The sequence below is a fragment of the Serratia sp. K1WW1 genome, from assembly GCF_055790865.1.
This window is the reverse complement of sequence record NZ_CM147697.1, coordinates 173,014-634,386: the sequence shown is the minus strand read 5'-3', so window position 1 is coordinate 634,386 and position 461,373 is coordinate 173,014. Positions and strand designations below refer to the sequence as shown.

393 protein-coding genes, 12 tRNA genes, 7 rRNA genes, 1 other RNA gene, 4 pseudogenes and 2 riboswitches (1 of these 419 only partly in view) are annotated in these 461,373 nt (G+C 54.1%); of the genes and pseudogenes, 155 read left to right on the top strand and 262 right to left on the bottom strand.

What is annotated here, in order from left to right; all coding sequences use genetic code 11:
- From tldD to csrD, 9 genes are all read right to left on the bottom strand, one after another.
- Positions 1–14 carry the 5' end (the start) of a metalloprotease TldD gene (gene tldD / locus ACX9GU_RS02870; RefSeq protein ID WP_021807011.1) on the bottom strand. 1,432 nt of this gene lie to the left of the window's left edge, so only the first 14 of its 1,446 coding nucleotides appear in the window; its start codon is at positions 12–14; the stop codon falls past the left edge of the window.
- 7 nt (positions 15–21) lie between these two features.
- On the bottom strand, positions 22–879 hold the full coding sequence (nit1, locus tag ACX9GU_RS02865) for a deaminated glutathione amidase (protein WP_186486634.1): 858 nt from the start codon (positions 877–879) through the stop codon (positions 22–24).
- Positions 876–4,688, bottom strand: a complete 3,813-nt coding sequence (gene yhdP, locus ACX9GU_RS02860; protein WP_473193788.1) for an AsmA2 domain-containing protein YhdP — start codon at positions 4,686–4,688, stop codon at positions 876–878. The genes nit1 and yhdP overlap by 4 nt, the downstream gene beginning before the upstream one ends.
- A 213-nt stretch (positions 4,689–4,901) precedes the next feature.
- Positions 4,902–6,371 (bottom strand): ribonuclease G, encoded by a 1,470-nt coding sequence (rng, locus tag ACX9GU_RS02855; protein ID WP_021807013.1) that lies wholly within the window; start codon positions 6,369–6,371, stop codon positions 4,902–4,904.
- 85 nt (positions 6,372–6,456) lie between these two features.
- Entirely contained in the window at positions 6,457–7,041 is a 585-nt protein-coding gene (locus ACX9GU_RS02850) for a Maf family protein (RefSeq protein WP_161713614.1), read from the bottom strand.
- Positions 7,042–7,051: 10 nt separating this feature from the next.
- Entirely contained in the window at positions 7,052–7,540 is a 489-nt protein-coding gene (gene mreD, locus ACX9GU_RS02845; protein ID WP_024483772.1) for a rod shape-determining protein MreD, read from the bottom strand.
- Positions 7,537–8,529, bottom strand: a complete 993-nt coding sequence (gene mreC, locus ACX9GU_RS02840; RefSeq protein ID WP_021180764.1) for a rod shape-determining protein MreC — start codon at positions 8,527–8,529, stop codon at positions 7,537–7,539. Before mreC ends, mreD begins: the two co-directional genes overlap by 4 nt.
- Positions 8,530–8,625: 96 nt before the next feature.
- Positions 8,626–9,669 carry a rod shape-determining protein MreB gene (mreB, locus tag ACX9GU_RS02835; protein WP_021180765.1) on the bottom strand — a complete coding sequence of 348 codons (1,044 nt, stop codon included), beginning with the start codon at positions 9,667–9,669 and terminating at the stop codon, positions 8,626–8,628.
- 322 nt (positions 9,670–9,991) lie between these two features.
- Entirely contained in the window at positions 9,992–11,923 is a 1,932-nt protein-coding gene (csrD, locus tag ACX9GU_RS02830; protein WP_473193787.1) for an RNase E specificity factor CsrD, read from the bottom strand.
- 295 nt (positions 11,924–12,218) lie between these two features.
- Between csrD and acuI the strand changes: the two genes are divergently transcribed.
- The 6 genes from acuI (at position 12,219) to accC (ending at position 17,532) form a co-directional block, all read left to right on the top strand.
- On the top strand, positions 12,219–13,199 hold the full coding sequence (gene acuI / locus ACX9GU_RS02825) for an acrylyl-CoA reductase (NADPH) (protein ID WP_473193786.1): 981 nt from the start codon (positions 12,219–12,221) through the stop codon (positions 13,197–13,199).
- 135 nt (positions 13,200–13,334) lie between these two features.
- Positions 13,335–14,336 carry a protein-methionine-sulfoxide reductase catalytic subunit MsrP gene (gene msrP, locus ACX9GU_RS02820; protein WP_473193785.1) on the top strand — a complete coding sequence of 334 codons (1,002 nt, stop codon included), beginning with the start codon at positions 13,335–13,337 and terminating at the stop codon, positions 14,334–14,336.
- Positions 14,337–14,945 (top strand): protein-methionine-sulfoxide reductase heme-binding subunit MsrQ, encoded by a 609-nt coding sequence (gene msrQ / locus ACX9GU_RS02815; RefSeq protein ID WP_473193784.1) that lies wholly within the window; start codon positions 14,337–14,339, stop codon positions 14,943–14,945.
- A 276-nt stretch (positions 14,946–15,221) separates the two neighbouring features.
- A complete protein-coding gene (gene aroQ / locus ACX9GU_RS02810) occupies positions 15,222–15,674 on the top strand; it encodes a type II 3-dehydroquinate dehydratase (protein WP_024483777.1) in 453 nt (150 codons plus the stop codon).
- A 32-nt stretch (positions 15,675–15,706) separates the two neighbouring features.
- Positions 15,707–16,171, top strand: a complete 465-nt coding sequence (gene accB / locus ACX9GU_RS02805) for an acetyl-CoA carboxylase biotin carboxyl carrier protein (protein WP_473193783.1) — start codon at positions 15,707–15,709, stop codon at positions 16,169–16,171.
- A gap of 11 nt (positions 16,172–16,182) precedes the next feature.
- The gene (gene accC, locus ACX9GU_RS02800) at positions 16,183–17,532 is read left to right on the top strand and encodes an acetyl-CoA carboxylase biotin carboxylase subunit (RefSeq protein WP_021180772.1); all 1,350 of its coding nucleotides are present in this window, start codon (positions 16,183–16,185) and stop codon (positions 17,530–17,532) included.
- Positions 17,533–18,100: 568 nt separating this feature from the next.
- Here accC and gatZ read toward each other — a convergent pair.
- The 6 genes from gatZ to ACX9GU_RS02770 all read right to left on the bottom strand — a co-directional run bounded on the left by gatZ (position 18,101) and on the right by ACX9GU_RS02770 (position 25,152).
- Positions 18,101–19,426: a tagatose-bisphosphate aldolase subunit GatZ gene (gene gatZ / locus ACX9GU_RS02795; RefSeq protein ID WP_473193782.1), complete on the bottom strand. Its 1,326-nt coding sequence runs from the start codon at positions 19,424–19,426 to the stop codon at positions 18,101–18,103.
- 86 nt (positions 19,427–19,512) lie between these two features.
- The gene (locus ACX9GU_RS02790; RefSeq protein WP_179244389.1) at positions 19,513–20,472 is read right to left on the bottom strand and encodes a tagatose kinase; all 960 of its coding nucleotides are present in this window, start codon (positions 20,470–20,472) and stop codon (positions 19,513–19,515) included.
- Positions 20,473–20,506: 34 nt separating this feature from the next.
- The gene (locus ACX9GU_RS02785; protein ID WP_024527973.1) at positions 20,507–21,496 is read right to left on the bottom strand and encodes an ABC transporter permease; all 990 of its coding nucleotides are present in this window, start codon (positions 21,494–21,496) and stop codon (positions 20,507–20,509) included.
- Complete coding sequence (locus ACX9GU_RS02780) at positions 21,496–22,989, bottom strand: sugar ABC transporter ATP-binding protein (RefSeq protein WP_473193781.1); 1,494 nt, start codon at positions 22,987–22,989, stop codon at positions 21,496–21,498. The genes ACX9GU_RS02785 and ACX9GU_RS02780 overlap by 1 nt, the downstream gene beginning before the upstream one ends.
- A 349-nt stretch (positions 22,990–23,338) precedes the next feature.
- A complete protein-coding gene (locus ACX9GU_RS02775) occupies positions 23,339–24,229 on the bottom strand; it encodes a substrate-binding domain-containing protein (protein WP_024486314.1) in 891 nt (296 codons plus the stop codon).
- 68 nt (positions 24,230–24,297) lie between these two features.
- Entirely contained in the window at positions 24,298–25,152 is an 855-nt protein-coding gene (locus ACX9GU_RS02770; RefSeq protein WP_473193780.1) for a tagatose bisphosphate family class II aldolase, read from the bottom strand.
- Positions 25,153–25,554: 402 nt separating this feature from the next.
- Between ACX9GU_RS02770 and ACX9GU_RS02765 the strand changes: the two genes are divergently transcribed.
- The 8 genes from ACX9GU_RS02765 (at position 25,555) to fis (ending at position 32,620) form a co-directional block, all read left to right on the top strand.
- Entirely contained in the window at positions 25,555–26,385 is an 831-nt protein-coding gene (locus tag ACX9GU_RS02765) for a DeoR/GlpR family DNA-binding transcription regulator (RefSeq protein ID WP_473193779.1), read from the top strand.
- Positions 26,386–26,395: 10 nt separating this feature from the next.
- The gene (locus ACX9GU_RS02760) at positions 26,396–27,355 is read left to right on the top strand and encodes a sugar kinase (protein WP_473193778.1); all 960 of its coding nucleotides are present in this window, start codon (positions 26,396–26,398) and stop codon (positions 27,353–27,355) included.
- A gap of 132 nt (positions 27,356–27,487) precedes the next feature.
- Positions 27,488–27,730, top strand: coding sequence for a YhdT family protein (locus ACX9GU_RS02755; RefSeq protein WP_024486310.1), 243 nt, complete (start codon positions 27,488–27,490; stop codon positions 27,728–27,730).
- Positions 27,720–29,165, top strand: a complete 1,446-nt coding sequence (panF, locus tag ACX9GU_RS02750) for a sodium/pantothenate symporter (RefSeq protein ID WP_429621068.1) — start codon at positions 27,720–27,722, stop codon at positions 29,163–29,165. Before ACX9GU_RS02755 ends, panF begins: the two co-directional genes overlap by 11 nt.
- Positions 29,166–29,175: 10 nt before the next feature.
- On the top strand, positions 29,176–30,057 hold the full coding sequence (prmA, locus tag ACX9GU_RS02745) for a 50S ribosomal protein L11 methyltransferase (RefSeq protein WP_473193777.1): 882 nt from the start codon (positions 29,176–29,178) through the stop codon (positions 30,055–30,057).
- Positions 30,058–30,248: 191 nt separating this feature from the next.
- Positions 30,249–30,983 (top strand): carbonic anhydrase, encoded by a 735-nt coding sequence (locus ACX9GU_RS02740; protein WP_473193776.1) that lies wholly within the window; start codon positions 30,249–30,251, stop codon positions 30,981–30,983.
- A gap of 355 nt (positions 30,984–31,338) precedes the next feature.
- A complete protein-coding gene (gene dusB, locus ACX9GU_RS02735) occupies positions 31,339–32,304 on the top strand; it encodes a tRNA dihydrouridine synthase DusB (RefSeq protein ID WP_037411678.1) in 966 nt (321 codons plus the stop codon).
- A gap of 19 nt (positions 32,305–32,323) precedes the next feature.
- Positions 32,324–32,620 (top strand): DNA-binding transcriptional regulator Fis, encoded by a 297-nt coding sequence (fis, locus tag ACX9GU_RS02730; protein ID WP_000462905.1) that lies wholly within the window; start codon positions 32,324–32,326, stop codon positions 32,618–32,620.
- Positions 32,621–32,699: 79 nt separating this feature from the next.
- On the opposite strand, the gene ACX9GU_RS02725 is transcribed toward fis, so the two are convergent.
- Positions 32,700–36,017 carry an autotransporter outer membrane beta-barrel domain-containing protein gene (locus tag ACX9GU_RS02725; protein ID WP_473195100.1) on the bottom strand — a complete coding sequence of 1,106 codons (3,318 nt, stop codon included), beginning with the start codon at positions 36,015–36,017 and terminating at the stop codon, positions 32,700–32,702.
- Positions 36,018–36,379: 362 nt separating this feature from the next.
- Here ACX9GU_RS02725 and lpxP point away from each other — a divergent pair, with 362 nt between their 5' ends.
- The gene (lpxP, locus tag ACX9GU_RS02720) at positions 36,380–37,300 is read left to right on the top strand and encodes a kdo(2)-lipid IV(A) palmitoleoyltransferase (protein ID WP_473193775.1); all 921 of its coding nucleotides are present in this window, start codon (positions 36,380–36,382) and stop codon (positions 37,298–37,300) included.
- Between the two features lie 227 nt (positions 37,301–37,527).
- Complete coding sequence (locus ACX9GU_RS02715) at positions 37,528–38,217, top strand: CTP synthase C-terminal region-related (seleno)protein (RefSeq protein WP_473193774.1); 690 nt, start codon at positions 37,528–37,530, stop codon at positions 38,215–38,217.
- Positions 38,218–38,247: 30 nt separating this feature from the next.
- Here ACX9GU_RS02715 and ACX9GU_RS02710 read toward each other — a convergent pair whose 3' ends face one another.
- Positions 38,248–38,937: an LrgB family protein gene (locus tag ACX9GU_RS02710; RefSeq protein WP_021180789.1), complete on the bottom strand. Its 690-nt coding sequence runs from the start codon at positions 38,935–38,937 to the stop codon at positions 38,248–38,250.
- Positions 38,930–39,352, bottom strand: coding sequence for a CidA/LrgA family protein (locus ACX9GU_RS02705; RefSeq protein ID WP_071681571.1), 423 nt, complete (start codon positions 39,350–39,352; stop codon positions 38,930–38,932). Before ACX9GU_RS02705 ends, ACX9GU_RS02710 begins: the two co-directional genes overlap by 8 nt.
- 134 nt (positions 39,353–39,486) lie before the next feature.
- Between ACX9GU_RS02705 and ACX9GU_RS02700 the strand changes: the two genes are divergently transcribed.
- Both ACX9GU_RS02700 and ACX9GU_RS02695 read left to right on the top strand, forming a co-directional pair.
- A complete protein-coding gene (locus ACX9GU_RS02700; RefSeq protein ID WP_473193773.1) occupies positions 39,487–40,371 on the top strand; it encodes a LysR family transcriptional regulator in 885 nt (294 codons plus the stop codon).
- Positions 40,372–40,720: 349 nt separating this feature from the next.
- Positions 40,721–42,445: a SulP family inorganic anion transporter gene (locus ACX9GU_RS02695; RefSeq protein WP_473193772.1), complete on the top strand. Its 1,725-nt coding sequence runs from the start codon at positions 40,721–40,723 to the stop codon at positions 42,443–42,445.
- Between the two features lie 40 nt (positions 42,446–42,485).
- Here ACX9GU_RS02695 and ACX9GU_RS02690 read toward each other — a convergent pair whose 3' ends face one another.
- The 5 genes from ACX9GU_RS02690 to ACX9GU_RS02670 form a co-directional block, all read right to left on the bottom strand.
- Positions 42,486–44,135, bottom strand: a complete 1,650-nt coding sequence (locus ACX9GU_RS02690) for a Na+/H+ antiporter (protein WP_024483960.1) — start codon at positions 44,133–44,135, stop codon at positions 42,486–42,488.
- Positions 44,136–44,319: 184 nt separating this feature from the next.
- A complete protein-coding gene (locus tag ACX9GU_RS02685; RefSeq protein WP_039995975.1) occupies positions 44,320–45,681 on the bottom strand; it encodes an NCS2 family permease in 1,362 nt (453 codons plus the stop codon).
- A 387-nt stretch (positions 45,682–46,068) separates the two neighbouring features.
- Positions 46,069–46,476, bottom strand: a complete 408-nt coding sequence (locus ACX9GU_RS02680) for a VOC family protein (protein ID WP_166733529.1) — start codon at positions 46,474–46,476, stop codon at positions 46,069–46,071.
- Between the two features lie 46 nt (positions 46,477–46,522).
- Positions 46,523–47,191: a glutathione S-transferase family protein gene (locus ACX9GU_RS02675; RefSeq protein WP_094982835.1), complete on the bottom strand. Its 669-nt coding sequence runs from the start codon at positions 47,189–47,191 to the stop codon at positions 46,523–46,525.
- On the bottom strand, positions 47,188–47,643 hold the full coding sequence (locus ACX9GU_RS02670) for a lipocalin-like domain-containing protein (protein WP_473193771.1): 456 nt from the start codon (positions 47,641–47,643) through the stop codon (positions 47,188–47,190). The genes ACX9GU_RS02675 and ACX9GU_RS02670 overlap by 4 nt, the downstream gene beginning before the upstream one ends.
- 191 nt (positions 47,644–47,834) lie before the next feature.
- Between ACX9GU_RS02670 and bhsA the strand changes: the two genes are divergently transcribed.
- Together bhsA and ACX9GU_RS02660 are read left to right on the top strand one after the other, a co-directional pair.
- Positions 47,835–48,095, top strand: coding sequence for a multiple stress resistance protein BhsA (gene bhsA / locus ACX9GU_RS02665; RefSeq protein WP_473193770.1), 261 nt, complete (start codon positions 47,835–47,837; stop codon positions 48,093–48,095).
- Positions 48,096–48,301: 206 nt separating this feature from the next.
- Positions 48,302–49,051, top strand: coding sequence for a 3-oxoacyl-ACP reductase family protein (locus tag ACX9GU_RS02660; RefSeq protein ID WP_473193769.1), 750 nt, complete (start codon positions 48,302–48,304; stop codon positions 49,049–49,051).
- Positions 49,052–49,109: 58 nt separating this feature from the next.
- On the opposite strand, the gene ssb1 is transcribed toward ACX9GU_RS02660, so the two are convergent.
- On the bottom strand, positions 49,110–49,652 hold the full coding sequence (gene ssb1 / locus ACX9GU_RS02655) for a single-stranded DNA-binding protein SSB1 (protein WP_024483970.1): 543 nt from the start codon (positions 49,650–49,652) through the stop codon (positions 49,110–49,112).
- Between the two features lie 288 nt (positions 49,653–49,940).
- Between ssb1 and uvrA the strand changes: the two genes are divergently transcribed.
- Entirely contained in the window at positions 49,941–52,769 is a 2,829-nt protein-coding gene (uvrA, locus tag ACX9GU_RS02650; RefSeq protein ID WP_473193768.1) for an excinuclease ABC subunit UvrA, read from the top strand.
- A gap of 208 nt (positions 52,770–52,977) precedes the next feature.
- Here uvrA and ACX9GU_RS02645 read toward each other — a convergent pair whose 3' ends face one another.
- From ACX9GU_RS02645 to ACX9GU_RS02630, 4 genes are all read right to left on the bottom strand, one after another.
- Positions 52,978–53,397: a DUF1090 domain-containing protein gene (locus ACX9GU_RS02645; protein ID WP_473193767.1), complete on the bottom strand. Its 420-nt coding sequence runs from the start codon at positions 53,395–53,397 to the stop codon at positions 52,978–52,980.
- Positions 53,398–53,772: 375 nt separating this feature from the next.
- Positions 53,773–54,126 (bottom strand): MmcQ/YjbR family DNA-binding protein, encoded by a 354-nt coding sequence (locus tag ACX9GU_RS02640; RefSeq protein ID WP_021180803.1) that lies wholly within the window; start codon positions 54,124–54,126, stop codon positions 53,773–53,775.
- A 245-nt stretch (positions 54,127–54,371) separates the two neighbouring features.
- Complete coding sequence (locus ACX9GU_RS02635; RefSeq protein ID WP_473193766.1) at positions 54,372–55,565, bottom strand: amino acid aminotransferase; 1,194 nt, start codon at positions 55,563–55,565, stop codon at positions 54,372–54,374.
- Between the two features lie 74 nt (positions 55,566–55,639).
- Positions 55,640–56,107, bottom strand: a complete 468-nt coding sequence (locus ACX9GU_RS02630) for an Lrp/AsnC family transcriptional regulator (protein WP_024483974.1) — start codon at positions 56,105–56,107, stop codon at positions 55,640–55,642.
- Between the two features lie 224 nt (positions 56,108–56,331).
- Between ACX9GU_RS02630 and ACX9GU_RS02625 the strand changes: the two genes are divergently transcribed.
- Positions 56,332–57,099, top strand: a complete 768-nt coding sequence (locus ACX9GU_RS02625; RefSeq protein WP_021180806.1) for a transporter substrate-binding domain-containing protein — start codon at positions 56,332–56,334, stop codon at positions 57,097–57,099.
- 265 nt (positions 57,100–57,364) lie between these two features.
- Here ACX9GU_RS02625 and alr read toward each other — a convergent pair whose 3' ends face one another.
- Positions 57,365–58,444: an alanine racemase gene (alr, locus tag ACX9GU_RS02620; RefSeq protein WP_473193765.1), complete on the bottom strand. Its 1,080-nt coding sequence runs from the start codon at positions 58,442–58,444 to the stop codon at positions 57,365–57,367.
- Positions 58,445–58,461: 17 nt separating this feature from the next.
- A complete protein-coding gene (gene dnaB, locus ACX9GU_RS02615; RefSeq protein ID WP_024483977.1) occupies positions 58,462–59,874 on the bottom strand; it encodes a replicative DNA helicase in 1,413 nt (470 codons plus the stop codon).
- 167 nt (positions 59,875–60,041) lie between these two features.
- Here dnaB and ACX9GU_RS02610 point away from each other — a divergent pair, with 167 nt between their 5' ends.
- Entirely contained in the window at positions 60,042–61,031 is a 990-nt protein-coding gene (locus tag ACX9GU_RS02610; protein ID WP_473193764.1) for an NADPH:quinone reductase, read from the top strand.
- A 297-nt stretch (positions 61,032–61,328) separates the two neighbouring features.
- On the opposite strand, the gene pspG is transcribed toward ACX9GU_RS02610, so the two are convergent.
- Positions 61,329–61,547, bottom strand: a complete 219-nt coding sequence (gene pspG, locus ACX9GU_RS02605; protein ID WP_021180810.1) for an envelope stress response protein PspG — start codon at positions 61,545–61,547, stop codon at positions 61,329–61,331.
- A gap of 158 nt (positions 61,548–61,705) precedes the next feature.
- The gene (gene dusA / locus ACX9GU_RS02600; RefSeq protein WP_254698924.1) at positions 61,706–62,659 is read right to left on the bottom strand and encodes a tRNA dihydrouridine(20/20a) synthase DusA; all 954 of its coding nucleotides are present in this window, start codon (positions 62,657–62,659) and stop codon (positions 61,706–61,708) included.
- 398 nt (positions 62,660–63,057) lie between these two features.
- Between dusA and ACX9GU_RS02595 the strand changes: the two genes are divergently transcribed.
- Entirely contained in the window at positions 63,058–63,339 is a 282-nt protein-coding gene (locus ACX9GU_RS02595) for a DUF5339 domain-containing protein (RefSeq protein ID WP_071681599.1), read from the top strand.
- A gap of 327 nt (positions 63,340–63,666) precedes the next feature.
- Positions 63,667–64,176 carry a zinc uptake transcriptional repressor Zur gene (zur, locus tag ACX9GU_RS02590; RefSeq protein WP_024483981.1) on the top strand — a complete coding sequence of 170 codons (510 nt, stop codon included), beginning with the start codon at positions 63,667–63,669 and terminating at the stop codon, positions 64,174–64,176.
- Positions 64,177–64,291: 115 nt separating this feature from the next.
- On the opposite strand, the gene ACX9GU_RS02585 is transcribed toward zur, so the two are convergent.
- From ACX9GU_RS02585 to ACX9GU_RS02570, 4 genes are all read right to left on the bottom strand, one after another.
- The gene (locus ACX9GU_RS02585) at positions 64,292–64,501 is read right to left on the bottom strand and encodes a CsbD family protein (protein WP_024483982.1); all 210 of its coding nucleotides are present in this window, start codon (positions 64,499–64,501) and stop codon (positions 64,292–64,294) included.
- Between the two features lie 296 nt (positions 64,502–64,797).
- Entirely contained in the window at positions 64,798–66,147 is a 1,350-nt protein-coding gene (dinF, locus tag ACX9GU_RS02580) for an MATE family efflux transporter DinF (RefSeq protein ID WP_473193763.1), read from the bottom strand.
- Positions 66,148–66,258: 111 nt separating this feature from the next.
- A complete protein-coding gene (lexA, locus tag ACX9GU_RS02575; protein ID WP_021180815.1) occupies positions 66,259–66,867 on the bottom strand; it encodes a transcriptional repressor LexA in 609 nt (202 codons plus the stop codon).
- A gap of 123 nt (positions 66,868–66,990) precedes the next feature.
- Positions 66,991–67,359 carry a diacylglycerol kinase gene (locus ACX9GU_RS02570; protein ID WP_021180816.1) on the bottom strand — a complete coding sequence of 123 codons (369 nt, stop codon included), beginning with the start codon at positions 67,357–67,359 and terminating at the stop codon, positions 66,991–66,993.
- A gap of 322 nt (positions 67,360–67,681) precedes the next feature.
- On the opposite strand from ACX9GU_RS02570, the gene plsB reads away from it, so the two are divergent.
- Positions 67,682–70,147, top strand: coding sequence for a glycerol-3-phosphate 1-O-acyltransferase PlsB (gene plsB, locus ACX9GU_RS02565; protein WP_473193762.1), 2,466 nt, complete (start codon positions 67,682–67,684; stop codon positions 70,145–70,147).
- A gap of 69 nt (positions 70,148–70,216) precedes the next feature.
- Here plsB and ubiA read toward each other — a convergent pair whose 3' ends face one another.
- The 6 genes from ubiA to ACX9GU_RS02535 form a co-directional block, all read right to left on the bottom strand.
- Positions 70,217–71,083, bottom strand: coding sequence for a 4-hydroxybenzoate octaprenyltransferase (ubiA, locus tag ACX9GU_RS02560; RefSeq protein WP_186486641.1), 867 nt, complete (start codon positions 71,081–71,083; stop codon positions 70,217–70,219).
- Positions 71,084–71,100: 17 nt separating this feature from the next.
- Positions 71,101–71,622: a chorismate lyase gene (gene ubiC, locus ACX9GU_RS02555; protein ID WP_115159947.1), complete on the bottom strand. Its 522-nt coding sequence runs from the start codon at positions 71,620–71,622 to the stop codon at positions 71,101–71,103.
- Positions 71,623–71,923: 301 nt separating this feature from the next.
- Positions 71,924–72,826 carry a maltose operon protein MalM gene (gene malM, locus ACX9GU_RS02550; protein ID WP_021180820.1) on the bottom strand — a complete coding sequence of 301 codons (903 nt, stop codon included), beginning with the start codon at positions 72,824–72,826 and terminating at the stop codon, positions 71,924–71,926.
- 112 nt (positions 72,827–72,938) lie between these two features.
- Positions 72,939–74,234: a maltoporin gene (locus tag ACX9GU_RS02545; RefSeq protein ID WP_473193761.1), complete on the bottom strand. Its 1,296-nt coding sequence runs from the start codon at positions 74,232–74,234 to the stop codon at positions 72,939–72,941.
- Between the two features lie 29 nt (positions 74,235–74,263).
- Entirely contained in the window at positions 74,264–75,379 is a 1,116-nt protein-coding gene (gene malK / locus ACX9GU_RS02540) for a maltose/maltodextrin ABC transporter ATP-binding protein MalK (RefSeq protein ID WP_059199032.1), read from the bottom strand.
- Positions 75,372–76,346: an alpha-amylase family glycosyl hydrolase gene (locus ACX9GU_RS02535; protein ID WP_473193760.1), complete on the bottom strand. Its 975-nt coding sequence runs from the start codon at positions 76,344–76,346 to the stop codon at positions 75,372–75,374. The genes malK and ACX9GU_RS02535 overlap by 8 nt, the downstream gene beginning before the upstream one ends.
- Before the next feature lie 354 nt (positions 76,347–76,700).
- Here ACX9GU_RS02535 and malE point away from each other — a divergent pair, with 354 nt between their 5' ends.
- The 3 genes from malE to malG all read left to right on the top strand — a co-directional run bounded on the left by malE (position 76,701) and on the right by malG (position 80,468).
- Entirely contained in the window at positions 76,701–77,897 is a 1,197-nt protein-coding gene (gene malE / locus ACX9GU_RS02530; protein WP_473193759.1) for a maltose/maltodextrin ABC transporter substrate-binding protein MalE, read from the top strand.
- A gap of 93 nt (positions 77,898–77,990) precedes the next feature.
- Positions 77,991–79,565: a maltose ABC transporter permease MalF gene (gene malF / locus ACX9GU_RS02525; RefSeq protein WP_473193758.1), complete on the top strand. Its 1,575-nt coding sequence runs from the start codon at positions 77,991–77,993 to the stop codon at positions 79,563–79,565.
- Between the two features lie 12 nt (positions 79,566–79,577).
- Positions 79,578–80,468, top strand: coding sequence for a maltose ABC transporter permease MalG (malG, locus tag ACX9GU_RS02520; RefSeq protein WP_223500470.1), 891 nt, complete (start codon positions 79,578–79,580; stop codon positions 80,466–80,468).
- Between the two features lie 88 nt (positions 80,469–80,556).
- On the opposite strand, the gene psiE is transcribed toward malG, so the two are convergent.
- Positions 80,557–80,964: a phosphate-starvation-inducible protein PsiE gene (psiE, locus tag ACX9GU_RS02515; RefSeq protein WP_121608016.1), complete on the bottom strand. Its 408-nt coding sequence runs from the start codon at positions 80,962–80,964 to the stop codon at positions 80,557–80,559.
- A 224-nt stretch (positions 80,965–81,188) separates the two neighbouring features.
- Between psiE and ACX9GU_RS02510 the strand changes: the two genes are divergently transcribed.
- On the top strand, positions 81,189–82,625 hold the full coding sequence (locus ACX9GU_RS02510; RefSeq protein WP_473193757.1) for a capsule assembly Wzi family protein: 1,437 nt from the start codon (positions 81,189–81,191) through the stop codon (positions 82,623–82,625).
- Between the two features lie 62 nt (positions 82,626–82,687).
- Here ACX9GU_RS02510 and pgi read toward each other — a convergent pair whose 3' ends face one another.
- Entirely contained in the window at positions 82,688–84,334 is a 1,647-nt protein-coding gene (pgi, locus tag ACX9GU_RS02505) for a glucose-6-phosphate isomerase (protein ID WP_473193756.1), read from the bottom strand.
- 337 nt (positions 84,335–84,671) lie between these two features.
- Positions 84,672–84,865: riboswitch (Lysine riboswitch) on the top strand.
- 110 nt (positions 84,866–84,975) lie between these two features.
- Here pgi and lysC point away from each other — a divergent pair.
- The gene (gene lysC / locus ACX9GU_RS02500) at positions 84,976–86,343 is read left to right on the top strand and encodes a lysine-sensitive aspartokinase 3 (RefSeq protein WP_368438484.1); all 1,368 of its coding nucleotides are present in this window, start codon (positions 84,976–84,978) and stop codon (positions 86,341–86,343) included.
- 139 nt (positions 86,344–86,482) lie between these two features.
- The gene (gene panS, locus ACX9GU_RS02495) at positions 86,483–87,403 is read left to right on the top strand and encodes a ketopantoate/pantoate/pantothenate transporter PanS (RefSeq protein ID WP_071681623.1); all 921 of its coding nucleotides are present in this window, start codon (positions 86,483–86,485) and stop codon (positions 87,401–87,403) included.
- Between the two features lie 79 nt (positions 87,404–87,482).
- Here the strand turns inward: panS and ACX9GU_RS02490 are convergent, their stop codons facing one another.
- The 5 genes from ACX9GU_RS02490 to ACX9GU_RS02470 form a co-directional block, all read right to left on the bottom strand.
- A complete protein-coding gene (locus ACX9GU_RS02490) occupies positions 87,483–88,169 on the bottom strand; it encodes a fimbria/pilus chaperone family protein (protein WP_473193755.1) in 687 nt (228 codons plus the stop codon).
- 45 nt (positions 88,170–88,214) lie between these two features.
- Positions 88,215–90,548 carry a fimbria/pilus outer membrane usher protein gene (locus ACX9GU_RS02485; RefSeq protein WP_473193754.1) on the bottom strand — a complete coding sequence of 778 codons (2,334 nt, stop codon included), beginning with the start codon at positions 90,546–90,548 and terminating at the stop codon, positions 88,215–88,217.
- A gap of 95 nt (positions 90,549–90,643) precedes the next feature.
- Complete coding sequence (locus ACX9GU_RS02480) at positions 90,644–91,303, bottom strand: DUF1120 domain-containing protein (RefSeq protein ID WP_473193753.1); 660 nt, start codon at positions 91,301–91,303, stop codon at positions 90,644–90,646.
- Between the two features lie 67 nt (positions 91,304–91,370).
- Positions 91,371–92,012 carry a DUF1120 domain-containing protein gene (locus ACX9GU_RS02475; RefSeq protein WP_473193752.1) on the bottom strand — a complete coding sequence of 214 codons (642 nt, stop codon included), beginning with the start codon at positions 92,010–92,012 and terminating at the stop codon, positions 91,371–91,373.
- 1,509 nt (positions 92,013–93,521) lie between these two features.
- A complete protein-coding gene (locus tag ACX9GU_RS02470) occupies positions 93,522–95,153 on the bottom strand; it encodes a Na/Pi cotransporter family protein (protein WP_473193751.1) in 1,632 nt (543 codons plus the stop codon).
- Positions 95,154–95,473: 320 nt separating this feature from the next.
- On the opposite strand from ACX9GU_RS02470, the gene ACX9GU_RS02465 reads away from it, so the two are divergent.
- Positions 95,474–96,727: an FAD-dependent oxidoreductase gene (locus ACX9GU_RS02465; protein WP_473193750.1), complete on the top strand. Its 1,254-nt coding sequence runs from the start codon at positions 95,474–95,476 to the stop codon at positions 96,725–96,727.
- Positions 96,724–96,996: a ferredoxin family protein gene (locus tag ACX9GU_RS02460; RefSeq protein ID WP_059199039.1), complete on the top strand. Its 273-nt coding sequence runs from the start codon at positions 96,724–96,726 to the stop codon at positions 96,994–96,996. The genes ACX9GU_RS02465 and ACX9GU_RS02460 overlap by 4 nt, the downstream gene beginning before the upstream one ends.
- On the opposite strand, the gene ACX9GU_RS02455 is transcribed toward ACX9GU_RS02460, so the two are convergent.
- The 5 genes from ACX9GU_RS02455 to ACX9GU_RS02435 form a co-directional block, all read right to left on the bottom strand.
- Complete coding sequence (locus ACX9GU_RS02455; protein WP_473193749.1) at positions 96,993–97,931, bottom strand: electron transfer flavoprotein subunit alpha/FixB family protein; 939 nt, start codon at positions 97,929–97,931, stop codon at positions 96,993–96,995. The two genes, ACX9GU_RS02460 and ACX9GU_RS02455, sit on opposite strands and share 4 nt — an antisense overlap.
- Entirely contained in the window at positions 97,928–98,731 is an 804-nt protein-coding gene (locus ACX9GU_RS02450) for an electron transfer flavoprotein subunit beta/FixA family protein (protein WP_473193748.1), read from the bottom strand. Before ACX9GU_RS02450 ends, ACX9GU_RS02455 begins: the two co-directional genes overlap by 4 nt.
- A 12-nt stretch (positions 98,732–98,743) precedes the next feature.
- Positions 98,744–100,078: an MFS transporter gene (locus tag ACX9GU_RS02445; protein WP_473193747.1), complete on the bottom strand. Its 1,335-nt coding sequence runs from the start codon at positions 100,076–100,078 to the stop codon at positions 98,744–98,746.
- A 54-nt stretch (positions 100,079–100,132) separates the two neighbouring features.
- Positions 100,133–101,587 (bottom strand): FAD-binding oxidoreductase, encoded by a 1,455-nt coding sequence (locus ACX9GU_RS02440; RefSeq protein WP_473193746.1) that lies wholly within the window; start codon positions 101,585–101,587, stop codon positions 100,133–100,135.
- Positions 101,588–101,657: 70 nt separating this feature from the next.
- A complete protein-coding gene (locus ACX9GU_RS02435; protein ID WP_059199044.1) occupies positions 101,658–102,443 on the bottom strand; it encodes an SDR family oxidoreductase in 786 nt (261 codons plus the stop codon).
- Between the two features lie 464 nt (positions 102,444–102,907).
- On the opposite strand from ACX9GU_RS02435, the gene ACX9GU_RS02430 reads away from it, so the two are divergent.
- On the top strand, positions 102,908–104,188 hold the full coding sequence (locus ACX9GU_RS02430; protein WP_473193745.1) for an MFS transporter: 1,281 nt from the start codon (positions 102,908–102,910) through the stop codon (positions 104,186–104,188).
- A 20-nt stretch (positions 104,189–104,208) separates the two neighbouring features.
- Entirely contained in the window at positions 104,209–105,657 is a 1,449-nt protein-coding gene (locus ACX9GU_RS02425; RefSeq protein ID WP_473193744.1) for an FGGY-family carbohydrate kinase, read from the top strand.
- A gap of 34 nt (positions 105,658–105,691) precedes the next feature.
- On the opposite strand, the gene ACX9GU_RS02420 is transcribed toward ACX9GU_RS02425, so the two are convergent.
- Positions 105,692–106,258, bottom strand: a complete 567-nt coding sequence (locus ACX9GU_RS02420) for a glycerol-3-phosphate responsive antiterminator (protein WP_021180847.1) — start codon at positions 106,256–106,258, stop codon at positions 105,692–105,694.
- Positions 106,259–106,295: 37 nt separating this feature from the next.
- The gene (gene metH / locus ACX9GU_RS02415) at positions 106,296–109,976 is read right to left on the bottom strand and encodes a methionine synthase (RefSeq protein ID WP_473193743.1); all 3,681 of its coding nucleotides are present in this window, start codon (positions 109,974–109,976) and stop codon (positions 106,296–106,298) included.
- A gap of 275 nt (positions 109,977–110,251) precedes the next feature.
- Between metH and iclR the strand changes: the two genes are divergently transcribed.
- From iclR to edd, 3 genes are all read left to right on the top strand, one after another.
- Positions 110,252–111,082, top strand: coding sequence for a glyoxylate bypass operon transcriptional repressor IclR (gene iclR, locus ACX9GU_RS02410; RefSeq protein WP_024484007.1), 831 nt, complete (start codon positions 110,252–110,254; stop codon positions 111,080–111,082).
- 258 nt (positions 111,083–111,340) lie between these two features.
- Complete coding sequence (gntK, locus tag ACX9GU_RS02405) at positions 111,341–111,880, top strand: gluconokinase (RefSeq protein ID WP_447889174.1); 540 nt, start codon at positions 111,341–111,343, stop codon at positions 111,878–111,880.
- Between the two features lie 65 nt (positions 111,881–111,945).
- Entirely contained in the window at positions 111,946–113,760 is a 1,815-nt protein-coding gene (edd, locus tag ACX9GU_RS02400) for a phosphogluconate dehydratase (RefSeq protein ID WP_473193742.1), read from the top strand.
- 33 nt (positions 113,761–113,793) lie between these two features.
- Here the strand turns inward: edd and aceK are convergent, their stop codons facing one another.
- From aceK to ACX9GU_RS02350, 10 genes are all read right to left on the bottom strand, one after another.
- Positions 113,794–115,539 carry a bifunctional isocitrate dehydrogenase kinase/phosphatase gene (gene aceK, locus ACX9GU_RS02395; RefSeq protein WP_473193741.1) on the bottom strand — a complete coding sequence of 582 codons (1,746 nt, stop codon included), beginning with the start codon at positions 115,537–115,539 and terminating at the stop codon, positions 113,794–113,796.
- Positions 115,540–115,600: 61 nt separating this feature from the next.
- Positions 115,601–116,908 carry an isocitrate lyase gene (aceA, locus tag ACX9GU_RS02390; protein ID WP_021180852.1) on the bottom strand — a complete coding sequence of 436 codons (1,308 nt, stop codon included), beginning with the start codon at positions 116,906–116,908 and terminating at the stop codon, positions 115,601–115,603.
- Between the two features lie 46 nt (positions 116,909–116,954).
- Positions 116,955–118,553 (bottom strand): malate synthase A, encoded by a 1,599-nt coding sequence (gene aceB, locus ACX9GU_RS02385; RefSeq protein ID WP_473193740.1) that lies wholly within the window; start codon positions 118,551–118,553, stop codon positions 116,955–116,957.
- A gap of 375 nt (positions 118,554–118,928) precedes the next feature.
- The gene (gene metA, locus ACX9GU_RS02380; RefSeq protein WP_024484018.1) at positions 118,929–119,858 is read right to left on the bottom strand and encodes a homoserine O-acetyltransferase MetA; all 930 of its coding nucleotides are present in this window, start codon (positions 119,856–119,858) and stop codon (positions 118,929–118,931) included.
- 409 nt (positions 119,859–120,267) lie between these two features.
- A 5S ribosomal RNA gene (gene rrf / locus ACX9GU_RS02375) occupies positions 120,268–120,383 on the bottom strand.
- 54 nt (positions 120,384–120,437) lie between these two features.
- Positions 120,438–120,513, bottom strand: a tRNA-Thr gene (locus ACX9GU_RS02370).
- Between the two features lie 13 nt (positions 120,514–120,526).
- Positions 120,527–120,642, bottom strand: a 5S ribosomal RNA gene (gene rrf / locus ACX9GU_RS02365).
- Positions 120,643–120,743: 101 nt separating this feature from the next.
- Positions 120,744–123,651: ribosomal RNA gene (locus ACX9GU_RS02360) — 23S ribosomal RNA — on the bottom strand.
- A gap of 242 nt (positions 123,652–123,893) precedes the next feature.
- Positions 123,894–123,969: transfer RNA gene (locus ACX9GU_RS02355), tRNA-Glu, on the bottom strand.
- 145 nt (positions 123,970–124,114) lie between these two features.
- A 16S ribosomal RNA gene (locus ACX9GU_RS02350) occupies positions 124,115–125,655 on the bottom strand.
- Together the 16S, 23S and 5S rRNA genes with 2 tRNA genes alongside form the textbook arrangement of a ribosomal RNA operon.
- Before the next feature lie 646 nt (positions 125,656–126,301).
- Here ACX9GU_RS02350 and purH point away from each other — a divergent pair.
- Together purH and purD are read left to right on the top strand one after the other, a co-directional pair.
- Entirely contained in the window at positions 126,302–127,891 is a 1,590-nt protein-coding gene (gene purH / locus ACX9GU_RS02345; protein ID WP_473193739.1) for a bifunctional phosphoribosylaminoimidazolecarboxamide formyltransferase/IMP cyclohydrolase, read from the top strand.
- Positions 127,892–127,940: 49 nt separating this feature from the next.
- A complete protein-coding gene (purD, locus tag ACX9GU_RS02340; RefSeq protein ID WP_473193738.1) occupies positions 127,941–129,224 on the top strand; it encodes a phosphoribosylamine--glycine ligase in 1,284 nt (427 codons plus the stop codon).
- A 50-nt stretch (positions 129,225–129,274) separates the two neighbouring features.
- Here purD and ACX9GU_RS02335 read toward each other — a convergent pair whose 3' ends face one another.
- The 6 genes from ACX9GU_RS02335 to nudC all read right to left on the bottom strand — a co-directional run bounded on the left by ACX9GU_RS02335 (position 129,275) and on the right by nudC (position 133,657).
- Positions 129,275–129,913 (bottom strand): DUF1481 domain-containing protein, encoded by a 639-nt coding sequence (locus ACX9GU_RS02335; protein WP_473193737.1) that lies wholly within the window; start codon positions 129,911–129,913, stop codon positions 129,275–129,277.
- Between the two features lie 67 nt (positions 129,914–129,980).
- Positions 129,981–130,256, bottom strand: coding sequence for a nucleoid-associated protein HU-alpha (gene hupA / locus ACX9GU_RS02330; protein ID WP_021182173.1), 276 nt, complete (start codon positions 130,254–130,256; stop codon positions 129,981–129,983).
- Positions 130,257–130,445: 189 nt separating this feature from the next.
- The gene (locus ACX9GU_RS02325) at positions 130,446–131,036 is read right to left on the bottom strand and encodes a YjaG family protein (RefSeq protein ID WP_021808056.1); all 591 of its coding nucleotides are present in this window, start codon (positions 131,034–131,036) and stop codon (positions 130,446–130,448) included.
- 51 nt (positions 131,037–131,087) lie between these two features.
- Positions 131,088–131,771: a deoxyribonuclease V gene (nfi, locus tag ACX9GU_RS02320; protein ID WP_071682777.1), complete on the bottom strand. Its 684-nt coding sequence runs from the start codon at positions 131,769–131,771 to the stop codon at positions 131,088–131,090.
- A gap of 16 nt (positions 131,772–131,787) precedes the next feature.
- On the bottom strand, positions 131,788–132,852 hold the full coding sequence (gene hemE, locus ACX9GU_RS02315) for a uroporphyrinogen decarboxylase (RefSeq protein ID WP_473193736.1): 1,065 nt from the start codon (positions 132,850–132,852) through the stop codon (positions 131,788–131,790).
- 37 nt (positions 132,853–132,889) lie between these two features.
- The gene (gene nudC / locus ACX9GU_RS02310; RefSeq protein ID WP_473193735.1) at positions 132,890–133,657 is read right to left on the bottom strand and encodes an NAD(+) diphosphatase; all 768 of its coding nucleotides are present in this window, start codon (positions 133,655–133,657) and stop codon (positions 132,890–132,892) included.
- Between the two features lie 104 nt (positions 133,658–133,761).
- On the opposite strand from nudC, the gene rsd reads away from it, so the two are divergent.
- From rsd to thiH, 7 genes are all read left to right on the top strand, one after another.
- The gene (rsd, locus tag ACX9GU_RS02305) at positions 133,762–134,274 is read left to right on the top strand and encodes a sigma D regulator (protein ID WP_473193734.1); all 513 of its coding nucleotides are present in this window, start codon (positions 133,762–133,764) and stop codon (positions 134,272–134,274) included.
- A gap of 38 nt (positions 134,275–134,312) precedes the next feature.
- A riboswitch (TPP riboswitch) is annotated at positions 134,313–134,435 on the top strand.
- Between the two features lie 117 nt (positions 134,436–134,552).
- The gene (gene thiC, locus ACX9GU_RS02300; RefSeq protein ID WP_473193733.1) at positions 134,553–136,496 is read left to right on the top strand and encodes a phosphomethylpyrimidine synthase ThiC; all 1,944 of its coding nucleotides are present in this window, start codon (positions 134,553–134,555) and stop codon (positions 136,494–136,496) included.
- The gene (thiE, locus tag ACX9GU_RS02295) at positions 136,489–137,142 is read left to right on the top strand and encodes a thiamine phosphate synthase (RefSeq protein ID WP_473193732.1); all 654 of its coding nucleotides are present in this window, start codon (positions 136,489–136,491) and stop codon (positions 137,140–137,142) included. The genes thiC and thiE overlap by 8 nt, the downstream gene beginning before the upstream one ends.
- Entirely contained in the window at positions 137,132–137,881 is a 750-nt protein-coding gene (locus ACX9GU_RS02290; RefSeq protein WP_473193731.1) for a HesA/MoeB/ThiF family protein, read from the top strand. The genes thiE and ACX9GU_RS02290 overlap by 11 nt, the downstream gene beginning before the upstream one ends.
- A complete protein-coding gene (gene thiS, locus ACX9GU_RS02285; protein WP_473193730.1) occupies positions 137,878–138,078 on the top strand; it encodes a sulfur carrier protein ThiS in 201 nt (66 codons plus the stop codon). Before ACX9GU_RS02290 ends, thiS begins: the two co-directional genes overlap by 4 nt.
- 1 nt (position 138,079) lies before the next feature.
- Positions 138,080–138,859 carry a thiazole synthase gene (locus tag ACX9GU_RS02280; RefSeq protein ID WP_473193729.1) on the top strand — a complete coding sequence of 260 codons (780 nt, stop codon included), beginning with the start codon at positions 138,080–138,082 and terminating at the stop codon, positions 138,857–138,859.
- Positions 138,859–140,022 (top strand): 2-iminoacetate synthase ThiH, encoded by a 1,164-nt coding sequence (gene thiH, locus ACX9GU_RS02275; protein WP_059199057.1) that lies wholly within the window; start codon positions 138,859–138,861, stop codon positions 140,020–140,022. Before ACX9GU_RS02280 ends, thiH begins: the two co-directional genes overlap by 1 nt.
- Before the next feature lie 178 nt (positions 140,023–140,200).
- On the opposite strand, the gene shiA is transcribed toward thiH, so the two are convergent.
- From shiA to ACX9GU_RS02200, 15 genes are all read right to left on the bottom strand, one after another.
- Positions 140,201–141,547 (bottom strand): shikimate transporter, encoded by a 1,347-nt coding sequence (shiA, locus tag ACX9GU_RS02270; protein ID WP_473193728.1) that lies wholly within the window; start codon positions 141,545–141,547, stop codon positions 140,201–140,203.
- A 109-nt stretch (positions 141,548–141,656) separates the two neighbouring features.
- Complete coding sequence (gene rpoC / locus ACX9GU_RS02265) at positions 141,657–145,880, bottom strand: DNA-directed RNA polymerase subunit beta' (protein WP_021808068.1); 4,224 nt, start codon at positions 145,878–145,880, stop codon at positions 141,657–141,659.
- Positions 145,881–145,998: 118 nt separating this feature from the next.
- Positions 145,999–150,027, bottom strand: a complete 4,029-nt coding sequence (rpoB, locus tag ACX9GU_RS02260; protein WP_021182159.1) for a DNA-directed RNA polymerase subunit beta — start codon at positions 150,025–150,027, stop codon at positions 145,999–146,001.
- 332 nt (positions 150,028–150,359) lie between these two features.
- Entirely contained in the window at positions 150,360–150,725 is a 366-nt protein-coding gene (rplL, locus tag ACX9GU_RS02255) for a 50S ribosomal protein L7/L12 (RefSeq protein WP_021182158.1), read from the bottom strand.
- Positions 150,726–150,790: 65 nt separating this feature from the next.
- Complete coding sequence (gene rplJ / locus ACX9GU_RS02250) at positions 150,791–151,288, bottom strand: 50S ribosomal protein L10 (RefSeq protein ID WP_024485329.1); 498 nt, start codon at positions 151,286–151,288, stop codon at positions 150,791–150,793.
- 331 nt (positions 151,289–151,619) lie between these two features.
- Entirely contained in the window at positions 151,620–152,324 is a 705-nt protein-coding gene (gene rplA, locus ACX9GU_RS02245) for a 50S ribosomal protein L1 (RefSeq protein WP_473193727.1), read from the bottom strand.
- Positions 152,325–152,327: 3 nt separating this feature from the next.
- Complete coding sequence (gene rplK, locus ACX9GU_RS02240) at positions 152,328–152,756, bottom strand: 50S ribosomal protein L11 (RefSeq protein WP_024531017.1); 429 nt, start codon at positions 152,754–152,756, stop codon at positions 152,328–152,330.
- A gap of 157 nt (positions 152,757–152,913) precedes the next feature.
- On the bottom strand, positions 152,914–153,459 hold the full coding sequence (gene nusG / locus ACX9GU_RS02235) for a transcription termination/antitermination protein NusG (RefSeq protein ID WP_021182154.1): 546 nt from the start codon (positions 153,457–153,459) through the stop codon (positions 152,914–152,916).
- 1 nt (position 153,460) lies between these two features.
- Positions 153,461–153,844, bottom strand: coding sequence for a preprotein translocase subunit SecE (secE, locus tag ACX9GU_RS02230; protein ID WP_021182153.1), 384 nt, complete (start codon positions 153,842–153,844; stop codon positions 153,461–153,463).
- A 256-nt stretch (positions 153,845–154,100) separates the two neighbouring features.
- A complete protein-coding gene (gene tuf / locus ACX9GU_RS02225) occupies positions 154,101–155,285 on the bottom strand; it encodes an elongation factor Tu (protein WP_046808053.1) in 1,185 nt (394 codons plus the stop codon).
- Positions 155,286–155,396: 111 nt separating this feature from the next.
- A tRNA-Thr gene (locus tag ACX9GU_RS02220) sits at positions 155,397–155,472 on the bottom strand.
- 6 nt (positions 155,473–155,478) lie between these two features.
- Positions 155,479–155,553: transfer RNA gene (locus ACX9GU_RS02215), tRNA-Gly, on the bottom strand.
- Between the two features lie 40 nt (positions 155,554–155,593).
- Positions 155,594–155,743, bottom strand: a non-coding RNA gene (locus tag ACX9GU_RS02210) — RtT sRNA.
- A gap of 44 nt (positions 155,744–155,787) precedes the next feature.
- Positions 155,788–155,872, bottom strand: a tRNA-Tyr gene (locus ACX9GU_RS02205).
- 38 nt (positions 155,873–155,910) lie between these two features.
- Positions 155,911–155,986, bottom strand: a tRNA-Thr gene (locus ACX9GU_RS02200).
- 396 nt (positions 155,987–156,382) lie between these two features.
- Between ACX9GU_RS02200 and ACX9GU_RS02195 the strand changes: the two genes are divergently transcribed.
- Both ACX9GU_RS02195 and coaA read left to right on the top strand, forming a co-directional pair.
- Positions 156,383–156,931 carry a GNAT family N-acetyltransferase gene (locus tag ACX9GU_RS02195; protein WP_021182235.1) on the top strand — a complete coding sequence of 183 codons (549 nt, stop codon included), beginning with the start codon at positions 156,383–156,385 and terminating at the stop codon, positions 156,929–156,931.
- Positions 156,932–157,151: 220 nt separating this feature from the next.
- Positions 157,152–158,102, top strand: a complete 951-nt coding sequence (coaA, locus tag ACX9GU_RS02190) for a type I pantothenate kinase (protein ID WP_209524246.1) — start codon at positions 157,152–157,154, stop codon at positions 158,100–158,102.
- 41 nt (positions 158,103–158,143) lie between these two features.
- Here the strand turns inward: coaA and birA are convergent, their stop codons facing one another.
- The 10 genes from birA to pepQ form a co-directional block, all read right to left on the bottom strand.
- Positions 158,144–159,106, bottom strand: coding sequence for a bifunctional biotin--[acetyl-CoA-carboxylase] ligase/biotin operon repressor BirA (gene birA / locus ACX9GU_RS02185; protein ID WP_473193726.1), 963 nt, complete (start codon positions 159,104–159,106; stop codon positions 158,144–158,146).
- The gene (murB, locus tag ACX9GU_RS02180; protein ID WP_209524244.1) at positions 159,103–160,140 is read right to left on the bottom strand and encodes a UDP-N-acetylmuramate dehydrogenase; all 1,038 of its coding nucleotides are present in this window, start codon (positions 160,138–160,140) and stop codon (positions 159,103–159,105) included. Before murB ends, birA begins: the two co-directional genes overlap by 4 nt.
- Before the next feature lie 640 nt (positions 160,141–160,780).
- A 5S ribosomal RNA gene (gene rrf / locus ACX9GU_RS02175) occupies positions 160,781–160,896 on the bottom strand.
- A gap of 107 nt (positions 160,897–161,003) precedes the next feature.
- Positions 161,004–163,911: ribosomal RNA gene (locus ACX9GU_RS02170) — 23S ribosomal RNA — on the bottom strand.
- 242 nt (positions 163,912–164,153) lie between these two features.
- Positions 164,154–164,229, bottom strand: a tRNA-Glu gene (locus ACX9GU_RS02165).
- Between the two features lie 145 nt (positions 164,230–164,374).
- Positions 164,375–165,915, bottom strand: a 16S ribosomal RNA gene (locus ACX9GU_RS02160).
- Between the two features lie 444 nt (positions 165,916–166,359).
- Positions 166,360–166,893: a menaquinone-dependent protoporphyrinogen IX dehydrogenase gene (gene hemG / locus ACX9GU_RS02155; protein WP_473193725.1), complete on the bottom strand. Its 534-nt coding sequence runs from the start codon at positions 166,891–166,893 to the stop codon at positions 166,360–166,362.
- Positions 166,894–166,916: 23 nt separating this feature from the next.
- Positions 166,917–168,368, bottom strand: a complete 1,452-nt coding sequence (gene trkH, locus ACX9GU_RS02150; RefSeq protein ID WP_473193724.1) for a Trk system potassium transporter TrkH — start codon at positions 168,366–168,368, stop codon at positions 166,917–166,919.
- Positions 168,369–168,403: 35 nt separating this feature from the next.
- Positions 168,404–169,018, bottom strand: coding sequence for an IMPACT family protein (locus ACX9GU_RS02145; RefSeq protein WP_473193723.1), 615 nt, complete (start codon positions 169,016–169,018; stop codon positions 168,404–168,406).
- On the bottom strand, positions 169,018–170,349 hold the full coding sequence (gene pepQ, locus ACX9GU_RS02140) for a Xaa-Pro dipeptidase (RefSeq protein WP_473193722.1): 1,332 nt from the start codon (positions 170,347–170,349) through the stop codon (positions 169,018–169,020). The genes ACX9GU_RS02145 and pepQ overlap by 1 nt, the downstream gene beginning before the upstream one ends.
- Before the next feature lie 320 nt (positions 170,350–170,669).
- Between pepQ and fadB the strand changes: the two genes are divergently transcribed.
- Together fadB and fadA are read left to right on the top strand one after the other, a co-directional pair.
- Positions 170,670–172,862 (top strand): fatty acid oxidation complex subunit alpha FadB, encoded by a 2,193-nt coding sequence (fadB, locus tag ACX9GU_RS02135; protein WP_473193721.1) that lies wholly within the window; start codon positions 170,670–170,672, stop codon positions 172,860–172,862.
- Between the two features lie 10 nt (positions 172,863–172,872).
- The gene (gene fadA, locus ACX9GU_RS02130) at positions 172,873–174,036 is read left to right on the top strand and encodes an acetyl-CoA C-acyltransferase FadA (RefSeq protein ID WP_473193720.1); all 1,164 of its coding nucleotides are present in this window, start codon (positions 172,873–172,875) and stop codon (positions 174,034–174,036) included.
- Positions 174,037–174,188: 152 nt separating this feature from the next.
- Here the strand turns inward: fadA and fre are convergent, their stop codons facing one another.
- From fre to pepE, 3 genes are all read right to left on the bottom strand, one after another.
- A complete protein-coding gene (gene fre, locus ACX9GU_RS02125; RefSeq protein WP_473193719.1) occupies positions 174,189–174,890 on the bottom strand; it encodes an NAD(P)H-flavin reductase in 702 nt (233 codons plus the stop codon).
- Between the two features lie 28 nt (positions 174,891–174,918).
- Entirely contained in the window at positions 174,919–176,415 is a 1,497-nt protein-coding gene (ubiD, locus tag ACX9GU_RS02120) for a 4-hydroxy-3-polyprenylbenzoate decarboxylase (protein WP_473193718.1), read from the bottom strand.
- Positions 176,416–176,627: 212 nt separating this feature from the next.
- Positions 176,628–177,353, bottom strand: coding sequence for a dipeptidase PepE (pepE, locus tag ACX9GU_RS02115; protein WP_024485470.1), 726 nt, complete (start codon positions 177,351–177,353; stop codon positions 176,628–176,630).
- Between the two features lie 242 nt (positions 177,354–177,595).
- On the opposite strand from pepE, the gene rfaH reads away from it, so the two are divergent.
- A complete protein-coding gene (gene rfaH / locus ACX9GU_RS02110; RefSeq protein WP_021181462.1) occupies positions 177,596–178,084 on the top strand; it encodes a transcription/translation regulatory transformer protein RfaH in 489 nt (162 codons plus the stop codon).
- Between the two features lie 42 nt (positions 178,085–178,126).
- Here the strand turns inward: rfaH and hemB are convergent, their stop codons facing one another.
- The 14 genes from hemB to udp all read right to left on the bottom strand — a co-directional run bounded on the left by hemB (position 178,127) and on the right by udp (position 191,775).
- Positions 178,127–179,149: a porphobilinogen synthase gene (hemB, locus tag ACX9GU_RS02105; protein WP_021181463.1), complete on the bottom strand. Its 1,023-nt coding sequence runs from the start codon at positions 179,147–179,149 to the stop codon at positions 178,127–178,129.
- 14 nt (positions 179,150–179,163) lie between these two features.
- A complete protein-coding gene (gene tatD / locus ACX9GU_RS02100) occupies positions 179,164–179,946 on the bottom strand; it encodes a 3'-5' ssDNA/RNA exonuclease TatD (RefSeq protein ID WP_059201910.1) in 783 nt (260 codons plus the stop codon).
- Between the two features lie 476 nt (positions 179,947–180,422).
- Positions 180,423–181,199, bottom strand: coding sequence for a Sec-independent protein translocase subunit TatC (gene tatC, locus ACX9GU_RS02095; protein ID WP_473193717.1), 777 nt, complete (start codon positions 181,197–181,199; stop codon positions 180,423–180,425).
- Positions 181,200–181,202: 3 nt separating this feature from the next.
- On the bottom strand, positions 181,203–181,775 hold the full coding sequence (gene tatB, locus ACX9GU_RS02090) for a Sec-independent protein translocase protein TatB (protein ID WP_473193716.1): 573 nt from the start codon (positions 181,773–181,775) through the stop codon (positions 181,203–181,205).
- Between the two features lie 3 nt (positions 181,776–181,778).
- Entirely contained in the window at positions 181,779–182,045 is a 267-nt protein-coding gene (tatA, locus tag ACX9GU_RS02085; protein ID WP_021181467.1) for a Sec-independent protein translocase subunit TatA, read from the bottom strand.
- A gap of 140 nt (positions 182,046–182,185) precedes the next feature.
- Complete coding sequence (gene ubiB, locus ACX9GU_RS02080) at positions 182,186–183,817, bottom strand: ubiquinone biosynthesis regulatory protein kinase UbiB (protein ID WP_021181468.1); 1,632 nt, start codon at positions 183,815–183,817, stop codon at positions 182,186–182,188.
- Positions 183,814–184,422 (bottom strand): ubiquinone biosynthesis protein UbiJ, encoded by a 609-nt coding sequence (ubiJ, locus tag ACX9GU_RS02075; RefSeq protein WP_473193715.1) that lies wholly within the window; start codon positions 184,420–184,422, stop codon positions 183,814–183,816. Before ubiJ ends, ubiB begins: the two co-directional genes overlap by 4 nt.
- Positions 184,423–184,435: 13 nt before the next feature.
- Positions 184,436–185,191, bottom strand: coding sequence for a bifunctional demethylmenaquinone methyltransferase/2-methoxy-6-polyprenyl-1,4-benzoquinol methylase UbiE (gene ubiE / locus ACX9GU_RS02070; protein ID WP_021181470.1), 756 nt, complete (start codon positions 185,189–185,191; stop codon positions 184,436–184,438).
- Positions 185,192–185,269: 78 nt separating this feature from the next.
- On the bottom strand, positions 185,270–186,817 hold the full coding sequence (gene rmuC / locus ACX9GU_RS02065) for a DNA recombination protein RmuC (RefSeq protein ID WP_473193714.1): 1,548 nt from the start codon (positions 186,815–186,817) through the stop codon (positions 185,270–185,272).
- A 142-nt stretch (positions 186,818–186,959) separates the two neighbouring features.
- Positions 186,960–188,273, bottom strand: coding sequence for an OprD family outer membrane porin (locus ACX9GU_RS02060; RefSeq protein WP_473193713.1), 1,314 nt, complete (start codon positions 188,271–188,273; stop codon positions 186,960–186,962).
- A gap of 107 nt (positions 188,274–188,380) precedes the next feature.
- On the bottom strand, positions 188,381–189,163 hold the full coding sequence (locus ACX9GU_RS02055; protein ID WP_235784836.1) for a histidine phosphatase family protein: 783 nt from the start codon (positions 189,161–189,163) through the stop codon (positions 188,381–188,383).
- 291 nt (positions 189,164–189,454) lie between these two features.
- The gene (locus ACX9GU_RS02050) at positions 189,455–189,985 is read right to left on the bottom strand and encodes a DedA family protein (RefSeq protein ID WP_024485458.1); all 531 of its coding nucleotides are present in this window, start codon (positions 189,983–189,985) and stop codon (positions 189,455–189,457) included.
- 86 nt (positions 189,986–190,071) lie between these two features.
- Positions 190,072–190,854: a tyrosine-protein phosphatase gene (locus tag ACX9GU_RS02045; RefSeq protein ID WP_473193712.1), complete on the bottom strand. Its 783-nt coding sequence runs from the start codon at positions 190,852–190,854 to the stop codon at positions 190,072–190,074.
- A 159-nt stretch (positions 190,855–191,013) separates the two neighbouring features.
- Positions 191,014–191,775, bottom strand: coding sequence for a uridine phosphorylase (gene udp, locus ACX9GU_RS02040; RefSeq protein ID WP_024531115.1), 762 nt, complete (start codon positions 191,773–191,775; stop codon positions 191,014–191,016).
- Between the two features lie 302 nt (positions 191,776–192,077).
- Here udp and ACX9GU_RS02035 point away from each other — a divergent pair, with 302 nt between their 5' ends.
- Positions 192,078–192,914: a dienelactone hydrolase family protein gene (locus ACX9GU_RS02035; protein WP_473193711.1), complete on the top strand. Its 837-nt coding sequence runs from the start codon at positions 192,078–192,080 to the stop codon at positions 192,912–192,914.
- Between the two features lie 1,077 nt (positions 192,915–193,991).
- Here ACX9GU_RS02035 and fsa read toward each other — a convergent pair.
- Complete coding sequence (gene fsa, locus ACX9GU_RS02030; RefSeq protein WP_473193710.1) at positions 193,992–194,657, bottom strand: fructose-6-phosphate aldolase; 666 nt, start codon at positions 194,655–194,657, stop codon at positions 193,992–193,994.
- Between the two features lie 51 nt (positions 194,658–194,708).
- A complete protein-coding gene (gene ptsP, locus ACX9GU_RS02025; RefSeq protein WP_473193709.1) occupies positions 194,709–197,210 on the bottom strand; it encodes a phosphoenolpyruvate--protein phosphotransferase in 2,502 nt (833 codons plus the stop codon).
- Between the two features lie 361 nt (positions 197,211–197,571).
- On the opposite strand from ptsP, the gene ACX9GU_RS02020 reads away from it, so the two are divergent.
- The 5 genes from ACX9GU_RS02020 (at position 197,572) to ACX9GU_RS02000 (ending at position 202,633) form a co-directional block, all read left to right on the top strand.
- A complete protein-coding gene (locus tag ACX9GU_RS02020; protein ID WP_473193708.1) occupies positions 197,572–198,648 on the top strand; it encodes a PTS fructose transporter subunit EIIC in 1,077 nt (358 codons plus the stop codon).
- Positions 198,649–198,722: 74 nt separating this feature from the next.
- Entirely contained in the window at positions 198,723–199,043 is a 321-nt protein-coding gene (locus ACX9GU_RS02015) for a PTS fructose-like transporter subunit IIB (RefSeq protein WP_021181481.1), read from the top strand.
- 64 nt (positions 199,044–199,107) lie between these two features.
- Positions 199,108–201,405 carry a formate C-acetyltransferase gene (locus tag ACX9GU_RS02010; protein WP_473193707.1) on the top strand — a complete coding sequence of 766 codons (2,298 nt, stop codon included), beginning with the start codon at positions 199,108–199,110 and terminating at the stop codon, positions 201,403–201,405.
- Complete coding sequence (locus ACX9GU_RS02005) at positions 201,371–202,267, top strand: [formate-C-acetyltransferase]-activating enzyme (RefSeq protein ID WP_473193706.1); 897 nt, start codon at positions 201,371–201,373, stop codon at positions 202,265–202,267. The genes ACX9GU_RS02010 and ACX9GU_RS02005 overlap by 35 nt, the downstream gene beginning before the upstream one ends.
- 21 nt (positions 202,268–202,288) lie before the next feature.
- On the top strand, positions 202,289–202,633 hold the full coding sequence (locus tag ACX9GU_RS02000) for a PTS fructose-like transporter subunit IIB (protein WP_021807973.1): 345 nt from the start codon (positions 202,289–202,291) through the stop codon (positions 202,631–202,633).
- Positions 202,634–203,099: 466 nt separating this feature from the next.
- On the opposite strand, the gene ACX9GU_RS01995 is transcribed toward ACX9GU_RS02000, so the two are convergent.
- Both ACX9GU_RS01995 and metE read right to left on the bottom strand, forming a co-directional pair.
- Positions 203,100–203,987 (bottom strand): AraC family transcriptional regulator, encoded by an 888-nt coding sequence (locus ACX9GU_RS01995; RefSeq protein ID WP_059199080.1) that lies wholly within the window; start codon positions 203,985–203,987, stop codon positions 203,100–203,102.
- A gap of 125 nt (positions 203,988–204,112) precedes the next feature.
- Positions 204,113–206,389 (bottom strand): 5-methyltetrahydropteroyltriglutamate--homocysteine S-methyltransferase, encoded by a 2,277-nt coding sequence (gene metE / locus ACX9GU_RS01990; protein WP_473193705.1) that lies wholly within the window; start codon positions 206,387–206,389, stop codon positions 204,113–204,115.
- A gap of 105 nt (positions 206,390–206,494) precedes the next feature.
- Here metE and metR point away from each other — a divergent pair, with 105 nt between their 5' ends.
- On the top strand, positions 206,495–207,445 hold the full coding sequence (gene metR / locus ACX9GU_RS01985; protein ID WP_024484622.1) for an HTH-type transcriptional regulator MetR: 951 nt from the start codon (positions 206,495–206,497) through the stop codon (positions 207,443–207,445).
- Positions 207,446–207,570: 125 nt separating this feature from the next.
- The gene (locus ACX9GU_RS01980) at positions 207,571–210,135 is read left to right on the top strand and encodes a hypothetical protein (RefSeq protein WP_473193704.1); all 2,565 of its coding nucleotides are present in this window, start codon (positions 207,571–207,573) and stop codon (positions 210,133–210,135) included.
- 57 nt (positions 210,136–210,192) lie between these two features.
- Here the strand turns inward: ACX9GU_RS01980 and ACX9GU_RS01975 are convergent, their stop codons facing one another.
- A complete protein-coding gene (locus ACX9GU_RS01975) occupies positions 210,193–211,053 on the bottom strand; it encodes a carboxylate/amino acid/amine transporter (protein WP_473193703.1) in 861 nt (286 codons plus the stop codon).
- 158 nt (positions 211,054–211,211) lie between these two features.
- On the opposite strand from ACX9GU_RS01975, the gene ACX9GU_RS01970 reads away from it, so the two are divergent.
- Positions 211,212–211,565 carry a hypothetical protein gene (locus ACX9GU_RS01970; RefSeq protein ID WP_473193702.1) on the top strand — a complete coding sequence of 118 codons (354 nt, stop codon included), beginning with the start codon at positions 211,212–211,214 and terminating at the stop codon, positions 211,563–211,565.
- On the opposite strand, the gene ACX9GU_RS01965 is transcribed toward ACX9GU_RS01970, so the two are convergent.
- The 12 genes from ACX9GU_RS01965 to ACX9GU_RS01910 form a co-directional block, all read right to left on the bottom strand.
- On the bottom strand, positions 211,546–212,502 hold the full coding sequence (locus tag ACX9GU_RS01965) for an AEC family transporter (RefSeq protein WP_174333899.1): 957 nt from the start codon (positions 212,500–212,502) through the stop codon (positions 211,546–211,548). The genes ACX9GU_RS01970 and ACX9GU_RS01965 overlap by 20 nt on opposite strands.
- A gap of 585 nt (positions 212,503–213,087) precedes the next feature.
- A complete protein-coding gene (gene ugpQ, locus ACX9GU_RS01960; RefSeq protein ID WP_071681804.1) occupies positions 213,088–213,825 on the bottom strand; it encodes a glycerophosphodiester phosphodiesterase in 738 nt (245 codons plus the stop codon).
- Positions 213,825–214,898 carry a sn-glycerol-3-phosphate import ATP-binding protein UgpC gene (locus tag ACX9GU_RS01955; protein ID WP_473193701.1) on the bottom strand — a complete coding sequence of 358 codons (1,074 nt, stop codon included), beginning with the start codon at positions 214,896–214,898 and terminating at the stop codon, positions 213,825–213,827. The genes ugpQ and ACX9GU_RS01955 overlap by 1 nt, the downstream gene beginning before the upstream one ends.
- A 5-nt stretch (positions 214,899–214,903) precedes the next feature.
- Complete coding sequence (gene ugpE / locus ACX9GU_RS01950; protein ID WP_473193700.1) at positions 214,904–215,749, bottom strand: sn-glycerol-3-phosphate ABC transporter permease UgpE; 846 nt, start codon at positions 215,747–215,749, stop codon at positions 214,904–214,906.
- Positions 215,746–216,633, bottom strand: a complete 888-nt coding sequence (gene ugpA / locus ACX9GU_RS01945; RefSeq protein ID WP_473193699.1) for a sn-glycerol-3-phosphate ABC transporter permease UgpA — start codon at positions 216,631–216,633, stop codon at positions 215,746–215,748. The genes ugpE and ugpA overlap by 4 nt, the downstream gene beginning before the upstream one ends.
- A gap of 246 nt (positions 216,634–216,879) precedes the next feature.
- Positions 216,880–218,199 (bottom strand): sn-glycerol-3-phosphate ABC transporter substrate-binding protein UgpB, encoded by a 1,320-nt coding sequence (gene ugpB / locus ACX9GU_RS01940; RefSeq protein ID WP_473193698.1) that lies wholly within the window; start codon positions 218,197–218,199, stop codon positions 216,880–216,882.
- 193 nt (positions 218,200–218,392) lie between these two features.
- Complete coding sequence (locus ACX9GU_RS01935) at positions 218,393–219,580, bottom strand: aminotransferase-like domain-containing protein (protein WP_473193697.1); 1,188 nt, start codon at positions 219,578–219,580, stop codon at positions 218,393–218,395.
- Between the two features lie 92 nt (positions 219,581–219,672).
- Positions 219,673–220,374, bottom strand: a complete 702-nt coding sequence (gene livF / locus ACX9GU_RS01930; protein WP_021807790.1) for a high-affinity branched-chain amino acid ABC transporter ATP-binding protein LivF — start codon at positions 220,372–220,374, stop codon at positions 219,673–219,675.
- 4 nt (positions 220,375–220,378) lie between these two features.
- Positions 220,379–221,146 carry a high-affinity branched-chain amino acid ABC transporter ATP-binding protein LivG gene (livG, locus tag ACX9GU_RS01925; RefSeq protein WP_121608071.1) on the bottom strand — a complete coding sequence of 256 codons (768 nt, stop codon included), beginning with the start codon at positions 221,144–221,146 and terminating at the stop codon, positions 220,379–220,381.
- Positions 221,143–222,426, bottom strand: a complete 1,284-nt coding sequence (locus tag ACX9GU_RS01920; RefSeq protein ID WP_024529578.1) for a high-affinity branched-chain amino acid ABC transporter permease LivM — start codon at positions 222,424–222,426, stop codon at positions 221,143–221,145. The genes livG and ACX9GU_RS01920 overlap by 4 nt, the downstream gene beginning before the upstream one ends.
- Complete coding sequence (livH, locus tag ACX9GU_RS01915; RefSeq protein ID WP_021181499.1) at positions 222,423–223,349, bottom strand: high-affinity branched-chain amino acid ABC transporter permease LivH; 927 nt, start codon at positions 223,347–223,349, stop codon at positions 222,423–222,425. Before livH ends, ACX9GU_RS01920 begins: the two co-directional genes overlap by 4 nt.
- A gap of 184 nt (positions 223,350–223,533) precedes the next feature.
- Complete coding sequence (locus ACX9GU_RS01910) at positions 223,534–224,649, bottom strand: branched-chain amino acid ABC transporter substrate-binding protein (protein ID WP_473193696.1); 1,116 nt, start codon at positions 224,647–224,649, stop codon at positions 223,534–223,536.
- A 463-nt stretch (positions 224,650–225,112) separates the two neighbouring features.
- On the opposite strand from ACX9GU_RS01910, the gene panM reads away from it, so the two are divergent.
- Genes panM through ACX9GU_RS01895 form a run of 3 tightly spaced genes read left to right on the top strand, consistent with a single transcriptional unit; the run spans position 225,113 to position 228,781 of the window.
- Positions 225,113–225,505, top strand: coding sequence for an aspartate 1-decarboxylase autocleavage activator PanM (panM, locus tag ACX9GU_RS01905; protein ID WP_473193695.1), 393 nt, complete (start codon positions 225,113–225,115; stop codon positions 225,503–225,505).
- Complete coding sequence (locus tag ACX9GU_RS01900) at positions 225,502–226,719, top strand: DUF3142 domain-containing protein (RefSeq protein ID WP_473193694.1); 1,218 nt, start codon at positions 225,502–225,504, stop codon at positions 226,717–226,719. The genes panM and ACX9GU_RS01900 overlap by 4 nt, the downstream gene beginning before the upstream one ends.
- A complete protein-coding gene (locus ACX9GU_RS01895; RefSeq protein WP_473193693.1) occupies positions 226,706–228,781 on the top strand; it encodes a hypothetical protein in 2,076 nt (691 codons plus the stop codon). The genes ACX9GU_RS01900 and ACX9GU_RS01895 overlap by 14 nt, the downstream gene beginning before the upstream one ends.
- Before the next feature lie 58 nt (positions 228,782–228,839).
- Here ACX9GU_RS01895 and rpoH read toward each other — a convergent pair whose 3' ends face one another.
- From rpoH to ftsY, 4 genes are all read right to left on the bottom strand, one after another.
- Entirely contained in the window at positions 228,840–229,697 is an 858-nt protein-coding gene (gene rpoH / locus ACX9GU_RS01890; protein ID WP_021181503.1) for an RNA polymerase sigma factor RpoH, read from the bottom strand.
- Positions 229,698–230,011: 314 nt separating this feature from the next.
- The gene (ftsX, locus tag ACX9GU_RS01885; RefSeq protein ID WP_021181504.1) at positions 230,012–230,965 is read right to left on the bottom strand and encodes a permease-like cell division protein FtsX; all 954 of its coding nucleotides are present in this window, start codon (positions 230,963–230,965) and stop codon (positions 230,012–230,014) included.
- Positions 230,955–231,626: a cell division ATP-binding protein FtsE gene (gene ftsE, locus ACX9GU_RS01880; RefSeq protein ID WP_021181505.1), complete on the bottom strand. Its 672-nt coding sequence runs from the start codon at positions 231,624–231,626 to the stop codon at positions 230,955–230,957. Before ftsE ends, ftsX begins: the two co-directional genes overlap by 11 nt.
- 5 nt (positions 231,627–231,631) lie before the next feature.
- Complete coding sequence (gene ftsY, locus ACX9GU_RS01875; protein ID WP_473193692.1) at positions 231,632–233,179, bottom strand: signal recognition particle-docking protein FtsY; 1,548 nt, start codon at positions 233,177–233,179, stop codon at positions 231,632–231,634.
- A gap of 209 nt (positions 233,180–233,388) precedes the next feature.
- On the opposite strand from ftsY, the gene rsmD reads away from it, so the two are divergent.
- Both rsmD and ACX9GU_RS01865 read left to right on the top strand, forming a co-directional pair.
- Complete coding sequence (rsmD, locus tag ACX9GU_RS01870; protein WP_473193691.1) at positions 233,389–234,012, top strand: 16S rRNA (guanine(966)-N(2))-methyltransferase; 624 nt, start codon at positions 233,389–233,391, stop codon at positions 234,010–234,012.
- Positions 234,002–234,274 (top strand): DUF1145 family protein, encoded by a 273-nt coding sequence (locus ACX9GU_RS01865; RefSeq protein ID WP_021181508.1) that lies wholly within the window; start codon positions 234,002–234,004, stop codon positions 234,272–234,274. The genes rsmD and ACX9GU_RS01865 overlap by 11 nt, the downstream gene beginning before the upstream one ends.
- Before the next feature lie 31 nt (positions 234,275–234,305).
- Here ACX9GU_RS01865 and ACX9GU_RS01860 read toward each other — a convergent pair whose 3' ends face one another.
- Complete coding sequence (locus ACX9GU_RS01860) at positions 234,306–234,665, bottom strand: DUF2500 domain-containing protein (protein WP_473193690.1); 360 nt, start codon at positions 234,663–234,665, stop codon at positions 234,306–234,308.
- Between the two features lie 163 nt (positions 234,666–234,828).
- On the opposite strand from ACX9GU_RS01860, the gene ACX9GU_RS01855 reads away from it, so the two are divergent.
- Positions 234,829–235,455: a lysoplasmalogenase gene (locus ACX9GU_RS01855; protein ID WP_021181510.1), complete on the top strand. Its 627-nt coding sequence runs from the start codon at positions 234,829–234,831 to the stop codon at positions 235,453–235,455.
- A gap of 141 nt (positions 235,456–235,596) precedes the next feature.
- Entirely contained in the window at positions 235,597–237,933 is a 2,337-nt protein-coding gene (locus ACX9GU_RS01850; RefSeq protein ID WP_473193689.1) for a zinc/cadmium/mercury/lead-transporting ATPase, read from the top strand.
- 49 nt (positions 237,934–237,982) lie between these two features.
- Here ACX9GU_RS01850 and tusA read toward each other — a convergent pair whose 3' ends face one another.
- Complete coding sequence (gene tusA, locus ACX9GU_RS01845) at positions 237,983–238,234, bottom strand: sulfurtransferase TusA (RefSeq protein WP_021181512.1); 252 nt, start codon at positions 238,232–238,234, stop codon at positions 237,983–237,985.
- Between the two features lie 198 nt (positions 238,235–238,432).
- On the opposite strand from tusA, the gene ACX9GU_RS01840 reads away from it, so the two are divergent.
- Genes ACX9GU_RS01840 through ACX9GU_RS01830 form a run of 3 tightly spaced genes read left to right on the top strand, consistent with a single transcriptional unit; the run spans position 238,433 to position 240,201 of the window.
- Positions 238,433–239,098, top strand: coding sequence for a 7-cyano-7-deazaguanine/7-aminomethyl-7-deazaguanine transporter (locus tag ACX9GU_RS01840; protein WP_024484648.1), 666 nt, complete (start codon positions 238,433–238,435; stop codon positions 239,096–239,098).
- 48 nt (positions 239,099–239,146) lie between these two features.
- Entirely contained in the window at positions 239,147–239,581 is a 435-nt protein-coding gene (locus tag ACX9GU_RS01835) for a GNAT family N-acetyltransferase (protein ID WP_473193688.1), read from the top strand.
- 53 nt (positions 239,582–239,634) lie between these two features.
- The gene (locus ACX9GU_RS01830; RefSeq protein ID WP_473193687.1) at positions 239,635–240,201 is read left to right on the top strand and encodes a DcrB family lipoprotein; all 567 of its coding nucleotides are present in this window, start codon (positions 239,635–239,637) and stop codon (positions 240,199–240,201) included.
- Positions 240,202–240,236: 35 nt separating this feature from the next.
- On the opposite strand, the gene glpC is transcribed toward ACX9GU_RS01830, so the two are convergent.
- The 3 genes from glpC to glpA are packed head-to-tail and all read right to left on the bottom strand — an operon-like array spanning position 240,237 to position 244,343.
- Positions 240,237–241,436, bottom strand: a complete 1,200-nt coding sequence (gene glpC / locus ACX9GU_RS01825) for an anaerobic glycerol-3-phosphate dehydrogenase subunit GlpC (protein ID WP_021181516.1) — start codon at positions 241,434–241,436, stop codon at positions 240,237–240,239.
- Positions 241,433–242,704, bottom strand: a complete 1,272-nt coding sequence (gene glpB / locus ACX9GU_RS01820; protein WP_473195253.1) for a glycerol-3-phosphate dehydrogenase subunit GlpB — start codon at positions 242,702–242,704, stop codon at positions 241,433–241,435. The genes glpC and glpB overlap by 4 nt, the downstream gene beginning before the upstream one ends.
- Positions 242,694–244,343, bottom strand: a complete 1,650-nt coding sequence (gene glpA, locus ACX9GU_RS01815; RefSeq protein ID WP_473193686.1) for an anaerobic glycerol-3-phosphate dehydrogenase subunit A — start codon at positions 244,341–244,343, stop codon at positions 242,694–242,696. The genes glpB and glpA overlap by 11 nt, the downstream gene beginning before the upstream one ends.
- 361 nt (positions 244,344–244,704) lie before the next feature.
- Between glpA and glpT the strand changes: the two genes are divergently transcribed.
- The 3 genes from glpT (at position 244,705) to ACX9GU_RS01800 (ending at position 248,095) form a co-directional block, all read left to right on the top strand.
- The gene (gene glpT, locus ACX9GU_RS01810) at positions 244,705–246,057 is read left to right on the top strand and encodes a glycerol-3-phosphate transporter (protein WP_024484654.1); all 1,353 of its coding nucleotides are present in this window, start codon (positions 244,705–244,707) and stop codon (positions 246,055–246,057) included.
- A 103-nt stretch (positions 246,058–246,160) separates the two neighbouring features.
- Positions 246,161–247,240 carry a glycerophosphodiester phosphodiesterase gene (gene glpQ / locus ACX9GU_RS01805; protein ID WP_021807777.1) on the top strand — a complete coding sequence of 360 codons (1,080 nt, stop codon included), beginning with the start codon at positions 246,161–246,163 and terminating at the stop codon, positions 247,238–247,240.
- Positions 247,241–247,384: 144 nt separating this feature from the next.
- Positions 247,385–248,095 carry a hypothetical protein gene (locus tag ACX9GU_RS01800; RefSeq protein ID WP_473193685.1) on the top strand — a complete coding sequence of 237 codons (711 nt, stop codon included), beginning with the start codon at positions 247,385–247,387 and terminating at the stop codon, positions 248,093–248,095.
- 9 nt (positions 248,096–248,104) lie between these two features.
- On the opposite strand, the gene ACX9GU_RS01795 is transcribed toward ACX9GU_RS01800, so the two are convergent.
- The 10 genes from ACX9GU_RS01795 to pldB all read right to left on the bottom strand — a co-directional run bounded on the left by ACX9GU_RS01795 (position 248,105) and on the right by pldB (position 258,567).
- Complete coding sequence (locus ACX9GU_RS01795; RefSeq protein WP_368439355.1) at positions 248,105–249,013, bottom strand: LysR substrate-binding domain-containing protein; 909 nt, start codon at positions 249,011–249,013, stop codon at positions 248,105–248,107.
- A gap of 82 nt (positions 249,014–249,095) precedes the next feature.
- Positions 249,096–250,319 (bottom strand): cytosine permease, encoded by a 1,224-nt coding sequence (locus tag ACX9GU_RS01790; protein ID WP_473193684.1) that lies wholly within the window; start codon positions 250,317–250,319, stop codon positions 249,096–249,098.
- Positions 250,320–250,351: 32 nt separating this feature from the next.
- Positions 250,352–250,744: an allophanate hydrolase-related protein gene (locus tag ACX9GU_RS01785; RefSeq protein WP_368439357.1), complete on the bottom strand. Its 393-nt coding sequence runs from the start codon at positions 250,742–250,744 to the stop codon at positions 250,352–250,354.
- Between the two features lie 19 nt (positions 250,745–250,763).
- The gene (gene arcC / locus ACX9GU_RS01780) at positions 250,764–251,723 is read right to left on the bottom strand and encodes a carbamate kinase (RefSeq protein WP_473193683.1); all 960 of its coding nucleotides are present in this window, start codon (positions 251,721–251,723) and stop codon (positions 250,764–250,766) included.
- A complete protein-coding gene (locus ACX9GU_RS01775; RefSeq protein ID WP_473193682.1) occupies positions 251,720–253,141 on the bottom strand; it encodes a YlbE family protein in 1,422 nt (473 codons plus the stop codon). The genes arcC and ACX9GU_RS01775 overlap by 4 nt, the downstream gene beginning before the upstream one ends.
- A complete protein-coding gene (gene fdrA / locus ACX9GU_RS01770) occupies positions 253,138–254,697 on the bottom strand; it encodes an acyl-CoA synthetase FdrA (protein ID WP_473193681.1) in 1,560 nt (519 codons plus the stop codon). The genes ACX9GU_RS01775 and fdrA overlap by 4 nt, the downstream gene beginning before the upstream one ends.
- A 111-nt stretch (positions 254,698–254,808) precedes the next feature.
- Positions 254,809–255,696, bottom strand: coding sequence for an oxamate carbamoyltransferase subunit AllH family protein (locus ACX9GU_RS01765; RefSeq protein WP_473193680.1), 888 nt, complete (start codon positions 255,694–255,696; stop codon positions 254,809–254,811).
- Between the two features lie 66 nt (positions 255,697–255,762).
- Entirely contained in the window at positions 255,763–256,431 is a 669-nt protein-coding gene (locus tag ACX9GU_RS01760; RefSeq protein ID WP_368439362.1) for a cysteine hydrolase family protein, read from the bottom strand.
- Positions 256,432–256,717: 286 nt separating this feature from the next.
- Positions 256,718–257,518: a sugar/pyridoxal phosphate phosphatase YigL gene (yigL, locus tag ACX9GU_RS01755; RefSeq protein ID WP_473193679.1), complete on the bottom strand. Its 801-nt coding sequence runs from the start codon at positions 257,516–257,518 to the stop codon at positions 256,718–256,720.
- Between the two features lie 11 nt (positions 257,519–257,529).
- Positions 257,530–258,567: a lysophospholipase L2 gene (gene pldB / locus ACX9GU_RS01750; protein WP_473193678.1), complete on the bottom strand. Its 1,038-nt coding sequence runs from the start codon at positions 258,565–258,567 to the stop codon at positions 257,530–257,532.
- 105 nt (positions 258,568–258,672) lie between these two features.
- Here pldB and rhtB point away from each other — a divergent pair, with 105 nt between their 5' ends.
- Positions 258,673–259,293 carry a homoserine/homoserine lactone efflux protein gene (gene rhtB / locus ACX9GU_RS01745; protein WP_473193677.1) on the top strand — a complete coding sequence of 207 codons (621 nt, stop codon included), beginning with the start codon at positions 258,673–258,675 and terminating at the stop codon, positions 259,291–259,293.
- Between the two features lie 33 nt (positions 259,294–259,326).
- On the opposite strand, the gene rhtC is transcribed toward rhtB, so the two are convergent.
- The 3 genes from rhtC to pldA are packed head-to-tail and all read right to left on the bottom strand — an operon-like array spanning position 259,327 to position 262,732.
- Positions 259,327–259,953, bottom strand: coding sequence for a threonine export protein RhtC (gene rhtC / locus ACX9GU_RS01740; protein ID WP_473193676.1), 627 nt, complete (start codon positions 259,951–259,953; stop codon positions 259,327–259,329).
- Between the two features lie 12 nt (positions 259,954–259,965).
- Positions 259,966–261,798, bottom strand: coding sequence for an ATP-dependent DNA helicase RecQ (gene recQ / locus ACX9GU_RS01735; RefSeq protein ID WP_473193675.1), 1,833 nt, complete (start codon positions 261,796–261,798; stop codon positions 259,966–259,968).
- A 55-nt stretch (positions 261,799–261,853) separates the two neighbouring features.
- Positions 261,854–262,732, bottom strand: coding sequence for a phospholipase A (pldA, locus tag ACX9GU_RS01730; RefSeq protein WP_325984219.1), 879 nt, complete (start codon positions 262,730–262,732; stop codon positions 261,854–261,856).
- A 202-nt stretch (positions 262,733–262,934) separates the two neighbouring features.
- Here pldA and ACX9GU_RS01725 point away from each other — a divergent pair, with 202 nt between their 5' ends.
- Positions 262,935–263,405 (top strand): thioesterase family protein, encoded by a 471-nt coding sequence (locus tag ACX9GU_RS01725; RefSeq protein ID WP_473193674.1) that lies wholly within the window; start codon positions 262,935–262,937, stop codon positions 263,403–263,405.
- 101 nt (positions 263,406–263,506) lie between these two features.
- Positions 263,507–264,394 (top strand): EamA family transporter RarD, encoded by an 888-nt coding sequence (gene rarD / locus ACX9GU_RS01720; protein WP_473193673.1) that lies wholly within the window; start codon positions 263,507–263,509, stop codon positions 264,392–264,394.
- On the opposite strand, the gene ACX9GU_RS01715 is transcribed toward rarD, so the two are convergent.
- On the bottom strand, positions 264,386–265,447 hold the full coding sequence (locus tag ACX9GU_RS01715) for an AbrB family transcriptional regulator (protein ID WP_473193672.1): 1,062 nt from the start codon (positions 265,445–265,447) through the stop codon (positions 264,386–264,388). The two genes, rarD and ACX9GU_RS01715, sit on opposite strands and share 9 nt — an antisense overlap.
- Positions 265,448–265,605: 158 nt before the next feature.
- Between ACX9GU_RS01715 and yefM the strand changes: the two genes are divergently transcribed.
- Complete coding sequence (gene yefM / locus ACX9GU_RS01710; RefSeq protein ID WP_473193671.1) at positions 265,606–265,857, top strand: YoeB-YefM toxin-antitoxin system antitoxin YefM; 252 nt, start codon at positions 265,606–265,608, stop codon at positions 265,855–265,857.
- A complete protein-coding gene (locus tag ACX9GU_RS01705) occupies positions 265,854–266,108 on the top strand; it encodes a Txe/YoeB family addiction module toxin (protein WP_473193670.1) in 255 nt (84 codons plus the stop codon). Before yefM ends, ACX9GU_RS01705 begins: the two co-directional genes overlap by 4 nt.
- 51 nt (positions 266,109–266,159) lie before the next feature.
- Here the strand turns inward: ACX9GU_RS01705 and corA are convergent, their stop codons facing one another.
- Both corA and ysgD read right to left on the bottom strand, forming a co-directional pair.
- Positions 266,160–267,110: a magnesium/cobalt transporter CorA gene (gene corA, locus ACX9GU_RS01700; protein WP_024484663.1), complete on the bottom strand. Its 951-nt coding sequence runs from the start codon at positions 267,108–267,110 to the stop codon at positions 266,160–266,162.
- Between the two features lie 166 nt (positions 267,111–267,276).
- The gene (gene ysgD, locus ACX9GU_RS01695; protein ID WP_363136375.1) at positions 267,277–267,348 is read right to left on the bottom strand and encodes a YsgD/CorL family protein; all 72 of its coding nucleotides are present in this window, start codon (positions 267,346–267,348) and stop codon (positions 267,277–267,279) included.
- A 208-nt stretch (positions 267,349–267,556) separates the two neighbouring features.
- On the opposite strand from ysgD, the gene ACX9GU_RS01690 reads away from it, so the two are divergent.
- Positions 267,557–268,030: a WbuC family cupin fold metalloprotein gene (locus ACX9GU_RS01690; RefSeq protein ID WP_223664929.1), complete on the top strand. Its 474-nt coding sequence runs from the start codon at positions 267,557–267,559 to the stop codon at positions 268,028–268,030.
- A gap of 424 nt (positions 268,031–268,454) precedes the next feature.
- Positions 268,455–269,414, top strand: coding sequence for an IS110 family RNA-guided transposase (locus ACX9GU_RS01685; RefSeq protein ID WP_473192326.1), 960 nt, complete (start codon positions 268,455–268,457; stop codon positions 269,412–269,414).
- Positions 269,415–269,613: 199 nt separating this feature from the next.
- Here the strand turns inward: ACX9GU_RS01685 and uvrD are convergent, their stop codons facing one another.
- The 6 genes from uvrD to lptM all read right to left on the bottom strand — a co-directional run bounded on the left by uvrD (position 269,614) and on the right by lptM (position 275,267).
- Positions 269,614–271,776 (bottom strand): DNA helicase II, encoded by a 2,163-nt coding sequence (gene uvrD / locus ACX9GU_RS01680; RefSeq protein WP_021181533.1) that lies wholly within the window; start codon positions 271,774–271,776, stop codon positions 269,614–269,616.
- 77 nt (positions 271,777–271,853) lie between these two features.
- On the bottom strand, positions 271,854–272,570 hold the full coding sequence (yigB, locus tag ACX9GU_RS01675; RefSeq protein WP_422527372.1) for a 5-amino-6-(5-phospho-D-ribitylamino)uracil phosphatase YigB: 717 nt from the start codon (positions 272,568–272,570) through the stop codon (positions 271,854–271,856).
- Complete coding sequence (gene xerC / locus ACX9GU_RS01670) at positions 272,570–273,481, bottom strand: tyrosine recombinase XerC (protein ID WP_473193669.1); 912 nt, start codon at positions 273,479–273,481, stop codon at positions 272,570–272,572. The genes yigB and xerC overlap by 1 nt, the downstream gene beginning before the upstream one ends.
- Entirely contained in the window at positions 273,478–274,182 is a 705-nt protein-coding gene (locus ACX9GU_RS01665) for a DUF484 domain-containing protein (protein WP_121608102.1), read from the bottom strand. Before ACX9GU_RS01665 ends, xerC begins: the two co-directional genes overlap by 4 nt.
- Positions 274,179–275,003 (bottom strand): diaminopimelate epimerase, encoded by an 825-nt coding sequence (gene dapF, locus ACX9GU_RS01660; RefSeq protein WP_021181537.1) that lies wholly within the window; start codon positions 275,001–275,003, stop codon positions 274,179–274,181. Before dapF ends, ACX9GU_RS01665 begins: the two co-directional genes overlap by 4 nt.
- A gap of 69 nt (positions 275,004–275,072) precedes the next feature.
- Positions 275,073–275,267 carry an LPS translocon maturation chaperone LptM gene (gene lptM, locus ACX9GU_RS01655; protein WP_438690247.1) on the bottom strand — a complete coding sequence of 65 codons (195 nt, stop codon included), beginning with the start codon at positions 275,265–275,267 and terminating at the stop codon, positions 275,073–275,075.
- Positions 275,268–275,344: 77 nt separating this feature from the next.
- Here lptM and cyaY point away from each other — a divergent pair, with 77 nt between their 5' ends.
- Positions 275,345–275,665: an iron donor protein CyaY gene (gene cyaY / locus ACX9GU_RS01650; RefSeq protein WP_473193668.1), complete on the top strand. Its 321-nt coding sequence runs from the start codon at positions 275,345–275,347 to the stop codon at positions 275,663–275,665.
- Between the two features lie 37 nt (positions 275,666–275,702).
- Here the strand turns inward: cyaY and ACX9GU_RS01645 are convergent, their stop codons facing one another.
- Positions 275,703–278,261 (bottom strand): class I adenylate cyclase, encoded by a 2,559-nt coding sequence (locus tag ACX9GU_RS01645; RefSeq protein ID WP_024529532.1) that lies wholly within the window; start codon positions 278,259–278,261, stop codon positions 275,703–275,705.
- Positions 278,262–278,575: 314 nt separating this feature from the next.
- Here ACX9GU_RS01645 and hemC point away from each other — a divergent pair, with 314 nt between their 5' ends.
- From hemC to hemY, 4 genes are read left to right on the top strand one after another with little or no spacing between them, the layout of a single operon-like run.
- Positions 278,576–279,517 carry a hydroxymethylbilane synthase gene (hemC, locus tag ACX9GU_RS01640; RefSeq protein ID WP_473193667.1) on the top strand — a complete coding sequence of 314 codons (942 nt, stop codon included), beginning with the start codon at positions 278,576–278,578 and terminating at the stop codon, positions 279,515–279,517.
- Complete coding sequence (gene hemD / locus ACX9GU_RS01635) at positions 279,514–280,254, top strand: uroporphyrinogen-III synthase (RefSeq protein ID WP_024529531.1); 741 nt, start codon at positions 279,514–279,516, stop codon at positions 280,252–280,254. The genes hemC and hemD overlap by 4 nt, the downstream gene beginning before the upstream one ends.
- Positions 280,255–280,276: 22 nt before the next feature.
- On the top strand, positions 280,277–281,401 hold the full coding sequence (gene hemX, locus ACX9GU_RS01630; RefSeq protein WP_473193666.1) for a uroporphyrinogen-III C-methyltransferase: 1,125 nt from the start codon (positions 280,277–280,279) through the stop codon (positions 281,399–281,401).
- Positions 281,402–281,404: 3 nt separating this feature from the next.
- Entirely contained in the window at positions 281,405–282,598 is a 1,194-nt protein-coding gene (hemY, locus tag ACX9GU_RS01625; protein ID WP_473193665.1) for a protoheme IX biogenesis protein HemY, read from the top strand.
- Between the two features lie 1,424 nt (positions 282,599–284,022).
- On the opposite strand, the gene ACX9GU_RS01620 is transcribed toward hemY, so the two are convergent.
- The 19 genes from ACX9GU_RS01620 to trxA form a co-directional block, all read right to left on the bottom strand.
- A tRNA-Pro gene (locus ACX9GU_RS01620) sits at positions 284,023–284,099 on the bottom strand.
- 76 nt (positions 284,100–284,175) lie between these two features.
- A tRNA-Leu gene (locus ACX9GU_RS01615) sits at positions 284,176–284,262 on the bottom strand.
- 47 nt (positions 284,263–284,309) lie between these two features.
- A tRNA-His gene (locus ACX9GU_RS01610) sits at positions 284,310–284,385 on the bottom strand.
- A 70-nt stretch (positions 284,386–284,455) separates the two neighbouring features.
- A tRNA-Arg gene (locus tag ACX9GU_RS01605) sits at positions 284,456–284,532 on the bottom strand.
- Between the two features lie 135 nt (positions 284,533–284,667).
- Complete coding sequence (gene thrP / locus ACX9GU_RS01600; protein ID WP_473193664.1) at positions 284,668–286,071, bottom strand: bifunctional threonine/serine APC transporter ThrP; 1,404 nt, start codon at positions 286,069–286,071, stop codon at positions 284,668–284,670.
- A 348-nt stretch (positions 286,072–286,419) separates the two neighbouring features.
- A complete protein-coding gene (wecG, locus tag ACX9GU_RS01595; protein ID WP_021181548.1) occupies positions 286,420–287,160 on the bottom strand; it encodes a lipopolysaccharide N-acetylmannosaminouronosyltransferase in 741 nt (246 codons plus the stop codon).
- 8 nt (positions 287,161–287,168) lie between these two features.
- Positions 287,169–288,536, bottom strand: a complete 1,368-nt coding sequence (gene wzyE / locus ACX9GU_RS01590; RefSeq protein ID WP_473193663.1) for an ECA oligosaccharide polymerase — start codon at positions 288,534–288,536, stop codon at positions 287,169–287,171.
- Positions 288,533–289,618 (bottom strand): TDP-N-acetylfucosamine:lipid II N-acetylfucosaminyltransferase, encoded by a 1,086-nt coding sequence (locus ACX9GU_RS01585; RefSeq protein WP_473193662.1) that lies wholly within the window; start codon positions 289,616–289,618, stop codon positions 288,533–288,535. The genes wzyE and ACX9GU_RS01585 overlap by 4 nt, the downstream gene beginning before the upstream one ends.
- A complete protein-coding gene (gene wzxE / locus ACX9GU_RS01580) occupies positions 289,615–290,865 on the bottom strand; it encodes a lipid III flippase WzxE (RefSeq protein ID WP_473193661.1) in 1,251 nt (416 codons plus the stop codon). The genes ACX9GU_RS01585 and wzxE overlap by 4 nt, the downstream gene beginning before the upstream one ends.
- A 1-nt stretch (position 290,866) precedes the next feature.
- Positions 290,867–291,997 carry a dTDP-4-amino-4,6-dideoxygalactose transaminase gene (rffA, locus tag ACX9GU_RS01575; protein ID WP_037376578.1) on the bottom strand — a complete coding sequence of 377 codons (1,131 nt, stop codon included), beginning with the start codon at positions 291,995–291,997 and terminating at the stop codon, positions 290,867–290,869.
- Complete coding sequence (gene rffC, locus ACX9GU_RS01570) at positions 291,984–292,703, bottom strand: dTDP-4-amino-4,6-dideoxy-D-galactose acyltransferase (RefSeq protein WP_473193660.1); 720 nt, start codon at positions 292,701–292,703, stop codon at positions 291,984–291,986. The genes rffA and rffC overlap by 14 nt, the downstream gene beginning before the upstream one ends.
- The gene (gene rfbA, locus ACX9GU_RS01565) at positions 292,681–293,562 is read right to left on the bottom strand and encodes a glucose-1-phosphate thymidylyltransferase RfbA (RefSeq protein ID WP_021181552.1); all 882 of its coding nucleotides are present in this window, start codon (positions 293,560–293,562) and stop codon (positions 292,681–292,683) included. The genes rffC and rfbA overlap by 23 nt, the downstream gene beginning before the upstream one ends.
- Positions 293,563–293,628: 66 nt before the next feature.
- The gene (gene rffG / locus ACX9GU_RS01560; protein ID WP_473193659.1) at positions 293,629–294,696 is read right to left on the bottom strand and encodes a dTDP-glucose 4,6-dehydratase; all 1,068 of its coding nucleotides are present in this window, start codon (positions 294,694–294,696) and stop codon (positions 293,629–293,631) included.
- On the bottom strand, positions 294,693–295,955 hold the full coding sequence (wecC, locus tag ACX9GU_RS01555; RefSeq protein ID WP_024484184.1) for a UDP-N-acetyl-D-mannosamine dehydrogenase: 1,263 nt from the start codon (positions 295,953–295,955) through the stop codon (positions 294,693–294,695). The genes rffG and wecC overlap by 4 nt, the downstream gene beginning before the upstream one ends.
- The gene (gene wecB / locus ACX9GU_RS01550) at positions 295,952–297,082 is read right to left on the bottom strand and encodes a non-hydrolyzing UDP-N-acetylglucosamine 2-epimerase (protein ID WP_021181555.1); all 1,131 of its coding nucleotides are present in this window, start codon (positions 297,080–297,082) and stop codon (positions 295,952–295,954) included. Before wecB ends, wecC begins: the two co-directional genes overlap by 4 nt.
- Positions 297,083–297,168: 86 nt before the next feature.
- Positions 297,169–298,221, bottom strand: a complete 1,053-nt coding sequence (wzzE, locus tag ACX9GU_RS01545; RefSeq protein ID WP_473193658.1) for an ECA polysaccharide chain length modulation protein — start codon at positions 298,219–298,221, stop codon at positions 297,169–297,171.
- Between the two features lie 20 nt (positions 298,222–298,241).
- Positions 298,242–299,339 carry a UDP-N-acetylglucosamine--undecaprenyl-phosphate N-acetylglucosaminephosphotransferase gene (gene wecA / locus ACX9GU_RS01540; protein WP_024484187.1) on the bottom strand — a complete coding sequence of 366 codons (1,098 nt, stop codon included), beginning with the start codon at positions 299,337–299,339 and terminating at the stop codon, positions 298,242–298,244.
- 277 nt (positions 299,340–299,616) lie between these two features.
- Positions 299,617–300,876, bottom strand: a complete 1,260-nt coding sequence (gene rho / locus ACX9GU_RS01535; RefSeq protein WP_021181558.1) for a transcription termination factor Rho — start codon at positions 300,874–300,876, stop codon at positions 299,617–299,619.
- 447 nt (positions 300,877–301,323) lie between these two features.
- A complete protein-coding gene (gene trxA, locus ACX9GU_RS01530) occupies positions 301,324–301,650 on the bottom strand; it encodes a thioredoxin TrxA (RefSeq protein WP_473193657.1) in 327 nt (108 codons plus the stop codon).
- Positions 301,651–301,781: 131 nt separating this feature from the next.
- Here trxA and rhlB point away from each other — a divergent pair, with 131 nt between their 5' ends.
- The 3 genes from rhlB (at position 301,782) to ACX9GU_RS01515 (ending at position 305,908) form a co-directional block, all read left to right on the top strand.
- Complete coding sequence (gene rhlB / locus ACX9GU_RS01525) at positions 301,782–303,071, top strand: ATP-dependent RNA helicase RhlB (protein WP_039996128.1); 1,290 nt, start codon at positions 301,782–301,784, stop codon at positions 303,069–303,071.
- A 9-nt stretch (positions 303,072–303,080) separates the two neighbouring features.
- The gene (gene ppx, locus ACX9GU_RS01520; RefSeq protein ID WP_473193656.1) at positions 303,081–304,574 is read left to right on the top strand and encodes an exopolyphosphatase; all 1,494 of its coding nucleotides are present in this window, start codon (positions 303,081–303,083) and stop codon (positions 304,572–304,574) included.
- 182 nt (positions 304,575–304,756) lie between these two features.
- Complete coding sequence (locus tag ACX9GU_RS01515) at positions 304,757–305,908, top strand: Fic family protein (protein ID WP_473193655.1); 1,152 nt, start codon at positions 304,757–304,759, stop codon at positions 305,906–305,908.
- Between the two features lie 30 nt (positions 305,909–305,938).
- On the opposite strand, the gene rep is transcribed toward ACX9GU_RS01515, so the two are convergent.
- The gene (gene rep, locus ACX9GU_RS01510) at positions 305,939–307,963 is read right to left on the bottom strand and encodes a DNA helicase Rep (RefSeq protein ID WP_409486419.1); all 2,025 of its coding nucleotides are present in this window, start codon (positions 307,961–307,963) and stop codon (positions 305,939–305,941) included.
- 115 nt (positions 307,964–308,078) lie between these two features.
- On the opposite strand from rep, the gene ppiC reads away from it, so the two are divergent.
- The gene (ppiC, locus tag ACX9GU_RS01505; protein WP_021181563.1) at positions 308,079–308,360 is read left to right on the top strand and encodes a peptidylprolyl isomerase PpiC; all 282 of its coding nucleotides are present in this window, start codon (positions 308,079–308,081) and stop codon (positions 308,358–308,360) included.
- Positions 308,361–308,752: 392 nt separating this feature from the next.
- On the opposite strand, the gene ACX9GU_RS01500 is transcribed toward ppiC, so the two are convergent.
- The 9 genes from ACX9GU_RS01500 to bcsR form a co-directional block, all read right to left on the bottom strand.
- Positions 308,753–310,249, bottom strand: a complete 1,497-nt coding sequence (locus ACX9GU_RS01500; protein ID WP_473193654.1) for a M16 family metallopeptidase — start codon at positions 310,247–310,249, stop codon at positions 308,753–308,755.
- A 319-nt stretch (positions 310,250–310,568) separates the two neighbouring features.
- The gene (locus ACX9GU_RS01495) at positions 310,569–311,861 is read right to left on the bottom strand and encodes a dicarboxylate/amino acid:cation symporter (RefSeq protein WP_473193653.1); all 1,293 of its coding nucleotides are present in this window, start codon (positions 311,859–311,861) and stop codon (positions 310,569–310,571) included.
- A gap of 307 nt (positions 311,862–312,168) precedes the next feature.
- Positions 312,169–314,181 carry a biofilm formation regulator HmsP gene (gene hmsP, locus ACX9GU_RS01490; RefSeq protein WP_473193652.1) on the bottom strand — a complete coding sequence of 671 codons (2,013 nt, stop codon included), beginning with the start codon at positions 314,179–314,181 and terminating at the stop codon, positions 312,169–312,171.
- 332 nt (positions 314,182–314,513) lie between these two features.
- A complete protein-coding gene (gene bcsC / locus ACX9GU_RS01485) occupies positions 314,514–317,987 on the bottom strand; it encodes a cellulose synthase complex outer membrane protein BcsC (protein WP_473193651.1) in 3,474 nt (1,157 codons plus the stop codon).
- Complete coding sequence (bcsZ, locus tag ACX9GU_RS01480; protein ID WP_473195252.1) at positions 317,969–319,081, bottom strand: cellulose synthase complex periplasmic endoglucanase BcsZ; 1,113 nt, start codon at positions 319,079–319,081, stop codon at positions 317,969–317,971. The genes bcsC and bcsZ overlap by 19 nt, the downstream gene beginning before the upstream one ends.
- Positions 319,082–319,089: 8 nt before the next feature.
- Positions 319,090–321,399: a cellulose biosynthesis cyclic di-GMP-binding regulatory protein BcsB gene (gene bcsB / locus ACX9GU_RS01475; protein WP_473193650.1), complete on the bottom strand. Its 2,310-nt coding sequence runs from the start codon at positions 321,397–321,399 to the stop codon at positions 319,090–319,092.
- Between the two features lie 64 nt (positions 321,400–321,463).
- On the bottom strand, positions 321,464–324,067 hold the full coding sequence (gene bcsA, locus ACX9GU_RS01470; protein ID WP_473193649.1) for a UDP-forming cellulose synthase catalytic subunit: 2,604 nt from the start codon (positions 324,065–324,067) through the stop codon (positions 321,464–321,466).
- Entirely contained in the window at positions 324,064–324,801 is a 738-nt protein-coding gene (gene bcsQ, locus ACX9GU_RS01465) for a cellulose biosynthesis protein BcsQ (RefSeq protein ID WP_473193648.1), read from the bottom strand. Before bcsQ ends, bcsA begins: the two co-directional genes overlap by 4 nt.
- 3 nt (positions 324,802–324,804) lie before the next feature.
- A complete protein-coding gene (gene bcsR / locus ACX9GU_RS01460) occupies positions 324,805–324,999 on the bottom strand; it encodes a cellulose biosynthesis protein BcsR (protein ID WP_473193647.1) in 195 nt (64 codons plus the stop codon).
- A gap of 194 nt (positions 325,000–325,193) precedes the next feature.
- Here bcsR and bcsE point away from each other — a divergent pair, with 194 nt between their 5' ends.
- From bcsE to ACX9GU_RS01440, 4 genes are all read left to right on the top strand, one after another.
- A complete protein-coding gene (gene bcsE / locus ACX9GU_RS01455; RefSeq protein ID WP_473193646.1) occupies positions 325,194–326,756 on the top strand; it encodes a cellulose biosynthesis protein BcsE in 1,563 nt (520 codons plus the stop codon).
- A complete protein-coding gene (bcsF, locus tag ACX9GU_RS01450) occupies positions 326,753–326,950 on the top strand; it encodes a cellulose biosynthesis protein BcsF (protein ID WP_065684905.1) in 198 nt (65 codons plus the stop codon). Before bcsE ends, bcsF begins: the two co-directional genes overlap by 4 nt.
- 2 nt (positions 326,951–326,952) lie before the next feature.
- Positions 326,953–328,608 carry a cellulose biosynthesis protein BcsG gene (gene bcsG, locus ACX9GU_RS01445; protein WP_473193645.1) on the top strand — a complete coding sequence of 552 codons (1,656 nt, stop codon included), beginning with the start codon at positions 326,953–326,955 and terminating at the stop codon, positions 328,606–328,608.
- Positions 328,609–328,773: 165 nt separating this feature from the next.
- Positions 328,774–329,448, top strand: a complete 675-nt coding sequence (locus tag ACX9GU_RS01440) for a hypothetical protein (protein WP_473193644.1) — start codon at positions 328,774–328,776, stop codon at positions 329,446–329,448.
- A 166-nt stretch (positions 329,449–329,614) separates the two neighbouring features.
- On the opposite strand, the gene ACX9GU_RS01435 is transcribed toward ACX9GU_RS01440, so the two are convergent.
- The 3 genes from ACX9GU_RS01435 to ACX9GU_RS01425 all read right to left on the bottom strand — a co-directional run bounded on the left by ACX9GU_RS01435 (position 329,615) and on the right by ACX9GU_RS01425 (position 330,581).
- On the bottom strand, positions 329,615–329,908 hold the full coding sequence (locus ACX9GU_RS01435) for an RES family NAD+ phosphorylase (RefSeq protein ID WP_473193643.1): 294 nt from the start codon (positions 329,906–329,908) through the stop codon (positions 329,615–329,617).
- A gap of 84 nt (positions 329,909–329,992) precedes the next feature.
- Complete coding sequence (locus ACX9GU_RS01430) at positions 329,993–330,118, bottom strand: hypothetical protein (protein ID WP_473193642.1); 126 nt, start codon at positions 330,116–330,118, stop codon at positions 329,993–329,995.
- Positions 330,119–330,278: 160 nt separating this feature from the next.
- On the bottom strand, positions 330,279–330,581 hold the full coding sequence (locus ACX9GU_RS01425; RefSeq protein ID WP_473193641.1) for a hypothetical protein: 303 nt from the start codon (positions 330,579–330,581) through the stop codon (positions 330,279–330,281).
- Positions 330,582–330,858: 277 nt separating this feature from the next.
- On the opposite strand from ACX9GU_RS01425, the gene ACX9GU_RS01420 reads away from it, so the two are divergent.
- Complete coding sequence (locus ACX9GU_RS01420) at positions 330,859–331,200, top strand: type II toxin-antitoxin system RelE/ParE family toxin (protein ID WP_473193640.1); 342 nt, start codon at positions 330,859–330,861, stop codon at positions 331,198–331,200.
- A complete protein-coding gene (locus tag ACX9GU_RS01415) occupies positions 331,187–331,543 on the top strand; it encodes a helix-turn-helix domain-containing transcriptional regulator (RefSeq protein WP_473193639.1) in 357 nt (118 codons plus the stop codon). The genes ACX9GU_RS01420 and ACX9GU_RS01415 overlap by 14 nt, the downstream gene beginning before the upstream one ends.
- Positions 331,544–331,676: 133 nt before the next feature.
- Here ACX9GU_RS01415 and dppF read toward each other — a convergent pair whose 3' ends face one another.
- The 14 genes from dppF to ACX9GU_RS01345 all read right to left on the bottom strand — a co-directional run bounded on the left by dppF (position 331,677) and on the right by ACX9GU_RS01345 (position 347,620).
- Positions 331,677–332,666, bottom strand: coding sequence for a dipeptide ABC transporter ATP-binding subunit DppF (dppF, locus tag ACX9GU_RS01410; RefSeq protein WP_021181580.1), 990 nt, complete (start codon positions 332,664–332,666; stop codon positions 331,677–331,679).
- The gene (gene dppD, locus ACX9GU_RS01405; RefSeq protein WP_473193638.1) at positions 332,663–333,643 is read right to left on the bottom strand and encodes a dipeptide ABC transporter ATP-binding protein; all 981 of its coding nucleotides are present in this window, start codon (positions 333,641–333,643) and stop codon (positions 332,663–332,665) included. Before dppD ends, dppF begins: the two co-directional genes overlap by 4 nt.
- A gap of 14 nt (positions 333,644–333,657) precedes the next feature.
- On the bottom strand, positions 333,658–334,560 hold the full coding sequence (dppC, locus tag ACX9GU_RS01400; protein ID WP_186486909.1) for a dipeptide ABC transporter permease DppC: 903 nt from the start codon (positions 334,558–334,560) through the stop codon (positions 333,658–333,660).
- Positions 334,561–334,571: 11 nt separating this feature from the next.
- Positions 334,572–335,591 (bottom strand): dipeptide ABC transporter permease DppB, encoded by a 1,020-nt coding sequence (gene dppB / locus ACX9GU_RS01395; protein ID WP_473193637.1) that lies wholly within the window; start codon positions 335,589–335,591, stop codon positions 334,572–334,574.
- 285 nt (positions 335,592–335,876) lie between these two features.
- Positions 335,877–337,484, bottom strand: coding sequence for a dipeptide ABC transporter periplasmic-binding protein DppA (gene dppA, locus ACX9GU_RS01390; protein WP_473193636.1), 1,608 nt, complete (start codon positions 337,482–337,484; stop codon positions 335,877–335,879).
- A gap of 569 nt (positions 337,485–338,053) precedes the next feature.
- Positions 338,054–338,656, bottom strand: a complete 603-nt coding sequence (locus tag ACX9GU_RS01385) for a response regulator transcription factor (protein ID WP_473193635.1) — start codon at positions 338,654–338,656, stop codon at positions 338,054–338,056.
- A gap of 1,990 nt (positions 338,657–340,646) precedes the next feature.
- Positions 340,647–341,222: a fimbrial protein gene (locus tag ACX9GU_RS01380; RefSeq protein WP_473193634.1), complete on the bottom strand. Its 576-nt coding sequence runs from the start codon at positions 341,220–341,222 to the stop codon at positions 340,647–340,649.
- A 10-nt stretch (positions 341,223–341,232) separates the two neighbouring features.
- Positions 341,233–341,733 (bottom strand): fimbrial protein, encoded by a 501-nt coding sequence (locus ACX9GU_RS01375; RefSeq protein WP_473193633.1) that lies wholly within the window; start codon positions 341,731–341,733, stop codon positions 341,233–341,235.
- A 12-nt stretch (positions 341,734–341,745) separates the two neighbouring features.
- Positions 341,746–342,243 (bottom strand): fimbrial protein, encoded by a 498-nt coding sequence (locus ACX9GU_RS01370; RefSeq protein WP_473193632.1) that lies wholly within the window; start codon positions 342,241–342,243, stop codon positions 341,746–341,748.
- A gap of 13 nt (positions 342,244–342,256) precedes the next feature.
- Complete coding sequence (locus ACX9GU_RS01365; protein WP_473195251.1) at positions 342,257–342,916, bottom strand: fimbrial protein; 660 nt, start codon at positions 342,914–342,916, stop codon at positions 342,257–342,259.
- A gap of 43 nt (positions 342,917–342,959) precedes the next feature.
- The gene (locus ACX9GU_RS01360) at positions 342,960–343,742 is read right to left on the bottom strand and encodes a fimbria/pilus periplasmic chaperone (RefSeq protein ID WP_473195250.1); all 783 of its coding nucleotides are present in this window, start codon (positions 343,740–343,742) and stop codon (positions 342,960–342,962) included.
- A gap of 78 nt (positions 343,743–343,820) precedes the next feature.
- Positions 343,821–346,397: an outer membrane usher protein gene (locus ACX9GU_RS01355; RefSeq protein WP_473193631.1), complete on the bottom strand. Its 2,577-nt coding sequence runs from the start codon at positions 346,395–346,397 to the stop codon at positions 343,821–343,823.
- A 54-nt stretch (positions 346,398–346,451) separates the two neighbouring features.
- Positions 346,452–346,994: a fimbrial protein gene (locus ACX9GU_RS01350; RefSeq protein WP_473193630.1), complete on the bottom strand. Its 543-nt coding sequence runs from the start codon at positions 346,992–346,994 to the stop codon at positions 346,452–346,454.
- 89 nt (positions 346,995–347,083) lie between these two features.
- Complete coding sequence (locus ACX9GU_RS01345) at positions 347,084–347,620, bottom strand: fimbrial protein (RefSeq protein WP_473193629.1); 537 nt, start codon at positions 347,618–347,620, stop codon at positions 347,084–347,086.
- Between the two features lie 383 nt (positions 347,621–348,003).
- Between ACX9GU_RS01345 and ACX9GU_RS01340 the strand changes: the two genes are divergently transcribed.
- From ACX9GU_RS01340 to ACX9GU_RS01330, 3 genes are read left to right on the top strand one after another with little or no spacing between them, the layout of a single operon-like run.
- Positions 348,004–348,741: a winged helix-turn-helix domain-containing protein gene (locus ACX9GU_RS01340; protein ID WP_473193628.1), complete on the top strand. Its 738-nt coding sequence runs from the start codon at positions 348,004–348,006 to the stop codon at positions 348,739–348,741.
- Positions 348,742–349,209, top strand: coding sequence for a hypothetical protein (locus ACX9GU_RS01335; RefSeq protein ID WP_473193627.1), 468 nt, complete (start codon positions 348,742–348,744; stop codon positions 349,207–349,209).
- Between the two features lie 50 nt (positions 349,210–349,259).
- Positions 349,260–349,448 (top strand): HVO_A0114 family putative DNA-binding protein, encoded by a 189-nt coding sequence (locus ACX9GU_RS01330; RefSeq protein ID WP_473193626.1) that lies wholly within the window; start codon positions 349,260–349,262, stop codon positions 349,446–349,448.
- Between the two features lie 48 nt (positions 349,449–349,496).
- On the opposite strand, the gene ACX9GU_RS01325 is transcribed toward ACX9GU_RS01330, so the two are convergent.
- The 3 genes from ACX9GU_RS01325 to ACX9GU_RS01315 all read right to left on the bottom strand — a co-directional run bounded on the left by ACX9GU_RS01325 (position 349,497) and on the right by ACX9GU_RS01315 (position 352,042).
- Positions 349,497–349,573, bottom strand: a tRNA-Pro gene (locus ACX9GU_RS01325).
- Positions 349,574–349,698: 125 nt separating this feature from the next.
- The gene (gene eptB / locus ACX9GU_RS01320; RefSeq protein WP_473193625.1) at positions 349,699–351,393 is read right to left on the bottom strand and encodes a kdo(2)-lipid A phosphoethanolamine 7''-transferase; all 1,695 of its coding nucleotides are present in this window, start codon (positions 351,391–351,393) and stop codon (positions 349,699–349,701) included.
- Positions 351,394–351,616: 223 nt separating this feature from the next.
- Positions 351,617–352,042 carry an organic hydroperoxide resistance protein gene (locus tag ACX9GU_RS01315; protein ID WP_024486966.1) on the bottom strand — a complete coding sequence of 142 codons (426 nt, stop codon included), beginning with the start codon at positions 352,040–352,042 and terminating at the stop codon, positions 351,617–351,619.
- Between the two features lie 130 nt (positions 352,043–352,172).
- Between ACX9GU_RS01315 and ACX9GU_RS01310 the strand changes: the two genes are divergently transcribed.
- Positions 352,173–352,772 (top strand): HD domain-containing protein, encoded by a 600-nt coding sequence (locus ACX9GU_RS01310; RefSeq protein WP_025119048.1) that lies wholly within the window; start codon positions 352,173–352,175, stop codon positions 352,770–352,772.
- A 267-nt stretch (positions 352,773–353,039) separates the two neighbouring features.
- Here the strand turns inward: ACX9GU_RS01310 and ACX9GU_RS01305 are convergent, their stop codons facing one another.
- Both ACX9GU_RS01305 and bglF read right to left on the bottom strand, forming a co-directional pair.
- Entirely contained in the window at positions 353,040–354,440 is a 1,401-nt protein-coding gene (locus tag ACX9GU_RS01305; RefSeq protein ID WP_473193624.1) for a glycoside hydrolase family 1 protein, read from the bottom strand.
- Positions 354,441–354,463: 23 nt separating this feature from the next.
- On the bottom strand, positions 354,464–356,341 hold the full coding sequence (gene bglF, locus ACX9GU_RS01300; RefSeq protein WP_473193623.1) for a PTS beta-glucoside transporter subunit IIABC: 1,878 nt from the start codon (positions 356,339–356,341) through the stop codon (positions 354,464–354,466).
- A gap of 632 nt (positions 356,342–356,973) precedes the next feature.
- On the opposite strand from bglF, the gene ACX9GU_RS01295 reads away from it, so the two are divergent.
- Complete coding sequence (locus tag ACX9GU_RS01295) at positions 356,974–357,723, top strand: NAD-dependent epimerase/dehydratase family protein (protein WP_473193622.1); 750 nt, start codon at positions 356,974–356,976, stop codon at positions 357,721–357,723.
- Between the two features lie 93 nt (positions 357,724–357,816).
- Here the strand turns inward: ACX9GU_RS01295 and ACX9GU_RS01290 are convergent, their stop codons facing one another.
- The 3 genes from ACX9GU_RS01290 to ACX9GU_RS01280 form a co-directional block, all read right to left on the bottom strand.
- Positions 357,817–358,053, bottom strand: coding sequence for a DUF4282 domain-containing protein (locus ACX9GU_RS01290; RefSeq protein ID WP_473193621.1), 237 nt, complete (start codon positions 358,051–358,053; stop codon positions 357,817–357,819).
- Positions 358,054–358,257: 204 nt separating this feature from the next.
- Entirely contained in the window at positions 358,258–358,485 is a 228-nt protein-coding gene (locus tag ACX9GU_RS01285) for a sulfurtransferase TusA family protein (RefSeq protein ID WP_024485057.1), read from the bottom strand.
- Positions 358,486–358,490: 5 nt separating this feature from the next.
- Positions 358,491–359,525 carry a YeeE/YedE thiosulfate transporter family protein gene (locus ACX9GU_RS01280; RefSeq protein WP_473193620.1) on the bottom strand — a complete coding sequence of 345 codons (1,035 nt, stop codon included), beginning with the start codon at positions 359,523–359,525 and terminating at the stop codon, positions 358,491–358,493.
- Positions 359,526–359,758: 233 nt separating this feature from the next.
- Between ACX9GU_RS01280 and ACX9GU_RS01275 the strand changes: the two genes are divergently transcribed.
- From ACX9GU_RS01275 to ACX9GU_RS01265, 3 genes are all read left to right on the top strand, one after another.
- A complete protein-coding gene (locus ACX9GU_RS01275; RefSeq protein WP_059199145.1) occupies positions 359,759–360,037 on the top strand; it encodes a type II toxin-antitoxin system TacA family antitoxin in 279 nt (92 codons plus the stop codon).
- The gene (locus tag ACX9GU_RS01270) at positions 360,028–360,510 is read left to right on the top strand and encodes a GNAT family N-acetyltransferase (protein WP_447888256.1); all 483 of its coding nucleotides are present in this window, start codon (positions 360,028–360,030) and stop codon (positions 360,508–360,510) included. Before ACX9GU_RS01275 ends, ACX9GU_RS01270 begins: the two co-directional genes overlap by 10 nt.
- A gap of 150 nt (positions 360,511–360,660) precedes the next feature.
- Positions 360,661–361,353 carry an HAD family hydrolase gene (locus ACX9GU_RS01265; protein ID WP_473193619.1) on the top strand — a complete coding sequence of 231 codons (693 nt, stop codon included), beginning with the start codon at positions 360,661–360,663 and terminating at the stop codon, positions 361,351–361,353.
- Between the two features lie 297 nt (positions 361,354–361,650).
- Here ACX9GU_RS01265 and ACX9GU_RS01260 read toward each other — a convergent pair whose 3' ends face one another.
- The 7 genes from ACX9GU_RS01260 to ACX9GU_RS01230 all read right to left on the bottom strand — a co-directional run bounded on the left by ACX9GU_RS01260 (position 361,651) and on the right by ACX9GU_RS01230 (position 367,702).
- The gene (locus ACX9GU_RS01260) at positions 361,651–362,895 is read right to left on the bottom strand and encodes a vWA domain-containing protein (protein ID WP_473193618.1); all 1,245 of its coding nucleotides are present in this window, start codon (positions 362,893–362,895) and stop codon (positions 361,651–361,653) included.
- A 241-nt stretch (positions 362,896–363,136) separates the two neighbouring features.
- Positions 363,137–363,712 carry a TerD family protein gene (locus ACX9GU_RS01255; RefSeq protein ID WP_473193617.1) on the bottom strand — a complete coding sequence of 192 codons (576 nt, stop codon included), beginning with the start codon at positions 363,710–363,712 and terminating at the stop codon, positions 363,137–363,139.
- Positions 363,713–363,784: 72 nt separating this feature from the next.
- Complete coding sequence (gene terD / locus ACX9GU_RS01250) at positions 363,785–364,363, bottom strand: tellurium resistance membrane protein TerD (RefSeq protein ID WP_021181597.1); 579 nt, start codon at positions 364,361–364,363, stop codon at positions 363,785–363,787.
- Between the two features lie 57 nt (positions 364,364–364,420).
- On the bottom strand, positions 364,421–365,464 hold the full coding sequence (locus tag ACX9GU_RS01245) for a TerC/Alx family metal homeostasis membrane protein (RefSeq protein WP_473193616.1): 1,044 nt from the start codon (positions 365,462–365,464) through the stop codon (positions 364,421–364,423).
- A gap of 23 nt (positions 365,465–365,487) precedes the next feature.
- Complete coding sequence (locus ACX9GU_RS01240) at positions 365,488–365,943, bottom strand: tellurite resistance TerB family protein (RefSeq protein ID WP_141130908.1); 456 nt, start codon at positions 365,941–365,943, stop codon at positions 365,488–365,490.
- A 23-nt stretch (positions 365,944–365,966) separates the two neighbouring features.
- Positions 365,967–367,115, bottom strand: coding sequence for a TerD family protein (locus ACX9GU_RS01235; RefSeq protein WP_473193615.1), 1,149 nt, complete (start codon positions 367,113–367,115; stop codon positions 365,967–365,969).
- Positions 367,115–367,702 (bottom strand): TerD family protein, encoded by a 588-nt coding sequence (locus ACX9GU_RS01230; protein ID WP_024485074.1) that lies wholly within the window; start codon positions 367,700–367,702, stop codon positions 367,115–367,117. The genes ACX9GU_RS01235 and ACX9GU_RS01230 overlap by 1 nt, the downstream gene beginning before the upstream one ends.
- A gap of 325 nt (positions 367,703–368,027) precedes the next feature.
- Between ACX9GU_RS01230 and ACX9GU_RS01225 the strand changes: the two genes are divergently transcribed.
- The 12 genes from ACX9GU_RS01225 to ACX9GU_RS01170 all read left to right on the top strand — a co-directional run bounded on the left by ACX9GU_RS01225 (position 368,028) and on the right by ACX9GU_RS01170 (position 380,100).
- Positions 368,028–369,092: an ATP-grasp domain-containing protein gene (locus ACX9GU_RS01225; protein WP_473193614.1), complete on the top strand. Its 1,065-nt coding sequence runs from the start codon at positions 368,028–368,030 to the stop codon at positions 369,090–369,092.
- A gap of 3 nt (positions 369,093–369,095) precedes the next feature.
- Complete coding sequence (locus ACX9GU_RS01220; RefSeq protein WP_059199159.1) at positions 369,096–370,226, top strand: phosphoribosyltransferase domain-containing protein; 1,131 nt, start codon at positions 369,096–369,098, stop codon at positions 370,224–370,226.
- Positions 370,219–370,992 (top strand): HAD family hydrolase, encoded by a 774-nt coding sequence (locus tag ACX9GU_RS01215; RefSeq protein ID WP_473193613.1) that lies wholly within the window; start codon positions 370,219–370,221, stop codon positions 370,990–370,992. The genes ACX9GU_RS01220 and ACX9GU_RS01215 overlap by 8 nt, the downstream gene beginning before the upstream one ends.
- A gap of 1 nt (position 370,993) precedes the next feature.
- The gene (locus tag ACX9GU_RS01210; protein WP_473193612.1) at positions 370,994–372,073 is read left to right on the top strand and encodes a cysteine protease StiP family protein; all 1,080 of its coding nucleotides are present in this window, start codon (positions 370,994–370,996) and stop codon (positions 372,071–372,073) included.
- Positions 372,073–373,029 carry an HpcH/HpaI aldolase/citrate lyase family protein gene (locus ACX9GU_RS01205; protein ID WP_179251126.1) on the top strand — a complete coding sequence of 319 codons (957 nt, stop codon included), beginning with the start codon at positions 372,073–372,075 and terminating at the stop codon, positions 373,027–373,029. The genes ACX9GU_RS01210 and ACX9GU_RS01205 overlap by 1 nt, the downstream gene beginning before the upstream one ends.
- A 2-nt stretch (positions 373,030–373,031) precedes the next feature.
- Complete coding sequence (locus ACX9GU_RS01200) at positions 373,032–373,505, top strand: SMC-Scp complex subunit ScpB (RefSeq protein ID WP_179249321.1); 474 nt, start codon at positions 373,032–373,034, stop codon at positions 373,503–373,505.
- A 401-nt stretch (positions 373,506–373,906) separates the two neighbouring features.
- Positions 373,907–374,545 (top strand): vWA domain-containing protein, encoded by a 639-nt coding sequence (locus ACX9GU_RS01195; protein ID WP_021807361.1) that lies wholly within the window; start codon positions 373,907–373,909, stop codon positions 374,543–374,545.
- Positions 374,546–374,565: 20 nt separating this feature from the next.
- On the top strand, positions 374,566–375,210 hold the full coding sequence (locus ACX9GU_RS01190; RefSeq protein ID WP_021181609.1) for a TerD family protein: 645 nt from the start codon (positions 374,566–374,568) through the stop codon (positions 375,208–375,210).
- Positions 375,207–375,845 (top strand): vWA domain-containing protein, encoded by a 639-nt coding sequence (locus ACX9GU_RS01185; protein ID WP_021807360.1) that lies wholly within the window; start codon positions 375,207–375,209, stop codon positions 375,843–375,845. Before ACX9GU_RS01190 ends, ACX9GU_RS01185 begins: the two co-directional genes overlap by 4 nt.
- Positions 375,846–375,940: 95 nt before the next feature.
- Complete coding sequence (locus ACX9GU_RS01180; protein ID WP_418337475.1) at positions 375,941–376,981, top strand: TerY-C metal binding domain-containing protein; 1,041 nt, start codon at positions 375,941–375,943, stop codon at positions 376,979–376,981.
- Positions 376,981–378,570 (top strand): PP2C family serine/threonine-protein phosphatase, encoded by a 1,590-nt coding sequence (locus ACX9GU_RS01175; protein ID WP_473193611.1) that lies wholly within the window; start codon positions 376,981–376,983, stop codon positions 378,568–378,570. The genes ACX9GU_RS01180 and ACX9GU_RS01175 overlap by 1 nt, the downstream gene beginning before the upstream one ends.
- A 30-nt stretch (positions 378,571–378,600) precedes the next feature.
- Positions 378,601–380,100, top strand: coding sequence for a protein kinase domain-containing protein (locus ACX9GU_RS01170; protein ID WP_473193610.1), 1,500 nt, complete (start codon positions 378,601–378,603; stop codon positions 380,098–380,100).
- 115 nt (positions 380,101–380,215) lie between these two features.
- Here the strand turns inward: ACX9GU_RS01170 and ACX9GU_RS01165 are convergent, their stop codons facing one another.
- Both ACX9GU_RS01165 and ACX9GU_RS01160 read right to left on the bottom strand, forming a co-directional pair.
- Positions 380,216–380,794 carry a response regulator transcription factor gene (locus ACX9GU_RS01165; RefSeq protein ID WP_473193609.1) on the bottom strand — a complete coding sequence of 193 codons (579 nt, stop codon included), beginning with the start codon at positions 380,792–380,794 and terminating at the stop codon, positions 380,216–380,218.
- 55 nt (positions 380,795–380,849) lie between these two features.
- The gene (locus tag ACX9GU_RS01160; protein ID WP_473193608.1) at positions 380,850–381,131 is read right to left on the bottom strand and encodes a FaeA/PapI family transcriptional regulator; all 282 of its coding nucleotides are present in this window, start codon (positions 381,129–381,131) and stop codon (positions 380,850–380,852) included.
- A gap of 768 nt (positions 381,132–381,899) precedes the next feature.
- Here ACX9GU_RS01160 and ACX9GU_RS01155 point away from each other — a divergent pair.
- The 10 genes from ACX9GU_RS01155 to ACX9GU_RS01110 all read left to right on the top strand — a co-directional run bounded on the left by ACX9GU_RS01155 (position 381,900) and on the right by ACX9GU_RS01110 (position 392,471).
- Positions 381,900–382,448, top strand: coding sequence for a fimbrial protein (locus ACX9GU_RS01155; protein ID WP_473193607.1), 549 nt, complete (start codon positions 381,900–381,902; stop codon positions 382,446–382,448).
- A gap of 44 nt (positions 382,449–382,492) precedes the next feature.
- On the top strand, positions 382,493–383,218 hold the full coding sequence (locus ACX9GU_RS01150; RefSeq protein ID WP_473193606.1) for a fimbrial biogenesis chaperone: 726 nt from the start codon (positions 382,493–382,495) through the stop codon (positions 383,216–383,218).
- Complete coding sequence (locus ACX9GU_RS01145; RefSeq protein ID WP_473193605.1) at positions 383,193–383,753, top strand: fimbrial protein; 561 nt, start codon at positions 383,193–383,195, stop codon at positions 383,751–383,753. The genes ACX9GU_RS01150 and ACX9GU_RS01145 overlap by 26 nt, the downstream gene beginning before the upstream one ends.
- A 7-nt stretch (positions 383,754–383,760) precedes the next feature.
- On the top strand, positions 383,761–384,480 hold the full coding sequence (locus tag ACX9GU_RS01140; protein WP_473193604.1) for a fimbrial biogenesis chaperone: 720 nt from the start codon (positions 383,761–383,763) through the stop codon (positions 384,478–384,480).
- Positions 384,477–385,211, top strand: a complete 735-nt coding sequence (locus ACX9GU_RS01135; protein ID WP_473193603.1) for a fimbrial biogenesis chaperone — start codon at positions 384,477–384,479, stop codon at positions 385,209–385,211. The genes ACX9GU_RS01140 and ACX9GU_RS01135 overlap by 4 nt, the downstream gene beginning before the upstream one ends.
- Before the next feature lie 61 nt (positions 385,212–385,272).
- Positions 385,273–387,864: a fimbria/pilus outer membrane usher protein gene (locus tag ACX9GU_RS01130; RefSeq protein WP_473193602.1), complete on the top strand. Its 2,592-nt coding sequence runs from the start codon at positions 385,273–385,275 to the stop codon at positions 387,862–387,864.
- Between the two features lie 224 nt (positions 387,865–388,088).
- Positions 388,089–388,967, top strand: coding sequence for an adhesin (locus ACX9GU_RS01125; RefSeq protein WP_473193601.1), 879 nt, complete (start codon positions 388,089–388,091; stop codon positions 388,965–388,967).
- Between the two features lie 456 nt (positions 388,968–389,423).
- The gene (locus tag ACX9GU_RS01120; protein ID WP_473193600.1) at positions 389,424–390,131 is read left to right on the top strand and encodes a GntR family transcriptional regulator; all 708 of its coding nucleotides are present in this window, start codon (positions 389,424–389,426) and stop codon (positions 390,129–390,131) included.
- Positions 390,132–390,139: 8 nt separating this feature from the next.
- Entirely contained in the window at positions 390,140–391,111 is a 972-nt protein-coding gene (locus ACX9GU_RS01115; protein ID WP_473193599.1) for a sugar phosphate isomerase/epimerase family protein, read from the top strand.
- 100 nt (positions 391,112–391,211) lie between these two features.
- Positions 391,212–392,471 carry an MFS transporter gene (locus ACX9GU_RS01110; protein WP_473193598.1) on the top strand — a complete coding sequence of 420 codons (1,260 nt, stop codon included), beginning with the start codon at positions 391,212–391,214 and terminating at the stop codon, positions 392,469–392,471.
- A gap of 126 nt (positions 392,472–392,597) precedes the next feature.
- Here ACX9GU_RS01110 and ACX9GU_RS01105 read toward each other — a convergent pair whose 3' ends face one another.
- From ACX9GU_RS01105 to ACX9GU_RS01045, 13 genes are all read right to left on the bottom strand, one after another.
- On the bottom strand, positions 392,598–393,626 hold the full coding sequence (locus ACX9GU_RS01105) for a virulence RhuM family protein (protein ID WP_473193597.1): 1,029 nt from the start codon (positions 393,624–393,626) through the stop codon (positions 392,598–392,600).
- A 623-nt stretch (positions 393,627–394,249) separates the two neighbouring features.
- Positions 394,250–394,834, bottom strand: coding sequence for a tyrosine-type DNA invertase (locus ACX9GU_RS01100; RefSeq protein WP_315902377.1), 585 nt, complete (start codon positions 394,832–394,834; stop codon positions 394,250–394,252).
- A 467-nt stretch (positions 394,835–395,301) separates the two neighbouring features.
- Positions 395,302–396,003 carry a helix-turn-helix transcriptional regulator gene (locus ACX9GU_RS01095; protein ID WP_473193596.1) on the bottom strand — a complete coding sequence of 234 codons (702 nt, stop codon included), beginning with the start codon at positions 396,001–396,003 and terminating at the stop codon, positions 395,302–395,304.
- 62 nt (positions 396,004–396,065) lie between these two features.
- The gene (locus tag ACX9GU_RS01090; protein WP_174333252.1) at positions 396,066–396,470 is read right to left on the bottom strand and encodes a hypothetical protein; all 405 of its coding nucleotides are present in this window, start codon (positions 396,468–396,470) and stop codon (positions 396,066–396,068) included.
- A 608-nt stretch (positions 396,471–397,078) separates the two neighbouring features.
- Complete coding sequence (locus tag ACX9GU_RS01085; protein ID WP_174333251.1) at positions 397,079–397,858, bottom strand: outer membrane protein; 780 nt, start codon at positions 397,856–397,858, stop codon at positions 397,079–397,081.
- Between the two features lie 146 nt (positions 397,859–398,004).
- On the bottom strand, positions 398,005–398,571 hold the full coding sequence (locus tag ACX9GU_RS01080) for a fimbrial protein (protein ID WP_473193595.1): 567 nt from the start codon (positions 398,569–398,571) through the stop codon (positions 398,005–398,007).
- Positions 398,572–398,588: 17 nt separating this feature from the next.
- On the bottom strand, positions 398,589–399,593 hold the full coding sequence (locus tag ACX9GU_RS01075) for a fimbrial protein (protein ID WP_254611930.1): 1,005 nt from the start codon (positions 399,591–399,593) through the stop codon (positions 398,589–398,591).
- Positions 399,594–399,628: 35 nt separating this feature from the next.
- On the bottom strand, positions 399,629–402,265 hold the full coding sequence (locus tag ACX9GU_RS01070; protein ID WP_473193594.1) for a fimbrial biogenesis usher protein: 2,637 nt from the start codon (positions 402,263–402,265) through the stop codon (positions 399,629–399,631).
- A 99-nt stretch (positions 402,266–402,364) separates the two neighbouring features.
- The gene (locus ACX9GU_RS01065; protein ID WP_174333300.1) at positions 402,365–403,012 is read right to left on the bottom strand and encodes a fimbria/pilus periplasmic chaperone; all 648 of its coding nucleotides are present in this window, start codon (positions 403,010–403,012) and stop codon (positions 402,365–402,367) included.
- Between the two features lie 129 nt (positions 403,013–403,141).
- The gene (locus tag ACX9GU_RS01060; protein WP_261467285.1) at positions 403,142–403,690 is read right to left on the bottom strand and encodes a fimbrial protein; all 549 of its coding nucleotides are present in this window, start codon (positions 403,688–403,690) and stop codon (positions 403,142–403,144) included.
- 65 nt (positions 403,691–403,755) lie between these two features.
- Entirely contained in the window at positions 403,756–404,313 is a 558-nt protein-coding gene (gene fimA / locus ACX9GU_RS01055) for a type 1 fimbrial major subunit FimA (protein WP_174333248.1), read from the bottom strand.
- Positions 404,314–404,754: 441 nt separating this feature from the next.
- Complete coding sequence (locus tag ACX9GU_RS01050) at positions 404,755–405,348, bottom strand: tyrosine-type DNA invertase (protein WP_174333247.1); 594 nt, start codon at positions 405,346–405,348, stop codon at positions 404,755–404,757.
- Between the two features lie 265 nt (positions 405,349–405,613).
- The gene (locus ACX9GU_RS01045; protein WP_261467286.1) at positions 405,614–406,087 is read right to left on the bottom strand and encodes a hypothetical protein; all 474 of its coding nucleotides are present in this window, start codon (positions 406,085–406,087) and stop codon (positions 405,614–405,616) included.
- A 438-nt stretch (positions 406,088–406,525) separates the two neighbouring features.
- Between ACX9GU_RS01045 and ACX9GU_RS01040 the strand changes: the two genes are divergently transcribed.
- The 18 genes from ACX9GU_RS01040 (at position 406,526) to ACX9GU_RS00955 (ending at position 426,977) form a co-directional block, all read left to right on the top strand.
- On the top strand, positions 406,526–406,789 hold the full coding sequence (locus tag ACX9GU_RS01040; protein ID WP_473193593.1) for a PAAR domain-containing protein: 264 nt from the start codon (positions 406,526–406,528) through the stop codon (positions 406,787–406,789).
- Between the two features lie 90 nt (positions 406,790–406,879).
- Positions 406,880–408,340 carry a type VI secretion system contractile sheath large subunit gene (gene tssC, locus ACX9GU_RS01035; protein ID WP_473193592.1) on the top strand — a complete coding sequence of 487 codons (1,461 nt, stop codon included), beginning with the start codon at positions 406,880–406,882 and terminating at the stop codon, positions 408,338–408,340.
- Positions 408,341–408,364: 24 nt separating this feature from the next.
- The gene (tssF, locus tag ACX9GU_RS01030) at positions 408,365–410,107 is read left to right on the top strand and encodes a type VI secretion system baseplate subunit TssF (protein WP_473193591.1); all 1,743 of its coding nucleotides are present in this window, start codon (positions 408,365–408,367) and stop codon (positions 410,105–410,107) included.
- On the top strand, positions 410,104–411,132 hold the full coding sequence (gene tssG, locus ACX9GU_RS01025) for a type VI secretion system baseplate subunit TssG (protein WP_059199175.1): 1,029 nt from the start codon (positions 410,104–410,106) through the stop codon (positions 411,130–411,132). The genes tssF (ACX9GU_RS01030) and tssG overlap by 4 nt, the downstream gene beginning before the upstream one ends.
- Before the next feature lie 18 nt (positions 411,133–411,150).
- On the top strand, positions 411,151–412,896 hold the full coding sequence (gene tssF, locus ACX9GU_RS01020; protein ID WP_473193590.1) for a type VI secretion system baseplate subunit TssF: 1,746 nt from the start codon (positions 411,151–411,153) through the stop codon (positions 412,894–412,896).
- Between the two features lie 20 nt (positions 412,897–412,916).
- On the top strand, positions 412,917–415,211 hold the full coding sequence (tssI, locus tag ACX9GU_RS01015; RefSeq protein ID WP_473193589.1) for a type VI secretion system tip protein TssI/VgrG: 2,295 nt from the start codon (positions 412,917–412,919) through the stop codon (positions 415,209–415,211).
- Between the two features lie 113 nt (positions 415,212–415,324).
- Positions 415,325–416,110, top strand: coding sequence for a DUF4123 domain-containing protein (locus ACX9GU_RS01010; RefSeq protein ID WP_473193588.1), 786 nt, complete (start codon positions 415,325–415,327; stop codon positions 416,108–416,110).
- Between the two features lie 10 nt (positions 416,111–416,120).
- A complete protein-coding gene (locus ACX9GU_RS01005; protein WP_473193587.1) occupies positions 416,121–421,154 on the top strand; it encodes an RHS repeat-associated core domain-containing protein in 5,034 nt (1,677 codons plus the stop codon).
- Entirely contained in the window at positions 421,154–421,567 is a 414-nt protein-coding gene (locus ACX9GU_RS01000; RefSeq protein ID WP_473193586.1) for a hypothetical protein, read from the top strand. Before ACX9GU_RS01005 ends, ACX9GU_RS01000 begins: the two co-directional genes overlap by 1 nt.
- Before the next feature lie 249 nt (positions 421,568–421,816).
- Complete coding sequence (locus ACX9GU_RS00995) at positions 421,817–421,918, top strand: hypothetical protein (RefSeq protein ID WP_473193585.1); 102 nt, start codon at positions 421,817–421,819, stop codon at positions 421,916–421,918.
- A complete protein-coding gene (locus tag ACX9GU_RS00990; RefSeq protein ID WP_473193584.1) occupies positions 421,911–422,087 on the top strand; it encodes a hypothetical protein in 177 nt (58 codons plus the stop codon). Before ACX9GU_RS00995 ends, ACX9GU_RS00990 begins: the two co-directional genes overlap by 8 nt.
- Before the next feature lie 262 nt (positions 422,088–422,349).
- A complete protein-coding gene (locus ACX9GU_RS00985; RefSeq protein ID WP_473193583.1) occupies positions 422,350–422,694 on the top strand; it encodes a hypothetical protein in 345 nt (114 codons plus the stop codon).
- Between the two features lie 196 nt (positions 422,695–422,890).
- Positions 422,891–423,262, top strand: coding sequence for a hypothetical protein (locus tag ACX9GU_RS00980; RefSeq protein WP_473193582.1), 372 nt, complete (start codon positions 422,891–422,893; stop codon positions 423,260–423,262).
- A gap of 135 nt (positions 423,263–423,397) precedes the next feature.
- Entirely contained in the window at positions 423,398–423,799 is a 402-nt protein-coding gene (locus ACX9GU_RS00975; protein WP_473193581.1) for a hypothetical protein, read from the top strand.
- Between the two features lie 135 nt (positions 423,800–423,934).
- Positions 423,935–424,618 carry a hypothetical protein gene (locus ACX9GU_RS00970; protein WP_473193580.1) on the top strand — a complete coding sequence of 228 codons (684 nt, stop codon included), beginning with the start codon at positions 423,935–423,937 and terminating at the stop codon, positions 424,616–424,618.
- Positions 424,619–424,727: 109 nt separating this feature from the next.
- Positions 424,728–425,846, top strand: coding sequence for a hypothetical protein (locus ACX9GU_RS00965; protein ID WP_473193579.1), 1,119 nt, complete (start codon positions 424,728–424,730; stop codon positions 425,844–425,846).
- Positions 425,847–426,032: 186 nt separating this feature from the next.
- Positions 426,033–426,284, top strand: coding sequence for a hypothetical protein (locus ACX9GU_RS00960; protein ID WP_473193578.1), 252 nt, complete (start codon positions 426,033–426,035; stop codon positions 426,282–426,284).
- Positions 426,285–426,311: 27 nt separating this feature from the next.
- Complete coding sequence (locus tag ACX9GU_RS00955) at positions 426,312–426,977, top strand: ECs1377 family protein (RefSeq protein ID WP_473193577.1); 666 nt, start codon at positions 426,312–426,314, stop codon at positions 426,975–426,977.
- A gap of 558 nt (positions 426,978–427,535) precedes the next feature.
- On the opposite strand, the gene ACX9GU_RS00950 is transcribed toward ACX9GU_RS00955, so the two are convergent.
- The 17 genes and pseudogenes from ACX9GU_RS00950 to ACX9GU_RS00870 all read right to left on the bottom strand — a co-directional run bounded on the left by ACX9GU_RS00950 (position 427,536) and on the right by ACX9GU_RS00870 (position 440,209).
- Complete coding sequence (locus tag ACX9GU_RS00950) at positions 427,536–428,471, bottom strand: hypothetical protein (protein ID WP_473193576.1); 936 nt, start codon at positions 428,469–428,471, stop codon at positions 427,536–427,538.
- Positions 428,472–428,721: 250 nt separating this feature from the next.
- A complete protein-coding gene (locus ACX9GU_RS00945) occupies positions 428,722–431,265 on the bottom strand; it encodes a hypothetical protein (RefSeq protein WP_473193575.1) in 2,544 nt (847 codons plus the stop codon).
- Between the two features lie 188 nt (positions 431,266–431,453).
- Positions 431,454–432,299: pseudogene (locus tag ACX9GU_RS00940) on the bottom strand (DUF4942 domain-containing protein).
- 91 nt (positions 432,300–432,390) lie between these two features.
- Positions 432,391–432,750: a type IV toxin-antitoxin system YeeU family antitoxin gene (locus tag ACX9GU_RS00935; protein WP_473193574.1), complete on the bottom strand. Its 360-nt coding sequence runs from the start codon at positions 432,748–432,750 to the stop codon at positions 432,391–432,393.
- Positions 432,751–432,826: 76 nt separating this feature from the next.
- Positions 432,827–433,162 (bottom strand): TA system toxin CbtA family protein, encoded by a 336-nt coding sequence (locus ACX9GU_RS00930; protein WP_418347153.1) that lies wholly within the window; start codon positions 433,160–433,162, stop codon positions 432,827–432,829.
- Between the two features lie 13 nt (positions 433,163–433,175).
- On the bottom strand, positions 433,176–433,658 hold the full coding sequence (locus ACX9GU_RS00925; RefSeq protein WP_473193573.1) for a hypothetical protein: 483 nt from the start codon (positions 433,656–433,658) through the stop codon (positions 433,176–433,178).
- Positions 433,659–433,718: 60 nt separating this feature from the next.
- Positions 433,719–434,039, bottom strand: coding sequence for a DUF5983 family protein (locus ACX9GU_RS00920; RefSeq protein WP_473193572.1), 321 nt, complete (start codon positions 434,037–434,039; stop codon positions 433,719–433,721).
- Positions 434,036–434,416, bottom strand: coding sequence for a hypothetical protein (locus tag ACX9GU_RS00915; RefSeq protein ID WP_473193571.1), 381 nt, complete (start codon positions 434,414–434,416; stop codon positions 434,036–434,038). The genes ACX9GU_RS00920 and ACX9GU_RS00915 overlap by 4 nt, the downstream gene beginning before the upstream one ends.
- Positions 434,417–434,471: 55 nt before the next feature.
- Positions 434,472–434,957, bottom strand: a complete 486-nt coding sequence (gene radC, locus ACX9GU_RS00910; RefSeq protein WP_473193570.1) for a RadC family protein — start codon at positions 434,955–434,957, stop codon at positions 434,472–434,474.
- Positions 434,958–434,967: 10 nt separating this feature from the next.
- Positions 434,968–435,414: an antirestriction protein gene (locus tag ACX9GU_RS00905; protein WP_473193569.1), complete on the bottom strand. Its 447-nt coding sequence runs from the start codon at positions 435,412–435,414 to the stop codon at positions 434,968–434,970.
- A gap of 230 nt (positions 435,415–435,644) precedes the next feature.
- Complete coding sequence (locus tag ACX9GU_RS00900; protein WP_161713198.1) at positions 435,645–435,956, bottom strand: hypothetical protein; 312 nt, start codon at positions 435,954–435,956, stop codon at positions 435,645–435,647.
- Positions 435,957–436,021: 65 nt separating this feature from the next.
- Positions 436,022–436,327, bottom strand: coding sequence for a hypothetical protein (locus ACX9GU_RS00895; RefSeq protein WP_473193568.1), 306 nt, complete (start codon positions 436,325–436,327; stop codon positions 436,022–436,024).
- Positions 436,328–436,386: 59 nt separating this feature from the next.
- Positions 436,387–436,845: a hypothetical protein gene (locus tag ACX9GU_RS00890; RefSeq protein ID WP_473193567.1), complete on the bottom strand. Its 459-nt coding sequence runs from the start codon at positions 436,843–436,845 to the stop codon at positions 436,387–436,389.
- 18 nt (positions 436,846–436,863) lie between these two features.
- Entirely contained in the window at positions 436,864–437,220 is a 357-nt protein-coding gene (locus ACX9GU_RS00885) for a hypothetical protein (protein WP_473193566.1), read from the bottom strand.
- A 133-nt stretch (positions 437,221–437,353) separates the two neighbouring features.
- The gene (locus ACX9GU_RS00880; protein ID WP_473193565.1) at positions 437,354–437,986 is read right to left on the bottom strand and encodes an EcsC family protein; all 633 of its coding nucleotides are present in this window, start codon (positions 437,984–437,986) and stop codon (positions 437,354–437,356) included.
- Between the two features lie 254 nt (positions 437,987–438,240).
- Positions 438,241–439,062 carry a DUF932 domain-containing protein gene (locus tag ACX9GU_RS00875; protein WP_473193564.1) on the bottom strand — a complete coding sequence of 274 codons (822 nt, stop codon included), beginning with the start codon at positions 439,060–439,062 and terminating at the stop codon, positions 438,241–438,243.
- 223 nt (positions 439,063–439,285) lie between these two features.
- Positions 439,286–440,209: a hypothetical protein gene (locus tag ACX9GU_RS00870; protein ID WP_473193563.1), complete on the bottom strand. Its 924-nt coding sequence runs from the start codon at positions 440,207–440,209 to the stop codon at positions 439,286–439,288.
- Between the two features lie 455 nt (positions 440,210–440,664).
- Between ACX9GU_RS00870 and ACX9GU_RS00865 the strand changes: the two genes are divergently transcribed.
- The 5 genes and pseudogenes from ACX9GU_RS00865 to ACX9GU_RS00845 all read left to right on the top strand — a co-directional run.
- Complete coding sequence (locus ACX9GU_RS00865; protein ID WP_473193562.1) at positions 440,665–440,871, top strand: helix-turn-helix transcriptional regulator; 207 nt, start codon at positions 440,665–440,667, stop codon at positions 440,869–440,871.
- A 411-nt stretch (positions 440,872–441,282) separates the two neighbouring features.
- Positions 441,283–441,855, top strand: a complete 573-nt coding sequence (locus ACX9GU_RS00860; RefSeq protein WP_473193561.1) for a YagK/YfjJ domain-containing protein — start codon at positions 441,283–441,285, stop codon at positions 441,853–441,855.
- A 43-nt stretch (positions 441,856–441,898) separates the two neighbouring features.
- A complete protein-coding gene (locus ACX9GU_RS00855; RefSeq protein WP_473193560.1) occupies positions 441,899–442,714 on the top strand; it encodes a hypothetical protein in 816 nt (271 codons plus the stop codon).
- A gap of 249 nt (positions 442,715–442,963) precedes the next feature.
- Positions 442,964–443,595: pseudogene (locus ACX9GU_RS00850) on the top strand (ECs1377 family protein).
- Positions 443,564–443,821: pseudogene (locus ACX9GU_RS00845) on the top strand (DDE-type integrase/transposase/recombinase); the annotation flags it as partial. The pseudogenes ACX9GU_RS00850 and ACX9GU_RS00845, both read left to right, overlap by 32 nt.
- Before the next feature lie 553 nt (positions 443,822–444,374).
- Here the strand turns inward: ACX9GU_RS00845 and ACX9GU_RS00840 are convergent.
- Positions 444,375–445,025: a YkgJ family cysteine cluster protein gene (locus tag ACX9GU_RS00840; RefSeq protein ID WP_473193559.1), complete on the bottom strand. Its 651-nt coding sequence runs from the start codon at positions 445,023–445,025 to the stop codon at positions 444,375–444,377.
- Positions 445,026–445,210: 185 nt separating this feature from the next.
- Here ACX9GU_RS00840 and ACX9GU_RS00835 point away from each other — a divergent pair.
- From ACX9GU_RS00835 to dndE, 5 genes and pseudogenes are all read left to right on the top strand, one after another.
- Positions 445,211–445,489 (top strand): annotated as a pseudogene (locus ACX9GU_RS00835) (transposase domain-containing protein); the annotation flags it as partial.
- Between the two features lie 966 nt (positions 445,490–446,455).
- Positions 446,456–447,541: a DNA sulfur modification protein DndB gene (gene dndB, locus ACX9GU_RS00830; RefSeq protein ID WP_473193558.1), complete on the top strand. Its 1,086-nt coding sequence runs from the start codon at positions 446,456–446,458 to the stop codon at positions 447,539–447,541.
- Positions 447,538–449,172 carry a DNA phosphorothioation system sulfurtransferase DndC gene (dndC, locus tag ACX9GU_RS00825; RefSeq protein WP_473193557.1) on the top strand — a complete coding sequence of 545 codons (1,635 nt, stop codon included), beginning with the start codon at positions 447,538–447,540 and terminating at the stop codon, positions 449,170–449,172. The genes dndB and dndC overlap by 4 nt, the downstream gene beginning before the upstream one ends.
- Positions 449,162–451,171: a DNA sulfur modification protein DndD gene (gene dndD / locus ACX9GU_RS00820; protein ID WP_473193556.1), complete on the top strand. Its 2,010-nt coding sequence runs from the start codon at positions 449,162–449,164 to the stop codon at positions 451,169–451,171. Before dndC ends, dndD begins: the two co-directional genes overlap by 11 nt.
- Positions 451,171–451,524, top strand: a complete 354-nt coding sequence (gene dndE, locus ACX9GU_RS00815; protein ID WP_473193555.1) for a DNA sulfur modification protein DndE — start codon at positions 451,171–451,173, stop codon at positions 451,522–451,524. Before dndD ends, dndE begins: the two co-directional genes overlap by 1 nt.
- A gap of 57 nt (positions 451,525–451,581) precedes the next feature.
- On the opposite strand, the gene ACX9GU_RS00810 is transcribed toward dndE, so the two are convergent.
- Genes ACX9GU_RS00810 through dptF form a run of 5 tightly spaced genes read right to left on the bottom strand, consistent with a single transcriptional unit; the run spans position 451,582 to position 461,348 of the window.
- Positions 451,582–452,793, bottom strand: coding sequence for a DNA phosphorothioation-associated DGQHR protein 1 (locus ACX9GU_RS00810; RefSeq protein WP_473193554.1), 1,212 nt, complete (start codon positions 452,791–452,793; stop codon positions 451,582–451,584).
- Positions 452,790–453,281 carry a hypothetical protein gene (locus ACX9GU_RS00805; RefSeq protein WP_172290307.1) on the bottom strand — a complete coding sequence of 164 codons (492 nt, stop codon included), beginning with the start codon at positions 453,279–453,281 and terminating at the stop codon, positions 452,790–452,792. The genes ACX9GU_RS00810 and ACX9GU_RS00805 overlap by 4 nt, the downstream gene beginning before the upstream one ends.
- A 28-nt stretch (positions 453,282–453,309) precedes the next feature.
- Positions 453,310–458,394, bottom strand: a complete 5,085-nt coding sequence (gene dptH / locus ACX9GU_RS00800; protein WP_473193553.1) for a DNA phosphorothioation-dependent restriction protein DptH — start codon at positions 458,392–458,394, stop codon at positions 453,310–453,312.
- Positions 458,375–459,697 (bottom strand): DNA phosphorothioation-dependent restriction protein DptG, encoded by a 1,323-nt coding sequence (dptG, locus tag ACX9GU_RS00795; RefSeq protein WP_473193552.1) that lies wholly within the window; start codon positions 459,695–459,697, stop codon positions 458,375–458,377. Before dptG ends, dptH begins: the two co-directional genes overlap by 20 nt.
- 4 nt (positions 459,698–459,701) lie before the next feature.
- Positions 459,702–461,348, bottom strand: a complete 1,647-nt coding sequence (dptF, locus tag ACX9GU_RS00790; RefSeq protein WP_473193551.1) for a DNA phosphorothioation-dependent restriction protein DptF — start codon at positions 461,346–461,348, stop codon at positions 459,702–459,704.
- Positions 461,349–461,373: the final 25 nt, after the last annotated feature.

The window sequence follows — 461,373 nt, the reverse complement described above, 5'->3', positions numbered from 1 at the left end:
AACGACAGGCTCATAATTTTTTCACTCTTTATTGGAGGAGTTTTCAACCGGCGCAATCAGCGTCGGCTGGAATCGGTTGTGCTGCATCACCGGCATCTGTTTGCGGATGGTATGCAACTTGCCGGTATCCACGCGCACTTTCAGCGCGGAGACCGCGTCGGGGTTTTCTGCCAGCACATTGCCCCAGCTGTCTACCACCATGGAATGTCCCCAAGTGCGGCGGGTGGCCCCGTGACGGCCTACCTGCGCGGGAGCCAGGATCACACACTGGTTCTCGATAGCACGGGCACGCAGCAAAATCTCCCAGTGTGCCTCACCGGTCACGCGGGTAAATGCGGCGGGCACCGAGATCAGTTCCGCACCTTGCGCGCGCAGCGCCTGATACAGGCCAGGGAAGCGCAGGTCGTAGCATATCGTCATGCCCAAGCGGCCAACCGGCGTATCAACCACCGTTAATTGCTGGCCATGCTGATAGGTATCCGACTCGCGATAATGGGCATGGATATCATTGATATCCACGTCGAACATGTGCAGTTTATCGTAACGGCCACGGATTTCGCCCTGATCGTCAAACAGCAGGCTGCTGGTGGTGATGCGTGTCGGATCTTCGCGGCTGATCAATGGCATAGAGCCAACCAGCAACCATACCCCATAACGGCGGGCCATATCACGCACCGCCTGCTGCAACGGTCCGTGACCTTCCGTTTCCGCATGTTCACGGTAGGCGGCCGAGTTGGCAAACAGTAAGGCATTCTCCGGAGTCATCACCAGTTTTATCCCGGGATTGAGCTGCTTGATCTGCTGTTCAATCTGGGCCAGGTTGTCCCGTACCTGCTCACCGCTACACAGCTGTAATAACGCAACGTTAGCATTTTTCATGGCGATTTATCCTCTTTTGGCTTACGCAACACCTCATGAATACTTGGGTGGTCCAGGCTGCCGGTAATGTCATAGCGGATAAACGAGATCTTGCTCCACAACGGCCCCAGCACTTTCGAGGCCGCAAACACCGCCGCCCCCACAATCGGGTTGATCACAAACGCGGTCGCGACTCCGACCGTCGCCGAGATCTCTGGCGCTATCACGGCCTGCATATCAATCTGGCGTTTCACCAGGTCGATCTGGCCGCTCATGGCAATATCCGCCGCCAGCCCATCCACCAAAAAGTTATCTGTATGCATTATGCCATCTTTCGCCCAGATAGTGCCGCGTATGGAGTCAAAGTAAAATCCATTACCGAAGGTATCACGGAAGTCGAACTGTAATTTGCGCAGCAGGGCATCAAAACTGACCAAACGTAACAACTGCCCAGCCCGACCTCCGCCGACGTTGTCAATCTCGCCTTTGCCCAGATCGACCTTCATGGTGCCATTGAGCGTGTTGACCTGCGGTTTCCATGGCTGCCCATGCCAGTGCAGATCAAAATCGATATCGTAAGGTGCATCTTTTAATGGAATGATCACGCCGAAGAAACTGGCGGTACGATCGATTTTGCTGCCAAGCAGCTTGCCCTTTAACGCACTGCGCTCTTCCTGAGCGTTCTGTTTCCACAGGCCGGTGGCGCTCATACGGCCATAGCCTGTATCTACCAGGCCATGGCTCAGCACCAGAGAATCCCCCTCACGTTTGAGATCGGCCTCCACCGTGCCAAGATTCTGCCCCATCATCCAGCAGGATTTACAACGCAACATCAGCGAAGGCCAATCCTGGAACGAGATCCGCTCCTTCGAGTCCAACGGGTTGGTTCCACCAGCACTGCCGTCGCCGCTGGCAAACTGCGGGTTGTAGTAAAGATAGCCGAGATCCGCGCGCCACACGCCCTTATCCGGCATAGACAGGCTACCATCAATCTCTTTAGCCTTGGCGGTGACGGTCGTTCCCGCCAACTGCTGCACAACCGCCAGCTGAAGGTTATGCCACGCCTGTCCGCCCAGCGTCAGCTGTGGGGTTTCGAGCGTTACGCTGGTTGGGAACACAAAGCTGCCCACCTTGCCTGCACCGCTGCTTTGCTTCATCGCCGGTGCCAGTAGCCCCAGCCATTGCTCGCCATCCAGCGCGGGCAGATTGAGCACCAGGGATTTATCTTTGGGTAACGTTGGGGTAGCGGAACCGCCGGTTTGCCAGGCAGCACGTGCCAGCGTCACCTGCTGTTTGGCCAGCAGCCATTCGCTGTTGAAGTGGTTTTGCTTGCCCGCGCTGCCATTGAGCATAAATCCTTGCAGGCCGCCGTTCACTTTTACGCTAACCGGTAAAGCTTCCCCTGCGGCTTTATTCAGGGGAGAAGGTAAGTGACTGCTTACTTTCTTCAGATCGGCATTCACACCAATCTCATAGTTCGGCTCGCCTTTATGCGGCAGATTGATGGCCACTTTACCCTGCCAGGCGGCGCTGCCTGCCAGCTTTTTGGCAAACTCTGGCGGCAGGCCTTCAACCTTGGCCGGTTGCCAATCGCCTTTCAGCCCAACGTTAACCTTATAATCCTGTTTGCCTTCCAGCGTATCGAAGTTGACCGTCAGCGGCTGCCCAAACCAGTTGGCCGTCAGGGTATCGCTCTGCAGGTTGCCGTTGTCGAAACGGAACTTGCCGCTCACTCTCTCTAGCTGGCTTTCCAGCGGCTTGACCAACAGCGAGTTGTTATTCAGCGTCACTTCACCGCTGGCGTTAACCAGCTCACCGTCCAACGGAATATTCAGATGTAAGCGCCCACTTACATTGCCACCCACCTGCAGCTCATCTAATGCCGCACCGACAGAGTCATCCAGTGGGGTCTGCATGAAATAGTCGTGGATAGCTTGCCCGGTACCCGCAACGTCGGCATCAATCAACAGGCGTTGTTTGCTATAGTCCGGAATGACGGCGCTAATATTTCTGCCCGTCGCGTTGCCCAGTTTGGTTTGTGGCGCATTCATCCACAGGCCATTGTTGGCAAAGTCGAGGTCGATCGCCAGATCGTCCAGCGCTGGCCATTCCGGCTGGAACTGGAAGGTAGCGTGGCGTAGTGGGACAAACACCTGAAACTGCCCTTCATTCTTCTCATACGGGAAGTGCTGCGGATCGCCCGCATAGATCAGGGAAGCATTATCAACCTGCCCACCCTGGATCGCCTCGCTGAGATAATCCACCAAATGTTTACCCATCAGCGGTTCAGGGAAATAACGCCAAGCATCGGCGGCATCATACAAACGGATGCCAGCCAGAATATCCAGCCAAGGCTCGCCGTTGGCCGGTTGCTGATAGCGGAAATCACCGTTAATCCACAGGGATTTGGCCTGTACATCCAGACTTTGGCTTGCCAATTGCCAGCCTTGAGCGTTGTTTTGCCAGGTCAACGCCCCGCTTGCACGGCCGATCTCCAACGGTGCCCGGAACATATCGCCATAAGGCAGCGTGCTGTTATTCAGCCCCAGCGTCAGACGGCCGTTTTCCACGCCCCCGGTTAACGCGCCGGAAAAGTGATCGACGCCCGGCAACAGTTTCCAGTGTTGCCAGCTCAGATCCTGCCACCACGCCTGAAAACGGGTTTTTTCCGGCTGTTGCAGCGGGATATCCAGCGCCAGCGCCCTAAGCATGCCGCGAGGTTGTAAGTCTTTCCAGTGCTCCAGCACTTCCGGGCTGAGGAACGAGAAGGTAGGCAGCAACGCTTCCAGCCGTTCCAGCTGGATGCCGGTGGCGCGGATACGGAGTTCTTCACTCTGGTTTGGCCCGATAAATTGGGTATTTTCCGGCAACCACAGCGCAGTAAGTGTTCCCGGTGCCCAGGCTTGGCCATCGGTTTTCAGGTTCAGGGCAGGCACATGCACCTGCCAGCCGTTGCCCTCACGGCTCAGTGCCAACGCCAGATTATCGACGTCCAGCCGGTGTTGATCGCCACCCGCTGACCAACTGGCGGTGCCTTTATTAAGCAGGGCATTACCGCTGTAGATTGCGCCATTTTTGATATTGAGCCAGGCGGCCAGGCTGAAATCGGCGCTTTCGAGACCGGTATTGGTTTGCAGCCAGCGGCTGAACCAGGGCTTCATGTCGATCTCATCGGCCTGCATATAGATGGTGCCGGTGTTGAGCAGCCCCTGCTCATCCCGCAGATCCAGGCGTAACTGTACCGCACCGTGCTGGCCATTCAGGCTGGTCAGGCTGATTTGACCTTCCGCGCGATGGCGGTTATAGCTGTTGAGCCAGGTCATTTGCGGGATATGGAATTCAGCACGCGAGCCTGATGGGGTAAGGAACGAGAGGCGGCTATTGCGCAGATCAAAGTGATCCAATTGATACAGAAACAGATCGCTGACCCCGTTCGGGGTAAGGCCATTTCCATTACTGCCTTCACCCCCGAGCGTCGTGTTAAGATCGAGCTGCAGTTGATAGAAGGTGAGATCGCGGAACTGCCAGCGCCAATGCAGCAGGGATTGCCACACGTCCAGCGCCAGCGTGACGCGCTCGATCTGGATCGTGCTTTTTGGCAGGGCCAAACGGATGTTGCGGGCTTCCAGCGTTGGGCCAAAGGTTTCCCAACTGCCCTGGACATAGTCGGCTTCGACGGGCACCCCGGCGATCGCCTGCACCTTCTCCAGCAATTGCGGGCGATAGTGGTTAAGCTCAGGCAGCACCAGACGCAACCCGCTGATCAGCAACGCCACAACAACAATCAAAATGGCGCCTGTGGCTAACAGGATCCCGGGCAGTCGCCTCACGCATTTCTCCTTAATGACCAAATATATAACCTAACGCTTGTGCCCCTCACCCTAACCCTCTCCCACAGGGAGAGGGGACCGATAGAGTTCGTTATCAGTTGCAGAAATTTACCTGACCATCACAGATTATTAAGCCACATCAAGAACACCATACTTAACCACGACACCGTACCAGCTCCCTCTCCCCATGGGAGAGGGTTGGGGTGAGGGGTATTACATCATCACAACGTCAAACTGTTCCTGGCTGTATAAAGGTTCGATCTGTACCTTAACCTGTTTGCCAACGAAGATTTCCACTTCCGCCAGCGCGTGTGACTCTTCACTTTTCAGCGCTTCACCCACGGCCGCAGAGGCATAGACCAGGAAACGATCGGAATCGTAAGCATGATGCACGCGCACGATCTCACGCATAATCTCATAGCAGACGGTTTCCACCGTTTTCACCGTTCCGCGCCCTTGGCAGGTCGGGCAGTCGTTACACAGCACATGCTCAATACTTTCACGCGTACGTTTACGCGTCATCTCCACTAATCCTAGCTGAGAGAAACCGTTGATTGTGGTTTTTACCCGATCTTTACTCAGCGCCAGTTCCAACGAGTGCAATACCCGGCGGCGGTGTTCATCATTGTTCATATCGATGAAATCAATGATGATGATGCCGCCCAGGTTGCGCAGCCGCAGCTGGCGGGCAATGGCCTGCGTCGCTTCGATGTTGGTATTGAAGATGGTCTCATCAAGATTGCGGTGGCCGACAAAGGCCCCGGTGTTGATATCCACGGTGGTCATGGCTTCGGTTTGATCGATGATCAGGTAACCGCCGGACTTCAATTCAACCTTGCGCTCCAGCGCCCGCTGGATCTCGTTCTCGACGTCGTACAGATCGAAGATCGGCTGGCTGCCGGTATACAGCTCCAGCTTATTGGTGATATCCGGGATGTACTCGCCGGTAAATTCCACCAGTTGGTCATGCGTCAGGCGTGAATCGACGCGGATACGATCCAGCGCCGCCCCGGCAAAGTCGCGCAGGATACGGTGCGCCAACGCCAGTTCGCCATACAGTTTGTATTTGGTCTGGTTGCGCTTTTTGCGCTCCATGACTTTGGTCCACAAACGCTTGAGGAAGGCAGCATCCTGCGCCAGCTCTTCTTCACCTACCCCTTCAGCCGCAGTGCGGATGATAAAGCCGCCCAGGTCGTCGCAATATCCCGCCACGGCGCGCTTGAGACGCTCGCGTTCGGCTTCGCTTTCAATGCGTTGGGAAACCCCCACGTGTGCTGCGCCCGGCATAAAGACCAGGTAGCGCGAAGGTAGAGTGATATCGGTAGTCAGGCGTGCGCCCTTGGTGCCAAGCGGATCTTTTACCACCTGAACCATCAGGTCCTGCCCCTGGCGCACCAGTTCGGCGATATCACGCACGGAGAAATTCTTTTGTTCATCACCGGCAACACACTCGGTGTGCGGCATGATATCGGAGGCGTGCAGGAAGGCCGCTTTATCCAGGCCAATATCGACAAAGGCCGCCTGCATGCCGGGTAACACGCGGCTGACACGCCCTTTGTAGATATTGCCCACGATGCCACGCTTGGCTTCGCGCTCAATATGGATCTCTTGCAGAATGCCGCCGTCAATATAGGCAACCCGCGTTTCCGACGGCGTAATATTTACCAGTAGCTCAGCTGTCATGCTTTCTCCTCAGAGCCGGTGTAGCGCCTGCCCTTATCTTTCCTGTGCTCACGCGATGGCGGCGACGGGAAATCTAGTGGTGGCATCAACCGGTTCTTACCTCTCGTAATGCGACAAAATGACTGAGCAGCTCATGTGTTTCGACCAGCGGCAACCCCATCACCGCATGATAACTTCCGGTTATCGTTCTGACGAAACAACCACCCTTGCCTTGAATTCCGTAAGCGCCCGCTTTATCCATCGGTTCGCCCGTGGCGATATAGTCGCAGATATCCTGTGGTGACAGATTGCGGAACGTCACGTCGGTGACCACCAGTTGACATAAAACGCCCTGTTTATCGGCGATCGCCACGGCGGTCATCACCTGATGCTGTTTCCCGGACAAGGCTGCCAGCATCTGCGCCGCATGCTCTTCATCACGCGGTTTTTCCAACACCTGGCCGTTCAACACCACGATAGTATCTGCACCCAGCACCGGCCAATCCTGTTGCGCCAGGGAAACTCCCGCCCTGGCCTTATCCTGCGCCAGACGACGAACGTAATTTTCCGCCACTTCCCCTTCCTGCCGCTGCTCTTCAGTATGCGTCAGAATGACTTCGAACGGTACGCCGAGCAGAGTCAGCAGTTCATGACGACGGGGAGAACCGGAAGCAAGATAGAGCGAAAACATCGTTATAACCTCATTGTACGGCAAACTGACGGCGGATCTTGCGCATCAGCAGGAATAACCACGGCCAAAGCACGCCGTTGACCACACTACTCCAGAACACCTCGGGGCGGAAAGAGACGTTGATCACTAAAAACTCCGCCCAGAACACCACCACGTCCATGGCCAATGATAGCAGCACGACGATCAGCGCTTGCTGCCACAGTGCCATATTGCGGAATAATTGGAATTTGAACGCGACGAGATAGGCAATGATGCCCATGGCCAGCGCACGCACGCCGAGCGTGGAACCCAGGATCAGATCCATGATCAAGCCCAGGATAAAGCCAGTGCCGACGTTAACCCGATGGGGTAACGCCATCACCCAGTAAGTGAGGATCAGCAGCAGCCAGGATGGCCGGAACATGTAGATTTGCTCCGGCCACGGCATAATTTGCAGCACTAATGCCACCAGGAATGACAGCCAGATAATCCAGCGCCCGTTGCTGCGATAGCGATTCATCGGGTTGCCCCCACCGGTGGCGGCTGAACGGTACCGGTAGCTGGAGCTGGCAGCGGAGCCGGTGGGCCCATGGCATCAGCCGGTGGCAATACCTGCGGCATCATCTGCATCAGGCGTTCATTGGCAACGCGGTGAACTTCCTCCGGCGGCAGCGGCATGGTGCCGTTGCGATCGGCGCCCCATAGTAACAACAGATAGCGCAAGCGTTGCAGACCAGCGGTTGGCCGCGCCTGGATCACGGTATAGGCGCGTTGGTTATCCACTTTTACCGAGGACACCACAGCGACCGGATACCCTTCCGGGAAGCGCCCGCCCAAACCGGAGGTGACCAGCACATCCCCGACGCGGATATCAGTATTGCCCGGCAGATGTTCCAGCTGCAGGTCATCCGTACAGCCACTGCCTGCGGCAATCACCCGGATATCATTGCGCAATACCTGGATCGGCAACGCATGGGAAGCATCACAGATCAGCAGGACGCGGCTGGTCATTTTAGCCACCGCCACCACCTGCCCGACCACGCCTTTATCACTGATAACCGGCTGGCCTTCATAAACCCCGTTGTCCGACCCTTTATCAATCACGACCTGATCGCTATAGGGATCTGAACCGGTGGAGATCACCTGAGTGACCATTTTGTGTTCGTCCTGGCGCAACGGCGAGCCTAGCAGCTCACGCAAACGGGCATTTTCCTGTTTGAATTGGCCAAGAAGAAGATTATCGCTGTTTTTGAGTAACAGTTCCTGCCGCAGAGCACGGTTTTCCAGCTCTAGCTGTTGGCGGGTAGCCAGCGTTTCCGATACGCTGTCCAAAACTTTACGCGGTCCATTAGCCAAGAAGTAAAAAGGGCTGACGGCGGTGTCCATGTAGTTTCGTATTTTAACGAACGTACCGAGCCGGCTGTCGGCAACGATCAGCGCAATCGCCACGATCACTGCCAGGAAAAGTCGTAGTTGCAGGGAAGGCCCCCTGCTAAAAATCGGCTTCATAAATTATGCACGTTCCTCGACAACAGAAAGGGGAACGCACCAGATGCCAGGTTAATGCCGTCATCCGCTACGATCCCTCCATTCTGGGGCTGCTCACTATTCTTCGCTGAACAAATCGCCGCCATGCATGTCGATCATTTCCAACGCCTTGCCACCACCGCGAGCCACACAGGTGAGAGGATCTTCAGCCACCACTACCGGAATACCGGTCTCTTCCATCAGCAGGCGATCCAGGTTACGCAGCAATGCGCCACCACCGGTCAGCACCATACCGCGTTCGGAGATGTCGGAAGCCAGTTCCGGCGGGCACTGTTCCAGCGCAACCATGACCGCGCTGACGATGCCGGTCAGAGGTTCCTGCAAAGCTTCGAGAATTTCATTGGAGTTCATGGTGAAGCCACGCGGCACACCTTCAGCCAGGTTACGGCCACGCACTTCAATCTCACGCACTTCGTCATCCGGATAGGCCGAGCCGATACCGTGCTTGATACGTTCTGCGGTAGCTTCACCGATCAGTGAACCGTAGTTACGGCGCACGTAATTAATGATGGCTTCGTCAAAGCGGTCACCGCCGATACGCACGGAAGAGGAGTACACCACGCCGTTAAGCGAGATCACCGCCACTTCAGTAGTACCACCACCGATATCAACCACCATGGAGCCAGTGGCTTCCGATACTGGCAGACCCGCACCGATCGCCGCAGCCATAGGCTCTTCAATCAGGAAGACTTCACGCGCGCCTGCACCCTGAGCGGACTCACGGATCGCACGGCGTTCAACCTGGGTGGCACCAACAGGTACGCAAACCAGTACGCGCGGGCTAGGGCGCATAAAGCTGTTGCTGTGAACCTGCTTGATGAAATGCTGCAGCATTTTTTCGGTGACAAAGAAGTCGGCGATCACGCCGTCTTTCATTGGGCGAATAGCCGCGATATTGCCAGGCGTACGCCCCAGCATTTGCTTGGCGTCATGACCTACTGCCGCAACGCTCTTGGGTGAGCCGGCACGATCCTGACGAATGGCAACCACCGATGGTTCATTCAGTACAATGCCTTGTCCTTTAACATAAATCAGGGTATTGGCGGTACCCAAGTCGATGGACAAGTCATTAGAAAACATGCCACGAAATTTCTTAAACATAACGAAAGGATAATCCTGCAAGCTGGGGGCGGAAAATAAAATCCGCCTACTTTACCAACCACACGAAGCAGCGACAAGGCGCAAAAACGTCCTACTTCGGTGAAAATTAGTCTGCGTTATTTGTGACCGAATGCACGGAAAGCGAATGGGGCCTGATATCCCTCAACAAAGGCTCAGCTAGCCACCAAATCAACGTACCAAACGGCAGTAACACAGCTCATAAAATCTAACATTTTTCCTGATTGTCACCGGTGGTAAGCACCTACTGACGCCCACAGGAAAAGACGGGCCATTCTACGTTAATTTTTGCCCGGTCATCAGGTTAAACACGATATCGACGCGAATATTTTTTGCGAGCTATATCGATCGGCTCTGGCGAAGCGAAAAAGTCCCCCTGCCCACCAAGGATCCCGCGCTCTTTCAGCGTCTGCCATTCGTTGCGCGTACGCACGCTGGCGGCAAAAACCTTCGCTTGAGTGCCTTCGCAGGCACCGGTCAGGCTCTGAACAAACAGCTGGTTCTCATCCCGCCGGTCAATACTCCGTACCAACCCTGGGTGAAGCTTGACGATCTCCACCGGTAACGACTTGATATAAGAGGTACTAACCACCGTCAACCCGGCCTGAGAAACCGCCAGACGACAGCCCAATCCGGTCAGCAATCGCAGCACCGGACGCAAACGGTCGATATGTTGACACACATCTGCCTCTGCAAGTTCAATCAGAATTCGCCTGCGGTGACTTTTTTCACACTGTAACAGGGTATCGCGCAGCCAACGTTGGAAACTGCGCTGCAATAATGAATCAACGCATAGTGGAAACGCCAGCGTCTCTTCCGGCCACAGTGCCAATAAAGGAATAATCCGATTCATCTGCTGGCGGTCATAACTTTCCGCCAAGCCCAGCTGATTGACCAGCGGCATATATTCGGCGGGCAACAGTTCCTGTGCGCCATCATAAATCCGGCTCATGATTTCGCGGTGATGCACATCGCCTTCCACCGTCACCGCCGGTTTTTGATATAAGCGAGGGCCGCCGCGCGCCAGCACCTGTTCAAGCAGCGTACGCCATTTAACGCTGCCGCGCCCTTTCTCTGGCACATCGCTATCATAGACATACCAGCCGTTTTCGCCTTGCAGTACGGCGTGGCGGGTCGCCTGTTCGGCGTAATCGATGATTTCTTCCGTGGTCTGCCCGCTGCGGTAGGCCACAATACCGATATGCAGGAACGCCTCACGGTCAATCAGCGCCGTTGAGGGCAAGGAGTCGATCGCGTTGACCAGCTGCGCCGCGATGCCGTCCGCTTCTTTCAGCGTGCGGTGTGGCAGCAGAACGGTAAAATCACTGTGGAAATAACGGGCCAGTAAGGCGGCAGGATAACGCATGACAAAGGTGGACAGCAGGTTGACCAACGAATACATCAGCTCCTGCACCGCTGCATTGCCGTGAATTTCGCGCAGGGTATCGAAATCTGGCAGGCGCACCATCATAACGATGCCGTGTGACCCGACATCTTCCAACTGAGTGGTGAGCTGGTTATCAAAGAACAGCCGGTTATTGAGGCCGGTTTTCGCATCCTGAGCGGCAAAAGCACGGATCAGGGTATCTACCCGACTGCGCTCCTCACGCGCTTCGGCCAGATCGGCCAGCAGGCGATCCAACGCACCGCTGACGCTGGCAGGCCATTCGCGGATATCTCCCTTCAGCACCTGTTCACGCTCGCCGTTGAGAATGCGCCGCGCCCGGCGCTCCAGGCGATCTTCACCTACCGCCTGTTCACGAAGCCAGCGTAAGCTGAACAGCAGTATCACCACCATGATGACGATCGACAGCGTGACCGCCGCCGTGGACTGCAATGAACGCACGTCGCTGGCGAACGGATCGAGGTAAGTGACACTTACCCGGGTGCCGGGGTGATGCATCATGGTTAACGAGGTTTGGCGGTAGCCAGCCAGCGATGCCCAGGGGGCTTTGATGGTCGGCAGGCTGTAGGAGAAAAGGTTGCTGGTTTCGGTATCGACATTAATCGCCACAATGCCTAGCGGCCGCATCACCAGGGGCAGCCAGTTATCCTGAGCCTGCAGAGGTTGCAGCAGCATTGCCTGATCGATGGAGGTGGCCAGGGCTTCAAAACGGCGCTCTAAGCGCTCCTGGGTCACGTAAAAGAAACTGTATGAACACCCCATCAGCATCAAGAACATAGCCAATGCGACGAGCAGGGTGATTAGAGCAGAGAGTTTGGTTGTAAATCTCATCCCTGTGCCTTCTGCGCGATGATAAAATGAAGAGCCACCTTTTGATGTGACAAGGCCCCGTTCCTGCTCGATTGAAAACAACGCAATACCCTGATATTAAAAATCATGAAGCGACTTCAATTTCTTTGCCAAGCATCAGGTTAGCTCATACAAAGCTATCAAGCCTGACCGACGAAGAAAACCATTAAACACTCTTTTTTTGTCCTTTATCAGGACAGGCTTTTTTATTATGCATATAGTCAGACAATACTGAACCATACATTCATATAATATATGAAAAAGCGGGGAGCGATGCATGCGCGTATTATTATTGGAACAAGATGGCGAAAAAACCCTGGCACAAGTCAAGAATATTGATAGTGAACAGTTGCCAGAAGGGGATGTGACGGTCGACGTCAACTGGTCCAGTCTCAACTATAAGGACGCCCTGGCGATCACCGGCACGGGGAAAATCATTCGTCACTTCCCAATGGTGCCTGGTATCGATTTTGCAGGCCTGGTACACAGCAGCAAAGATCCGCGTTTTAAACCAGGCCAGAGCGTAGTACTCACCGGCTGGGGCGTTGGCGAAAATCACTGGGGCGGGTTGGGCGAACAGGCCCGCGTTAGCGGCGAATGGCTGGTACCACTGCCAAAAGGGCTGTGTGAACGCAAAGCGATGATCCTCGGCACCGCCGGTTTTACCGCCATGCTGTGCGTGATGGCATTGGAAGAAGGCGGAGTGAAACCGGGGGACGGCGACGTTCTGGTCACCGGAGCCAGCGGCGGCGTGGGAAGTACGGCGGTCGCCCTACTGTCCGCACTCGGTTATAGCGTCACCGCCATCAGCGGACGCGACAGCAATACCGACTATCTGAAATCCCTCGGTGCCAAAACCGTGCTGCCCCGTAGCGAGTATATTGAAACACCGCGGCCGCTGGAGAAACAGCTGTGGGCCGGCGCCATCGACACCGTCGGCGACAAATTGCTGGCTCGCGTGCTGGCGCAGATGAATTACAACGGCACCGTTGCCGCCTGCGGCCTGGCGGGAGGCTACCAGTTGCCGACTACCGTGATGCCGTTTATCTTGCGTAACGTGCGTCTGCAAGGCGTTGATTCAGTGCTGACGCCGCTGCATCGTCGCCAAACCGCCTGGGAACGTCTGGCCGGTATTCTGCCAGAAAGCTTCTATGAACAAGCCACGCAGGAAATTCAGCTGGAAGACGTGCCTGCCGCTGCTGCCGCGCTGATGAACAATCAGATCACTGGCCGCACCCTGGTAAAAATCCGTTCATAATCTGTGGGGCGCCGCATCCGGCGCCCGCCTTTTCCCCACAAGAAATTACCTCTCGTTTACCTCTCTTTACATCCCCCCTCTCGCAGAAAGTTGGCTTTCACGCCATGCTTACACCATCACTTGCGGAGATAAAAAATGAAACAACAGCGAAAACTGACCGAAGCCGATGTCACGCCGGAAAGCGTGTTCTATCAGCGGCGCAAGGTGCTCCAGGCGCTAGGGATCACGGCAGCCTCGCTGGCTTTGCCCATCCAGGCACAGGCCGACTTGTTGTCCTGGTTCAAAGGAAACGATCGGCCCCCGGCTCCAGCAGGCAAACCGCTGGACTTCAGCAAGCCCGAAGCCTGGCAAGCCCAGTTGGAGCTAACGCCGGAAGAAAAAGTCATGGGGTACAATAATTTCTACGAATTTGGCCTGGATAAAGCCGATCCCGCGGCCAACGCAGGCTCCCTGAAAACGACGGACTGGAAGGTGAAAATCGACGGTGAAGTCGGCAAGCCCATCACGCTGGATATCGACGATTTACTCAAGCGATTCCCGCTGGAGCAACGCATTTATCGCATGCGCTGCGTCGAAGCCTGGTCGATGGTGGTGCCGTGGATCGGCTTTGAGTTGGGCAAACTGCTTAAGCTGGCCGAACCCAACAGCAACGCACGCTACGTCGCTTTCCAAACGCTGTACGATCCAGAGCAGATGCCCGGCCAGAAAGATCGCTTTATCGGCGGAGGCCTCAAGTATCCCTATGTCGAAGGTTTGCGCCTAGATGAAGCCATGCATCCACTGGCTCTGTTGACCGTGGGCGTGTATGGCAAGATGCTGCCACCGCAAAACGGTGCTCCGGTGCGCCTGATCACCCCATGGAAATACGGCTTCAAAGGCATCAAGTCTATCGTGCAGATCACCCTGACCCGCGAACAACCGCCAACCACCTGGAATCTGTCTGCCCCCAACGAATATGGTTTTTACGCCAACGTGAATCCCCATGTCGATCATCCACGCTGGTCGCAGGCCACCGAACGCTTTATCGGTTCCGGCGGCATTCTGGATGTGAAACGTCAGCCGACGCTGCTGTTCAACGGTTATGCCGAGCAGGTGGCTTCGCTATATCGCGGCCTCGATTTACGGGAGAACTTCTGAGTGCGCTTAACCCCCAAGCAGATCACCTGGCTAAAAGTTGCCATCTACCTGGCGGCATTCCTGCCCTTTCTGTGGCTGGTGTTGTCCGTCGATCAGGGCTGGTTCAGCGCCGATCCGGCCAAGGATATCCAGCATTTTACCGGCAGGATGACGCTGAAGTTGCTGCTGGCCACCCTGCTCGTCACTCCATTGGCCCGCTACGCGCGCCAGCCACTGCTGATCCGTTGCCGACGTCTGCTGGGCTTGTGGTGTTTTGCCTGGGGAACCCTGCATCTGGTAAGCTACTCGACGCTGGAACTGGGGCTGAGCAACATTGGCCTGCTGGGGCGCGAGTTGGTAACCCGCCCCTATCTGACGCTAGGTATCCTCTGCTGGTTGATTTTGCTGGCTCTGGCGGCCACCTCAACGCTATGGGCGCAGCGTAAATTGGGGGCCAACTGGCAGAAGCTGCACAACTTCGTCTATCTGGTGGCGATCCTGGCACCGATCCACTACCTTTGGTCGGTAAAAACGTTGTCACCGCAGCCTTTTATTTATGCATCGCTGGCGCTGCTGTTGTTAGCTCTGCGTTACAAGAAATTCCGCTCGTGGTGGCGTAAAGCGCGCTAAAACCGGCAAGATTGACGGTAAAAATCCCCTGACGGGGCGCGGAACTTTTCTGTGTTCTACCCCTCATAATCCAATAGCAGCACTTGGTGTTTGCTGATTTAGGGTTGAATATCTTCGCTGATAAGACCAGTATTTAGCTGCGAATTGCCACGATATCGTTATAATGCCCGACCTTGAACCTGTCGCTGCAGCAAAATCTGCGCGTAACAGGTGACAAATCGGTGACATCGGGTTATTTTCTACGATGATGGTTTTATTGCCGGAGATACCAGCACAATGGCGGATAAGTTTCACATTTTGCTTCTGAACGGCCCCAATCTCAATCTGCTGGGGACGCGTGAGCCGGAAAAGTACGGCAGCGCTACGCTGGCAGAGATTGTTAACGGATTGGAAAACCAGGCGCTCGCGCTAGATATCACCCTGAGTCATCTGCAGTCCAACGCCGAGCATGCGCTCATCGATCGCATTCATCAGGCGCGCGGCAATACGGATTTTATCCTGATTAACGCTGCCGCGTTCACGCACACCAGCGTGGCGTTGCGCGATGCACTGTTGGCAGTACAGATCCCGTTTATCGAGATCCACCTGTCCAACGTGTACGCTCGTGAGCCTTTCCGTCATCACTCCTACCTGTCTGATATCGCGGTAGGCGTGATCTGTGGCCTCGGCGCGGATGGCTACACATTTGCTTTACAGGCAGCGGTTCGCCGTTTGTCAAAAACCCACTAATTGCTACACAAAAAGAGTACGGAATCACACTCATGGATATTCGTAAAATCAAGAAACTGATCGAACTGGTTGAAGAATCAGGCATTTCTGAACTGGAAATCTCTGAAGGCGAAGAGTCGGTTCGCATCAGCCGTGCCGCACCGGTGCAGGCTTACCCAATGATGCAACAGTACGCAATGCCAGCCCAGCAGCAGCAACCTGCTCTGGCCAACGCCGTTGCCCCTGCTGGCGCAGAAACCCCAGCAGCACCAGCGGCCATGAGTGGCCATATCGTTCGTTCACCAATGGTAGGGACCTTCTACCGCACCCCAAGCCCGGACGCGAAAGCCTTCGTGGAAGTGGGCCAGAAAGTGAACGCCGGTGATACTCTGTGCATCGTTGAAGCCATGAAAATGATGAACCAGATTGAAGCGGACAAATCCGGTGTGGTTAAAGCGATCCTGGTAGAAAACGGCCAACCGGTTGAATTTGACGAGCCACTGGTCGTCATCGAATAACGAGGCGCACCATGCTAGATAAAATTGTTATCGCCAACCGTGGCGAGATCGCGTTACGTATCCTGCGCGCTTGTAAAGAACTGGGCATCAAAACCGTTGCCGTTCACTCAAGTGCCGACCGCGATCTGAAACACGTTCTGCTGGCGGATGAGACCGTTTGTATCGGCCCTGCACCGTCAGTTAAAAGCTATCTGAACATCCCGGCCATCATCTCCGCCGCCGAAATTACCGGCGCCGTGGCGATCCACCCGGGTTATGGCTTCTTGTCCGAGAACGCCGACTTTGCCGAGCAGGTAGAGCGTTCTGGCTTTATCTTTATCGGCCCACGCGCCGAAACCATTCGCCTGATGGGTGACAAGGTTTCTGCCATCAGCGCGATGAAAAAAGCCGGCGTACCTTGCGTACCAGGCTCCGACGGCCCGCTGACCGATGACATGGACAAAAACCGTGCCTTCGCCAAACGCATCGGTTATCCGGTGATCATCAAGGCTTCCGGCGGCGGCGGCGGTCGCGGCATGCGCGTTGTGCGCGGCGACAAAGATCTCGAGCAATCCATCTCCATGACCAAAGCGGAAGCCAAAGCGGCTTTCAACAACGACATGGTGTATATGGAGAAGTACCTGGAAAACCCACGCCACATCGAAATTCAGGTGTTGGCAGACGGCCAGGGCAACGCCATCTATCTGGCTGAACGTGACTGCTCCATGCAGCGTCGCCACCAGAAAGTGGTCGAAGAGGCACCAGCACCGGGGATCACCCCAGAGCTGCGCCGCTACATCGGCGAGCGCTGCTCAAAAGCCTGTGTAGAAATCGGCTACCGCGGTGCGGGTACCTTTGAGTTCCTGTATGAGAACGGCGAGTTCTATTTCATTGAAATGAACACCCGTATCCAGGTGGAACACCCGGTTACCGAAATGATCACCGGCGTGGATCTGATCAAAGAGCAGCTGCGTATCGCTGCCGGTCAACCGCTGTCGATCAAACAGGATGAAGTGAAGGTACAAGGCCATGCGGTGGAATGCCGTATCAACGCCGAAGACCCGAACACCTTCCTGCCAAGCCCAGGCAAGATCACCCGCTTCCACGCTCCTGGTGGTTTCGGCGTGCGTTGGGAATCTCATATTTACGCTGGCTATACCGTGCCGCCGTACTATGACTCCATGATTGGCAAGCTGATCACCTACGGTGAAAACCGTGACGTGGCAATTGCCCGCATGAAGAACGCCCTGGCTGAGCTGATCATCGATGGCATCAAAACCAACGTTGAACTGCAGCAGAAGATCATGACCGACGAAAACTTCCAGCATGGTGGCACCAACATCCACTATCTGGAGAAGAAGCTGGGTCTGCAGGAAACCTGATTATCGGTTAACGATATCGGGCTAATAAAAAACACCGCATGAGAACTTCTGCGGTGTTTTTTTATTTTATGACAGAGAGGGATTTGCCCCTCACCCTAGCCCTCTCCCAAAGGGCGAGGGGACCGATCGAGTTAGGCTGAAAGTGTAGTGATTCATCATTAGCAACTGCTGACTCACCTTGATTCCGAAACAGCACGGGCCAATCAAGAGCTCCAGACAGCTCCCTCTTCCTGTGGGAGATGGAACCGATCGAGTGAGTCTGAAAACTCAGTGACACACCTTGGCTGAGGGGGCGATAAAATTTGCTGAGATGACTCAATTACTACCAAATGTGCAGGGGCTTACAGCTCCCTCTCCCTGTGGGAGATGGAACCGATCGAGTGAGTCTGAAAACTCAGTGACACACCTGGCTGAGGGGGCGATAAAATTTGCTGTGATGACTCAATTACTACCAAATGTGCAGGGGCTTACAGCTCCATCTCCCTGTGGGAGATGGAACCGATCGAGTGAGTCTGAAAACTCAGTGACACACCTTGGCTGAGGGGGCGATAAAATTTGCTGAGATGACTCAACTACTACCAAATGTGCAGGGGCTTACAGCTCCCTCTCCCTGTGGGAGAGGGTTGGGGTGAGGGGTATCGCACCCATAGGCATACGCACGCAATACTTCCTGGATCTTGTCGATCATCAGGCTATGTGGGTCACCAGCACACTCGCCAGCCATCAGACGTGGGAATTGCAGCGGGAAATACTGGCTCAGCATACCCAACGGAATGGTTACCCCGCTCAGGTTTGCCACCAGCTTGTCGATGGCCGCGCTGATGCGCGCTTCAGGCCAGTAATAACGGATCCGATCGGACAGGCTGTAGTGCAGATCGATCATCGCCTTCGAATGGCGCGGATCGTAATACTTCTTCCAATACTTGGGCTCATCCTGCATCACGCTGTCGATCACCGCCAGCACGTGGCTCTGCTGTTCTGCGGCGATCAGCTCCTTCTCGATCAGCGCCAGGCTGAAGATCGCCTCACGCAGGGCAAAGGTCAACGCCGGGCCGACTTTCAGGATCGCAAAGTGATCGCGCACCAACTGGCGGAACGCTTTCGGGGTTTGATAATCCGTGGAGTGGGCCTCAAACACCAACGGCGTTGACTCAATCATGGCGGAAAGCTGACGCGCCTGCTCCGGCTGATAGTGGATCACCGTGGAATGGTCGAACTCGACTCCCGGCTGTACCACCAGCCCCACCACCCGTTCCATGGCCTGCTCCAAGCCTAAGCGAGCAAACGCCTGCCGATGTGTCTCGATGGTCTCGGCGGCATCCTGTGGCCGCGTGACGTGTACCTGAGCGATAGCGTGGCTTTCGCCACCCGGAACCGGCACTTCCGTACCTATCACGTAGCTCAGCGCCTGCCGCTGCTCAGGAGTGGCCGCAGCTTCCGCCACCGCACATAGCCGTGCCGCACGCTCAGCCACCACCGTTGGCGGCAAGGGAACCGGATCGTCCGCGCAGGACATGGAAGCATCCAGATGAATTTTACTGAACCCGGCCTGAACGTAATCGGCAATCAGGCGTTCGGCTTTCTCCATCGCCAGCCCAGCCGGTTCATCCTGCCAACAGTTCGGCCCAAGGTGGTCGCCCCCCAATATCAACCGTGACTGCGGGAAGCCAACCTTGGCGGCAATGGCATACACAAACTCGCGGAAATCCGCCGGTTTCATTCCGGTGTAGCCGCCAAATTGGTTCACCTGGTTGGAGGTGGCCTCAATCAATACCTTACGCTGGCTAGCCAGGTCAAAACGCAACGTGGCTTCGATCACCAACGGATGTGCCGAGCAAACCGAACAGATACCAATATGCTTGCCGCTTTTATGCTGCTTAATAATAGATTTCATACTTATGGCCTCATTTACCCGTCGCCTTTCAAGTCACAGGGTAAAGCAATGTCCTGAACTGAATATTCAGGACGTTGGAATGTTATTTACAGCGCGCCGACCGGCACGACCCGTTGCTGCTGCAAGAAAGCGTCGATTTCAGCGAAGGTAGAGGTTCCTTCCATTGGTCCACGCCGGGTCACCGCCAGCGCACCGCAGGCATTGGCATAGCGCAGCGCCTGGGAAACGCTGTGCCCCTGCAACCGGCAAGCAATGTAAGCGCCGCCAAAGCAGTCGCCTGCCCCGGTCGGATCAACCTCGTCTACGGCATAGCTGTCGATATGCAGGGTTTCATCCGCAGAATAATAGCTCGCCCCTTTACTACCGCGTTTCACCACCACTTCTTTAATGCCGTCCTTCAGGTAGCGAGCAATCGCCTCATCCAGCGTGGTTTGGGAGGACAGCAGCATGACTTCGCCTTCGCTCGGCATATAGATATCGGTCAGCTCCAGCACGTAATGCAGCGCATCACGCATCTCAGGGATATTGAGCATTTCCTTGCGGATATTCGGATCGAAAGACAAGGTGCCACCGTTCGCTTTGACGATCCCCGCCGCCTTCTTCACCGCGTCCACCATATGGAAGGAAAACAGCGATGAACCCATGATGTGGAAGTGCTGGCAGTCCTGCAGCAGTTCGGCGTTCACATGCTCGGCCGATAATTTCCCACAGGCTGCGTTCTTGATATTGAAAATAAAATCGCGATCGCCGTTGGAGTGGTAAGTGACGAAGGCGCTGCCGGTCGTCTCATGCGGCAACACACGGATGCCGCGCGTGTCCACTCCGTCAGCCTTTAGGCGTTCGATATTCAGCGTGCCGAAGCCGTCGTTACCCACGCAGCTGATAATGCCGCACTGCCCGCCCAGCTTGGTCACCTGGTCGATAAAAATCGCCGGGGCACCGCTGGGGAAAGGACCATTCCATAAGCCTGGATGGGTAAACGATTGGCCAACCTTATCGGCCATGATCTCAACCAGGATCTCGCCGATGGTATAAATTTTTCTCATTGTCCCGTTCCTTATACAAATCTGCCTGTGATCGTTAGCCACGTTTCTTCTTGTTTCTGACGTCGACATACACCGCGATAAGGATCACCAGCCCCTTCACCACCATTTGATAGAAATAAGGCACGTTCATTAAATTCATACCGTTATTGATAACCCCGATGGTCAGCGCACCAATCATGGTGCCGATCACCGTGCCGTAGCCGCCATTCAGGCTGGTGCCCCCCAACACGGCGGCGGCAATAGCATCCAGCTCATAGCTCAGCGCGGCGTTAGGCTGGCCGGAATACAGCCGTGAAGCCAGGATCATGCCGCTGATGCCCGCCATCACGGCGGTGATCATAAAGACCTTTATTTTCAGCGCGGAAACGTTAATCCCCGAATAGATCGCGGCCTCTTTATTGCCGCCGGTGATATAAATTTTGCGGCCAAAGGTAGTTTTCGACAGGATGAAGTGGTTGACGATCAGCAACACCAACAGGATCCAGATTGGGATCGGGATATAGAGGAACTCGCCGTTACCCAGCGCCAGAAACGCCTCGTTTTTGATCATGATCGGCGTGCCGTCGGTGACGATATAGGCGATGCCCCGGAAAATGCCCATCGTCGCGACGGTAACGATAAACGACGGGATACCGGCCAACGCAGTCAGGCTACCGTTAACCAGGCCCAGCACCAGCGCGGCCATAATCGACAGCGGGATCACCAGAATAAACGGGATGCCAAACGACAAGCCAAGCGCGGCAAAGGTCCCCACCAGGGCAATGGTTGACCCCACCGAAAGATCGATATCCCCCAGCAGCAGCACATACGTCATGCCATAGGCGGTAATGGCAATGATCGAGACCTGCAAAATAATATTGGTAATATTATTCACGCTCAGGAAGCTGTCGTTGATCACACTGAACAGGATCACCAAGGCCACCAGGCCCGCCAGTATGCCGCCGTACTGTTTGGCGGCTTTTGCCAGTTTCCCTGGCCCGTTGAACGCCGAATGGCCCTCGGCGGCCAGCACTTTATCGCTCATTATTTCACTCCTGTTGCTGCGGTCATGACCTGGGTTTGCGTGAGTCCATCGGTGGCAAAAACGTCGGCGATCTGCTTGGCACGCATCACCACCAGCCGATTGCTGAGCGCCATGACTTCCGGCAGTTCGGAAGAGATCAAGATAATGGCGGTGCCCTGCGCAGCAAGCTGGCGTATGACGTTATAAATCTCGAACTTGGCGCCAACATCCACGCCGCGCGTTGGCTCGTCGAGAATTAAGATGCGTGGCACCTTTTCCAACCATTTCGACAGCACGATCTTTTGCTGATTGCCCCCGCTCAGGGTGCTGACCAGTTGGTGTGGCGAGCTGACCTTGATGTTCATCCGCCGGATTGCCTGCTGCGTTTTCGCCTCTTCGTGCTTATGGTTGATCAGGCTGGAGCCCGCATATTGAAAGGCCACGTGATGGGTGTTCATGCTGACGTCATGCATCAGCACCAATCCCTCCTCCTTGCGGTTTTCCGTCACGAAGGCGATGCCATGCTCTATCGCCTGCTTTGGATTGCGAATAGTGACTACCGCCTCATCGATGCGAATTTCACCTTGATAGCCAGTCAGGCCAAAGATGGCCTTCATCACGTCTGAACGCCCCGATCCCACCAGCCCAAAAAAGCCCAGCACTTCACCTGCACGCAGAGAGAAATGGATATCGTGAAACAGTTTGTCCTGCGAAAATTGCCTGACTTCCAGCACCGGCACTTGCTCCGCAGAAGGAGGTTCGCCGATGCGTGGCGGGTAGATATTGGTCATTTCGCGGCCAACCATCTGGGCAATCAGCCGGTGAATATCGGTCTGGTGCTTATCGTGGGTGGCGATGAACTCGCCGTCGCGCAGCACCGAGATATCGTCAGAAACGCGCATGATCTCATCCATGCGGTGCGAGATATAAATCACCGCACAGCCGCGCTGTTTCAGCTTGTCGATAATGCCAAACAGGATGTCGGCCTCGTTATCGCTCAGGGACGACGTTGGTTCGTCCATGATCACGACATCGGCCGGGTAGCTCAGCGCCTTGGCAATCTCTACCAGTTGGCGCTGGGCCATCGACATGGTGCCGACAATTTGCTGCGGATCGAGCGGAATGGCCAAGTCCGCCAGCAGGCGTTGGCAATCATTCACCATCTGGCCATCGTTAATAAAACCAAAACGGGTTGGCTCATTATTGGCGTAGATATTCTCTGCTACGCTCATATTATTGCTCAGGCTCAGTTCCTGAAAAATAATCGCGATACCCAACTTTCTGGAATGCTGGGGGTTGTTAATAGTGACGTTTTGCCCTTTGAGAATTATTTCCCCTTTGGTCGGCGGATAAATTCCTGCCAGGATTTTCATCAGCGTAGATTTACCGGCACCATTTTCGCCCAGTAGCGTATGGACTTTACCTTGGCGTATTTTCAGGCTGACATTTTTTAATGCATGAACATGGCCGAAACTTTTGGCTATTTCCGTTACCGCCAGCACCGTATCCGTCATTATTTCCTCCACCCAAATAGCCCTCACCCTAACCCTCTCCCACAGGGAGAGGGGACCGATCGAGTTCACTGATTTCTCTGCGTAATACCCTGCCCTTCTTATTACGCCCTCACTTTCCGAAGTTGTATGGACTAACTACATACTCCGGACAACTCCCTCTCCCACAGGGAGAGGGGACCGATCGAGTTCGCTGATTTCTCCGCGTAATACCCGATCCTCTTGCTTCTTACTGCTCACTTCCCGAAGCAGCACGGACCAATCAAGCACTCCGGACAGCTCCCTCTCCCTGTGGGAGAGGGTTGGGGTGAGGGGTATGGTTAGCCACTGAAGCTTGGGTTAAAGAGCAGTGTTATTTACCGGTATAAACGCCAGGAGCAACTGGAATCAACTTGGCAACTGGCTTGCCGTTCAGATGGTCGACGGCGGCATCAATGGCCTTGGCTCCCATTTGGTCTGGGTATTGGCGGATAACTGCCACGAAGGTCTTGTCGCTGTCGACGGCGTCGCGAGCCTCTTTCATCCCGTCGAAACCGATGATCTTGATATTGTCGTTACGCGCGGATTTGGCGGCGATCACCGCAGCCAGCGCGGCATCATCACCAAAACCAAACAGGCCGTTCAGATCCGGGTGCGCCTGCATCATGTTCTGCGCCACGGTTAACGCTTCCGCCCGGGTGATGCCGGTTTGGATCGCCACAATCTTCACGTCTGGCGTATCTGCCAGCCCTTTCTTGAAGCCGTCCACGCGTGCCACCACCGATTGCAGCGCCGGATAATCGATAATCGCTACCTTGCCTTTGCCATTGAGCAGTTTGCCCATCAGCTTGCCCGCTTCGACGCCACCGGCGTAGTTGTCGGTAGCCACGTGAGTGACCACCGGCACGCCCTCGGCAGCCACATCAACGGTAATCACCGGAATACCGGCTTTCTCCGCTTTGATAATCGCCGCCTGCACGCCTTTGGAATCCACCGGAGAAATAATAATGGCGTCGACCTTCTTGGTAATAAAATCTTCAACATCGGAGAGTTGTTTATTCAGATCCTGATTGGCAATGGAAATATTCAGCACCACGTCGTCTTTCTTGGCTTCCGCTTTCATTGCGTCGGCCAGATCAATATAGAACGGATGCTGCTGCGTCAGCAGCGATGCGCCTATTTTATATTCCTTGGCTAACGTTGCCTGCGAGAATACTGCAAGTCCGATGGCCAGCACGGAGCCTAACACTTTTAATTTATGCATGATCTATCCTCAGTTTTTATTATTGCTGCTTGGTTTTTCTTACTGTTTTGTAGGGAACTTATTAATATTTACAGCTGACCTTCACAACCACATACGCCAATCACTTTTTCCACTACCTGCTGCATGGCACTTTTCGCTGGTTGCATATAATGGCGCGGGTCATTGGCGTCAGGATGCTGGTGGAAATACGCTTTCAGGGCATCCGAGAAAGCGATTTTAAGCTCGGTAGCCACGTTGACCTTGCAGATGCCTAAACTGATACAGCGGCGGATATCGCTATCGCTCAGGCCGGAAGCCCCGTGCAACACCAGCGGCACTTCAACGCGATCGCGTATCTGTTCCAGGCGGGCAAAATCCAGCTTGGGTTCGGACTGGTACAGGCCATGCGCGGTACCGATAGCCACCGCCAGCGAATCGATCCCGGTACGAGCAACAAACTCCACCGCCGCCTCTGGAGAGGTGTAGATAGCGTCTTTCCCTTCCACGATCAGGTCGTCTTCCTGGCCCCCCAGACGGCCTAACTCTGCCTCAACGCTAGCGTCGTAGCGGTGGCTGTACTCTACGATTTGTTTGACCAGCGCCACGTTTTCTTCAAAAGGAAAGTGAGAGCCGTCGATCATCACGGAACGGATCCCGGCGTTGATCTTATGGTAGATATCGGCGGGTTCTTCGTGATGATCCAAATGCAGCGCCAGCGGGATCTGATACTCGTGCGCCAGCGCCTTGACGATCATGATGATGTTTTCCAGCCCGCCGTAGCGGTAAGTGCCGGTCGTTCCCGCCAGGATCACCGGCGAACGATACTGTGCAGCGGTTTCGACCACCACCTGCAAGGTTTCCAGGTTGTGGATGTTGAATGCCGGCACCGCGTACCCTTGCTGCTGCGCTTTCTGCAGCATGTTTTTGCTTGAAATGATGTACATCGATTCTCCTCGATCCCGCACCTGATACCGCAGTCGGTAATTACAAAATGAAAATTTAGTTAGACAAACTTTCCAAGTGAAACCGAATATAGAGATAAAATGCGCAAAAAAGCGTGACAGGGATCGAAGATTATCAAATAACTTTCAAAACGTAACTTAACTAGATAGTAATTACGAAACATAAGGCATGCTCCGGTATTTGCGCGCTTAAGATCGCCATGTCACGGGTATACATCCACCCACGAATAGCATCTAAGAATATGAATAATATTAAAAATATATGCTTTCACGCTCATCCATCGCAGACTTTCAAAATAACGAAAGCCTGCGTGGGTATTACTTTCAATTAGAAAGTATGAAGGATATAGTAGCCCTTATTACCGTTTAACGATGGGGGCGAATGTGCCCAGAAAGTCATCTAACCTGCTGAAACGCAGATTGAAAATTGCTGAAATCGTCGGCCAGCAGGGGGAGATCAAGGTCGAAGATCTTTCTGCCCAGTTGGGGGTTTCCGGCGTGACGATCCGTGGCGATCTCAGCTACCTTGAACAACAAGGCTACCTCAAGCGATCCTTTGGCGGAGCCATTGCAACTCCAACACAGCCGTTGGCGGCGCCGATCGATCCAGGGCTCGCCCTGCCCCCGCTCACGCTGGCTAACCAGTTGGAAATCGCCCGCCACTGCGCCAGGATGATTGCCGATCGCGATACGCTCTTTCTCGGCCACGGCGACATCTGCCGCAAAATCATCCCGTTCCTGAGCGGCCTGAAAAAGCTGCGGCTGATCGTCAATGACCTACAGCATGCGATCCTGGCCGATCAGTTTTTGGACGGTGAAATTATCGTCGCAGGTGGGGAGTTGATCCGCTCACATACCGCGCTCAGCGGTAAAGCGCTGGATAGCGTGATCCAACAGTTCACCATCAACCATTGCATTCTCGAGGCCAGCATTACGGACAGCTCCGGCATCCTGAATATCGATCAGCCGCTGTTGGCGTCCCATTACCAGCGCTGTCTGGACAAGGCGCAGAATAAAACCGCCATCATTACCCATTTGCCCATTCAGGCCAGTGCGATCGGGACTATCGGCCACCTCAGCCAGGTGGATAATCTGGTGACCAACCGTGGCGTAAATGAACATTATCAGCAGCAATTATTCGAATCCGACTTCAGCATCCGCTACACCAATAACGAATGTTTTACCTGGGCCAACCGGGAAACGATCGGGGAATAAAGGGGCACTTATGTCAGTTAGCATCTGCACGATGGGTGAGTTACTGGTTGAATTCCTTTCAAAAAATTATAATCAGGGATTCACTCAGCCAGGCGAGTTTCTTGGGCCGTTCCCCAGCGGGGCACCGGCTATCTATGCCGCTCAGGTAGCGCGGCTTGGCTTTGGCTCCACGCTGTTTGGCTGCGTGGGCAACGACGATTTTGGCCGCCTGAATATCGAGCGCCTGCGTCTGGAAGGCGTGATCACCGACGGCATCAGCGTGATCGACAAGGCCCCGACCGGCACGGCATTCGTCAGCTATCGCAACCCGCTGGAACGCGATTTTATCTTCAATATCCCCAACAGCGCCTGCGGCTTCTTTACCGCCGATCATATCGATCCAGGCTTGCTGAACCAGTGCCAGCATTTCCACATTATGGGTTCTTCGCTGTTCTCATTCCGTATCATCGATGCCATGCGCCGGGCGATCCAGATCGTCAAGGCCAATAAGGGGACGGTGTCGTTCGATCCCAATATTCGCAAAGAGATGCTCAATATCCCGGAGATGAGCCAGGCCTTCGATTACATCCTCGAATATACCGATATCTTCCTGCCGAGCGAGGGAGAAGTGCACCACTTTGCCAGCAGCAAAAACCAGCAGGAAGCGGATATCTTGCAGGAACTGTTGGCCAGCGGCGTGAGCCATATCGTGATTAAGCGAGGCCAGAAAGGGGCCAGCCATTACCAGCAACAGAACGGCCAGACGCAGGAGCTACACACTCCAGGCTATAGCAGCAAGATGGTCGATCCGACCGGAGCGGGCGACTGCTTTGGCGCTACCTTTGTCAGCCTGTTCCTGTCCGGCTTCAGCGCAGAAAAAGCGTTGCAGTATGCCAATGCCAGCGGTGCCCTGGCGGTGTCCCATAAGGGGCCGATGGAAGGGTTATCCAGCCTGGCGCAGATCGAGCACTTTATTGCACAACAGGCGTAAATCCCACCAACCGGCCAGCCTTTGGCCGGTTTTTTTATCCCGATTGCCAACATAACGGCTTGGCAAAACCGTCCCTTGTCGTAAAATCCCCTCCTTTGCCAATCCATCACCGTAAACCCCTTGGAGGCACGGATGGAACAACGCTTTGTTCAAGCTAACCGCGAAGCACGCTGGGCACTGGGCCTGACGCTGCTTTACCTGCTGGCCTGGTCGCTGGCGGCCTATCTGCCAGACAGCAACGCCGGGATCACCGGGCTGCCACACTGGTTCGAAATGGCCTGCCTGCTGGTACCGCTGCTATTTATAGGCCTGTGCTGGCTGATGGTACGCGGCATCTTCCGCGATATCCCCCTGGAGGATAGCGATGCAAACTGAGGTCATTCTGCCGCTGATTGCCTATCTGTTGCTGGTATTTGGCCTGTCGGTGTATGCCTATACCCGTCGCCAGAGCGGTAACTTCCTGAGTGAATATTTCCTCGGCAACCGTTCGATGGGCGGCTTTGTGCTGGCCATGACGCTGACCGCCACCTATATCAGCGCCAGTTCGTTTATCGGTGGGCCTGGTGCCGCCTATAAGTACGGCCTTGGCTGGGTGCTGCTGGCGATGATCCAACTGCCCGCCGTATGGCTTTCACTTGGCGTGCTGGGGAAAAAGTTTGCCATTCTGGCACGGCGCTACAACGCCATCACCCTTAACGACATGCTGTTCGCTCGCTATAAGAGCCGTTTGCTGGTGTGGCTAGCTAGTCTAAGTCTGTTGGTCGCCTTCCTTGGTGCGATGACGGTCCAGTTTATCGGCGGCGCACGCCTGCTCGAGACTGCAGCGGGCATTCCTTACGACACCGGCCTGCTGATATTTGGTATCAGCATTGCGCTGTACACCGCGTTTGGTGGCTTCCGTGCCAGCGTGCTGAACGATGCCATGCAAGGGCTGGTCATGCTACTGGGCACGATATTGCTGCTGGTCGCAGTGATCCACGCGGCAGGCGGCTTGCACAGCGCGGTTGATAAACTGCAACAGATCGATCCGGCGTTGGTCTCACCGCAAGGCGGCGATCAGATCCTCAGCCTGCCGTTTATGGCTTCGTTCTGGATCCTGGTGTGCTTTGGCGTGATTGGCCTGCCGCACACCGCCGTGCGCTGTATCTCGTATAAAGACAGCAAAGCCGTGCACCGTGGCATTATCCTCGGCACCATTGTGGTGGCAATTCTGATGTTTGGTATGCACTTGGCTGGCGCTCTGGGCCGTGCAGTGCTGCCGGATCTGAAGATCCCCGACCAAGTGATCCCAACGTTGATGATCACCGTGCTGCCCCCTTACGCCGCAGGGATTTTCCTGGCCGCACCGATGGCGGCGATCATGTCGACCATCAATGCGCAGCTGCTGCAATCCTCTGCCACTATCATCAAAGACCTCTATCTGGGCGTACGTCCGCTGCAGATGAACAATGAGAAGATGATCAAACGCTTCTCCAGCCTGACTACGCTGATCCTCGGCCTGCTGGTGCTGCTGGCCGCCTGGCGTCCGCCAGAAATGATCATCTGGCTGAACCTGCTGGCGTTCGGCGGTCTAGAGGCCGTATTCCTGTGGCCGTTGGTGTTGGGCCTGTACTGGGAACGCGCCAACGCGCAGGGAGCCCTTAGCTCAATGGTCACCGGTGCGTTATGCTATACGCTATTAGCCAGCTTCGACCTGCACCTGGCCGGATTGCACCCTATTGTGCCCTCGCTGTTAATCAGCCTGATGGCGTTTTATCTCGGTAACGTCTACGGCGAAAAGCGCCAGTTGGCGTCGTCCTTACCCTCTTGAGAGAATTGTTATGCCTTGGATCCAACTAAAACTGAACACCACCGGCAGCCAGGCAGAAGACCTGAGCGATGCGTTGGTTGAAAGCGGCGCGGTGTCGGTCACCTTTCAGGACACCCACGACAACCCGGTGTTTGAACCGCTGCCGGGCGAAACCCTGCTGTGGGGCGATACCGATGTGATCGGCCTGTATGATGCCGAAACCGATATGGCCGAAGTGGTCGCCATATTGGAACAGCACCCATTGCTGGGCAACGGTTTCCGCCACAAAATCGAGCAGTTGGAAGATAAAGACTGGGAACGTGAGTGGATGGATAACTTCCACCCGATGCGTTTTGGCGAGCGCCTGTGGATTTGCCCAAGCTGGCGTGACGTGCCCGATCCGGACGCGGTGAACGTCATGCTCGACCCTGGCCTGGCGTTTGGTACCGGCACACACCCGACCACCGCGCTTTGCCTGCAATGGCTCGATGGCCTGGATCTGGCCGGTAAAACAGTCATCGACTTCGGCTGTGGCTCCGGCATCCTGGCGATTGCCGCGTTAAAACTCGGTGCCGCCCGCGCCATTGGCATCGACATCGATCCCCAGGCCATTCAGGCCAGCCGCGATAACGCGCAGCGTAACGGCGTTTCAGAGCGTCTGGAGCTGTATCTGCCAAAAGACCAGCCGGCCGATCTGCTTGCCGATGTGGTGGTGGCGAACATTCTCGCTGGCCCGCTGCGTGAACTGGCACCGTTAATCAGCGACCTGCCAAAATCCGGCGGCTATCTGGGCCTGTCAGGCGTACTGGCGACCCAGGCCACCAGCGTAGCAGAAGCCTACCAGGATAAATTCAACCTCGACCCGGTGGCCGAGCGTGAAGAATGGTGCCGCATCACCGGCCAACGCAACTAGTTACATTTTCCCCGCCAGCCAAAAACCATCGGAAATTTAATCAGTTCCGGTGGTTTTTTCTTTTGTTAAGAATCGGCCCATTTATTCCTACTTAAGCTGAGCGTAATCTCCTGCTCGGAGTGAAGGTAGCCCGCAGCCTATGAGCCGCCCACTCAGGATAATTGGTATTTTCATTGGACAAGGATCAGGAAATGAAAGGAAAAATGTTGTTTGCCGCCCTATTGGCCGCCAGCTTCTCTATCGGTGCCGCAGAGCATGCTCATTGGGGTTATGAAGGCCAGGAAGACCCGGCGCATTGGGGCAAGCTTTCACCCGATTTTTCACTGTGTGAAACCGGTAAAAACCAGTCCCCGGTCAACATCCAGGGCGCGCTGAAAACCCAGCACGGCAAACTTGAGCTGGCTTTCCAGCCGGGCAAACAGCAAATCGTCAACAACGGGCACACCATTCAAGTCAACGTCAGCGAAGGTAACACCCTGCGGTTGGATAACGACACCTTCACGCTGCAACAGTTCCATTTCCACGCCCCGAGCGAAAACGAGATCGACGGCAAGCAGTTCCCACTGGAAGCGCACTTTGTCTACAAGGACAAAGACGGTGCCCTGGCGGTGCTGGCCCTGATGTTCCAGCAAGGTAAAGCCAACCCGCAACTGGCACAGGCCTGGCAACAAATGCCTGCCGCCGTCGATCAGACCGCTGTGCTGAACAAGCCGCTGGATATCAAAGCGCTGCTGCCAAAACAGTTTAACTTCTACCGCTTCAGCGGTTCACTGACGACGCCCCCCTGTTCCGAAGGGGTCAGCTGGTTGGTGCTAGATCAGCCTGTAAGCGCTTCTGCCGAACAAATCAGTCAATTCCACTCCGTAGTGCACCATGACAATAATCGTCCGGTACAGCCGCTCAACGGCCGCGTCATCGTCGATTGATTTTTGCCTGCTACAACTACCGCTGCCCTCACTGAGGTGGCGGTAATCCCCAGCACCATTCTTGTCGATTTGTCAAAGTATTAAGCTGAGAATGTTACAAATAACCTGATGTTACGATCTGTTATTACCCGCGCGTAAAGATAAAATCCTGTCGTTAGTGGAATATTTTAGCGCACGGAAATTAATCACAATCATTCAATTCACTGTTAAATAACAATAATATTTTCATCAAGGGTGCATAAGCACACTTTTATTGCCCAATAACTGTCGATTGGTTAAAGTTTGGCCTTTCATCTGAATGAAAAAATGCGTAATATACGCGCCCTTGCGGACACAGTATGGTCAGTCTTTGTCTATGCGCATTGGACACCACCAGTTAACAAATTGCCTGATTGCGGCCCCGATGGCCGGCATCACCGATCGCCCATTCAGAACCTTATGTCATGCAATGGGTGCTGGGATGGCTGTATCCGAAATGCTCTCCTCCAACCCGGAGGTGTGGCGCACGGATAAGTCACGTCTGCGTATGGTACATAGCGATGAACCAGGGATCCGTTCCGTGCAAATAGCCGGATGTGATCCTGATGATATGGCCGCCGCGGCGCGCATTAATGTGGCCAGCGGTGCACAGATCATCGACATCAATATGGGGTGCCCAGCCAAGAAAGTGAACCGGAAGCTTGCAGGGTCTGCGTTACTGCAGTACCCGGATCTGGTTAGACAGATCCTCCTCGCGGTGGTTAACGCGGTGGATGTGCCGGTAACACTTAAGATCCGAACCGGCTGGGAACCAGAGAACCGTAACTGTGTAGAAATTGCCCAACTGGCCGAAGATTGTGGTATACAGGCCCTGACGATTCATGGCCGAACCCGTGCCTGCCTGTTCAACGGCAACGCGGAGTACGACAGCATTCGGGCAGTTAAGCAGAATGTCTCCATTCCGATTATCGCGAATGGCGACATTACTGACCCGCATAAAGCCAGAGCAGTGCTCGACTACACTGGGGCTGATGCCCTGATGATAGGCCGTGCTGCTCAGGGGAGACCCTGGATCTTCCGGGAAATCCAGCATTATCTGGACACTGGGGAGCTGCTGCCACCGATGCCACTTGGCGAAGTGAAGCGCTTGTTAATAGGGCATATTCGGGAATTGCACGGCTTTTACGGCCAAGGCAAGGGATTCCGGATTGCTCGAAAGCACGTCTCTTGGTACTTACAGGAGCATGCCCCTAATGACCAGTTTCGGCGCACATTCAACGCCATAGAGGATGCCAGCGAACAGCTGGAGGCGTTGGAGGCATATTTCGAAAATCTAGCGTAAAAAAAGAGCTGACAGAACTATGTTCGAACAACGCGTAAATTCTGACGTACTGACCGTTTCAACCGTGAACTCACAGGACCAAGTGACTCAAAAGCCTCTGCGTGACTCGGTTAAGCAAGCACTGAAGAACTATTTTGCTCAACTGAACGGTCAAGACGTTAACGATCTGTATGAGCTGGTACTGGCTGAAGTTGAACAGCCACTGTTGGACATGGTGATGCAGTACACCCGTGGCAACCAGACCCGCGCTGCCCTGATGATGGGGATCAACCGCGGTACACTGCGTAAGAAATTGAAAAAATACGGCATGAACTGATAACAATCAGTTAAGATGTTGAAAAAAGGCGCTTTTACCTCATGGGTCAAGCGCCTTTTTCTTTTATCATACCGGCCTGTCAGAAACGCCAGGTGGCCGAAAGGTTGCCCGCTACCGAGTCATAGCCAGAACGGAACAGATCGCTCTCTACCCCCAAGCCCAGCTCCACATCCCTATTGATTTGGTAACGAACCCCGGCTTTCACCCCCATGGAGTCACGCCCAGTCACCTGATTCTGGTTGCTGAAGCTCGCCGCGCGGTAGTTGGCGAAAGAGGCTTCTTGCGATACGTCGCTATCCAGCAACTCATGATCCCAGGTCAGTTGCAGATCGGCAGCAATAGCAGCGCCCGAAGAGAGCGGGAGATCCCAACTGCTGTTGACCCCAATGCTGGAGCGCAGAGAATCAAAAGTGCTCGAACCTAGCGCCAGGCGGCTACTGTCGTTGCCCGTTTCCGTCACGCTTGGGCGATGCAAAGTGGTGTAATTCAGTGCGGCCACCGGGCCAGCGCTCCATTGGTCATTCAACGCCCAACGGTAGCCGCCACCAGCAGCGACAGAACCCGCCAATCCGGTCCAACTGGCATGTTGGCTCGCCTGATAAGTCTCGACGCTGATGCTGCGATCCAAACGGCTATCTTCTATGCCAAACCGGCCATTGCCGAATAAATACATCCCCGCTTGCCGATCGGCGGCATAACGAGCCTGGATACCCAGATCGAAAGCCGTGGTTTTACCGCTGGCGTTTTCCGGTGATTTGACCGTTACCGATTGTCCACTGACCGCACCATGGAAGCCATAAACCCAATCGCTATTCTGCTCACTGCGCTTGTCAGCCCCAAAGACTATGCCGTAGCTGCTGGCATCATAGCCAACCTGACTACCCTGGCGCTGCTGCCAGAAACCGCCACCAAAGGGTATGGCAAAGCTATGCCATTCGCCTGCAACCTGCTGCTCTGGCGTGGTGGGATGAGATCCGCTGACAATCCGCGTAATCTGCTGTTCACGATTGAGAGAGCTGGCGAACATCGCACTGTATGCAGCAGGAGAGAGCTGCGGCAAAGCGCTGCTGATACTCCCACCGTCGGCGGCAGAAAAGTCCAGCGTACGGTACAGCGGCTGGATGTCTTCACCCGCGACCGACACAATGTGGTCCAGCGCCTGGCCGACCTGCCGCGCATTGTTGTCCTGCGCATACTGGCTGTAGGCGTTGTCAGCACGCAGCATCGCGAGTTGCCAACGATCCTCACCCTGCGGCGTTGCCTGCAAGGTCAGCGTAGGTGAACTGAGCAAACCGTTCACCGTGCGGAATTCTCCGCTCTGCGAGGTGGTTTTCAGCATCTCACCCGAATCCAGCCGCCAGTCTGCCACATACCAGTCTGGCTGCGGTGCAAACGTTAGCTGACCGTTGAATTCAGCATGGCCATTCACCACCAAGGTATCGTGTCCACCACGGCCATCAACCTCCAACAGCAACTGCCCATTCTCGCCCTGTTGATAGAGGCCGGTGACCTCGATTTGCCCTAGCGAATTACCTGGCGTGAGGATACCGTCATTCAAAAAGCGGCCCGCCGGGTTCAAGGTATAATCGCTGTTGCCAGCCAGCGTGGAGCCTGGTGCGATAGACATGCTGTAAATCTGGTGGTGGCCATTAAGCGAAGTGATCCCCCCATGAGTGCTCAGCGCCAGATTATCGATACCTTCAATATTTCCCCGATAGTTGAACCGGAAATTGGGGTCTGCCTGATCGGTTGCCTGCCCTTGCAAATTAGCCAGGCGCCCGAAGGTAAACTGGGTCAGGCGCTGCTGGCCATGCTCATCCAACTGGTTATAATCCGAGTAGATATTCCCTTCCAGCTGGGCACCATTTAATAGATTGATATGGTTGACCAGCGCGTTTGGCGAGATATAAATCGCCGCACCTTTAGCGGCAACCCGGCCGCTAATATCCGCATTATTGACCAGCGCCCCCTGTAGCTCCGGCAATAATGTTGCAGCCTCCCCGCCAACATAATGTATCCAGGATCCCCGGTAATCCACATCGTTGCCCAGCAGGTTATTGCCAAAATCAAAACTGAGGGCAACGCCATTAGCGCCTAGCGCTTGAACATCGCCTCGCTGAATTAGATTATGGTTCTTGCCATAAGCAAACATCACGCCGCGGCCATTGACCCCGTCTGCGTAGACGCGAGTACCAGGCTCAACGTCCAGCGTATTGTTTTGCCCATCGATACGAATACCTGCCCCACCGGCGCCCTGTGTTAACAGATCCGCTTGCTGGAAGATGTAGTTATTGCTGCCGTAAACATGCAAGCCAACGCCCAATGTCGCGGTGTTATATTGCCCCGTGATGTAGCCATCGCCTTGCTTGTTACGTAAAAAGTAACCATATCGATTAACCAGCGTCTGCCCATCACCGTAGAGCGAAAAGCCGAAGAAATTACGCCGATCGATCTGATAATCCATGTCCTGCAATAACGCCAACTCGGCTTCCATAAACGTGGTGTAGTTGCGGTAATCCTGGTGGCTCATCATGCTGTTTTTCAGCTCGATATGGCTCATATAGTTATCGTCAACCGAGCCATCGTCAGCCAACATTCTCACCGGAACGCCGGGCATGGCTCCCGCCAGCACTTCATCCACGTGTTTACCCGCGAAATATCCCTTATCGAAGCGTACATCAAAACCTTGCGGATCCCATGAGTTATTACACCCTTCGCACAGTATGACCTGGCCGGGGCGTGCCGGATTTCCATTGTCATCACGCAGATGCGCAGTCCAGGAACCGAAAGGCATATCGGTGTCAAAAGCTGGGGTAAATGTCCCCTCTCCAGCCCAATCGGTGGCCATATTAGAGATACCCAACCCATGAGCCAATTCATGAACGGCAACGCTGACCAGATCCGTTTTTCCGGAGCGGGGTAATTGCGCTGGGACATAGGGAATATGATCAAAATCCATTTTTCCCATGATAAATTGGCCATGAGAACCGAAGGTTAGCTCGCCGGTATCAATACCGTTCAAAACCCCTTGCAATTGGGTAATGCTGATTACGCCATCGGTTACCGATTCGCTGGAGCCTGCAGCGTTCACATCATCAAAAGTGCCTACGTTGATGATGGCAGGCAGTTGATCGGGTCTGGGGGTAATAATTTCAGCCCAGTACCGCATGGCATCCAGTATTTTTTCTTTCTGTTGGTGATTCAGATCCCAGCTCGACTCAATTGGTTGCGGATAGTCCGGCATAAAAGGACCATCACCCACATCAAAGAAACGTACCTGGAAGACGGCAACATTATTCGTGTTATAAACCAGGTAACTGTCTGCGGCATAGCTATGGTGACTGGCGAAAAAACTGGTTAACGCCGCCGTGATGAAAAGCTTCTTCAAATCAACCATCCTTGTAGGCAAAGAAAGGAACCATTTACTTCCAGTATAGAAGGACATACCTCGTTTAAACAAAGAATCAACAGTACTAACAGGAGATATCCAGATGGCCCACGGATAGCCATTTGGGCACATGTCCCCCGCCCACTCTCACACCCACGTTTTGTGTGGTATAATCGTGAGTACGAGAGCCCCCTTCGCTGGCAAGCAGCCGTCCTTCCGAAGTCTGATAGCAGTGCGAACCGCCCTTCGAATGTAAAGGTTTAGTCAATGGCTAAACGATCGTCATGACTGGGTGTCAGAGTATGGTATCGCTATTGAGTCGCTTCTTTATGCGCTACAGGTTTCTACCCCATTTCGCATACAGAGTTAATATGAAGCGTCCACAAACTTTTAAACGTGCATTACTGCACCCTCGCTACTGGCTGACCTGGTTTGGCCTGGCGGTCCTGTTCCTGCTGGTTCAACTACCCTATCCTGTGCTGCATAGGCTAGGTGGCTGGATGGGCCGCACCTCTATGCGCTTCCTGAAACGCCGCGTGTCGATCACCCGCCGCAATCTTGAACTGTGCTTCCCGGAGATGGATGCAGCAGTGCGCGAACGTCAAATTATCGGTAATTTCGAATCCCTCGGCATGGGCCTGCTGGAAACCGGCATGGCCTGGTTCTGGTCAGATAAACGCGTGAAACGCTGGTTCAACGTGAGCGGCATCAACCACCTGAAACAGGCCCAGCAAAATGGCCGTGGCGTGCTGGTGATTGGCGTGCATTTCATGTCGCTGGAGTTGGGCGGCCGGGCGATGGGCCTGTGTCAGCCGATGATGGCCATGTATCGCCCACACAACAACAAGGCGATGGAATGGGCACAAACCAAAGGCCGCATGCGCTCTAACAAAGCCATGCTGGATCGCAAAGATTTGCGCGGCATGGTGCAAGCCCTGAAGCGCGGCGAAGCCGTATGGTTTGCTCCCGATCAGGATTACGGCCCACGTGGCAGCGTGTTTGCCCCGCTATTTGCCGTCGATCAGGCCGCCACCACCAGCGGGACCTTTATGCTGGCCCGCATGGCTAAACCGGCACTGGTACCGGTCGTACTGATCCGTCGCCCGAAAGGCTGTGGCTACGATCTGCTGATCCAACCGGCGTTAGAAGACTACCCAATCGACGATGAAGTGGCCGCCGCCGCCTACATGAATAAAGTGGTAGAAAAAGAGATCATGCGCGCTCCAGAGCAATATCTGTGGCTGCATCGCCGTTTCAAAACGCGCCCTACGGGTTCGCCTTCACTGTATTAAACTCGCTTTCTGAAAGGTGATGTTGATCAGCCGAGATCGGCAATCCCCCTCACCCCAACCCTCTCCCACAGGGAGAGGGGGCCGTACGGAGCCGAAATCAGGTACCGCAACCAATCTGTAGCACACTCTCAATCCCTCGCGCATTTTGTGCTCTCCTTTGAAAAATTCACAGACCCGTTTTTAACTCTGCTGTAACATCCTTTTTTACCCGCTCAGGAAAATAAACGATGAAAACGCAGGTTCGTCTTGCTCTGATTGGTGATTACCGCAGCGAAGCCGTTGCCCACCAGGCCATCCCCGTCGCACTCCAACTTACCGCCTCACACCTGGATATTGATATCCAATCCCAGTGGCTCCCCACAGAAACCCTGACCGATGTCTCTGTCCTGCAGGATTATGATGCTATCTGGGTGGTCCCTGGCAGCCCCTATCGCAACGATGACGGCGTCTTTATGACGATCCGCCATGCCCGCGAGCAAAACATCCCTTTTCTAGGGTCTTGCGGTGGGTTTCAATATGCGGTGGTGGAATATGCGCGCAATGTAATGGGTTGGCACGATGCAGGCCACGCGGAGACCGATAGCGGGGGCCGCTTGGTGATCGCACCGCTGAGCTGTTCACTGGTTGAGAAAACCGGCACCATACTGTTTCAGCCAAACACGCTGATCGCCCGCGCCTATGGCAAGCTGGAGACTCACGAAGGCTATCACTGTAACTTTGGTGTTAACCCTGAATTTGTGGCGGATTTGGAGCAACACCCACTGATCATTAGTGGGCATGACATTGAAGGCGATGTGCGCTCGGTGGAACTGCCAGGGCACCGTTTTTATGCCGCTACCCTATTCCAGTCAGAACGTGCAGCGTTACGTGGGGAGCTTTCCCCACTGATTGTGGCCCTGATCCAGGCCGCTCGATAAGCCTTGCCGGGGGCAAACCCAGCCCCCTGATTACCACATTAACCGGCCAATCAAGGGCGCCCCGATCACCGTGATAATCCCCGCTAACATCATCACCAGGCTAGACACCACCCCTTCCTGCTGGCCTATCTCATAGGCTCTGGCGGTACCGGCACCGTGGGAAGAAGCACCAAACCCCGCCCCTTTCGCCAGACCGCTGCGCACCGACAGGCGCAGGAACAGAATATCGCCTACCGCCATGCCAAACACGCCGGTGATCACCACAAACAGTGCCACCAAATCAGGTTGGCCACCCATCTGCTTCGCCGCTTCCAGCGCGAACGGCGTAGTGATGGAACGTACCGCCAGACTGCGCTGCACCTCATCTGGTAACGTCAACCAACGGGCCAGCCACACCGAGCTGTAAACGGCTACCACCACCGCGGTAAGCACCCCGGCGCTGAGAGAAAGCCAATGGCGGCGGATAATATGCAGGTTTTCATATACCGGCACGGCAAAGGCGATGGTTGCCGGGCCAAGCAGCCACAGCAGCCAGTGCGTTTCACCGATATAGCTCTGATACGAGATATGCGTCACCACCAGCAACAGCACCAATACCATCGGCGTCAGCACCAACGGCATCAACAGCAGGCTACGGCGGCGGCGATAGAGCCGTTTATTGGCAAAGTAGAGTACCAATGTCACCACCAAGCAGGTGATGCTGAGGATCACGTCATTCATTACGCATTTTCCGCCGTTGCAGCCAGATCTCGAAGCGATAAACGCGATCCACCACCAGCCCGGTCGCTCCCAGCGTCAGCATGGTGCTGATGGCAATCACCAGAAAAATCTTCCAGCCTTCCACCATCAACAGTTGGGCATAGTTCACCACCGCCACCACCGCTGGCACAAAAAACAGCAGCATTTCGGCCAGTAGCCAACGCGATCCCGCTTTTACCCAGTTGAGCGGCAAAATGCGCAGCAGGATCAGCGCCAACATCATCAACATCCCCACGATATTGGCGGGCAAAGGCAGATGAAACTGCTGCACCAGCCGATCGGCAAGCAGGAATAACAAGGCATATAGCACTACCTGGATCGGCACCTGTAAGCGAGTCAGCAAAGCAGGCGCAGCACGGCGTAACGCCAGAGACATGAAAGCAACCTCAGAAAAAATCAAGGCTTACAGTATACGCAGCCGGGAAACCCTGCCTGAAATGAATTAAAATCATCAACATCATGCCGTAAGGGAATAGTTTCCCGGCGGCACCGCCTTCAGGAGAGCCCAAAGTGGATGTCCGCACCCTGCGTTATTTTGTGGAAGTGGTCCGCCAGCAAAGTTTCACCCGCGCGGCCGAGAAGCTGTTTGTTACCCAGCCCACCATCAGCAAGATGTTGCGCCATCTGGAAGATGAGTTGGAGTGCACACTGCTGGTACGCGAAGGGCGCAAGCTGCACCTCACCGACAGCGGGCAGGCGGTTTATCAGCGCGGCCTGGCGATCCTCGATGAGTTCCGCCAGTTGGAAGCCGAACTGGAGGACATCAGCTCGGTGAAAAAGGGGGTGCTGCGGCTGGGTATTCCACCGATGGTCGGCAGGCAGATCGCCGGTTTGATCCGTCAGTTCCGCCAGATCTATCCAGGGATCGAACTGAAGATATCCGAACTGGGCGGCCTTTCGGTCAAACAGGCGGTGTTAACCGGAGAGTTGGACCTGGCGATGACGATACTGCCCGCAGTATCTGACCAGCCGTTGACCTTTTTGCCCCTGCTAAGCCACCCGATGTGCGTAGTTGTGCCAAAGACGGCACACTGGCTCAACCGCACCAACATCGCGATCAATGAGCTGGCCGAGTGGCCAATCCTGATTTATAACGAAGACTTCACGCTGTATAAAATGCTGATGGCAGCCTTTCAGCAGGCGGGCTTCGAACCCAAGATTGCCGTACGAAGCGGCCAGTGGGATTTTCTGGCAGCGATGGTGCAGGCCGGCGTGGGAATTGCCACCTTACCGGAGCCAGTCTGCCAATGGCTGGATAAAGAAAACCTGATCTGGCTGCCGCTGGAGCCACGAATGGAGTGGCAAGTGGGGCTGATCTGGCGCCAGGGCAGCTACCTTTCTCACAGCGCCCAGGCCTGGATTGCCTGCTGCCGGGAGTATTGGCCTCAGCCTTGATAGTCGTCTGTTTTCCCTCACCCCAACCCTCTCCCACAGGGCGAGGGAGCTGTACGAGCTACAAATCACCTCCTGCACCTGACTGCGGCTCCGGACTAGCTCCCTCTCCCCAAAACAGATGTTCATGAGGCCACGGTCTGCACCTGGGAGAGGGCTGGGGTGAGGGGGATTAGCTTTTACTGACAACCTAGGGTCACCCCTCTCATCCCATAACGGCAGCAAATTCAGGTCACAATCGCCTGCTATACTTCGGCTAATGCTCACAAAAAATCACTAAAAAACCGCTGATTTACTCTTCCGGCCAACGAAAGAGACAGCATGCCCCTTTATTCAGCCGGATGGAAAAGATATGCAGCGGAAATCCCTCCAGAGTATCGCTCCTGGCCTGATGAACCTGCTCGCTTACGAGCGTAGCTGGTTGAAACCTGATATCCGCGCTGGCCTCTCGGTGGCGGCAGTGGCATTACCGGTGGCGATTGCCTATGCCGAGCTGGCTGGCGTGAGCGCCATCGTTGGTCTTTACTCCTGCATCCTCCCGATGATCGCCTACGCCATTTTTGGCTCATCGCGTCAGTTGATCGTCGGACCTGATGCAGCCACCTGCGCGGTCATCGCCGCAGTAGTCACTCCGCTAGCGGCTGGCCATACCGAGCTGCACTGGCAATTGACCATCGTGATGACCCTGATGATGGGAACCTGGTGCCTGATTGCCAGCCGCTTCAAGCTGGGAGCCATTGCAGACCTGCTGTCACGCCCGATCCTCAATGGGTTGCTCAACGGCGTGGCGCTGACGATTATCGTTAATCAGATCAGCAAGATATTCGGGTTTGCCTCGCCCTCCAGCGAGCTGATTGAACGCATTTACGCACTGCCGGTTAACTTGCTCAACAGCCATTGGCCCACGGTACTTATGTCACTACTGACGCTGCTGATCCTGCTTGGCGTCCACTATACCCGGCCTAACTGGCCCGCACCGCTGTTCGCCGTAGTGCTGACGACGGCGTTGACCTGGGCGGCGAATTTGCCGCGCTTCGGCATTGAAACGGTTGGGGGCTATACCGGTGGCGGTTTGCCCATGGTGTCATGGCCTGATTTTAAACCCGGGCTGCTGCGCGATCTGGTGATCCCGGCGCTCAACCTTGCCGTAGTCAGCTTTGTCAGCATGATGCTGACCACTCGAAGCTTTGCGGCAAAAAATGGCTACGAAGTTGACGCCGATAGCGAATTTCGTGCGCTGGGGCTGGTGAATATCGTCTCTGGGCTTTCGCAGGGATTCGCCATCAGCGGTGCCAACTCCCGTACCGCCGTTAACGATGCCAACGGTGGCAAAAGCCAGTTGGTCTCGGTGATTGCCGCGCTGGCGATCGCTTTGGTAGTGGCATTTTTTAGCGAGCCGCTGCAGTTTATCCCCATTGCGGTACTTGGCGTGGTGCTGATTTACGCCTCTTGGTCGCTGCTGGATATGCGTAGCATTTTCCGGCTGCGCAAACGCAATCGCCCCGCGTTCTATCTGGCGCTGTTTACTTTCTTGAGCGTGCTGCTGGTAGGGATCATTCCCGGCATTGGGCTGGCGGTGCTGCTGGGTCTGTTGCAGTTTCTACAGACGGTTTTCCGGCCTACCGAGCAGCTACTGGGGGTCAATGCAGACGGTATGATCCATTCGCTGGGTAAGAGCAACGGGGTCCAGCCGGTCGATGGCGTCATTATGTACCGCTTTAATTCGCCGTTGACCTATTTTAACGTTGCCTACTTCAAGCGGCGGATCACCACTCTGGTAGATGGATCGCCGGGCCAACCACGTTGGGTGGTGATTGACGCGGTAGCCAGCTTCACCCATGCGGATATCAGCGTGCTCGCGGCTGTCGAAGAATTGAAGCGGGATCTGCAACTGCGGGGGATCGGCCTGGTACTTGCAGGCCGCCGTACCGAGCTGACACGTTGGTTTCGCCTGGATCGCTCCGGCAATAAGGAGAATAAACTGCTCCTGGTTCCCGACCTGTATCTGGCGTTGAAGCTGATCCAAAGCAAGGAGAGTAAAGCGCAAGGGGAGCGAGATGCCGAAACCTTCGGCTGAATAAGATAAGGGCCGCATAGCGGCCCCCGTAAAGATGTGGTTAGCCTTCTCGCTCAACCAGCAAGGCTTCCAGCAGATCGAGATCGTGCAGCAGTTTTTGCAGCGTCTCGTTGCTGATTTTTTGCGTGGCGCGTAGGTGATAAAGCTCACCACGCTCCGCGCGCAATGCGGTCAAACGGAAGCGCCGCTCGAGGTTTTCCAACGCCAGCGCATTTTCGATATCGTCTTTACTGGCAATACGCCGCCGCAACATTCCGGTCACTCTGGAACTGACCTCTTTGAGCACCTGCGGATCGAGGTTTTCCTCGGTGTCTGCCACCAGCCGCTCTTCCATCTTGTTGATGCTCTCAATCGCCACCTCGGCAGCCATGGCAATCGCCATGCGCTCTTCGGTCTTGCTGGCGCTCTTGTCTGCGACATGCACCCCGCGCAGCAATAACGGCAACGCCAGTACGCCAACGATCAGTGACAGCAAGATCACCCCGGCGGCGATAAACACCAGCTGATAGCGCGCCGGGAAGGCGGTACCATCGCTAAGTAACAGCGGGATAGAGAGCACACCAGCCAGCGTAATCGCCCCACGCACGCCAGCGAAAGAAGCAACCCACAGCTCACGTATGCTGTAATCGCCAAACTGTAGAGGGCGCTTTTTCATAAAGCGATTACTGGCCTTTTTCATCACCCACAGCCAGCTGAAACGCAGCACCAGCAGCGCGGCGTAGATAATCGCCACGTCGGTAAACAGATACCAGGTCTCGATAGTCGGATCCAGTTCAGCCTGCACAATCGAGGTTTCCAGGATCCCCGGCAGTTGCAGCCCCAACATGATGAACACCATGCCGTTGAACACGAACTCCAGCATCGCCCAGACGCTGTTAGCGCGCAAACGCATGGCCAGTGGTGCGTTACGGATCACGCCAGACTGGCTGATGGTCATCCCCGCCGCGACGGCAGCCAGAATACCGGACACGCCGATATGTTCGGCAATCAGATAGGAGGCAAAAGGCAACAGCAGCAGCAACACAATCTGCGTGGCCGGATCGTCTCCGCTCCAACGGCTCATCACGCGCAGCGATTTACTGTAGGTCCAGGTCACCGCTACACCGGCGAGCAGACCACCGATCGCCACCTTCAGAAACTCCATGGAGGCACCACCGACGGTGAACACCATGGTGCCCATCGCCACCGCGATGGCAAATTTTAACGATACCAGGCCGGAAGCGTCATTCATCAACGCCTCGCCTTCCAGCACACTCATGATGCTTCTGGGAATGCGCCCTTTGCCAACAATACCCCCCAGTGCCACGGCATCGGTAGGTGACAACACCGCCGCCAGCGCAAACGCAGCAACCAACGGAATGCCCGGTACCATCATGTAAATGAGATACCCAACTCCGACAACGGTGATCAGCACCAGCACCAATGCCAGCCCCAGGATTTCACGCCCGTGGTGCAGGAATTCGCGTGTCGGTGTTTTCCAACCGTCGGCAAACAGCAATGGCGGAATAAACAGCACTAAAAACAGTTCGGGGTCAAAATCAACGTGCAGCCCGAAATTCGGCCAGGCTAACAGAGCCCCAATGGCAATTTGCATCAAGGGTAACGGGATCTGGAACGGCAACATGCGTGTTACCACCCCAGACAGGGAGACCACCAGGATCAAAATGAGGATTGTAAAAAATATTTCCATGCTTTCCTTAGACTCTTAAGTTCAGATCACCAAAGCGCGCGGGTAACAGTGTCCGAATAGTAGATCACTTTTTTTCTCAGTTATAAAGCTTGTTGTGCCTTTCAAAACACGTCGCAGAAAAGAGGGAGAATAGTCTTAATGAAATGAACAACGGGGCCAGAGGATGGCCCCGTTGAAGAAAGGCTTAAATTGCCCAACCACCCGCATAAAATGCCACCAGCGCCACCGCGATTAACACGGTACCGATGTTCAGCCTACGCCATTCACCAGAGAACACGCGGCCAATCACCAGCGAGCTGAAGCCCAGCATGATGCCGGTCACGATGTTACAGGTCAGCACGATAAACACCGCGCACAGCAAACCGGCCATGGCGTCGACAAAGTCGTCGAAATCCAGCTTGGTGACATTGCTCAACATCAGCAAGCCAACGTACATCAGCGCAGGAGCGGTGGCGTACACTGGCACCAGATAGGACAGCGGCGACAGGAACAGGATCAGCAGGAACAACAGCCCGACCACGGTGGCCGTCAGGCCGGTTTTACCACCCGCCGCCGTACCCGCGGCAGATTCGATATAAACCGCGGCAGGTGCAGCCCCAACCAGCCCGGAGAAGATGCTGCTCAGGGAATCAGAGGTCAGCGCTTTGCCACCGTTAATGATCTGGCCGTCTTTATCCAGCAGATTGGCCTGCCCGGCGACCGCACGGATGGTGCCCGTGGCGTCGAACACCGCAGTCATTACCAATGCCAACACGCTTGGCAACACCACCGGCTGTAACGCACCCATGATATCCAGGCTGAAGATCAGCGATTTGCCATCCGGCCCCGCCAGGCTAGGCATGGCGAACAGCCCTTGATACTTCACCGCCGGGTCGAAAATCAGGCCGATAACCGAAATGGCAATAATGACCAGCAAGATGCCGCCAGGCACGCGCAGTTTTTCCAGGCCGAAGATCACCGCCAAGCCGATTAACGTCATCACCACCGGAAACGAGGTAAATGCTCCCAGCGCTACTGGCAAACCATCCAGAGGATTTTTCACCACCAGACCGACACCGTTAGCCGCAATCAGCAGCAGGAACAGGCCGATACCAATACCGGTGCCGTGCGCCACTCCCATTGGCAGGTTACGCAGGATCCAGGAACGGATACCGGTAATCGAGATAATGGTAAACAGGATCCCCATCAGGAATACCGCGCCCAGCGCCACGGGAATGCTGATCTGCTGACCCAGCACCAGACTAAAGGCGGTGAACGCAGTCAGTGAAATGGCGCAACCAATCGCCATTGGCAGGTTGGCCCACAAGCCCATCAGCAACGACCCCAAACCGGCAACCAGGCAGGTGGCAACGAATACCGCAGTCGGTGGGAAACCGGCTTTACCCAGCATGCTGGGAACCACGATCACCGAGTAGACCATCGCCAGGAAGGTGGTTAACCCTGCCACCACTTCCTGACGCACGTTGGTACCCCGCGCTGTAAGTTTAAAATACGCATCAAGCCCGCCTTTGGGTGTCACGGCGTTATTTGCTTGAGAATTCGACATGTTGCTGTCCCCTGTTTTTCATTGCTGCCAGCCTGGATGAAATGGCTTGTTATCCCACTGATGCATGGTCATTACGAAACCGTTTCCGTCACGTTCGCTTCCTTACCCTTCAGGAACGCGGCAACAGACGCCGTGTAAAAGGCAAACGTTTAACTCTCATCGCATGCAGCGGGTGATTTATGATGGTCTTACCCTTAAAAATCCCAAATGCTTCTGGGCGGGATTTTCAAGGCAAACGATTATCTAGCCTTCTATGCCGTCTGATCAACTAAAGATCGCGACAATTTATGCGAAAACGTATTGCGAACGCGCATTGTTGAAGATGTGAGGTTTATCGCATTACGACTTGAGAAGGGAGTTCGCCCCGACAGCTTGGGGCGGAAAAGATTATTGCGACTGCATCGCCTGCTCATCCATATACATCAACTCCCAGATATGACCATCCAAATCCTGGAAGCCATGGCCATACATAGTGCCGTAATCCTGTGGCTGATTATAAGTATTGCCACCGGCGGAAATGGCTTTGCGTACCAACGCGTCTACCGCAGCACGGCTGGGTTGCGACAAGCAAATCAGCACCTCCGTCGCTTTATTGGCATCACTGACGGGATTGGGGGTAAACAGTTGGAATTTCTCGTGAGTCAGCAACATCACGTAAATACTCTCACTCACGACCATGCAGGCGGCAGTGTCATCGGTAAACTGCGGGTTGAAGATAAACCCCAGTTGTCGGAAGAACTCGATAGAAGCGGGCAAATTGCTGACGGGCAGGTTAACAAAAATTTGCGTAGCCATGGGCTACCTCCTATGAAAGTGACCCTATCGAGTATAGTTCAAGCCTTCACCCTAGCACGCTAAACGGCCCACCCTGTTCCAGAGCCCGCTGATACGCAGGACGCGCGTGAATGCGTTGCAGATAGTCTTGCAGTTTCGGGCACCCATCCAGCCCGCCTCGCCCAGCTAGCGCCTCCACCGGGAAACTCATCTGGATATCCGCAGCGCTGAATTCATTGCCCACAAACCAGGTGCTTTTATTCAGGTGTTGCTCCAGATAATCGCGATGCGTGACAATCTGCTTATCCAGATACTCTTTCTGTACCCCTTTACCGATCGCCCCGGCAATCGGGCGTATCACCCATGGGATCGGCGGGTGTCCTAAACGGCTAAACACCAGTTTCATTACCAGCAGCGGCATCAACGACCCTTCTGCATAGTGCAGCCAATAGCGATACTCCTGGCGAGCGTGAAAATCCGTGGGCGTGAATAACCCTTGCGCGTCATAGGCTTCCTGCAGGTATTCAATAATGGCGCCCGACTCGGCCAGCGTCAGATCGCCGTCTACCACTACCGGCGATTTGCCCAACGGGTGGATCTTTTTCAATTCGGGCGGTGCCAGCATGGTGGTTTTATCGCGTTGATAACGCAGAACCTGATAGGGAACACCGAGCTCCTCCAGGAACCATAAGATGCGCTGCGAACGCGAGTTGTTCAGGTGATGCACGATAATCATGATTTTTCTCCCTCAGCGGCCTGGAGCCGTTGCCACACCAATTCACCAATTTGCACGCTGTTGTCCAGTTGCAACGGCACGGTGCGTAATGTGAGTGTCTCGCCAGTGAAACTGTAGAAGCGGACCTGCTGGCTACCCAGCCAGTTGGGGAACGAACAACCCTCGACGCGATGAATGACGCATTGTTTATCTTCGTCAATCTGATAGCGGCCAAAGTAACAAAGCATATTCACAAAGGCGGGGCGGATCTCTCGATCGCTGCCCTGAGCCAAATCCTCCGAGGCAAACCTTGGCCGCGTTGCGCTATAGAGCTGCGCCGCCATGGTGCCGTTAGCCTCATAGTTGAGCCGCCCCAACACCTGCTCGCCCAAAGGGTGATGTATTGCGCCATCCTCCCCTTTGAATACGGAAGAAACCAGCGCCCAACCGCCAATAAACTGATTCGTTGTCATCACATCACTCCCTAAAAGCCCTGGTTAAAAGGTAGTTGTGATTTCAACGATCGCCAACCATCGCCTTAATTCAGTTTATTTGATAAAGATACTCAAAACTCTCCGATTTTCTAATCCAGAGCAGTGGCCTATCATTCAATACATCGAGAGACAACGGCCTCTCACCTAACAAAAACTCTGAGGATTGAATCATGAAAAGCATCAAAATTTTTGCTACCGCTGTACTGTTAACTTCCGCTTCTTTCGCCAGCATTGCCGCTGACCAGGTCACCAGCCAGCCAACTGCCGACTCACAGAAAATCGGTGTGGTTTCCGTAAGCGGTGCCAGCAACCTGAGCGCTCTGGAAGCCGAACTGGCAAGCAAAGCTGCCGCATCCGGTGCCAACGCTTACCGCATCGTTTCCGCCGGTGGCCAGAACAAGCTGTACGGCACAGCAGAAATCTTTAACTAATCGTCAGATTACGAGCCCCGTAAGGGGCTTTTCGCGTTATAGCGGGCGACAAAACCCAGACTCACCAAACTGCTCTATAATTTACCAGCCAACCGGCACTTCCCCGATAGAGCCCTGCTCACGGCATGCTCTGGCAATTCCCAGTCCGTTCTTTCCCGATACTGCTTTTGCTATTCAATAACCTTCACGACTTCTGGAGAAATATCATGTCAGTAACGCAATTTCTGTCAGGTAGAGTAGCTTTTGTCCAGGGTGGTTCCCGCGGTATCGGTGCCGCCATCGTTAAACGCCTGGCACGTGAAGGCGCTACCGTCGCTTTCACCTACGTTTCCTCCGCCGATAAAGCCGATGAGGTGGTTGAAGCCATTACGACCGCTGGCGGTCAAGCCATTGCCATCCGTGCAGACAGTGCCGACGCTGAAGCTCTGCAACAGGCGATACGCCAGACGGTAAACAGCTTCGGCAAGCTGGATATTCTGGTGAATAACGCGGGCGTGCTGGCAATGGGTAGCCTGGAGGAATTGTCGTTAGCAGATCTAGATCGCACGCTGGCCGTTAACGTCCGCAGCGTATTTGTCGCCAGCCAGGAGGCCGCGCGCCATATGAACGATAATGGCCGCATTATCAATATCGGCAGCACCAACGCTGAGCGCATGCCGTTTGCCGGTGGGGCGATCTACGCCATGAGCAAGTCGGCACTGGTCGGTTTAACCAAGGGTATGGCTCGCGATCTGGGTTCACGTGGCATTACCGTCAATAACGTCCAGCCCGGCCCGGTAGATACCGATATGAACCCGGCGGATGGCGACTTTGCCGAACTGATGAAAACCATGATGGCCATTGGCCGCTATGGCAAGGATGAAGAGATCGCCAGCTTTGTGGCCTATTTGGCGGGGCCAGAGGCGGGATATATTACCGGTGCCAGCCTGACGATTGACGGTGGCTTCTCAGCGTAATGCCCTCTAAAGCAAAAAAGCCCCAAAAAGGGGCTTTTCGTTTTGAACCTGAGCACAATCAGAACGGAATATCGTCGTCAAAGTCCATTGGTGGCTCGTTGCTGGCCGCTGGTGCGCTGTTTTGCGCTGGGCGAGCCTGCTGCTGTTGACCACCGCTGAACTGGTTGCCACCCTGTGGCTGCTGAGGTTGACCCCAACCGCCCTGCTGGCCACCCGCTGGAGCGCCGCCGCCTGCTGGAGCACCACCACCTTGGCGGCCGCCCAACATCTGCATGGTGCCACCCACGTTGACCACGATTTCGGTGGTGTATTTTTCTACGCCCGCCTGATCGGTCCATTTACGGGTCTGCAATGCACCCTCGATGTAAACCTGGGAACCTTTACGCAGGTATTCACCCGCCACTTCTGCCAGCTTGCCGAACAACACCACGCGGTGCCATTCCGTTTTTTCTTTCTGCTCGCCAGTAGCCTTGTCACGCCAGCTCTCGGAGGTCGCCAGGGTAATGTTGGCAACTGCGCCGCCATTAGGCATGTAACGGACCTCAGGGTCTTGACCCAGATTCCCGACCAAAATTACTTTGTTTACGCCTCTGCTGGCCATGTTCGATCTCCCGATGAGTCATTTAAGTGGATTCAGACCACATTTTGGATAGTCTAAACCACAAATTGTAGCATGCCACCTGCTTAGATTATACCTGCGAAGTGCCTTCCAAAAATGTCCCGGCAATCGACCTTGTTGCAATCGTATACTGGATATTCATTCAGGTTTTTTTGTGCCATAATTATGCGTTTCGTAATGGCCGAGCCGTTTTATTGCGCGTTAGATCACACAAATCGCCCGCAGAAGAACGCAGACAGGCGCGGTGTATCATCAAGACGGGAAGTGTAAATGGACAATATCGAAGTTCGTGGTGCTCGAACCCACAATCTCAAAAACATCAACCTGATTATCCCGCGCGACAAGCTGATCGTCGTCACCGGTTTATCAGGTTCAGGCAAGTCCTCACTGGCTTTTGATACCCTGTATGCCGAGGGGCAGCGGCGCTACGTTGAGTCGCTCTCTGCCTACGCTCGCCAGTTTCTTTCGCTGATGGAAAAACCGGACGTCGACCATATTGAAGGTCTGTCCCCGGCGATCTCCATCGAGCAGAAATCGACCTCGCATAACCCGCGCTCCACGGTCGGGACTATCACCGAGATCCACGATTACCTGCGCCTGCTGTTTGCCCGCGTCGGCGAACCGCGTTGCCCGGATCACCACGTTCCGTTGGCGGCACAAACCGTCAGCCAGATGGTGGATAACGTGCTCAACCAGCCGGAAGGCAAACGCCTGATGCTGTTGGCACCGGTGGTGAAAGATCGTAAGGGCGAACACACCAAAACGCTGGAAAACCTGGCAACCCAGGGCTATATCCGCGCGCGTATCGACGGTGAAGTGTGCGATCTGTCCGATCCGCCAAAGCTGGAGCTACAAAAGAAACACACCATTGAAGTGGTGGTGGACCGTTTCAAAGTGCGTGACGATCTGGCACAGCGCCTGGCCGAATCGTTTGAAACCGCATTGGAACTGTCCGGCGGTACCGCCGTCGTCGCCGATATGGATGACGACAAGGCCGATGAACTGCTGTTCTCCGCCAACTTTGCCTGCCCTATCTGCGGCTACAGCATGCGCGAGCTGGAACCCCGGCTGTTCTCGTTCAACAACCCAGCCGGCGCCTGCCCTACCTGTGACGGACTGGGCGTGCAGCAGTTCTTCGATCCTGAGCGTGTGGTACAAAACCCCGAGCTTTCTCTGGCCGGTGGCGCTATCCGCGGTTGGGACCGCCGTAACTTCTATTATTTCCAGATGCTGCGCTCGCTGGCGGAGCACTATAGCTTTGATGTGGAAGCACCATTCAGCAGCCTGGATGCCAACGTGCAGAAAGCGGTACTGAGCGGTTCGGGCAAAGAGTCGATCGAATTCAAATACATCAACGATCGCGGTGACACCACCGTGCGCCGCCATCCGTTTGAAGGCGTGCTGCATAATATGGAGCGCCGTTACAAAGAAACCGAATCCAGCGCGGTGCGCGAAGAGCTGGCCAAATTTATCAGCAACCGTCCTTGCGCCTCGTGCCGTGGCACCCGCCTGCGTGAAGAAGCCCGTAACGTGTTCGTGGAAGATACTACGCTGCCGGAGATCTCCGAGCTCAGCATCGGCCATGCCATGACCTTCTTCCAGAATATGAAGCTGAGCGGTCAACGTGCCCAGATCGCCGAGAAGGTGTTGAAAGAGATCGGCGATCGTCTGAAGTTCCTGGTTAACGTCGGGCTGAACTACCTTTCACTGTCACGCTCTGCGGAAACGCTGTCCGGCGGTGAAGCCCAGCGTATTCGCCTGGCAAGCCAGATCGGTGCTGGTCTGGTAGGCGTGATGTACGTGCTGGATGAGCCATCCATTGGCCTGCACCAGCGCGATAACGAACGCTTGCTGGAAACCCTGATCCACCTGCGTAACCTGGGTAACACGGTGATCGTGGTAGAACACGATGAAGACGCAATCCGCGCAGCCGACCACGTGATCGATATCGGCCCTGGTGCCGGTGTTCACGGCGGCCAGGTGGTAGCGGAAGGCACCGTCGATGACATCATGGCCCAACCGGATTCACTGACCGGCCAGTTCCTTAGCGGCAAGCGCTCAATCGCCATTCCGGCCGAACGCGTGCCCGCGGATCCGACCAAAGTGCTGAAACTCAGCGGCGCACGCGGCAACAACCTGAAAGACGTGACGCTTACGCTGCCTGTCGGGCTGTTTACCTGCATTACCGGCGTTTCCGGTTCCGGCAAGTCAACGCTGATCAACGATACGCTATTCCCGATCGCCCAACGCCAGCTCAACGGTGCAACCATTGCCGAAGCGGCTCCTTACCGCGAAGTGACCGGTCTGGAACATTTCGACAAGGTGATCGATATCGATCAGAGCCCAATTGGCCGTACGCCACGCTCTAACCCGGCCACCTATACCGGGATCTTCACCCCGGTGCGTGAACTGTTTGCCGGAGTACCTGAATCCCGTACCCGTGGCTACACGCCGGGCCGTTTCAGCTTTAACGTCAAGGGCGGCCGCTGCGAAGCCTGCCAGGGCGACGGCGTGATCAAGGTAGAGATGCACTTCCTGCCGGATATCTACGTGCCTTGCGATCAGTGCAAAGGCAAACGCTATAACCGCGAAACGCTGGAAGTGAAGTACAAGGGTAAAAACATCCACGAAGTGCTGGAAATGACCATTGAGGAAGCCCGTGACTTCTTCGATGCCGTGCCCGCCCTGGCGCGTAAGCTGCAAACGTTGATGGAGGTTGGGCTTTCCTATATCCGTCTCGGGCAGTCGGCCACCACCCTTTCCGGTGGTGAAGCGCAGCGTGTGAAACTGGCGCGTGAGCTGTCGAAACGGGGTACTGGTCAGACGCTGTATATCCTCGATGAGCCTACTACAGGCCTACATTTCGCCGATATCCAGCAGTTGCTGGCGGTACTGCATCAGTTACGCGATCAGGGCAACACCATCGTGGTGATTGAACACAACCTGGACGTCATCAAGACGGCGGACTGGATCGTCGATCTGGGGCCTGAAGGCGGCAGCGGCGGCGGTGAGATCCTGGTGTCCGGCACGCCGGAAACCGTGGCCAACTGTAAAGAGTCTCATACCGCGCGGTTCCTGAAACCGATGTTGCAGAGATAACACCGTGGCCAACATGCCGAACACCAAGCTCGGCATGTTGGCCGTTATTACGGCGCAACAATAAATTTCCGCTATAGAAAAGCAGGAGCAGATTTTAGGGGTTTAACTATCACACGGATATGTAAGTGCCGCGCAGTGGCTAAATAACTCTCACTATCCAAACTCAGCATTATTTATCTGCGGCTAAATTATGCTCATATCGGCAAGGCTACCTTCCCCATGACTCCACCTGCTTCAATTCAAATTCAGCTTCGGCTAGTTCTCTCTGTCGTTTAGTAATTTTGCTCGGCTTGCCTTTGAGCTGTGCTTCATACAGCTCTTGTTTTCTTTTCTCTACCTTGTGTTGCTTCTTGGCAATTTCATACTGGCGATCAAATTCGAACGGCTGAGTGACAGGCGCATAATCGTATCTATTATAACGGCCTTTGTAACCACCGTGGCAATAGGTCTGCACATTGGCCAAGGCCCGATTCAGCCCCTCAACACGATGGACATTGCCATAACGCGTCGCGTACTCGAGCTGCTCTCGCAGTTTTTGTTCTTTTATTGCACAATTGGGCGCAGCCAATGATAATGAGGAGTAAACGAGCAGTGGCAGTACGAGAAATATTGAATGATGCAGTTTCATAATTAAATTTCCTTTTAGTAGGTTCCTCTACGGATCCCTTATCCTTACTTGCCTTTAAGCAGATTAATATAGACGCATTAATAACACAGTCATAATTTAAATTCCAATGAGAACTCTCTTAATTGACAGCTCCGTACTATTGAAAATAAATTATCACCCTATTTTCATCAAAATTTAAACACTCACCAATTAATATAAAATAATCAAATTAGTATAATTAACCTCAAAAAAACCTTGCCAATCCTGTTTCTCGGAACTAAATAACACAGTAAACGATATTGACCTACAAAATAAAATTTCCCCATAGGTATCGGGGGGCGTAGTCCTCTTGGCCTGTCGCCACTCTTGAGCCAACAGGCCTGATCACCTATTAATTCAGATGCGTAGTTCTTGGCGCACCTGATCGGGCAACCCTTCCAGCACCAAACGATATGAGCTGTCGATCAAATGATAAAACTGCGAGTTGGGCAGGTTGCCATCCAGAAATACCGCGTTCCAATGGGCTTTATTCAGATGTTCGCAGGGAACGATTTCCGGATGCTGCTCACGTAGGCTTTCTGCCAGCTCCGGGCTGCTTTTGATCGCCAACGCCGGGCGACCCTGCACTTCACACACCATAGCGAACATGACATCACCCACCTTGATCTGGCTGGCCTGCCATTGGTTTTGATCGCTTTGGTGTGCGCCAGGTTTTGCCATGCAGTATTCCAGCAGTGCTGAGTTATTCATTGGGTTATTTCCCGAAAGACACAATGCGGCGCGAACCACTGTGAGTACGCTGTTGCCAGCCAGATACCCTGCCTGTCAGGTAGAGAACCGCGCCTGGTCGCTGAAAGCAAGGCTTTATGGCGCATACGAAAAGTCTGAGCGCCCTCAGTCAGTATATTCTTTATCCCGTTGGCGGCAACCGCCAGCACGCGGAAACAACAAGGGGCGATATCGCTATCGCCCCTAAAATCACTGCATTCAGGCCGTTACTGCACCGCGGCAAAGGCCTCGGCCACTTGACAAACGTTATTGTGGTTCAGACCCGCCACACACATACGACCGCTGTGGATCAGGTAGACACCAAACTCTTCACGCAGCCGGTCAACCTGAGCCGCGCTGAAGCCGGTGTAGCTGAACATGCCGCGCTGCTCGAGCAGGTAATCGAAGTTACGCTGTGGCAACGCGCCCTTGAGCGTTTCGACCAGCGCTTTACGCATCTCCAGAATACGGCTGCGCATGGACTCCACTTCGGCCAGCCATTGCGCTTTCAACTGCGCATCGTTCAGCACTTTTGCCACCACCTGCGCACCGAAGTTCGGGGGGCTGGAGTAATTACGGCGCACGGTCGCTTTCAGCTGCCCCAGCACACGCTCGGCGGCTTCGCTGCTTTCACACACCACAGAAAGCCCACCCACGCGCTCACCGTACAGCGAGAAGATTTTCGAGAATGAGTTGCTCACCAAGCACGGCAAACCAGCAGCCGCGATGGCGCGAATAGCGTAGGCATCCTGATCCATTCCGCCGCCAAAGCCTTGATAGGCGATGTCGAGGAACGGGATCAGTTCACGTTCGGCGATCACTTTAACCACCTGATCCCACTGGGCATTGGTGAGATCGGAACCGGTCGGGTTATGGCAGCAAGGATGCAGCAGGGCAATGCTCTTGGCCGGCAACTGTTGCAGCGTGCTCAGCATAGCATCAAATTTCACCCCCAGTTTTTCACCGTCGAAATAGGGGTAAGTATTCACTTTGAAACCGGCGCCACCAAAGATGGCCACGTGGTTTTCCCAAGTCGGATCGCTGACCCAAACCTGAGAGTCCGGGAAATAGCTTTTCAGGAAGTCGGCTCCCACTTTCAACGCACCAGAGCCGCCCACGGTTTGAATGGTGGCGATGCGCCCTTGTTGCAGCATGGGGTGTTCGGCACCAAACAATAGTTGTTGAATTGCGCTACGGTAAGGCTGTAGGCCTTCCATCGGTAGGTAGACCGAAGCCCCCTGTTCAACGCTGTTAAGTTGGGCTTCAGCAGCGGCAACGGCCTTCATCTGTGGGATGATGCCTTGCTCGTTGTAGTAAAGGCCAATACTCAGGTTCACCTTGTGCGCACGGGGATCTTTTTTGAATTTTTCCATCAGCGACAGGATCGGGTCACCTGCATAGGCTTCAACATTCTGGAACACGGGTTGGTTCTCCTGATTTTGGTTGTTCGGGTACAATCCCTAATATAGCCACAAATCGGCGTTGGGTTTTAGCTTTATCTGGTCACCGGAAGCAAACCGTTTTCTTTGATCCGTTCCAGCACCACCGCCGTTTTGATATGCCCGACGCTTTTATGGCGGGAAAGCGTCTGGCTGATAAACTCACTTAACGCTGGCAGGTCTGCTACCGCCACTTTCAGCAGGTAGTCGGCATCGCCGGTAGTTTTATAAACGTCAACAATTGCGTCCACTTCTGCCAGCATCTGATGGAAACTGTCGATCTGCTCTTGGGTATGGGTCAGCAGGCTTACCTCTATCAGCCCCACCAGCCCCAATCCCACCGCCTCCGGTGCCAGCCGGGCGTGATACCCTTTGATCAACTGGGCCTGCTCCAGGCTGATACGGCGGCGCGAGCATTGCGAGGCCGAAAGCCCGACCAGTTCGCTCAGTTCCTGATTGGTCAGACGACCATTGGCCTGTAACAGCGTCAGGATTTTCATATCAAAATCGTCAATGTTGTACATAGCCACCTGTAAAATGTGTTAATAAATGTTGACGCTACAGACTAGCAGCTTTTTTAGCCTTGCAACCATCGGTGCTGGCGGGTTGTGAGAGACATAGCAGCAAAGCCAGCTTCCTTGCTCAGAAATGGCATAAAAAACGGCTAAATTACGCAAACCAACAACAATTAACGGCAAAACCGCGCATAAAACCACAAATGTTTTTGTCGACATGAAAAGGAAATTTGATGAAAAAACTATTGCCTCTCGCCTTGCTGGTCGCCACCGGGAGCGCCAGCGCACAATCCAATCTGGACAAGGTATTGCAGCAAAAAACGCTGACGGTCTGTACCACCGGCGATTACAAGCCCTACACCTTCCTGAAAGAGGATGGCAGCTACGAAGGCATTGATATCGCGATGGCCGAGTCGCTGGCCAACAGTCTGGGGGCCAAAGTGAAATGGGTAAAAACCACCTGGAAAACCCTGACGCCTGACTTCGTGGCCGGGAAATGTGATATCGCCATGGGGGGGATCTCAGTGACGCTGGAACGCCAGAAGCAGGTGTTTTTTGCCGAGCGGCTTGATACCGACGGCAAGATCCCGCTGGTACGTTGTACCGACGTGAAAAAATACCGCACCATTGAGCAGATTAACAAACCTGCGGTGCGGCTGATCGAGCCTGCCGGTGGCACTAACGAAGCCTTTGTCCGTGCTCATCTGCCCAAGGCCAACCTGACGCTGTCCCACGATAATATGGGCATTTTCCAGCAGTTGGTGGACCGCAAGGCCGACGTGATGATCACCGATGCCTCCGAAGCCCTGTACCAGCAGAAACGTTACCCCAAGCTGTGTGCGGTGAACCCGGATAAGCCAATGCAATACGGTGAGAAGGCCTATATGCTGCCGCGTGATGATATGAGTTGGAAGCTGTATGTCGATCAGTGGCTGCACTTGAGCAAGGCCAGCGGGGAGTATCAGAAGATTATCGGCCAGTGGCTGGCGGTGAAAAAATAAGCTGACGAATTACCCCTCACCCTAACCCTCTCCCACAGGGAGAGGGAACCGATCGAGCGCGCTATCAGTTAGGAAACTTACCTGATCACGGCATTCAAACAGCCTTATTTGCAAAGGGATACAGATCGAGTTGGGCTGAAAGTCTAGGGATTCATCCTGAGCACCGACTGTCTCATCTTAGGTTGCCAAGATTATCTGATTACTACCAAAAGAGCAGGGGCTATCAGCTCCCTCTCCCTGTGGGAGAGGGTTGGGGTGAGGGGAGCTACTCGCCGATATATTCCATCGTAACGCGCTGGGTCAGCTTGGTGATCAGCTCATAGGCGCTGATGCCGCTAAAGGCAGCCACCCGTTCAACCGGCAGCTCATTGCCCCACAGCACCACTTCATCACCCACCTTATCGCTGGCATCCGGCCCCAGATCGACGGAAATCATATCCATGGAGACGCGGCCAACAATAGGGACTTCACGTCCGTTGAGCCAGACCGGCGTGCCAGAAGGCGCACTGCGTGGATAACCGTCGCCATAGCCCATCGCCACTACGCCCAGGCGGGTATCTCGTTCACTCACCCATAGCCCGCCGTACCCCACCGGCTCCCCGGCTCGATGCTCACGCACCGCGATCAGGCTGGATTTCAGCGTCATGGCTGGTTGCAGCCCAAAGTGATCGGCATAGGGTTCCTCCAACGGGGATACGCCATACAGGATAATCCCCGGGCGTACCCAGTCACGATGAGCCTGTGGCCACAGCAAGATCCCGCCAGAAGCCGCAATCGACTTCAGGCCCGGCTTATCGTTGGCGAAGTGCTCAAAGCAGCTGATTTGCTTTTCGGTCGCATCCACCAGCGGCTCGTCGGCACGGCTGAAGTGGCTCATGATATTGACCGGCTGCACCACGTTGCGACAGGCGCTCAAACGCTGGTAGAACGCCTCTGCCTGTTCCGGACGCACGCCCAGTCGATGCATTCCGCTATCCAGCTTCATCCATACCGACACCGGGTTCGCCAGTTCAATCTGCTCCAGCGCCTCGAGCTGTTCGATGCTGTGAACGGCGGTTTCGATATTATTCGCCACCAGCGCGGGCAGATCTTCGGCACAGAAAAAACCTTCCAGCAGCAGGATCGGTTTAACGATGCCACCGGCACGCAGCATCAGCGCTTCGCCAATACGCGCTACGCCGTAACAGTCGGCATCTTGCAAAGTGTGAGCCGTTTCCAACAGGCCATGTCCATAGGCGTTGGCTTTCACCACGGCAATCAGGCGGCTTTGCGGCGCCAGGCGACGGATCTGTTGCAGGTTGTGTCGCAGGGCGCGGCGATCGATGACAGCAGTTGCCGCTTTCATTTCAATTCCTTAGCTGATTATTCATCATCATATTGTGGCCCCGCATAGTTATCGAAGCGCGACCACTGGCCGTTAAAGGTCAGGCGTACGGTACCGATCGGGCCGTTACGCTGCTTACCCAGAATAATTTCGGCAATCCCTTTCAGATCGCTGTTCTCGTGATAAACCTCATCACGGTAGATGAACATAATCAGGTCGGCATCCTGCTCGATGGAGCCGGATTCACGGAGGTCGGAGTTCACCGGGCGCTTATCGGCACGCTGCTCCAGGCTGCGGTTCAGCTGCGACAACGCCACCACCGGCACCTGTAGCTCTTTCGCCAAGGCTTTCAGCGAGCGAGAAATTTCCGCAATCTCCAAGGTACGGTTGTCGGAGAGTGACGGTACGCGCATCAGTTGCAGGTAGTCGATCATGATCAGGCTGATCCCGTCATGTTCACGGAAAATACGCCGCGCGCGGGAGCGCACTTCGGTGGGCGTCAGGCCAGAGGAGTCGTCAATATACATATTGCGCTTCTCCAGCAGGATCCCCATGGTGCTCGAGATCCGCGCCCAATCCTCGTCATCCAGTTGGCCGGTACGGATACGGGTCTGATCCACGCGCGACAGCGAGGCCAGCATACGCATCATGATCTGGTTGCAGGGCATCTCCAGGCTGAAGATCAGCACCGGTTTATCCTGCGTCATCGCGGCATGTTCGCACAGGTTCATCGCGAAGGTGGTTTTACCCATTGCCGGACGGGCCGCGACGATGATCAGGTCAGACTTTTGCAGACCGGCGGTTTTCTTGTTGAGATCGTGATAGCCGGTGTCTACGCCGGTAACACCGTCGTGCGGCTGCTGATAGAGCTGTTCAATGCGGGCGACGGTATCTTCCAGAATACGTTCGATACCTTTGGGGCCCTCATCTTTGCTGGCACGGTTTTCCGCGATCTGGAATACCCGGGATTCGGCCAGATCGAGCAGATCTTCGCTACTGCGGCCTTGCGGATCGTAACCCGCATCGGCGATTTCGTTGGCGACAGAGATCATTTCACGGACGACCGCACGTTCACGCACGATGTCGGCATACGCACCAATGTTGGCCGCACTAGGGGTGTTTTTCGATAATTCTGCCAGATAGGCAAAACCGCCCACCGTCTCCAGATCGCCCCTCTGTTCCAACGACTCGGACAGCGTGATCAGGTCGATGGGCCGGCTCATCTCCAGCAGGCGCTGCATTTCGGTAAAGATCAGGCGGTGTGGGCGGCTGAAGAAGTCGTTGGCGACCACGCGCTCCGCCACGTTATCCCAGCGTTCGTTATCCAGCATCAAACCGCCCAACACGGACTGCTCCGCCTCCAGCGAATGTGGCGGCATCTTCAGCCCTTCCATCTGGCGGTCTCTGGGTTCGTACGTGTTTGTCTTGTTGGTTGGTTTTTTGCCTGCCATGAAGCCTATTCTTTATTCAGTTGCGAATGGGGGTAGCTGACGCAAGAGTATACGTGATTTTCAGTCATGATTCCCTGCGCAAAAAAGGATTAATCACTGCGCAACGGGCTAGATAGTCTGGGCTGATAAGCGTAGGGTGAAAACAGCCATTTAAACGAGGTAGCGACATGTCAAAACGCATCCAATTCTCCGCCACCGGCGGCCCGGAAGTGCTGCAGTATGTTGATTTTACTCCTGTCGATCCCGCTGCGGGGGAGGTTCAGGTAGAGAACAAGGCCATCGGTATCAACTATATCGATACCTACATACGTAGCGGCCTGTACCCACCAGCAAACTTCCCTAGTGGGTTGGGCACCGAAGCCGCCGGGGTGGTTACCAAGGTCGGGGCTGGCGTCAGTGCGGTCAAAACGGGCGATCGCGTCGTGTATGCCCAGTCCGCACTGGGTGCCTACAGCGAGGTGCACAACGTCCCGTTGGAAAAGCTGGCGATCCTGCCGGATAACCTCAGTTTTGAACAGGGTGCCGCCTCGTTCCTCAAAGGGTTGACCGTACATTATCTGCTGCGCCAAACCTATGAGATCAAGCCAGGAGAGGTGTTCCTGTTCCATGCCGCCGCAGGGGGCGTTGGACTGATCGCCTGCCAGTGGGCCAAAGCGTTGGGTGCCAAACTGATCGGCAGCGTAGGTTCAGATGAAAAAGCAGAGCTTGCCTTGCGTGCCGGAGCCTGGGCCACCATCAATTATCGCCAGGAAAACATCGCCCAGCGCGTAGCTGAACTGACCAACGGCGAAAAGGTTAACGTGGTCTATGACTCCGTTGGGCAAAGTACCTGGCAGGACTCATTGAACAGCCTGAAGCGCCGCGGGCTGATGGTGAGCTTTGGTAATGCCTCCGGCCCGGTTACCGGTGTCGATCTGGCGTTGCTCAACCAGAAAGGCTCGCTGTACGTCACCCGCCCTTCACTCAATGGTTACATCACCAACCGCCAGGAATTGCAGTTTGCCAGTAACGAGCTGTTTTCGCTGCTCGGCAGTGGTGCGATCAAAGTTGACGTGAAAGACGCACAGAAGTTTGCGTTGGCAGATGCCCAGCGGGCACACCAGATCCTGGAAAGCCGCCAGACCAGCGGTTCCAGCCTGCTGATCCCTGGTCTGTAGCGCCAATAAAGAAAGGGCCCCATCAGGAGCCCTTTCCAGTTTACTGCGCTTTGTAGGGGTAGAGCAGAGTCCGCCAGAGATGGGGGGTTGCTTTAAGCAACGCTCTTGTCAGCTCTCGCGGTGATGAAAATGATTAGCATCACTGCTGCGGAGCCATCCTAGCAGCCTCGATAAGTAAAAAATATGATTAATGTGCCGCATGCGCATTTAAAACATCAAGCTGTGATCCCCGCCACACTGGCAAGCAATCTGCCTGGTGAGTTTCAACGTGACTGACTGATATTTAGGCAAAAAATCTTAATAGCGCCGTATCTGTGGTTTCTGCATAGAACGGTATATCCACACGCCAACCACCGCCAGGATCAGCCACGGCAGCAGTTTAAACACCATGGCAAACAGCCCGCCCAGCAGCATAAAAGCCGCGGCCACAAATAACGCAGCCATCACGCCCAGCAGTGAAATACCCGTTACCAGCAGCATGGCGACAAAGCCGATCAGAAAGAACAGTTCTAACATGGGTTGCTCCTTGGCAAAACAATAGGTCTGTCTTGTTCTTTACAAGAAACGTGCCAACTTGAAGTTAATGATAACTTATTGAAATTATATAAAAATAGCGCCACAGCCGGTGGCGCTATTGGTCAAAAAAACCAACTTTTAGTCAAGTTTTTTGCCGATTATGCCATTTCAGTGCGCGGTGAACGCACCAGAGCCAAAGCCTGTTCGACGGTGCGCACATCAGCTCCTGGCTTATGGGCATTTTCACTCAGATGACGGCGCCACTGCCGCGCACCAGGGATCCCCTGGAACAAACCAAGAATATGGCGAGTGATGTGGCCCAGATAGGTACCGTTCGCTAGCTCGCGCTCGATGTACGGATACAGCGATTCGATAATTGCCACGCTGTCCATCACCTCGCTCTGGCGGCCGAAAATCTCGCTGTCCACCCGCGCCAGAATGCCTGGATTTTGGTACGCCTCGCGCCCCATCATCACACCGTCCAGATGTTGCAGATGCTGCTGGGCTTCTTCCAGCGTTTTCACGCCACCGTTGATCGCAATGGTCAGCGCCGGGAAGTCACGTTTCAACTGATAAACACGCGGATAGTCCAGCGGAGGGACTTCACGGTTTTCTTTCGGACTCAGGCCGGAAAGCCAGGCTTTACGGGCATGAATAGTGAACATATCGCATTCCCCACGCCCAGCAACGGTAGAGATAAAATCGCACAGGAACTCATAGCTGTCCTGATCATCAATGCCAATACGGGTTTTTACCGTCACCGGGATCGACACCACGTCGCGCATCGCCTTGATACAGTCTGCCACCAAGCTCGCCTGCCCCATCAGACAAGCACCAAACATGCCGTTCTGTACCCGATCCGACGGGCAACCGACATTAAGGTTGATCTCGTCATAGCCACGCTGTTCCGCCAGTTTGGCACAGTGCGCCAGTGCTGCCGGATCGCTGCCCCCTAGCTGCAAAGCCACGGGGTGCTCTTCCTCGCTGTATGCCAGGTAGTCACCTTTACCGTGGATGATCGCGCCGGTGGTCACCATTTCGGTGTACAGCAACGTTTCCTTGCTCAGCAGGCGATGGAAGTAACGGCAATGGCGATCGGTCCAGTCCAGCATAGGGGCAATGGAGAAACGATTGGCGGCGTATTTACTGGCCTCGCTTGGCTGATGCACTGATTTGGCAGGGGTGGCTTTTTCGTGGTCCTGGTTCATGTTCGCTCGTTCTGTGTATTTTCTCGTTCTCTATCCTCTGCTGCCTATGCGAAGGCCAGATCGTTGAGGAGGGAGAGGCATGGCTTACTATAACATACAGAAACGACCAAAGCCTGACGGGTCAATTAATGCAAACGAAAGATAAACGTAATGCGAAACGCTCGATTTTAGTCGTATTCACCCCCTAAAAAGTCATAAATTTAAATAAAATCCTAATTTTTTTCAGTTGCTTGTTTTGTGGCCTGCTTTTAAAGATAATCCGATCGCCATCACTGGGATGGAATTTAATAGCAGGATGCTTTATGAAAAAGTTTGTACTTATTTTCAGCATGTTAGCAATGTCATCCTCTGCTTTTGCAGGTGAGTTGACCGAAACTTGTAAAAAATACGTTGGCGAAGTGGATGACATGATCGTTGAAGCCTCTAAAAATGAAGCTGCAAAAGCTCAGATGGATGCTTTAAAAGTTCAGATGGATCAAGCCAAAGAGCAGATGGCTGCCATGCCAGCGGAACAGCAAGATCCCGCTTGTAAGCAAGGCATTGAGATGATGGGTAAGATGAAAGCCTCCATGGGTTTGAAATAAATAGCTGTCAAATAAGTCTACACCAGTAGTTCTTACGGGTCTCATCCAGGCCCGTATTCGAATAGCGCTTAGCCATCCATACGGTAAATTATTTCCTCGCCCTCTCCCTTCAATCCAAAGCTTAATGCCTATCGCAATACTTTAATTATCAATAAAATAATCCAGGCATACCCAAAAACGAGAAATAGTGATCTGCATCCCACTCTGACCAGAATAGCCGTAGAAAATCGCCCGATTTACCGTGTTATCCAGGGAAAGCGGGGCAACTCTCGGCGATTGCGTTGAAACATGATAAAATCGGCTTCTTTGCCTAGCCGGATAATTGCCATGAACTCAACCAACCAGGAAAAGCTGCTCGCGCAGGCTGAACAACTCTGTCAGCAACGCAACGTGCGACTGACCCCGCAACGGCTGGAAGTGTTACGCCTGATGGCTGAGCAACCCGGCGCCATCAGCGCTTACGATTTGCTGGATTTACTGCGTGTGGCAGAGCCGCAGGCCAAACCACCTACGGTCTATCGTGCACTGGATTTCTTGCTGGAACAGGGATTTATCCACCGCGTTGAATCGGCAAACAGCTATGTGCTGTGCCACCACTTCGAACAGCCGATGCATACCTCCGCCCTGTTTATCTGCGATCGCTGCGGACAGGTCACGGAGCGCACTACCGAAGGGGTGGAAGAAACCTTGCAGAAACTGGCTCAAGAATCAGGGTTTGTGCTGCGCCATAGCGTCGTGGAAGCCCACGGTCTGTGTTCTGCCTGTGTGGTGGTAGAAAATTGTGAAAACCAACACGATTGCGATCATGACCACAGCATTGTGGTAAAGAAAAAATAAGCGGATTGGATTGCAGGAGGGAGCGGGTACATCCTTGTTCCCGTGGCCGTGGCAGGGGGGAAATCTGCCAGGCCGGATGGTGTCGTAGCGCCGCAATACTCAGCGGCTCATCGCGCTACCAACGATACTTGCTGTGTTCTTCCCAGGCTTTGACTTCTTTTTCGGCTGCCTCTTTCTGGTAGCCATAGCGTTCCTGGATTTTACCGACCAGCTGTTCGCGTTTCCCTTCGATCACGGTGATATCGTCATCGGTCAGCTTGCCCCATTTTTCCTTCACTTTACCTTTAAACTGCTTCCAGTTACCGTCGGCTTGATCTTTGTTCATAATCTCTCCGTTACTCTTGGTTGTCAGTTTTAGATAAATCTGGCTGGACTTAACTGAGTCAAATTTAAGGTTATCTAATGCGTCCGTTGCCAATTAAGCGCGGGCTTAATTCGCCAGCCACGTGATTAACTATAGTCACCCATCACGAAAAGCGCCCGAAAAGCAGCATGAAATAGGGTTAGGAAAAGTCTCAATAGCAAAAAACGCCATTAAAACAGTAAGCAAGCGAAGCAAAACAGCCCCCGATACATGTAACAAAATGTGAATATCTATCCAGAATCATCAACTAGTCTGGCCTATGCATCGCTAGTTGGGGATGAAAACCAGGTGCCTTGCACGCTATGACGGTGCCAAACCCAGCCCAAAGCAGCCCCGCGCAGTGCCAGGAATACCGCCAGAGCCAGCCATAAACCGTGGTTGCCCAATACCGGCAGGGTGAACAACGTCAGCCCGTAGCCCACTGCGGCTACCGCCATGCTGTTACGCATTTCTGCGCCACGGGTGGCGCCGATAAACATGCCATCCAGCAGATAGCACCAAACCCCCACCAGAGGCAACACTACCTGCCAGGGCAGATATTGATTTGCCAGCGCACGCAACTCCGGCAGCGAGGTTAAGCCCGCCACAATCTGCTGCCCGGCGAACAGATAAATAACGGCAAAACCACAGGCAACCAGGCAAGCCTGCCGACAGGCGGCACGCCATACTTTACGCAGTTGCCGCCCGTCACGCGCACCATAGGCGTGGCCGGAATGGGCTTCCACCGCGTAGGCAAAACCATCCAGAGCGTAGGCGGTAAAGGTCAGCAGATTCATCAGCACCGCATTCACCGCCACCACTTCTCCGCCCATGCGGGCTCCCAGAATGGTCAACGAGGCAAAACACAGTTGCAGTAATAACGAGCGCAGCATGATGTCGCGGTTAAGTGCCAGCAGGCGGCGCAGATCCCCACGCCAGGCAGTGCGCAGCATCACCAGCGAAATCCCCCGCATGCGTAGTACCCGCCATGCCAACCACAAACCCAGCAACAGCGTGGCGTACTCCGCAATCACCGTGGCAGCCGCGGCCCCCTGCACGTTCCAACCCAGCCCCATCACCAGCCAGATATCCAGCACGATGTTCAGCAGGTTACCGACAATCAACAGGATCACCGGCGCCCTAACGTACTGAACTCCCAGCAACCAACCGAGCAGCACCATATTGGCCAACGCCGCCGGGGCGCTCAGCCAGCGGATCTCCAAAAATAGCCTGGCCTGTACCAAGACTTCCCGATCGCCCCCCACAATGTTCAGCGCCAAGGTGATCAACGGGGCTCGCAACAGCACAATCGCCAGCCCGGCCACCAGCGCCAACAATAACGGCTGCATAAAGGCGCGAGCCAGCCGGTAGGGATCTTGCGCCCCCAGCGCCTGCGCCGTCAGCCCGGTGGTACTCATACGCAGGAACAGCAACAACATAAACAGGAAGCTGGTGGCCATTGACCCCACCGCGACTCCGCCAAGGTAGCTAGGGCTATCGAGATGGCCGATAACGGCAGTATCCACCAGGCCAAGCAAGGGGACGGTAATATTGGAGAAGATCATCGGCAACGCCAGACGCCACAGAGCTTTGTCGGTGTCACTGGTGAAGGCAGAAAGCAGGCGCATGGCGATATGTTCCCGTACAAGCATGGATTTTAGCGTAGCTTAGAAATGACCTCGCCCCAGAGTTGGGGCGAGGTTTGCCGTTTTAAAGGGCTGTAATACGAGGTAAAGCGGTTAGATCCAGTCGCCGTTGCGGATCACACCCACCGCCAGGCCTTCGATGGTGAAGTTCTGCTGGCGCAGATCGACCACGATCGGTTGAAATTCGCTGTTTTCTGGCAGCAGTTCGACGACGTTACCGTGCTTCTTCAGGCGTTTGACCGTGACCTCATCTTCAATGCGGGCCACGACGACCTGGCCGTTGCGTACGTCTTGAGTCTTATGCACTGCCAGCAGATCGCCATCCAGGATGCCGATGTCGCGCATCGACATGCCGCTAACGCGCAGCAGGAAATCGGCATTAGGCTTGAACAGTGAAGGATCCACCTTATAGTGCCCTTCAATGTGTTGCTGAGCCAACAAAGGTTCACCGGCAGCCACACGGCCCACCAGAGGTAATCCCTCTTCATCTTCCATCAGCAAGCGGATACCGCGTGATGCACCGGAGATGATCTCGATAACGCCTTTGCGAGCCAGTGCTTTCAAGTGCTCTTCTGCAGCATTTGGTGAGCGGAACCCCAGACGCATTGCGATCTCGGCACGCGTCGGTGGCATGCCCGTTTGCGAAATATGATCGCGAATCAGGTCGTAGACCTCTTGCTGTCTGGTAGTTAGTGCTTTCATTCCGCCCCCTGTTTGTTTATACAGTCTTGCTGTGAGTATATACAGCTAAGTCTGGATTGGGAACCGAAGAATAAATAAAAATCAGCAGGTAGCGAGCGTGATCGCAACGATACCCGCTGGTTTTCACGCCAAATGCTGCCAAAGTACCGAAGCCCAAACGAACAGCGCCAGAATGATTGCTAGCGATACCGCCGCCGAGCCCATATCTTTGGCCCGCCCGGAAAGCTCGTGATATTCCGTACCCACGCGATCGACAACGGCCTCAATCGCGCTGTTGAGGATTTCGACAATCATCACCAGCAGCACCGAGCCGATCAACAAAATGCGCGCTATCGCCCCCACATCCAGCCAAACCGCCACGATGATAGCCACCACCGTAGCCACCAGTTCCTGGCGGAATGCGGCTTCGTTCTGCCAGGCAGCGGTTAAACCTTTATAGGAATAGCCTGCCGCTTTAATGATACGCGTCAGGCCAGTTGCTTGATTTGCCATAGTTAAGAACGCCTTTCTCCAAGATGGATCATGTACCCGTCGTGTTGCAGCCGCAACGTTCCAGACAGATTTGCCAGCCCAATCACATTTTTATCGCAGCGCAGTATACAGCAAGGTTGGAATACCTTAATCACCTAGCTATGTCGTACCAATGCCGCGAGCGTATGAGTGCGCCAGAGCGGCCAATTTGATATCCATCAGGTATAATTCAACTATGTACTTCCATTGCCGTGAACGGCCGTGGATTTCCCAACGCCACAGATCTGCTACCCGGTTTCTGGTATGCTTGCGGCGAATTGCTAACAAGAGGCTTCACGTTGTCATGTCAGGTTGGCGTAAAATCTATTATAAGATATTGAACTTACCACTAAAAATGTTGGTAAGAAGTAAGGTTATCCCTTCAGATCCGGTCACGGAGTTAGGGTTGGATCCCTCACGACCGATTTTGTATGTTTTACCTTATAATTCCAAGGCGGATTTACTCACTTTGCGCACCCAGTGTCTGGCGCAAGATCTGCCCGATCCCCTTAACCCGTTGGAAATCGATGGCACCGTGCTGCCAAGCTACGTGTTTATCCACGATGGCCCACGCCTGTTCCGTTATTACACGCCCAAAGAAGAATCGGTAAAACTGTTCCACGATTATCTGGATCTGCACCGCAGCAACCCGGATCTCGATATCCAGATGTTGCCGGTTTCAGTGATGTTTGGCCGCTCCCCTGGGCGCGAAGGCCACGGCACGCCGCACCTGCGCCTGCTGAATGGCGTACAGAAGTTCTTCGCTGTACTGTGGCTGGGGCGCGACAGCTTTGTCCGTTTCTCCAACACCGTGTCCCTACGCCGGATGGCGACCGAGCACGGCACCGATAAGACCATCGCGCAAAAACTGGCCCGTGTCGCACGCATGCACTTCGCACGCCAGCGCCTGGCCGCCGTTGGGCCAAGCCTACCTGCCCGTCAGGATCTGTTCAAAAAGCTGTTAGCCTCCAAGGCGATTGAAAAAGCGATCGAAGACGAAGCGCGCAGCAAAAAGATCTCCCACGAAAAGGCCCAGCAGAACGCAATTGCGCTGATGGAAGAGATTGCCGCCGATTTCTCCTATGAAACGGTACGCCTGTCCGACCGCGTGTTGAGCTGGACCTGGAACCGGCTGTATCAGGGTATCAACGTCACCAACGCTGAGCGTGTGCGTCAGCTGGCGCAGGATGGCCACGAGATCGTCTATGTGCCGTGTCACCGTAGCCATATGGACTATCTGCTGCTGTCCTATGTGCTCTACCATCAAGGGTTGGTGCCACCGCATATCGCAGCGGGTATTAACCTGAACTTCTGGCCTGCCGGGCCGATCTTCCGCCGCCTGGGCGCGTTCTTTATCCGCCGCACCTTCAAGGGCAACAAACTCTATTCAACCGTGTTTCGCGAATACCTCGGTGAACTGTTCACCCGTGGTTACTCGGTAGAATACTTTGTTGAAGGCGGGCGCTCCCGTACCGGCCGCCTGCTGGAACCGAAAACCGGCACCCTGTCGATGACCATTCAGGCCATGCTGCGCGGCGGTACCCGTCCGATCACCCTGGTGCCGATTTATATCGGTTACGAGCACGTGATGGAAGTAGGGACTTACGCCAAAGAGCTGCGTGGCGCGACCAAAGAGAAAGAGAGCCTGCTGCAAATGGTGCGTGGCTTGCGCAAGCTACGCAACCTCGGCCAGGGCTACGTAAACTTTGGCGAACCGTTGCCGTTGACGACGTACCTGAACCACAACGTCCCACAGTGGCGTGAGTCTATCGACCCGATCGAAGCACAGCGCCCAAGCTGGCTAACGCCATCGGTGAACGATCTGGCGGCTCAGATCATGGTGCGCATCAACAACGCTGCCGCCGCCAACGCCATGAACCTGTGTTCCACCGCGCTGCTGGCCTCACGCCAACGTTCGCTGACCCGTGAGCAGTTGCTTGAGCAGTTGGAATGCTACTTACAGCTGATGCGTAACGTGCCATATGCACCGGACGCCACCGTACCAACGCAAACGCCAGACCAGTTGCTGGATCACGCTTTAAACATGAACAAGTTTGAAGTGGAGAAGGACAACATCGGCGACATCATCATTCTGCCGCGCGAGCAGGCGGTGCTGATGACGTACTATCGCAACAATATCCATCATATGTTGGTACTGCCTTCATTAATCGCCTCTATCGTGATGCATCACCGCCGCGTGTCGCGCGTTGAGCTGCTGCGTCAGGTCAGCCTGATCTATCCGATGCTGAAGGCCGAACTGTTCCTGCGTTACGACAAAGAACAGCTAGCCGAAGTGCTGCAACCGCTGATCGAAGAGCTGATACGTCAGCAGCTGATTTGTAGCAAAGGCGATGAGCTGGTGCTGAACCCTGCACGCATCCGTCCGTTGCAGCTGTTAGCCGCCGGGGTGCGTGAAACCCTGCAACGCTATGCCATCACCATGTCGATCCTCAGCGCCAACCCAAGTATCAACCGGGGTGCCCTGGAGAAAGAGAGCCGCATTATGGCCCAGCGTTTGTCGGTGCTGCACGGCATCAACGCGCCAGAGTTCTTCGATAAGGCGGTGTTCTCCACCCTGGTGGCGACGCTGCGTGAAGAAGGCTTTATCAATGATATTGGCGATGCGATCCGCGAGCACACCATGGAGGTTTACACCATGTTGAGCGATTTGATCACCCCGGAAATCAAGCTGACCATCGAAAGCGTCAGCATGCCGGAAGAAACCAATACCCCTGCGCTGGCAGCTGAAGTAGTAAAAGAAGACGAGTAACTTACAGGCCAGTTACCACGAAAAAGGCATCCGATAATGGATGCCTTTTTACTTTTTGCGTTGGGCAAATCACACGTAGCTAAGCGCAATACCGATGAACAACACCAAGCCAACGTAGTTGTTATTCAGGAAGGCACGGAAGCAGGCATCGCGATCGCGGCCAGCCACCTGCTTTTGCTGATGGATAAACAACGCCCCGGCCAGCAACAGCGACCAGTAAAACGCGCCCCCCAGTTGCATCAGATAACCTACCCACAACATCAGCAACAGCGTAGCAAACTGCAACAACCCGACGATCAACTTGTCATGGCGGCCAAACAGCACCGCGGTGGATTTGATCCCAATCTTCAAGTCGTCATCACGATCGACCATGGCATATAGGGTATCGTAAGCCACCGTCCAGCAGATATTGGCCAGAAACAGCAACCAGCAGCTCAGTGGCAGCGACTCGCTGACAGCGGCATAAGCCATCGGGATCGACCAACCAAACGCCGCCCCCAGCACCACCTGAGGCAGATTGGTCACCCGCTTCATAAACGGGTAAACCCAGGCCAGCGCCAGAGCCGCCAGCGACAGCCAGATGGTCATGGCGTTCAACGTCAGCACCAGCGCAAAGGAAACCAGCACCAGCGAAACAAACAGGATCTTGGCCTCTTTTTCGCTGACGCGGCCGCTCGGCATCGGGCGGCCTGCGGTGCGTTTCACATGCCCATCGAAAGCGCGATCGGCATAGTCATTCACCACGCAACCCGCAGCACGCATCAGGAAAACGCCAAGCACAAACACCAGCAATACCGACGGCGAAGGAACTCCCCCCCCTGCCAACCACAATGCCCACAGGGTGGGCCACAGCAACAATAGCGTGCCAATCGGCTTATCGATGCGCATCAGATGGCAATAGGCCTGCCATTTGCTTTGAATCACGCTCCCTTCCAAAGTTCTTTCTCCCCTAATTATGCCGGAGTGCCCTTTTCCACCGCATACAGTGGAGAGGCCGGTAGAAACAGTTCCGTCAGTAACAATGGTTTTCCCGCCAGACGGAGACGAGAACGCCGCGCCCACAGATCCTTCTGCTGGCCAATATGGATATAATCACGAGTCAGGCTTTCACTGCTGAACAGATAACGGCCCAGTGGCAACGTCCCCAGATCGACCAGCGCCAGATCCGGCCCGGTCAGGGTTTCCTGCGGGATCACCGTACGCCCCAGCAGCCAAGGCTGCCCGTCACCCAGTAAGACGATTTCACGCAGCCAATAGCGCTCGCTGTGTGGCAGATGAACCGCCTCTTCGGCAAGCTGGTCACGAGTGATGAAGCATTCACGCTGTGGTTCTACCTGCACGCGGCCACAGTGGCGCTCAAAACGGCGGGTCATGGAACCTAACTCCATCAGCCAATCGCTAACGGCGGCAGGTATTGAGGAATGTTCAGACAGCCACTCAATAGGCGGCAGGATGGGATCCCTAATGTCAGACATTATGCTACTCCAGGCCGGAGGCTGCGTGCCGCGCCAAGCCATACAAACTGTTAACAGAAATCCATTGTAACGCAGAAATGCAAAAGCGGCAGGCAGATTCGTGACGTAACGCATCCCCCATTATCCGGGGGTAAAAAGGCAGGCTGTCGTAGTGGAAGATGTCATAACGCAAGAGAGTTCGTACTGTTGGCGCCACGCAGTCCCCCTCTGCTCGGTATCAGTGGGGAAACGCGGGTGGGCAGATGAAAAAAGGTGCGCCGAAACGCACCAATCATCAAGCCAGCATCGGTAGCGTGGGGGATTACCCCTTGCCTTTCACGCTGCCAATAAACGTTTCACGAGCGGTGGTGGAACCCAGTTTTTCGGCCTCATTCATCAGTTTCAGCGCCTTATCGATATCCCCCGCCTTGACTGCCTGTTTGATGCCGTTATTGAAGTAAGCCTCGGTGTCATTGAGCATCGGCTCTGCCGGTGCGCTGGCAACCGGTGCTGGAGCCGCAACTGCCGGAGCGGTGGCCCCCACCACGACCGGTGGCGTTGCCGGAGCCGATTGCAGCATGCCAATCATGATGTTGCTGGCCCCTTGTTCTGCCGTCACCTTCAGCTTCAACGTGCCGCTGGTGCTGTGGCTGGCGATCGGATCCGGGATGTCCGGTACTGCGTTACCCACCCCCTGGGCGTAGGCTTTGGCCGGATTGGTCAGGATGGTGGTTTTAGCCAGATCCTGCTGGGTGGTGTACACCAACAGATAGATCTGTTTTTGCCCCAGCGCAGGGGTCAGTTTCAACGTGCCCTCCAGCCGATCGGCAGACATCACTCCCGGTGGTTGGTAAGCGAAATAGCTGCTCGGATAATAGGCCGCCGGGCGCATATGTTCATCCAGCACCAATACGCTTGGGGCATAGATTGAGTTTTTATTGGCCAGGCTGCTCAGTTGGATTTCCAGCGATCCCCGGTCGGCCGGCAGCGCAAATGCAGCAACGGCTCCCTGGATCTGGCCCTGATTGATCTGTGGGCTGACATTATTGAGTTGGACATCCTGAGTCACTGGCGGTACCAACGGCTGCCAAGGCAAACTTTGCAGAGTAGTGGCACTGATGGCCGGTGCGACGGAAACGTTGGCCGGAGTATCGGCATAGGTCGCCAGCGGTGCGCCGACGGTCAACGCCAGAGACAGGCAGAGTGACAGTAGATTTTTTTTCATTGTTATACCCTCTCGCTTTGAGCGTGTATCCCGGCAGCGGGCAGGCAAGCGCACTACTGCCGGTTAAACGGTAAGAGGGAGGGCGTACAGGCGCCCTCCCGTCAAGCCAGTATTACCACCAGATTTCCATCTGGGCACCGAAGGTGACTTCGCTGTCTTTACCACGGCTGAAGGTATGCATGCTGGTATCGTTATAAGCCGTACCTGCGTTGTAGCCCGCACCGGAATCGTTGTTTGCGTAGCCCCACTTCTCATCCCAGTTGGCGTAGGTCGCGAAGACACGGATCGCCGGACGTGACCAGATGCTGTTACCCGCTTGCCACTGTTGTGCCAGGGTGACTTTGTATTGGCCGTTGCGATCGCCAGTACGTTGAGACTTCACGTTGTCGTAGCCGACTTCCATCAAGGTGCTCATGATTGGCGTCCATTTGTACATTGGGCGCACGCCCACGGTGTACCAGGTGGTACCGTTGTCATTGTCACGGTTAATGTCCTGATACATGGCAACGTACATCATTGCCCAATCATCGTTGAAGTCGATGGCACCGTGATCCAGCACGCGGATCATCTTGCCGTTGTCATCAATGGCAGCACCCTGGCTGCGGCCGTTGTTCTGCGCAGTCATGGAATCGGTAGCGTACTGCACCGTGAATTTGTTGTAGCCGCCCAGGATGCTCTGGGTATGTTCCGCTGTAAACATCCAACCGTCTTTACTTGCCCCGTCGACCAGGTGGTAACCGTCTTGTGTATTGGCACGGCCATAATCCACACCCAGTTCCAACGTGCCGCCTGGGTTCAGCTCAAGGCCAGCCAAACGCAGGTCGTAGGTATCGTTGACGGTTGGACGCTCGTCACGTTGATTGTCGATATAGCCTAAGGAACCACCGGATTCGGTGTTACGGGTCACGGCGGCAGACAGCTTGCCAAAGCCCAGGTCGATATTTTCCAGACCGGCACCAGGACCTGAGATGTCCCAGTAGTAGAAGTCGATCATATGGACGTCATGACGTTGATAGAAGCGCTTACCGGCCCACATGTTGGCACCTGGCAACGCGTCGATCAGGTTTTTACCCTGCACGTTCACTTCACGGAAGGCCGGATTGGTCGATTCCCAGTCAGACTGTTGCGACACGGAATAGGCCACGTTGGTGTCGAAGTAGAAGCTCTTGTCGCCCTCTTTCCACACTTCCTGGCCCAGTTTCAGTTCCGCATAGGTTTCACATTCGTTACCCAGACGGTACTTGCTGCTGGCACCGGTGGTCTGGAAACACTGTTGCTCACCGCCGCTCCCGGTCCAACCAATACCGGAACGTGCGTAGCCGTGGAAATCCACCGCCATCGCTGATGAGGATAAGACACCGGCGGCGACAGCCAGCGTCAGAGGAAGTTTGCGCAGAGTAGTCATCATTATTCTCCTGTTATACAGACCTTGATGCTTTAAACACCCGGTTCCTGATGCAGCCGTTTACACGCCGTCCCGTCCTCGCGGAACAGGTGGCAGCGGTGTGGCGGCAGGCCGATGGCGAATGTTGCACCTTCTTCTACCAGCACCACGTCGTTCTGGCGGTAAACCAGGTTTTGACGAATTGCCGGAATTTGGATATGGATTTGCGTCTCGTTGCCGAGCTGCTCCACCACCTGTACTTCACCCATCAATGTCACTTCAGACTCGGAACTCGGTAACAGATGTTCTGGGCGGATACCCAACGACAGGTTGGCCCCAACCTCAATGCCCTCCCCTTCAACCGGCAGCCAGACCAATTGACGATTGGGCATAGGCAGTTCGATCTGTACCCGCAGCGCTTCCACACCGGTCACCTTCACCGGCAGGAAATTCATTTTTGGCGAGCCGATAAAGCCCGCGACAAAGCGGTTGGCCGGGTAGTGATAGAGTTCCAGCGGCTTGCCGATCTGGGCCACACGCCCGGCGTCCAGCACCACGATTTTGTCGGCCAGCGTCATCGCTTCAACCTGATCGTGAGTGACGTAAATCATGGTGCGCTGCAGCCGCTTGTGCAGACGTGAGATCTCAATGCGCATCTGCACCCGCAGTGCGGCATCCAGGTTGGAAAGCGGCTCGTCCAGCAGGAACACATCCGGCTCAGCCACCAGCGTACGGCCAATCGCCACACGCTGACGCTGCCCACCGGACAGGGCTTTTGGGCGTCGGTCCAGCAAATGCGCTAATTGCAGCACTTCGGACACCTGATTAACTCGCTGATTAATTTCCGCTTTTTTAGCCCCGGCCAGCTTCAGGCCAAACGACATGTTGTCGGCCACGGACAGATGCGGGTACAGCGCGTAAGACTGGAACACCATGCCGATACCGCGCTCGGAAGGCGGCACCTCATTCATCCGTTTTTCACCGATGAACAGATCGCCAGAGGTTATATCCTCAAGCCCGGCGATCATGCGCAGCAACGTTGATTTACCGCAGCCGGATGGCCCGACGAACACCACAAACTCGCCGTCATCGATAGTCAGATTGACGTCTTTGGAAATCACAACCTCGCCGAAGGCCTTATAAACGCTGCGCAGTGTGACGCTAGCCATGCGTAACTCCCCTGCTTTCGCAGTTAACATTTCGTGTAAAGATGGCGGAACCGAAGCCCGCCAAGACCCATTGATGACCCTCTTGCTGCGCACCGTACTGCCATGCCATAGGCTTGGTCGCCTCAGCCGGTGCGGCCGGCTGAGTATAAGGCTGTAGGTTGATCAGCGCTTCAAGGCATTGATCCTGATGGGTAATAAGTAAGCGAATAACGCCATTTTCCTGGCTGATCCGGTTCAGAACACCACATTGGATCAGCGGGTGCTGACGCAGGGCCAACAGGGCCTGGCAGTAACGTAAGGTTGAATGGTGGTCGTGTTGCTGGCGGCTGATGGCCAGCGCACGGTGTTCTATCGCCACCTGTTGGTACCAGTGGACCTCTCCTGCGGTAACCTGCTCCGGCGCTTCATGCCAAGGCATCGGGGTTTGTGCCCCCTGCGGTTCTTGCAGATCCGCCGCGTGTGGCAAGCCCAGCTCTTCGCCCTGATACAAACAGATAGGAGCGGGCAGTAATGCCAGCAGGGTCAGGAAAGCCTGTGCAGAACGCAGATCGCCTTGTCCCCAATGGCTGACCACCCGCGGCTGATCGATTTCGCCGGTGCTCCAGACTTTTTCACCCAGTTGGTGACGATGGGTATGTAATACCTCCACCAGTTTTTCGCAGCTGAACGGCACCACTTCCAGCGCCAACGCGCTGCGGGCATAGTGCTGTTCGGGAGCGGCACTGCGGCAGATACGCTGAGTGCCTTCACTGTGCCAAAGTGCCAGCCCGTGCCCGGCTACTTCCGCTCCAGCCTCTGGCGATAACGCCTGCGGCAATAACAGCCCGTCCACCGCCAGTGCTTTCAGATAGGGCAGCGCCGCCATCATGCCGTGCATGTCGCCCACACCATCGCCGTTTCCATCGCGGAAACTGACCGGATGGATCCGGTACAGCGTGGGGTGAGTGGCGGTACGCACTGGTGACATAGGTCCGGGTTCCTGCAGCGTTAGGCGGTAAAAATCAATGTTGCCAATAGTGGGGTAACGGCAAGAAGGGGTAATCATCCGTAACAGAATTTTTCATGGGGGAGGAGATGGGAGGATGAGAGAACGACGATGCGCGGCGAAAGTTCCCGGCATAAGGCAAATCTGTGATCTTCCTTGCAAAAATAGCCCTGCCTTTTCGTGTCCGACACCACAGAATAGGGCGGTTTGTTAGCTGGATCACACTACTCAGGCATGGGGCGTAGACGGGGGGAGGATGAGAACACCGCGGGTTGTGACCCACTATTAGCGCGTAACCGCTCTCCTTACCGCAGTCCCCACAGAAGGATTGGATTTATGAATCGCACAATGACAACAACCGTACGCACGCTTGCGCTTTCAGCATTAACGACGCTGGTGCTCTCCTCCTCCGCTTTCGCCAAAATAGAAGAAGGCAAACTGGTTATCTGGATCAACGGCGATAAAGGCTATAACGGCCTGGCCGAGGTGGGTGAAAAGTTTGAGAAAGACACCGGTATCAAAGTGACCATCGAACACCCGGACAAACTGGAAGAGAAGTTCCCGCAGGTTGCCGCTACCGGTGACGGCCCGGACATCATCTTCTGGGCTCACGACCGTTTCGGGGGCTACGCTCAATCGGGCCTGTTGGCAGAAATCCATCCTTCCAAAGCCTTCCAGGAAAAAATCTATCCGTTCACCTGGGATGCGGTACGCTTTGACGGCAAGCTGATCGGTTACCCGATCGCGGTGGAAGCCCTGTCGCTGATTTATAACAAAGACCTGATCAAAGAAGCGCCAAAAACCTGGGAAGAGATCCCGGCGCTGGATAAAGAGCTGCGCGCCAAAGGCAAAAGCGCCATCATGTGGAACCTGCAAGAACCCTACTTCACCTGGCCAGTCATTGCCGCCAATGGCGGTTATGCCTTCAAGTTTGAAGATGGCAAATACAACGTCAAAGACGTGGGCGTAGCCAACGCCGGTTCACAGGCTGGCCTGCAGTTCATCGTCGATCTGGTGAAGAACAAGCACATCAACGCCGATACCGACTACTCGATTGCCGAAGCCGCTTTCAACAAGGGCCAGACGGCGATGACCATCAACGGGCCTTGGGCCTGGACCAACATCGAGCAAAGCAAAATCAACTATGGCGTCACGCTGCTGCCAACCTTCCAGGGCAAGCCGTCCAAGCCGTTCGTTGGCGTGCTGACCGCGGGCATCAACGCCGCCAGCCCGAACAAAGAGCTGGCGACCGAGTTCCTGGAGAACTACCTGATCACCGATCAGGGCCTGGCTGACGTTAACAAAGACAAACCGTTGGGTGCCGTGGCGCTGAAATCGTTCCAGGAACAGTTGGCAAAAGATCCGAAGATTGCCGCCACCATGCAGAACTCGCAAAACGGCGAAATCATGCCAAACATCCCGCAGATGAGTACCTTCTGGTATGCGATGCGTAGCGCCGTGATCAACGCCATCACTGGCCGCCAGACGGTGAAAGCCGCACTGGAAGATGCTCATACCCGTATCACCAAGTAAGACCCTGGCCATTGGCGGGCTGTGATGCCCGCCTTTGCCCTGCTGTGTGAGAGGCCGTTGGCTTCTCGCGGTAACACCTGAAAGGAAAGCCCTATGCAACTTGCTCACGCCGGAACTCCTGCGCGAAAAAAATCGAAGTGGTGGCAGAGTGACCTACTGAAATGGCTGATTGTCGGCCTGTTCAGCCTGGTGACCTGCTATCTGATTGTGGTGATGTATGCACAGGGAGAATATCTGTTCGCCATCCTGACGCTGGTGCTGGTCAGTGCCGGACTCTACGTGTTTGCCAACCGCCGTGCCTATGCCTGGCGCTACGTCTATCCAGGCGTCGCCGGAATGGGGCTGTTCGTCCTGTTCCCGCTAATCTGTACCATCGCCATCGCCTTTACCAACTACAGCAGCACCAACCAACTGACCTTTGAACGCGCTCAGTCGGTGCTGATGCAACGCCAGTTCCAGACCGGTAAAACCTTCACCTTTGGGCTGTATCCGGCAGAAAACCAGCAGTGGCGTCTGCAGTTAACTCATCCGGACAGCGGTCAGTTACTGATTTCCGAGCCGTTCAGCCTGAACGCCACCGAGCCACAAACATTGAAATTGGCGGTAGAAAGCACGGAGCCTGCCGGTGAGCGTGCTACGCTGCGCGTGATCACCCAGAATCGCCAGACGCTGAGCCAGCTTGTCGCCATCCTGCCTGAAGGTGGTGAGCTGCGCATGAGTTCCCTGCGCCAGTTCTCCGGTACCAGCCCGTTATACACACTAGGCAAAGACGGCACGCTGATCGATAACCAGACTCAGCTACAGTATCGCCCTAACCCGGATATCGGTTTCTATCAGGCCATCAACGCCGAGGGTAATTGGGCCACCGACACCCTCAGCCCGGGTTATACCGTTACCATCGGCTGGAAAAACTTCTTACGGGTGCTCAACGATGAAGGCATCCAGAAACCGTTTATCTCCATCTTTGTCTGGACCATTATTTTCTCGGTGATGACCGTGATCCTCACCGTGGCCGTAGGCATGGTGCTGGCCTGCGTGGTGCAGTGGGAGGCGCTGAAAGGCAAAGCGGTGTATCGGGTGTTGCTGATCCTGCCCTACGCGGTGCCTTCGTTTATTTCTATTCTGATTTTCAAAGGGTTATTTAACCAGAGCTTCGGTGAAATCAACCTGATGCTCAACGCGCTGTTCGGTATTAAACCGGCCTGGTTTACCGATCCGCTCACCGCCAAAAGCATGATCCTGGTCGTCAATACCTGGCTGGGTTATCCGTACATGATGATCCTGTGTATGGGCCTGCTGAAAGCCATTCCCGACGATCTGTATGAAGCCTCGGCAATGGACGGCGCCAGCCCGATGCAGAATTTCTTCCGTATCACCTTGCCATTGCTGATCAAGCCGTTGACGCCGCTGATGATTGCCAGCTTTGCCTTCAACTTTAACAACTTCGTGCTGATCCAACTGCTGACCCGCGGCGGGCCAGACATGATCGGCACCACCACACCGGCCGGCTATACCGATCTGTTGGTGAGCTATACCTATCGCATCGCGTTTGAAGGCGGTGGGGGTCAGGACTTCGGGCTGGCGGCGGCCATTGCCACGCTGATTTTCCTGTTGGTTGGCGCACTGGCGATCCTGAACCTGAAAGCCAGCAAGATGAACTTTGACTAAGGGAGAACGACAATGGCCATGGTGCAACCCAAATCCCAGCGCGTACGCCTGTGGATCACCCATATTCTGATGCTGAGCTTTATTGCCCTGATCATGTTCCCGTTGCTGATGGTAGTGGCGATTTCGCTACGCTCCGGTAACTTTGCCACCGGCAGTCTGATCCCGGATCAGATCTCCTGGGACCACTGGCGGCTGGCGCTGGGGATGAGCGTTACCCAGGCGGATGGCAGTATCACCCCACCGCCTTTCCCAGTGCTGTTATGGCTGTGGAACTCGATTAAAGTCGCGGCGATCACCGCCGTGGGAATAGTGACGCTCTCTACCACCTGTGCCTACGCCTTTGCCCGCATGCGTTTTCGTGGCAAAAGCACCCTGCTGAAAAGCATGCTGATCTTCCAGATGTTCCCGGCGGTGCTGTCTTTGGTCGCGCTGTACGCCCTGTTCGATCGCCTGGGGCAGTACATTCCGTTTATCGGCCTCAATACCCATGGCGGTGTGATATTCGCCTATATGGGCGGTATTGCGCTGCACGTCTGGACCATTAAAGGCTACTTCGAAACCATCGATAACTCGTTGGAAGAAGCCGCCGCCCTGGACGGTGCTACACCTTGGCAGGCGTTCCGCCTGGTGCTGCTGCCCCTTTCAGTCCCGATCCTGGCGGTGGTGTTTATTCTGTCGTTTATCGCGGCGATCACCGAGGTGCCGGTAGCTTCACTGTTGTTACGTGACGTGAACAGCTACACACTGGCCGTCGGCATGCAGCAATACCTCAATCCGCAGAACTATCTGTGGGGTGACTTTGCCGCCGCCGCTGTGCTGTCCGCCATTCCGATCACCGCCGTATTCCTGCTGGCGCAGCGCTGGTTGGTCGGTGGCCTGACGGCGGGAGGGGTGAAAGGTTAATTTATGCCACTGCAATACGTTTGATGTACTTTGCTTCTCTCTATGAACTGTGTCTTTGGCGGCCTCTGCTGGGCCGCCATTTTTATTTTTACTCCCGCTTCAGCCGATCGGTGTTGGCCAGATACAAGGTTACTACCAGTAATAATATGGCTGCGGAATAAATCAACGTGTCGAAAGGGTTCTCATGATCAACGATGATCAAACGAATAATCGCGGTAATACCGATATAGATAAAGTAGCGTAGCGGGAAGTGATAGCCCGACTCAAAGTATTTAACAATCAAGGCGATAAATTCGAAGTAGAGGAAATAAATCACGATCCCCTCAATCAGCTGATACGAAGAAGACTCCTCGTTGCTGACGAATAATACTTTCGCCAAATGAAAGGTTTCTTTGACCAAAAAAACCACCAGAATCGCCGCCAACAGCAGCAACCCCACGTTCAGTACCCGCTGTAACCCTTTGGCGATCATCAATGATCGCGATGTTTTTGCCATGACTTCTCCCGTCGTTCGGCCAGTTATTAGTGCAGAAAATGCCTAATGGGCTTTTTCCTAAAGTTGCCCTGAGGGTTTATCTTCAGGCGAATTTCCCTATTTTCAATTAGTTGTGTGAATTGATTACGCTTGTATATATTTGTAGCAAATTGAAATGTCCTCTATCATGGGCGTAGTCTCAGGCATTATGCCTCCAAATTCCCGTAATCTAGAAAGGAACTTTCATGCGAGCTAAACTCCACGCACTGGTCGCGGCAGGCCTTTTCACCTGTTCGTTTGCCAGCTACGCCGGCGGACTGGTGACTCCTGATAACGATCTGCGCAATGACCTCGCCTGGTTATCCGATCGCGGTGTGATTAACGTCAGCCTGTCTACCTGGCCGCTAAGCCAGGAAGAGATCAACTCGGTGCTGGCGCAAGCCAAGCCGGTGACCAACACGGAAAAAACCGTCATTGACCGCGTACAGCGCCGGGTGGGTGACTTAAAAGCCAATATTACCGTCACCGGTTATACCTCTACCGACAAACCGGGCACGCCGCAGGGCTTCGGCCAGAGCCACTATGCCGACAGCAGCCTGACCATCGGCGCCGGTGCCAACGGTGAGTTCTGGGACGTGCGCCTGCAAGGCGCCGTGGAAGGCGATCAGCGCGTCTCTGATGGTTCCAAATTCAACCTGAACGGCTCATACGGTGCCATCAAAGTGTGGAATCAGTGGCTGTCATTCGGTGAAGTCTCTCAATGGTGGGGCCCTGGCTATGACGGCAGCCTGATCCGTTCCGACGCGGCGCGCCCGGTGGCTGGCTTTATGCTGCAACGTGCCGATCAATCCCCGTTTGAAACGCCTTGGCTGTCCTGGATTGGTCGTTGGCAATATCAGATCACCGCAGGCCAGTTGTCTCAATATACCGCAGTACCTAACACCAAGCTGATCGGTGGCCGGCTGACCATGATGCCAACCGACTTCCTTGAGCTGGGTGCCTCACGGATTATGCAGTGGGGGGGGGATGGTCGTTCACAATCCTTCAGCTCATTCTGGGATGGCTTTACCGGCCGCGATAACGACGATTCCGGCCAAGGTAACGATCCGGGCAACCAGCTTGCCGGTTTCGACTTCAAGCTGAAAATGCAGCCGTTGATCGGTATGCCGGTCAGCCTGTATGGGCAGTTGGTGGGTGAAGATGAGGCAGGCTATCTGCCATCACAGAACACCTACCTGCTTGGTCTGGAAGGCCACCCAGAGTGGGGTCCAACCGTCATCAACTGGTATATCGAAGGGGCTGATACCCGTGCCGATATGAGCCGTAAGAATTATGTCTATACGCACCATACCTATAAAGACGGCTACTACCAGCAGGGTTACCCGCTGGGCCACGCTATGGGCGGTGACGGTCAGATGCTGTCCGGCCGTGTAGAGCTGGTGCTGGACGATGGTCAGCGCTGGAGCACTCGCCTGGTGTACGCCAAGGTGAACCCGATGAACCAGAGCATCAACCAGGCATTCCCGAAATCCGACACGCTGAAAGGCATTCAGTTGGGTTGGGGCTATAACTTCGCTCACCAGGTGAAGTTTGATACCAGCCTGTGGTACACCGATAACAACAATAGCACCGCCGATGACGTGGGTGCCGGTGTCAGCCTGGCAGTACCGATCAATCTGTAATCCCTGCAGATGTCAAAAAACCCGCCGCGGCGGGTTTTTTATTGGCTGCTATTCAGAGCAACTTAACGCCAGGCTTTAAAGCGATTGATCAAGCCGTTGGTTGAGGTGTCGTGGCTGGTCACCGCTTCTTTACCCGCCAGTTCCGGCAGAATACGGTTAGCCAGCTGTTTACCCAGCTCTACGCCCCATTGGTCGAAGGTGAAGATGTTGAGGATCGCGCCTTGGGTGAAGATCTTGTGCTCATACAGGGCGATCAGGCTACCCAGGCTGAACGGCGTGATCTCGCGCAGCAGGATGGAGTTGGTTGGGCGGTTGCCTTCAAACACTTTGAATGGAGCAACGTGCTTGACCTCTTCCGGCTTTTTACCCTGTGCGGCGAACTCTTCCTCAACCACGTCCAGTGACTTACCAAACGCCAGCGCTTCCGTCTGTGCGAAGAAGTTCGACAGCAGTTTGGCGTGGTGGTCGCTCAGTGGATTATGGCTGATGGCCGGAGCGATAAAGTCGCAAGGCACCAGCTTGGTCCCCTGGTGGATCAACTGATAGAACGCATGCTGGCCGTTGGTGCCTGGTTCACCCCAGATAATCGGGCCGGTCTGGTAATCTACCGGGTTGCCGTTACGGTCAACGTATTTGCCGTTAGACTCCATGTTGCCCTGTTGGAAATAAGCGGCAAAACGGTGCATATACTGGTCGTACGGCAGGATCGCTTCGGTTTCTGCGCCGAAGAAATTGTTGTACCAGATACCGATCAGCGCCAACAGCACCGGCAGGTTTTGCTCGGCAGGCGTCTGGGCAAAGTGCTTGTCCATCTCATGCGCACCGCTCAGCAGTTGCTCGAAGTTTTCAAAGCCCAGAGACAGCGCGATAGACAGGCCGATTGCCGACCACAGAGAGTAACGGCCACCCACCCAGTCCCAGAATTCGAACATATTGTCGGTGTCGATACCAAACTCGGCCACCGCTTTACCGTTGGTAGACAGCGCGGCGAAGTGTTTCGCGACGTGCTGCTGATCGCCTGCAGTGCTCAGGAACCAGTCGCGCGCGCTGAGGGCGTTGGTCATGGTTTCCTGAGTCGTGAAGGTTTTAGACGCCACCAGGAACAGCGTAGTCGCCGGATCCAACGGTTCTAGCGTTTCGGCGATATGGGTACCGTCTACGTTGGAAACAAAGTGCATGTTCAGGTGGTTTTTATACGGGCGTAGCGCTTCGGTTGCCATATAAGGGCCGAGATCTGAACCGCCGATGCCAATGTTGACCACGTCGGTAATCGGTTTGCCGGTGTAACCTTTCCAGTCACCACCGATGACACGGTCGCAGAACTGTTTCATCTTGGCCAGCACCGCATTGACTTCCGGCATCACATCCTTGCCATCAACAATGATTGGCGTGTTACTGCGGTTACGCAGCGCAACATGCAGCACGGCGCGATCTTCCGTACGGTTGATTTTCTCACCGGAGAACATCGATTTGATCGCGCTTTGCAGGTCAGTTTCTTTCGCCAGTGCCTGCAGCTTCTCCAGGGTTTCTGCGGTGATGCGGTTTTTGGAGTAATCCACCAGCATCTGATCGTTGAAAGTGGCAGAGAACTTGGAGAAACGCTCACTATCCTGAGCAAACAGGTCACGGATCTGGACGTCTTTGATTTGTTCGAAATGTTGCTGCAGGGCTTGCCAAGCAGCGGTTTGACTAGGATTGATATTTTTCATAGCGGCGCTCTTATGCTTGAGAATGAATATGAGGTGATGGACCGATTGTAGCCTGTTCGACTGTGATTATGATCTCTTTTCTTGCGATAGGCGTTAACTCTCGGACCGCCGCACCCCATTTTTACCTTTCCACAACAATCTGCTGATATTTCACCTAACAGCCTGTTATCACTACGCTGAAACGTCCCTCTCATCACGCTTTTCGCTTAATGCGCAGTCCGCAATATTCGGTCGCTTTGCTCCCTGCAGAGCGCAGATGAAAATCCCTCAGCGTCTACCCGTTGACAGTAGCCAATAAACCCGTTATTCCTAACAGCCTACTTGCACATCCACTGTGCAAGCCAGAAGAGGCGCGTCGCCCAGGTAGAGTGTCAGAGGAGCCATTATCCGATGACGGCACTGGAGGGGGAGCGACGCCGAGGCGAGATGCTTACGGCAATCATCACGTCGGCTACAGGGGCTGAATCCCCTGAGTTGTCACCATGGGCTGCTCTGTATGAGCAGTCAGCAAGGTGGGGCGCTTCTGGGTGTATCGTAGCCTCAACCTCTACGCCTGCTCCCTGTTTACCGCTCTTCCCTTGTGCCAAGGCTTATGGAAATTAAATGCCAATTTGAATGGCGTCCCTGACACGAGGTTTTACATGACTCAAGCAGCACCCCAAAACGCAACCGTAGTAGCCAAATTCGGCGGCACCAGCGTGGCCGATTTCGAGGCGATGAACCGCAGCGCCGACGTGGTACTTTCTAATCCTGAAGTTCGCTTGGTGGTTTTGTCCGCCTCTGCCGGTATCACCAACCTGTTGGTAGCCCTGGCCGAGGGTTGCGACGCCGACAAGCGCAACGAACAACTGGCCGAAATCCGCCGCATTCAATACGCCATTCTCGATCGCCTCGATAACCCGATGGTGATCCGCGAAGAAATCGACCGCATGCTGGAAAATATCACCACGCTGTCGGAAGCCGCTGCGCTGGCCACTTCTGCCGCACTGACCGATGAACTGGTCAGCCATGGCGAGCTGATGTCTACCCTGCTGTTTGTAGAAATTCTGCGCGACCGTAAGGTACAGGCAGAATGGTTCGATGTGCGTAAAGTGATGCGTACCGACGACCATTTCGGCCGCGCCGTACCGGACAGCGCTGCGCTGACCGAGTTGGCTCAAACCCTGTTGAAGCCGCGCCTGCAACAGGCGTTGGTGATCACCCAGGGCTTTATCGGCTGTGAACCCAAAGGCCGCACCACTACGCTGGGCCGTGGCGGCAGTGACTTTACTGCGGCCCTGCTGGGTGAAGCGTTAAACGTCAGCCGCGTGGATATCTGGACTGATGTTCCGGGTATTTATACTACCGACCCACGCGTGGTGCCTGCCGCCAAACGTATCGATAAAATTGCCTTTGAAGAGGCGGCGGAAATGGCCACCTTCGGTGCCAAAGTGCTGCACCCGGCCACTCTGCTGCCTGCCGTGCGCAGCAACATCCCGGTCTTCGTCGGCTCAAGCAAAGATCCTGCCGCGGGTGGCACGCTGGTGTGCAATACCACGGAAAACCCGCCGCTGTTCCGCGCGCTGGCCTTGCGCCGCAAGCAAACCCTGCTGACGCTGCACAGCCTGAACATGTTGCACGCGCGCGGCTTCCTGGCCGAAGTGTTCAACATTCTGGCCCGGCATAATATCTCGGTCGATCTGATCACCACTTCCGAAGTCAGCGTGGCATTGACCATGGATACCACCGGTTCCACCACCACCGGCGGCAGTCTGTTAACGACCTCCCTGCTCACCGAACTGTCCTCGCTGTGCCGGGTAGAAGTGGAAGAAAATCTGGCTCTGGTCGCCCTGATCGGCAACAAGCTGTCACAGGCCTGCGGCGTCGGTAAAGAGGTGTTCGGCGTGCTGGATCCGTTCAATATCCGCATGATCTGTTACGGAGCCAGCAGCTATAACCTGTGCTTCCTGGTGCCGGGTGATGATGCGGAGCGCGTGGTACAAACGCTTCATCACAATCTGTTTGAATAACTCTCCAAGGGCGCAGTGCGGTATTGCTACTGCGCCCAACCTCCAATAATCTGTTTATCACCTAAAGAGGCTCAGCACACTGGGCCCACACCACAACAACACACACCACGTTCATTATTGGCAAAGGATAACCCCTCTCATGCTGGCAAAAATCACACGCTTATTCCCGTTATGGGCCGTGCTGCTGTCCATCGCGGCCTATTACACCCCGTCGACCTTTACCGGTATCAGCCCTTACGTCAGTACGCTGCTGATGCTGATCATGTTTGCCATGGGCGTCACCCTGCGCCTGGATGACTTCAAGCGCGTGCTATCGCGCCCCGGCCCGGTAGCGGCGGGGATCTTCCTGCATTACCTGATTATGCCGCTGGCCGCCTGGCTGCTGGCGATGCTGTTCCGTATGCCACCGGATCTCTCCGCCGGTATGGTACTCGTTGGCAGCGTAGCGAGCGGCACCGCCTCCAACGTGATGATCTATCTGGCTAAAGGCGATGTCGCCCTGTCGGTGACCATTTCAGCCGTTTCGACTCTGGTGGGTGTTTTTGCCACCCCGCTGCTGACGCGCCTGTATGTCGATGCCGAAATCAGCGTGGATATCATGGGGATGTTATTCAGCATTCTGCAGATCGTGGTGATCCCGATTGGGCTGGGCTTGATCGTCCACCACAGCTTCACCAAAACCGTCAAGCGGGTTGAGCCCTATCTGCCAGCCCTGTCGATGGTCTGTATTGTGGCGATCATCAGTGCGGTGGTTGCGGGTAGCCAGAGCCATATTGCCTCGGTAGGCTTTGTGGTGATCATCGCGGTGATCCTGCATAACGGCATCGGGCTGCTTGGCGGTTACTGGGGAGGAAAAATGCTCGGGTTCGACGAATCTACCTGCCGTACGCTGGCTATTGAAGTCGGTATGCAAAACTCCGGGCTGGCGGCAACGCTGGGCAAGATTTACTTCTCACCACTGGCCGCGCTGCCGGGTGCGCTGTTCTCGGTATGGCACAACCTGTCCGGTTCACTGCTGGCTGGTTACTGGTCTGGTCGCCCGATCAAAAAACAGGATTGACCCTCTGCCTGAGGCAATGCCCGAGCTTGATCAACAGCCGGGCATTGCCTGACACACCTTGCCACATGGAGGGGGAAACTTATTTCACCGGTAGCGTGGCATCACCCTGCTTAAAGCCGTAACGGCCAAGCGGAGTGATACTCACGGAAGTGACCTTACCTGACACGGTCAGCTTCTTTTCTTCACCCGACATCAGGAAGTAATTCTCCAACGGGACGATTTGCTTTGATGGCAATAAGGTGAGCTGGGGAGCTAAACGCACCACATGCAAGCCGGTATTTTTCACCACCAGGGTCGTCCCGGTTTGAGTCAGTTGCAGATCTTCCCAAGGGGTTTTGCTCACCGCCACCGCTTTCGGTTGTATTATCAGCCCAATACTCTGGCGTACCGGTATACGCGCACTGTTATCCACCGCCTGGCCTACCCCTTCAAAGGACGCCTTCAGCATCACTTCATGGGGTAACACCGCCCCCTGCTTCAACACAAAATTCACCTGCTGACTCTGACCGGCCTCAATCCGGGAAATCGGCGGCGAAACCAAGACAAACTTGCTAAAGCTCTTACCATCCAGATCTTCGACCTTGGTCGCCAACAACATCGGTTCAGACGTCGTATTCTTGATACTGAAGTTTGTCCGCCCGGTACTTTCCTCCAGCACGAGCCCCATACTTTCCAGCTGAAAAGAGGCCTGGGCAGAAGAGATGCCAGCCGCAACCAGCAACATACCGCCGACTACCCGGCCAACCAACCTTGTTATCTTGTTCATCTTTTATCCTGTTTCGCTACTCTTGATTATGCGTGCAATGACGGCCTAATGGCAGACAGCATCCCTCTCTTCATACAACACCGACGGATCAAATTCCGTCGGTACGTCATAACTCACCCGACATTCATCCATATTGACGCGACGCACGCGCAAAACCTTACCAATATCTTCATTGACCAGCATGAGGTTGCCCTCACCAATCAGGGTGCCCAACAGTTGCCCTTTCTCATCATGCACAGATGCGCCGGTGGGCAATATCTCCCCCTGCTCATCGCGGAGAGTGAGTAATAATTGGCGAACCTCGGTGACCCTGAATTGCCTTTTCGCCACGCTGCCGCGCGCCAGCTCCAATTCCTGAGTCGTCGTATCCAGCCGCAGGTTTAACGGTAATGACAAGGTATCTACTTGTGCCTTTAGCGGCGTATAAGGTGTGGCCGAGGGCAGTAACACGTCACCGGAAAAATCGGTAATGCCCTCACCCACGCCAGTGACTCTGGTGCCCGCATACCCTGGCACACTGACGACGATCAACGTATCTCCCACCCGTTGAGGTGACATCACCCAGGTGTTGTTGGCCACCCCCATCGAGCCCGAAGAGAGCAAAGATTGCGACAAGCTCCCCTGGCCGGAATGCGATGCCCCCAACGACAAACGGGTGTAGGCGGTATTTCCACTCAGGTTGCCACTGGTCTGGTAGTCGCCGGCACGATCCCGTGCGATATCCAGATAACCTTTTAACGGCCCCCTGACGTCGCCCTGCCAACTGCTTCCCAGCGTCATTTGCTTGTCCCTGCGCAGTTGCAGGCGATTGTTAACACTCCCTCCACCGAGCGGTAAGCTCATTCCTGCATACAAGGTAGGCTGGGCACGGGACGAAGATTGTAAACTCAGGTTCAACGACGCCACCCCCAGGCTTTTGCCGTAGGCCAGTATGTGCGTCCAGCCTCGGGTGTTATCACGGTAATAGCGCTCATGCGACAGGCTATAGGTAAATACGCCCCATGCCGGGGCATTCCAGGACAGAGCCAGCCCCCCGGAATAACGCAGACGTGACCCTCTATGCCCTTCGGCCCGGCCCGCAGGCTGGCGCAACGCTTCATCTGCATGCTGGAATCCCAGGGTGCGATACTGTGAAGTCAGTGATAACGAAAAGCTTCGGCTCACTGTCAGCCTCCCTTGAGCATCCAGTTGCATACCCTGCTGCCGACCCCGACCGTACACGGCGCTGGCGGATAACCAATTACCTAGCCTATCCCCAATGCCCCCCTGCCAAGCCAGCCGCTGGTATTTGGCCGAGAGCATCCCTCCCATACCAAGCTGCCGGAAACCGTTTAAACTGAACTGTTTCTCCCCCATCAGCAACGCTGGCGCCGAAGCCTGATTTTGCTCCCGATAGCGTCCCACGGCGAACTGATAACCGCTGTGCTGGTCTTGCTCATCGCCGAGCCCTGGCGTTACGGTGAAACGCTGTTGAAACCCTTCGGCATCGGTTACCGTGATCTCCGTCTCCACCCCCGTCGCCGCCTGGCCCAGATTGTCCAGCGCAAAAGGCCCCGCCGGCAGCAGCGTACGATACATCACCTGCCCACGCTGCTTGACCTCCACCATCGCCTGGCTTGATACACTGCCCTGCAGGGGAACCGCTAACGTGGCATGAGAAAGCTGGAAACGTTCACTGGACAACTGCAAACCGGTGATAGGTAGCCCGCCGCTCAGCGAGCCACCGGCACTGAACTCCCCTACCTGGGCCAATGCTCCCCAATGCGGAAAATCCCGCGTTGCCGAGGTTTCATACACATCCAACCGATCCCCAAATTCACTCTTGCTGTAGCTGGAACGATTGCGGATCACCCAGTTGCTGATATTCAGGCCAGGCTCTAACATGGCCTGCCACGTTTGCTGGTTGCCATAACTGCTCTGCATGCGGTTACCGTACAAATCATAATTCAGCATGACGGCATAGCCGCCACGCTGCTCACTACGCAATTTATCTGGATCAAAAGCCTCTTCCGGCAAGGTGAGCTCCACACGGAAGGTGCCGGGAAATACCCGTACCTGGGCCTGTGGCCAGAGTGACTCAATACGTTCACAGTCGCCAAGAGGCGAGGTCAGCTGTAAATGCAACGTTTCGGCTAAACGTGTATCCAGACACAGCTCTCCCTCCTGACCAAAACGCACCTCTTCCTGATAACGTTGCGCAGCATTCACCTCCAGCGTGACCCGGTGAACCCCTGGCAGAAATCGTGAGATCGAAAAGAACTCTGCAATATCCGCGTTATACCCCAGATTCTCTAGGGTTTTTACATCAAATCCAGCTGCCTCCACACGCGCCATCAGCAGAGCCGACAACATCCATGCCACCGATGCACTTAGCCTCATGGGCGATTCTATTCCCTTGCTTACCCAACCAGCTTCGACATAAACAGAGGGGGAGCCCCCCCTCTCAATTAACGTACGACATGGCCTGTAAAAGTTTACAGCCCGAAGCCAAATTCCAAGGTAGTAGAGCCATCCAGGGTGACATCTTCAGTCAGAGTACCGTTCATCGCACTCTTTGGTGCCAAGTAGGCAGTGGCGTTCATAGCGAATGAAAACTCTTTGCCAATAGACACCTCATGGCTCAGAGATTTTGTCCATCCCATGCGTTTATCCTTCTGCGCTATCAACGATGCCTCAGACTTGTCAACGTCGCCATTATCCGTCATAAACATGTGGGTCGGGATCCCATCTACGGTAGGCTGCCTAAATTTTAATTGGTAAAAACCCAGTTTCCCGGTTCCGTTCACATTGCCAAGGCCAAAGAAGGAACCATGTCCACCGTTTTGGGCGGCGGTACCCATGATGTAGGCGGAGTCCGCCCGATTGTCCTTCGCAGTGAATGTCAACGGTGTTGGCGCACTACACTTCACGCGTACAACGCCACCATCGACACGCCCTAACGCACTAACAGCGTCTACAACTGACGATTGTTTAATCTTTTCAAAATCAAACACCCCATTATTCGACACCGACACTTCACAATTTACCGAAGATATTTCGCCAATGACCTTAACCTCAGCGCTTTCTGACGCAAACGCCGCAGCAGAAAGCAGTAACGATGAAAGGGCGGTTAATTGCAGTAGGTTCTTTTTCATCTATCAATATCCTTATGTCTATCATCCGTTTCCTGAACATCAGGAAGCGTATTTATCCGTAATAACATTAGAGTGCGTAGCTAAAGCTCAGCGTAGCGGAACCATCCAGTTTGGTACCATCCGCAGGAGTGCCACCCATATCTTGCAAGGAACCCAATACTGGCTCTACTGCTAGAATGGCTTTGAAATATTTACCGCTAGCCTGAGTATTATTGCGGGTTGCCCAACCGGTGACTTTGCCTTTTTCAACGTAGACGCTATGAGCCGATTCAACAGTAGTGCTGCCTTTATTTTCGCTGTAGACAGCCTCGTCAACGGCATCAACATAGCCGCCAAAAAACTTCATTTTGTAATAACCTAACTTTCCGGAGCCGTTTACCTGACCGAGCCCAAAATGCTGGTTACCGATTGAACTGGCAGTACCCTCACGGTTATCAATGGCGCTAAAGTTCAGGAAGGTATCGGCTTCGCACCGCACAATCAGTTCACCATTAATATCTTTCAATTGCTTAGTTTTGGTAGGATCAATCGCACCACTTGCGATTTGCCCCAAATTATAAACGCCATCGTTAGTTAATGAGACTTCGCAAGAAGGGATTGCCATCTTCCCTTTTACTGATAATTCGGATGACATAGAAGATGCCATGGCAGTTCCCATACTCATCGCCATGATGGAAACGACCACACCTGAGATAATTGTTTTTTTCATAAAAATGTCCATATAGTATTTTTGAATATAACCTGACACCCACTCTTGGGCGCAGGCAAGTCCTGAGAGAAATACCTCCCCGTTCTACCTTATTACCGCGCAAACTTCACCTGACGGCAATAAGAGTAAAAGTTTTACATCCCTAGGATAAGATAAATAAAGAAGCGGGACGTGACGCTTATATACCGAAAGTAAAGTCCAACGTCGCTGAACCATCCAGTGATACCGCTTCTGTAGCCTCGTTATCAGTTAGAGCCAGCCGTGGGGAAACCGTAATATCTACGGAGAAAAGTCTTCCCGCTGAGGTACCCGCCCGCGTAACGTTGTTTTCTGGTACCTGCCAACGGGTACGTTCACCAGGAACAAGCGTCGTGATACCGGACCGAGATGTGGGTTGCCCTGACGTTTGTGGCACAACGGCCATCCGGTCAACCCGGGCATTACTTACCCCTAACAGGTAACGTCCCAACGTCCGGGTGCCACTACCTCCAAGGCTAAAGTATGCCGCGCCTACATCCGTGCCGGGCCTGAACCTGTTGTCCTGTGGGATGATGTCCATGTACGCTGCGCTGCTACACTTCACTCGCCAAGACTGTGTTATTGCCGGTAAGTTTATCCAACCATTCTTTCCGCTTGATCGGCTAATTCTCCCAAAATCATAAACCCCACTATTGGGAGCAATGATCTCACAGCGGGGTGATGCTATTTCCCCGATGACCTTGACCTCACCTGAAGGCATTGCGGCCAAACACCCCACAGATAATAGACCTGTGGCCCCGACCATCCATTTTAGCATTTGAATATTCAGTGGCTAACTCCCTCTTATTATTCACCCTCTCAATTCCCTAAAGCCATTCACCTTTCAAATAAAATAGCTCATTTTCAAAGCGAAAATAGTCTAACAAGCTTATGTAAAAACTTAAACGCACAATCATGCCAGAAAAAGATGAAATATAACCCCGCTTAGAAATACCACTTGATTATTGACATCCCCCTCATTATGCCCATTAAAGAATTCCAGGATTTTGAACCTGATAGAAATAAAATGACAGCATTTGCATCTATTTAGAGTGGGGTTTTCAAAATGATGATCTGTACGGCACGGGATCCCCCTAATACACTCCCGATAATATTTATCCCGAAAACCTCAAGATGCACCTGAAAGTGCCCCTTAATTCGAGACGCTATCAAACTCGCTATTACCAGCAGTAATTAGGCATAAAATCGGGGAAATCACGGTAAAAAGCCGCCATTCTCTCAAAAACAGTTTGTTTCCTCCCGCTTGCTCTTCGCCTTTTATCAGCATGCCATCCTATTAGGATTTGGATTACAAGGGTGGGGGCGTGAACAGTTTTGTAATCAGGAAGAGTTATATTCTGGCACACACCGCCCACAATAATATAGATAGTGCAGTACTGGGTGAGGCACTCCCTACCTCACCCAGCCTTGACCTTATTTTAACTGATTGCCTTGCTGGTTAACGATCTTGGATCACCGCCTGCCAGGCATCTATTCCCAATCACGGTCGTCGTCTTTCTCATCTTGATCCAGCGCGTTATAGGCCACCGCGCAGAACAGAGAGTTAAGCCGTTTCATATCCCCCAATAGCGCCAGATGCAGCGAGCTGGTTTCGATACTTTGCACGTTTTGCTGATGCAGGCGATCGACGTGCGCATGGGCATAGCGACGATCCAGAATGCGGAAACGATGCTTGGAGCGGCGTAACCGCTTGGCGCTGGTGATATCACCGGAGAGAAACACCGACAGGCTAAGGCGCAGATTGTCGGTCAACTTTTCATGCAATTGGTCCAGTTCGGCCAGACCTTCAGCGGAGAACGAACTGCGCGCACCATGCGATTGATCCGCCACATCACTAGCCATACGTTCGATAATATCGCCAGCCTGCTCAAGGTTGAGGGCCATTTCGATGATCTCCGCCCAGCGGCGCGAATCCGCCTCTCCCAGGTCTTCCTTCTGGATCTGCGCCAGGTAAAGTTTGATCGCGGTGTACAACACGTGAACGTCATCGTCCAGACGGCGTACCTCTTTGGCCTGGATGCGCTTACCATGCAATACCTCATGGTGCAGGATCATCATATGCTCTATCACATCCCCCATCCGCAGGGTTTCCCGCGCCGCATTGGCCAGTGCCAAACTTGGCGTATCCAGGGCGCTGACGTCGAGGTGGCGTGGCCGCAAACGGGGATCCTCTGTCGGAGCATCGACGATCCACGTTTCGCACAAGCGCGCCATCGGCCCTGACAAAGGTACCTGTAACAGACAACGCACCAGGTTGTAGAACATGTGGAAATAGATCACCAGCTCCTCTGCATTACCAGGCAGCCGCTCAATACCGTGCGCAATCAGGGAAACAAACGGCAGCACCAGCGCACTACCCAACAGTTTGAACAACAGGCTACCCAACGCCACGCGGCGGCCAGCGGCATTCTGGCCGCTGGTGTTCAACATCACCAACAGGCCGCTGCCCAGGTTGGCACCGATCACCAGGCACAGCGCCACCTGTAGAGAAATCACTCCCGAGGCGGTCAACGTCGCGGTCAACAATACAGCTGCCAGGCTGGAATAGCTGATAATGGCAAACAGAGCGCCGATCAACGCATCAAGCATCACATCGCCGGTCAGCGACGAGAAGATCACTTTGACGCCATAGCCCTGAGTGATCGGCGTAGCGGCGGCCACAATCAGTTCCAGCGCCAATACAATCAGGCCAAGACCAATGGCGACGCGCCCCATCTGGCCTACGCGGGTTTGCTTACGGCTGAGGAATAAAATCACGCCGACAAAAATCAGCAGCGGCGAAAGCCAGGAGAGATTGAACGTCAGCACCCGCGCCATGATCGCCGTGCCAACATCGGCCCCCAGCATAATCACCAGCGCAGGCCCAAGGCCCACCAGCCCTTGCGCCACAAAAGAGGAAACCAGCAACGCCGTCGCATTGCTGCTTTGCACCAACGCGGTTACACCGATACCTGCCACAAAGGCCAGCGGCTTTTTCTCTATGCTGCTGCTCAGAACCTGGCGCAAATTGGCGCCATAGACCCGCATGATGCCGGTCCGGACGATATGGGTTCCCCACACCAGCATGGCAATGGCGGAAAGCAGATTAAGAAGGGTCAACACGGAAGGCTCGCTCCATTGACGCCCGGCAGGCACCACAGGCTATCCCGCCTGCCAGACGCCAGTTAAGCAGGACAGCGGCAAATCGCTTATTGCTATCAAGAAGGAATACTCTAGAGGGAGAGCGCACCACGCATTATCAATCAATGCGACAGCGAAATCATGCAACTACCCGGAATATAACAGTTTCCAATTGTAGCCTAATTTGGCTGCTCTCGGGCGAAAATCGGCCACGGACGCGCAAAAACTGTGCAATATCAATGAACTCTGGCACACGAGTGTTATTCTAATCGTCACACTTCACCCCTTGGTAAACAGAGCTGATGGAACATCCTGGTTTTGCAGCCATTATTGTTGGCGGCGGCGTTGCGGGCTGCACCACGGCGCTGTTGTTGGCACGCGCGGGCATCAATACTTTGTTACTGGAACGGGGTACTCAGGCGGGCAGTAAAAACGTTAGCGGTGGCAGGTTATACACCCATGTTTTGGCCAATCTGCTGCCAAATTTTGCCGCTACCGCCCCTCTGGAACGCCATATCACCCAGGAAAGGCTCTCAATGGTGAGCGGCAATAGCGCGGTGACGCTGGATTATCACCATACCTTGCCCTGTTCCTACAGCCTACTGCGCGCCCATTTCGATCCCTGGCTGATGGCACAGGCGGAAGCCGCCGGGGCACAATGCCTGACCGGTGCCTTGGTCGATGAGCTGATCGTGCAGCAAGGCCGGGTGGTCGGCGTTATGGCGGCGGGTGAAGCGTTATACGCCAATACGGTGATCCTGGCAGAAGGGGCCAATACGCTGCTTGGTGAGCATGCCGGATTGCAGCCAAAACCACCAGCAGCAACGATGGCGATCGGCGTGAAAGAGGTGTTGGCACTGCCGCGCGAGCGGTTGGAAGATCGTTTCGCACTGGAGGATAACCAAGGTTGCGCCTGGCTGTTCGCTGGCCAGCCCACGCGGGGGAAAGTCGGCGGTGGTTTCCTGTACACCAACCGCGATAGCCTGTCGCTCGGCGTAGTATGTAATCTTTCCAGCCTCACTGAGAGTAAAATCGCCCTGCCGCAGATGTTGCAACAGTTCAAACAACACCCTGCCGTGCGGCCATTGCTGAAAAATACCGAGTTACGGGAATACAGCGCCCATCTGATCCCCGAAGGCGGGGTGGAAAGCATGCCACCGCTGTTTGGTCCTGGCTATCTGCTGGTCGGCGATGCCGCGAGGTTATGTATTAATACCGGGCATACCGTGCGGGGTATGGATCTGGCGATGCTATCGGCACAGGCGGCAGCGGAAACCTTGATTGCCGGGCAAGAGTTGCAGCATTACCCCCTGCGGTTACAGCAAAGTTCGCTCTGGGCGCTGATCCAGCAGTATCGGCGTCTGCCGGAGATGATGTTGCAGTCGCCCCATTGGTTTAGCCGTTACCCGCAGTTGGCTGCCGACGTGCTGCAAGAGATGTTTGAGGTCAATGGAAATGCCCCCACACCGTTGCGCAAGCTACTATGGCGCCACGCGCGCCGCATCGGCCTGAAGCAATTACTGAAAGATACCGTCAATGGAATGCGCAGCCTATGAACCAGCCCGATCTCAGCCACAACCATTATCAGGGGGATCACGCCAATCCACACATCATCCTGGCCGACGCACAGGATCGTACGATGCTGATGCGTTTGGTGATCGCCTGCCCCGCCGGGCTTTACCAGTTCCAGCCGGACGGCAGCCTGCGTTTCGACGTACAGGGTTGCCTGGAATGCGGCACCTGCCGCCTGCTGTGTGGGGAAGAAACCATCACCCGTTGGCGCTATCCGCAGGCAGGCAACGGGATTGAGTTCCGCTTCGGTTAAAGGACGTTGGCCAGAGCCTCTAGCACCTCGTGCATATCACCCACAATCCCTACGTCGGCCTGGGCAAAAATAGCCGCCTGCGGATCCTGGTTGATCGCCACAATCAGCTTGCTATGGCGAATACCGATGGCAAACGCCGGAGCACCAGAAACCCCGGCGGCGATACACACCTCGGGAGCAATGATGGCACCGGACATGCCCAGTAAGCGATCCATCTCGCACCAGGCGTTCATCACAACCGGCCTGCTGGCGGCCAACTCTGCGCCCATGTTGGTAGCTAACTGCTGCATCTGGACAACCTGCTGGGCACTGCCAACCCCTTCCCCGATGGCCAGCACGTAGCGCGCCCGGCTCAGCGGTGACGCTGCGGGTTGCGGTGAACACGCCGAGGCCAGTAACCACTCGGCATCGGGTATATTGGCTGGCTCAAAACGTATGGCTGCCACCGGACCTGGCACTATTTCCATGCCAGCCGCACCGCTGCGGGCCACGCTCAGGCACCAAGGTTCCCGCATCATCGCCAGCTCGGCGGTGAGATGGTTGCCATAGACGGCTTTGGTTACCCGGCATTCGCTGCCGTTAATTTGCGCCTGTTCTACCGCACAACTGGCAGAACCGCCACTCCGGCAGGCCAGACGCGTGGCCAACTCGCTACCTTCATCACCAGCAAACAGCAGTAATCGCGGGGTGAAAGCTTGCCGCATCTGCTCCAATACCGCTAATCGCGCCTCTGCCAGCCGGGGAGCGCTAACCCAACGTATTTGTGCCACCTCGCCGTCCAGGCGTGGCAGACTCTGCGGTACCTCATCGCTAAATAGCCACAGCTCCAGGCTCTCTGCAGTAAGCTCGCTCAGCCGCAAGAACTGATTAATCTGACTGGCCTGCGTAGCAAAGTTGGGGGCATCTGCATCCAGTATCAGTGCAATAGTCATCATGGCCACCTTTCACCGAGATAATCCCGGCATAACCGCTGCACTTTCTGCTCCACGCTGTCCCCCTCAATCACCATCCCGGCGCGTCGGTGTTCCACATAGCTTAAGCCACACAGCCGCACATCACCGGCAAGCTGTTCGGTCATCGCCAGATCGGCAGGTGACAGACGTTGGATCTGCCGTTTACCCGCCGCCAGCTTCTGCTTTAAGGTGGGAACGCGTAACGCACTCGCCTGTTGCGAGTTCCCCACCACCAGCACCAAAGGAGGCATCACCGTCATCACCTCCTGCCCGTAAGCGGTTTGCCGGGTAACCCGTAAGGCCCCCACTTCTTCTGCCGCAGCTAATTGGCAAACGCCGGTGATACAAGGCCAGCCAAGGCGTTCTGCCAACAGTAAAGGCGTTTGGCTATTTTGCCCTTCCAGGCTTTGCGCGCCCATGACGATCACCTGTTGGGATCCCATATGCTGGTGATAGGCCGCGATCAGGGCGGCAACCGTAGCAGGGTTAAAACGCAGATCCCACTCTGCAGGAGGTTCAATGCGTACCGCCTGCTGATATTCCAGCGCCATCAGTTGCTTCAGCGCCGGTTCGGCCATAACATCGGCCACCGTCACGACGCTCAGGTTAAGTTCCCTCTCATCACGCAGCATCAGCACCATTTCCGCCGCACTTTCGTCATAGCCGCTTAACAGACGTCGGGCAAAGCGGGTATCAATCTGCAACCGCTCATCGGGTTGCCAATCGCTTTTTGCCAACATGCCCAGATCCGGTGCGACCTTAATCGCCAACAGCAGGTTCATCCGTTTCTCCTGTCAGTGGGCGATTAACGGCTTTACCGAGGAGGCGCCCACCAACGTCATATCCTTGGTTTCCGGCGCCCACATGATCGAGACCACCGCCCCCAGCACCAATACGCCAGTCAGGATCAGCATGGTGCCTTGCAGACCCAGTGAAAGCATCGACAGCGGTAGCAAAGCGGTGCCGATGGCCGAGCCAAGCCGGCTCATCGAGGTGGCAAAACCGACCCCCAGTGAACGAATATCGGTCGGGAAGCTTTCCGCCGGGAATACCCCGACCAGGTTACTGACCGCCGAAATCGTCAGCGTAAACAGAGCAAACAGCATTAACATGGCTCCCTGTCCCGGTGGCACAAAGGCCAATGCCCCCAGGCTGGCAGCCAGGATCCAGAACGCGCCGATCAGGAAGCGACGGCGCGGCAGCCATTGGGTAAGGGCAATTCCCATCACCGCCCCCACCATCAGCAAACCATTAAGCAGCAGATCGGTAGCAAAGCTTTGGCTCTGCCCCAGAGTGGTCAGGATCGAAGGGAGGAAGGTATAGATGGCGAAATAAGGGATCACCAGGCAGACAAAGAACAGGCTGTTGAACGCGGTACGCCGCCAGTAACGCGGTGAAAATAAGGTGTGCATATGGCGTGCGGTTTCTACCGGGATTTCGTCATTGAGGATCACCTGCGGTCCAAAACAGCGCAGCACTACCAGATGAGCCTCGGCGATCCTCCCTTTGCGCATCAGCCAGCGTGGCGACTCTGGCGTACCGATGCGTAACAGCATAATCATCAACGCAGGCACAGCGCTTGAAGCCAACAGCCAGCGCCAGGACTCCGGCCCCAGATCGGCAAGGAAATGGCCAGCAAATCCGGCGGCAACGTAGCCTAACGTCCAGATCACGCTAAAGGATCCCAGCAGGATGCCGCGATGTTTACGCGGAGCAAACTCGGCCAGCATGGTATGGCCGACGGCGTAATCGCCCCCTAACCCAATCCCGACCAATACCCGTAGCCAGAACAGTTGTTCCGGCGAAGTGGCGAAAAATTGCATCACGGAAGCCAACGTGATGATGACAAAACTGAAGCTGAAAATTTTCTGACGGCCGATATGGTCGGAAACCCAACCCAATACCAGGCTGCCAAGGAACAGGCCAATCAGCGCCGAGCTGCCGATCATTCCTTCCCAAAACGGCGTCAGCCCCATCTGCGGCTTGAGCTGGGCCAGCGCAAAGCCTATCACGCCCAGTACATAGCCATCGGTGAGGTGAGCGCCAAAGGTCAGCCCCGCCATTTTGTAGTGAAAAGCGTTGAGCGGAATATCATCCATGCGCACTTGCCGAGGCAGCCGTGTTGTCATCGTTACCCCCTATTCCAGCGCAAAAGGCCCGGCAAGCCGGGCCAGACAGGATTGTTATTTTTCAATCGGATAAATGGTGCCGGTATTCATGATGCCATTCGGGTCGTACACCTCTTTCAACGCCTTGAGGATGTAGTAGGCACTGCCGTGTTCATCCTTGGTCCAGTGCACACGGTGCTTACCGATACCGTGGTGATGCACCATCGAACCGCCCTGTTTGATGGTCTCTTCCACAATGATTTTATTCAGTGGGTTGTGATACTTGTCGATCTCTTCTTCCGGCTTGCAGTCCACCACGTTGTAATCGTACACAAAGTACATGTTGGTGCCGTTGATATAGCTGTGTGACGAGTGGCCGCCCAGCATAGTGATATCACCGGCATGTGGGAACTCATCGCGGATGCGGCGGATCACATTCTCGTAAATCGCATTGATGCAGCCCCAATCGCCGGAAACCTCGGTGGTGAAGCCCATATTGTTGGTCTTCATGATCTGTACACGTTCTGCCGCCACTTTTTCCGGGCCCCAGTTCAGATTGTTGAACCAGGCTTCAATCAGTTTGCTGTCGACCTTTTTACATTCCGGATAGCGTTTGACGATCTCATCAATCCCCGCGCCGGTCGCCTGCGCAATCCCTTTGGCTCCTTCGGCCATAAAGATCAGCACGCATTTGCCTTCGGCAAAGTGGGTAAAATGCTGGGTCCCGTCTTCTGCGTCATACAAGCGGGCAATGGAAGGGCGATAGCCTTCTACCATCACTTCCCGCAGGATGTCGAAACCGGTTGGCATGTTATCGAGGATGTAACCGTAGAACAGGTTGTTTTCCGGCATGTATTTGAAGATTTTCACCGTCACTTCGGTGATAAAGCATAACGCCCCTTCGTTACCGATAATCACATGGCGGATATCCGGGCCAGCGGCACGGCGCGGCACGTTTTTAATCCGGGTGATGTTGCCGTTCGGGAACACCGCTTCCAACCCAACCACCATATCTTCGATCGCGCCGTACAGCGTAGAGAACTGGCCGATACTGCGCGTTGCCACCAGACCACCCATCTGGGCCAATGGTTTTGACTGCGGGGAGTGGCCGGTGGTATACCCCTGGGCACGCAATTGATTCTCCAGCACTTCCAGCGGTACGCCGCACTGCGCCGTGGCCTGCATATTACGGATATCAATGTTGATGACCTTGTTCATTCCCGAGCCATCCAGCACCACGGAATTCCTCACTACCGTTTCCAACCCGCCCTCAGTGGCCGAAGCCCCGGTGCGCGGTACGCCAGTAATGCCGTGCTTATTCATAAACGCCAGCACATCCGACACCTGCTGGGTGTCGGCCAATTTCACCACGGCGGCAGGCAGTGGCTGGGTAAACACGCCATGAATATCGGCATATTTGCGGAAACGGTCTACGCTGTTTTTCTGCAGCACTTTTTCGTCGGTAATCACCCGCTCTGGGCCAACAAGTTCTTTTAACTGAACGACAATTTCTTCACGGGACAGAGACATAAATAACCCTTCCTAAATTAAGAATAGATAAAATCGGCTTAAGTAAAATTAAAAGGAACCACCCATTAATTTAGCGAACCAAATAACCACCATCGACAACCAACAAATGGCCATTAACATAATCAGAGGCTCGACTGGCTAAAAATACCATCGCGCCCATCAGATCCTGCGTTTCACCCCAACGATTGGCCGGAATATGGTCAAGCACACGCTTATTGGTTTCTGGATTTTTACGCGTTTCGACCGTAATATCTGTCGCATAATAGCCTGGCGCAATACCATTAACCTGAATATTGTATTGCCCTAATTCATCGCAATAGGCCTTGGTAAAACCGGCTAACGCATGTTTAGTGGCCGAATAAGCCGGTGACCATTGGCCGCCCAGATAAGAAAACAGGGAACAGATATTAATTATTTTCCCCTGTTTTTTCGGGATCATGATTTTTGCCGCTTCATAGCTCAATTCAAAGGCTGCGGTCAGGTTGATATCGATCATCGGATCCCAATCTTCGCGGCCGAAATCCAGTACCTTATTCAGCTTACAGATACCGGCGTTGTTCACCAGGATGTCCACCGAACCGAAGGTCTCCAGACACTGGGCAATCACTCTGGCAGGTGCGCCTTTCTCAGTAATGTCCACCTGCATAAACTCAACCTTCACCCCTTGCTGCTCAATCATTTCGCGGGTTTCGCCCTTATCCATGATAAAGCTTGGGATGAACAGGTTGGCACCGGCTTTGGCCAACGCCATGGCAAATGCCTGCCCCAGACCGCTGTTGCCACCGGTGACGATGGCGGTTTTGCCTTTTAGCGAGAAGAAATCTAACGAGAACTCATTTAACGCGTTTATTGACATGATTTTGCCCCTTGGTCTGGAAAAAACGCAAAAAAAAGAGAAAAGCAACCTCCCTGCGCTTGGCAGAGAAGTTACTTTTCTCTTCATCTCTAGTAACTGGCAAAAAAAGTAACACATAGGGTCAAGGTTATTCCGTGATGCCTATCACAGTTTCATTTCTTGCCAGGTTGGATTGATATTAAAACTTATTTATTTCGCAGTAACTTGATGAATTACTACGCAATCAGATCCCGTCTAATGTTCCCTACTTCGGTTTTGTGATAACTCTCACAGATGAATTATAGGTTGCCGTGCTATTTATTACCGCAGTTACTGAAAGAGACGAAGAGAAAAGTAACTTCCTGCACTGCGGGAAGCTTGCTTTTCTCTTTTTTTGTTTAACGCGATATACCCAATAACGGTTAAAAGACGGAAAACACTCCAAACATTAACCATTAATGGGTGTATTTATGCGGAACTTCACCATGGAAAAAAACAATTCCCACCGTTGGTTAACGCTGGCAATAATAAGTATCAGCGGCGGAGTAAGTTTCGATCTCGCCTATCTGCGTTATATTTACCAAATCCCAATGGCCAAGTTTATGGGGTTCTCCAATACCGAGATCGGCTTGATTATGAGCACCTTCGGTATCACCGCAATTATTCTGTATGCCCCTAGCGGGATCGTTGCCGATAAGTTCTCTCATAGAAAGATGATGACCTTCGCGATGATCGCCACCGGCCTGCTGGGGTTGCTGATGGCAGTCTATCCACCGTTCTGGGTGATGCTCCTGATCCAGGTCGCCTTCGCGATCACCACCATCCTGCTGTTGTGGTCGGTCTCAATCAAGGCCGCTTCGCTGCTCGGCACTCATGAAGAGCAGGGTAAAATCATGGGCTGGATGGAGGGGCTACGCGGCGTGGGTGTGATGGCCCTGGCCGTATTCACCATGTGGATCTTCTCGCTGTTTGCGCCGGAAAACCCCAACAGCCTGAAGGCGGTGATCCTGATCTACAGCGGCGTATATATCCTGTTGGGCATTCTCTGCTGGTTCTTTGTTACAGACGGCTTTGTCACCAGTGACGAGAGCGAAAAACCGCATAAATTCAGCCTGGGGGATATTCTCTCGGTGCTCAAAATCAGCACCACCTGGTATTGCAGCATGATTATCTTTGGCGTCTATACCATCTACGCCATCCTCAGCTACTCCACCAACTACCTGACCGAAATGTACGGTATGACCCTGGTCGCCGCCAGCTATATGGGGATTGTGATCAACAAAATCTTCCGGGCCATGTGCGGGCCACTCGGTGGGATCATCACCACTTACACCCGGCTGAAATCACCCACGCGAGCTATTCAGTTACTGGCATTGGTCAGCCTGGCCACCCTGGCCGTCTTGCTGATCACCAACCAGAACCCGACTTCGGTCGCCGTGGGGATTGGCCTGATCCTGTTGCTGGCCTTCACCTGCTACGCCTCACGTGGGTTGTACTTTGCCTGTATCGGCGAAGCCAGAACGCCAAAATACATTATGGGCACCACCGTGGGGATCTGCTCGGTGATAGGCTTCCTGCCCGACGTGTTTGTTTACCCGGTTATCGGCCATTGGCAGGACACGCTGCCCGCCGCCGAGGCTTATCACAATATGTGGCTGATGGGGTTAGGGGCAAGCTGCCTGGTCGTGGTGTTCACCTTCCTGCTGTTTAACAACATCAAGCGCGCCGATGCCAAAAACACAACGACACAGCCGGTCACCGAATAATTATCTCAAGGAGTTGCGACATGAAGAGCAAGTACCTGATGGGTGTGGACGTGGGCACCCAGAGCGCCAAAGTGGTAATTTTTGATCTGGGCGGCAACGTCATTTGCGAAGGCAAACAGCAGTTACGCAAGATGGATATCCCGGCCCCGCTGCTGGCAGAACACCCGGACGACGATCTGTGGGATTCGCTTAAGGTGGCCTTCCGCCGCGCCATGCAGCGTTTTGGCGAACGTGGTGGCAAGCCGCAGGACATTCTGGCGATGGGCATTTGCATCGTCCGCTGCTGCCGGGTGCTGCTGAAGGACAACGGTGAGTTGGCCTATCCGGTGATTAACTGGATGGACAAGCGCCTGAACAAGCCTTACGAATATATCGATGCCTATCAGGGCGTGCGTTATGTGACAACTACCTCGGGTTACATCACTCATCGTCTGACCGGTGAGTTCAAAGACACCTGCGCCAACTACATCGGTTGGTGGCCGATGGACAATGACAGCCTCGACTGGAGCACCGATCCCGCCGCCTGGCAAAGCTGCAATCTGACGCGCGACATGGTGCTGGACGTGGTGAAACCCGGTGAAATCCTCGGCCACATCACCCAGCAGGTGGCGCAGCAGCTTGGCATCCCCGCAGGTATTCCGGTGGTGGCTACCGCACATGACAAAGCGGTAGAAGCGCTGGGTGCCGGTTCACTGGATGAAGGCGTCGCGCTGATTTCCCTCGGTACCTATATCGGTGCCATGGTACACGGCCATGCCAACGTGAAGGACGCGCAAAACTTCTGGCCGTTCCAGGCTTCGATCCCAGGGCGTTACCTGTATGAGTGCATGGGCGTGCGCCGTGGTATGTGGACCATCAGTTGGTTCCGCGATCAGTTTGGCGCGGCCGCACTGTCGGATGCCCATGACGCCGGAACCAGCATTGAGGAGTTACTGAATCAGGAAGCAGAGCGCGTTCCTGCGGGTTGTGAAGGCCTGATCACCGTACACGACTGGGCACCACCGTCAGAAGCGGAATTCCGTAAAGGGGCCATGATTGGTTTTGATGGCCGCCATACCCGTGCCCATATGTACCGTTCGGTGCTGGAGGGCATTGCCTTCACCATGAAAAACCATATGGACAAGATGGCGCTGGAGCTGAAAACCCCGTTCAAGCACCTGATTATTTCCGGCGGCGGGGCCAACAGCGATCTGTTTATGCAGATTTTTGCCGACGTGTTTGGCATCCCCACCAGCCGTAACGTGATGAAAGGTTCGGCTGCCGTGGGCTGTGCCATCAACGCCGGGATGGCGGTGAACGTCTTTAGCGATTACGAGCAGGCAGCGCAGAAGCTGGTACGAATGGGAGACAGTTTTACACCGAATATGGCTAACCATCGGTTCTACAATCAGTTGAATCAGCAGGTGTATCAACAGGTAAACCAACATCTGGACCCGCTGCTACAGGCACTCAGTCCGTTGGTCGACTAACACGCAGGGGCACCGGCATTCGGTGCCCTTACCCTTACAATTTCAACTTCCATACGTCGTGATTGGTGGTGGCAACGGCGATGGCCCCGGCATTCAGCGCGGTTTGCGCATCATCCTCATCGCACACCAGACCACCGGCAATGATCGGTAGGTCGATCTTTTCTGCTACCCAACCGAGCACTTTAGGCATACAACCCGGCAGGATTTCGATGCAGTCCGGCGTCGATTGCGCCACCTGTTTGTCGATATTGTGGAAGGAGATCGAGTCCATGATAAACAGCCGGTGAATGGTGTAGAAACCTTGCTGACGCGCCGCCTTCACCATCGAGGCTTTGGTGCTGATAATGCCATCCGCCGCCGTGACGATTTTCAGGAAATTAATCACGATCTCCTTGTTGGAACTGCCTTCCAGCAAATCAACATGCACAAAAGCATATTTGCCAGCCTCCTTCACCTGCTGCACGATGCGGCCAATATTGCAGATATTGCCGTAAAGCACCGAGATGATCTGGCAGTCCGACTTGACCGCGATCTGCAGGCTTTCATTATCTTTTACCGCTGCGATCACCGGGTGCAGCTTTAACAGTTCTTCGATCGACACATTATTCCCCTGTCTCTTTCAGCCTGCTGGCTGAAAATTAATCTGCATCGTATCCCAGATTCGGGGCCAGCCAGCGCTCTACGTCGCCGATCTTCATCCCCTTACGCTGCGCATAGTCTTCGACCTGATCGCGCTGGATCTGTGCCACGGCAAAGTACTTACTCTGCGGATGGCTGAAATACCAGCCGGATACCGCCGCCCCAGGCCACATGGCGAAAGATTCGGTCAGTTCCATGCCGGTATGGCGGTTAACGTCCAGCAACTGCCAGATCTCCGCTTTTTCGGTATGTTCTGGGCAAGCAGGATAGCCGGGAGCCGGGCGGATGCCTTGATAATTCTCACGGATCAGCTCTTCGTTACTCAGGTTTTCATCGGCGGCAAAGCCCCAGTGCAGCTTGCGCACCTGCTCGTGGAGATATTCGGCAAAGGCCTCTGCCAGACGATCGGATAACGCTTTGACCATGATCTTGTTGTAGTCGTCATGCTTGGCATCATAGGCCGCCGCCAAAGCATCCTCTTCCAACCCGCCCGTGACGGCGAATGCGCCAAAATAGTCGGCTTTGCCGCTGCTTTTCGGGGCCACAAAGTCGGCCAGGCAGTAGTTCGGGAAATCGGTTTTTTCCGTTTGCTGACGCAGATGGCGGCTGACCACCAGCACCTCTTCACGGATTTCATCCCGGTAGACTTCTACATCATCCCCGACGCGGTTGGCCGGGAAAAGGCCATAGACTCCACGCGGGTTGAGGGTGCCTGTAGCGGCCAGCATATCCAGCATTTCGTTGGCATCCTGGAACAGGCGCTTGGCCTCTTCCCCTACCACTTCATCTTCCAGAATGCGCGGATACTTGCCCGCCAGTGACCAGGTCATAAAGAACGGCGTCCAGTCGATATAGTGGCGCAGCGTGTTAATGCTGGCCTCAACCGGGAACACACCAAGTTTGTTCGGCACCGGTGGCTGGTAGTTTTCCCAATCCAGCACCATGGCGTTATCCCGCGCCTGTTGCAGGCTGACCGGCGGCGTACGCGGTTTTTTACGCCCGTGCTGGATACGCACAGTTTCGTACTCTTTGCGGGTGCGGGCGACAAACTCGTCCCGCTGGGTGTCTGACAGCAGCGCCGCAACTACGCCAACGGTACGCGAGGCGTTCTGCACGTAGGTAGTCGGGCCGCTGTAGTTCTGTTCAATCTTCACCGCGGTATGGGCCTTGGAGGTGGTCGCCCCGCCGATCAGCAGCGGTAGGGTAAAGCCTTGGCGCTCCATCTCTTTTGCCACGTTGACCATTTCATCCAGCGACGGGGTGATCAGGCCAGACAGGCCGATAATGTCCACCTTCTCTTCGCGGGCGGTTTTCAGGATCTTGTCCGTCGGCACCATCACGCCCAGATCGATAATTTCGTAGTTGTTACATTGCAGCACCACGCCGACGATGTTTTTGCCGATGTCGTGCACGTCGCCCTTCACCGTCGCCAGCAGAATTTTCCCGGCGGTGGTGCCTTTCTGTTTGCTGGCCTCAATGTAAGGTTCGAGATAGGCCACCGCCTGCTTCATCACGCGGGCCGATTTCACTACCTGCGGCAGGAACATTTTGCCCTCGCCGAACAGGTCACCAACCACGTTCATGCCAGCCATCAGCGGCCCTTCGATCACTTCGATCGGGCGATCCGCCTGCTGGCGCGCTTCTTCGGTGTCTAATTCGATAAATTCGGTAATGCCTTTAACCAGCGAATACTCCAGACGCTTCACTACCGGCCAGCCGCGCCATTCGGCCTGCTGCACCGCCACTTCATTGTCTTTGCTGCCCCGGTATTTCTCCGCCAGTTCCAGCAGACGCTCGGTGCCGTCCTGACGGCGATTGAGCACCACATCCTCAACGGCTTCACGCAGTTCGGTGCTGAGATCGTCATAAATCGCCAACTGCCCGGCGTTGACGATCCCCATATCCATGCCGTTGCGAATGGCGTGATACAGGAACACCGCGTGGATCGCTTCACGCACCGGATCGTTGCCACGGAACGAGAAGGAGACGTTGGACACGCCGCCGGAGATCATCGCGTGCGGCAGGTGGGTTTTGATGTCGGCGCAGGCTTCGATAAAGTCGACGGCATAGTTGTTATGCTCTTCGATACCGGTAGCGACGGCAAAAATGTTCGGGTCAAAAATGATATCTTCCGGCGGGAAACCCACGCGCTCGGTCAGGATCTGGTAAGCACGGCGGCAAATCTCAAATTTGCGTTGGCGAGTATCCGCCTGACCAACTTCATCGAAGGCCATCACCACCACGGCGGCACCGTAGCGGCGCACCAGTTTGGCATGGTGGATAAAGGCTTCTTCGCCCTCTTTCATCGAGATCGAGTTGACGATGCCTTTGCCCTGAATGCATTTCAGGCCCTTTTCGATCACGCTCCATTTGGAGGAGTCGATCATGATAGGGACGCGGGCGATATCCGGCTCACCGGCGATCAGGCTGAGGAAACGCACCATCGCCGCTTCGGCGTCGAGCATCCCTTCATCCATGTTGATGTCGATGATCTGGGCGCCGCTCTCCACCTGTTGGCGGGCCACGGCCAGCGCCTCGTTATACTTTTCTTCTTTAATCAACCGCTTGAATCGGGCCGAGCCGGTAACGTTAGTACGCTCACCCACGTTGACGAACAGCGATTTGGCATCAATATTCAGCGGTTCCAGGCCGGACAGGCGGCAAGCGACCGGTAACTCTGGCAACTGCCGTGGCGGTACGCCCTCGACCGCTTTAGCCATTGCGGCGATATGCGCCGGAGTGGTGCCACAGCAGCCACCGATGATATTGAGGAAACCGGCGTGCGCCCATTCGCCCACCTGTTTGGCCATCTCTTCGGCATCAAGATCGTATTCCCCAAAGGCATTGGGTAAACCGGCGTTCGGGTGGGCAGTGACATAGCTTTCAGAGATGCGAGACAATTCCGCCACGTATTGGCGTAACTCATCCGGGCCGAGCGCACAGTTCAGGCCAAAGGTCAGCGGCTTAACGTGACGTAGCGAGTTGTAGAACGCTTCCGTAGTCTGGCCGGAAAGGGTGCGGCCAGAGGCGTCGGTGATGGTGCCGGAAATCATGATCGGTAAGGTCACGCCCAGCGCTTCAAACTCGGTTTCCACCGCAAAGGCCGCCGCTTTGGCATTCAGGGTATCGAAGATGGTTTCGATCATGATCAGATCGACGCCCCCTTCCACCAGCGCGCGGGTTGATTCGCGATAGGCCTCTACCAACTGATCAAAAGAGACATTACGGAAGGCCGGATCGTTAACGTCAGGGGAGATAGAGGCGGTACGGTTGGTTGGGCCCAGTACGCCAGCAACGTAGCGCGGTTTTTCCGGGGTGCGTGCCGTCCATTCATCAGCACAAGCGCGAGCCAGCAAGGCGGCCTGGTAGTTAATTTCGGCGGACAGCGACTCCATATGGTAGTCGGCCATCGCGATAGTGGTCGAGTTGAAGGTGTTGGTTTCGAGGATGTCGGCCCCCGCCTCCAGGTAACCGTTGTGGATCGCAGTGATCACCTCCGGCTTGCTTAACACCAGCAGGTCGTTATTGCCTTTCAGATCGCTTTGCCAATCGGCAAAACGCTCACCGCGGTAATCGGCCTCCTCCAGCCGATAGCTCTGGATCATGGTGCCCATACCGCCGTCCAACACTAAAATACGCTGCGATAGCTGCTGACGCAGTTGTTCCACTCGATTTGTCACTGTAGCCCCTTCACACCCGATTATCCGCCCGACGACTTATTACCCCACATCCCAATATTGTAGCGGCGCGGCACGCTGCGCCCGTCATGCATCCTGCAACTTGAAAGATGGAGGGTCTGACATCCTAGCACAGGTTATGGCGGCAAAGGTGCGAGCGGGTATTGAGAGTTTTTCAGGTTCGCCGACCAACAGATCCGATGAGCGGAGAAGCAACTTGCAATTCATACTCAAAAAACGAAAATGAATTCCATCATACGGAAAGCACAAGGTGAATCATGGCCACTCCCGTTCCCGCCAAACGCGGTAAAAAACCCCGCGCTGCCGCACCCGCTACCAGCACGGCGACCGGCCAGGTCCAGTCACTGACCCGTGGTCTGAAACTATTGGAATATATTGCCGAAGCGCAGGGCAACGTAGCGCTGACCGATCTGGCCCAGCAGGCCGGGTTGCCCAACTCCACCACCCACCGTCTGCTGACGACCATGCAACAGCAGGGTTTTGTCCGTCAGGTGGGCGATCTTGGCCTATGGACCATGGGGGCACATGCGTTTGTGGTGGGCAGCAGCTTCCTGCAAAGCCGTAACCTGCTGGCGATGGTGCACCCAACGCTGCGCCGCCTGATGGAAGAGTCGGGGGAAACGGTCAACCTGGCGGTGATGGACAAAGCCGAGGATCAGGCGGTGATTATCGATCAGGTACAATGCACCGCGTTGATGCGCATGTCAGCCCCGATTGGCGGCAAGCTGCCGATGCATGCTTCCGGTGCTGGCAAAGCCTTTCTGGCCAGCATGCAGGACGATGAGGTAACCCGGCTGCTGCATAAAAAAGGCATGCACACCTATACCCCACACACGCTAACGCCACATAACCTGAAAGAAGGGTTGGCGGTGATCCGCAAGCAGGGGTTCTCGTTCGACGATGAAGAGCATGCCCTGGGCCTACGTTGTCTGGCAGCCTGTATCTTTGATGAGCACCGCGAAGCCTTTGCCGCCATCTCCATCTCCGGCCCGGTATCACGCATTACCGACGATCGCGTTACCGAACTGGGTGCGCTAGTGATCCATGCGGCAAAAGAAATCAGCCTGGAGTACGGCGGCGTACGTTGATTAGACGGGCGCAGCATTGCGCCCTAAGCCCTGAGCAAATCCCCGCTGTTATTTTTCTGTATCGCGCTGTAGAGACTTTGTTTCGCCTCCAGCGAAAAGTATGAATTCGATCACAATTAGCGATCTTGCTACCGAAAGCCGATTGCAACCTTTGGCGCTTCCCTCGACAATGTTACCGATAACATGTTACCGGTAACAATCATTCGTAAAATAATATAGCCGCTGCAGACTATGACTCGCAGGTGGGGGAACCAAACCATGATCAATAATCAGAATCGTGTTTACGTCATTATGGGCGTTTCCGGCAGCGGCAAGTCTGCCGTCGCCAGTGCCGTAGCCCAACGGCTATCCGCCAACTTCCTGGACGGTGATTTTCTCCATCCACGCTGCAATATCCAGAAAATGGCCTCAGGCGAACCACTCAATGACGACGATCGCGCACCATGGTTGGCCGCCCTGAACGACGCGGCTTTCGCCATGCAGCGTACCAATGCGGTCTCGATCATCGTCTGCTCTGCGCTGAAAAAACATTATCGCGATCGGCTGCGTGCCGGTAACGACAATTTGTCATTCATCTATCTGCACGGCGACTTCCCGGTGATCGAGGCTCGGCTGGCTGCCCGCAAGGGGCATTTCTTCAAACCCCAAATGCTGGTCACCCAGTTCGCCACGCTGGAGCAGCCGGGCCAAGATGAAATTGACGTCCAGGCCATCGATATCGATCAGCCACTGGATGCGGTGATTGCCGATACCGTACGGCATATCCAGAGTTTCCAACCACAAGAAGCCTGTGCATAACGAGATGTTCTGAACAACATAACTGGCCCTCGCCACGCGCATTAGGGCTGCATTGTGAGGATGGTATGATTAACAGCACCCTGGCACGTGTAACACAACGCATTATTGAACGTTCAAAAGAGAGCCGAGCTGCCTATCTGGCACGTATTAGCTCAGCCCGCACGCAGACGGTACACCGCTCGCAGCTAGCCTGTGGCAACCTGGCCCACGGCTTTGCCGCCTGCCAGCCCGATGATAAAGCCGCCCTGAAAAACATGGTGCGCAGCGATATCGCCATCATCACCGCCTACAACGATATGCTCTCTGCCCACCAGCCTTATGAAAACTATCCACAGCGGCTAAAGCAGGCGTTACACAGCGTTGGCGCCGTTGGCCAGGTCGCAGGTGGTGTGCCAGCAATGTGCGACGGCGTGACGCAGGGGCAGGACGGCATGGAGCTGTCGTTGATGAGCCGCGATGTGATAGCCATGTCCGCAGCTATCGGCCTTTCCCATAACATGTTCGACGGCGCGTTGTTCCTGGGTATCTGTGACAAGATTGTGCCAGGGCTGGTGATGTCCGCCTTGTCCTTCGGCCATTTGCCTGCGGTGTTTGTGCCTGCCGGGCCGATGAGCAGCGGCCTGCCAAATAAAGAGAAAGTACGCGTTCGCCAGCTCTATGCCGAGGGCAAAGCCGATCGCCACGCGCTGCTGGAAGCCGAGGCCGCCTCTTATCATGGCGTTGGCACCTGCACCTTCTACGGCACGGCCAACACCAATCAGATGGTGATGGAAGTGATGGGCCTTCATCTGCCCGGCGCTTCTTTCATTCACCCAGACACGCCGCTGCGCGATGCGCTCAATGATGCTGCCGCTCGCCAAATCACCCGCCTGACAGAAACCGCCGGTAATTACCTGCCGATAGGCCAATTGGTGGATGAAAAAGTGGTGGTTAACGGCATCGTATCGCTACTGGCCACCGGGGGATCAACCAACCTGACGATGCATATGGTGGCCATGGCTCGCGCAGCGGGCATCATCATCAACTGGGATGACTTCTCTGAACTTTCCGACTCGGTGCCACTGCTGTGCCGCATCTACCCCAACGGCCCAGCGGATATCAACCAGTTCCAGGCGGCGGGCGGTGTGCAATTGGTCGTACGTGAGCTGCTGAACAACGGCCTGTTGCATCAGGATGTGCATACCGTCGCCGGTTTCGGCCTGGAACGCTACACCCAGGAACCTTGGCTGGACAATGGCCAGTTGGCCTGGCGCGACGGGGCAGCAAGCTCGCTGGACGCTAACGTGATTGCCAGCATAGCCAAACCGTTCGAGCATCATGGCGGTACCAAGGTGCTGGCCGGTAATCTGGGCCGTGCAGTGATGAAAACGTCAGCGGTGCCTGCCGAAAATCAGATTATCGAAGCCCCGGCGATCGTATTCGAAAGTCAGCACGATATCGTCCCCGCCTTCGAAGCGGGCAAACTGGATCGGGACTGCGTGGTGGTCGTGCGTTTCCAGGGGCCACAGGCCAATGGCATGCCTGAACTGCATAAGCTGATGCCACCGCTTGGGGTATTGATGGATCGCGGTTTCAAGGTGGCGTTGGTGACCGATGGCCGCCTGTCCGGCGCTTCCGGCAAGGTTCCTTCGGCGATCCATGTCACCCCGGAAGCCTACACCGGCGGCATGCTGGCCAAAGTACAAAGCGGCGATATGATCCGGGTGAATGGCCGCACCGGCGAGCTGCAACTGCTGGTTGCGGAAGCAGAGCTGGCCCAGCGCACTCCCTATCAACCCGATCTGAGCGGCGAAAGGAATGGCTGTGGCCGTGAACTGTTCGGTGCGTTACGCAGCCAGCTTTCCGGGGCCGAACAGGGCGCCTGCTGTATCACGTTTTAATCCTGACCATGGCCCAGCCTGCTGGGCCTGCTATCAGCCAGCCTGCGCGTACCCCGAAGGTAACCGCTGGCTGAAACGCCGCTTTTTACGGTAGGCAAACACATCCTCGACGTGTCCTTCCTTAATGCGCTGCTGCAACCCTCGCCAGTAGTCCGCTTCAAACAGGTCGCTGTGCATCTCCTCAAAGACCTTACGGATACGCCGATCGCCACACAGGAAATGGCGGAACTCTTCAGGGAAAACGTCGTTGGGTGAAATGCTGTACCAGGGTTCGCTAGCCAGCTCATCTTCCGGGTAGCGTGGCGGCGGAATATTACGGAAGTTCACCTCGGTCATGTAGCAAATCTCGTCGTAGTCGTAAAACACCACGCGCCCATGACGTGTCACACCGAAGTTTTTGAACAGCATATCACCGGGGAAGATATTGGCCGCAGCCAGCTGTTTGATCGCATTACCATATTCTTCGATGGCGTCATGCATTTGCCGTTCGTCTGCCTGTTCGAGATACAGGTTCAACGGCGTCATTCGCCGCTCCATATACAGATGCTTGATGACCACCCGATCGCCGAGATCTTCCAGCTTTTCCGGCACCTCGCGCTGCAACTCCGCCAGCAGCTGCGGGCTGATGCGTGCCTTATCCACCACAAAATTCTCATATTCCTGGGTATCGGCCATCCGCCCGACGCGATCGTGCTCTTTTACCAGTTGGTAGCAGGCCATCACCTGTGCCTGCGTAACCTCTTTCTGCGGCGCGAATTCGTCTTTGATCACTTTGAATACCCGATCGAAGGACGGCAGCGTAAACACCAGCATCACCATGCCTTTCACGCCCGGCGCAATAATGAATTGCTCCTGTGACTGCGCCATAAAATTCAGGTATTCGCGGTAGCATTCGGTTTTACCATGCTTCTGGCAGCCGATCGCCATATACAGTTCGGCGGTGGTTTTACCCGGCAGGATCTCCCGCAACCATTCGACCATCGCCGCTGGTAATGGGGCATACACCATGAAGTAGGAACGGGCGAAGCCAAACACGATGCTGGCTTCGGCCTTGCTGGTCAGGCAGGTATCAATGAACAACGCGCCGGACTCGCTGTGGTGGATCGGCAACAGAAACGGGTAAACCCCGTCGGCCACCCGCAGCTTACCGACCAACCAGGCCGCCTTGTTACGGTAGAACAGCTCATTGCCGATTTGGAACGTCGCTCCAGCTAGCTGTTGGGAGCTGAAGGTCTGTAGTAAGGCTTGGGTGATATAGCGAATATCGCGTGGCAGGTCTTCCCACGGCAGGCGCAGCGGCAAGTCGGTCAACAGGCTGTGCAGCATGGCAGCCAAATCACCATTGGGAGTAAAATCACGTGCCAACGGCCTGGGAATATCGCGAAAGCGCCGTTCGGGCTGCGAGCTGAAAACGAACAGCTTATCTGGGGTTAAATCCCGATGTTTGAACAGCCGACAGTAAACCGAATTAAAGAAGCTTTCGGCAATCTCAAAACGCGGGTAGTCGGGCAACAGCTCGGTATAAACCGCCTTCACCCTATTAGGGAAATCCGCATCGTAATATTTCTGCCCGGTGATGCATTTCAGTTGCTCAACCACCAGACCGACGTGGTGATCGTAAAGATGGATACGTCGTTTCATCGCCTGTTGTACGGCGGGCCAGTCTGCCTGCTCAAAACGCTGCTGCGCTCCGGCCGTGACTTCAAGAAAGCGGCCATATTGCGCATCAAAGCCCTGCAGGATCGTCTGTGCAATCAACAGCTCCAGTTTTTCCGCCATCTTTGCCTCTGCCATTCAGGAATGAAACAAGAGCCTGGCGCCATGCCAGGCCCCTTGGGGATCAGAACTGCTGTTCTTCGGTGGAACCGGTCAGTGCCGTTACCGAGGAAGCTCCCCCCTGAATAATGGTGGTTACCTTATCGAAGTAGCCGGTCCCCACTTCCTGCTGATGCGAAGCAAAGGTGTAGCCACGCTCGACTGCGGCAAATTCCGGCTGCTGCACTTTTTCAACATAGTGCTTCATGCCTTCGCCACGCGCATAAGCATGTGCCAGATCGAACATGTTGAACCACATGCTGTGGATACCGGCCAGCGTGATGAACTGGTATTTGTAGCCCATGGCGGACAGCGCGTCCTGGAAGCGGGCGATAGTCTGATCGTCCAGGTTCTTTTTCCAGTTGAACGACGGTGAGCAGTTATAGGCCAACAGCTTGCCCGGGAACTTGGCATGGATCGCGTCGGCAAAGCGTTGCGCCGCTTCCAGGTCCGGCGTTGAGGTTTCGCACCACACCAAATCGGCATAAGGGGCATAGGCCAGCCCACGGCTGATGGCCTGCTCAATACCGGCATGGGTGCGGTAGAAACCTTCGGCGGTGCGTTCACCAGACACGAAGGCGCTGTCATACGGATCGCAGTCGGAGGTCAGCAAATCCGCCGCATCGGCATCGGTACGGGCAATCAACAGGGTTGGCACACCGAGAACGTCAGCCGCCAAGCGCGCTGCAACCAGCTTCTGGATAGCTTCCTGGGTCGGTACCAAGACCTTGCCGCCCATATGGCCACACTTCTTCACTGCCGCCAGTTGGTCTTCGAAATGTACCCCGGCTGCACCGGCTTCAATCATCGCCTTCATCAGTTCAAAGGCGTTTAGCACGCCGCCAAATCCGGCTTCGGCATCCGCCACGATCGGCAGGAAGTAATCGGTATAGCCTTTGCTGCCGGGTTCAATCTGGTTTGCCCACTGGATTTGATCCGCCCGACGGAAGGTATTGTTGATACGCTCAACCACAGTCGGGACCGAGTCGACCGGGTACAGCGACTGATCGGGATACATGGCGGCAGCGGTATTGGCATCAGCCGCTACCTGCCAACCGGACAGGTAGATCGCTTCGACGCCCGCTTTCGCCTGTTGCAGCGCCTGGCCACCGGTCAGCGCCCCAAGGCTGTTTACGTACCCTTTGCGGGATTTACCGTGCAGCAATTCCCAGAGTTTCGCCGCACCGTTTTGCGCCAACGTGCAAACCGGATTGACCGAGCCACGCAGGTTGATCACGTCTTCGGCGCTGTAAGGGCGGGTGATGCCCTCCCAGCGTGCTGATTTCCATTCCTGTTCCAGCTGTTGGATCTGTTGGGTACGAGAGGTCGTCATATTTTTATCCTTTTCAATACTGTAGCGTTAAAGGTCAGGAACGGTTTCAGGCCAGTAATTCGTAGCCGGGTAAGGTCAGGAAATCGATTAATTCATCTTGCGTGGTGATACGTTCCATCAGCTGTGCCGCCTCTTCGAAACGGCCTGCGTGATAACGCGCTTCACCCAGTTCTTTACGAACGACCTGCATCTCTTCCTGCAGCATCTGGCGGAACAGGGCCTTGGTTACCTGTTGGCCATTGCTGAGGCTTTTCTCGTGATGGATCCACTGCCAAATTGAGGTGCGTGAAATCTCGGCAGTGGCGGCATCTTCCATCAGGCCATAAATCGGTACGCAGCCATTGCCGGAGATCCAGGCTTCAATGTATTGCACCGCAACGCGGATATTGGCGCGCATGCCGGTTTCGGTTCGCTCACCGTCACACGGTTCCAGCAGTTGCGCCGCCGTGATAGGAGCATCCTTCTCACGCAGCACCTCTAGTTGGTTCTGCCGCTCCCCCAAGATGCGGTTAAACACTTCCATCACCGTATCGGCCAGCCCTGGATGTGCCACCCAAGTCCCGTCATGGCCATTGGTCGCTTCCAGTTCTTTATCCGCACGCACCTTGCCCAACACCACCGCGTTTTGCTCGGCGTCCTTGCTGGGGATAAACGCCGCCATACCCCCCATCGCAAAAGCACCGCGGCGGTGACAGGTCTTGATCAGCAAGCGAGAATAAGCACTGAGGAAAGGCTGGGTCATAGTGACGGACTGACGGTCTGGCAACACCCGATCGCCATGGTTCTTCAGCGTTTTGATATAGCTGAAGATGTAGTCCCAACGGCCACAGTTCAGCCCGACGATATGATCGCGCAGGTGATACAGGATCTCGTCCATCTGGAATACCGCAGGCAGGGTTTCAATCAATACCGTGGCCTTGATAGTGCCGCGCGGCAACCCGAAGCGATCCTCGGTAAAGCTAAAGACTTCGCTCCACCAGGCAGCCTCCTGCCAGGACTGGGTTTTCGGCAGGTAGAAATACGGGCCACTGCCTTTTGCCAGCAGTTGACGATAGTTATGGAAGAAATAGAGTGCAAAATCGAACAACCCGCCAGGGATCGCTTCCCCCTGCCACTGCACATGTTTTTCCGGCAAATGCAGGCCACGCACGCGGGCAATCAACACCGCCGGGTTGGGTTTGAGCTGGTAAATCTTGCCGGCTTCATTGGTGTAAGAGATGGTGCCGTTGACCGCATCATGCAGGTTGATCTGCCCGTCGATAACCTTGTCCCAGCTGGGTGCCAGTGAGTCTTCAAAGTCGGCCATAAACACTTTGACGTTGGCATTGAGGGCATTGATAACCATTTTGCGTTCAACCGGCCCAGTAATCTCAACCCGACGGTCGCGCAAGTCAGCGGGAACGCCGCGGATCTGCCAGTCACCCTGCCGAATGGAATCCGTTTCCGAAATAAAGCCTGGCAGCTCGCCGCGATCGATTTTCTCTTGCCAGCTGGCGCGTGCCGCCAACAGTTTGTTGCGTTGTGGCGTAAATTTCCCCACCAGTTCCGCCAGGAACTCGACCGCATCATCCGTCAGTATCTGCCGCTCTGCAGAGCCGAAAGCCTGTGTAAACGCTAATTCTGTACCTACCATCTGTTGCGTCATTGTCTTGATCCTTTCCATCATTCCACGCCGCCATTGCAGGCCAGGCGAAGCATTGTTGTCGGAAATCGGGTGAAAAAAAGACCGCCAACTGGTCAGATGTCATCCCGCAGGATCCTAGAATAACCAACAAAAATTAAAAATCAAAAACGATTTCCATTTTTTTAATAAATATTTTATTAACCTTTTATTATCAATTGATTAGATTATTTATCATTTATAGCAAACCAGGAAACCGGTTCCATTTAGATCAAGGAGTGCAGGTAATGTATTGTTTTTAAATGATTTATCGATGCTGAAACGTTGCAGATTTGGCAGGGAAAACGGCGGGGTAAACCAGGGCGGCCTCGATTCAGCCACCCGGTGCAGAGAAAGATGTTACTCGAGGGTAGGATTCATATGACGCAGATCGAACGGCGTGATCTGGTAAACGTAGTAGTTTAACCAGTTGGAAAACAGCAGGTGACCATGGCTTCGCCATGAAGCTGCGGGGGGCAATTCGGGGTTATCATCGGGGAAATAATTTAGCGGTACGGTCGGGTTGAGGCCTGCATCGTTATCACGACAATACTCACCCGCTAACGTCAGGGTGTCATATTCCGGATGCCCGGTGACAAAGGCCATGCGCTTATCCTTGGTAGCGAACAGATAGGCACCGGCCAGCTCTGATTCTGCCAGGATATCCAGATCGGTGTACTGCCGCAGGATCTCGGTTGGGAAATCGGCATAGCGTGAGTGGGGAGCCAGGAAGGTTTCATCAAAACCTCGGGTCAGCAAGGCATGCTGGTGCAACGTACGATGCTGGTACACCCCGGAGAGCTTCACCTCACGCGTCTTCTTTGGAATGCCGTACAGGATGTTTAGCGCGGCCTGCACTGCCCAACAGACAAACAGGGTTGAAGTCACATGATCCTTGGCCCACTCGATCACTCGCTCGATCTGCGGCCAATAGGCGACATCACAGAAGTCCACCAGGCCCAGCGGAGCGCCAGTGACGATCAGCCCGTCAAAGTTCTCATTCTGGATATCTTCAAAGTTACAGTAGAAATTATTCAGGTGCTCCGTAGGAGTGTTCTTCGACTCACGGCTATCGATGCGCAGTAGCTGAATATCGATCTGCAATGGCGAGTTGGAAAGCAAACGCAGAAACTGGTTTTCCGTTTCGATCTTTTTCGGCATCAGGTTGAGGATAAGTACCTTTAACGGCCTGATTTCCTGTGTTTTTGCGCGTGAGGATGTCATGACAAACACGTTCTCATTACGCAAGAAATTGACCGCAGGTAACTCATCAGGAACACGAATCGGCATTGCTTACCCTCACACATCCGTTTATACGTTTAGACTTCTAGATGCCCGAAGATAACGCTTTTTTAGCGTCATGTCGAGGATTCAACGGGAAGGTGAAAATGTTTCATCGCCAGATAAAGTGAGTTAAACCGGGGGGCGATTAGTGTTTATCAGTTCAGCAAAAAATACGAGCAGTGATGCCCCTCACCCTAACCCTCTCCCCCAGGAGAGGGAACCGATCGAGTCCGCTGATATTCCTCATTCTTTCTGCGACCTGCTTCACGATACCCACTTGCCGAAGCCGCACTCACTCATCCACAACACCGAACTGCCCCCTCGCCCTTTGGGAGAGGGTTGGGGTGAGGGGATTTCTGTTTTCGATGCATAGCAAAAAGGCCATCCTTGCGGATGGCCTCTCGGCTTAATTGATGCTTGGCAGTGTCCTACTCTCGCATGGGGAGACCCCACACTACCATCGGCGCTACGGCGTTTCACTTCTGAGTTCGGCATGGGGTCAGGTGGGACCACCGCGCTATTGCCGCCAAGCAAATTCTTTTGATTTTTTTCTTTCTGCCGAACTTCTAAACCACTTAAATAAAGTGGTGCTGATACCCAGAGTCGAACTGGGGACCTCACCCTTACCAAGGGTGCGCTCTACCAACTGAGCCATATCAGCACGCTAATTTGATGCCTGGCAGTGTCCTACTCTCGCATGGGGAGACCCCACACTACCATCGGCGCTACGGCGTTTCACTTCTGAGTTCGGCATGGGGTCAGGTGGGACCACCGCGCTATTGCCGCCAGGCAAATTCTGTTTTATTCCAACCGCCTTTTGGGCCATTGAAACCAATCTCGGAACGTCGCTGAAAATCTACTTCAATCTCTTCAAAACACCTTTGGTGTTGTAAGGTTAAGCCTCACGGATCATTAGTACTGGTTAGCTCAATGCATCGCTGCACTTACACACCCAGCCTATCAACGTCTTAGTCTTAAACGTTCCTTCAGGGACCTTAAAGGCCCAGGGAAGACTCATCTCGAGGCAAGTTTCGCGCTTAGATGCTTTCAGCGCTTATCTTTTCCGCACTTAGCTACCGGGCAGTGCCATTGGCATGACAACCCGAACACCAGTGGTGCGTTCACTCCGGTCCTCTCGTACTAGGAGCAACCCCTCTCAATCTTCCAACGCCCACGGCAGATAGGGACCGAACTGTCTCACGACGTTCTAAACCCAGCTCGCGTACCACTTTAAATGGCGAACAGCCATACCCTTGGGACCTACTTCAGCCCCAGGATGTGATGAGCCGACATCGAGGTGCCAAACACCGCCGTCGATATGAACTCTTGGGCGGTATCAGCCTGTTATCCCCGGAGTACCTTTTATCCGTTGAGCGATGGCCCTTCCATTCAGAACCACCGGATCACTAAGACCTACTTTCGTACCTGCTCGAGCCGTCACTCTCGCAGTCAAGCTAGCTTATGCCTTTGCACTAACCTCACGATGTCCGACCGTGATTAGCTAACCTTCGTGCTCCTCCGTTACTCTTTGGGAGGAGACCGCCCCAGTCAAACTACCCACCAGACACTGTCCTCACCCCAGATTATGGGGCCGAGTTAGAACATCAAACATTAAAGGGTGGTATTTCAAGGTTGGCTCCATGCAGACTGGCGTCCACACTTCAAAGCCTCCCACCTATCCTACACATCAAGGCTCAATGTTCAGTGTCAAGCTATAGTAAAGGTTCACGGGGTCTTTCCGTCTTGCCGCGGGTACACTGCATCTTCACAGCGAGTTCAATTTCACTGAGTCTCGGGTGGAGACAGCCTGGCCATCATTACGCCATTCGTGCAGGTCGGAACTTACCCGACAAGGAATTTCGCTACCTTAGGACCGTTATAGTTACGGCCGCCGTTTACTGGGGCTTCGATCAAGAGCTTCGCCTTGCGGCTGACCCCATCAATTAACCTTCCAGCACCGGGCAGGCGTCACACCGTATACGTCCACTTTCGTGTTTGCACAGTGCTGTGTTTTTATTAAACAGTTGCAGCCAGCTGGTATCTGCGACTGGCTTCAGCTCCGAGAGCAAGTCTCTTCACCTACGCGCCAGCGTGCCTTCTCCCGAAGTTACGGCACCATTTTGCCTAGTTCCTTCACCCGAGTTCTCTCAAGCGCCTGGGTATTCTCTACCTGACCACCTGTGTCGGTTTGGGGTACGATTTGATGTTACCTGATGCTTAGAGGCTTTTCCTGGAAGCAGGGCATCAACTACTTCTGCACCGTAGTGCATCGTCATCACGCCTCAGGGTTGATAAGTAACCGGATTTACCAGGTCACTCCCCCTACACGCTTAAACCGGGACAACCGTCGCCCGGCTAGCCTAGCCTTCTCCGTCCCCCCTTCGCAGTAACACCGAGTACAGGAATATTAACCTGTTTCCCATCGACTACGCCTTTCGGCCTCGCCTTAGGGGTCGACTCACCCTGCCCCGATTAACGTTGGACAGGAACCCTTGGTCTTCCGGCGAGCGGGTTTTTCACCCGCTTTATCGTTACTTATGTCAGCATTCGCACTTCTGATACCTCCAGCAAACCTCACAGTTCACCTTCAACGGCTTACAGAACGCTCCCCTACCCAACAACGCCTAAGCGTCGCTGCCGCAGCTTCGGTGCATGGTTTAGCCCCGTTACATCTTCCGCGCAGGCCGACTCGACCAGTGAGCTATTACGCTTTCTTTAAATGATGGCTGCTTCTAAGCCAACATCCTGGCTGTCTATGCCTTCCCACATCGTTTCCCACTTAACCATGACTTTGGGACCTTAGCTGGCGGTCTGGGTTGTTTCCCTCTTCACGACGGACGTTAGCACCCGCCGTGTGTCTCCCGTGATAACATTCTTCGGTATTCGGAGTTTGCATCGGTTTGGTAAGCCGGGATGGCCCCCTAGCCGAAACAGTGCTCTACCCCCGAAGATGAGTTCACGAGGCGCTACCTAAATAGCTTTCGGGGAGAACCAGCTATCTCCCGGTTTGATTGGCCTTTCACCCCCAGCCACAAGTCATCCGCTAATTTTTCAACATTAGTCGGTTCGGTCCTCCAGTTAGTGTTACCCAACCTTCAACCTGCCCATGGCTAGATCACCGGGTTTCGGGTCTATACCTTGCAACTATTCGCCCAGTTAAGACTCGGTTTCCCTACGGCTCCCCTATACGGTTAACCTTGCTACAAAATATAAGTCGCTGACCCATTATACAAAAGGTACGCAGTCACACCACGAAGGTGCTCCCACTGCTTGTACGTACACGGTTTCAGGTTCTATTTCACTCCCCTCGCCGGGGTTCTTTTCGCCTTTCCCTCACGGTACTGGTTCACTATCGGTCAGTCAGGAGTATTTAGCCTTGGAGGATGGTCCCCCCATATTCAGACAGGATGTCACGTGTCCCGCCCTACTCATCGAACTCACAGTTAATGCATTTTAGTGTACGGGGCTATCACCCTTTGCTGCGCGACTTTCCAGACGCTTCCACTAACACAAGAACTGATTCAGGTTCTGGGCTGTTCCCCGTTCGCTCGCCGCTACTAGGGGAATCTCGGTTGATTTCTTTTCCTCGGGGTACTTAGATGTTTCAGTTCCCCCGGTTCGCCTCGTATGGCTATGTATTCACCATACGATAGTGTGTCGAAACACACTGGGTTTCCCCATTCGGGTATTGCCGGTTATAACGGTTCATATCACCTTACCGACACTTTTCGCAGATTAGCACGCCCTTCATCGCCTCTGACTGCCTAGGCATCCACCGTGTACGCTTAGTCACTTAACCTCACAACCCGAAGGTGTTTCTGTAAACAGAGACACTGTCGCGCTGTTTATTTGAGAGACTCTATGACAGGTTAATCCTTACCCCAATAGTTCTACGGAGGGATAAGTTTCAGCTGTCATGTTTCAATTTTCAGCTTGTTCCAGATTGTTAAAGAGCAATATCTTAAACACGACTCGCAAGAGTCATCTTTAAGATAATCAGTCACGAATGACCGGTGATAATGTCTTTCACTCATTATCGGATGGCGTCCCCAAGGGGATTCGAACCCCTGTTACAGCCGTGAAAGGGCAGTGTCCTAGGCCTCTAGACGATGGGGACACAAAATCCGATTAAACCCAGGGTTTAATCGTTTCTCGTATCAGCATGAGTCCAGAAGACTCATTACATCAACAGGTAGCGCTTTGCTCATTACTTTTCATCAGACAATCTGTGTGGACACTGCACTCAACTGCATATCTTTAGGTAAGGAGGTGATCCAACCGCAGGTTCCCCTACGGTTACCTTGTTACGACTTCACCCCAGTCATGAATCACAAAGTGGTAAGCGCCCTCCCGAAGGTTAAGCTACCTACTTCTTTTGCAACCCACTCCCATGGTGTGACGGGCGGTGTGTACAAGGCCCGGGAACGTATTCACCGTAGCATTCTGATCTACGATTACTAGCGATTCCGACTTCACGGAGTCGAGTTGCAGACTCCGATCCGGACTACGACATACTTTATGAGGTCCGCTTGCTCTCGCGAGTTCGCTTCTCTTTGTATATGCCATTGTAGCACGTGTGTAGCCCTACTCGTAAGGGCCATGATGACTTGACGTCATCCCCACCTTCCTCCGGTTTATCACCGGCAGTCTCCTTTGAGTTCCCGCCATTACGCGCTGGCAACAAAGGATAAGGGTTGCGCTCGTTGCGGGACTTAACCCAACATTTCACAACACGAGCTGACGACAGCCATGCAGCACCTGTCTCACAGTTCCCGAAGGCACCAATCCATCTCTGGAAAGTTCTGTGGATGTCAAGAGTAGGTAAGGTTCTTCGCGTTGCATCGAATTAAACCACATGCTCCACCGCTTGTGCGGGCCCCCGTCAATTCATTTGAGTTTTAACCTTGCGGCCGTACTCCCCAGGCGGTCGACTTAACGCGTTAGCTCCGGAAGCCACGCCTCAAGGGCACAACCTCCAAGTCGACATCGTTTACAGCGTGGACTACCAGGGTATCTAATCCTGTTTGCTCCCCACGCTTTCGCACCTGAGCGTCAGTCTTTGTCCAGGGGGCCGCCTTCGCCACCGGTATTCCTCCAGATCTCTACGCATTTCACCGCTACACCTGGAATTCTACCCCCCTCTACAAGACTCTAGCTTGCCAGTTTCAAATGCAGTTCCCAAGTTAAGCTCGGGGATTTCACATCTGACTTAACAAACCGCCTGCGTGCGCTTTACGCCCAGTAATTCCGATTAACGCTTGCACCCTCCGTATTACCGCGGCTGCTGGCACGGAGTTAGCCGGTGCTTCTTCTGCGAGTAACGTCAATCCAACAGCGTATTAAGCTATTGGCCTTCCTCCTCGCTGAAAGTGCTTTACAACCCGAAGGCCTTCTTCACACACGCGGCATGGCTGCATCAGGCTTGCGCCCATTGTGCAATATTCCCCACTGCTGCCTCCCGTAGGAGTCTGGACCGTGTCTCAGTTCCAGTGTGGCTGGTCATCCTCTCAGACCAGCTAGGGATCGTCGCCTAGGTGAGCCATTACCTCACCTACTAGCTAATCCCATCTGGGCACATCCGATGGTGTGAGGCCCGAAGGTCCCCCACTTTGGTCCGAAGACGTTATGCGGTATTAGCTACCGTTTCCAGTAGTTATCCCCCTCCATCGGGCAGTTTCCCAGACATTACTCACCCGTCCGCCGCTCGTCACCCAGGAGCAAGCTCCTTGTGCTACCGCTCGACTTGCATGTGTTAGGCCTGCCGCCAGCGTTCAATCTGAGCCATGATCAAACTCTTCAATTAAAAGCTTGATTTGCTTCAACTCGTGAAGCGATGCTCGAAAATTAACTTTCGTAATAATTCATTCGCATGAATTACTGCTTGGTCACCCTTCAAGACTTGATATTTTTTGCTACCGAAGTAGCTGGATATCGTCTTGTGAGTGCCCACACAGATTGTCTGATAAATTGTTAAAGAGCAGTGAGTTACGCGCTTTCGCTTGCTAACTCGAGGTGGCGTATATTACGCTTTCCTCTTTCAGAGTCAACCTTAATTTCAGGTTTTTTCTCTGCGACCCCCGGAGACTCTGTGAAGTTGTTCACATGTTCCGTGTCGATGGAGGCGCATTATAGGGAGTTCCACGCAGGCCGCAACAGGTATTTTCAACAAAAAACACCGTTTGCTGCATTCCACAGCAAAACCCGTCCTTATACCCGGTTATGCACTAACTTATCCACAGAACGCATTTGGTCGGAAAATTTACGAGCGCCACGCAAACGTTTTCGCTACAATTCCCCGCGACGAAACAATCCCCGTTTTTATCGGGGCGCTACCTGAATCTGTTCCTGTCCTTCTCTATATAGGAAGAAATCCCCTCTATATAAGAAGCAACAAGGTGGAGATCCACGTAACGCTCTTTTATTGCGACTCAAAGCCAAGGGATAAAACCATGCAACAACCTCGTCCAATCCGCCGGGCCCTGCTCAGCGTGTCCGACAAAGCCGGAATCGTTGAATTCGCCGAAGCCCTCTCCCAGAGAGGCGTCGAATTACTCTCCACCGGTGGCACTGCCCGCCTGCTGGCCGATGCCGGTCTGCCTGTTACCGAAGTTTCCGACTACACCGGCTTCCCGGAGATGATGGACGGACGAGTCAAAACCCTGCACCCGAAAGTGCACGGTGGCATTCTGGGCCGTCGCGGCCAGGACGATGCCATCATGGAACAACATGCGATCCAACCGATCGATATGGTAGTGGTAAACCTGTATCCCTTCGCGCAAACCGTCGCTCGCCCAGATTGCTCGCTGGAAGACGCCGTAGAGAATATCGATATCGGTGGCCCAACCATGGTGCGCTCGGCCGCCAAGAACCATAAAGACGTGGCCATCGTGGTCAAGAGCAGTGACTACGCCGCAGTGATCACCGAGATGGATAACAACAACGGTTCACTGTTGTACCCAACCCGTTTCGACCTGGCGATCAAAGCGTTTGAGCATACCGCCGCCTATGACAGCATGATCGCCAACTACTTTGGTACCCTGGTGCCAGCCTATCACGGTGAGACCGAACAGCCTTCTGGCCGCTTCCCACGTACGCTGAACCTGAACTACATCAAGAAGCAGGATATGCGCTACGGTGAAAACAGCCACCAGCAGGCCGCCTTCTATATAGAAGAGAATGTGCAAGAGGCCTCCGTGGCCACCGCCGACCAGTTACAGGGTAAAGCACTTTCCTACAACAACATCGCCGATACCGATGCGGCGCTGGAATGTGTGAAAGAGTTTGCCGAGCCGGCCTGCGTGATCGTCAAGCATGCCAACCCTTGTGGCGTCGCAATCAGTGAAAACCTGTTTGCCGCCTATGAGCGCGCCTACCAAACCGACCCAACCTCGGCCTTTGGCGGCATTATTGCCTTCAACCGTGAACTGGACGCCAAAACGGCACAGGCGATCATCAGCCGTCAGTTTGTTGAAGTCATCATTGCGCCAAGCATCAGTGCAGAAGCCCGCACTCTGCTGGCGGCGAAACAGAACGTACGCGTGCTGGCGTGTGGCCAATGGCAACATCGCGTCGCAGGGCTGGACTTTAAACGCGTCAACGGTGGTTTGTTAGTGCAAGATCGCGATCTGGGTATGGTGACCGAAGCCGATTTGCGCGTGGTATCCGAACGCCAGCCAACCGCTCAGGAGCTGCGTGATGCGCTGTTCTGCTGGAAAGTGGCCAAGTTCGTCAAATCCAACGCCATCGTCTATGCGCGCGACAACATGACCATCGGCATAGGCGCCGGGCAGATGAGCCGCGTTTACTCCGCCAAGATCGCCGGGATCAAAGCCGCTGACGAAGGGCTGGAAGTCAAAGGCTCCGCCATGGCGTCTGACGCCTTCTTCCCGTTCCGTGACGGCATTGATGCGGCTGCAGCAGTGGGTATTACCTGCGTGATCCAGCCAGGTGGGTCGATTCGTGATGATGAGGTGATTGCGGCGGCCAACGAACACGGCATCGCGATGATCTTCACCGACATGCGCCACTTCCGCCATTAATCCCTTTTGCTGCGTGCGCTTGATGCGCACGCCGTTTATGGAGCACCTGATGAATATTTTAATTATTGGCAACGGCGGGCGTGAACATGCGCTGGCCTGGAAAGCGGCCCAATCGCCATTGGCAGATAAGGTTTACGTGGCCCCGGGTAATGCGGGTACTGCATTGGAAAGCAATCTGACCAACGTCGATATCGCCCCAACTGATATCCCGGCGCTGGTTGCCTTTGCCAAGGACAATGCTATCGATCTCACCATCGTTGGCCCGGAAGCGCCGCTGGTGATCGGCGTGGTAGATGCCTTCAAGGCCGCCGGGTTGAAAATCTTTGGCCCGTCACAGGCCGCAGCACAGCTTGAAGGCTCCAAAGCCTTTACCAAGGATTTCCTGGCTCGCCACGCTATCCCAAGCGCTGCATACCAGAACTTTACCGAAGTGGAACCCGCCTTGGCCTACGTACGCCGCCAAGGCGCGCCGATTGTTATCAAGGCAGACGGCCTGGCGGCAGGCAAAGGCGTGATCGTCGCGATGACGTTGCAGGAAGCCGAAGACGCCATTCAGGATATGCTGGCAGGTAATGCGTTTGGCGACGCCGGGCATCGCATCGTGATCGAGGAGTTCCTGACAGGCGAAGAAGCCAGCTTTATCGTCATGGTCGATGGCGAGAACGTGGTGCCAATGGCCACCAGCCAGGATCATAAACGTGTCGGTGACGGCGATACCGGCCCGAATACCGGCGGCATGGGCGCCTACTCGCCAGCGCCAGTGGTGACGGATGAAATCCACCAGCGCGTAATGGACCAGGTGATCTGGCCAACCGTGCGCGGCATGGCGGCGGAAGGCAACACCTATGTCGGCTTCCTGTACGCTGGCCTGATGATTGCTGAGGATGGTCAACCCAAGGTGATCGAATTCAACTGCCGCTTTGGCGACCCGGAAACTCAGCCGATCATGCTGCGCCTGCGCTCCGACCTGGTTGAACTCTGCCTGGCAGGGGCCGAAGGCAAGCTGGATGAGAAGACTTCCGAGTGGGATGAACGTCCTGCTCTCGGCGTGGTGTTGGCGGCTGGCGGCTATCCTGCGGATTATCGCCAAGGGGATGTGATCCACGGCTTGCCTCAGCAAGAAGATGCCAATGGCAAAGTGTTCCATGCCGGAACGCGTATGCAAGGAAATGACGTCGTGACCAACGGCGGGCGTGTGCTATGCGTTACGGCTTTGGGCACAACGGTGGCTCAGGCTCAGCAGTTAGCCTATCAGCTAGCGGAAGGTATTCAGTGGCAAGACAGTTTCTGCCGCAAGGATATCGGCTACCGCGCTATCGCACGCGAGCAGTAACTACTCTTTGAGATACCAGCAGGCTCTGTTCGCAGGGCCTTTTTTATGCGCTAAAGGGTGTCTTTGGTGGGTTCCCAACTGCAGAAATCATTATTTGCCACCAATAACAGCTCACGACCTTCCGGCCCATCCAACCAGGCTACGCTCACTGGCTGACTGCTGTTGGCCGCACGCCGCATGATCCACTCTTCGGCCTGTTGGTCCAAACCTGGCTTCACGACTTCGCCGTTGCACAGCTTCACCTCGCCTTGCTGCCAGTGCCCTTGTAACAGCCGTACACGGCCGGCATTAAGCGCATCGCTCAATTCCAGTATCCGCCGAGCCTGATATTGATAGAGCACAACTTCATCGTTGGAGAGTTTCTGGCGCTGAGTGGCCAGTTGGCGCTGCATAAAGCTGACTGTACCGTTGGCGGTGAAACGCAGTTGAATAGAGTCGCGATCGCCATCCGCATCGGTGCGTTTGATTTGGTACAACACACCATGCTGATATTCATACAGCGTTGTGACGGTACCCGGCCCGCGATAAGGGCTGTAGACACTCAACAGCGCCACTGGCCGCTGCTGGCCGTCATCCATCCTCCACACCCGCATTACCCCCTGATCGGCCACAAAGCCGCTGGCGGTAAAGGTTGGCGGGGCAGAACGGAAACTACAAGCACTCAAGGCAGCAACAACCGTAACCGCCATGAGTGCCCGTTGAATAAACAAAAGGGGCGCCAACGCCCCCCTGTTTAAACCTTTCTGGAACACGCGATTAAGACTTAACCGCGTCTTTCAGTGCTTTACCAGAAACGAACGCAGGCACGTTAGCTGCTGCGATTTTGATTTCTTTACCAGTCTGTGGGTTGCGGCCAGTGCGCTCGCTACGATGGTTTACCTTGAAAGTACCGAAACCAACCAATTGTACTGCATCACCTTCTTTCAGGGACTCAGTAATGGCAGCCAGGGTAGATTCCAGAGCCAGCTTAGCTTGAGCCTTGGAAAGGTCAGCCTTCTCTGCGATTACGTCAATCAGTTGAGTCTTGTTCATAAGTTATCCTTACAGTGTGTTTATCGTTTGCAAAGCATCGAGTGCGACGGATATGCCGATGGACAGCACTCTCCTGCATACACGCACCGATAGCCACTTTTTTTTCGCCCCCCAAATGTAGACCAGACAGGGTGCGGATGTGAAGCCTTAAGGCACGACAAATCAGACGTTAAATCACGTTTTCTTGCCTTATTGCGTTAAATTTATCCCAATGTTACTCACCGCGGCCTCTCGCAGGTCAGATCGTAACCCTTTGATCAGATCCAGATCACGCTCTTCGCAGGCGGCCAACAGGCGGAAAATCTCCCATTGAATGTCCCATTCTTCCTCAACGGCAGGCAGAATTTTCAGCTCTTCGTCGGTCATTTCTTTGCCAGCCTGGGTCATTTCCAACATCGCCACGGTGCGAATTGAGGTTTCGCTGATGGCAATGGCGTGCTCCAACGTCTCTCCGCTGAGGCGAGAATGGATCAATTCCCCTAATGCAATACAGGCATCGATCGCCGGGTAAACGCCGTAAAGATCGTAATCTTCTGCCGACGGGATCGCCTCTTCCAACTTTTCCAGCTGGCTGTCAAAGTTGACCTTGGCGTCTTTCACCACCAGCGTTTCCCAGACCAAGTCCAGGATACGGCGATAAACGGCCGGGTCACCAAATTCCGTCTGCAGGCAGAACATCTGGTAATTCGGGTACATACGCTCGCACAGGCAGGCCATAAAGGTCAAATGCTGCCAGCTTTCCAGCTTTTCCAAGCGTAAATGAATCGGGTTACGTAGCATTGTCTACTCTCTTACTCATTATCTGCCGCGCAGTGTACCCGAAATCGCTCATTACGACACCTCTGGATGCTGCTGTAACCAGCGTACAAAGGCCGGGCGGCGTGAAGCAATGGCATCGGCCCAACGCGTGGGCTCCGGCAAGCGGTAGCCTGCCATGCAGCGTTGCACCCAGGCCAAGGCGCTGTCGGTGCTTACGCGATGGCCCGTAGCGATAAATAACGGATTACAGCGCTCTTTGCTGCGCCATACCCATCCCAGCTGTTCGCCCTTGTCCTCCAGCGCGGCCAGCGAGCCAACGGTAGCGTCCAGCGGGGAAAATTTACCACATAAACGCTTCTTGGCCACGCCAATGGTCGGCACATTGACCAACAGGCCAAAGTGGCTGGCAACCCCCAGGCGTCGTGGATGGGAAATGCCATGGCCATCGACAAAGATCAGGTCGGGTTTCTGTTGCAGTTGCTCCCAGGCGGCGATCAGCGCAGGGTACTCGCGAAACGAAAGAAATCCGGGGATATAGGGCATGGTGGTGCTGATACGGGCGATCTGATACTCCACCAGCTCGAGTGAAGGATAGCGCAGGATAGCAATGGCGGCGCGTGTTACCGCGCCTTCTTGTTCAAAACCGACGTCCGCACCGGCGATAAACGCCGGTGGGTCTTGCAGAAAATCATCGTGACGAATGACTTCCCCGGCGCGCCGTAGCTGTTCGGCGCGCAGAGCCTGAGTATCGATCACAGCGTCTCCTTGCGGTTTAGCGGTGGTATTTGGCCGACAGCGCATGCACCGCTTCAACGAAGGCCCCGGCATGTTCCGGTGGCACATCTTGATGAATACCGTGGCCAAGGTTGAAGACATGGCCTTCGCCCTGACCAAAACCGGCCAGAATGGTCTCCACTTCCTGTGCGATGCGTTCCGGTGCGGCATACAGCATGGAAGGATCCATATTCCCCTGCAGCGCGACTTTATCGCCCACACGGCGGCGCGCATCGGCAATATCGGTGGTCCAATCCAGGCCCAGCGCATCGCAACCGGTGGCCACCATTGCTTCCAGCCACTGGCCGCCGCCTTTGGTGAACAACGTCACCGGCACGCGGCGCCCGTCATTTTCACGCAGCAGGCCATCAACGATTTTATGCATATAGTGCAGTGAGAATTCGCGATAATCACGGCCCGTCAGCACGCCGCCCCAGGTATCGAATACCATTACGGACTGCGCCCCGGCCTTGATCTGGGCATTGAGATACAGGATCACGCTGTCCGCCAGCTTATCCAGCAGCAAATGCAGCGTCTGCGGCTCGGCGTACATCATTTTCTTCAGCTTGGTGAATGCCTTGCTGCTGCCGCCTTCGACCATATAGGTCGCCAACGTCCACGGGCTGCCGGAGAAACCGATCAGTGGCACTTCACCCTTCAATTCACGGCGGATGGTGCGCACCGCGTTCATGACATAGCCCAGCTCGTCTTCCGGATCGAATGCAGGCAGCTTCTCTACGTCGGCACGGCAGGTGATTGGCGAAGAAAAACGCGGGCCTTCCCCGGTTTCGAAATAGAGCCCAAGCCCCATGGCATCGGGAATGGTGAGAATGTCGGAGAACAGGATGGCGGCGTCCAGCGCATAACGGCGCAGGGGCTGTAATGTCACCTCACAGGCCAGTTCGGCATTTTTGCACAGCGACATGAAATCCCCGGCCTGAGCACGGGTGGCTTTGTACTCTGGCAAATAACGACCGGCCTGGCGCATCATCCATACAGGGGTGAGATCCACCGGCTGACGCAGCAGCGCGCGCAGGTAGCGATCGTTCTTCAACTCATTCATTTCTTGGGCTCCCTTGATTATCTGCCGCCATTGTACATTATTCTGCCCGACACAGCGCCACGGTGTCCTCGATCAGGCGGCGCGCCACGGTACCAGGCGGTGGCAGCAGCGGCAGTTGGTCATAGCGATACCAGCCCGCATTGAGCAACTCTTTCGGATCGTGGCGCAGTTCACCGCCCTGATACTCGGCCATAAACGCCATCATCAGCGAATGAGGGAACGGCCAGGGTTGCGAAGTCACGTAACGCAGGTTGGTAATGGCGATATTACTTTCTTCCATCACCTCGCGCGCCACGGCCTGCTCCAGGGTTTCCCCCACCTCCACAAACCCCGCCAGCACGGTATGGATCCCCCCACGGTGGCGCACATGCTGTGCCAGCAGGATCTCATCATTGCGGCGAATAGCGACAATGACGCAAGGGGCAATCTGCGGGTAATAACGTTCGCGACAGTTGTCGCACAGACAAGCGCTTTCGGTGCGGCTAAGGTGCATCTCATGGCCGCAGTAGCCGCAGAACTGGTGTGAGCGATAAAAGTCGGCCAGTTGTACGCCGCGCCCGGCCAGTTGGAACAGGCCACGGTCGAGGCTAAGCAGTTGCCGCACCGATCCCATCTCTTTGGCCATAGGTTGACGCACCAGCCAAACCGGTGCCCCCTCCCATTCGCCAATTTGACGAGCCGGTCGGCCTTGCAAGGAAAATAGTGCGGCAGAACCAAACGGTAATTCACCATTTGGTAACCAAATTTTGCTTTCATGGCTGACGATCCACCAGCCATTTTCGTTACCCGTTAATGCAAGTTCCATATGTTGTTGCACAACCTCTGCTTCACTGGCAATCTAGGAATGGTCTTTGTTACATTTTATTAACTTACTTTTTCTTTCTCTTTCTCTTACACACGGAGTCAACCATGCTCAACCGATTGGAAAGCCTGACTCAGCGCGTTGGTGGCAGTAACGAATTAGTCGATCAATGGTTGCAGGCACGCAAGCAGCTACTGGTTGCCTACTGCAGTTTAGTCGGCATTAAACCCAACAAAGAAAAGCATACGCCGCTCAATGAAAAAGCGCTGGAGAACTTTTGCCATAATCTGGTGGATTATCTCTCTGCCGGGCATTTTCACATTTATGACAAAATTATCAAACAAGTGGAAGGCTCCGCCAGCCCCAAGATGGCGCTAGCCACCAAGTTCTACCCCAAATTACAGGCCAATACCGAAGCCGTGATGGCGTTCCACGACCGCTACACCGAAGTCGATATCGATGACGTTTGTGAAGAACTCAATCAGGCGCTGTCAGATATCGGCGAAGCCCTGGCATCACGTTTCGCCTTGGAAGATCAGTTGATCCAGTTGGCGGCAGAAACCTGGCAGCAGGGCCAACCGGGCTCCAGCAATACTGAATCGCTATCACACCCTGCCTGATTCGGGGGTTGTAGTTTTTGTTGACCCTCTTATACTGAGGGCTCTTGTCGGAGTGCCTAGCGCTGATTTTTCATTAAATTGGCCAGGCTGAGACCGTTAATTCGGGATCCGCGGAACCTGATCGGGTTAATACCCGCGAAGGGAACAAGAGTAATCTATCGCCATAGGCAAGATGCTCCCGTCAGGGGCTGTGCCTGCCTTACCGGCTACCATCATTACTCCCTCCGAGCTCCAGACAAGCAATTTTCCACACATCACTACACTGATAGGAATTTGCTATGTCTACCGTGAACCAACCTCGTGCCCGTAAACAACAGCGTGACCAAGCGCAAGATTTTATCGACTCTCTGCAAGGCGTTACCTTCCCCAACTCACAGCGGATCTATCTCGCGGGTTCGCGTAGCGATATCCAGGTACCGATGCGTGAGATCCAGCTCAGCCCAACGCTGATTGGCGGCAACAAAGACCAGCCCCAATATGAACAGAACGAAGCCATTCCGGTGTATGACACCGCAGGGCCGTATGGCGATCCGCAGGCGGTACTCGACGTACATCGTGGCTTGGCCAAAGTACGAGCGAGCTGGATCGCCGAACGTGCCGATACCGAAGCGTTAAGCGGCGTCAGTTCCGGCTTCACCCAACAACGACTGGCGGATGTTGGGTTAGACCATCTGCGCTTTGAGCACCTGCCGCTGCCCCGCAAAGCCCTGCCGGGTAAATGCGTTACACAGTTGCATTACGCTCGCGCCGGTATTGTCACCCCAGAAATGGAATTTATCGCCATTCGCGAAAATATGGGCCGTGAGCGCATTCGTGGTGAAGTGCTGCGCCACCAGCATCCCGGCCAGAGCTGGGGCGCTAATCTACCGGAAAACATCACACCGGAATTTGTGCGCCAGGAAGTGGCCGCTGGCCGCGCCATTATCCCCGCCAACATCAACCACCCGGAATCCGAGCCGATGATTATTGGCCGTAATTTCCTGGTGAAGGTGAATGCCAATATCGGCAACTCGGCGGTTACCTCTTCGATCGAAGAGGAAGTCGAGAAGTTAGTGTGGTCAACCCGCTGGGGCGCTGACACCGTGATGGATCTCTCCACTGGCCGCTATATCCACGAAACCCGCGAATGGATCCTGCGTAACAGCCCGGTGCCGATTGGTACGGTACCGATCTATCAGGCGCTGGAGAAAGTGAACGGCGTGGCGGAGAACCTGACCTGGGAAATGTTCCGCGATACCCTGCTGGAACAGGCCGAGCAAGGCGTCGATTACTTCACCATTCACGCCGGAGTGTTGCTGCGCTATGTGCCAATGACAGCCAAACGCCTGACCGGCATTGTCTCGCGTGGCGGCTCGATCATGGCGAAGTGGTGCCTGTCGCATCATCAGGAAAACTTCCTCTATCAGCACTTCCGCGAGATCTGCGAAATTTGCGCCGCTTACGATGTCTCGCTGTCACTCGGTGACGGCCTGCGCCCGGGCTCGATCCAGGATGCCAATGACGAAGCGCAATTTGCCGAGCTGCATACGCTGGGTGAACTGACCAAGATTGCCTGGGAATATGACGTGCAGGTGATGATCGAAGGCCCAGGCCACGTGCCAATGCAGATGATCCGCCGCAACATGACCGAGGAGCTGGAACATTGCCATGAAGCACCGTTCTACACGCTGGGGCCATTGACCACCGATATCGCACCGGGTTACGACCATTTCACCTCCGGGATCGGCGCGGCAATGATCGGCTGGTTCGGCTGCGCGATGCTTTGCTACGTGACGCCGAAGGAACATCTGGGGCTGCCTAACAAGGAAGACGTGAAACAAGGGCTGATCACCTACAAGATCGCCGCTCACGCCGCCGACTTGGCGAAAGGCCATCCGGGCGCACAAATCCGCGATAACGCCATGTCCAAAGCGCGCTTTGAATTCCGTTGGGAAGATCAGTTCAACCTGGCGTTGGATCCACAAACCGCCCGCGCCTATCACGACGAAACTCTGCCGCAAGAATCCGGCAAGATCGCCCACTTCTGTTCCATGTGTGGGCCGAAGTTCTGCTCAATGAAAATCTCCCAAGAGGTGCGTGACTATGCCGCCGCACAGGAAGCCGCCAAACCGATTGAGGTGCAACTGACCGGGATGGAGAAAATGTCGGCTGAATTCCGCTCACGTGGCAGCGAGCTGTACCACAGCGCGGCCAATTTGCAGGAGGAGATAAATAATGACTAACCTCACCTCTCACTTCCCTGCAACACCGCACAGGCTGGGTTTATACCCGGTTGTCGGCAGCGTTGAATGGATCGCCCGCCTGCTGGAGGCAGGCGTTACCACTATCCAACTACGCATCAAAGATCTGCCAGACGAGCAAGTGGAGGCGGACATCGCCGCCGCCATCGCCCTTGGCAAGCGCTATCAGGCCCGGCTGTTTATCAATGATTATTGGCGGTTGGCGATTAAGCATGATGCCTACGGCGTCCACCTGGGGCAGGAAGATTTGGACACCACCGATCTGGCAGCTATCCATCGTGCAGGATTGCGCTTGGGCGTTTCCACCCATGACGATGCCGAGCTGGCCCGGGCGATCGCCGTCAAACCTTCCTATATCGCACTGGGACATATCTTCCCAACGCAAACCAAGGATATGCCCTCTGCACCGCAAGGCTTGGCCGAGTTGCAACGCCACATCGCCGGATTACAACAGTATCCAACAGTAGCCATTGGCGGGATCAGCATCGAGCGCGTCCCCGCCGTGCTGGCTTGCGGCGTTGGCAGTGTGGCGGTGGTCAGTGCCATCACCCAGGCACCAGACTGGCGCGCCGCTACGGCAACGCTGCTGCAACTGATTGAAGGCAAGGAGTCGCGCGATGCTCAATGACCAGGAGTTCTTGCGCTACAGCCGGCAGCTACTGCTGGAAGATGTCGGCCCCGAGGGGCAGGAAAAGCTGAAACAAGCCACGGTGCTGATCGTCGGGTTGGGGGGATTAGGCTCTCCGGCGGCGTTATATCTCGCTGCCGCTGGCGTTGGTACCTTGCTGTTGGCCGATGATGACCAGCTACACCTCACCAATCTGCAACGGCAAATTCTGTACCGCACTGGTGATATCGCCGCCAACAAGGCTCAGTTGGCAAAGCACCACTTGCAAGCACTGAACCCTCTGGTGGAGTCGATCGCGCTGGAGCAACGTCTGCAAGGGGCTTCGCTGAGCGATGCGGTCGCCCGTGCCGATCTGGTGCTCGATTGCAGCGACAACATGGCCACCCGTCATGCGGTGAATGCCGCCTGCATCCAAGCCAGCGTGCCGTTGATCAGCGGCAGCGCGGTAGGGTTCAGCGGCCAGTTGCTGGTTATCGAGCCGCCGTATGCCCACGGCTGCTATGCCTGCCTCTACCCGGAACAAACCGAACCGCAGCGCAACTGCCGCACGGCGGGCGTGCTCGGCCCGGTCGTCGGTGTGATCGGAACGCTGCAGGCGCTGGAAGCGATAAAAATGCTGGCTGGGCTGCCCTCCTCCCTTAGCGGCAAGCTGCGCCTGTTCGACGGCAAGCAGCAAAGCTGGAGCACTCTGCAACTGAGCAAAGCCAGCACCTGCCCCCTCTGCGGAGAACCAGCATGAAGATCACCCTCAACGATCAACCGCTGGAGCTGGAGCAGCCGTTAAGCATTGGCGCATTGCTCGAACGGCTGGAACGTCACCAGCCAGGCAGCGCTTTGGCGATCAACCAGGTCATCATTCCAAGCAGCGACTGGGCCACCCGTCAGGTGCAGGACGGTGATGATATCTTGCTGTTTCAAGCGATTGCCGGAGGCTGACATGCTGCAAATCGCCGACACCACCTTTACCTCACGCCTGTTTACCGGCACGGGGAAATTCGCCTCGCCCGAGTTAATGCTGGCTGCGCTACAGGCCTCCGGCTCACAACTGGTCACTATGGCGATGAAACGCGTCGACCTGCGTGGCGGGAATGACGCCATTCTGGCACCGCTGCAACGGTTGGGCGTGAAATTACTGCCCAACACTTCCGGGGCAAAAACGGCAGATGAGGCGGTGTTTGCCGCCCGGCTGGCGCGTGAAGCACTGGGGACTCACTGGGTCAAACTGGAAATTCACCCAGAGGTGAAATACCTGCTGCCAGATCCGATCGAAACGCTCAAGGCAGCGGAAACCCTGGTCAAACAGGGCTTTGTGGTACTGCCATACTGCGGTGCCGATCCGCTGCTATGTAAGCGGCTGGAAGAAGCAGGTTGTGCCGCCGTGATGCCACTTGGCGCGCCGATCGGTTCTAACCGTGGTTTACTGACCCGTGATTTCCTTGAAATCATTATTGAGCAGGCCCAAGTGCCGGTAGTCATTGATGCCGGGATCGGTGCCCCAAGCCATGCGTTAGAGGCGATGGAACTCGGAGCCGATGCGGTACTGGTCAATACCGCCATCGCCGTGGCGCGGGATCCGGTGCAAATGGCCCAGGCTTTCCGCCTGGCACTGGAGGCCGGAGAGTTAGCACGCAACTCAGGGCTAGGCAGCCGCCAGTCTATCGCCGCAGCATCCAGTCCGCTGACGGCGTTTCTCAGCCATTCAGAGGAGACACGCTGATGGCCAGTGATTTTAGCGAGCGCCTGCTCGGGTGGGATTGGGATGACCTGACGCTGCGCATTAACAGCAAAACGGCGCGTGACGTTGAGCAGGCACTCAATAGCCCCAAGCTGACGCGGGAGGATTTTATGGCGCTTATCTCCCCTGCTGCTGCCCCCTATCTGGAGCCCCTGGCGCAACGAGCACAGCAGCTCACCCGCCAGCGTTTCGGTAACGTGGTGAGCTTTTATGTGCCGTTATATCTTTCTAACCTGTGTGCCAACGATTGTACCTACTGCGGTTTTTCGATGAGTAACCACCTCAAGCGCAAAACGCTGGATGCGGCAGAGATCGAACGGGAATGTGCGGCCATCAAGGCGCTAGGGTTTGAGCATCTGCTGCTGGTGACCGGGGAACATCAGCGCAAAGTCGGCATGGATTACTTCCGCCAGCATCTGCCCGCCATTCGCCGCCATTTCAGTTCGCTGATGATGGAGGTGCAGCCTCTGGCACAACAAGACTACGCCGAGCTGAAAACCCTTGGGCTGGACGGTGTGTTGGTCTATCAGGAAACCTATCATCCCGCGACCTATCAGCAGCACCATCTGCGTGGCCAGAAACAGGATTTTCATTGGCGGTTGAGTACGCCGGATCGTCTGGGACGCGCCGGGATCGACAAGATCGGCCTGGGGGCGTTGATCGGGCTTTCCAGCAGTTGGCGCACGGACTGCTATCTGCTGGCGGAGCATCTGTTTTATCTGCAACAGACTTACTGGCAGAGCCGTTACTCCATCTCGTTCCCTCGCCTGCGGCCCTGCGCCGGTGGTATTGAGCCGGCCTCGATCATGAGTGAACCGCAGCTGGTACAGTTGATCTGTGCTTTCCGGTTATTCGCACCTGACGTGGAGCTTTCATTATCTACGCGGGAGTCTGCCTTCTTCCGCGACCATATGATCCCGGTAGCCATAAACAGCGTCAGTGCCGGTTCCAAAACCCAGCCGGGTGGTTATGCCGACGATGTGCCGCCAGAGCTGGAACAGTTCGAACCGCACGACAGCCGAACGCCGCAGCAGGTGGCACAAGCGATCGGTGCCGCTGGGCTACAGCCGGTGTGGAAAGATTGGGATGATTATCTGGGACGCGCTACGCAACTACCTGCAACGGTTGCACCATCGAGCCAATAGGTCTGGAAACACTGCGCAAAGCCGCCAAGGCAAGCTGGCAGGGAAAAATGGCCTGGTTATAGTGGCGGTGTTGGCAAGCGTTCCTAAGCCAACCAAGGTTATCTCCCCCTCTTGATAGCCTTGCTTACCAAACGCCGGAGCGTGCGGGGACTGGCCGCACGCTTCCGGTTCCTCTGCTTTATTCGGCCGTCTGGGGTTTCATACGCATACCTACAATGGCCGAAAGCAGGCACCCTAGCGCCAGATAGGCGGCAACCAGATGCCAGGAGCCGTCCATCAACTCCACCAGCAACACGGCAATAAACGGCGTGAAGCCCCCGCCGACCACGCTTGCGACCTGATAACCCACTCCAGCACCGCTATAACGGTATGCCGTGCCGAACAGTTCGGTAAACATCGGCTGCTGCACGCTGACCAGCATGTCGTGCGCCATATTTCCCAGCATGATGGCAAAGAAGATAATCATCACCGTGTTACGGCTCTCGAGCGCCATGAAAAACGGTACCGTGCTGGCAACACCAATCAATGCCCCCGTCACGTAGATCCGGCGTCTGCCAAAGCTATCGGCCAAATAGGCAAAGCAAGGGATCGAGACACAGCTCACCGCTCCCACCAACAAGCCGATATTCAGGAACAGATCCCGTGACAGACCAAGATGGGTGGTCGAGTAGTTCATGGCAAAGGCCGTGACAATATACATCGTCAGCAGTTCGCCAAAGCGTAGGGCAATGATCAACAAGAAGGCTTTGGGATTCTGGCGCAGCGCCTCAAAGATCGGGAATTTGCGAATTTTCTCGGCCCGTTCGTGCAGCGTTTTATTGGCTTCAAACTCCTGCGACTCGTCCATGCCGTTACGGATCCACCAGGCAATGGCGACCAGCACCAGGCTGAACAGGAATGGCAAACGCCAGCCCCAGCTAATAAAGTCCGCATTGCTAGTGAAGTGGCTGACGAGGGAAACCGAGCCGGTAGCCAACAGCAAACCGACGCCAAAACCAATCTGTACACCGCTGCTGTAAAAGGCTTTTCTCTTCTTCGGCGCGCTTTCTACCGCCAGCAAGGCAGCACCGCCCCATTCGCCGCCCACGGCAAACCCTTGCACCGCTCGTAGCAGCACCAACATGACCGGCGCCCACCAGCCGACTGAATCGAAAGAGGGCAACAGGCCGATCAACGCCGTAGAGATCCCCATCATCCAGACGGTGATCATCAGCATGCGCTTACGGCCCAGCTTATCGCCAAAGTGCCCGAACACCATGCCACCTAGCGGGCGGAACAGAAAACCGACGCCAAAGGTGCCAAAGGCGGCCAGCGTGCCCATCGTTGGGCTGACCTGCGGGAAAAATTCGGTGTTAAAGACTAAAGCGGCAACTATTCCGTACAGCAGGAAGTCGTACCAATCGACTACGGCGCCAACAAAGCTTCCCCAGGCGGCACGCCGCGCCCGGCTTTGCGAGTACTGGATTGGTGAGGTTATTTCGCTGTTGGCAGCGCGGCTGCCACTGACTGAAGTTGAGGTGTCCATGCCTGTTCCGTTATTTTAACTTTACAGCACTGTACAACAAAAAGCCCCGGCTAGGATAGCCAGGGCTTTAGTCATTCACTGCAAAACGTACAGTCAGGGATCAGGTGACTTATTCGTCACTGCCACCCAGGTTGCCAGCGTTGAGCAATTCGGCCAGGTTGGCTGTCGCTTCTTCCGCGCTAACCAGCGGAACAACCGGAGTTTCACCCAGAGCCTTACGGCGCATACGATCCTGGTGATAAGCGTAACCGGTACCGGCTGGGATCAGACGGCCCACGATCACGTTCTCTTTCAGGCCGCGCAGTTCATCACGCTTACCGGCAACAGCCGCTTCGGTGAGAACGCGCGTCGTTTCCTGGAACGATGCAGCAGAGATGAAGGACTCGGTCGCCAAGGAAGCCTTGGTGATACCCAGCAGATCGCGTGAGAAGGTTGCTTCGATCTTGCCTTCAGCAGCAAGTTTACGGTTAGCAATCTTGACGCGTGATACTTCAGCCTGTTCGCCTTCCAGGAACTCGGTGCTACCAGCGCTAACGATGGTCCCTTTACGCAGCATCTGACGAACGATAACTTCGATGTGTTTATCGTTAATCTTAACGCCTTGCAGACGGTAAACTTCCTGCACTTCGTTGGTGATGTAGCGGGTAACCGCATGCACACCACGCAGACGCAGAATGTCATGTGGAGATTCTGGGCCGTCAGAAACAACGTCACCACGTTCCACAATTTCACCTTCGAACACGTTGAGCTGACGCCATTTAGGGATCATCTCTTCGTAAGCGTCGCTGCCGTCCAGTGGAGAGATTACCAGGCGACGTTTGCCTTTGGTCTCTTTACCGAACGAGATAATCCCGCTGATTTCAGCCAGGATTGCCGGCTCTTTCGGACGACGTGCTTCGAACAGATCCGCAACGCGTGGCAGACCACCGGTAATATCCTTGGTACCGCCGGATTCCTGAGGAATACGCGCCAAGGTATCACCCGCACCGATCTGAATGCCGTCTTCCAGCTGCACAATCGCTTTACCCGGCAGGAAGTATTGAGCAGGCATATCAGTACCTGGGATCAATACGTCGTCGCCTTTGGCATCAACGATTTTCAGTGCCGGACGCAGGTCTTTACCGCTACCGGTACGTTCTGCGCTGTCCAGTACCACCAGAGAAGACAAACCGGTCAGTTCGTCGGTCTGGCGGGTAATGGTCTGGCCGTCAACCATATCGGCGAAGCGAATGAAACCGCTCACCTCGGTCACAACCGGCATGGTGTGTGGATCCCAGTTAGCAACGGTTTCGCCGCCGTTAACTTCTGCACCATCACCTTTGCCCATTACGGCACCGTAAGGCACTTTGTAGCTTTCTTTGGTACGGCCGAATTCGTCGATCAGCTTCAGTTCGGTATTACGCGAGGTAATGACCAGCTTGCCTGAGGCGTTCATAACGAACTTCACGTTGCTCAGCTTCAGGTTACCTTTGTTCTTCACCTGGATGCTGGATTCTGCTGCCGCACGAGATGCCGCACCACCGATGTGGAACGTACGCATCGTCAGCTGTGTACCCGGCTCACCGATGGACTGGGCCGCGATAACGCCGATAGCTTCACCTTTGTTGATGATGTGGCCACGTGCCAGGTCGCGACCATAGCAGTTGGCGCACACACCAAAGTCGGTTTCACAGCTAACTACGGAACGGACTTTAACGCTGTCGACAGAGTTCTCTTCCAACAGGTCACAGGTCTTCTCGTTCAGCAGGGTGTTACGTGGCACCAGGATGTCAGCCGTACCCGGCTTGATGACATCTTCAGCGGTCACACGACCCAGAACGCGTTCACGCAGTGGCTCTTTAACGTCACCACCTTCGATAACCGGAGTCATCATGATGCCGTTGTGAGTACCACAGTCGTCTTCGGTCACTACCAGGTCCTGCGCCACGTCAACCAGACGACGGGTCAGATAACCGGAGTTTGCCGTTTTCAGTGCGGTATCCGCCAAGCCTTTACGAGCACCGTGCGTGGAGATGAAGTACTGGAGTACGTTCAGACCTTCACGGAAGTTCGCTGTGATTGGCGTTTCGATGATGGAGCCATCTGGCTTGGCCATCAGGCCACGCATACCCGCCAACTGACGGATCTGAGCGGCAGAACCACGAGCACCGGAGTCGGCCATCATAAAGATGCTGTTGAAGGAAACTTGTTGTTCCACCACGCCGTCACGGTTAACCACGTCTTCAACCGACAGGTTTTCCATCATCGCTTTAGCAACACGTTCGTTGGCCGCAGCCCAGATATCGATCACTTTGTTGTAGCGTTCGCCCGCGGTAACCAGACCAGACTGGAACTGCTCCTGGATCTCGGCAACTTCGGTTTCCGCTTCTTCGATGATCTCTGCTTTCTTGGCTGGGATAACCATGTCATCGATACCTACGGATGCGCCTGAACGGGCAGCGTAAGCAAAACCGGTGTACATGATCTGGTCAGCGAAGATTACGGTCGGCTTCAGGCCCAGGATGCGGTAACAGGTGTTCAGCATCTTGGAGATCGCTTTCTTGCCCAGAGGCTGGTTAACGATCGAGTAAGGCAGACCTTGCGGTACGATCATCCACAGGATGGCGCGACCGATGGTGGTATCAATAATCGAAGTCTGGTGAACAGATTCACCTTCGGTATTCTTGATCTCTTCTGTAATACGCACTTTTACGCGTGCATGCAGAGAGGCCAGACCGGCGCGGTAAACGCGTTCAGCTTCTTTAGGACCCGTCAGAACCATGCCTTCGCCTTTGGCGTTAACACAGTCACGAGTCATATAGTACAGACCCAATACAACGTCCTGAGAAGGAACGATGATTGGCTCGCCGTTCGCTGGTGACAGGATGTTGTTGGTAGACATCATCAACGCACGCGCTTCCAGCTGGGCTTCCAGCGTCAACGGTACGTGAACAGCCATCTGGTCACCATCGAAGTCGGCGTTGTATGCCGCACAAACCAGCGGGTGCAGCTGGATCGCTTTACCTTCGATCAGAACCGGTTCAAACGCCTGGATACCCAAACGGTGCAGGGTTGGTGCACGGTTCAGCAGTACCGGGTGTTCGCGGATCACTTCGTCCAGGATATCCCAAACGACGGCTTCTTCGCGCTCAACCATTTTCTTGGCGGCTTTGATCGTTGTGGCCAGGCCACGCAGTTCCAGCTTGCCGTAGATGAACGGTTTGAACAGCTCCAGTGCCATTTTCTTCGGCAGACCGCACTGATGCAGACGCAGGTATGGACCTACGGTGATTACAGAACGACCAGAGTAGTCAACACGTTTACCCAACAGGTTCTGACGGAAACGACCCTGCTTACCTTTGATCATGTCGGCCAAAGATTTCAGAGGACGTTTGTTGGAACCGGTGATGGCACGACCGCGACGGCCGTTATCCAGCAGGGCATCTACCGCTTCTTGCAGCATACGCTTTTCGTTGCGCACGATGATGTCAGGCGCAGCCAGATCCAGCAGGCGTTTCAGACGGTTGTTACGGTTGATCACGCGGCGGTACAGATCGTTCAGATCTGAAGTCGCGAAACGGCCACCATCCAATGGAACCAATGGACGCAGATCTGGCGGCAGTACCGGCAGCACGGTCAGGATCATCCACTCTGGCTTGTTACCAGATTGCACGAACGCTTCCAGCAGCTTGATACGCTTGGTCAGCTTCTTACGCTTGGTTTCGGAGTTGGTTTCGTTCAGCTCTTCACGCAGCTGCTCACACTCGGCTTCCAGATCCATGTTTTTCAACAGGGCCTGAATAGCTTCCGCACCCATCTTGGCGTCGAATTCGTCACCAAACTCTTCCAGCGCATCCAGATACTGCTCTTCAGTCAGGATCTGACGACGCTCGAGGTTGGTCATACCGCCTTCGACTACCACGTAGGATTCGAAGTACAGTACACGTTCGATGTCACGCAGCGGCATATCCAGCAGCAAACCGATGCGCGAAGGCAGCGATTTCAGGAACCAGATGTGCGCAGTCGGAGAAGCCAGTTCGATGTGGCCCATACGCTCACGGCGTACTTTGGTCTGGGTCACTTCAACGCCGCACTTCTCACAGATCACGCCGCGGTGTTTCAAGCGCTTGTACTTACCGCACAGGCACTCGTAATCTTTTACCGGCCCAAAGATACGGGCGCAGAAAAGGCCGTCACGCTCAGGTTTGAACGTACGGTAGTTAATGGTTTCCGGCTTTTTAACTTCACCGAACGACCATGAACGGATCATGTCTGGCGATGCCAGAGCAATCTTGATCGCATCAAACTCTTCGGTCTTAGTTTGCGCTTTCAGAAACTTTAATAAGTCTTTCACGGATTGGCTCCTGTCGGAGTTAAACCTGTTGGGAGCACGCTGACAAATCGTGCGCCCGTGTGACCTGAACAACCACCCTCTGGCTCCCTAAGGTCGGGAGCCAGAGCTGGAATAGCGATTAGTCGCCTTCCAGTTCGATGTTGATACCCAGCGAGCGGATTTCTTTCAACAGTACGTTGAAGGACTCCGGCATGCCTGGTTCCATACGGTGATCGCCATCCACGATGTTTTTGTACATCTTGGTACGGCCGTTGACGTCATCCGACTTAACGGTAAGCATTTCCTGCAAGGTGTAAGCTGCGCCGTATGCTTCCAGCGCCCACACTTCCATCTCACCGAAGCGCTGACCACCGAATTGCGCCTTACCACCCAGCGGCTGCTGAGTAACCAAGCTGTAAGAACCGGTAGAACGCGCGTGCATCTTATCGTCAACCAAGTGGTTCAGTTTCAGCATGTACATATAGCCGACGGTTACCTGGCGCTCGAACTGCTCGCCGGTACGGCCATCAAACAGCGTAATCTGACCTGAAGTCGGGATACCGCCCATTTCCAGCAGTTGCTTGATTTCTGACTCTTTCGCACCATCGAAGACTGGGGTTGCGATCGGCATACCTTTTTTCAGGTTCTCTGCCAGACGCAAGACTTCGTCGTCGGTGAAGGTGTTCAGGTCAACTTTCTGGCAAACGCCGTCACCCAGATCGTAAGCCTTCTGGATGAATTCACGCAGCTTGGCCACTTCCTGGTGCTGCTTGAGCATTTGGTTGATCTTCTCACCAATGCCTTTCGCCGCCATACCCAGGTGAGTTTCCAGGATCTGACCGATGTTCATACGCGATGGAACGCCCAGCGGGTTCAGAACGATGTCAACCGGCGTACCGTTTTCATCGTAAGGCATATCTTCGATCGGGTTGATCTTGGAGATAACACCCTTGTTACCGTGGCGGCCTGCCATCTTGTCACCCGGTTGGATCTGACGCTTAACGGCCAGATACACCTTGACGATTTTCAGCACGCCTGGTGCCAGATCGTCGCCTTGGGTGATCTTACGACGCTTGGCATCCAGCTTCTTCTCGAAGTCGGATTTCAGTTCGTCGTACTGCTCTGCCAGCTGTTCCAGCTGGTTTTGCTTGTCTTCGTCGGTCAGGCCCAGTTCCAACCAGCGATCGCGTGGCAGTTTGCTCAGCTTCTCGGCTTCGATACCACCAGAAACCAGTACCGCATGGATACGAGCGAACAGGCCAGCTTCCAGGATCTGCAGTTCTTCAGTCAGGTCTTTCTTCGCCTGCTTCAGCTGCATCTCTTCGATTTCCAACGCACGCTTGTCTTTGTCCACGCCATCGCGGGTAAAGACCTGCACGTCGATAACCGTACCGGAAACGCCGTTTGGTACGCGCAGAGAAGAGTCTTTAACGTCAGACGCTTTCTCACCGAAGATCGCACGCAGCAGCTTCTCTTCTGGCGTCAGCTGGGTTTCACCTTTCGGCGTTACCTTACCAACCAGAATGTCGCCACCGGTCACTTCTGCACCGATATACACGATACCGGATTCATCCAGCTTGGAGAGCGCTGCTTCACCCACGTTAGGGATGTCGGCGGTGATCTCTTCCGGCCCCAGTTTGGTGTCGCGAGACACGCAAGCCAGTTCCTGGATGTGGATGGTGGTGAAGCGATCTTCCTGTACTACACGCTCGGAGACCAAGATGGAGTCTTCGAAGTTGTAGCCGTTCCAAGGCATGAACGCGACGCGCATGTTCTGACCCAATGCCAGTTCACCCAGGTCTGTAGACGGGCCATCTGCCAGCACGTCGCCGCGCTCGATTGGCTCACCCAGATTCACACAAGGCATCTGGTTGATACAGGTGTTCTGGTTAGAACGGGTGTACTTGGTCAGGTTATAAATATCGATACCTGCTTCGCCCGGGTACATCTCGTCTTCGTTAACTTTGATAACGATACGGGAAGCATCCACGTACTGGATCACACCACCGCGTTTGGCTACGGCAGTAACACCGGAGTCAACCGCTACGGCACGTTCCATACCTGTACCTACCAGCGGCTTGTCAGCACGCAGGGTTGGCACCGCTTGACGTTGCATGTTCGCACCCATCAATGCACGGTTGGCGTCATCGTGTTCCAGGAATGGGATCAGTGAAGCACCAACGGATACAACCTGCTGGGTTGATACGTCCATATAGTCAACCTGGTCGCGGCTAAACAGGCTTGATTCGCCTTTGCTACGACAGGTAACCAGGTCTTCTTCAAAGCGGCCTTCTTCGTCCAGGTTGGAGTTCGCCTGAGCGATAACGAAGTTGCCTTCTTCAATAGCAGACAGATAGTTGATTTCATCGGTAACCACGCCGTCACGCACGCGGCGGTACGGGGTTTCCAGGAAGCCATACTCGTTGGTCTGTGCGTACACGGACAAGGAGTTGATCAGACCGATGTTTGGACCTTCCGGCGTTTCGATTGGGCACACGCGACCGTAGTGAGTCGGGTGTACGTCTCGAACTTCAAAGCCGGCACGTTCACGGGTCAGACCGCCTGGGCCCAATGCAGAGATACGACGTTTGTGCGTGATCTCGGACAACGGGTTGTTCTGGTCCATAAACTGGGACAGCTGGCTTGAACCGAAGAACTCTTTCACCGCCGCCGAAATTGGCTTGGCGTTGATCATGTCCTGAGGCATCAGGGTATCCAGATCGCCCAGGGACAGACGTTCTTTCACCGCACGCTCAACACGTACCAGACCGACACGGAACTGGTTCTCGGCCATTTCGCCAACGGAACGGATACGACGGTTGCCCAAGTGGTCGATATCGTCCACTTCGCCTTTACCGTTACGGATATCGATGAGCTTCTTCATCACTTCGATGATGTCGTCTTTGCTCAGGATGCCCGAACCTTCGATCTCGTCACGCAGCAGAGAACGGTTGAACTTCATCCGGCCAACCGCAGACAGATCGTAGCGGTCTTCAGAGAAGAACAGGTTCTCGAACAGGCTTTCCGCCGCTTCACGCGTTGGTGGCTCACCAGGGCGCATCATGCGGTAGATTTCTACCAGAGCGCTCAGACGATCGCTGGTTGGGTCGACACGTACGGTTTCAGAGATGTACGCACCGTGGTCCAGATCGTTGGTGAACAGCGTTTCGATACGCTTGTGGCCTGACTGGCTCAGCTTGGCCAACAGATCCAGTGACAGCTCCATGTTGGCTGCACAGATCAGTTCGCCGGTATTGGTATCGATATAGTCCTTCGCGACCACTTTGCCCGCGATGTACTCAACCGGTACTTCAATGCTGCGAATTTCGTCTTTTTCGAGCTGACGGATATGACGAGCGGTGATACGGCGTGCTTTCTCAACGTAGATCTTACCGTTGGCTTCGATATCGAAGGACGCAGTTTCACCACGCAGACGCTCTGGAACCAGCTCCATCTGCAGCTTGTTATCACGGATCTCGAAAACAATTTTCTCAAAGAACAGGTCAAGGATCTGCTCAGTGGTGTAGCTCAGCGCGCGCAGAATAATGGTCGCAGGCAGTTTGCGGCGACGGTCGATACGCACGAACAGGTTGTCTTTCGGGTCAAACTCGAAATCCAGCCATGAGCCACGGTAAGGGATGATACGTGCGTTATACAGCACTTTGCCCGAGGAGTGGGTTTTACCCTTATCGCTGTCGAAGAACACACCAGGACTACGATGCAGCTGGGATACGATAACCCTCTCAGTACCGTTAATTACAAAGGTACCGTTTTCGGTCATGAGCGGAATTTCGCCCATATAGACTTCTTGTTCCTTGATGTCTTTGACCGTACCTTCTGGTGCTTCACGTTCGTAGATGACCAGGCGCAGTTTTACGCGCAGCGGTGCAGAGTACGTCACACCACGGATCTGGCACTCTTTAACGTCAAACACCGGCTCACCAAGACGGTAGCTAACGTATTGCAGCTCCGAATTGCCACTGTAGCTCTGGATCGGGAAAACAGAACGGAATGCGGCTTCTAAGCCGTATTGCCCTTCTGGATCTTGCTCGATAAATTTCTGGAACGAGTCAAGCTGGATAGAAAGGAGATAAGGTATGTCCAAAACTTGTGGACGCTTACCAAAATCCTTACGAATACGTTTCTTCTCGGTATAGGAGTAAACCATAGGGTTCCTCAGCTCGCTGGAAAGTCGAACCTATTGTCCGTCCGGATAGGGGACGGTTCATGCAACACCGTTTTGTTGACCGGAAAGCGAGAACACTTTCCGCAATACTCGTTTCTATCACGCTTAAATCATTTCATTGCCGTGGCGGCAGATTCGGCTGCGGCGCAGAGGGCAGTATATTAAGTCGTCGATAGAAAGAAATATTGGGGTTAGCCAGTAGTCAAACAGTGTGAAACTCTACTGACGCCCTACAGCGCAAAAAGGCTGGTGACCAAAAAGTCACCAGCCATCAGTCTGTTAGTTAAAACAGACTGCACTCCAAAAGCAGTGGCTTATTTAACTTCAACTTCAGCGCCAGCTTCTTCCAGAGCTTTTTTCAGTGCTTCAGCGTCGTCTTTGCTGATGCCTTCTTTCAGTGCTGCTGGTGCAGACTCAACCAGGTCTTTAGCTTCTTTCAGACCCAGGCCAGTTGCGCCACGTACTGCTTTGATTACTGCAACTTTGTTCGCGCCGATACCTTTCAGTACAACGTCGAATTCAGTTTTTTCTTCAGCAGCTTCAACAGCAGCAGCAGGACCTGCAGCTACAGCAGCAGCAGAAACACCGAACTTCTCTTCCATAGCGGCGATCAGTTCAACGATTTCCATTACAGACAGGGCTGCAACGCCTTCGATAATTTGGTCTTTAGTGATAGACATAACAAAAGTTCCTAAAATTCAGAAATAGTTTAAATACGTAAGCAAAGGCTAAGAAAGAGAGAGGCTTATGCCGCTTCTTTCTGATCGCGTACTGCAGCCAGAGTGCGAACCAATTTGCCAGCAGCGGCTTCTTTCATGGTTGCCATCAGGCGTGCGATTGCTTCATCGTAAGTAGGCAGCGTTGCCAAGCGGTCGATTTGTGCCGCAGGGATCAGCTCACCTTCAAAGGCCGCAGCTTTAACCTCAAATTTTGCATTCGCTTTCGCGAACTCTTTGAACAGACGAGCAGCAGCGCCCGGATGTTCAGTAGAGAATGCAATCAAGGTAGGACCGACAAACGTGTCTTTCAGGCATTCGAACGGAGTGCCTTCAACTACGCGACGCATCAAGGTGTTGCGAACAACACGCATGTAAACGCCAGCTTCACGACCTGCTTTACGCAGTTCAGTCATTTTATCAACGGTAACGCCACGAGAATCCGCAACTACCGCAGACAGCGCGCCTTTGGCTACTTCGTTGACTTCAGCAACAATCGCTTGTTTGTCTTGAAGATTTAATGCCATTAGCTTTTTGCTCCTGGATTTAGCCGGGGAAAATCCCCGGAACTCACTTCACTCAACAGCTTGTGCGAACACGCGCCGTTGAGCGGCTTAACACGGTGAGCAGAATCCAGCAAAGACCATTCTTTTTAAAAAAGAAAAAATTTCTTTAGGCTCTGTCACCGTCTACGCAGGAAGGATTAAGTGCCTTACGGCACACCTGCGGTCTTGGACGGAGGCCTGGATAGGCCAGGCTCCAACCGAAAAATCTGTTGTTCCGCACGTAGCAGAACCTTGGGGGATAAGATTCTAGATGAATCCCACCCCCAAGTCAAAGCGATTAATCACCGGGTGATTAGTTCGCTACAGCAGTCAAGCCGCTTTGATCGATAGCAACGCCAGCACCCATGGTGGTGGAAAGGCTAACTTTCTTGATGTACATGCCTTTTGCCTGAGATGGTTTGGCTTTTTTCAGCGCAACCAGCAGAGACTCCAGGTTTTCCTTCAGCTTGTCTGTGTCGAAATCAACCTTACCGATAGTGGTGTGGATGATACCGTTTTTGTCGTTACGATAACGAACCTGACCTGCTTTAGCGTTCTTCACAGCTTCAGCAACGTTAGGGGTAACGGTACCCACTTTCGGGTTAGGCATCAGACCACGTGGACCCAGAACCTGGCCCAGTTGACCTACAACGCGCATTGCATCCGGGGAAGCAATAACTACGTCGAAGTTCATCTCGCCTTTCTTGATCAGGTCAGCCAGATCTTCCATACCTACCAGCTCTGCGCCTGCAGCTTTAGCAGCTTCAGCGTTAGGGCCCTGGGCAAATACGGCAACGCGAACGCTGCGACCGGTGCCGTGTGGCAGAACGGTAGCACCACGTACGTTTTGGTCTGATTTACGAGCGTCGATGCCGAGGTTAACGGCAACGTCAACGCTTTCTACGAATTTAGCGGTGGCCAGCTCTTTCAGCAGAGCAACAGCTTCGAGGATGTCATACTGTTTAGTAGCATCAACTTTGTCACGGATCACGCGCATGCGCTTGGTCAGCTTAGCCATTTCTTAATCCTCCACTACCAGGCCCATGGAACGAGCAGTACCTTCGATGGAGCGAATCATCGCTTCAACGTCAGAACCAGTCATGTCCGCAGCTTTGGTTTCTGCGATTTCACGAACCTGTGCACTAGTCACTTTGCCAACTTTATCTTTGTTTGGCTTGCCGGAACCAGACTTAACACCAGCCGCTTTCTTCAGCAGAACTGCTGCCGGCGGGGTTTTGGTTACGAAAGTGAAGGAGCGATCAGAATAAACTGTAATAACAACCGGGATCGGCAGGCCTTTCTCAACGCTGTCAGTCTTAGCGTTGAATGCCTTACAGAATTCCATGATGTTAACACCTTGCTGACCCAGAGCTGGACCAACTGGTGGACTTGGGTTAGCCATACCGGCTGCAACTTGCAGCTTAACGTAGGCTTGTACTTTCTTGGCCATTGAAATTTCCTCGTTTGGGTAATATCGCCTCCTGAGAGGCTCCCCGTGTTTCGTCTCGCTGCAAGAGCAAGACATCTAAAAACAAAAGGCGCGAAATTATAGTTCAATTTCGCGCCTCTGACAAGCCACAAATCCGCTCGCCTTGCTGATTATTTGATCAGCCTTTTTCTACCTGGCTAAAGTCCAGTTCCACCGGCGTTGCACGGCCAAAGATGGAGACAGATACTTTCAGGCGGCTCTTCTCGTAGTCCACTTCTTCAACGACACCGTTAAAGTCAGCAAATGGACCATCGTTGACGCGCACCAGTTCACCCGGCTCGAACATGGTTTTCGGACGTGGTTTATCACCAGCCTGCTGCAGGCGGTTCATAATGGCGTCCACTTCTTTATCGCTGATCGGTGCAGGACGATCGGAAGTTCCACCGATGAAGCCCATAACACGAGGAACACTGCGCACCAAGTGCCAGCTGGCGTCATTCATCACCATCTGAACCAGTACATAGCCAGGGAAGAATTTACGCTCACTCTTACGACGCAGACCACCACGGATCTCCACCACTTCTTCGGTGGGAACCATGACTTCGCCGAACAGCTCTTCCATATCGTGCAGTTTGATATGTTCACGCAGCGATTGCGCTACGCGACCTTCAAAACCGGAAAACGCCTGAACGACGTACCAGCGTTTTTTTGGGGCTTCAGACATTTTAGAACCTCAGGCCAGTAATAAACGATACCAGACGGACCAATATACCATCCAGGCCCCACAGAATCAGTGACATCACGGCGGTTACCGCGGCAACGATCAACGTGGTGTGTAACGTTTCCTGACGAGTTGGCCAGATCACTTTACGTACTTCAGTACGCGCTTCGCGCGCAAACGCAACGGTGGCTTTGCCTTTAGTGGTCATCAATGCCACTGCACCTGCAACGGCAATAACCACGACAACGGCCAACGCACGCAGCGGCAGGCTGAAATCACGGTAGTAATAGTTACCGACGATAGCCACAACCAACAGAACGGCGACGATTGACCACTTGGCCGCTTCAAGGCCGCGCCCGCTCCCTTGAGCCTCGGTATTCGCACTCATAAACCAACCTGTCACTAATGATTCGAACAAACAACTTTGCCTCGCAATGCGAGGCAAACCAAACCGAACAGATGCCGCTTGGCAGCATCTCGGTGTTTTACGCCATGACGTATTTCAGTCAATACCGTTTAAGAGCCCATCTCACCAATGATTATGACTGCAAAATCGCTGATGAGATAGGTTCTAGTTCACAGCGTAGAAAAAGGGCATCAAATGATGCCCTTTTATCGCATGTCGCGTCAAATGTTATCCGCGATTAAGCGATAACTTTGGCAACAACACCTGCGCCAACGGTACGGCCGCCTTCACGGATTGCGAAACGCAAGCCTTGGTCCATAGCGATTGGGTGGATCAGGGTAACAACCATGTTCACGTTATCGCCTGGCATTACCATCTCTACGCCTTCTGGCAGTTCGATGGTACCGGTCACGTCAGTTGTACGGAAGTAGAACTGTGGACGGTAGCCTTTGAAGAATGGAGTATGACGACCACCTTCTTCTTTGCTCAGGATATACACTTCTGAATCGAACTGAGTGTGTGGCTTGATGGAACCTGGTTTAGCCAGTACCTGACCACGTTCGATGTCTTCACGCTTGATACCACGCAGCAGAACACCAACGTTCTCACCAGCACGGCCTTCGTCCAGCAGTTTGCGGAACATTTCAACGCCAGTACAGGTAGACTTAACGGTGTCTTTGATACCAACGATTTCAACTTCTTCGCCAACTTTAACGATACCGCGCTCAACACGACCGGTAACTACGGTACCACGACCGGAGATGGAGAATACGTCTTCGATTGGCAGCAGGAACGGCTGGTCGATAGCACGCTCTGGTTCTGGGATGTAAGAATCCAGGTGACCGGCCAGCTCGATGATTTTAGCTTCCCACTCAGCTTCGCCTTCCAGTGCTTTCAGCGCTGAACCACGAACAACCGGCAGGTCATCACCAGGGAAGTCATAAGCAGACAGAAGTTCACGAACTTCCATTTCTACCAGTTCCAGCAGCTCTTCATCATCAACCATGTCGCATTTGTTCATGAATACGATGATGTAAGGAACGCCAACCTGACGACCCAGCAGGATGTGCTCACGAGTCTGAGGCATAGGGCCGTCAGTCGCAGCTACAACCAGGATAGCGCCGTCCATCTGAGCAGCACCGGTGATCATGTTTTTCACGTAGTCGGCGTGCCCTGGGCAGTCAACGTGCGCGTAGTGACGAGTCGGGGTGTCATATTCAACGTGAGAAGTGTTGATGGTGATACCACGAGCTTTTTCTTCTGGCGCGTTATCGATCTGGTCGAAAGCACGTGCAGAACCACCGTAGGTTTTAGCCAGAACGGTAGTGATTGCAGCAGTCAGGGTAGTTTTGCCGTGGTCAACGTGGCCGATAGTACCGACGTTAACGTGCGGTTTTGAACGTTCAAATTTTTCTTTAGACATCGATTGTCCCTCTAAGACACGGATAAATCGGTGGTATCACCACATCAACCAAGCATTTGCTTGTTGAATTCAGGAAACAGAAAGAAAATCAGGGGGCGAGAAATTAAGAAGTGGTGCTGATAGGCAGATTCGAACTGCCGACCTCACCCTTACCAAGGGTGCGCTCTACCAACTGAGCTATATCAGCACATCTTGGAGCGGGCAGTGGGAATCGAACCCACATCATCAGCTTGGAAGGCTGAGGTAATAGCCATTATACGATGCCCGCATCCTGGAACTCGGCTACCTGACTTTTCTGTAGACTTTAAAGGTGGAGAGAAGGATTGTTCGTCGCTTAACTCTTCACCCTTCGTGCCAGCAACTTCCGTTACGCGGCGCGAACTGTTTGAAGGCATTGTCTCACTTTGTGAGACTTGAACCTTGTTATAAGGTTCTTACCTTCCCCGAACGATGCTCATCTTAATGATTTCGCTCGGTGTGACCCAGTGCCTCAGGTCTAATATGGTGGTGGGGGAAGGATTCGAACCTTCGAAGTCTGTGACGGCAGATTTACAGTCTGCTCCCTTTGGCCGCTCGGGAACCCCACCAGATTTTAACTACTTTTACTGACCACTTTATACTTGAATGGTGCCGGCTACCGGAATCGAACTGGTGACCTACTGATTACAAGTCAGTTGCTCTACCTACTGAGCTAAGCCGGCATCAAGTGCAGCGCATTCTAGGTAGAGCTGACGGCCTATGCAACAAAAAAATTGCGATCTAAGCCCTATCGCTCATAAATCAGCCGATTTCTGCATCCGGCTCGCAATTTTTCACCGTTGAGGCGCAAAATTTCATCAATTATGGGCATTAATCTAAACTATCTTAGACCTATCCTGCTGAAGCTTTCCCTGCGCTTTGTCGTATCGATCAATCAAAGATAGCCCATCGGTTGAAAGCCGCGATCGGGATAATGCACCACAAAGAGGACGGTGCTCTCTGATGGTGCCTATACATACCGCTTTCGTCCCTGGATTGGCTGCAACCGCACAGGTTAGCCGCATTGGCGCACTTATTGCTTATCTTCATTAATCCCTAATAGCCAGGAGGTATGACCGATGAAAATTGTCCTGATCAATGCGGCAACGCTTCCCATATACCGCGCCGAGCTGGCGCAGTTGCTCACCGATGCGGTCACTCACGGGGCTTCAGTAGGTTACGACACGCAAATTCCCCACGAAGATGCCGAAAGCTACTTCCATAGCCTGCGCCCAGCGTTGGCCAAAGGAGAGTTGCTATTGTGGATTGCCAGAGACGAAAGCGGCGTCATTGGCACAGTCCAACTCGCCCTGTGTCAAAAGCCGAACGGCCGCAACCGGGCCGAAGTACAAAAACTGCTGGTGCACAGCCGCGCCCGCCGCAATGGCGTTGGGCAGGCGTTGATGAAAACGCTGGAAAAAATGGCGCTTGAGATCCGCCGTGGCCTGCTTTATCTGGACACCCAGGCCGGTTCTGCAGCCGAAGGGCTGTATCGCTCGTTGGGCTATCGTTGCCTCGGGGAGATACCCGATTACGCCGCGGCTCCCGACGGGTATTACCATCCTACGGCGATTTACTACAAGCGGCTGTTTGCCGTTCAGCAACCCTCTCGCGCCGCCGCTAGCTGACCTGAAAACGGTATCATTGCCCAGTGATACCGCCTTGCAACAGGCCCTTTCTCAATTGCGTGCCTGTTCGCACTATTGGTAAAAACTGCCACTAATCGACCACAATTGCGAAAAAAGTCTACGCCTAAAAGCCAGCTGTCTATAATATGCAGTTTGATTATTATCTGGAGTTGGCGTCCAGCGCCTTTCCCAACCTGCGTTAACAGGCAGAATTTGGCTTATGATAAAAAGAGATCAATCTTTAGCGACGCCTTACCTTCAGTTCGATCGCAGCCAGTGGGCCGCGTTACGGGATTCGGTGCCGCTGACGCTGTCAGAAGAAGAGATTGTTAAACTCAAAGGGATTAACGAAGATCTCTCCTTGGAAGAAGTCGCACAGATCTACTTGCCGCTCTCACGGTTGCTGAACTTCTATATCAGTTCTAACCTGCGTCGCCAGGCAGTTCTGGAGCAATTCCTTGGTACCGATGGCCAACGCATTCCTTATGTGATTGGCATTGCTGGCAGCGTAGCCGTGGGTAAAAGTACCACAGCGCGTTTATTGCAGGCGTTGTTGAGCCGCTGGCCGGAACATCGTAGCGTGGAGCTGATCACCACAGACGGCTTTCTGCACCCGAACAAGGTGCTGAATGAGCGCGGCCTGATGAAGAAAAAAGGATTCCCGCAATCCTACGATATGCATAGCCTGGTGAAATTCGTTTCGGAAGTTAAATCCGGTGCCAAACGTGTTACAGCCCCGGTTTACTCTCACCTGATCTATGACGTCGTACCTGAAGGCAATAAAGTTATCGAACAGCCTGATATTCTGATCCTGGAAGGATTGAATGTTTTACAAAGCGGTATGGACTATCCACACGATCCTCACCGGGTATTTGTTTCCGACTTTGTTGATTTCTCAATCTATGTCGATGCCCCTGGCGATCTATTGCAAAGTTGGTATATCAACCGCTTCCTGAAATTCCGTCAGGGTGCGTTCTCTAATCCAGACTCCTATTTCCATAGCTATGCGCAGTTGCCGGAAACAGAGGCGATCAACATTGCCACTCAGCTGTGGAATGAGATTAATGGATTGAATTTACAGCAGAATATATTACCGACTCGCGAGAGAGCCAGCTTGATTATGACCAAGAGTGCCAATCATGCTGTGGAAAATGTACGGTTACGGAAATAATCGATAGCGTAAGAGAGGCCAATGGCCTCTCTTATTTTAGCTTATTCAGCACTCCGCAAAGATATTTCACCACCAATAAAGGGTTTAATGACTCCTTCCTGTTCAAGCAGCAATGCACCCTGCTGATCAATACCGCGGGCAATACCGAAAATCTGTTGTTCACCAATTAATAGCTTCACCGGACGATCGATAAAATTATCTAATTGACGCCAACGTGAAATAAAGGGTGCTAACCCATCTATTTCAAATTGCCGTAATGAATTTCGTAGTTCATTAAGCAATTTGGCGGCCAATTCATTACGATCGATAGTGATCCCGGCCTCCTGTAGGTTGATCCAGCGCTGATCAATCTGACTGGCGTTGGTTTCGCGCATCGCCATGTTGATACCCGCACCCAGCACCAACTGGGCTGCATCCCCGGTTTTACCGGTCAGCTCAACCAGAATACCGGCCAACTTGCGATCGTTAAGGTATAAATCATTGGGCCACTTCACACGGACCTGTTCTGCACCGAGACGCTGCAACACTTCTGCCATCACGATGCCAATAACCAGGCTCAACCCCATCGCGGCCGCTGGCCCTTGTTCAAGACGCCAGAACATGGATAAATATAGGTTGGCCCCGAAAGGCGAAACCCACTGCCGACCACGTCGCCCACGCCCTGCCTGCTGATACTCGGCTATACAGGCATCACCGGATGTCAGTTCTGCAAGCCTGTCCAACAGATACTGGTTGGTTGAATCAACCACGGGCAACACCGTGACCCGCTTGTCTTCCAGTAAGCCAAGTATACGCTCAGCATCCAGCAAGTTGATCGCCGCAGGTAGGCTATAGCCTTTCCCCGGAACAGTGAACACATCCAAGCCCCACTCCCGGATAGTCTGAATATGCTTGTTAATCGCTGCGCGGCTCATTCCCAATGACTCACCCAAATGTTCGCCAGAGTGGAACTCGCCGTCCGCCAGTAGGGAGATGATCTTCAGTGGTACTGTGGTGTCTCTCATGAAATGACCTCTACGGCATCCAGCTCACCAGTAGCCCCGATAAAACGTACCTCTGGTTCTAACCAGACATCGAATTTCTGCGCGACCGTATTGCGCACATGCCTGGCCAGTGCTACCACATCCTGGCTGCTGGCATTATCGGCATTTACCAACACCAAGGCCTGCTGACGGTGCACCGCTGCGCCACCGATCTGATGCCCCTTGAGTGAACACTGATCGATCAGCCAACCGGCAGCCAACTTTTCTTGTCCGTCCGGCTGCGGATAATGTGGCATTGCAGGATATTGGGCTAATAACGCTTTAGCGGCTTCCCCGCTCACCAGGGGATTTTTAAAGAAGCTGCCTGCATTGCCGGTAATACGTGGATCTGGCAGCTTGCTGCGCCGCATGGCGCATACCGCGTCAAATACCTGCTGCGGCGTTACCGTCTTGGGATCCAGCTTGGCAAGGTCGCCGTAGTTCAGCAACGGACTCCACTGTTTGCTAAGCCGTAAACCAACGCCCACAATCACGAAGCCTTGCTTAAGCTCATGCTTAAAAACGCTTTCCCGGTAACCAAACTGGCAGCGTTCAGGATCCATACGATCGATTTCACCCGTAGTCAGGTTCAGCAGGTCGACATACTCACAGACCTGTTTGAGCTCAATGCCGTAAGCCCCAATATTCTGGATCGGCGCCGAACCGACCAAACCCGGGATCAATGCCAGATTTTCCAGCCCGGGGATGCCACGCTCGAGCATCTGGCTAACCAGATGGTGCCAATTCTCTCCGGCGCTGACATGCAGATGCCAGGCGTCCTGCTCTTCCCTGACGGTGATACCTTTTAACTGGTTAATCATGACCGTACCGGCAAAATCCTCCAGGAACAGGACGTTGCTCCCTTCACCGAGTACCAGCAGTGGCTGTTGGCGCTTTTGCGCTTGCTGCCATGCTTTAATCATCATTTCAATTTCTTCGGCAATGACTAAATGCGCTGCGTTGACCGGGAGCGCAAAAGTATTGTGATTTTTTAATGACGCGCTTTCAGTAGACATGATTTAAATACTCTGACGGAACAAATTATCATCTAGTCTACTCGATCCACCGCGCATGGCTATTATTTGTTTTTACTCACTGGTAATTTCTTGTTAGCTAATAACCTCTGACTTCATGGGATATTAAAAATATCCTTGTAAATCATAACAATATGATAATTCTATTATCTTGATTCAAGCACAAGTCTGAGTTATATAAAATCTATCAGCATTAATGATATGTATGAATTAGCCTGGCGGGTTTGGAACTAAAAATTTCATGAATATTTCCAGGTGGGAACCCGGTTATATTTAATCGTTTACCTATGCGGAGATAATTCGGGATAGCCGAGTGATACCATCCCCTCACCCTAACCCTCTCCCACAGGGAGAGGGGACCGATCGAGTCCGCTGGTATTCCTCAGAACTTCTTATCTTTCTGATTACTCATCACTGCCGAAACGGCATGGGTTCATCAAAGGTTCCGACTTGCCGAAGCCGCACTCACTCATCCACGACGCCGGACTGCTCCCTCTCCCCCGCACGGGTGTTCAGTTGTTCTCAGCTGGTACTCTGGGAGAGGGTGGGGGTGAGGGGCATTTCTGTTTCCGACACATAGCAAAAAGGCCATCCTTGCGGATGGCCTCTTGGCTTATTTGATGCCTGGCAGTGTCCTACTCTCGCATGGGGAGACCCCACACTACCATCGGCGCTACGGCGTTTCACTTCTGAGTTCGGCATGGGGTCAGGTGGGACCACCGCGCTATTGCCGCCAGGCAAATTCTGTTTCATTCCAACCGCTTCACTCTCGTGTCGCCATCGAAACCAATCTCGGAACCCGCTGAAAATCTACTTCAATCTCTCTAAAACACCTTTGGTGTTGTAAGGTTAAGCCTCACGGATCATTAGTACTGGTTAGCTCAATGCATCGCTGCACTTACACACCCAGCCTATCAACGTCTTAGTCTTAAACGTTCCTTCAGGGACCTTAAAGGCCCAGGGAAGACTCATCTCGAGGCAAGTTTCGCGCTTAGATGCTTTCAGCGCTTATCTTTTCCGCACTTAGCTACCGGGCAGTGCCATTGGCATGACAACCCGAACACCAGTGGTGCGTTCACTCCGGTCCTCTCGTACTAGGAGCAACCCCTCTCAATCTTCCAACGCCCACGGCAGATAGGGACCGAACTGTCTCACGACGTTCTAAACCCAGCTCGCGTACCACTTTAAATGGCGAACAGCCATACCCTTGGGACCTACTTCAGCCCCAGGATGTGATGAGCCGACATCGAGGTGCCAAACACCGCCGTCGATATGAACTCTTGGGCGGTATCAGCCTGTTATCCCCGGAGTACCTTTTATCCGTTGAGCGATGGCCCTTCCATTCAGAACCACCGGATCACTAAGACCTACTTTCGTACCTGCTCGAGCCGTCACTCTCGCAGTCAAGCTAGCTTATGCCTTTGCACTAACCTCACGATGTCCGACCGTGATTAGCTAACCTTCGTGCTCCTCCGTTACTCTTTGGGAGGAGACCGCCCCAGTCAAACTACCCACCAGACACTGTCCTCACCCCAGATTATGGGGCCGAGTTAGAACATCAAACATTAAAGGGTGGTATTTCAAGGTTGGCTCCATGCAGACTGGCGTCCACACTTCAAAGCCTCCCACCTATCCTACACATCAAGGCTCAATGTTCAGTGTCAAGCTATAGTAAAGGTTCACGGGGTCTTTCCGTCTTGCCGCGGGTACACTGCATCTTCACAGCGAGTTCAATTTCACTGAGTCTCGGGTGGAGACAGCCTGGCCATCATTACGCCATTCGTGCAGGTCGGAACTTACCCGACAAGGAATTTCGCTACCTTAGGACCGTTATAGTTACGGCCGCCGTTTACTGGGGCTTCGATCAAGAGCTTCGCCTTGCGGCTGACCCCATCAATTAACCTTCCAGCACCGGGCAGGCGTCACACCGTATACGTCCACTTTCGTGTTTGCACAGTGCTGTGTTTTTATTAAACAGTTGCAGCCAGCTGGTATCTGCGACTGGCTTCAGCTCCGAGAGCAAGTCTCTTCACCTACGCGCCAGCGTGCCTTCTCCCGAAGTTACGGCACCATTTTGCCTAGTTCCTTCACCCGAGTTCTCTCAAGCGCCTGGGTATTCTCTACCTGACCACCTGTGTCGGTTTGGGGTACGATTTGATGTTACCTGATGCTTAGAGGCTTTTCCTGGAAGCAGGGCATCAACTACTTCTGCACCGTAGTGCATCGTCATCACGCCTCAGGGTTGATAAGTAACCGGATTTACCAGGTCACTCCCCCTACACGCTTAAACCGGGACAACCGTCGCCCGGCTAGCCTAGCCTTCTCCGTCCCCCCTTCGCAGTAACACCGAGTACAGGAATATTAACCTGTTTCCCATCGACTACGCCTTTCGGCCTCGCCTTAGGGGTCGACTCACCCTGCCCCGATTAACGTTGGACAGGAACCCTTGGTCTTCCGGCGAGCGGGTTTTTCACCCGCTTTATCGTTACTTATGTCAGCATTCGCACTTCTGATACCTCCAGCAAACCTCACAGTTCACCTTCAACGGCTTACAGAACGCTCCCCTACCCAACAACGCCTAAGCGTCGCTGCCGCAGCTTCGGTGCATGGTTTAGCCCCGTTACATCTTCCGCGCAGGCCGACTCGACCAGTGAGCTATTACGCTTTCTTTAAATGATGGCTGCTTCTAAGCCAACATCCTGGCTGTCTATGCCTTCCCACATCGTTTCCCACTTAACCATGACTTTGGGACCTTAGCTGGCGGTCTGGGTTGTTTCCCTCTTCACGACGGACGTTAGCACCCGCCGTGTGTCTCCCGTGATAACATTCTTCGGTATTCGGAGTTTGCATCGGTTTGGTAAGCCGGGATGGCCCCCTAGCCGAAACAGTGCTCTACCCCCGAAGATGAGTTCACGAGGCGCTACCTAAATAGCTTTCGGGGAGAACCAGCTATCTCCCGGTTTGATTGGCCTTTCACCCCCAGCCACAAGTCATCCGCTAATTTTTCAACATTAGTCGGTTCGGTCCTCCAGTTAGTGTTACCCAACCTTCAACCTGCCCATGGCTAGATCACCGGGTTTCGGGTCTATACCTTGCAACTATTCGCCCAGTTAAGACTCGGTTTCCCTACGGCTCCCCTATACGGTTAACCTTGCTACAAAATATAAGTCGCTGACCCATTATACAAAAGGTACGCAGTCACACCACGAAGGTGCTCCCACTGCTTGTACGTACACGGTTTCAGGTTCTATTTCACTCCCCTCGCCGGGGTTCTTTTCGCCTTTCCCTCACGGTACTGGTTCACTATCGGTCAGTCAGGAGTATTTAGCCTTGGAGGATGGTCCCCCCATATTCAGACAGGATGTCACGTGTCCCGCCCTACTCATCGAACTCACAGTTAATGCATTTTAGTGTACGGGGCTATCACCCTTTGCTGCGCGACTTTCCAGACGCTTCCACTAACACAAGAACTGATTCAGGTTCTGGGCTGTTCCCCGTTCGCTCGCCGCTACTAGGGGAATCTCGGTTGATTTCTTTTCCTCGGGGTACTTAGATGTTTCAGTTCCCCCGGTTCGCCTCGTATGGCTATGTATTCACCATACGATAGTGTGTCGAAACACACTGGGTTTCCCCATTCGGGTATTGCCGGTTATAACGGTTCATATCACCTTACCGACACTTTTCGCAGATTAGCACGCCCTTCATCGCCTCTGACTGCCTAGGCATCCACCGTGTACGCTTAGTCACTTAACCTCACAACCCGAAGGTGTTTCTGTAAACAGAGACACTGTCGCGCTGTTTATTTGAGAGACTCTATGACAGGTTAATCCTTACCCCAATAGTTCTACGGAGGGATAAGTTTCAGCTGTCATGTTTCAATTTTCAGCTTGTTCCAGATTGTTAAAGAGCAATATCTTAAACACGACTCGCAAGAGTCATCTTTAAGATAATCAGTCACGAATGACCGGTGATAATGTCTTTCACTCATTATCGGATGGCGTCCCCAAGGGGATTCGAACCCCTGTTACAGCCGTGAAAGGGCAGTGTCCTAGGCCTCTAGACGATGGGGACACAAAATCCGATTAAACCCAGGGTTTAATCGTTTCTCGTATCAGCATGAGTCCAGAAGACTCATTACATCAACAGGTAGCGCTTTGCTCATTACTTTTCATCAGACAATCTGTGTGGACACTGCACTCAACTGCATATCTTTAGGTAAGGAGGTGATCCAACCGCAGGTTCCCCTACGGTTACCTTGTTACGACTTCACCCCAGTCATGAATCACAAAGTGGTAAGCGCCCTCCCGAAGGTTAAGCTACCTACTTCTTTTGCAACCCACTCCCATGGTGTGACGGGCGGTGTGTACAAGGCCCGGGAACGTATTCACCGTAGCATTCTGATCTACGATTACTAGCGATTCCGACTTCACGGAGTCGAGTTGCAGACTCCGATCCGGACTACGACATACTTTATGAGGTCCGCTTGCTCTCGCGAGTTCGCTTCTCTTTGTATATGCCATTGTAGCACGTGTGTAGCCCTACTCGTAAGGGCCATGATGACTTGACGTCATCCCCACCTTCCTCCGGTTTATCACCGGCAGTCTCCTTTGAGTTCCCGCCATTACGCGCTGGCAACAAAGGATAAGGGTTGCGCTCGTTGCGGGACTTAACCCAACATTTCACAACACGAGCTGACGACAGCCATGCAGCACCTGTCTCACAGTTCCCGAAGGCACCAATCCATCTCTGGAAAGTTCTGTGGATGTCAAGAGTAGGTAAGGTTCTTCGCGTTGCATCGAATTAAACCACATGCTCCACCGCTTGTGCGGGCCCCCGTCAATTCATTTGAGTTTTAACCTTGCGGCCGTACTCCCCAGGCGGTCGACTTAACGCGTTAGCTCCGGAAGCCACGCCTCAAGGGCACAACCTCCAAGTCGACATCGTTTACAGCGTGGACTACCAGGGTATCTAATCCTGTTTGCTCCCCACGCTTTCGCACCTGAGCGTCAGTCTTTGTCCAGGGGGCCGCCTTCGCCACCGGTATTCCTCCAGATCTCTACGCATTTCACCGCTACACCTGGAATTCTACCCCCCTCTACAAGACTCTAGCTTGCCAGTTTCAAATGCAGTTCCCAAGTTAAGCTCGGGGATTTCACATCTGACTTAACAAACCGCCTGCGTGCGCTTTACGCCCAGTAATTCCGATTAACGCTTGCACCCTCCGTATTACCGCGGCTGCTGGCACGGAGTTAGCCGGTGCTTCTTCTGCGAGTAACGTCAATCCAACAGCGTATTAAGCTATTGGCCTTCCTCCTCGCTGAAAGTGCTTTACAACCCGAAGGCCTTCTTCACACACGCGGCATGGCTGCATCAGGCTTGCGCCCATTGTGCAATATTCCCCACTGCTGCCTCCCGTAGGAGTCTGGACCGTGTCTCAGTTCCAGTGTGGCTGGTCATCCTCTCAGACCAGCTAGGGATCGTCGCCTAGGTGAGCCATTACCTCACCTACTAGCTAATCCCATCTGGGCACATCCGATGGTGTGAGGCCCGAAGGTCCCCCACTTTGGTCCGAAGACGTTATGCGGTATTAGCTACCGTTTCCAGTAGTTATCCCCCTCCATCGGGCAGTTTCCCAGACATTACTCACCCGTCCGCCGCTCGTCACCCAGGAGCAAGCTCCCTGTGCTACCGCTCGACTTGCATGTGTTAGGCCTGCCGCCAGCGTTCAATCTGAGCCATGATCAAACTCTTCAATTAAAAGCTTGATTTGCTTCAACTCGTGAAGCGATGCTCGAAAATTAACTTTCGTAATAATTCATTCGCATGAATTACTGCTTGGTCACTCTTCAAGACTTGATATTTTTTTGCTACCGAAGTAGCTGGATATCGTCTTGTGAGTGCCCACACAGATTGTCTGATAAATTGTTAAAGAGCGTTCGTTACCGTGAAGTTTCTCGGTAACGCGGGAGGTGCATATTACGCTTTCCCGCTGAAGAGTCAACCTTTTTCTCTTACGAGACACGGTGTTTTCACCGGGTTGCTTCTTCCTGGCTGGGCGACTGGTTCTCGTTAGAGGAGTCGTTGTTCCCGGTCAGTGGAGGCGCATTATAGGGAGTTCTCAGAAGGGCGCAACCCCTAAATTCAAAAAACTTTTCAAGCGCGGCTTTTTTCGGCAAAACGCTGCACAAGGCAGCATTTCTATCACTTTTCGTACTGGATGCGGCTGAATTCCTGGGAAAAACGGTCCACCTGCTGCCAATCTGTATATTCCACTTCTTTACTGGTATCCGTCTCTCCCCCGGTCATTTTCATGATAAAGCGGATCATGACGCGATCGAACCAGCGGTAACGCGGATAACGCAGCGCACCGGCAAACACGGCGCACTGTTTCGGCTGCCAAGGTGATGACAATAAGAACTTGCGGGTGTAGGCGTTGGTTTGCGGCGAACGCTTTTCCGGTTTGCGTGCCGTCAGGTTAACCGCGAAGAACGCGCTAGGCATCTGATTCAACTGATCAGCGTGGCGCTTCACAAATCGGTGTAATGCCGTATTAAAATGCCCGTAGCGTATCGAAGCCCCTATAAGTACCTGTTGGTACTGCCCAAGCTCGATATGCTCAGCCTGCTGCAGATCGATAACGTCGCAGTTCAAGGTATCCTGCAACTGGTTAGCTATATAAGCAGCTATAGAGTGCGTTTGTCCGTCACGGCCAGAATAGAGAATCAGTGCCTTCATGGCGTTACTCCTCGTAGATACATTTATTCACGCCAGAAAGTCGGTGTGAAGAGAACCAGCAGCGTAAACACTTCCAAACGGCCAAACAGCATGGTCAAGACCAGAACCCACTTTGCCGGTGGCGGCATGGTGGTAAAGTTATCGGCGACAACGCCGAGGCCCGGCCCCAGATTGTTAAGCGTAGCCGTTACCGCGGCAAAGGCCGAGAACTCGTCCACGCCAGTGGCGATAATGGCCAGCATGCTGACGATAAATACCAATGCATAAGCGGAGAAGAACCCCCACACCGCTTCAAGAATACGCTCCGGCAACGCGCGGTTGCCTAACTTGATGGTGTAAACCGCATTTGGATGCACCAACCGCTTCAACTCACGCGACCCTTGTAGGTACAGCAGCAGGATGCGGATCACTTTCAAGCCACCGCCCGTTGAACCCGCGCAGCCACCGATAAAGGCAGAACAGAGCAGGAGCATTGGTAAGAACAGTGGCCATTTGGCGATGCTGTCGGTGGTAAACCCTGCGGTGGTTGCCATCGACACCACCTGGAAGAAAGCCTGATTAAGCGTTTCCATGCCGCTTCTATATATACCGTGCCACCACAGCACCACGGTACATACCGCCACCAGCGTGAACTGCACGGCGATAAACATGCGAAATTCCGGATCGCGCCAGTACACTTTCAAGCTGCGCCCGCTGAGCAAGGCAAAGTGCAGGCCGTAGTTACAACCGGAGATCAGCAGGAAAACCGCGATGATGGTGTTGATGGCTGGGCTGGCAAAGTAACCCACGCTGGCATCATGCGTTGAGAAGCCCCCAATGGCGATAGTTGAGAAGCTATGGCCGATAGCATCAAACACCGACATTCCGGCGCCCCATAATGCCAGCGCGCAGGCGATGGTCAGCAGTACGTAAATCAGCCACAAGGTCTTGGCCGTTTCGGCAATACGCGGGCGCATTTTGTTGTCTTTCAATGGGCCGGGCATTTCCGCACGGTATAGCTGCATCCCCCCTACGCCAAGGATAGGCAGTATGGCGACGGCCAGCACGATGATCCCCATCCCCCCCATCCATTGCAGCATCTGGCGGTAGAATAAGATGGCTTTAGGCAAGGAGTCTAACCCGACCAAGGTGGTGGCACCGGTGGTGGTTAAACCCGAGAAGGATTCGAAAAAGGCGTCCGTCAGGGAGAGATTGGGCCGTTCGGAAAACAGGAAAGGCAATGCCCCCACGCTGCCCAGCACGGTCCAGAACAACACCACAATCAGGAAACCTTCACGCGGCTTTAATTCATGCTTCTGCTTACGGTTTGGCCACCACAGCATCAAGCCAATGGTCACAGCTACAAAGAAGGTCTGGCTGAATGCCCGCCCCGCTCCGTCGCGGTATATCAATGCCACCAGGCCAGGGATAAACATTGTCCCGGAAAACAGGATAACCAGCAGGCCCACAATACGGGTTATGGCGCGAAAATGCATTTCAGCACGATCCTTAACAATTCAGTTGGTGGGAATTATTGCGATATAGGGACTAATTGCAAACTTCCGCGGCTGAGATCGCGTAATTTATTCCCGAATGCCTCAGTACCCGTGGCCGGTAGCGCCAGATGTAACACCACGGCAGCACCGTAATCCCCATGCATAATCCGCCCTTCACTAAGCTGTAGCAAATTCTCTACCATTGCCAGCTGAGCATAGTCGCACCGCAAAGTATATTCGAGCTGCGGCACCTTATAGCTGACAACCAACTGCTTGAGCGCCTGTTGTACACCGCTACCGTAAGCCCGCACCAGGCCACCGGTACCCAGCTTGATCCCACCATAGTAGCGAACTACCACCGCGGTTATTTCACCGATCCCACTGCCCATTAGCTGGCTCAGGATAGGTTTGCCCGCAGTGCCGGAGGGTTCACCGTCATCGGAAAACCCCAACTGCTGCGAATCATTCGGTGCACCGGCAACAAAAGCCCAGCAATGGTGCCGGGCCGTTGGATGCTCGTCACGCACCTGCTGGATAAAGGCTTTTGCCGCCTCAACTCCGCAGGTGGGTGCCAGCAGAGTGATGAAACGGCTTTTCTTTATCTCTTCACTGACGCTGATGACAGCGCCAGGAATGGGGTAAGGCTGCATCAGGCCAGGTTCAGATCGCGCGTCATATTCTCAATACGCTTTTCGTGGATCACGATATTGTCCTCAATACGGATACCGCCGTAAGGTTTCAGCGCGTCGATACGATCCCAGGCAAAGTGTTTACTGAACTCGCCACTACGCCAAGGAGCCAACAGGGACTCAATGAAATACAGGCCCGGCTCAATGGTCAGCACCATGCCTGGTTGCATGACACGGGTGCAGCGCAGGAAGGGATATTTTGCGGGTGCTGCCAGATGAGTACCATTTTCATCCTGCATAAACCCGGCGGCATCATGCACCTGCAAACCAAGCGGGTGGCCTAAGCCGTGCGGCAGGAATGGACAGGTGATGCCTTGTTCGACCATCGCTTCTTCGCTGATGCCCGTTACCAGCTTATGATTTTTCAACAGTTTGGCGATACGTTGATGCATCTGTACATGGTAATCCGTGTAGCGCACCCCGGCTTTGATGGTATCTATCAGCGCAAGCTGTTCACTGTTGAGGTCTTTCACCAGATGGGCGAATGCATTGTCGCTCTGAGCCGCATAGGTGCGAGTCAGGTCGGCAGCGTAGCCGTTGTATTCCGCCCCTGCATCGATCAGGAAGCTGCGGGATTCGGCAGGAGGTTGATGATCCAGCTTGGTGTAATGCAGCACCGCCGCATGCTCATTCAGGGCCACGATATTATCGTAAGGCACGTCCGTATCACGATGGCCAGTGGCGGTCAGATAGGCCAGGTTGATATCGAACTCGCTCATACCGGACTGGAAGGCCTCTTGAGCGGCACGGTGCCCCATCACGGCCGTTTTCTGCGCTTCGCGCATGCAGGCCAGTTCATAACCGGTTTTGATCGAGCGACGGAAATCGAGGAAATTCAACACCGCTTGCGGATTGATGTGCTCGGCCGCAATGCCAAGAGAGAGGGCCCGCTGTTGTGCATAGCCGATATAGCCTACACGCTCGCGCTGCTGCGGCAGTTGGCTGGCGATATCATCGGCATTAGTCAGCGGCAACAGTTCAATGGATTTGGTCCAGAAGCTGTTGGGTAGCGGTTCAACGCTATGCCAGTAATCCACCGGGGAATAGAACCACAGCTTGGGTTTGTTAACGCCGTCCACCCACAACCAGCAGTTCGGCACCGACGTTACCGGCACCCACGCCTTGAAGTTGGCGTTCACTTTAAACGGGTAGCTATGGTCGTCCAGAAAGACCCGTTGCAGCTCGCCTGAGTGGATCAGCAATGCATCCAGATTGTTGCGCTCTAATACTTCACGAGCTCGTTGTTGCAGTGTTGCCAAGTGGTCGTTATACAAAGAAGCCAGCGTTTCCATCACAGTACCCTTATGCCCTCAGAACGGAATGAGCCATCTTAACACACAGATCCCACGCTCCAACCCCATCACCTCCTGCATGAGGTGTGCTTCGCAAACCGCTGCAAACAGATTACATCCCCGGGCGACTTGGCCGCTACGCACCAAAGTTTCTCGCTCAGGGGTGAAAAATAACTTGATTGGGTATCAAGCAATTAGCCATTCCCCCTGTGATCCGGTTTGCAAATATGCAATCTATTATTTGCAATTTATTAACATAAAAACCACACTCGTCATCATCTGGTCATACCAGATCATCTGCGCTGATTCAGGAGATCGACATGCTCTACCAAGGCGAAACATTACAAGTACACTGGCTCGACAACGGCATCGCCGAGTTGGTGTTCAACGCACCAGGCCCGATCAACAAGCTGGATACCAGCACCGTTGCCAGCCTGGGTGCCGCACTCGAGGTGCTGGAACAGCAAACCGAGTTGAAAGGGCTGCTGCTGCGCTCTGCCAAATCCGCATTCATCGTGGGTGCCGACATCACCGAGTTCCTCTCGCTGTTTGCCGCACCGGCTGAAAAGCTGCATGAATGGCTGGTGTTTGCCAATACCATCTTTAACCGGCTGGAAGATTTGCCGGTGCCAACTATCTCCGCCATTAACGGTTACGCGTTAGGCGGCGGCTGCGAATGCATCCTGGCGACCGATTTCCGTATCGCCTCTCCGGACGCACGCATCGGTCTGCCGGAAACCAAACTGGGCATCATGCCAGGATTCGGGGGTTCCGTACGTCTGCCACGCCTGCTGGGTAACGACAGCGCGCTGGAAATCATTGCCGCCGGGAAAGATATCGGCGCGAAAGACGCGCTGAAAATCGGCCTGGTCGATGCCGTGGTCGCACCGGAGAAACTGGTGGAAGCCGCGCTGAAAGTACTGCAACAGGCGATCGACGGCCAACTTGACTGGCGCGCCTACCGTCAGCCGAAGCTGGAGCCGCTGAAACTGAGCCCAATCGAAGCAGCAATGAGTTTCACCACTGCCAAAGGCATGGTGATGCAAACTGCCGGGAAACATTATCCTGCGCCGATGACCGCGGTAAAAACCATCGAAGCCGCCGCCAAGCTTGGCCGTGACGAAGCGTTGAAACTGGAAACCGCCAGCTTTGTGCCTTTGGCCCGCTCTAACGAAGCGCGCGCCCTGGTGGGCATTTTCCTCAACGATCAGTTCGTGAAAGGCCAGGCGAAAAAATTGGCCAAGAACGTTGAAGCTCCGAAACAGGCTGCCGTTCTGGGTGCCGGGATTATGGGGGGCGGCATCGCCTACCAATCCGCGCTGAAAGGTGTACCGGTGATCATGAAGGACATCAGCGACAAATCCCTGACTCTCGGCATGAATGAAGCGGCCAAGCTGCTGAATAAACAGCTGGAGCGCGGCAAACTGGATGGCCTGAAGATGGCACAGGTGCTGTCAACCATCCAGCCAACGCTGGACTATGCCGGTATCGAACGCGCCCAACTGATTGTTGAGGCCGTAGTTGAAAATCCTAAGGTAAAAGCGGCGGTGTTGTCTGAAGTGGAAGCCCTGATCGGCGAAGATACCGTACTGGCCTCCAATACCTCAACCATCCCGATCAATCACCTGGCAAAATCGTTGAAGCGCCCGCAAAACTTCTGCGGTATGCATTTCTTCAACCCGGTGCACCGTATGCCGTTGGTTGAGATAATCCGCGGTGAACACACCAGCGACAGCACCATCGCCGCCGTGGTGGCCTACGCCACCCGCATGGGCAAAACGCCGATCGTGGTCAATGATTGCCCTGGGTTCTTCGTTAACCGCGTGCTGTTCCCGTATTTTGCCGGGTTCAGTCAACTACTGCGCGACGGCGCCGACTTCCGTCAGATCGACAAAGTGATGGAGAAACAGTTTGGCTGGCCGATGGGCCCGGCGTATCTGTTGGATGTAGTCGGTATTGATACCGCGCACCATGCCCAGGCGGTGATGGCCAACGGTTTCCCTGAACGCATGAGTAAAAATTACCGCGATGCGATCGACGTGATGTTCGATAACCAACGCTTCGGCCAGAAAAACCAGCTGGGCTTCTACCGCTACAGCCAGGATAGCAAAGGCAAGCCGCGTAAAGATAACGACGAGCAAACCGACACTCTGCTGGCAACCGTGAGCGCGTCGGCACAGACCTTCAGCAGTGAAGAGATCATCGCCCGCATGATGATCCCGATGATCAACGAAGTGGTACGCTGCCTGGAAGAAGGCATTGTGGCCAGCCCGGCAGAAGCGGATATGGCATTGGTTTACGGCATCGGCTTCCCGCCGTTCCACGGTGGCGCATTCCGCTATCTGGATACGCTCGGCACCGCCAATTACGTCGAAATGGCCCAACGTTACGCTAACCTGGGGGCGCTGTATCAAGTGCCAGCCGGCCTGCGTGCCAAGGCGGAACGTAATGAAAGCTACTACCCGGTGGCGACAGCGGCGCTGTCTGATATCTCCACTGGCCAACCGGCATGAGGTTATAAAGATGGAAAACGTAGTTATTGTTGATGCCGTACGTACGCCGATGGGCCGCTCGAAAGGCGGCGCTTTCCGCCAGGTACGCGCGGAAGATCTTTCTGCTCATCTGATGCGTGCCGTGCTGAGCCGTAACCCGGCGCTGAATGCCGCCGAGATTGATGATATTTACTGGGGCTGCGTGCAGCAAACGCTGGAACAAGGCTTCAATATTGCCCGTAACGCCGCGCTGCTGGCCGAGATCCCACATCGTGTGCCAGCGGTAACGGTGAACCGCCTGTGTGGTTCTTCGATGCAGGCCTTGCACGACGCAGCCCGCGCAATCATGGTTGGTGACGCACAGGTCAGCCTGATTGGCGGAGTGGAACATATGGGCCACGTCCCGATGAACCACGGCGTAGACTTCCATCCAGGCCTGAGCCGCACCGTGGCAAAAGCCGCCGGGATGATGGGCCTGACCGCAGAAATGCTGGCCAAAATGCATAATATCAGCCGCGAAATGCAGGATGAATTTGCAGCCCGCTCCCACCAACGTGCCCATGCCGCTACGTTGGCCGGCTATTTCAAAAACGAAATTATCCCCACCACCGGCCATGACGCCGGCGGCGTACTGACTCGTTACGATTATGACGAAGTGATCCGCCCGGAAACCACCGTTGCCAGCCTGGCGGCATTGCGCCCGGCGTTTGACCCGGTCAACGGCACCGTCACCGCAGGCACCTCTTCCGCACTGTCTGACGGCGCTTCCGCCATGCTTATCATGAGCGAATCCCGTGCCAAGTCACTCGGACTGAAGGCTCGTGCCCGCATCCGTTCAATGGCGGTCGTTGGATGCGATCCTTCGATCATGGGCTATGGTCCGGTGCCTGCCAGCAAACTCGCGCTTAAACGCGCCGGTCTGAGCGTGCAGGATATCGATCTGTTTGAATTGAATGAGGCCTTTGCCGCCCAGTCGCTGCCCTGTATTAAAGATCTGGGGCTGCTGGAAAGCATGGACGATAAGATCAACCTTAACGGCGGTGCGATTGCCCTGGGCCACCCATTAGGCTGCTCCGGCTCCCGTATCTCCACCACCCTGCTGAATAATATGGAACGCCGTGACGTGCAGTTTGGTCTGGCCACCATGTGTATCGGCCTGGGTCAAGGGATCGCCACGGTATTTGAACGCGTTTAGCTGTGTCTGATTAGATGCCCCAAAAGGGCATCCCAAAGGTTTTGTTGCCGTACTTCCCGCCTGTCAGGGGCGGGTTTTTTTATGCCTGAAATTCGGTATCAAAAAAAACGGGGCAGCATTTGGCCACCCCGTCTTTAATGCTGCGCGTACAATCAGATAAACGCGAAAGCATCTCCAAACATATGCGCTTCCAGCGCGCCACGCTCGGCACAGAAACGCTCACGGGCAATTTTCGCCATCTCGAAACGACCTGCGATATAGATATCATGCTCCGCCAGCGAGCCAAAATCCTGTAACACGGCGCTCAGCACCGTGCCACTGCGGCCACGCCAGTCGTCTTCCGGCTGTTCAACCACCGGGATAACCTTCAGATTTGGGTATTGCAGTGAAATTGCCTCTAGCTCGCTGAGATCATAAAGATGCTTCAGCTCACGCCCACCCCAGTAAATCGAGATATCACGGTCTGGCTGGCGCTCCAGCGCCGTCAGCAAAATCGAGCGCGCGTAAGAGAACCCGGTACCGCCGGCAATCAACACCAGCGGGCGCTCGCCCTCTTCACGCAGCCAGGCTTCACCATGCGGAATATCTACGGTAATGGCCTGCTCTTTCAGCACCCGATCCATCACCGCCATGGCATACAGGTTCAGTTCAGAAGCACCAATATGCAGCTCGATATAGTCTTGCTGTGCTGGCGTCGAGGCCACTGAGAACGGGCGTTTATCACGCTCATCCATCACGACCATCAGGTATTGCCCTGCTTTGAACGAAAACGGTGCCTCTGGCACCAAACGTACCCGATAAACGGTATCGGTAATGGCCTCTACGGAGGTCACTTTACAGCTCAGGATTGTCATGCGTTCCTCTGTCGGGTCATCACTGGCGCTAGAGCGTCGGTTCTCGGTCACTGAATATGGCGAGCTCATCCCAGATGTCGTCGATGCGCGCACGCACTTTCTCATCCATCTTGATCGGACGGCCCCACTCTCGTTGGGTTTCTCCCGGCCATTTATTGGTGGCATCCAGGCCCATCTTCGATCCCAGTCCGGAAACCGGCGAGGCGAAGTCCAGGTAATCAATCGGCGTATTCTCCACTAAAACGGTATCCCTTGCCGGATCCATTCGAGTGGTGATCGCCCAAATTACGTCATTCCAGTCACGCGCATTCACGTCGTCATCGCATACGATGACAAACTTGGTATACATAAATTGGCGTAGGAAAGACCAGACCCCCATCATTACGCGTTTGGCGTGCCCTGCGTACTGTTTTTTGATGGTCACCACCGCCAGGCGATAGGAACACCCTTCCGGCGGCAGGTAGAAATCGACGATTTCCGGGAACTGTTTTTGCAGGATCGGCACGAACACTTCGTTCAGCGCCACTCCCATCACCGCAGGTTCATCCGGCGGGCGACCAGTATAGGTCGAGTGATAAATCGCGTTGCGCCGTTGGGTAATATGGGTCACGGTAAAGACGGGGAAGTGGTCGATCTCGTTATAGTAACCGGTGTGATCGCCATACGGGCCTTCCGGTGCCAGTTCCCCTTGCTCGATATAGCCTTCCAGCACAATTTCCGCGCTGGCGGGAACCTCGAGATCGCAGGACAGACATTTGACCACTTCGGTCTTGTTGCCACGCAATAGCCCGGCAAAGGCATATTCGGACAGGTTATCCGGCACCGGCGTCACCGCGCCCAAAATGGTGGCAGGATCGGCCCCCAGCGCAACGGCAACCGGAAAACGTTCACCCGGATGTGCCTGACACCACTCCTGATAATCTAGCGCGCCACCACGGTGCGAAAGCCAGCGCATAATCAGCTTGTTCTTGCCCAACACCTGCTGGCGATAGATACCCAGATTCTGGCGCTCTTTGTGCGGGCCACGGGTAACCGTCAGCCCCCAGGTGACCAGCGGGGCGGCATCTTCCGGCCAGCAGTGCATCACCGGAATACGGCCGAGATCGACATCTTCCCCTTGCCACACCTGCTCTTGGCACGGGGCAGAGCCCAGCACCTTGGTCGGCATATTCAGCACTTGCTTGAATTTGGGGACCTTGTCGAACAGATCGCGAAAGCCCTTCGGTGGCTCCGGCTCTTTGAGGAACGCCAACAGCTTGCCCACTTCGCGCAGCGCACTGACGTCTTCCTGCCCCATCCCCATCGCCACCCGCTTGGGCGTGCCGAACAGGTTACAGAGCACCGGCATATCGTAGCCTTTCGGATTTTCGAACAGCAACGCCGGGCCGCCTGCTCGCAGCGTACGATCGGCAATTTCTGTCATTTCCAGATAGGGATCAATCGGCTGGCTGATGCGTTTTAGTTCCCCTCTCTTTTCCAGCAACGAGAGGAAATCGCGTAGGTCACGGTATTTCATGCAAGCCATTACACCATTGATTTATAGAAGATTTAAACGACGAGCCCTGAAAATCTCAAGGGGGTTCGACGTTTAATTAACTGGCTGATTTTAAGGCGTTTCACAGCAACGGATAGATTAACAAATTCTAGCCAATCTGCCCACATTAGCGCTACTAGTTTGGGTTGTCACCACAATGCTGAATCTGTAGGGGCGCCGCATGCTGCGCCCCCTTCGGTTTATCAATGGCAGATGAACGGCACCAACGAGCGCAGCGCCAAAGTATCATGATATTCCTGTATCTCTACCCCGTGGCGGAACACTTTAAAGCCCTGCTCCCTGGCGCTGAAGTAGCGCAGATCGTTGCCGCAGACGTGCAGCAGGCTGCCTTCGCGCAGAGCAACAACCGACTCGCTTGGGTTCACCGCACAGAACTCAGCCAGGCGCTCATCACGGGTTTCACCCATGTGGCCGCTGATGTGGGCATCGATGTAATGTGGGTTGATCTGGACCGGGAACAGCCCCAGCGCAGGCAACACGACGCTGTTGCGTACCGGCATATCGTTGGTGGTACGGATGCTCGGCGTCGCCACGTTACAGCCAGCGCTCCAACCTACATAAGGCACTTCGCGCTCACGCACCGCACGCTGGATTGGCACAATCAGGCCATTTTCATGCAGCATCTGGTTCAGCATCCAGGTATTGCCACCGCTGACCAAAATACACTCGGCCTGTGCGATCGCCTCTGCCGGAGACTCGGCGTGGTGGATGCTGGTGACCTTGATACCCAACGTCTGCGACAGTTCCCCCGCGCGCTGGTCGTAATCACCGCGGATCATGGCATAAGGAATAAATACGGCCGACGTAATGTTCCGGCGTTCAATCATGGCCAACAGCTGGCTCTTGGCATAACCGAGCAGTTCGGCCTCGCCGGAAAGCTTGCCGTTACTTAGCAAAAATAGCTCCATGTCTCTCCCTCAGTGCAAGAATGATAAAGGCGTCACATTGAGGGTCAGGCTTGCCCACCATATTGTGACAGTCGTAAATTTGAGGCCTATTGTTATACCTGAATCAGGTAAACAAATATGTGATTTTATGCTGGCTACCGTGGATTGCCGCAACTCATGGCAACAAGATGAACGCTTGCGTCACTAGGTATCCGTAGTGGCTTTTGGTATGCTTAACGGCTGACAGAAAGGCATGTGAAACTATGGAATCTTGGTATTTACTTTATTGTAAGCGCGGCCAGCTGTTGCGGGCCCAGGAACACCTGGTAAGGCAAGCCGTCAACTGCCTGAGCCCAATGATTACGTTGGAGAAAATCGTGCGTGGCAAGCGTACCGCCGTTAGCGAACCGCTGTTTCCCAACTACCTGTTTGTTGAATTCGATCCGGAACGTATTCACACCACCACGATCAGCGCAACCCGTGGTGTCAGCCACTTTGTGCGATTTGGAGCCTTACCGACCCAGATACCTTTACAGGTTATCGAAGAGCTCCAGACGCATAGCGAAGAATACTATGTGGATCCAGAGACCCCGCAGCCGGGCGATACGGTGTTGATCACCGATGGCGTGTTCGAGGGCCTACATGCGATCTACACCGAACCCGACGGTGAAGCCCGCTCGATGCTGCTGCTGAATCTGATCAACAAGCAGATTAATCAGAGCATCGATAACCGGCAGTTCCAGAAGCTGTAATGCAAACAGGCACCCTTGGGTGCCTGTTTTGTCTGCTACCGATTAACGGCGCATCGCATCATCATGCAGCCACTGGGCGACACGCTTGGCGAAGTAGGTCAGCACACCATCAGCCCCGGCACGCTTAAAGCACAGCAAGGACTCCATCACCGCCGGTTGCTCCTGCAGCCAGCCGTTCTGGATCGCCGCCATATGCATCGCATATTCGCCCGACACCTGATAGGCGAAGGTCGGCACCCCGAAGGTATCTTTCACACGCCGCACCACGTCCAAATACGGCATCCCCGGCTTCACCATCACCATATCCGCGCCTTCCTGCAGATCCTGAGCAATCTCTTGCAGGGCTTCGTCGCCGTTGGCTGGATCCATCTGATAGGTTTTCTTGTTGCCGCCTTTCAGGTTACCGGTGGAGCCGAGCGCATCACGGAACGGGCCGTAATAGCATGAGGCATATTTGGCGGAATACGCCATGATCTGGGTATTCACCAGGCCTTGCAGCTCGAGTTGATCGCGGATCGCGCCGATGCGGCCATCCATCATATCGCTGGGAGCCACGATTTCGGCACCGGCTTCAGCGTGAGATAGCGCCTGGCGAACCAGAATTTCTTTGCTGATGTCGTTGATCACGTAGCCATGTTCGTCGATCACGCCGTCCTGCCCATGGGTCGTATACGGGTCGAGCGCCACATCGGTCAGGATCCCCAGCTCCGGCACGGCATCTTTCAACGCACGCACGGTGCGCTGCACCAAACCATCCGGGTTGTAGGCTTCCTCGGCATGCAGCGACTTCAGGCCAGGCTCAATCACCGGGAACAGGGAGATCACCGGCACGCCGAGCTTGGCAATGGCTTCTGCCTCTTTGATCAGCAGATCGATGCTCATGCGCGATACGCCAGGCATCGAGGAAACGGCTTCCTGACGGTTGCTGCCTTCCATGACAAATACCGGGTAGATCAGGTCATTGACCGTTACCTGATTCTCGGCGACCAAACGGCGGCTGAAGTCATGACGGCGCACACGGCGCATACGGCGACCAGGGAAGGTGCCCGGAAATGCATAGCTCATAATTTTCTCCTAACTCAGACCAGCCGGAATAACCGGCGGGCGTTCTCATCAGTTTTCTGGCCCAGCCACGCGGGATCTTCTTCGCGCCAGGTCGCAACCTGCCGAATGATATGGGGCAGAAAACAGGGTTCGTTGCGGCGAGATGCAGGTTTCGGGTGTAAATCCCGGGGCAACAAATAGGGGGCATCGGTTTCCAGCAGCAAACGATCGGCCGGGATTTGGGGTAACAAGGCACGCAGTTCCAGACCCCGGCGCTCATCACAAACCCAACCGGTGATACCGATCGACAGCCCCAGCGCCAGACAGTCCTGTAACTCTTCGGCGCTGCCGGTGAAGCAATGCACGACTGCGGCGGGCAGTTTATCCAACCAAGGGGTCAGCAGTGCAACAAAACGTGCGTGTGCGTCGCGACAATGCAGGAAGACCGGCATATTGAGCTCGGCGGCCAATGCCAACTGGGCGTTGAAAGCCACTTCCTGCTGTTCCGGGGTAGAAAAGTTGCGGTTAAAGTCCAGCCCACATTCACCAATGGCTGCAACGAAGGGCTGCGATGCCAACCGGTGAATGTGCTGCGCGACCTCATCGTTCCAACTGCTGGCATCATGCGGATGCACGCCAGCCGTAGACCAGCAATAGCCACTATGCGCACGGGCCAGGTGACTGGCCGCCTCGCTTTGCTGCGCGTTGGTGCCGGTGATCAGCATCCCCGTCACGCCTGCGGTTTTGGCTCGCTCAACCACCTGTGTGGCATCTTTGGCAAATTGGGAGCTGGTAAGGTTGACGCCAATATCAAACATGGTTTTTCCAAAGCAAAAGCCGCCGATCGGGATAATGCTTGTCAGTTTTCTGGCAATCGCTATTTCCCCCTCACCCCAACCCTCTCCCTCAGGGAGAGGGAGCTGTCCCGCGCACATAGCTAGCCCGTGCAACTTCGGAAAACAACCAGAAAGACAAGGTAGTACGCAAAGCAATCAACGAACTCGATCGGTCCCCTCACCCCAACCCTCTCCCTCAGGGAGAGGGGGCTGTCCCGCGCACATAGCTAGCCCGTGCAACTTCGGAAAGTAGGGGGTAACAACCAGGAAGGCAAGGTAGTACGCAAAGCAATCAACGAACTCGATCGGTCCCCTCTCCCCACCCCTCTCCCTCAGGGAGAGAGAGATGTCCCGCGCACATAGCTAGCCCGTGCAACTTCGGAAAACAACCAGCAAGACAAGGTAGTACGCAAAGCAATCAACGAACTCGATCGGTCCCCTCTCCCTGTGGGAGAGGGTTAGGGTGAGGGCGCTGGTGGCTCTTCGCCTTCCTCTTCTTCCTCTACCGGCTTGCGCCGCTTCCCGACATAGAAGCGGGCGAAGAATACCCCGACCTCAAACAGCAGGTACATCGGGATCGCCAACAAGGTTTGCGAGAACACGTCCGGCGGCGTCAGCAGCATGCCGACCACGAAAGCACCAACCAGCACATACGGGCGTTTCTTACGCAGGTCATCTGGCGTAGTAACACCGCTCCAGCACAGCAGAATAATGGCAACCGGCACTTCAAAAGCCACGCCGAACGCCATAAACAGCGCCATGACGAAACTCAGGTAGTTGCTGATATCGGTCGCAATCGTGACGCCGATGGGTGCAGTTTTGGCAAAAAAGCCAAAGGCCAACGGGAACACGACAAAGTAGGCAAATGCCATCCCCAGATAGAACAACAGGCTGCTGGAGACCAGCAACGGCATCATCAGGCGGCGTTCATGCTGGTACAGCGCAGGAGCGATAAAGGCCCAGACCTGATACAGAATGAAAGGCGCGGCAACGATCACCGAAACCATCATCGTCAACTTGATCGGAGCAAAGAACGGTGAAGCCACGTCAGTGGCGATCATGCTCGCCCCGGCAGGCAACTGGTCGATCAGCGGTGCAGAGACGATCTGATAAATATCGTTAGCGAAAAACACCAACACGATAAAGATCGCCAGCACGCTGATGATCGAATTCAACAGCCGCTTACGCAGTTCAATCAGATGACTGATAAGCGGTTGGGTATCTTCAACGGACATGTTTTAACGTTCGCCACTAGGTTGTTGAGACGCAGGGGATTTATCCGCCACAGGCGCTGGGATGGCCTGCTTTGCAGGGTTTTGCTGATCCACGACCGTTGCCTGAGCCACGGTTGGCACCACCGGCTCACTTTGCACGACTGGCGCAGGTTCCGTGGGCTGCGGTGTAGCAACAGGTGCCGAAGCGGTAGTCGCTGCTTCCGCCGGCGTCACGCCGTCGTGAATGGCTTCAGGATCGGTGACCACTGGATTGTGGATGGTATGCGGCGGCTCGTCCTTATCGACGTGATAAGAACGTTTCAGCGACTCAGCCGCCTCTTTCAGCTCATCCATTGACGCTTTGAGTTCCGGCGTTAAATTCTGCAAGCCCGCTTTCTCCGCCTTCTTCAGGCTTTCCTGCAGTTCTTGCAGCTTCAATTCCTGCGTCAGCTCATTCTGCACCGAAGCCGCCAGAGAGCGCAGCGCTCGGATCCAGCCCGCAACGGTTCTGACCGCCACTGGTAACCGTTCTGGCCCAAGTACCACCAGGCCAATCACCAGTACCAGCAGCAGTTCACCAAACCCAATGTCAAACACGGTTTATACCTGCTCTTTGTTCTTCGACTCTTCCGCTGCTTTCACTTCCGGCTGCTTATCGGTGATAGGCTTAGCCGCAAAGTCTGCATCGTGGTTGGTTTTTTCAGTCGTGTTGGTTGGCGCTGTGCTGTTGTCGTCGCCAATCGCTTTTTTGAAGCCCTTGATTGATGCACCGAGATCGGAACCCAGCGTACGCAGTTTGTTGGTACCAAACAGCAGTACCACGATCACCGCGATGATCAACAATTGCCAAATACTAATACCGCCCATTGTACTTACCTCTGGTTTATAAAAGGGTCTATACCCGTTGTCTTTCAAGTTGCCGCATTATATACCCTTCATCTTTGTGTTGGATATGCCCCGTTTTTGCAGGGCTACAGCGACAACGCTTAACCTGATGGTTAATTTATTCAGACGGTACGTTTCCAACCGACGACCCAGGCCACTACGCCTGCGGCCATCATCCAGGCAGGGAACACCTCTACGCCTCCCAGCAGCAAAATCGTACCACTGACTAACAGTGTAGCGCCAACCCCGAACAAATACCGTGATTGACCTTGCCGAACGCGTTGCGCCTGCATCTGACCGGTCAATTTATCGACGCTTTGCTGCAACAGTTTATGCTGTTGCAGGCTGTCATAAAATAGCTCTGGTAACTCCGGCAGTTTCTCGGCCCAGAACGGCGCTTTTTCTTTCAGCGCGCGGATCACCGCCGGAATGCCCACCTGATCCCGCAGCCAGCTTTCCAGGAACGGCTTCGCCGTGGTCCACAGATCCAGTTGCGGATAGAGCTGGCGGCCAAGGCCCTCAACGTACAGCAGCGTCTTTTGCAGTAATACCAGTTGCGGTTGCACTTCCATATTGAAACGGCGTGCGGTATTGAACAGGTTCAACAGCACGTTGCCGAACGAAATTTCCGCCAGCGGTTTTTCAAAGATCGGCTCGCAGACGGTACGGATGGCAAACTCAAAATCTTCCACGTTGGTATCACGCGGTACCCAGCCAGAATCAACGTGCAGCTCCGCCACCTTACGGTAGTCACGGTTGAAGAAGGCGATAAAGTTTTCCGCCAGATAGCGCTTGTCGTCTTTGTTCAGAGAACCCACGATACCGCAGTCGATGCCGATATAACACGGATCTTCCGGGTGCTCATAGCTGACGAAAATATTGCCTGGGTGCATGTCGGCATGGAAGAAGCTGTCACGGAATACCTGGGTAAAGAACACCTGGACGCCACGCTCGGCCAGCAGTTTCATATTGGTGTTCTGCTGTTCCAGAGCCGCAATATCCGACACCGGGATACCGTAAATCCGCTCCATCACCAGCACGCTTTCACGGCAGTAATCGGAGTAAACCTCTGGCACGTAGAGCATCGGGCTACCGTCAAAATTACGGCGCAGCTGGATGGCGTTGGCCGCTTCACGCAGCAGGTTCAGCTCATCGAGCAGGGTTTTCTCATATTCACGCACCACTTCGCGCGGGCGCAGACGGCGACCGTCCGGCATCAGCTTGGGTACCCAGCCAGCCAGGCGATACATCAGGCGCACATCGGCTTTGATAATCGGCCCAATATCCGGGCGGATCACCTTCAGCACCACCTCTTGGCCGGTCGTTTTCAGCCGGGCGGTATGCACCTGGGCAATCGAAGCCGACGCCAGCGCCTGCTGATCAAAGTCATCAAACCAGGTTTCCAGCGGGCCACCCATCGCCAACTCGATATGCTTACGCGCCAGCGCGCCATCGAACGGCGCTACTCGGTCCTGCAACAGCGTGAGCTGGTCGGCAATATGGGGTGGAAACAGATCGCGGCGGGTCGACATCATTTGGCCGAACTTGATCCACACCGGGCCCAGCTCTTGCAGCGCCAGGCGCAGGCGTTCGCCCAACGGCTGGTCTTTATGACGGTTCGGCATCCAGAACAGCAGGCGACGGCCAATGCGCAGCGGCAGCGTCAAGCGCATCTTGGGGATCAGTTCATCCAGTCCATAGCTCAGGAAAACGCGCACGATCAAATACAGGCGGCAAATTTCGCCAGGGGTCATCGCTTACCCTCCAACTTGTCCAGACGAGCAATCAGTGCGTCCACACTGCGAACGGTGGCATCAACCTCTTCGTTAAACCACACCACTTCAAGCGGGCCGGGAGCCATACGCCACTCTTCGGTCAGCGTTTCGGCCACGTAGCGTTGCTGGCTCTGCAAACCGGATTTCAGCAGGCCCAAACCTTTGCCGACGATCTGACTAACCCCTTGCGCGGCGATGTCGCCCACATAAGGCGCCAGCCATTCCGCCGGATCCCACTCTGCCAGATCGAGCAAGCCGACCAGCTGTTGTACCACCTGAATATCGCCTTCGACGATCAGCTCGCCGCTGCGCATCAGCGGGGAAAGTTGCTGACGATCGCGCAGTTTCAGCAGCACCGGTACGCGGGTTTGCACCGTACAGTCGGCTTTATCTTCTGATTGGCCGAGCACATCCACGCGCTGTTCGCTGAACAGCAGTACCAACGGCGAAGAGAGTTCCTGTAGCTCAATACGTAACACTTTACCCGCCAGCCGTTGGCGGGCGGTTTTCATGCTGCGATCGCGAAACAGCAGGCTATTGAGCGAGGTTTCCAGCACGCCGGTCAGTAACGGGGTTAGCAGCATCGGCATTTCCATATCAGAACTTGAAGCCCCGGTGCAGCGCCACGATACCGCCGGTCAGGTTGAAGTAGTTGACGTTCTCGAAGCCGGCCGCAGCCATCATACCCTTCAGGGTTTCCTGATCGGGGTGCATGCGGATCGATTCTGCCAGATAGCGGTAGCTGTCCGGATCTTTCACCACCAGCTCACCAATTTTTGGCAGCACGTGGAAGGAATAGGCGTCGTAAGCCTTGCTCAGCGGCTCCAGCAGCGGCTTGGAAAATTCCAGCACCAGCAGGCGGCCCCCCGGTTTCAGCACGCGGAACATCGAGCGCAGCGCTTTGTCTTTGTCGGTGACGTTGCGCAGGCCAAAGGAAATGGTGATGCAGTCAAAATAGTTATCTGGGAACGGCAGCGCTTCGGCGTTGGCCTGCACGTAGCTGATATTGCCAACGATGCCGTGGTCGCGCAGCTTTTCGCGCCCCATCTTGAGCATGGAATCGTTGATATCCGCCAGCACCACCTGCCCCTGCTCACCCACCATGCGGGAGAACTTGGCGGCCAGATCGCCAGTACCACCGGCCAGATCCAGCACGCGCTGGCCGCGGCGCACGCCGCTGCAATCGATGGTAAAACGCTTCCAGATACGATGGATACCAAACGACATCAGGTCGTTCATCACGTCATATTTTGCCGCTACCGAGTGAAAAACGTTGGCCACCATGGCCTGCTTCTCGTCTCTTGCTACGGTACGAAAGCCAAAATCGGTGGTTTCCTGCGCTTGATCTGCCATTGTCCTGCCTGCCATTCAGTCAATTTAGTGTCGTGGAGTGTATCAGAAAGCCGCGTAATACCCCACCTTGCAACGGCATCATCCGTGCGATGCGCGATGTGGTTCTTCGTTGCTATCGTCGTTCTCTTCCCCCGGCAGCGAGGCGATATCCTCGTCTGGCTCAGAGAACAGCTCATCATCCTGTTGTTCCGATGCCTGCTGCGCCAAAAGCGGGTTGATGGGACGTTTAATCTCAACCCCAAGCGCGCGGAAGCCCTCGATCCGGCCGATAAGATTACCACGGCCTTCGCTCAGTTTATTCATCGCCTGGTGATAACTGCCCTGCGCCCTATCCAGGCTCTGCCCCAGGGCCGACATATCGTCAACGAACAGGCGCATCTTGTCATACAGCCGGGAGGCACGATCGGCGATCCGCTGGGCGTTCTGGCTCTGGTGCTCATAGCGCCACAGGTTGGTAATGGTACGCAGCGCCACCAGCAAGGTGGTCGGGCTGACCAGCATGATGTTATGTTGCAATGCCTCGCTAATCAGCTCCGGCTCACGATCGATGGCCAGCAGGAAGGCCGGCTCCACAGGAATGAACATCAGCACATAATCCAGCGAACGCAGGCCAGGTAACTGTTGATAATCTTTACGGCCCAGCACACGGATGTGCCCGCGCAGCGAAGTGATATGTTCGGTCAACGCCGCTTCGCGTTCGAAGTCATCTTCACTGTTGAAGTAACGCTCATAGGCCACCAGCGACATTTTGGCGTCGATCACCACGTCCTTACCCTGTGGCAAACGCACGATCACGTCTGGCTGCATGCGGCTTTGGCTATCCAGCCGCACATTGACCTGCGTCTCATACTCATGCCCTTCACGCAGGCCAGAGGCTTCCAACACGCGGCTCAGCACCACCTCGCCCCAGTTGCCCTGGGTTTTGTTATCGCCTTTTAGCGCCTTGGTGAGGTTGAGCGCCTCGCGAGCCATTTGCGCATTCAACTGTTGCAGATTACGGATTTCGTGCGTCAATGTATGGCGTTCGCGGGCTTCCTGGCCAAAACTGTCCTGCACCTGGCGGCGGAAACCATCCAACTGCTCGCGTAACGGCAGCAACAGGCGATCCAGGCTTTGCTTATTTTGCTCATCTACCTTACGGCCGCTGTTTTCGAAAATGCGGTTGGCCAGATTCTCAAACTGGGTGGTCAAACGCTGTTCACTGCTGATCAACAGCCGCTGTTTCTCTTCTGCGGCCATCCGAGTCTCTTCCAGGCGGATCGTCACCTCACGCAGTTCCGCTTCCTGAGCGCTGTTGACTTCACGCTGTGCGCGTAGCTCCTGGTTCAGCAATTCACATTCATTGCGCCAATGGTTGAGCTGTTGCAGCCTCTCCTGCCCGGCGGCCAGTTGGCTGTGCAGGGTGCGCAGTTCCAGATCGTTTTGCCGCAGCAGCTGTTCCTGGCGTTGCAGCGTCTCTTGGCGGGAGGCAGTTTCAAGCTGTGCCTGCTGTAAAGACTGTTCCAGCAGACGCATGTCGGTTTCATGTTGCGCACCGTGCTGCTGCGCACGCAGGCTGGCGATCAGCCACCCCAGCAGTAAACCTATCGCTACGCCACCAATACCGTAAACCAAACTGGTATCCACCCTGCCTCCTGTCATGCATGCACTTGCGGCGCGTTTTACGCCTGTTGCCTGCCACGTTAAAGGGAGCCTGTATGGATGTCCAGTCTGTTTTTATGTGGAAGTGAGCGCGGTAACCACGGAGGTACCGCGCTAATAAGGCAGGTTAAAACAGTTTGAAACGGTATTCGGCGATAAACTCGGTGGAAAGCGAGTGGGAGGTCTGGGAATGCCCATCCACCAGTATCGGCGTTTTATTGCTGTTCTTATAAGACCAGCCCGGCCCGGCCATGGCGAATACCGTCAGGTTTTTCAGCTTGGGATGGGAGGGAGCCCAGCGGCCAAAGACGTTGATCTCACCGGTACGCACCGCTGCGCCCTGGTAGCTGAACTGGCCAACGTTGCCCGCCAGCCCGGCGGTAAACTCAGGCGTGATGCGGTATTCGGCCATGGTGGCCAGCATGGTTTCGCCATCGCGCATATAGTCTTCGCCAGCATAGGCCATGGAGGTGAAGGTCCCGCGTGAGTTTTTTGACATATGGCGCGGGTAGAAGCCAAGCTGGCCCTCTCCCTTCGGCGCTCGCGTATGGGCGACGCCGACCTTGACGCTCCACAGCGGCTCCTGCCATTTGGCATCCAGCGCATAGTGGTTGGCGTTATGATCGAAGTTGCGCTTGCTCAGCGCCATCTGTTTATAGTCATCCAGCGCCTGAGTGGTGTAAATCTGGCTGCCCAGGCTGAGTTTCTCATCGACCTTGTAGCTCATACGCAAGATCTGACGGCGCAGATAGTCCTGAGATTCTCCGTAGGCCAGTTGACCGTTAAATGCTTTATTCTCATAACCCAGCTCGGCACTGGCAAGATGGTTGATATAGCGACCATCGTTAGTTTGCAAACGCAGGCTGTCGGGTGAGCTACGATCCATCGAACGTTCAACATACGCGCCGCGCAAAGAGAGCCCTGCACCGGACACGCCTCCGGACCACCCCAGGTAAGTCGTCGGCGACAGGCGAGTAGAGGTGGAAATCACGCCGTAGTTACGCAGCACCTGCCAGCCTGCCTGCGCATTCAGCGCCGCGCCGCCCACGTCGCCTTTCAGCTTGATATAGCGCTGGCCCACCTTGCTGTAGCCAGCAGCGTTTTCTTTGCGGTTGCCAGGGCCGTTGTTATACAGGACCCCACGGGTATTGAAGTAATCACTGGCACCCAGCTTTACCGCGCTGTAGTAATCGAGATTAACGCCGATAAAGTCCGCCAGATAGCCGGACTGATAGCCCAGTGCCAACCCTTGCCCCCAGGCGTTATGCACCTCTTTTGGGTTGGCGGCATCTTCCTTGAGGTACTTCCAGTAGTTTTTCAGCGACAGTTCAGCATGGCTGTCGCTGAAAAAGGGCGAATTCAGGACGTCATCAACGCTGGCCTGGGCCGCGGTAGAGAATAGCGAAATAGCGACCAGACAGCTTAAAGCAGAACGTTTCATTATTGTTATCCCCGAAAAAGGTATAGAAAATCCCTGCCGAGGCGATATGCTATCGCCCCAGATAATATCCCCGAGCCAAAAGGGTGGGTTATTTTATTGGGTAATAATCAAGGTGCTTTATTGAGTAACGCTTTCCCTTTAGCGACATAAGTCATATCGCCAATATCGGTTACGGTATATTTCCCGTCTTTATAAGTCATCTTGACGACGGCCGCATTAGTCAGTGGCTTATTTTTGTTCGGATTATCGGTCATATCGGAAATCATCATCTGCATCGAGAGCCCGGAAGAGACCGCCAGAATGTTTTTATCCCCATTCTTTACCGCATTCTGCACCATGGTATGCAAGGCTCGTTGCATACGGGTTTTGACCTGCTGCGCGCTTTCCGCCTCTTGCTTATCATCGCTTTGTGTAATGGCATCCACCATCGGGATCAGGCTGATCTTGCCTTCGCCCATTTGCTTGAACATCTCGGCACCCGAGGCCAGGCCCAGCTTCTTGGCCGCAGCGTCGGCCATTTCTGCGTTAGCACGCCCTTCAAAACCGCCGAAGAACATTTCGCGCAGGTCGGTCAGTTCCGTGACCTTGGCGTCCGACTTGCCCATTTCCTTGAGGATCACCTGCATCGTTTCCCGCTGGCGGCCAGCGTCGCTGGTGTAGAAGCTATCGAAAGGGATCCCCTTCAACCCGGCACCCAGATAGCGTGCGGTTTCGATCCCGGCCGGTGTCAGCGGTGAGTCAGCCCAGCCCTGCACGCGATCGTAGGTATTGAGCAGCGTTTTACCGTGGCGAGCAAAATAGATATCGACGCTGTCGCTTTGCGCGGCAGTTACGTTGAAGGCTGCAGCAGAGGAAACGGCAAGTACGGAGGCCAGTAGCCAGGTTTTAATTTTCATTAGTTTTTCCTTAGTGAACAAAATAACGCCTATAGGTTAATTTTTTTAATCATCGGCAGATCATTTGCCAAAATAAGGGCGAAAAAAAACCCAAACCCATGACATTGGTTCGTCAACGGGTTTGGGTTTTGCCTGTTTATTCACAGTAACAATCCACTTATTGGGAAAATAACACTGTTAAAAAAATAAGGGAATTAAAAAACGCCGGTTAAGGATAAATTCGTGATCGAATTCTCACTGTGACGCGGAATAATTAAAATATGCGGTTATTGGCAAGGCACCGGTTCATGCCATCCACTGGGTAAACCATTTGATACCAAAGGCGCCTGGCGCCAGGATGCCGAAGGCCCAGACCATTGCCGAGGCCACATTGGCAATCTGGAACGCGGTTTGCGGCATGGCACAGATGCCCCCCACCAGCGGTACTACGGCGCGCAACGGCCCGAAGAAGCGCCCAAAGAAGATGCCCAGCACGCCCCAGCGCTCAAAAAATGCATGGCCACGCACCAACAGCTGTGGATTGCGTGACAGCGGCCACATATGGGCTACACGCCCCTGATAGTGATAGCCTACCCAATAGGAGAGCCAGTCACCAAAGAAGGCACCGGCCGCCGCCGCCGCCCAGATCGGCCAGAAGGCAATGCCGCTCTCGCCAATCAACGCCCCCAACCCCAGCAGAATAACCGTGGCAGGCAGCAACAACGAGAGGAAGGCCAGCGACTCGCCAAACGCCAGGAAGAAGACGATCGGGATCGCCCAGGCTTCATGCTGGCGCACTGTTTCGCTAACCCAGTTAATCACGTCATTGAGGTTCATAGCCTGCCCCTTTTGAGAACGGATCCGACCTCAAAGATACGCAGTACCCCACCTCACTGGTTAAACCCCGGTTAAACATGGTGCCGTTATTCCAGATAGAGCGCCTGCAACGTCTCGAGCTGGCTTTGCCCCAGACCATATTCGGCTTCCAACCAACGGCTGCTGGAACCATATTGCTCATGAATGCAACCCAACGCGGTCGCCAGGAACTCTTCACGTGCGCTGAGCACATAGGCAAACTGCGCCACCGAGGCGTCGTTCAGGCGGCTGGAGATCTGATCCAGCATGTGTTCACGGTAGCTCGCCAGCGTGGTTTCCGTCAGCAGATAATCTTCCATTACCGTAGCCTCATCCGCACCCAGCGCCAGCAGTACCATCGCCGAACCAACTCCGGTACGGTCTTTGCCTACCGCACAGTGCTGCACAATCGCACCGCCTTCAGGCTGAGCCAACAGTTGTGCCAGTTGACGATAGGCGCCGTTATTGAACGGCAGGCGGCGGTACAGCTCCAGCATAAAGGCCCGGGCATCAAACTTGGCCAGCGTTTCGTCGGTGAGTTTTTCAAGGTTGGCATTCACTTCGCTGCTGAGCGGGTTGGCCGGCACGTGGTAATAGTCGGCTCCCGACCATAGCACGTCAGGTTTTGCCTGCACTTCGTCGAAGTCGCGGTAATCCAGCACCGAACGCATTGGCATCTGAGCCAGGTAGCTACAGTCGTTTTCACTCAAGCGATCCAGAGCGCCGGAACGAAACAGCAGCCCGCGTTTGATACGGCGGCCATCGGCCACGCTGTTGCCGCCTAAATCGCGGAAGTTGATGCCACCGTCTAACGGCGCAAGTGAAGGATGGAGCAGGATCTGAGCGGTCATAAGACGTCCTTACATTGATTGTCTCGGGATATGCCGCCACATCAGCCAGCAATCGGCAAACACAGACAACAGAAGGCCAGCAGCATGACGCAGAGGGGGATAACCGTAACAGAAGGAGAAACGGGCCGTCAAACGGCCCGCTTTTAACGAGGATTTGGATTACAGCAGACGGCGAGCTGCCTCAACGACGATTTGCACCGCCTGGCTTTCAGTCTTCTTCATGGTTTCCGCATTCGGGATCTCTTGCTGGGTGCGGTTAACGATCACACCAGCAACCATCCCTGCACGCAGGCCCTGGCTGGCGCACATGGTCAGCAAGGTGGCGGATTCCATTTCATAGTTCATCACGCCCATCGACTGCCACTCTTCCATCGAGCCTTTAAAGCGGCTGACCACACGGCCGGAATAGGTGTCGTAACGTTCCTGGCCTGGGTAGAAGGTATCGGAAGAGGCCGTCACGCCGATATGCGTGGTAGCACCGCTGGCCTTGGCGGCTTCAACCAGCGCCGTGGTACAGGCAAAGTCCGCCACTGCCGGGAATTCCATTGGGGCAAAGTGCAAGCTGGCACCGTCGAGGCGCACAGCAGCGGTTGTCACCAGCACGTCGCCCACGTTGATATTGGCCTGAATGGCACCGGTCGTGCCGATACGCAGGAAGGTACGGATACCCAGCTGTGCCAACTCTTCAACGGCGATCGAGGTAGATGGGCCACCGATACCGGTTGAGCACACGATCACTGCCTTGCCATCCAGCTCTGCACGCCAAGAGGTAAATTCGCGGTGGGAAGCCAGGTGAACCGGGTTTTCCATCAGCTTGGCAATTTTCTCAACACGCTGCGGATCGCCAGGGACGATGGCCAATGTAGCGCCTTGCAGATCGTTTTTAGTGAGACCGAGGTGGAAAACGTCAGACTGAGACATGGGGGACTCCTCATGGATACGGTTTTTGGGAGGAACAAACAGAGATTCTACTGACAATCGCTGTTAAATTTCGTGATGATCATCACTTTGAATAAAGAAACAGAAATTCATCTACATTATTTTTGTGATTTAAATCACATAAAAAACCCTGACACGCTTAATCTCCACTCAGTTTATACCAAGTTGCTGTCTGAGCAGCCATTGCTATCATGCGCGAAAATTCACCATGCGGTGCTAATAAGCGCTAATCTGCCTATAGTTAACTGCCGCGCTTTTTCTCTAACGCATGGAGCCTGCAATCAATGAAAACAGAACAACAAATGACGTTAAACCAGGCCAAAGGGGGATTTACCCCGGCCGTCGCACCGTTGGCCACCTCAACCATTCTGACCGATGTGCAGGATATACACGTGGGGGAAACCACTATCCCTTCGCAGGGGGACGATCTGCCAGCCTATATCGCCAAGCCGGCCCATCATCAAGGGCCGTTCCCAATTGTGCTGGTCGTGCAGGAAATCTTTGGCGTGCATGAGCACATTCAGGATCTGTGCCGCCGCCTGGCCAAGCAGGGCTATCTGGCCATCGCTCCAGAACTCTATTTCCGCCAGGGCGATGCCAGAGAGTACAGCGAAATCAGCGAGCTGATGCAAAAGCTGGTCAGCAAGGTGCCTGATAGCCAGGTATTGGCGGATCTGGATCACGCTGCGCACTGGGCAACGCGCCACGGCGGCGATGCCGGCAAGTTGGCGATCACCGGTTTCTGCTGGGGCGGTCGCATCACCTGGCTGTATGCCGCACATAACCCGCAGTTGAAAGCGGCAGTGGCCTGGTACGGCAAGCTGGTGGGGGAGAAAACCTTGAATTCGCCGAAGCATCCGGTTGATATAGCGATCGATCTTTCGGCGCCGGTACTTGGGCTCTACGGTGGCCAGGATGGCAGCATTCCGCAAGAAACGGTGGAAACCATGCGCCAGGCGATCCGTGCGGCCAATGCCGATGCGGAAATTGTGGTGTATCCAGAAGCGGGTCACGCTTTCCACGCCGATTACCGGCCAAGCTATAACGCGGAGGCTTCCGCCGACGGTTGGCAGCGCATGTTGGCCTGGTTCAGCCAGCATGGCGTGGCAGGTGTGAAGTAATCGTCAGGGGCAGTGTGTCACCAATCTCCCCTCACCCCAACCCTCTCCCAATGTACAAACTGAGGATATCATGGGCTTTTGTGTAGGGAGAGGGAGCCAGTTCGGTGCTGCGTTCAGGTACAAGAGTTAATCTGTGACAGGATTGATGTCGAGGACGAAAACCATAATCAAATGGTGGCACTTTCGGTCCCCTTCCGATGTTAAGACCAGGGCTTCTTGGACACGAGTTCGGGGGAGCCAGTTCGGTGCTGCATTCAGGTACAAGAGTTAATCTGTGGCAGGATTGATGTCGAGGACGAAAACCATAATCAAATGGTGGCACTTTCGGTCCCCTTCCGATGTTAAGACCGGGGCTTCTTGGACACGGGTTCGGGGAGCCAGTTCGGTGCTGCATTCAGGTACAAGAGTTAATCTGTGGCAGGATTGATGTCGAGAACGAAAACCATAATCAAATGGTGGCACTTTCGGTCCCCTTCCGATGTTAAGACCGGGGCTTCTTGGACACGGGTTCGGGGGAGCCAGTTCGGTGCTGCGTTCAGGTACAAGAGTTAATCTGTGGCAGGATTGATGTCGAGGACAAAAACCATAATCAAATGGTGGCACTTTCGGTCCCCTTCCGATGTTAAGACCGGGGCTTCTTGGACACGGGTTCGGGGGAGCCAGTTCGATGCTGCATTCAGGTACAAGAGTTAATCTGTGGCAGGATTGATGTCGAGGACGAAAACCATAATCAAATGGTGGCACTTTCGGTCCCCTTCCGATGTTAAGACCGGGGCTTCTTGGACACGGGTTCGGGGGAGCCAGTTCGGTGCTGCGTTCAGGTACAAGAGTTAATCTGTGACAGGATTGATGTCGAGGACGAAAACCATAATCAAATGGTGGCACTTTCGGTCCCCTTCCGATGTTAAGACCGGGGCTTCTTGGACACGGGTTCGGGGGAGCCAGTTCGGTGCTGCGTTCAGGTACAAGAGTTAATCTGTGACAGGATTGATGTCGAGGACGAAAACCATAATCAAATGGTGGCACTTTCGGTCCCCTCTCCCTGTGGGAGAGGGTTAGGGTGAGGGGCATCTCCTCTTAGCTCAGTGACAAAGTGCCAAACGCACCGTGCCAATCGTGCTCGAACTTCTCAACCGCTGCCTGCACCGCCGGGGCGCTGATAAACTGCTCTGCGACATCAACCGGTAAGGTAATAGCTTCACAACCTGCCAACAGGCACTCCAGCGCCTGACGCGGAGTCTTGAAGCTGGCTGCCAGCACCTTGGCCTGCGGAGCGTGCAGTTCTAACAAGTGCTGTAACTCCTGCACGGTAGCAATGCCATTGCCGCCCTGGGCATCCACGCGGTTGACGTAAGGTGCCACGTACTCTGCCCCTGCCAAGGCAGAAAGCAGCCCCTGCGCAGCCCCATACACCGCCGTCCCCAGCGTTGGAACAGCCATGCTGCGCAGGATTTTGATCGCTGCCAGCCCTTCCCCCGTCACCGGCACTTTCACCACCAGGCCAGGAACGCGCTGGTGAAGCATTATCGCCTCTTCAACCATCTGCTCGGCCGTAGTCGCCATCACCTGGGCAAACAATTTTCCTTCACCACCGATGATATCGCGTAAAGCGGGCAGCACTTCCCATAGCGACGTACGTGATGCCGCCACAATGCTCGGGTTAGTTGTTACCCCTTGCAACGGCAACACACGTGCCAGACGTTTCACCGCATTGATGTCGGCAGTATCCAGATAGAGTTCCATAGTTGCTCCTCAAGGCTAAAAATGAAGGGCGCCGCAGCGCCCAAAAATGGATTACAGTTCAAGCTCTTGTTTCAGCAACGCTTCTACCTGTTGGGCAGACACTGCGTTCACCAGTGCGTCACGGAAACCTTCATGCATGATGCGCCGCGCCAGCTTGGAGAAAATCCGCATATGCTGGTCGCCGGCGGCATGTTTATTAAGGGTCAGCATAATCACGAACTGCGCCTCTTCATCGCCCCATACGACCGGCTGTGCCAGCTTGGCCACGCTGATGGTGGACTGTTCAATATGTTCAGATTTGGTATGCGGAATGGCAAAACCGAAGCCCAGTCCGGTGGAGAATACCGCCTCACGCGCCCACAAATCGGCGGCAAGATTACGTGGATAACGGCAACGCCCGGCCAGCAGCAGGTTATCGGCCATCCCTTTGATCACCTCTTCTTTGCTGCGCCAATCTGCCCCCAGGGCAATGCATTCCGGCGTGATCAGCGGCGCATCGCTTTGCTCCATGCGGAACTGGGCCAGCAGATGTTCCACTTCCAGCGACGTACGGCAGGCCATGGCCCGGTTGAGCAGTAAACGGCATTCGCGGCTGTCCAGCTTGGCCAGGCGGGTTTTGGTGGCGGCAATGGAAGGCGCGCTCATGCTGATCTCATCCAGCCCCATCCCCACCAGCAGTGGCAACACCGAACCTTTCGCCCCCAGCTCGCCACACAGGCCGATCCATTTGCCGTGTCGGTGCACTTCACGCACCGCATGATCCAACCCACGCAGGAACGCCGGGTTCAGGCTGTTGTAGTGTTTGATGACCTTGGCATTATCACGATCCACTGCCAGCAGGTACTGCGTCAGATCGTTGCTGCCGATACTGAAGAAGTCGATCTCCTCACAGCACTGGTCGATGATAAACAGCACCGAAGGCACTTCCAGCATGATGCCGAGCGGGATTTTTTCGTCGAACGGGATCTGCCCGGCACGCAGCGATTGCTTCACTTCGGCCAGTTGATCCTTCACCCACAGGATCTCCTCCATTGAGGAGATCATCGGGATCATGATCTTCAGCGGACCGTGTGCCGAAGCGCGCAGGATCGAGCGCAGCTGGGTGCGGAACAGCGGCAGGAATTCCTGATAGATACGCACCGCCCGGTAACCGAGGAACGGGTTGTTTTCGGCCGGGATGTTCAGATAATCCACCGGCTTGTCGCCGCCGATATCCATGGTGCGCACGATGATCGTCTTGCCTGCGGCGGCTTCCACCGCCTGGCAGTAAATGTTGTAAAGCTCATCTTCAGAAGGCGCAGTCAGGCGATCCATGTACAGCATTTCGGTACGGAACAGGCCTACTGCCTCGGCACCGTTGCTGAAGGCCGCCTCTGCTTCTACCGCATGGGCGATATTGGCGGCAACTTCCATCCGCACACCGTCGGCCGTACGCCCCGGTTGATCGAGATAGGCGCTTTGCTGGCTGCGGATCTGCTCGCTCAGCCACTGCTCCTGCTGATAATAACGACGAACCGGTTCACTGAGATCGCAGGCCACCAGCCCAAGATCACCGTCGATCTGCACCGATTGATTCAAATATGGCAGCATTGCAGCGGCATCGACGCCAACCAGGGTTGGAATGTTAAAGGAGCGCGCCAGGATCACCGTATGCGAGGTGCTACCGCCGCTGCCCAGCAACAGGCCTTTCAAATAACGCTTATCCAGCTCCAGGAATTGGCTCGGGGTCAGCTCATCGGTGATGCAGATGCTGTCAACGCTCAGCGCCTGCTGCGCCGGGAAGCTCTGCTCGCCATAAATTTGCTGTAATAGCTGGAAGCTGACATCACGAATATCCAGTTCGCGCTCGCGCAGATAGGCACTGGCAGACTGTGCCAACTGTTGGCTGAAGTGGGCCGCGGTGGCCACAATGGCAGCGGCACAACTTTCCCCTGCCAGCACGCCATCAAGCAGGTGCTGGCGGAATGCGCCGTCACGTAGCAAGGAGCGATGCGCTTCCAGCACCGCCGTAGTGGTGCCGTTACCGCCCATCAGTTGCAGATCCAGCGCCTTGCCAAACCGCGCCAACCCTTCAGCCAACTGCTGCTGCTCCTGTTCAACAGACTGCGTAGGCGGCAACGTCAGGGCGTTTAAATCCACCCGCGCCAGATGCACCAGTTTGCCATTAGCGGTGCCTTGGTTGACGGAGCGAGCGCGTACCAACGTTGGGTTCAGGTTAGCCAGAGACTGCGGGATAGGCTCCTGCTCTGCCTGGTCATTCACCTGTGGCAGCGCTTCGTCACAGTGCGGGAATTCATGTTGGATAAACTGGCTCAGGCGCTCAAACGCCGCCTGTTCATCTTCCCCTTCGATGGTGATGCGGCATTCATCACCCAGCAAAATATCGGTCCCGATCAGTGACAGCACGCTTTTGCCGTCGCCACGCAGGCCGCTACGCGAGTTGTGCCATTCAAAGCGGGAACGGAAACCGTTGCACAGGGTTTCGATATGGCTGGCTGGGCGGGCATGTACCCCGTTGGGCAGCACGCAGGTAAACGTCACTATTTTCGCCATCACTCTTTCCTCATACCAAAAGCAGCGGTGAACAACACCGGTTTGCCACAAGGATAAAAGCGCAGCGCGGCCCGGGGCTATCGGATAAAAATGTCAAACACTGGACAAATGTATCCTGACGGCATAAATGCGATGCCGCTCACAAAGCCCGTTGCCACAAGCCCGGTTTATTCTGTCGCACACTTTGAGTTAGATCGCACTTTTCTCCTGACAATACAAAAATCCAGTAAATGGCAATTTTATCCACTGTTGATAGTACCGCCAGATGCCTATTGTGATAGCCAACAACCTTTATCCATCAGGGGTCATTCCCCGGTGGTTTTATCTCAGAAGCACGCTGGTTGCGGCCAGGGAGTGAACGATGAAAGAGCTACTCAATATTCTAAGAAACACACGCCAGCACTTGATGACCGGCGTCTCCCATATGATCCCGTTTGTGGTCGCCGGCGGCATTTTGCTGGCCATCTCCGTGATGCTGTATGGCAAAGGGGCAGTCCCCGATGCGGCTACGGACCCTAACCTGAAAAAACTGTTCGACATCGGCGTGGCCGGATTGACGTTGATGGTGCCTTTCCTGGCGGCCTATATCGGCTACTCCATCTCGGATCGCTCCGCGCTGGCTCCCTCGGCGATTGGGGCCTGGGTAGGCGCATCCTTCGGGGCTGGTTTCTTCGGGGCGATCATCGCTGGCCTGCTGGGCGGCATTATTGTGTTCTATCTCAAGAAGATCCCGGTGCCGAAGATCCTGCGCTCGGTGATGCCGATCTTCGTGATCCCAATCATCGGCACCCTGCTTACCGCAGGCATCATGATGTGGGGCCTGGGCGAGCCGGTTGGCGCGCTGACCAACGGCCTGACCCACTGGCTGCAAGGTATGCAGCAGGGCAGCATCGTAGTGCTGGCCATCATCATGGGCCTGATGTTGGCGTTTGACATGGGCGGCCCGGTTAACAAGGTGGCCTACGCCTTTATGCTGATCTGCGTCGCTCAGGGCGTGTACTCGGTAGTCGCCATCGCGGCCGTTGCCATCGCCACCCCGCCGCTCGGCCTGGGATTCGCCACGCTGATTGGCCGCAAATACTACACCCCAGAAGAGCGCGAAGCGGGTAAAGCTGCACTGCTGATGGGCTGCGTCGGCGTTACCGAAGGGGCTATCCCGTTCGCCGCTGCCGATCCGCTGCGCGTGATCCCTTCCATCATGATTGGTTCTGCCTGCGCCGCCGTGACCGCTGCGTTGGTGGGTGCACAGTGCTACGCCGGTTGGGGTGGTCTGATTGTGCTGCCAGTCGTTGAAGGCAAGCTGGGCTACGTAGCCGCGCTGCTGGTGGGCATGGTGGTCACCGCCCTGCTGGTTAACCTGCTGAAAAGCTTTGCCGCCAAGAAACAGGCTACTAAAGCCGCCCAGGATGATCTGGACTTGGATTTCGAAATTAACTGAATAAATACGCCTGCAAGCTGCCACTAATCACAGTGCAGCTTGCAAGACACGCATACCATTTTGAGGAGTTTTCCATGACCATGATTATCGCTGTAACCGCTTGTCCATCTGGCGTTGCCCATACCTACATGGCTGCCGAAGCCATCGAGCGTTCCGCCAAAGCCCAAGGCTGGCAGTGCAAAGTTGAAACCCAGGGCTCCATCGGCCTGGAAAACGAACTGACGGCCGAAGACGTGGCCGCCGCCGACGTGGTGATCCTGACCAAGGATATCGGCATCAAGTTTGAAGAACGTTTTAAAGGGAAAACCGTGGTACGCGTGGCCATCAGCGACGCGGTAAAACGAGCCGATGCCATCATGGAGAAGATTGCCGCCCATTTAGCGCAAAAGGCTTAACCGCACAGCCCGGCATGACGTGTCGGGTTTTCCCGCCCTCATTACCGCACAAAAGGAAAATGTGATGCTCTCCCGGATCGAACGTCTAAAAGCCGCCCTGTTCTCCGCCCCGCGTGAAATTTCACTCGAACGCGCACTGCTCTATACCGCCAGCCACCGGCAGACCGAGGGAGAACCCACCATCATCCGCCGTGCCAAGGCGACCGCCTATATTCTCGATCACGTGGCAATCACCCTGCGGGAAGATGAACTGATTGCCGGTAACCGTACGGTGAAGCCGCGGGCCGGGATCGTGTCGCCAGAGATGGACCCTTACTGGCTGCTGAAAGAACTGGATGCTTTCCCAACCCGTCCGCAGGATCGCTTTGCCATTTCCGAAGCGGACAAGCAGGTGTATCGCGAGCAGCTTTACCCTTATTGGGAAAAACGTTCGATGAAGGATTTCATCAACTGTCAGATGTCAGAGGAGGTTAAAGCCGCTACCCAGACCCAGATTTTCAGCGTCAACCAGACAGACAAGGGCCAGGGGCATATCATCATCGATTATCCGCGCCTGCTGAATAACGGCCTGGATAGCCTGCTAGCCGAACTGCAAAACCATACGGATCAGCAGCCAGACAACGCGTTTTATGCTGCAGCATTGTTGCTGTTACAAGCCTCACAGCGCCATATCCTGCGCTATGCCAGCCTGGCACACCAAATGGCGGAGCAATGCAGCGATGAGACTCGCCGCGCCGAGCTGCTGCGCATCGCCGAGATCTCCAGCCACAACGCCCACCACAAGCCACAGGATTTCTACCAGGCGTGCCAGCTGTTCTGGTATATGAACATCATTTTGCAGTATGAATCCAACGCCAGCTCACTGTCGCTGGGCCGTTTCGATCAGTACATGCTGCCGTTTTATCAAGCCTCCCTCAATCAGGGGCAAGATCCGGCGTTCCTGAAGGAGCTGCTGGAAAGCCTGTGGGTGAAATGCAACGACATCGTGCTGCTGCGCTCTACTTCCAGCGCTCGTTATTTCGCAGGGTTCCCTACCGGCTACACCATCTTGCTGGGCGGCCTGACGGAAACCGGCCGCAGCGCGGTCAACGTGCTGTCTTTCCTGTGCCTGGATGCCTACCAGAATATCCGCCTGCCACAGCCGAACCTCGGCGTGCGGGTGAATGAGTTTATCGATCGGCCATTCCTGCTGAAAACCGCCGAAACCATCCGCCTCGGCACAGGTATTCCGCAAATCTTTAACGATGAAGTGGTGGTGCCAGCGTTCCTGAACCGTGGCGTCTCACTGGAAGATGCGCGTGATTATGCGGTGGTGGGCTGTGTTGAACTGTCGATCCCAGGGCGCACCTACGGCCTGCACGACATTGCCATGTTCAACCTGCTGAAAGTAATGGAGCTGACGCTGCTGGATAACGAAGGCAACGCCAGCCTCACCTATCCACAGTTGCTGGATCACATTCGCGAAAAAATTCGCCATTATGTCCGGCTGATGGCAGAAGGCAGCAACATCTGCGATATCGGCCACCGCGACTGGGCACCGGTGCCGCTGCTGTCTTCCTTTATCGATGACTGCCTGCAACACGGCAAAGACATCACCGAAGGCGGCGCACGCTACAACTTCTCCGGGGTACAAGGTATCGGCATCGCCAACCTGAGCGATTCGCTGTTTGCCCTGAAAGGCCTGGTGTTCGATCAACAGCGCCTGAGCTTTGATGAGCTGTTGGCCACGCTGAAGGCCAACTTCGCCACGCCGGAAGGGGAAAAGATCCGCGCACGGTTGATCAACCGCTTCGATAAATACGGCAATGATATCGACGAAGTTGACCTTATCAGCGCCGATCTGCTGCGATTTTACTGCAAAGAGGTGGAACAGTACCGTAACCCGCGCGGCGGTCAATTTACCCCCGGTTCTTATACCGTTTCTGCCCACGTGCCATTGGGGGCGGTGGTGGGAGCCACACCAGACGGGCGGTATGCAGGGGAACAATTGGCGGACGGCGGGCTTTCGCCAATGCTCGGCCAGGATGGCCAGGGGCCGACGGCGGTGCTGAAATCGGTGAGCAAGCTGGATAACTACCTGCTCTCCAACGGTACGTTGCTGAACGTGAAGTTCACCCCAAGTACGCTGGAAGGTCAGCAAGGGCTGAACAAACTGGCCGATTTCCTCGGGGCCTTTACCAAGCTCAAGCTACAGCACGTGCAGTTCAACGTAGTGAATGCCGAAACGCTGAAGGAAGCGCAGGCCAGACCACAGGACTTCGCCGGGCTGGTGGTGCGTGTTGCCGGCTATAGCGCATTCTTCGTGGAGCTGTCGAAGGAGATCCAGGATGACATCATCCGCCGTACAGCGCATCAACTGTAACCTGATCACGCCCGGGTTTTCCCGGGCGACACCCGCGGAGCCAATGGCCCGGATCTTCAATATTCAGCGTTATTCGCTGAACGACGGCCACGGCATCCGCACCGTGGTGTTTTTCAAAGGCTGCCCACATAGCTGCCCTTGGTGTGCCAACCCGGAGTCGATGTCTGGCAAAATCCATCGCGTACGCCGCGAGGCCAAATGCCTGCGCTGCCAGCCCTGCCTGAACGACGCACAGGAGTGCCCAAGCGGAGCGATGGAACTGATCGGGCAAAACATCACGCTGGAGGCGCTGTTACAGCAAATCCTTAAGGATGAGGTGTTTTATCGCACCTCCGGCGGCGGGGTGACGCTTTCCGGTGGCGAAGTACTGATGCAGGCCGAGTTTGCCACCCAACTGTTGCAGCGCTTGCAGGCGTTGGGCATCAATACCGCCGTCGAAACCGCCGGAGATGCCTCGCAGGCCCAGGTGCTGGCCCTGGCAGAACACTGCGACCAAGTCCTGTTCGATCTGAAAATCATGGATGCCGAGGCCGCCAAACATCAGTTGAACATCAATATGCCACGGGTGCTGGCAAACTTTACCGCGCTGGTGCAGCGCGGAGTTAACCTGATCCCGCGCCTGCCGTTAATACCCGGCTACACTTTGAGCACGGAGAATATGGCGCAGGTGCTGGCATTCCTGGCGCCTTTTGGGCTACAAGAGATCCATCTGCTGCCTTTTCATCAGTACGGCGAGGCGAAATATACCCTGCTGGGGCGCGAATATGCCATGCGCGGCGTAGCGGCCCCAACGGAACTACAGATCGCTCCCTTACAGGCGATGGCGCAACAGGCGGGTTACCGGGTGATCATTGGCGGTTGAACAGCAGCAAAAGGGGCTGACATGACGATAAAACTCGTAGCGGTAACGGCCTGTATCAGCGGGGTCGCCCATACCTACATGGCTGCCGAGCGGCTGGAAAAACTGTGCGCGCAGGAGAAATGGCCGGTCAAAGTAGAAACCCAGGGTGCATTGGGGATTGAAAATTCGCTGACGGCGGACGATCTTGCCCAGGCCGACGTGGTGCTGTTGATCAGCGACATTCTGCTGGCGGAAAGTGAGCGTTTTGAGCACCACCGCTGCGTGCAGATCGGCATCAATACCTTTTTGCGTACGCCGGAGAAGGCGCTCAGTGCGGTACGCAAGGCAGCCGCTTCGCCCCAGGAAACGCATATCCGCGTGGTGTAATCTCCCTCACCCTAACCCTCTCCCCAAGGAGAGGGGACCGATCGAGTGTGCTTGAAATTGTAGTGACTCACCTTGGATGGGGGGTAAATAAGGGACCCGAACGGCACATCCCTTCGAAAATAACGGCTTTGTTACCGATTAACTCCCACACCTGATCACGACGCCGATCAGCTCCCTTTCCCTAACCCTCCCCAAGGAGAGGGAACCGCTCGAGTGTGTTTGAAATTGTAGTGACTCACCTTGGATGGGGGTAAATAAGGGACCCAAACGGCACATCCCTGCGAAAATAACGGCTTTGTTACCGATTAACTCCCACACCTGATCACGACGCCGATCAGCTCCCTCACACTCTCCCCAAGGAGAGGGAACCGATCGAGTATCTCTGAAATTATAGTTTTTCACCTTGGATGAGGGGACGATCGCATTTGCTGATATGGCCTCTTTACTTGCAAAAGAGCAAGGGCTATCAGCTCCCTCTCCCTGTGGGAGAGGGTTGGGGTGAGGGGCCCAGCTCACTGTGGTATTGGCCGCGATACTCCGACGGGGAACGTTCGGTGTTCTTGCGAAACAGGCGGCAGAAATAGTTGCTGTCGACAAACCCGCAGGCGTGCGCCACCTCTTTCACCTTCATGTCATAGCGTTTGAGCAGGTGCTTCGCCTGCTCCAGCCGCACGTGATTAAGATATTCGTTAAACCCGATGCCACCGGCCTTCTGGAACAGATGAGAAAGGTAATTCGGTGAGATATAAAACGCCTGGGCCACCGACTCGCGGGTAAGCGGCTCGCGATAATGCTCCTCCAGGTGACCCCGCACCGCATCAAACAGCGCCTGGCTGCGCGAGGCGGTTCTCACCGAGGTGCCAAACAGATCGAGCGCATGGCTCAGCAAGCCTTTAACCAGGAAACGCGCGGTAGGCTGATCGCTCTGATGCCAGGAGAGCTCGTTAAGCGCCTGCAACATGAACGACCCCACGCGCGGGCCACGGCGCGCCACGTTATCCTTACCCAGCGGCAGAGTGTTTTCCCCATCCCAGCCTAACAGGCTATAGCCCAGTTGCTGCTTGCCAAACAACAGGCTGAGCGTGGTTGTAGGTTGCTGCCAGCGCGGGCTGTTCCAACCTTGCGCCGGGACAAACAGCACATCCCCCGGCAACAGTATCTGTTGTTGCCGCGCTCCCTGGCTGCCCTCCCACTCCATTTCCTGCTCCCCGTCCACCACCAGTTCAAGGCGCGGAAAGCCTACCTGATAAGCCAGCTCCGGGGCCGGATGTTGATTGCCAGCAAAATAAACCTGCCGGATCCCCTGCCCATCATCGAGCAGCGGAGCCAACACGGCCACCAGCGGGTGTTTCATCGGGAATAATCCTTCAAACCAAGTGAACAACGAGACTTGATAATAACCAATAGCGGCGAGGAAAACGCGGGAGTAGAACAAGAAAAGGGCGCCGAAGCGCCCTTGGATAAAACATCGTGTTTGGATCAGACCACCTGCTCACGCAGGCGCTGAGCCGCTAACACCATGTTGGCCAGCGACTGGCGGGTTTCTGGCCAGCCACGGGTTTTCAGGCCGCAGTCCGGGTTCACCCACAGGCGCTCCGCCGGGATATTCTGTGCCGCTTTACGCAGCAATGCTTCAATCCATTCCACGCTTGGCACGTTCGGCGAGTGGATGTCGTAAACGCCCGGCCCGATTTCATTTGGATAGTCGAACTCTTTGAACGCTTCCAGCAGATCCATATCGGAACGTGAGGTTTCGATGGTGATCACATCGGCATCCAGCGCCGCGATAGAATCCATGATGTCGTTGAACTCGCAATAACACATGTGGGTGTGGATCTGGGTATCATCCTGCGCCACTGCGGCGTTCAGTTTGAAGGCATCCACTGCCCAGTCGAGGTACGCGGCCCAATCGGACTGGCGCAGCGGCAGGCCTTCGCGCAGTGCAGGCTCGTCGATCTGGATGATGCCAATGCCAGCCTTCTCCAAGTCTTCCACTTCGTCACGCAGTGCCAGCGCAATCTGCTTGGCGATCACTTCACGGGTCACATCTTCACGCGGGAAGGACCAGCAAAGAATGGTCACCGGGCCGGTCAACATGCCTTTTACCGGCTTGTCGGTCAGCGACTGGGCAAACTTGGCCCACTCTACGGTGATGGCTTCCGGGCGGCTGATATCGCCAATAATCACCGGTGGTTTCACGCAGCGGGAACCGTAGCTCTGTACCCAACCGTTTTGCGTGAACACGAAGCCGTCCAGGTTTTCGCCGAAGTATTCCACCATGTCGTTACGCTCGGCTTCGCCGTGCACCAGCACGTCCAGCCCCAGGCGTTCCTGCTCGGCGATGGCTTGCTTGATATGTTCGCCGATGCTGGTGCGGTAGTTGCTACCATCCAGACGGCCCTGCTTGAAGTCCAGGCGCAGGCCGCGGATTTCGGTGGTCTGCGGGAAGGAGCCGATGGTGGTGGTTGGCCAGGCTGGCAGGTTGAAGCGATCGCGCTGAGCCTGAGCACGTTGTTCATAAGGGCGCTGACGTTCGCTGTCTTTGGCAGTGATGGCCGCCAGGCGTTGCTCAACCTGCGCATTATGCACACGGCTGGATTGACGGCGGGCGCGGATTGGGGCGCTGTAGGCATCCAGTTTGGCTTGTTTATCTGCCCCTGGTGCATTCAGAGCTGAGCTCAACAACGCCAGCTCGGCACATTTTTGCAGTGCAAAGGCGAACCAGCTTTTCACTTCTTCGTCCAGGCGGCTTTCCACGCTCAGATCGATCGGGCTGTGCAGCAGCGAGCACGAGGTGCCAATCCACAGTGGGCGGCTCCCTACCAGCGGTTGCAAGCGTTCAAACCAGCTGCTCACATCGGCACGCCAGACGTTACGGCCATTGATCACCCCAAGCGACAGCACCCACTCTTTGGGTAACGCGTTGTTCAGGGCCGCGGCATCATCTTTGCCTGCGACCAGATCCACATGCAGCCCCTGCACCGGCAGTTCACGGATGGTGTCGAGGTTATGGCCAATGCTGTCGAAATAGGTAGTCAGCAGCAGTTTGACCTGGCCTTGCAGCGCGGTATAAGCCGGTTTAAAGGCCTCCAACCAGGCTTTGGGCAGTTCCAGCACCAGCGCAGGTTCGTCGATCTGTACCCACTCGATGCCGCGTTTGGCCAGCTCCGCCAGCACTTGCTGGTAGACCGGCAGGATATCGTTCAGCAGTGACAGGCGGTCGAACAGCTCGCCCTTCACCTTGCCCAGCCACAGATAGGTTACCGGGCCCAACAGCACCGGCTTGATTTTGTGGCCCAGCGCCAACGCTTCGTCAACTTCATCCAACAGTTGGGTCCAGCCCAGTTTGAACTGCTGGCCTTTAGTAAACTCAGGCACCATGTAGTGATAGTTGGTGTTAAACCATTTGGTCATTTCCGCCGCCGCCGCAGGTTCACCGGTAGGTGCGCGGCCACGGCCAATGCGGAACAGGGTATCGAGATCGATCGAGCCATCCTGGTTTTGATGGCGCGCCGGGACGTTGCCCAGCAGCAGGCTGGTGGTCAGTACGTGATCGTACCAGGCGAAATCGCCAACCGGCACCAAATCCACCCCGGCCTGCTGTTGTTGTTGCCAGTGACGAGCGCGCAGCTCGCGGCCAACCGCCAACAGCTCTTCCTGTGTTGAATTACCTGCCCAGTAACTTTCCTGCGCTTTTTTCAGTTCACGACGCAGACCAACGCGTGGAAAACCCAGTGTGTGATTTAGAATTGTCATCGTCATATTTCCCATTTAGCCGTCCAGATGTTTACACATCCATAATCCGCAGGTACTGTATGATCCACAAGCGCAATATTTTCACTGTCACTGTGAAGGACTCTCATGATCGAACTGAAACACTTACGGACCCTACAGGCTCTGCGTAATACCGGCTCCCTGGCCGCCGCCGCCGCACAGCTCCATCAGACACAGTCTGCCCTTTCGCATCAGTTCAGCGATCTGGAGCAGCGTCTGGGCTTTAAGCTGTTTGTTCGTAAAAGCCAGCCGCTGCGCTTTACCGCTCAGGGGGAGATCCTGCTACAGCTGGCAGAGCAGGTATTGCCGCAGATCCAACAGGCGCTGCAGGCCTGCCACGAACCGCATCAAACCACGCTGCGCATCGCCATCGAATGCCACAGCTGTATTCAGTGGCTGACTCCGGCGTTGGACAACTTCCGCTCCTATTTCCCGCAGGTGGTGATGGATTTCAAATCCGGCGTGACGTTCGATCCGCAACCAGCCCTGCAACAAGGTGAGCTGGATCTGGTGCTGACCTCTGACATCCTGCCGCGCAGCGGACTGCACTATTCGCCGATGTTCGATTTTGAAGTCCGGCTGATCCTGGCCCCCGATCACCCGTTGGCCAATAAGCCGCACATTGAACCGGCAGACCTGAGTGATGAAGTACTGATGATCTACCCGGTGCAGCGCCAACGGCTGGACATCTGGCGTCATTTCCTGCAGCCGGCAGGCGTCAGCCCGGCGCTGAAAAACGTCGATAACACGCTGTTATTGATTCAAATGGTGTCAGCCCGGATGGGGATCGCCGCGTTACCGCACTGGGTGGTGGAGAGTTTTGAACGCCAGGGGCTGGTCGTCACCAAGACGCTCGGGGATGGCCTGTGGAGCCGGTTATATGCCGCCACGCGCGACGGTGAGCAGCGCCAGACGGTCACCGAAGCCTTTATCCGCTCGGCACGTCAGCACGCCTGCGATCACCTGCCGTTTGTGCGTGATGCCGCCAGGCCCAGCGCCAATATTGCAGGGGCCAAATCCTTAACTTCCTTGAGTTAACTGATTGGCGGACGGGGAGTCTAATTTTACACACACTCTGCACCATGCAAATTCGGCAAAAGCGGTTACAGTAATTTCATCGGGGACCATTCCCCCTAGAAATTATCGGCTTTTCCGAGGCGCTTATGCGAACACTGCGTGGTTGTTATCAATGGTTCCTTCTTCTGGTGCTGTTAGCCAGCACAACGTTATGGGCCGCCGAGGCGGTTGCTCCCTGGCCACACAGCGTGATCCTTTCCGGCACCGCCATGGAGCTGCACCAGCCGCAGCTCGACAGTTGGCAAGATAACCTGCTGAAAGGCCGCATGGTGGTGGCGGTGAAAACCGGCACCCTGACCGATGCCAAAGGCAACAAACAGGACAAAATCAGCTACGGCGTCGCCTGGATCAGCGCCCGTACCAGTACCGACAAAGAACAACGGCAGGTGACGCTGGACAATATCAACGTTGAAAAGGTGAACTTCCCGACAGATAGCGCCAATCAAGACCATTATTTGGCATTATTACGCCAACTTCCTGCCAAAACGCTTTTAGTCAGCCTTGACCAGTTGGAGTCCGATCTGGCCATTCAGGATCGGGTCCCACAGCAGGGCGTGAAGGTCAACAATGCTCCGCCAAAAATTCTGTTCGCTTTCCAACCCGCCGCGCTGGTGTTACTTGATGGCCAGCCTGCCTGGCAGGCTAGCGGGCAATCGGGTGTGGAACGCGCCATCAATACCCGCTCGTTGCTGCTGAAAAAAGACGGCACGCTGTATATCTACTTTGCCAATCAGTGGTATACCGCGCCCAGTATCAGCGGGCCGTGGGTGCAAAAACTCACGGTGCCGGTAGAGCTGACCCAGGCTATGCAGGCCGCAGTGAAAAGTAAGCTGGTCACCACCGGGCCGCAGGAAAAAACCTCGGTCACCAAGCCAGCGGAGATCACGGTCTCCACTGAGCCAGCAGAGCTGATCCAGATCGACGGCGATCCGCAGTTTATGCCGATTGACGGCACCCAGCTGTCTTACGTGGCCAATACGCCTTCAGACGTGTTTATCGATGCCCAGCAAAATAACCGCTGGTACGTGTTGGTGTCTGGCCGCTGGTTCCGTGCCGATTCCACCAACGGCCCATGGCAGTATGTTGCCGGTAGCGCTATGCCAGCAGATTTCAGCAATATCCCGTCCGACAGCCCAAAAAGCGCGGTACTGGCCTCGATCCCAGGTACGCCTGAAGCTCGCGAGGCGCTGATCGCCAACTCGGTCCCACAGACCGCCAAAGTGTCACGCAGCAAAGCGGCGCTACAGGTTCGTTATGATGGCGGCAGCGCCAAATTCAGGCCGATCGACGGTACGCCGCTGCAATACGCCTGGAACACCGATGTGCCGGTGATCAAGGTAGACGGCAAGAGCTTCTTCGCGGTGAAAAACGGCGTATGGTTTGCCGCCACCGCACCGCAGGGCCCGTGGGTGGTTGCCGCCAACGTCCCGGCGGTGATTTACACCATTCCAGCGAATTCCCCTCTGCATTACGTGACCTATGTTCGCGTCTATGGCAGCACCAGCGAGGAGGTATACGTCGGTTATACGCCGGGGTATTACGGCACCGTGGCCAGCAATGGCGTGGTGGTATATGGCACCGGTTATCCTTGCAACGCCTGGATTGGCAACGTCTGGTACAGCTGCCCGGCGACCTACGGCTACGGCAGCAGCTTTGCCTGGGACCCGGCGATCGGTTGGAGCTTTGGCTTCATCAGCGGTTGGATCTGGGGCAGTGCCTGGAGCCAACCTTGGTGGGGCCCCTGGTACGGTTACTACCCGCCCTATCATCCTGGCTACTGGGGTGGCGGCGTGTCGGTGTATAACGTCTATAACCACTGGGGAAACACCGTGGCGCAAGGCGTGCGAGCCGACTGGAGCAATCCGTGGAACGGCCATTACGGCAGCAACGTGCGCGGCAGTTTCTACAATAACGCCACCGGCGGCCACGGAGCAGGTTACGCCTGGCGCGATACCAACGGCAATAACGGCATCACCCACGCGGGTGCGGGCGGCGTACGCTTCAATCCCCAGACCGGCCGAGCTGTGGCTGCCAACGGTGCCGGGGCTTATAACCCGAATACCGGTAACGGCATCGCAGGGGGAGAACGCAACAGCGTTAATACCAAGACCGGGCGCGTAACCCACAGCCAAAGCATTAGTGGAACCACACCGCAAGGGGCAGGTAAGGCAGGCAGCTTTACCACCGCTGGGAAAAATGGCGTGGCGCACGGCTCAGGTTATGTGCATTACAATAAGGAAACCGGCCAGGTGACACACGGAGGCGTGGTTAGCGGCCCCGACCACGTCTACGCCGGACGCGATGGCAAGGTCTATAAGTACGATAACGGCAGTTGGCAGCAGATGAACGCCAGCGGCAAGTTTGTCAAAAGCCAGCCTCCGGCAGAGGTCAGCAGCGCCCAGCAGGCCCGCCAACGCGGGAATGAACGGCAGACCGAGCGGGCGCAAACGTTACAAACGCAGCCGCGTCTGAATCAAGAGCAACGTCAACAGGTACAGCAGCGGGTGCAACAAAGAACGCCGGCCCAACAGACACAACCGCGCCTTAACCAGCAGCAGCGCATGCAGCAAAGAGCGCCGGAACAGCATCATCAGTTCGACCGCAGTAACTATGAACCGCGTTTCCATGGGGGCATGGGGGGAAGAAGGTAGTCGTAGAACTCACAAGGGGCGCTGCATGCAGCGCCCCCTACGATAAGGCATCCTGCGTTAATGGGTGCCTTTCGGCGCAACCCAGCGGCGATGTACCCATAGCGAAGCGACAATCACCGAGCCACCGATAATAAAGCTGGCCCAGTGCGGCTGCTGATGCCAAACAGCAAAATTAACCAACAGACCCGCAGGCACATGCATGTTATTCATGATGCCCAGAGTACCTGCATCCACCTGCGTCGCCCCGTAATTCCACATAAAATAGCCCAGTCCGGAAGCCACTACGCCCAGCCAAACCAAAATGCCCCATTGCAGGTTGGTGGTTGGCAGTTGGTTCGGATTACCCCACAGGAACCAGGCGACCACCGCTACTGCCGCCGCGCCCAGATAGAACCAGGAAAATGCCGTATGCTGCGGCAGCGGGTGCACTTCCATCAGGCGTTTGTAACCCACCATGCCGATGGCAAAACTGATATTCGCCGCCTGCACCAGCAGCAACCCCCACCAGAAGTGATCGCTCAATTGGTGATAGCGGATAATCGCCGCCCCCAGCACGGCCAGCAACGCGCTGAACAGATAGCCCCAACGCAGACGGCGGCCGCTGATCAGATCGTAAATCAGCGTGATATACAGCGGCGTCAGCACCGTAAACAGCAGGAATTCCGACACGGTCAGATAGAGAAAGGCACGGAAGCTGATCAGATACATGATGCCAAGCTGGAAGGCACCCACCAGCATATACAGCAGGATCACTTTCAGCTTGATATTGCGCCAGCGCAGGAACGGCAGAAACACCAGCGCCGCTAGCCCAACACGCATCAACACCGAGAACCAGCTGTCGACATTGCCTGCCAGGTATTCGCCGATCAGGCTAAAAGAAAATGCCCATAAAATGGTGGTAATAACCAGAAGCAGCACGACAAGTTCACCCTAAAAGATCCGAAAGGGCGATTGTAGCGGAAGGTGGAAAACAACGGGGGGAAAAGGCGGTTGACGTGTGAGCAATAAACAAACTAACGAGCAATTTTTTCTGACTGCGTTAGGCTTAATACTCAGAGAATAAACGGAGATACACCATGAAACGTCAGCTGATTATCGCCACTCTGCTGTGGCTGCCTTGTCTGGCTGCAGCGGAAAACGGCGTCACTACGCTTAGCCAGCAACAGCATTTTCTTAACCAGCGCGACCAGCAGTCACAGCAACAGCGTATGCTGAACAACCAGCAGATGGAACAGCGCCAGCAGCAGGGTTATCCGCTCAAGGCCAATCAGCCCAAAATGCTGCCCTATAACGGCAATATCAACCCGATGCAGCCGCAGATGAACAATGGCAAGATGCTGCAAAACGGCGGCCAGCCCGTAAACCCTTTTAACCAGACTGCTCCGGTAATACCGCAGGCACCGCTCCCGGCTACACCCGCACTCCCATAATGGTGAGGATTAACGGGGTGGTGATCGCCGCCAGCGCGGTGGACATCACCAGGCTGGTAGCGGCAGGGCCCGTTAGAACGTTAAATTGCCGTGACATCAGGTAGACGTTCACCCCCACCGCCATGGAGCCCAGCAGTACCACCACTCGGGTCTCCATTGGGGGTAAATCCATTGACCAAGCCAGCAGCCAGACCACCATCGGCTGGACGATCAGCTTGAGGAAGCAGATGGCGCTGCTCAGTTGCCAGCCTTCGCTGATACGGTATTCCGCCAGCCCCATGCCGAGCACCACCAGCGACAGCGGAGCCGCCACCTGGCCCAGCATGCTGACCGGTTGATCGACAAACACCGGCAGTGGCAGGCCGGTCAGGCTGAACAGCGTGCCAGACAGGATGCCGATAATCAGCGGGTTGGTCAGCACGCTACGCGCCGTTTTGATAAAGCCTTGCAGCGTGGGGGAGCCATTACGCGCCCATTCGATGGAGATGGTCACCAACGTCCACAGAATCAGGCCATTGAATACCAGCACCAGAGCCACCGATGGGATGGCCTCCTCTCCCAGCATCACCGTGGCGATTGGCAGGCCAAGCATGACGTTATTGGAGAAAATGCCGCCCAGAGCGAATACCGAACCCGAAACGCCGTCCAGCTTGAAGATCCGCCGTGCAGCAATGCGGCCGATCACGAAGACGATCAGGCAACTGCCGAAGAAGGCGATCAGCAGGCGGGCATCCACCGCCGGACGTTGTGAGAAATCGCACATCATGCGAAACAGCATGGCGGGTAAAGCGAGGGAAAACACGAAGCGGGTCAGGCCATCGGTGATGGTCGCTGGCCATTTTCCCCAGCGGATAAGGCCATATCCCAGCACGATCAGCACAAATAACGGCAAAGACAGCACTATCTGGTGCCACAGCGAAACAATAAAGGCAGGCATCGTATCCCTTCCGATGGCGCGGCGGCAACGGGCTGACGTCGCTATGTTCTGGTTTAGTCAAAGTGAATGGCCCTCACCCTAACCCTCTCCCACAGGGAGAGGGGACCGATCGAGCTCGCTGATACTCCGGAGAAATTCAGGCTAACCCAGTATTCAGACACACTCCCTCGCCCTTAGGGCTGAGGAATCCCCAGAAAAATTGAGACGATAAATAGGCTATTTTTTACCCATAAACGGACTAAAAAATAGCCTCAAGCAGACGAGAAAAAGTGGTTCGTCATTCTCTCACTGCCAATTTACGAACAAAATGGAACAGATTGATCGTAAAACACTCTCTCTAATTCTCTGAAAATACTAAGAAAAAATTAGTGGGGATACCTCAGCCCTTAGGGAGAGAGAACCGATCGAGCTCGCTGATACTCCGGAGAAATTCAGGCTAACCCAGTGTCCAGACTGACAGCGAAATCCGATCTAACTCTCTGATACCCCGTAAGAAACCTGGCTAACACAGCGCAGGGACTAGCTCCCTCTCCCTGTGGGAGAGGGTTGGGGTGAGGGGTCATCTTTATCTACTAAATTAACCGTTTAAAAATCCGGACCGATCAAATCTATCCGGTCGGTGCAAATACAGTCAACGCCCCAATTCAACAATAAGCGCGCCCGCTCCGGCTGATTGACGGTATACACCAGAATACGCAGCCCGGCATCTTTCAACGCCGCGACACGTTCAGCGGTCAGTTCTTTATGATTAATATGCAGCGAGACACAGCCCAGGCGCTCGGTCAGCTCCCGCCAATTGTCATCCCACTTGTCCAGCAACAGGCCGCGCGGCAGTTCTGGAGCGGTCTGCTGCGCCGCTGCCAGAGCTTCCACCGAGAATGAAGAAAGCAGCGGATCGGTTTGCCCTTGCCACAACATGCTGGCGGCAAACGCCACCACCCGGCCGGTTTCCTCGTCGCTACCGGTGGTTGGCTTGATTTCAATATTGGCCATCATGCCGTGCTGCTTACAGCGCTCCGCCACGTCAGACAGCAGCGGCAAACGCTCCCCTTTAAAGGCCGAGCTGTACCAGTCACCGGCATCCAGCTCTACCAGCTTTTCCCATGGCAGCTCGCCCGCCACGCCCCAGCCGTTGCTAGTGCGTTCGAGCGTGTCATCATGCAGCAGGAAAATCTGCCCGTCCTGCGCCAGTTTGGCGTCAAACTCGATCATCTTGTGGCCATGACGCGCGCCGACATCTATCGCCGCCAGAGTATTTTCCGGTGCCAGAGAACCGCCGCCGCGATGGGCGACAATATGGGGATAAGGCCAGGCTGTAGTCATCAATCCATCCGTGTTCCGCTGTGGGTAGCAAAAAAGTGCAGCGCCGACGCAGGCAGCTGTAAATACAGGGTACTGCCCGCAGGCGGCAGGGTTTCATGGCTCAGGCGGACGATCACGCCTGAACTCCCCCATTGGCCGTGTGCCAGATTATCGGCACCGAGCAGTTCCAGCGTTTGCAGCTCTAGCGGGATCCCGCCCTGCTCGCGCGTACTCAGTTGAATATGCTCCGGTCGGATACCCAACGTCAACTCCTGCCCGCCCCATTGTGGCCGAGGCTCTGGCAGATCCAGCGCCATGCCACCGGCCAGTTGCAGCTGTTTGCCATCCGCACTCAGCGTGCCGGGTAGCAGGTTCATCGCCGGGGAACCGATAAAGCTGGCGACAAACAGCGTCGCCGGACGTTGATAAATCTCGCTCGGCGTACCAATTTGCTCCGCCACACCTTTATTCATCACTATCACCCGCTGCGCCAGCGTCATCGCTTCAACCTGATCGTGGGTGACATACAGGCTGGTGGTTTTCAGGCGGCGATGCAGCTGCTGCAATTCCAGGCGCATCTGGACACGCAATTTGGCGTCCAGGTTGGAGAGCGGTTCATCAAACAGGAACACCGCCGGTTCGCGCACAATCGCGCGCCCCATCGCCACCCGCTGGCGCTGGCCACCGGAAAGCTCACGCGGTTTGCGTTGCAGCAGCGGTTCCAACTCCAGAATACGCGCCGCCTCTTCTACCCGTTGACGGATGTGCTGTTTGCCAAAGCCACGGATTTTCAGGCCATAGGCCATGTTGTCGTACACGCTCATATGCGGATACAGCGCGTAGTTCTGGAACACCATGGCGATGCCGCGATCTTTCGGTTCCAGATCGGTCACGCGCTGGCTATCAATATAGATATCCCCGCTGGTGGTGCACTCCAGCCCGGCCACCATACGCAGCAGCGTCGATTTGCCACAGCCGGAGGGGCCAACCATCACAATAAATTCGCCGTCAGCCACGTCGAGATCGATCTGCTTGATCACCGGCGTTTTGCCGTCGTAAGACTTGGTGACCGCCTGTAGTTTTAAACCTGCCATATTCGTTACTTCTCGCTATCAACCAGGCCGCGCACAAACCAGCGCTGCATCAGAAGAACCACCGCCAACGGCGGGATCAAAGTCAACATCATTGCCGCCATCACCTGATTCCACTGGGTCGGCGCGCCGGAGGTGGAAATCATGCTGCGGGTCCCTGCCACCGCCGTACTCATCGAGGCGTCACTGGTGACCAGGATCGGCCACAGGTACTGGTTCCAGCCGTAGATAAAGGTGATGACAAACAGCGCCGCCAGATTGGTTTTCGACAGCGGCAGCACTATGTCCCAAAAGAAGCGCATTGGCCCGGCACCGTCGATGCGTGCAGCTTCCAACAGCTCATCCGGCAGGGTCATAAAGAACTGACGCAACAGGAAGGTGGCCGTGGCCGATGCCATCAGCGGCAGCGTGAGTCCGGTGTAGCTGTCCAGCAGATTGAGGTTGGAGATCACCTCCACCGTCGGGAAGATACGCACCTCGACCGGCAGCATCAGCGTCATGAAGATCAGCCAAAAGAACAGGCTGCGCAGTGGAAAACGGAAATAGACGATGGCATAGGCGGACAGCACCGAGACCACGATCTTTCCGCAGGTGATCGCCAGCGCCATGATCACGCTGTTAAGCAGCAGCATCGAGAACGGCACCTTGAGGGTGCCCACCCCGCCCTGCCAGATATGGCGGATGTTGTCCCACAGGTGCCCTCCGGGGACCAGCGTCATAGGTACCTGGAACACCTGCCGATCGTCCAGCGTGGCGGCCACAAAGGCCACATACAGCGGAAACAGCACCACCAGCACGCCAACAATCAGCATCGTATGGCTGAAGATATCCAGCCCGCGTCGGTTCTCAATCATTGGTAACGCACCTTACGTTCGACAAAGCGGAACTGGATCACCGTCAGGCCAATCACCAGCAGCATCAGCACCACCGACTGCGCCGCCGAGCTGGACAGATCCAGACCGGCAAAGCCTTCACGATAGATTTTGTACACCAGCGTGGTGGTCGACTGCACCGGCCCACCGCCGGTAGCGGCGTCGATCACCGGGAAGGTGTCGAAGAAGGCATACACCAGGTTGACCACCAGCAGGAAGAAGCTCACCGGCGTGATCAGCGGCAACACCAGGTTGAAGAAACGCCGCACCGGGCCAGCCCCATCGATCGCCGCCGCTTCCACCAGAGAACGCGGGATGGATTGCAATGCGGCCAGGAAAAACAGGAAGTTATAGCTGATCTGCTGCCACACCGACGCCAACACCACCAGGAACATCGCCTGGCCGCTGTTTTGCGCATGGTTCCAGTCATAGCCGAAACCGGCGAGCACATGGGTGATCAGGCCCATGCCGGGGCTGAACAGGAAGATCCACAGCACCGCCGCTACCGCAGGGGCAACCGCATAGGGCAGGATCATCAACGTCTGATAAAAGCGGCTGCCGCGCAGCACGTAGTCCACCAGCGCGGCAAAGAACAGCGATACCAGCAGGCCAACACCGGCCACCAGGAAGCTGAACACCAGCGTGGTGTAGAAAGAGTCCAGGTAATACGGGTCCTGAAACAGCTGTGTAAAGTTGTCCAGCCCGACAAACTGGCTGGAAAGGCCGAACGGATCGACGCTTTGTACCGAGTACCACAGCGCCTGACCGGCAGGCCACAGGAAGAACACGACGGTGATCAGCAGCTGTGGCAGCACCAACATATAGGGCAGCCAGCTACAACCGAAGCCGGGACGGGATGATGACATAGGGTTAACCGTTAAATGGGGATGAGGGGTGGTATAAGCCCCTCACCCTAGCCCTCTCCCACAGGGAGAGGGGACTATACGTGCTACAAACCACCTTCTGCGCCTGACCACAGCTCTGGACTAGCTCCCTCCCCCCAAAATGCCCATGAAATCCCTGGGCTATGCCGTGGGAGAGGGTTGGGGTGAGCGGGGATTGGTAGCCTTAACTGACCATAACACTTGGCAGAAGGTGGCCCAATCTGACGCTTACTTGGTGGAAGCCTCGAAGCGGCGCAGCAACACGTCACCGCGCTGTACCGCAGCATCCAGCGCCTGCTGCGGGGTTTTCTTGTCGGTCCACACGCTTTCCAGCTCTTCATCCACCACGGTACGGATCTGTGGCATATTGCCCAGACGCAGCCCTTTGGTGAACGCCAACGGTGGCTTGTTCAGCATCTGGCGGGTGGCCACATCGGCCCCAGGGTTCTTGTCGTAGAAGCCCTGCTGCTTGGTCATTTCATAGGCAGCAGTGGTGATCGGCAGGTAGCCGGTCTTTTGATGCCATTCGGCGGCAATCTCAGGCTGGGCCAGATATTGCAGGAACTCTGCCACACCTTTGTAGGTCGCCGCGTCTTTGCCGTTCATCACCCACAGGCTGGCCCCGCCGATAATGGCGTTCTGCGGTGCATTTTTGGCGTCAGCATCGTAAGGCATCATGCCCACGCCGAAGTCAAACTTGGCGTATTTGCGGATGCTGGCCAGCGAGCCGGAAGAGGCGGTCGCCATGGCGCAGTCGCCGTTGTAGAACTTCTCGGTAGGTTCGTCCTTGCGGCCGAAGTAGGTGAAGTCGCCCTTCTTGTTCATGTCTTGCAGCAACTGAATATGCTTCACCTGCAGCGGCTGGTTGAACTCCAGCTTGGCACTGGTGCCACCAAAGCCGTTGTTTTCACTGGCGAACGGCACGCCATGCCAGGCGCTGAAGTTCTCCAGTTGGATCCAGCCTAACCAACCGCTGGTGTAGCCGCACTTCATGCCAGCCGCGCGCAGTTTGGCCGCATCAGCCGCCAGTTCCTGCCAGGTTTTCGGTGGCTGATCCGGGTTCAAGCCCGCTTTCTTGAAGGCGTCTTTGTTGTAATACAGCACCGGGGTGGAGCTGTTGAAAGGCTGGGACAGCAGATGGCCGCTCTTGTTATCGGTGTAGTAACCGGCCACGGTCGGCACAAACACCGATTCGTCGAATTTGACGCCCGACTCCTGGAATACCTGATACACCGGTTTGATCGCCTTGCTCGCCATCATGGTGGCGGTGCCCACTTCATAGACTTGCAGGATCGCCGGTGCCTTGCCGGAACGGTAAGCAGCAATGCCCGCCGCCAGGCTCTGTTCGTAGTTGCCTTTATAAACCGGGACGATCTTCACATCGCTGTGAGTTTGGTTGAAACGGTCCGCCAGAGAATCCACTTCAGTGCCCAGTTCCCCTTCCATCGAATGCCAGAAGGGGATCTCGGTGGCAGCTATTGCATGGCCGCTGACCGCCAGGGCCAAGGTAACGCACAACGTGGTTTTTTTAATCGCGTGAGCAAACATGCCTAACTCCTGAAAAAGCTGGTGTGATCAAAACGCGTGAGCGAAAAGAAACAGTTTTTGTTCGGATGCTAAACATGCCATGCGCGGATGACAGTAAAATAACTCTGGCGTGACAGCTAGATGACAGCGAGGTGAAGTGCAGATGGCGGTTTGATGTCGGCGGTAGGGAATTCTCCCCACCGCCGCAGAGAGATTACAGCGAGCGACGCAGGCGGGCGACGGCCTCTTGCATCTGTTGTTCGGTTGCCGTGGCAAACGACAGACGGAAGGTTGAGCGATCCGGTTTGTCAGAGAAGAAGTATTCTCCCGGCACAAACACCACACCCTGTTTCAGGGTGGTGTTCAGCCACTCGGTAGCATTGAACTGCTGACGGAAACGCGCCCACAGGAACATGCCGCCTTTCGGCATATCAAAGCTGATCACATCACCCAGCTCTTTTTCCACCAGCCCGGCCAGGATCTCGCCTTTGTGCTTGTAGGCCGCGCGGATCTTTTCGATCTGCGCCGGTAAACGATCCAGCCCCAGGTAACATTCGACGATGCTCTGCGACAGCGCGCTGGCATGCAGATCCGCCGCCTGCTTGATGATCGCCACTTTATGCAGCAGGAACGGTGGCAAGATGGCCCAACCCAGGCGCAGGCCCGGAGCCAGGATCTTGGAGAAGGTGGAGGTGTAGATAATGTTTTCGGTATGGCCCAGCACCTGCTGCGAAACCTGATACAGCGTGGCATTACGCTCTTCGGTGAAGCGCAGCTCGCCGTACGGGTCATCCTCGATAATCAGGAAGTTATGCTCCACCGCCAGTTTCACCAACTGCTCACGGCGTGCGGCGCTCAGGGTCAGGCCGCTCGGGTTGCCGAAGTTCGGCACCACGTATACCCCTTTGATCTTCTGGGTTTTCAGCAGTTCGGCCAGCTCATCCACCACCATGCCATCGCTGTCAGAAGAAACGGACATGACGTTGGCTTCCGCCAGTTCCAGCGTTTGCAGCGCCGCCAGATAGGTCGGGCGCTCTACCACAAACACATCACCAGGGTTAATCACCGCACGCATCAATAGATCCAACGCCTGCTGGGAGCCTGCGGTCACCACGATATCTTCCGGCTTGGCATTTACGCCACGCTGTGCGCATAGGGTACAGATGCCTTCACGCAGCAGTTCGCTGCCTTCGGTCAGCCCATATTGGAACGCGCTTTTCGGTTGTTCGGTAATAGCCTGCTGGGTAGCAATGCTCAATCCTTCGAAGTCAAACAGCGCATCTGAGGGAATGCCACCCGCCAGCGAAATGACGTTTTCCATTTTGCTGTGCTTGAGCAATTCGCGGATTGCCGAGCTTTTGACCTTTACGATGCGCTGTGCGAGTAGTCCTTCTGTCTTCATTGCTTGTTCTCGTAATCGTTAAAATAGGGGCGCAACACGTTCTGGTACACCCTGATAGGCAGCCGGGTCGAACATGTTCGATCCCTACCGATTCATCCGCCCAAATACGCCGACCGTACTGCTTCGTTTGCTAATAATGCGGCCCCCGTATCTTCCAACACCACGCGCCCGTTTTCCAGCACATAACCACGATCCGCCAGTTTTAGTGCCTGGTTGGCGTTTTGTTCCACCAGGAAGATGGTCATCCCCTCTTCGCGCAGCTGCTGGATGATATCGAAAATCTGCTGGATGATGATGGGTGCCAGCCCGAGTGAAGGCTCGTCCAACAGCAGTAACTTTGGCTGGCTCATCAGCGCACGGCCAATCGCCAGCATCTGCTGCTCGCCACCGGACATGGTGCCAGAGCGCTGGCTGCGGCGCTCCAGCAGGCGTGGAAACAGGGTAAACACCCGCTCGATGCGTTGATGATACTGCTCGCGATCGGCAAAGAAACCGCCCATCGCCAGGTTCTCTTCCACCGTCATGCGTGAGAACACCCGCCGCCCTTCCGGTACGATCGCCACGGCCTCGCGCATGATACGCGCTGTCTGCCACTGGGTGATGTCCTGATCCATCAAGGTGATGGACCCTTCGCTGGCCCTTGGGTCGCCGCATAGCGTGCCGAGCAGGGTGGTTTTACCGGCACCGTTGGCGCCGATCAGGGTGACGATCTCCCCCTGTTGAATGTTCAGGCTGACCTGGTGCAGCGCCTGAATTTTGCCGTAATGGGCGGAAACCTGATTAAATGACAACATATGCTTATTCGCCCAGATAGGCCCGGATCACGTCCGGGTTATTGCGGATTTCTGCCGGTGAGCCTTGCGCCAACGGCGTTCCCTGATTCACCACGTAGATGCGATCGGAAATCCCCATCACCAGTTTCATATCGTGCTCAATCAACAGCACCGACACCTGGTGCTGGTCACGCAGCTCGACGATCAGATGATCCAGCTCATCGGTTTCTTTCGGGTTAAGGCCCGCCGCCGGTTCATCCAGCATCAATAGTTCCGGGCGTGTTACCATGCAACGGGCGATCTCCAGCCGACGCTGCTGGCCATAGGCCAGATTACCCGCCGAACGGTTAGCCATGTCCAACAGGCCCACACGCTCCAGCCACACTGCCGCACGCTCCAGCGCATCGGCTTCTGCACGGCGGAACGCCGGGGTTTTCAGCAAACCGGCAAACACGCCGCTTTTCAGATGCTGATGTTGGGCCACCAGCAGGTTTTCAATCACCGTCATTTCGCGGAACAGCCGCACGTGCTGGAAGGTGCGCACCACGCCCATGCGGGCAATGGTCTGGCCGGAAAGCCCTTCCAGATGACGATCGCGCAGTTTGATGGTGCCACTGGTCGGGCGATAGAACCCGGTCAGGCAGTTGAACACCGTGGTCTTGCCTGCGCCGTTCGGGCCAATCAACGAAACAATCTCACCTTGATGCAGTTCCAGCGCGACGTTGTTTACCGCCAGCAAACCACCAAAACGCATCGAAAGCCCGGCGACCGCCAGTAAAGGTTGAGTACTCATGCCTGCTCCCCCTTCACGGCTTTGATATCAGCCACTTTCAGCTTCAGCTGCGGGCGTTTCATCGGCAGCAGCCCCTGCGGCCGCCAAATCATCATCAAGACCATCAGCGCCCCCAGCAACAACATGCTGTATTCATTCAGATCGCGCATCATCTCACGGGACACTACCAGCAGGATCGCAGCCAGGATCACCGCAAACTGTGAGCCCATGCCGCCCAACACCACGATCGCCAGCACAAAGGCCGACTCCACAAAGGTGAAGGATTCCGGGCTGACAAACCCCTGACGTGCGGCAAACAGCGTGCCGGCAAAACCGGCAAAGGCGGCACTGATGGTGAAGGCGGTCAGTTTGATTTTAGTCGGGCTCAAGCCCAGTGAACGGCAGGCGATTTCATCTTCGCGCAACGCTTCCCAGGCACGGCCCAGCGGCATGCGCAGCAGGCGGTTAATCACAAACAGCGTCAATATCACCAGCAGCAGCGCTACCAGGTAGAGGAACACGATGCGGTCGCTAGGATCGTATTTCAGGCCAAAGAAGTTATGGAAGGTATCCCAGCCACCGTCGCGGGCGCTGCGGTTAAACTCCAGACCAAAAAAGGTGGGTTTCGGGATCTGGCTGATGCCGTTTGGCCCGCCGGTAATTTCGGTGTTGTTCAGCAGCAGGATGCGGACGATTTCACCAAAGCCGAGCGTGACGATCGCCAGATAGTCACCCCGCAGGCGTAATACCGGGAAACCGAGCAGGAAGCCGAAGATGGCGGTGACGATCCCCGCCAGCGGCAGGCTTTCCCAGAATCCCAGGCCGTAATAATGGTTCAGCAATGCGTAGGTATAGGCACCGATGGCGTAAAAGCCGCCGTAACCCAGCACCAACAGGCCGGAAAGGCCGACCACCACGTTCAGGCCCAGCCCCAGCATCACGTAGATCAGCGTCAGGGTGGCAATATCTACCGTGCCGCGCGACACCAGGAATGGCCAGACGACGGCGGCAATGATGATCGCCGCTGCCAGCACCTTCTGGCGCATGGTGGAGCCGTCAAAGCTGGGTAAGACGAACGCCGGGCCGGAGATTTTCTTCATCCCATGCTGCATCAGCGGGCGCAGCAGTTGGAAGAAAAATACCACCACACAACCGATGCCAATCCACATCCAGCGCACTTCGGCAGCGCCATGCACCACCAGCTTGGTGCCGTCGAGGCTCAGTTGCATCCCCATCAGGAAGGAGGCCATGACAAACAGTACGACCGTGGCTATACAGGCGTTAAGCAGACCGAGTTTCATACTTTCTCAACCTCCGGACGCCCAAGGATGCCGGTTGGCATCACCAGCAACACCACAATCAGCAAGGCGAAGGACACCGCGTCTTTGTATTCGGTGCTCAAATAGGCCGAGGTGAGCGCTTCAGCCACGCCCAGCACCAGCCCACCGATCATCGCCCCTGGAATGCTGCCGATCCCGCCCAGTACCGCAGCGGTGAAGGCTTTCATCCCGGCCATAAAGCCGATGTAAGGGTTGATCACGCCGTAGAATTGGCCGAGCAGCACGCCAGCCACCGCCGCCATCACTGCCCCGATCACGAAGGTGAGCGAAATCACCCGGTCGGTATTGATGCCCAGCAGGCTGGCCATCTTCAAATCTTCCGCACAGGCACGGCAGGCGCGGCCCATACGCGAATAACGGATAAACATCGTCAGCGCCAGCATCGCCAGGAAGGTGACCACCCAGATAATGAGCTGCATGGTGCTGATGGTCGCGGCAAAGCCGTTGCTCTCACCCAGCACCCATTGGCCGGTGACCAGGCTTGGCAGCGCCACATCACGCGACCCCTGCGTCAGGCTGACGTAGTTTTGCAGGAATATCGACATCCCGATGGCGGAAATCAGCGCAATCAGGCGCTTGGAGTTGCGCACCGGTTTGTAGGCCACCCGCTCGATGCTCCAGCCATAGGCGCTGGCAATCACGATCGACACCAGGAACGCTGCGCCGATCAGCAGCCAACCCACGTCGATGCCGATCATCATCAGGGCGGCGATCACGATAAAGGAGACATAGCTGCCGATCATATATACCTCGCCGTGGGCGAAGTTGATCATGCCGATAATGCCGTAGACCATGGTGTAACCGATGGCGATCAATGCATAGGTGCTTCCCAGCGTCACGCCGTTGAACATCTGCTGCAGAAAATAGAGAAACTGCTCTGACATACTCTGACCCTTGGCCACGTTTTTATATTGCAGCTTGGAATAAAAAATCAGGAACGATATACCCTATGAATTTCACGTTGCAGCTAGGCGGCAAACGGGTAAATCCCCAGGAGCTTAGTTAACTAAGTGACTGGGGTGCACCCGTGCAGCCAACAACGCTGCAACGTGAAAGGCGACGGGTATATTATTTAATCGGCGTTGATGAGCCGTCGGCATGCCACTCAAACACCCCGAACTCGAAGCCTTTCAGATCGCCTTTGTCATCCCAGCTCAATGGCCCCATCACGGTTGCCACCGGTTGGCCGGTTTTCAGATCTTTGACGATATCTGCCGGTTCCTGGCTCCCGCTGCGCTCCATGCCGGTGACCAGCGATTGCAGTGCTGCATAGGTGGTCCAGACAAATGGCCCAGTCGGATCCAGCTTCTTGGCTTTTAATGCATCAACCACCGGTTGGTTGGCTGGCACCTGATCGTAACGTTTTGGCAGCGTCACCAGCATGCCTTCAGACGCGGCACCGGCGATGTTGGACAGCGAGGAGTTACCCACACCTTCCGGCCCCATGAAGCGAGTAGTCATGCCCGCCTGTTTGGCCTGACGCAGGATCTGCCCCATCTCCGGGTAGTAACCGCCGAAATAGACGAAGTCGACGTTTTCTTTCTTCAGGCGAGCTACCAAGGTAGAGAAATCTTTATCCCCAGCGGTGACACCTTCAAACAGCACTACGTCGGTACCCTGCTTTTTCAGACTATCACGCACTGAACGCGCCAGGCCTTCACCGTATTGCTGCTTGTCGTGGACCACGGCGATGCGCTTGGGTTTAATCTCGTTGAGGATGTAGTTGGCAGCCGTTGGGCCCTGATCGGAATCCAGGCCGGTGGTGCGCATGATCATCTGGTAACCACGGGTGGTCAGATCGGCGTTGGTCGCCGCCGGGGTGATCATGATCACGCCTTCATCTTCATAGATGTCGGAGGCTGGCTGAGTCGAAGAAGAGCACAGGTGGCCGATCACGTAACGAATGCCGTCATTGATGACCTTGTTGGCTACCGCTACCGCCTGTTTCGGGTCACAGGCATCGTCATACTCTACCGCCACCAGCTTATCGCCCTTGATACCGCCTTTGGCGTTGATATCGGCAATCGCCTGACGCGCACCGGTGAACTCCATATCACCATACTGCGCCACCGGGCCGGACATGGCACCCACTACGGCAATCTTGATGTCTTTTGCCACAGCGACATGGCCGATAGCCATCGCGATACAACCGGCCAGCAGCGCTTTACCCTTTGTTAATTTCATCCGCATATTCCCCATCTGTCGTTGTGAGTGTTGCTGTTGTATTTGTCACACCTAATCATTGTTTCTACCCGGCAGATTGCAAGTGACGGCCAACTGACCCTGGCTCGCAAAACGCCGGTAAATCGCTTTTATCTATAAGTAATAATGATTTAGGTAGATTCGCGACAATATTTTCTAATAAGACTTTATTTTTCATGCCATTAAACAGGAGTTTTCTTCTGCAAAGCAACTCCCAAGGTCAGAAACAAGCGGTGTAAACAGCATAAAATCCGGATTAAATCTGCGCCGTTTAGCGTAAGGAACAGCGCGATGTGCTGGTTAACATGCCATTAACTAACCGTTTACTCGGAAAATGCCAGCAGCAAAAAACATTTCGCGCAGACCTCGTATAGAAAAACTTACACAACGCGCTGTGCAAGATCCATTACACTGTCGACATCCCTTATCGGTGCGGAAATCCGGCATGAAACTGACCATTGAACGCTTGACCAGCTTGTCTCCACAAGACCTTATCGACCTTGGTAAAATCTGGCCACATCAACAGCCTGAGCAGTGGCTAAGCTGGCTGGAGGAGGGTAAAGCACTGTTTGCCGCCCGCTTTAACGAGCGGCTGCTGGGGGCGGTAAAAATCGAGATAGCGGGCCAGAGCGCCCAATTGCACGATCTGCTGGTACGCGAAGTGACGCGCCGCCGAGGCGTGGGGCTATATCTGATGGAAGATGCCCAGCGCCAATTGCCACAGGTGCAACATTGGCAACTGGATACTGCCGGGTTGGCCGCACGTGAACGTGGTGAGGTGGGTAACTTTATGCGTGCCTGCGGCTTCCAGGCTCAGGGCGATTGCTGGCAGAAATGAAACGTTGGCTAGCTCTGATCGTTATTATACTGCTCGCAGTCATGGCCTGGTTTGCAGGACGCTATCAGGCAATGAATCTTCATCAGCCTTGGGATCAGCAGGCCTATGTTTGGCAAAGGGTGTGGACACCTCAGCATGCCGAGGCGCTGGCTGCCAGCCGTGACCTGTTTACTACCCTGCGCGTGTTGGGCTTGCAGGTGCATCCCCGTGAGGGTTTCCGGGATATCGCGGTCAATACCGCCCTGCTGAAACAGGATGGCCGCCCGCTATGGTTGGTAGTCCGGATAGACGGGCAATTGATGCAGTTGGATGAGGCCGCCATCTATGCACGTCTGCAGCAACAGTTGCAACGCTGGCAGGCGGCCGGTTTACCGGTGATTGGCGTGGAGATCGACCATGACGCCGCCACCGCACGGCTGTCCAAATATCAACAATTTCTGCACCAACTGCGCCAACGGCTTCCCTCTTCATTACAGCTAGGCATTACCGCCCTGCCCGCCTGGATCGGATCCCCAGCGCTGCCCGGCGTACTGCAACAGGTAGACAGCTCGGTGCTTCAGGTGCATGCGGTGCTCTCCCCCACCCAAGGTTTATTCGACGGCCGGTTGGCGCAGGAGTGGACACGCCAGTACGCTCGCCTTAGCCCTAAACCCTTCCGTATTGCCCTGCCAGCCTACGGCATGGCTCTGCTAGGGTTCGATGCCCAGGGGGCTCTGGTTGAGAGCGAAGCCTCGCAGCGCGTGGTGGGCAAGGTCCAGGAACTGACCGTGGCACCACAACAGGTTGCCGATTTCTTGCAGCAGCTCGCACAACGCCCACTGCCACATCTGCGCGGCATTATCTGGTTCCGCCTGCCGCTGGAAAACGATCGCCGCGCCTGGTCGATGGCGACGCTACGGGCGGTGATCCAGCACCAGCCATTGCTCACCCACTGGCAGGTGAAATTTTTGCCGCAGCCACAGCAAAATGGGCTGTATGATTTGATGATTGAGAATCAGGGTCCGGTGGATGCCCCGTTACCGCGTGAGATCCACATTCAGGCCGAAGGTTGCCTGGCCGCCGACGCGGTAGGTCATTACCAGTTGGCAACGCCATCGGACCCCCAACGCTTTATCCGCATTAGCGGCGATCAGCTACGAGCAGGGCAATCACGCCCCTTGGGCTGGCTACGCTGCCAACAGATCACGCCAGGAGGCACCCATGTCATACCTTGATTTGCACACAGCAGGGCACCGTCGCCGTGCGCTCACGTTAGCATCACTGATCGCTGCGGCATTGATGGTGCCGCTGAGCGGCCAGGCCTGTGGGCCAGACTTCCCCAACCGCCTGCTGGTTAATCGCAACGGCACCCTGCTGTATATGCCTGAGGGTAACTTCGCTTTCGAAGCCACCCGTCTGGTGCCAGTAGACCCGCAGCTGCCACGCTGGCAGGCCCCGGCCCCGGCGACACCGCCAAAGCCGATGCCCCTCTCGCCGGAACAGCAAGCCATTGCCCAAATGCGGGCAACCAAAACCGTAGAAGAAGCCGACGCGGTGAATGCGCAAGGGCTATCTAATGCCGCGCGCTTATATACGCTGGGGGCGGTAGCCTTTGCCGCGGAAGATCCTCGGGCGTCGCAATATTTCCAGCAGGTGTTGGCGCTGCCAGCCGCCGAGCAGGAAGCATGGGGGTTACGGGCGCAATACTCGCTTGGCCGCCTGCTGATGGGCGATCATGGCACGCCGGAAAGTGAATCCGGTAACGAGCCGGTGGTGAACCATCCGGAGAAAGCGCAGCTCGAACAGGCCTTGGCCGCCTTCCAACAGGTGATCGACCAGGTGAAAAGTGGCACCGCCGATCCCGATCAACTGGCACTGAGTAGCCTGGGCCAGCAGGCACGTATTCATTTGTGGCTCGGGGAAATCGCTGCGGCAGCACAGCTATATGCTCAGCAGGCCGCCCAAGGCGATCCCGATGGCGGTCTCTCGCTGCAATATATCTCCTCCTATCTGATCAATCCGCAGCATGTGGAGGCGTTAAAACAGGCTATTCACGATCCGTTGGTGCAGCAATTGGTCACCATTGAGCTGTTCGCCCGCAGCAGTAATCTGGAGATGTCTGGCATCATTAACGGTGAGACCGGTGCCAAACAGCTTGTCGATCAGACCCTGACGTTGCTCAATGACTCGGTTAAAAGCGGTTTCACCGGTAGCGACCGGCTGGCGGCGCTGGCCTATCGTTCCGGGCAATATGCCATGGCGGCCAACCTGCTGAAAAATGCGGGTGATGGCGGTTTAGCCTGGTGGTTACGTGCCAAAATGGCCCTGCGTGAGGGTGATGTGAAAGCCGCAACCGCCGCCTATGCCAAAGCCGCAGCCGCATTCCCTACCGATGAAAGCTGGGGAGAGCAGCGTAACGAGGACTTCGCAGCCGAAATGATCGTCCCGGATTGCCGAGTTGCCGGCGAGCAGGCCATTCTGGCGCTGAACCGTGGCGACTATCTGCAAGCGATGGATCTGATGTATCGCGGCAAAGAAAACTACTGGGCAGACGTGGCGGATATCGCCGAGCGGGTGCTAACGGTCGATGAACTGAAAGGCTTTGTGGATAAGCATGCGCCAGCCCCCACCACACCGCTCAAGCCGGTCAAACCCGATGAATACAATGGCGAGCGGATCACCCAAGAGGTTCAACTGCGTGAATTGCTGGCACGGCGCATGATGCGCGTAGGTCGCTATGAGGAAGCGGTGAACTACTTTGCCATTCCAAACTACCGCCAGGCGGCGCAGGACTTTGCCAACCTGATGAAAGCGGCGAAGGATAAATCGGCTGATAAGAACGCACGCGCCAAAAGCTACTATCAGGCGGCGGCGCTGTTGCGCTCGCAGGGGTTGGATTTCACCGGCTATGAAATGACGCCGGATTACAATATTTATGGCGCGGGGTATTCCTATCTGGGGGATGCTTTCAACACCAAGGATAGCAAAGACAAGAGTTGGATCAGCGCGGCGGAAGCGGCACGGGCCAAGAAATCGTTGCCAGATGCAGATAACCGTTTCCTGCATTACCGCTGGCAGGCGGTGGATCTGGCGCAAAAGGCCGCCGACCTGCTGCCACCGAAAAGCCAGGCCTACGCTGCCGTGCTGTGTAATGCCGCTGGTTGGGTGATAGCCCGCGACGCCAAAACCGGCCGCGCCCTGTATCAGCGTTATATCAAGAATGGCACCCAGTTTGAGTGGGGTACCAAATTTGGCTACGACTGCCCGGCACCGGAGTTTGATACCGCAGCCAACTAACTACAAAAACAGAAAAGCCCGGCAAGCCGGGCTTTTCGAACGTTAAGCGCTATCGGTATCAGGCTTCGATCGCCATCTTCAGTTTCTTCATGGCGTTCTTTTCCAGCTGGCGCACACGCTCGGCGGAAACGCCGTACTGATCGGCCAGCTCCTGCAGGGTGGACTTGTTGTCGTCGTCCAACCAGCGGGCGCGAATGATATGCTGGCTGCGCTCGTCCAGACCTTCCAGCGCGTAGGCCAGTTTGTCTGCGGCGTTGCTTTCCCAGTTATCTTCTTCGATCCCTTCGGCAAAGTCCGAGCTTTTATCCTGCAGATAGAGCATTGGGGCCATGGCATGGCCGTCACGCCCTTCGTCTTCCGGCGTTGGGTCAAAGGTCATGTCCTGTGCCGCCATACGCGACTCCATCTCACGCACGTCTTTGCTGGTGACACCCAGCTCGCGCGCGACCAGCTCCACTTCGTCCTGATTGAACCAGCCCAGACGCTGCTTGGTTTTACGCAGGTTGAAGAACAGCTTGCGCTGTGCCTTGGTGGTCGCCACTTTGACGATACGCCAGTTACGCAGCACGTATTCGTGAATTTCTGCCTTGATCCAATGCACCGCAAAGGACACCAGACGTACGCCAACCTCTGGGTTGAAGCGACGCACGGCCTTCATCAGGCCGATATTACCTTCCTGGATAAGATCTGCCACCGGCAAACCGTACCCTGAATAGTTACGGGCAATATGAGCGACAAAGCGCAGGTGAGACAGGATGAGCTGCTTAGCTGCTTCCAGATCGCCCTGATAATGCAGCCGTTCAGCCAGTTCCCGCTCTTCCTCTGCCGTCAGCATCGGATAGGTGTTGGCTGCCCGCAGGTAGGCTTCCAAGCTGCCCTGTGGGACTAAGGCTAAAGTGCGCATTTCTTTGGTCATTCAAAACCCTCTCTTGATAAAACTGGTCATGCAGGTGATTTCACGGCGGGGAGCTATTGATCTTGCGGCAGTTGCTGTTGCAAAAGCGGGTCCACACGCCGGGCACCTAAACATTTGCTGCAGATTTGGACCGTGCTCAACCCCAAAAGTTCACCGTTTTTCACACACAGTGCACACGACAATACGTCATGCAAGCTCAGGTTGATTGGGAATTTGTGCGTTTGAGAAGAGATCGGAGATGTTGAGGTCTGGCAGCTCTTCTCCCGCAGCACGGCAACCGGGCCGCAGCAGGAGAAGAGTATACCAAAAATTCACTATTGTGGTGTAAATCGGCGTAAATGTTGCACGGTGGCCAACCAGGCGGCAATCCAGCCGATCATCGCCGAGATCAGCAGCAGCAACAGCGCCTCATCCCAACCCAGGCCATGCAGGGTAAAGGTGGTGCCAAACACCTTCGCCACGTTGGTCACTACCGACTCCAGCTTCCACACCAGCGCGCCAGACAGGGCCAGCGACAGCAGCGCGCCGAAGAAGCCGAGCATTGCACCACCGTTGAGGAATGGCCGCAGGATAAAGCCGTCGGTGGCACCGATCAGCTTCATCACGTTGATGGTATCGCGACGGCTGAAGATGCTCAGACGCACGCTGTTACCAATCACCAGGAACACCGCCACCACCATCAGTATGCCGATCATCAAGGCCACTTGGCCCACTAACCCGGTCAGCGCCGCCAGGCGGGCAAACCAGCTGTCGTCCATCCTGACTTCATCCACGCCCTGCACCGCCGCCACGCGATCGCGCAGGGTGGTGAGCGTATCGGAACTCTGGAAACTCATCTGCGGCGTGACAATCGCCACGGCTGGCAGCGGGTTTTCTTCCAGCATATCCAGCGCGCCACCAAAACCAGACCAGTTGCGGAACTCGCCCCGCGCCTCTTCACGCGACAGGTAGTTCACCTTCTCCACCCCGGCCTCGGCCTTGATGGCATCCAGCACTTTGACCGCCGCGTCATCGTCGAGAGATTTATCCAGATACACCGTCAGCTGTGGCGTTGGGTACCACTGTGTCGCAGCGGTACTGACGTTTTTCCAGACGATGTAACAAACGCTCGGCAGCGTCAGGGAGATGGCGATGACCATCACGGTCAGCAGCGTTGCCAGCGGTTGGCGCAGCATATCGGCAATGGCGTTCATCCAGGCATAGCGCCACTGCTCACGCCAGCCACCGCGCAATGCCTTGCTCTTGGCGGTTTTTGCATTATTCGCCATGCTGTGCCCCCCCTACCATACGGCCCTGGCTCAGCGTCAGGATGCGGTAATTGCGCCGGGCGATCAGCCCGGTGTCGTGGGTTGCCATCAGCACCGTCACCCCAACGCGGTTAAATTCTTCAAACAGGCGCAGGATCCCTTCCGACAGGGCGTCGTCCAGGTTACCGGTCGGTTCATCCGCCAACAGCACCGCTGGCTTGTTCACCACCGCGCGGGCAATGCCAACGCGTTGCTGCTCACCACCGGAAAGCTGAATGGGGAAGTTCTTCGCTTTATCCAGCAGCCCGACCTTGTCCAGCGCAGCCGAAACGCGGCGACGGATATCTTCGGTACTGGCTCCGGCGATGACCAGCGGCATCGCCACGTTGTCATACACCGTACGATCCAGCAGCAGATGGTGATCCTGAAAAATCATGCCGATCTGGCGGCGCAGGAAAGGCACCTCGCGGTTTTTCAACCGGCTGATGTCATGCCCGCCAAACCAGATATGACCGGCGCTTGGCCGCTCAATCCCACAAATCAGTTTCAGCAGGGTACTTTTCCCCGCGCCGGAATGGCCGGTCAGAAACGCCATCTCCGCCGGACGCAGATGAAAATCTACCCCCTGCAGGGCTTGCCGTCCGCCCAGATAAGCTTTACTGACCTGTTCAAAGCGAATCATCCGTATCAATCCTCTCGGGCAAAAAGTGCCTCAATAAAGTCATCAGCCTTAAACGGCCGCAAATCTTCGATGCCTTCACCAACGCCGATGTAACGGATCGGGATAGTAAACTGATCGGCGATAGAGAAAATCACCCCGCCTTTGGCGGTACCGTCCAGTTTAGTCAGCGTTATGCCGGTCAGGCCCACGGCTTCATTAAATAATTTCGCCTGGTTAACCGCATTTTGTCCGGTGCTGGCATCCAGAGTCAGCATAACCTCATGGGGGGCCTGCTCGTCCAGTTTTTTCATCACCCGCACGATCTTCTTCAGCTCTTCCATCAGGTGCGCCTTGTTCTGCAGGCGACCGGCGGTGTCGGCGATCAGCACATCGATATTACGGGCTTTAGCCGCCTGCACCGCGTCGAAGATCACCGAAGCGGAATCGGCACCGGTATGCTGAGCGATGACCGGAATGCGGTTACGTTCGCCCCAGACCTGCAACTGTTCTACTGCAGCGGCGCGGAAGGTGTCGCCCGCGGCCAGCATCACCGATTTACCTTCGGCCTGGAACTGACGCGCCAGCTTGCCGATGGTGGTGGTTTTACCCACGCCGTTGACGCCAACCATCAGGATCACGAATGGCGTTTTGCCACCGACATCCAGTGGCTGATCCACCTTGGCGAGAATTTCCGCCATCTCTTCTTTCAGTTTGCCATACAGCGATTCGGCATCTTTCAATTGCTTACGGCTGGCGTGCAGAGTAAGAGACTCAATGATTTTACGAGTGGTTTCTACGCCAACGTCGGCGATTAACAGCTGTTCTTCCAGCTCCTCAAACAGATCGTCGTCGATCTTCTTGCCACGGAACAGGCCGATAAAGCCGGAACCCAGATTCTGTTTGGTTTTCAGCAGGCTGCGTTTAAGGCGCGCGAAGAAGCCTTCTTTGCTCGGACGTTCTTGCTCTTGCGTTACCACCGGAGCTAGCAGTTCAGGCTGTTCGGGTTCCGCATCCAGCTCAGGCTCGATAACCTCTTCAATCACCTCTGGCTCAGGTTCGATAATCTCGGCAGGCGCTTCGACTACCGCTTCAATCACCTCAGGCTCAGGTTCGATAATTTCAGCAGGCGCTTCGATTACCGCTTCAACCACCTCTGGCTCAGGTTCGATAATTTCAGCAGGCACTTCGATTACTGCCTCAACCACCTCTGGCTCAGGTTCGATAATTTCAGCAGGCGCTTCAATCAGCTCGGGCTCTTCTACTTGAGCCTCAGGCTGTTGCGCTACGGTGACTTCTTCGATCGCCACCGGCTCAGCATGGTGTTCGTCCAGCGGCAGGATATTTTCGGTGATAGGCTCGCCGCTCAGGCTGCTATCCCACTCCCCTGGGGTATCTTTGGTGGCGGCTGGAGCAGATCCCTGGGTAGGAAGCTTATCGTCCAGTTTGGGGGCAGCCGGGGTTTCTGCGGCCTGCTGTTCCGCCTGTTCTACGGCAGATTCAGGTTGTTGCTGCTCTTCTTCCTTCTGGCCGAAGCCCAGCCAGGAGAAAAACCCACGTTTTTTATCTTTTGCCATGTTCTGACCCTACTCCGTACCAATGGCTTGCAAATGCGAAAAATTAATTCGCCGAGTCTATCACTTTCCCTGGCACAGCAACACGCATCGGCAATGCTTTCATCGCGGTAGTTTTAACGCTCCCACCGCCTCCAGGCTGCAACTTATCCGCAATCCGGTATAGAATGGCGGTAACTTTTCGTTAACTTCGCAACTGATTAAGACTCTTTATGGCAAAACAACCACCGCGCGGCGCGCTCAAAAAACCGCAGACGGCCTCCGCTGGCCAGATCCGCATCATCGGCGGCCAATGGCGCGGGCGCAAACTGCCGGTGCCCAACAGTGAGGGGCTGCGGCCAACCACCGACCGCGTACGCGAAACCTTGTTCAACTGGTTAGCCCCGGTGATCCGTGGGGCTCGCTGTCTGGACTGTTTCGCGGGTAGCGGTGCGTTGGGGTTGGAAGCCTTGTCGCGCTATGCCGAAAGCGCCACGCTGCTGGAATACGAGCGGCCAGTAGCCCAACAGTTGGGGAAAAACCTGGCGCTGTTGCAAGGCAATGGCAGCGTGGTGAATACCAACGCGTTGACCTGGTTGGCAGGCAACGGGCAACCTTTTGACGTGGTGTTTCTCGATCCCCCGTTCCGCAAAGGGTTGCTGGCCGATACCGTCACGCTGTTGGAACAACAGGGCTGGTTAGCGAACGAGGCCTGGATTTACGTCGAGGCCGAAGCCGAAAGCGCCGCCACCGATGTTCCTGCGACCTGGACACTGCACCGCGAGAAGGTCGCCGGCCAGGTAGCCTATCGTCTTTACCTCCGCACCCTTGAAGAGAAAATCGAACATGCTGATTAACCTGGGCCGTCTGCTGATGCTGTGCGTATGGGGCTTTCTGCTCACCAACCTGTTTCACCCGTATCCCAAGCCGCTGACCTACTTCATCAACGTAGCCTTGTTCTTTATGGTGGTGATGCACGGACTACAGCTGGTGCTACTGAAATCCACCCAGCCGAAAGATCAGCCCATCAGCCGCTGGCTGGAAACCAAGATCTTTATTTTTGGCGTATTTGAGCTGTTGGACTGGCAGAAAAAGCAGCCGCCGCTGAAGAAAAAATAGCCTTTTAAAGGGCGCAGCAAATGTGGCGCCCCTACAATTTCTGCGCCGTGAAGGAGATAAAGCGGGTGCCCTGCAGGCTCAGCGTGCCCTGAGCGCCTTTATCTATCTGGTTATATTGCTGCTGCGGCAACGGTATTTTGATCTCGCTGCCGCCCGTCAACGGACGGAAGTACACTTCGTAACGCATATCTTCCACCACGATATTTTCCCGCTGCCGCGAACGACGATTCGGCGAGGGGAACTCCCGCTTGGCGCTGACTTCCACCTGCAATGTACGCACCGGCTGGCGGTCATTATCCGCATCCTGGCGGCGTTTGTTGAGGTATTGGCGGGTCGCCAGCACCGCAATCAGCGCGATCACGGCAACAAAGAACAACGGTGGCTTACTCATTGACGGTTTTCCTCTTTAACCCGGCGAATATCACTAGCACCTAAAACCGCGTAAACATAGCATTGAGAAGAAAGCATTGTCGAACCCACGCGCGCTGCTTACACTGAGAAAGTGACAACCTGGAGTTGGTTATCCCGGCTCCCATAATAAATAAGGAAGACATATGAGTTGGCCGTTCCTTGCCGTATTTTTTTCCGGTTGGTTGTTCGTTGATGCCTCCTATCGCGGCCCGCGCTGGCAGCGCTGGGTATTTAAACCAGTCACCTTGCTGCTGTTGCTGTTATTGGCCTGGCAGGCTCCGGTATTGGGCCCTGCGGGTTACCTGATCGTTCTGGGCCTATTGGCGACGCTGGCGGGTGACGCCTTGCTGCTGTTGCCGCGTGAGCGGGTGCTGTACGCCATCGGCGCTTTCTTCCTCTCACACCTGCTGTATACCCTGAGCTTTGCCAGCCAGATGACCTTCAGCCTGTTCTGGCCCCTGCCGCTGGTGCTATTGGTGATTGGCGCACTGCTGCTGGCCATCATCTGGAGCCGGTTGGAAGAAATGCGCTGGCCGATCGCCACGCTGGTCGCCATGACGCTGCTGATGGTGTGGCTGGCAGGGGAACAATATTTCCTGCGCAGTACCGACTTTGGTTTCTCATTGCTGGCGGGTACCTCGCTGCTGCTGTTGGCCAATATCGTCTGGCTGCTGAACCGCTACCGCTTTACCTTCCGCGCGGCAGATGCCGTGGTCGCCTTCTGCTACTTCTCCGGGCATTTCCTCATCGTCCGCTCGCTGTATCTGTAATGGCAGGCTACGGGTTCGGGCAACCGGATCCGTAGCGCCCCTGCAATTAACAATAATTCTCATATCGCACTTGACTCTGGAGTCAGCTCCAAGGTGTAGAGTGCTTGTTGAGATGATATTGGATTGCCTGAAGGGGGCGCTATGCAGACTCATAAACCACATAATCACCAAGAGCATCAGCATCAAGAACATAAACACGATCACAGCTGCGGCTGTAGTCATGACCACGCCAAAACCCAGCATGGCTGCAGCAATGAAAAAACCCCGGTGGGAGCAACCGCTGCCCATGACCATCACGCGGCCCACGAGCACGGTGCCAGCTGTTGCAGTAGCGATGGCCCCGACGACCCAGATGAGGAAAGCGACAGGCTGGCTGCCGTTCCCCCTTCCGGCAGCCAGCGTTTCAGTTGGAAAGTCACCGGCATGGATTGCCCGAGCTGTGCCAAGAAAATCGAAAATGCCGTAACGTCGATCCCCGGCGTCGACAGCGCTCGCGTGCTGTTTGCCACGGAAAAACTGGTGGTGGATGCCCAATCCGACGTCAGCGTGCGGATCCAGGACGCGGTAAAACAGGCTGGCTTTACCCTGTTGGGGACTAACCCGGCGGCAATAGGCGATGAACCCAAAACCTCCCGGTTTGGTGAGTACGGCCCTCTGCTGCTGCTCTCCGCACTGATGGTGCTCAGTTGGGTTCTCGACTTCTTCAACCCACGGCTGGGCGAAATTGCCTTTATTGCCACCACCTTGGTCGGCCTGGTGCCGATTGCCAGCAAAGCCTTGCGCCTGATCCGTTCAGGCACACCGTTTGCCATAGAAACCTTGATGAGCGTTGCCGCCATCGGTGCGCTGTTTATCGGTGCCACCGCCGAAGCGGCCATGGTGCTGCTGTTGTTTATGGTGGGAGAACTGCTGGAATCCTACGCAGCCAATCGTGCACGCCGTGGCGTGAAAGCGTTGATGGAACTGGTGCCGGAAGATGCTCTGCTTATCCAGGGCAACGTACGTAAACGCGTGCCTGTAGCCAGCCTGCGCCCCGGTGACGTAATAGAGATCGCGCCCGGTGGCCGCTTACCTGCCGATGCCGAGTTGCTAAACCCGTTCGCCAGCTTTGACGAAAGCGCTTTAACCGGTGAATCCGTGCCGGTAGAGCGCCAACAGGGTCAGAAAGTGGCCGCTGGCAGCCTGTCCGTCGATCAGGCCGCGCAGATGAAGGTCACTTCCGAGCCGGGTAAAAATGCCATCGACCGTATCCTGCAGCTGATTGAAGAGGCCGAAGAGCGCCGCGCACCGATTGAGCGCTTCCTCGATCGCTTCAGCCGTTACTACACTCCGGCGATCATGCTGCTGGCCGTGGCGGTGATCCTGGTGCCACCGCTGCTGTTTGCCGAGCCTTGGGAGATGTGGATCTACCGGGGTCTGACCTTGCTGCTGATCGGTTGTCCGTGTGCCTTGGTCATCTCCACGCCAGCGGCCATCACCTCTGGCCTTGCGGCGGCCACGCGCCGTGGCGCGCTGATTAAAGGTGGTGCGGCATTAGAACAATTGGGCCAAGTGCAAACCATCGCGTTCGACAAAACCGGTACGCTGACCGAAGGCAAACCGACGGTGACCGATGTGCTGCCTGCAGACGGCCTCAGCGAACAGCAACTGCTGGCCATTGCAGCGGCTGTCGAGACGGGCTCACATCATCCACTGGCACAGGCGATCGTCAACCGCGCAGCGGAGAACGGGACTGCATTGCCACTGGCCGAAGGCCGCCGGGCTCTGGCGGGTATCGGGGTTGAAGGGAAGGTTGACGGTAAAACTATCCTGATCAGCGCACCGGGCAAGTTGACGGAAAACCAGTTGAGCAGCGAATGGCGCAGCCAGGTAGAAACGCTGGAAACGGCGGGCAAAACCGCAGTGGTGGTGTTAGAGGACGGGCAGCCTATCGGTTTGCTGGCGTTGCGTGACACCTTGCGTAGCGACGCTAAACAGGCGATTGCCGAGTTGGCGCAATTAGGCGTTCGTGGCGTGATGCTCACAGGTGATAACCCGCGCGCTGCGGCCGCCATTGCCAATGAATTGGGGATCGATTACCGCGCCGGGTTAATGCCGGAAGACAAAGTGAACGCGGTAACCGAGCTGAGCAAGTTGCAACCCACCGCCATGATCGGCGACGGTATCAACGATGCCCCGGCAATGAAGGCCGCCAGCATTGGCATTGCGATGGGGAGCGGTACCGACGTGGCATTGGAAACGGCGGATGCCGCGCTGACGCACAACCGGTTGACCGGCGTTGCCGAGATGATCCGCATCTCCCGCGCTACACACGCCAATATTCGCCAGAACATTACCATTGCGCTTGGGTTGAAAGCGATTTTCCTGGTCACCACCCTACTGGGGATGACTGGCCTGTGGCTGGCCGTATTGGCCGACTCTGGAGCAACCGCGCTGGTGACCGCCAACGCCTTACGGCTGTTGAAGAAACGCACATAGTCGATCATCTGTCAGGCCCGTTATGGAAATGGGCCTGACAGCCAGAGGATTATTCGGCCAGGCCCTTACGCAGCAGGTAGCGATACGGGGCCTGCTCGGTTTCCTGGGCCACCAGCGTATGTTCCATAAAGCGGCAAAAACCCGGGATGTCGCGGGTGGTGGCCGGATCGTCGGCAATGATCAGCAAGGTTTTACCGTTATCCATATGGCGCACGGTTTTGCGCACCATCATGACCGGTTCCGGACAGCGCAGCCCCAGCGCATCTAGCGTCTGGTCTGCCTGGGCAAAAATGTCAGTCATACATCTCTCTCGATCTAAAACGATCGGCGAACCCTCGCCGGATCTGATTACCCGCTAGTTTACGCCGGTAGTTTTTCTGCGCAAGATACGTTAACGTTTGCGTTAAATTTAACCATTGCATTGAATGCCCAAACGCGTACCATGTCGCCGCGCAGTTAACAATGGGTTCCCTCACCCCACACTCAAAAAGGCTACATTATGTATTCGTTTACCGATCGACAACGCTTAATCGCGTTGGTCTGGCTATCGCTATTCCACATCGCCATCATTACTTCCAGCAACTACCTGGTGCAGTTGCCGATCAGCATTTTCGGCTTTCACACCACCTGGGGTGCCTTCACTTTTCCGTTTATCTTCCTGGCCACTGACCTGACCGTGCGGATCTTCGGTGCCCCGCTGGCACGCAGGATTATCCTTGCCGTGATGGTCCCGGCGCTGTTTATCTCCTATGTGATCTCCACCGTCACTTTCCAGGGTGAATGGCAGGGCTTTGCCGCCTTGACCAGCTTCAACCTGTTTGTGGCGCGTATCGCCGCCGCCAGCTTTATGGCCTACGTGCTGGGGCAGATCCTGGACGTGCAGGTGTTCAACCGCCTGCGCCAACGCAGCGCCTGGTGGGTTGCCCCCGCCGCGGCCATGTTCCTTGGCAATATCAGCGATACCCTGGCCTTCTTCTTTATCGCTTTCTACAAAAGCAGCGATCCCTTTATGGCCGCCAACTGGGTGGAAATCGCGCTGGTAGATTACAGCTTCAAGGTGCTGATCTGCCTGGTGTTCTTCCTGCCGATGTACGGGGTGCTGCTCAATATGCTGCTCAAACGCCTGGCAGAACGCCAACCCGCCAACCGGTTTCAACTGAGTTAACCCTGCTTCTCGGTTATTATGGGCAGCTTGATTTTACGGAGGCTGCCCATGCGCTTAACCACTCGCCAAGCTACACTTGAAGAGATCCACTCTCTTTACCTCTGCATTCCAGAATTTGGTAGCCTGCACAGCCTGAAAGATTTGCAGCAACGCGTCGGGGATAGCCCTTCTCACGGCTTGATTGCCGAAATTGATGGCCAGGCAGCCGGTTTTAAACTCGGCTATCAAACCGCGCCGGGGGAGTTCTACAGCTGGCTGGGCGCAGTTTTACCTGATTTTCGCCGCAAGGGTGTCGCCCAAACCATGCTGGCGGAGCAAGAGCGTTGGGCGCGTTCGCAAGGCTATCAGCAACTGTGGGTAAAAACCCGCAACCAGTTCCGCGCCATGCTAATAATGCTCATTAGCCGCGAATATCAGATTTTCACTCTAGAAAAGAAAGGCGAAGTAGACGAGTATCGTCTATTACTTAAAAAAAACCTGTGACATCTAGCCATACGGTCAACCAACTCTATCTGCAAAGGAATAAGGAACACCAGATGCGTAAAGTAAAAAAATTGATGGGTATCGGCCTGTTAGTGCTTGGCCTGGCGGCCTGTGATAGCGCCACCAAAGACACTAATGCCCCCGCAGGCAGCGCAGCAGCCAGCGTCCCAAGCGGACAACAGGTGAGTTTATTGGATGGCAAGCTGACCTTCACCCTGCCTAACGGTTTGGCCGATCAGAGCGATAAGCTGACCAACCAGCCAACTAACGTGCACATCTATGCCGACAGCAGCAACCAGCGTGCGGTGATCGTAATCGTTGCCGACAAGGCTGCGGGCGATCTGGAAACCTTGGCCAAGCGCATGGAAGAGCAGCAACACTCCCGCGATGCCAACCTGCAGGTCATTACCAATAAAGCGGTTGAAATTAACGGCACGCCAATGCGCCAACTGGATACCGTGATCACCGTGGCAGGCCAAAAAGCCTACTCTGGCGTGCTGCTCGCTATGCTGCCAGACGGTAAGCAACTGACCCTGCAAATCACGCTGCCAGCGGATAACCAGCAGCAGTCTCAAAGCGTAGCGGCTGGCGTCTTCAATACGGTGAAGATCAAGCAGTAATCGCACTGGGCCAGCATGCTGGCCCGTTTAATCTGTTACGCCAATGCCTGTGCTAACAGGGTGATCGGATGTTCACAGCGCTTGCTGGTGGACATCTCGATCTGCCATTTGCAGGTTTCACAATCGGTGATCACCATATCCACTCCGCTGGCTTCAATCTGGCGAAATAGCGAGGCACCAATGCCTTGCGAGGTTTCATAGTTTTCCGACTTGAAGCCGTAAGTCCCGGCGATACCGCAGCACTGCGAGTCCAGCACCACCAGTTCCAGCCCTGGGATCTGCCGCAATAACTCCAGCGTATAGGCCGTCCAGCCCATTTTCTCCATATGACACGGCGTGTGGTAAGCCACCCGCAGCGGCGTCTGTTTGAGCGGCAAGGTGCGCCCTTGGCTGATCAGACGATAGAGATAACGCGTAGCCAGCTCCACCCGTTCACGCACCGCCGAGGTGTCCACCTCCAGCAAATGCGGGTACTCGTCACGCAGGGTAAACGTGCAACTCGACGAAGTAGCCACCACCGGTATGCCTTTGGTCAGGACCGCATCATGCAGCGATTCTGCATTCACTTTGGCCTGCTTCTTCGCCTGCGCAATAAAGCCGTTGGCGATCAGCGGTACGCCGCAGCATTTCTCACGCTTGAGCAGCTGCACGCCGATATCCATGGCGTTAAACACCTTGATCAGGTCTTTGCCAAGCTGCGGATGGTTGTAATTAACAAAGCAACCGTGGAAAAACGCCACCTGCTCGGCATAGCGCTGCTGCTGTTCCGCCTGCTGGCGATACCAACGGCGGAAGGTGCCAAACGAGTATTTCGGCAGCTCCCGCCGGTGGTCGATCTTCAACGCCTTATCCAACAGCTTGCGTACCGGCTTCAGACCGGTAGTCGCGTTAACGATAGGGGCAAACGGCGTCGAGAGCGTGCCCATGATGTCAGTGTGGCTGAGGATGGCATCGCGCAGCGTCGGTTTGCTTTGGCTGAAATTGGCCCGTGCGCGTTGGATAATATCGCCGATTTTAACGTCGGAAGGGCAAGCCACCTCACAGCGCTTGCAGTTAGTGCAATACTTCAGCGCTTCGTCGTAAAGCGCCGGATCTTTCAGCCGCAGGCGCTCCCCATCAGGCCCGGCCTGCTTTGGCCCCGGATAGAGCGGGTTAGCCTTGGCGACCGGGCAATAGGTGGTGCAGACGGTACATTTGATGCAGCTCTCGAAGCTGTTGTCTGGTAACAGACTCATGCTGAAACCTCCTGTGCCAGGATCTGTTGGGCAACGTGCAGCGCGCCGAGCAGCGAAACCCCGGCGCCACAGCCCTGCTGCAACGGATCGTAACCGCCAGCCACGGCACCGATAGCATACAGATTGGTCATCGCCTCCCCCTGTTTTAACGCCCGCAGCGCGGTATCAGTCTGAACCCCAAATTGCAGGTACGGCTGCGGAGCAAACAGATTGGCATCGCTCCAGTCGGCGCGTTCGGCTTTGCTGTACACGTCGAGGCCAAATACCGGCTCACGAATGCCGTCAAAACTGGCCACCAGGCCGTTGCTGAAGAAGCTGCCGCTGGCCAGTATCACCTGCTGCGCCCGCAGCGGAATATCGGTGTGATTGCGGGTATACAGACCGGTGACGCGCTGCCCGTCGAAGCTGGCACGCAACACGCTATCCCCCGGCATAAACACCCCACCCAGTTGCTGCAAGCGCTGACGCAATGCCTGATGCAAGCGCATGCCGAGCACGGAAGGCGGCAGCGTGGGTAACAGATAAACGGGCTTACCGACCAACCGGCGCAACGTCATCAACGGTTCGTCATCCTCTAACCCCAGGCAGGCTGGCAGCAAGATGGCCTCAGCCTCACCTGACTGGCGCGTGATCTCCTCCGCCAACTGAGTCAGATGTTCTGGCAGATCCAGTACGCGGGCGATATTCACCGCGCGGAACTCGCTAGGATTATTACGTAGGCGATCCAAAACGGGCAGATGCAAAAATGCCACCTCAGCCTTGAGACCCTGCTCTTGCATCAATGAGCTGGCCGCCATCTGCGGTTGGAAATCCAGAAAGCCTTCAATCCCCAGCACGGCGATATTCTGCCACGGCAACTTGCTACCCAAGGGAGAGACAGGGATCGCCAGGGGGCTGAGCCAGGTGGCACGGCGGGTCCCGAGAGGGGTCACGCGTAGATGGTTTTGGCTGCTATCACCCTGCATCTGCCACCCGCAACGCTCTAATAATTGCTCGGCTTGCGTTGCCAGCGCGGCCACCTGTGTGGCTCCCATCAGGCTATACGGATGCTGCGGAGCCCGTTGCGCCAGTTCGGGCAAGGCAGACAGAGGCGATGCCACCGGCGTACCATCGGGCAGATGGGCCAACAGATCGAGCGAGCCGGAAGAAAAATAGAGCGCGCTTTGGCCGGAACTGACTACCGCGCAGCGTTTGCCATGCTCGGCTAAACGGATAGCACAGCTCATCCCGGCCAAGCCACCACCAATCACCACCGCATCAAATTGCATCATCCGCCTCCTGCTTAGGGTCGCCTTGCGCATCTAACCCACATAACCCTTGATATACCCAACTGGTGAATTCGCTCTCCCGCAGGGCATCACCCCAGGCGATAGGCCGCACGCCTTTCCAGCGCTCATTGAGGAAATGGGACAGTTGGGTGATGGATTGCTGCGGCGTTACCACGTTAAACCGCGTCAACAAGCCTGCGGCACGGCAGGCGCACAGCTCACCCTGGCAGGTCCCCATACCCACGCGGGTACGGCGGCGCAGATCGACCAGATTGTTGACGGTCAGAGAGTCCACCGCATAACGCACCTCACCGGCGGTCACTGCTTCACACTCACACACCAGGCTGTTGTCCAGTCGGTTACCGGAAGGGACCAGGCTGGCGCGATCGCCATGGCGGTACACTGCCGAACCCCGGATGCTGGCAGGCAGTGAAACCACGCTGCGCACCGTTTCTTCGGCGCTCTGACGGGAACCGGGCAACGCCACTTCCGCCGTGGTGCAAGGGCTGTCGATGCCCAGCTTGGCGCAGACCAGGTCGGTGGTCCATTCGGCCATCAGCCGGTAAGTCATCAATTTGCCGCCGGTAATGGTAATAAAGCCTTCCAACCCATCGCGCGCCGCATGATCAAGCAGCACGATGCCGCGGCTGACGTTACGCCCGGAGGGATCGTCATCGCTGGCGACCAGTGGCCGCACGCCCGCATAGGCTCGCAGAATGCGCGTTTGCGCCAGTTTCGGAGCCAGCAGCGTGCCTTCGCGGATTAATATATCCACTTCCTGTGGCGTCACGACCATGTTGTCGATCTGGTCGTAATCGATGTGGGTAGAGGTGGTGCCAATCAGCGAGATGGTGTCGCCAGGCACCAGAATGTCGGCATCCGCCGGTTTGCGGCAGCGGTTAATCACCATGTTATTGATGCGATGGCCCAGGATCAGCAATGCCCCTTTGGCAGGGAACATGCGGATGCGCAGATCGGCATACTCGGCAATTTTCTGGCCCCAGATCCCGGCGGCGTTGACCACCACCTGAGCATGAATATCGTACTGTTGTGCGGCCTTGTGATCGAAAACGCGCACGCCCGTCACGCGATCGCCAGTACGTAACAAACCGGTAACCTGATGATAGGTGAGGATTTGTGCGCCATGTTCACGCGCATCAAGCATGTTGGCCGCCGTTAAGCGGAAAGGATCGACGGTGCCATCCGGCACCCGCACCGCGCCGATCAGCGCCGGGTTAGCCGCAGGCTCCAGGCGTAATGCCAGCGCGGGGTCAATGGCTTCGGCCTCAATCCCGGCGCTGCAACAGGCGGCAATAAACTGCTGCTGAAAGGCCAACGAGTCCTGAGGCAAGGTAATGAACAGGCCGTCGGTACGCTCGATGCAGTGGTGGGCAATACGCTTGAGGATGCGGTTTTCTTCAATGCATTCGCGTGCCGATTCACCGTCGGTGACCGAATAGCGCGCTCCGCTGTGCAACAACCCGTGGTTGCGGCCAGTAGCGCCAGTGGCGATGTCATGCCTTTCCAGTAAAACGCAACGCAGACCGCGCCGCGCGCAGTCACGGGCAATCCCCGCGCCGGTAGCGCCGCCGCCAATGATGATCACGTCCGTTTCGGTGATTGGTGAGTTGTTGCTCATCACGCCCCCTGAGCCTGTAGTTATGGATTTATTTAGCCACAGTTAGTAGGGTTTTTGTTTGATAAGGAACAATAACGAACAGAAAACGAAAATAATATGGCCATAAAAAGCCATGAATGTGACCAATATCACGTATTTGTGCTATTTAGTCATTCCAAAATGTTAACCGATCACTCAAAATTCGCCACAGTTTCATAAAAGTGTAACAAATGAGCCATCCATCACGGTGTGACCGGGGGGTTTTCTCTAGCATTGCGCTCGTTATGGAACATTTAACAACACTTCAGGTATCCGCAAGCCCATCTTCAGGACAGCCGTTTCCTGTTGAGGCAATAAACAGATAAAGCCATCGGAGGCGCTCATGTTGAGTATTTTTAAGCCAGCCGCACACATTTCTCGTGTGCCAGTCGACAAGGTAGACCCGCTCTACCGTAAGCTGCGCTGGCAGATTTTTATGGGGATCTTTTTCGGTTACGCCGCCTACTATCTGGTGCGTAAAAACTTCACCCTGGCGATGCCGTATCTGATCGATCAGGGCTTCAGCCGTGGTGACCTGGGCTTCGCGCTGTCAGGGATTTCCATCGCCTACGGTTTCTCCAAGTTCATCATGGGATCGGTTTCTGACCGTTCCAACCCGCGTGTATTCCTACCCGCCGGCCTGATCCTGGCTGCTGCCGTCATGCTGTTTATGGGCTTTGTGCCTTGGGCTACCTCCAGCATTGCCGTGATGTTCGTGCTGCTGTTCCTGTGTGGTTGGTTCCAGGGTATGGGCTGGCCGCCTTGTGGCCGTACCATGGTGCACTGGTGGTCACAGAAAGAGCGTGGCGGTATTGTTTCGGTATGGAACTGTGCGCACAACGTCGGTGGTGGTCTGCCGCCACTGCTGTTCCTGCTGGGTATGGCCTGGTTTAACGACTGGCATGCGGCGCTGTATATGCCTGCCTTCGGTGCGATCCTGGTGGCCCTGATCGCCTTCGCCTTGATGCGTGACACCCCGCAATCTGTTGGTCTGCCACCGATTGAAGAATACAAAAACGACTACCCGGATGATTACAGCGAAGAAGCAGAAGAAGAGCTGACAGCCAAGCAGATCTTCATGCAGTACGTGCTGCCAAACAAACTGCTGTGGTACATCGCGATCGCCAACGTGTTCGTGTATCTGCTGCGCTACGGCATCCTGGACTGGTCACCAACCTACCTGAAAGAAGTGAAACACTTCGCGCTGGATAAGTCCTCCTGGGCCTACTTCCTGTACGAATACGCCGGTATCCCAGGCACCCTGCTGTGCGGCTGGATGTCGGACAAGGTGTTTAAAGGCAACCGTGGTGCCACCGGGGTGTTCTTCATGGTTCTGGTAACCATCGCCACCATCGTTTACTGGCTGAACCCGGTGGGTAACCCTGGCATCGATATGGCCTGTATGATCACCATCGGCTTCCTGATCTATGGCCCAGTCATGCTGATCGGCCTGCACGCGCTGGAACTGGCTCCGAAGAAAGCGGCAGGTACCGCCGCAGGCTTTACCGGTCTGTTCGGTTACCTGGGCGGCTCGGTCGCAGCCAGCGCCATCGTCGGCTATACCGTTGACTACTTCGGTTGGGACGGCGGCTTTATGGTGATGATCGGCGGCAGCATCGGTGCGGTGATCCTGCTGGTGCTGACCATGATCAGCGAGAAGAAACACCACGCAGAAATCGCGGCGAAACGCGGCTAAAAGCCAAGCGGGCGCAGTATGCAGCGCCCCTACCCTTTATCGTTAATCTAAGGCCGCGCTTGTGCGGCCTTTTTCTTACCTCTACAACATGGAGCAACACAGAATGCGGACTCAAACCAAAGCCCTGCTGACAGGGATCATTCTTGCCACTTCAATGCTCAGTGCCGCACAGGCTGCGGATAAAGTCGTTATCGCTCACCGCGGTGCCAGCGGCTATCTGCCGGAGCATACGTTACCGGCCAAGGCAATGGCCTACGCGCAGGGCGCCGACTTCCTTGAGCAAGACCTGGTGATGACCAAAGACAACGAACTGGTAGTGTTGCACGACCACTATCTGGATCGCGTCACCGACGTTGCCGAACGCTTCCCGGACCGGGCGCGTAAAGATGGCCGCTACTACGCCATCGACTTTACGCTGCCTGAGATCAAATCGCTGAAGTTCACCGAAGGCTTTGATATCAAAGACGGTAAGCAGGTGCAAAGCTACCCTGGCCGCTTCCCGATGGGCAAATCCGACTTCCGCGTCCACACCTTCCAGGAAGAGATCGAGTTCGTGCAGGGTCTCAACCATTCAACCGGCAAGAACATCGGCCTCTACCCGGAAATCAAGGCCCCCTGGTTCCATCAGCAGGAAGGAAAAGACATCTCCACCAAGGTGCTGGAAGTTCTCAAGCAATACGGTTACACCAGCAAGAGCGACAACGTCTATCTGCAGTGTTTTGATGCCAACGAGCTGAAACGCATCAAGGATCAGCTGGAACCGAAGATGGGGATGGATCTGAAGCTGGTGCAGCTGATTGCCTACACCGACTGGAACGAAACCTACGAGCAGAAGGCCGACGGCAAGTGGGTCAACTATGACTACGACTGGATGTTCAAACCGGGCGCGATGAAAAAGATCGCCCAGTATGCCGACGGCATCGGGCCTGACTATCACATGCTGATCGTCGAAGAGAAATCCAAGCCGAACCAGATTGTATTGACCGATATGGTCAAGGACGCTCATGCCAGCAATATGGCGGTGCACCCTTACACCATTCGTGCCGATAAGCTGCCGAAATACGTCACCGACGTGAACCAGCTGTTCGACGCGATTTACAATCAGGCGGGCGTTGACGGCGTGTTTACCGACTTCCCGGACAAGGGTGTACAGTTCCTGCAAAAGCAGGGGCAACATAAGTAATCTTGGCCTTTTTCTAAGTGGGCGCAGCCTGTTGCGCCCCTTGTAGTTGAGTAGGCTAGCTCTCGCAATAATCATCTCCTCCTTGATTATTACAGTGCGTGATGAAAGGATACGGCCGTCGGCGATTGATAAGGAAAAGAGATCGTGGAACGTTCAGTGTTACTGCATCATATCAAAACGTCTTGTTATGCCCTTTCCGCCATAGTGCTGACCGGCTGGGTCACCGATGCGCTGAATGAGGGGCTGATCTTCAAGATGATATTGCGTTTCTTCCGCCCGGATGACGTCGAGCGCTATTCGCACCCATTTACCGATCTGACCAGCTTCTTCATCTGGTTTATCCCGCTGTTGTTTACCACGCTGCTGTTGCTGCTGGCCTCGGTCATGACGTTACATCACGTTAAAAAACCCCACCTCTACCGCATCACCAAGAAAAAACCGCTGCTGCACGGTCCGCATGTGGTCGGCACCCCAGCGGTTGGCCAAGTTGCGCCGTTCCTGCAAACCTATACCAGCGCAGAGAAGCTGTCGCTGCTGCTCCCTCAGGCTTTACAGCTGGAGTATCAGACCGAACTGGCCAGCATTGAAGGGGCAAGAGACGTTGAGATCCACCTGCTGAAAGAAAATGACGACCTGCAAAAAATCGCGCTTGAGCTGGAACAATGGGTAAAAAAACAGCTAAAAAACAGACCTGTCGATAACGTCAGCCGCCTGTTCATGGATATTACCTACGCCACGCCGGTACGCAGCGCTGCCGCTTTATTCTGCAGCCTGGATCAGGATATCGAGCTGATCCAAGGCACCCCGGACTGCACATTATCTTCGTACGATTTGGTCTGCAAAGTTCAGGAATAACGAGGCCCCTCACAACTGCCCATGTAATCTGGCACGGAACGCCGGGGCCAGCAGGTAATCCATGCACCAGCGGCTCACCTTGCCCATGCCATCGGAGCGAGCGGCAAAAAAGATCTGCGTGGCGTGCTTATGCTCCTGCATCGGTTTTTTCACCAGCGAGCCGGCATTCAGCAAGGGGAGCGCCAGATGATGTGGCACATAGCCAATGGCGACGTTGCGCTGGATCAGTTCGATGGCGGTAGCAAAGTCGGGCACAAACATCGGTTTTTGCCCTTCCAGCAGCCAAGCCTGCTGTGGCACGAAGTTAACCGCAGTATCACGAATACAGATCGCCGGGTATTGGCGCAGTTCGGTATTCTGCAGCGGCTGGACCTGTATCGCCAGCGGGTGCTGCGGCCCCACCACAAAATCCCACTCCAGATGACCGATAGATTCGCTGACGATCCCCTCGGTACTGGGCACCGCGTGCGGCGCACCGATCACCAGATTGGCCCGTTTACCATATAGCGCGTCCCAGCAGCCGTTGTACACGGCGGTATCAATGGTTAAACGAGTGGAAGGGAACGCCTGCTCAAAGGCACAGACAAACTCTACAATAGCCGAGCGAGGGATAATATTGTTCACCGCAATCGTCAGCTCCTGCTCCACACCACTATGGATCAACGCAGTATTGCGCCGCAGAGCATCCAGATCGTTGAGGATGGTTTTGCTGTGTTGAATGAAATATTCGCCCGCCGGGGTAAGCTCGATATAGCGGCCTTTACGCAGAAACAGTTCGACACCAAAGCTTTCCTCCAGCTTCTTCACCGTATAGCTGATCGCGGAAGGGACTTTGTTCAGATGCTCGGCGGCAGTGGTGATGCTCTGGTATTTGGCAACCAGATGAACAACGCGTAAAGCTTCGTCGGAGATAAGCATAATGATTCCCTGGGAGCGTGCCACCGGCAAGGCTGCCAGCTAATACGCTGGCAGTCCGTTCATTATGTCCGATTATAACTGATTATTTTTGCCGGCCTATCCTGCTCAACACCGCATAGCCTACGCAGGCCACCAAGATGGAGTCCACCGAAGGAATGGTGGTCAAGGTGAAGATGCCGTTAACGGTCATAAAACCCACGGCGGAACCCACGGCCCAAGCTACGAAGGTCAGCAGTTTGATCTGCGGTTCTGCTACCAGCACGCTTTCCTGATAGCCGTTACGGCGATAAAGGAAGAAGTCGGCAATATAGATCCCGGCTACCGGCGGTGTAGCAATTCCCAGGAACAGCAGGAACGGGATAAACCAGGCCATGATATCCATGCTGCCGACAATCGCCGCCAGAATGCCTAACACCAGAGTGATCTGCCATTTGGGGAAACGGGTCAACAAAGTGGAGACCACCAGCGTCCCCTGAAACATATTGCCCGCATTGCCCGTAATACAGGCAAACACCAACAACAGCGCTGCAGGCAATACCGAACCAAATGCCGCCATCGCCGCCAGCAATGAGCCTTGCCCACTCAAGGCGCTTGGCGTTGCTCCAGCCCAATACAGCAGCGGGTAGGCAACCAGGAAGGTGAGCAACGCACCGATCAGGGCGTGCTTGCGGTTATGCACAAAGCTGCCAAAGTCCGGCAAGGTGGCCACCAACACAATGATCGTCCCCACCACGGTAGAGACCGCCACGCCGGTATTCATACTGCCGACGCTTTGTACCAGCTCCACCTTGCCGTGCGTTGCCACATACAGGATATAACACAGCACCAGCACAATGATCGGCACCGCAATTTGCGCCACCTTACCCAGCACGGCAAAGCCAAAGGCGGTTGAGGCGACAAAAATACAGCAGCCTATCACCACCAGCAGCGGTATCGGCAGGTTCATCCCATGCTGAGCCAGCAGGTCGTGCACCGAGTGGCCAAACATATTCGCCGTCACGGCAATCCAGCCGAACAGGCTGATGGCCATCAGGATATTGATGGCTACCGCCCCACGTTCACCGAACGGGTATTTCACGATGCCGTAGGTTGGCAGCCGGGCCTTTTCGCCCACGCTGATGGTGATGGCGGCCAGCACCGCCAGGATCAGCCCACCCAATGCCAGCACGGTGATCAGGCTTGAGTGAGAGAGCTGGCTACCCAGGCTGGATGAAGAAAGCAACACCGGAGTGACCGCAATCCCCAACAGGATCATCGCAATATGAAAACCCGAGGCCGTATTAACGCTTTCGTCTGTCTTACGCATACATGACTCCTTGTGAGTAAACGGCAATCGGCTCAACCCGTGAACGCTTCACCGGTATACTGCCGCCAGCCGCCGTGTTCGCTAATTTCCTTTTGTCCTGCGACCAGCCAAGGCTCTGCCAATACGCCCAGCACCTCGCTGCCGTCGAGCAATTTCACCTTACCGATCGCCAACCCGGCTGGCTCGCTGAGCAGCAGGGTGGCAAACGAAGCCATCGGTAGCTGCCAGATTTCCAACGCCACGCTCACGCCGCCCTCCATCACCCGGATCATGCCTGGGTGACGATCGTTGATACTCCACAGCCGGTAATGGGCATCGGTTTGGTCAACACGTACGAAAACGCCACCGGCCTTGGTCATGTTGCCGTTCAGTTCCAGGCCGCGCATCAGGGTGCCGTTTACCGCCACCAACGTTGTCAGGCTCATTGTTGTCTCTCCTAAGGTGTTATGACTTAATCCAGGTGCCGGTCTGGTGGTTCAGTGCGGCCTTAATCGCCTGCGGGCTGGTGATCAACCCCTGGCCGTTGTTGCCCTGCTGCTGGCTGTGCACCACAAAGTTCAGGATGGCCTCAATTTTTGGCTGCATGCTGCCAGCGCCAAACTGCCCCTGCTGCAGTAATTCCTGGGCCTGCTCGATACTCAACGTATCCAGCCATTGCTGCTGCGGCGTGCCGAAGTTAATCGCTACCTGCTCGACGCCGGTAGGGATCATCAGTAAATCCGCCCCCAGCTGCTCTGCCAGCAATGCCGAAGCGAGATCTTTGTCGATCACCGCCTCCACGCCGCGCAGTTGTTGATGTTCATCCCGGATGACCGGAATACCGCCACCGCCACAGGCGATCACGATGCAGCCCTGTGCCAACAATTGGCTAATCACTTCACGCTCGATGATTGCCAACGGTGCCGGTGAAGGCACCGTGCGCCGCCAACCACGGCCCGCATCTTCCATTACCGTCCAGCCCAGCGTTTGCTGCCGCTCCTGCGCCGTCTGCCGATCGAAGAATGCGCCTACCGGTTTGTTCGGGTTGTGGAATGCTGCATCGTCAACACTGACCAGGGTTTGCGTCACCAGCGCCACCACCTGCCGCTGAATACCACGGCGCTGTAGCTCGTTATGCAGGGCTTTCTGGAACATGTAGCCAATCGCCCCCTGCGTATCACCGACGGCATAGTCCAGCGGCACCGGGGCAACTTCTTCTGCCGCCAGCTCCGAACGGCGCAGGATAAAGCCAACCTGTGGCCCATTACCGTGGGTCAGCACCAAATCCCAACCGGCCTCGATCATCTCGACGACGTGCCCGACCGTTTCAACCACTGCCTGATACTGATCGGGAATGCTGTTATGACAATCGCTCTGGATCAGCGCGTTACCGCCGACGGCCACTACTGCCAAAGGTTTTTTCATGCTTGATCTCCTGCAGGCAGTGATTGGGCCAAAGCCTGAATGGCCTCAACAAAACAAGGCATCGGCGCGGTGGTGATACCGGCACCAATCTGCCCGACTCCGGCCTGTTTATGGGCGATGCCGGTGTTAATCACCGGCAGGACCTGGCGATCGGCCACTTTGCGGGCATCGATCCCCGCCGCCGTCGGTGCAAAGTTCAGCGCTGGCAGCGTGAAGGCAGGGTTAGAGCCGAGAGTGATGAACTGCATCCGGCGGCTGTTATTGGTGGCATCCGCCGGTGTGCCACCGACAAATTTCACGATGGCCGGTGAAGAGGCCATGGCAAAGCCCCCAACGCCTGCGGTTTCGGTGATCGCGCTGTCCCCCAGATCGGCGGCAGCATCGTCAACGCCAAAGCCTGGGAAGAATAATCCTTCAACTGCGTTAGCCGGAGCCTGGAACCAGCGGTCGCCAGTACCGGACAGACGAATGCCGAAGTTGACACCGTTGCGCGCCATCACGGTGACCATGGAGCTGTAAGGTACGCCACTCGCGGCGTCCATCATTGCTTTACAGGCCGCCATCGACAGGTTGAGGAAGAAGTGATCGTTGCCGGTAATAAATGCCACCACACGCTGCAGCGCTTCCAGCGGCAGGTTGCAGGCCAGCAGAGCTGGCACCAGGCGCTTAATCAGCAGGCCGGTGGCGGCAGAGTTACGGTTGTGAACCTCATCGCCCATGTGCAGCGCCTGCGCCATCAGCGGCTTCAGCTCCAGTTCGCCAATCTGACGTACTGCGGCCTTCAGCGCCGGGCCCAGCTCTTGCTTCATCCATTGCAGGCGTTGCAACACCTCTTCATTGTTGGCACCAAAGCGCAATACCTTGCCCAACCCTTCGTTGAAGTTGCTGAACGCGCGCTGGCCGTTAGTTTTGTTCTCAATCACCCACACCGGCATTGATGGACTGATGATGCCAGCCATAGGGCCAACCGCCTGGTGATGATGGCAAGGCTCAAGTTCAATCTGGCCTTCGGTAACCAGACGTTCTGCGGCCTGATGGTCATTTGCCCAGCCTTCGAACAGGATCGCGCCAATAATCGCGCCCTTCACCGGGCCACACATATCTGGCCAGGCAATCGGCGGGCCGGAGTGCAGGATCAACTTACGCTGCGCCATTGCGGGGATGGCTTCGCAGGCGCTCATTACGTCAACCAATACCGGCTGGGCGCTGAGGTAGCGCTCAAAGGCGATCTGGTTGGCCTGCTCGACCAGCGGATGACGGGTCAATACCGCCAGATCCAACCCTGCCTGTACGTTACCCAATGCCGGTGGCTGCCAGTGCAGAGCGACCACGTCACCCTGAGCCTGTTGCAGGTTGTCGGCAAAACTGGCCAGCCCGGCGTTAACCACTTTCAGTGGCTGCTGGAATAATGGGTTCATGCTGTTTCTCCGTTTTTCTCAGCCTGAATTTGAGCAATCTGACTGGCCCACAGCGCCGCCTGGGCGTTGCAACCGGCAACCAGTACACCTGCCTGCTGCAAGGCAGTAATCTGACGTGAACGTTGTTGAGGGTCAGCTTCGGTGCCGCAAACATGGGCAATCAGTAGCGGGCCGCCGCTGCTTTGGTGTTGGTTCAAGATGGCAAGCAGGTCGGTCGCGGGTTCGGCCGCTGCGCCATAACCCAGCACCAAATCGAACAGCACCACGGCGGTATCCGCGTCTTTCAATTCCGCCTCAATGCGCTGGTTACGCAGGGTGGGGTCGATCATCGGGTGCGGCCTGCCACGGGTGAAATCATCGTCACCCATATCGATCAACGTATGTCCCTGGCTATGCCAGATATCCGTCAGCCGAGCGTTGCCTGTTACCGGCGTGTTGGAAGCCGCGCTGAAGCCTTGCTGCTGGCAGAGCAACTGGCTCTCATAGCAGAAGGTGCCGCCCGCAAATACGCCACGAATAGCATGGCGAGAGGCAGGTAGCTGGTCGCTGGCCCGCTGCAACATCTGGATATCCTGCGCAGGGACAAGCGTTACCGAAGCGGGTACGGCGGTACCTTCAGCTAACGCGACGGCAATCCCGGCGGCATCGGCCAGAGTAGACGCAGCGGTGATCCCTGGACGGGTGATGTCCTCAGGAGCTGCGCCGAGGAAGTTAACCACCACCGGCTTACCACAGGCCTGCGCCTGTTCAAGGATACGTTCGGCCACCGGGCGGGCTGGCGGCTTGGAGATCAACACAATCACCTGGGTAGCAGGATCGGCCGCCAGTGCCTGTAACCCGTGCAGCATCGAAATGCCGCCTATCTCTTCATGCAGGTCGTGCCCGCCGGTACCCAGCGCCTGCGAAATCCCGTCACCAAGCTGATCGATACGGCAGGTTACCTCCTGTAAGCCGGTGCCCGAAGCACCGACGATGCCGATCGAACCTGCTTGCACCACGTTGGCAAACCCCAGCGGCAGACCGTTGATGATGGCGGTGCCGCAGTCCGGCCCCATGACCAACAGGTTGTTACGCTGGGCCAACAGCTTGATCTGTTTTTCCTGCTCCAGACTGACGTTGTCGCTGAACAGCATCACGTTCATGCCTAAATTCAATGCCTTGATCGCCTCCGCCGCCGCATAATCTCCCGGTACGGAAATCAGCGCCAGGTTGATATCGGGCTGAAGCTCTGCCGCCATTTCCAGGCTCACCAACGGTGGCGTTAGTGGTCCCTCCGAGCCGCCTTCCGTTGGCTTACTGTTGAGCCGCTGATGAGCGATCTCCAACGCGTCGTTGCAAGCCGCCTCTTCGCCACGCACGGCAATGATCAGATCGTTAGGCCCGGCCTTGCAGCCATCGTCCAATCCGGCATCACGCAGTTGGGCCAGATTGGTTTCGGTCCCCATCACTACCGAGGCCTGTTCAATACCGGGGAGCTTGCTGATTTGCGCCGAAATCTGCATCAGCGACACCGAGTCCTGATAGAGATTGGCAAAAACTTTATGCATTACACTCATCGCATTTACCTGTTCGAGATTTGCCCGTAACGGGAATTCGGACAAAAGGGTTCCCTGCTGAAAAACAAGCTTTTTCAACATGTTAAAATCAATAGCTGTATTACACCGGGATCAAAGTGAGCTGCGTAGCGTTCTCAGGCCATGTAATATCCCGGCTAGACAGTCCACACCAGATGAGGCACCAAACTGCATCACCTCTAGTGCTGCAAGCTGCACCTTCGTAGCAGAGGCCGTTGACGCCAGCACTAGCATCAACTGACAGATCGGTGCCGAAAAGTGGCCTGCCAACGCGCGGGCCAGGTAATGTCGGCTGATATCATTGGTACGCGATAGCTGGCTACCGACAAGGTCACGCAATGCGCCGTAATGTCTGGCAACAGCGGGATATTGCCGCCATGGCCACAACGCTGCCATATATCCCAACAGGTAGTCATCACCGTCTGGCGTCAATCCGCGCCCATAGCCAATCAGCGCGGTCACTTCCGCTGCCAGCAGCTCGGGGCTGTCTGTAAGGTCAAGCTGCACCACGCGTGGTGGGTGACGTGCAGTGCCACTTTGCACCATGCCTGGCAGCAGTTGTAAGTCGCTCTCGCCAGGATGCTGGCGGCAATACTCGATGAGCTGCCGCTCCAGGGTGGCGTAATGGCTCAGAACACTCAGCAGTGCTGGCTCGCCAGCGTCGATCTGATCCGGCTGCCAACAGGCAGCATCGTCGATCTCCACGCTCCAACCGACCCCGCGCAGTACGCCGTGATGAAAAGTGGCCGTCTGCCCAATCTGGGCGTGATGCCGCCAATCCCACTCGCGCCTCACCGGGATGCGGATTGCATCCGGCAGGTTTTGAAAATCACTGCTCAATAGCGGCAGCAGATAACCATCAGGGTGACCCAAATTCAGCGAGCGTTGAAAACAGCTGTGCACTCGAAGGCGATCCTGGTCTGCCAGTCTGTTGGCTGCCAGATAACCGATGGAAAGTGCCGAAAACGTGGTGACTGCCATTTACCTACTCCTGAAAACTCTGCCATTCCGGGTGAGACGTCTTGGCTCCTTGCCATGCCCCTCACCTTAGCCCTGCAAGCTACCCACAATCGCGGAGGCATCGCTGACCCAGCCAAAAATCGCGCCTTGGGCTTTGATCATCTCCAGCGCGTACTTCTGGAACTCTGGGAAGTAAGAGCCGACACAGTCCTGCGGAATAATGCATTCATAGCCACGGTCATTGGCTTCACGCACCGTGGTGGTGACACATACCTCGGTAGTTACACCACAAACGATCAGCGTTTTGATGCCGTGGTTTTGCAGGATCAGATGCAGGTCGGTCTGATAGAACGCGCCTTTGCCTGGCTTGTCGATCACCGGTTCACCGGCCTGCGGGTAGAGTTCAGGGATAATGTCGTGGCCCGCTTCGCCGCGAACCAGAATGCGCCCCATCGGCCCATGGGTGCCGATAAAGGTTTGTCCACCACGGGTTAACTTGGCCGGAGGGCAATCGCTCAGATCGGCTCGGTGTCCTTCGCGGGTATGGATCACCAGCAACCCTTGGCTACGCGCAGCAGCCAGCACCTTTTTACAAGGCTCAATCGCGCTGCGCACCAAAGAAACATCATTGCCCAGCGCTTCACCAAAGCCGCCCGGTTCAACAAAGTCTCTTTGCATGTCGATCATTACCAGCGCGGTGCTGGCGATATCAAAAGGGAGGGCGAAGGGTTCTGCGTGAAAAGTTTTCTGTGTCATGGCACATCTCCTGAATCGTTATTTTACGGCCTGAAGGCCGGGAATTCTGGGGTCTGTTCCGAGTATAAGGCGCTACGGCAGACATCACAGATAAACGATTTCGCCTGCAGCAACGAATATTTTGCAGCGGGCAAATACCCTGACAATAAGTGTGAGATCACCCAGGAGAGGCGTTTTGAATGCAATTAAATTGATGCAGCGGGGAGAATAGACGCAATAAAATCGTTGATAGAATGTGAGCTGAGTCGCTCGGCGGGCGCAGCCGATGAAGACTGCGCCCAATCAGTTAAATCGAGTACATTTTACGCAGGTAATGAGGCACCGCGTCGTCAACGTTGGAACCAATCACTTCCAGCTCCGGCAGTTTGTCTTTCAGACGCTGCTGGGCATCCTGCATGATGCAGCCTTTCCCCGCCATCGACAGCATTTCCAGATCGTTCATGCCGTCGCCAAAGGCGATACACTCTTTGAGCGAATAGCCGATGATCTTGGCGACTTCTTCCAACGCATGGCCTTTCGAGACGCCACCGGCCATCACTTCCAGGCAGGTTGGGAACGAGAAGCTGACGTTGACCCGATCGCCCCAACGCGCGTTGATGGCATCTTCCAGTGGCAACAGTTTTTCATGATCGTCGCAGGTGAAATACACCTTGCACACGCCATCGGTTTCCAGCAAGCCCGGCTCAAACAACTGATATTTAAAGATCGATTCCTGGAAAAATTCTTCCTGCTCCGGGCTTTCACGGTTCATGAACCAGTCGTCGTTGCGGTAGACGTTGGTCAGGATATCCTGGTTATTGTGCATCATGTTGTACAGATCGCGGGCGATATCCTCATCCAGGTTGTGGCTGAAGATCAGCTCACCGGCGGTATTATGTACCCGCGCACCGTTGGAGGTGATCATAAAAGCACTGATGCCGAGATTATCGCGGATCTGGGAAACGTCGATATGGTGGCGGCCGGTAGCGAAAACAAAGTGCACGCCCTGCTGCGTCAGCAGCTGCAGCGTTTCTTTGGCGTACGGTGTCAGGGTGTGCTCAGGGGACAGCAGAGTGCCATCTAAATCGGAAGCAACGACGTGATACATAGCGATATGTTCTAACCTCTAGTGGAATTTTCGGCGGCAGCAGTACCGCCTAAGTGCTGAGCAAAGAATCGCAGGATTGCGTTCAGTGCCTCGGCGCGCATCGCGTCCCGTTCGAACAGGATCTCATGGCGAGCGCCTTTGATAACCCACGGTTTTCCCCCTTCACAAGGGTGCCCCGCGTCTGACAGTGCCTGACAAAAAGCGCGCTGGGAACGGTTGTCTACCACCCGATCCTCACCGGCCTGCAATAATAAAATCGGCGTAGTGATGTTAGCAGCCTGGGCAATGATCTGCTGCCCGGCCTGAATACTTTCCTTGACCCAGTGATAGGTTGGCCCACCCACCCGCAGCTCGGGATGATCGGCGTAATAACGCAGGTTGCGGCGATAACGCTCGCGGCTGTGGGTCAGCGTATTGACCACATAGGGCAAGGGTCGCCACTGCCCGGTGCCTACCGCGTAATAGTCACGCAGCCCTGGGCGCTTTTCCGTCCAGTTCAAAATACCGTTGGCCATCCAGCCCGGCATCGGCAGATAAATGCCCAACATCGGCGCGCAGAGCGCAACGGCGCAAAACGCCTGTGGTTCACGAGCCAAAAACTGCGCCAGTATCGCGCCCCCCATCGAGTGCGCCAGCGCGACGTGCTGCCGGTAACCCAAGGGTTTGACCTGCTGATGGTAAAACTGGGCGAAATCGTCCACGTAGTCGGCAAAGTTTACCACATGCCCCCGGTGAGTATCTGCCAGCATCCGCCCGGACAGCCCTTGACCACGATGATCGATGATCATCACGTCATAGCCGCTGTGGAACAGATCGTACGCCACTTCCGGGTACTTGATATAGCTTTCGATGCGCCCGGGACTGATCACCACCACCCGCTGGTGCAGCGGGGAAGCAAAACGTACAAAACGGATCGGTACGCCCCCGACGCCGGTGAACTCCCCTTCCTCACGTCGCCGCCAAAAATCCAGCAGTGGCCCGGTCGCGAAGGCAGAGAACTGCTTTTCACGGTTTAACCATTGCACGGGATCAAGGGTGAATGACGACATGGCCTACCTTTTAACGGGATGTTCAGAGAGGTAAATGTGATCTCTGGCACGGGAAATCATACTAGCGTATTGTGGCACAAATTGGTGTATTCAGGGAGCATTACGATGACCTTAGACTGGTGGTTAACCTATCTGCTGACAACCCTTATCCTCAGTCTTTCCCCCGGTTCCGGTGCCATCAACACCATGAGTACCGGCATCAGCCACGGCTATCGCGGGGCCGCGGCGTCGATTGCGGGCCTGCAGGTTGGCCTGAGCATCCATATCGTGCTGGTTGGGATTGGCCTCGGCGCGGTAGTCTCCCAATCGCTGCTGGCCTTTGAACTGCTGAAATGGTTTGGTGTGGCCTATCTGGTGTGGCTGGGTATCCAGCAATGGCGCGCCGCAGGTGCGTTGGATCTGCACACTCTGGCAGGCACCATGCCACGGCGCCGCCTGTTTCGCCGCGCCGTACTGGTGAATTTGACCAACCCTAAAAGCATCGTATTTCTGGCAGCCCTGTTCCCGCAGTTTATCATGCCTAACCAGCCCCAGGCCGAGCAGTATGTCATTCTCGGCGTCACCACGGTGGTGATCGATATTCTGGTGATGATTGGCTATGCCACGCTGGCCACCCGCATTGCCGGTTGGTTAAAGACCCCGCGCCAAATGCAGTTGCTGAACCGGATTTTTGGCTCGCTGTTTATTCTGGTGGCGGGATTACTGGCAACGGCTAGAAAGGCATGATCTACCGGGCCGCAGGGTTCGGCCCGGTAATCATTAACGCGTGAAGATCAGATGCAGGCCAAAACCGGTGAACAACACCCCGGCCAGGCCATCGATCCATTTCGCCATCCGCTGATAGCCCCGGCGCATGGCGGGTAACGCAAAGATGATCGCCACCAGGGTGAACCAGATAAAGGTTTCACCGGTGATCAGAGCGAACAATCCCCAGCGCGCTCCGGCCCCCACATCCTCACCGACAAACAGCGAGAACACGCTACCAAAATAGATAACGGCCTTGGGATTGGAAAGGTTGGTGAGCAAGCCACGGATAAAGCTGCGGCCCGGCTTGGGTAACGCCACCTTCACTTCTACTGCCGGAGCAGTTTGCGCATTCTGGCTACGGGCGGAGCGCAGCAGTTGCCAGCCCATCCAGCACAGATACAGACCACCGCCCACCATGATGATCTGGTGCAGCCAGGCCATCTTTTGCAGGATCAGGTTCAACCCCAGCAGCGCCACACCGGCCCAGACCATGACGCCGAGGGAGATCCCCACCACGCCCATCATCGCCTCGCGACGGGAGCGGCTGGCCGCGGTTTGCGACACAAAAAAGAAGTCCGGCCCTGGGCTCATCAAAGCAATGATATGCACCATCGCCACCGTTAAAAACAACATCAGCATGAGTGATTATCCTTATTCGTCGTCACCGTCGAGGTGAGCGCGGATCAGCGCCATAAATGGCGCACCAAAACGTTCCAGCTTACGCTGCCCCACGCCGTTGACGCTCAACAACTCGCTGGCCCTGATCGGCATCTGTTCGGCCATCTCCAGCAGCGTTGCGTCGTTGAACACCACGTACGGGGGGATGTTCTCTTCGTCGGCAATCGATTTGCGCAGCTTGCGCAGTTTGGCAAACAGCTTGCGATCGTAATTGCCGCCGTAGGATTTCTGGTTGGCGCTGCTGCGTACCTTGAAGCTCTGAATACGCGGCACCGCCAGCTGTAGCACCACTTCGCCACGCAGCACCGGGCGCGCGGCCTCGGTCAGTTGCAGTGCCGAATGCATCGCTATGTTCTGGGTGATAAAGCCCAGATGGATCAGTTGGCGCAGCACGCTGGTCCAGTGTTCGGTGGTCTGATCGCGGCCAATGCCGTACACCGGCAGCTTTTCATGACCAAACTCGCGGATACGCTGGTTATTGGAGCCGCGTAGCACCTCCACCACATAGCCAATGCCGAAGCGTTGCCCAACGCGGCCAATCGCCGACAGCGCCTTGCGGGCATCCTCCAGGCCGTCATAACGCTTGGGCGGATCGAGGCAGATATCGCAGTTGCCACAGGCCTGCTGCTTGCCTTCACCGAAGTAGTTCAACAGCACCAGGCGGCGGCAGGTTTGCGCTTCGGCAAATGCCCCCATGGCGTTGAGCTTATGGCGTTCGATATCCAACTGCTGCCCTGCCGGTTTCTCTTCCAGGCAACGGCGTAACCAGGCCATATCCGCCGGGTCATACAGCAGGATCGCTTCCGCTGGCAGGCCATCACGCCCTGCACGGCCAGTCTCCTGATAATAGGACTCTATGTTGCGCGGAATATCGAAGTGCACCACAAAACGCACGTTAGGTTTGTTGATGCCCATACCGAAGGCGACGGTGGCTACCACCACCTGCAAATCATCACGCTGGAAAGCCTCCTGCACCTGGGAGCGGCGTTCGTTGTCCAGCCCGGCGTGATAGGCCCCAACGCTCAACCCACGGCTTTGCAGACGTGCGGTGGTGTCTTCCACCTTGGCGCGGCTGTTGCAGTAAATAATGCCGCTTTTACCACGCTGGTCCTGCACGAAGCGCCAAAGTTGATCGAGCGGCTTGAACTTCTCCACCAGCGTGTAGCGGATATTGGGGCGGTCGAAACTGCTGATCTGGATCAGCGGCTCGTCTAGCGCCAACAGGCGAACAATATCTCCCCGCGTGGCTTCATCGGCGGTGGCCGTCAATGCCACTACCGGCATGGTCGGGAAACGTTGCTTCAACTGGCCCAGTGCGCGGTATTCCGGGCGGAAGTCGTGGCCCCACTGGGAAATACAGTGCGCCTCGTCCACCGCCAGCATCACCGGCGGGCAGTGATCCAACAGGTCGAGGAAGCTGTCCATCATCAGCCGTTCGGGGGCGATATACAGCATTTTGATCTGGCCGCTGCGGCAACCTGCCATCACCTCCAACTGCTGCTCGCGCGTTTGCGTCGAGTTATAGCAGGCGGCGGAAACGCCATAGGCCAAGAGCTGATCGACCTGATCTTTCATCAAGGAAATCAGTGGGGATACCACCAGCGTCAGTCCATCCATCACCAGCGCCGGGATTTGATAGCACAGCGATTTACCCCCGCCGGTCGGCATCACCACCAGGCAATCCTGGCCGCCGATAATTGCGTTGATAATCGTTTGTTGACCCGGACGGAACTGCTGGTAGCCGAAGGTATCGCGTAATACCTGCTCTGCCAGCAACTCTCTGTTTATCACTGCTGCGGTTGACACACACTTCCCCATTTATCGCTATCACGCTGCCTGACTGACACCGTTATTACATAAACTACATAATATCGTTAAGCATGACACCAACACCCAGCCGTGTCTGCTTGAAGTTGTAATCAATCATCGATTCGCCGTAGCCGCTGAACACCTGGGTATAGAAACGCACATGGCTGGTAATGGGGTAGCTCCAGCCCAACTGCGCGCCGCCATAACCGCTATTCCAGTTGTACTGGCCTTCGGCACTGAACACGCTTTCCCCCAAGGCATAGCCCACCGTCAGGCGGTAATAGCCCATATACTTGGTGATATCCGGGTTATCGTCGTTGCTGTCGCTTTCCGAGAAGCGGAACCAGGGTTTGACCTCGACCTGCCAGTCGCCGTTCTGCGCCATCAGGCGTGCATAACCACGGTTCCAGCTACGTGAGGTAGGATCTTCACGGCCGTTGGACTCATGGTTCAGACCCACTTCGATATCACGCAGCGTCCAGCCGGCAAACTTATACGCCGTGGCCCAGCCGACAAAAATTTGCGGTTCGTAGTTGGTTTCACGAAACGGTGAGGATTCGTCATGGTTGGATAGCTGCCACCAGGAGCGCTGGGTGTAAGACGCCCCCAGAACCGAGTTTTCGCCAGCAATGCCACGCCAGATCGGGAAGGCCAGGCTGAGCTGGAACTTCACCTCATCCTTGCGGGCATTTTCCGCCCAGCTATAGGATTTGATCGCTTCTTTATTCAGATCGCTGGTGTCGGTATAGATCAGGTAGTTCGTTTCATAAGGATAGAGAGTGAATGGATTATCATAGTGTTGCAGCATGTTACCGATGATGCTGCCACGAACCGCCGGTTTATTCAGATTCTTTTGCTCGGTGGCCTCATCGGCCTGCACCACTACTGGCGCAAACAGCATCGCCATCACAATCCCAGACAGAACGCGCATAATTTTGTTCACTCTCGAAAGATAAGGAAAAACCCGGAAATAAAAGCAGGCTATTTTACACACATTGCTGGTTTTACCGCACTAGTGAATACATTTATCTGCCAGGCCTGGAAAGCAACAAAAGATAAGCATAAAATCCACAAGTCTTTAACCTGGACTGACCAGTATATCGGCTGGCAAAACTCAAATGAAGAAAGGAACTATGTCACACACAATTTTGACCCTCGAGGTCGCCCGCCAGAAGATAGGCGAAATCTTCGTCTATCACATGCCGTTTAACCGTGAATTGGGGCTGGAGCTTCGCCGCTTTGAGGATGACTACGTTGAATTGAGCTTTACCAACCAACCTAAGCTGGTGGGTAATGCCGCCCAGAAAATCCTGCATGGCGGCGTGATCGCTTCCGTACTGGATGTTGCCGCCGGGCTAGCGTGCGTGGGCAGCGTGCTAATGCGTCAGGACCCGTTGATCGAAGAAGAGCTGGCGGCCCGTCTATCGCGCATGGGGACGATCGATCTGCGCGTCGACTATCTGCGCCCAGGCCGCGGTGAGCATTTTGTCGCGTCCGCCAGCGTACTGCGCAGCGGTAATAAAGTGGCAGTAGCCCGCGTTGAGCTGCACAACCACGATGGTTTACACATCGCCAGCGCCACCGCCACCTATCTGGTGGGCTAAGGTTGCCAGCCGGTTGTGCTCCACAAACCACACAATTGTGGGACACGGCCGGTTATCTTCAGTAAAATCACCGCATCTCCTTTTCCCACCCGGTAACCGTCATGGACGCACAACAAACGCGGCAGGGCATTTTCTTTGCCTTGGCCGCCTATTTTATTTGGGGTATCGCCCCCGCCTATTTCAAGCTGATCCAACAAGTCCCTGCCGATGAAATCCTCACCCACCGGGTGATCTGGTCGTTCTTCTTTATGCTGGGGCTAGTGTCATTGGGCCGCAACTGGCCGCAGGTGCGGGCCGCCTGTAAAAACCGCAAGCGGCTACTGCTGCTGGCCGTCACCGCGCTGTTGGTGGGAGGGAACTGGCTGCTGTTTATCTGGGCGGTGAATAACCACCATATGCTGGAGGCCAGCCTGGGCTATTTTATCAATCCGCTGGTGAACGTGCTGCTGGGGATGCTGTTCCTGGGCGAGCGTTTCCGCCGTATGCAATGGGTGGCCGTAGCCTTGGCCTTTACCGGAGTGCTGGTGCAGCTGTGGCAGTTTGGTTCGCTGCCGATCATCGGGCTTGGCCTGGCCTTCAGCTTTGCCTTCTACGGCCTGCTGCGCAAGAAGATTGCCATTGATGCACAAACCGGCATGCTGATCGAAACCCTGTGGCTGCTGCCGGTGGCCGCCATCTACCTGTTCCTGATTGCCGATAGCCCAACCAGCCATCTGAGCGCCAACCCCTGGTCGCTGAATTTACTGCTGGTTGCCGCCGGGGTGGTCACCACCGTTCCACTGCTGTTCTTTACCGCAGCGGCCACCCGCCTGCGCCTGTCAACGCTCGGGTTCTTCCAATATCTGGGGCCAACGCTGATGTTCCTGCTGGCGGTTACCTTCTACGGTGAGACCATCGGCCAGGATAAGCTGGTGACCTTTGGCTTTATCTGGGCGGCGTTGGTGTTGTTCCTGTTTGATGCCTTATACCAGCAACGAAAGCTACGTTGATTGCACAGGCTGGGCATGGTTAGAGATGAATCTGGCCATCGCCGGGCCGGTCAGCAAAATAGTAAACAACCGCAGCGTCTGCATCGCCATCACAAAGGTCATATCAACCCGGCTGCCTGCGGCGATGATCGCCACGGTATCCAACCCGCCGGGGCTGGTGGCCAGATAGGCCGTCAGCAGATCGACCGGCAGGAACTGGGTCAACATCCACCCCAGCCCGCCGCAAAACAGCATCAGCGAGACAATCGATACCACCATCTGCGGCAAGGTGCGCAACGCCAGCAGGAAGATGGCCCGGGTAAAACGCAGCCCGACGCTCCAGCCAATCAGCGTGTAGGCCAGCGCCAGCAACCATTCGGGCACCTGTAATGTCATGGTGCCGGTAGAATGTAATGCAGCCCCCGCGATCATTGGCAACATCAGCGCACCGGAAGGAATGCGCAGACGCGGTCCTAACCAGGAGCCGATAATAGCCACGCCCAAGGTGCCAGCAAAGCGCCAGTCCAGGGCGGGGAACCACTCCAACGCGGCGCTCCCATGGCCAGCTTCATCTCCCAGGCCGATACGCGCCACGACCGCTGCTGCCGTCGCGACAAACAGCACGCGCAGATACTGCATAAACGCCACCAGCCGCACATCCGCGCCGAAATCGCCCGCCATCGCCACCATTGCCGATGCACCACCGGGGGAAGATCCCCAAGCACCGGTTGGGCCAGGCAGACCACTGAAACGCACCAGGCACCAGCCGGAAACACCGCTGGCCAACAGCGTCGCGATCAGCACCAGCAACACCAGCGGCCAGTCATCCAGCAAGGGGGTAAGAATATTGGGCGAAAGGCTTTGGGCAATCATGCAGCCCAAGATTGCCTGTGCCGCAATAAAGAAGGGGCCTGGAATGCGCACCGAAGCGCCGAGCAGCCCCATCGCGACGCCGACAATCATCGGCCCCAGCAACAAGGCGGCAGGAACGTGGAAGGCCTGTAGACCAAACCCCAACGCCAGCGAAGCCAGCAGCAGGATCAGCCATTGAATGACGCGCGGGAACTTCTCCATCAAGACGCATGCCTTACGAGCCGATAAGCAGTGAGGATATTCTACCCCGGTTTGACCCCGTCGTCTTTCAAACTGCAATCGGCTTTGCCAGGACAGGCATGTACTTGTCTTTGTACATACATCAACGTACAATAATATGTACATCCTTAGGAGGAATTATGAAAACATTAAGCTTTAGTGAGGCAAGACAGAATTTTGCCAGCGTGATGAATGAAACTGTGGATGATAGAGCACCTATCCTGATCACTCGTCAAAAAGGCACGGCCTGTGTGATCATGTCCTTGGCCGAATACGAATCGTTGGAAGAGACCGCTTACCTGTTACGTTCCCCCTCTAATGCACGTCATCTGATGGATTCAATTGCCGAACTCCAGGCAGGTCAAGGGACTGAAAGGGAGCTGATTGAGTGAGGATTATCTTTTCAGAACAATCCTGGGCTGACTATCTGTACTGGCAACAGAACGACAAGAAAATGCTGAAGAGGATCAACGAACTGATTAAAGATATAAAGCGCTCCCCCTTCGCGGGAATAGGTAAACCCGAACCTCTCAAGCATAACCTGTCAGGATTTTGGTCACGGCGCATGGATACCGAGCATCGGCTGGTCTATCAAGTAACGGAAAACGACTTGCTAATCGCATCGTGCCGTTATCATTATTAACATTAAACGCATAGATCGGGGACATAAACAATGCCCCTTCCCCCAACCAGCTTACAGCCAGTTCTTGCGTTTGAAGTAGAGATAAGGTGCCAGCCCCGCCACGATCATCAACGCAATCGCCCCCGGATAGCCGAACGACCAACGCAGCTCAGGCATAAACTCAAAGTTCATCCCATAGCTTGAAGCCACCAGCGTCGGCGGCAGGAACACCACCGATACCACCGAGAAGATCTTGATGATGCGGTTCTGTTCAATGTTGATAAAGCCCATCGCCGCCTGCATCAGGAAGTTGACCTTCTGGAACAGCGATTCGTTATGCGGCAGCAGGGATTCGATATCGCGCAGCACTTCCCGCGCCTGTTCCAACTGGCTGGTTGGCAAACGCGCCTTGCGCACCAGGAAATTCAGCGCGCGTTGGGTATCCATCAGACACAGGCGTACCTTCCAGCCGATATCTTCCAGCTCGGCCAGGGTGGACAGCGCTTCATCATATTCGTCGCCCTGGTGTCCTTCCATAATCACCCGGCTGAGCTTTTCCAGATCGCTGTAGACGTTTTCAATCTCGTCGGCCAACTGCTCAATTTTGGTTTCAAACAGATCCAGCAGCAGCTCGTAGGCGTTGCCGTCCACCATTCTTATGCTGCGCGCACGCATCCGGTAAAGCCGGAAAGCGGGCAGTTCGCGTTCACGCAGGGTATACAGACGGCCATCGCGGATGGTGAATGCCACGGTAGAGTTGCCCGCGTGATCTTCGGCGTCTTCGTAGTAGAAAAAAGAGTGGATATGCAGGCCGTCATCGTCTTCGAAGAAACGGGCCGAGGCTTCGATATCATCCAGTTCGGGGCGTGTCGCCAGGCTTTGGCCCAACTCATTTTGCACGCGCTCGCGTTCGCCCTCCTCCGGCTCGACCAGGTCAACCCACAGCGACGAGGTCAAATCATCTGAGTCATCCAACTCAAGACGGGATAAGCGGCTGTTATCTAATTTAAAAGCGCTTAGCATGTGCCAAAACTCCCTAATGGTAACGGGGTAGACAACGCATTGAAGCACAGAAAGCGAGGGAAGTATGCAATACCGGCTCGTTCCAGACCATGAAGAGATCTGACTCGGAGCGACGCTGGGGAGGGTCGCCGACAACCACGAAGGGTATCAGCGCAATGGGATAGCCTTAGAAGTTGTACCTGGTGTCCAGGTCTGTGAGCCAGTATCTACTGGGTGTGTCCAAGGCGTGTGTCCTCATTGATATTCGTGCGCGCATGTTACGCCGAGAAGAAAAAGCCTGTCAACCGGTTAGGGTGGATAATCGCGCAACAATCCAGCACGCTCGTGGCTGGTTTGTAACACTCCCGCAACCTTGACCACGCCTGATGGAAAACCGCGTCGCGATCTCTGACCGCAGCCACGAATCTTGCTAAGATTAGCGCACAGAAATATTGCGGATTGACGACATGAAACAGATTACCGCCCACGACTTGACGACCATGAGCGAACAGGCAGCCACACTGCCACGCCTGCGTGCCCACCGTACCTTACATGAAGAGTTGAGCGATCCGGTGCAGCGCCTGGCAATTGCCATGGAGCCTGGCACCTATATTCGCCCACACCGCCACCCGCAGACCTGGGAGTTACTCACCCCGCTGCGTGGCCGTTTCGTAGTGTTGCAGTTCAATGACGAAGGCGTGGTCACCCAACGTACCCTGCTAGGCGAAGAAACCAAGGTGTTGGAGATGCCGGCGTTTACCTGGCATGCCGTGCTGTCTGTCGATCCGGGTGGCGTGGTGTTTGAAGTGAAGCAGGGCCCTTATCAGGCGCTTGGTGAAGAAGACTGTATGCACTGGGCTCCACCGGAAGGTGGCGAGGGGATCGAAGCAGTGATGCGCTGGTATGCGACGGCCAAAGTGGGCGATCGTTTCACACACTGAAGCCCTCACCCCAACCCTCTCCCACAGGGAGAGGGAGCTAGTTCGGTGCCGTAGTCGGATGCAATGTTCAGGTAAGTTTCGGCAATTGATAGCGAACTCGATCGGTCCCCTCGCCCTTTGGAAGAGCGGTTATGCGCTGGTATGCGACGGCCAAAGTGGGCGATCGTTTCACACACTGAAGCCCTCACCACAACCCTTATGTCTTGATCTTCTCCGCCTTAGCGGAGAAGATCCCCGACTGATCATCGGGAGATAGTTGGTGAGCTCCTCCTAACCCTAGTGCCTATGAGCCCGTGGGAGAGATTGTGCCCCAACTGTCTATTTCCCTGTCGCCTTGTAGACCGAACGGTATCCTGTGCCTATGAGCACCCACATATAAGGATGGTCCGGCGATAAATTACAGACATGGTTATGGAGTGCCATAATGCGCAGAACCCCTGTCGGCGTTGATATCGCCAAACTCAAGTTTGATGTCGCCGTACTGCTGGAAAATCAGAAGTATAAAACCAAAAAGTTTGCCAATACCCCTTCTGGATGCCGCGAGTTCGCGGCCTGGTTGAGCCGCTTTGGCGACTGTCATGTCTGCATGGAAGCCACTGGGAGCTACAGCACGGAACTGGCCACTTATCTGGCAGACAACAACTACCACGTCAGTCTGATGAACCCGGCGTGTATCCATTCCTTCGGCAATACAGAACTGACCCGGAACAAAACGGACAAAAGCGATGCAGCGATGATAGCCCGCTACTGCGCACTGCATCAGCCTGACCCGTGGTTCCCAGCCCCATTGAGCGAACGCCAGTTGACCGCGTTGGTCAGGCATCTTAAGAACCTGGAAGAGATGCGTCAGATGGAAGAAAATCGCCTGGAGGTGGCAGAAGCGGTCATCGTCCCTTCACTCAATGAACACATCGCCACGTTGGATGAACTGATACGAGAAACGAAGAAGAGAATCAGTCAGCACATCGATGATAACCCTGACCTGAAACGGGACAGCGAGTTGCTAAAAAGCATCCCAGGGGTGGGAGAGATGCTGAGCTCCAGCCTGCTGGCCTTTGCTGGAAACCTGCGTCGGTTCACCAGCAGCAAGGCCCTGGTGGCGTACGCAGGACTGAATCCACAGCGATGTGAGTCGGGGATGTTTAAAGGGAAAAGCCGGTTATCGAAAGTGGGACACAGTGAGCTACGAAGCGCGTTATACATGCCAGCGGTAGTAGCAGGCCAATACAATGTTGTGGTTAAGGACTTGACAGAAAGGCTGAAGTTGCGTGGGAAGTCGGGCAAAGAGAGAGTGTGTGCGGCGATGCGAAAACTGCTGCAACTGGCCTATGGTGTGGTGAAATCAGGAAAGGTATTTAATGCGGAAATACCGCTTGCCGGATAGCCGACAAGACGGTATCTCTCCCACAGGGAGAGGGAGCTAGTTCGGTGCCGTAGTCGGATGCAATGTTCAGGTAAGTTTCGGCAATTGATAGCGAACTCGATCGGTCCCCTCGCCCTTTGGGAGAGGGTTAGGGTGAGGGGTAATAGCGATGCAGAAAGCCAGACTAAACGCTATTTATCACCCACCGGCACGAACCCCGTTACACCGTTTCCAGCTTGGCGTAGGCTGCTACCAGCCACTTGATGCCTTCACCCTGAAACGCGATCTGCAACCGGCTGTGTTCACCGCTGCCTTCCAGGTTGACGATGGTGCCCTCACCAAACTTGGCATGGCGCACGCGCTGCCCAAGCTTGTACCCCGTATCGTTTTCACTGATCGGCGTCCCCATCCGGCGGTGGCTTACCGAGCGGGAGACGCTGGCCCGCAAGCGCACCTCTTCCACACAGTCTTCCGGGATCTCACCGATAAAGCGTGATGGCCGGTGATACACCTCTTTACCATACAGGCGGCGGGTTTCCGCATAGGTCAGCGTCAGCTTTTGCATTGCACGGGTCAGGCCAACATAGGCCAGGCGGCGCTCCTCTTCCAGGCGGCCACCTTCGTCCAGCGACATCTGGCTTGGGAACATACCCTCTTCCATGCCGACGATAAACACCTGGCGGAACTCCAACCCTTTGGCCGAGTGCAAGGTCATCAGTTGAACCGCGTCCTGATAGGCATCTGCCTGCCCTTCTCCCGCTTCCAGCGCGGCATGGGACAGGAAGGCCTGCAACGGCATCAGATCCTGATCTTCATCCTGATAGCTGTATTGGCGCGTGGCCGTGACCAGTTCCTCAAGGTTTTCGATACGCGCCTGGCCCTTCTCGCCCTTTTCCTGCTCATACATGATGAACAGCCCGGAATCGCGGATCACCCGATCGGTCTGCACATGCAGTGGCATTTCGGCGGTTTCGTGGGCCAGTGAGTCCACCAGCTCCAGAAAACGCTGCAGGGAGGACGCTGCACGGCCCGCCAGCACCTTATCTTGCAGCAGCGCACGCGTAGCCTGCCACAGCGTCAGCTGGCGGTCACGTGCCGCCTGGCGCACCACATCGAGGGTACGATCGCCAATGCCGCGCGTTGGGGTATTCACAACGCGCTCAAAGGCCGCATCGTCGTTACGGTTGGCGATCAGCCGCAGATAGGCCAGGGCATCCTTGATCTCCTGGCGTTCGAAGAAGCGCATGCCGCCGTAAATGCGGTATGGCATGGCAGTTTGCAACAAGGCCTCTTCCAGCACGCGCGATTGGGCGTTGCTGCGATACAGGATGGCACAGTCGTTCAGCGCGCCGCCGTTGTCCTGCCAGGCCTTGATGCGGTTAACCACAAAGCGGGCTTCATCCAGCTCGTTGAACGCACAGTAAATCGAGATCGGTTCGCCTTCGGCCCCTTCGGTCCACAGGTTTTTGCCCATGCGCCCGTCGTTATTGGCGATCAGGGTGTTGGCAGCCTTCAGGATAGTGCTGGTCGAACGGTAGTTCTGCTCCAGACGCACCGTTTCTGCACCGGGGAAATCCTTCAGGAAACGCTGGATGTTTTCCACCTGCGCACCACGCCAGCCGTAGATTGACTGGTCATCATCCCCCACGATCATCACGTTGGCCTTACCCCCGGCCAGCATGTGGATCCAGGCGTACTGGATGCGGTTGGTGTCCTGGAATTCGTCCACCAGGATATTGGTGAAGCGCTCACGATAATGATTGAGGATATGTGGCTTGTTCAGCCACAGCTCATGGGCGCGCAGCAGCAGTTCGGCAAAATCGACCAGCCCTGCACGATCGCAAGCCTCTTGATAAGCCTGATAGATCCGCAGCCAGGTGGCTTCCACCGGGTTGCCGTAGCTTTCGATATGCTGTGGGCGTAGGCCGTCGTCTTTCTTGCCGTTGATGTACCACATCGCCTGGCGCGGCGGCCATTGCTTCTCGTCAATGTTCAGCGCCCGCACTATGCGTTTCAGCAGGCGCAACTGGTCTTCACTATCCAGGATCTGGAAGTCCTGCGGCAGGTTGGCGTCCATATGATGAGCACGCAGCAGGCGGTGTGCCAAGCCGTGGAAGGTGCCGATCCACATGCCACCCTGGCTGGTGCCAATCAGGTGTTCGATACGGTGGCGCATCTCTGCCGCCGCCTTGTTGGTGAAGGTCACCGCCATGATGGAGTACGGCGAGCAGTTCTCCACCGCCAGTAGCCAGGCAATGCGATGCACCAGCACCCGTGTCTTGCCGCTGCCTGCACCGGCCAGCACCAACAGGTTGCTGCGTGGCGCAGCCACGGCTTCACGTTGTTTATCATTCATGCTGTCGAGCAGGTCGGAAACGTCCATAGGCACCATTGATTGGTAAAGGGAAAACCCGCTTCCACGCGCTTTCCACTGGGAATTTATACAGAGTTCTGCTGGGATTATAACAATGCTGTCAGCGATGCCAACTGCGAAATCTCAATATGTGGTAGCAGGCGGCTGTCAGCTACCTGCATCAGGCTGCGCTGACGGTCGTTGATCCAGCAGGCCTGCAGGCCCGAACGCAGCGCCCCGGCAACGTCGGTGGTCAGGTCATCCCCGACGTGCAGAATTTGTTCTGGCTCCACGCCCAACCTTTCCACCGCCAGTTGATACATATCCTGATACGGCTTGGCGCGGCCATCTGGCCCGGAGCGCAGCACAAACTGGAAGTATTGCTCCAACCCGCACTGGGCCGGATCGGCATTGCCATTGGTGATCGCCACCAGCGGATAACGTTGCCCCAGCGCCCGCAAGGTAGCGTGAGTGGCTTCCGGCACATCGATCCGGCTACGCCACAGGGCAAAGTTCTGCATGGCAGCATCCGCACCGATGGACGCTTCAGCATCGCGCAGCCCCTGACGGCTCAACGCCAGGTGGACCGCCCGCCAGCGCCATTGGGTAACGTCGTGGTAAATCTCCGGATCCTGTTCACGCAGTTCCTGCCGCAAACGGTGGAAATCCGCCGACTGAAAGTGGCTCAATCCCGGATGGTAGTTCTGCAAAAAGGCCACCGACTCATGCTCGGTTTGCTTGATCACCGGACGGTTGTCATACAGCGTATCGTCCAGATCGAAAGTCAGCGCGGCCAGTGGGCGTAACGGACGGTAAAAGTGCATCAGGATTTCCCTCGTTTGGCGCGTGGATGCGCGGCATCGTACACGTTCGCCAGATGTTGAAAGTCGAGGTGGGTATAAATTTGCGTGGTGGTCAGGTTGGCGTGCCCCAGCAGCTCCTGCACCGCGCGCAGATCGCCGCTCGATTCCAGCATATGGGTGGCAAAGGAGTGGCGCAGCTTGTGCGGATGGATATGGCTGTTGACGCCCTGCTTGACGCCCCACTCGGCAAAACGTTTTTGTACGTTGCGCGCCGAGATGCGCTTGCCCTGATTGGAGAGGAACATGGCATCATCCTGCGGCGCAAACAGATCGCGCAGCGCCAGCCAATGTTCCAGCCAGGTGACCGCCGTACGGCCTATCGGCAATTTACGTTCTTTGCTGCCTTTCCCCAGCACCCAGATCTCACCGCCGCCCAGATCGACATGGCGACAATCCAGCCCCACCAGTTCAGCCAGACGCAGCCCGGCCCCGTACATCACTTCCAGCATCGCACGATCGCGAACCGCCAACGGATCGTTGAGATCGATGTTCAGCAGTTGGTTCATTTCGTCGACGTCGATATTCTTCGGCAAATGACGGCCACTGCGCGGGGTGCGGATGCCTTTGGCGGGGTTGGCGCTTATCACGCCCTGGCCGACCAGCCAGTCCAGAAAACTGCGTAATGCGGAGAGGCGCAGCGCCAGGCTGGAAGACTGCAATCCGGCGCGCTTACTGCGGGCTGCCAACTGACGCACTCTGGCGGCATCCAGCATCGGCCATTCGCTGATGCCCAGCTCGCTTGCCATGGCGATCAACGCCTGCAGTTGGCGCGAATAGCTGATCTGAGTCAGTGGGCTGAGTTGCCGCTCCACCTTTAAATAACGCAGGAAAGCGTCCACCGGCGACTGCAGGTTGGCCGCTACGCCGGTCATGCGCGTTCTATCCAGCGTTCCAACAGTTTTGGCAACATACGTGCCAGTTGGCCGAGCATCACGGTGCCCATCCCCTGTTGATAATGTTGAGTATCGCGGCTGCTGAAGATCACCATGCCGAGATCGCCCTGCTCCCCGAGCAATGACAGCGCCACGGAGCCAACCTGTTTGGCCTGCGGCAGCAACAGCAGCAGCTCGGGGCCATTAAGGTTGCCGAGGTAGTGATAGCGATCGCCCAGGCGTTGAATACGCAGCGGCTCAAACGCCGAGCGCGTCAGGCCAAGATGGGTGAAATCCGACGGTGCACCAATATTCCAGCGATCGGCAAACAGGCGGATATTCGCCCCTGCCAGCCCAAACCCGCGCGCCCAACGCTGCAAGCGGTTGAGCATATCCTGCAGGCTGCTGGCGGTGGCCAGGTCGGCCTGTAGATGCAGCAGGCTGCCAAACAGCGATTCATTGGCGCTGGCCTGCTCCATCAGCAAGGTGATCTCTTCTTCCAACTGGGTGATTTGGTTGCGCTGACGCGCCAGATGCCATTCCACCAACGATACCGTGCCCCGCACCGGGTGAGGCACTCGCATCTGTTCAACCAGCCGAGCATTGCGCATAAAGAAGTCCGGATTCTGCATCAGAAATTGCATCACCGTGTCATCATCAAGCTCAACGCCCGTGGCTATTCGATCGTCAACCTGCTTCATAGATGAATAAATCCGTCATAAACATGGGTGGCCGGGCCGGTCATAAATAACGGCTCCCCTGGCCCCTTCCAGCGAATATGCAGGCTACCGCCGGGCAGTTCGACATGCACCTCTTCCGCCAGTAGCTCTTGTTGAATGCCCACCGCCACGGCGGCACAGGCACCGCTGCCACAGGCCTGCGTTTCACCGGCACCGCGCTCATAAACCCGCAGTTTGATGTGCTCACGGCTCACCACCTGCATAAAGCCGATGTTGGCGCGTTCCGGGAAGCGATCGTGCCCTTCCAGTACCGGACCCAGCAGCTCTACCTTGGCGGTTTTCACGTCGTCTACCTGCAATACACAGTGTGGGTTACCCATTGAGACCACGCCGCACAGCACCGTATGTTCCGCCGCGCGCATGATGTAGGTTTTTTCCGCTTTGGTGGCGCGAAACGGCACGATCTGCGGATCAAAATTCGGCTCGCCCATATTGACGCACACCAGATCATCATCGGTGACGCTCAGGATCATCCGCCCGGTCTGGGTGCTGACGCGGATATCACGCTTGTTGGTCAAGCCTTTCAAGCGCACAAAGCGGGCAAAGCAGCGGGCACCGTTGCCGCACTGGGCCACTTCGCTACCGTCAGCATTGAAAATGCGGTAATGGAAATCGAGTTCGGGATCGTACGGCGGTTCTACCACCAGCATCTGGTCAAAACCCACGCCCAAATGCCGGTCGGCCAGACGGCGGATCAGCTCTGGTGAAAAGTAGACGTTCTGTGTAACGGCATCGACCACCATAAAGTCGTTGCCTAAACCGTGCATTTTGGAGAACTGCATATCATACTCCGCTATCTGGACGACGTACCGTCTGATATTTATGGCGGCATCAGCCACCATAAATGCTCATTACTGGTTGCTCATCGACGGCTGCTGCTGAGTGCCAGCGGGTTCTTGTTGGTTTTTGCTCACGGTACCGACACTGGTCACCGGCTGCTCTGCCGGTTTGTCCTTCGGCGGGAAATACAGCGGGCCCTTCAGGCCACAGCCAGAGAGCCCGGCCAGCAATACGGCCATCAGCGCATAGCGTAGTTGTTTTTTCATTTGCATTAATGCCTGTAATTCATGCGTCCAAGCCCACTATAATCGCAGGTGGATCATGAAAAGCAATAGGAATGATTATGAACGATAGCGAGTTTCACCAGTTGGCCGACCAACTGATGCTGAATATTGAACAGACTCTGGACGATTTTGATGGTGATGCGGATATCGATTACGAAACCAACGGCGGGGTGATGACGCTAAGCTTCGAAAACGGCAGCAAGATTGTGATCAACCGTCAGGAGCCGTTGCATCAGGTGTGGCTGGCCACCAAGGCCGGTGGCTATCACTTTAACTATCGTGACGAGAGCTGGCAGTGCGATCGCAGCGGCCGGGAGTTTTACGAGTTGCTTAGCGAGGCGGCCAGCACCCAGTCCGGCGAGACGCTCAGTTTTAGCTGAGTTTTGCAGAGGGCGCAAGCGACTGCGCTCTCAAGCATTAATGCAGCTGGAACTGTTGCTTCAGAGGCTGTGCGGCATTGCCATCGGCAACCGTGATACACAGGTTCGACAGCGCATTGCTGCGGAATGGGATCACCTGGGTGCGGCCATCGAGATGGACTATCTGATAAAACTGCGGCAGGTTGAAGTTGATAAAGCTGGAGCCGTAGGTAAAGCGATCGTGTGAGGAGGAATAGAAGCGGCTGACGTCGCGCACCAACTCCTCTTTGCTCCCTTCACAATGGTGATAAACCTCAACCCGGTTCGACTCATCCAGAATGTAAATATTGAAGCCTTTATCATCCGTGGTGTCTTCAAAGAAGAACTGGATGATCCCCTCGCTGGCAAAACCATCTACCACCGGTGGCAAATGCACCTGATCGGTTTCAACCTTGATCGACAGGCCATGCAGTTTGTTGTTGGAGATCGCTCCGTAGAACTCCACGGCGTTTTCAAGCTTCTGCACCGACACGCTCAGGCGTTCGAAGAACAGGCCCCAGGTTTGCCCGGCCACACGCACCGCTTTAAACCGGCCCGGCTCCAGGCGAGTGCTGGAAAGACGCAGCTCGATACACTCGGAAACCAGCTGTTGGATGCGGGTACGGATCAGGCCACGTAAGTGCTGGCTGTAACAGAACACCTCCACCGATTCCGGCGGTGCAGCATCCTGATGCATCTTGCCCAGAATGGTCTTCAACGCTTCAAGCACCGACTGCTCACCGCTGAAATGCAGCGTGCGCACTTCGTTCCATGAGTTGCGATACAGCAGATCGATACTGCCAACCAGGCATTGTTGCTGCTGGCCAAAGCTGAATACGTCCAGCTTGCGGAAATCGAAATGCACCACCTGATTACGGAAGGCCGCCGTCGGGTCGTTTTCCAGGTTGACGATAATCGCCAGATGGCGGATTTCGCACGGGCTGTAGAGCGCTTTCGGCGTCGGAGCGGCCAAGCGCAGCGGGAAATGGTGCGACACGTCGGTAACCAGTTCCTGCAGTTTGGCGGTGTCGCAGATATTGCCGCTCTTGATATGCAAGCGGGTGCGCGAAGTAAGCAGGCCGTTGAAATAGGCCCAAGCCACCAGCTTGTTGAGATAGCGGTTATATTCCAGCGGCTGATGGCTGACGATCGAGCTCATCTCCGGTGCCTGGTTATACAGGTACCAGCCGGTGCGGTTGGCGCGGCCAATCGGCACGTGAATAAAGGTCAGGTCGTTTTCTGACAGGTCTGGTGAAATTTGCGGATTCACCAGCGTCACCTTACCCGGCAGTGCCTCAAAGGCCGCGTACAGTTTACGGGTCAACACCCCGATATCCTGCGGGCTGGCACTGACGCTGAGGTTGTTGCGGCGAGCGAAGCGGATCAGGTTGCGATAGCTTTGCATCATCGCATCCAGCAGTTCGTTATGGGCTTCGCGCACCCGTTCGATCTTCCAGTTAGCCCGGTTATCGAGGATCTCCAAGCGCTCTTCGTCCCAGCCCCACTCACTGACCAGTTGGCTGAGGATTTCCCGCCGCCAACCGATAGTGGCGTTGTTGGATTGCGACAGCTTCTCGCAGACCTTCAGATAGAAACAGCGGCGAACCAGGTCAAGGCGGGTGGTATCGTTGATTTCAGTCAGGTAGTGGGTGACGCGCTCCAGCATCATGCAATAGGCATCAAGGCCAAAGCAGACGATCTCCCCCTGGTGCAGACGATGTTTGATCCCCATCGCCAGCAATTGAGTTTTCGGGTATTCCCATGAATAGGCTTCGAGCAGCAGCGTTTTCAGCACCGCCTTGTAGGGCGAATCAATGCTCTTATACAGCTGCCACAGGCTGGCACCGAAGTACTCTTCGGCAGAGAGCGTACTCAATCCGCCGAGATCCAGCCACTCATTCGGGGTTAATACCCCCTGGGAATAGAGCGAAAGCACATATTCATCGTAATGCGCTTCCTCTTCGCCCGGCACCATGTTCCACAGGATACGTTTCCCTGCCAGGCGCACGGCCGTGCGGTAGAACTCATCAAGCAACAGAATATGTTGGGTTGAGCCGCAGTCTTCACCGCCCAGGCTACCGCTTTCATTATGGCGGAAGCGGTTTTCGTCGATCAGGAAGAAGCTGACTTCCACCCCCATCGAGGCAGCCCATTTCTCCAGCAGGCTGCATTTTTGCTGCAGGCGGCTGCGTTCTTCGTTGTCTAGCCAAGATTGGTGGCAAACCCAGATATCCAGATCGGAGGTGCAGCTCTGGCCGATCGAGGAGGTGCTGCCCATGGAATAAAGCGCCGTAATCGGCAGTTCGCCCGTGGCCATTTTTTCAAACGGGCTACCCCATTTGTCTTCTAGATCATTGAGATAGGCTTGTTGGGTTTCATCAGGCGTGTAGATACAGATGCCATGGGGAACGTTACCGTTGAGGTAGCCCGGCATCAGTGGATGATGGTGGTGCAATAAGGTAGGCAGCAGACTGTAGACCCGTTGGAACGCGGGCTTCATGGCCGCCAGGGCACGATCGACACGTAGTTGGTTGATCGCATCCAGTCTTTGTTTCAGTGTCTCGATGTAGAGGTACAAGACGTCTCGCCTGATTATCCCGATGCTTGAAAAAAACCCGTATTCCCGCTGCGTCTTTAGTTTAGAAGAATTTTTGACGACTTATTGCTGGAAACGTGATCAATCTAACACCTTGCTGATTGACCGTAAAGGAGGTAAAGCGACACACTTATTCTAGCGCTTCTATAAATGATTTACCCGCAGTGTGAACTGCCACCAACTTCCCCTCACGCCCCTTTGATTCCGTTGTCCTTTCTCCGCCTGTGGCTTCTTGCACTGACAGTTTTGATCCTCAGTGGTAGGATGGACGGCGAATTATAAAAACGGTAACCAGCATGTTAGACAAAATTATTCGAATTGCCACCCGTCAGAGCCCACTTGCCCTATGGCAAGCACACTATGTTCAGCAGCGTCTGATGGCTAGCCACCCTGGTCTGCAGGTTGAACTGGTGCCTATGGTCACGCGCGGCGACATCATTCTGGATACGCCGCTGGCCAAGGTTGGCGGTAAGGGCCTGTTCGTCAAAGAACTTGAGCTGGCTCTGCTGGAAGGCCGGGCAGACATTGCCGTGCACTCGATGAAAGACGTCCCCGTCGACTTCCCCGCTGGCTTGGGGCTGGTCACCATCTGTGAACGTGACGACCCGCGTGACGCTTTCGTCTCCAATAACTTCGCCTCACTCGATCAACTGCCGCTAGGCAGCGTGGTCGGTACCTCCAGCCTGCGCCGTCAATGCCAGCTGCGTCGCCGTCGCCCGGACCTGATCGTGCGCGATCTGCGTGGCAACGTCGGCACAAGGTTGGGTAAGCTGGATAATGGCGATTACGACGCCATTATTCTGGCCGTGGCCGGGTTAAAACGTCTGGGCCTGGAACAGCGTATCCGTTGCCCGCTGAGCGCGGAAGAATCCTTGCCCGCTGTCGGCCAGGGCGCAGTCGGTATCGAATGCCGCCTTGACGATGACGTCACCCGCGCCTTGCTGGCTCCTCTCAACCATCGCGAAACCGAAATCCGTGTCCGCGCCGAACGGGCGATGAACACCCGGCTGGAAGGGGGCTGCCAGGTTCCCATCGGCAGCTATGCCGAACTGGTAGGTGATGAGCTGTGGTTACGTGCGCTGGTCGGCGCCCCCGACGGCAGCCAGATGGTCTGCGGTGAACGCCGTGGCCCGTCGGCACAGGCTGAGCAAATGGGCGTAGAACTGGCAGAAGAACTGTTGGCTGCCGGGGCCCGTGAGATCCTGCATGACGTCTATCAGGGAAATCCTCCTGCATGACTATTCTGGTAACCCGCCCTTCTCCCGCCGGGGAACAACTGGTGAGCCGCCTGCGCGCACTTGGCCGGGTTGCCTTTCACGCGCCGCTGATCGACTTCGCCCCCGGTAACGATCTTGTCCGCTTACCTCAGGGGCTGGCAGAGTTGCAGGCGGGCGACCTGGTGTTTGCCCTGTCGCAGCACGCCGTCAGCTATGCCAGCTCGGTCATCAATCGTGCCGGGCTTCAATGGCCTGGCCAGTTGTCCTATTATGCTATTGGCCGCACCACCGCACTGGCAATGCATCGCATCAGCAGCCTGCCGGTAGACTATCCGCGTGAACGTGAAATCAGCGAAATGCTTTTACTGCTGCCCGCGTTGCAACAGCTCACCGGTAAACGGGCGTTGATCATGCGGGGCAACGGCGGCCGCGAGCTGCTAGGCGAGACGCTGGCTGAGCGGGGTGCAGTGGTAAGCTATTATGAATGTTATCAACGCAGCCCGGTGCACTATGATGGCAGTGAGCAAAGCGCCCACTGGCAACGCGCCGGTATCAATACGCTGGTAGTGACCAGCGGCGAAATGTTACAACAGCTCTATACTTTAGTTCCTGATTACTATCGCTCTTCGTGGCTGTTACGTTGCCGCCTGATAGTCGTCAGTGAACGTCTTGCTACCCTTGCCCAGGAGCTGGGTTGGAGCACGATTCGGGTAGCTGAAAACGCAGATAATGACGCGCTGATCCGCGCGCTACAATAACCTGACTATGGGATGTGCCACTATGACGGAACAAAACACTCCATCCGCCGCGGTTGAAGAATCAAACCCAGCGGTTGAGAGCCCCCAGCAGCCAGCCGCTGACCACCGGAAAGGTAAGAACACCGGCCCGGTATTGGGTGCGATTGCCATCGTGCTGGTCATCGCTCTGGGTGCTGGCGGCTATTATCACACGCACCAGCAGGCTCAGACATTGATCGCCGCCAACCAGGCCTTACAGCAACAGTTGGCCGAGCTTAAACAAAGCCAGCAGCAGGAAAAGAGCGCGCTGGAAGGCTTGCTGCAACAGCAGGGTAAAACGCTGGAGGCCACCGATCGCGAGCAAACCTCGCTGGTGCGTCAGCTCAATGAACTGCAAGATAAGGTTGCCACCATTTCCGGCAGCGATGCCAAAACCTGGCTGCTGGCACAGGCGGACTTCCTGGTGAAAATGGCAGGCCGCAAACTGTGGAGCGATCAGGATGTCACCACCGCGGCTGCGCTGCTGAAAAGCGCCGACGCTAGCCTGGCAGAGATGAACGATCCGAGCCTGATCGAAATCCGCCGCGCTATCACCGAAGATGTCAGCACCCTTTCCGCCGTGGCGCAGATAGATTTTGACGGCATCATCCTGAAGGTCAACCAGCTGTCCAATCAGGTCGACGACCTGCGTCTGGCGGATAACAACCGTGACGAACGGCCAATGGATGAAGACGACGGTGAGCTGTCCAGTTCGTTGAGCGAATGGCGTCAAAACCTGACCAAGAGCTGGCACAACTTTATGGCGGACTTTATTACCGTCCGCCGTCGCGATAGCAGTGCCGAACCGCTGCTGGCGCCGAATCAGGATGTTTACCTGCGTGAGAATATCCGTTCTCGCCTGCTGGTTGCCGCACAGGCTATCCCTCGTCATCAGAACGAAGTGTATAAACAGTCGCTGGAAACGGTATCAACCTGGGTACGCGCCTACTTCGATACCACCGATCCGGCTACCAAGGCGTTCCTGGAAGAGTTGGACAGCCTGAGCCAGCAATCGATCTCCATGGACGTACCGGGCCAGCTGAAAAGCCAGCCGATGCTGGAAAAACTGATGCAGACCCGGGTGCGTAATCTGTTGGCCCAGGCCCCTGCCACTCACCAGGAGGGATAAGCCATGTTACGCGTGTTATTCCTGTTTCTGGTGCTGATTGCCAGCCTGGTGCTGGGGCCGATGCTGGCCGGGCACCAAGGCTATGTGCTGATCCAGACCGACAATTACAACGTCGAAACCAGCGTCACCGGTCTGGTGATTATGGCGGTACTGCTGTTCCTGGCGCTGTTTGTCATCGAATGGATCCTGCGCCGCGTCTTCCGCACTGGCGCGCGCACCCGTGGCTGGTTCCTTGGCCGCAAACGCAGCCGCGCCCGTAAGCAAACCAAAGCGGCGCTGATCAAACTGGCGGAAGGGGATTACAAGCAGGTAGAGAAACTGCTGACCCGCAATGCCGATCACGCCGAGCAACCGGTGGTGAACTACCTGCTGGCGGCGGAAGCTGCACAGCAACGTGGTGATGGCTTCCGCACCAATCAGTATCTGGAGCGTGCCGCAGAGGCTGCCGATACCGATCAGTTGCCGGTAGACATTACCCGTGTGCGTATTCAGCTGGCTCAGGGTGAAGCCCATGCGGCACGGCACGGCGTCGATAGCTTGCTGAACCAGGCACCGCGTCACCCGGAAGTGCTGCGGCTGGCGGAGCAGGCCTATCTGCGCACCGGCGCTTATGCCTCACTGCTGGAAATTCTGCCTTCGATGAGCAAAATCAACCTGCACAGCGAAGAAGAGCTACAGGCTTTACAGCAGCAGGCCTATATCGGCCTGATGAATCAGGCCATGGCAGATGAAGGCAGTGAAGGGTTGAAGCGCTGGTGGAAAGATCAGAGCCGTAAAATCCGCCATGAAATCCCGCTACAGGTAGCGATGGTGGAACATCTTATTGAGTGTGATGACCATGAACTGGCACAAAACATTGTGCTGGACGGTCTGAAACGCCAATACGACGAGCGGTTGGTGTTGTTGATCCCACGCATCAAGTCTGGCAATCCGGAGCAGTTGGAGAAAGCGTTACGCCAACAGATCAAGCAGCATGGTGCGACGCCGTTGCTTAACAGCACGCTGGGTCAGTTACTGATGAAGCACGGTGAATGGCAGCAAGCCAGTGATGCGTTCCATGCAGCACTGCAACAGCGGCCAGATGCCTATGACTACGCCTGGCTGGCAGATGCGTTGGATAAGCTGCACCGCAGCGATGAAGCCACACAGATGCGCCGTGAAGGGCTGATGTTAACGCTCAAGCAAAACGGCGAGTAACCTCCCCGGTTGGCTTATCAGGGCTCAGCATGCCGTGCTGGGCCCTTTTTTTTGCCTGAAACTTTCCTTGGGGCAAAAAAAAACACTTGCCGCGAGACAAGTGTATAAAAGAAGCAATCAGGTCTAGGACAACTGGGGTGGTGCCTCACTCAACGTTTTGCCCGGAGTGTGATGAAGCCGTTGCAAGCAACCCTTTCATCGTTCAGGTGGGCAATAGGCACCCTAAAATCGGCTCTGCATCATTCCTGGGTTTATGAGGCCTAAGGCGAACATAAGAAGTGGAATGAGCATCTACGATAGAGATATTGCACTTGGCGTGCCAACTTTTGACTACTGAGTACCAACAGGCAAAAAATTAACTCATCATTATGAATTTAAACGGTTTTAAATTACCTCCATTAACCCCTCTGATTTTTCCCTCCCGTTCGCTGCGATTTGCCCCTCTACGGATCCTGTCGCCTTAAAACGACGGGTTAATGAGAAGTCTTTTTTATTGATTAAAATCATCATGTTAAATGTCTCAAACTGACGACAGCAACCATGCCCATAAAGGACAAAAGGAGACAGGTTGAAATTTCGCAGAGTTTGCCAAGATAAAGCCGCCCGACAAAACGACCTGCATTAAAATAAAACGCCGGTTTAATATTTTTGTGATACACATCACAAAATACTTGATCGATTTGGCGGGCAGGTGTAGCCTATTTGTGTGACGTGAATCACACTATCAATGACTCTCTGGGGACTGCCACTATGAAACTGATTAACAAAATCATCACCGCTTTCAACAACGTAGACTTCTCATTCGGCACCATCAATCTCTGATTGCCGACGTAACGCCTGCCTGAACTAAACGACTATAATCTGGGGCAAAGACGGCATGATGCCGATATGCTCCAGAAGTCGTTGCATTGTTTATCCTCCATTTCGCACCCTGCCGTTTTTCCAGCGCTTATCTCTGCTTCCTTTTGCTCATTCCCTGGTAAAGCCAGCTCTACAGTTGTCTGCTTCCCCTCACCCCAACCCTCTCCCACAGGGAGAGGGAGCTGCCCTGAGCCCTTGATTAGCCCGTACCGCTTCGGAGAGTGATGAGTTAGAAGAAAGGCAGGGTTATACGCAGAGAAATCAACGAACTCGATCGGTCACCAAAAGAAAGGAAGTTTTCCGGATCGCCCGATTAGCACGTACCACTTCGGAGAGTAATGAGTAAGAAGAAAGGCCGGGCATTACTCAGAGAAATCAACGAACTCGATCGGTCCCCTCTCCCTGTGGGAGAGGGTTAGGGTGAGGGGTCAGCAAGATATCTCAGGTATCGTACGCCCACAATTTCATCCAGCATAAAAAGCAAAAAACCCGCTCATTGCTGAGCAGGTTACACAAATTCCAGACGTAAAAAAGCCCGCTTAAAAAGCGGGCTTTCTTGAATGTGGTCGGCGAGAGAGGATTCGAACCTCCGACCCACTGGTCCCAAACCAGTTGCGCTACCAAGCTGCGCTACTCGCCGATTTCTTGTTGCTGATACTACCGAACTTTCCAGCCTATGTCTATGTAAATATTAAATTTATCAGACATTTTGTGTGTGGTGCGAAGAGAGGGACTTGAACCCTCACGTCCGTAAGAACACTAACACCTGAAGCTAGCGCGTCTACCAATTCCGCCACCTTCGCACTGTCACAAAACAGCTTTCAATTCTTTTACTTTACCCTAGGTAAAGTGGGGTGGCTAATGGGGCTCGAACCCACGACAACTGGAATCACAATCCAGGGCTCTACCAACTGAGCTATAGCCACCATAACTACTTTATCTACTACTTACTTCACGCGGTAATCATACCACCGCAGCTCCTGCGCACAAAATTAATGGCGCGCCCGACAGGATTCGAACCTGAGACCTCTGCCTCCGGAGGGCAGCGCTCTATCCAGCTGAGCTACGGGCGCGTAGCGCCGTTGCGGGTGGGGATACTACGGTTTTATGCCCATCCTGTCTAGTGCTTTTTCTAAGAAATGTTGAGTTCGCTGCCCCTTTGCTCACTCTTGCAGCAGAAAGGGCCCGACAAGGCCCTTTTCTTAAGGTTAACGCTGACTTTCTGTCCGCTTTTCAGGCTCATGATGAACTTTGTGCATACCGAAGACAAAGTAGCACAGGCTCACCGCAGCCAGGAAAATCATCCCCACCAGCAACGAAATACGCGTATCCGGGTTGATCCCCATGCCAACCAGCACACAAATCAGGAAAGCGATGGTCAGGTAGTTCACGTAAGGGAACATAAATGACTTGAAGCTGTGGGTCTTCATCGCTTCTTTATGGGCACGGCGGAAGTAGATCTGGCTAATCAGCACCACGAACCACGGCATCATGCCCGGCAGCACGCTGGCGCTGTAGACATAGACGAACACCTGCTGAGGATTGGGGATCACGTAGTTCAGCGCAGACCCCACCAACAGGCAGATGATAGTAATGGCAATACAGTTGACCGGCACGCCGCTGGCAGAAAGCCTGGTCAATGCCGCAGGCAGTTGGCGGTTCTTGGCCAGGGCATATAGCATGCGGCCTCCGCTATACATGCCGCTGTTGCAGCCGGAGAGCGCGGCGGTCAGCACCACAAAGTTGATGATACCCGCGGCGGCGACGATACCAATCTTGGCAAAGGTCAGTACAAACGGGCTGCCAGCGGTGCCGATACCATTCCACGGGAATATGGTGACAATCACGAAGATGGCACCGACATAGAAAATCAGGATGCGCCACAGGATATTGTTGATCGCACGTTTGAGCGTCACCTGCGGATTCTTTGCTTCCCCGGCAGTAATGCCGACCAGCTCAACTCCCTGGTAAGAAGCCACCACGATACACAGCGCAAACAGGAAGCCTTTCCAGCCACCGGCAAAGAAGCCGCCGTGAGCCGTCAGGTTGGCAAACCCGGTCGGCTGCCCACCGTTACCGAAGCCGAAGAAGATCACCCCCAGCCCTACCAGGATCATCACGATAATGGTGGTAACCTTAATCATGGCAAACCAGAACTCCAGCTCACCGTACAGGCGCACCGCCGCCAGGTTGGCTAACGCGACCATGGCGACCGCAATTAATGCAGGCAGCCACTGCGGTATCTCTGGGAACCAGAACTGCACATAGACGCCGATAGCCGTGATTTCCGATATCCCCACGGCGAGCCACATAAACCAGTAGCCCCAGGCGGTGAGATAGCCGAAAAAGGGGTTCATGTATTTGTGTGCATAGACGGCGAAAGAGCCCGCCACCGGCTCCAGGAACAGCATCTCGCCCATCGAACGCATGATGAAGAATACAAACAGGCCAGCGATGATATAGGCCAGTAGCACCGAAGGTCCTGCCCATTTCAGCGTACTGGCCGATCCCATAAACAGACCCACACCGATCGTCCCGCCCAGAGCGATCAGCTCTATATGTCGCGCTTCCAACCCGCGATGTAAACCTTGTGGTTTTTCTTTGCTTGCCATACATCCTCAGTCATATTTTTTATGATGTTGTTTGCCTGCCGATCGGTGCCGGTCATTATTGTTTTAGACAAGTTGAGTGTAATTCATCCCCCTCCAGACAAAACGCAACTTAACGAGCAATCTGCACAATTTAATCGCGGAGAAGTGCCGCTGCGGCCTGGGAAAATTTTCGGGCGTTATGGTTTCGCATTTTGCCGCTATAAGCAAACCGCGAATTAAAACCATATGGAATAAGTGAAGGGGGAATGATTGATCGAGGTTATAGCTTTGACCACGTTTTGGCCGATAGGGAGATTATTTGGGCAAAACAGACGCTGGAGCAACGCAGGGGCTGCTCCAGCCGGTGGATCACATCTTGCCGGTGTAGTAATAGCCGACAAACTTGAGTAGCCGAAGTTGGCGGCGTATACGGCTCGGCTGGCTGAGCAGGCGGTAAAGCCACTCCAGGCCCAGATTTTGCCACACCTTGGGCGCACGCTTTACATGGCCGGTAAACACGTCATAGGTACCGCCAACCCCCATATACAGCGCCTGCGGATGCACCTTGCGGCAATCCCGCATCAGGATTTCCTGCTTTGGCGAGCCCATGGCTACGGTAACGATAGCCGCGCCGCTGGCATGAATGCGTTCAAACAGGGCATCCCGCTGTTCCGGCTTGAAGTAACCGTCCTGACTGCCCACCAGATTCACATTCCACTGGCTACGCAGCTTCTGCTCGGTCTCTGCCAGCACCGAAGGCTTACCGCCAACCAGAAACACCGGCGTGCCTTCCTGACCCGCGCGTTGCATCATGGCTTCCCACAGGTCGGCCCCAGCCACGCGAGACACCTCCGCGCCAGGATACTTGCGGCGGATGGAGCGCACCATGCTGATGCCGTCGGCATATTTGTACTCAGCCTCATCCAGCAGGGCATGCAGCGCCGGATCGGTTTCCGCATTGAGGATTTTCTCGGCGTTCATCGCCACCAGGGTGCCTTGCTTGACCCTGCCACCGTCGAACAGAAAATCCATACACTGCGCCATGTTGCGAAAGCCCCACAGGCTGAAACCGCGCAGCTCATACTTGGGAACCGAAATGTTTGCTTCCATTGTCACTGTTACCTTGGCACAAGGGAGTTGGCAACGGGAGCCAACGCGCGCTTGCGCATAATTCGAGTCTTGATAAGCCCGGCAGCATCAAACAGCCAGTACAGTAATTTTGCCAATATCAGGCAGGCACCAAAAATGATGCAGAAGAACACCACGCGTGAGACAAAGGAATCAACCCCCTCACGCGCCAGCACGATGATATTAAACACCGCACCAAAGCAGAACCCTTGCAAAATCGCCGCCTTAAAGCGGTTCTGTTCACTTTTGCCCAGTTCATACAGCCAGTCGAACCACTTGATGATCAGGCCCACCACAATGGCGCCCAGCGGGATAAACAGCACCCCGCCCATCACCACCAGCGAACCAATCAGCGTCGGGGAAATCGCCAGCCCGGAGTGGTTGTCCAGCACTTCCCAGGTAAAGTAGTTGGCGGTATTCAGCACCAGATCCGGCCGCCCCGGCCACAGCCAGGCAGGGATAAAGACATAGAAATCACGCACGATCGGGGCCAGCCCCTGGAAATCGATCTTGTCGTAATTTTGCAGCAGTAGCCCCAGGTTCTCCCACGGCGAGAAGGTATCACGGGTCAGATACAGGAAAGTGTAGAACGCTTCCGGGCCGCTGACATCCAGGCTATAGCGTTTCAACGCCAGCCAGAACATGCCGACGATGCCGAACACCCCGGCGGCCACCAGCATCCACAGCGAGATCCAGCCGCGCACAATGCCGATAAACAGGAATAGAGCGAACGCGATGATGATGTTGGCACGGGTACCGCCAACGATAACGTAGGTCAGAATGCCAAACGCCACCGTGGCCGCCAGGAAGAAGAACCAGGCGCGCACATCCTGCTTAAGGAAATAGACCACCAGCATCGCCGGGATAAAGAAGTAGAAGAAGCGCTTAAGCGCTACCCCCGATACATCGCTGGAGAAGATTTGGCTGTAGGAGTTGAGCTTGAACAGCAGGAAACCGTTCTGCATAAAGAAGATGCCCACGGTACCGATCGCCACCAGCGCCAGCAATATCCAGGTGATATGCGTCTCAACCCGGTTCATGGTGAACACCGGCTTATGCGGCTGGCCAGTGCGTTTACGCAACCTCGTCTTGTAGCTGACGTAGTAAATCGCGTAGAAGGCGGTGGCTGAGAGAATGGTGTACAGCAGGAATTCTACTGGCACCACGGCCACGTCAAACTGGAACACCAGCAGGCAGGTCAGCGGGAAGCCAAAGTAAAACGTCAGCAGATAGAGTAAAGAAAAGAAGACGTTAAAGTTGAAGCGGACGCGCCGAAACTCCTGATAGGTCAGGGTCAGCACAAACAGCGCCCCGATCAGATAGACGACAAACAGCCCGCCAAACTGTGCCAGCGTCATGGGTTTTCCCCCGCTGCCAGCGCCAATGCCTGCTGCCAGCCATCAACATAGTTCGGATTGAAAAAGGCGATAGACTGCTTATCCAGCGTTGCCAGTTGGCGCTGTGATTCGCGCACCACGGCTTCATCCAGCGAATCGCCATAGAACAGCACCGGCAGATGCTGCTCGGCCAGGTCCTGCCAGAACGGGTTCTTACGGCTGAGTACAAAAGGCACGCCAAACTGGATCAACAGGCACAGCGTACCAATCCCCTGCTGGCGGTCGAAAATGAAGTAGCCGAGATCGCACTCACGCAGGATATTGAGATAATCGTCAAACGCCACCTGCTGGGTCAGCAGTTGCAGATTCTGTTCAGAGAACAGCTTCAGGCCAGCCGCGCGCACCTGGGCAATATAGACGTCGTTATTAGCCGGATAGCCCATCGGCAAAATCACCCGCACCTTGTCACCAAATTGCTGATGGATCGCCTGCAACGCCTCAATATGGCGGTTGGTGGTATCGCCAGAGTTGCCCACCAGGATGGTCATCGGCCCAGCCAGGTTCTTTTCGACTTCGATACCCGTCAGGGCAGGATCCATCCGCGTTGGGAAATACAGCAGCGAGGCCGGAACGCGCGCGTGCCGCTGCTGGTAGTGGATCAGGTCGCCTCGGGTAGCAAACACGTGGCCAACCCGCCCTTGGGCAATGCGGCGCAGCACGTAGAACAGGCGGTATTTCCAACTGGTGGCGTTTTCATACAGATCGGCCCCCCAGATATGCCAACTCACCTGGCGCGGCTTGATCTTGCCGCTCAGCAAGGCCAGCCACAGCGCCGCGTTAAACTGGCCATGCAGGAACAGGCGGGTGTCACGGTTGGCCTTGGCACGGGCAATCACTGCCTCTGCCAGGCTCTTTTTGCCTGGGAAAGCCTCGATGGTCAGTTTGGGAAAGTGGCCCAACGCGGCCACATCTTTGGCTGCCACCATGAAGTGACACACTTGTTCTGCGGGCAGGCGTTCAGCCAGCACGTCATTAAAGAAGCGCAGCACCGTCTGATTATGATGCGGGATATCAGATCCCAGTACGTGGATTAGTATGGTCATACTCGTCTACGATAAAGAATAAATACGCAGCTACAGAGCGCAAAATACACGATGTAGGTTGCCATATAGGCCTGTGCCGCCCCTAATGCGCCGTGCAGCGGGATCAGCCAGTGCGAGAACAGCGTCAGCAAGGCAAACTGGCTGACCTCTGTCAGAATATAAAAACGGAGCGACGCCTTGGCGATCACCAGGTAACCGAAGACGTAGGCCCCGACTTTCAGCACGTCCCCCACCAGTTGCCAGGCAAACAGATCGCGCATGGCAACGAATTTCTCAGAGAACAGCAGCCAGATGGCGAAGTCACGCAGCAGCCAGACGGTAAAGCTGGCAGCGGCGACCGCAGGCAGCACAAACTTCAGCGAGCGCACGATCTCCCGCGAAATGGCGCTTTTCTCTTGCAGGCGTGACAGCGTTGGCAGCAGATAAACGGTGAAAGAAGCGGTAATAAACTGCAGGTAGGCATCGGAGATACTGCTCACCCCTTGCCAGATCCCCACTTCGTCCCAGCCGTAATGCTCCGCCAACAGGTTACGCATCATTACATAGGCGACCGGCAAGGTCACGGAGGTGATCAGCGCCATCAGGGTAAACTTACCGAGATGGCTGGCCAGCGCCTTATCCCAGGCCAGCGCCAGATAGCGCAGCGGCAACGCCTTGCGCCGCCACAGCATGAAACCGGCAGGCAACACCACCAGGGCAGGAACCAGAGCCAGCCCGGCCAACGCGCCTTCATAGCCGCCCAGCTTAAAGCATAGCGTAAAGGCCGCCACGCCGATCAGGCTACCGGCGATCACCGCCAGTGCGTTACCCATCGCATCGCGATAACCTTTGAGGATCGCCAGGAACAGGTTGGCGTAGGCAATCCCCATCTGGATAAACGCCACCGCCCGCACCACGTTCACATAGTCGCCATGGCCAAACAGCCCACGGCTGATCGGCTCGGCAGCAAACAGGAACACCAGCGCCAGCAGGGTTGAGAAACCCAGCACGATGCTGGACGCGGTGCCCACCGCCATCCGCAACCGCTGCGGATCCTGATGATATTCCGCCACATACTTGGTGATACCGTTAAAAATACCGGCACCCGACAGCACGCCCAGCACGGTGATCAACTGGCGGAAGTTACCCGCCTGCCCAACCCCGCTGGGGCCGAAGGCCACCGCCAGCATTTTTACCACCAGCAACCCCACGCCGATTTTGATCAGCGTGGAGCCAGCGGTCCAAATCGAAGCTTTTGCCAGTGACATATCAGGCGAGGAAGCTCAGGATGGTATTGATCACCGTACGTTGATTGACGTCTGACATGTTAAAGAACAGCGGCAGACGCACCAGGCGCTCGCTCTCTTTGGTGGTGAAGCGGTCTTCGCCGGAGAAACGGCCAAACTTCTCACCCGCCGGGCAGGCGTGCAGTGGGATGTAGTGGAACACCGACATGATTTCGGCTTCTTTCAGGTAGTCGATAAACGCGGTGCGATCCTGCACGTCTTTCAGCTTGATGTAGAACATATGGGCGTTGTGCACGCAGTTGGCCGGAATGACCGGCAAGGCGATACGCCCTGAGTCCGCCAACGGTTTCAATGCATCATAATAGTTCTGCCACAGCTTCAGACGGCGCTGGTTGATCGTCTCGGCGGCTTCCAGCTGTGCCCATAGATAAGCGGCTTGCAGATCTGACATCAGATAGCTGGAACCAATATCGCGCCAGGTATATTTGTCCACCTGACCACGGAAGAACTGGCTGCGGTTGGTGCCTTTTTCACGGATCACTTCGGCACGATCGATCAGGGCCGGGTCGTTAATCAGCGTCGCGCCACCTTCACCGCCAGCGGTGTAGTTTTTGGTCTCATGGAAGCTGAAGCAGCCGATATGGCCGATAGTCCCCAAGGCTTTGCCTTTATAGGTCGACATCACGCCCTGCGCAGCATCCTCAACCACCATCAGGTTGTACTTCTTCGCCAGCGCCATGATGGTGTCCATTTCGCAGGCCACGCCAGCGTAATGCACCGGTACGATGGCACGGGTTTTATCGGTGATCGCCGCTTCAATCTTGGTTTCATCGATGTTCATGGTGTCTGGACGCAGATCGACAAACACCATCACCGCCCCGCGCAGCACAAAGGCGTTAGCGGTGGATACGAAGGTGTAGCTCGGCATGATCACTTCATCACCCGGCTGGATATCCAGCAGGATGGCGGCCATTTCCAGTGACGCGGTGCAAGACGGCGTCAGCAGCACTTTCGGGCAGCCGAAATGCTGTTCCATCCACTGCTGGCAGCGACGGGTAAAACCACCGTCACCACAGAGTTTGCCGCTGCTCATCGCGGCCTGCATATAATCGAGTTCCGTGCCAACAACCGGTGGAGCGTTAAATGGGATCATGTAAACCTCTATAGAACCAATACGCGGTGCTTTCTAGGGTGGCACCGTGCCGTTGATAGAGCCGTAACGCGGCAATATTACTTATCTGAGTCGCGATCCGCAGGCGCTGCAGCCGTTGCTGCTGGCACCAGGCGATCGCGGCAATCATCAGCCGAGAACCGGTCCCTTTACCTTGTACACCTGGGAATGCCGCCAGCAGGCCGATACGCGCCTCTTGCTGGCCGATATCACGCAGGCTGACAAACCCTTCTGGCTCCCCATCGCTGCCCAGCACTAGCAGGCACTGATGGTCAAACGTCCCCAGCACCGCTTTTTCAATCCAGGTGGCGTAAAAACGCCCGCTGTCCTGCGGCTGATACCAAGGCGCGCGAAAACGGCTGGCGGCAAAAACCTTGGCCGCCACCGAACGCAACAGTGGAATATCTTCGGGCTGGGCGATGCGGATGGCCGGTAAATTCAATGCACAATCTGTGCCAATTGCCAGGGCAAAGTCCACTTCGCCCTCTACCAGCCGAAATCCCGCGCCAGCCAAACCATCGGCCAAGTCCAGGCGCTGAGCCGGGATCTTGGCCTGAACCAGCGCAAACGCATCCAGTTCATCTACCGTAAGCGCAGGAGCCGCATCGTCAAAATGCAGTTTGGCGCTAGTGAGTTGGAAATACTCGCTTTCCCAGCCCAAAGGCTCAATATTGGCGTGGACGGACATGCAGTAAATCCAGTAAGTATTTGCCATAGCCGGTTTTGGCTAACGCCTGCGCCGAGCGTCTTACGCCATCATCATCCAGCCAGCCGTTACGCCAGGCAATCTCTTCCAGACAGGCCACCTTGAACCCCTGGCGCTTTTCTACCGTCTGCACAAAGGTACTGGCTTCGATCAGGCTGTCGTGAGTGCCGGTATCGAGCCAGGCAAAACCACGCCCCAGCAGCTCGACGCTCAGTTCGCCACGCTCCAGATACATCTGGTTGATGCTGGTAATTTCCAGCTCGCCGCGTTCGGAAGGCTTCACCTGCTTGGCGAAATCCACCACCTGGTTGTCATAGAAATAGAGACCGGTGACCGCCCAGTTGGACTTCGGCTTCAGCGGCTTTTCTTCAATCGATAGCGCGCGGAAGTTGTCGTCGAACTCCACTACGCCAAAGCGCTCTGGGTCCATGACCTGGTAACCGAATACCGTGGCACCTTTCAAACCCTGGACCACGCTTTTCAGTTTCGGGCTGAAGCCCTGGCCGAAGTAAATATTGTCGCCCAGCACCAGGCAGCACGGCTCGCCGCCGATAAACTCTTCGCCAATCAGGAAGGCCTGCGCCAACCCGTCCGGGCTCGGTTGTTCGGCGTAGCTCAGGTTGATGCCAAACTCTTCACCGCTGCCCAGCAAACGGCGAAACGAGGGTAGATCTTCAGGCGTAGAGATAATCAGAATATCGCGGATCCCGGCCAGCATCAGCACCGAGAGCGGATAGTAAATCATCGGTTTATCGTAAATGGGCAGCAACTGCTTGGAGACGCCGCGGGTGATCGGGTGTAAACGCGTCCCCGAACCGCCGGCTAGAATAATACCTTTCATCATGACTCCTGAACTTCCGCTAGCCGCACGGCGCTTATAGCCTTCCGTGCGTTTACCTAGATAGGATTATTGGTTTAGCCCTAAACGCTCGCCTGCATAGGAACCGTCTTGCACGCGGCGCCACCAGGTTTCATTGTTCAGATACCAGGAAACCGTTTTGCGGATGCCGCTTTCAAAGGTTTCCTGTGGGCGCCAACCCAGTTCACGTTCAATTTTGCCCGCATCGATGGCATAGCGCATATCGTGGCCAGGGCGATCTTTAACGTACGTGATCAGATCGCGATATTTCGCCACGCCCTGCGGTTTGTTCGGTGCCAGCTCTTCCAGCAGATCGCAGATGGTCTGTACCACTTCGATGTTTTTGCGCTCGTTGTGGCCGCCGATGTTATAGGTTTCCCCAATCACACCTTCTGTCACCACCTGATATAACGCCCGCGCATGGTCTTCTACAAACAACCAGTCACGCACCTGCGCACCGTCGCCGTAGACCGGCAGCGGTTTGCCGGAGATGGCATTGAGGATCACCAGCGGCACCAGCTTCTCTGGGAAGTGATAAGGGCCATAGTTGTTGGAGCAGTTGGTCACGACGGTAGGGAAACCGTAGGTACGCAGCCAGGCGCGCACCAGGTGGTCGCTCGAGGCCTTGGAGGCAGAATACGGGCTGCTTGGCGCGTAAGGCGTAGTTTCGGTAAACAGATCGTCGGTGCCGTGCAGGTCGCCGTACACTTCATCGGTAGAGATATGATGGAAACGGAAAGCCTGCTTTTTCTCTGCCGCCAGCTCCTGCCAATAATGGCGGGCAGCTTCCAACATGGTGTAAGTGCCCACGATGTTGGTTTCGATAAAGGCCGCCGGGCCGTCGATCGAGCGGTCAACGTGGCTTTCTGCCGCCAGGTGCATCACGAAATCCGGCTGGTACTGGGCAAAAACGCGGTCCAGTGCGGCACGGTCGCAGATATCTACCTGCTCGAAAGCATAGCGCTCGTTGTCCGCCACACCCGCCAGCGACTCCAGGTTACCGGCATAGGTGAGCTTATCAACCACCACCACGCTATCGCGGGTCCCCTCGATGATATGTCTTACTACTGCAGAGCCGATAAATCCGGCCCCGCCGGTGACCAAAATACGTTTCAACGCCAAACTCCTTTGGTGTCCACGATCCAGGACTGCTTAATCTCTTCCGGCCTGATGGCCTTGAATTCTTTATGATCGACCAGCATGACGATCACATCCGCCTGCTGTAAGGCCTCAGGTAGTTTTTTCAGCGTAACGTGGCCCGCCAGTGACTTCGGCAATTGCTCAACGTTAGGCTCGACCGCCAGGGTTTCACCCACGTGCCAATCGGCAATCAGGTGGGCTACTTCAACCGCCGGGCTTTCACGCAGGTCGTCGATATTGGGTTTGAACGCCAAACCGAAGCAGGCAATTTTCACTTCAGAAGCGCGCTTGTTGGTAGCCGCCAGGCAATCTGCCACGGCTGCCTTGACTTGATCGACCACCCAGAGCGGTTTGCCGTCGTTAACCAGGCGCGCAGTATGGATCAGACGAGCCTGTTGCGGGTTCTGCGCCACGATGAACCAAGGGTCAACGGCGATACAGTGCCCGCCCACGCCTGGGCCAGGTTGCAGAATGTTGACGCGCGGGTGGCGGTTGGCCAGGCGGATCAGTTCCCACACGTTAATGCCCTGCTCGGCACAGATCAGCGAAAGCTCGTTGGCAAACGCGATGTTAACGTCGCGGAAGCTGTTTTCCGTCAGTTTGCACATCTCGGCGGTGCGCGAGTTGGTGATCACACACTCGCCTTCGAGGAAAATCTTGTACAGCGCGCTGGCGCGCTCAGAGCATTTTGGCGTCATCCCGCCAATCACGCGGTCATTCTGGATCAGCTCAACCATCACCTGCCCAGGCAGTACGCGCTCAGGACAGTAGGCAATGTTCACGTCAGCCTGCTCACCGGCATCCTGCGGGAAGCTCAGATCGCTACGCGCCTCTGCCAGCCACAGGGCCATCTGTTCGGTAGCGCCCACCGGTGAAGTGGATTCCAGGATCACCAGGTCGCCTTTTTTCAGTACCGGTGCCAATGACTTGGCGGCGGCTTCAACATAGGCCAGATCGGGTTCGTGATCCCCTTTGAACGGCGTTGGTACGGCGATCAGGAACGCATCTGCCGCCAGCGGTTTAGTCACCGCCTGCAGATAACCGCCTTCTACCGCTTCTTTTACCACGCGATCCAAATCAGGTTCGACGATGTGGATGGCACCGCGGTTAATGGTATCTACCGCGTGCTGGTTAACATCTACGCCCACCACTTTTTTCTTGCGGGAAGCAAACGCCGCCGCCGTTGGCAAACCGATATAGCCCAGGCCAATAACTGAAATAGTGTTAAAACTCATAGTGTCACCTGATGATTCTTTAAAGCTTCGAGGATACGTTGGCAGGCATGCCCGTCACCGTATGGGTTATGCGCCCGGCTCATGGCGTGGTATTCGCCTTCGTCTGTCAATAACCGGGTTACCGCATCAACAATTTTAGCTACGTCCGTTCCCACCAGCTGTACCGTACCGGCATCTACCGCTTCTGGCCGCTCGGTGGTATCACGCATCACCAACACCGGTTTACCCAGCGATGGCGCCTCTTCCTGAATGCCGCCCGAGTCGGTCAGGATCAGATAAGATCGCGTCATCAGATAGACAAACGGCAGGTAATCCTGCGGATCGATCAGAATGATGTTATCGATCCCCTTCAAAATACGGTTGACCGGCTCGCTGACGTTCGGGTTGAGGTGCACCGGATACACCACCTGCACATCAGGATGCTGAAGAGCAATCTCGGCCAAGGCGCTACAGATGCGCTCGAAACCGCCACCGAAGCTTTCGCGGCGGTGCCCGGTCACCAGGATCAGCTTTTTGTTGGCATCCAGGAAAGGATAACGCTGGTCAAGGCTGCTGCGCAGCTCTGGGTTGTGCATGATGCGATCGCGCACCCACAGCAACGCATCGATCACGGTGTTACCCGTGACGAAAATATGGTCGTCCCGCAGCGATTCACGTAACAGGTTCTGCCGTGAATTTTCGGTTGGCGAGAAATGATACATCGCCAAATGCCCCGTCAACTTGCGGTTGGCCTCTTCAGGCCAAGGAGAATAGAGATTACCGGTACGCAGACCCGCTTCCACATGCCCCACCGGGATACGCTGATAAAACGCCGCCAGGCTGGTCGCCATGGTGGTCGTCGTGTCACCGTGAACCAACACCACGTCCGGCTTGAAGTCCTCCAGTACGCCTTTGATCCCTTCCAGAATGCGGCAGGTGATTTCACTCAGCCCCTGGCCCGGTTTCATAATATTCAGGTCGTAGTCCGGTACGATTTCAAACAAACGCAGTACCTGATCCAGCATCTCACGATGCTGTGCCGTTACGCAGACTCTTGACTCAAAGGCATCATCCTGAGCCAGAGCATGTACCAGAGGTGCCATTTTGATGGCTTCCGGTCTGGTGCCAAAAACAGTCAACACTTTCACAGCGAATCTCTTTTGGTCGGTGAAGCGCAGGCGAACCTGCAAAGTTGGGCACTCGGTGCCCAACAGCGAAATTGTTATATTATTGATTAACTACGTGGCCGGCGTACCAAGGCAACGCCCGCACCAATCAGGCCACCGATTGCGCCCCACATAATCAGCCAGAACACCCGGCGTGGGCTATCACGTTTCACCGGCTCTTCCGGCGTACGTAAATAGCGGTAGGTCTGGAATTTGGCATCCAACGTCGGGCCGACGTTCAAGGTTGCCAGCATCGCCCGGTTCTGATCGTAACTCACATCGTAAGCCGGGCCGGAAGCCTGTAAACCTTCCAGACGCGCCTGCAGCATAGGCTTACCCAGCAGGAACAGATCGGAGTCTGGCAACTGTTCGGCTGGCGTATCGGTCTGCGTACGGCTAATCCCCTGCTGCTCGGCGATTTTCAGCGCCTGCTGCACGGTCTTGAGCTCACGCTGATAAACCGCATCGGCTACCGCTTCCTGGCGTTTGACCTGTGCACTCATCGAGGTGGTACGCGCCGCCCAGGCTCCCTGGATCTCTTCATTCAGATGCTGCGCCGCGCGGTGGCTGGCAAAGGCAACATACTGACGCAACAGATGGTTGGAGTCTGGCGCAGTCTCGGCGGTCAGTTTCACGCTGTCATTCAGCACTTTTTTGTCGTCGCGCGGCGTGAACTGGATATTGTTAATCAGGTCATCAAGCAACGCCGCATCGGCACGGGCATCCCCTTCCTGGCGCTGCTTGTAGTAATCGCTTTGCAGCCAGAAATCACGGCGCGTGTCATAGGCGGCCAACTGCATGATAAATTCATTATAGGCTTCATCGGCGATGCCGGGCTGATCGCTGGCAACCGCAGGCAGCGTCCGCTGATCCAGGTTACGCAGGAACTGCTGCTGAGAGTAATATCCCCCCAGCGCACTCACCGTTGGCTTATCGGTGATCGCCGTGGCGCTCCACTCCTGTTTCACCAGGTAGGAAACGATCAGCGCGACGGCAGCAAACAACACCGCAAAACCGATAATCCATTTTTTGCCACGCCACAGGGTGCAGCACAGACCGCGGATATCGAGCTCGTTATCGACCACCGGGGTATTCTTGTCAGACGTTGTTTCAGGATTCATCACTGCCCTAAAGCCTCAGGTTAAGGTACTTGCTTATTGTTCGTTGCATTTCGCAGACGGCGCTTGAGACGTTTGATATAACGCGCGACCCGCCATGCACGTTTAATGCAATAGCCATACAAGAAGAATGCAAGCAAGAATAATGCCAACATAACCCATTCAGGTATGAAAGTCAGACGTTCGCCGATCACGCCAACCGCCGCCAACAGCGCTGCGGCCAAGGTGATAAGCACAAAAGCCTGACGAGGCGTAAAGCCCGCTCGCATAATCAAATGGTGGATGTGTTGACGGTCTGGAGAGAATGGGCTCATGCCCTTACGCAGACGGCGATACATGATGGCAATCATATCCATCAACGGGATGGCGATAATCCACAGCGCGGTGACCGGCTTGATCGGATGGTTTGGCCCTTGCGAGCTTTGCACCAGCAGCCAGATGGCGGTAAAACCGATCAGCGTACTGCCGGCGTCACCCATAAAGACCTTATAGCGACGGCCAAGGATGCCGAGGTTGAGCAGAATATAGGGAACAATGGCCGCCAACATCGCGAAGCACCAGAAGGCAAGCTCGCTATGGCCGCCTTGATACAGCAGGATCCCCATCGCGCCGAACGACACGCAGGAGAGACCGCCGAGCAGGCCGTCGATACCGTCGACCATGTTAAAGGCGTTAATCGCCGCCCAAACGGCAAACAGCGTCACCAAATAGCCAAACGGCCCCAACTGCATTTCCCAGCCACCAAACACATAGCCGAGGCTGCGCAGATAAAGGCCAGCAAACACCATCATGGCGATGCCGACCAGTGCCTGAATGGTGGCGCGGATCTTGACGCTGATATCGAAGCGATCGTCCAGCGCCCCGACGAAGACCAGGACACCGGCGCAGGTGAGATAGAGTTTGCTGTGCGCAATCGTCTGGTCGGTGATCAGGAAGGCAAAGCAGATGCCAGCGTAAACAGAAATCCCACCCACCAGCGGGATCAGCCCCTGATGACGTTTGCGATAATTAGGCTTATCAACCAAACCAATAGGTTTTGCTGCCTTGCGAGCAACAAATAAAAAAGCCAGAGAAAACAGAAAAACAAAAAGAATTTCAGTACTCATGGTGAGTAAGTTCACGGTTAACAAATCTCTGAAGAAGATGAGGCAGCTTAACATGGGTAAAAAACCGCGCCACATGACCAAGCGACCTTTCAGTCATTTCCTATGACATAGACACTTATCAATGCCCAAAACGTGTCTTGCTTCAACGCATTAACGCAAAAACAGGCGCAAATAAGATAAGTTCTCAATAAGTCACAAGAATAACTTACTTTCCTTTACTGTTACTTATCGTATCCGCCAAAAGCAAAAAACGCCACGACTAGGCGTGGCGTTCCTCGAATATTTTACTTATTTATGAGCGTTTCATCATGTCGAAGAATTCATCGTTGGTTTTGGTCATCGCCAACTTGTTAATGAGGAACTCCATCGCGTCGATCTCGCCCATTGGGTGAATGATCTTGCGCAGGATCCACATCTTCTGCAGTTCTTCAGAGGTGGTGAGCAACTCTTCTTTACGCGTACCGGAACGGTTGTAATCGATAGCAGGGAACACGCGCTTCTCGGCGATTTTACGCGCCAGATGCAGTTCCATGTTACCCGTACCTTTAAACTCTTCGTAGATCACTTCGTCCATCTTCGAACCGGTATCGACCAGTGCGGTAGCGATGATGGTCAGGCTGCCGCCTTCCTCAACGTTACGAGCCGCACCGAAGAAGCGCTTCGGACGATGCAGGGCGTTGGCGTCCACACCACCGGTCAGCACTTTGCCTGAGGCAGGTACTACGGTGTTGTAGGCACGCGCCAGACGGGTGATGGAGTCCAGCAGGATGATCACGTCTTTTTTGTGTTCGACCAGGCGCTTGGCCTTCTCGATCACCATTTCGGCAACCTGTACGTGGCGAGATGCGGGTTCGTCGAAGGTAGAAGCGATCACTTCGCCTTTTACCAGACGTTGCATCTCGGTCACTTCTTCCGGACGTTCGTCGATCAGCAGCACCATCAGCACGCAGTCTGGATGGTTGTATGCGATGCTCTGCGCAATATTTTGCAGCAGCATGGTTTTACCGGCTTTCGGCGGTGCCACAATCAGGCCACGCTGGCCACGGCCGATTGGCGCGGCCAGATCCAGTACGCGAGCCGTCAGATCTTCGGTAGAGCCGTTGCCGCGCTCCATACGCAAACGTGAGTTGGCGTGCAGCGGCGTCAGGTTTTCGAACAGGATCTTGTTACGGGCGTTTTCCGGTTTGTCGTAGTTGACTTCGTTAACTTTCAACAGGGCAAAATAGCGCTCGCCTTCTTTTGGCGGACGAATCTTACCGGAAATGGTGTCACCTGTGCGGAGGTTGAAGCGGCGGATTTGGCTGGGAGAAACGTAGATATCGTCGGGGCCTGCGAGGTAGGAACTGTCTCCGGAACGGAGGAAACCAAATCCATCCTGCAATATCTCCAGCACGCCATCACCGAAGATATCTTCTCCGCTTTTCGCATGTTGCTTGAGTATAGAGAAGATAATGTCCTGTTTGCGCAGGCGGGCCAGGTTTTCCAGCCCCATATTTTCGCCGAGAGTAATCAGCTCAGAAACCGGCGTATTCTTTAATTCGGTAAGATTCATAGTGGGGGTTCTTAAACTCGGGGTGTGTCTCGAACTAGTATCGTGAATGGTATGGCAGCGTGATATACCCATAACCTTTCAAGCTACAACGTGAAATTCATAGGGTATGCGTGCCTGTTACTGGACGTTCGATCGCCGGGCTGCTGGGCCGCCGCAGTAAGAAATGGCTTAGCTGGGGCGCACACGCTGACGGTTTAAGATCGAAGGTGCCTTAAAACTGATTTTTTTGTAAAACCGCTTGATCGTCAAAACACGGGCTCGGTTCACAGTAAAATGCTAGTGCCGATGGTTCAACGTAGAGTAATGCTTAGATTCAGACTCTTTAGATTTAATACTTATGGCAAGTTCAGAATGCAGTATGGTTAAACTTAACACGCTTCTTGGCAGGCGTCTAGCGGTGAATGAAAATCCCCCTCCAGACGCCCGTCACGGGGCTTCCCGCCCTAATTACAGATTCGCGTCCAGGAACTCTTTGAGCTGGCCCTTGGACAGCGCGCCGACCTTGGTCGCTGCCACTTCACCGTTCTTGAACAACAACAGCGTCGGGATACCGCGGATGCCATACTTAGGCGCGGTAAGCGGGTTTTGATCGATGTTCAGTTTGGTAATGGTCAGCTTGCCGGCGAACTCTTCGGCAATCTCGTCGAGGATCGGAGCAATCATCTTGCACGGACCACACCATTCAGCCCAGAAATCGACCAGGATTGGCCCTGCGGCTTTCAGCACATCGGAATCGAAGCTGTCGTCAGTCAGGTGAATAATTTTATCGCTCATGTTCTACTCCACAGGATTAGGTCTACCTTGTTGGTGTAGCATCAAACCAACTCAGGTGATTTTATTTCACCGCTTTTATTTCAACGGATATGCTTTCGTAAAGCAATAGTTAGCTGATATTCTACCACACTATGAGCAAAACACACTTGACCGAACAGAAGTTTTCCGACTTCGCCCTGCACCCGTTAGTCCTTGAAGCCCTTGAGAAAAAAGGGTTTCACAACTGCACGCCCATCCAGGCGTTGGCATTGCCGCTCACCCTCAGTGGGCGCGACGTTGCAGGTCAGGCGCAAACCGGTACCGGAAAGACGCTGGCATTTTTAGCGTCTACTTTTCACTATTTGCTGTCCCACCCGGCGAAAGAAGGTCGCCAGACCAACCAGCCGCGCGCCTTGATCATGGCGCCTACGCGTGAACTGGCGGTGCAGATCCATTCCGATGCAGAAGCGCTGTCGCAGTCTACCGGGTTGAAGCTTGGCCTGGCCTACGGCGGCGATGGCTACGACAAACAGCTGAAAGTGCTGGAAAGCGGCGTAGATATTCTGGTGGGGACCACCGGCCGTTTAATCGACTACGCCAAACAAAATTATATCGATCTGGGTGCTATCCAGGTTGTGGTGCTCGATGAAGCCGACCGCATGTACGATCTGGGCTTTATCAAAGATATCCGCTGGCTGTTCCGCCGTATGCCTGCGGTCGATCAACGCCTGAACATGTTGTTCTCTGCCACCCTGTCCTATCGCGTACGCGAGCTGGCCTTTGAGCAGATGAACAATGCTGAATATGTGGAAGTGGAACCGGAGCAGAAAACCGGCCACCGCATTAAGGAAGAGCTGTTCTACCCTTCCAACGAAGAAAAAATGCGCCTGCTGCAGACGCTGATCGAGGAAGAGTGGCCGGACCGCTGCATCATCTTCGCCAACACCAAGCACCGCTGTGAAGACATCTGGGGCCATCTGGCTGCCGACGGTCACCGCGTAGGCCTGCTGACCGGCGACGTGGCGCAGAAAAAACGCCTGCGTATTCTGGACGACTTCACCAAGGGTAACCTGGATATCCTGGTCGCCACCGATGTCGCCGCACGCGGCCTGCATATCCCGTTGGTGACTCACGTCTTCAACTACGATCTGCCGGATGACTGCGAAGACTACGTGCACCGCATTGGCCGTACTGGCCGCGCGGGCGAAAGCGGTCACTCCATCAGCCTGGCCTGTGAAGAGTACGCCCTGAATCTGCCAGCCATCGAAACCTATACCGGCCACAGCATTCCGGTGAGCAAGTACAACAGCGATGCGCTGCTGAGCGATCTGCCAGCACCGAAGCGCCTGGTGCGCCCACGTGGCAACAACGGCCCACGCCGTAACTCTTCCGCGCCACGTCGTGGTGGTGCGCCGCGTAACAACCGTAAACGTTCGGGCTAATAGACGACTATGCCAGGTTCCAGCACCCTCTATGCCGCCATCGATCTGGGTTCCAACAGTTTCCATATGTTGGTGGTACGTGAGGTGGCTGGCAGTATCCAGACGCTGGCTCGCATCAAGCGCAAAGTGCGCCTGGCGGCCGGGCTGGATCAGCACAATCACCTGTCACAGGAAGCCATGCAGCGCGGTTGGCAATGTCTGCGGCTGTTCTCGGAACGCCTGCAGGATATCCCACGCGATCAAATTCGGGTCGTCGCCACCGCAACGCTGCGCCTCGCCCACAACGCGGCCGAATTCCTGCAAACCGCCGAAACTATCCTTGGCTGCCCCGTTCAGGTCATCAGCGGCGAAGAAGAAGCCCGCCTGATCTACCACGGTGTTGCCCATACCACAGGCGGCCCGGATCGGCGTCTGGTGGTCGATATCGGGGGTGGCAGCACGGAGTTGGTCGTAGGTACAGGGGCGCAGGCCGCGCAGCTGTATAGCCTTTCGATGGGCTGTGTCACCTGGCTCGAACGCTTCTTCAGCGATCGTAATCTGGAGCGGGATAACTTCGAAGCCGCCGAACATGCCGCGCGTGAAATGGTGCGGCCGATCGCCCCACAACTTCGTCAACATGGCTGGCAGATTTGTGTCGGCGCCTCCGGTACCGTGCAAGCGCTACAGGAAATCATGGTGGCGCAGGGGATGGACGAACGTATTACCCTGCCCAAGCTGCGGCAGCTAAAACAACGAGCCATACAGTGTGGCAAGCTGGAAGAGCTGGAAATCGAAGGGCTGACGCTGGAACGTGCGTTGGTGTTCCCAAGCGGCCTGTCGATACTGCTGGCCATTTTCCAGGAGTTAGGCATCGAAAGCATGACGCTGGCCGGTGGCGCTCTGCGCGAAGGGCTGGTGTATGGCATGCTGCATCTGCCGGTCGAGCAGGATATCCGCAGCCGCACGTTACGCAACCTGCAACGCCGTTACCTGCTGGATATCGAGCAGGCCGAACGCGTCAGCCAGTTGGCCGCGAACTTCTGTTTGCAGACCACCAACGAATGGCAATTGGATACGCGATGTCGTGAGCTACTGCATGCGGCCTGCCTGATCCACGAAATCGGCCTGAGCGTCGATTTCAAACAGGCTCCTCAACACGCCGCCTATCTGGTCAGCCATCTTGATTTACCCGGCTTTACCCCGGCGCAGAAAAAACTGTTAGCCACCCTGCTGCAAAACCAGAGCAATGCCCTCGATCTGCCGCTGCTGAGCCAACAGAACGCCGTGCCACCCCGCGTGGCACAGCGCATGTGTCGTCTGTTGCGTCTGGCCATCATCTTTGCCAGCCGCCGCCGTGACGATACCCTGCCCGCGGTACGCCTGCGTGCCAACGATGAAGAGTTGCATGTGATTTTGCCGCACGGCTGGTTGGAACGACATCCGCTGCGCGCAGAGGCGCTGGATCAGGAAAGCCACTGGCAGAGCTATGCCCACTGGCCTCTGTTTTTGGAAGAGCAGTCCTAAGAGCATTCCCCCCCTTTTTCTGCAACAGTCTCTTTAACCGTTTTATGTGAAAGCGCAACTCAATGGCTGGCTTCGTCCTAAGAGGTTGCGTGATAACAAGGCTAATTAAAGAGACTTTTAATGACTTCCTATGTTATTAAAGAATAGTTTAATAACGTACAATCTTATTAAAGGGGGTTTTAATGAAGCGTATTTCTGGTCGATTTGTGACAACTCAGAGTCATCAGGAAACAGTCAATGCCTTCGTACCAGCGCCTTTACCACCAACTGCTCCGCCCATTGTTGCCAAATCCTATCAGGAACTCAATAATCGAGCTGAATTGGCTTTAGTTAGACTATCGGCTATGTCCGGTCTGGTTACATCTGGAGAATGGTTAATTTACAGTGCAATACGTAGAGAGGCTTTACTCACCTCCCAGCTTGAGGGGACACAGGCAACACTGACAGACGTTTTTGATGAGGAAGCAGGGCTGGCCGTAACAAATGTGAATGATGTTGAGGAGGTCACCAGGTACCTGCAAGCATTCAAGTTTGTGCGTGAGCAGATACTCTCGCCAACAGGATTACCTGTATCAGTCCGGTTACTAACACAAGCCCACAAAGTTCTTCTGGCTGGTGTTCGTGGTACGGATAAGCAACCCGGTAGTGTACGAACCAGTCAAAACTGGATTGGTGGCACGCGGCCAGGTAACGCGTCGTATGTCCCTCCTCCCCCAGAGGAAATTACCAATTTACTCGCAGAGCTGGAGCTTTTTATTCACGACGAGCAACCAACATTACCCCCGTTGGTGAGGATAGCGCTGATACATGCCCAGTTCGAAACCATTCACCCTTTTCTTGATGGTAACGGACGTATAGGTCGTCTGTTGATTGCCATGTTACTCGAAACGTGGAAGCTTCTGCCTGAACCACTATTGTATGTATCAGGATATCTGAAGGCCAATCAGGCTGAGTATTATCGCTGTTTATCTGAAACAAGGAGAAATGGTGATTGGGAGTCTTGGGTATCATTCTTCCTTGAAGGCGTTGAAATTGCCGCAGGGGAAGCACAACAGAGCATCATTCAGATAGCCTCACTGATTGCTGTCGATCGGAAAAAAGTTCTCGATACGGCATCCAGTACATTACAAACGTTGCGTCTTTTTGAATTACTACCAACAATGCCAAAATTAACGGTAGAAAGAGCCCAGGCAGAGTTAGATGTCACGTTTCCTACAGCGAGCACGGCCATTAAAGCACTAGAGAATGCGGGGATACTGGTGGAAACTACAGGTCGAGTGAGAGGTAAAAGCTATGTCTATCAAGCCTACGTAGATACTTTACGTAATGAGTAATAGCAACAGGGCGTTTTCGCGCCCTGACCCTCAGCTACCGCCTTTCGCCTTGGCCAGCATCGCCTTCACGCTGGCCAAATGGCTCTGGCCCTTCTCCATCCGCTCCTGCGGGCTGACTACTTTACGTTCCGACTCCCAGGCCAGATCGTCCTGCGGCAGTTCCAACAGGAAACGGCTGGGTTCCGGCCGCACCAACTCACCGTATTGGCGACGTTCGCGACACAGGGTAAAAATCAGCTCTTTCTGGGCGCGAGTGATCCCCACATAGGCCAAACGCCGCTCTTCATCGACATTATCCTCGTCAATGCTGCTCTGATGAGGCAATAACCCCTCTTCCATCCCCACCAGGAACACATAGGGGAATTCCAATCCCTTGGAAGCATGCAGGGTCATCAGCTGTACCTGATCCAGCTCTTCATCGCTTTCGCCGCGCTCCATCATGTCACGCAACGTAAAGCGCGTGACCACCTGGGTCAGCGTCATCGGTTCGTCCAGATCGTTGCCTTCCAGCATCTCGGTCATCCAGCCAAACAGGGTGTTGACGTTTTTCATGCGCATTTCGGCCGCTTTCGGGCTGGGCGAGGTTTCAAACAACCAGCTTTCATAGTCGATGCCGCGGATCAGATCGCGCACCGCTGCCACCGGCTCACGCTCCACCATCTGAATGATACCTTCCATCCAATGAGTGAAACGCTGTAAAGACTCCAGCCCTCGCCCGGTCAGATATTGGCCCAGGCCAAGATCGAAGCTGGCGCGGAACAGGCTCTTGTTACGCTGATTGGCCCACTCCCCCAACTTTTGCAGCGTCGCCGGGCCAATTTCCCGCTTCGGCGTGTTGACGATACGCAGGAAGGCACTGTCGTCATCCTGGTTGGTCAAAACCCGCAGATAGGCCAGCAAATCCTTGATTTCCGGGCGCGAGAAGAACGACGTGCCGCCAGAAATCTTGTACGGAATGCGGTTCTGCATCAGCATTTTTTCAAACAGCCGCGACTGGTGGTTTCCACGATAGAGGATCGCATAGTCGCCGTAGTTGGTTTTCTTCACAAAGTGATGGGCGATCAGTTCCCCCACTACCCGCTCGGCCTCGTGATCTTCATTGTTGGCCGTGACCACCTTCAACTCTTCGCCGTAGCCCAGCTCAGAGAACAGGCGTTTTTCAAAGACGTGCGGGTTGTTAGCAATCAGGATGTTGGCAGCTTTCAGAATACGTTCGCTAGAACGATAGTTCTGCTCCAGCTTGATCACCTGCAACGCCGGGAAATCTTCCTTTAGCAGTACCAGATTCTGCGGACGCGCACCGCGCCAGGAGTAGATCGACTGATCGTCATCCCCCACCACGGTAAAGCGTGCGCGATTACCTACCAGCAGTTTCACCAGTTCGTACTGACTGGTATTGGTATCCTGATATTCATCCACCAGCAGGTAGCGGATACGGTTCTGCCAGCGCTCACGCACCTCCTCATTACGCTGTAGCAACAAGGTGGGCAGCAGGATCAGATCGTCAAAATCCAGGACGTTACAGGCCCTCATGTGGTCGTGATACAGCCCGTAGCAGTGGGCGAACAGTTTGTCCCGCTCGGAGCGCGCCAGCCCCATTGCCCGTTGCGGATCCACCAGATCGTTCTTCCAGTTGGAAATGGTCGAGATCAGCTGTGCCACCAGAGTCTTGTCGTTTTCCAGCCACTTCTCGGTCAGTTCCTTCAACAACGCGAGCTGGTCTTGATCGTCAAACAGCGAGAAGTTGGACTTCATCCCCAACGCGGCATATTCGCGTTTGATCACTTCCAGCCCCAGCGTATGGAAAGTGGAGATCATCAGGCCACGCGACTCTTTGCGCCCCATGGTTTGCGCCACACGCTCTTTCATCTCACGCGCCGCCTTGTTGGTAAAGGTTACGGCGGCAATATGCCGGGCCTGATAGCCACATTGGTGGATCAGGTGGGCGATTTTATTGGTGATCACACGCGTTTTGCCGGAACCGGCACCGGCCAGAACCAGGCAAGGCCCGGTAACGAATTCGACGGCTTGTTGTTGGCTGGGGTTTAATCGCATGGCGCTTTATTGCTCAATATTGGAGTACTGGGGAGAGGGATTGTAGCAGAAAGCGCCAAACAGATTTAACAGGTATAATGGCGGCAAATTCTACACGACTGATTGGATTATTAAGATGGCAAAGACCGCTAGCGCGCTGCACATCCTGGTGGATAACGAAACACTGGCCAACGAACTGTTGGCCAAACTCAAGCGCGGCGTCAGCTTTGATACGCTGGCGCGCAAATACTCGAGCTGCCCGTCCAAGCGCAACGGCGGCTCCCTGGGCGAGTTCAACAAGGGGACTATGGTCGCTGCCTTCGATAAGGCGGTGTTCAGCATCCCGTTGCTCAAGCCCTATGGCCCGGTGAAAACCCAGTTCGGCTATCACATCATCAAGGTACTGTATCGCAACTAGGCCCCTCACCCTAACCCTCTCCCACAGGGAGAGGGGATCGATCGAGTTAGGCTGATAATGTCGTGTTCCTTCTGAGCACCGGCTGACTCACCTTGGTTTCGTTGATTTCTCTGCGTAATACCTGCCTTTCTTTTTACTCCCAACTCTCCGAAGCTGCACGGCCTAACTAGGTTCTCCGGGCAGCTCCCTCTCCCTGTGGGAGAGAGGGGACCGATCGAGTTAGGCTGATAATGTCGTGTTCCTTCTGAGCACCGGCTGACTCACCTTGGTTTCGTTGATTTCTCTGCGTAATACCTGCCTTTCTTTTTACTCCCAACTCTCCGAAGCTGCACGGCCTAACTAGGCTCTCCGGGCAGCTCCCTCTCCCTGTGGGAGAGGGTTGGGGTGAGGGCCTACTGTGCGCTGGCTTCCGGTGCTGTGGTAGCCGCGTCCGCCGGTTTTGGCTCTTCGCTCACCACGGCCGGAGCTGGCGCCATGATGCCGTTATAGGTTTCCTGGAGCTGCTTCATATTCATCTCCGGCTCCCCCTTCGGCTGTAACAGCACCAAGGTGGCATCCTGCGACAGTTGCAGCTTCAGTTCCTGATTCAGCGATTCCAGCGTCAGCGACGACAAGAAGGCCTGACGCAGCTTCTGGTATTGCTCCGGAGCGATATCCACCACGCCACTTTGCTGTGAACGCAAACGCTGGCTCATCAGCACGTCGGTATCGGTGCGGGCATAGGTGGCAAACAGTTTGCTCAACTGATCGGTTTTTTGTGCCAGTAAGGCATTGAATTCATCCTGAGACAGACCGTTGTTACGCACATTAGCCAATTCGCGGGCAATAAAGGCCAGGCCGCTGTTCAGATTATCATTCGGTGAATTCAGATGGATTGCACACTGGGCGCGTTGATACTGCACCCGGCAGTCAAAGCCCAGCTTGATGTTTTTCTGGTCGCTCTTTTGCAGCACCTGCTGAATGTGCCAGAACAGGGCTTCACGGGCCATATCACTGCGCCAGTAACGGCTCAGGCTTTGCGAATCGCGAATCGGATGCCATGGCGTATCCCACATGATCGACAGCGTATCCTGCTTCACCTGATCGCTGATCAGACTGACCGGCTGCGGCGGCAGTGGGGTTAGAGTTGGCATGGTTGCCGGCGCTTCGCGCTTGCCTTGGAGAGGCGAGAAGGCCTTGTTGATCTGTTCACTCAGGCTACGGCTATCAACTTTACCCACGACGTACAACGTCATGACGTCCGGGGTATACCACTGCTGGTAAAATTTCTGCAGCTGCTCGATATTGACCGGGCGCTTGACCGGTTGGCCCGGATCGTGTGCCAGTAACGTTGAGCCTTTCAGGCGATAACGCCACCAGCTGTCTTTGGGATCTGGCGGGAAAATACCGATAGGATCCACGTTGGTATTCATCACCGCTTCTACCGTTGTCTCATCGATAGCCAGCTTACCCGTGGTATCCGCCAGCCAGGCCAGCGCCTCTTTCAACAGGTCGGGGCGGTTATTGGGCAGGCTCAGGTTGTAGATGGTGAAATCATAAGAGCTGATGGCTGGCGGCAATGGCCGTTCACTGTCCACGCCCTGTTGCCACAGCGACTGTAGCTGCGGCTGGGTAAAACTCTCGCTGCGCGTAATCGCGATACGCGGCAACAGATGGGCAAAACCGATCTGCTGGGCTGACTCCACCAGCGATCCGGTATTGACCATCAACCTTAACTCAACGCGATCGCTCGGGCGCTGTGGTGTATCAAGGATCTGCCAAGAAAAACCGTTATTCAGCTGCCCCTGCTGCCAGGCAGGATCAGGTTGTAGCGCTTCAGCGTGCACGCTGCCGTTGGCCGCAACCAACAGCAGCCCACCCACTAAAAGACGAATTCTGGTGCCCTGCATGTGAACCCCTACTTAATGACTAGCCAATTTTTTATGCAAATACGGATATTCCGTTCATTGGAATATAAGGCATCGTCTCGCCGCGATGTTGACGAGTACGGCCTGAACTGTGCGTAGCACAGCGACGATCACACCCTGAGTTTCACCGTAGGGCGGAAAGCGCAAAGTGTACCATTCTGTTAGACCGCGCGCCTTGGCGGATGTCACTCATCACAGTGAAAAATAATAGCTGTAGGGTGTTATGGAGAAAAAATAAACAAGAAGCAAGGGGAAATGACATCGGCTGCCATGGCAGCCGATGTTGAAGGCAGGAAAAAACTTAGGCAGAAGGCAGCTTTTTGTCAGTAGCAACCTTATCTGTTCTGTTATTCAGCACGTCTTGCAGCTGCTTCTCATCCAGTTGGTTACACCATTTGGCCACCACTACCGTCGCTACACCGTTACCGACCAGGTTGGTCAAGGCGCGGGCTTCGGACATAAAGCGGTCGATACCGAGGATCAGCGCCAGACCGGCCAGCGGTAAATGCCCTACTGCCGAAATGGTCGCCGCAAGTACGATAAAGCCACTGCCTGTCACCCCTGCAGCCCCTTTCGAGGAGAGCAGCAACACCACCAACAAGGTCACCTGATGCATGATGTCCATATGGGTGTTGGTTGCCTGGGCGATAAACACCGCCGCCATCGTCAGATAGATCGAGGTGCCGTCAAGGTTGAACGAGTAGCCCGTCGGGATCACCAGGCCTACCACCGATTTCTTGCACCCCAGATTTTCCATTTTATCGAGCATGCGTGGCAGCACCGATTCGGAAGACGAAGTGCCCAGTACGATCAGCAGTTCTTCTTTGATATAGCGAATAAATTTGAAGATATTGAAGCCGTTGTAACGGGCAATCGAGCCCAGCACCACCACCACAAACAGCACGCAGGTGATATAGAAGCAGACAATCAGCTGGCCCAGTTGCAACAGGGTGCCCACACCGTATTTACCGATAGTGAACGCCATGGCGCCAAAGGCCCCCAGCGGCGCCAGGCGCATGATCATATTGATGATGCCGAAAATGACGCGGGAGAAGCTGTCGATGACGTTAAAGATCACCTGGCCTTTCTCTCCCAGGCGATGCAGGGCAAAACCGAACAGCACCGCAAACAGCAGCACCTGCAAGATGTTGCCGCTGGCAAAGGCACCTACCACGCTACCCGGGATAATATCCAACAGGAAAGGCACGATGCCCTGCTGCGAAGCCTGCTCGGCATAGACCGCTACCGCTTTTGCATCCAGCGTTCCGGCATCGACGTTCATCCCGGCACCGGGTTGCACCACGTTGACGATCACCAGGCCGATCAGCAGCGCAATGGTACTGACGATTTCAAAGTACAGCAGGGCAATCGCCCCGGTACGGCCCACGGCCTTCATGCTCTCCATGCCCGCGATACCGGTCACCACGGTACAGAAGATCACCGGAGCGATAATCATTTTGATTAATTTAACAAATCCATCACCCAGGGGTTTCATCTGGGCACCGAGGTCAGGGTAGAAATGGCCAAGCAGGATCCCCAGCGTAATCGCTGTTAACACCTGAAAATAGAGGCTCTTAAATATAGTTGTTTTCATTAGCACATCCTTTGGGGGGGGACAACGCGGCAGGCGGGCAATCACTCGTCCGTCCTGTTTATCGCTTGCGCGGAAAATAACACCCCCATAACAACATGGAAATAACTTGTTGGAAAAATCCAGGCTTATTGGTGCGAATTTAAGAGCTGAAACGCGTCAGTCAGTGTACAAGTTCCGGCGTTACGTCATCTTTCCTTTGCATTAACTCAGATTAGGTAGCGGTAGAAACTATTTTTTGACTGGGGAAATAAAGCGGACTCTCCCGCCTGAAAAGTACCAGGAGGGAGGATAAAAACTCAGGGTCAGATCACGCTTTGGCAACGGAGGCAAACTGCGCTTCAAACTCCTTGCGGGGTAAGGGCTTGGCAAACAGGAAGCCCTGGCCAGTGCGAATGCCGTGCTGTAACAGCCAGTCTCGCTGCGCCGCGGTTTCCACCCCTTCCGCCATTACCGGCAGATGAAGCACCTCGGAAATCGAGCTGACGATCCGCACCATCGCATCGTCCTCCGGCAGGCCATCAATAAAGCTTTTGTCGATTTTAATCAGATCAATTGGCAGGGATTTCAGACGATTGAGGTAATTCAGGCTGGCATAGCCCATGCCAAAATCATCCAAGGCGATCGACACGCCTAAATCATGCAATTCCCGTAGCAACCCGAGCGCCGCATCAAGGTCGTGGATACGCACCGTCTCGGTGATTTCCAGCAGCAGCTTATGCGGGTCGATCTGGTGCTCGTCCAGCAGCCGTTTCAGCTGGGGCACAAAGTCTTTATGCTGCAGTTGGATCGGCGAAATATTTACCGCCAACGGCAACGTGATGCCCTGTGATTGCCACGCGGCCAGAATACGGCATGACTCTTCCAGCACCCAGTTACCCAGTGGCACGATCACGTCCAACTCCTCCGCCAGCGGGATCACATCCGCCGGGAGAATAATCTTCCCGTCGGGCAGTTGCCAACGCAGCAGGGCTTCCGCGCCGGTCACCTGATTGGTTTGCATATCCCACTGCGGTTGCAGGAATAGCGCAAACTGACGTTGTTCAATGGCCAGCAGGATCTCGCTTTCCTGCGTCAGACGCTTTTGGGTTTTTTCGGTCAGGCAAGGCTCGAAGAACAGGATCTGATTTTTACCCTCACGATGCGCCGACATCATGGCCGAGGTGGCACTACGCAGCAGTTGCTCCGCGCTTCCCCCCGAATTGGGATAATGGGCAATGCCGATACTGGCGCTTGGCCGCAGCGGCATCTTCTGTTGCAGGTTCAGCGGCGCATTGATGGCCGCCATCACCCTTCTGGCCAACTGCATGGCGTGAATGGGCTGCTCAATATTTTTCGCCAGGATGGCAAACTCGGCATTGCTCAGCTGTGCCAGCACGCAGTCCACACCGATAACCTGACGCAGCTTTTTCGCCAACGCCAGCAACAACGCTTCACGCATGGATGGGTTCAGCGCGCCGGAGGCTTCATGCAGGGTTTCAATCCCCACCACCAGCAGATTAAAGCGCGGTGGCCGCATACTGGCAGCAATATGCTGTTCAAGCAGCGCGGCAAACAGCACCGGATTGGGTAATTCGGTCATCGAGTTATGGGTGCTCAGGCGGCTCATGGCGGTATGCGCCTTGGCCAGCGTTTGCTGGTTGCGGTTGTAATTGCGCACCAGCAAGCCTAATTCATCGTCCTGATGTTGGGCTGGCAACATCAGTTGGTGGTAAGGGAGATCTTCCTGAGGGACATTTTCCAGTTCGCGCGCCATGGCTCGCAATGGATAAACCAGCAGCCGGTTCATGCACCAGCTAACGGCGATCGACAGGATCAGCGCCAACAGCAGATAGGTCGACAACATGGTCGATAGCGTGCTGAGGATAAACTGATACATGCGGTACGAATCGGCCTGCAACACCAGATAGGCCAGCGGCTGAGGATTGGCTGGCACCCGTTCAAGCGAATAGAGCGGCACCGAAATCTGTACCGGCAGCTCAAAGATACGCGCCACTAGCGCAGGGACCGGGCGTTCCGGCGGGAAATTGGCATGCAGCGCCTGAAACTCGTTAGGCAGGACGATATCCGCTCGGGTAAGGATCCCCACTGGTTGCAAAGAGTTGAGCACGCGTTTGGTTTCCGGCACATCCATCCGCAGCACGGCTTCTGCCAGAGGCTGACGCACGGCCTGGGCCACATTCTCCAACTGCTGGGCATAGTCATCTCTGCGCTGCTGCACAAAGTGGAATAGCTGGATCACGATGAAGATACAGATCGTCACCAGTGCCACACCAGACACCGCCGCCATCTGCTTAATCGTTAATGAACGCCTGACCCGCAAAAACCTGCACTCCTAGATTGATAAGGACGGATAGAGAGTTATGCCCCCTCACCCTAACCCACTCCCACAGGGAGAAGGGATTGAATGCTCTAAAACCTGACTCTTGTGCCTGACCGCAGCTCCGTATCAGTTCCTGCAAGGAGGGGCTGGGTAAGGGGAAATATTGTTTGCTGGAAAAGCGGCTTGAGTATACTCGATTGCCCCACGTATTTTCCTTACCAACCGCTTGGTGGCAGCAGGAAAAACGCGGGTTTCGGTATTATCCTAGCCGGAATAGCCACAGGGTAGCAAAACTACCCTGTGGGCGACACCACGAATCGACCAATTTCACGTTACTTGAAGTCGGCGTACGGCGTCAGCGGCTGCGGTGGCAGATCGAGATCGCCTTGCCAACCGGCGAGCGAGTAACGCAGATAAATCAACGCATGGCTCGGGGTATAGTCTTTAGCCTGTTGAATATCGATGCCGGCCCCCAGCGTCCAATGGGAACTGAGGCGGCGTTCGATCAGGGCTCGCAGCGTGTAGCCCACGCCGGAGGAGGAGCCACCGCTTTCCACTGCGTCCCTGTCTGGCAGGGAGCTTGGGATCAGTCCTTGCAGGGGATAGCGTTTTTCATCGTTGGTTTTCGAGTGCGAGATCGACACCGAGCCCCCCACTTCCCACGACCAGTTTTCCGTGCGCTGGCGATAGTTCACCGGCACCGCCAGCGAAACATATTGCTGCGGGCTGTAATAGCCCCCCTGCCCAAGAGAGTAACCGCTCAAGTCCTTCTGATAGTGCCAGAGCATGGTGCTCAGCCCAACGGTGGCACGGCGGTTATCTTCGTTGATCACCTTATAGTAATAACCGGCCATCAATCGCTGGCGCTGGTTATCCTCGACATTCTGGCCGGTAAGCTGATGGGCACTGAGATCGGCCCACACGCCGTTGGCTTCACCGCGATCGTAGCTGGCGCTCAGGTTGATACCGGTGGCACGCACGCCGCCCCAGGTAGTGCCAGTGTTCGGATCACGGGTCCCGCCGAAGGCCAACAGCGAGCTGGTGATCGGCCGCCGCGAGGCGCCCAGCGTCCAACCGATATGGTTCCAGTCTCCGCTATAGGCCACGCCGCCGACCCAGTCCACCACCTCAAATCCCATCGGGGTAGTGCCGATATCGGTTTGCCAATGGTCGTTGGCCCAACCGGCCGCCACGCTGGTGCCGGTGGTTTTTTGCCGTTCGTCACCGCGGCAACCCTGCGTGTTACAGGTGCCAAAGGTTTCGAAGTACTTGCCGTTATTATCGGTCGAGAAGCTGCCCGCGTTCAGTTGGACGGTGTCGGTACGCAGGAAAGCCCGGCCGTCATACAGCGGCATATCCACCTGCAACATGGTGTCATGCGCCTGATAATCCGAGATGCCACCGGTGCCGCTCGAACGCCAGTAGTCGTGATCGAGCGTGATCCTGATGTCCTGTTGGCGATAAAGATCGGCGGCATCGGAGCGAATGCCGCGTTTTAGCCAGTCATCCGTCGCGTTATTGCGGGTCAGACGGGTATAACCGTCATTATCCTCAGGTACCGTTGGCGCAATGCCGCTGGCCACCATCGCCTGGCGATAATCCTGCTGCGCCGGTTGCGGTTGCAACTGCTTTTGTTCCAACCTGGCGGCATCACGATAGACCAAGGCTTTAGCCTGCCCTGGTGGCTCTTGCTGGGCAGCCACTTTTAGCTGTTTGAAGATATCGGTCGCTTTCTGTGGTTCGCCCACCGCCGCCCAGGCATTGGCAACCCGGCGCTGGCTGTTGATCGAATCATCCGCTTGGGCCGGTGTTGTTTGCAGCCGCTGGCGCGCTGCACTCAACTGACCTTGCGCCACATAGGCTTCAACTTCACCCAAACGCGCATCCGGATTATTCGGCTCACGCGCACGCACCCGCTGATAATCCGCCAGCGCCTCATCATATTCTCCGCGTTCCAGCGCCCAATCGGCCAAGGTCAGGTCGATGCGCGTTGCCGGGGGCTGTTGACGCAGATAGGCGATTGCTGCGCGTTCATCACCGGCAGTTCGGAGCCGTTCGGCATGATCTAGCGTGGCCTGCATCTGCAAGCGCTGCGCCATTTCACGCATCCCGTCGTTCCACTGCGCTTTGGGCAAGGTATTCAACTGGGCCAACGCCTGGTTATCACGATCGCTGCCTGCCAGGTACAGCGCATAGGCATAAACCTGCTGTGGATCGCCGTGATTCTTCGCGGCCAGTTGGCGCATCAGCATGTCGGCCTGCTGCGGTTGCCCGGCCTGACGTAGCGTTTGCGCATAGTGATAGGTCAGCCAGACGTCATCTGGATCCTTCTGGTGCGCCTGCCGGTACTTTTCCGCCGCCTCTGGCCACTGCTGGCGCTGGGCCAGTTCGTCGGCCTGCTGCTTGAGCATATCCAATTGCAGCCCGTCGAGGGTGCTGCGCAGCTTGTTCTGCTGCCCGCGAGGCAGGCCATTAAGGTAGGCCAGCGCTTTTTGTGGCGACTGCCGCTGGTAGATATTCACCAAGCCCCGCACCGCGCTGCCGCTGCCCGGATCCAGGCGCAGAGCCTGTTGATAATAACGCTCGGCGGCAGCATCATCCTTACGGGCTACGGCAACGTCGCCCAGACCGATCAACGCATCGCTGTCGCTGTTATCAATCTGCCGTGCCTGTTGGTATTGCTGCTGTGCCAACGGCAGGTTATTGGCCTTTAACGCCTTGTCGCCCGCATCGATCGCCATCCAGTAGCGGGTGGTTTGGATCAGGCTCTGCCATTTGCTGCTGTCGTAATTATCCTTGTCCGCCTTCTGCGCCTGTTGGAACAGGCTCAACGCCTGCTGCCGGTTACCTGCGCGGGAATAGGCCAGGCCAAGCGCGCCAAGCACTTCGGCATCATTAGGCGCACTCGATAGCGCTTTTTTCAGTTCCGGGATTGCCGCACGGCTGCCACCTTTATTCACCTGCGCCAGCCCGGTCATGCGCGCGCGATAGGCCGGATCGGCCAACAGCGTCCGCTGACGCGCCAGTTCCTGTTGTGCGCCAAGCGCCTGTTCACCGCTTTCAAACACGCCGAGGAAACGGTTCAACGCCGCCACGCTCTGCGGGCTGACGGGCAACGCTTTGACCTGTTCCAACCACAAGTCCGCCGCAGAACCGCGGCCTGCGGGATCGGCCGCCACTTGCTGTAACAGTTCATAGGCCTGAGCGTCGCGATCCTGGCTGAACAGCATCCGCGCCAGCGCCATGCGCAGCGTGATGTTGCCGGGATATTGCCGATCCAGCGCCTGTAGTTGCTGTATCGCTGCCTGCTCCTGGCCGGGTAGCCTGGCTACCAGACGCCAATACTCCACTGCCAGATCGAGCGTTGGCAGATTGCCGTGGAACAGGTCGTCGTACTGAGCTTTAGCCTCCGGCAAGCGCCCTGCGGCCGCCATCAGGCGTGCCTGTTGCAGCTTCTGGCGGGTTTCCGGCTGGGTCAGCAGCATGTTCATTTCTGCCTGGCGGAACACCGGCGATTGCGGTGCTACCCCCTTCAGCTTATCCAGCTGTTGCTGCGCCAAGACCTGATTCCCCTGCCGCAGCGCCAGGCGCATACGCGCCGCTATCACGTCGGGGTTATTCGGGTCCATCAGCTCAAGGCGATACAGCGATTGACGTACCAGCTCATCTTTGTTGCTGGCCTCACCGATGCGCACCTGCTCCAGCAACCATTGCTCCGGGGCAACGCTCTCGGCACTCTGCGCCTGCGGCAACAGAGCCAGGCTTAAAGGAAACAGGCTTAGCCAGCCTAGTGTGAAGTTGCGCATTGGCTACCCCAGGCGGGTTGAAGTTCACCCTGACGATTGAAACGATAGCGTTGCTGATCCCATCCCTGGCCGAACAGCAGCAAAGAGGCGCTGAAATAGGCATCATTACCCAGAGGGTTATCCTGAATACGTTGGCGTTGCACCGCCAGAGCGTCGGGTTGTGCAGCCAGCATTGGCAACAGCGCGGCGGAGAAGCCTACCGGACCAGTACCGTTGGCTTTCCCGCTGGCGGTATCGACTTTCTCCGGCACTGCACCAAGCTGGGCGGTAAGGCGCACCATCGGTTGGAACTGCTTCACCAGCGCCGCTTTATGGGGATCGTCGTCCGCCAACATGCCGGCCCAGAGGTAGACGCGGATGGCGTCATAGCTGCCGATATTGGGTTTGACGGGATCGGGCTGCCAGCCTTTGCCCGATTGCCACTCGGCCCAGTCTGGTGAAAACCCTTGCGGAGCCGTTTCCAGCAGCAACCGTTGGCTGGTTTTCTGCATCGCCCGCCACGGCCCGTTCAATGGGGCAAAGCGGGCCAGCAACTGCGGCGGTAAATAGCTGGGGTTCAAACGCCAGCGATCCTCGGCCACAAAACCGATCTTACCCGGTAACAGCATCAGCCCCAAACCGGGGATATTCGCCACCTCTTCACGGCCAATCCGTTGCAACAACAGCGTGCCCAATGTTTGATAGCGGCGGCTTTGCCACAGCCGCCCCGCCTCCAGCAGGTTGTAAGCAATCCACAGATCCGCATCAGAAGCCGAGTTATTGTCCAGCACCTTCCAGGCTTGGGCATCGTCCTGTCCCCACAACCAGGCGGGCAGATGGGCGCTCAGATCGCCGGAGGCGAGATTGTTCTCCGTCCACTCCAACAGCTTATCGAAGGCAGGCCGATCGTTGGCCACCAGCGCGAAGAACATCCCATAGCTCTGCCCTTCGGACGTGGTGATGCGCTTCGGGCTGCTGGGATCGATCACCCGGCCTTCATTGCTGAGATAATACTGTTTGTACTGTTGCCAGGCAGGCCAATCACAGCTTGCCGCCGTGCTGAACGCACACAGCAGTATCAGGCCAGGCAGCAGGCGGCGCAGGCAGATCCCCATCATGGCAATTAATCCCGATCTTCCGGTGACAGACGACGGCGGCTAAAGGCCTTCAGACCACGCCGCAGCAACAGGGCCACCATCACCACCACCAGCGCGGCTATCGCCCCCAGCAGCAGCGGATGCGTCGACAACGCATACCAGATACGTTCCCACCACGGCAGATGGCCAACGTAGTAAACATCCCCCACGCGCAGGCTATCGACGCCGGACTCACGGATCACGGCCACCGAACCAAACATCGCCGCACGCTTGCCGCTGTCTAGCTGCGCATTATTCAACAGTTCATAACCCCGCGGGCTGTCCGCCAGCAGGGCCACAATGCTGCGCTGATCGTGGAACGGGGACTGCACACCGACCACCGCCGCCATCGCCCCTTCCGAGCTGATGGTGGTTTTGCTGTCTGGCGTAGCGTCATCCTGCTGCACATCCATACTCGGTAGCGGCAGTTGACGCATCGGCATTTTCACCCAGCTCAGCGTCGCTTCTACCAGCAGGTTGATTTTCTTGTCATCACGCAGCTCCGGTGGAATGGTGCCGATCAACAGGATATCGGCGTCCTTATCCTTGGCCTGTGACCAGTCATCGGACAGCGAGAAAGCCAGCGCCGGATAGCCGGTTTGCGCCCCCATGTTGCCCATGGCGTTGAGCAAGGCGCTCACCTGGGCGGGCTGAGGTTGTTTGTTCACCAGCACCAGCGTTTGCGACAGATCTGCCAGGCGGCTGAAAGGGAAACCGGCGTTGGCGAAGGCGCGCAGATCGGGCATGGTGATAAAGTGGCGATAGCCGGAGAAATCAATGGTGGAATTGCCGTCGATCACCGCATGGTTCGGCACCAAAGAATAGGTTTCGCAACGCCCTTCGGCACCGCTGGCCAGCAGCGTGGTGTAATCGAAGTCAAAGCGCAGCTGGTTGGTCGCCCCCAACTTCAGCGCCGGGATGTTGACCGCCTTGTCGGAATCGAGCAATCCCTGAGCCAGCGGCAGGCGTAACAGCTGTGCGCCCTTCTCATGCTCTGGCACCAGGGCATAGGACTGCACAAACTGATTGTTCAGGCTGATGCTCAGGCGGGAACCATCCTCAATACGCGGTGAGGTGTAGCGGTATTTCAGCTGCATATCGATGCCGGTGCTGTGGATCAGGAAAAGATCCGGTGGCAAGTTCATCGACAGTGAGATCGGCCCAGGTTCGACACCGTTAGTCTGTAACTGCTCGGCATATTGCTGCAGTTCGCTGAACTTCATCGCCCGATCGGTGCGCACCCAGTTTGGCGCATCGTATGGCTGGCGGGTTGCCAACTGCTCAACCTTATCCACACTCAAATTCTGGCCACGGAACAGGATATTACCCTGCGCGATGCCCTTCACCGCCGTGATCAGGTCGTTATCATCACGGCCCTGTACTAACAACAGCTTCACATAGGGGCTATCCGGGTGGCTAATCATCTCCACCGTCGGTCCGTTGACCGCTGGATAATCCTTCAGGAAGTCCGGGCGCTGTGAATTGGTGGCAAACACGATGGCGTGCTGGCTTGGCAAGCGGTTAAACAGCGTCGGGAAGGACTGACCGCGCCACTGCGCCTGGGTGCCGAACCAGGAGGCCAGGATCCCCGCCGCCCGTTGTTGTTCCAGATCCGGCTGCCCGGCAAACACCATCGGCAGCGTTAATGGCCGATCGTCGCGGCTGTCAAAGAAGGGTTCCGGGAAGTGTGAAAGCTCATTTTTCACTGGCAGCGTCTGGTAACGCAGGCTCAGCGAACTGGATTTGCCGACGTCCAGCCACAGCGTGCTGTTGGCCGGGTTCTCACAGATGTTCTGGTAATGGCCGACAAACACCAGGCGAATGCGGTTAAAATCGGTGATATAGCGCGGATCAATCGGCAACTGGACACGATTAGGCTTACCCAGCTGCTCTTTGGTGATGGTGGTGACGCCCATCAACTCATCGTTGAGGTAGATCTTGACGTGCGACTCCACCGGGATCAGCGACGGTGAAGGGGTAAACTCCAGGTCCAGCAGCGCCTGCGAAACCACTTCATCACTGCGCACGCCAAACTCGATCTGGCCTTCAGGACGAGTGCCACGCAGGATAAAGGTGCCAGGCGGTGGAGCCACCTCGGTAAACGGCAGTTTTACATCACGCACCGGCGCATCGGGTGCTTGCGGCACCGTCACTCCCATAGGTACGATGACCGGAGCTTCGGCCACGGTGCTCGCAGGCGGAGTCGCGCTAGCCGCTGGCATGGGGGCCGTTTCCGCCTGAGACAGGGTACTGATGCCTAAGGCCAACGCGGTAAACCAGTTTATTTTTCTCGTCATCGTATCATCATCAATGTTGGGGCCGGTTCGCAGGGCTTGCGAACCGGCAGTTACGATACACAGCCTACGCCACCGTCTCTGAGGCCGTTGAAGCTCGACCTCTTCCTACGCCATGCGGAATAAATGACAGGATCCAGGTGGCCAGTGAGGTCAGGCCGACCAGGATCTTGCGCATCGTTGGCGGCGCATAGTCCGCCATGCGCAGGTAGCCATGGAAACCTAGCATCAGCACGTCTCGCAGGCTGTCCACCGGCCGGTCTTCCGGGAATGCGTCTTGCCACAGTGCCCAGGTATCGGCCCGGGCAAAGGTGCATTGAATAAATTCGATATGTTGGCGGGTCGAGAGCGCGACCAAGCGGACCCCCACCGAGCGGCCATGGGATCGCGTCACCACGCAAGGGAAGCTGAACTCCTGCTGGCCACGTTTAAGCAGCAGTGCAATCTGGTCATGCTCTTGCAACTGATCCGGCACGCGCATTTCGATACCCACACCACCGTCGGAGTAATCACGCAGCGTACAGGGGAACAGATGTCCGTCAGCCCGGGCTACCGCCGCAGGCATGGCGATCTCCACGCGATGCGACTGCCGTACCTGCCTGGCCTCCACCGCCACGGCCACTGCTCCACCGAGGATGGTCATGTTGTAGATCACCCAAATCAGGCTGATCACCACCGTCATCATCTCGTCCGCCGGGCCGTAGAAAAAGCGCCACACACCAAAACCCAGTCCTGCCAGATTGAGTATCACCAACAGCAGGTAAGGCCGGGTGATCACCCAATCAACGTGCTCTTGCGTAACCAGCCCGCCTTTGGCGGTGACGTTGAACTTGCCTTTATGCGGGTTGAACAAGGCCACGGTGGTCGGCCTGGCGATATACCAGGCCAGCACGGTTTCGTAGATTTCACTCCAGAAGGAGTGGCGGTATTTGCCCTGAATACGTGAGTTGGTCAGGCTGGCGTGGATCATGTGGGGCAGCACATACAGCGCAATCGCCAAGGCTGGCGCGAAGATGATGTAAGCATGCATCAACAAAAACGCCAGCGGCGCGGTCAGGAAGATCAGGCGCGGAATACCGGACAGGAAGTGCAGCATGGCGTTGGCATAGCACAGGCGCTGGGCAAACTTCAGGCCTTTGCCCAGTAAGGGGTTATCCAACCGGAAGATCTGCACCATGCCGCGCGCCCAACGAATGCGTTGGCCGATATGGGCAGACAGGCTTTCCGTTGCCAACCCGGCGGCCTGGGGAATACGGATATAGGCCGAGGTGTGGCCAAGACGGTGCAGACGCAGCGAGGTATGGGCATCTTCGGTCACCGTTTCCACCGCGATGCCGCCGATCTCATCTAATGCCGTACGGCGCAAGATGGCGCAGGAGCCGCAGAAGAAGGTGGCATCCCACATATCATTGCCGTCCTGCACCAGCCCGTAGAACAAGGTGCCTTCGTTCGGCGTCTGGCGAAAACGCCCCAGGTTGCGCTCAAACGGGTCGGGCGAGAAGAAGTGGTGCGGCGTTTGCAGCATCGCCAGCTTCTGGTCTTTAAAGAACCAGCCCATGGTCAACTGCAGGAAAGAACGCGTGGGAACGTGATCGCAGTCGAAGATGGCAACAAAATCACCGCTAGCGTGCTTGAGCGCATTGTTGATATTGCCCGCTTTGGCGTGTTCATGGGTCGGCCGGGCGATGTATTTCACCCCGACCTCTGCGGCAAAGGCTTTAAACTCTGGCCGGTTACCGTCGTCGAGAATATAGATGTTGATTTTATCTTTCGGCCAATCGATGCCCAGCGCCGCATAGATGGTGGGTTTCACCACGCCCAGGTCTTCGTTGTAAGTGGGTACCATCAGATCGACGGTCGGCCAGGTGCTACTGTCGGCAGGCATCGGCACCGGCTGGCGGTTCAACGGCCACACGGTTTGGAAGTAGCCCAGTACCAGCACGACCCAGGCATAGGTTTCCGCCGCCAGCAATAATAGGCCGCAGATCAGGCTAAGCGGATCGTCCCAGTTCAGCGTGGAGGTATAGCGCCACCATAAATAACGGCAGGAAACGGTTAGCGACAGCACAATCAGCATCAGGCCGGGTAACCGGCCCGGAATACGCCGCACCACCATGGCAATACACCACAGCAGCAGCACAAAAATAAACTGGGCGGGCAGTTCAAAGGGCTGGGAAATACACAGCAGAGCCAGCAGCCCGGCCAATAGGCCAGCAATGATAAACAGCACCCGCCGTACCCGGTGATTCATCCGGTTGAGGCGCTGTACCGTCCGCTCCTCCATACCGGCACCCTGTAAACGCTGCGGTAAACTCTGCAACCAGTTCGCATAGCGCAGTTGCAAACGGTGCCAACCGGCAAAGTAGGAGCGCCCCATCGGGGCCGGGCCGCTGTGCGTCACCAGCAGCCAAAACCCCTGCAACAAATAACGCAGCGTGTCTGCCGGGCGTGGGCGATGGGGGGAAATATGGGGGAACCAATAGCTTTGGCCCGCCTGCACCTTTTGCCAGCCAGGGGATTCAAACCGCAGCAACAGCCAGCCGATGGCCACCATCAGGGTTGTGAGGCCAGCGGTAAATGCCGGGGTCCCCGCATGGCGATAAGCGCGATAGCGTTGTTGCACCGCCCGGTGAACGGGAGGCACCAGCAGCAGGCTCAATACCCTGCTCATACCTCGGCGTCCTGCAGGTTGAGCAGACACCAGTTGGCCAGCGTCAGCACTTCATCGGCCGCCAGGCTTTCCGGCCGATACTCTCCCAGCGGCTGCTTGACCGCCATCGCTTCCGCCAGCGCTTCATCACGATGGATCACCAGCGGCAACAGACCTGCCAGCGTTTGCAGCCACAGCTGATGCAGATCTTGTTGCAACGGGCTGGCCGAGGAGTAGTGATTAATCAGTAGGTGGCAGCCCGTAGGCAATGGTTGCTGATGCAGGCGCGCATGGCAATTGGCATCGGGGTTAAGCAGCAGGAAAACCTGGTCGGCCAGCGCCAGCTGCTGTTCAATCTGGGGGCCGTCACCCGCCGGGATATCCAGCAGGATCCAGCGATACTGCCCAGAAGCACGCAACTGAGCCAGAAAATCATGCCAACGTTGTGGGGGATCACTCTCTTGCTGCCGTACTTTTACCTGTTCGGCCACGCTTAACCGGCCAAACGGCAGAAAATCGAGTTTTTTGCCGTAACGCATTGCCCCTTGCTGCCACCCGGTGCCATCCAGCTCTGCACGAGCCCAGCCCCGGTTCAGTTCGAAGGGCATATTAAAGTGCAATCGCAGCAGGTTGTCCGGTGACAGATCAATCGCCAGTACCGATTCGCCCAACTGCTGTAACGCCCAGGCTAACGCCGCAGTGATTGACGTGGTGCCAGCACCGCCCCGAATCCCTTGCAATGCAATGACCGGCATGACTCAAACACTCCCCGTCTTGCTGGCCAGCTCCGCCAACAGCGGCCAGCGGACCATCATTTGTGCTAGCCGTTCCTGGCGTGAAATATCGATGTAGTTTAACTTGGGCAACGAAAAAGCGCGGCTTAAGGCCTGTAGATCGTCCTGAAGTTCTACCGGAGCTTTCTCCCAACGCTCTCTAAACGCATCATTATTCATCTTGCCGCCTCATAAAATAGGCTAATGTTAAATGACTATAGCAACGTTCAGAAAAAATTGGGCCAATAAGATGAATCTCAACGGGTAATATCCTTCTAATGGCTAGATTTGCTATGCTAACTCTGACATTAGGCTTTTAAAATGACCCGATCGGGTTTGGTCTACGCCACTTTCAACGAAAGTAGAATAAATCTATGGCGCACTCTTTTTCATTAGGTATCCGACGGATTTGGCAAGAGTTGTCGGCTATGCAATCCCCAGGCTTTTACTGGGTGAATATCGATCGCCAGAGCGATGCCAACCTATTTTGCCGGCAGATCATCGCCGCCCAGGCAGAAAATACCCAGTTGGCACTGATTGGTAGCGGCAATCAGGCAGACACCTTATTGGCAACGCCTCTTTCCTCTGCGATTAAAAAGTTTCCTTTATATAGCCTGCCAGAAAAAAAGGCGGCGCTGCTGCATTTGGCCGACGATCTGATGCGTGAGCTAAAACCCAGCAACCGCTTACTGATCCTGTTGGCCCACGCCAGCCTGTGGCAAACCTTTACCAGCGATGAATTGCGCAAATGGGCCACTCAACTCGGCCAATGGTTACACCAGCGGCAGTGCACGCTGGTGATACTCAGCCACGGCAGCGGCGTTAACAAACTCAAAGGCCAGCTAGCCACCGAGCACCGTATTCTCAACGGCCTGGCCAGCCTACAGGGGCAGCAAGGCAGCGCCCAGTATCTGGTGCACTGGTGGAGCACGGCAAACGGCATCAATGCCAATCAGCTGTTCACCCTGACCGAAGGCCCGGATGGCTGGCAAGGGGCGGACGACAGCAACCAGCCCTCCCCTACCCCGGAACGCAACGACGAGGGCCTGTGCCTGGCGGAACAGCGCATTCTGGAGGGCGCCCCGCCCCTATCGGCCAGTTGGCAACTGTTTGAGAACAATACCAAGCTGGCGCAGCGTGGCATGTTGACCATCGCCGCCACGCTGATCTTCGCCCTGTATCAAAGTGACGAAATTGACGAGTTGGCCCATCAGATCCATAGCCTGCGCCGCAGCAGGGGCGACGGGCTGAAGATTGTGGTGCGCGAGATGAGCGCCAGCCTGCGCTACAGCGACGAACGCCTGTTGCTGGCCTGCGGTGCCAATCTGATCGTGCCCCACGTGGCACCGCTTTCCAATTTTTTGACCATGCTGGAAGGCATCCAGGGCCAGCGGTTGTCGCGCCATGTCCCGGCGGATATCGATAACCTGCTCGCCGGGCTGCGGCCATTGCAACTGAAAGGCTACCTGCCGCTGGAGGAATTCAACCGGGCGGTGACTTCGCTGATGGAAAATACCCTGTTGCCGGAAGATGGCAAAGGGGTGATGGTCGCCCTGCGACCAGCACCGGGGTTGAGCGCCCGCCAATCGATGACGCTGTGCCATTTGCGGCGTTTTGGCGACATCATGACCGTGGCGCAGAATCGGTTGTTCCTGTTCCTTTCCACCTGCCGGATTAACGATCTGGATACCGCACTAAAATTCGTCTTCCGCCTGCCAGTTGGCGAGGCGTTCAGTAACCGGGTAGTGTGGCATCAGGATGTGGATATTATCGATAAAATCAGGCTGTTGCGGCAGCATATCGAGTTTTCGCTCCCCGCCAGCAAGCAGCAATCGGCCGCTGCCACAACCCACGCCGTAGCAACGGAACATCAGACCGAACGCCGGGAACCTATTCCCTTCACCCTGATGAGCCTCGGGCAGGAGGAACAGCCGTGAACGCACTTGACGATATTGTGCAACTGGTGATCCTGTGCGCCATAGTGTTTATCCCAACGGGATACCTGCTGCATCGCCGTTTCCCCAACTGGCACCGATCTTGGCAGAATTTGTTGTTATCACCGCGCTATTTAAAGTCGGCAGGGCTATGGGTGCGCACAGGTTCCACCTCTCAAATCAAGCGTAAAAAATAACCATGAGTGACGATAAAATAACGCAACCTGGCAATACCTTATGGCGATACTGGCGCGGTCTTGGCGGCTGGAACTTCTATTTCCTGGCCAAGTTCGGCCTGCTGTGGTTCGGCTATCTGAACTTCCATGCGTTGCCCAACCTGGTATTTATGGCCTTTTTACTGATGCCGATCCCGTCGCCGCGCTGGCACCGCTGGCGTCACCTGATCGCCATTCCTATCGGTATCGGTTTGTTCTATCACGACACCTGGTTACCAGGGATTAACAGCATCCTTAGCCAGGGTTCGCAGCTCACCGGTTTCAGCGCGGATTACCTGCTGGAGCTGACCAACCGCTTTATCAACTGGCAGATGATTGGCGCCGCCTTCGTGCTGCTGATTGCCTACCTGTTCCTGGCTCAATGGATACGCATCACGGTGTTTACCGTGGCGGCATTGGTGTGGTTGAACGTGGTCAATATTGCTGGCCCGGCGGTCTCCTTGCTGCCTGCCACCAATACCGCTACGGTGACGGATACCCCGTCTACACCGGCCACGGCGACGACACAAGGCGGCAATCTGCCTGCGGCCAATGGCCCACCGACCAATGCCAACCTCACGGCCTACCTGGAACAGTTCTACCAGCAGGAAAAAGCCCGAGCGACCCACTTCCCGGCCGCCTTACCCGCCGATGCCCAGCCGTTTGACGTGCTGATCATCAATATCTGTTCGCTGGCCTGGGCCGATCTGGACGCCGTCAATCTGCGCAACCATCCGCTGTGGGCCAAGATGGACATTATGTTCACCAACTTTAACTCGGCCACCGCGTACAGCGGCCCAGCGGCCATCCGCCTGTTACGCGCCAGCTGCGGCCAGCCTTCGCATCACGATCTGTATCAGCCCGCCAATCAGCAGTGCTATCTGTTTGATAACCTGGCCAAGCTGGGCTTTAAACAACAGTTGATGCTGGATCACTCCGGCGTGTTCGGTAACTTCCTGAAAGAAGTACGTGAGCAAGGTGATATGCAGGCTCCGCTGATGTCCCAGGCCGGGATCGGCAACGAACTGGCCTCATTCGACGGTGAACCCATCTATAACGATCTGCAACTGCTCAACCGCTGGCTCGATCAGCAGAAACAGGGCGGCGATGCCCGCACCGCCACCTTCTTCAACCTGATCCCGCTGCATGACGGCAACCGCTTTGTCGGGGGTAAACAGACCGCCGATTACCAGCCCCGAGCGCAGCAACTCTTCGATCAGTTGAACACTTTCCTTGATGAGCTACAGAAATCCGGGCGCAAGGTGATGGTGGTGATCGTGCCGGAGCACGGTGCGGCGCTGACGGGCGACAAAATGCAGATGTCCGGCCTGCGGGATATCCCAAGCCTGAACATTACCCATACGCCGGTTGGTATCAAACTGGTTGGTATGCAGGCCCCGCATCAGGGCAGCCCGGTGGAGATTAAAACGCCGAGCAGCTATCTGGCGCTGTCCGAGTTGGTCTCGCGGTTGGTGGACGGCAAGGTGTTTACTGCGCCAAGCGTCGACTGGCAAGTGCTGACGCAGAACCTGCCGCAAACGGCGGTGATCTCGGAGAATGACAATGCCATCGTGATGCAGTATCAGGGCAAGGCGTATATTCGCCTTAATGGCGGGGATTGGGTGCCTTATCCCCAGTAACTGGTGAGGGGAGCCTTTATGTTTTGCGACTAGAGGCTCTTCCTTGTTTGGCTAGATTCCCCGTCAATTTATCATCCGCTTTGTAAATGTTCAAAACTTGCTCGTTTTTAAGATTTAATCTATCATCATATTATGTAAATCTTAAACACTTGGGGCGAGGTCACCATGACGACAATGACCATGAACAAAAGCACTCGTGCTCACCGGTTCAACCCCGAGCACACCGAAAAAGCACTGATCCAGACACGCCTAGAAAACGTCGGCAAAAAATTTGTCGACGCACTCACTAGCGTAGAGGGAGAGAAACTGCTGTCACTACTCACTCTGTCCGATGGTGAATTTTGGTCAGAACTGAAAATTCTGGCGCTCACCCAGTCGGTGATAAACAACACCAACGTGGAAAAAAACGAGCAGGAAGAATATGCCGAAGCTAGGTTGGCATTTTTAAATAGCCTGGAAAAATACGGCGGTGTCCATAAATCCACGACCGTCAAAGGACTGCTGGGGTTATCGGTTCCCACTATTCATAAATACGGAAAACATAATAAACTCATTGTATTAGAGTGGGGTGCCGAAAAATTGTATCCAGTATTTCAGTTTTCTATCGATGAAAGATTTAGTGATAATGGGATGTTGAAAGGCTTACAGGAGTTACTGGCACGGATAACGCATAATGTAAGCAGCGTACGTAAATGCAACTTCTTCACCCGAAAAATTGAGATGCCCGGTTGCGCAGAAAAGACTACAGCGCTGGATATATTACGGCGGGGCGCTACAGAGCAAGAAATGGCGCATCTGCGCATTCTGGCGGACAACTTCGGAACCAACAACGCGGTTTAAAGCGGTGTCATTCATACTTGGCACTGCTTCCCCTGATTTATCCTGTAATCCGTAAGTTACATTCGGACTTGAGGATCTGCCTGGCGGTTTTTCCCTGGTGTTCATACTTACTCAGTCTAGTCACTGATGTCGTTAACAATATCCCACCCCCATCGAGTTTATCGGACTAAAGTACCACACAGGGCTGCCCATTATGCCGGGACAAATACTCTAGTCCGTCTGCATGATCAGCCAGCGCTTTCGACAGTTGTTGGGTGAAAGTGTAGACAGATCTTGGCCCCATCAAATCCCCGACGGAGATCCTCAAATGCGGAGCCAGTCGAGTTTCGTCAAAGACCTTCAGCGGCTTTTGCACCGCGATTTCCACCATACAGTTCGTTGTAAAATCCGAACGGTCAATGAAGTCCTCATTCTGATAGAACTCACTACATGCGGTATGAGGCGACTCAGCCAGATACATCGGCCATTTAGACTTATCGGGCAATGAGAAACGGTTTTCGCTATTGGGGTTAAAAAAGACACCTTTTCCGCCATAATACTGATCCTACAACTTGTAATAACCCGCCCCCACGGCGATAAGCTTCGTTACCCGCAGCTCGCCCTGATCTTCCAGGTCCATAATTTTTGTTAGGCGATCATGTAAATTACCCTTGTATTCGATGATCATCATTACCTACCTTGGTAAACATTGAGCTAGCATGCTTTTGAAATCAGCATTGGGGGTTCGTAAACATGGGAACTCCTGTTGGTTCACGCCACTCACACTGAATGTTATTTCAATTTTAATCATATGGTTATCAATACTAAGTTCGAAAAATATAGTATTGGTATTACCGCGACGACTTACGCGTTAAAAATGAGTGGACCAATAAGAAAAACGCTGTCGCCAATACCACTCCCCATGTTGCAATATAATAATAATCGTAGGGGAACCATTCATCATTATTATATAAAGCGTTATGACGGTATGAATAAGGGACATAAATGGCGTTGGTTATCTCTAAGATTGAAATAAAGGATACACATAAACAATAAAAGGGCGTATTTTTTAAAGTGATCCCACTACGTAACCTGGCAACAATCAACAGAAAACACACAATACCGACAACGAGTAACACAATAATGTCTTTCATGCCATTCACTCCCTGAATTCTGGCGTAACTGCATTGTGCGAAAGAGACCATTATTACCAAACCAACGATAAGTTCGCAATGGAAGCAGCATAGCCAGCCAATCTCATGTTCTACATAATTACTGAATGTGTCACAACAGATTGATACCAAAGTGGCAATGTTGCTGAGGCAAACGGGGACACCCCAAGCAGCTATCTGGCGCTGTCCAAAATGAACATTGCATCGGAGTAACTTATAAGTTACATTAACATTAACTTCAGGGAATGAGGGGGAAAGGATGTATCAATCTAAGTACTATCAGGATGAGAACGGAAGGCAACCATTCAATGAATGGCGGCAAAAACTCAAAAAGAAGGACCCGCGTGCCGTTTCCAAAGTAGATAACAGCGTTGACCGAGCGGAGGCTGGAAACTTCGGCGATCATAAGTTCGAACGGGACGGCGTATGGGAAATGCGTATTAATTATGGCCTTGGGTACCGTGTTTATTACTCAGTAGAGGCTGGCGAGATAATCCTGCTGTTGATCGGTGGTACTAAAAAATCCCAAGATGGCGATTTAGACAAGGCCGTCAGTTATTTACAGGACTACAAAGCGAGATCGAAAAATGACAGCGACTAACAAAACAGAGGCAACCCCAATGGCGGTCGCTCAGGAATTCCCGCCTGCTGTAGACCGTGAAGCACAGCTCATAGCGGAGTTGCGCGCCGATCCTGCCTACGCAGAAATCTATTTACAAACTGCGTTAGAAGACATCTATGAAGAAGGCGGCGTACCTGCATTTCTTACCGCACTACGCCGGGTTATTGAAGCCCGTGGTGGCGTTGGCGAAATCTCTAAACGCTCAGGCCTTGCCCGCCAAAACATTTACCGGGCGTTGTCTGCTGAAGGTAATCCGACTATCAAAACACTGACAGAAATTACCCGTGCTGCCGGTGTGCGCTTAACACCACTTCGCGCCTAGTAAGTTTCTGAACTGCACTCATAAAAAACGCCGGTATCGCTACCGGCGTCAGATTGAAGATCGAGTGTTAATGTCGCTGAGGTAACCGGGCGTAGCACGCAGAGTATCTACGTTGCGAGCCCGGTTAATAGTCTCAAGACCCAGCCGCTTCGTCCTGGTCGACGGCAAAGCAGGCCACCATCTGGTCACCATACTGCTTGAGCTGCGGTTGCAGCTGGGTACAGGTGCCAAAGGCACGGCGGCAGCGGGCGTTGAACGCACAGCCCGGCGGTGGGTTCATCGGGCTTGGCAGTTCACCGGTCAGCTTGATGCGCTCACGGCGCATATCCGGGTTCAGGCGCGGCGTAGCGGAAAGCAGTGCCTGAGTGTACGGATGGCGCGGATTGTTGAAGATGGCGTCTTTACTGCCCTTCTCCACACAGCGGCCCAGGTACATCACCATCACTTCATCAGCAATGTGCTCCACCACCGACAGATCGTGGGAGATGAACACGTAAGACAGCCCCAGATCCTGTTGCAGATCCATCATCAAGTTCAGCACCTGCGCACGCACGGACACGTCCAGCGCAGAGACGGGCTCATCGGCAATCACCACGTCCGGGTTGAGCATCAGCCCACGCGCAATGGCGATACGTTGCCGCTGCCCGCCGGAGAACATATGTGGATAGCGGTCGTAATGTTCGGTTTTCAGGCCGACCTTCGCCATCATCTCCAGCGCTTTCTCACGCCGTTCGGCGCTGCTCAACGAGGTGTTGATCAACAGCGGCTCCTCGAGGATCTGCCCCACCTTCTTACGCGGGTTGAGCGATCCATAAGGATTCTGGAACACGATCTGGATCTTCTGGCGGCGCAGCTTCTCTGCCGTCACGTCCGGCTTAAGCAGATCTTGCCCCTGATAGTACAACTCACCACCGGTAGGGATTTCGATCATGGTCAACAGGCGGCCCAGCGTGGACTTGCCACAGCCAGACTCCCCAACCACCGCCAAGGTTTTACCGCGCTCAAGGGTAAAGGAAACCCCGTCCAGCGCTTTTACCAGCCGTTCCGGGGCAAACAGCCCCTTCTTGACCGGGTAGTGTTTTTTCAGGTCAATGGCCTGCAATAAAGGGTGGTTCTGGCTCATACGGTCGGCCTCCCCGCATCATCCAGCGGTGTGTGACATTTAACCTGACGGCCGGGAATGCTGCGCAGTTCCGGCTCTTCTTCGCGACAGTGTTGGGTAGCATACGGGCAACGCGGGTTCAGCAAGCAGCCTTCTGGCCGATCGTACTTGCCCGGGACCACGCCAGGCAGCGAGGCCAAACGCGCCTTGTCGGTAGCAAACTCAGGCAATGCGCGCAGCAGCGCCTGGGTGTACGGGTGGCGCGGCGAACGGAAAATTTCTACCGCCTTGCCGGATTCCACCACCTGCCCGGCATACATCACGATGATGTGATGTGCCGCTTCCGCCACCAACGCCAGATCGTGGGTGATCAGCAGCAGCGCCATATTTTCGCGCTGTTGCAGCTCGAGCAGCAGCTCAATGATCTGGGCCTGGATAGTCACGTCGAGCGCGGTTGTCGGTTCATCCGCAATCAGCAGCTTGGGCCGGCAGGCGATCGCCATGGCGATCATCACACGCTGGCTCATCCCGCCAGAAAGCTGATGAGGGTAAACGTCCAGCCGCGAGGCCGGATCGGGAATGCCTACCTGATTGAGCAGATCGATAGCGCGTTGGCGACGGGTGCGGCGATTACCGCCCTGATGCACCTTCAGCGCTTCCATAATCTGGAAACCGACGGTATAGCATGGGTTCAGGCTGGTCATCGGATCCTGGAAGATCATCGCGACTTCGGAGCCCACCAGTTGCCGGCGCTCTTTTTCCGAGATTTTCCGCAGGTCTTGGCCGTTGAACTCCAGCTTGTCAGCCATCACCTTGCCGGGATAATCGATCAACCCCATGATCGCCAGCGAGCTGACGGATTTACCGGAGCCGGATTCGCCGACGATGCCAACCACCTGCCCCTGTTCTACGCTGTAGCTGATTCGGTCTACCGCGCGGAACGGCGCACCTTCGTCACCGAAGTGCACCGAAAGCTTGTCTACATTTAATAACGCCATTCTCTCTTCCTCTGTTACTGCTTGAGTTTGGGGTCGAGAGCATCACGCAAGCCGTCCCCCATCAGGTTAAAGGCCAAAACCGTCAGCAGAATGGCCACCCCTGGGAAGGTCACAACCCACCAGGCACTTTGCGCGAACTGCAGTACGTCGGAGAGCATGGTACCCCACTCCGGCGTTGGCGGTTGCGCACCCATACCCAGGAAGCCGAGAGCGGCCATATCCAGAATGGCGTTCGAGAAACCGAGAGAAGCCTGCACGATCAGCGGTGCCAGGCAGTTTGGCAGGATATTGACGAACATCTGACGCGCCGCCCCAGCCCCCGCCACGCGGGAAGCCGTCACGTAATCGCGGTTCACTTCCACCAGCACCGCAGCGCGGGTCAAGCGGACATAATGCGGCAAAGCAACGAAGGTCAGCGCCAGCGAGGCGTTAACGATCGAGGGCCCAAACACCGCCACCAGCACCAACGCCAACAGCAGGCTTGGCAGTGCCAGCATGATATCGACCACGCGCATGATGATGGCATCGACTACGCCGCCGAAATAACCGGCCAACAGGCCGAATACCACGCCCATCACCAGCGAAAGCACCACCACCAGGCAGCCGACCAACAGCGAGAGCCTGGCACCGTACATCAGGCGAGACAGCACATCACGGCCGACATCGTCGGTACCCAGAATAAACTTCCAGCTGCCGCCATCCTCCCAGACCGGCGGCCTAAGCAGGGCATCACGGAACTGTTCCGCAGGCGCATGTGGAGCCAGGAACCCGGCCCCCACGGCAACCACCAGCATGACCACGATATAAACCAGGCCAACCACGGCCCCTTTGTTGCGCTTGAAATAGTGCCAAAACTCCTGGAACGGGGTCATTGGCTTCGGCGCACCTTTCACTACAGACTCGGTAATTTGAGACATCAGAGCGCCCCTTATTTCTTGTGGCGAATACGCGGGTTGACCACGCCGTAGAGCACGTCTACCAGCAGGTTAACCAGAATAATCATACAGGCGACCAACAATACGCCGCCCTGAACAACCGGGTAATCACGGCGTTGCAACGCATCCATCAGCCAGCGGCCAAGCCCCGGCCAGGAGAAGATGGTTTCGGTCAGGATCGCCCCGGCCAGCAAGGTACCGACCTGAAGGCCAATCACCGTCACCACCGGCAGCAAGGCGTTACGCAACGCATGCACCACGATCACCCGCATACGGCTCACACCCTTGGCGCGCGCAGTACGGATATAGTCTTCACCCAGCACTTCCAGCATGGAGGAACGGGTCATACGCACGATAACCGCCAGCGGGATGGTGCCCAACACGATGGCAGGCAGGATCATATGCATCACGGCGTCGATGAAATCACCCGGCTCACCCCAGAACAGGGTGTCGATCAGCATAAAGCCGGTCAGCGGCAGGCTGTCATCGAGGAAGACCGTATCGCTTATTCGCCCCGATACGGGCGTGAGGTTGAGCTGTACCGAAACCAGCATGATCAGCATCATGCCCCACCAGAAGATCGGCATTGAATAACCAGTCAGGGAGAGACCCACGGCGGTATGGTCAAACACCGAACCCCGCTTGACGGCCGCCAGCACCCCCACAGGGATACCGACAATCACCGCGAAGAGCATCGCGCACAGGCCCAGTTCCAGGGTGGCCTTAAAGCGCGGCACAAACTCTTCCCACACGGAGATACGGCTTTTGAGGGACGTCCCCAAATCGCCATGCAGCACGTTGGTGACGTAAGTGAAGTATTGGTGATAGAGCGGTTTATCCAGCCCCATCTCTGCCATGAGTTGTGCATGGCGCTCTGCGGAGATCCCGCGTTCCCCGGCCATAATGGTCACCGGATCGCCGGGGATCATATGGACGAATGCAAAAGTCAGCAACGTTATGCCGATAAACGTTGGGATAACTAACCCCAAACGTCGGAGTATGAACTGCAACATATCCCGAACTCTCTGTATCAAGTGCCCGGCAGCTCATCGTCCGCCAGGCTTATTAAAACTCACACGCTTCACGACATTCTTCTGGGGACGGGAATGCAGGGGCACAACGTATTGCGCCCCTGCATTTTGTATACCCTATGAATTTCAAGTTGCAGCTAGGCACCAAGCTCACTCATCCCCAGGAGCTTACTTCAGTAAGTGACTGGGGTGAGTGAGTGCAGGTAACAACGCTGCAGCTTGAAAGACGACGGGTATATCCCAGTCCTTCAACCAGCCTTGGTAGGCTTAGTCCAGAGAAACGTTCTCAAAGTGATGTTTACCAAGCGGATCGACCACATAGCCCTTCACTTCTTTACGCACTGGCTCGTAAACGGTGGAGTGGGCAACAATCAGCGCCGGAGCCTGATCGTGCATCACTACCTGAGCCTGCTTGTAGAGTTCTGCACGTTTGTCGTGGTTCGATTCAGAACGAGCCGGTTGGATCAGATCTTCAAACGGCTTGTAGCACCAACGGGAATAGTTGGAACCATCTTCTGCGGCCGCACAGCTAAACAGGGTAGCGAAGAAGTTGTCTGGATCCCCATTGTCACCGGTCCAGCCCATCATCACCGTCTGGTGCTCACCGTCTTTGGCACGCTTGAGGTATTCGCCCCACTCGTAGGTGACAATCTTGGCATTGACGCCAATCTTCGCCCAGTCGGACTGGATCATTTCAGCCATACGACGTGCGTTCGGGTTATACGGACGCTGTACCGGCATCGCCCACAGATCGATGGAGAAACCCTCCGGCATGCCTGCCTCTTTCAGCAGCTCTTTAGCCTTGACCGGATCATAGGTGTAATCTTTGACCTCGTCGTTATAGCCCCACATGGTTGGTGGGATCAGGTTTTTGGCAGGTTGGCCCGCCCCCTGATACACCGCATCCACGATGGCCTGCTTGTTCACCGCCATGGTCAGTGCCTGACGCACCTTCACGTTATCCAGCGGTTTCTTCTGGGTGTTGAACGACAGGTAACCGACGTTCAGGCCAGGCTGTTCCATCAGGTTGATGGTTTTGTCCTGCTTCATGCGAGCGATGTCTGCCGGGTTCGGGTACGGCATGACCTGGCACTCGTTTTTCTGCAGCTTGGCGTAACGCACAGAGGCATCTGGCGTGATGGAGAACACCAGGCGATCGATCTTCGGCTTGGTGCCCCAGAAACCGTCAAAGGCCTTGTAGAGGATTTTGGAGTCTTTCTGGTACTGCAGCAGTTGGAACGGCCCGGTACCCACTGGGTTCAGGTCCACTTTCTCTGGCGTGCCGGCTTTCATCATCTTGTCGGCATATTCTGCAGACAGGATGGAAGCGAAGTCCATGCCCAGGTCAGCCAGGAATGGCGCTTCTGGACGGGTCAGCGTGAAGCGAACGGTGTTGTCGTCCACTTTCTCGACTTTGCTGATCAGATCCTGCATGCCCATACCCTGGAAGTATTCATAGCTGCCGCCAGAAACCTTGTGGTAAGGGTGGTTGGGATCGAGCTGACGCATGAAGGAGTACACCACGTCGTCGGCATTGAAATCACGGGTAGGTTTGAAATCTTTGCTGTCCTGCCACTTCACGCCTTTGCGCAGGTGGAAGGTGTAGGTTTTACCGTCTTCGCTGACGTCCCACTTCTCTGCCAGGCCAGGTTCCAGTTCGGTGGTGCCCAGTTTGAACTCAACCAGGCGGTTATAGATTGGCACTGAGCTGGCATCATAGGTGGTGCCGGAGGTGAACAACTGCGGGTTGAACCCTTCAGGAGAACCTTCAGAACAGTAAACCAGCGTCTTTGCCTGCACGCTGGCCGCAACGGTCAGCGCAATCAGGCCGATACCGAATTTCAGAATCCCTGATTTACCCAAGGAACTTGTCATCGCTAGTGCTCCGTATGTGATGTGGTGTGTGTATTACCGCCAGAGCCTAATATTTTTTGTTACGCGGCCTGTGCGGTCAGTGCCCGAAGGCAGGAGGAATAAAAAGCGCGAGAATGCCGGATGGAACGCATCACGGCAGGGGCGTTTGAGCGAGTGAATTCCACTCATACACCTCTCACTCTTATCCCTGAGGGTACCAAATTGCCAACTGTTTGGGGTGCCGTCAATATAACCAGTAGGGATTTACCCAGACTGTGAGAAACAGCAAGCAAACATAAAAAAAACCTTTCAGCAACATTTACAGCATTAAAACTTGTGCTACGGGTTAAATCCTGGCGTCATGAACCATCGTTCATGACCAATCCAGCATTAACCTCCAATAAAAAACCAAAAAAGATTATTGCTGAATGATGAATATCTGAGCGGTTATTTTTGTGATCCCGGTAAAAGACAGGAGGAAATGCTGGGGTACTCCCCGAAAGAGGGAGCTGGGTTGAGGGGCTGTGCGCGGGGGATTTGCCACCGGGCTCTCCCCTTCCAGACGCCATTGTTGTCGCTGTGAATTACCGTCAAAATCGAGCCCGCGGGTGAAATTCCAGGCCGCCATTGCGTAGCCAGTGATACAATTCACTGTTACGCCTGAAACCCAGCTTGCGCATCGCCGTGAGTTTATGGGTGCTGACGGTCTTGACGCTAAGCGAAAGTTTGTTCGCGATCTTGTTGGGAGTTAATTCCCATGAGATCCCTTGCAGAACCTCGCGCTCACGCGGGGTCAGGTTCAAATTGCGATACGTTCTTCCCGTATTGGCTGCCAATGACGACTGGCTTGCCTGCTCAAACATCTCCTCGACCAGACGCACCACGGCATCAGGCCCTACTTTGCGGTTTAACACCGCATGTCCATGCTGGTCTCTGATATTTTCAGCGCTCGTATCCCATATGAGAATCGTCCCCAGCCGCTGGTCCCCCGGATTTTCCCGGCGAGAATTGAGCCGCGTCGACCAGCCAAACGCTTTGACACAAACCATCAGATCGATCGCTATTCCAGAGGCAACCGGCACAAAACGGCAGGTACAGCCTTTCGCCAGAAAATAGTCCTGCAAAATATGTTGAATGCCCAGTGCAAAATAACGATTGGCATCCTGAATAGCGATAACAATATGTGGTTTCATTTTACTTCCTTATAATTTAAAACAGGAACAGTGGGTTATTTTCAGACGTCAGGTTAGGCTGTGCATGGTTAATACACCGCAACGTCTAACGGCAATAAACACCAGGCGACGGTAACAATAACACCTCAGTCGACACCCCCCCAACCAGAGCAGTAATAGGAATAAAGCGGAAGCGGCAATATCAACGGTATTAATAGATAATCCAAAACCACGTTAGCTGCTAAACACCAACATATTAACCACATAAATACCTGCATAAAAACTGATTGTCATCTGTGATTTCGGCATTGACAGAGGGCTGAATAATTTTTCAGCTTCATGTAGCGAAACCCTTAAAATAAAATTTCACGCAGTTTATTTCTCTTTGTTGGGCGGTCTCGGTTTGGCCGACGACAGATCAGTATTAACAGAGGTCACATTTGTCCGCCCCTTCTAGTCTTACGTTCGGGACCACCCTCAGCCGTCGAGCACATCGATCGTCTAGGCCAAATTCAGTGATATGATATTTGTAGTATCGCATCAGATGAGTAGCTCCCGGCATTACTCAAAGTGCCACGTATCGTCGCCTTAATCATTAGAGGTACATTTATCCCCGTGCCGACCGTCCCTTGCGTTCCCCCGATAGGTCTGTTATTGATGTCGATCTCCACGTCATGCCCGTCGATCTGTGGACGATTCATTAGGCTCGCAGTGACTGTGGCCGCGCTCGAACACTGCACAATACCGTCGGCGTTCGCGCTGGCGTTAGTGGTACCTAAGCTTACGTCCCCAACGTCGATGACCCTCGGAAGGTGAACAGTGCAGTTAAGCTCGGGCCTCGGAACACTTCCGCACATGGCACCCGGAGCTAGAACGGAGATGAATGAGCCCTTGAGATCCGGCAGAGTGGCGAATCCCACGCACAGGGCGTCCCACCGGACGAATTTGAGGTCCTTTTTATTGATCCAGTTGTGATGATTGAAGTACCCCGAGCGACCATACTTCAAAATAAATGCCTCGTAGGCTTGCCCCCAGGTCGTCCCCGCAGGGACGCGCACCCCATCGATCACTCTATCGGGTACGCACGTCCCCCCCGAGTCACACATACCGCTACCGGGATGAAGCCCCAGACCAGTGCGGGGTATGGGTCCGAACACACATACGTTCCGCTCACATCCCGATGGAACGAGATCCATCCCGGGAAAGTCCGAGTCTCCCGCGATCGTGAAGTCGAAGGAGAGCGCATATATATTACCGCCAATAATATCGTCGGGAGCAGGTTGATAAGGCCCCACCCACGAAGTATACGAGTGGACAGCTCCCGCGTAGGCGACAAGGATTAGACAGATAACCCGGAAAATGATCATCATAAGTAATAGTTCTCACGGTAAGGCCTGACGTCCGTTGTCGTGGCCATGGGGTCCGGGCGGAAGCATAGCCGTATCGGACAGCCAGACGCCCGGCAAAATATTAAATTTATTTTATTAGGCAGGTAATCCCCTCACGTTTTGTAAGTGGTGTTTTGCCCAATTCATCCACCGGGCCTCATATTCCCGCTCCCGTATCTCGGTCTCTGCCTTCGACAGCTTCCGCTCATCAAGCCGCGCAATACGTTCCCGATAGTTCTCTGTTGCTCTCGGGGCTATTATGGACCCCAGCGGGGAATACCATAATCCCAACCAGCCAAAGCCATGTTCAATTCTCCCCAGTTACGTTTTATCCGGGTGTGTTTAAAACCACCCAAATCGAAAAAATCATGCAGCGATTTAATCGCCTTGCGTAAATGCCAACGCGTTTTAGTGAAGAAAATAAAGTCATCCCTATACCGGGCATAAAATATCTCCTCACGCGTCGCAAAATAACTGTCTACATGTCGCAATATCCCCCGAATATCCATGCGGTAGACATAACGCCATTTACTGCTGGACCAGGTCGAGGATACGCACTGTGTCGACCCGCTGACGGCACCATGCCCTTTCAGGTGATGGCAACGCACATACCAAGGAAATTCTCACTCATATTCCAGATTGAAGGTCGCGACCGCACTGAACGATCCGCGTTCGATACTCCGGTTCCTGATGGCGTCCGGCTCACCCTGCACATAGGCCTTCAGCGCAATAATACTACTCCCTTCCAGCAGCAGGAGCTTATTGCTCGCCTTATTGAGCGGCAGCAGTTTGGCCGACTGCGTTTCAAGCCCGATGGCAATCCCCATGGCCTCACTGCTGCCGTCGATGGCCAGCATTCCCGGCAAGGAGCGGTTTTCAGTGCCGGTAAAGGTCACGCTCACCGTCTTGCCCAGCGTCAGGTCACATTCCTCCAGGTGTATCTCGAACGACTGCCCCAGGGTACGAGTGTTGAGGTACAGGTACTTGTCGATAACCGTGCCAAAATCAAGTTGGATCTCTTCATCACCCGGCTGCACCACACAGGGCTCCGCGACCAGGGCACCATGCAGGCGCACGTTATTGTCAGCTGCGGCCAGGGTCGGCAATGGTGCAGCAATCAACGCCTGCGCCAACCACAGGGCGGTGACCCGGGAACGTGGATATCCTGAACGCTGATGCTTGCCCGATTTACCTTTCATATCACGCTCCTCATTGGTAATCGGCACGCAACGTTGCCCAAGCCTCAAAGGCCCCTTCGATCAACGTGCTCCCTTCTTTCTTCACCGGTACCGCCTCCAGACGCGGCGGGTTAGCCAGGTCTATCTTCAGCGTACTATTCGGCGTAAACGGTTGGTCATTCTGGTAGATCTGGATACCCAGGTTCGCCTTGTCCGTCATCAGCGCCTGACTATCGAACCCGGCCGCACTGCCGCCCAGACTCAGCGTCAGCGCCCAGTTGCCGCTGGCGGCCTCCACGCAGTTTATCTGGTAGTTCATCATCTGACGGTAGTTCACCCCGTCCACCTTGTTGATACCCACCCGCTCGCCGAAGTTCACCTCTATCCGGTTGTCGTCGTTGATAGTGCACGGCGGCGGTGTTATCAGCGTACCGTGGAACATCATGTCCGCCTCGTTATCCTTCGCCAATGCCGTAACGGCAACGCCCATCAGGCCACAGGTCAGCAACAGGACTTTTATCGTTCTGCTCATGCTCTACTCCCATTACTGGTAATCCACTTTCATTGTCGCACCCGCGGTGAATTCGCCCTCCGTCAGGGTAGCCCCGCTCTGTTTGACCGGAACGGCCCACAGTCCCGGTTGGTTGGGGTAGGTGAAGTTCAGCCAGTTGTTGATTGCCAGTTTATTGCTGCCTTGTTGCAGCTTGATACCCAACCCCGCCTTGTTGGTTTTCAGCAGCGTGTCGTCAAAGCTCGCCCCATTTCCCTGCACCTGCAGTTTCATCGCATTGGAAGAGGCTCCTGTGCATAACAGCATATAATTTACCGGCATCTTATAGTTGTCGCCGTCCACCCGGGTGGTCATCACGTCACCGAAATCCACTTCGATCGGTCTGTCATCGTTGATAGTGCACGGCGGCGGTGCCAGTACGGTCACCTTGACCGTGACTGATTCCACGGCCAATGCCAGCATCGGCAGTGCGGTCAGTAAGCCAGCCAGCGCTCGCCAGGCATGTCGACGCAGTGTTATGGTTCCCTTCATCGTCCCGACCACCTCAGTCATAACTCAGGTGAAAATCCACCACCGCCCAGTAGCTGCCCGCCACTAGAGCAGCTGGCGTACGTTCAGGGGTGACGGTATAGCTCAGGCGGTCCTGCCCCGGCGTCAGCAACAACGGTTTGCCCCGGCTGCCCAGGCGTATGTCCTCGCCCTGACCATTTTTTAGCCGTAACCCCAAGCCAGAAACACCCTGCGCCTGCACCAGCTGCGGGTTGTCCGCATCACGCGGCGCAGTAAAGCTCACCGTCACCGCCGGTTGATTGTCTGCCCAGGTCAGGCCGCCGGTACGCACGTCCCGGCTGCCCGCCGAACTGCGCAGGCAATCCGCCAGGCGCAGTTCGAACCATACCGGTTCACCGCGGGTGCCAATCGCCTGTAGACGTCCCGTACCGGTTTCACCCAGCGCGATATCCTGGTAAGCGCTGGCCATTTCCAGCCGACAGGCGCTTTCCGTCAACGCGCCATGCACATGCAATGTGCCGTTAGCGCCTTCGACATCCCAATTGTCCACCGCCGCCTGCGCTGGCGGCAGCAGCCATAACATCGCGCCCAATGTTAATGGCACGACAAGGGCCTGCCTGCCCAGTGCGGCGTGATATTTCAATTCAACCGGCCAGCCTCCGCATTGCGGCGTGTTGTCCATCTCGTTCATCATTCTCATGCCTTCTCTCCCTTGCCCAGCCTCACCGGTTGCTCTGCTATGCTTTCTTTTCCGGTATCACCTTGCAGGTGCTGCCGTTGCAACTGAAACTCAGCTGCGGCCGGCCGCCGTAGTCGTTGATATAGGTCAGCACCGGGCTACCGCCCACGCTGGCCGCGCTCACCGTCAGCGGCAGGCTGCCTTTCGGCGGCACCATCATCGGTTCAAAACCTTTTACCCCGGCCCCGTCTTTTTTGCTGCTGGCGTCCACAATGGTGACGTAATAAGGCGTCGGGTTGTTGACCAGGTACTTGTCACCCTGTTTGCTCAGCGTCATCTGCTCCTGTGGCGGCGCGGCATTTTTGTCCATCGCTATACCCGCCGGGCGGTAGAACAGCTTGATGCGCGTCTGCAACGCAATCTGCAGTGTATTCGCCTTGGTGCTCTTCGGCGGGATTTCCCGCAGGTTGAAGTAGTACACCGTTTCACGGTCCTGCTTGAGCAGTTTCGCCGCCGGCAGCGCCTGGATTTTCACCTGGCTCGGTTTGCCTGGCTCGATGCGTTGCACCGGCGGCAGCACGGTGAGTGGGCTCTGGATTTTGTTGCCCTGCTCATCCTCAATCCAGCCCTGCGCCAGATAGGGCAACTGCTTGTTCTGGTTGCTGACGTTCAGGCTTACCGACTTCTGGCTGCCGTCAAAAATCACCCGCGTACGATCCAGGGCTATCGCCGCCTGAGCCTGCTGCGCAACCATTGCGCTCAACAAAGCGACCGTCAGCAACGCTGGTATTCGCGTGCCACGCAGTAAAAGGTTGTTCGTTTTCAACATAGTGTTCTGCATCATTGCTTTCCCGGCCTTTGGGCCTCTGAATGTGGTTGATTAAAACCGTATGCCTTTCTCGTCATGCAACGGTGAAGGTTATGCCGCCACATCGTCGGATGACGCCGCCGCCGTCGGTTTATCACCGGCAGGCGCTTGCGCGCTCATCGGATGGCACGGCAGCAGCAAGGTGTTCATCAGCATGTCCGCCGGTAGTGGCGTTGGCATGCGCACTTCGCACTGGGCGCTACCGTTCCACCGCACCGTCATGCTTTCATCCGCTTTAATGCCGCTCAGATAGACGCTGCCGCCGTCATTGACAATGCCGGTTTCCTGTTTGCGAGCATTGATTACCGTGGCACCAAACGGCGGTTCACTGCCATCGGCCAGCTTAATCACCGCCATCGCCTTCTCACCGGCAATCACATCAAACTGGCGATAGCCAATGGCCCCTTCCGTCAGCGTGGCCTGCACCACCGATTTGGTGGCTTCTGCGTTATCCCCCAGCTGATTCAGGTCGATGCTGGCCTTATTGCGGTAGTAGCTGTTCACATCGCCGATCACCGCCTTGCCCCAGAGGTTGGTCCGGCTGGTGCTGCCATAACCACGCACCGGCACATCCGGCACCCCGCTGGTGTCGATCAGCATCCGGGTTCCGCCCGGCATCCCAGCACGGTGCACAGCACCGCCCTCAGCGGTCATCGTCATCCCGCCCTGCAGCGACATGCCGAAAGCGCTATACCGGTCCTGCTGATAACTGGCGTTGGCACTCATGCGGGCAATATCCCCCTCATGGTTGTAATAGCCACTCAGGTTGAGCCCGCTGCGCGAGCTGCCAGCACTGAGCTGGTAGTTATTGTGTTCATCTACCCGGTCAAAGTACCCCACCCGATGGGTGGTATCATTACGGTTCACCGTAGTGTTATAGCTGACCGTTGACTTGCTGCCCCACGGCAGCGACAGCGACAGGTAAGCGCCATCATCTTTGGTACCGTTAAATTGATTGCGGTACGCCGACAACGACAGGCTCAGGTTACGCAACCGCCCTACGTCGAAATAACGCGACATCGTCAGGTTATAACGGTCATTGGCCGGACGATCCCAGTAGGTCTCATGGCTGTAATTGAGGTAGCTGCTCAGCCCCCAATCACGGAAGTGTTTATTAAAGGTGATGGTGTACATCTCCTTGCCGCCACCGGTGCGAGTGCCGTAATAACGCGCATCCAGATACTCGCTCATGCTCATAAAGTTTTGTTCGGAGAAGCGGTAGCCGGCAAAGGTCACCTGGCTGTCGTACTCGTCGAAGTTCTTCGAATAGCTCAGGCGGTATGAACCGCCGCTGAGCGTGCCGCCTTCCTGCGGCAATCGCGCCCGTGACTGGGTAGCGTCAAAGGACAGAGCCCCCAGCGCCATCAGATCACGCCCGATACCAGCTGACAGTGCGTTATAATCCCCACCTACCAGTGCGCCGCCATACAACGACCAGCCGTTACTAACCCCCCAGGAAAACTCCCCGGTACCGAATAGCGGGCCACGCGAGTGGTGTTGCCAGTCTGAGGGTTTACCCGTTGCCAGTTTGAAGCGCACCGATCCCGGACGCGTCAAATACGGAATGCTGGCGGTGTTCACCGTGAACGTCTGTACGCTGCCATCCTGTTCTTCTACCCGCACCTCCAGCTCGCCGCTGACCGCATCGTTGATGTCCTGAATACGGAATGGCCCTGAAGCGACCGTCGTCTCATACAGCACCCGCCCTTGCTGACTGATCGTCACCTTAGCGTTGGTTTTCGCCACGCCGACCACTTCCGGAGCGTAGCCACGCAGATTCGGTGGCAGCATGTTGTCATCCGACACCAGGCTGACCCCGCTAAAGCGGAAGCTGTCGAACATGCCCGAATCCAGGTAGTTCTCCCCCATCGTCAGCTTCGAGCGCAATACCGGAATGGCGCGGTAGGCGTAATAACGGCTCCACTCCAACTGCTTGTCTGTTGGTCGCCCCGACCCGGTCTGATGGCTGATATTGGCCTGCCAGTCTGCCCGCAGACGCCAGGACCCCAGATTGGCCCCAGCGGTACCGTTGCCGCTGAGGTTGTACCCACGCGTTCCCTGTTTCAGCTGTTGCTGACTGCGGGCATTGACGTTGTAATCCAACAACAATCCTGGAATACCCTCATCCCAGCGCGAAGGCGGATCCCAGTTTTCTGCGGTATATTCCAGGAAGGCTTGCGGGATATTCAGGTACAGGGCGTTGGTGGCCAGATCGCCCCGCACTTCCATCCCCTGCACGCTGCCTTCATCCAGACATTCGCCGTTATGCCACCAGGTCACCCCCTTGAGTACGCCGTCCTTGAATCCCAGCTCGTTCGCCAGCGCCTGGTTGATACAGGCGCGGCTGCCGTTCGGTACGTCTTCCGGCACATAAAACGGGATCTGCTGCTCCGGCAGATCATTCTTGTTGATATGTACCGCCATGCCGTAAGTGCCTGGCATGATGTAACCACCGCGGGAAAACTGGCTTAGATCGATATTCTGCCGATCGTTTACATCCAGTACATCGGTGTTAAATTGAATTTCCTCAGCAGCAAACACCATCATTGATGGTGTACCCAGCGCCAAGGAAATACACAGCCCCAATAATTGAAGACGAGCCAACTTCCCTGCAGGTGACAATCCCATATCCCTAACCTTTTTGATTAATGTCTTCTCAGTTTGGCAATGCATTAACAGCGTTTAGAAGTAATCCAATTTAAAACGAATGGATGAAAAGTAATTCCCGGCTTTCAATACATGGTTATTTGCTACCAGTTTCATGGTGTAGTTAAGCTGCATAGCGCCAGGCGTTATATTCCTTAATGGCAAAGGACTTCCCGGAATGGCGGCATGGCCGCTAGACTCATTAATTTGTAGCGCTACGCCCGATGCGTCCCCTTGCACACCAAATAATGCCCCTTCGCTATCACCATCAAAGGTTACCTGGAAATTTTTCCAGTCAGGGAGTTTATTACCCTCACGTTCCAACTCACAATTCACCAGTTCAATAGTGAAGGGTTTACTGCGGCCATGGCCATCACGAATAATATCTGCCACAGGGACAACACCCAGATTAATAGTCTGATCGCGACTCTCTACAGCAATCGCACAAGCGGTATCAATAATGGCTCCTTGCATATTGACCCGTCCCCATCCCTGAGCAATATTTGCTGCCTGAGAAGTAAAGGGGGCCATGAGAAATATGAAAGAAAACACTACAGTGATATTATTTATGCCCAGCATGGATATGATCCTTATTCCACTTGTCTCCCAGGAAAAGCATGCGGATTTCTCCGCATGCAAAACGCGTTACTCAAACAAAGAGGTAATGCTTACTGGTAGGCCAGCGTGAAGTCGGCAACTGCCTGGAATTCACCTTCGGTTACAGCAGCAGAAGCACCGTCACCCTGCATATAAGCGGAGAAATTCAGGGTATTGTTGCCATTTTGCAGCTGTTGCGCCTTGGTTGCCTTGCCCAGTTCAATTGTCTTACCTGAACCATCAGTAATCGCGACGCTGGCACCTTTCGCCGTACCGGTAATACCCAGCAGACCATTAGCAGCAACAGACTCCATACCGGTGAATGTCACGGTAACTTTATTGTTATCTTTGTCACCCACTTCGCAGTTTTCCAAATCGATGGAAAAGTTACGCGGGGTAGATTTGCCACTGTCTTTCAAAGCCACTTTAGAAATTTGCCCCAGCTCAATCGTCTGATCGATAGTCTCAGGGCTGATGGAACAAGGTGCATCAATGATAGAACCGGTAAAGGTCACTTTACCGTGCCCCTGGTCTTTCACCGCGGCATGTGCCACAGAAGATACGCCTAAAGCGATTACCGCTGCCATCATGATTTTGTTCAGTTTCATGCAAAAGTCCTTAAGATAAAAATTCCATAATTCTTAATTTCAATGGATGCAAGATCCACGTGCTTTATCGTCAGCCCCCTAGTGCCGCTTCCTTCGTGTCTTTGGCAAGGCCAGTAAAACACAAGCAGCCTCAAGTCTGCCGATGTGGATAAATCTACCATTAAAACAAAAATTAGATATTTGTATTGTAAAATAGCAATTATTTAGATTTTTACTTCAAGAACTGAGAGTTATATAAGCTTACTAATCAAAAAACCAAATGTTAACAAACATTACCAGATTTAAGTATCCCCTCTATATATGCGGATTATTTTTAATGGTTTGACTGCCTTGGAAGATACATATAAAAAAGCCATTCACCACACACTTAATGAGTCTCCCTTATGTTTTACATCCTCAATAAGGTGATTAAATATTCACCTGAATCAAAAGAACTATCATTGGCGCAAGAGGAGCAAACCTCATTGGTTTTGTCTAATCAAGCCTCACGGCTATTAATGGAGTTGATAAAAAACATTGGTAATGATTTAAGCCGCGATTACTTGCTGAAACATATTTGGGAGGATTTTGGCTTAACACCATCAAACAACAACCTTTACGGTGCGGTAAGTGAGTTAAGGAAAGCCATATCAAACCTTGGTATCACAGAGCAAGTAATCATCACTATCCCGAAGGTGGGGTTCAAGTTTAAGTGCAGCGTTGATTTCATTCCCAAAGAAGCATATACAACGAAAACAGAAAGTAAGAAAAAAAAACCGACATCAATAAATCATCCAAGATTGGTCAGTTTTTTTTGCGCATTTTGCATTGCAGCATTGGCAATGCTTTACTATATCCTGGTAGAATCAAAGAGAATAGAAATTAAAAAACCCACTACGTCTTTAATGGAGGTATATGATAAGTGTAATATTTACTCATTAAACAACCCAGCCGTACAGCTCAAAGATCAAATAATGGAAAATATATTTGCAAGAACCAACCTTAAAGAAGAGTGTAAAACCAATGACTACAATATATATTATAGCGATATAAAATCCATTGATGACTATGTTTTTGTTGGTATATGCCTTAAGTTTAACGCTAACAAAAATACGAAGTGTTTCAACATCAGGTATAATTAAATGAAGAGATATGCCATATTAATAGCAGCCCCTATGTTAACCCTGGTAATTTTAGCTTATGGGTACGAGAAAAAAGTAAAGACAAAAAAATTATTGCTTACATGTAATTACAGTGTTCAATTACATTTGCAATCCAAAAACACCAAAATATTTCAAAAAGTTAACGTTTTCTTTTACGATGATAATTCAGGATTTCAAAGTGCTTTTGGAAAAATGGATGTTGAGGGTAAAAAATACACTATAGATAATGATAACTTTTTCATTTATAATGAAACCGACAAGAAAGGAACCTATACGCTCGAGTATAATAAAACAGTAAAAAAATACGATGACAACACTCCGGATAATTCATGGGGTGACTTTGGAAATAGAACGTCGGTCTATTACATGACTTTCCATAAGCTCGATAGCGATACTTATCTAATCAGAGAGCGGGGATCGCCAATGTTTGTTTGCACCAATAACTAATCTACCCCGCCGCCCTCCCAAGCCCTAGCTGGCGGGGAATTATTCACTGCATGACCGGGGTCGGGGAGCTTTCAATCAGAGAACTTGCTCGTCGCGTTGAGCGAGATGTTAAAGCTGTGCATACGGATCTTCAGGCATTGTGGCTTGCGGCATCGTTGATAAGTGTACAGCCGGGGTGGTATTCCCCTACGACCAAATCCATTTCGATTTTGTCATTGGCAAGACAACCTGAGCGATAAACTCCAGACGTAAGAAAGCCCGCTTAAAAAAGCGGGCTTTCTTGAATGTGGTCGGCGAGAGAGGATTCGAACCTCCGACCCACTGGTCCCAAACCAGTTGCGCTACCAAGCTGCGCTACTCGCCGATGCGGGGCGCATCTTACTGCTGGGCCGTATACGCGTCAATCTCTTTTTCACCCCCGCATACCAAGTGGCGCTAAAAGCGCCAAACAGGCCAGTATCTGAGCGGATACGGCCTTTCTGGTTTGGCTTACAGCGCTTTGGCGTCCGCTTTGCTCTGCGGCAGGCGACACCAGTTATTGCTCTCAACAATACCGCCGTCTGGCGAGGTATAACCCAGGCAGCCGAGGATAGAGTCAAACAGTTCTACGTGACGGTGCGGCTGGCCAACCCGCTGTTGAGTCTGTAACTGTTCAAACGCACTCTTATGCTGCGGATCTTCGAGGTATTTATCGGAAGCCCAGACGATCATCGGCACACGGAACTGCTCTGGCGGGGCCATTTCACGCGGCGTACCATGCAGATGCGAGTTTTCACCAATGGATTCACCATGGTCGGCTGCGTAGAACACGATCGCCTTCTTATCGCGCACCTGGTCAATCACGCTGTCGATAAAGGTATCGGTGTACAGCACCGAGTTGTCATAGGCGTTAATCAAGCGCTCCTTGGAGCAGAACTCATCCACGCCCATGCATTCCGGCTGATAACGAGCAAAGCTGCGCGGGTAGCGCTGTGAATAGAGGTAATGCGACCCTTTGGTATGCAGGATCACCAGATGCTTGCCGTTGGGATGGCGAGCCAGCGACTCTTTCATCTCATCCACCAACAGCATATCGTCCACTGATTTGCCGTCGTTACGCTTCTCTGAGGCGATCATTTCACGGAATGAGTAGTTATCCACATCGGTATTGTTGTAGAACCACACCTCGCTCTGCATCGCGAACAGCTCGGAACTGAAGCCCAGCTCTTTCAGTACGGCAAAGATATTCTGCTCTTTCAGGGTGCGCTGCGGGTTATCCGAGGTGCCATGCTCGCGCACGAACATACAGCGTAACGAAAGCTTGGTGGAGGTATCACAAGATTCCCCACGGAATGCCACCAGATTTTTCTCCTGCGACAGCTTTGGCGTGGTATCACGCTCATAGCCCAGGATGCCCATATGATCCCAGCGGGTGGTTTCACCGATGATAAACACCACGTAGGTGTCATCAATGCCCTCTGGAGCAACATAGGTAAAGTGCTTGCTGGGATCGAACATGTTGGCTGCGTCCGAGCTTTCATCATATCGGGTGTAGGCAAACAGCCCCAGAGCCGAAAGCCAGTTGGAAGGCAGATAAGAGTGCGCAACCACCCCGCCATAGCTCGGCAGATCGATATTAGTGATCTTTTCCTGTGCGCTTTGCTCTTTATCCAAGGTACGCAACGGCAGCCACACCAGCGCGACCACCGCCAACATGATCAACAGTGGCTTAATCCGCTGCCCTGGCGTTTTCATTTGTTCGATCAGGGTATCGCGCAGGTTATTGCTCCAGATGCACAGCAGCGGCAAAGCGCTGACCACGATCATCCACAGCACAAAATTCAGCCCGACGACCTCTTTGGACAGATCGATATCGGTGGTCATCACCGAAACGATAATCCCATAGCCAATCACCACGTTGAAGAACGTCATGTAGTAACTGGCAGCGACGGAGATCAACACCAGCAAAGAGGCGACGATGCGGTAAAACAGCCGGCCTCCCAGGGATACCAGCCGCATGATAAAGAAGGTGAACAGGACAATGGCGATGACTTCCGTCAACGCAGAAACAACCTTGATCCCCTGAATGCCGTGCGCGAAGGAATCAAAGCGACGATAGAAAACGGAAAGGTTTAAAAAGATGCCGATATAGATCGCTAACAATAACGATAAATTCTGCTGTGATAGCGATTTAACTTTGTTCATGTAACGCAGTGGCTCCGGGCTTCAAGTTCTGAAACCATCAGACAGTCGATATGCCCTCAGGTTCAGCCGATGGGCAATAAGCACTATTCTGCCTAACAGAATCAAGAAAAATCGCACTAAACGAGCATTTTTTGCCACTTTTGTGAGGAGAATAGCGAGGACAGGGCCAGGTAATGGGGGAGCATTAACTCCCCCCACTTTCACCGGTTTTTGGCAGGAAACATTATTTAATGTTAAGGGTTACATCGATATTGCCGCGCGTGGCATTGGAGTAGGGGCAAACCACATGGGCTTTCTTCACCAAGTCTTCCGCGACGCTACGCTCTACGCCCGGCAAGCTGATATCCAACTGAACCTCAATGCCAAAACCGTTGGGGATCTCACCGATACCGACGGTGCCCTCGATGGAGGCTTCAGCAGGGATTTTCACTTTTTCTTTCGAGGCGACAAACTTCAGTGCCCCCAGGAAACAGGCCGAATAGCCCGCGGCAAACAGTTGCTCAGGGTTGGTAACCTCCCCACCGGCGCCGCCCATCTCTTTCGGCACGCCTAATTTCACGTCCAACACGCCGTCGGATGAGGTTGCACGGCCGTCTCGGCCACCGGTTGCCTTGGCATGGGCGCGATAAACCACTTTCTCAATAGACATAGATCGTTCCTTTTCGGGTTGGTGACCCGATCCAGTGTAGACCATTCTGCGCGTAGCCCAGGCTCGCACAACCGACGTTAAGCACGGTATGCTAAGTTCTATCTATCGGATGCCGCAGGGAAATCAAAGCATGACTGACACATTGGCCGAACGCGCCCGCCGCTATGCCACCAAAGCGCATGGAGCGATCGATCAGCGCCGCAAATACACCAACGACCCGTATATTGTGCATCCACAGGCAGTGATGGAGATTGTCAGCAGCGTGCCGCACAGCGAAGAGATGCTGGCCGCCGCCTGGTTACATGACACCGTTGAAGACACCCCCTCGACGCTGGCCGATATCGAAAGCCATTTTGGCGCGCAGGTTGCCGGCTTGGTGGCGATGTTGACCAACGTCAGCGTCGGCAGCGCGGATAATCGCTATCAACGCAAGAACCGCGATCGTCGGCACAGCGCCAGCGCTTCCCCACAGGCCAAAACCATCAAGCTGGCAGATTTGATCGACAACACCCGTTCCCTGCTGCGATACGATAGCCACTTCGCCAAAACCTATCTGGTGGAAAAGCAGCGCCTGCTGGAAGTGCTGACCGAAGGTGACCCAGAGCTGTGGCGGCAGGCCAGCTACATCATCGAACAGGGTTTACAAACGCTGCTACTACCACCACATAACGTCCCGGCCCGCTGGTTTGAACATGCCCGGCAGCGCTACCAGGAAAACGACGTGATATAACAAATTCCCTCACCCCAGCCCTCTCCCAAAGGGCGAGGGAGCTGTCCGGCATCGTTGATAGGTAATGTGGTACTCCGTAGGGGCGCTGCATGCTGTGTCCAATTTCCAACCAACTCGATCAGTACCCTCTCCCAAAGGGCGAGGGTATTGTCCGGCGTCGTTGATAGGTAATGTGGTACTCCGTAGGGGCGCTGCATGCTGCGCCCAATTTTCAGCCAACTCGATCGGTCCCCTCTCCCTTTGGGAGAGGGTTAGGGTGAGGGGGGATTACTTGATCTTCAAGCTGCTGCCGTTGCTGTGGATCACATCGCGATACCAGTAGAAACTCTTCTTGCGGCGGCGCTCCAGGCTGCCGTTACCTGCATCATCGCGATCGACATAGATAAAGCCGTAGCGCTTCGCCATTTCCGATTTGGAAGCGCTGACCAGATCGATCGGCCCCCAACTGGTGTAACCCATAACCTCAACCCCATCGTCGATCGCTTCCGCAACCTGCACCAGATGGTCGTTGATATAGTCAATGCGGTAATCGTCGTTGATGCTGCCGTCGGCCTCGATGCGGTCTTTCGCCCCCAGGCCGTTCTCAACGATAAACAGCGGTTTCTGATAGCGGTCATACAGCACGTTGAGCAGATAGCGCAGCCCCACCGGGTCAATCTGCCAGCCCCATTCCGAGCTTGCCAGATGCGGGTTAGGCACCATGTTGAGGATGTTGGCCCGGGCGGTCTGGTTCTTTTCTTCGTCGGTGGTCACGCAGCCACTCATATAGTAACTGAACGAGATAAAGTCGACGGTTTCACGCAGCGCCTGCTTGTCTTCCTCGGTGACCGTCACCTGAATGTCGTTCTCACGGAAGAAGCGCTTCATATAGGCCGGGTACGCACCGCGCACCTGCACGTCACCAAAGAACATCCAGTCGCGGTTCTGGCGCTGAGTTTCCAACAGGTCTTCCGGTTTGCAGCTCAGCGGATAAAGAATACCGCCCAGCAACATATTACCGATCTTACCGTCCGGCACGATCTCATGGCAGGCTTTTACCGCCTTGGCGCTGGCCACCAACTGATGGTGGATCGCCTGGTAAATCTCGCTTTTGCTGCTGTCTTCAGGCAGGCCCACGCCGGTGAACGGCGCATGCAGCGACATATTGATCTCATTGAAGGTCAGCCAGTGTTTGACCTTATGCTTGTAACGCTCGAACACCGTGCGGGCATAACGCTCGAAGAACTCAATAAGTTGGCGATTGCCCCAACCACCGTACTTTTGCGTCAGTGCATAGGGCATTTCGTAATGCGACAGGGTGATCAATGGCTGAATGCCATATTTTGCCATCTCATCGAACAGCCGATCGTAAAACGCCAGCCCGGCTTCATTCGGCACCTCTTCGTCCCCTTGCGGGAAGATACGGGTCCAGGCGATCGAGGTACGTAGGCACTTGAAGCCCATCTCGGCAAACAACGCGATATCTTCAGGATAACGGTGGTAGAAATCTATCGCCACATCCTTGATACCGCTGTCTCCTGCAACGCGTGGCGTCAGCCCGCCAAAAATCCCTTGGGGTTGCAGATCTGACGTCGAAAGGCCTTTGCCATCTTCCAGATACGCGCCTTCTACCTGATTTGCCGCGACCGCGCCGCCCCATAGAAAATGCTGTGGAAATTTGCAACTCATCGCTTTCTCCTCAATAAACCTGATTAACGTAATAGTGTCAGCAGCGGTGCCTGTTCCTGCACCGGGCTTTGGCCGCTGGTGAGCACATCGACATAGTCGTCACTGTTGCTGATGATGATCGGGGTGGTGGTATCGAAACCCGCGGCACGGATAGCCGCTTGATCAAACTCGATCAACAGATCGCCCTGTTCAACGCGATCGCCCTCTTTGATATGGGCGGTAAAATGCAGGCCGTTAAGTTTGACGGTATCGATGCCCACGTGGATGAGCACCTCGGCGCCCTCATCCGATTCAATGCCGATGGCGTGCTTGGTTTTGAACAGCGATACTACGCAGCCATTGACTGGGGCCACCACTCGGCCCTGGTGCGGCATAATGGCCACGCCTTTACCCAGCAGGCCGCTGGCAAAGGTGGCATCCTGAACCTGTTCCAACGGGATAATGTCGCCAGCAATCGGGCTGGTAACCTGCTGTTTGCGGTTGAGCGGTGCATGTGGAGCTGGGGCGGGTGCCGTTTCAGCCGGTTGTTCCGCTGGCGGTACGATGCCGAACAGATAGCTGGCAATGGCCGCAAACACAAACGACACCAAGGTACCGGCAATCGCCCCCAGGACCGTCGCATCAAAGCCGCCCGCCGGGATGATCTGGGCAAAGGTGAAGATACTGACCAAACCAAACGAGTAGGTTGCCGTGTGGAAGTAACCGATCACCGCACCACCCAACGCCCCACCAATACAGCCGAAAATAAATGGCCGTTTGTTTGGCAGCGTGACCCCGTACACAGCAGGCTCGGTAATTCCGAAGATACCGGCGGTAACGGCAGAGCCCGCCATCACCCGCAGCTTGGCATCGCGGGTACGCAGCATCACGCCCAATGTGGCCCCCACTTGCCCCATCACCGCAGGCAGCAGCAGTGGGGACAGGGTGTCACGCCCAAACACACTCATATTGTTGAGCATCAGTGGTATCAGCCCCCAATGCAGGCCGAAGATCACACAGACCTGCCAGGCAGCGCCCATAAAGGCACCGGCAACGATCGGGTTAAAGGCATAGATGGCCTGATAGCCGTTGGCCAGCATCAGGCTCAGCCAGGTCGCCGCAGGGCCAATCAGCAGGAAGGTGAGCGGTACGGTGATCACCAGGCACAGCAACGGCGTCACGAAATTACGCAGTGCACTGTGCAACACGCGATTAAATAGCGGCTCCAGGCGGCAGGATACCCAGGCGGCAAAAATGATCGGAATGACCGATGAGCTGTAGTTGATAAAGGTGATAGGGATGCCGAGGAAATACTCCGGCTGGGCCCCCGGAAGCTGAGCCGCCTCAAAAGCCCCCATCATCAACGGATGCGTCAACGCCCCACCAATAGCCATAGTGACAAAAACGTTACCGCCAAATTTCTTACCGGCGGTGTAACCCAGCATGATCGGTAAGAAATAGAACAGCGCGTCGCTGGAGGCAAACAGCAGCTTGTAGGTGCCGCTACTCTCCAACAGCCAACCACAGGCCAGGCTCAACGCCAGGAAGCCCTTGAGGATCCCCGAGGCCGCCATCACGCCGAGCAACGGGGTAAAAATGCCGGAAACCACGTCGATAAAGCGGCTGAGCAGATTTTCCTGTTTATCTTCTTGTGCATTGGCGGGCGTATCCTCACCTGCGCCAAGCTGCGCATTCAAGGCGTTATAAACCTCCCCGACGTGGTTACCTACCACCACCTGAAACTGGCCACCGCTTTCCACGACCATGATGACGCCCGGGTTTTTCTTCAGCGCCTCCGCATCCGCCAAGGCGTGTTCTTGCAGCTTAAAACGCAGGCGGGTGGCGCAATGCACCAGGCTTTTCACATTGTCGCGGCCACCGACGCCGGCCAAGATCTCACTGGCTAATTCCTGATATTTCATGGTTGCATCCTTAACGCTTAACCTTGCTGCTCCCCCAGACACGACGATGGCCAATCGTCGTGGAGGAATTCAGCGCAAAAAAAAACCTAAACCTCGTAGCCTCTGATCCCAACGTGGGGAAACAGAAACTCGAGGTTTAGGTTTTGCCTGCCAAAGCAGTGACAACCCTAAATCGGTTGAGCTATGACGGTAACACTCTGTTTTTCAGTGCGGCAAGGCTTTCCGCCACAAAGTTGCCGAAGTGTGATCCGGTATACAAAATTCCCGGCCATCCCCTCAGCGCTTTTGTACCGTTAGCCAGCCACAAAAAGCATTACTATTCTTAACCTATTTCCGCAGTGTAATTTACCGTAAAGGCATGTCTTAATACGCAACAAAACATAATCAATAAAGACTAAAATCATTAAATAACATTGAATTACGATTTAATTTCGACCTATTTGTTTCATCGGATTTATCATTTTACTCATTTTTGAGTAGCCAAAAAACCCTCTGCAAAGCCTATTAAATGCCAAGTAAAATCTTAATCAACCCAGAAAATACATCAGAAAAACTAACTAAAAGATGGACAAACATAGTGGGGAGTATTATTACTAGTCTCCAGAAAATTTGTTTTAGGGAAAGCAGTAGCCATGGCATTACGTACAGAACTTGGGCGGGTGTTAATTACCGGTGCCGGTGGCCGAGTGGCGACCGCGTTCAGGCAGTTTGCTGGCCACCGTTACGACTTTCGCCTTGCGGAAAAAGAAGCTGGCCTGATTTCTCATTTGCGGCCCAATGATGAAGTGCTGACGTTCGATATCACCGATATCCAGGCTTGTCGTGCGGCCTGTGCCAATATTGATACCGTGCTGCATTTAGCCGCCGATCCTTCCGCAGAGGCTGATTTTTGTTCTTCACTGATGAACAACAATATCCTCGGTACGTTCAATATTTTCCGGGCAGCAAAAGACGCGGGCTGCCAGCGCGTGGTGTTTGCCAGCAGTGCACAAGCGGTGGAAGGCTATCCATTGGATTACCAGGTGCGCCCGGACGATGCGCCGAAGCCAAAGAATATGTACGGGGCCAGCAAGGCGTTTGGCGAAGGTATCGCCGCCTATTTTGCCCATCAGGAGGGGCTTTCTGCCCTGTCGGTGCGGATTGCCAACTTCACGACGTTGGAAGCGGGCCAGCAAATCAGCGCACGGGATATGAGCGCCTTCCTGAGCCACCGGGATGCCGCCGATCTGCTCGATCGCTGCATTCGGGTTGCCGATGTACCACATGCGGTAGTGCATGGCATCTCTAACAACCGCTATAAGCGACTGTCTTTAGAAGAAACCACACGTCTGCTGGATTACTACCCCGAGGACGATGCGTTTACCCTGCTCGGGTTTAGCTAAACAGGCGCAGCATGCAGCGCCCCTGCGTGATAAACCCGGAGAGGATTTATCATGAAGGTGGCGCTAATGCCACCATCACCCACGTTCATAAAATCACGGTTTTTCAGCAATCTTGCGCAGATACTCGTTGTTTTTGAAGGCGATGATCACCATTTCAAAGCAGACACGGATGAATACCCCACCAACGATGACACTCCCCAGGCCGCGTAAAAACTCGCCAGAAATCATCAGCGCGATCCCGCCAAACAGAACGCCCAACAGGCACAGCCAATAAACGCCGGTAATGATTTTCGGCGTCAGCATCGCATCAAAAAAGAAAATATTTTTCATTGTGTATCCCTTCATTGGTTAAGGTTGACCGCTCCTGAGCGGCAAAGCGCCCTCAAGCTGGAATTAAGTATACTGGTCAAAGATGACAAAAGGTAAGAAGAAATGACTAATTGTTACCATTGCGTTTAAAGGCGTAGCGATGCCAAAGTCTGGTGTAACCCGGAAATCAATCCCGGGTGTTAATTTTTCAGGCAGGTCTGTTGCCTACCCCTTCTGAATACTAATCTGCCAGCGAGCATCACCGGTCTGCTGGAAATCCGTCACGCTGTGCCCTGCCTCAACGGCCCAGCGCGGCAGGTTTTCCGTGGCCTGGGCGCAGTCATATTCAATCACCAGCAAGTCGCCAGAGCCCAATTGTTCAATGTGCTTTTTGGCTTCCATCAGCGGGAACGGACAAAGCTTACCGGTAGTATCCAGAGTGATCGTTTTCATAGTCCTTAAGCCTCTTTTGTTTTAATCGATTGGTTCGGAAGAATAATGGTGAAATAGCTGACCAGCCAGCTTCCCAATAGGATGCACGGAATAAACAGCCAGCCCTGCCACGAGAACCAGGCGGTGTTGACGATGGTATTACCCAGCATACAGCCGCCAGCCAACCCACTGCCGATCCCCATCAGCCCTCCCCCAAACAGACTTTTGACCATGGTCGGGAGGCCGGGCGAGCGCAACCGCAGCTCCTGGCTTCCCCAGGCAGCCACCAGCGCACCGGCAAAAATCCCGATCAGCAGATAGCCAGCCCAGCCGAAGAAACCGGTTTTACCCTCGGTGATTAACGAGAACAGCTGCGCGCTGGGGCCGCTGATGCCCAAACCGCCGACCCTGCCCGACTCCAGGCTGGAAGGCCATGCCAGCAGAGCAATCACGCCGATCAGTACGGCACTGACGAAGGGATGCCAGCGTGCTTCGAACAGCCAGTGGGCAATGCCCTGCTTGCGCGGTTTGGGTTGCGGAACGGGGAAGGATTTACGTTGCAGATGGCGCCAGACCAGCACGCCCGTCAGCACGGTTAACACCACCACCGCAGGCCAGGGAGACATACCGAACGTCTGCATCAGCGAAGCGTCCGGCAAGGCCGGGGCGTTGATGGGGGCGAACAGTTGTTTGCCACCCGGCTGGCGGATATACCAGCTAGCGACCACAAAACCGAGCACGGCAATCATGCTGCCGGCCAGCCCCTCGGCAGCGCGGTAGTAAGCGCCGGTAGAGCAGGAGCCTGCCAGCCCCATACCGAGGCCGAAGGTGACGCCGCCGATCAACGTGGCCAGCCAGCGGAAATCCCCACCGGGGATCTTGGCCCAGCCGAGGACAACGAAGGCGAACAGACCGATGCTTTGCAGGGTGATGATAATGAGGATAGCGAGGGTCATGCGCCCGTCGCGGAACAGATAGAGGTCTCTCAGACCGCCGGCCATACAAAAGCGCCCGCGTTGCATGATAAATCCAAGAAGGAACCCCAGAAACAGACCTGTCATAAGGGAAAAACTCCTTTTTTATGGCTATGCCATATCCAGATTGTAAACAGCGTGCCCTGGGTAGGGCGCAGGCATTTTACGCGCTAGAAATCGAGAAGTCATACAAACAGAAGGGATATTGAGGGCGCGATCGAATTATTGGATTTTAGATCCCAATGATCTACCACTGCGTGTGTAGCGTTTTTGCATACACAGTGTATAATTGTATATCACTTTACTACACGGATACGACGATGAAACCTGAAACTAGAGAAGCCCCGATCAATATTCGGGCAAAAGCGTCTCAACGCGACCTGATCGATATGGCTGCAAGTCTCTTGTCGAAATCGCGTACCGATTTCATGCTTGAAGTGGCTTGCCGCGAGGCGCAGGACATCCTACTGGACCAGCGTTTGTTTATCTTAGACGACGAACAATATGATGCGTTTCTGACCGAACTGGATGCGCCTATCACCGCTGAACGCCAGGCCCGTATTAACGACCTGATGAGCCGCAAATCGCCATGGGAATGAAAGCTCCCGAGCCCTTGTCATCCGGGCATAACCTCGCTGACTTTTGCTGTTCAGAGCCGATGCTTAATGAGTGGCTGAGAAAGAAAGCGCTTAAAAATCATAGCGCAGGAATTTCGCGCGTTTATGTTATTTGCGCAGAGGAAACCCATAGGGTCATTGGATACTATTGCCTAGCAACTGGTAGCGTTCAGAGGAATACCGCCCCCGGAGCTTACAGACGCAATGCGCCAGAGTCACTTCCGGTTATCGTTCTTGGCAGACTTGCTATCGATCAGGCGTACTCAGGTAAGGGTCTAGGGGTCGCATTGTTAAAAGACGCGATATTTCGGACAAAGAATATTGCTCAACAAGTTGGCGTGAGAGCGTTAATCGTTCATGCATTGAATGAAGGGGTGCGAAACTTCTACATCAAGTTCGCCTTCTCCCCCTCCCCTGAACACCCACTGATGCTGTTTTACCCAATAAAGCTTTAGTACCAAAAATACCTTTATCGGCATCATTCGTATAGCTTTTGGGTTCTATAGTCTAGCGTTGGCAAAAATTCAGCCTGAGGGGGAGTTCTGCTATCATCCACAGGATTGGGGGGAATGCCCTGTGTTGCACAGTAGAGGTATGATTTAAAAATGGATACAGAGGCAAGTCGTACAACGCAAGTTTTGTCGGTTTTTGATTTTGACGGAACGCTGACTCACCACGACAGTTTTATCCCATTTCTGCGTTTCGCCTTTGGTCGGCGCGTATTTGCCCGGCGCTTATTGCAGCTGGCGCAGCCTGCGTTTAAGCATATGCGCAAAAAACTCACCCGCGACGAGCTAAAAGAAACCCTGATTAAGGTTTTCCTGACCGGGGTGGACGAGCACTGGTTCCGCCAGCAGGCAGAAGCATTTTGTTCGGCCTATTGGACCAAGCTGATGCGCCCTTCCGGGCTGATTGCGGTTGCCATGGAGGTCAGCTCCGGCGCTGAAGTCACGATTTGTTCCGCTTCGCCGGCCCTGGTGCTACAGCCGTTTGCCGATCGTTTGGGTATTAAGCTGATTGGTACTCAGTTGGAAGTGGTCGACGGGAAACTCACCGGGCGCATCACCGGCCATAACTGCCGCTGTGGGCAGAAGATTGAACGCCTGGAAAGTATCTATGGCCCGATGGGGAACTATCATCTCAGAGCCTGGGGCGATACCCGCGGGGACTACGAACTGTTGGCGGCGGCCCAGGACGCGCACTGGCGGCATTTCCATCCGGCCTGGTCAAAGCGCCGCTCTGCGGTCAAACGGATACGCGTCGCGGAGCCTAATGTCATCAGCAAGACCGATCAGTAAGCGTAAGAATTCCCAGCTCCAGCGATCCCTATTGGCCCCTCACCCCAACCCTCTCCCACAGGGAGAGGGAGCTGGAATTGTGCAGTAATCAGGTACCGTGATCGACCTACTTCCTGCGCAAAAAAACAGCTGGTACAGTGGCGTGATCAATATAAGAGATCTGATTCAGTGCGGTGGCCAGGTAGATTGCTGCAACCAATCGCACACTCGATCGGTCCCCTCTCCCTGTGGGAGAGGGTTAGGGTGAGGGGCACCACTGTACGTATATATTTTACTTAAGTCTCTGTTACTACTAAATTAAATAATAATCCGGTCCGCCTTGGCCGCATCATACCAGTCTTTAAACTCTTCCAGCAGCAGATCGTACAAACGGTCTTCTTTCATCGTGGCAAAGTCGTCAATCGCGAAGAAGTTGGTGTTATCCACCCGGCGATCGGTGAAGGTATCCAGCTTTTCCAGCACGCCGTAGTTCGAGCCACCCAGGCCGACAAACTTCCAGAAAATCGGATAGTTGGCCGAACGCTTGATCGCCTCTTTGATCTGACGCGTTTTGCTGATACCACCGTCGGTAATAAACACCACGTATACCGGCATATCACTGTGTTTAAACGTATCGATCAGTTCCTCCATCACCGGCGGCTCATTATTGGTGCCGCCCAGTTTTGGCAGGATCTCCCACATTGAGCGCTTGCCGCTGCCCTGGATCGCCTTGATATAGCCATCAAGATTATCCAGCGTCACATCGGGATATTTTGCGTGTTTTTCGGCAAAGCCCCAGACGTCCATCGAGCCGTCATCATCAAACTGCACGGCCAGCACGGCGATGCGATCCAGTACCGCCTGCACATTGCCCTTTTTGAACTGCCCGGTCATCGATCCTGAAGCATCCAGCACGAACGCGACCTTGGCCTTTACCGACTGCAGATTGAATTTAGCCAGGCTGACGGTGACGTTCTTCGCCAAGCTCACCAAATGCGGAGCTTTATCCTGCAGTTTTTTCTCCAGGCTGACGGTCGGCGGCGGAGTAGCAGGCGCAGCAGGCTGAGCCACATCAACGCCATAGTTTAACGCCAGCGGCTCCAGGCCACCGTTAAAGCCCTGCCCCAGCGCGCGCAGCTTCCAGTTACCGGCATGGCGATAAATTTCAGCGACAATCAGCGCCTTCTCCTGGCGGCCCGGGGTTTCTACGCTGTATTGGGCAACGTTCTGCGCATCCATTTTCAGGTGTTGCAGCCCAGAGATCGCGTCCAAGCCATCAATCACCAAAGTGATGGCAATCTTGCTGACATCGGCGTCAATTTTGCTTAGATCTAACGATAGGGTGCTGCTTTGGTGGGTGGTTTGTAAAACGACGCTGCGGTTGGGGGTAGCGGTTTGATTGAAGAAGATAAAATCGGCATCGCCACGGACTTTGCCCTCGGCATTCAGCAGGAATACTGCGGTATCAGGCTCACTCTTAAAACCAGGGTTGGCGGGGTACTGCAGGGTCAGGTTGAGCTGGGTGCCATTGACCACCAGATTCTGGCCGGACTGTAAAATCATCAGGATAACCTCCTGTTAAAATAGCTATTTTCCGTAACGATAGTGTTGGCGGGGACATGCATGAGAGGAACGGGGGCAAGGGGTATAGCTGCGCCCCTCACCCCAACCCTCTCCCAAAGGGAGAGGGGGCTAGTACGGTGCCGTAGGCAAGTAGCGTGATCGGCCAGCTTCCTCCGCAAAAGGGAGTTGAGCCAGCGCTACTCAGCTGCAGGAGTTAATCTGCCCCGGCAACGAGCTAATCTTAGATATTCACGCCATGCTGTGAAGCCAGCGCGGACAGGCCACCGGCAAAACCTTGGCCCACGGCCTTGAACTTCCACTCGGCACCGTGGCGATACAGCTCGCCGAAGATCATCGCGGTTTCGGTAGACGCATCTTCAGACAGGTCGAAGCGGGCGATTTCGGTGCCGTTATCGTTGTTGTAAATGCGCATATAGCTGTTGCTGACCATGCCAAAGTTCTGTTTACGCGCTTCGGCATCATAGATGGTGACGGCGAAAACCAGTTTCTTGACTTCAGCAGGCACTTTGCTCAGCTCAATTTTGACCTGCTCATCGTCGCCATCGCCTTCACCGGTGCGGTTGTCGCCCTGGTGCTCAACGGAGCCACAGGCACTCTTCTTGTTGTTGAAGAAGATAAAGCTGCTGTCGCCCAGCACCTTACCGTCATCACCAACCATAAATACGGAAGCGTCCAGGTCAAACCCTTGGCCATCGGTGACACGCGCATCCCAACCTAAGCCAGCCATGGCAATGTTCATGGTTGGTGCTTCTTTGGTCAGGGATACGTTACCGCCTTTTACGAGAGAAACTGCCATTTTAAAGCTCCTGCTTTGTAGGGGATGATACGGGCAGTAGTGTACTGCCCGTAATATTAACTAGCTTGTCGATCAGGACGCGTTGATGCCGTACTGAGCACACACGGAAGCCAAGCCACCGGCATAACCCTGACCTACCGCGCGGAATTTCCACTCGGCGTTGTTGCGATACAGCTCACCAAACAGCATGGCGGTTTCGGTGGACGCATCTTCTGTCAGGTCGTAACGGGCCACTTCGGTCTGGTTGTCATCGTTCACCAAACGGATAAAGGCACCGGATACCTGGCCGAAGCTCTGACGACGAGCCTGCGCATCGTGGATAGTGACCACAAACACGATCTTGTCGACATCAGCCGGGATCATATCCAGTTTGATTTTCAGAGATTCGTCATCGCCGTCGCCTTCACCAGTACGGTTGTCACCGGTGTGGGTGACGGAACCGTCTGCAGAGGTCAGGTTGTTATAAAAAATGAAGTCAGCATCACCGCGCACTTTCCCGTTTGCGGCCAGCAAGAATGCAGAGGCATCCAGGTCAAAGTCTTGACCATCGGTGGAGCGTGCGTCCCAACCCAGACCAATCAACACATTCTTCATGGTTGGGGCTGCTTTACTCAGGGAAACATTACCGCCTTTAGATAAAGAAACACTCATTGTTCTAACCTCTCAAAAAAGTAAACTCATGCGAATTGATTTCAGCTGGATAGGAGATCAGCTCTCCTTTTTCTCCTCGGCGTCGGGTTTGCCTGGGAACATGACGCTCGCGATAATACCCACCGCAAGAACGCCCAGCACGACAAACAGGCTCGCCGTTGCTGAAATGCTGTACCCATGATGCCAGATGTGGTCGGTGGCATTAAGACCCAGTTTCACCGCAATGAAGAACAGCAACACAATAACGGCTTTTTCCAGATGCGTCAGGTACTGCTTCAGGGCTTCCAGTACAAAATACAACGTACGCAGGCCGAGGATGGCGAACATCATGGCGCTGTAGACAATCAGCGGCTCACGGCTCACGGCGATGATGGCCGGTACCGAGTCAAACGCAAACATCACGTCGGAAAGCTCAACCACAGCCACACACAGCATCAGCGGTGTAGCGTAACGCCAGGCTTTGGCACCACGGCCAATGGTCACATCCTTGTTTTCCGGTTTAGCCAACTCTTCATCAACTTCTTTCTGGCTTAACAGGAAATCGTGGCCCCGCAGTTTCGGCCAAATCGGGAAGAACCGTTTAACCATGCGGTACGCCAGGTGCTGCGAGTAGTCTTCGATCTCATCATCGTCATCGCCGCTGCGCAACATCATCACCGCCGTCCAGGCCACGATCAGCGCAAAGACAATTTCAACGTATGGCCCGAGGCTGAGCAAACCGGTACCGATGGCAACGAAGATGCCGCGGAACACGATTGCCCCGATAATGCCCCAGTAGAGCACCCGGTGACGGAAACGATCCGGCACGGCAAACCAGGAGAAGATCGCCATCATGACAAACAGGTTATCAACCGACAGCACTTTCTCTAAGGCATAACCGGTGACAAACAGGCTGGCCACTTCGGCACCGTGGTGGATATACAGGAAACCGGCAAAGGCCATCGCTATGGCGACCCAGAACACAGACCATAGGGCTGCGCTCTTGAGCGAAATAGGCTTGTCATCGCGGTGCATAAACAAGTCGATAAAAATGGCCCCGACAGCCAAAACAATGAAAACAATGACGGTTTCGGTCGGGAAGCCGATGTTCGTGGATACCATATTAACCTTCTGAAGATATTACATTAAAGACCGAATTCGGCCGCATCAAAGCCCAGAGCAGCCACGATTTCGCGTACCGCTTTTTGCTCATCCTGATCGAAGTCACCGTCGCTTTTGGCTACGGCAATACCCACACGGATGGCCAGTTGGGCCGCTTCCGGCTGGTCTTTCAGCGCCAGGATGTACTTCATGGTTTCGCCTTTGCCGATTTCGACATCGAATTCAAAGCTGGCGATCAGTTTGTTAAAGAATTCGATGACTTCAGAAGTCTCGAACACTTTCAGCTCATCAGATGCCTGGAGGAACCCAATCATCTTCTGTTTTTCATCAGAGCTGACGCCGTCACTGGCCACGGCGATGCGTGCACAAACGGCCACGGTACCCTGCATGAACTTTTTATTCTTGAAACGGCTAACCTGCTTGGTTAGCTCGTCGCGGCTGGCACTGAATGCCCCTTTAACCTTGTTGAAAAAACTCATGGTGGAATCCTCTGTGAAATTGATTACTTTGACCCTGCTCTCCAGCTGAAACCCCAGCCGAAAGCCTGATCCATGTCACTGTGACCGTTAAAGAAGCGGTTAACACGCTCAACCTTGATGCTACCGTTCTCGTTAACCAGGCGCGCAATGGCACACATGTTGCGGTTGTTCTGGCCTTCCGACATGCGGGTTTCAATCGGTGGCTGGTCTGGCACGTGCAACGTCACAACGCCGTCCGTTTTATCCCAACTCGCGACCCCTTCGTAGATGAAGGCATAAACCAGCACTTCGCGGATATGTTTCCATTCGCGCCCGTTGATATGCAGCCATTCGCCGTCCGAGATATCACCGGTGCGGTCATCGCCTTGCAGTTGGACAAACGGCTCGCGGTTGTAGTCACCAAAACGCTTACCAAGCGCCTGGATCACCGTTTTTTCCCCGTTGGCCATTTCAACAAACGCCCCGAGATCGAGATCGACGCCCTTGTTCGAACTGAACATCGCCCGTAACCCTGTCGGACCGCTGCCGCGATGCCAGTTCAGGTTGATACGGATTTCACCAAAGTTATCCCGCTTGGTCAGGCTGATAGCCGGTTTTTCTTTGGTTAACGACACTTTGCTCAGGCTGATTTTGGCTGGCTCCGGCGTTGGGGCCGGTGCAGGAGCCGCTGCCGGGGCATCCGCCACATCCACACCAAAATGTTCAGCCAGCGGTTTCAGCCCGCCGTTGAAGCCCTGAGCGATAAAGCGGAACTTCCATTCGCTGTTGCGGCGGTAAAGCTCACCCAGGATCAATGCGGCTTCCTGGCGGCCATTCAGCTCAACGGTACCCACCAGCAGCACTTCGTTATCCGCTTCAATCTGGATCAGCAAACGTTGCAGGCCCGCGACGGTCTGAGCCCCTTCACAGGTCACCGTAAAGGCGACTTTCTGCACGTCTGGGTGCAAGCGGCTGACGTCTACCGCGAAGTTGGAGTTATGACCTTCTTGGGTCAGGGCAACCGTGGCGTCATCGCTCTTGGGCTGACCATAAAAGATCATGTCCGCGTCGCCCTTCACTTTGCCATCGGCATACAGGCGGAAAGCGGAGGCATCAACCGGTGCGCCGGACAACACGCGCACCTTCAGTAATTTAGATGGAACTGGGGCATTGGCCCCCGGAGTCATATTCATTAGCGCACCACGGTAGCAACGATGTCTGCATGCATGTCATCAATGGTTCTGCCGCTGCAGGCTTTGCCATGCGCGGTAAAATCCCATTGGCCATTGTTACGACGAAGTGAAGCAATCACGATGCCGGTATGAGCGCCCTGCTCTTTCAGCTCATAACGCGCCAGTTCCTTTTTGGCCTGATCGACCACGCGGCAAAACGCGTTTTCCACATCGTTGAACGACTGCCCACGGAAGCTGTTGACGGTAAAGGCCAGGTATTCCACCTGAGCAGGCAGTTTTGCCAGCTCGACCAGGATGACTTCGTCATCGCCATCGCCTTCACCGGTCAGGTTGTCGCCGCTGTGTACCACTGCGCCGCAGCGAGACTTAAGCTGGCGGAACCAGATGGTGTCGAGGGTATTGCCATCTTTATCCAGCAATACGCAGCCAGCATCAAGATCGATGGCATCACTGCCGCCGCCGAACATCTTGCTCAACAGGCCGCCTTTCTTCTTGATCGGATCCCACCCCAGGCCGAAGTGCAGCTGGTTGATGGCAGATGACTGCTTGCTGAGCGAAACGGTCTGGTTCTTGGTTAATGACACCATGGTTTAAGTTCCTTCAAGTTGGTATTGAAAACAGTGATTTTTTTACACCAAATTCCATGAGTAGAAAATCATATCATGATGGTGTTCACGCACAACCCCATTTTTGCTTACCATCGGTCTTACTTTAGTTAAGTTTATATTTTTAATGAATTTATTTTTTATTAAACAGGGTAACTCTTTGGCTACAAAATTCATTTCACGCCACTTTTAAAGGTATATTTTCACTTCTCGACTGACATCATGTTATGATTGACATCGCCAGCGGGTGGCCTCAACCCACAGCGATCCTTTTAACCATCAAGCCTTGAACGGAAAAAAATCAACAATGACACTCAAAATGTGGCTTATGGAAGGTTTATCTTCCCAGCGGGATATTATTCAGGGCATCGTTTCATTGGTGAAAGCCAAGCAAACTGCCGTGACGGTGGTTGCCTCACACCGTAATGAACGTAACGAGATCCTCTCCCAGGCAGACATCGCCTTGTTCGAACCGAAAGAAGACGAACAGCGGCTACCCTTCATTCTGTCTACGGTGAAACAGTGCGGTATCAATGCCATCCACACGGGCCGTAACACGCAGTGGTTCGAAGCTCATCGCCAACAGATCGAGGCTGCCGGTGTCACACTGACCACCGGTGCCACCAGCCAGGCGATGTTTGAGCTGGCCGATGACAAAGTGGCATTTGCCCAAGCCATGGAGCGGCATGGGTTGCCGGTCGTCCCCTCTCTGCGTATTGAGTCGGTGGCCGAACTGCGCGATCTGATTAGCCGTTCCCCTTTCTCTGGCGCGCAGCTGTGCGTCAAACCGGTGAAGGGTATTTATGGCATGGGATTTTGGCGTTTTGATGAAAGCGTGGGCCCGATGGCCGCCTTTACCCATCCGGAAAACCGCAAAGTGAACCCGCAGCGCTACCTCAGCGCGCTGGCAGACGCTGGCAAGTTTGAGCCACTGGTGCTGATGCCTTACCTGCCTGGCCCTGAATACTCCGTCGACATGTTGGTTGATCGGGGCACGGTCCTGGCTGCAGTGGCACGTAGAAAAGAAGGGGCGCTGCAATATCTGGAAAACCACGGCGAGGCGTTTGAACTGGCTAAAGCCTGTGCCACCGCGATGCAGGCCGACGGCCTGGTCAACGTGCAAACCCGCAACGACACCAGCGGGCGCCCGGTGCTGCTGGAAATCAACCTGCGCCCGTCTGGTGGTATCGGTTATACCCGTTTCAGCGGCGTCAATCTGCCGGGCCTGTTCGCCCTGTATAAGCTTGGCGTAATGAGCCAGCAGGAAGTGATTGATGAGGCCAAAACCGCATTCTCCCCAGCGATCGTCCGTTCTATTACCGATGTCGTCAGATATCACCCCGAGCTCGACAACCTGCTGGTGAAGGACTAACCCATGCTAAATACCTATTCCCGCACGCTGTCCTGCGGCACGCTGAAAGTAACCCCAACCGGCGGCACGATCGCGCTGGATGAGCTGTTTGACGTAGCCGAAAGGCGCAACCCGAAACGCGCGTTTCTGTTCGTCAGCAAAGTGTTGGGCCGCCATATTCCGGTGAAGCCGAGCGTCATGCGCGCCGTCTATCAGCAATTGGCCGCGCTGTTCCCGGCCTGTGATCAAGGCCCGGTGCTGTTTATCGGCATGGCGGAAACCGCCGTCGGATTCGGTGCAGGTGTGTTTGACGAAGTCCGGGGCAGCGTTAGCGATCCGGTATACCTCACCTCCACCCGCCATCCGGTAGAGGGGGGTGAGCTGCTGTGCGAATTCAAAGAAAATCACAGCCACGCCACCGACCACCTGCTTTATCTGCCACAGGATGCCGAACTACGCCGCCGCGTGCTGGAAGCCAAAACCGTGGTGCTGATCGACGATGAGGCCACCACCGGCAACACCTTCATCAACCTGCTCCAGGCTTTACAGCAGGATGCCGGGTTACACAATATTGCCCGCGCCATCACCGTTACGCTGACCGACTGGAGCGGCGATGCGCTCGCCCAACGCAGCCCAATCCCTATCCAGTATGTGTCACTGGTTCAGGGTGACTGGCACTGGGAAAAAAATCCCGATGCTCCGGTGCCGGTGATGCCAGCCGTCAACGTTACCGCCACCGGCAGCGTGCCGATCACCGGTAAACAAAGCTGGGGCCGTTTGGGCATCTCATCGCCAAGTGCGGATCTGGGGCGCGATATTCAGACGCATCCAGGGGAGAAATTGCTGGTGCTGGGCAGCAGCGAGTTTGTCTGGGAGCCCTTCCTGCTGGCTGAACGCCTGGAAAAACAGGGGGCCGAGGTTAAATTCAGCTCCACCACCCGTTCGCCGATTGCCACCGGGTTCGCCATCCAGTCCGCCATCGCCTTTGGCGATAACTATGGGCTCGGCATCCCCAACTTTGTCTACAACGTGGCCCACCAGCAGTTTGACCGGATCCTGTTGTGCATCGAAACTCCTGTGGCAAGCGTTGATCCCGCGTTAATTGAGGCGTTAAAACAGGTCGCCCCAACCGTTGAGGTCGTAAGCTATGAATAAGCCGGTCATTTTCTCCGATCTGGACGACACCCTGTTCCAGACGCGCCGCAAGATGGTCGATGAGCTCGACCTGGCCCCGTATCGCACCGGCGCCTTGGATCGTAGCCTTGAGCCACGCAGCTTTATGACCGAAGAGCAGTCAATGCTGGTGGACTGGATGCTGGAACATGCGGAGCTGATCCCGGTCACCGCGCGTGGAACGGAAGAGATTGCCCGGGTGAGTATCCCGTTCAAGTCATGGGCGGTTACCACGCACGGTGCGGTGATCCTCAACCCACAAGGGCAAGCGGACGCGGCATGGCAAGCGTTGATGCTGGAAAAACTGCAACCTTATGCTGCTGACCTGCTGGCGATGCAACGCAAGATCACCGAGCTGATGGCCGAACGCAACATCAATGGCTGGGCGCGTATCAACTATGAATACGGCGACACGCCGGTCTATCTGGTAATGAAGCACCGCGATAGCACCCGCCTGGACGAGCTTTACGCCATCGCCGATGAGATTGAGCAGTTGTTCCCCACTGAAGGCTATTACGTTCACCGTAACAGCAACAACGTTGCCTGGTTGCCGACCGTGGTAGAGAAAGGGCTGGCCGTCACCTTCCTGCTGGAAAAACTGCGCCTTGAACGCGGCATGTTCCCGGTTATCGGGTTGGGCGACAGCCTCAGCGATCATCGTTTTATGAAGCTTTGCACCTGGTTTGGCCTGCCGCGCCAGAGCCAGTTTGCCGAAGCGATCTCCCGCCATATTTTCGGAGAGCAGTAATATGTCTGATTTTGTGCCCTTTTCCGGCTCATACCTGCCCGAGGACGTTCACTTTCTGCTGCAACCGGTAGAAATGGAAATGACGCCGGTCGATGAGAAAGAACAGCTGATCCAGTCCGGTGCCCGTCACTACTCGGAGATGTTGAGCCAGGAACCGGAGCCGACCCCTTCACACCTCGACCTGTTTGCCCGCGCACTCGATCAGGGTGCAGGACGCCTGGCAAAAGAAGTCTCGATGCTGGCCCTTGCGCTGATTGAGCGGTTCGGCGATACGCCGATAGTTCTGGCCAGCCTGGTGCGTGCCGGGGTTCCTCTAGGGGTGATGCTCCAGCAAACGCTGCGGGCCATGGGTAAAGAGTCGTATCACTACGGCATCAGTATCATTCGTGACCGGGGCATCGACTCGGTGGCACTCGACTGGATCGAGGCGCGCCACGGCACCGAAGGGATAGTGTTTGTCGATGGCTGGACGGGCAAGGGAGCCATTACCGGCGAACTGATCCGCTCCCTCAACAACCGGCCTGGCTATCCTGCACAGCCCCGTCTGGTGGTGCTTGCCGACCCGTGTGGGTGTTCGTGGCTGGCCGCCAGCGACGACGACTGGCTGATCCCGTTTGGCATTATGGGCGCGCCGGTTTCCGGCATGATCTCACGCTCTATCTGGTCAAACGAAGGCCTGCACGGCTGCGTACAGTGCGATCATCTCGCCCAGTTTGAATGCAGCCGTCTGCTGGTGGATACCGTGGCACAGTATCGCGCGACGCTAGACACAGCGGCGCTTGAGCCCTGCACACAGGATGCAGAGAGAAAGGCTTACCTGAAACAACAAAGCGAGAGGGTGGTTAACCACCTCGCCGAGAAATATCAGGTTGCCAGCATTAACCGAATTAAACCAGGGATCGCAGAGGCTACGCGCGCTGTGCTACGCAGAGTACCGGATCACGTCTTGGTCCGTGCGGTAGACGATCCCGACGTCGCGCTGCTGGTCTATCTGGCACGCGAAAAGGGGCTGACCATTACCGAAGTCGGTGATGAGATCGGGCAGTACCGTGCGGTAACAATTATCAAGAAGGTGCTCTAATGAACCAACGACTCTCCCCTTGGCGGCTGGGTGCTTCACTCTATATGCCCGCCACCAGAACGGATATCGCCGATACGATCCTCAATAACAAGATCGCCGGTTTACGCTCGCTGATCGTCTGCCTGGAAGACGCGGTCAGCGACGAAGATATTCCCCAGGCGCTGGACAACCTGCGCGAACTCACCCAGACGTTGGCCCAAGCCAAGGCCGCGGAGGGCAATGACCACTGGCCGTTGGTATTCGTACGGCCACGTCATAAAGAGATGGGTAAACAACTGCTGGCGAGCATGGATTTCAGCGCGGTGGACGGCTTGGTGCTGCCCAAATTCACGCTGGCTTCGCTGCCTTATTGGTGGAACATGATGCAGGACTCGCACCTGTGCATGATGCCCACGCTCGAGACAGAAGAAGTGTTTGATGTGGTGCAAATGCGTGAGCTGGCCAACACCCTGCATCACCATCCGTGCTATCGGCGCATCATCGCCCTGCGTATCGGTGGCAACGATCTGATGAACGTGGTGGCACTCAGAAGGCCGCGCAACCTGACGCTGTATGACGGCCCGATGGGCTATGTGATCAAAATGCTGGTCGCCGTGTTTTCCCCGCGTGATTTCGCCCTGACGGCACCGGTTTGCGAGCATATAGACGATCATCAGATTATGGATAGGGAATTGGCGCTCGATATCGCCCATGGCCTGGTCGGCAAGACGGCGATCCACCCGAATCAGATCGGCAAGATCGAAAAGGCGTTGATGGTGCAGGCAAACGATCATACCGATGCGCTGCGGATCCTCAACTCCTCACAGGCGGTGTTTAAATCGCAGGGAACCATGTGCGAACCGGCAACCCATCGCCGCTGGGCGTCAGAAATTCTGGCGCGTGCTCAGGTATATGGAATTGCCAACGAGTCATCTCAGGAAAGCCACCGGTTTAGCATTAACGCAGGCAGTCATTAATCATGCAACTCAATACGCGACAGGCACGGATCTATAAGCTGGCCATTTTACTCAGTGCGGGTAAACCCGTATCCGCTGACAAGATCATCACTGAGTTAGACTGCTCGGGGCCAACCCTGACACGCGTGCTTAAGGAACTGAGAGAGTCCTACGAGGCGGAGATCAAATACCGCAAGGCGACCCATTCCTATCAGTTGACGCAGCCTGGGCATCTGGACAAGAAGCACTTTCGCCGTATGCAGGATGCGTTAGCGGCCAATTCTGAGCTGAAAACCGGTGAAGTCGTCAGCCGTGTCTATCTGGATAAAGAGAAGAAGAAAGCCGTGTCGCTGTCATTGAAAATGTCGGTGCTACGCAAAATCGATCGTTTATCCAGAGTGACAGAAACGACCCGCAGCGAAGCGGTGGAGATGGTTGTTGAGCGCTGTATCGACGACCTGGTACGCAGCATTCAGGCCAGCAAGCAGAAGCCGTAATACCTTTCCCTCACCCTAACCCTCTCCCACAGGGAGAGGGGATCGATCGAGTAGATCTGAAAGCTCGGTAACGCACCTTGGATAAGGGGACCGATCGAATTTCCTCATTACTTCCAAGTTAAAGATCAACTCCCGCCCCCGACCACCACTCCGCGCTGGCCCCCTCTCCCTGTGGAAAAGAGGACGGTCCGTGCTACAACTCAACGACATCCTCTCTATCAGCCCTGTTACAGATCAACTCCCGCTCCCGACCACCACTCCGCGCTGGCCCCCTCTCCCTGTGGGAGAGGGTTGGGGTGAGGGGAAAACAGCCAAATCTCCAACCTTAATCACGGGTATTTCTGTTGAGATAACGACCAGAACACTTATTATGTAAACTCGGCACTCAATAAGGGAATACGATGAGAAGACTTCCGGTCTATCTGCTACTTGATACTTCGGGCTCCATGACGGGCGAACCCATTGAAGCGGTCAAAAATGGAGTGCAAACGCTGCTCTCCACCCTGCGACAAGATCCCTACGCCCTTGAAACCGCCTATGTTTCCGTCATTACCTTTGATTCCTCCGCACGCCAGGCAGTGCCACTCACCGATCTGCTGAGCTTCAAGCTGCCAGAACTGGTGGCCAGCGGCACCACCGCGCTGGGTGAGGCCCTCTCACTGGTCGCCACCAGCATCAGCAACGAAGTGCAGAAAACCACCGCCGAGACCAAAGGCGATTGGCGCCCGTTGGTGTTCATCATGACCGATGGCTCACCCACGGATGACTGGCGCAAAGGCGTCAGCGACTTTAAAGCCGCCAGAACCGGCGTGGTCGTTGCCTGTGCCGCTGGGCACAGCGCCGAAACCAAAGTACTCCAGGAAATCACCGAGATCGTGCTCCAACTGGATACGGCGGACTCCACCTCGATCAAAGCCTTCTTTAAATGGGTGTCGGCCAGCATTTCCGTCGGCAGCCAGAAAGTCGAGTCAGGTAAAAAGGAAGTTATTGGCCTGGACGATTTACCGCCACCACCTCCCGAAGTTAACGTTGTGCTATAAAACATTTTCAAGGAGATTTTATGTCAGTCAGTTTGCGTAAAGGACAAAGCGTCAGCCTGCGTAAAAACGAACACGACCTTTCCTCAGTCACCATTGGGCTCGGCTGGGATATCAATGAAGAGAAGAAAGGTTTGCTGGGTGGTCTGTTTGGCAAGAAAGAGCCGGAGTATGATCTCGACGTTATCGCCTTCCTGTGTAATGCCCAAGGCAAAGTCGCCGATCTGGGCGATGTGGAAAACGGCCGGCCTTCGCTGGTTAACGGAGACATCATTTTCTTCAACAGCCAGCGCCATAAGTCTGGCCACATCTGGCTGACCGGCGACAACCGCACCGGCGCGGGCGACGGTGATGACGAGCAGATTATCGCCCAGTTGAACTCCCTCGATCCCAAGTACGAAAAAATCGTCTTCATCGTGCAGATCTATAACGGCCAGGAGCTGAAGCAACACTTCGGCAAGGTGCAAAACGCCTTTATCCGCGCGGTGGATGCCAAAAACGTGGAAATGGCGCGTTTCGATCTTTCGGGCGGGGCCGCCTTTGATGGCCAGCGCTCCATGCTGTTTGCCGAGTTGGTGCGTGAAAGCACCGGCTGGAAGCTGAACGCCATTGGCGAACCTTCCGAGTCCGACTCTTTCGTGTCCCACTTAAAGAACTACCTGCAATGAGAAGATTACCCGTTTACCTGCTGATTGATACCTCCGGGTCGATGCGCGGGGAATCTATCCATGCCGTTAACGTGGGCATTCAGTCAATGATGAGCGCGCTGCGCCAGGATCCTTATGCGCTGGAAAGCGTGCATATCTCCATCATCACCTTTGATAACGAAGCCCGGGAGTTTATCCCACTAACCTCATTGGAAGAGTTCCAGTTCAGCGACATTGTCGTCCCCAGCGCGGGTGGCACCTTCACCGGGGCCGCGCTTGAGTGCCTGATCAAATGTGTCGATCGGGATATCCACCGCTCCGATGGCGATCAGAAAGGCGATTGGCGGCCGCTGGTATTCCTGATGACCGATGGCACCCCGTCAGACAGCTATGCCTATGGCGAGGCAATCAAAGAAGTTAAAAAACGTTCCTTCGGTTCCATTATCGCCTGTGCGGTCGGGCCGAAGGCCAAGCATGAACACCTCAAGCAACTGACCTCTCAGGTTGTGGCCCTCGAAACTCTGGATTCAACGGCCTTTTCCGGCTTCTTCAAATGGGTGTCGGCCAGCGTCGCGTCAGGCAGTTCCAGTGCGGGTGTTAACGCCGGGCAGGATAACCTCCCGCCACCACCACCGGAAATACAGCTGGTTCTGTAGCCAACAGGCAAAGCCTCTACCCGGAGCTTTGCCTGTTTTTTCATTGCCCCATGACGCGCATTGCAAGAAGCATCCGCCTGACGAGGTTTTTAACCATGAGAAGACTGCCCATCTTCCTGGTCTTGGACTGCTCAGAGTCCATGATCGGGGAGAGCCTGAAGAAAATGAATGATGGCCTGCAAAGGATCGTCAGCGACCTGAAAAAAGACCCCCACGCGCTTGAAACCGCCTGGATATCGGTGATTGCCTTCGCCGGGGTGGCAAAAACCATCGTACCGCTAGTGGAGGTGGTGTCATTTTATCCCCCTCGCCTGCCGATCGGCGGTGGTACCAACCTAGGCGCGGCATTGCGGGAACTCACCCGTCAGTTGGATCAACAGGTCAGAAAAACCACCCAGGAACGCAAAGGCGACTGGAAACCGGTGGTGTACCTGCTCACAGATGGCCGCCCAACGGACGATCCCGCCCCCGAAATCAGGCGCTGGAAAGAAAACTACGCCAATAAGGTCAACCTGATCGCCATCGGCCTTGGCCCTTCGGCGGATATGAACATCCTGCGGCAACTGACCGATAACGTCTTACTGTTCACCGACAGTCAGGAAGGGGATTTCGCCCAGTTCATTAAGTGGATCACCGCGTCTGTCTCTGCCCACAGCCGCAGCGTAGGGGAAGATGCGCCTCCGTTGCTCACCCACACCGATCACATTGTGCGGCTGGCCAAAGACGATATTGCCAGAGCCTACGACGAAAACTGCGTCACCCTGACGGGCCGCTGCAGCAAGTCACGCCGCCCTTATCTGATGAAATACGAACGCCCGGCCATCAACCTCTCCTCGCTGGATTTCAAGCTCAATATCAACGGCTTTAACCTCAACGGCTGCTTCCCGATCGATGAGGATTATTTTGCCTGGAGCGATGAATCGGCGTCTGCCATTCAGGTCAATACCAGCGAACTGCACGGCGTGCCGGGTTGCCCGTACTGCGGCAATGCCAGCGCCTTTGCGATGTGTACCTGCGGCAAGCTGTTGTGCGTCAACGGGCCCGATGACGTTATCTGCCCGTGGTGCGAGAAGGGGCTGACGTTCAGGGAAAACGGCGGCGACTCTGATTTCGACGTAACGCGAGGGAAAGGCTGATGCAAGACGTGGAGAAACTGCGCCAGAACGTACTCATGCTGATCCTGGCTGAAACGGGCGCAACGACGGATGACGCCCAGCTTGCCAGCCTGCAAGCCGATGATGAGATCGGCACCTTACTGACCAACCTCATCACGAAAGTGACGGCCAAGACCCCCGCAACGGTTGAGACAACAGAAGCTCCGCCGTTGGTTGCCAATGACGATACCTTGGCCGACGAACCTAAAGTGGTCCTCACCAAGAGCGATGACATCCCTGTTGCCGCCCCTGAAGCCGCAGATCTGCCAACCCCTGAGAGTCGGTTTGATCCACTGCAAGTGACAGGAGATGCCGCATTGCCTGAAGAAACCGCCAAAGAAAACCTGAAGCCAGGCCAGATCCCGTCCGGCACCGCTACCCCGATTAGCACGCCGCAGAACATTCAGCCGCAGGCAAAAATCAACGTGGCCAATGCCCGTACCGGCGTCCCCTTTCATTCTGAAATCGATATCGTGCTGGATGATGGAACGACCGCCGAAGTGCTGGCCGTCGCGTTCTCCAAAGATATCGGCATCACCTTTGATCCGGCGACCTCTTCACTGGCTGGAACTGCCACCGAAAGCGGCGATTTTGACATCACGGTCACCTGGTCTTGTCCTACTGCGCCGCAATGCTCCACCCAAGTACCCTTTATCGTTAACCCCGACCCGCGCAGCCTGTGGAAAATCCTCGAGCCGCCTGCCGATTCGCGCTATTTCAAACCGCATGTCGCCCATCAGCAGATCCAGGGGCCTGGCGTGAACATCGTGGCGGCCAGCCGCAGGGGGCGCTCACACGAGCATGCGGGCACCTTCCGGGATGACGACTTTTACATCGCCAGCAATAGCGATACCGGCTGGAACGTCATGTTAGTGGCAGACGGAGCCGGTAGCGCGAAAAATTCGCGCGAGGGCTCGCGCATCGCGACTCAAACCGTGGGCGACTACCTGACTACCCTGCTGAATAGCGACAAAGGGCTGGAACTCAAAGCCTGCGTTGAAAACTGGGGAACCGACGATCAGCGGATAGTCTGGGAGGCATTTAATCGCCTGTTCCGTCAGGCCGCGATCATGGCCGTCAACAATATCAGCAATGAATCCATCCGGGCCGAAGAGAGCGCCAAATCCTATTCCACCACGCTGCTGGTCACCGTTTCCTTCCGTACCGGGGCCGAGCTGTTCGCCGCCTCATTCTGGTTGGGCGACGGTGCCATTGCGGCCTACGGGCCGGTGGGCAAAGTGCGCGTGTTGGGCACGCCAGACAGCGGCGAGTATGCGGGCCAAACGCGTTTCCTGGATGCCGATGCTGTGAACGATGCGAATTTCAGTAAGCGCATCAGCATCGGTAAATGGACCGAGGTCTCTCATCTGGTACTGATGACCGACGGCGTCTCCGATCCCCGCTTTGAAACGGATAATGGCCTGCAAAATAGCCAGAAATGGGATGACCTGATCGCGGAGCTGACGCCCTGCCTGAACGATCCCTCGCAGCCCGCAGAGCGGCTGGCCGAATGGCTGAACTTCTTCTCCCCGGGCAATCACGACGATCGGACCCTAATCGTGGCGTGGTGAATGGATTGGACTACATAGCGGGTGAGTAAAATGGCAAATATTGTTACCTGTACCACCAGGGATGGCGCAACCATCCAGTATGTCGATGAGATCATCGGCTCCGGCTCCATGAAGGACGTCTACTTTTCGCCGGACAAATCATACGTAGTGGCGTTCTATAAAAAGCCGCAGAACGAGCAGGCGAAAGAACGCATCGAGATGATCACTGGCCGCTACCGGCAGAACATCTTTGAGCAAGCCGGTGGGGATTACTGGCAAGGGCTGTTTTGTTGGCCCACCAGCATAGTGGAACACGACGGCAAAATCGGCATCGTGGTGCCCACCTACCAGAGCCACTTCTTCTTTAAGTACGGCTCCAAGAATAACGACTTCCTGGGGATTAAAGGCCGCGAGAAGGAAGGTAAATGGTTCGCCAGCGCCAATAACCAGAACAAGTTCCTGGATCCGCGCGAACGTGGCAACACGCTGAATTACCTGAAGGTATGCCTGCTGCTGACCCGGGCCGTCCGGCGTATGCACGCCGCGGGCCTGTGCCATAGCGATCTGAGCTATAAAAACGTGCTGATCGACCCCGAGCAGGGCCATGCCTGCATCATTGACGTCGACGGGCTGGTGGTACCAGGCAAATATCCCCCGGACGTGGTCGGCACGCCGGACTTTATTGCCCCGGAAGTGGTGAAAACCAGTCATCTGCCGAAAGAAGATCCGCAGCGCATACTGCCAAGCATCGCCACCGACAGGCATGCGTTATCCGTGCTGATCTACATGTACCTGTTCTTCCGCCACCCACTGCGCGGCGGCAAGATCCATGACATGGACGATGAGATGCGCGACGAATCGCTGGCGATGGGTGAGAGGGCGCTGTTTATAGAGCACCCGACCGATAACAGCAATGCGGTCAAACTCAACCAGGTCAGCCCTTCTTCGCTGCCTTGGGCCGATCCGCAGAAAGTGCCCTACACCATTATGGGCCCTTACCTGACGCCGCTGTTTGAAAGGGCGTTTATTGAAGGTCTGCATGAACCCACCAGGCGGCCAACCGCCGATGAGTGGGAAACGGCGTTGGTGAAAACAGTCGATCTGATCCAGCCGTGTCAAAACACTGCCTGCGAACAGAAATGGTACGTGTTCTCCGGTAAAAACCGCCCGGCCTGCCCGTATTGCGGCACACCGTTCAAGGGCAAGCTGCCAATCCTGAATCTGTACTCCTCGCGTAAGGCCGGGAGCTTCCGCCCGGACGATCATCGCCTGATGGTCTGGAGCGGTCAGTCAATTTACGCCTGGCACGTTAACCGCCTGATAGCGCCCAATGAACGCACGCCAGACGCACAGAAAAAACGCGTGGGCTATTTCGTATTCCATAACGATCAATGGTGGCTGGTGAATGAAGGCATCAGCGGGCTGTTGTCCTTACCGGATAAAAAGGTCGTGCCGATTGGTGACAAGCTGGCGCTGAACGATGGGGTTCAGTTTGTGCTCTCCACCGAAGAAGGCGGCAGGCTGGTAGTGGTGCAGTTGGTGGTGAACTAAGCTTTGATGAGTGCGGGGTATGGCCCGCCTCGCACGGTGTTATGGGGGAAAGGAAGGCCCACACCTGCGCCCCATAAAAATACAACCATTAGTGTTTTCTCACCCTTAGTTAGCATCATCCCTCTCCCACCGTGCTCCTCAATATATCCGGGTTGCCTTGCCACAACCAATGGTACAAATCATGACTGCGCTGGAATCCCAATTTTCGCATGGATGCCTGCTTATGAGCGCTGACGGTCTTGGTGCTAATCTGCAACTTCCTGGCTATCTGTGTAGGCGATAAGCCTGCTGCTATCGCCTGCAAGACTTCCCGCTCTCGCCGAGAGATCTTTTCGTAGTCAGGTACGCAGGTAGCATTATTATTGAGCTGCACGTCGAACAGCCTATCCAGCAGTTGCATCACCACCTCGGGTTTATCATGCAGGCCGATTTCTCCCTGTTGATAGGTGACCCCTTCTGTATTTTTGTTCCGTATGAGGAAGATTTGGTAGCATTGATACCCATCTCCCCTCCAGCTGGCGTTGCTCCTGACAATCAGATCCGCAACTTTCAGATGAATAATATCATTGCAATCTGCATGAACAAATAGAGGGGATACTCCCCTGAGGTAAAAATACCGTTCAAAAAGGTGGCGAATGCCTTGTAAGAAATAGAAATTCTTGCCCCACAGAGCAATAACGATGCGTGAGTTCATATTGACACCTTAACAGCCTGATTCTTTTAAATGACACCGTTGATTAGGTGATACATCATTGGGATAAATCCCCGCCCAAGGAAGGTGTTGCAATACACCAGCGTAAGCTCTTTTGGTCTGGCACCGATGAGACATGCGCCTTCTTTTTCTTTACCAGTTTCATCAGGTAGTAGCGGGACACATAAATGTTGGTATCACAGTAATCGGCAATATCCCGGGTCTTGGGCCATTTTTCTCTAGGTGGCAATGTATCGGGAGGGCAGCAATCAACACGGCTCAAAACTTGCAACGCCGTCAGAACCTTGTCGAAGGCTGCATTATGTTTTTTATATTTCATTAGGTTAAACCTTTTCTCTGACGAGCTTTCGTGATGAATAAGCCCGCGTTACAGGCCAAAGCCCACTGATCAAAGCGGCAAACGGCATGCAGGTCCTGTCTGCTTGGCTTTCTGAGCGTATTTAATACCACATCGGATGAAAGCATTCATAAACGGCGCAATAACGAGTTTTAAATCTGGCTAAATTAAATTTGCGATATAATACTCCAGAAACATAATGATACATACAATATTAACTCGCAATTTAGCCATAAAAACCACCTGCCAAGGCATTTATTGCAAAATCACTTTATTCATCAAAAAAAACTTTAAAAAAACAAGGTTGGCCGTAATAATCCCGGCCTCAATGAGCAGCTGGGAAGTATCCTAAACATATATCGTAAATACTGAGAGATTAATCTGAATGAAAAATCAAAATGAAAGGCTTTGTTTTCGATTTGGATAATTATAGAGTGCGAAAACCCTCCATTTCCAGCTCAGTAAAACTGTGTATCCCGTGATAGAAAGACAGCAACACAACAAGTCTTTCATGCTTGATGGATAGCCAACCTCTCTCAATCCATTAGGGCATAGTCTTGGCTTAAAAACGCATGGGAATAGCATCAGGATATTTTGCTCACTTCTTAAAAATTGACGGCATCAGTAGTTATGAAGTTATTGAAGGTACTTTGTCTGTTCGGACTGTTCAGATAAATGATGGCTCGTGGCTAATAATCAGCTACGAAATAATTTTATTCACTTTTTTAATACGTAAATAAGGAATTCATTATGCGTAAGTCTATTTTTACTCTGGCTCCGGTGGTTGCAGCTCTGTTGGCAGGATCTGGCGTGGCTCAGGCCGCATCTAACGCCCAGATGACCATTACCGCCAACGTTGTGGCGGCGACCTGTGACGTTTCTCTCTCCAACCCTAGCCTGGACCTGGGTAACTATTCCAAGTCTGCCTTCACCACAGTTGCCGCCCCGGTTGCCAGCAGTGTGAAAACCTTCACCGTGGGTCTGAACAACTGTGAAACCCCGGCAGCGGCAGGCGATCAGGCAAGCCTGATCGTCACTGGCCAGACACTAGGGGGCAACCCGAACATCTTTAACAGCACCGGCACCAATACCGGAATCATGTTAAGTGAAGTGACCTCACCAACCACCTACATCACCGCCGGCCAAAAATTATCGGTAGCCAAAGCAGGAGAAACCCCGGAAGCAGGCGATTTCAACGCGAAATCCCTGAGCCTGCAGGCAGGTCTGGCCTCTACGTCTCTCACGCCTGATATCGGTATGGTCAGCGCGCCGATCCTGTTCAGCTTTGCCTACAACTGATGTGTTCCAGCGGGCCGATGGCCCGCCTTTTCAGGATCCGCAATATGACGCGCTTTATCTCCCTGTTTTCGCTGCTAGTGACCCTGCTGGGTGCGCCGTTGGCAGGCTGGTCCGCCGGGTTTGGCATTAATGCCACCCGCCTGATTTACCCTGAAGGGGCCAGCAGTATCAACGTCGCGGTACGCAACACCCTTAACCACGAACCGTATCTGGTGCAAACGGCTGTCAGCGGTAAACAGGATGCACAGACCGCGGCCCCGTTCACCGTAACGCCGCCGCTGTTCCGTCTGGAACCGCAAAGTACCAATCAGTTACGTATCGCCTTTACCGGCCAGCCGCTACCCGGCGATCGGGAGTCGGTGTTTTATTTGCATGCCACCGCTATTCCGACCAGTACGCAACTGGATCCGACTCAGCAGCGTAATGACGTGCAGGCCCAGTTGCGCTTCGGCGTGGGCAACATTATCAAGCTGTTCTACCGGCCTGCGAGCCTGAGCGGTTCCTCTGCCGCCGCCCAAAAAGAGTTGCAGTTCTCCCGCGTGGCTGGGGGGCTGAAGGTGACCAATCCCTCTCCCTATTTTGTCAGCCTGGCCGACTTGACGGTGAATGGGCAACAACTGGCCTTGGACACGCCAGCTGCACTCATGCTCCCCCCTTTCGGCAACCATATCTGGCCGGTTAAAACACCGTTGGCAACCGGCACGCGAGTGCAGTGGCAGACCATTAATGATACCGGAGGCACCGATGCGTTCAGCGCAACGTTACCTTAAGGCCGCGCTGGCTATAGTGCTGGCAGGCGGTGGAGCGGTATCCACCCCGGTGCAGGCCGTGACGCTGGATTTCTCCGCCGTGCTGACCAATGGCACCTGTACGCTCAGCCTGGATAAAAGCACTCTGCCTTTAGGTGTCATCGCTAAATCACAGCTGCGCCCAAACCAGCTGGTTGCTCCACAGCCCTTTACCCTGTCCGTGCAGGACTGCACCGGTTCTGCGGGCGGCAGCCTTAAACCTGTAGTGACTATCGCTGGCACCGGCACCACCCAAGACAGTAAATGGCTGTTTCGCAATGCCGGATCGGCGGCGAATACCGGGATCTTAGTGATCCAGAGTGCCACGGTGCCGGATTACAGCCAGCCCGAAGTCAAAAACAACAGCGTGCTGTCACTGGCTAACCCAGGACAGATACCTGTCAACCAGACGTTCACCTTTTATGCCGGTGCCAGTTGTGGCGGCAGCAACGGGTGTGCCACGGTCGCGACCGGTGACGTGACGGCCACGCTGGTGTTTACGTTTCTCTATCAGTGAGGGCCCGATGACACAGCGATTTCATCAGGTGCTATCAAGCCTGCTGCTCACTTTCAGCCTGTCTGCACAGGCCGGGAGCGGCGGCATCAGCCTGGGGCAGACACGCGTTATTTTTTCTTCCGCGGATAAAGCGCAAACCCTCACCGTCAGCAATAGCGGGCAACAGGCTTATCTGGTCCAGGCTCGGGTACAAAACGGCCTCGACGATCCGACCCCCGCGCCATTTATCGTTACGCCACCGCTGTTCTCGCTGCAAGGCGATAGCCGCCAACTACTACGGCTGTTGCCGCAGGGTGCCACGCTGCCCTCCGACCAGGAATCGCTGTTTTATCTCTCTATCTCGGCCATTCCTGCACAGGCTGAACCTGTAACGGCGGCCGATCGGCTGTCGGTAGGGGTACGTTTCGTGATCAAGCTGTTTTATCGCCCGCAAGGGTTGGCGTTACCCGCGAACAACACCCCTTGCCTACTGACGTTCAAGCGTGAAGCGCACGGCGTGCGGGCCATCAATCCCACCGGCTATTTTCAGACCCTGGGGATGCTGGCCGTTGACGGGCATACCGTGGCGTTAGACCAACAACCGGCGATGGTGCCTCCGCACAGCAGTATCACCCTGGCCGTTGACGGGCCGGTGAATAAGGTGGCCTGGCAGACGCTCACCGACTATGGCGGGCTCTCCAAGTCCTGCCAGCAGACAGGCTCAGCCTCCACGGAGATCACACCATGAAATACCCGATTTATCTTCTGATGGGCCTATGCCTGTTGGTCAACAAAATGGGCCTGGCACAGGCTCAGGACAACGCCTCGCCGGGGATATCCTTTTACGTGCTGCGGGTGATTTACCCGGAGGGCGAAAAGCAGGGCGTGACGCTAACCGCCTACAACAAAAGCCCGACGCCGTACCTGATGCAGTCATGGATCCGCCCGGTCGATCCGGCCACCGGGGACGTCGATCTGAACTGGCATGGCACCCCGGTGATGCCGTTTATTGTCACGCCGCCGCTGGCTCGCCTGGAAGCGAACGGTGAACTGGCGCTGCGTATCCGGCGCAACGATATGCCGCTGCCTAACGACCGGGAATCGGTGTTTTTTATCTCCATGAAGGCGCTGCCCACCCAGCAACCCGACGGTGAGCAGATGGTGATGACGGTAGTGAGCAATATCAAACTGTTTTACCGCCCGGCTGGATTGGTGAAACGCGCCGTAGCAGACATGGCCCCGAAGCTGACCTTCAACCGGGCAGGCGACCAATTGACAGCAACCAACCCGACCCCCTACTGGCTCACCTTCTCCCGCCTGGCGGTGGGGAATGTGGCGTTGGACAAACCGGCTCTGCGCCTGATGGTACCGCCTTTCGGCAAGCAGTCTTACCCCCTGCCCGCTACCGCGAGCGGGAAAGTCAGCTGGCAGCTGATTGATGAAGATGGCTGGGATACCCCGGTTGCCCAACAGGATTGACGATTTCTCCCTTCCTGGCTCGTTACGGGGAGCCACGTTCTTTCAGACGGATAGGATAACCATGAAAATTCACCCTCTTGCCCTTGCTCTTTCCCCACTCCTGGTGGGTAGCGCATTGATTGCAGGCACGTCTCCAGCCTGGGGCCGCGACTACTTTGACCCGGCGCTGTTGTCGCTGGGTGGTGGCCTGGAAGCCGTCACCGACCTGAGTGCGTTTGAAAGCGCCGGACAGACCCCGCCGGGGACTTATCTGGTAACGGTGCTGGTCAACCGCAGCGAGCGTGGCCAATACCGCGTCGTGTTCACCCCAAGTGATAAGGGCCAGGTCAGCCCGGAATTGACCCCGGCCTTCCTGGCGGAGATGGGGATCAATACCCCCGCATTGCCCGCTTTTGGCGGGTTGCCGGTCGACAAGCCAGTCAGTGACCTGGCTACCCTGATCCCTGACGCCCGGGTGCACTTTGATTTTCAGCAACAGCGCCTGGAACTCAGCATTCCCCAGGTAGCGATGAAGCCGGACGCCAGCAGCGTGGTTAACCCTGCGCTATGGGACCAGGGCATGACCGCGTTTTTACTCAACTATACCCTCAACGGCGGGCGCAGCCGCCAGGACGGGCAGTGGGGCCAATCCACCAGCGAACAGTCCAACCTGTTCCTGGGGCTGCACAGCGGATTGAACTGGCAGGCCTGGCGCCTGCGCAGTGACATGACCTACACCTACAATAACAGCCGCAGTGGCTATGGCGACACGCAACGCAACCAGCAAACCCGTTTCTCAAATACCTATCTGCAACGCGATATCCAGGCCTGGCGTTCGGATGTGCTGGCTGGGGAGAACAACACCGGCAATGACGTTTTCGACAGCATTCCGTTTCGCGGGGTGAAATTGAGCTCCAGCGAAGACATGCTGCCGCTCAGCCTGCGGGGATTTGCCCCGGTGATCAGCGGCATTGCGCAGAGCAACGCCCGGGTTACCGTCAGCCAGAACGGTAACGTGGTATACCAGGCGTATGTCGCCCCGGGGCCGTTTCGGATTAATGACCTGTACCAGACCGGACAAGGGGGAGACCTGACGGTTACGGTGACCGAAGCGGATGGCAGCGTACGTACCTGGACCCAGGCCTTCTCGGCGCTGCCGGTGATGCAACGTCCGGGTGGGCTGAAGTACGAACTGACCGCTGGGCGCTACAACGGCGGCATCACCACCGGCTCCAGAGAGGCCCATTTTGCATTGGGCACCCTGATTTACGGGCTGCCCCATGACATCACGCTGTACGGCGGCGGGCTGATAGCGGAGAAATATGCCTCGGCGGTGGCGGGCAGCGGGATTTCGCTGGGGGATTTCGGCGCCATGTCGGCGGACGTGACCCTCTCATCGGCCCGCATGTATGACGAAAGACAGAGCGGCCAGTCATACCGGGTTCGTTATGCCAAAAGCCTGCTCAGCATGGGCACCTCGGTAGATCTGACGGCTTATCGTTACTCCACCCGGCACTATTACAACTTTGCCGACTTCAACAACAGCGGTTATCAACTCAGTGAAGGCCAGGTGCCCTGGGCACTGGCCCGACAGCGTTCGGATTTCCAGGTGCGGATAACCCAGCAACTGGGGGATTTTGGTTCGCTGTACCTGTCGGGTGCACGCAGTGATTACTGGGGCGATGAGCAAGTGAACAACACCCTGTCGGCGGGTTACAACGGCAGTTGGCACGGCGTGAGCTATGGCCTGGCCTACAGCGTTGACCGGATAAAATCCGACGGGGATTGGCCACAGAACCGCCAGTTGGCGTTCAATATGCAGGTACCGTTCAGCCTGTTCAGCGCACAGCCCGCCCTCAACCGCAGCTACGCCAGCTACCAGATGACGCACGACAGTGAAGGCCGTGTACGGCAACAGGTGGGGGTGAGCGGCTCGGCGGCGGAAGACCGCCTGTCCTACAGCCTGATGCAGGGGTGGAGTAACAACAACCAGAGTGGCAACGGGGGTAGCACCAGCAACCTGAATCTGGGTTGGCAGGGGAGCCAGGGCATGGTCAGCGCCGGGTACAGCCACAGCAGCCGCTATAACTCACTGAATGTGAGTGGTAACGGGGGTCTGGTGGTACACCCTAATGGGGTGACGTTAAGCCAGCAACTGGGCACCTCGGTGGCAGTGGTCCGTGCACCGGGCGCTGCCGGGGTGAGCGTAATGAACGGCGGAGTCCGTACCGACAGCCGCGGTTATGCGGTCGTGCCGTACCTGTCGCCTTACCAAAACAACACGGTGAGCCTGAACCCGTCGACGCTGCCGGAAGATGTCGACCTGCCGCAGAGCAGCACCAATGTCTATCCCACCAAAGGGGCGGTGGTAGCGGCCACGTTTACGCCACACACCGGCTATCAGGCGCTGATAACCCTGACCCAGGCTGGCATACCGGCACCCTTCGGCACGCTGGTGACACTGGCCGGGGAAGGAGCGGAGATCAACAGCGGCATCGTGGGTGATGCCGGCCAGGTGTACCTGAGCGGGTTGCCGGAACAAGGGAAATTGCGCGCGGCGTGGGGCCGTGGGACTGCACAGCAGTGCCTAGCCCACTTCAGCCTGAGCAAGGCAGCAGTATCAGCAAATAATCCGGTGCGCATGCTGAATGTGCAATGTGAGGAAGGACAGTGATTAAACAACGATTAATAAAGACCGCATCATGCGGTATCGCCAGCATGGCATTAATGATGCCCCTTGCGGCCCCCGTTCTGGCGGAAACCATTACCATCGGCAAGGGCACGGGGATCCTATGGGAGGGCATGCCGTTTAACGCGACATTAAGTGGTCCTCTCGATCATCCGAAACTTAATCCCATATACGGACTCTTGTCAGTCTCTAAGTCAACGACCCGGTGTATGGCCTCAAGTGAATTGAAAAACATTGGTGGCTATTTGGCCTTCCCGCTGACCGGGGTACCTGGAGTCGGATTGATGCCTCGGGCCTCGGGTAGCGCCACTTATACCCTAAGTAACAATTCACAGGGAAGGTTGACTGGCACCATTGGGCTGCCAGAAACCAGAGGCTCCTCAACGTCACAAGGGAATATTACCTCACCGCCAGACTATACATGGTGCCTGCCCCCTGCCACGTCGTCGAATGATACATTTTACTCGAGTTCCGGTACTCGTACGGCGACGCTCTCAGGCACCTGGGTACTGGTGGCGGACGGCAGCCAAAAAGCTGGAGAGGGTTCAGTTCCCCCCATGTATTTTGGTAGCTTTTCCGCCACTGGCTCAGGGGATAGAACGACCTCTATACTGCCCACCAATATTTCCCTGCGCATCTCCACGCTGGAATGTAGCGTGAATACCCCGACGGCCATCAACTTCGGATCGGTCATTCGCAATACCCAGGCCAATGCGGAACTGGCGGTGAAGCCCGTGCAACTGGTTGCCACCTGCGGGCAGCCAACTGACCAGATAAATGCCAATATCAATCTGCAGTTCCGCGCCATCAGTGGCCTGTACAACAGCGCACCCTCACGGCTGGCATTAAACCAGAAGGGAGGCTATATCACCGGGGAAATTGATAATGGGGTGACCGGCAGTGGCGACTGCAAGGCCACAACCGGCTTGCGCTTTGATAACTCCCTCATAAAACTGGGCAGGATCACCAGTGCAGAAAGCAGCAAAACCTTGACCAATCAGCTCACCTGGCGACTGTGTTCGGGAGGCAGTAGCGTGCCAATCGGTGCAGTCACGGCCTCTACGGAAATGCTGGTGACGTTTAACTGAGTCGCATTTGGCGCTGCTGACGGTTGGGTGGTTTTCCAGCCGTCCAGCGTATTGAGGCTGATCTCCATCGACCCTACACCACCTACTCAATCCTCTGTGCAGATCATCAGCGTTTGATTGGGCAAAGAAAGGATATAGTCCCAGGTATTCACCTTGCTGATTTTCAATTTAATATCATCATATTTTAATACTTTGAAGATATGAGTAAGTTCAGAGCTACGCTGCCCCATATGGACAGCGTAATAACCCGCCTCTTTTTTCCAGCAGGTTGAATGTTGGTCCAGCCCGCCTTCCTTGCCGAAGCCTCATGACACCAATAACGTTTATAACGACAAATCCCCTGGATTCTGCGAGAGAGTTCACAATTCAATCGCTAGCCCACAGCGCCCCATTGTCATCATTGCGGACTGAGAGTAACGTTGCCTGCAATCTGGTTTAAACCAAATGGGTTAATTCATGGAAAACACCTCAACCGTAGAACTGGCAAAGCACCGGCTCAATGAGTGGCTGAGCCAAGGGATTATCGCCCCAGGGAGCAAACTGCCTTCTGAGCGCGAACTGGAAGAGCTACTGGGGATTAAGCGCATGACGTTGCGCCAGGCGCTACTGTTTCTGGAAGGCGAATCGAAGATCTTTCGTAAGGATCGTCGCGGCTGGTTTGTTGCGTTGCCGCGCTTTAATTACAGCCCTAATAGCTCCACCAGCTTCAAACAGGCCGCGATGGAACAAGGGCGTTTGCCCTCCTGGGGCTATCTGGCAAAAGAGTGCGTTCGCAATGCGCCAGCGGAGATTTTGTCCCTGCTTGAGGTTGCGGAAGGCGCTGAACTTTACAAGATCTGCGGCTGGGGAGCATTGGATAGCCACAAGGTGTTCTATCACGAAACCTATATCAATATGCAGGTTGCACCTGGTTTTATCGATCAACTGGGTGAGCGCTCGTTTGCGGAAGTCTGGGCGACAACCTTTGCCAAAAAAACGCACACCCGGCATCTGGAGTTTAAACCGACCCGCCTTTCGGGCGGAGCCAGCCAAGGGATGGGCGGTACCGTGGGTACTCCTTCCATACGGGTAAAAAAATATCGCGCCGATGAACAAAACCGCATCGTACAGATCGATATCGAGCATTGGCGTTTTGAGTCCGTGGAATTTTTTATCGACCTATAGGGAGCATCATGGATCGTTTACAAGCGAACAAGATTTTGCAGCGTGCAGCGGATCTTCCACTGTATCTGCATGCCTACGCATTCCATCTGAATATGAGAATGGAAAAGATATTACCTGAGGATCTGTTGGATATTGCCAGCCAGCAACGGTTGCAGGGCGTGAAGATCCACGTGCTTGACGGTGAGAGCCAATCTTTAGGCTGCGCGAGCGATGAGCAGTTGGGCCATTTTGGCGACAAGGCATGCCAGCTAGGGTTGGATGTACATATCGAAACCAGCGCCTCCGATGCCAAAACCCTCGATCAAGCGGTGGCTATTGCCCTCAAATCTGGTGCAACATCTGTCAGGTTCTATCCCCGTTATGAAGGGCATCTGGATGACGTGATGGTGAAGATTGCACAAGATATTCAGTACATTAAACAAAACTACCAGCATAGCGGCCTCAGCTTTACGCTCGAACAGCATGAAGATCTGAAAAGCCACGAGTTGATGAGCCTGCTTGCCAAGGCGGACTTCCCCCAGCTTTCGTTGCTGTTTGATTTTGCCAATATGATCAACGCCAACGAAGAGCCTCTCCCTGCCTTGGCCGCGATGGCCAGCCAAATCACGCAGGTGCATATTAAAGATGCGGTGATCACCCACGAAGTTAACGGGTTAGGCCATAAAGCCTGTATCTCAGGACAAGGGGATTTGCCATTCAAGGAGTTGCTGTTGCAGCTGATTTGCCTGGGTGAAAACCAGCCGCAGGTTATGGCATATGGCCTGGAGGAAGAAGTGGACTACTATGCGCCACCGTTCCGCTTTGACGGTGAAGATCACAACCCGTGGATACCTTGGCGAGAAATGAGCGAGACCCCGCTTCCCGAGCAAGATATAAACCTAAGACTGGATAAAGAGCTAAGCGACGCATTACAGCAAATAAATTACGTCCGTAAGATCCTCAGTGAATTAAAACAGGATGCATTAGCCGTATTGAAATAATTTAAATTTAACCAACCAGGGCGATGCATCTCATTTGAGATGGGATGACGCTATCTAACACTGTCAATAACACCACGATATCCAGTGGTGAGGTGGAACTATGCTAACAAAAAAGAAGTGGACTATATTTAGTCTGTTAGTTCTATGCGGCGGGACCATTTATAAACTGCCTTCATTAAAAGATGCCTTTTATGTCCCGATGCAGGAGTACTTCCATCTTACCAATGGTGAAATTGGTAATGCGATGTCGGTTAACTCCATCGTCACTACCATAGGCTTCTTTTTATCTATCTATATTTCCGATCGTTTACCCCGCCGGTTTACCATGTCTTTCTCATTGATTGCGACAGGGTTATTGGGCGTTTATTTATCTACCATGCCGGGCTACTGGGGCATACTGTTTGTCTGGGCGCTGTTTGGTGTCACCTGCGATATGCTCAACTGGCCGGTGCTGTTGAAGTCGGTCAGTTTGCTGGGTGACAATACTCAGCAAGGGCGGCTGTTTGGCTTCTTCGAAACCGGGCGCGGCATTGTCGATACGGTGATTGCCTTCAGTGCGCTGGCCGTTTTCGCCTGGTTCGGTGGCGGCTACTTAGGGTTTAAGGCAGGTATTCTGTTTTACTCCTCCATTGCCATTCTGGTGGGCGTTATCCTTTTCTTTGCCATGAAAGGCAACGCGGAGGAACCCGTGACAAAAGATGAGCAGGACAAGACTGAAAAAACTGGCTTCGGCAGTATATTAAAGAATAAAACGGTGTGGCTCATCGCCTTTAGCGTGTTCTGTGTTTACGCCGTGTATTGTGGCCTCACCTTCTTTATTCCGTTCTTAAGTAATATTTATGCATTGCCTATCGCGCTGGTTGGCGCTTATGGGATCATTAATCAATACTGCTTGAAGATGGTGGGTGGGCCGATCGGCGGTTTAATTGCCGACAAGGTTTTGCAATCACCGAGTAAATATCTGTTTTATACCTTTATTATCAGCGCGATTTTCCTGCTGGTGCTGATTGTCCTGCCTCATGAACAGATGCCGGTTTATTTAGGCATGATGTGTACCTTGGTGTTCGGTGCAGTGATATTTACCCAGCGAGCGGTGTTCTTTGCCCCCATTGGTGAAGCAGGGATCAGTGAGAAAAACACCGGTGCGGCAATGGCGTTGGGTAGCTTTATTGGATATGCGCCAGCCATGTTTTGCTACAGCCTGTATGGCCACGTGTTGGACGCCAACCCGGGGATCGTGGGCTACCAGATTGTCTTTGGTTTAATGGCGGTGTTTGCCTGTGCCGGGATTTGCGTTTCGGCTCTGCTGATCAAGAATATTCGTCAAAAACGCCAGCCTGTCGCGTTGCAATCTTCATAATTTACCTCATGTGAATCAATCTGTTGTGTTGATATCACGTCCCCTCACCCCAACCCTCTCCCAAAAGGAGAGGGAGCCGTCCTGCGCTGTGTTCAGGTACAGGTGTAAAGTCTGTGACATCCAGAACTACTTTTTAGCGTCGATTTTCCACTGCAGTAAACCATCAATATCCTTTTCCCCTTCGGCCTCTTTTAAGCGGCGCTGCTGCTCGGCAAACTGGACATATTCAGCCTGTGCTTTTTCATCTGCCTCTTTCTTGCTGACCGTACCTGCGCCCTGTAACACGTCACGGTCGTTAAATTGCAGGAACTGATCCAACTTTTCCTGCCAGTCCCGCAAGAATACCTGCTGGCGACGCCGGGCCTGATCCTCGGCAAAATCCAGCCACATGTTGACCACGCGGTTGAGTTCGCTGACCTCATCCTGATTGAGGTAGTTTTTCGCCACCGTCACATCGCTTTTACGCACCTCTCCGCCTTTATAGCTGCTCAACCCCATATGAGGCTGGCTAGCATCGGCAAGCTGATGGATAAGTTCAGCAGCGGTATGGCCGGTACAGGCAAAATGCAGTTTGTTCTGGATGGTTTGAAAAAACTGCGTGGTCTCTTTGAGTGAAGGCTGGTAGTCGGCGGCTAACGCAAAGATTTCCCGAACCCGCAAATAAACCCGGCGCTCGCTGGCGCGGATATCGCGGATGCGTTCCAGCATCTCGTCGAAATAGTCAGGCACAGCCGATGTTCCAACGGGCGGATTTTTTAGCCGCTCGTCGTCCATCACGAAGCCTTTGATCAGGTATTCCTGGAGGGTTTGGGTGGCCCACTGACGGAATTGGGTGCCTCGGGCTGAACGGACGCGGTAGCCAACGGCGAGTATCATCGGCAAACTAAAATATTGAACCTGATAGTTTTTCCCATCACTGGCAGTTGTTCGGTAAAACCGAACAACTGAATTTTCGACCAGTTCACCGTCTTCAACGATATTCTTGATGTGTTCGCTGATGGTCGCTTTAGCTTTGCCGTATAGCTCGCAGATCATTGCCTGAGATAACCATAGGGTATCGCTTTCAAAGCGACATTCAACGCGCACTTTTCCATCGCCGCTGGCAAACATCACAAATTCGCCTGCCGGGGATTGGGTTAAGTGTTTATCTGCCATGCCGCCTCCGCTTTACAATGCTGTATCCGCTTAGTATGCCAGAGATAGCTGTTGGAGCTCATTACACGAATGGCGTTTATTTTGCGTGCAGCCACGCAGAAACAACTGCTGACGACGCTAGCCTAATCTTCGGCAAAACCCACCATATGGTGACCACACGGTTGAGCTCGCTGACCTCGTCCAGGTTGAGTCCCAGCCGGAGTATCAAGAAACCCGCACCGTGGCTGATAATCGATAGCAAAGATACTATCAAGGCTGGGTTATGCCTGCTCAGTATTTACCATCGAACCGAATCGGCATGGATTGATAATAGTTTTGACCTCTGATGAAGTAGGATCCAACGGCCATTATTCGCGGTAGAAGTTTATCCCAGCATCGGTACAGTCAGGGTGAGAGAAAGCCTGTGAAACTCAGGGAAGTCGTACCCGGATGAATATCTTTGGTGTTCAGCCTCAACGATATTACCCGGATATTTTGAGAGGTCATTAGCCCGACGAACCCTTCTCTCGGGCATTTTTTAATACATTGGTAAAATAGAATATTCTCAATGTCTGCCATTCTGGCAGAAAACACGAAAAGTTAAAAAAGTTACCTTCCGACGTTTTAGGCAATATCAACTCGCGTTATACCAACGGTGAATTCGAAGAGCCATCACTCCCTTTCATCCAGGCTCCATTAAACCTTTCGGCATTGGCCGCCGTATAAATAACCGTATGTCGGATATTACGGTGCCCTAGGTAATCCTGAATCAATCGCGTATCGTTACCTCGCTCGGCAAGATTATACCCGCAAGCATGTCGCAGCATGTGGGGGTGGATAGGTAGGGGGAGATTGGCTTGTTTGCCATATTCTCGCAGTAATTGATAAAAACGCTGCCGGGAAAGGCGCTTCCCTTGCCGCGATAAAAACAGCCACGGTGACTGATGCCCCGGGAGTGTCTCACGCTCGGCCAGCCAGCGCCCAAGTGCAACGTTTTCTTCCGGCAATAACGGATGGTTAGTACTCAATCCTCCCTTCAATCTTTTGATACGTATAATTTTCGCTAGAGGGTCATAATCCGCCACTTTCAGACCTGTAAGCTCGCTCACCCTTAGCCCATGTAAAAAGGCCATACTCACCATGCAGTAATCGCGATACGAAACCCTGTCCTTTGAAATCGTTCTCAACAGGCTCCGCACTTCCTCTCCGGTTAAGTATTTACGCTTCACCATTACGCTCCTTTTGACCGAGCTAAGAATGTTCGTAGAAGAGCGTAACGATAACACTTTAATTGAAGAGATAGGTCTGAAACGAAATATAATATTTGTGACGTTCACCGCGTAATGAACAGCGTTGTTGAATAAATCGAACGTTTAGTCGTTATCAGCTTCAGATCCCAACATTCATGACGACATCTCGGCCCCCCTTGGCCCACTGTTTCCCCAACAGCAGGCGGCAGCATGAAGGGAGGGCCCAATTCCCCCTCAGTCCCAAATACTCTTATATAAGCCTTCATCAGCAAATGCGCATAGTGGGAGAGGAAGTCACCCACATCCCGCACCGGAAATTCCATCACCACGCAGCTCTCAGCAGCGAGAGATGCCAGCCACCATGCCCACTGGTTCATCGCCACCGCAGCTCTCACATTGTCAGGTGTACATCAGGACTCGGTCTCTCTTTTCTTTGGCTTCGCTCGTCATTCTTTTTTTATCGGGGTCAGAAGATTTAACAAAGAGCGTATATCCTGCACCCCCAGTTTCATTAACGCACTGAGCCGCTGACTGTAAACGGTCTTCACACTAACTTGCCGCGTTCTTGCCTGTTGCGGAATCGAGCGAAACTGCAGTGTTTTACGCAATACACTTCGTTCGTGATCTGTCAATTCGTGACTCAAAAGCCAACCATCAGCCATCCATGCCTCCGTGCCGGAAAACACCGCGCTGCACAATGCCGACAGAGAAAGCCGGGCATCCACAATGTGCACATTGGTCACTCCCATAACGGTGAGCAAGGGCTGTACGCTGGCGATATCAAAGGGTGATAGTACGACCACCTGGTGATAACGCCCCGCCGCGTACTGCATCATCTCACTCAGCTGCAACAACGCTATTAACGCCTCCCTGGTCAAGGACGGCAGTCGCACGACCAGGCACCGCACAACCTGACTATCTAATACACAGGGCAACGTCGCCTGTAACGCCTCATCCAACGAACTGACACCAACAACGCGCTTCCTGCCCGCAATGAAGGGGAGATGTTTTAACGCGGAATGCAACCCCATACGGCCGTAGCTGCAGGCATCAACACACACCACAAACCAGCCAGGCAGTGAGGTGTGCCGGGCCAGGCCAGGCGCATAGTCATAGGTATAAAGTCGATTGCTTTGGGGATCAGCCATATCTCTACTCTCTTTGCGAGCGACTCGCTGCAATCAATGTAATGCTCGGTGTTACCCGGCATTCACGGGAAAAGAAACCAGTAAAATCCCAGTGCCAGCGTGCCCATCCAGGCGGCCCCCAGCGCACCGCAAAACATCATTTCTTCGGTCGGAGACAATGCAACGCAGCGGCCGGCATTAAACACGGCCACCAGAGTCGCCATGCCTAGCAGCATGCTCAGCGAGTTTTGGATAGGTGGCGAAAGAGAAAACCCCGCGATCCGAGAAAGCCACACGGCACCAACCATGACTGCCGCGATGCGTAGCGTCCCGAATATCCCGTTATCCCCGCGCAAAAACCGCCAAAACCACAAGGCAGGAGCGGGTTGCAGGGGAGGTAGTACCCACAACCCGCCAATCAGTAATGCCGTGATACTCAACCACAGCATCACCAGTACGGCCAGTGCCACCAAAAATGTCATGAACACACGCTCTCCATCACTTACTGCTCATCGCACTTGCCGTAATACGTTATCCACCGAGAAATAACGTCAACCGTATAAGTTGAGATTCCACCATTACACAAAATGCGCATATATTGGCGAAAGTTCTTGGCGTGTTGGCTTGCGGAATGAAGAAGTAAAAACACTGAGCGAGCGTCAAACAACTTTCGCCCTGCCAACCTCATCAGCCACGCCAGCTCGTCTATCGACAACGTTACTCAACATGTCACATCCACCCGCCGCGCGGATGGCAAAAAACAGGTGTAATTAAGTAACTCAGCCCGATAAACTCGTCGTTAAAATAAAGCCTGATAAATAACCACATTCAGTTACCCAATGGTTAAGCACCTTTATTTCCGCGCCGATTAAATGTATTCAGACTTCGATTTCTGACGATCCTATAATGTTTAAGAAAACAAAAAATAGAAAAAACAAACAGTACACCAGCAGCAACAATCTCCCACATAGAATGCCCTTGGCCTGATATTTAGGCAAACACATAAAAATACAGCACTGCAATCCGCTAGGGGTGCCAATACGTCACATTAGGTATGAAAACCTCATCGACAGCAGTCATTCAATGTGGGGTAAGGTTAAAAGTGGTAGCGCACACCGGTATGCAGAGAATGCAGTTGCATCTTAGAATGCACATCGCCATCCCCTTTGATGGTACCGTTGGCCGCAGACCAATTCGTGGTAATGTCCCCCGCATCCGTATAGGTGTAACCCAATTCTACCGAGACATGCTCTGTCACATCCCAGGCAACGCCGGCTCCCAGCGCCCAGGCCAGATTGGTCTTCTTGCTGCTGTAGCCGTCTTCAGCCAACGCCTGCCCGCCCACATTGCTGCTGGTCGCAATATTGTGACGCACGAATGCTGCCCCCACCCCCGCCATGACATACGGTGTAATGTCGTTGCCCAGCGGGAAGTCATAGAAGGCGTTCACCATCAATGTATTGACACGAGTCTTCTGACGAACGTCGGCTGTAGCCGGTAAAGCGAAGTTGTTTTTGGCATCCCCATTCCAGTAACCGTTGGCTGACGGTTTGAACGAGAAGTCTTTCTCGGACTTACCGAAGGTCTGGAACGCCAACTCGGCCCTGACCGGTTGCTGCCAGTCGTCCGCAAAGCGATAACCCACGGCAATCGACGGCGAGAACACGGTGGAGGAAGTATTCCCCAACTGCGATTTACCCATATCCCAGTTCAAAGCCCCTACGGTGGTCCCTGCTTCACTCGCCGTATTCTCCGAATTACGGAACTGCGACGCCCCAAGTTTGCCGGAAAGGTAAAAACCGGATGAAATTGTTTCCGCCATGGCTCCCGCTGACATCAGCGAAAAAATCACTCCTGACAATACGCGCATTTTCATTATCACTGCCCTCTGCCTCAAAAATTAGTTCTCAATATTTCGCTGTAAGACTCAGGACGCTCCGTGCCCGCAAACAATTTACCTTTCACCTATGCTAGGCAAATACGTTTCAGGCAGGAGCGCGTTTTACTTCGAGCAAAACGGTATTACAGATAATCCAGCGTAAATGTCGCCATTGAATTAGCCGTTCCCGCCGTGACGGCGCCGCCTGCCCTGACATAGCGGGCATAGAACGGGATCGATACGCTAGGGGCATTAACCGCAAACCCATAGGCCGGTGTGGTATAACCCGGTGCAATTCGTTTGCGGTTCCAATCCAGCAATTCCACGCCAACGTTTGTTGCCGTACTGCCTGCCGTTAGAGCGAATAATCCACTGTTGTTGGCATGCGGTGTTCCACTCCAACTAACCTTGACGCCTGGCGTGGGCCCACAATCCTCAAGGTTGATGGTAAAGCGCGTTAACGGCAACACAGCGGGGGTTTCCACAAACTGCTTGGTCGCCCAAATACCCAGGTTCACCGTTTTGTCGATTGAGTCCGTGCTGAGTGAGCAGGCTGGATGTATCAACGTTGCGCGCATATAGAGGTTAATCATCCCCAAGTCCGCCCAGGCGGGTGTCAAGGCACTTAACCCCGCCACGAAAATGAGCGGACGAATAAACTTCACGCCCTTCCGACAAGGAGAACGGGTGATGGAGTCAATATATAGCATTATTCATTCTCCATTTATCAGGGGAAGTCCACACGCAAATACGCCCGAGACGTCACCGGACCTTCAGTCGGTTTATTACCGGTCACGCTGACCGGATAGGCCTGAATAGTGACGTTTTGACGTGCATTGCTATCCAGCGCGAAAGGGATAACACTGGACAAGTTATTGGGCACCAACGGCACCCCGTTATTATTGGTCACACGGAACCCGACATCATTATTCTCATCCGAGACAACAATATTGCCATTGGTTTTATCCGCCTGCAGGCGCAAAGATAACTGAGCATTACCAGCAACATTGTCACATTCAACGCTGATAACCCTCGACTTTGGCTGAACACCAAGAGCAATAGCCCCTGCACTTTTAAATGCACCAGAGGATACATTACCAAAGTCAATATCAATAACCTGGCCTGCATTTAACTTACATGACTGCGGCACGGTAATATTTACGTTAACAAAAATCCTGTCAGTAACCAATTGCTTGCTAGCACAACCAGCAGGCCTACACCTCCCGCTCTCCACTAACAGTATTCTTTTGCTATATGACCCTCCAATCATTTTTTTATCTATTCTTAACTTCGCCTCATAGTGAGCTTCTGCTCTATTTGTAAGCTGCCCTTCATCAAAAACTTCAGGGTTACACGTATTGGCATTGCTAACTAAACCATTCGATGGGACGAAAGATCTCCCACATGTACCTACACTACTCAGTGCAATTGAGATATAGTCATCAATCTTGGTATATTGCCAATCAGAATAGCTAGTACCAGCAGGGGGAATTGCCCCCCCCAAATAAGCAGACCAACCCTGCTCTTGGCCTGCAGAATGTCGAATACTGATATCAAGCCGAGGAACATTGTTGCTATTAACCGTCATTCCAACAACGTTATCGTCAGAGGTTAAGTTACGACTAATGTCCACTGTCGAATCGCCACACCCAGAAACACAAGAAAGCGCATACGCATGACCATTTAAAATGAAAAAGAATACAGCTGCCTTCAAGATAAAATATTTAAACATTACATGTCCTCGCAGTTATATCAATGCCTTGCAAACTACAGACACCCAGCACGCGCATAACTGATGCCGCGCTTCTCTGCGTCTTTGCCCAACTGGTAGCTCACCGTGCATTGCTGCGATGCCGCATGCCCCCAGACCACGTTCAGTTTGCCGTTAGGTTTCAGGCCCGACATGAATACCTGACCCGCATCACCCACGATGCCACCACCGCCACCCGTTTCGTCGCTCACCGACGCCCCAAACGGAACCGGCTTGCCATTACGCTGCGTCAGCGTGATTTTCGCCCTGGCACCGATGCGCGCATCGAAGTTGGCTCGTACCAGAGCACCTTTGGTTGGCACCACGTTGGTGACAGCATTGTCCAGCTCGGCGTTGTCTTGCAGTGTGGTCGTATCCAGCGCAATACGGTTTGCCCGGTAAGAAGTGGCATACGGCACCACCGCATACCCCCGCCAGTCGGTGCTCACCCCTGTCGCGTTCTGCACCCGAACGCTGTCTGCGCCCGGCGCCTTGACCAAGACGTTGGTGTCACCCAGCGGCTGACTGAGTGTTACGCCGTCCGCGTGCGCCACCACCCCACCGCTCAGGCCGTAGTTCACCTGCTGGTAGTGTTTGCCGTAGCTGTAGCCAATATTGCTGTTTGCATAGCGCCCCTGATAACTCAAACTCGCCGTACCGGTAGCACCGCCGCCCTTCGTGGTGTGGCCCTGCTGCACGCTATAGCTGAGGTTATTGTCATCCAGTAATGTGCCACTGACGCCCGCCTGTTGAGCAACCTTGTTGTCCGCGTCATGCGTCACCGAATACGTGGCGTAAGCCGTGTTGGTCGAGTTGGTGATATCACGTGCCTTGCCCGTCCCCGTCAGCCAGCGACTGAGTGGTACCGAGACGTTGAACGCCACGCGGCGGTCCGCATCGCTCAGGCCCGGGCTTTTGTTCCACGACCAGTTCAGGTTGTAGTTGATGTCTTCCCAGTTGCCGCTATACCCCACTTGCCACAGTTGGTCCTTCTCACCGGTCCGCCAGTAGGTCTGGTGGCTGCCGGTCACGTACGCCGTGCCCACATCCGACACTTGCTGGCTGATGTTGAGTTGCAACCGCCCTTTCTTGCTGTAATACAGATTGTGGTAGTCCAGCAGCTCCGGTTTCGTATCAACCGGGCCGTCCTGTGTCTTCAGACGATATCCTTCCATCTGACGCCACGCCGTTTCACTCAGCGTGTAGAACCCCTGGGTCGAGTAGCGATAGCCCAGCAACTGGAAGTTGGTACCGTAATCGTTCAACGACTTGGCATACAGGAAGCGCAGAGACTGCCCTTCTTTTTGGCTATCGTCAGGCAGCACGCTGCGTGCATGCGTCACGTCCGCTGAGACTGCTCCCCAGTTACCCAGGTTTTTACCTGCACCAAACGCAAAGGACTGGTAGTTATCCGACAACTGGGAGCCGCCATACATCGTCACCCCTGCCGGTAGCCCCCAAATAAGCGTCCCCTGCCAAAAGTCCGGCGAGTCCTGCAGGTCGGAGCCGGAACGGAACTCACCGGCCGTCAGGGCGTACTTCACCCGCCCCTCACGTTGCAGCACCGGCACCGCCGAATACGGCACGGTGAACTGGCTGATGGTGCCGTTATTCTCCCGCACGGAGACCTGAAGGTCACCGCTGGTCGATGTCGGGTACAGGTCAGTGATTTCGAACGCCCCTGCCGGTACGTAGGTCTGATAAATCTCATACCCGTTTTGTCGGATAGTCACCTGTGCCGGGCTGTTAGCCACGCCACGTACGGTCGGCGCAAAGCCGCGCATGCTGTCCGGTAGCATGCTGTCATCGCTGGCAAGCTGCACGCCGCGGAAACCGACGCCGTCAAACACATCCCCTTCGGTGTAACTGTCACCAATCGTCAAGGCGCTCTTGAGTGGAATGATGCTGCGCTGCGCATAAGTGCTGACGTTACGCCAGGTGTTGTTACGGTAGCGCCCATTTTCGCTGTAATTCCAGGTACTGTAATTACGCAGTCGCCACGGCCCGATGTTCAGCCCGCTGTTCAGGTTCAGGAAATAGCTGTTGTAATTGGCGTCGCTTTCCGTGTTCTTACTGTTGCTCCCCGAGAAGCTGTAGTTCAGCAATCCGGCCGTGATGCCGTTGTCCCAACGCTCAGGCGGAATATATCCCCGAACGTTGTTCCTGAACGCCGCCTGAGGAATGCTGATATCAAGACGCTGGCGCTCAAACTCGAAGCGTGTCTGCGCCTTGTCAAACGACGCAGGCAGGTCGGCACATTGCTCTCCCGTCAGCTTCAGCAGCGCTGGCGACGCCTGAATGTTAACGTCCTGCCTCTCCAGCCAGGCACGAGACAGGCAAGGCACCAGACCGGTGTCGTCCGCCCCTTTCCGGCCTTTTTCCAACGCATCAAACCGCACATCCTGCGTGCCGATATATTCCTCATTGATGTAGACCTCAACACGGTACATCCCGGCCGGTTGCCCTTCCCCTTGCGCAAAACGGGATAGGTCCGCCACCTGCGATGCATCACCGGAGAGAAACGCCGGGTTGAAATACTCTTCCGCGTAGCTAAAATTCACACCCAGCCCCATCATGGCAAAACACGGAAGCAGGGATAGTTTGGCCCACACGGCATTTTTCCTGAAATACGCCGGCAGCTTGAAATACTGCATAACTTACTCCTCTGGCAGCACAAACGGGCAGTCGCTATTTGCTGACCGCGCACTGTTACTTAATTCTGATATTCAGCTCCTGCCGTCAGACTTTAGCCGTCAGTTAATCTGAACCTTGGTTGCAGGCGTATTGGCACCGTAATCGTTAATTGTCTGATAACTTAATATTCCCGTTGTCACCCCTTTCGGCAGCGCCACGTGCGCACTGGATTTTGGCGGCACCATCGTAGTATCGACATTCCGACCGCCGATGGACATATTCACCAGAGTCACATAAAACGGTGAACCATTACTGATATTCAGCGAATCACCGCTGCGGTTAAATTTCAGCATGGAAGGCGCATCCGCCGACTTTTCCGTCAACCCGGCTGGGCGAACAAACATCTTTATGCGGGCCAGCACGGCAATTTGCAGAACATTATTATCTTTGACCTCGTCCTTATTGATTGACGGGATCGCCTTGCTGCTCAGCCAATATAACGTCTCGCGATCCTGGGGCAGTTTCTCACCGCTATAAATAATACGCAGTGTATTTTCACTTTTCGGTTTGCTGACAAATAACGGCGGTGTCACAATAAAGTCTTCCGTTTTTTTGCCCGCTTCATTCTCCACCCAGGTCTGAATCAAATACCGGTTATGTTCATCACTGTTATTGACCGCCAGAGAAACCTGTCGCGCATCCGCCGGATAAACCACACGCGTAGAGCCAAGCGCAATACCGCCCGCCCAGGAAAACGACGGCAACATTAACAACGCACTGAGACCGGTGACGGCAATGGCTTTTTTAAATTGGAAAAAATAAGAATAAAACACGGAAACCTCACTTTTACTCATTCCGCACCCGGTAGGCATGCCGGTATAGAAATATCGTCGTGATTATTGATAGGTGAGCGCGAACCAGGTAAAGGCATCAGCGTTCCCTCCGGTTACCTGCCGCGATGTTGCCCGATAGCGCGCATGAAAGCGCAGGCTGTTATCCCCTTCATGCAGGCGACTCCAGACGCGCGGCTGAGTATTAGGCGCGATAATTTGTCCTTGCTCATCAAACAGCGCCAACCCGACCCCCGTGGCCGCATTCACTCCCTCCCCGGCTTTCAACACCAGTGGATCCTTGCCGTCCGTGACGCCAACGAAAGTCACGCCGACCTGGTCACTGACGGCCGTGCTGCATTCCGTCAAACGGATACTGAAGCCAACCGGTGACGTCAAACTTCCCACTCCGCTGAACTGGTTGCTGCGCAATTGCCCCAAGTCCACCGTCTGATTTTGGCTATCGGTAGCAACCGTACAGGCTTCCGCCGTCAGCGAACCGCGAAAATGAGTGATCCCACCGTCAATCACGACGTGATGCCGATCCCCTGCCAGGGCATCGCCGGACGCCATGAGCAGGAGCACGATCCCTGCGCACAACTGTTTTTTGTACACTTTCGCCTCCTGTTTATCGGTAAAGACCGCCGTTACCGGCGGTCAACATGTCACAGGACAAAAAATCAGTTGTATTCCATCTTGAAGGTCGCATCCGCGTCCGCTTCACCCGGAGTGACGGCGGTTTTGGTGGACTTGTAGCGGGCGGTGAAGTTCAGCACGTTGGAGCCATCAACCAGTTTCTGTGCCGTTGAGAACACGGAACCGTCCGGCTTCAACACTTTGCCGAGGTGATCGGAGATTTCAATGCCCACACCAGATGCGCTACCGGCGGCACCACCAGCGATATTACTCACGGTCAGTACGGTCGGGTCGTTCGCATCCAGGCTGCCATAGAATGAGGCTGCCGCTGTGGTTGACACGCTGGTATCACAGTCTTCCAGCTTGATGGTGAACGGCACCGCATTGGAGCGTGCACCTACAGAAGTAAAGTTAGCCGTGCGGAACTGACCCATCTTCACGGTTTGATCAACGGAGTCCGCGCTAACCGCACAGGCCGCGTTGACAATCTGGCCGGTGAAGTGAACGGTACCGCCGGTTACAATTGCCGCTGACGCCACGGTGCCTGCGGACAGCAATGCCAGTCCCAGAACAGATTTGATAAAACGCTGCTTGCTCAACATACGTAAAGTACTCCTTACTTAAACCTTGTTAATTTCGATAGAAAAAATCGACGACACCATGTCGTATCCGCCCCCGACATCCGGCAACTGAATCTCACCGTCACTGTCTAAAAGGCATCATTCCAGTTAGTCAATTAGGACCATTTTGACTATCTCGTTTTAAAGCAGACGAATTACCCAATTCGCACCAAAATGGCGAAGTAAAGCACCTGTAATATTTTGATTTTTAATAGATAAAACTATTATTCAATTTTTAAAAATAAGACTAACAAAAGGAATTAAGTAAAGGATGTGGATTCAAGATGAGGCAAAAAAATGAGGGAAATGACAATCAGGAGAAAAAGACAAAGCACTTTTGCCTTTTTTTACAATAAGGTATAAATGAAATAGTGGAGGTGTAAAAAAATATTGCGCTTTTCAAAAAGTCAATCTAGAATGACTTTAACAGTTTGGTCCTATTTGTCTCCCTCGCAGTTTAACTTTTCCTTGCCACACCCCTTCGAAGCGTTCAGCGTTGCTGGCCGTGTAACTGACCGTATGACGAATATTACGGTGCCCCAGATAGTCCTGTATCAGACGCGTATCAATGCCCCGGTCAGCCAGCGCGAAACCGCAGGCATGGCGAAGCATATGCGGATGCGATACCACGGGGATATTGGCCTGCACCCCAAATCCGCTGATAAGTTGGTACACCCGCTGGCGTGACAGCTGACCGCCTTGGCGAGAGAGAAATAACCAGTCGCTCTCTGCCCCCGGCTTGGTCTTGCGGATTTTTAACCAGGCGCGTATCGCTTTTATTTCGTTGTTCAGCAGCGGGTGATTGGTGCTAAACCCGTTCTTCATCCGCCGGATATACAGGCTCTTTGCACGCAGATCCATGTCCGATAGCCTCAATCGACAGACCTCACTGACGCGAAATCCATGGATAAAGCTCATGTACACCAGACAATAATCCCGTTGCGGATTTTTGCTCTCCTTCGCACAGTTCAAGAGGCGTTCCACCTCTGACTGCGTCAAATGCTTTCGTTGATTCATACTACCTCTTAGAACACTCGAGACTCATTTCACTCGCGAATTATCCTGCCTTTATCCCATGTGAAACACTTGAAAGCACCGTGATGGTGCGCCCATTCCCTTGATTACCGCAGATGAACGACTCAGAGTATCAAATCATAAAATCACTTGGAAACAAGATAAATAGCCGATTATAGACCGGCTTGCAGGATTATATCATGACAAGCGGGGCGCACTTTGACTTCTTTGATGGCGACCCCGCGTAATGGATAGGGTAGCGACTTCGTTATGGGGCAGGCAATGGCGTAAAGACCACCTCAGGCACACACCCGCTGGATGCCAGCGGCGGCAGACTATCGGCAGCGCGACGTAGTGTAAAGGAGGAGGGAAACACGTCATTACTCCACACGGCCAACTGTTTTCCCTGGCGCAATTTCTCCCAGGCGCTCGCAAACGCCCGTAATCCCGTGGACGACGTCAACTCATTCACCAACACCGCTTCGCCACCATCTACAGAGATAAATAGCAGCACGGGTTGCGTCTCAAAGTCATGGTTGGTGAAGCGCTGCCCCTCTTCGTTGACATAAATGACATAAGGCGTGCCGTTGGTGGTGCAAATCAGGGTAAAACTGGATAGCCCTTCCCCTTTCACTGTATAGGCGGTGGCGCGCCCCCACTTTTTATCCCCTTCGTAGGCATAGAGCGGCGCCATCGCTCCCAACAACATTCCCACTACGGTCACCATAATACGTTTGAACATTCACTCTCTCCTTGTTGGCAATGATGTACCCCCTCCTCTCACGACATCAACCGCACTTCGCTGAGACAACACGTGATACATGGCGGTGTCATGTTGCTTGACCCACCTCGATGGCGATCAAAAAAGCAACACAATCAATTGCAACGTTAGTTTATTATGAGCAAATAAACTAATAACCTATGGTGACTAATTGTGAGTTTGTTTTACCTGATGCACATTTAAGACGTAAATAAACCGGCCGGAGCCGGTTTGAGTTCGCTGACCTCGTCCTGGTTAAGGCAATGCAATGGTCGCTTTATCAATGCCCCCAGATTGATGCACAAAGATCCCCTTTATTCCTATGCTGCTCACAGATTCATTACTCACCGTTATATTTCGACTTCTTTCAAATGTATACATCCTGTAATCTATTAAGAAAATACTAACTATGGTGGACGTATGGCAGGGAAAGCCGTGATTTTACAAGGCGACAAAACCTCTCATGGTGGGGTCGTGTTACAGGGATCGTCAGTGATGCAGTTCTGCGGAACAAACGTAGCGCTGGTGGGGCATTTGGTTTCCTGCCCGCAATGCAAAGGTGTCTTCCCCATTGTCACTGGCGCAGAAACCGCGCTGGTCGGTGGGGTGCCTGTGGCGCTGGAAGGCATGAAAACCGCCTGCGGGGCCACTCTGATTGCTTCACAACATGAATGTAATGCCTGACGGCAACGTCGTTCAGCGCTAATCACTCCGCCAGAACCGGCAGAGTCGCAAAATAATGGACAAGACGCTTTACCAGGGAGCAAGGATGCCGTGGCTACGTTAGATACGCTACAGATCGATTCAGACATTTTCCCACCGCGCACCTCACTTGCCGCCGGGCTGCTTGCGACGCTGAACGGCAGTGAATTTGCGGTGAGCCACGCGGACATCGCATTGTTGCTGCGCGCCCTGCCGGAACAAGGCCGTGGCGTCACCCTCAACATTCTGCTGATTGATCGCCTGCTGCGGGAACTGGATCGGCGCCTGAGTGCCCAGATGGACGCAATCCTGCATGCTCCGGCGTTTCAGCGCCTGGAATCGACCTGGCGCGGGCTGGCCCTGCTGGTCGATAACATCCCGTTTCATGAAAACATTCAGCTGACGCTGCTCCATGCCACTCAGGAAGAGCTGTTGGCGGATTTCGAATTCTCCCCAGACATTACCTCCTCGGGCTATTACCAGCATGTCTATTCGGCAGGCTACGGCCAGTTTGGTGGAGTGCCGGTAGCGGCGGTGATTGGCTGCTATGATTTCACCCCCGGTGCCGCCGATATCAAATTGCTGCACTACCTCAGCGTGGTCAGCGCCATGGCGCACGCGCCGTTTCTTTCGGCGGCAGACGCCACCTTCTTCGGCGTTGATTCATTGGCCGACCTGCCCGCCATTCTTGATTTGGATGCGGTCATGGCTGCACCGACACATATCCGCTGGCAGGCGCTCCGGGCTACCCCGGATGCCCGCTATCTGGGGCTGACCGTGTGCCGTTTTTTGCAGCGCGATCCTTATACCCCGGCGTCACAGCAGGTCCGGCAGTTTGTCTATCAGGAACAGATCGGAACACATCAGCACCTGCTGTGGGGCAACAGCGCCTTTTTACTGGCGCTCTGCCTGGCGGGCAGCTTTGCCCGTTATCGCTGGTGCCCGAATATTATCGGGGCGGAGAGCGGCGGAGCGTTCCGTAACCTGCCCGCTCGCTACTATGCGGCGCTGGGGCGTTGGCAAGAAAAGATCCCAACCGAGACGCTGCTGTCGGACCAGTGGCAGTACCGCTTGTCGATGGCCGGATTTATTCCGCTTGGGGTTCGCAAGCAAGGGCAGGACGTGGTCTTTTATTCGGCCAACTCAATCCAGTCGCCGCAATATACCGACCTTACGCCTGAAGGGTTGAACGCCCGGGTCAATGACCAGTTGGGGGCGCAACTGCCTTACCTGTTTATCATCACCCGGCTGGCGCACACCATCAAAGTGCTGCAGCGTGAGCGGCTGGGTAGCTGGCGCAATCGGGGCGACCTGCAGCATCAGCTCAACAACTGGTTAAAACGCTTTGTCTCCGACCAGGAGAACCCACCAGCCAGCGTACGCAGCCGCCGCCCATTACGCGCTGCACGCATTGAGGTGCAGGAAGTCGCGAATGATCCCGGCTGGTATCTGACACAGCTGCATGTGCAGCCGCATTTCAAACACATGGGCTCCAACTTCGTCCTCGCCTTGACCGGGCGCCTGGATAAATAACCTCCAAGACAGGATGTCTTCAGCATGAACCGGGATAAACATCGGCAATTCCCTCCAGCCCGTCGGCGCAAAGCGCTACACCAGGCTGCCGAGGTGCTGCAACAAACACATGCCCCGCTGGTTTCCTTCCTGACCGCACCCAACCACGATCCCGATGTGGAGCGGCAACTGGAGGGCATGGCCTGGATGACCGGGCAGTTAGAGGGGCAGTTGGCAGACCAGCTACCGAACCTCACCCACCATATGCTGGCCCTGCTGTGGCCCTATTTTCTGCGGCCCACTCCCAGCATGACCGTGCTGGAATGGCAGCAGGATTACCTGTCGGATCCCGCGCAGGCTTGCCACCAGATCGCCAAGGGGGCCACGGTGGTCAGTATCCCGCTGCCAGTGACAACCGGTAAGGAAACGCTGCGGTGCCATTTCCGCACCTGCCGTGATACCCGGCTGTGGCCGTTACAGATGCAGGCGGTAAGCCGCGAGCAGCGGCACGGCCATGATAGCCTGTGTCTGCAACTGGTCACCACGGCGGATCGGCCGCTGGATCTCACTAGCCTGAACGGCCTGCGGCTATATCTGGGGGAAGACCTGCACACCGGGCAACAGCTGCATTTGTGGCTGAGTGAATACCTGAGCCACGCCACGCTGGAAGTAGGGGGAAAGACGTGGCCGCTGCCTGAGTTGGCGCTCACCCCGGTCGGTTTCAACGACGAAGAGGCCCTGCTGCCCTGGCCACAGAATGCCGATCCCGGCTATCGCCTGCTGCAAGAGCACGCCTGTTTCCCCAACGCCTTTTTATTTATGGACGTGATGGGTTTCCCTAGCCTGCCTGCGCTATCAGCCTCTCACGGCTTTACCCTGCGGTTCACCTTCTCCCGGCCTTTGCCCTCGGCCCTGGTTATCAACCGCCAGACGGTGCGCCTGCATTGCACGCCCGCCATCAACCTGTTTAGCCATTACGCTGACGGGGTCAGCCTCGATGGCACGCAGTCAGAGCTGCCGTTATTCCCCAGCGTGCGCCATCCCGAGGATTACGACGTGTTCTCGGTAGATGAAGTGACCGGCGTATCAGCCCTGAGTGATGCCCCCCGCCGCTATGCGCCGTTTGAACGCTTCAGCCAGCAACAAGACGCGGGGTATTACCACGTGCGGGTCACCTCGTCGCCCGTGGGGGGCTTGAACCATCACCTGGCGTTGATGCGCCACGGTGAAAACCTGGACAACCTACCGCCGGAATCGGTGTCCGTACGGCTGACGTGCAGCCACCGCCGCTTGCCGTTGCACCTGAAAGTAGGAGAACTCCGCCAACCGGCCACCGGCTGCCCGCCTGGGGTTCGTGTGCACAATATTACCCGCCCGTCGGTCCCCCTGAGCCCAAGGTTGGATGCCACCTTACAGGCGGCCCTGCTGCGCAACCTCTCATTGAACAGCCGCTCACTGCTGACGCTGACGGCACTGCGGCAGGTGCTGAGCGCCTGCGATCTGCCTGCCTGGCACAGTGAACTGGCTGCAGGGGTCTCCCAACGGCGCAGAGCGGGGTTACTCAGCCTGACCGTGCGCCCGGCTGAACGTCATATCGACGGTGTGCCGATCGATGGCCTGGCCTCCACGTTGACTGTACGGCTCCAAGGGGCGTTTGACTCGGAAGGCGAGCTCTATCTGTATGGCCGGGTACTGGCACGGTTCCTGGCCCAGCGTGCCAGCGTCAACCATTTCCATACCCTCACCGTGGTTAACCAAGATAATCAGGAGTCTTACCGCTTTCTATGATCCCCAGTGCAGAGCAGGAGCAGCAGCTCCAGGTTATCGCCGATAACGTTAGCCAGTATGACTTCTACCGCCTGGTGGAAGGGCTGAACCGGTTGGCAGGCATCGATCCGGCCCGTACGCTCGGCCTGCCGCCGAACCGGGAAGCGTTGCGCTTTACCGCCGCTGCCGGGTTGGGCTTTGCCGCCAGCGATGTGGTGGCGTTGCAACATGAGCCAGGTGGGCCGCTGCGCCTGGAGGTGAGCTTTCTGGGCCTGCAAGGCAGCCAGTCGCCCTTGCCCTATTACTACCTGGATGACATTGCCGGGAGCACGGCGCAGGGAGAAACGCGGCTCAACGATTTTCTGGCGGTGTTCAACCATCGGCCTCTGTCGTTGGCGCACCAGATTTGGCGCAAATACCGCTATGAGATCACCTTTAAACCGGGGGGCCGCGATGCCACCTCGGGGCGTATTTTTGCCCTGATAGGCCTGGGCCACCCGCAGACGCGAGAGCAGTTGGGTATCAATGCCGAAGCCATGCTGGCCTACGCCGGTCTGCTGGCCTCACCGGGCCGTTCGCCGGAGGTGATCGCTCGCCTGGTCGGCCACTTCTTTTCACTCCCCGACGTGACGGTGCAGTCTTGTATGCCCCACGTCATGACGTTGAGTGACGAGCAGCAAAATCGCCTGGGGCAAGTCACCGCCGTACGCGGGCAACGCCATCAACCCCGTTCGCTGCTGGGGGGCAACTTTGTGATCGGCAGCCGGATGCGCGATCGCAGCGTCAAATTTCAACTGTCGATCAATGAGCTCACGCAGGAACAGTACCTGTCGTTTTTACCTGACGGTAAGCAGCATCGCCTGCTGGTCAATTTTGTCGAGTACATCCTGCGCGAACCGCTGGTCTGGGATCTGCGCCTGACGCTGGCACGGCATCAGGCCGGGGGGCTGAAGCTCGGCGACACACAGCGGACCCAGTTGGGGTGGACCACCTTTGTGGGGCAACCCGAAGAGAAACCCTACACCCTGTTGCCTGTGCGCAGGTAGCCAACGTCAAGGATTGATATGAACTTTACCGATCATCTCAGAGAGGAACATGCCTACCTGCGTGCGCTGGCGGACAAGGTGGGGCAGGAAAAACCCGCACTGGCCGCGCAACTGGGCCGTCATGCAGGCGATCCGGATGTGGAATGCCTGATCCAGGGGGCGGCAATGCTGAATACCGGGCTGCGCCAACGCCTGGAGGACGGCTTCCCCGAGGTCACGCAGGGGCATCTTGAGCGTACCTGGCCCTTCCCCTTGCGGCCTATTCCGGCCTGTGGTGTGGTGAACGTCAGCGCCAAAGCCAGTACGCTGGATGCGCCGTTGACGTTGCCCGCGGGAGAATCGCTCTCCCTGTTATCCGACGGACGTGCGCAGGTGTTCCAGACCTGCCATGCCTTGACGCTGCAGCCGCTGGCCCTGATTGACCGGCAGTTGCTGGTCACCCACTCCCACAGCGAGATCCGCCTGACGTTTCAGTACCAGGGGCCGGGTGACACCTGGCCAACCCAGCCGCTATCGCTGTTTCTGGGCGACGATCCACAGGTTGCAGCGACGCTGACCCTGTGGTGTGAACAGCATCAGGACCGGCCCGTGCTACAGGTGGAAGGACGACAATGGGTGTTGGAGACGGTGTTATCTTCCCCACGGCCAACTGCGGATAACCGCATCCTGCCGCACGAGGGGGAAACCACCTGGGCGCTGCAGAGCCTGGCCGAATACCTGTACCTGCCCCATGTGAATGATTTCCTGACGCTGGATTTTGGCCCGATGCACTCAGGGCTGACGTTGGGGAACAGCCGCACCTTTACTGTCATCCTCACGTTCAACGGGGAGATCCCGCTCACCCAGGCCCAACTGGCATCGGCCTTTATGCTGCACTGCGTCCCGGTGATCAGCCTGGCGGCACAAAAAAGCGCCCCCATACGGCTGCTACCCGGGCAGAGCGTTTACCCGCTGCCGTATGCCGACGATCGCTGGGTGTATGCCATCACCGGCGTCAGCATGCTGGAAGAGCCGGATACCCTGCGGCGGGGCCGACGGGTGCAATTCCAGCCCGACAGCGAACTGACGCCGGAATCGCGTTATGCACCGGACGCCGCGTTGGCGCTGTTTTACACCGTCCGGGTCAGCGGTGATGTCCTGGGGCGGATGCAGCATGAACTGGTGTTGTGCAACAGTGCCGGAGAACCGCTGACAGAGCCCCCTTGCCGGGCCGTGGTCTGCGATCTGCTCACCACCTCGGCGCAATCGCCCACGTTACCGCTTGGCTCCCCTTTCCTGCTCGGCATGGCGGTGACCGACACCTTGGACGTCACTACCGTCACCCGCTTTTCGACCCCGTACCCGGCTGTGGTGGACAGCCATCACCATTGGCGGCTGATGGCCTGCCTGTCGTTCAGCCCCGCGCTTCTCAACCACCGGGAAACGGTGCAGCGGGCGATCGACGACTTCTGCCTGCACGCCCGACATAACCTACCCCAGGTCCGGCACATTCGGCGGGCGGTGGAGGGCATCACCGCCGTCAAGACCGAACCGGTGAATACCCTGATGGGGGAACGGCTGCGGCGCGGTTTGCAGATGACCCTGACGCTCGATGACCAGGCGTTCGACAGCCCCGGCGAAGCCTACACCTTTGCGGCGGCGCTGAGCGTCTTCTTTACCCATTGCCTGACCACCAACAGCTTCCTGCTGCTGGATGTGATAACCGAACCTTCACAGCGGCGCTGGGCATTGCCCCTGGCGCGCGGCCAACGAGCCATGATGTGAGACACCACAAGGAGTGAACGATGGACAGCGGATTATTTTTCAGCAGCCAACTCGGTGAACTGCCTCCGGACACCTTTGACGTGGCCGGTTTTACCCTGGAAGAAGGGTTGTCGACCCTGTTTACCCTGACCTTGAACCTGGTCAGCACCCGGTCAGACATTGAACTGGAAGCACAGTTGCTGCAGCCGGGGGCGTTGACCGTCACCGTCAGTGGCAAGGAACAGCGCACGATCCCAGGACTGATCGCCAGCCTGACTCAGGGAGAAAGCGGTTTTCGCCGCACCTACTATCAGGCGGTGATCCGCCCGGATGTCTGGGTACTGAGCCTGAAACAAGACAGCCGGATCTTCCATTTCCTGTCGGTGCCGGACATCGTCAATCAGGTACTGGACGAACACCGCATCCCTTACCAAAGCCATATCCAGCAGACCTATCCACCGCGTGAGTACGTGACCCAGAAGCGCGAAAGCGACCTGGACTTCATCCTGCGGCTGATGGCCGAGGTGGGGATCACCTTCTGGTTTGAAGATAACGAGCTGGTGTATGGCGATTCGCACCTGAGCATGACGGAAGGTATCCCGCTGACCTTCAACCCGCATATCCAGTCGCCAACCCAGGGCGACATCGCCCATCGGCTGACCCTGGGGGCGTTCATGCAGTCACGGGAAAGCGTGCTTAAAGATCGCGAGCATCGGCGGCCAGACCATCCTCTGCAGTTTAAACAGAGCGACCCTGCATTGGGCGGTGAAGCCACCCAGTACTCGGTATTTGAGAGCTATGGCCGTTATCAGGATGACCAGACCGGGCCGCAGCTCAGCACCGTGCGGCTGGAGGCCATGCAAGCGGGCACCCAACAGGGCGCAGCAGAAACCAACAGTATCCGGCTGATGCCGGGCACGATTTTTACCTTGCAGGGCCACCCGGTGCAGGCGCGTAACGATCGCTGGCAGGTGATCACCGTCAGCCACCGTGGGGAGCAGCCTGCCGCGCTGGAAGAAGAGAGTAACGGCAGCGGTACCACCTTCACCAACTCACTGACCTTTGCGCCGGGCAATATCGACTGGCGGCCAAGCTACCGTTACAAACCGCTGGCCGACGGGGACGAGGTGGCCACGATCGTCGGGCCAAAGGGCGAGGAGCTGTACGTCAACGAACTGGGCTGGGTGCGGGTGCATTTCCACTGGAACCGTTACGACCCAGCGGATGAAAAGGCCTCCTGCTGGGTGCCGGTCTCCAACCAGTGGGCGGGGGACGGCTTTGGCTCGGTGACGCTGCCAAGGATTGGCCAGGAAGTGCTGATCAGCTACCTGAACGGCGATATCGATCGCCCGGTGGTGAGCGGGCGTTACTACAACGGCCTGAACAAACCGCCCTACCCGTTACCGGCCAACAAGACCAAATCGGTCTGGCGCACCAAATCGCACAAGGCCGAGGGCTTTAACGAACTGTCGTTTGAGGATGAAGCGGGCAGCGAGGAGATTTACCTGCACGCACAGAAAGACCTCAAGGCCCTGGTCAACAACGATGCGCTCTGGGACATTCGCGCCAACCAGAGCAGCAAGATTGGCGGCAACAGCCTGAGCGAAATCGAGGGCAACCGGGAAAGCCGCATCAAGGGCGAACTCACGCTCCACACCAGCGGCAAAAAGTCCGAACTGGCCGATGGCGAATCCCATTTGCAGGTCGGCAGCGCCTATGTGGTGAAGGCTGGGCAGGAAGTATCGGTTGAAGCCGGGGCCAAAATCACCCTCTCGGCGGGCAGTGAGCTGACGCTCAAGGCCGGGGGGAGCTTTATCAAACTGGCACCGGGGGCCATTTTCACGTCTTCATCGTTGCAGGTGGGCAGTGGCTCTGCGGGCAGCGGTCAGGGCGTCAACCTGAAGATGCCGGGTGTGGTGCCGTTGTTGGCCGCTCCCACGCTGATCCAGCAGGGTGTGCTTAGTAGTGATGCCCCTTATTGCGAAGAGTGCGAGAAATGTAAAGCCGGAGGTTGCCCGATAGATGAGGCCCCTGCCAAGCCAAGTGCCCAAGGTGCAAGCAGCGGCTTTGTACAGCAATCCGGTGGAGCGATGCCAGCAACGGCCAGTGTCTCTCAAGGGATGCCCGGCAGTGGCTGGGCCTCGGCAGGCGGTGTTTCTCAAGCGTTGCCTAACGTTGGCTCGCTGCCTATCAGCGGGCTGACCTCAATGGTTAACGCAGGCAACCTGTCTGGTGCCACGGGTAAAGACTATTTGAATATGCTCGGCGATCGGCTTAAAGGCTCGCAATCTGCTGATGTAGAAGAGCTATTCAAAAAGATGGGCAAAAAGTCATGAGCAAAAGATCCGTTTTTTTGTTCTCGGGAGGAATGGATATCGTCCTCTTCGGCACTCTAGCTGACCTGGCGCAGCCAGTTTAAGGCCGTTCTTTAATCAAGGAGAAGATGACCATGTCAAATCGTGTACAGGACTGGGTAAGAAACACGGCGGGTACACCGCTGTATGCCATCCTGGCCAATACCCATGGTGCGCAAGGCATCAAAGCCTATTACCGTGATGACGGTAGCCGCACGCCGCACGGGCTTTACGCCAATACGCCCTATGCCAACTGGTTTGAAGTGATGCCGGTGCTGGTGCAGCTTAACGAAGGCAGCCCATTCTTACGCTGGGTGGCAGAAACCCCTTTACGCAACTGGGGCTGGCTGGCGCGTTCGCCGTTGCCACAGGCTGCCCTGGCGGCCCACCTTGCTGGTTTGACGCAGGTGATCATGCCCAGCGGCAAAGCGGTGTTTTTCCGCTATTGGGATGGGCGCTATCTGCCAGCTTACCTGCGCTACTTTGGCGATGAGTGGCGCACTATCCTGCCGGTGTTCTCCGATTACTGGGTGAACGGCGAGGTATTTACCTGCCCGGTAGATCCTTCTGCGCAGGCTCAGATTAGCCCCTGGTGGCTGGTGCCCCAAGGGATGGTGGATGCACTGCTGGATGAAGATCCGGAGCCGCTGATCGCCAACCAGCTGATCTGGCTGCGCGAGAATGAGTTTGAACTCTATCAAGCCGTGCCAGAACCGGTACTGCGCCAGATAGCGCTGCGGCTTTACCCACAGGTCTGGCAACAGACGCCAGATCCGAAGAAGCGAACCGCCCGGTTGTCCCAGGCGCTGGTTGACGCACTGAGCCGCCGTACCAATCCGTTCGAGGTGATCACCTTCAACGTTTCCTCTTTTCGACCGTGAGTAATGGACTATGACGACCGAATATATTGCGAGTATTGACAATGCGTTACTGGGCTTCAAGAACAAGACCCTGCTGACCAAAGATTATCGGCAGGCTGTCAAGGAGTGGGCCGTCGCCAGCAAGCTTTCCGGCCTAATCGGTGGGCCGACGCTGGAGATGGAAAAGACCCTACGGCTCAACAATAACAAAACCGTGGCCTCTGAAGATGAGCGTAGTTTCGAGAGCAGTGTGGTTACCTGCCCGAAAAATGGTGAGATCAGAGTGGCCCTCGCCTATGAATCCACGTTTGAACTGCCCATCCCCGATGTGACTATCGAAGTCTATGAAAATACCGGTAAGAATAAGTATACCTTGGTGGGGACGAAGCAAACCGATGAACAAGGTGTGGCGCTCTTTCCTGATCTTACCGCTGGCAAAAAATACCGTGTTATTGCCACGGACAACCAGCTTGAACAGCACAATGACCAGATGCTGCAAGCCTATGATGGCTTGATGTTGGATATGTACAGCACCTTATCGACGCAATGGCTGACGTACAAACCACAATGGCAAGAAAACCCTCTTGGAGAAGCGTTATGGATGGCGCTAAAAAAGGGAATGTACGCTGGTTTATTCTCCACGTGGGATGATATCAAGCTGGCCTACCATGTGGCGACCAATGCAAAAGAGTACGGCCAGAAAATCTATGCGGAAGCCAGCAAGTACAAAGATCTCATTGCCGAATTGGATGAGCAAGACTTGGAAAAGCTGCTGGCGGGAAGCATGCAGATGACCCGTGAGTTGCTGGCGCTGTTTAATGACGAAGCCGCGCTATACCTGCTTATGCGTTCGATTGAGCTGCAAGTGTATATGTACCCATGGGGTACATTGCTGCAACCGATGATGGAGGCAGGAGGTGCGCTGATCAGCGATAGCCTTATTGGCCTGGTTATCGGAGCCGTACTGTCCCTGGTGACCGGAGGGTTAGGGATCGCGTTCCTGGTCTATAAAGTGGGGGCGGCGCTAAAAAAACTGGGTAATGTTGGTAAACTCATCTGGGATGGGCTCATGACTATCCTGCGAGCAACCGAGAAACTGGCCAAGTATTTCTTTGAGAAAACCCGCGAATGGAACCTCAAGCGTCAGACCAGTGCCCGGTTGAAGCAGGATCGGAAAAACCAACTGGGGGCATCTAACCATGCGCAACTAACTGATAACTCAGGCACAGTGAAAAACAACCCCGCGACAAATGCGGCTGACCAGCCCACGGTGAACTCGCAGTGCACCCCCGGCAGCGGCTGCCCAGTCTCGCTGATCAACGGAGAAGAACTGCTCACCTTGGACGATGGGCAACTGATTGGCCTGACGCCCTTTATCTTCCAGCGTCAGTACCGCACCACCGCTGTCGAACACACGTCGGTGTTTGGTTTTGGGTGGAGCCATAGCCTGCAACATCAGGTGGAGTTTATCGGTGATGAACTGCACTGGACCGATCACCAGACCCTCACCACCATTCTGCCGTTACCTACCGAAGTTTCCCCTAGTGGGCTTAATTATGTAGCCGGGGCCGCCGCCTATCTGGACGAGGAGCCCGATAGCTACTGCCTGATGGCCGGTAGCATGGAAGGCTGGGTGCTGCATGTGCATCGGGTTACGGGGCAAACGACCGGGCGCATCACCGGCCTTTCACACCGCCAGTTGCGGTTGACCCTGCACTATCACGATGGCTTACCTGTTCGGCTGGAACATCCGGCTGGTGCCGCCTTGCAGTTCAGCTATCAGGAGCTGCCTCAAGGCTGGCGCCTGACGCAGCTGAGCCTGACCCCAGAATCGGGTCGGGAAGAGGCTCTCCATCCACTGATGACCTATGAGTACGATGAACGGGGGCAATTGAGTGCCGCTATCAATGCGGCCGGGGAAGCCGAGCGCTATCAGTATCGTGATGATTATGTATTCAGCCTGCGGCAGTTGGCTGGCGGGGCTGAGTTTTACTGGGAATGGCAAGGGGAAGGCAAACAAGCACGTGCGGTGCGCCATTGGAGCAACCTGCCGAACCTTGACCAACGTTTTCTGTGGGATGAGCAACCCGGGGCCGTCACCCTGGTCCATCAGGACGGTTCACGGGAGACCTGGCAACATGACACCCGCTTTCGCCGCCTGATAAAGAAGGTCGACCCGGACGGCGCGACCCACCTCAATGAATACGGTGAACGCGGTGAGCTGCTGAGTGAAACCGATCCGTTGGGCAACCGCACCGAATATGGCTATAACGGTGAACTGCAGTGCACCTGGGTGCGCACTCCTGACGGACAAGAGACCCAATACCGTTATTCGCGGGGCCGGGTCGTAGAGAAAACCACCTGGAGCCTCGATCAGGAGGACAAGATCCGTGAACGGTATCGCTACGATACGCAGGGCAACCTGACGGAAGAAACCGATGCGTTGGGCAATACCTGCCACTACCTGTGGTCTGAGCAAGGGGCACTCAACGAGGTGCAATACCCGGATGGCAGCCGCGAGCGCTTCGTTCGCGATGCCTTTGGCCAGGTGCTGGAGCACCATCAGCGCAACGGGCTGACCCACTATTATCGTTACAACCTGTTGGGGCAGGTGATCCGGCACAGCGACAGCCCACTGGACGAGGCCGGGGTCAACGGTACCCGTTATACCTGGAATGCCGCCAACCGGCTGGAGACTATTCACGCACCTGACGGCACAGTGCGCCACTATCGGTACAACGCCTACGGCAAGGTGACCAGCGAGCGTGATGAAAAGGGGCTGACCACCCAATATGAATACTATCCAAATTCCCGTTTAGTAAGCCGGGTGATATATCCCGACCTCAGCCAGGTGGAATACCGTTATGACAGTCCGAAGAGTTTAGTCAGCGACATCATCAACCAGAACGGTGAACACCATCGGTTGGCTTATCACCCCAACGGGTTGGTGAGTGAAGAGCACACCGTTGACGGACGCCACTTCCTCTATGACTACGACCTGAACGGGCACCTGACCCAGCGCACCGAGTACGGCACCAGCCAGAGTGAACAGACCGCGCTGGTGACCCGCTACGAGCGGGATGCTGCCGGGAGGCTAGTTCGCAAAGTGTTGCCGAACGGCAAGGAAGTCAGCTACGCCTACGACACCTTTAACCGCTTACGGCTGGTGGACGACGGGCATTGGCCACTGGCATACGGTTACGATGAAATTGGTCGTCTGACGGAGGAGTATCAGGGCTTTGCCAGCCTGTTTTACGGCTACGACAGCGCAGGCAACCTGACACGCCAACGTCTGCCCGATGGCAACCTGCTGGCTTACCACTACCAACAGGGGCAAGTCTCACGCATTGACCTGAATGGCCGCATACTCAGTGAACACCAGTATCGCGGCGAGCGGGAAACCCGGCGCATCACCGGTGAGGTGGTAAGCGAGTTTGATTATGACGCGCAGCAACGCCTGCGCCATCAACGGGCTACCGCCGTGGTCCAGGCAGAAATGGAGGGTGACGCCCCAGACGTGACGCCGGTGATGCAGCGCCGGTACGAGTACGATCCGGCAGGAAACCTGACGCAGATCCTCGACCCGCACAAGGGCAACCGGGAATACCGCTACGATAAGCAGCATCGCCTGACCGAAGCGCTGCACCACCCGATAGCCTACCCTGAAGCCTTGCCGCAGGCGTTGCGCTGGCGGGGTATCAGTGAACAGTTTACGCACGATGCAGCGGGTAACGTATTGGGGAACGATACTGCCTCCCGTGGAACACAAGTGCGTGGCAACCTGCTAAAGCAGAAAGGCGATGTGCGGTTCGAGTATGACGAATTTGGCAACCTGACACGTGAAGTGCGCAGCACCAAGCCACTGTGGGTGCGGGAGTTCCGTTATGACTGCCAGCATCGGCTGGTGGAATTTATTGAACAACGGCAGGGGCAGAAAACCCACTTTGCCTATACCTATGATGCCTTTGGTCGACGCATTCAAAAGCAGGACCTGCTAGCCCAACGGCCTGATGCCCTAACCCGGTTCTTCTGGCAGGGTGAGCGGATGGTGGCAGAATGCGCCGACGATGATAATATCTTCACAGCGGATGACCCAAAACCGGCGCACCTGGCTACCTATAAAAGCTACCTGTACAGCCCCGACAGCTTTGTGCCGCTGGCGCAGTTACTGGGCAAAGGACGCCAGTCGGAGATTTACTACTACCTGAATGACCACCTGGGTACCCCCCAGGAACTGGTCAATGGCAAAGGACAGATTGCCTGGAGCGCGGCGTACCGCGCCTACGGCAATCTGGCGGTAGCGTTCATTGAATCTGTGCCGCAACCACTGCGTTTTCAGGGGCAGTACTTCGATGCAGAAAGCGGGTTGCACTATAACCGGTATCGCTATTACTCGCCGGAGACCGCAAGGTTTATCACCCCTGACCCTATTGGGCTGGCCGGTGGACTAAACCAGACGCAGTATGTGCCTAACCCTACTGGGTGGGTGGATCCGCTGGGGTTGACTAGTGTGAAGAGGGGGTGCCCTCCGGACTCAGATATACCGGCTGGAGTGAAGACGGGTGAGCCTGATATCCCGGAAGCAATGAGTAGCCAACAACGCCAAGCAAGAATCAATGAACTGGCGGAAGCGAATGCTAAGCGTAGAGTTACAGAGTTTGAAACAAGGTATGGTATGCATACTATTGAAAAACATGGACCAGAAATTCCTGATGCTGCTCTCAAGCAAAGAGCTATTGATGGCACCAATCCCACGACTGGTAGAACACCAATACCACCGAGAGGAAACCCTAGCTCTCAATTTCGTAGCTGGAGAGTGCAATTACATGCAATAAATGATGCGATGACTCGAAAAGCTAGAGGCCTTCCACAGCATACTGGCGTTGATCATAATAGAAATCCGATTGTTCGAGGTAACTTAGAAGGTGGAGGGAGAGGTTATAAGCCTAATCGTACAGATCCTCAAAATCCTATCCTTAACGAAAAAATGGATGGATATGAAGTTAAGTTTGACAAGAACAATCCAGACAAACCTTTCACCGCATTTCCTACGGAGAAAAAATAATGTTAAAGGATCCAGATATCGATTTACCTTACAGCCCGGATATGTATTATTTTTTATACGGGTTTGATGTTTATGAAAAAGATGAAGGATTTGTTAAAGACTTGGAAAGCCATGATCCTAACAATGTTATAGACAGGAGAAAACTGATAATCAATTATTTTATTGGTAAATTTAACTATCTATCTTATCGTCACAAATATGTGCTTGTAAAAATATTGAACGATGCAATAAATAACGAAAAATATAATTTCTCTAAAATAATAAATAGCTACGAGGATGATTACTCTTGTCTTCCTTGGAGTTGGGATATTAAAGATCCTCGCGCTTTCTTTGAGGATATATTAAGGATAGCTAAAGAGTATTGGAAGGATGAATTACAAAAAGCAAATTTAGAAGATCAATGCAATTGGTGAATTATTTATAAAAATTATACTCGTAATCTGATTGATTTTTATGATTACGTTGAGACAAGGAAAGTCTCGGGGTGCTGGATACGATCTACGCACCTCTGAGATTTACTACTACCTGAATGACCACCTGGGCCCCCCTAGAACTGGTCAATGGCAAAGGATAGATTGCCTGGAGTGCGATTTAGCGTAACTCCGGCAATCTGACTCTGTACCACTGCGTTTCCAGGAACAGTCTTCGACGCGGAAAGCGGGTTGCACTATAACCGGTATCGTTATTACTCGCCGGAGACCGCAAGGTTTCCCAGACCCGATTGGGCTATTCAATACCTGGTAAACATGGTGGATAATGTATGAAAAATCATATTATTTAAAATACGGCAGTGATAAAACCAAAGAAGAGTTAAAGGAACTGCTTGAAAAAAAATGGGACATCATATGTGCAGAGCATGATAGTTCTTATTTTGGATTTTACTTTAATCACTCTGGTCTCTATGCAGATAAAGTAACCATTACAGATAATTAAATTGCAAGTTCTAGGGAATGGTTACATGAAGGTAATAAGGAGTTTACATCATTGATAAATGTATCAATTTTCAATTGAAAAAATACTAAAAAACTGAGTCGATATGAATTCATCAAAAATATTTTTGTTCAATTAAATGTAGATTCAGTTATTAGCGATAAATGTATACTTCGGCTCAATGGAGAGGAACATCGCCAAGCGGAGTAACAACAGAGGGTTATGGAAATATTAATACTGCGCTCCCAGTGTTGAAGTAATAAAAATGAGATTTTATAAAGATAAGCTCGGCATTAATGATTTGGAAATAGAAAGCGACAAACACGTTATTGCTGATTTTTTTAGCAGCGATATACAAGGTAGCACTTATAATCTCAATGTTTCAGTGGAAGCATGCAAAGCTGTCGCCAATCATGAAATTCCCGAATGGGAAGGGACGGGGAATGCCCATAGCGTCACCATCAAGCCTGATGGTGTATCTATAGAAAATGCATATACTTATGATGAAATAAGATTGTCTAGCATTGCCGATTTCGAGTGGTATTTGAAACAATGGGAGAAATTAATTACTACAGGTGAAGAATTCATCATAGAGTCACCATTCAAATAGGTAACATTTTGGACCGAGTTAACACCGGAAAAATCCGTTCTGGATCTTTCCGGTAACCTAGCTCTAGCAGCTTTGTGCCACTGGCTCAGTTGCTGGGCAAAGGCCGCAAGTCAGAGATTTACTACTACCTGAATGACCATCTGGAATTGCACAAGAAGTCCAGCCAAAATCTGATGATACAAAACGTTGGATCGCTTTGTATGCTTTGTATGCTTTGTATGCTTTGTATGCTTTGTATGCTTTGTATGCTTTGTATGCTTTGTATGCTTTGTATGCTTTGTATGCTTTGTATGCTTTGTATGCTTTGCAAAAAATGACGGAGGAGATGAAAAACAGTGTCCATTCTTATGATTCCATAAAAAAATCAAAAGACTTCATGTACTGCGTTGTAGATTTTGAGATTCCAATTAGAATCATTGAATTTAATGATGGTGTTGATGTTGGTGATGCAGTTAATCTAAAGTATTTTACAGCAAATACTGAAGACGAGTTAGTTTCAATTTTCAAGAAGGAAGGAATAAACCCAGAACTGTTTGTCCCACCTTGGCGTTGTGATTATCCGACTTAATACATCCCCCCCGACCTTCACATTGAGGTCTGGGACACTTTTTTGGTGACAGGCACTTTGAATACGATCGCTTTGGTAACCTGGCGGTAGAGCGGCGTGGCAAGGCCCACAAATCAATATGGAGGAATTCAAACCATGATTACATCAGAATTAATTATGGAGAAAGTGAACAACTATAGTAATAAAGATATAGTAGATAAAGTTGAAAGCGTTATTGGCTGCAATGATTTTAATTTCATAATGATGCATTACGAAAGAAAAAGGCATGTTTTTAATCTAAAAACACATGACATGTATACAACTAAGGGAGGTGCTGAAAAGTTTGGGTTTTCTGAAACGATAGGTCATCTTGAGAGAATAAATGATAAGAACATACTCATATGCGCTTATAGAGAAAACTCTTATATGGTGCATTTTCTCTTCCAAGAGGAATCTATGACTTTGATAAGTATTATGGGGTTAAAGATAAGGGTTAAATCACAAGAAGAAATAGACGAGATTATGGCTATGGTAAATCGAAGTTGGTCGGAGGAATAACTTTCTTCCGTTTCAATATGACTAACCTTGATGAAGCCAGGATAGTTTGAAATAATATCAAGGCGAAGAATATAATGGGTTTAACAAAAAATAAAGTTAAAATACACCATCAGTCAATATAAAAATGGTAGCGAAATGAAAAAAATTATTATATCTATCATTCTCACTTTAACTAGTGCCTTGGCACATGGTATGGAGTTCAACACTAAGTCATTTACTATCGACATTAAAAATAATTGCCAAGAAGGAGAGGTTACTTGCGATAATATTTCGTACACTGGCACTAGAAAGTCCGACGGCAGTCAAATTCATCTCATAGGTCATACGTTAAATAATAAAAATACTTTTAACTTATATGGCTATACATTTACGAATGGCGACTACACTTACTCTATTTATATACAAAGCGCAGAGTTTATTCTCGAAAAAAGTGGAAAAGTCATTGTTACTGAAAAAGGAGAGTGGAGCGAGGGAAAGAAAAGTGATATCGACTGCTCTCCGTTAGATCTCACCAACAATAAAGAAAATCTTGACGACTATCGAAGTGGTGAAGTTTGTTTATTTAAAAATAAATCATTGTTAGATGCCTATGGCGAATATAGATCAACCCACGTGGAGAATGGAGAGTATCTTGAGAAGAAAATAATAAAGATGCTTGATATAAATAGAAAGAATATTAACGGTGTTGAGTTAAAATATAACTGGAAGAGCACAAAAAAATTAAACATTGAAATCATGTTTCCTGGAGGTTTGACATACATAACGTTAGACGAATCAGATAACGGAACGAAGATATCCACTATCTACGATCCTGATTAACTGAGTATGAGTTATGGATATGCTGTTTATGTAATGTTAGGTATGCCAATAGTGAGAAAAGTCGTATTAACAGACAAGTTTTGAGGGAATTTATTAAACGGATTATTTTATGAAAAATTTAAGTATAGCATTATGCTTTTTTATATTTTATGCTTTAACTATAAACTTATCTTATTCAAAAGAAAAAGTTGAACTAGATCATGTGAAAACCACATGGTCATTTTATAGTGTTTCAGAAAAACCTTTACTTTCCTCTGGAGATAAAAGCTTTATAAAAAATCTTTATGAAAAATACTCATCAATTAAAATTTCACTTAGTGATAAACATCTCTCTGTGGGTAACCTTTGCTCCGTGACGTCAGTAAAAAACAAGAGAACCGTATTAGACATATGGTTATCAAAATCAACGGTTGAACTTTATAGGAAATCTCTTCGCAATGAAAATATTTCACTACCTAATGAAATATATTCTATTGCAGCTCTTTTCCCCCAAGACGATTGTCCTGCGCCATTTAATGAGCTATATGAGATAAACAACTCCTTGATAGTAGTAACAAGTGAAGGTTACTTGTTGATATTCAGAGAAAGTGATGATAAAGAGGGGGGTATTAAAAGTGCTGTTGTAGCACAACAAGATAGTTTCATGAAAGAATATAAAGGTGACATACTGATTAGTGATAAGTCATTTTTGAAAAAAATAAACGAGACTTGTTTGACAGGAGATATATTTGAGCAAACACCAGAGCAAGCAACGACGGAAAGAAATAAATGCGTCATTTCTAAAATAAAGTTTAAATACGATAGATTAACTAACATTGGTAAGATTTACCCTCAATCTGAATTAGACCGCAATGAGAAATTGTATCTCATTAAGAACGGTGACGTAAATATATATATAGATAAAACCAAGCATGAAACAAACGGAAGTCATTACTCCTATGATTTTACATTGGTTACGGAAAAGGAAAGTCATCCAGAAGATAAAATCACACTCTATATAGAGGATAATGATGGTGACGCTTTGTTAGAAAAAACACAGTATTATTATATAGATGAAAACTTCAATATTTGGTTAATGCTAGTGACTACTGACGAATCTGGCACGAAACTTAAATACTGGAAAAAATATAATATAGATGATAAGACCGCAAAATTTAACTTGGTTGATGAGGTTAACTGCGAAAAAAAAGCATCCCTTGGCAAAGAGTATGCTGAATATTGCAAATGATATTATGGTGACTATTCCAATATCGCGACAACTATTGTGTTCAGCCTACGGCAGTTGGCCAGCAGGGTCGAGTTTTACTAAGAATGGCAGGAGGAAGGCAAACAGGCCCGCACGGTGCGCCACTGGAACAACCTGCCGAACCTTGGCCAGCGTGTTCTGTGAGATGAGCAACCCGGAGCTGTCACCGTGGTCCATCAGGACGGTTCACAGGAGACCTGGCAAAATGACACCCGCTGCTGCCGTCTGGTGAAAAAGGTCGGCCTGGAAGGGGCGATCCACCGCAATGATTTACGGCTGGGCCTGATACGGCATCCGAACACGCCGATTTTGCCTCCTGTTAGTTTCGGCTGGAACCCGGAAATGTGTCAGGCGCTTGTGCGCCACCTCAATACCAACAACAAAATGGCTTCCGGTTATCGTAGACCGTTGATAAAGTGACCGACGGGTAGGCGAAGGGAAACCAGCATGGTCGAACGTATTGATTACCAGATTGAAAAATATAGCTTCGCGGATGTTAATGAAACGCCGCGTATTGCGCAGCAATGGGCTGAAGTCCTCAAAGAATGCCGTCAGATGCGGGCTGGAAGTACCGAGCGTCTGCGCATCGCATTGCTGAATGTGGATTATGTCACCAGCTTTGAACTGCCTTTTCGTTTGCTGTTGGTGCGTGCCCCACAACTGATTGCCGAGCTACGCGATGAACTGCAACTCAGTCAAAAAAGCGCCGTATTCAACGGCAAGCGTTTTGGCTGTGTTTACAGCGTAAAGTCTGATTTGAGTAAGGTACCGGATGAATTTCAATACCGTCTGTCAACCCGCATTCGCCGGGAAGTATCGTCAGGCGAAACCGCAGAGCCTTACCGGGAAATTGCCAGGGAAATAAAAATGCCGCGCGAGCGGCTTAAAAAGGCACTTGAGAACGGACTCGCGGTAACGGCGCTGGATGGTCTGTTTTGGTTCGGTATGCAGCGAATCGCAGCCGACGTGGCGGTACTCAGAAAAAAGGGTATGCGTATTGCGACCTCAGAGGTTCAGGCATGGGACAGTCTCAGCGCTACCCTCCGCCCCATACCGGTATACCGCCGATCACAGGAGTCGCATTTGATAGCTAGTGCTATTGAATTTACTTAGTTTTATCGTGTTGGATTTTTGTTGGTGCCCCCTATTGTGCCCCCAAATGATTTTGCTTGTGGGGAGCGGAGGCTTGGAAGCTAGTTGTTGGTGTCGGCTTTCCACTTTAGTAACCGGCGATATCCTGTTATTTCAGCTTCTTTTAAGCAGAGCTGTTGCTCGGTAAACATTCCGAGCTCAACTGCTGGGATAGGTTATAGCGTTCATCTACCATGTTGCCCCAAAAGAGTCTAAGTTACAGTGCTATTAAAAAACCATGTTGAAACTCATCGCGCACCGGTATGAGGATACACATTTTCATCATCGGCTACGCATTCTGGTAGTAGTGTAAGCTTTCTAATCTTCCCAGTTGCCAATGTCGATAAATAGTCCCCCGGATACACTGTAAGCCAAAGGAACTTCTGCCGTCCTCGTTGCCAAAGCTCCACAATGCGGATACCACATTAGTTGCTGCTAAATCTACCTGTGTTTCGTAGCACAGTACAAGCCAACCTAGCTGGCACCTAAGAGCGAGCAGCGGACAGAATGATGCTCACTATCTTTTAATTATTGCCTTGTTCAAAATATTTTTTCATTCTCAAAATCAATAATTACTCCTTTAGATATCACCCCATCAAATATAGGATACTTTCTAAGTAGGCTAGTTTCCTTTTGAGACAAAAACTCCAAACTGGCATCATCCATATTTTGATTGAAGGCCCCCTCATCGACTAAGAATGAATATGCATTAAAAAGAGATCGCCGCATCAAGTCTGTTAATTCGTCATCTGATAATGTAGTTTTACCGCTAAGATGTCTAGCTAAGTGAAATTGTAGAGCATTTGCACGCACCATCGCAGGAGGATATTTCGTACTTTCACCTTCTATTTTACACAGGAAGTTAAAAAAGAAAAAAATTGATGTAAATGCCAATCCAATAAGAGTTCTTTCTCTTAAATTTTTTTCCGAGGATTTTCTGATTGTATTTAAAACAACTTGAGCTACAAAATATGAAGAGAATACATCAGCATCAAACTCCATTAACATTCTTATCTGATCTTGTTCGATGTCAGAGTCTACTGGAAAATTAATTATTGATAACATAGATGTATCATCAATTAAATTGGTTTTCTTGTTTTTTATAATATCCAAATGACCGCGAAGTATATGACCTAGCTCATGACCAAATATTTGCGTCCAGAGAAAGACACATCCTAGAGCAACAGGAATTTCCTTGTCTTCTAAGTCTGGGTATTCTTTAATAAAGAAATCTATATTTTCACCCACCATGTCAAATGTTATAGGTATTGTACCACTTAAAATCTTAATTGAATAATCTTTATTATTTCTCTTTTCAGCGTGAGCGTTAAAAGAATAGTCATTTACAAAGGAGAAGCTAACCTCTTTCCCTAAGTCCTTTAAAGCCAAATTGACATTTTTTACGATATCTTCAAACATTTGAAATGATGGTAGGAATAGCCCATTTTCATATTCTAACACTTCTTCACGAGTCATTATTATTACCCTAAATTTTTAATGTAAGTTCCTATACTACACGAATGATGCCCAAACCATAACGTTTATCAGTAAAAAAAGTACAAGTTGAACCACCTCCATCTATAAACACACCGAGTTATTGGTGACATCCACTTCTAGAACAGACCACCCATCTCTGATGTGTTTGTCGATTAAGGACGAGAAACGGACATACATCGTTGTAAATGTAAGTATGCCTATTTTTTCACTACTGATTTCTTGGTTATTATCATAACAAACCATGGATCATTAGCCCGCCCCAAAAATAAGGTGATGAAAATAACCCTTTTTTGGGTGCTGATTTCAATCTGTCGCAAGCCTTATCACTTACATCGCTCGGAAGACTGGTAGATAGAATGTTCAGAACATCATTTAATTCAATTAAGTGTAATCTAGCTATTGCGCTTGCCAATGCCTGTGATTCATTAAGTCCATTTTTTACCCCCTCACCAATCAGACAAGTCAGAATATAACTAGCGGTGTCACTTATCTTCCATAAACTGGAGAAAGAAACAGCTCTCCTATTTAGAAGAAATAAATTTGCCAATACTACCGCATCGTTAGTTATAAACTTTTTTTGATAATTTCTAGATGAGCGAGAACCAGAAAAACAAGCATTAAGGAGTACTAGTCTTAATTTTAAATCAGGAGCAAAAACCTGTAGGTTTTCTACAGAGATAATATGACTTTCCGTTGAATCACCAAGTTTACCGAAATATGCATCAGATAATAAATTTAGAGGATTACCATGCGTAGAAACACTTAAAATGTCACATTCACCGATTAAAACATCTAGCTTTTCTCTTTGGTTAGACTGAATTAACGATGATAACGGTAATTGGGATGATTGAGAAAGAAGAGAGGCTTCGTATGTTGACAACAGAAGGTTACAATTAGTCGAAATTATTGATGATATGGAATGCAGAGGGGTATTATCTTGAAACGACTCAAATAATGCAGGGACAGAGCGAATGTGGAACATACCATCAATCATTCTTTTTAATAGTTTATTGTTTTTTAACGCTAATGCAATTAAAGGGATATCTGAAAGACAGTCAGTTATGTACCGAATTGAGGTACAATCACTATCAGCTATATCTATGAAAATACTTTGAAGTATAGGCTCAAGATTTTCAATTAAACCATCCAGAGATCGAACAAACTCTGCCCTATTAATACTGTTCATGCTATAAAGTGTTAACGCTTTGTTCCATGACAGTATAATATCAAAAGGCAGCAGAACTTTTTTGTATCTACCGTGAATAAAATACCAGAGCAAAGGAGATTCACCTGCGTAAGTAACAAAAATTAAACAATGACCTTCCTCCATTTTTTTTAAACATAGGGCTGTAATATTTTTTATATCTGCAGATTCTAATGGCAAAGGAATTTCAGGGTTAGTAATTCTTGCACAGAGCTGAGAGAACTCATCCCAATATTTTGCGTATTGCATTACTTCCCATGGATCATCATATTTTTCTGAAAACCCAAAAATATGAGGGGCACCAATCTTTCGGATGCTATATAATTTCAGTTTTAATTCACGCAATATATCAGGGGGGGTAATTTTATCATTTTTTAATTTCTCAAACCATTGTAAAATTGCCAACCAGTCTCCTAATGAATTCCCATGGGTGGCAACTATAGGATGCAAAACATCTTCAGCATTCCCATGATCAGGCAGCGCTCTCATTATTTCCTCGAAACGCTTAATATACCGCTCACGTATTCCTCTACGGTAATGTAAACGCAAAGTTCTAGAAATTATTTTTTGAAAGTGATGGGAAGCAACTTTTAATCTATGCGGTAAAGAGCTAATTTCAGACTTTAAAATACATGTTTTTGATGCGCTAAGCATGATTTCCAATTGCAGTTCATTGTGTTCTTTCAATCCCTCCATACTTTCTACTTTGTTAATTAATTCCTCCGCCCTTGCTATTTCACCGGTTTTCCTTAGACATGTTGAAAGGTTGACAAACACATTCCCTAATACATCATCTTCAATATCATTATATCCTAACGTTTTATTAAAGTTATCAATTGCCAATTCATATTCATCAGTATTCATGTATGCAATTGCTAAGTTTGAATACAGATAAGGGGGTGGTAGGGTATCTGACAAGCTATAAAGTTTTATTGACTCCATACCCGCACCAATTGCCCATTTAAAATCAAGCTCTTCACAGGCAACTGTCATCGAAGTATATTTGCATTTAGCAAGTAGAGAAATGGAATCTATTTCTAAACTTAATTTTTCAGCATCATCAATACATCTATACGCAGATTGATGTGCATTGTGTTCAGAGTACATGCTAGCAACTTTAAGTAAAACACTTACTATTTCATCATACTTCTTATATTTTCTAAAAACAAATTCTATTTCTTTATAAACGATTGCTCTTTGATCCAAACTAATTCCGAACGAATCCGCACCATCTATTATATCTTGTGCTAATTCAAGAGCTACATTTTCAGCATCGTCATTATCAAATTCCGTTATCCGCCTGACCGCACCAATAGTTTCCTCTAAATTTCCAATGGAAAAATAGCAGCGGGCAAACAACTCCATAAAGAGTAAAATTTCATCAGAATACTCATCTTGACAAAAATAAACTATTGCAGCTTCGGCTAGGTCCTTAACGTGCTCAGGATCCTTTTTCGCTATCGGGACGAATGAATTATAGAGCTCAATAAAGTTTATTTCCTCATCATTTTTAATTAGATATTTTATAAATGACTCTGACGTGTACGATTGCCAATTTTCCGATATCATTTATTTATAACCTCACATTAATTTGCCTAAGGATGAATAAAATAAACCTTCAAATCGCCTCATTATATCACACTGGACAGAATAGTGAATTTTTAATTAAAAAAGCCACTAAACTCAATGCGGGCATTTATAGTCATACCACCTTCCTATATTTATGCTTTCATCGTAACAAACACACAGGACTCAACCTACATTGCGGCTAGCATCCCTGGATAATGTTTCGCGACATTATCATTCATCTTGTCAATAAATTCGGACTTTCTGAATACGATATGCGAAGTTCCTTTCATAAAGTATTTGATCCCCAGATACTCATCTTTATAATCCTCAGTCACCAGCCTATTGGCACAAAGTGCTCATATAACCTCCCCCCGATTATCAGGCAGCGGTTTGCTATCCAACAAGTGTAATACTCGTTCCAGATCCGCCAGTTGGTCACGTCGGTAACTGTGGTTCAACGTAAAACCCCATTAGTTGTAGCTGACCAAATTGCTGACGATGATTTTCTTACCGAAGCGACAAGCATTGTTGGTCTTATAATCCCAGGAAAGCGACTTGAAAACGTTAATCACGCCACGTTCAAACACCTCCCCCTTATCATGATGCAACGGCTCAAACGTGCTGTAGATGCTTTCTTCATTGATGGCAGGCAGGTCTTTACTCTCCAGGCTCTTGTACCACTGGTCGCGGGCTTGTGCATCCATCAGCGACAGCATTCCCGAACGGTTCATCAGGTCTTGCCAGAGTTTGCGATCGATCTGGCGAGTGATAGCAGCCAGGCCTTTATCTTGTTCCAGAGTGAGATGACATCCGTAACGGTGACCGGGTTGTACTGCCCAATCTTCCAACTTACCGCCACCAAGGCTGAATATCTGATTGCCAATCTCCCGCAGTTGAACCATCACCGCTTCAATCTGTTGCAGTGCAACCTCACGGCCTGTTACCAGGCGTTCAATGTCGGTCGAGCAGATAAGCTCGGTGTGGCCAGTAAGAACTTCAGGGGTTTCAGTAACAGTATTTAATGAATGAGACATAATCGGGATCCTCAAAAACAAAAATGCCCGCATCTGCGCGGGCTAGGGAAAAGTAGAGATAAGATGGCTCCATCTCTATTAGGTTTGGATATCACGCTGTACCGAGTGACTGCGTCGCTTGATAAACCGCGATATACACATAACCAAAACTGCCCAGCGTATCGGCTTCACAGATAAAACCTGCGTGCAGAACAGTGACACAATGCTGGAAACGTTGATCTAGCTCACCGGAGCGTAACTGGGCCTCCAACTGTTCAATCAGTACCGGAAAAGCCACATCGAGAGCCTTGAGGGCTTCGGGTGTGAACTTGCCGATCAAACCAGCGCGGTCAGCCAGAAAATGCAGGCGGTGACCCTGTTGGACTAATCGAGCTCCCAGACGTGGCGTAATAGCACATTGCAGACCCCAGACCGGAGCCGTTGGTGGGATATCATGTTCGAGATTTTTCATTGTGCGTTTTCCTTAAATAGCACAACGCCAGCGGTGAAGCTGGCGTGTCGGTAGATTGTCGAGGTGAGCTGGGATATCAGGCGAGGCGGCGATTTACGGGGTTTCGCAGCCCTAACGCACTGCGGGCGCGTAGCATATCCCCACCACTCAGCGTCGGGTCCTGTGCCAGTAGACTGAAACCGGGGCGGTCAATGCGTACCAGGTCAAATTTCTCCACTAGTTCGTTGATGGTTTCACGTACTGTCATTCCGTACTCAATCTGTTGAGCGATAGCTTGTGGGTCGTGATACGGCGTATCGTTGAGTTCTAATCCATAACAGTGGTTCAGCAACCAGGTAAGCAGTTGCTGGTACTCGGCCAACGCCTGATTGGCGTTCGGTGTAGTGCGGGGTATTTTATCGATGGCCTTCATTGAACGATTTACCTTAATAAAGCGGTGAGACCGGTAGCTTGCAGTGGTGAGCCAGCCAGTGGGTGACGGAGCGCCACTGCTTCAATGGCACGTCGGATTCGATTGTCCAGGTATTCGGACTGTGGGTATTCGCCAATAGCAATACGGCCATCACCAGCCATTGATAGGGATAACCCCGTGTATCGCATCGGATCGGAGCATGGGGTGTTTGACACCGGTACAGTAAAAAAGGATCACCCGCCAGGTGGGCAGCACGCTCGCCATTGAAGCTGATCACACCCAATCCAATCGCACTGTCGTCGTAACGTAGTGGACGGTTACCGGTATGTTCACAAATAACCGGGGCGGTGGCTAAGCCCAAGCTGTCGGGATGCTCTCGCATCTTCAGGTAGGCGGTAGTGATGGCTTGGCATAGGGTGTTCCAGTTTTGCGGGAGAACGGTGTGGTGCTGAAGAAAGTGAAATACGCCAGGCACGGGCGTTGTGCTTGTGTTCATTGGGCATTTTCCTTGAGAAATTACGGGACAATACGAGAGCGGCTTGAAGTGGGGGCTGTATTACCAGTCGAAGGTGGCAAAGTCGGGCAACACATCACCCAGAGCATCAATATGCAGGTAAGTCAGTTGATGGCGTTTCATCAGCGTGATGACCAGACGGCGGCAGGTCTTGGAGAGCCCCAGCCGTTTGAGTTGCAATAACGGGTGAGTCCAAGCATCTAAACGGAGCAAATAACCCGTACCCGAAAAGTGGATCCATTCACCATCGCTGAACTCATCCTGACAGTGTGAGATCCGGTACAGCAGCATATTGTCGTCTTCACTGATATGGGCCGAACTGCATTGCAGGCCGAAACGCAGAAGAGAGATTGTTGTAGTCATCTGTTTTTTCCCTCCCTTATTACAGCGGGTTGCGGGTAACGCCGTAGATGATGCGCCAGCACCTTTTCACGCCATTCCGGGCAGACTGCCGGGGCCATCGTCAAATATCGTTTTGGGCAACTGTAGTAACAGGGGTGAACCGACTCATCCATCGCTTTATAACCCCAACTTCCGGCTGACCCCTGCATCAGAGTGCAGTGGATGACGATGTGGGAGGTTTTGGCAGGATCTTTGGGGGTACTTTGGACGACAGACCACAAGACATTTCCCCGTTGGGCATGCGCTAGCGTTACGTGTTGATAGTTTTCGGTATCGTCGGTTTTGAGCAGCGCCGCAATCAGTTCACGGCGAGAGTGGTGCGAAAATAACCATCCCATGGGACAGACTCCTTGAAAATGAGATTGAAGTGAGGGAAATGCAGAGAAGTCGCTATCAGCCAGGTAGCCAGCCGCGTTCGGCAAATGACACGACATCCAGACCACCGATAATCAGGTGGTCCAGTACGTGAACATCCACCAATGCCAGGGCCGTCTTTAGCCTGTCGGTGATGAGCCTGTCGGCCTGGCTGGGTTCAGCCATTCCAGAAGGATGATTGTGTGCCAGGATGACAGCCGCCGCGTTATGGCGAAGCGCGACTTTCACCACTTCACGGGGATGGACTTCCGTGCTCCTGATGCTGCCCGTGAACAACGTTTCGCACGCCAGCAACCGGTGCTGATTGTCGAGATAGACGACGACAAATACCTCACGTTCCAACCCGGCGAGTTGCAAGCGTAGCCAGTCACGAGCCGCGCCAGTGGAAGTGAACGCAGCTCCTGGCTCACGCAGGTGTTTTTCCAGCAATGACAGGGCGCGTTTGACCGTGCGCTGCGCCGGTAATGGCAATGCGGTTGATGCCAGTAATGTGGATGGATTCATGTCAATAAGCTCAGTCAATCAGCGTGAAAATGGCACGGCTTTCAGGATGGTGCAGCGCGTATTCCCGTAACCGGTAGAAGTGATCGGTCATGGCCTCGCTTTCGACCCGACAGGCATGATGACTGTAGGCCATCAGACAGGCGGAGATACCCGCTGCCTCCTGGCCCACTGTAGCCCCGTTGCCGTTGAGGGCGTTGAACAGCACATACTCTTTATCAGTATCTGGCATCAGGAAGGCTCCACCATTACTGAGCGTATAGAAATCCCACAGTCCACCGTGATAATCCGCACAGAGTCTGTCCAGCCAGCCAAAAACGTGGGGCTCCAGAATGAGCCATTGCGGTATGCTACCGAAGTGCTGCGGCCAGAAACGAGAGCGCTGGCTGCCAGGTACTACAGTGGCGATCAGCGGGCTTGCCTGGGGGATTGCTGTAGACGGTTCAGAATGCATGTTCATGTAAATATCCTTATTTATTAGATAAATAAAAACAGGCTCCACCGGAAAACCGGGAAGCCTGTCTGGTGGGTATACGGTAAATGTTAGTGAGTACTTACGGGGTTCTGTTTCGCCCGAGGTCAGGCTAGTGTGAAATAGTGAAGATCAGACGCAGTTCTATGCAGAATTAACGAAAAGCGAAGAAAGAGCACACCCAGAAAGGCATGCTCAATAGAGTGATAGGTGGATGGTTACATCAGCTGTTTTCCTACCGTCATAAGACCGGCAAGCCAACCGATACACTGTGGCCCGACAAGCCAGAATAAGCGGGCTTTCATCAGCCCGGTCATGCCCTCACGGGTGTAAATGGTATCCGGCATCAACCAGAGGCGTAGCGTGGCACCGATGGCCATACCCGCTCCGGGCCCTAGAGTCATCCAGAACAGATAACCCATGCCCTGACCAAAACTGCGTATCTCGCCTGTTGCACCGAATACGTTATACAGCACCACAATCAGCGCTATCACAAAAGCAATGATGAAATATTTAACCACAATAGCCATTACGGTATTCCTTTAAATCAATGGGATACACTGTTTGAGTCAGCTCCCTCTCTCCTTGATACTGATTATTTCCTACACTCCTGAGCTGCCTTCAGCATGTTGTCCATAAACCCAGGAGGTAAATAACCGTACTGTTTGCTCATTTTCAGCAATTCGTTATGTGTATATCTCGCTTCAAGGGCGTCATACACACAGCCGCAGAGGGCGGTGGTACCGCCACTGGATTTACACCCTCGAATGAACTCACTTTCTGCTTTGGATTTTTCATCCCCACAACCGCCCAGTGCGAAAACAGACAGCAATGTACAAAGCAGGAACAAGCCAGTGCGCTGATTAGCGGTTGCTGGCTGCCCTGATAAATGCGTAGGCATTATGATTTCCTTGAATATGCGTGTGATCCAACACGTACTTATGTCAACAAGTGAAGGGATTAAAAATCCACGCAGTCCTGATAAGTGAGTTCATTTAGCGCAGCCTTCAGCCCGTTGGCCGAAAATGGCTCAGTCTCGCCAGACTGGAAAGTCGAGAAGCGAATGGTTTCTTTGGGATCTGCTTTCTTCAGTGCATTGAACAATACTTCTGCCGGGCTCCCTTCCTTCTTATCCAGAGAAGGCTCATTGTCCACTTTGTAAGATTTCCCCCCAATAATCATTACGGGATCTTTGGCTGTAGAATCAATATCGTAACCTTTACCATCTGAGTACTTCACAGTAAGGCGGGATTCCCGACATTCCAGCGTCAAGCGCTCACCAGCCTTGTTATCCGTATTGATTGCAAACTCCATTCCCCCCGTGTTTCCATACCAGTCCCCCCATTCCTGATCCTGGACGACTGCACCGGCACTCAATGAGACAACTGACAACGTTGCCAAAACAAGTAATTTTTTCATGACAATTCCTTGTAAAATCTAGTTTGTTTTTAGTGACCAGCTACCCAGGTTCGTTTCTACCGTCAGTTCCATGGCGTTACACCTCGCCACAATGCTGAGTTGTTGCCCAAACACTTTCTTTATGGGAAATGCCAGCTGTGTGGTCGTTGCCTTTACGGGGTCCATCTTGAACTCCCACACTTCGACAGGGCAATTTCCCCTGTTGGCTTTGACGCCGGTAAAAATGACCTCATCAGCATTTGCCATGATTTTATACTCGACATAGGGAGCAATATTTCGTTGGTGCTTTATGTAGGTCACTTCAATGGGCAAATCCTGAGCGTTGGCCAGAGAGCTCATCCCCAACACAATAACCAGCATGGTTTTTTTAAACATAGGTATCCCTTAGCCTATTTCATCTTGAATAGACCTGTTAATTTTACGTTTGTAAAAATATCCGTTGCGGCTTATTACTCTTTCGTCAATGAAGAAAAACACCTTCACTGGGTTAATAAGCGCATTTATGTTATCAATCGATAAACGCCTCCCTGGCTATATTGCCAATGATGTTGGTAGAAACACCGTCAAAAACGCCACCAATAACTCCACCGGTCAGCGGGACTAGCTTGAGGAAATGAAGACCACTGTGGCGCCCCATTCTTGCGATGATCCTGACCCCGACAGCCTGGTTGACCGATTTCAACATTTCACCAGACAGCGTGTAGATACCACGCTGAGCCATCGACATACCAACGCGAATACCTGCCTCTTTGAGCACATCTTTGGCCGCATTACCGCAAAGACATAAATAGACAAAAGATCGGACATTGTCCTCGTGCAAACAATGCCCTCCCATATAAGCAATGGCCGCAATCATGCGAATTTGAATGAACATGACACTGGTGATACTGACGGGCAGGGTTACCGGCAAGGTAATACCTCCCCCCAACCCCATCACAAAACCGCTCACACAGGCTTTGGCATTTTGCGTCCGTATCAATGCATTCACACAGTCCACCGTGCTGCTGCCCTTCTTCATGTAGGACATCGCCATATCCTGAGCCGAGTCGGCCCCTGCGATACCATTAACCGCTTTGTCATAGGCCCAATCCAACACTTTCTGAACGTTGGTGATGGTCCGCATTTCTTCATTTACCACCATTGACACTTCCCTCTCGACACGCCGAGATCCCACCAAGAGGCGTTATCACGGATTATGCTTCCCCTGAGTGTCAGCAATGCCCCCACCGGTTCAAGGTAGCCAGAACTGCACATACCTTAAACTCGAGTGGCCTCCTGGCTGATTTTATCGACGGGGAAGCCACAAAGATAATTGGTTCTACAGATCAATCAGATCAGACCGATCGGTGAAAACGATCGGTTCTTTACAAATGGAGATGGTTTTACGAAAACGTGTTACTGATTGAATTTAAGCATATTCTCTGCCAGCACCCACAAAGCGCGGTTAAGTTTGATATCACCATCAATCCCATTAACAGCACGTGTTCTAGCGTTTTTCCCTTTGGCAGTTCGGCCCTGCAGACCTCCCTTTGACATGTTTTCTTGTACTCGTTGGTAGGTCGTCCACAGATCATTTCGCCGGTCCTCCCAGCGCCTCGGGGCCAATACCTGCTCCTCGGTCACAGGCTGGTGGTCTTCACCGTAGCGGTAAGCCAGTGCTGCCTGGGCAAAAGCCTGCTGAGCGCCCAAAGAAAGCGTGGCCCCCTGCATGATTTCTTTCTTTTCATCTATTTTGTCAAATACCCCAAGAACTTCATATGCCCCCTCAATCACCTGCCCCACCACATCGCCTTTGTGTTGGACACGCACCTCACCAAAGTTATTCCCACAAATAAGCCCATTAGCACAAACAAAGCGAAAAAGACCTGGAATTAATTGATAACTACTGGATCCGTCATGGCTGTTGAGGAGAATAATTTCGGGAACCTCCTTGCCGATAATTTGGTTTTCCCGGCGTAGGCGTAACATATGTTTGGTATGTTCCCGCTTGTTAACATCGCGAACTTTAGTTTGACAGGCGAAGAAAGGTTGAAAGCCTTCATTACGTAAATTATCAAGCAGGGCAATAGTGGGGATGTAAGTATAACGTTCACTGCGTGAAGCGTGTTTTTCTTCTGAAAAGATGCTGGGCACGTGGCGGGCCAACTCTTCATTTGTTAATGGACGGTCACGGCGAATGGTATTCACCGCGCCAAAACGAGAGGCTAAACGAACCATTGGTCACTCCTGAATGAAGTTGATTTCAGTGAGATTGCAATCTCACTAATTTATCTTGGGCATTATGATATTGAAGATTAATCATGTCCAATTTCATTCAGGTGATATAGGTGCAAGTTACTTTGTAATTTAATTTTTCATTAAACATAAAAAATTAAGCCAAGCGAATGCAGTTGGAAAATTTAATGCACTCATCTAACTTAATTTTAAATGCAACATTGACTCACTTCTTATTTTCATACTCTTTGTTTATCAACATTTCAAGAACACCCTGCTTGTTTATATTGTAACACTGACTTAATTCATCTAGTCGCCTTTTTGTTTCACTCTTTAAATAAGTATTCAAGGGCTTTTTACCCTCTCGAGTGTCACGTAGTTTCTTCTGACTCCATGCTTTATTAATATTCTTCAAAAAAAGTTTCTTTGTATCTTTATGTGCCACCCATAGGTCATAAGATGCATAGCTAGCCAAATATTTTTCATTGTGAGTCAATGGATTTAAAGAACAAGATGGAAATGATGAATTTCCTAGTAAACACTTAGCAGGAGGATCCGGCTGCTGTGATTTTAAGATATATTTCCAAACCCATTCGCACTGTACGAAATCATCTTTATTTAACCACTTCAATATATCTGGTGATGAATGAACTTTAAACCATTCATCTTTTTTCTTTTCTAAGTAACTAATTTTATCAATTAGTAACAATGCTCTCCAAGCATCGAAAAATAACAGAGTTAACTTAAATCTCTCAGATGTACTAGATGGTGTACAATTAAAATTTAATTTTTCATATAAACGGACATTTTCTAGCCATCCATCATTAAATCTATATCTACAATCATTGATAGGATCAATACTAAATCTCAAGCAACCCCATAACCAATAACATGCCCTTTCGCTTGTCTTTAACCAATTAAAATTATCCTGATGGACCATCTGGTTATGTCTTTCAAACTCCATCAACGTTTCATCTTCTACCGAAAACCTCATACGCTCCATAACTGAGTTGATAATTTTAGAGCAATCAAGCGAATCATTGTAATTTTGGAACTGCAATATGCACTCTTTATTTTCAAGGAAATAAGTTTCATAAAAATGACAACGACGTTGTACCTCCAAAGAATCCATATTGCGAAATGAAATCATAAAACCTCCTTTTAGCTAATCTACAGATCATACTACTACGTAGATAACTTGAGGTAAATATGGATAAAAACACATGTTACTACATAAAATTTTGTGGGGATTTTGAGGGAAAATTGAGATATTCATGGGTATATCACAAGTAACTATTGACAGCAAATTCAACAAATTAAAACTAACGTAACCACCATAGAACCGAGGTTTAATGGTGTTACCCCATCGATTTATGGACCCACTATCCGGAAAGTGCTAACCCTGGCAAGAAGGTCAAAACGTAATAAATTCGTAACTATCTACATATCTTTGCCATCTCATGACGGACACAGTTTCTGGTTGAGATGAACAGGGCAACCTAGGTAGCAGCAATGAGAAACAGCGTTGGTTTCTAACTCGCTTTATTCGCACCCTCGCTTTTATCCCACTGTGTTCTCCCTTTCATTTCTGATGGAGAGCCCCTTATGAATAACACCGAATCAAGCATCATGAACGACCAATTTGTTGATATGATTTTTATCACAACCTTAACGGGATTAACGGATAAATGGTTTTATAAACTGATCCAAGACGGTGCATTCCCCAAGCCTATTAAGTTTGGTCGCAGTTCTCGCTGGCTAAAGAGTGAAATTGAAAAGTGGCTTATGGAAAGGATCGAACAATCACGGTGAAATGAGATCCCAACATTGCCAAATTTCTCATTCTGCATATGATACACCACTTCTTGGACACACACTTAAACACTGCGACTCTATAGCTGATTCGTCATCTCGATAACAACTTAATGTTCGAATTAAGGTTAATTAGTGTTATTAACTATAGATGGGTACATTCAAAGAGTTAATTCAGTAGTTTATCAATACTCTACAACCCAGATTAAAAATCATCATTAACACCTATCAACGGAGTTTTTAATGCAGTGCGGTGAGTGTTATGTGGAAATAGCCTGAATGAACTTATGATTGAAGTGTTAATTGGCTTATGGTATGAAAGTATATCACCTAACCAGTAAGAAGTTTTTGGCAATTACTTTTAAACGAAAGATTGGAATGACATGAGGACAATCCACTACTGAGGTTCACATGTCAAACATCAATCCTAATTACATTATAAACCCAACCCTCTTTGCCTTTCTCGTTAACCATTCAGAATCAATGCGAGCTCGTTATTCAAAGCTCTTGGCATTTCGTATGGACTTCTTCTACCTGAAGGGTAGTCAACGATTCAACGAGAGAACCAATGATTATTCATGCTGTGATATGTATAGGCTGACTGAGTGGTCGTTATATTTTGCAGATATCATTGGTTATAGTTGGGTAATGGAACACACTCAAACACATGGCACTCACTTTCACGCCATGTTCTATCTCAATGGACAGCAGCATCAGAACTACTTTCCATTTGCTCAGGAGTTAACTCAACAGTGGCAGGTCATGACTCGATACCAAGGGGGTTCTCATGATTGCAATAGGAGCCTCGCTAATTACCCCGTAAATGGTCAAGGTCAGTTCCATTATGCAAATGACAAACGTCAAGTTGAATTAGAGTATGTACTTAGCTATATGGCAAAAGAGGAACAAAAAGAAAGAGGATTTGAATATGGTCTAAGTCATATACCTCTGCCCTCTGGTCGAGGCAGGCCTAGAGTGTACTAGTTAACCAATCGCAGCCTTTCCTATAGATCAATGAGTATGCAATATGAATAATAATAGCCTTATAGACATAATCAGTATTGACTATGACCAAGAAATACGAAAACTTCAGTATCATTACCCAACCAGTTTGCAATATTCAAATACCCTAGATGGAATGACCAGTGTCATTGATTTAATCCAGCGTAAAGCGATATACCAATACGCCATGGACAGACACCAAACATTTGACGATACGAAGGGCGAAGCGGTCACAGAGCTACGCCGTTGGTTACAGATCGACATTAGCGAGGTTTCAGTTCTATCAGGTGATACGCGGATGTTGATGGTAGCACCAGGGTTCATTACCTCATCGCAACGTACTGGTGGAGTTTTACGGCCCCATACACCAACTGTAGTCATCTCTGACCAAGATCTCATAACTAACAGTCATTTCGCCAAGGAAAACACTCATACGCTTGATGCGATTTATCAATCATTCATGACCAGCCTTCCAACCGGCCTGGCGTTCTTTACGCTCTTACGTGATGAATGCCTGCGGTTAACACTCTACGAGCTAAGCAACACGCTGCAGACGCTCTCCGAAGTGTTTTTCGATAAACCCGACCAATTGGAAACGATGGCGTTGGTGTACTTTCATGCTGTTACGTGCAAAGAGAACTGCGTCACAGATTTAGTAAAGATTCACAGTTCAAGGTCTACTCCAATCGCAGTAGATTCCCAAAGGATACAAACGGCATGGTCCGAGGAAATTGAGAAATATCTTCAACAACAACCCCAGCTACGCAGACTCATCGAAGAGTACATTTTCTTTACTTTTTATAACCAGTGGATGGCTTATCCCATACGAACCTCGGGATGATTAGAAACTGCGAGCAAGTATGGGAAACGGCGAAACATAGAACTGCCCTGGTTCAAAAACGTTTGCGGTTGGGCCTGATATTGCATTCGAGCACGCCGATTTTGGCACCTGTTACTTTCGGTTGGAACTCGAAATGTGTCAGGTACTGCGCGCCACCTCAATACCCACGACAAATTGGCTTTCGGTTATTGTAGACCGTTGATAAAGTCACTGATGGGTAGGTGAAAGGAAACCAGTATGGTCTAACATATTGATTACCAAATTGAAAAATACAGCTATGCAGAGGTTAATGAAACGCCGTGTATTACTCAGCAATGGGCTGAAGTCATCGAAGAATGTCGCCAGGTCCAAGCTGGAAGTGCTGAGCGTCTGCGTATCGCATTGCTGAATGTGGATTATATCACCAGCTTTGAACTACCTTTTCGTTTGCTGGTGGTGCGCGCCCCACAATTGGTTGCAGGGTTGCGTGATGAACTGCAACTCAGCCAGAAAATCGTCGTGTTTAACGGAAGCGCTTTGGCTGTGTTTACAGCGTAAAGGCTGATTTAAGTAAGGTATCGGATGAATTTCAATACTGTCTGTCAACCCGCATTCACCGAGAAGGTTCGTCAGGAGAGACCGCAACCCCTTACCGGGGGGTTGCGAAAGAAATAAAAATGCCGCGCGAGAGGCTTAAGCGGGCGTTGGAGAACAGACTGGCGGTAACTGCGTTAGATGGTCTGTTTTGGTTCGGTATGCATCGGATCGCAGCCGACGTAGCGGTACTCAGAAAAAAAGGGATGCGAATTACGACCTCAGAGATTCAGGCATGGGACAATCTCACCGCTACCCTCCACACCGTGCCAGTATACCGCCGCACTGACCATGCTCAATGCCGATAAACCTGATGAGGAAAACATCACAGTCAGGAAAAGTAAGTATCTGAATAATCTCGTTAAGCAAGATCACCGTAATATCAAACGCCGAACACGATCCATGCTGGGATTCAAATCGTTTCGCTGCGCACAGACGCTGCTGGCTGGTATAGAGCGGCTCAACATGATATGTAAAGGGCTGTCGCAAAGTGATGGATTGTTATCCGCAGAACAATTTTATCTGTTGGCTGCCTCAAAAAACGGCATCACGATTTCTGGTGACCTGCCGTCGATAATGCGACGGAACCAGTTGATCCATTATGGCCTTAAAATCTATAATCAGCTTTTTTTGTGGGATTTTGAATATAAAGGAGTTAAATTTATGTGGCATCGTTACGATGGGAAAATAACACAACATGATGAGTTTAATCCTACCGTTGTTGCGAATGTGATAGTTTATATGATTACCTCAAGCGTCGATGTGCTTGCGCTGGTAAATGCATGCAAGGCATTGGGCTGGCTCTGTGAAGAGGAAAGCTTTAAGAATAGACCTTGTTTGAAGGTGGGCTATCGCACTCCTTTTACTTTAGCCATGAAGGAACAAGCACAATATTGTGCGGCCAGGAACAGCAGTTACGAGAAAGAATTCAGTTATTTTCAATCTATACTAAAAAAGCAGAATGTTACCATAACGGATATTGAGAGCACTTGGATTATGTGCGAGTTCAGCGAAAAATAAAGGTAGGGATGATTGGGTGGCAAGAAGAATTGGCAACCACTTAGGGCGGATTACCCGCCCTAAGTGGTCAACAGGGCTGACGCGGAGGATTCACTTTTAGGTGGTCTTGGACGTCTGAGCGCTCATGCGGAAAATAATCTCTGATATCCCTAAAATCAATCTTTCCTGTTGATTGATAACCTTGAAAGTAGATCCATTCTGCGACTGTTTTATAGATAAAATTTCCCATATTGGCACTTTGCGCCCCGTATTGCATGACTTGCGCATCGGGATCTTCGCATAAATCGGGATCGGATAAAACGTGATAGGTTCTGCATAATAGCGGTCTGAAATTATAAATGCTGCACACTTCTTTTCCAGATAAAAAAGGGCAAATGGATGTATTTCCTGTAGTAAGAGGGGAGTTAATGGCAGGTATTTTGGTAGCATGAACGATATATTCCGCTTCCAGCGGAGTTAATTGCACATCCATTTTACAACAATGAGCGCATCCTTTTTTACAATTTGTAAAATCACTGACAAAATTTTTGTTAAACCGGTTTAACAAGGCATAAAGTTGTTTTAGTTTAAGAAAAACGCTTCCCGGCTGCATATTAATTTTATTGATGAGAGATTCCAATTCATTAATATACTTATCGGGTACAGGACGGAGTTTTCCGTAGCCAGGTAGTGCTTCACCAGGTTCCAGGTGGATAAGTGAGTTGGGTTTGATTTCCATATGACCTCGTTGCGTTATTGGCATAACTTCCTTGGTATCTATGATATAGCAGATGTCAACGGAAGAGGAGGCAAATCCTTGGCTGTTCGCCCGGACTCGGGTTTACCAGCAGTCTGAACCGCCCCGGTCTGCTTACCAGGGTACTGGTCTCAAAATATGCGGAACACCCCCCGCTGTATCGTCAGACGTATTATGTGCAGGACGGTTGGGTTGAGGTGGATAACAATCTCGTAGAGAACGCCTTGCGGACAACGGTGAGTCTGGGACGCAAGAACTTCCTGTTCTTCGATTCGTATCACTGAGGTGAGCGTGGGGCGCTGCTCTACAGCTTGCTGGAGACATGTCGCATGAGTGGCGCCGATTCGGAACATTATCTACGTCATGTACTGGATGTTATCACCTACTGGCCGATAAACCGGGTCAGTGAGCTGTTGCCATGGCATATAACCCTGCCAACAGAATAAATTACCTTACTCCAGTCAATACGGTCTTCGCTGCACGCTTACGAATGAGATATATACATGAACCGTCCTTAGTTTCATTGTGGTACGGATGTAAATAAAGGCAAAGTACGTCAAAGCACTGCTCACTTTTCCTCCACCTTCTTCCTGTGAAAAGTTAGAGTTACATTTCCGTACTTTCGTTAACGACGGCAAATCTGCCTTTGGGGGATAATCCTGAAACATAGCTGTGAACAAGTTGCATTACTGGCGAAAAAAACAGAAAAAAGAAAATTTTTACTGTGTTAATCCGTTACGCCTGTATTGAGCACATACTGCAATCTTGAACAGACGTACCACCCGGTTTATGACACCGAGCATCCGTGACTTTAGCACGCCTGCCCCCCCTGACAGGAAACGGACAGCTGTACAGTCCTTATGTAACCCCAGAAATTGGTGAGATCCGCCTGACAGCCATCTGCAATGACTAGTAACCGGTGCCAGCACGATGGGTGTGCAGGGCCTCCTACTGCCGCTGTGCGGCATGTAACCTTGAATTTCACGGGGAAAGCTACTGCATCGCCTGCAGTATCGTACGCTTAAGTAAGCAAAGTGGGCAGTAATCAGTAGCTTTTGCGGAAGAAATACACACTTTACGAAATGCAATCTGATCCTCCAGAAAATCGCGACTATTGGCTAGAGGAACCCCTCACATCAATTTTCATTAAAAATCTTTATTTATCAAATAATTAAAAAATATATTACTTCGTATCTACTAAATATTTTACTTAGTTACAATTCATCAGCAAATGGCTGAGAAGCAAGCAAAGTGCGGTTAAAGCAATTCAAAAACTTAGGCTAAAAATCCTCATCGCATCCAAAAATGGAATACAGTACGCAAAAAATCACGTAAAACAGCTACAAATTCCATCGTGAATTACGTAAAATATCACGTAACAGAATTCACTCGATGTTTTATACGGAATACATATGGCTAATGTTGATGCAGACTACTGCTACTCGTTTCCGGCTATACGTGGCATCCAGGCTGGTCGTCCTTTCTACATTGCCACATGCCCAATGCGTATCATTCCGAAAATATTCAGTTTTGATGAAAACGACGTGCCACCAGAACTACGAGCACAGCGCACGCTAAATAAATCACGCATCCCCGAAATGGTGCGTTATCTGCTGGAAAACCCAAAAGATTATGTGTTCTCAGCGCTGACAGCATCCATTGCCGTTGACGTCCAGTTCGATGAATTCCCCGGCACGAACAATCTTGGGACGTTATGCGTACCGATGGATGCGCAAATTTTAATCAACGACGGTCAGCATCGCCGTAAAGCGATTGAAGACGCTTTAGATGCTCGCCCTGAGTTGGGGCAGGATAATATTCCAGTGCTGTTTTTCGTCGATGAAGGCTTAAAACGCAGCCAGCAGATGTTCGCCGATCTGAATAAATACGCCATTCGTCCCAGCCCATCGCTGGCATCGCTGTACGACCATCGTGATGCCAGTTCAAATCTTGCACGTTATCTGGCAATGTCTATAGAGCCGTTCGTCGGGATGACCGAGCTAGAAAAATCCGGTATTAGTCAGCGGTCAAATAAACTATTTACGTTAAGCAGCATCAAACAAGCCACTCGTGCACTGTTGGGTAGAGATCCTAAAGAGGGCAATTTTGAAGAATGTACGCAGATAGCAACCTGCTACTGGCAGGCTATCTATCACGTAATGCCGGACTGGCAGTTAGCTGCGAAAAAAGAGGTTTCACCGGTTCAGCTACGGCAGGACTATGTTCACGCTCACGGTATAGGTTTGCAAGCACTAGGACAACTGGGGTATGCCTTGCTGAAGGACTATCCAGAGCAATGGCCCGAGAAAATTGCCGAACTCAAAACCTTTAACTGGCGCAGAAACAATCCAGATCTGATCAAACGCGCAATGCAGCACGGTAAGCTGAGTAAAACCAGTACGGCGATCCAACTGACCTGCAATGCGCTAAAAACAGCGCTCTCAATTCCGCTCACTCCTGAAGAACAGGAGCTTGAAGCTCAAATGGTTGTCTCATGAGTAAATTAGTTCAGGCCTTCGATCTGGCCGAATACGAAGATTTTATTAATCAGGAGCAGTTCGCCGGACGCCCTCTGGCCGAATATGTTGCCGAAGTACAAAGAATTTATTGTGCGGACAAGCGTCCGTGGGTAATTGGCTACAGCGGTGGGAAAGACTCTTCCGCCGTGATCACGCTAGTGTATCTAGCATTGCTCGGCCTGCCCCCGGAAATGCGCAGCAAAGATGTTTTTTTGGTGTCATCCGATACGCTGGTGGAAACGCCAGTGGTTGTGGATCTGATTAAGAAAACGATGTTGCAGATTGAGGCTGGCGCAAAGCGTATTGGCCTGCCGATCACTCAACATGCCGTGATGCCAAAAACCCATGAGACGTTCTGGGTTAATTTGCTGGGGAAAGGTTATCCGGCCCCAACCCGGAGTTTTCGCTGGTGTACTGAACGGATGAAGATCAATCCGGTGAGCGACTTTATTAAAGATAAGGTCAGCCAGTTTGATGAGGTGATTGTTGTCCTCGGCTCACGTAGTAGCGAGAGTGCCTCCCGTGCGCAGGTCATCGCAAAGCACAAAATTGATGGCTCACGCCTGGCCCGGCATACCACGCTGGCAAATGCGTTTATCTATACCCCTATTGATACTTGGGATGTAGAAGACGTCTGGAAACTGCTGCGCGGCGCGTTCCGCTATGCTCCTGAAGATATCGACGAATGGGAAAGCCCGTGGGGTGGAAACAACCGTCCTCTGTGGACGCTGTATATGGACTCTTCCGCACAGGGTGAGTGTCCCCTGGTGATCGACGAAAGTACCCCCTCTTGCGGGAACTCTCGTTTTGGCTGCTGGACCTGTACCGTAGTCACCAAAGATAAGGCGATGGAAAGTCTGATCAAAAATGGTGAAGAGTGGATGTCGCCGTTGCTGAAATATCGTGATCTGCTGGCGTTTACCACCGATCCGGTGAATAAAGACACCTATCGCAACTATAAACGCCGCACCGGTAAGGTGAGCTATCAGTACGCTAAAGACGGCGAAGATCGCAGCGCAGAGCGTAAGCATGTTCCTGGCCCCTACTGGCTCAAATACCGTCAGCAGTGGTTAAAAGATTTACTGGAAATTGAGCGCGATTTAAACGCCCAGGGCCACACGATTACATTAATTACCCAGCCAGAGCTACACGCTATCCGTCAGGAATGGTTGAAAGATCCTAATGAGCCAGACTGGCACGACACTTTGCCGGGTATTTACCGCGAGATATATCAGCAGGATCTGAACTGGGTGGTTGACGATCAGTCGCGCTTTGACGCCAGCGATGCTGATTTGCTGGCCCAGATAACACAAGGATTTGACGTAGTACCTGAAATGGTGATGAAACTGATAGAGCTAGAAACTTCTATGGAAGGGTTAAGTCGTCGTCAGGGGATTTTTGACAAGCTCGGCACAATTTTGAAGCAGGACTGGGGCAGCCTGGAAGAGATCCAGCAGCAACAAGCAACACTGCAAAAACGCAACGATCGGGATATTCATCAGGACGAAGTTGAAAAGCTGGAAGATGAACTCCAGATTTTACAGCGCAGAATTGTCGATGCGGGTGAATCATCCGTGCTTGTCGATGAGGAAAATGAACGTGCTCATTAAGCAACTGGTATTACATAATTTTCGGGTATTTAGTGGTACACATACCATCGATCTAACTCCCAGAAAGCGCCCGCATGAAGTAAACCCTCGTCCGATTGTGCTGTTTGGTGGTTTAAATGGCGCAGGGAAAACGTCTATTTTGTCGGCAATTCGACTGGCACTGTATGGGCGTTTAGCGTTTGGCCCGGCAATGCAGCAGCAGGAGTATGTTGAACAACTCGGTGCACTGGTGCACAACGGGACGTATACAGCAGAGCGTCCGGATGAGGCCGCAGTAGAACTAACCTTTACCTACAACCAAAACGGCCATGAGACTGAATTCACCGTCACGCGTAGCTGGAAGAAAGGAAAGAAAGATCGTCTCTCTTTGCAGCAGGATGGACAACCGCGTAGTGAACTCAGCTATGACCAGTGTCAGGGATTTTTGAATGAATTAATTCCTCACGGTGTTGCCGATCTTTTCTTTTTTGATGGAGAGAAGATTGCAGAGCTGGCGGAAGATGAATCCGGCAATATTCTGCGTACAGCGGTGCGTCGTTTGTTGGGACTGGATCTGATCGCCAGACTGCAAAACGACCTGATGATTTTTGTCAAACGCCAGCAAACCGCGCAGTTAGGAGGCTCCCAGCAACAGCAGGTCGAGGTGCTTGAGACAAAGATTAAAACTCTCGCCGGTCAGGCAGAGAAATTGCTGGAAGAGGCCGATTTCGTCAACTCACGAATTGAATTTTTATCCCAGGACATTATTCGCCATGAGGGATTGTTAAATGCGCAGGGCGGCGCATTTGCCCAGACCAAAGCACAGGAAAAACAGAAAGTTGAAACGCTGTTAAAAGAAAAAGAGCGTCTGGAAAAAGCGTTACGACAGGAATGCGACGGATCGTTGCCCTATGCGTTAGCGCCTAATATGTTGTCGCGGTTGCTGGAAAAAATTGCCAATGAAGCACAGATCAAGCAGGCGAAAAATTTTGAGACGGAGTTAAATCAATTTTTAACGCAACTCAAAAGTGATATCGCGTTCCGTTCCAGCAGCGAGAGTAGTACCAGAGCCATTGCTACCGAAGCAATTACCAATAATTTGGACGCATATATGGCAGCCAAACCAAAAGGTGATTTGCTGTTTGATATTTCTGAACGTGAAGCCGGTATGCTCCAGCAGTCCATTGAGCAGGACAGCAAAAAAGCATGGCAGCGTTTTGATATGTACCGCCATCAATTAGCGGATATTGAACAACAACTGGAGCAAGCCGCAGCTAATATTGCTCGCGCCCCGGAAGACGAGCAGTTAATGGATCTCTTTGCAGCATTACGCGATCTCGATCATAAGCGTGAAAAACAGCGGCAAAAATATCGCTCATTGCTAGAAGAGGCTAAACGAACGAAACAGCAGCAACTGGACTTTGTTCGTCAGGTACAGAAAGCACATGACATAACCCGTAGCCAACATGGTTTGAGCAGCGCATTTAAAAATGCGCAGGAGACCATTAACCTGCTCGATTACTACAGTGATGTGTTAACGCAGGCGCGAGTGAAAAAGTTATCTGCTAACTTTGAAATAGCCTACCACAAACTTGCTCGTAAAGAGGATTTACAGCTTAATGCGCACATAAATCCACAGACATTTGATGTTGAACTGGTGGATGAAAAGGGTTCGGTGATTAATCGTAAGCTGCTTTCTGCGGGTGAAAAGCAGATTTATGCGATTGCTATTCTTGAGGCGCTGGCAAAAACCTCTGGGCGTGATTTCCCGGTGATTATTGATACACCGTTAGGGCGTCTGGATTCTCAGCACCGGGATAAGTTGATTAATCATTATTTCCCGGAGGCCAGCCATCAGGTTGTGCTGCTATCCACCGATACTGAAGTGGACGAGCGTTATTTCGTCGATCGACTGCGTGATGATATTTCTCATGCTTATGAGATTGTGTTTAATGCGCATACCAAATCATCTGCGCTGAAACCCGGTTATTTCTGGGAACTAACTAAGGAGGCTGTCTGATGCTCCCGAATCGAATGGTGCTTAGTCGTCAGACTGAAGACCAGCTCAAGAAGTTAAAAGGATATACTGGGATTACGCCAAATGTCGCGGCTCGACTGGCATTTTTCCGCTCGGTGGAGAGTGAGTTTCGCTATTCGCCTGAGCGGGATAGTAAGAAGCTGGATGGCTCGCTAGTGCTGGATAAAATTACGTGGCTTGGGGAAACACTGCAAGCTACGGAGTTGGTATTAAGGATGCTTTACCCGCAGATAATGCAGAAAGATATGATTAAGGTATGGGCGGCGCATGTTGAGGATGGGATTGCTGCGTTGAGGAATCATCGGAGTTTAAAGGGTTTGGTTCAAGTACTATAAAAACTCGCAAGGTCTGAGCATGTTTTTTTCATATCAGGCCTTGCGAAATATATCATCCTATTCGAGTAACCTCACATAGTCGTTATAATCTTTGTGTTCAACTAGATCAGTAAGAGATTTCAATTTTAATTTAATCAATGATATGTTCTTCATTCGTGTTGCACCAATTCCTGATGCAGTAAAGAAAATATCAGAAAAATCAATATCCACAAGCAGTTCTAATTTTTCATCAATACCATTTAGCTCATAATCAGATGTCGACAGTAAATATTGCCTAAGAATTTCAAACTGCGTTTGAAAACCGATTGTTTTTAATAAATAGCTGTTATCCGATTGATGAATCCATAATATTTCTTTGATTTTAGTGAAATATTTTCTTATTATCCCTTCAATTTCATCGTCTTTATATTCTATATATAAATCTCTTAACGGCTGGGAAATCATTTTTCTTGACAGAGCACTTCGGCCATTTTTATTTTTGAAGTTAAGAAGTTCATCTCTATCCTTCTTGGGATTATTAGTTATCAATTTCATCACACCATCAACAATAGTTGATAGAGAAATTAATTTCATAGAGGAACTAGTATCATCAATGTCGGAAGGCGCCCCTAGCTTTATTTTATCTTTCAAAGGTTCACAATATTTATTTAATCTTCTAGCTATAAATACAGCTAATTTCTCTGGTGACCATTCTTTCTTATCTTCTTCTTCAACTCTAAATCCATATAAATCATATGCAAGGCTTTTATTAACATTTTTTTGATTAAAATTGATGGTAGCAAAAATATATGCTTGATATGGCGCAGGAAGATCAATAAATACAGAACATAAAAGTTCCATATTTTCACGTTCTGAATACCCAAACCCTGATAGTCGATGCTGCCCATCAATTATTGTTGCTACAACATTGTTTTCCGAAGGTATAACTAATGTATATAAATCCCCATTCTTTTCTATTCGCCATCTAATATCATAATCCTCGACCAAATTCCCGTCCTTATCAAAATTGGCACCAAGAATTATAGAATTTGGGAATGTTGACTCAACACTATCAATATATTGGCCTATTTGTTTGCTACGTTTTAAATCCAACTCACGCTGGTTACCTTTTAAAAGCGAAAAGATACCTTCTTGAAGATCAGATTTTTTATATTCAGCTCTAGAGCTAAAAGCAACTTTTGATAATAGATCCGAACGCATAGAAACTGCATAAAATGATCCAATTGGTTGCTCTATTTTAATTGCTGGAAGTCTGATTTCATTACTCATACGCTCCCCCCAAGCATCTCATTAATGCCTTTTGGATCATATCTTGATGTATTAACATGGTTAAGCAGCCAAACTAACATTGTAAAAAATAAAGAGATATGAACCCAACCCATCCCCCAGAATAATGGAGTCCCATTTGTTACAACACCTTTAACATATCCGATGCACAATAATATCACACCTAGCAAAACTATTAATTTAGTTACTCCAGGAGATTTAGCGTCATCATTTTTATCCATAAAAAGCCTTGCTTCTAATATTATAAACAATGTCACAAGACCAAATGTTAAAACATTCATTGGATCAAAAACTGCATTCGCACCAGAAGCCCCTAAAAAAGGAGGAAGCCATAGCCCCATACTTCCCAGGAAAAAATATGCAATAAACTCTCGCCAGAAAGAAAGAGCACACACAGCATTTACACATCTTATCCCAGTAGACTTAATGTAACTGTCACTTGATGTAATAGTATTAGAGTCATCACTCATCTAACACCTCCATAAATCATAACTAGAATCATATCAGCTCCCAAAAAGCCCGATCACGCATCTTCTTAACCTGCTTATCCCCATCAACATATAGGCTAAAATGCTTCTCAAGTTGCCGAATCTGCCCCATCAAAGACTCCTGCTCACCTTTATCATCAACGTTAAATACCGCCTTGATATCTGCATTCCTAATCTCTGAAACACGATGGATCACCCAGGTTAAAATATAGGAAGCATAATTATTTTCCCCGGTCTTAAAGTGAGTGATCTCCTGCGTTGACAGGATCGCACCAACGCCATACTCACGGCCTTCTTTTAGGATCTTACGCAGGCTGGCAAAATCCTGACGCATAAAGTTATCGGCTTCGTCCACCAGAATCATTTTGGTGAGCTGACGATAATCCCCCCGAACCACTGGTTTACCGCGTTTTTGCATCTGCGCATAAAACAGATCCAGCGTGAGCGCGACTACCAGGTTTTGCACTTCTGGCGGGTAGCCAGCCAGTTCAATCACGGTGACGCCGTCAATCAATTCGTACAAACTGGTCATCTTCTCCGGGATGGTCTCGAATATCTTGTAACGCGCCAGTTTAGAAAGTGCTGCGTAAAGTGAATCCTCTTCAACCTTCTCCTGATCGAGGAAGCGCTGCCATACATCTTCAATCGTCGGCGCAGTCCTTGACCATGTTGTCGGATCTTCTGGCGAAATGCCTGCCGCTTCGTAGCATTCTAAAATCAGATTTTCTAATTTGAGCTGCTGCTTATGGCCCAACCCATAAGCTTTCGCCATCGTTTCCGATAGTCCACCAGCGGTATGGATTGGTAGCATTGGCGTATCGCCAAACAGGGATAAGGGGTTGTAAGGCAGCTTAAATAACTTGTACTTTTTGGCACCCGTTGCATCAAGAAAAGCCGCATCCACATAGTCTGATTTGTAGTCGAAGATCAGCAAACCGATAGGTTTACCATCAACGTTACAGGACTGATTATGCATCAACTGTGTGACCAGCGATTTAGTAAACTGGGTTTTACCGGTGCCCATCGTTCCAATTATGCCGGTATTGGTATTCATGAACTTGGCGGTGTTGGTTGGCTCCCAATATAACGGGCTCTGACGCACAGCATCATGACCAAACAGGATCTGTAATGGAGTATCGCTAATATCAGGTGTCGCCACCGGTACAGCAGGCTGTAACGACTCCGGTTCCGAAATGGGCTGTGCAGCAGTCGCCGTTGTGACTTCAACCACGACTTCGGGTTGTGACGGACTGGCATCACAATCAGATTTAAGTCGGTATTTTTCCGGCACCCGGTAACGTTCCGCCAACGGTGGTTCATCCCCCTGCGCGGCAATCAGCGATGGTAACAGTGAATAAGGGATTTCGATCTGTAAGATATTCTCCGTCGTCTCTTTATAAGAAAGGTCGAAGCAGGTTCCGCTGTCCACATGCGCTACGACAAAGCCATCCACATAGTCGGCCAACTCACCTAACTGATAGTCCCCCGTTAACCACCATTCACGTCTCTCCAGCAAGGGAGCCAGTTTGTCACTGTCCAGCACACCGTACAGACGCAGTTTTTCCACCTGCATCAGCACCTGGCGAATAAAGAGCGCCCGGTACAGTTGTGATGCCAGCGTTTGTGGTTCCAGAATATCTTGCTGTAAGTAGCGCTTTAGCTCACGAGCTTGTTGGCCTGCATAGCTGTAGTCAGGTCGCGCTCCGGTTTTAACTTCCAGCGGCAACATATAGAGGCAGTTTTCTTTGAATCCGACAAAGAGCACATCATCAGAGATCGCACCTTTACGATACCCCTGCAAATTCCTCGATAAATCGCTCTCTTTCATTTTCAACCCGACGTTGCCGGACACGCGGATCATTTCAGCCACCGATAGCGGAACCCAGCAAATATCGGACTGGTACAGCATAGATTGCACAAATTTGTACGCGCCAATAATGCCGTGTTTCTCTTTACGCTCCCTTTCACTGGAGCGCAGCATTTTCAGCAGCCATTCGCCGTTAAAAGCGTTAAATTCAGCCAGCAGATGCTGACTGTCAACACCGGGTTGCCCGGACTGACTTCCGGTCTGGAGCAGACGTAGGAACAGATCAACCTGTTTCGTTACGGTGACAGCATCGTAGCCTGCACAACTAGTGTACTGGTCAGAATAGTGGATAAGAACCACATCTTTCTGGCTGGTGAAAAAGTCGAGAGTGACTTTAGGATCAATGATGGTGGTCCAGAGCGCGCTGTTGTAGGAGTAGTTGAGTAGCTGTTTAAAATTGCCACTCACGGCCAGACCAATCCCTTGTCCGTGGTACTGACTGTTACTCTGACGCGCGGGTTGCCACAGGCAGCCGACTAATCGGGCAAGACGCAGGGCGCAGTAGGGCTTGGTATCCACACCACGCAGACCAAACGCGGTAAAGTAGGCATCCCCCTGCGTTTCAGCACCTTCTCCTGCGATCAGCCCATGGCACAGTACCCCACTGGACGCATCTTCAATGCGGATCTGGCGGCAATCCACCGGTGCCGTATTAGTGAAAAAAGCCAGGTGTGCATAGGCCAGCTTGTCGCTTTCTGACGGCAGGACAAATTTGCTGAATGTTAACCGGCTGCGCAGCAAGTCAATCAGCATATCGGCTTCCGACCGCCATACACCGCTGTTCAGATCGAGATCGTTTTTAAGCTGTTCATAGCTGCCACTTTCGGCAAAATGATCGAACATGTTGGGCAGTAAGCGTTCATCGTAGCAGTTCACATGTATCGAAATAGCATGCTCTTTTTCCTGCTTAAAATACTCCACTAATCCCAGAAACAGCTCTTTGGCGTTCCCCTGATTAATGGCATTGATAATCAACGCATTGTTTCCGGCGCTCTGGAAAAGTCGGGCGTAGGCGTCCGTGAACTCATTGAGTTTGTCTTTTACCAGACGTTTAACGTAGTCATGGCTGACTTGCCGCTGGGGAATTGCATCAATCCAAAAGCGGTTTTCCTCCACAGGCTGTAATTGTGCGTATTCATGCTCACTGTGGTAAACAAACGGCATTAAACCGGAAACCATCAAGCGATCGAGAGTAATCAGCGGTAGTGTGGAAAATGAAGCTGAAGCGTGCTGCTCCAACTCCGCAACGATGGTATCTGCCAGCTGTAGATGGTAAGCCAGCACTAACGGATGCAGCGGTGAAAGGCGCTCATGACTATCAACGCGGCAGATCCCCAGATGCAGAAGGCGTTTCTCCTGCGCCGTCAGCGCTCTGCTCAGGCCGATTTGCTGGAGAGCCTGCTCAAACGTCGTAACAATGTAACTGACCAGCGTGCGGTATTCCGCTGACCACGACACCAGGCTCGGCAGGGTACTACGACGCTGATAGTAGGCAAATAACTGCTCATAGGCACTATGGAGAGCGGAGTAGTTGGCAAGAAGTTCATCCAGCTTGAACTCGCTATCGTCATTTCCCGTCCCTAGCAGACGTCGCTCAATTAATGAGGCTTCCAGTATTAATAACTGCTGGCGAACACCGACAACCTTGTGTTCGGTATTATCGAGAATGATACGCCCTTTCAGTCGGTTCCAGGTTGCATTACCCTCTTCTTTGAAAAGCTTATTAAAACGACTCTGGTCGAAAAGCAGCGGTAGCGTTAACCCTTCTTCAGCCCCCGGCCCCTCGATGTTAAACGACAGGCGGGATTCGCCGGAAACGAGCGCAAACTGAACCAGGTCACTTTGATTCGCCAGCGTCTCAAAATTCACTTGGGCATAATGCTGGCTGTCTATGTCTTCGCTCTCGTCATCCAGCATACAGGTAAGGCTGCCCGACTCAGCAATGCGCAGCACATTATCTTCCAATTGGAGCGTTATTTGCCCTTCCCCTTTACCGGGTTCAACGCGGAAACAGTGCTGAATATCATTTAGCCAGAATTGCCCCTGCTCTACCAGCAGCAGGCGGAACTTATACTCTTCGGCAGAATTATTGCGGTTGATCAGTTCAAGACTAAAGAAGCAGGGACGCCCATCAAAAGGCACCGACGCCATAATGCGGGAGGTCTTGCCCCCCGCTCGGCTGGTGCGCCAGAAAGACGCGTTTTTTAACTGGCGATGATGGGCAATCTTTATCTGATTATCCTGAAGGTCGTTACCCTGAAAACTGAACTCCAGCTCAGCTTTTGATTGTCCGGGCGGTACCTGCACCAGCAGACTGATATCGCGTTTGCCCGCCTTGCTGGCGCTTTTTGCCCGTTGCCAAACCTCTCCGTTTTCGACAGAAACATTCTCCAGCACAAGTTTCTGTTCGCTGTTCTGTTCTTTCTCTTTCCTATAGACGGAAAAATCAAGCTCACGCCAGTCCTCTTTATCGACAAAGTGTTCCTGAATGAATTTCGTACTGAATTCGGTCAGCACATTTTCTAATTGTCCGCTGTAGCGTTCAACACTGTCTTCTATCTGGCGATATAATTTACGGTTTTCATTCAGCCTGGTGCGCAGCTGTTTCTGACTATAGTTCAGTAGTTCATCATCTTTAAATAGATGAAGCTCGGAGAAATTCAGATTGCCATCATCCAGCAGACGATACAACGACGAGAAACCAAATACGGTAGCACCTTCATCCAGTACCGTCACCAGTTGATCATCCAGCAAGCAGCGGGACAATTCCGAATGGTTACTATCGGTAGTAATGAGCTTTTCCAGTTGATGGCTGAAGGTTTGTGGGAACCAGATAGCATCCGGTGCCGCCACGTCTTTCGTGCTGTTAATCAGGGTATCGAGCATGCTGTTGTGAATAATCAACAGTGCCGTTTGGGCAAAAATACCGCTGCGCCCTGCCACTTCATCGCGCAAATGGGAAATATAGTTTTCCGTAAATGCCGGTGCCTCAGCACTGTGCAATACCGGAATGAGCTGAACGCCATTGCAGGGGAGGTAATCAATATGTTGCCCCGGCGCGATCTCCAGCCGATTTCCATCCGCCAAGGAGACAAATGCCTGCCAGAGTTTTAAGGCATTATCGGGATCGGGAGATTTAAACTGGTAACGCTCGCCCGGCAGAATGATGCCGCCAACCCATTCAATAAAGGTTTCCGCCAGATAGGTTTCATACTGTTTTACGGACATATACGGCATCTCCACTGTCACTCATTCGCTCTACATTTCCCATGCGTTCATAAAACGACACCAGCGTTTGCGCCGACTGGTTATCCAGATAAAAGCCGCGTTGTTCAAAACCGCGCAGCAGTTCATGCAGGCGGAGTTTGTCATTTTTTCCCACGGTGAGGTTAGTTAGTAAAAGCAGGCGATCCTGATTCAGCACCAGTACTTTTCCCGCCCGACCGCGCACCTGAATGAAGTCAGTACAAATCTGATTTTCCAGCTCGTTGACGTATTTACGGTTCACTGTCGCACGGTCAGTTTTTTTACCCTGGAACTGCTCTACAGCTACGGATAATAACTGTTTGAAGGCACCTTCCAGGTTTGTAGCATGTTCACGAAGCGGGAGGCCGCGATCCACAATAAAGTCTTGTAAATAGACGTTAAGGTCATTTAATACCTGAGAAGATGAGTCAGAATCATTCAGAGTATCCTGATAAATTTGCCATAGCGGACGCTTTTTCTTTCCTTTACCCCATTGCAAAACCTCCAGCGCAGAGAGCACCGGGAAAAGTTTTTCACTTTGGCTGGCGAACAGTTTATAGCCATAACGCTTAACTTTCTCCCGTTCCGAGCTAGCTTTTTCGCTATCAAGAATAAAAAAAAGCGATTTGCTTTGTGGTTCGCCTTCCTGCCAATTGTCCAGATTGAGCGCGAGTTGAGCACACCAGCTAAAGGCGTACAAACGCAGGGTGTTCGTTAATTCCTGTAAAAGGTACTGTGGATGTTCCGCCAGAAACACCAGATCGGACTGAAAACACGTTACCATATACGGAAGATAGGATTGCTCTTCGGCAAACGGCCCTTTCCCCAATAACTTTATTTTTTCATTGAGCTTATTAAGCATCTTCTGCTCAATGTAGTTCAGTCTGTCCTGTATGGGATAACGAAGGCTGAAATCGCCCATCAAATTGGCAAACAGCGTACCAAGACGTTTATCTGCCGTTGAACCCGCACTTATTTTTTCACCGGAAAACTGGGCATGAAAGAGTAAAAAAAGTGGGGAGACACGGAAAATATCTTGACTGGAAAAATACATTCTCTCCAGCACCGACCAGAAGGTAGGCTCATCAAGCATCTCCTGCAAATGTGTTTTGCAATCATCACGGAATTGGTCGGGATCGTAGGCTTCGATTTTTCGCTTCAGGGCATAGCTAAGGACCAGACCGGTGACAAATTGCCAGTTAACATCGTTATTTTTATTTCGTACTGGCAGGTAACTATCCAGTTGATTGTTACCCACTTTTAACGCAGTTGCGATAGGATACATTCTACTACCCCTCCATCCCGCTAATAGTGATCATATCGTCATCCGCCTTTGCGCGATAAACCCGTTTCCCACCATCATAAAATTTAATTTCGCTGCTGGATTTAGCCTGTTCCGCAATCAGCTCAACAATTTCATCCAGTAACACGATTGCATTTTTATCGTATTTATTCGGACGATATCCATTATTCAGCTTGTCCAATAGTTCAAACAAATTAAGTCCGATATGGATTTTCGGCAGTGGGTTTTGCCCCACTTTCAAATAAACATCGAAGCCGGTTGAATGAGCCGTATGTTTATTTCTGATGGCGTCCCAGTCAGGCTTCACCTCTACCGGTGCAGTTATTTTAACCCCGCCAAATTCACCCAAAAAGAACTCTTCTTTTTGCATACTTAATTCAGGTGCTTTACGGTTAGCGTAGCGCTGGATACCCGCGATAAGTTCAAAAGCATAGAAGCGATTCAGTGATTTTTTCTGTTCTGAGTCTGCAGTATAGTTTCTATGCAGATGCCAGATTTCTGAGTAACGTTCAAACAGCGATTCGTTAAAGAATGCTGAAAATTTCCGGTGGTAATCATTTCCCAGCGATTCGTGTTGTAGCAGCCAAAAAAGCCGGACCAACGAGGTTGCGTCACCAGGCTTAACACACTGGCGATCAAACTTAATATGCAACGGCTCAATTGCGGCTAAAAAATCGTCGAGTTCGGCGTCAACCAGTCCAAGCTCATAGCGCAAAATGAACTGATCAAGTTCATAGGTGTGCAATCTGGCAGGATCAAAATCGGAAACTTTTTTAATCAGGTCATTTTCTGCACCGGTGAAAAGGTTATCAAATAAGTAACCAGGCCCCATTAGCAGGTGATGTAAAAAATCCAGCAGTGTTCTGGTCGTTACAAACTGGTCTTTAATTAACCGAGCTTTAAATAGCTGCGTAATTAAAACATTCTGCACGCCAGGTAAGCAAAGCAATTTATAGTTCGAAACCTCTTTAAGATCTGGACTGACTAACTCATCGCGCCGAAAAATAAACTGGAATAAATTATTATCATCATCACGGGTTAAATTATCTAATAAGGTTTTAATAAATGATGAGTATTGTTTATTTTCGTCAAACTGGAATTTAGGGTAATATTCAAAATCAAAAAATGAACAATTTTCGTAACGGTAAGGGCGGCTTGCGTCCTGCTTAGCTAAAAATGAGTCAATTGCAGACCGGAGCACCTGGTGGCATTCCGCACCTTCTCTGGCAAAATTGGCGAGCATCCCGGTGTTGATGCCAATGAGAAGCGGAGATGATTGCTGATTATGGTTAGTGAACAAATCATTCAAGGCATCAATGGCTGATTGTCGAGGGGCGAAGCTATGCGTAGCATCCAGGTGGAAACTAAATCGCCGCTGATAACGTGGATCTGACTGGCAACGGGTTAAAATTTCGGACTTTCCATCCCCGCTACTACCGCACAAAAAAATGATTTCACCGGGCTTAGCAAAATCTAAATAACGTTGCAATTCAGTTTCAATTTCTTGTTTAACAAAGAGTTGTTCCTTTAACTGATCGAACTCATCCTTCTGGCGGTGTGTAACGGTGGTGACGGAAAACGAAGATGACTTCGCAAGTACACCCAACGCTTTACGTAATGTGATTGCGCTCATAACTTCATGTTCTCTAAAGAATGAA

Coding starts and splice junctions, on each gene's coding strand:
- ACX9GU_RS01425 (WP_473193641.1), bottom strand. CDS start 330,581: ATGAAAGACATTATTGTGTTACTCGTTGTCGGTATTGTGTGTTTTCTG.
- ACX9GU_RS01685 (WP_473192326.1), top strand. CDS start 268,455: ATGCGCAGAACCCCTGTCGGCGTTGATATCGCCAAACTCAAGTTTGAT.
- ugpQ (WP_071681804.1), bottom strand. CDS start 213,825: ATGACTACAGCCTGGCCTTATCCCCATATTGTCGCCCATCGCGGCGGC.
- lpxP (WP_473193775.1), top strand. CDS start 36,380: ATGAAGCGTCCACAAACTTTTAAACGTGCATTACTGCACCCTCGCTAC.
- aroQ (WP_024483777.1), top strand. CDS start 15,222: ATGGCGGATAAGTTTCACATTTTGCTTCTGAACGGCCCCAATCTCAAT.
- hemB (WP_021181463.1), bottom strand. CDS start 179,149: ATGAGCTATGCATTTCCGGGCACCTTCCCTGGTCGCCGTATGCGCCGT.
- ACX9GU_RS00985 (WP_473193583.1), top strand. CDS start 422,350: ATGAGATTTTATAAAGATAAGCTCGGCATTAATGATTTGGAAATAGAA.
- ACX9GU_RS02660 (WP_473193769.1), top strand. CDS start 48,302: ATGTCAGTAACGCAATTTCTGTCAGGTAGAGTAGCTTTTGTCCAGGGT.
- ACX9GU_RS01385 (WP_473193635.1), bottom strand. CDS start 338,656: ATGAAACCACATATTGTTATCGCTATTCAGGATGCCAATCGTTATTTT.
- ACX9GU_RS00955 (WP_473193577.1), top strand. CDS start 426,312: ATGGTCGAACGTATTGATTACCAGATTGAAAAATATAGCTTCGCGGAT.
- ACX9GU_RS02290 (WP_473193731.1), top strand. CDS start 137,132: ATGCTCAATGACCAGGAGTTCTTGCGCTACAGCCGGCAGCTACTGCTG.
- plsB (WP_473193762.1), top strand. CDS start 67,682: ATGTCAGGTTGGCGTAAAATCTATTATAAGATATTGAACTTACCACTA.
- ACX9GU_RS01310 (WP_025119048.1), top strand. CDS start 352,173: ATGACTGACACATTGGCCGAACGCGCCCGCCGCTATGCCACCAAAGCG.
- aceA (WP_021180852.1), bottom strand. CDS start 116,908: ATGACGACCTCTCGTACCCAACAGATCCAACAGCTGGAACAGGAATGG.
- tssI (WP_473193589.1), top strand. CDS start 412,917: ATGGACAGCGGATTATTTTTCAGCAGCCAACTCGGTGAACTGCCTCCG.
- ACX9GU_RS01110 (WP_473193598.1), top strand. CDS start 391,212: ATGCTAACAAAAAAGAAGTGGACTATATTTAGTCTGTTAGTTCTATGC.
- wecC (WP_024484184.1), bottom strand. CDS start 295,955: ATGAGTTTTAACACTATTTCAGTTATTGGCCTGGGCTATATCGGTTTG.
- rpoH (WP_021181503.1), bottom strand. CDS start 229,697: ATGACCAAAGAAATGCGCACTTTAGCCTTAGTCCCACAGGGCAGCTTG.
- ACX9GU_RS01775 (WP_473193682.1), bottom strand. CDS start 253,141: ATGAACCCATTATTCCAGCAGCCACTGAAAGTGGTTAACGCCGGGCTG.
- secE (WP_021182153.1), bottom strand. CDS start 153,844: ATGAGTGCGAATACCGAGGCTCAAGGGAGCGGGCGCGGCCTTGAAGCG.
- ACX9GU_RS01080 (WP_473193595.1), bottom strand. CDS start 398,571: ATGCTATATATTGACTCCATCACCCGTTCTCCTTGTCGGAAGGGCGTG.
- ACX9GU_RS00865 (WP_473193562.1), top strand. CDS start 440,665: ATGAATAACACCGAATCAAGCATCATGAACGACCAATTTGTTGATATG.
- ACX9GU_RS01200 (WP_179249321.1), top strand. CDS start 373,032: ATGCAACTCAATACGCGACAGGCACGGATCTATAAGCTGGCCATTTTA.
- ACX9GU_RS01900 (WP_473193694.1), top strand. CDS start 225,502: ATGAAACGTTGGCTAGCTCTGATCGTTATTATACTGCTCGCAGTCATG.
- nit1 (WP_186486634.1), bottom strand. CDS start 879: ATGAAAAATGCTAACGTTGCGTTATTACAGCTGTGTAGCGGTGAGCAG.
- nudC (WP_473193735.1), bottom strand. CDS start 133,657: ATGGAACTTGCATTAACGGGTAACGAAAATGGCTGGTGGATCGTCAGC.
- rplL (WP_021182158.1), bottom strand. CDS start 150,725: ATGTCTATCACTAAAGACCAAATTATCGAAGGCGTTGCAGCCCTGTCT.
- ACX9GU_RS02475 (WP_473193752.1), bottom strand. CDS start 92,012: ATGAAAAAAACAATTATCTCAGGTGTGGTCGTTTCCATCATGGCGATG.
- ACX9GU_RS02480 (WP_473193753.1), bottom strand. CDS start 91,303: ATGAAAAAGAACCTACTGCAATTAACCGCCCTTTCATCGTTACTGCTT.
- bcsZ (WP_473195252.1), bottom strand. CDS start 319,081: ATGGGGATCTGCCTGCGCCGCCTGCTGCCTGGCCTGATACTGCTGTGT.
- ACX9GU_RS02440 (WP_473193746.1), bottom strand. CDS start 101,587: ATGTCTCTGTCCCGTGAAGAAATTGTCGTTCAGTTAAAAGAACTTGTT.
- hemY (WP_473193665.1), top strand. CDS start 281,405: ATGTTACGCGTGTTATTCCTGTTTCTGGTGCTGATTGCCAGCCTGGTG.
- ACX9GU_RS02705 (WP_071681571.1), bottom strand. CDS start 39,352: ATGTCTCTGGCGTTACGCCGTGCTGCGCCTGCTTTGCTGACTCGCTTA.
- rffA (WP_037376578.1), bottom strand. CDS start 291,997: ATGATCCCATTTAACGCTCCACCGGTTGTTGGCACGGAACTCGATTAT.
- ACX9GU_RS00965 (WP_473193579.1), top strand. CDS start 424,728: ATGAAAAATTTAAGTATAGCATTATGCTTTTTTATATTTTATGCTTTA.
- malK (WP_059199032.1), bottom strand. CDS start 75,379: ATGGCTAGCGTCACACTGCGCAGCGTTTATAAGGCCTTCGGCGAGGTT.
- dndC (WP_473193557.1), top strand. CDS start 447,538: ATGAGTAAATTAGTTCAGGCCTTCGATCTGGCCGAATACGAAGATTTT.
- rplJ (WP_024485329.1), bottom strand. CDS start 151,288: ATGGCATTAAATCTTCAAGACAAACAAGCGATTGTTGCTGAAGTCAAC.
- fdrA (WP_473193681.1), bottom strand. CDS start 254,697: ATGAGTGTAATGCATAAAGTTTTTGCCAATCTCTATCAGGACTCGGTG.
- ACX9GU_RS01215 (WP_473193613.1), top strand. CDS start 370,219: ATGAATAAGCCGGTCATTTTCTCCGATCTGGACGACACCCTGTTCCAG.
- ubiB (WP_021181468.1), bottom strand. CDS start 183,817: ATGACCCCTGGCGAAATTTGCCGCCTGTATTTGATCGTGCGCGTTTTC.
- ACX9GU_RS02045 (WP_473193712.1), bottom strand. CDS start 190,854: ATGACCGCTCAGATCCTGCTCCATCCTTCACTTGCGCCGTTAGACGGT.
- dusA (WP_254698924.1), bottom strand. CDS start 62,659: ATGCTGGACTGGACCGATCGCCATTGCCGTTACTTCCATCGCCTGCTG.
- ACX9GU_RS00925 (WP_473193573.1), bottom strand. CDS start 433,658: ATGAACACAAGCACAACGCCCGTGCCTGGCGTATTTCACTTTCTTCAG.
- yefM (WP_473193671.1), top strand. CDS start 265,606: ATGAAAACATTAAGCTTTAGTGAGGCAAGACAGAATTTTGCCAGCGTG.
- ACX9GU_RS01335 (WP_473193627.1), top strand. CDS start 348,742: ATGAAGAGATATGCCATATTAATAGCAGCCCCTATGTTAACCCTGGTA.
- fadB (WP_473193721.1), top strand. CDS start 170,670: ATGCTCTACCAAGGCGAAACATTACAAGTACACTGGCTCGACAACGGC.
- ftsX (WP_021181504.1), bottom strand. CDS start 230,965: ATGGCGAATAATGCAAAAACCGCCAAGAGCAAGGCATTGCGCGGTGGC.
- pspG (WP_021180810.1), bottom strand. CDS start 61,547: ATGTTAGAACTGTTCTTTCTGATCGGCTTTGTCGCCATGCTGCTGGTA.
- metR (WP_024484622.1), top strand. CDS start 206,495: ATGATCGAACTGAAACACTTACGGACCCTACAGGCTCTGCGTAATACC.
- ACX9GU_RS01375 (WP_473193633.1), bottom strand. CDS start 341,733: ATGAGCAGAACGATAAAAGTCCTGTTGCTGACCTGTGGCCTGATGGGC.
- ACX9GU_RS01000 (WP_473193586.1), top strand. CDS start 421,154: ATGTTAAAGGATCCAGATATCGATTTACCTTACAGCCCGGATATGTAT.
- accB (WP_473193783.1), top strand. CDS start 15,707: ATGGATATTCGTAAAATCAAGAAACTGATCGAACTGGTTGAAGAATCA.
- ACX9GU_RS00935 (WP_473193574.1), bottom strand. CDS start 432,750: ATGAAAAATCTCGAACATGATATCCCACCAACGGCTCCGGTCTGGGGT.
- dnaB (WP_024483977.1), bottom strand. CDS start 59,874: ATGGCAGGCAAAAAACCAACCAACAAGACAAACACGTACGAACCCAGA.
- rng (WP_021807013.1), bottom strand. CDS start 6,371: ATGACAGCTGAGCTACTGGTAAATATTACGCCGTCGGAAACGCGGGTT.
- ACX9GU_RS00915 (WP_473193571.1), bottom strand. CDS start 434,416: ATGGGATGGTTATTTTCGCACCACTCTCGCCGTGAACTGATTGCGGCG.
- ACX9GU_RS01205 (WP_179251126.1), top strand. CDS start 372,073: ATGAACCAACGACTCTCCCCTTGGCGGCTGGGTGCTTCACTCTATATG.
- trxA (WP_473193657.1), bottom strand. CDS start 301,650: ATGAGCGATAAAATTATTCACCTGACTGACGACAGCTTCGATTCCGAT.
- bcsC (WP_473193651.1), bottom strand. CDS start 317,987: ATGCGCAACTTCACACTAGGCTGGCTAAGCCTGTTTCCTTTAAGCCTG.
- ACX9GU_RS01245 (WP_473193616.1), bottom strand. CDS start 365,464: ATGGTATCCACGAACATCGGCTTCCCGACCGAAACCGTCATTGTTTTC.
- ACX9GU_RS02005 (WP_473193706.1), top strand. CDS start 201,371: ATGACATCATCCGCCGTACAGCGCATCAACTGTAACCTGATCACGCCC.
- ACX9GU_RS01665 (WP_121608102.1), bottom strand. CDS start 274,182: ATGAAGCAGGTTGACGATCGAATAGCCACGGGCGTTGAGCTTGATGAT.
- ACX9GU_RS01715 (WP_473193672.1), bottom strand. CDS start 265,447: ATGGAGAAGTTCCCGCGCGTCATTCAATGGCTGATCCTGCTGCTGGCT.
- ACX9GU_RS02490 (WP_473193755.1), bottom strand. CDS start 88,169: ATGAACAAGATAACAAGGTTGGTTGGCCGGGTAGTCGGCGGTATGTTG.
- ACX9GU_RS02460 (WP_059199039.1), top strand. CDS start 96,724: ATGAACCAGCCCGATCTCAGCCACAACCATTATCAGGGGGATCACGCC.
- panM (WP_473193695.1), top strand. CDS start 225,113: ATGAAACTGACCATTGAACGCTTGACCAGCTTGTCTCCACAAGACCTT.
- ACX9GU_RS02760 (WP_473193778.1), top strand. CDS start 26,396: ATGTCAGTTAGCATCTGCACGATGGGTGAGTTACTGGTTGAATTCCTT.
- ACX9GU_RS01355 (WP_473193631.1), bottom strand. CDS start 346,397: ATGGGATTGTCACCTGCAGGGAAGTTGGCTCGTCTTCAATTATTGGGG.
- bglF (WP_473193623.1), bottom strand. CDS start 356,341: ATGAAATATCAGGAATTAGCCAGTGAGATCTTGGCCGGCGTCGGTGGC.
- ACX9GU_RS01500 (WP_473193654.1), bottom strand. CDS start 310,249: ATGCAGGGCACCAGAATTCGTCTTTTAGTGGGTGGGCTGCTGTTGGTT.
- ACX9GU_RS01435 (WP_473193643.1), bottom strand. CDS start 329,908: ATGTATCTGGCTGAGTCGCCTCATACCGCATGTAGTGAGTTCTATCAG.
- ACX9GU_RS01855 (WP_021181510.1), top strand. CDS start 234,829: ATGAGTTGGCCGTTCCTTGCCGTATTTTTTTCCGGTTGGTTGTTCGTT.
- ACX9GU_RS02790 (WP_179244389.1), bottom strand. CDS start 20,472: ATGAGAAAAATTTATACCATCGGCGAGATCCTGGTTGAGATCATGGCC.
- thiH (WP_059199057.1), top strand. CDS start 138,859: ATGGCCAGTGATTTTAGCGAGCGCCTGCTCGGGTGGGATTGGGATGAC.
- uvrA (WP_473193768.1), top strand. CDS start 49,941: ATGGACAATATCGAAGTTCGTGGTGCTCGAACCCACAATCTCAAAAAC.
- rplK (WP_024531017.1), bottom strand. CDS start 152,756: ATGGCCAAGAAAGTACAAGCCTACGTTAAGCTGCAAGTTGCAGCCGGT.
- ACX9GU_RS02000 (WP_021807973.1), top strand. CDS start 202,289: ATGACGATAAAACTCGTAGCGGTAACGGCCTGTATCAGCGGGGTCGCC.
- prmA (WP_473193777.1), top strand. CDS start 29,176: ATGCCTTGGATCCAACTAAAACTGAACACCACCGGCAGCCAGGCAGAA.
- ACX9GU_RS01130 (WP_473193602.1), top strand. CDS start 385,273: ATGAAAATTCACCCTCTTGCCCTTGCTCTTTCCCCACTCCTGGTGGGT.
- ppx (WP_473193656.1), top strand. CDS start 303,081: ATGCCAGGTTCCAGCACCCTCTATGCCGCCATCGATCTGGGTTCCAAC.
- rpoB (WP_021182159.1), bottom strand. CDS start 150,027: ATGGTTTACTCCTATACCGAGAAGAAACGTATTCGTAAGGATTTTGGT.
- livF (WP_021807790.1), bottom strand. CDS start 220,374: ATGTTGTCATTTAATCAGGTTTCCGCCCATTACGGCAAAATTCAGGCG.
- ACX9GU_RS00920 (WP_473193572.1), bottom strand. CDS start 434,039: ATGACTACAACAATCTCTCTTCTGCGTTTCGGCCTGCAATGCAGTTCG.
- hemE (WP_473193736.1), bottom strand. CDS start 132,852: ATGAATGAGTTGAAGAACGATCGCTACCTGCGCGCGCTGCTGCGTCAG.
- dndE (WP_473193555.1), top strand. CDS start 451,171: ATGCTCCCGAATCGAATGGTGCTTAGTCGTCAGACTGAAGACCAGCTC.
- malG (WP_223500470.1), top strand. CDS start 79,578: ATGGCCATGGTGCAACCCAAATCCCAGCGCGTACGCCTGTGGATCACC.
- ACX9GU_RS01280 (WP_473193620.1), bottom strand. CDS start 359,525: ATGACAGGTCTGTTTCTGGGGTTCCTTCTTGGATTTATCATGCAACGC.
- rarD (WP_473193673.1), top strand. CDS start 263,507: ATGGACGCACAACAAACGCGGCAGGGCATTTTCTTTGCCTTGGCCGCC.
- wzxE (WP_473193661.1), bottom strand. CDS start 290,865: ATGTCACTGGCAAAAGCTTCGATTTGGACCGCTGGCTCCACGCTGATC.
- pepE (WP_024485470.1), bottom strand. CDS start 177,353: ATGGAGCTATTTTTGCTAAGTAACGGCAAGCTTTCCGGCGAGGCCGAA.
- ACX9GU_RS01515 (WP_473193655.1), top strand. CDS start 304,757: ATGAAGCGTATTTCTGGTCGATTTGTGACAACTCAGAGTCATCAGGAA.
- ACX9GU_RS02770 (WP_473193780.1), bottom strand. CDS start 25,152: ATGTACATCATTTCAAGCAAAAACATGCTGCAGAAAGCGCAGCAGCAA.
- tatA (WP_021181467.1), bottom strand. CDS start 182,045: ATGGGCGGTATTAGTATTTGGCAATTGTTGATCATCGCGGTGATCGTG.
- ACX9GU_RS01835 (WP_473193688.1), top strand. CDS start 239,147: ATGCGCTTAACCACTCGCCAAGCTACACTTGAAGAGATCCACTCTCTT.
- ACX9GU_RS02645 (WP_473193767.1), bottom strand. CDS start 53,397: ATGAAACTGCATCATTCAATATTTCTCGTACTGCCACTGCTCGTTTAC.
- acuI (WP_473193786.1), top strand. CDS start 12,219: ATGCGCGTATTATTATTGGAACAAGATGGCGAAAAAACCCTGGCACAA.
- ACX9GU_RS01105 (WP_473193597.1), bottom strand. CDS start 393,626: ATGGCAGATAAACACTTAACCCAATCCCCGGCAGGCGAATTTGTGATG.
- ACX9GU_RS02485 (WP_473193754.1), bottom strand. CDS start 90,548: ATGAGGCTAAGTGCATCGGTGGCATGGATGTTGTCGGCTCTGCTGATG.
- mreC (WP_021180764.1), bottom strand. CDS start 8,529: ATGAAGCCGATTTTTAGCAGGGGGCCTTCCCTGCAACTACGACTTTTC.
- hemC (WP_473193667.1), top strand. CDS start 278,576: ATGTTAGACAAAATTATTCGAATTGCCACCCGTCAGAGCCCACTTGCC.
- glpA (WP_473193686.1), bottom strand. CDS start 244,343: ATGAGCAACAACTCACCAATCACCGAAACGGACGTGATCATCATTGGC.
- rsmD (WP_473193691.1), top strand. CDS start 233,389: ATGGCAAAACAACCACCGCGCGGCGCGCTCAAAAAACCGCAGACGGCC.
- ACX9GU_RS01315 (WP_024486966.1), bottom strand. CDS start 352,042: ATGTCTATTGAGAAAGTGGTTTATCGCGCCCATGCCAAGGCAACCGGT.
- thrP (WP_473193664.1), bottom strand. CDS start 286,071: ATGGCAAGCAAAGAAAAACCACAAGGTTTACATCGCGGGTTGGAAGCG.
- thiC (WP_473193733.1), top strand. CDS start 134,553: ATGTCTACCGTGAACCAACCTCGTGCCCGTAAACAACAGCGTGACCAA.
- ACX9GU_RS01145 (WP_473193605.1), top strand. CDS start 383,193: ATGCGTTCAGCGCAACGTTACCTTAAGGCCGCGCTGGCTATAGTGCTG.
- dusB (WP_037411678.1), top strand. CDS start 31,339: ATGCGCATTGGACACCACCAGTTAACAAATTGCCTGATTGCGGCCCCG.
- ACX9GU_RS01135 (WP_473193603.1), top strand. CDS start 384,477: ATGAAATACCCGATTTATCTTCTGATGGGCCTATGCCTGTTGGTCAAC.
- ACX9GU_RS00945 (WP_473193575.1), bottom strand. CDS start 431,265: ATGATATCGGAAAATTGGCAATCGTACACGTCAGAGTCATTTATAAAA.
- ACX9GU_RS02145 (WP_473193723.1), bottom strand. CDS start 169,018: ATGCAGCCTTACCCCATTCCTGGCGCTGTCATCAGCGTCAGTGAAGAG.
- ugpA (WP_473193699.1), bottom strand. CDS start 216,633: ATGTCATCATCCCGTCCCGGCTTCGGTTGTAGCTGGCTGCCCTATATG.
- uvrD (WP_021181533.1), bottom strand. CDS start 271,776: ATGGACGTTTCCGACCTGCTCGACAGCATGAATGATAAACAACGTGAA.
- gntK (WP_447889174.1), top strand. CDS start 111,341: ATGATCAATAATCAGAATCGTGTTTACGTCATTATGGGCGTTTCCGGC.
- lysC (WP_368438484.1), top strand. CDS start 84,976: ATGACTCAAGCAGCACCCCAAAACGCAACCGTAGTAGCCAAATTCGGC.
- ACX9GU_RS01190 (WP_021181609.1), top strand. CDS start 374,566: ATGTCAGTCAGTTTGCGTAAAGGACAAAGCGTCAGCCTGCGTAAAAAC.
- ACX9GU_RS02625 (WP_021180806.1), top strand. CDS start 56,332: ATGAAAAAACTATTGCCTCTCGCCTTGCTGGTCGCCACCGGGAGCGCC.
- ACX9GU_RS01160 (WP_473193608.1), bottom strand. CDS start 381,131: ATGAAATATAAAAAACATAATGCAGCCTTCGACAAGGTTCTGACGGCG.
- ACX9GU_RS01155 (WP_473193607.1), top strand. CDS start 381,900: ATGCGTAAGTCTATTTTTACTCTGGCTCCGGTGGTTGCAGCTCTGTTG.
- dppC (WP_186486909.1), bottom strand. CDS start 334,560: ATGTCTCAAATTACCGAGTCTGTAGTGAAAGGTGCGCCGAAGCCAATG.
- ACX9GU_RS01150 (WP_473193606.1), top strand. CDS start 382,493: ATGACGCGCTTTATCTCCCTGTTTTCGCTGCTAGTGACCCTGCTGGGT.
- ACX9GU_RS01830 (WP_473193687.1), top strand. CDS start 239,635: ATGCGTAAAGTAAAAAAATTGATGGGTATCGGCCTGTTAGTGCTTGGC.
- ACX9GU_RS02675 (WP_094982835.1), bottom strand. CDS start 47,191: ATGATTATCGTGCATCACCTGAACAACTCGCGTTCGCAGCGCATCTTA.
- csrD (WP_473193787.1), bottom strand. CDS start 11,923: ATGAGATTTACAACCAAACTCTCTGCTCTAATCACCCTGCTCGTCGCA.
- udp (WP_024531115.1), bottom strand. CDS start 191,775: ATGTCTCAGTCTGACGTTTTCCACCTCGGTCTCACTAAAAACGATCTG.
- ACX9GU_RS01045 (WP_261467286.1), bottom strand. CDS start 406,087: ATGTTCAAACGTATTATGGTGACCGTAGTGGGAATGTTGTTGGGAGCG.
- tatC (WP_473193717.1), bottom strand. CDS start 181,199: ATGTCCGTTGAAGATACCCAACCGCTTATCAGTCATCTGATTGAACTG.
- wecG (WP_021181548.1), bottom strand. CDS start 287,160: ATGGAAGCAAACATTTCGGTTCCCAAGTATGAGCTGCGCGGTTTCAGC.
- ACX9GU_RS01140 (WP_473193604.1), top strand. CDS start 383,761: ATGACACAGCGATTTCATCAGGTGCTATCAAGCCTGCTGCTCACTTTC.
- ACX9GU_RS01240 (WP_141130908.1), bottom strand. CDS start 365,943: ATGAGTTTTTTCAACAAGGTTAAAGGGGCATTCAGTGCCAGCCGCGAC.
- ACX9GU_RS02640 (WP_021180803.1), bottom strand. CDS start 54,126: ATGAATAACTCAGCACTGCTGGAATACTGCATGGCAAAACCTGGCGCA.
- trkH (WP_473193724.1), bottom strand. CDS start 168,368: ATGCATTTTCGCGCCATAACCCGTATTGTGGGCCTGCTGGTTATCCTG.
- ACX9GU_RS02450 (WP_473193748.1), bottom strand. CDS start 98,731: ATGAACCTGCTGTTGGCGATTAAGGTCGCACCGGATCTGGGCATGTTG.
- ACX9GU_RS02585 (WP_024483982.1), bottom strand. CDS start 64,501: ATGAACAAAGATCAAGCCGACGGTAACTGGAAGCAGTTTAAAGGTAAA.
- malF (WP_473193758.1), top strand. CDS start 77,991: ATGCAACTTGCTCACGCCGGAACTCCTGCGCGAAAAAAATCGAAGTGG.
- mreB (WP_021180765.1), bottom strand. CDS start 9,669: ATGTTTAAGAAATTTCGTGGCATGTTTTCTAATGACTTGTCCATCGAC.
- ACX9GU_RS01225 (WP_473193614.1), top strand. CDS start 368,028: ATGACACTCAAAATGTGGCTTATGGAAGGTTTATCTTCCCAGCGGGAT.
- ACX9GU_RS01165 (WP_473193609.1), bottom strand. CDS start 380,794: ATGAACTCACGCATCGTTATTGCTCTGTGGGGCAAGAATTTCTATTTC.
- ugpB (WP_473193698.1), bottom strand. CDS start 218,199: ATGTTTGCTCACGCGATTAAAAAAACCACGTTGTGCGTTACCTTGGCC.
- ACX9GU_RS01285 (WP_024485057.1), bottom strand. CDS start 358,485: ATGAAAACGATCACTCTGGATACTACCGGTAAGCTTTGTCCGTTCCCG.
- ACX9GU_RS01895 (WP_473193693.1), top strand. CDS start 226,706: ATGTCATACCTTGATTTGCACACAGCAGGGCACCGTCGCCGTGCGCTC.
- ACX9GU_RS02570 (WP_021180816.1), bottom strand. CDS start 67,359: ATGGCAAATCAAGCAACTGGCCTGACGCGTATCATTAAAGCGGCAGGC.
- ACX9GU_RS02455 (WP_473193749.1), bottom strand. CDS start 97,931: ATGATGACTATTGCACTGATACTGGATGCAGATGCCCCCAACTTTGCT.
- bcsA (WP_473193649.1), bottom strand. CDS start 324,067: ATGAGCAGGGTATTGAGCCTGCTGCTGGTGCCTCCCGTTCACCGGGCG.
- ACX9GU_RS00885 (WP_473193566.1), bottom strand. CDS start 437,220: ATGTTTAAAAAAACCATGCTGGTTATTGTGTTGGGGATGAGCTCTCTG.
- tuf (WP_046808053.1), bottom strand. CDS start 155,285: ATGTCTAAAGAAAAATTTGAACGTTCAAAACCGCACGTTAACGTCGGT.
- edd (WP_473193742.1), top strand. CDS start 111,946: ATGATTAACAGCACCCTGGCACGTGTAACACAACGCATTATTGAACGT.
- xerC (WP_473193669.1), bottom strand. CDS start 273,481: ATGACCGGCGTAGCGGCCAACCTGCAGTCGCCGGTGGACGCTTTCCTG.
- ACX9GU_RS02780 (WP_473193781.1), bottom strand. CDS start 22,989: ATGACGGATACGGTGCTGGCGGTAACGGAAATAGCCAAAAGTTTCGGC.
- ACX9GU_RS01495 (WP_473193653.1), bottom strand. CDS start 311,861: ATGAAAACAACTATATTTAAGAGCCTCTATTTTCAGGTGTTAACAGCG.
- mreD (WP_024483772.1), bottom strand. CDS start 7,540: ATGAATCGCTATCGCAGCAACGGGCGCTGGATTATCTGGCTGTCATTC.
- yigL (WP_473193679.1), bottom strand. CDS start 257,518: ATGTATCACGTCGTTGCTTCCGATTTAGATGGCACTCTGCTGTCCCCT.
- ACX9GU_RS01370 (WP_473193632.1), bottom strand. CDS start 342,243: ATGAAGGGAACCATAACACTGCGTCGACATGCCTGGCGAGCGCTGGCT.
- ACX9GU_RS02425 (WP_473193744.1), top strand. CDS start 104,209: ATGAAGAGCAAGTACCTGATGGGTGTGGACGTGGGCACCCAGAGCGCC.
- corA (WP_024484663.1), bottom strand. CDS start 267,110: ATGCTAAGCGCTTTTAAATTAGATAACAGCCGCTTATCCCGTCTTGAG.
- ACX9GU_RS02510 (WP_473193757.1), top strand. CDS start 81,189: ATGCGAGCTAAACTCCACGCACTGGTCGCGGCAGGCCTTTTCACCTGT.
- ACX9GU_RS02775 (WP_024486314.1), bottom strand. CDS start 24,229: ATGCATAAATTAAAAGTGTTAGGCTCCGTGCTGGCCATCGGACTTGCA.
- ACX9GU_RS01430 (WP_473193642.1), bottom strand. CDS start 330,118: ATGATGATCATCGAATACAAGGGTAATTTACATGATCGCCTAACAAAA.
- ACX9GU_RS01440 (WP_473193644.1), top strand. CDS start 328,774: ATGACGACAATGACCATGAACAAAAGCACTCGTGCTCACCGGTTCAAC.
- ACX9GU_RS01790 (WP_473193684.1), bottom strand. CDS start 250,319: ATGCGTAAGACAGACGAAAGCGTTAATACGGCCTCGGGTTTTCATATT.
- ftsY (WP_473193692.1), bottom strand. CDS start 233,179: ATGGCAAAAGATAAAAAACGTGGGTTTTTCTCCTGGCTGGGCTTCGGC.
- ACX9GU_RS01585 (WP_473193662.1), bottom strand. CDS start 289,618: ATGACCATACTAATCCACGTACTGGGATCTGATATCCCGCATCATAAT.
- ACX9GU_RS02435 (WP_059199044.1), bottom strand. CDS start 102,443: ATGTCAATAAACGCGTTAAATGAGTTCTCGTTAGATTTCTTCTCGCTA.
- ACX9GU_RS00855 (WP_473193560.1), top strand. CDS start 441,899: ATGAATAATAATAGCCTTATAGACATAATCAGTATTGACTATGACCAA.
- bcsE (WP_473193646.1), top strand. CDS start 325,194: ATGGCGCACTCTTTTTCATTAGGTATCCGACGGATTTGGCAAGAGTTG.
- fre (WP_473193719.1), bottom strand. CDS start 174,890: ATGACAATCCTGAGCTGTAAAGTGACCTCCGTAGAGGCCATTACCGAT.
- ACX9GU_RS01840 (WP_024484648.1), top strand. CDS start 238,433: ATGTATTCGTTTACCGATCGACAACGCTTAATCGCGTTGGTCTGGCTA.
- ACX9GU_RS02715 (WP_473193774.1), top strand. CDS start 37,528: ATGAAAACGCAGGTTCGTCTTGCTCTGATTGGTGATTACCGCAGCGAA.
- ACX9GU_RS01070 (WP_473193594.1), bottom strand. CDS start 402,265: ATGCAGTATTTCAAGCTGCCGGCGTATTTCAGGAAAAATGCCGTGTGG.
- terD (WP_021181597.1), bottom strand. CDS start 364,363: ATGAGTGTTTCTTTATCTAAAGGCGGTAATGTTTCCCTGAGTAAAGCA.
- ubiJ (WP_473193715.1), bottom strand. CDS start 184,422: ATGCTGCTAACCCCGTTACTGACCGGCGTGCTGGAAACCTCGCTCAAT.
- bcsG (WP_473193645.1), top strand. CDS start 326,953: ATGAGTGACGATAAAATAACGCAACCTGGCAATACCTTATGGCGATAC.
- ssb1 (WP_024483970.1), bottom strand. CDS start 49,652: ATGGCCAGCAGAGGCGTAAACAAAGTAATTTTGGTCGGGAATCTGGGT.
- ACX9GU_RS01295 (WP_473193622.1), top strand. CDS start 356,974: ATGGCATTACGTACAGAACTTGGGCGGGTGTTAATTACCGGTGCCGGT.
- eptB (WP_473193625.1), bottom strand. CDS start 351,393: ATGAACAAAGTTAAATCGCTATCACAGCAGAATTTATCGTTATTGTTA.
- ACX9GU_RS02020 (WP_473193708.1), top strand. CDS start 197,572: ATGAAAGAGCTACTCAATATTCTAAGAAACACACGCCAGCACTTGATG.
- ACX9GU_RS00970 (WP_473193580.1), top strand. CDS start 423,935: ATGAAAAAAATTATTATATCTATCATTCTCACTTTAACTAGTGCCTTG.
- ACX9GU_RS01230 (WP_024485074.1), bottom strand. CDS start 367,702: ATGGTGTCATTAACCAAGAACCAGACCGTTTCGCTCAGCAAGCAGTCA.
- rfbA (WP_021181552.1), bottom strand. CDS start 293,562: ATGAAAGGTATTATTCTAGCCGGCGGTTCGGGGACGCGTTTACACCCG.
- hupA (WP_021182173.1), bottom strand. CDS start 130,256: ATGAACAAGACTCAACTGATTGACGTAATCGCAGAGAAGGCTGACCTT.
- radC (WP_473193570.1), bottom strand. CDS start 434,957: ATGAATCCATCCACATTACTGGCATCAACCGCATTGCCATTACCGGCG.
- nusG (WP_021182154.1), bottom strand. CDS start 153,459: ATGTCTGAAGCCCCAAAAAAACGCTGGTACGTCGTTCAGGCGTTTTCC.
- ACX9GU_RS02445 (WP_473193747.1), bottom strand. CDS start 100,078: ATGACAACACGGCTGCCTCGGCAAGTGCGCATGGATGATATTCCGCTC.
- ACX9GU_RS01970 (WP_473193702.1), top strand. CDS start 211,212: ATGAAACGTCAGCTGATTATCGCCACTCTGCTGTGGCTGCCTTGTCTG.
- ACX9GU_RS01040 (WP_473193593.1), top strand. CDS start 406,526: ATGGCAGGGAAAGCCGTGATTTTACAAGGCGACAAAACCTCTCATGGT.
- ACX9GU_RS02280 (WP_473193729.1), top strand. CDS start 138,080: ATGCTGCAAATCGCCGACACCACCTTTACCTCACGCCTGTTTACCGGC.
- ACX9GU_RS02670 (WP_473193771.1), bottom strand. CDS start 47,643: ATGACAACGAATCAGTTTATTGGCGGTTGGGCGCTGGTTTCTTCCGTA.
- rsd (WP_473193734.1), top strand. CDS start 133,762: ATGCTCAACCGATTGGAAAGCCTGACTCAGCGCGTTGGTGGCAGTAAC.
- glpQ (WP_021807777.1), top strand. CDS start 246,161: ATGCGGACTCAAACCAAAGCCCTGCTGACAGGGATCATTCTTGCCACT.
- murB (WP_209524244.1), bottom strand. CDS start 160,140: ATGTCTACTGAAAGCGCGTCATTAAAAAATCACAATACTTTTGCGCTC.
- ACX9GU_RS02725 (WP_473195100.1), bottom strand. CDS start 36,017: ATGGTTGATTTGAAGAAGCTTTTCATCACGGCGGCGTTAACCAGTTTT.
- dapF (WP_021181537.1), bottom strand. CDS start 275,003: ATGCAGTTCTCCAAAATGCACGGTTTAGGCAACGACTTTATGGTGGTC.
- ACX9GU_RS01005 (WP_473193587.1), top strand. CDS start 416,121: ATGACGACCGAATATATTGCGAGTATTGACAATGCGTTACTGGGCTTC.
- tssG (WP_059199175.1), top strand. CDS start 410,104: ATGATCCCCAGTGCAGAGCAGGAGCAGCAGCTCCAGGTTATCGCCGAT.
- panF (WP_429621068.1), top strand. CDS start 27,720: ATGCAAACTGAGGTCATTCTGCCGCTGATTGCCTATCTGTTGCTGGTA.
- ACX9GU_RS00950 (WP_473193576.1), bottom strand. CDS start 428,471: ATGACTCGTGAAGAAGTGTTAGAATATGAAAATGGGCTATTCCTACCA.
- ACX9GU_RS01175 (WP_473193611.1), top strand. CDS start 376,981: ATGCAAGACGTGGAGAAACTGCGCCAGAACGTACTCATGCTGATCCTG.
- fsa (WP_473193710.1), bottom strand. CDS start 194,657: ATGGAACTCTATCTGGATACTGCCGACATCAATGCGGTGAAACGTCTG.
- arcC (WP_473193683.1), bottom strand. CDS start 251,723: ATGAAAAAACCTTTGGCAGTAGTGGCCGTCGGCGGTAACGCGCTGATC.
- ACX9GU_RS01980 (WP_473193704.1), top strand. CDS start 207,571: ATGCGAACACTGCGTGGTTGTTATCAATGGTTCCTTCTTCTGGTGCTG.
- bhsA (WP_473193770.1), top strand. CDS start 47,835: ATGAAAAGCATCAAAATTTTTGCTACCGCTGTACTGTTAACTTCCGCT.
- ACX9GU_RS01690 (WP_223664929.1), top strand. CDS start 267,557: ATGAAACAGATTACCGCCCACGACTTGACGACCATGAGCGAACAGGCA.
- ACX9GU_RS02430 (WP_473193745.1), top strand. CDS start 102,908: ATGGAAAAAAACAATTCCCACCGTTGGTTAACGCTGGCAATAATAAGT.
- ACX9GU_RS01910 (WP_473193696.1), bottom strand. CDS start 224,649: ATGAAATTAACAAAGGGTAAAGCGCTGCTGGCCGGTTGTATCGCGATG.
- livH (WP_021181499.1), bottom strand. CDS start 223,349: ATGTCAGAGCAGTTTCTCTATTTTCTGCAGCAGATGTTCAACGGCGTG.
- ACX9GU_RS02755 (WP_024486310.1), top strand. CDS start 27,488: ATGGAACAACGCTTTGTTCAAGCTAACCGCGAAGCACGCTGGGCACTG.
- ACX9GU_RS00805 (WP_172290307.1), bottom strand. CDS start 453,281: ATGAGTGATGACTCTAATACTATTACATCAAGTGACAGTTACATTAAG.
- ACX9GU_RS00990 (WP_473193584.1), top strand. CDS start 421,911: ATGTATGAAAAATCATATTATTTAAAATACGGCAGTGATAAAACCAAA.
- cyaY (WP_473193668.1), top strand. CDS start 275,345: ATGAACGATAGCGAGTTTCACCAGTTGGCCGACCAACTGATGCTGAAT.
- livG (WP_121608071.1), bottom strand. CDS start 221,146: ATGAGTACTCAACCTTTACTGGCGGTCGCCGGGCTTTCGATGCGTTTT.
- ACX9GU_RS01065 (WP_174333300.1), bottom strand. CDS start 403,012: ATGTTGCCGTCGTTTTCCTGGGCGGGCGGTATTGCGCTTGGCTCTACG.
- ACX9GU_RS01420 (WP_473193640.1), top strand. CDS start 330,859: ATGTATCAATCTAAGTACTATCAGGATGAGAACGGAAGGCAACCATTC.
- alr (WP_473193765.1), bottom strand. CDS start 58,444: ATGAAAGCGGCAACTGCTGTCATCGATCGCCGCGCCCTGCGACACAAC.
- ACX9GU_RS01260 (WP_473193618.1), bottom strand. CDS start 362,895: ATGATTTTACAGTCCGGCCAGAATCTGGTGGTCAATGGCACCCAGCTC.
- ACX9GU_RS01330 (WP_473193626.1), top strand. CDS start 349,260: ATGACCGGGGTCGGGGAGCTTTCAATCAGAGAACTTGCTCGTCGCGTT.
- ACX9GU_RS01010 (WP_473193588.1), top strand. CDS start 415,325: ATGTCAAATCGTGTACAGGACTGGGTAAGAAACACGGCGGGTACACCG.
- ACX9GU_RS00875 (WP_473193564.1), bottom strand. CDS start 439,062: ATGGTTCGTTTAGCCTCTCGTTTTGGCGCGGTGAATACCATTCGCCGT.
- ACX9GU_RS02465 (WP_473193750.1), top strand. CDS start 95,474: ATGGAACATCCTGGTTTTGCAGCCATTATTGTTGGCGGCGGCGTTGCG.
- ACX9GU_RS02630 (WP_024483974.1), bottom strand. CDS start 56,107: ATGTACAACATTGACGATTTTGATATGAAAATCCTGACGCTGTTACAG.
- ACX9GU_RS01235 (WP_473193615.1), bottom strand. CDS start 367,115: ATGAATATGACTCCGGGGGCCAATGCCCCAGTTCCATCTAAATTACTG.
- tusA (WP_021181512.1), bottom strand. CDS start 238,234: ATGACTGACATTTTTGCCCAGGCAGACCAGACGCTAGATGCGCTGGGG.
- ACX9GU_RS01270 (WP_447888256.1), top strand. CDS start 360,028: ATGGGAATGAAAGCTCCCGAGCCCTTGTCATCCGGGCATAACCTCGCT.
- ACX9GU_RS02015 (WP_021181481.1), top strand. CDS start 198,723: ATGACCATGATTATCGCTGTAACCGCTTGTCCATCTGGCGTTGCCCAT.
- iclR (WP_024484007.1), top strand. CDS start 110,252: ATGGCCACTCCCGTTCCCGCCAAACGCGGTAAAAAACCCCGCGCTGCC.
- lexA (WP_021180815.1), bottom strand. CDS start 66,867: ATGAAAGCACTAACTACCAGACAGCAAGAGGTCTACGACCTGATTCGC.
- ACX9GU_RS01255 (WP_473193617.1), bottom strand. CDS start 363,712: ATGGCAGTTTCTCTCGTAAAAGGCGGTAACGTATCCCTGACCAAAGAA.
- pldB (WP_473193678.1), bottom strand. CDS start 258,567: ATGTCGTCATTCACCCTTGATCCCGTGCAATGGTTAAACCGTGAAAAG.
- tssF (WP_473193591.1), top strand. CDS start 408,365: ATGAACCGGGATAAACATCGGCAATTCCCTCCAGCCCGTCGGCGCAAA.
- hemD (WP_024529531.1), top strand. CDS start 279,514: ATGACTATTCTGGTAACCCGCCCTTCTCCCGCCGGGGAACAACTGGTG.
- glpT (WP_024484654.1), top strand. CDS start 244,705: ATGTTGAGTATTTTTAAGCCAGCCGCACACATTTCTCGTGTGCCAGTC.
- ACX9GU_RS01795 (WP_368439355.1), bottom strand. CDS start 249,013: ATGCTTATCTCCGACGAAGCTTTACGCGTTGTTCATCTGGTTGCCAAA.
- ACX9GU_RS00810 (WP_473193554.1), bottom strand. CDS start 452,793: ATGAGTAATGAAATCAGACTTCCAGCAATTAAAATAGAGCAACCAATT.
- ACX9GU_RS01850 (WP_473193689.1), top strand. CDS start 235,597: ATGCAGACTCATAAACCACATAATCACCAAGAGCATCAGCATCAAGAA.
- ACX9GU_RS02680 (WP_166733529.1), bottom strand. CDS start 46,476: ATGGCTACGCAAATTTTTGTTAACCTGCCCGTCAGCAATTTGCCCGCT.
- tssF (WP_473193590.1), top strand. CDS start 411,151: ATGAACTTTACCGATCATCTCAGAGAGGAACATGCCTACCTGCGTGCG.
- tatD (WP_059201910.1), bottom strand. CDS start 179,946: ATGTTTGATATTGGCGTCAACCTTACCAGCTCCCAATTTGCCAAAGAT.
- dptH (WP_473193553.1), bottom strand. CDS start 458,394: ATGTCCGTAAAACAGTATGAAACCTATCTGGCGGAAACCTTTATTGAA.
- ACX9GU_RS01865 (WP_021181508.1), top strand. CDS start 234,002: ATGCTGATTAACCTGGGCCGTCTGCTGATGCTGTGCGTATGGGGCTTT.
- ACX9GU_RS02785 (WP_024527973.1), bottom strand. CDS start 21,496: ATGAGCGATAAAGTGCTGGCCGCCGAGGGCCATTCGGCGTTCAACGGG.
- dptF (WP_473193551.1), bottom strand. CDS start 461,348: ATGAGCGCAATCACATTACGTAAAGCGTTGGGTGTACTTGCGAAGTCA.
- fimA (WP_174333248.1), bottom strand. CDS start 404,313: ATGTTGAGCAAGCAGCGTTTTATCAAATCTGTTCTGGGACTGGCATTG.
- rhtC (WP_473193676.1), bottom strand. CDS start 259,953: ATGCTGATGTTGTTTTTAACGGTGGCGATGGTGCATATCATTGCTTTG.
- ACX9GU_RS01125 (WP_473193601.1), top strand. CDS start 388,089: ATGGCCTCAAGTGAATTGAAAAACATTGGTGGCTATTTGGCCTTCCCG.
- zur (WP_024483981.1), top strand. CDS start 63,667: ATGAACTCAACCAACCAGGAAAAGCTGCTCGCGCAGGCTGAACAACTC.
- pgi (WP_473193756.1), bottom strand. CDS start 84,334: ATGAAAAATATCAATCCTAGTCAAACCGCTGCTTGGCAAGCCCTGCAG.
- ACX9GU_RS01965 (WP_174333899.1), bottom strand. CDS start 212,502: ATGCCTGCCTTTATTGTTTCGCTGTGGCACCAGATAGTGCTGTCTTTG.
- pepQ (WP_473193722.1), bottom strand. CDS start 170,349: ATGGAAACGCTGGCTTCTTTGTATAACGACCACTTGGCAACACTGCAA.
- ACX9GU_RS01185 (WP_021807360.1), top strand. CDS start 375,207: ATGAGAAGATTACCCGTTTACCTGCTGATTGATACCTCCGGGTCGATG.
- ppiC (WP_021181563.1), top strand. CDS start 308,079: ATGGCAAAGACCGCTAGCGCGCTGCACATCCTGGTGGATAACGAAACA.
- hemG (WP_473193725.1), bottom strand. CDS start 166,893: ATGAAGGCACTGATTCTCTATTCTGGCCGTGACGGACAAACGCACTCT.
- ACX9GU_RS01765 (WP_473193680.1), bottom strand. CDS start 255,696: ATGGCAGTCACCACGTTTTCGGCACTTTCCATCGGTTATCTGGCAGCC.
- gatZ (WP_473193782.1), bottom strand. CDS start 19,426: ATGAAATCTATTATTAAGCAGCATAAAAGCGGCAAGCATATTGGTATC.
- ACX9GU_RS01340 (WP_473193628.1), top strand. CDS start 348,004: ATGTTTTACATCCTCAATAAGGTGATTAAATATTCACCTGAATCAAAA.
- lptM (WP_438690247.1), bottom strand. CDS start 275,267: ATGAAAAAACAACTACGCTATGCGCTGATGGCCGTATTGCTGGCCGGG.
- ACX9GU_RS01210 (WP_473193612.1), top strand. CDS start 370,994: ATGTCTGATTTTGTGCCCTTTTCCGGCTCATACCTGCCCGAGGACGTT.
- wzzE (WP_473193658.1), bottom strand. CDS start 298,221: ATGAATCCTGAAACAACGTCTGACAAGAATACCCCGGTGGTCGATAAC.
- ACX9GU_RS02060 (WP_473193713.1), bottom strand. CDS start 188,273: ATGAAACGTTCTGCTTTAAGCTGTCTGGTCGCTATTTCGCTATTCTCT.
- ACX9GU_RS01220 (WP_059199159.1), top strand. CDS start 369,096: ATGCTAAATACCTATTCCCGCACGCTGTCCTGCGGCACGCTGAAAGTA.
- ACX9GU_RS01075 (WP_254611930.1), bottom strand. CDS start 399,593: ATGTTTAAATATTTTATCTTGAAGGCAGCTGTATTCTTTTTCATTTTA.
- ACX9GU_RS01265 (WP_473193619.1), top strand. CDS start 360,661: ATGGATACAGAGGCAAGTCGTACAACGCAAGTTTTGTCGGTTTTTGAT.
- msrP (WP_473193785.1), top strand. CDS start 13,335: ATGAAACAACAGCGAAAACTGACCGAAGCCGATGTCACGCCGGAAAGC.
- aceB (WP_473193740.1), bottom strand. CDS start 118,553: ATGACGCAACAGATGGTAGGTACAGAATTAGCGTTTACACAGGCTTTC.
- ACX9GU_RS02010 (WP_473193707.1), top strand. CDS start 199,108: ATGCTCTCCCGGATCGAACGTCTAAAAGCCGCCCTGTTCTCCGCCCCG.
- ubiE (WP_021181470.1), bottom strand. CDS start 185,191: ATGGCAGATCAAGCGCAGGAAACCACCGATTTTGGCTTTCGTACCGTA.
- ACX9GU_RS00890 (WP_473193567.1), bottom strand. CDS start 436,845: ATGAAAAAATTACTTGTTTTGGCAACGTTGTCAGTTGTCTCATTGAGT.
- dndB (WP_473193558.1), top strand. CDS start 446,456: ATGGCTAATGTTGATGCAGACTACTGCTACTCGTTTCCGGCTATACGT.
- rep (WP_409486419.1), bottom strand. CDS start 307,963: ATGCGATTAAACCCCAGCCAACAACAAGCCGTCGAATTCGTTACCGGG.
- ftsE (WP_021181505.1), bottom strand. CDS start 231,626: ATGATTCGCTTTGAACAGGTCAGTAAAGCTTATCTGGGCGGACGGCAA.
- ACX9GU_RS02535 (WP_473193760.1), bottom strand. CDS start 76,346: ATGTCACCAGTGCGTACCGCCACTCACCCCACGCTGTACCGGATCCAT.
- dppA (WP_473193636.1), bottom strand. CDS start 337,484: ATGACAAGTTCCTTGGGTAAATCAGGGATTCTGAAATTCGGTATCGGC.
- shiA (WP_473193728.1), bottom strand. CDS start 141,547: ATGGACACCTCAACTTCAGTCAGTGGCAGCCGCGCTGCCAACAGCGAA.
- ACX9GU_RS02850 (WP_161713614.1), bottom strand. CDS start 7,041: ATGTTTTCGCTCTATCTTGCTTCCGGTTCTCCCCGTCGTCATGAACTG.
- glpC (WP_021181516.1), bottom strand. CDS start 241,436: ATGAGTCTGTTACCAGACAACAGCTTCGAGAGCTGCATCAAATGTACC.
- ACX9GU_RS02595 (WP_071681599.1), top strand. CDS start 63,058: ATGAAAAAGTTTGTACTTATTTTCAGCATGTTAGCAATGTCATCCTCT.
- ACX9GU_RS01995 (WP_059199080.1), bottom strand. CDS start 203,987: ATGAAACACCCGCTGGTGGCCGTGTTGGCTCCGCTGCTCGATGATGGG.
- metE (WP_473193705.1), bottom strand. CDS start 206,389: ATGACAATTCTAAATCACACACTGGGTTTTCCACGCGTTGGTCTGCGT.
- ACX9GU_RS02545 (WP_473193761.1), bottom strand. CDS start 74,234: ATGATGACTACTCTGCGCAAACTTCCTCTGACGCTGGCTGTCGCCGCC.
- hemX (WP_473193666.1), top strand. CDS start 280,277: ATGACGGAACAAAACACTCCATCCGCCGCGGTTGAAGAATCAAACCCA.
- ACX9GU_RS00860 (WP_473193561.1), top strand. CDS start 441,283: ATGTCAAACATCAATCCTAATTACATTATAAACCCAACCCTCTTTGCC.
- ptsP (WP_473193709.1), bottom strand. CDS start 197,210: ATGGCGAAAATAGTGACGTTTACCTGCGTGCTGCCCAACGGGGTACAT.
- ACX9GU_RS01920 (WP_024529578.1), bottom strand. CDS start 222,426: ATGAAACTCGGTCTGCTTAACGCCTGTATAGCCACGGTCGTACTGTTT.
- purD (WP_473193738.1), top strand. CDS start 127,941: ATGAATATTTTAATTATTGGCAACGGCGGGCGTGAACATGCGCTGGCC.
- ACX9GU_RS01760 (WP_368439362.1), bottom strand. CDS start 256,431: ATGACACAGAAAACTTTTCACGCAGAACCCTTCGCCCTCCCTTTTGAT.
- rho (WP_021181558.1), bottom strand. CDS start 300,876: ATGAATCTTACCGAATTAAAGAATACGCCGGTTTCTGAGCTGATTACT.
- ACX9GU_RS00895 (WP_473193568.1), bottom strand. CDS start 436,327: ATGCCTACGCATTTATCAGGGCAGCCAGCAACCGCTAATCAGCGCACT.
- rffC (WP_473193660.1), bottom strand. CDS start 292,703: ATGTCCGTCCACGCCAATATTGAGCCTTTGGGCTGGGAAAGCGAGTAT.
- ACX9GU_RS01785 (WP_368439357.1), bottom strand. CDS start 250,744: ATGAGCCTGACAACGTTGGTGGCGGTAAACGGCACCCTGATGCGCGGC.
- thiS (WP_473193730.1), top strand. CDS start 137,878: ATGAAGATCACCCTCAACGATCAACCGCTGGAGCTGGAGCAGCCGTTA.
- dppD (WP_473193638.1), bottom strand. CDS start 333,643: ATGGCGTTATTAAATGTAGACAAGCTTTCGGTGCACTTCGGTGACGAA.
- panS (WP_071681623.1), top strand. CDS start 86,483: ATGCTGGCAAAAATCACACGCTTATTCCCGTTATGGGCCGTGCTGCTG.
- ACX9GU_RS01085 (WP_174333251.1), bottom strand. CDS start 397,858: ATGAAAATGCGCGTATTGTCAGGAGTGATTTTTTCGCTGATGTCAGCG.
- ACX9GU_RS00880 (WP_473193565.1), bottom strand. CDS start 437,986: ATGGTGGTAAATGAAGAAATGCGGACCATCACCAACGTTCAGAAAGTG.
- birA (WP_473193726.1), bottom strand. CDS start 159,106: ATGAGAGACACCACAGTACCACTGAAGATCATCTCCCTACTGGCGGAC.
- ubiD (WP_473193718.1), bottom strand. CDS start 176,415: ATGGCTTGCATGAAATACCGTGACCTACGCGATTTCCTCTCGTTGCTG.
- rplA (WP_473193727.1), bottom strand. CDS start 152,324: ATGGCTAAGCTGACCAAGCGCATGCGCGTGATCCGTGACAAAGTTGAT.
- ACX9GU_RS02325 (WP_021808056.1), bottom strand. CDS start 131,036: ATGCTACGTAACCCGATTCATTTACGCTTGGAAAAGCTGGAAAGCTGG.
- pldA (WP_325984219.1), bottom strand. CDS start 262,732: ATGCGCGTTCTGTCTGGGATTGTGATGGCGATGCTGTTTGCGCCAGTA.
- rhlB (WP_039996128.1), top strand. CDS start 301,782: ATGAGCAAAACACACTTGACCGAACAGAAGTTTTCCGACTTCGCCCTG.
- ACX9GU_RS01290 (WP_473193621.1), bottom strand. CDS start 358,053: ATGAAAAATATTTTCTTTTTTGATGCGATGCTGACGCCGAAAATCATT.
- ACX9GU_RS01120 (WP_473193600.1), top strand. CDS start 389,424: ATGGAAAACACCTCAACCGTAGAACTGGCAAAGCACCGGCTCAATGAG.
- ACX9GU_RS01115 (WP_473193599.1), top strand. CDS start 390,140: ATGGATCGTTTACAAGCGAACAAGATTTTGCAGCGTGCAGCGGATCTT.
- ACX9GU_RS00905 (WP_473193569.1), bottom strand. CDS start 435,414: ATGAACATGCATTCTGAACCGTCTACAGCAATCCCCCAGGCAAGCCCG.
- ACX9GU_RS02710 (WP_021180789.1), bottom strand. CDS start 38,937: ATGAATGACGTGATCCTCAGCATCACCTGCTTGGTGGTGACATTGGTA.
- ACX9GU_RS02035 (WP_473193711.1), top strand. CDS start 192,078: ATGAAAACAGAACAACAAATGACGTTAAACCAGGCCAAAGGGGGATTT.
- ACX9GU_RS00840 (WP_473193559.1), bottom strand. CDS start 445,025: ATGGAAATCAAACCCAACTCACTTATCCACCTGGAACCTGGTGAAGCA.
- dppB (WP_473193637.1), bottom strand. CDS start 335,591: ATGTTGCAGTTCATACTCCGACGTTTGGGGTTAGTTATCCCAACGTTT.
- ACX9GU_RS01350 (WP_473193630.1), bottom strand. CDS start 346,994: ATGCTGGGCATAAATAATATCACTGTAGTGTTTTCTTTCATATTTCTC.
- ACX9GU_RS02335 (WP_473193737.1), bottom strand. CDS start 129,913: ATGGCGGTTACGGTTGTTGCTGCCTTGAGTGCTTGTAGTTTCCGTTCT.
- malM (WP_021180820.1), bottom strand. CDS start 72,826: ATGAAAAAAAATCTACTGTCACTCTGCCTGTCTCTGGCGTTGACCGTC.
- fis (WP_000462905.1), top strand. CDS start 32,324: ATGTTCGAACAACGCGTAAATTCTGACGTACTGACCGTTTCAACCGTG.
- aceK (WP_473193741.1), bottom strand. CDS start 115,539: ATGGCGGAAAAACTGGAGCTGTTGATTGCACAGACGATCCTGCAGGGC.
- ACX9GU_RS02695 (WP_473193772.1), top strand. CDS start 40,721: ATGCAGCGGAAATCCCTCCAGAGTATCGCTCCTGGCCTGATGAACCTG.
- ugpE (WP_473193700.1), bottom strand. CDS start 215,749: ATGATTGAGAACCGACGCGGGCTGGATATCTTCAGCCATACGATGCTG.
- malE (WP_473193759.1), top strand. CDS start 76,701: ATGAATCGCACAATGACAACAACCGTACGCACGCTTGCGCTTTCAGCA.
- ACX9GU_RS01955 (WP_473193701.1), bottom strand. CDS start 214,898: ATGGCAGGTTTAAAACTACAGGCGGTCACCAAGTCTTACGACGGCAAA.
- ACX9GU_RS01095 (WP_473193596.1), bottom strand. CDS start 396,003: ATGGCTGATCCCCAAAGCAATCGACTTTATACCTATGACTATGCGCCT.
- ACX9GU_RS02195 (WP_021182235.1), top strand. CDS start 156,383: ATGAAAATTGTCCTGATCAATGCGGCAACGCTTCCCATATACCGCGCC.
- ACX9GU_RS01170 (WP_473193610.1), top strand. CDS start 378,601: ATGGCAAATATTGTTACCTGTACCACCAGGGATGGCGCAACCATCCAG.
- fadA (WP_473193720.1), top strand. CDS start 172,873: ATGGAAAACGTAGTTATTGTTGATGCCGTACGTACGCCGATGGGCCGC.
- dinF (WP_473193763.1), bottom strand. CDS start 66,147: ATGCGCCTGCTTTCTGCCTTCACCAGTGACACCGACAAAGCTCTGTGG.
- ACX9GU_RS01180 (WP_418337475.1), top strand. CDS start 375,941: ATGAGAAGACTGCCCATCTTCCTGGTCTTGGACTGCTCAGAGTCCATG.
- ACX9GU_RS01935 (WP_473193697.1), bottom strand. CDS start 219,580: ATGAAGACAGAAGGACTACTCGCACAGCGCATCGTAAAGGTCAAAAGC.
- thiE (WP_473193732.1), top strand. CDS start 136,489: ATGACTAACCTCACCTCTCACTTCCCTGCAACACCGCACAGGCTGGGT.
- ACX9GU_RS00870 (WP_473193563.1), bottom strand. CDS start 440,209: ATGATTTCATTTCGCAATATGGATTCTTTGGAGGTACAACGTCGTTGT.
- ACX9GU_RS00975 (WP_473193581.1), top strand. CDS start 423,398: ATGATTACATCAGAATTAATTATGGAGAAAGTGAACAACTATAGTAAT.
- ACX9GU_RS01050 (WP_174333247.1), bottom strand. CDS start 405,348: ATGAATCAACGAAAGCATTTGACGCAGTCAGAGGTGGAACGCCTCTTG.
- ACX9GU_RS01195 (WP_021807361.1), top strand. CDS start 373,907: ATGAGAAGACTTCCGGTCTATCTGCTACTTGATACTTCGGGCTCCATG.
- ACX9GU_RS02050 (WP_024485458.1), bottom strand. CDS start 189,985: ATGAACCTCAATGACGTGATTAACTGGGTTAGCGAAACAGTGCGCCAG.
- metA (WP_024484018.1), bottom strand. CDS start 119,858: ATGCCGATTCGTGTTCCTGATGAGTTACCTGCGGTCAATTTCTTGCGT.
- ACX9GU_RS01360 (WP_473195250.1), bottom strand. CDS start 343,742: ATGCAGAACACTATGTTGAAAACGAACAACCTTTTACTGCGTGGCACG.
- ACX9GU_RS02690 (WP_024483960.1), bottom strand. CDS start 44,135: ATGGAAATATTTTTTACAATCCTCATTTTGATCCTGGTGGTCTCCCTG.
- ACX9GU_RS02610 (WP_473193764.1), top strand. CDS start 60,042: ATGTCAAAACGCATCCAATTCTCCGCCACCGGCGGCCCGGAAGTGCTG.
- ACX9GU_RS01380 (WP_473193634.1), bottom strand. CDS start 341,222: ATGAAAGGTAAATCGGGCAAGCATCAGCGTTCAGGATATCCACGTTCC.
- ACX9GU_RS01345 (WP_473193629.1), bottom strand. CDS start 347,620: ATGAAACTGAACAAAATCATGATGGCAGCGGTAATCGCTTTAGGCGTA.
- ACX9GU_RS00900 (WP_161713198.1), bottom strand. CDS start 435,956: ATGGCTATTGTGGTTAAATATTTCATCATTGCTTTTGTGATAGCGCTG.
- ACX9GU_RS01275 (WP_059199145.1), top strand. CDS start 359,759: ATGAAACCTGAAACTAGAGAAGCCCCGATCAATATTCGGGCAAAAGCG.
- bcsR (WP_473193647.1), bottom strand. CDS start 324,999: ATGAATAATGATGCGTTTAGAGAGCGTTGGGAGAAAGCTCCGGTAGAA.
- bcsB (WP_473193650.1), bottom strand. CDS start 321,399: ATGACGAGAAAAATAAACTGGTTTACCGCGTTGGCCTTAGGCATCAGT.
- purH (WP_473193739.1), top strand. CDS start 126,302: ATGCAACAACCTCGTCCAATCCGCCGGGCCCTGCTCAGCGTGTCCGAC.
- wzyE (WP_473193663.1), bottom strand. CDS start 288,536: ATGACGCTGGCACAGTTTGGCGGGCTGTTTGTCGTCTATCTGATCGGG.
- dppF (WP_021181580.1), bottom strand. CDS start 332,666: ATGAGCCAGAACCACCCTTTATTGCAGGCCATTGACCTGAAAAAACAC.
- ACX9GU_RS01725 (WP_473193674.1), top strand. CDS start 262,935: ATGTCACACACAATTTTGACCCTCGAGGTCGCCCGCCAGAAGATAGGC.
- glpB (WP_473195253.1), bottom strand. CDS start 242,704: ATGCAATTTGATGCGGTGGTGATTGGTGGTGGCTTGGCCGGGATGAGC.
- rfaH (WP_021181462.1), top strand. CDS start 177,596: ATGGAATCTTGGTATTTACTTTATTGTAAGCGCGGCCAGCTGTTGCGG.
- ACX9GU_RS01415 (WP_473193639.1), top strand. CDS start 331,187: ATGACAGCGACTAACAAAACAGAGGCAACCCCAATGGCGGTCGCTCAG.
- ACX9GU_RS01365 (WP_473195251.1), bottom strand. CDS start 342,916: ATGATGAACGAGATGGACAACACGCCGCAATGCGGAGGCTGGCCGGTT.
- accC (WP_021180772.1), top strand. CDS start 16,183: ATGCTAGATAAAATTGTTATCGCCAACCGTGGCGAGATCGCGTTACGT.
- yigB (WP_422527372.1), bottom strand. CDS start 272,570: ATGCACTTTTACCGTCCGTTACGCCCACTGGCCGCGCTGACTTTCGAT.
- ACX9GU_RS01305 (WP_473193624.1), bottom strand. CDS start 354,440: ATGAGTTGCAAATTTCCACAGCATTTTCTATGGGGCGGCGCGGTCGCG.
- ACX9GU_RS01860 (WP_473193690.1), bottom strand. CDS start 234,665: ATGAGTAAGCCACCGTTGTTCTTTGTTGCCGTGATCGCGCTGATTGCG.
- rhtB (WP_473193677.1), top strand. CDS start 258,673: ATGACCTTAGACTGGTGGTTAACCTATCTGCTGACAACCCTTATCCTC.
- bcsQ (WP_473193648.1), bottom strand. CDS start 324,801: ATGCCGGTCATTGCATTGCAAGGGATTCGGGGCGGTGCTGGCACCACG.
- psiE (WP_121608016.1), bottom strand. CDS start 80,964: ATGGCAAAAACATCGCGATCATTGATGATCGCCAAAGGGTTACAGCGG.
- coaA (WP_209524246.1), top strand. CDS start 157,152: ATGATAAAAAGAGATCAATCTTTAGCGACGCCTTACCTTCAGTTCGAT.
- ACX9GU_RS00930 (WP_418347153.1), bottom strand. CDS start 433,162: ATGAAGGCCATCGATAAAATACCCCGCACTACACCGAACGCCAATCAG.
- ubiC (WP_115159947.1), bottom strand. CDS start 71,622: ATGTCTGACATTAGGGATCCCATCCTGCCGCCTATTGAGTGGCTGTCT.
- ACX9GU_RS02685 (WP_039995975.1), bottom strand. CDS start 45,681: ATGTCGAATTCTCAAGCAAATAACGCCGTGACACCCAAAGGCGGGCTT.
- dptG (WP_473193552.1), bottom strand. CDS start 459,697: ATGTATCCTATCGCAACTGCGTTAAAAGTGGGTAACAATCAACTGGAT.
- ACX9GU_RS02740 (WP_473193776.1), top strand. CDS start 30,249: ATGAAAGGAAAAATGTTGTTTGCCGCCCTATTGGCCGCCAGCTTCTCT.